Annotated in this window: 324 protein-coding genes, 2 tRNA genes, 9 pseudogenes and 2 riboswitches; of the genes and pseudogenes, 184 read left to right on the forward strand and 151 right to left on the reverse strand. The window is 63.2% G+C overall.

Features of this window, described 5'->3' with window-relative positions; all coding sequences use genetic code 11:
• Positions 1-152: 152 nt before the first annotated feature.
• The 9 genes from HU750_RS03915 to HU750_RS03955 all read right to left on the reverse strand — a co-directional run bounded on the left by HU750_RS03915 (position 153) and on the right by HU750_RS03955 (position 6,737).
• Positions 153-479, reverse strand: a complete 327-nt coding sequence (locus HU750_RS03915; RefSeq protein ID WP_027592335.1) for a DUF3392 family protein — start codon at positions 477-479, stop codon at positions 153-155.
• A gap of 9 nt (positions 480-488) precedes the next feature.
• Positions 489-1,676 carry a radical SAM family heme chaperone HemW gene (hemW, locus tag HU750_RS03920; RefSeq protein WP_099430692.1) on the reverse strand — a complete coding sequence of 396 codons (1,188 nt, stop codon included), beginning with the start codon at positions 1,674-1,676 and terminating at the stop codon, positions 489-491.
• A complete protein-coding gene (gene rdgB / locus HU750_RS03925; protein WP_099430691.1) occupies positions 1,673-2,269 on the reverse strand; it encodes an RdgB/HAM1 family non-canonical purine NTP pyrophosphatase in 597 nt (198 codons plus the stop codon). The genes hemW and rdgB overlap by 4 nt, the downstream gene beginning before the upstream one ends.
• Positions 2,266-2,700 (reverse strand): DUF4426 domain-containing protein, encoded by a 435-nt coding sequence (locus HU750_RS03930; RefSeq protein WP_186676962.1) that lies wholly within the window; start codon positions 2,698-2,700, stop codon positions 2,266-2,268. The genes rdgB and HU750_RS03930 overlap by 4 nt, the downstream gene beginning before the upstream one ends.
• Positions 2,701-2,722: 22 nt before the next feature.
• Entirely contained in the window at positions 2,723-3,343 is a 621-nt protein-coding gene (gene metW, locus HU750_RS03935) for a methionine biosynthesis protein MetW (RefSeq protein WP_008092977.1), read from the reverse strand.
• Positions 3,344-3,350: 7 nt separating this feature from the next.
• Positions 3,351-4,490 carry a homoserine O-succinyltransferase MetX gene (gene metX, locus HU750_RS03940; RefSeq protein WP_186676979.1) on the reverse strand — a complete coding sequence of 380 codons (1,140 nt, stop codon included), beginning with the start codon at positions 4,488-4,490 and terminating at the stop codon, positions 3,351-3,353.
• A 102-nt stretch (positions 4,491-4,592) separates the two neighbouring features.
• Positions 4,593-5,183, reverse strand: a complete 591-nt coding sequence (locus tag HU750_RS03945; RefSeq protein ID WP_027592340.1) for a YggT family protein — start codon at positions 5,181-5,183, stop codon at positions 4,593-4,595.
• A 10-nt stretch (positions 5,184-5,193) separates the two neighbouring features.
• Positions 5,194-6,012: a pyrroline-5-carboxylate reductase gene (proC, locus tag HU750_RS03950; protein ID WP_186676982.1), complete on the reverse strand. Its 819-nt coding sequence runs from the start codon at positions 6,010-6,012 to the stop codon at positions 5,194-5,196.
• A 38-nt stretch (positions 6,013-6,050) separates the two neighbouring features.
• Entirely contained in the window at positions 6,051-6,737 is a 687-nt protein-coding gene (locus HU750_RS03955; protein WP_186676997.1) for a YggS family pyridoxal phosphate-dependent enzyme, read from the reverse strand.
• 65 nt (positions 6,738-6,802) lie between these two features.
• Here HU750_RS03955 and HU750_RS03960 point away from each other — a divergent pair, with 65 nt between their 5' ends.
• On the forward strand, positions 6,803-7,792 hold the full coding sequence (locus tag HU750_RS03960) for a type IV pilus twitching motility protein PilT (RefSeq protein WP_186677009.1): 990 nt from the start codon (positions 6,803-6,805) through the stop codon (positions 7,790-7,792).
• A gap of 112 nt (positions 7,793-7,904) precedes the next feature.
• Here the strand turns inward: HU750_RS03960 and HU750_RS03965 are convergent, their stop codons facing one another.
• Positions 7,905-8,531: a C40 family peptidase gene (locus tag HU750_RS03965; RefSeq protein ID WP_027592344.1), complete on the reverse strand. Its 627-nt coding sequence runs from the start codon at positions 8,529-8,531 to the stop codon at positions 7,905-7,907.
• Positions 8,532-8,698: 167 nt separating this feature from the next.
• Here HU750_RS03965 and HU750_RS03970 point away from each other — a divergent pair, with 167 nt between their 5' ends.
• Positions 8,699-9,118, forward strand: a complete 420-nt coding sequence (locus tag HU750_RS03970) for an NINE protein (protein WP_085272247.1) — start codon at positions 8,699-8,701, stop codon at positions 9,116-9,118.
• A 44-nt stretch (positions 9,119-9,162) separates the two neighbouring features.
• Here the strand turns inward: HU750_RS03970 and HU750_RS03975 are convergent, their stop codons facing one another.
• The 3 genes from HU750_RS03975 to HU750_RS03985 all read right to left on the reverse strand — a co-directional run bounded on the left by HU750_RS03975 (position 9,163) and on the right by HU750_RS03985 (position 13,932).
• On the reverse strand, positions 9,163-9,861 hold the full coding sequence (locus tag HU750_RS03975; protein WP_186677016.1) for an SPOR domain-containing protein: 699 nt from the start codon (positions 9,859-9,861) through the stop codon (positions 9,163-9,165).
• A gap of 1 nt (position 9,862) precedes the next feature.
• Positions 9,863-11,599, reverse strand: coding sequence for an arginine--tRNA ligase (gene argS / locus HU750_RS03980; RefSeq protein WP_186677018.1), 1,737 nt, complete (start codon positions 11,597-11,599; stop codon positions 9,863-9,865).
• Between the two features lie 113 nt (positions 11,600-11,712).
• A complete protein-coding gene (locus tag HU750_RS03985) occupies positions 11,713-13,932 on the reverse strand; it encodes a primosomal protein N' (RefSeq protein WP_027592348.1) in 2,220 nt (739 codons plus the stop codon).
• Between the two features lie 168 nt (positions 13,933-14,100).
• Here HU750_RS03985 and rpmE point away from each other — a divergent pair, with 168 nt between their 5' ends.
• From rpmE to HU750_RS04000, 3 genes are all read left to right on the forward strand, one after another.
• Positions 14,101-14,316 (forward strand): 50S ribosomal protein L31, encoded by a 216-nt coding sequence (rpmE, locus tag HU750_RS03990; protein WP_027592349.1) that lies wholly within the window; start codon positions 14,101-14,103, stop codon positions 14,314-14,316.
• 2 nt (positions 14,317-14,318) lie between these two features.
• On the forward strand, positions 14,319-15,140 hold the full coding sequence (locus tag HU750_RS03995) for a thermonuclease family protein (protein WP_186677020.1): 822 nt from the start codon (positions 14,319-14,321) through the stop codon (positions 15,138-15,140).
• 178 nt (positions 15,141-15,318) lie between these two features.
• Positions 15,319-16,587 carry a malic enzyme-like NAD(P)-binding protein gene (locus HU750_RS04000; protein WP_027592351.1) on the forward strand — a complete coding sequence of 423 codons (1,269 nt, stop codon included), beginning with the start codon at positions 15,319-15,321 and terminating at the stop codon, positions 16,585-16,587.
• 218 nt (positions 16,588-16,805) lie between these two features.
• On the opposite strand, the gene HU750_RS04005 is transcribed toward HU750_RS04000, so the two are convergent.
• A complete protein-coding gene (locus HU750_RS04005; protein WP_371918104.1) occupies positions 16,806-19,256 on the reverse strand; it encodes a penicillin-binding protein 1A in 2,451 nt (816 codons plus the stop codon).
• Positions 19,257-19,437: 181 nt separating this feature from the next.
• Here HU750_RS04005 and pilM point away from each other — a divergent pair, with 181 nt between their 5' ends.
• The 25 genes and pseudogenes from pilM to HU750_RS04130 all read left to right on the forward strand — a co-directional run bounded on the left by pilM (position 19,438) and on the right by HU750_RS04130 (position 45,975).
• A complete protein-coding gene (pilM, locus tag HU750_RS04010; RefSeq protein ID WP_186677022.1) occupies positions 19,438-20,301 on the forward strand; it encodes a type IV pilus biogenesis protein PilM in 864 nt (287 codons plus the stop codon).
• Positions 20,298-20,834, forward strand: a complete 537-nt coding sequence (locus HU750_RS04015) for a PilN domain-containing protein (RefSeq protein WP_186677024.1) — start codon at positions 20,298-20,300, stop codon at positions 20,832-20,834. The genes pilM and HU750_RS04015 overlap by 4 nt, the downstream gene beginning before the upstream one ends.
• 29 nt (positions 20,835-20,863) lie before the next feature.
• The gene (locus tag HU750_RS04020; RefSeq protein ID WP_189674440.1) at positions 20,864-21,844 is read left to right on the forward strand and encodes a pilus assembly protein PilP; all 981 of its coding nucleotides are present in this window, start codon (positions 20,864-20,866) and stop codon (positions 21,842-21,844) included.
• On the forward strand, positions 21,771-23,036 hold the full coding sequence (locus HU750_RS04025; protein WP_186677028.1) for a type IV pilus secretin PilQ: 1,266 nt from the start codon (positions 21,771-21,773) through the stop codon (positions 23,034-23,036). Before HU750_RS04020 ends, HU750_RS04025 begins: the two co-directional genes overlap by 74 nt.
• Positions 23,037-23,040: 4 nt before the next feature.
• Positions 23,041-23,559 carry a shikimate kinase AroK gene (gene aroK, locus HU750_RS04030; RefSeq protein ID WP_186677042.1) on the forward strand — a complete coding sequence of 173 codons (519 nt, stop codon included), beginning with the start codon at positions 23,041-23,043 and terminating at the stop codon, positions 23,557-23,559.
• A 96-nt stretch (positions 23,560-23,655) separates the two neighbouring features.
• Positions 23,656-24,753: a 3-dehydroquinate synthase gene (gene aroB, locus HU750_RS04035; protein WP_186677045.1), complete on the forward strand. Its 1,098-nt coding sequence runs from the start codon at positions 23,656-23,658 to the stop codon at positions 24,751-24,753.
• A 15-nt stretch (positions 24,754-24,768) separates the two neighbouring features.
• Positions 24,769-26,394, forward strand: coding sequence for an SPOR domain-containing protein (locus HU750_RS04040; protein WP_027592359.1), 1,626 nt, complete (start codon positions 24,769-24,771; stop codon positions 26,392-26,394).
• 372 nt (positions 26,395-26,766) lie between these two features.
• A complete protein-coding gene (gltB, locus tag HU750_RS04045) occupies positions 26,767-31,212 on the forward strand; it encodes a glutamate synthase large subunit (protein WP_186677047.1) in 4,446 nt (1,481 codons plus the stop codon).
• A gap of 123 nt (positions 31,213-31,335) precedes the next feature.
• Positions 31,336-32,754, forward strand: a complete 1,419-nt coding sequence (locus HU750_RS04050) for a glutamate synthase small subunit GltD family protein (protein ID WP_099430676.1) — start codon at positions 31,336-31,338, stop codon at positions 32,752-32,754.
• A gap of 250 nt (positions 32,755-33,004) precedes the next feature.
• Complete coding sequence (gene hemE, locus HU750_RS04055; protein WP_027592362.1) at positions 33,005-34,069, forward strand: uroporphyrinogen decarboxylase; 1,065 nt, start codon at positions 33,005-33,007, stop codon at positions 34,067-34,069.
• Between the two features lie 113 nt (positions 34,070-34,182).
• Positions 34,183-34,530: a YgiW/YdeI family stress tolerance OB fold protein gene (locus tag HU750_RS04060; RefSeq protein ID WP_186677061.1), complete on the forward strand. Its 348-nt coding sequence runs from the start codon at positions 34,183-34,185 to the stop codon at positions 34,528-34,530.
• 130 nt (positions 34,531-34,660) lie between these two features.
• The gene (gene gbpA, locus HU750_RS04065) at positions 34,661-36,127 is read left to right on the forward strand and encodes an N-acetylglucosamine-binding protein GbpA (RefSeq protein ID WP_186677071.1); all 1,467 of its coding nucleotides are present in this window, start codon (positions 34,661-34,663) and stop codon (positions 36,125-36,127) included.
• A 55-nt stretch (positions 36,128-36,182) separates the two neighbouring features.
• A complete protein-coding gene (locus HU750_RS04070; RefSeq protein ID WP_186677074.1) occupies positions 36,183-36,695 on the forward strand; it encodes a cytochrome b in 513 nt (170 codons plus the stop codon).
• A 4-nt stretch (positions 36,696-36,699) separates the two neighbouring features.
• Positions 36,700-37,197 (forward strand): hypothetical protein, encoded by a 498-nt coding sequence (locus HU750_RS04075; RefSeq protein WP_186677077.1) that lies wholly within the window; start codon positions 36,700-36,702, stop codon positions 37,195-37,197.
• Entirely contained in the window at positions 37,194-39,035 is a 1,842-nt protein-coding gene (gspD, locus tag HU750_RS04080; RefSeq protein ID WP_186677085.1) for a type II secretion system secretin GspD, read from the forward strand. The genes HU750_RS04075 and gspD overlap by 4 nt, the downstream gene beginning before the upstream one ends.
• A complete protein-coding gene (gene gspE / locus HU750_RS04085) occupies positions 39,032-40,495 on the forward strand; it encodes a type II secretion system ATPase GspE (RefSeq protein WP_186677087.1) in 1,464 nt (487 codons plus the stop codon). The genes gspD and gspE overlap by 4 nt, the downstream gene beginning before the upstream one ends.
• Positions 40,496-40,497: 2 nt before the next feature.
• A complete protein-coding gene (gene gspF / locus HU750_RS04090) occupies positions 40,498-41,703 on the forward strand; it encodes a type II secretion system inner membrane protein GspF (protein WP_186677098.1) in 1,206 nt (401 codons plus the stop codon).
• Between the two features lies 1 nt (position 41,704).
• The gene (gene gspG / locus HU750_RS04095) at positions 41,705-42,151 is read left to right on the forward strand and encodes a type II secretion system major pseudopilin GspG (RefSeq protein WP_099455598.1); all 447 of its coding nucleotides are present in this window, start codon (positions 41,705-41,707) and stop codon (positions 42,149-42,151) included.
• Positions 42,148-42,201: pseudogene (locus tag HU750_RS27460) on the forward strand (prepilin-type N-terminal cleavage/methylation domain-containing protein); the annotation flags it as partial. The gene gspG and the pseudogene HU750_RS27460, both read left to right, overlap by 4 nt.
• Positions 42,202-42,230: 29 nt before the next feature.
• A complete protein-coding gene (locus HU750_RS04105; protein ID WP_238348878.1) occupies positions 42,231-42,617 on the forward strand; it encodes a GspH/FimT family pseudopilin in 387 nt (128 codons plus the stop codon).
• Entirely contained in the window at positions 42,595-42,978 is a 384-nt protein-coding gene (gene gspI, locus HU750_RS04110) for a type II secretion system minor pseudopilin GspI (RefSeq protein ID WP_186677106.1), read from the forward strand. The genes HU750_RS04105 and gspI overlap by 23 nt, the downstream gene beginning before the upstream one ends.
• Complete coding sequence (gene gspJ, locus HU750_RS04115) at positions 42,965-43,549, forward strand: type II secretion system minor pseudopilin GspJ (RefSeq protein WP_186677108.1); 585 nt, start codon at positions 42,965-42,967, stop codon at positions 43,547-43,549. The genes gspI and gspJ overlap by 14 nt, the downstream gene beginning before the upstream one ends.
• Entirely contained in the window at positions 43,546-44,403 is an 858-nt protein-coding gene (locus HU750_RS04120) for a type II secretion system minor pseudopilin (protein ID WP_099455594.1), read from the forward strand. Before gspJ ends, HU750_RS04120 begins: the two co-directional genes overlap by 4 nt.
• Positions 44,396-45,508, forward strand: coding sequence for a type II secretion system protein GspL (gspL, locus tag HU750_RS04125; protein ID WP_186677110.1), 1,113 nt, complete (start codon positions 44,396-44,398; stop codon positions 45,506-45,508). The genes HU750_RS04120 and gspL overlap by 8 nt, the downstream gene beginning before the upstream one ends.
• Positions 45,505-45,975 (forward strand): type II secretion system protein M, encoded by a 471-nt coding sequence (locus HU750_RS04130; protein ID WP_186677119.1) that lies wholly within the window; start codon positions 45,505-45,507, stop codon positions 45,973-45,975. The genes gspL and HU750_RS04130 overlap by 4 nt, the downstream gene beginning before the upstream one ends.
• A gap of 13 nt (positions 45,976-45,988) precedes the next feature.
• Here the strand turns inward: HU750_RS04130 and HU750_RS04135 are convergent, their stop codons facing one another.
• Positions 45,989-47,176, reverse strand: a complete 1,188-nt coding sequence (locus HU750_RS04135; protein WP_238348879.1) for an MFS transporter — start codon at positions 47,174-47,176, stop codon at positions 45,989-45,991.
• A gap of 165 nt (positions 47,177-47,341) precedes the next feature.
• Between HU750_RS04135 and HU750_RS04140 the strand changes: the two genes are divergently transcribed.
• The gene (locus HU750_RS04140) at positions 47,342-48,241 is read left to right on the forward strand and encodes a LysR family transcriptional regulator (RefSeq protein WP_186677123.1); all 900 of its coding nucleotides are present in this window, start codon (positions 47,342-47,344) and stop codon (positions 48,239-48,241) included.
• 110 nt (positions 48,242-48,351) lie between these two features.
• On the forward strand, positions 48,352-49,125 hold the full coding sequence (locus HU750_RS04145) for a ParA family protein (RefSeq protein WP_027592366.1): 774 nt from the start codon (positions 48,352-48,354) through the stop codon (positions 49,123-49,125).
• Positions 49,126-49,235: 110 nt separating this feature from the next.
• On the opposite strand, the gene selO is transcribed toward HU750_RS04145, so the two are convergent.
• The 6 genes from selO to betI all read right to left on the reverse strand — a co-directional run bounded on the left by selO (position 49,236) and on the right by betI (position 60,134).
• On the reverse strand, positions 49,236-50,696 hold the full coding sequence (gene selO / locus HU750_RS04150) for a protein adenylyltransferase SelO (RefSeq protein WP_186677126.1): 1,461 nt from the start codon (positions 50,694-50,696) through the stop codon (positions 49,236-49,238).
• A gap of 148 nt (positions 50,697-50,844) precedes the next feature.
• On the reverse strand, positions 50,845-54,162 hold the full coding sequence (gene mscK, locus HU750_RS04155) for a mechanosensitive channel MscK (protein ID WP_186677130.1): 3,318 nt from the start codon (positions 54,160-54,162) through the stop codon (positions 50,845-50,847).
• A gap of 36 nt (positions 54,163-54,198) precedes the next feature.
• On the reverse strand, positions 54,199-55,941 hold the full coding sequence (locus HU750_RS04160; RefSeq protein ID WP_027592369.1) for a potassium/proton antiporter: 1,743 nt from the start codon (positions 55,939-55,941) through the stop codon (positions 54,199-54,201).
• Between the two features lie 251 nt (positions 55,942-56,192).
• Positions 56,193-57,890: a choline dehydrogenase gene (gene betA / locus HU750_RS04165; protein ID WP_186677138.1), complete on the reverse strand. Its 1,698-nt coding sequence runs from the start codon at positions 57,888-57,890 to the stop codon at positions 56,193-56,195.
• A 76-nt stretch (positions 57,891-57,966) separates the two neighbouring features.
• On the reverse strand, positions 57,967-59,439 hold the full coding sequence (gene betB / locus HU750_RS04170) for a betaine-aldehyde dehydrogenase (protein WP_186677142.1): 1,473 nt from the start codon (positions 59,437-59,439) through the stop codon (positions 57,967-57,969).
• Between the two features lie 38 nt (positions 59,440-59,477).
• Positions 59,478-60,134, reverse strand: a complete 657-nt coding sequence (betI, locus tag HU750_RS04175; protein ID WP_027592372.1) for a transcriptional regulator BetI — start codon at positions 60,132-60,134, stop codon at positions 59,478-59,480.
• 478 nt (positions 60,135-60,612) lie between these two features.
• On the opposite strand from betI, the gene HU750_RS04180 reads away from it, so the two are divergent.
• On the forward strand, positions 60,613-62,616 hold the full coding sequence (locus HU750_RS04180) for a BCCT family transporter (RefSeq protein WP_186677145.1): 2,004 nt from the start codon (positions 60,613-60,615) through the stop codon (positions 62,614-62,616).
• Between the two features lie 118 nt (positions 62,617-62,734).
• Positions 62,735-67,420 (forward strand): dermonecrotic toxin domain-containing protein, encoded by a 4,686-nt coding sequence (locus tag HU750_RS04185; RefSeq protein WP_186677158.1) that lies wholly within the window; start codon positions 62,735-62,737, stop codon positions 67,418-67,420.
• Between the two features lie 5 nt (positions 67,421-67,425).
• Here HU750_RS04185 and HU750_RS04190 read toward each other — a convergent pair whose 3' ends face one another.
• The 4 genes from HU750_RS04190 to gpmI form a co-directional block, all read right to left on the reverse strand.
• Positions 67,426-68,193 (reverse strand): divergent polysaccharide deacetylase family protein, encoded by a 768-nt coding sequence (locus tag HU750_RS04190; RefSeq protein ID WP_186677160.1) that lies wholly within the window; start codon positions 68,191-68,193, stop codon positions 67,426-67,428.
• A gap of 8 nt (positions 68,194-68,201) precedes the next feature.
• Positions 68,202-69,518, reverse strand: coding sequence for a S41 family peptidase (locus tag HU750_RS04195; RefSeq protein ID WP_027592376.1), 1,317 nt, complete (start codon positions 69,516-69,518; stop codon positions 68,202-68,204).
• A 102-nt stretch (positions 69,519-69,620) separates the two neighbouring features.
• The gene (locus tag HU750_RS04200; RefSeq protein ID WP_027592377.1) at positions 69,621-70,925 is read right to left on the reverse strand and encodes a murein hydrolase activator EnvC family protein; all 1,305 of its coding nucleotides are present in this window, start codon (positions 70,923-70,925) and stop codon (positions 69,621-69,623) included.
• A gap of 241 nt (positions 70,926-71,166) precedes the next feature.
• The gene (gene gpmI, locus HU750_RS04205) at positions 71,167-72,702 is read right to left on the reverse strand and encodes a 2,3-bisphosphoglycerate-independent phosphoglycerate mutase (RefSeq protein ID WP_186677163.1); all 1,536 of its coding nucleotides are present in this window, start codon (positions 72,700-72,702) and stop codon (positions 71,167-71,169) included.
• A gap of 206 nt (positions 72,703-72,908) precedes the next feature.
• Here gpmI and HU750_RS04210 point away from each other — a divergent pair, with 206 nt between their 5' ends.
• The 3 genes from HU750_RS04210 to secB are packed head-to-tail and all read left to right on the forward strand — an operon-like array spanning position 72,909 to position 74,103.
• Complete coding sequence (locus HU750_RS04210; RefSeq protein WP_027592379.1) at positions 72,909-73,322, forward strand: rhodanese-like domain-containing protein; 414 nt, start codon at positions 72,909-72,911, stop codon at positions 73,320-73,322.
• Position 73,323: 1 nt separating this feature from the next.
• Positions 73,324-73,578 (forward strand): glutaredoxin 3, encoded by a 255-nt coding sequence (gene grxC, locus HU750_RS04215; protein ID WP_003249204.1) that lies wholly within the window; start codon positions 73,324-73,326, stop codon positions 73,576-73,578.
• Between the two features lie 39 nt (positions 73,579-73,617).
• Positions 73,618-74,103, forward strand: a complete 486-nt coding sequence (gene secB / locus HU750_RS04220; protein ID WP_027592380.1) for a protein-export chaperone SecB — start codon at positions 73,618-73,620, stop codon at positions 74,101-74,103.
• Between the two features lie 152 nt (positions 74,104-74,255).
• Here secB and trmL read toward each other — a convergent pair whose 3' ends face one another.
• The gene (gene trmL, locus HU750_RS04225) at positions 74,256-74,717 is read right to left on the reverse strand and encodes a tRNA (uridine(34)/cytosine(34)/5-carboxymethylaminomethyluridine(34)-2'-O)-methyltransferase TrmL (RefSeq protein ID WP_099455580.1); all 462 of its coding nucleotides are present in this window, start codon (positions 74,715-74,717) and stop codon (positions 74,256-74,258) included.
• On the opposite strand from trmL, the gene HU750_RS04230 reads away from it, so the two are divergent.
• Complete coding sequence (locus HU750_RS04230; RefSeq protein WP_186677165.1) at positions 74,716-75,153, forward strand: hypothetical protein; 438 nt, start codon at positions 74,716-74,718, stop codon at positions 75,151-75,153. The two genes, trmL and HU750_RS04230, sit on opposite strands and share 2 nt — an antisense overlap.
• A gap of 397 nt (positions 75,154-75,550) precedes the next feature.
• Here the strand turns inward: HU750_RS04230 and ntrC are convergent, their stop codons facing one another.
• From ntrC to glnA, 3 genes are all read right to left on the reverse strand, one after another.
• Complete coding sequence (gene ntrC, locus HU750_RS04235) at positions 75,551-76,987, reverse strand: nitrogen regulation protein NR(I) (RefSeq protein WP_027592383.1); 1,437 nt, start codon at positions 76,985-76,987, stop codon at positions 75,551-75,553.
• Positions 76,984-78,069, reverse strand: a complete 1,086-nt coding sequence (glnL, locus tag HU750_RS04240) for a nitrogen regulation protein NR(II) (RefSeq protein ID WP_027592384.1) — start codon at positions 78,067-78,069, stop codon at positions 76,984-76,986. Before glnL ends, ntrC begins: the two co-directional genes overlap by 4 nt.
• Positions 78,070-78,411: 342 nt before the next feature.
• Complete coding sequence (glnA, locus tag HU750_RS04245) at positions 78,412-79,818, reverse strand: type I glutamate--ammonia ligase (RefSeq protein WP_008095432.1); 1,407 nt, start codon at positions 79,816-79,818, stop codon at positions 78,412-78,414.
• Positions 79,819-80,308: 490 nt separating this feature from the next.
• Between glnA and thiI the strand changes: the two genes are divergently transcribed.
• From thiI to HU750_RS04260, 3 genes are all read left to right on the forward strand, one after another.
• Positions 80,309-81,763, forward strand: a complete 1,455-nt coding sequence (gene thiI / locus HU750_RS04250) for a tRNA uracil 4-sulfurtransferase ThiI (RefSeq protein ID WP_027592385.1) — start codon at positions 80,309-80,311, stop codon at positions 81,761-81,763.
• Positions 81,764-81,891: 128 nt separating this feature from the next.
• On the forward strand, positions 81,892-83,715 hold the full coding sequence (gene typA / locus HU750_RS04255) for a translational GTPase TypA (RefSeq protein ID WP_027592386.1): 1,824 nt from the start codon (positions 81,892-81,894) through the stop codon (positions 83,713-83,715).
• A 167-nt stretch (positions 83,716-83,882) separates the two neighbouring features.
• Positions 83,883-84,482: a YjaZ family protein gene (locus HU750_RS04260; protein WP_514132416.1), complete on the forward strand. Its 600-nt coding sequence runs from the start codon at positions 83,883-83,885 to the stop codon at positions 84,480-84,482.
• Between the two features lie 173 nt (positions 84,483-84,655).
• Here HU750_RS04260 and HU750_RS04265 read toward each other — a convergent pair whose 3' ends face one another.
• The gene (locus tag HU750_RS04265; protein WP_016712459.1) at positions 84,656-85,060 is read right to left on the reverse strand and encodes a YkgJ family cysteine cluster protein; all 405 of its coding nucleotides are present in this window, start codon (positions 85,058-85,060) and stop codon (positions 84,656-84,658) included.
• Between the two features lie 198 nt (positions 85,061-85,258).
• Between HU750_RS04265 and HU750_RS04270 the strand changes: the two genes are divergently transcribed.
• From HU750_RS04270 to HU750_RS04290, 5 genes are all read left to right on the forward strand, one after another.
• Entirely contained in the window at positions 85,259-87,709 is a 2,451-nt protein-coding gene (locus tag HU750_RS04270) for a glycogen/starch/alpha-glucan phosphorylase (protein ID WP_186677169.1), read from the forward strand.
• 267 nt (positions 87,710-87,976) lie between these two features.
• Positions 87,977-88,987: a class 1 fructose-bisphosphatase gene (locus HU750_RS04275; protein ID WP_027592388.1), complete on the forward strand. Its 1,011-nt coding sequence runs from the start codon at positions 87,977-87,979 to the stop codon at positions 88,985-88,987.
• A gap of 3 nt (positions 88,988-88,990) precedes the next feature.
• Positions 88,991-89,587 (forward strand): DUF924 family protein, encoded by a 597-nt coding sequence (locus HU750_RS04280; RefSeq protein WP_186677170.1) that lies wholly within the window; start codon positions 88,991-88,993, stop codon positions 89,585-89,587.
• Between the two features lie 190 nt (positions 89,588-89,777).
• Positions 89,778-90,032 (forward strand): outer membrane protein assembly factor BamE domain-containing protein, encoded by a 255-nt coding sequence (gene bamE, locus HU750_RS04285; protein ID WP_079230016.1) that lies wholly within the window; start codon positions 89,778-89,780, stop codon positions 90,030-90,032.
• A complete protein-coding gene (locus HU750_RS04290; protein ID WP_186677171.1) occupies positions 90,029-90,601 on the forward strand; it encodes a lipocalin family protein in 573 nt (190 codons plus the stop codon). The genes bamE and HU750_RS04290 overlap by 4 nt, the downstream gene beginning before the upstream one ends.
• Before the next feature lie 48 nt (positions 90,602-90,649).
• On the opposite strand, the gene HU750_RS04295 is transcribed toward HU750_RS04290, so the two are convergent.
• On the reverse strand, positions 90,650-92,014 hold the full coding sequence (locus HU750_RS04295; protein ID WP_186677172.1) for a formimidoylglutamate deiminase: 1,365 nt from the start codon (positions 92,012-92,014) through the stop codon (positions 90,650-90,652).
• Positions 92,015-92,157: 143 nt separating this feature from the next.
• Here HU750_RS04295 and hutC point away from each other — a divergent pair, with 143 nt between their 5' ends.
• The 7 genes from hutC (at position 92,158) to hutG (ending at position 100,697) form a co-directional block, all read left to right on the forward strand.
• Positions 92,158-92,868: a histidine utilization transcriptional repressor HutC gene (gene hutC, locus HU750_RS04300; protein WP_172960436.1), complete on the forward strand. Its 711-nt coding sequence runs from the start codon at positions 92,158-92,160 to the stop codon at positions 92,866-92,868.
• Positions 92,865-93,437, forward strand: coding sequence for a HutD/Ves family protein (locus HU750_RS04305; RefSeq protein WP_186677174.1), 573 nt, complete (start codon positions 92,865-92,867; stop codon positions 93,435-93,437). Before hutC ends, HU750_RS04305 begins: the two co-directional genes overlap by 4 nt.
• Positions 93,438-93,831: 394 nt before the next feature.
• The gene (hutU, locus tag HU750_RS04310) at positions 93,832-95,505 is read left to right on the forward strand and encodes a urocanate hydratase (RefSeq protein WP_186677180.1); all 1,674 of its coding nucleotides are present in this window, start codon (positions 93,832-93,834) and stop codon (positions 95,503-95,505) included.
• 69 nt (positions 95,506-95,574) lie between these two features.
• A complete protein-coding gene (gene hutH / locus HU750_RS04315) occupies positions 95,575-97,107 on the forward strand; it encodes a histidine ammonia-lyase (protein WP_027592396.1) in 1,533 nt (510 codons plus the stop codon).
• Positions 97,108-97,257: 150 nt separating this feature from the next.
• Positions 97,258-98,661 (forward strand): L-histidine transporter HutT, encoded by a 1,404-nt coding sequence (gene hutT, locus HU750_RS04320; protein ID WP_027592397.1) that lies wholly within the window; start codon positions 97,258-97,260, stop codon positions 98,659-98,661.
• Positions 98,662-98,677: 16 nt separating this feature from the next.
• Complete coding sequence (gene hutI / locus HU750_RS04325) at positions 98,678-99,883, forward strand: imidazolonepropionase (RefSeq protein ID WP_186677183.1); 1,206 nt, start codon at positions 98,678-98,680, stop codon at positions 99,881-99,883.
• Between the two features lie 10 nt (positions 99,884-99,893).
• Complete coding sequence (gene hutG / locus HU750_RS04330) at positions 99,894-100,697, forward strand: N-formylglutamate deformylase (RefSeq protein ID WP_099455569.1); 804 nt, start codon at positions 99,894-99,896, stop codon at positions 100,695-100,697.
• A 39-nt stretch (positions 100,698-100,736) separates the two neighbouring features.
• Here the strand turns inward: hutG and HU750_RS04335 are convergent, their stop codons facing one another.
• Together HU750_RS04335 and HU750_RS04340 are read right to left on the reverse strand one after the other, a co-directional pair.
• Positions 100,737-106,394, reverse strand: coding sequence for an NEL-type E3 ubiquitin ligase domain-containing protein (locus tag HU750_RS04335; protein ID WP_186677187.1), 5,658 nt, complete (start codon positions 106,392-106,394; stop codon positions 100,737-100,739).
• Between the two features lie 95 nt (positions 106,395-106,489).
• Positions 106,490-112,054, reverse strand: coding sequence for a dermonecrotic toxin domain-containing protein (locus HU750_RS04340; protein WP_186677189.1), 5,565 nt, complete (start codon positions 112,052-112,054; stop codon positions 106,490-106,492).
• 206 nt (positions 112,055-112,260) lie between these two features.
• Between HU750_RS04340 and pip the strand changes: the two genes are divergently transcribed.
• From pip to HU750_RS04375, 7 genes are all read left to right on the forward strand, one after another.
• The gene (gene pip, locus HU750_RS04345; protein WP_099455566.1) at positions 112,261-113,232 is read left to right on the forward strand and encodes a prolyl aminopeptidase; all 972 of its coding nucleotides are present in this window, start codon (positions 112,261-112,263) and stop codon (positions 113,230-113,232) included.
• Entirely contained in the window at positions 113,229-113,666 is a 438-nt protein-coding gene (gene dtd, locus HU750_RS04350; protein WP_186677192.1) for a D-aminoacyl-tRNA deacylase, read from the forward strand. The genes pip and dtd overlap by 4 nt, the downstream gene beginning before the upstream one ends.
• Before the next feature lie 262 nt (positions 113,667-113,928).
• Positions 113,929-115,653: a glucan biosynthesis protein G gene (locus HU750_RS04355; RefSeq protein WP_346010837.1), complete on the forward strand. Its 1,725-nt coding sequence runs from the start codon at positions 113,929-113,931 to the stop codon at positions 115,651-115,653.
• Entirely contained in the window at positions 115,646-118,219 is a 2,574-nt protein-coding gene (gene mdoH, locus HU750_RS04360) for a glucans biosynthesis glucosyltransferase MdoH (RefSeq protein WP_186677199.1), read from the forward strand. The genes HU750_RS04355 and mdoH overlap by 8 nt, the downstream gene beginning before the upstream one ends.
• Positions 118,220-118,492: 273 nt before the next feature.
• Positions 118,493-119,290 carry a transporter substrate-binding domain-containing protein gene (locus tag HU750_RS04365; RefSeq protein WP_186677462.1) on the forward strand — a complete coding sequence of 266 codons (798 nt, stop codon included), beginning with the start codon at positions 118,493-118,495 and terminating at the stop codon, positions 119,288-119,290.
• Positions 119,291-119,368: 78 nt separating this feature from the next.
• Positions 119,369-120,331 carry an amino acid ABC transporter permease gene (locus tag HU750_RS04370; RefSeq protein WP_027592406.1) on the forward strand — a complete coding sequence of 321 codons (963 nt, stop codon included), beginning with the start codon at positions 119,369-119,371 and terminating at the stop codon, positions 120,329-120,331.
• Positions 120,324-121,058, forward strand: coding sequence for an amino acid ABC transporter ATP-binding protein (locus HU750_RS04375; protein WP_027592407.1), 735 nt, complete (start codon positions 120,324-120,326; stop codon positions 121,056-121,058). The genes HU750_RS04370 and HU750_RS04375 overlap by 8 nt, the downstream gene beginning before the upstream one ends.
• Positions 121,059-121,187: 129 nt before the next feature.
• Here HU750_RS04375 and HU750_RS27465 read toward each other — a convergent pair whose 3' ends face one another.
• The 13 genes and pseudogenes from HU750_RS27465 to ubiE form a co-directional block, all read right to left on the reverse strand.
• Complete coding sequence (locus tag HU750_RS27465) at positions 121,188-122,081, reverse strand: methyl-accepting chemotaxis protein (protein WP_514132417.1); 894 nt, start codon at positions 122,079-122,081, stop codon at positions 121,188-121,190.
• Between the two features lie 9 nt (positions 122,082-122,090).
• A pseudogene (locus HU750_RS27470) lies at positions 122,091-123,131 on the reverse strand (methyl-accepting chemotaxis protein); the annotation flags it as partial.
• A 263-nt stretch (positions 123,132-123,394) separates the two neighbouring features.
• The gene (locus tag HU750_RS27475; protein ID WP_371097101.1) at positions 123,395-124,267 is read right to left on the reverse strand and encodes a methyl-accepting chemotaxis protein; all 873 of its coding nucleotides are present in this window, start codon (positions 124,265-124,267) and stop codon (positions 123,395-123,397) included.
• Positions 124,250-125,365: pseudogene (locus HU750_RS27480) on the reverse strand (methyl-accepting chemotaxis protein); the annotation flags it as partial. The pseudogene HU750_RS27480 and the gene HU750_RS27475, both read right to left, overlap by 18 nt.
• A 47-nt stretch (positions 125,366-125,412) precedes the next feature.
• A complete protein-coding gene (locus HU750_RS04390) occupies positions 125,413-126,120 on the reverse strand; it encodes a 16S rRNA (uracil(1498)-N(3))-methyltransferase (protein ID WP_186677219.1) in 708 nt (235 codons plus the stop codon).
• Complete coding sequence (gene tatC, locus HU750_RS04395) at positions 126,117-126,905, reverse strand: twin-arginine translocase subunit TatC (RefSeq protein ID WP_027592411.1); 789 nt, start codon at positions 126,903-126,905, stop codon at positions 126,117-126,119. Before tatC ends, HU750_RS04390 begins: the two co-directional genes overlap by 4 nt.
• Positions 126,902-127,288 (reverse strand): Sec-independent protein translocase protein TatB, encoded by a 387-nt coding sequence (tatB, locus tag HU750_RS04400; RefSeq protein WP_027592412.1) that lies wholly within the window; start codon positions 127,286-127,288, stop codon positions 126,902-126,904. Before tatB ends, tatC begins: the two co-directional genes overlap by 4 nt.
• A 3-nt stretch (positions 127,289-127,291) precedes the next feature.
• Entirely contained in the window at positions 127,292-127,564 is a 273-nt protein-coding gene (locus tag HU750_RS04405) for a twin-arginine translocase TatA/TatE family subunit (protein WP_033693915.1), read from the reverse strand.
• Positions 127,565-127,589: 25 nt separating this feature from the next.
• A complete protein-coding gene (locus tag HU750_RS04410; protein ID WP_027592413.1) occupies positions 127,590-127,925 on the reverse strand; it encodes a phosphoribosyl-ATP diphosphatase in 336 nt (111 codons plus the stop codon).
• Position 127,926: 1 nt separating this feature from the next.
• Complete coding sequence (gene hisI, locus HU750_RS04415) at positions 127,927-128,319, reverse strand: phosphoribosyl-AMP cyclohydrolase (protein ID WP_027592414.1); 393 nt, start codon at positions 128,317-128,319, stop codon at positions 127,927-127,929.
• 72 nt (positions 128,320-128,391) lie between these two features.
• The gene (gene ubiB / locus HU750_RS04420; RefSeq protein ID WP_186677229.1) at positions 128,392-130,011 is read right to left on the reverse strand and encodes a ubiquinone biosynthesis regulatory protein kinase UbiB; all 1,620 of its coding nucleotides are present in this window, start codon (positions 130,009-130,011) and stop codon (positions 128,392-128,394) included.
• On the reverse strand, positions 130,008-130,631 hold the full coding sequence (locus HU750_RS04425; RefSeq protein WP_099430645.1) for a ubiquinone biosynthesis accessory factor UbiJ: 624 nt from the start codon (positions 130,629-130,631) through the stop codon (positions 130,008-130,010). The genes ubiB and HU750_RS04425 overlap by 4 nt, the downstream gene beginning before the upstream one ends.
• Positions 130,631-131,401, reverse strand: coding sequence for a bifunctional demethylmenaquinone methyltransferase/2-methoxy-6-polyprenyl-1,4-benzoquinol methylase UbiE (gene ubiE / locus HU750_RS04430; RefSeq protein ID WP_012312396.1), 771 nt, complete (start codon positions 131,399-131,401; stop codon positions 130,631-130,633). Before ubiE ends, HU750_RS04425 begins: the two co-directional genes overlap by 1 nt.
• Before the next feature lie 124 nt (positions 131,402-131,525).
• Here ubiE and HU750_RS04435 point away from each other — a divergent pair, with 124 nt between their 5' ends.
• A complete protein-coding gene (locus HU750_RS04435) occupies positions 131,526-131,801 on the forward strand; it encodes a polyhydroxyalkanoic acid system family protein (protein WP_027592417.1) in 276 nt (91 codons plus the stop codon).
• A 28-nt stretch (positions 131,802-131,829) separates the two neighbouring features.
• On the opposite strand, the gene HU750_RS04440 is transcribed toward HU750_RS04435, so the two are convergent.
• Entirely contained in the window at positions 131,830-136,587 is a 4,758-nt protein-coding gene (locus tag HU750_RS04440) for a dermonecrotic toxin domain-containing protein (RefSeq protein ID WP_186677231.1), read from the reverse strand.
• 188 nt (positions 136,588-136,775) lie between these two features.
• On the opposite strand from HU750_RS04440, the gene HU750_RS04445 reads away from it, so the two are divergent.
• On the forward strand, positions 136,776-137,195 hold the full coding sequence (locus HU750_RS04445; protein ID WP_027592419.1) for a phasin family protein: 420 nt from the start codon (positions 136,776-136,778) through the stop codon (positions 137,193-137,195).
• Positions 137,196-137,205: 10 nt separating this feature from the next.
• Entirely contained in the window at positions 137,206-137,988 is a 783-nt protein-coding gene (locus HU750_RS04450; RefSeq protein WP_186677233.1) for a phasin family protein, read from the forward strand.
• 122 nt (positions 137,989-138,110) lie between these two features.
• Here HU750_RS04450 and HU750_RS04455 read toward each other — a convergent pair whose 3' ends face one another.
• The 14 genes from HU750_RS04455 to gshB form a co-directional block, all read right to left on the reverse strand.
• Positions 138,111-138,725 carry a TetR/AcrR family transcriptional regulator gene (locus tag HU750_RS04455; RefSeq protein WP_027592421.1) on the reverse strand — a complete coding sequence of 205 codons (615 nt, stop codon included), beginning with the start codon at positions 138,723-138,725 and terminating at the stop codon, positions 138,111-138,113.
• A 13-nt stretch (positions 138,726-138,738) separates the two neighbouring features.
• Positions 138,739-140,421, reverse strand: a complete 1,683-nt coding sequence (gene phaC, locus HU750_RS04460) for a class II poly(R)-hydroxyalkanoic acid synthase (RefSeq protein WP_186677235.1) — start codon at positions 140,419-140,421, stop codon at positions 138,739-138,741.
• A 61-nt stretch (positions 140,422-140,482) separates the two neighbouring features.
• Positions 140,483-141,334, reverse strand: coding sequence for a poly(3-hydroxyalkanoate) depolymerase (phaZ, locus tag HU750_RS04465; protein ID WP_099430640.1), 852 nt, complete (start codon positions 141,332-141,334; stop codon positions 140,483-140,485).
• Between the two features lie 63 nt (positions 141,335-141,397).
• Entirely contained in the window at positions 141,398-143,077 is a 1,680-nt protein-coding gene (gene phaC / locus HU750_RS04470; RefSeq protein ID WP_186677237.1) for a class II poly(R)-hydroxyalkanoic acid synthase, read from the reverse strand.
• Between the two features lie 353 nt (positions 143,078-143,430).
• Positions 143,431-143,808, reverse strand: coding sequence for a gamma-butyrobetaine hydroxylase family protein (locus HU750_RS04475; protein WP_099430638.1), 378 nt, complete (start codon positions 143,806-143,808; stop codon positions 143,431-143,433).
• A 182-nt stretch (positions 143,809-143,990) separates the two neighbouring features.
• Positions 143,991-145,334 carry an ATP-dependent protease ATPase subunit HslU gene (gene hslU / locus HU750_RS04480; RefSeq protein WP_099430637.1) on the reverse strand — a complete coding sequence of 448 codons (1,344 nt, stop codon included), beginning with the start codon at positions 145,332-145,334 and terminating at the stop codon, positions 143,991-143,993.
• A gap of 73 nt (positions 145,335-145,407) precedes the next feature.
• On the reverse strand, positions 145,408-145,938 hold the full coding sequence (gene hslV, locus HU750_RS04485) for an ATP-dependent protease subunit HslV (RefSeq protein WP_003249309.1): 531 nt from the start codon (positions 145,936-145,938) through the stop codon (positions 145,408-145,410).
• Between the two features lie 234 nt (positions 145,939-146,172).
• Positions 146,173-147,444, reverse strand: coding sequence for a dihydroorotase (locus HU750_RS04490; protein ID WP_027592427.1), 1,272 nt, complete (start codon positions 147,442-147,444; stop codon positions 146,173-146,175).
• Positions 147,441-148,445, reverse strand: a complete 1,005-nt coding sequence (locus HU750_RS04495; protein ID WP_027592428.1) for an aspartate carbamoyltransferase catalytic subunit — start codon at positions 148,443-148,445, stop codon at positions 147,441-147,443. Before HU750_RS04495 ends, HU750_RS04490 begins: the two co-directional genes overlap by 4 nt.
• Before the next feature lie 12 nt (positions 148,446-148,457).
• Positions 148,458-148,976, reverse strand: coding sequence for a bifunctional pyr operon transcriptional regulator/uracil phosphoribosyltransferase PyrR (gene pyrR, locus HU750_RS04500; RefSeq protein WP_027592429.1), 519 nt, complete (start codon positions 148,974-148,976; stop codon positions 148,458-148,460).
• A 46-nt stretch (positions 148,977-149,022) separates the two neighbouring features.
• Positions 149,023-149,448, reverse strand: a complete 426-nt coding sequence (gene ruvX, locus HU750_RS04505; RefSeq protein WP_027592430.1) for a Holliday junction resolvase RuvX — start codon at positions 149,446-149,448, stop codon at positions 149,023-149,025.
• Positions 149,448-150,017, reverse strand: a complete 570-nt coding sequence (locus HU750_RS04510; RefSeq protein WP_027592431.1) for a YqgE/AlgH family protein — start codon at positions 150,015-150,017, stop codon at positions 149,448-149,450. Before HU750_RS04510 ends, ruvX begins: the two co-directional genes overlap by 1 nt.
• A 169-nt stretch (positions 150,018-150,186) precedes the next feature.
• Positions 150,187-151,092: an energy transducer TonB gene (locus HU750_RS04515; RefSeq protein ID WP_027592432.1), complete on the reverse strand. Its 906-nt coding sequence runs from the start codon at positions 151,090-151,092 to the stop codon at positions 150,187-150,189.
• Positions 151,093-151,183: 91 nt separating this feature from the next.
• Positions 151,184-152,137, reverse strand: a complete 954-nt coding sequence (gene gshB / locus HU750_RS04520) for a glutathione synthase (protein WP_186677239.1) — start codon at positions 152,135-152,137, stop codon at positions 151,184-151,186.
• Positions 152,138-152,369: 232 nt separating this feature from the next.
• Here gshB and HU750_RS04525 point away from each other — a divergent pair, with 232 nt between their 5' ends.
• The 7 genes from HU750_RS04525 (at position 152,370) to trhA (ending at position 162,002) form a co-directional block, all read left to right on the forward strand.
• Complete coding sequence (locus tag HU750_RS04525) at positions 152,370-152,771, forward strand: response regulator (protein ID WP_027592434.1); 402 nt, start codon at positions 152,370-152,372, stop codon at positions 152,769-152,771.
• A gap of 46 nt (positions 152,772-152,817) precedes the next feature.
• Positions 152,818-153,183, forward strand: coding sequence for a twitching motility response regulator PilH (gene pilH, locus HU750_RS04530; RefSeq protein ID WP_099455550.1), 366 nt, complete (start codon positions 152,818-152,820; stop codon positions 153,181-153,183).
• Entirely contained in the window at positions 153,180-153,734 is a 555-nt protein-coding gene (locus HU750_RS04535) for a chemotaxis protein CheW (protein WP_186677241.1), read from the forward strand. The genes pilH and HU750_RS04535 overlap by 4 nt, the downstream gene beginning before the upstream one ends.
• A gap of 47 nt (positions 153,735-153,781) precedes the next feature.
• Positions 153,782-155,806, forward strand: coding sequence for a methyl-accepting chemotaxis protein (locus tag HU750_RS04540; RefSeq protein WP_189662490.1), 2,025 nt, complete (start codon positions 153,782-153,784; stop codon positions 155,804-155,806).
• A 9-nt stretch (positions 155,807-155,815) separates the two neighbouring features.
• Positions 155,816-160,759 (forward strand): hybrid sensor histidine kinase/response regulator, encoded by a 4,944-nt coding sequence (locus tag HU750_RS04545; RefSeq protein ID WP_186677257.1) that lies wholly within the window; start codon positions 155,816-155,818, stop codon positions 160,757-160,759.
• On the forward strand, positions 160,752-161,225 hold the full coding sequence (locus tag HU750_RS04550; protein ID WP_099430632.1) for a chemotaxis protein CheW: 474 nt from the start codon (positions 160,752-160,754) through the stop codon (positions 161,223-161,225). The genes HU750_RS04545 and HU750_RS04550 overlap by 8 nt, the downstream gene beginning before the upstream one ends.
• Positions 161,226-161,384: 159 nt before the next feature.
• Positions 161,385-162,002: a PAQR family membrane homeostasis protein TrhA gene (gene trhA / locus HU750_RS04555; RefSeq protein WP_099455547.1), complete on the forward strand. Its 618-nt coding sequence runs from the start codon at positions 161,385-161,387 to the stop codon at positions 162,000-162,002.
• 8 nt (positions 162,003-162,010) lie between these two features.
• Here the strand turns inward: trhA and HU750_RS04560 are convergent, their stop codons facing one another.
• From HU750_RS04560 to HU750_RS04570, 3 genes are all read right to left on the reverse strand, one after another.
• Positions 162,011-162,730, reverse strand: coding sequence for a 16S rRNA (uracil(1498)-N(3))-methyltransferase (locus HU750_RS04560; protein ID WP_186677260.1), 720 nt, complete (start codon positions 162,728-162,730; stop codon positions 162,011-162,013).
• Between the two features lie 129 nt (positions 162,731-162,859).
• Positions 162,860-164,266 (reverse strand): adenosylmethionine--8-amino-7-oxononanoate transaminase, encoded by a 1,407-nt coding sequence (locus tag HU750_RS04565; RefSeq protein WP_027592442.1) that lies wholly within the window; start codon positions 164,264-164,266, stop codon positions 162,860-162,862.
• 79 nt (positions 164,267-164,345) lie between these two features.
• Entirely contained in the window at positions 164,346-164,837 is a 492-nt protein-coding gene (locus tag HU750_RS04570) for a hypothetical protein (protein ID WP_186677262.1), read from the reverse strand.
• Positions 164,838-165,046: 209 nt separating this feature from the next.
• Between HU750_RS04570 and HU750_RS04575 the strand changes: the two genes are divergently transcribed.
• The 3 genes from HU750_RS04575 to HU750_RS04585 all read left to right on the forward strand — a co-directional run bounded on the left by HU750_RS04575 (position 165,047) and on the right by HU750_RS04585 (position 168,315).
• A complete protein-coding gene (locus tag HU750_RS04575; RefSeq protein ID WP_186677263.1) occupies positions 165,047-166,930 on the forward strand; it encodes a flavin monoamine oxidase family protein in 1,884 nt (627 codons plus the stop codon).
• A 223-nt stretch (positions 166,931-167,153) separates the two neighbouring features.
• Entirely contained in the window at positions 167,154-167,705 is a 552-nt protein-coding gene (locus HU750_RS04580) for a cytochrome b (RefSeq protein ID WP_099430628.1), read from the forward strand.
• Positions 167,706-167,736: 31 nt separating this feature from the next.
• Positions 167,737-168,315 (forward strand): YceI family protein, encoded by a 579-nt coding sequence (locus tag HU750_RS04585; RefSeq protein ID WP_027592446.1) that lies wholly within the window; start codon positions 167,737-167,739, stop codon positions 168,313-168,315.
• Between the two features lie 138 nt (positions 168,316-168,453).
• Here the strand turns inward: HU750_RS04585 and rhlE2 are convergent, their stop codons facing one another.
• From rhlE2 to ahcY, 5 genes are all read right to left on the reverse strand, one after another.
• Positions 168,454-170,337 (reverse strand): RNA helicase RhlE2, encoded by a 1,884-nt coding sequence (gene rhlE2, locus HU750_RS04590; protein WP_186677267.1) that lies wholly within the window; start codon positions 170,335-170,337, stop codon positions 168,454-168,456.
• 218 nt (positions 170,338-170,555) lie between these two features.
• Positions 170,556-171,344 carry a substrate-binding periplasmic protein gene (locus HU750_RS04595; RefSeq protein WP_186677268.1) on the reverse strand — a complete coding sequence of 263 codons (789 nt, stop codon included), beginning with the start codon at positions 171,342-171,344 and terminating at the stop codon, positions 170,556-170,558.
• A 52-nt stretch (positions 171,345-171,396) separates the two neighbouring features.
• A complete protein-coding gene (locus HU750_RS04600) occupies positions 171,397-172,473 on the reverse strand; it encodes a hypothetical protein (RefSeq protein ID WP_186677269.1) in 1,077 nt (358 codons plus the stop codon).
• Between the two features lie 93 nt (positions 172,474-172,566).
• Complete coding sequence (metF, locus tag HU750_RS04605; RefSeq protein ID WP_027592451.1) at positions 172,567-173,412, reverse strand: methylenetetrahydrofolate reductase [NAD(P)H]; 846 nt, start codon at positions 173,410-173,412, stop codon at positions 172,567-172,569.
• Between the two features lie 137 nt (positions 173,413-173,549).
• Entirely contained in the window at positions 173,550-174,959 is a 1,410-nt protein-coding gene (gene ahcY, locus HU750_RS04610) for an adenosylhomocysteinase (protein WP_027592452.1), read from the reverse strand.
• A 20-nt stretch (positions 174,960-174,979) separates the two neighbouring features.
• Positions 174,980-175,076: riboswitch (S-adenosyl-L-homocysteine riboswitch) on the reverse strand.
• A 179-nt stretch (positions 175,077-175,255) separates the two neighbouring features.
• Here ahcY and HU750_RS04615 point away from each other — a divergent pair.
• The gene (locus tag HU750_RS04615; RefSeq protein WP_027592453.1) at positions 175,256-175,657 is read left to right on the forward strand and encodes an acyl-CoA thioesterase; all 402 of its coding nucleotides are present in this window, start codon (positions 175,256-175,258) and stop codon (positions 175,655-175,657) included.
• 117 nt (positions 175,658-175,774) lie between these two features.
• Here HU750_RS04615 and HU750_RS04620 read toward each other — a convergent pair whose 3' ends face one another.
• Positions 175,775-177,010: a cation:proton antiporter gene (locus HU750_RS04620; RefSeq protein ID WP_027592454.1), complete on the reverse strand. Its 1,236-nt coding sequence runs from the start codon at positions 177,008-177,010 to the stop codon at positions 175,775-175,777.
• Positions 177,011-177,271: 261 nt separating this feature from the next.
• On the opposite strand from HU750_RS04620, the gene HU750_RS04625 reads away from it, so the two are divergent.
• Positions 177,272-178,105 carry an EamA family transporter gene (locus HU750_RS04625; RefSeq protein WP_027592455.1) on the forward strand — a complete coding sequence of 278 codons (834 nt, stop codon included), beginning with the start codon at positions 177,272-177,274 and terminating at the stop codon, positions 178,103-178,105.
• A gap of 28 nt (positions 178,106-178,133) precedes the next feature.
• A complete protein-coding gene (locus HU750_RS04630) occupies positions 178,134-178,520 on the forward strand; it encodes an MAPEG family protein (protein WP_099455537.1) in 387 nt (128 codons plus the stop codon).
• 113 nt (positions 178,521-178,633) lie between these two features.
• Here the strand turns inward: HU750_RS04630 and mltA are convergent, their stop codons facing one another.
• Entirely contained in the window at positions 178,634-179,785 is a 1,152-nt protein-coding gene (gene mltA, locus HU750_RS04635) for a murein transglycosylase A (protein ID WP_186677271.1), read from the reverse strand.
• A 118-nt stretch (positions 179,786-179,903) separates the two neighbouring features.
• Between mltA and HU750_RS04640 the strand changes: the two genes are divergently transcribed.
• The gene (locus tag HU750_RS04640; protein ID WP_186677273.1) at positions 179,904-180,350 is read left to right on the forward strand and encodes a c-type cytochrome; all 447 of its coding nucleotides are present in this window, start codon (positions 179,904-179,906) and stop codon (positions 180,348-180,350) included.
• Between the two features lie 122 nt (positions 180,351-180,472).
• On the opposite strand, the gene HU750_RS04645 is transcribed toward HU750_RS04640, so the two are convergent.
• From HU750_RS04645 to HU750_RS04660, 4 genes are all read right to left on the reverse strand, one after another.
• Positions 180,473-180,865: a DUF1090 domain-containing protein gene (locus HU750_RS04645; protein ID WP_027592459.1), complete on the reverse strand. Its 393-nt coding sequence runs from the start codon at positions 180,863-180,865 to the stop codon at positions 180,473-180,475.
• Between the two features lie 131 nt (positions 180,866-180,996).
• The gene (ligB, locus tag HU750_RS04650; protein WP_186677275.1) at positions 180,997-182,697 is read right to left on the reverse strand and encodes an NAD-dependent DNA ligase LigB; all 1,701 of its coding nucleotides are present in this window, start codon (positions 182,695-182,697) and stop codon (positions 180,997-180,999) included.
• A 144-nt stretch (positions 182,698-182,841) separates the two neighbouring features.
• Positions 182,842-184,032 (reverse strand): methionine adenosyltransferase, encoded by a 1,191-nt coding sequence (metK, locus tag HU750_RS04655; RefSeq protein ID WP_027592460.1) that lies wholly within the window; start codon positions 184,030-184,032, stop codon positions 182,842-182,844.
• Positions 184,033-184,051: 19 nt separating this feature from the next.
• The gene (locus HU750_RS04660) at positions 184,052-185,044 is read right to left on the reverse strand and encodes an ArsR/SmtB family transcription factor (RefSeq protein ID WP_027592461.1); all 993 of its coding nucleotides are present in this window, start codon (positions 185,042-185,044) and stop codon (positions 184,052-184,054) included.
• Positions 185,045-185,269: 225 nt separating this feature from the next.
• On the opposite strand from HU750_RS04660, the gene tkt reads away from it, so the two are divergent.
• The 9 genes from tkt to HU750_RS04705 all read left to right on the forward strand — a co-directional run bounded on the left by tkt (position 185,270) and on the right by HU750_RS04705 (position 194,768).
• Positions 185,270-187,267: a transketolase gene (tkt, locus tag HU750_RS04665; protein ID WP_186677280.1), complete on the forward strand. Its 1,998-nt coding sequence runs from the start codon at positions 185,270-185,272 to the stop codon at positions 187,265-187,267.
• A 152-nt stretch (positions 187,268-187,419) separates the two neighbouring features.
• Entirely contained in the window at positions 187,420-188,481 is a 1,062-nt protein-coding gene (gene epd / locus HU750_RS04670; RefSeq protein ID WP_186677283.1) for an erythrose-4-phosphate dehydrogenase, read from the forward strand.
• Between the two features lie 12 nt (positions 188,482-188,493).
• A complete protein-coding gene (locus tag HU750_RS04675; RefSeq protein WP_027592464.1) occupies positions 188,494-189,657 on the forward strand; it encodes a phosphoglycerate kinase in 1,164 nt (387 codons plus the stop codon).
• Positions 189,657-189,908: a hypothetical protein gene (locus HU750_RS04680; protein WP_099430618.1), complete on the forward strand. Its 252-nt coding sequence runs from the start codon at positions 189,657-189,659 to the stop codon at positions 189,906-189,908. Before HU750_RS04675 ends, HU750_RS04680 begins: the two co-directional genes overlap by 1 nt.
• A 178-nt stretch (positions 189,909-190,086) precedes the next feature.
• A complete protein-coding gene (locus HU750_RS04685) occupies positions 190,087-190,416 on the forward strand; it encodes an MliC family protein (protein WP_027592466.1) in 330 nt (109 codons plus the stop codon).
• A gap of 100 nt (positions 190,417-190,516) precedes the next feature.
• The gene (gene fba / locus HU750_RS04690) at positions 190,517-191,581 is read left to right on the forward strand and encodes a class II fructose-bisphosphate aldolase (RefSeq protein WP_008093958.1); all 1,065 of its coding nucleotides are present in this window, start codon (positions 190,517-190,519) and stop codon (positions 191,579-191,581) included.
• Positions 191,582-191,789: 208 nt separating this feature from the next.
• Complete coding sequence (locus HU750_RS04695) at positions 191,790-193,919, forward strand: putative bifunctional diguanylate cyclase/phosphodiesterase (protein ID WP_186677286.1); 2,130 nt, start codon at positions 191,790-191,792, stop codon at positions 193,917-193,919.
• 39 nt (positions 193,920-193,958) lie between these two features.
• Positions 193,959-194,459: a M48 metallopeptidase family protein gene (locus HU750_RS04700; RefSeq protein ID WP_186677289.1), complete on the forward strand. Its 501-nt coding sequence runs from the start codon at positions 193,959-193,961 to the stop codon at positions 194,457-194,459.
• Positions 194,460-194,471: 12 nt separating this feature from the next.
• Positions 194,472-194,768: a winged helix-turn-helix domain-containing protein gene (locus HU750_RS04705; RefSeq protein ID WP_003249396.1), complete on the forward strand. Its 297-nt coding sequence runs from the start codon at positions 194,472-194,474 to the stop codon at positions 194,766-194,768.
• Positions 194,769-194,797: 29 nt separating this feature from the next.
• On the opposite strand, the gene HU750_RS04710 is transcribed toward HU750_RS04705, so the two are convergent.
• A complete protein-coding gene (locus tag HU750_RS04710; protein ID WP_186677292.1) occupies positions 194,798-195,250 on the reverse strand; it encodes a GNAT family N-acetyltransferase in 453 nt (150 codons plus the stop codon).
• A gap of 220 nt (positions 195,251-195,470) precedes the next feature.
• Between HU750_RS04710 and HU750_RS04715 the strand changes: the two genes are divergently transcribed.
• On the forward strand, positions 195,471-196,208 hold the full coding sequence (locus HU750_RS04715) for a substrate-binding periplasmic protein (RefSeq protein WP_186677294.1): 738 nt from the start codon (positions 195,471-195,473) through the stop codon (positions 196,206-196,208).
• 114 nt (positions 196,209-196,322) lie between these two features.
• Here HU750_RS04715 and yccS read toward each other — a convergent pair whose 3' ends face one another.
• From yccS to HU750_RS04750, 8 genes and pseudogenes are all read right to left on the reverse strand, one after another.
• Complete coding sequence (yccS, locus tag HU750_RS04720) at positions 196,323-198,506, reverse strand: YccS family putative transporter (protein ID WP_099455528.1); 2,184 nt, start codon at positions 198,504-198,506, stop codon at positions 196,323-196,325.
• Between the two features lie 82 nt (positions 198,507-198,588).
• Positions 198,589-199,770: a BaiN/RdsA family NAD(P)/FAD-dependent oxidoreductase gene (locus tag HU750_RS04725; protein WP_099455527.1), complete on the reverse strand. Its 1,182-nt coding sequence runs from the start codon at positions 199,768-199,770 to the stop codon at positions 198,589-198,591.
• A 136-nt stretch (positions 199,771-199,906) separates the two neighbouring features.
• Positions 199,907-201,244 carry an ATP-dependent RNA helicase DbpA gene (gene dbpA, locus HU750_RS04730; protein ID WP_238348880.1) on the reverse strand — a complete coding sequence of 446 codons (1,338 nt, stop codon included), beginning with the start codon at positions 201,242-201,244 and terminating at the stop codon, positions 199,907-199,909.
• A gap of 112 nt (positions 201,245-201,356) precedes the next feature.
• Positions 201,357-202,784 (reverse strand): multidrug transporter subunit MdtD, encoded by a 1,428-nt coding sequence (mdtD, locus tag HU750_RS04735; RefSeq protein WP_099455526.1) that lies wholly within the window; start codon positions 202,782-202,784, stop codon positions 201,357-201,359.
• A 129-nt stretch (positions 202,785-202,913) separates the two neighbouring features.
• Positions 202,914-204,245: a TldD/PmbA family protein gene (locus HU750_RS04740; RefSeq protein ID WP_186677298.1), complete on the reverse strand. Its 1,332-nt coding sequence runs from the start codon at positions 204,243-204,245 to the stop codon at positions 202,914-202,916.
• Complete coding sequence (locus HU750_RS04745) at positions 204,245-205,687, reverse strand: TldD/PmbA family protein (RefSeq protein WP_186677300.1); 1,443 nt, start codon at positions 205,685-205,687, stop codon at positions 204,245-204,247. The genes HU750_RS04740 and HU750_RS04745 overlap by 1 nt, the downstream gene beginning before the upstream one ends.
• A 31-nt stretch (positions 205,688-205,718) precedes the next feature.
• Positions 205,719-205,832 (reverse strand): annotated as a pseudogene (locus HU750_RS27485) (hypothetical protein); the annotation flags it as partial.
• Positions 205,829-206,719 carry a LysR family transcriptional regulator gene (locus tag HU750_RS04750; protein WP_186677302.1) on the reverse strand — a complete coding sequence of 297 codons (891 nt, stop codon included), beginning with the start codon at positions 206,717-206,719 and terminating at the stop codon, positions 205,829-205,831. The gene HU750_RS04750 and the pseudogene HU750_RS27485, both read right to left, overlap by 4 nt.
• A gap of 124 nt (positions 206,720-206,843) precedes the next feature.
• Here HU750_RS04750 and HU750_RS04755 point away from each other — a divergent pair, with 124 nt between their 5' ends.
• Genes HU750_RS04755 through HU750_RS04765 form a run of 3 tightly spaced genes read left to right on the forward strand, consistent with a single transcriptional unit; the run spans position 206,844 to position 209,746 of the window.
• Positions 206,844-207,824, forward strand: coding sequence for a hypothetical protein (locus HU750_RS04755; protein WP_186677305.1), 981 nt, complete (start codon positions 206,844-206,846; stop codon positions 207,822-207,824).
• A gap of 24 nt (positions 207,825-207,848) precedes the next feature.
• Entirely contained in the window at positions 207,849-208,808 is a 960-nt protein-coding gene (locus HU750_RS04760) for a 2OG-Fe(II) oxygenase (protein ID WP_186677308.1), read from the forward strand.
• A gap of 2 nt (positions 208,809-208,810) precedes the next feature.
• Complete coding sequence (locus tag HU750_RS04765) at positions 208,811-209,746, forward strand: DMT family transporter (protein ID WP_186677311.1); 936 nt, start codon at positions 208,811-208,813, stop codon at positions 209,744-209,746.
• Positions 209,747-209,776: 30 nt separating this feature from the next.
• Here HU750_RS04765 and HU750_RS04770 read toward each other — a convergent pair whose 3' ends face one another.
• Complete coding sequence (locus HU750_RS04770) at positions 209,777-211,579, reverse strand: acyl-CoA dehydrogenase (protein WP_186677313.1); 1,803 nt, start codon at positions 211,577-211,579, stop codon at positions 209,777-209,779.
• A gap of 403 nt (positions 211,580-211,982) precedes the next feature.
• The gene (gene putA / locus HU750_RS04775) at positions 211,983-215,936 is read right to left on the reverse strand and encodes a trifunctional transcriptional regulator/proline dehydrogenase/L-glutamate gamma-semialdehyde dehydrogenase (protein ID WP_027592482.1); all 3,954 of its coding nucleotides are present in this window, start codon (positions 215,934-215,936) and stop codon (positions 211,983-211,985) included.
• Between the two features lie 356 nt (positions 215,937-216,292).
• Here putA and putP point away from each other — a divergent pair, with 356 nt between their 5' ends.
• The 9 genes from putP (at position 216,293) to HU750_RS04820 (ending at position 227,100) form a co-directional block, all read left to right on the forward strand.
• Entirely contained in the window at positions 216,293-217,771 is a 1,479-nt protein-coding gene (gene putP / locus HU750_RS04780; protein ID WP_027592483.1) for a sodium/proline symporter PutP, read from the forward strand.
• 106 nt (positions 217,772-217,877) lie between these two features.
• Positions 217,878-218,714, forward strand: a complete 837-nt coding sequence (locus HU750_RS04785) for a 23S rRNA (adenine(2030)-N(6))-methyltransferase RlmJ (protein ID WP_027592484.1) — start codon at positions 217,878-217,880, stop codon at positions 218,712-218,714.
• Positions 218,715-218,952: 238 nt separating this feature from the next.
• The gene (locus HU750_RS04790; RefSeq protein WP_186677315.1) at positions 218,953-220,710 is read left to right on the forward strand and encodes a carbamoyltransferase family protein; all 1,758 of its coding nucleotides are present in this window, start codon (positions 218,953-218,955) and stop codon (positions 220,708-220,710) included.
• Positions 220,694-221,824, forward strand: a complete 1,131-nt coding sequence (locus HU750_RS04795) for a glycosyltransferase (RefSeq protein WP_099430602.1) — start codon at positions 220,694-220,696, stop codon at positions 221,822-221,824. Before HU750_RS04790 ends, HU750_RS04795 begins: the two co-directional genes overlap by 17 nt.
• Positions 221,824-222,720, forward strand: coding sequence for an antimicrobial resistance protein Mig-14 (locus HU750_RS04800; protein ID WP_027592487.1), 897 nt, complete (start codon positions 221,824-221,826; stop codon positions 222,718-222,720). The genes HU750_RS04795 and HU750_RS04800 overlap by 1 nt, the downstream gene beginning before the upstream one ends.
• A complete protein-coding gene (locus HU750_RS04805; RefSeq protein ID WP_186677474.1) occupies positions 222,717-224,120 on the forward strand; it encodes a PIG-L family deacetylase in 1,404 nt (467 codons plus the stop codon). Before HU750_RS04800 ends, HU750_RS04805 begins: the two co-directional genes overlap by 4 nt.
• Before the next feature lie 48 nt (positions 224,121-224,168).
• Positions 224,169-225,125 (forward strand): glycosyltransferase family protein, encoded by a 957-nt coding sequence (locus HU750_RS04810; protein ID WP_186677317.1) that lies wholly within the window; start codon positions 224,169-224,171, stop codon positions 225,123-225,125.
• Between the two features lie 64 nt (positions 225,126-225,189).
• Positions 225,190-225,963 carry a glycosyltransferase family 2 protein gene (locus tag HU750_RS04815; RefSeq protein ID WP_027592490.1) on the forward strand — a complete coding sequence of 258 codons (774 nt, stop codon included), beginning with the start codon at positions 225,190-225,192 and terminating at the stop codon, positions 225,961-225,963.
• A gap of 45 nt (positions 225,964-226,008) precedes the next feature.
• Positions 226,009-227,100 (forward strand): glycosyltransferase, encoded by a 1,092-nt coding sequence (locus HU750_RS04820; RefSeq protein WP_186677320.1) that lies wholly within the window; start codon positions 226,009-226,011, stop codon positions 227,098-227,100.
• A 3-nt stretch (positions 227,101-227,103) separates the two neighbouring features.
• On the opposite strand, the gene HU750_RS04825 is transcribed toward HU750_RS04820, so the two are convergent.
• Positions 227,104-227,709: a hypothetical protein gene (locus tag HU750_RS04825; protein WP_027592492.1), complete on the reverse strand. Its 606-nt coding sequence runs from the start codon at positions 227,707-227,709 to the stop codon at positions 227,104-227,106.
• A 100-nt stretch (positions 227,710-227,809) separates the two neighbouring features.
• Between HU750_RS04825 and HU750_RS04830 the strand changes: the two genes are divergently transcribed.
• From HU750_RS04830 to hldE, 3 genes are all read left to right on the forward strand, one after another.
• Positions 227,810-228,985, forward strand: a complete 1,176-nt coding sequence (locus tag HU750_RS04830) for an O-antigen ligase family protein (RefSeq protein ID WP_186677322.1) — start codon at positions 227,810-227,812, stop codon at positions 228,983-228,985.
• 15 nt (positions 228,986-229,000) lie between these two features.
• Positions 229,001-230,809: a lipid A export permease/ATP-binding protein MsbA gene (gene msbA, locus HU750_RS04835; protein WP_186677324.1), complete on the forward strand. Its 1,809-nt coding sequence runs from the start codon at positions 229,001-229,003 to the stop codon at positions 230,807-230,809.
• A gap of 130 nt (positions 230,810-230,939) precedes the next feature.
• Positions 230,940-232,361 (forward strand): bifunctional D-glycero-beta-D-manno-heptose-7-phosphate kinase/D-glycero-beta-D-manno-heptose 1-phosphate adenylyltransferase HldE, encoded by a 1,422-nt coding sequence (gene hldE, locus HU750_RS04840; protein WP_027592495.1) that lies wholly within the window; start codon positions 230,940-230,942, stop codon positions 232,359-232,361.
• Between the two features lie 160 nt (positions 232,362-232,521).
• Here the strand turns inward: hldE and HU750_RS04845 are convergent, their stop codons facing one another.
• The 4 genes from HU750_RS04845 to HU750_RS04860 form a co-directional block, all read right to left on the reverse strand.
• Positions 232,522-233,490 carry a hypothetical protein gene (locus HU750_RS04845; protein WP_027592496.1) on the reverse strand — a complete coding sequence of 323 codons (969 nt, stop codon included), beginning with the start codon at positions 233,488-233,490 and terminating at the stop codon, positions 232,522-232,524.
• 37 nt (positions 233,491-233,527) lie between these two features.
• On the reverse strand, positions 233,528-234,340 hold the full coding sequence (locus HU750_RS04850) for an aldo/keto reductase (RefSeq protein WP_085272294.1): 813 nt from the start codon (positions 234,338-234,340) through the stop codon (positions 233,528-233,530).
• Entirely contained in the window at positions 234,337-235,512 is a 1,176-nt protein-coding gene (locus tag HU750_RS04855; RefSeq protein ID WP_027592498.1) for an NAD(P)/FAD-dependent oxidoreductase, read from the reverse strand. The genes HU750_RS04850 and HU750_RS04855 overlap by 4 nt, the downstream gene beginning before the upstream one ends.
• Positions 235,513-235,673: 161 nt before the next feature.
• The gene (locus tag HU750_RS04860) at positions 235,674-236,006 is read right to left on the reverse strand and encodes a DMT family transporter (protein ID WP_008095055.1); all 333 of its coding nucleotides are present in this window, start codon (positions 236,004-236,006) and stop codon (positions 235,674-235,676) included.
• Positions 236,007-236,091: 85 nt separating this feature from the next.
• Here HU750_RS04860 and HU750_RS04865 point away from each other — a divergent pair, with 85 nt between their 5' ends.
• Together HU750_RS04865 and waaA are read left to right on the forward strand one after the other, a co-directional pair.
• The gene (locus HU750_RS04865) at positions 236,092-236,982 is read left to right on the forward strand and encodes a LysR family transcriptional regulator (RefSeq protein ID WP_027592499.1); all 891 of its coding nucleotides are present in this window, start codon (positions 236,092-236,094) and stop codon (positions 236,980-236,982) included.
• Positions 236,983-236,993: 11 nt separating this feature from the next.
• Positions 236,994-238,265 (forward strand): lipid IV(A) 3-deoxy-D-manno-octulosonic acid transferase, encoded by a 1,272-nt coding sequence (waaA, locus tag HU750_RS04870; protein WP_186677327.1) that lies wholly within the window; start codon positions 236,994-236,996, stop codon positions 238,263-238,265.
• A 150-nt stretch (positions 238,266-238,415) separates the two neighbouring features.
• Here the strand turns inward: waaA and HU750_RS04875 are convergent, their stop codons facing one another.
• Entirely contained in the window at positions 238,416-239,852 is a 1,437-nt protein-coding gene (locus tag HU750_RS04875) for a TolC family outer membrane protein (protein WP_027592501.1), read from the reverse strand.
• A 161-nt stretch (positions 239,853-240,013) separates the two neighbouring features.
• Positions 240,014-240,120, forward strand: a riboswitch (TPP riboswitch).
• A gap of 160 nt (positions 240,121-240,280) precedes the next feature.
• On the opposite strand from HU750_RS04875, the gene thiC reads away from it, so the two are divergent.
• Positions 240,281-242,161, forward strand: a complete 1,881-nt coding sequence (gene thiC / locus HU750_RS04880) for a phosphomethylpyrimidine synthase ThiC (RefSeq protein ID WP_186677330.1) — start codon at positions 240,281-240,283, stop codon at positions 242,159-242,161.
• A 147-nt stretch (positions 242,162-242,308) separates the two neighbouring features.
• Complete coding sequence (gene cytX / locus HU750_RS04885; protein WP_027592503.1) at positions 242,309-243,592, forward strand: putative hydroxymethylpyrimidine transporter CytX; 1,284 nt, start codon at positions 242,309-242,311, stop codon at positions 243,590-243,592.
• Here cytX and HU750_RS04890 read toward each other — a convergent pair.
• Complete coding sequence (locus HU750_RS04890) at positions 243,561-244,307, reverse strand: RsiV family protein (RefSeq protein WP_186677333.1); 747 nt, start codon at positions 244,305-244,307, stop codon at positions 243,561-243,563. The genes cytX and HU750_RS04890 overlap by 32 nt on opposite strands.
• Positions 244,308-244,492: 185 nt before the next feature.
• On the opposite strand from HU750_RS04890, the gene HU750_RS04895 reads away from it, so the two are divergent.
• The 12 genes and pseudogenes from HU750_RS04895 to HU750_RS04950 all read left to right on the forward strand — a co-directional run bounded on the left by HU750_RS04895 (position 244,493) and on the right by HU750_RS04950 (position 254,831).
• Positions 244,493-245,110 (forward strand): NUDIX domain-containing protein, encoded by a 618-nt coding sequence (locus HU750_RS04895; RefSeq protein ID WP_186677336.1) that lies wholly within the window; start codon positions 244,493-244,495, stop codon positions 245,108-245,110.
• Positions 245,101-245,553, forward strand: coding sequence for a DUF1249 domain-containing protein (locus tag HU750_RS04900; protein WP_027592506.1), 453 nt, complete (start codon positions 245,101-245,103; stop codon positions 245,551-245,553). The genes HU750_RS04895 and HU750_RS04900 overlap by 10 nt, the downstream gene beginning before the upstream one ends.
• 85 nt (positions 245,554-245,638) lie before the next feature.
• The gene (gene cpdA, locus HU750_RS04905) at positions 245,639-246,439 is read left to right on the forward strand and encodes a 3',5'-cyclic-AMP phosphodiesterase (RefSeq protein ID WP_186677339.1); all 801 of its coding nucleotides are present in this window, start codon (positions 245,639-245,641) and stop codon (positions 246,437-246,439) included.
• A gap of 195 nt (positions 246,440-246,634) precedes the next feature.
• A pseudogene (locus HU750_RS04910) lies at positions 246,635-246,874 on the forward strand (YqiA/YcfP family alpha/beta fold hydrolase); the annotation flags it as partial.
• Positions 246,855-247,046, forward strand: a pseudogene (locus tag HU750_RS04915) (DNA topoisomerase IV subunit B); the annotation flags it as partial. The pseudogenes HU750_RS04910 and HU750_RS04915, both read left to right, overlap by 20 nt.
• Positions 247,045-247,379: pseudogene (locus HU750_RS27125) on the forward strand (metallophosphoesterase family protein); the annotation flags it as partial. The pseudogenes HU750_RS04915 and HU750_RS27125, both read left to right, overlap by 2 nt.
• A gap of 239 nt (positions 247,380-247,618) precedes the next feature.
• Positions 247,619-248,227 (forward strand): YqiA/YcfP family alpha/beta fold hydrolase, encoded by a 609-nt coding sequence (locus HU750_RS04925; protein WP_027592508.1) that lies wholly within the window; start codon positions 247,619-247,621, stop codon positions 248,225-248,227.
• A 48-nt stretch (positions 248,228-248,275) separates the two neighbouring features.
• Positions 248,276-250,180, forward strand: coding sequence for a DNA topoisomerase IV subunit B (parE, locus tag HU750_RS04930; RefSeq protein WP_027592509.1), 1,905 nt, complete (start codon positions 248,276-248,278; stop codon positions 250,178-250,180).
• Positions 250,177-251,163 (forward strand): esterase-like activity of phytase family protein, encoded by a 987-nt coding sequence (locus HU750_RS04935; RefSeq protein ID WP_186677344.1) that lies wholly within the window; start codon positions 250,177-250,179, stop codon positions 251,161-251,163. Before parE ends, HU750_RS04935 begins: the two co-directional genes overlap by 4 nt.
• The gene (locus tag HU750_RS04940; protein WP_027592511.1) at positions 251,160-251,678 is read left to right on the forward strand and encodes a retropepsin-like aspartic protease family protein; all 519 of its coding nucleotides are present in this window, start codon (positions 251,160-251,162) and stop codon (positions 251,676-251,678) included. The genes HU750_RS04935 and HU750_RS04940 overlap by 4 nt, the downstream gene beginning before the upstream one ends.
• A gap of 10 nt (positions 251,679-251,688) precedes the next feature.
• Positions 251,689-253,947, forward strand: coding sequence for a DNA topoisomerase IV subunit A (gene parC, locus HU750_RS04945; RefSeq protein WP_186677346.1), 2,259 nt, complete (start codon positions 251,689-251,691; stop codon positions 253,945-253,947).
• A gap of 173 nt (positions 253,948-254,120) precedes the next feature.
• On the forward strand, positions 254,121-254,831 hold the full coding sequence (locus HU750_RS04950; protein ID WP_027592513.1) for a PqiC family protein: 711 nt from the start codon (positions 254,121-254,123) through the stop codon (positions 254,829-254,831).
• Positions 254,832-254,991: 160 nt separating this feature from the next.
• Here the strand turns inward: HU750_RS04950 and HU750_RS04955 are convergent, their stop codons facing one another.
• On the reverse strand, positions 254,992-256,455 hold the full coding sequence (locus HU750_RS04955; protein ID WP_027592514.1) for an AhpA/YtjB family protein: 1,464 nt from the start codon (positions 256,453-256,455) through the stop codon (positions 254,992-254,994).
• Between the two features lie 135 nt (positions 256,456-256,590).
• On the opposite strand from HU750_RS04955, the gene serB reads away from it, so the two are divergent.
• Positions 256,591-257,805, forward strand: coding sequence for a phosphoserine phosphatase SerB (gene serB / locus HU750_RS04960; RefSeq protein ID WP_186677348.1), 1,215 nt, complete (start codon positions 256,591-256,593; stop codon positions 257,803-257,805).
• 152 nt (positions 257,806-257,957) lie between these two features.
• Here the strand turns inward: serB and asd are convergent, their stop codons facing one another.
• The 3 genes from asd to HU750_RS04970 are packed head-to-tail and all read right to left on the reverse strand — an operon-like array spanning position 257,958 to position 261,220.
• Positions 257,958-258,821 (reverse strand): archaetidylserine decarboxylase, encoded by an 864-nt coding sequence (asd, locus tag HU750_RS27075; protein WP_099430587.1) that lies wholly within the window; start codon positions 258,819-258,821, stop codon positions 257,958-257,960.
• A gap of 9 nt (positions 258,822-258,830) precedes the next feature.
• A complete protein-coding gene (locus tag HU750_RS27080; RefSeq protein WP_099455500.1) occupies positions 258,831-259,640 on the reverse strand; it encodes a rhodanese-like domain-containing protein in 810 nt (269 codons plus the stop codon).
• 44 nt (positions 259,641-259,684) lie between these two features.
• Positions 259,685-261,220 carry an HDOD domain-containing protein gene (locus HU750_RS04970; RefSeq protein WP_186677350.1) on the reverse strand — a complete coding sequence of 512 codons (1,536 nt, stop codon included), beginning with the start codon at positions 261,218-261,220 and terminating at the stop codon, positions 259,685-259,687.
• A gap of 131 nt (positions 261,221-261,351) precedes the next feature.
• Here HU750_RS04970 and motA point away from each other — a divergent pair, with 131 nt between their 5' ends.
• Entirely contained in the window at positions 261,352-262,203 is an 852-nt protein-coding gene (gene motA, locus HU750_RS04975; RefSeq protein ID WP_027592519.1) for a flagellar motor stator protein MotA, read from the forward strand.
• A 3-nt stretch (positions 262,204-262,206) separates the two neighbouring features.
• Positions 262,207-263,235: a flagellar motor protein MotB gene (gene motB / locus HU750_RS04980; protein ID WP_027592520.1), complete on the forward strand. Its 1,029-nt coding sequence runs from the start codon at positions 262,207-262,209 to the stop codon at positions 263,233-263,235.
• 226 nt (positions 263,236-263,461) lie between these two features.
• On the opposite strand, the gene HU750_RS04985 is transcribed toward motB, so the two are convergent.
• Both HU750_RS04985 and rsgA read right to left on the reverse strand, forming a co-directional pair.
• On the reverse strand, positions 263,462-263,941 hold the full coding sequence (locus tag HU750_RS04985; RefSeq protein ID WP_027592521.1) for a hypothetical protein: 480 nt from the start codon (positions 263,939-263,941) through the stop codon (positions 263,462-263,464).
• Between the two features lie 122 nt (positions 263,942-264,063).
• Positions 264,064-265,095, reverse strand: coding sequence for a small ribosomal subunit biogenesis GTPase RsgA (gene rsgA, locus HU750_RS04990; protein ID WP_099455496.1), 1,032 nt, complete (start codon positions 265,093-265,095; stop codon positions 264,064-264,066).
• A 148-nt stretch (positions 265,096-265,243) separates the two neighbouring features.
• Between rsgA and orn the strand changes: the two genes are divergently transcribed.
• Positions 265,244-265,786, forward strand: coding sequence for an oligoribonuclease (gene orn, locus HU750_RS04995; protein ID WP_186677353.1), 543 nt, complete (start codon positions 265,244-265,246; stop codon positions 265,784-265,786).
• Positions 265,787-265,877: 91 nt separating this feature from the next.
• Complete coding sequence (locus tag HU750_RS05000) at positions 265,878-266,489, forward strand: trimeric intracellular cation channel family protein (protein ID WP_027592524.1); 612 nt, start codon at positions 265,878-265,880, stop codon at positions 266,487-266,489.
• Positions 266,490-266,613: 124 nt separating this feature from the next.
• Here HU750_RS05000 and queG read toward each other — a convergent pair whose 3' ends face one another.
• On the reverse strand, positions 266,614-267,678 hold the full coding sequence (queG, locus tag HU750_RS05005) for a tRNA epoxyqueuosine(34) reductase QueG (RefSeq protein ID WP_027592525.1): 1,065 nt from the start codon (positions 267,676-267,678) through the stop codon (positions 266,614-266,616).
• A 64-nt stretch (positions 267,679-267,742) separates the two neighbouring features.
• On the opposite strand from queG, the gene HU750_RS05010 reads away from it, so the two are divergent.
• From HU750_RS05010 to HU750_RS27495, 13 genes and pseudogenes are all read left to right on the forward strand, one after another.
• Positions 267,743-268,603: an NAD(P)H-hydrate dehydratase gene (locus tag HU750_RS05010; protein ID WP_027592526.1), complete on the forward strand. Its 861-nt coding sequence runs from the start codon at positions 267,743-267,745 to the stop codon at positions 268,601-268,603.
• Positions 268,591-269,055 (forward strand): tRNA (adenosine(37)-N6)-threonylcarbamoyltransferase complex ATPase subunit type 1 TsaE, encoded by a 465-nt coding sequence (gene tsaE, locus HU750_RS05015; RefSeq protein WP_027592527.1) that lies wholly within the window; start codon positions 268,591-268,593, stop codon positions 269,053-269,055. Before HU750_RS05010 ends, tsaE begins: the two co-directional genes overlap by 13 nt.
• A 19-nt stretch (positions 269,056-269,074) precedes the next feature.
• Complete coding sequence (locus HU750_RS05020) at positions 269,075-270,508, forward strand: N-acetylmuramoyl-L-alanine amidase (RefSeq protein ID WP_027592528.1); 1,434 nt, start codon at positions 269,075-269,077, stop codon at positions 270,506-270,508.
• Positions 270,505-272,403, forward strand: coding sequence for a DNA mismatch repair endonuclease MutL (gene mutL / locus HU750_RS05025; RefSeq protein ID WP_186677358.1), 1,899 nt, complete (start codon positions 270,505-270,507; stop codon positions 272,401-272,403). The genes HU750_RS05020 and mutL overlap by 4 nt, the downstream gene beginning before the upstream one ends.
• 1 nt (position 272,404) lies before the next feature.
• On the forward strand, positions 272,405-273,376 hold the full coding sequence (miaA, locus tag HU750_RS05030) for a tRNA (adenosine(37)-N6)-dimethylallyltransferase MiaA (RefSeq protein WP_099430581.1): 972 nt from the start codon (positions 272,405-272,407) through the stop codon (positions 273,374-273,376).
• Between the two features lie 94 nt (positions 273,377-273,470).
• Positions 273,471-273,731 carry an RNA chaperone Hfq gene (hfq, locus tag HU750_RS05035; RefSeq protein ID WP_003258160.1) on the forward strand — a complete coding sequence of 87 codons (261 nt, stop codon included), beginning with the start codon at positions 273,471-273,473 and terminating at the stop codon, positions 273,729-273,731.
• A 12-nt stretch (positions 273,732-273,743) separates the two neighbouring features.
• On the forward strand, positions 273,744-275,045 hold the full coding sequence (gene hflX, locus HU750_RS05040; RefSeq protein ID WP_027592531.1) for a ribosome rescue GTPase HflX: 1,302 nt from the start codon (positions 273,744-273,746) through the stop codon (positions 275,043-275,045).
• A 96-nt stretch (positions 275,046-275,141) separates the two neighbouring features.
• Entirely contained in the window at positions 275,142-276,323 is a 1,182-nt protein-coding gene (gene hflK / locus HU750_RS05045; RefSeq protein ID WP_186677361.1) for an FtsH protease activity modulator HflK, read from the forward strand.
• Complete coding sequence (gene hflC / locus HU750_RS05050) at positions 276,323-277,192, forward strand: protease modulator HflC (protein WP_186677364.1); 870 nt, start codon at positions 276,323-276,325, stop codon at positions 277,190-277,192. The genes hflK and hflC overlap by 1 nt, the downstream gene beginning before the upstream one ends.
• A gap of 300 nt (positions 277,193-277,492) precedes the next feature.
• Positions 277,493-278,680, forward strand: a complete 1,188-nt coding sequence (locus HU750_RS05055; protein ID WP_027592534.1) for an ATP phosphoribosyltransferase regulatory subunit — start codon at positions 277,493-277,495, stop codon at positions 278,678-278,680.
• A gap of 56 nt (positions 278,681-278,736) precedes the next feature.
• On the forward strand, positions 278,737-280,029 hold the full coding sequence (locus tag HU750_RS05060) for an adenylosuccinate synthase (protein ID WP_027592535.1): 1,293 nt from the start codon (positions 278,737-278,739) through the stop codon (positions 280,027-280,029).
• A gap of 1,081 nt (positions 280,030-281,110) precedes the next feature.
• A pseudogene (locus tag HU750_RS27490) lies at positions 281,111-281,323 on the forward strand (methyl-accepting chemotaxis protein); the annotation flags it as partial.
• Between the two features lie 201 nt (positions 281,324-281,524).
• Positions 281,525-282,229 (forward strand): methyl-accepting chemotaxis protein, encoded by a 705-nt coding sequence (locus HU750_RS27495; protein ID WP_371097102.1) that lies wholly within the window; start codon positions 281,525-281,527, stop codon positions 282,227-282,229.
• 33 nt (positions 282,230-282,262) lie between these two features.
• On the opposite strand, the gene HU750_RS05070 is transcribed toward HU750_RS27495, so the two are convergent.
• The 4 genes from HU750_RS05070 to HU750_RS05085 all read right to left on the reverse strand — a co-directional run bounded on the left by HU750_RS05070 (position 282,263) and on the right by HU750_RS05085 (position 285,303).
• Positions 282,263-283,828, reverse strand: coding sequence for an ABC transporter permease (locus HU750_RS05070; RefSeq protein ID WP_027592537.1), 1,566 nt, complete (start codon positions 283,826-283,828; stop codon positions 282,263-282,265).
• Positions 283,828-284,841 (reverse strand): extracellular solute-binding protein, encoded by a 1,014-nt coding sequence (locus HU750_RS05075; protein WP_085272310.1) that lies wholly within the window; start codon positions 284,839-284,841, stop codon positions 283,828-283,830. Before HU750_RS05075 ends, HU750_RS05070 begins: the two co-directional genes overlap by 1 nt.
• Before the next feature lie 200 nt (positions 284,842-285,041).
• Positions 285,042-285,128 (reverse strand) — tRNA-Leu (locus tag HU750_RS05080).
• A gap of 88 nt (positions 285,129-285,216) precedes the next feature.
• Positions 285,217-285,303 (reverse strand) — tRNA-Leu (locus HU750_RS05085).
• Positions 285,304-285,578: 275 nt separating this feature from the next.
• On the opposite strand from HU750_RS05085, the gene rnr reads away from it, so the two are divergent.
• From rnr to HU750_RS05125, 8 genes are all read left to right on the forward strand, one after another.
• A complete protein-coding gene (rnr, locus tag HU750_RS05090) occupies positions 285,579-288,158 on the forward strand; it encodes a ribonuclease R (protein WP_085272311.1) in 2,580 nt (859 codons plus the stop codon).
• A complete protein-coding gene (rlmB, locus tag HU750_RS05095) occupies positions 288,155-288,901 on the forward strand; it encodes a 23S rRNA (guanosine(2251)-2'-O)-methyltransferase RlmB (RefSeq protein ID WP_027592540.1) in 747 nt (248 codons plus the stop codon). Before rnr ends, rlmB begins: the two co-directional genes overlap by 4 nt.
• 287 nt (positions 288,902-289,188) lie before the next feature.
• A complete protein-coding gene (rpsF, locus tag HU750_RS05100) occupies positions 289,189-289,614 on the forward strand; it encodes a 30S ribosomal protein S6 (RefSeq protein ID WP_003249557.1) in 426 nt (141 codons plus the stop codon).
• Between the two features lie 28 nt (positions 289,615-289,642).
• On the forward strand, positions 289,643-289,873 hold the full coding sequence (rpsR, locus tag HU750_RS05105) for a 30S ribosomal protein S18 (RefSeq protein ID WP_003249563.1): 231 nt from the start codon (positions 289,643-289,645) through the stop codon (positions 289,871-289,873).
• 33 nt (positions 289,874-289,906) lie between these two features.
• Positions 289,907-290,770, forward strand: coding sequence for a hypothetical protein (locus HU750_RS05110; protein ID WP_027592541.1), 864 nt, complete (start codon positions 289,907-289,909; stop codon positions 290,768-290,770).
• A gap of 20 nt (positions 290,771-290,790) precedes the next feature.
• The gene (gene rplI, locus HU750_RS05115) at positions 290,791-291,237 is read left to right on the forward strand and encodes a 50S ribosomal protein L9 (protein ID WP_012316464.1); all 447 of its coding nucleotides are present in this window, start codon (positions 290,791-290,793) and stop codon (positions 291,235-291,237) included.
• Between the two features lie 113 nt (positions 291,238-291,350).
• Positions 291,351-292,748, forward strand: a complete 1,398-nt coding sequence (gene dnaB / locus HU750_RS05120; RefSeq protein ID WP_027592542.1) for a replicative DNA helicase — start codon at positions 291,351-291,353, stop codon at positions 292,746-292,748.
• Between the two features lie 112 nt (positions 292,749-292,860).
• Positions 292,861-295,161, forward strand: coding sequence for a YgiQ family radical SAM protein (locus tag HU750_RS05125; RefSeq protein WP_027592543.1), 2,301 nt, complete (start codon positions 292,861-292,863; stop codon positions 295,159-295,161).
• A gap of 76 nt (positions 295,162-295,237) precedes the next feature.
• Here the strand turns inward: HU750_RS05125 and HU750_RS05130 are convergent, their stop codons facing one another.
• Entirely contained in the window at positions 295,238-295,825 is a 588-nt protein-coding gene (locus HU750_RS05130; RefSeq protein WP_186677372.1) for a cytokinin riboside 5'-monophosphate phosphoribohydrolase, read from the reverse strand.
• 349 nt (positions 295,826-296,174) lie between these two features.
• Between HU750_RS05130 and azu the strand changes: the two genes are divergently transcribed.
• Positions 296,175-296,624, forward strand: coding sequence for an azurin (gene azu, locus HU750_RS05135; protein ID WP_186677374.1), 450 nt, complete (start codon positions 296,175-296,177; stop codon positions 296,622-296,624).
• Positions 296,625-296,743: 119 nt separating this feature from the next.
• On the opposite strand, the gene nadE is transcribed toward azu, so the two are convergent.
• Positions 296,744-297,571 (reverse strand): NAD(+) synthase, encoded by an 828-nt coding sequence (gene nadE, locus HU750_RS05140; RefSeq protein ID WP_027592546.1) that lies wholly within the window; start codon positions 297,569-297,571, stop codon positions 296,744-296,746.
• Positions 297,572-297,574: 3 nt separating this feature from the next.
• Positions 297,575-298,780, reverse strand: coding sequence for a nicotinate phosphoribosyltransferase (gene pncB, locus HU750_RS05145; protein WP_085272316.1), 1,206 nt, complete (start codon positions 298,778-298,780; stop codon positions 297,575-297,577).
• Between the two features lie 471 nt (positions 298,781-299,251).
• Between pncB and HU750_RS05150 the strand changes: the two genes are divergently transcribed.
• The 6 genes from HU750_RS05150 to HU750_RS05175 all read left to right on the forward strand — a co-directional run bounded on the left by HU750_RS05150 (position 299,252) and on the right by HU750_RS05175 (position 305,721).
• Positions 299,252-300,388, forward strand: a complete 1,137-nt coding sequence (locus tag HU750_RS05150) for a branched-chain amino acid ABC transporter substrate-binding protein (protein ID WP_027592548.1) — start codon at positions 299,252-299,254, stop codon at positions 300,386-300,388.
• 157 nt (positions 300,389-300,545) lie between these two features.
• Positions 300,546-301,460, forward strand: a complete 915-nt coding sequence (locus HU750_RS05155) for an ABC transporter permease subunit (RefSeq protein ID WP_016489422.1) — start codon at positions 300,546-300,548, stop codon at positions 301,458-301,460.
• Positions 301,461-301,462: 2 nt separating this feature from the next.
• Positions 301,463-302,764, forward strand: coding sequence for a high-affinity branched-chain amino acid ABC transporter permease LivM (gene livM, locus HU750_RS05160; protein WP_186677377.1), 1,302 nt, complete (start codon positions 301,463-301,465; stop codon positions 302,762-302,764).
• Positions 302,761-303,636 carry an ABC transporter ATP-binding protein gene (locus tag HU750_RS05165; protein WP_027592550.1) on the forward strand — a complete coding sequence of 292 codons (876 nt, stop codon included), beginning with the start codon at positions 302,761-302,763 and terminating at the stop codon, positions 303,634-303,636. Before livM ends, HU750_RS05165 begins: the two co-directional genes overlap by 4 nt.
• Entirely contained in the window at positions 303,633-304,349 is a 717-nt protein-coding gene (locus tag HU750_RS05170; RefSeq protein WP_027592551.1) for an ABC transporter ATP-binding protein, read from the forward strand. The genes HU750_RS05165 and HU750_RS05170 overlap by 4 nt, the downstream gene beginning before the upstream one ends.
• Before the next feature lie 604 nt (positions 304,350-304,953).
• Positions 304,954-305,721: an SDR family oxidoreductase gene (locus HU750_RS05175; RefSeq protein WP_186677379.1), complete on the forward strand. Its 768-nt coding sequence runs from the start codon at positions 304,954-304,956 to the stop codon at positions 305,719-305,721.
• Between the two features lie 48 nt (positions 305,722-305,769).
• Here HU750_RS05175 and HU750_RS05180 read toward each other — a convergent pair whose 3' ends face one another.
• The 4 genes from HU750_RS05180 to HU750_RS05195 form a co-directional block, all read right to left on the reverse strand.
• Positions 305,770-306,015 (reverse strand): hypothetical protein, encoded by a 246-nt coding sequence (locus HU750_RS05180; protein WP_186677380.1) that lies wholly within the window; start codon positions 306,013-306,015, stop codon positions 305,770-305,772.
• A gap of 72 nt (positions 306,016-306,087) precedes the next feature.
• Positions 306,088-307,185, reverse strand: coding sequence for an AGE family epimerase/isomerase (locus HU750_RS05185; protein WP_186677381.1), 1,098 nt, complete (start codon positions 307,183-307,185; stop codon positions 306,088-306,090).
• 139 nt (positions 307,186-307,324) lie between these two features.
• Complete coding sequence (locus HU750_RS05190) at positions 307,325-307,957, reverse strand: TetR family transcriptional regulator (protein WP_027592554.1); 633 nt, start codon at positions 307,955-307,957, stop codon at positions 307,325-307,327.
• Between the two features lie 124 nt (positions 307,958-308,081).
• A complete protein-coding gene (locus HU750_RS05195) occupies positions 308,082-308,489 on the reverse strand; it encodes a phage infection protein (protein ID WP_186677382.1) in 408 nt (135 codons plus the stop codon).
• A 339-nt stretch (positions 308,490-308,828) separates the two neighbouring features.
• Here HU750_RS05195 and HU750_RS05200 point away from each other — a divergent pair, with 339 nt between their 5' ends.
• Positions 308,829-310,895 (forward strand): AsmA family protein, encoded by a 2,067-nt coding sequence (locus HU750_RS05200; protein WP_186677383.1) that lies wholly within the window; start codon positions 308,829-308,831, stop codon positions 310,893-310,895.
• A gap of 134 nt (positions 310,896-311,029) precedes the next feature.
• Here the strand turns inward: HU750_RS05200 and HU750_RS05205 are convergent, their stop codons facing one another.
• Both HU750_RS05205 and osmE read right to left on the reverse strand, forming a co-directional pair.
• Positions 311,030-311,560: a ferritin-like domain-containing protein gene (locus HU750_RS05205; protein ID WP_027592557.1), complete on the reverse strand. Its 531-nt coding sequence runs from the start codon at positions 311,558-311,560 to the stop codon at positions 311,030-311,032.
• Between the two features lie 48 nt (positions 311,561-311,608).
• Positions 311,609-311,950: an osmotically-inducible lipoprotein OsmE gene (osmE, locus tag HU750_RS05210; RefSeq protein ID WP_027592558.1), complete on the reverse strand. Its 342-nt coding sequence runs from the start codon at positions 311,948-311,950 to the stop codon at positions 311,609-311,611.
• A 123-nt stretch (positions 311,951-312,073) separates the two neighbouring features.
• Here osmE and HU750_RS05215 point away from each other — a divergent pair, with 123 nt between their 5' ends.
• The gene (locus tag HU750_RS05215; protein WP_186677385.1) at positions 312,074-312,964 is read left to right on the forward strand and encodes an esterase/lipase family protein; all 891 of its coding nucleotides are present in this window, start codon (positions 312,074-312,076) and stop codon (positions 312,962-312,964) included.
• Here the strand turns inward: HU750_RS05215 and HU750_RS05220 are convergent.
• A complete protein-coding gene (locus HU750_RS05220; RefSeq protein WP_186677387.1) occupies positions 312,945-313,838 on the reverse strand; it encodes a DMT family transporter in 894 nt (297 codons plus the stop codon). The genes HU750_RS05215 and HU750_RS05220 overlap by 20 nt on opposite strands.
• Before the next feature lie 189 nt (positions 313,839-314,027).
• Here HU750_RS05220 and HU750_RS05225 point away from each other — a divergent pair, with 189 nt between their 5' ends.
• The 3 genes from HU750_RS05225 (at position 314,028) to HU750_RS05235 (ending at position 316,243) form a co-directional block, all read left to right on the forward strand.
• Positions 314,028-314,816: an AraC family transcriptional regulator gene (locus HU750_RS05225; protein ID WP_027592561.1), complete on the forward strand. Its 789-nt coding sequence runs from the start codon at positions 314,028-314,030 to the stop codon at positions 314,814-314,816.
• 63 nt (positions 314,817-314,879) lie between these two features.
• The gene (locus HU750_RS05230; RefSeq protein WP_186677390.1) at positions 314,880-315,164 is read left to right on the forward strand and encodes a PsiF family protein; all 285 of its coding nucleotides are present in this window, start codon (positions 314,880-314,882) and stop codon (positions 315,162-315,164) included.
• 71 nt (positions 315,165-315,235) lie between these two features.
• Positions 315,236-316,243, forward strand: coding sequence for an AI-2E family transporter (locus tag HU750_RS05235; RefSeq protein ID WP_186677393.1), 1,008 nt, complete (start codon positions 315,236-315,238; stop codon positions 316,241-316,243).
• A 127-nt stretch (positions 316,244-316,370) separates the two neighbouring features.
• Here the strand turns inward: HU750_RS05235 and HU750_RS05240 are convergent, their stop codons facing one another.
• On the reverse strand, positions 316,371-317,642 hold the full coding sequence (locus tag HU750_RS05240; protein WP_085272321.1) for an Hsp70 family protein: 1,272 nt from the start codon (positions 317,640-317,642) through the stop codon (positions 316,371-316,373).
• A gap of 164 nt (positions 317,643-317,806) precedes the next feature.
• Between HU750_RS05240 and cbpA the strand changes: the two genes are divergently transcribed.
• Together cbpA and HU750_RS05250 are read left to right on the forward strand one after the other, a co-directional pair.
• Positions 317,807-318,763, forward strand: a complete 957-nt coding sequence (gene cbpA, locus HU750_RS05245; RefSeq protein ID WP_027592565.1) for a curved DNA-binding protein — start codon at positions 317,807-317,809, stop codon at positions 318,761-318,763.
• A 2-nt stretch (positions 318,764-318,765) separates the two neighbouring features.
• A complete protein-coding gene (locus HU750_RS05250) occupies positions 318,766-319,071 on the forward strand; it encodes a chaperone modulator CbpM (RefSeq protein ID WP_027592566.1) in 306 nt (101 codons plus the stop codon).
• Positions 319,072-319,203: 132 nt separating this feature from the next.
• Here HU750_RS05250 and HU750_RS05255 read toward each other — a convergent pair whose 3' ends face one another.
• The 19 genes from HU750_RS05255 to cbiE form a co-directional block, all read right to left on the reverse strand.
• A complete protein-coding gene (locus tag HU750_RS05255; protein ID WP_186677396.1) occupies positions 319,204-319,719 on the reverse strand; it encodes a GNAT family N-acetyltransferase in 516 nt (171 codons plus the stop codon).
• A gap of 31 nt (positions 319,720-319,750) precedes the next feature.
• Positions 319,751-320,449: an urea ABC transporter ATP-binding subunit UrtE gene (gene urtE / locus HU750_RS05260; protein WP_027592568.1), complete on the reverse strand. Its 699-nt coding sequence runs from the start codon at positions 320,447-320,449 to the stop codon at positions 319,751-319,753.
• Positions 320,450-320,595: 146 nt separating this feature from the next.
• The gene (gene urtD / locus HU750_RS05265; RefSeq protein WP_186677400.1) at positions 320,596-321,453 is read right to left on the reverse strand and encodes an urea ABC transporter ATP-binding protein UrtD; all 858 of its coding nucleotides are present in this window, start codon (positions 321,451-321,453) and stop codon (positions 320,596-320,598) included.
• Complete coding sequence (gene urtC, locus HU750_RS05270) at positions 321,450-322,529, reverse strand: urea ABC transporter permease subunit UrtC (protein WP_186677402.1); 1,080 nt, start codon at positions 322,527-322,529, stop codon at positions 321,450-321,452. The genes urtD and urtC overlap by 4 nt, the downstream gene beginning before the upstream one ends.
• A complete protein-coding gene (urtB, locus tag HU750_RS05275; RefSeq protein ID WP_186677404.1) occupies positions 322,529-324,016 on the reverse strand; it encodes an urea ABC transporter permease subunit UrtB in 1,488 nt (495 codons plus the stop codon). Before urtB ends, urtC begins: the two co-directional genes overlap by 1 nt.
• Before the next feature lie 129 nt (positions 324,017-324,145).
• Positions 324,146-325,411, reverse strand: a complete 1,266-nt coding sequence (gene urtA / locus HU750_RS05280) for an urea ABC transporter substrate-binding protein (RefSeq protein WP_027592572.1) — start codon at positions 325,409-325,411, stop codon at positions 324,146-324,148.
• 188 nt (positions 325,412-325,599) lie between these two features.
• On the reverse strand, positions 325,600-327,006 hold the full coding sequence (gene cycA, locus HU750_RS05285) for a D-serine/D-alanine/glycine transporter (protein ID WP_027592573.1): 1,407 nt from the start codon (positions 327,004-327,006) through the stop codon (positions 325,600-325,602).
• Positions 327,007-327,239: 233 nt separating this feature from the next.
• Complete coding sequence (locus HU750_RS05290; protein ID WP_099430558.1) at positions 327,240-328,607, reverse strand: PepSY-associated TM helix domain-containing protein; 1,368 nt, start codon at positions 328,605-328,607, stop codon at positions 327,240-327,242.
• A gap of 58 nt (positions 328,608-328,665) precedes the next feature.
• Positions 328,666-330,732 carry a TonB-dependent copper receptor gene (locus tag HU750_RS05295; protein ID WP_186677408.1) on the reverse strand — a complete coding sequence of 689 codons (2,067 nt, stop codon included), beginning with the start codon at positions 330,730-330,732 and terminating at the stop codon, positions 328,666-328,668.
• Between the two features lie 66 nt (positions 330,733-330,798).
• Positions 330,799-331,230 (reverse strand): DUF2946 domain-containing protein, encoded by a 432-nt coding sequence (locus HU750_RS05300; protein ID WP_186677411.1) that lies wholly within the window; start codon positions 331,228-331,230, stop codon positions 330,799-330,801.
• Positions 331,231-331,253: 23 nt separating this feature from the next.
• The gene (locus tag HU750_RS05305) at positions 331,254-331,739 is read right to left on the reverse strand and encodes a copper chaperone PCu(A)C (RefSeq protein WP_027592577.1); all 486 of its coding nucleotides are present in this window, start codon (positions 331,737-331,739) and stop codon (positions 331,254-331,256) included.
• Positions 331,740-331,785: 46 nt separating this feature from the next.
• A complete protein-coding gene (locus HU750_RS05310) occupies positions 331,786-332,175 on the reverse strand; it encodes a DUF2946 domain-containing protein (protein WP_186677413.1) in 390 nt (129 codons plus the stop codon).
• A gap of 123 nt (positions 332,176-332,298) precedes the next feature.
• Positions 332,299-333,153, reverse strand: coding sequence for an SPFH domain-containing protein (locus HU750_RS05315; RefSeq protein WP_027592579.1), 855 nt, complete (start codon positions 333,151-333,153; stop codon positions 332,299-332,301).
• Between the two features lie 26 nt (positions 333,154-333,179).
• Positions 333,180-333,617, reverse strand: coding sequence for an NfeD family protein (locus HU750_RS05320; RefSeq protein ID WP_027592580.1), 438 nt, complete (start codon positions 333,615-333,617; stop codon positions 333,180-333,182).
• A gap of 134 nt (positions 333,618-333,751) precedes the next feature.
• Positions 333,752-334,159 (reverse strand): type II toxin-antitoxin system tRNA(fMet)-specific endonuclease VapC, encoded by a 408-nt coding sequence (vapC, locus tag HU750_RS05325; RefSeq protein WP_027592581.1) that lies wholly within the window; start codon positions 334,157-334,159, stop codon positions 333,752-333,754.
• Positions 334,159-334,389, reverse strand: coding sequence for a type II toxin-antitoxin system VapB family antitoxin (vapB, locus tag HU750_RS05330; RefSeq protein ID WP_085272331.1), 231 nt, complete (start codon positions 334,387-334,389; stop codon positions 334,159-334,161). Before vapB ends, vapC begins: the two co-directional genes overlap by 1 nt.
• Positions 334,390-334,481: 92 nt before the next feature.
• Positions 334,482-335,201 carry a cobalt-precorrin-6A reductase gene (locus tag HU750_RS05335; RefSeq protein ID WP_186677416.1) on the reverse strand — a complete coding sequence of 240 codons (720 nt, stop codon included), beginning with the start codon at positions 335,199-335,201 and terminating at the stop codon, positions 334,482-334,484.
• A complete protein-coding gene (locus HU750_RS05340; RefSeq protein WP_099430552.1) occupies positions 335,198-336,292 on the reverse strand; it encodes a cobalt-precorrin-5B (C(1))-methyltransferase in 1,095 nt (364 codons plus the stop codon). Before HU750_RS05340 ends, HU750_RS05335 begins: the two co-directional genes overlap by 4 nt.
• On the reverse strand, positions 336,285-337,496 hold the full coding sequence (gene cbiE, locus HU750_RS05345; RefSeq protein WP_186677419.1) for a precorrin-6y C5,15-methyltransferase (decarboxylating) subunit CbiE: 1,212 nt from the start codon (positions 337,494-337,496) through the stop codon (positions 336,285-336,287). The genes HU750_RS05340 and cbiE overlap by 8 nt, the downstream gene beginning before the upstream one ends.
• 132 nt (positions 337,497-337,628) lie before the next feature.
• Here cbiE and cobG point away from each other — a divergent pair, with 132 nt between their 5' ends.
• The 7 genes from cobG (at position 337,629) to HU750_RS05380 (ending at position 344,096) form a co-directional block, all read left to right on the forward strand.
• Positions 337,629-338,960 (forward strand): precorrin-3B synthase, encoded by a 1,332-nt coding sequence (cobG, locus tag HU750_RS05350; RefSeq protein ID WP_186677421.1) that lies wholly within the window; start codon positions 337,629-337,631, stop codon positions 338,958-338,960.
• Complete coding sequence (locus HU750_RS05355) at positions 338,953-339,579, forward strand: precorrin-8X methylmutase (protein ID WP_027592587.1); 627 nt, start codon at positions 338,953-338,955, stop codon at positions 339,577-339,579. Before cobG ends, HU750_RS05355 begins: the two co-directional genes overlap by 8 nt.
• Positions 339,576-340,310 (forward strand): precorrin-2 C(20)-methyltransferase, encoded by a 735-nt coding sequence (locus HU750_RS05360; protein ID WP_027592588.1) that lies wholly within the window; start codon positions 339,576-339,578, stop codon positions 340,308-340,310. Before HU750_RS05355 ends, HU750_RS05360 begins: the two co-directional genes overlap by 4 nt.
• 2 nt (positions 340,311-340,312) lie before the next feature.
• The gene (gene cobJ, locus HU750_RS05365) at positions 340,313-341,995 is read left to right on the forward strand and encodes a precorrin-3B C(17)-methyltransferase (RefSeq protein ID WP_186677478.1); all 1,683 of its coding nucleotides are present in this window, start codon (positions 340,313-340,315) and stop codon (positions 341,993-341,995) included.
• Between the two features lie 100 nt (positions 341,996-342,095).
• A complete protein-coding gene (locus tag HU750_RS05370) occupies positions 342,096-342,776 on the forward strand; it encodes a hypothetical protein (protein ID WP_186677423.1) in 681 nt (226 codons plus the stop codon).
• Between the two features lie 62 nt (positions 342,777-342,838).
• A complete protein-coding gene (locus HU750_RS05375; protein WP_186677424.1) occupies positions 342,839-343,486 on the forward strand; it encodes a hypothetical protein in 648 nt (215 codons plus the stop codon).
• Positions 343,473-344,096, forward strand: coding sequence for a hypothetical protein (locus HU750_RS05380; protein WP_186677426.1), 624 nt, complete (start codon positions 343,473-343,475; stop codon positions 344,094-344,096). Before HU750_RS05375 ends, HU750_RS05380 begins: the two co-directional genes overlap by 14 nt.
• Here the strand turns inward: HU750_RS05380 and tspR are convergent.
• From tspR to HU750_RS05425, 9 genes and pseudogenes are all read right to left on the reverse strand, one after another.
• Entirely contained in the window at positions 344,093-344,689 is a 597-nt protein-coding gene (tspR, locus tag HU750_RS05385) for a type III secretion system genes modulator TspR (RefSeq protein WP_186677428.1), read from the reverse strand. The genes HU750_RS05380 and tspR overlap by 4 nt on opposite strands.
• Before the next feature lie 53 nt (positions 344,690-344,742).
• Positions 344,743-347,514: pseudogene (locus HU750_RS05390) on the reverse strand (hybrid sensor histidine kinase/response regulator).
• 135 nt (positions 347,515-347,649) lie between these two features.
• Positions 347,650-348,945: a phosphoribosylamine--glycine ligase gene (gene purD, locus HU750_RS05395; protein ID WP_186677431.1), complete on the reverse strand. Its 1,296-nt coding sequence runs from the start codon at positions 348,943-348,945 to the stop codon at positions 347,650-347,652.
• A gap of 149 nt (positions 348,946-349,094) precedes the next feature.
• A complete protein-coding gene (gene purH / locus HU750_RS05400; RefSeq protein WP_085272339.1) occupies positions 349,095-350,702 on the reverse strand; it encodes a bifunctional phosphoribosylaminoimidazolecarboxamide formyltransferase/IMP cyclohydrolase in 1,608 nt (535 codons plus the stop codon).
• Positions 350,703-350,782: 80 nt separating this feature from the next.
• The gene (gene fis, locus HU750_RS05405) at positions 350,783-351,103 is read right to left on the reverse strand and encodes a DNA-binding transcriptional regulator Fis (RefSeq protein ID WP_012274390.1); all 321 of its coding nucleotides are present in this window, start codon (positions 351,101-351,103) and stop codon (positions 350,783-350,785) included.
• A complete protein-coding gene (gene dusB / locus HU750_RS05410) occupies positions 351,100-352,113 on the reverse strand; it encodes a tRNA dihydrouridine synthase DusB (RefSeq protein WP_027592597.1) in 1,014 nt (337 codons plus the stop codon). Before dusB ends, fis begins: the two co-directional genes overlap by 4 nt.
• Before the next feature lie 174 nt (positions 352,114-352,287).
• On the reverse strand, positions 352,288-353,700 hold the full coding sequence (locus HU750_RS05415; RefSeq protein WP_186677433.1) for a DUF3426 domain-containing protein: 1,413 nt from the start codon (positions 353,698-353,700) through the stop codon (positions 352,288-352,290).
• Between the two features lie 39 nt (positions 353,701-353,739).
• Positions 353,740-354,618 (reverse strand): 50S ribosomal protein L11 methyltransferase, encoded by an 879-nt coding sequence (gene prmA, locus HU750_RS05420; RefSeq protein ID WP_027592599.1) that lies wholly within the window; start codon positions 354,616-354,618, stop codon positions 353,740-353,742.
• 134 nt (positions 354,619-354,752) lie between these two features.
• The gene (locus HU750_RS05425; RefSeq protein ID WP_027592600.1) at positions 354,753-355,208 is read right to left on the reverse strand and encodes a MaoC family dehydratase; all 456 of its coding nucleotides are present in this window, start codon (positions 355,206-355,208) and stop codon (positions 354,753-354,755) included.
• 143 nt (positions 355,209-355,351) lie between these two features.
• Here HU750_RS05425 and HU750_RS05430 point away from each other — a divergent pair, with 143 nt between their 5' ends.
• The 4 genes from HU750_RS05430 to HU750_RS05445 all read left to right on the forward strand — a co-directional run bounded on the left by HU750_RS05430 (position 355,352) and on the right by HU750_RS05445 (position 358,231).
• Entirely contained in the window at positions 355,352-355,714 is a 363-nt protein-coding gene (locus HU750_RS05430; RefSeq protein ID WP_099455399.1) for a CidA/LrgA family protein, read from the forward strand.
• A complete protein-coding gene (locus HU750_RS05435; protein ID WP_027592602.1) occupies positions 355,711-356,427 on the forward strand; it encodes an LrgB family protein in 717 nt (238 codons plus the stop codon). Before HU750_RS05430 ends, HU750_RS05435 begins: the two co-directional genes overlap by 4 nt.
• A 9-nt stretch (positions 356,428-356,436) precedes the next feature.
• Positions 356,437-357,027, forward strand: a complete 591-nt coding sequence (locus HU750_RS05440) for an LON peptidase substrate-binding domain-containing protein (protein WP_099455398.1) — start codon at positions 356,437-356,439, stop codon at positions 357,025-357,027.
• A gap of 250 nt (positions 357,028-357,277) precedes the next feature.
• On the forward strand, positions 357,278-358,231 hold the full coding sequence (locus HU750_RS05445; RefSeq protein ID WP_186677435.1) for an IS110 family RNA-guided transposase: 954 nt from the start codon (positions 357,278-357,280) through the stop codon (positions 358,229-358,231).
• 87 nt (positions 358,232-358,318) lie between these two features.
• Here HU750_RS05445 and HU750_RS05450 read toward each other — a convergent pair whose 3' ends face one another.
• Both HU750_RS05450 and HU750_RS05455 read right to left on the reverse strand, forming a co-directional pair.
• Positions 358,319-359,635, reverse strand: coding sequence for a bifunctional DedA family/phosphatase PAP2 family protein (locus HU750_RS05450; protein WP_186677437.1), 1,317 nt, complete (start codon positions 359,633-359,635; stop codon positions 358,319-358,321).
• A 3-nt stretch (positions 359,636-359,638) separates the two neighbouring features.
• A complete protein-coding gene (locus HU750_RS05455) occupies positions 359,639-360,307 on the reverse strand; it encodes a DNA-3-methyladenine glycosylase (protein WP_186677439.1) in 669 nt (222 codons plus the stop codon).
• Between the two features lie 297 nt (positions 360,308-360,604).
• On the opposite strand from HU750_RS05455, the gene HU750_RS05460 reads away from it, so the two are divergent.
• From HU750_RS05460 to HU750_RS05520, 13 genes are all read left to right on the forward strand, one after another.
• On the forward strand, positions 360,605-361,876 hold the full coding sequence (locus tag HU750_RS05460) for a glutamate-5-semialdehyde dehydrogenase (RefSeq protein WP_027592606.1): 1,272 nt from the start codon (positions 360,605-360,607) through the stop codon (positions 361,874-361,876).
• Position 361,877: 1 nt separating this feature from the next.
• Positions 361,878-362,537: a nicotinate-nucleotide adenylyltransferase gene (nadD, locus tag HU750_RS05465; RefSeq protein WP_027592607.1), complete on the forward strand. Its 660-nt coding sequence runs from the start codon at positions 361,878-361,880 to the stop codon at positions 362,535-362,537.
• 42 nt (positions 362,538-362,579) lie between these two features.
• On the forward strand, positions 362,580-362,999 hold the full coding sequence (rsfS, locus tag HU750_RS05470) for a ribosome silencing factor (RefSeq protein WP_186677442.1): 420 nt from the start codon (positions 362,580-362,582) through the stop codon (positions 362,997-362,999).
• Positions 363,000-363,008: 9 nt separating this feature from the next.
• Positions 363,009-363,476: a 23S rRNA (pseudouridine(1915)-N(3))-methyltransferase RlmH gene (gene rlmH, locus HU750_RS05475; protein ID WP_023382530.1), complete on the forward strand. Its 468-nt coding sequence runs from the start codon at positions 363,009-363,011 to the stop codon at positions 363,474-363,476.
• 16 nt (positions 363,477-363,492) lie between these two features.
• A complete protein-coding gene (gene mrdA, locus HU750_RS05480; protein ID WP_027592609.1) occupies positions 363,493-365,382 on the forward strand; it encodes a penicillin-binding protein 2 in 1,890 nt (629 codons plus the stop codon).
• Between the two features lie 38 nt (positions 365,383-365,420).
• Positions 365,421-366,524, forward strand: a complete 1,104-nt coding sequence (gene rodA, locus HU750_RS05485) for a rod shape-determining protein RodA (RefSeq protein WP_050580719.1) — start codon at positions 365,421-365,423, stop codon at positions 366,522-366,524.
• 17 nt (positions 366,525-366,541) lie between these two features.
• Positions 366,542-367,552 (forward strand): lytic murein transglycosylase B, encoded by a 1,011-nt coding sequence (gene mltB / locus HU750_RS05490; protein WP_027592611.1) that lies wholly within the window; start codon positions 366,542-366,544, stop codon positions 367,550-367,552.
• Positions 367,552-368,556 (forward strand): septal ring lytic transglycosylase RlpA family protein, encoded by a 1,005-nt coding sequence (locus HU750_RS05495; RefSeq protein WP_027592612.1) that lies wholly within the window; start codon positions 367,552-367,554, stop codon positions 368,554-368,556. The genes mltB and HU750_RS05495 overlap by 1 nt, the downstream gene beginning before the upstream one ends.
• Positions 368,557-368,750: 194 nt before the next feature.
• The gene (locus HU750_RS05500; protein WP_027592613.1) at positions 368,751-369,911 is read left to right on the forward strand and encodes a D-alanyl-D-alanine carboxypeptidase family protein; all 1,161 of its coding nucleotides are present in this window, start codon (positions 368,751-368,753) and stop codon (positions 369,909-369,911) included.
• A gap of 75 nt (positions 369,912-369,986) precedes the next feature.
• Positions 369,987-370,262 (forward strand): DUF493 domain-containing protein, encoded by a 276-nt coding sequence (locus HU750_RS05505; protein WP_012312556.1) that lies wholly within the window; start codon positions 369,987-369,989, stop codon positions 370,260-370,262.
• A complete protein-coding gene (lipB, locus tag HU750_RS05510) occupies positions 370,262-370,909 on the forward strand; it encodes a lipoyl(octanoyl) transferase LipB (protein ID WP_027592614.1) in 648 nt (215 codons plus the stop codon). The genes HU750_RS05505 and lipB overlap by 1 nt, the downstream gene beginning before the upstream one ends.
• A gap of 2 nt (positions 370,910-370,911) precedes the next feature.
• A complete protein-coding gene (gene lipA / locus HU750_RS05515) occupies positions 370,912-371,928 on the forward strand; it encodes a lipoyl synthase (RefSeq protein ID WP_027592615.1) in 1,017 nt (338 codons plus the stop codon).
• Positions 371,929-372,014: 86 nt separating this feature from the next.
• On the forward strand, positions 372,015-372,953 hold the full coding sequence (locus tag HU750_RS05520; protein WP_186677444.1) for a S66 peptidase family protein: 939 nt from the start codon (positions 372,015-372,017) through the stop codon (positions 372,951-372,953).
• 117 nt (positions 372,954-373,070) lie between these two features.
• Here HU750_RS05520 and HU750_RS05525 read toward each other — a convergent pair whose 3' ends face one another.
• From HU750_RS05525 to leuS, 5 genes are all read right to left on the reverse strand, one after another.
• Positions 373,071-374,390, reverse strand: a complete 1,320-nt coding sequence (locus HU750_RS05525) for a lytic murein transglycosylase (protein WP_186677447.1) — start codon at positions 374,388-374,390, stop codon at positions 373,071-373,073.
• A gap of 60 nt (positions 374,391-374,450) precedes the next feature.
• The gene (gene arfA / locus HU750_RS05530) at positions 374,451-374,615 is read right to left on the reverse strand and encodes an alternative ribosome rescue factor ArfA (protein ID WP_016501800.1); all 165 of its coding nucleotides are present in this window, start codon (positions 374,613-374,615) and stop codon (positions 374,451-374,453) included.
• 193 nt (positions 374,616-374,808) lie between these two features.
• Positions 374,809-375,846 carry a DNA polymerase III subunit delta gene (holA, locus tag HU750_RS05535; RefSeq protein ID WP_186677450.1) on the reverse strand — a complete coding sequence of 346 codons (1,038 nt, stop codon included), beginning with the start codon at positions 375,844-375,846 and terminating at the stop codon, positions 374,809-374,811.
• Between the two features lie 38 nt (positions 375,847-375,884).
• On the reverse strand, positions 375,885-376,490 hold the full coding sequence (locus HU750_RS05540) for an LPS-assembly lipoprotein LptE (protein ID WP_186677453.1): 606 nt from the start codon (positions 376,488-376,490) through the stop codon (positions 375,885-375,887).
• A 60-nt stretch (positions 376,491-376,550) separates the two neighbouring features.
• On the reverse strand, positions 376,551-379,157 hold the full coding sequence (gene leuS / locus HU750_RS05545) for a leucine--tRNA ligase (RefSeq protein WP_027592620.1): 2,607 nt from the start codon (positions 379,155-379,157) through the stop codon (positions 376,551-376,553).
• 227 nt (positions 379,158-379,384) lie between these two features.
• Here leuS and HU750_RS05550 point away from each other — a divergent pair, with 227 nt between their 5' ends.
• Positions 379,385-379,699 carry a hypothetical protein gene (locus HU750_RS05550; protein ID WP_027592621.1) on the forward strand — a complete coding sequence of 105 codons (315 nt, stop codon included), beginning with the start codon at positions 379,385-379,387 and terminating at the stop codon, positions 379,697-379,699.
• Positions 379,700-379,831: 132 nt separating this feature from the next.
• A complete protein-coding gene (locus HU750_RS05555) occupies positions 379,832-380,593 on the forward strand; it encodes a YdcF family protein (protein ID WP_186677456.1) in 762 nt (253 codons plus the stop codon).
• A gap of 80 nt (positions 380,594-380,673) precedes the next feature.
• Here HU750_RS05555 and HU750_RS05560 read toward each other — a convergent pair.
• Positions 380,674-381,154 (reverse strand): IS3 family transposase (locus tag HU750_RS05560; protein WP_186677459.1); only part of this gene is annotated, 481 nt, incomplete at its 5' end.

Below are 381,154 nucleotides of genomic sequence, written 5' to 3' on the forward strand. Positions count from 1 at the left end.
TTACAACCGCATTAGGCTCCACAGCTACAACAACTACCTGTCGCCAATAGCCATGGAGCAGCAAGCGGCTTGATCACCGTAATCGGTGTCCGGAAAAACTTGACCAGAACAAACCCGCTCCTACAGGGAAAGTGAAGTGCTGTAGTCGTGCCTTACCCCCGCCGATCAGCCACCACGCCGATCAACACCAGCACCACCAGCAGCACCGGTGCCAACGCATAATTATTGAACTGGCCCAGCCCCTTCACCACCCACGGCGTGGCATAGATCAGCGCTGCGCCGCTGCCGATCATCACCAGCAGGGCCATGAACGGCACGCGCAGGGCGCCGGCCAGGCTGCCCAGGCGTTGTTCCACCGTGGCTTTGATATCGGTGCCGAACAGCACCAGCAGGCAGCCTACCAAGGCCAGCGAAATCTCCGACAGGTTGCTGCGGCTCCAGCGGGAAGCCGTTGCAAGCAGATCAAGTACCAGGTCCATGGGTCATCCTTAGGTCAAGAAATACTGCAGCAGGTCATTGAGGAACAACTGGCCGCGCGGCGTGGCCACCAATCGATCCGGTTCGACCTGCAAAAGGCCCTTTTGTTCGGCCGCGCGACGGGCCTCGGCCAGTTGCGCCAGCGGCAGGCCGGTGCGCTGGGTGAACAGTTCGGCTTCGACGCCATCGGTCAGGCGCAAGGCGTTCATCAGGAACTCGAAGGGCAGCTCGTCCGCCGGCAGCCGCTTTTCGCCAGCCTTGAACGGTTTGGCCAGGTTCAGGTAGTCCTTGGGCAGGCGGGTTTTCCAGGTCCGCAGGATGCGCCCGTCAGCGAAGGTCAGCTTGCCGTGGGCACCCGCGCCGATGCCGATGAAATCACCGAAGCGCCAGTAATTGAGGTTGTGCTTGGCAGCACGGCCTGGCTGGGCATAGGCCGACACTTCGTACTGGCGGTAGCCGTGCTCGGCCATCAGGCTTTGGCCGGCCTCCTGGATATCCCAGAGGATGTCGTCTTCTGGCAGCTCGGGCGGTTGGTTCCAGAACACCGTGTTCGGCTCTACGGTCAGCTGGTACCACGACAAGTGGGTCGGCCCTAGGGCGATGGCCTGGCGCACGTCACCCAGCGCGTCGTCCAGCGACTGGTCGGGCAGGCCGTGCATCAAGTCCATGTTGAAGTTGTCGAACCCGGCCGCGCGCGCCATGTCGGCGGCGCGGATCGCTTCGTCGCCGTTGTGGATGCGCCCGAGCGCCTCCAGCTTGGCGGGCTGGAAGCTCTGCACGCCGATGGACAGGCGATTGATGCCCGTCTGCCGGTACGCCTTGAACTTCTCTTGCTCAAACGTACCGGGGTTGGCCTCCAGGGTGATTTCGATGTCCGGCGCGAACGGGATGCGTTGTTCAACGCCACGCAGCAGCCGCCCAAGGGCGTTGGCACTGAACAAGCTCGGCGTACCGCCACCGAAGAAGATCGAGCTGATCGGGCGGCCTTGTACGGCTGCCAGTTCTTGATCGAGGTCGGTCAGCAGGGCGTCGACATAAGCCTCTTCAGGCAGCTCTGGGCCCGCCGCGTGGGAATTGAAGTCGCAATAAGGGCATTTGCGTACGCACCACGGGATGTGGATGTACAACGCCAAGGGCGGCAGCACGGCGAAACCAGCCGCACCCGCCGGGTGCGGTTGGATGGACAACGTTTCGATCATGCCAGGCCCAGGCGTTGACGCAGCAGGACCATGGCGCGGGCGCGGTGGCTGAGCTGGTTCTTGTCGACAGGGGCGAGGTCCGCACTCGAGCAATTGCGCTCTGGCACCCAGAACAGCGGGTCGTAGCCAAAGCCGTGCTCACCGCTGGCCTCAAACATGATGCGCCCGTGCCACAGGCCTTCGCACAGGATCGGCAGCGGGTCGTCGGCGTGACGCACGAGCGCCAGCACGCAGACGAACTGAGCGCCGCGCTCGGCCTCGGGCACGTCTTTCAAGGCGTCCAGCAGCTTGGCGTTGTTTGCCGCGTCACCCTTGCCATCGGCATAGCGAGCAGAATAGATACCCGGCGCGCCGCCGAGGTAGTCCACGGCCAGGCCCGAGTCATCGGCCAGTGCTGGCAGGCCAGAGATGCGCGCGGCATTGCGTGCCTTGAGAATGGCGTTCTCGACGAACGACAGGCCGGTTTCCTCTGGCTCGACCTGGCTGAATTCACCGATCGAGCGCAGCTGTACGGACGCGCCAAGCATGGCCTGGAGTTCCTTGAGTTTGCCGGCATTGTGGCTGGCCAATACGAGTTGCTGGAAATTCATCATTCGCCTGGGAACACTTCCTGGTTGAAGCTGAGAGAGTTACTGATGCCGCCGGTTTCGACATTGATGTCGAAGGTCACGGTTTCTGGCTGTTCGATCTTGAACTGGGCGATGTAGTAAATCGCGCCCTGTTCGGTGATCTGCTTGAAGGACAACGGGCTGCTGCGCCCGGTCAGGTCTTTCACCGTGCCGCTGACGACCGCCATGGCCGGCTTGTTGGCCTTGATCACGGCAATGTTGAGCACGCCCTGGTTCTTGCTGCGCACCAGGCCCGTGGCCGCGGCCACCTCCGGCGTCAGCATGCTTGAGGTGAACGCGCTGTAGTGTACCGTCACGTCGCCAAACACTTCCTTGCGCTCGGGACGGGCGGCATCGGCAGCCAGTACAGGCAGGGCCAGGCACAGGCTGATCAGGAACAGGGCTAGGCGACGCATGGTGCGATTCCTCCGGTGGGCGTCAGACCGCGAGCTGGTGCTCCTGCAGGCCAGGGCTGCTGACGCGATAGATGCCGATCTCACCTAGAAGATTAGGCCATAGCCGGCCGCCCCACCCATTACGGTGCAAGTGGTCGACGGCCAGGCGGTCGAGGACCTTGGCGTGGCGCTCGTGGCACAGCTCTTCAAAGTCGGCGAAGGTGCAGAAGTGGATGTTCGGCGTGTTGTACCAGGTATACGGCATGAAGTCCGAAACCGGCATGCGGCCTTTGGTCGCCAGGTACCAGCGGCAGCGCCAGTGGCCGAAGTTGGGGAAGGTGATGATGCACTGACGGCCCACGCGCAGCATCTCGTCGAGGATGCGGTCGGGGTACTCCACGGCCTGCAGGGCCTGGGTCATGATCACCACATCGAAACTGTTGCTGGCAAAGTTGCCCAGGCCCTTGTCCAGGTCCTGTTCGATGACGTTGACGCCCTTGGCCACGCACGCGGCGATATTGTCGGCGTCGATCTCCAGGCCGTAACCGGTGACCTGCTTGCGGTCACGCAGCGAGGCCAGCAGTTCGCCACTGCCGCAGCCCAGGTCGAGTACCCGGCTGCCGGCGGGAATCCAGTCGTGGATGATTTCCAGATCGGCTCTCATGCTGTCCTCAGATGGCGATGCGGTTCATATAGTTCGAGAAACCCTGCATGTAGCGAGGTGTGGGGATCAGGAAGGCATCGTGCCCATAAGGTGAGTCGATCTCCAGATAACACACGTTCTTGCGCGCGGCCATCAACGCATCGACGATCTCGCGTGAACGGGCAGGCGAGAAGCGCCAGTCGGTGGTGAACGACATGATGCAGTAGTCTGCCGTGACCGAGGCCAGGGTGGCGGCAAGGTCGCCACCGTGGGCTGCGGCCGGGTCGAAGTAGTCCAGGGCCTTGGTCATCAGCAGGTAGGTGTTGGCGTCGAAACGGCCGGAAAATTCCTCGCCCTGATAGCGCAGGTAGCTTTCGACCTGGAATTCGACGCTGTGGAAGTCGTAGTTGAGCTTGTCGCTCTTGAGCTCACGGCCGAATTTTTCACCCATCGAATCATCGGACAGGTAGGTGATATGGCCCACCATGCGCGCCAGCATCAGCCCGCGCTTGGGGATCACGCCCTGGTCCTGGAACGAACCGCCGTGGAACTCCGGGTCGGTGAGGATGGCCTGGCGCGCTACTTCGTTGAAGGCAATGTTCTGTGCCGAGAGCTTGGGCGCCGAGGCGATATCGACGCAGTGCCGCACGCGGTCGGGGTAGGTGATGGTCCATTGCAGCGCCTGCATGCCACCAAGGCTGCCGCCCACGATGGCCGCCCACTGGCCAATGCCCAGGCGGTCAGCCAGGCGTGCCTGGCTGTGCACCCAGTCTTCCACGGTCAGCACCGGGAAGTCGGCGCCATAGGGCTTGCCGGTAGCCGGGTTGACGCTGCTCGGGCCAGTACTGCCATTGCAGCCGCCGAGGTTGTTCAGGCTGACCACGAAGAAACGGTTGGTGTCGATTGGCTTGCCGGGGCCGATGCAGCTGTCCCACCAGCCCGGCTTGCGGTCGGTGGCGGCATGGTAGCCGGCGGCATGGTGGTGGCCGGACAAGGCATGGCAGATCAGCACGGCATTGCTGGCGCTGGCGTTCAGGGTGCCATAGGTCTCGTAGACCAGCTCGTAGCTGGCCAGCGAGCGGCCACAGGCCAGGGCCAGCGGTTCTTCGAACCGGGCTGTTTGCGGTGTAACCAGACCGACGGAATCTTCGGGAAGGACAGTGGACATCGACCCTGCTCACGCTTGACGGAGGCGTAAGTCTAAAGAGCGCTACCCCCTGCGGCAAGCAAAGGCTTGCCGCAGGGGGCGTCGATGTTCAAGGGCGTTGGATCAGATCATCCGCCACAGTTCTTGAGGCATGCCGGCATAGGCAGCCAGCGGCGGCATGACGAACGACTGGATCACCTGGATCGCCAGGAAGGCGAAGATGGGCGAGATGTCCATGCCGCCCAGGTTAGGCACGAGGCGGCGGAACGGTGCCAGCACCGGTTCGCTGATCTGGTAGGCCAGCTCCGCCGCCGGGTTGTGGCTGTTGGGCGCGACCCAGGAGACGATCACCATGACGATCATTGCTACCCAGAAAATCTTCAGGAACAGCGAGGTGATGCCGATGATGGCCCACATCAGCAGGTGCAGCACGTCACCGAAGGTGCCGTAGGTGACCATCAGCACGAAGCCCATCAGCAGCGCCTGGATGACCACTGCCAGCAGCAGCGACGAGGTGTCCAGGCCGCCAACGCTTGGGATGACCCGACGGATCGGCTTGAGCAGCGGCTGGGTGGCGCGTACCGCGAACTGGCACAGTGGGTTGTAGAAGTTGGCCTTGACCAGTTGCAGCACGAAGCGCAGCAGGACGATCACCAAATACAGGCTGACCAGGGTTTGCACCACGAAGATCGCGGCGCCAGACAGTGCATTCATCTAAAGCTCCTTATTTGCCCAGTTGTTCGGCCAGCTCGGCGGAGCGCGTCGCTGCGGCCTGCAGCGCTTGCTCGACGATGGCTTCGAAGCCGTTGGCCTGGAACGACTTGATCGCAGCTTCGGTGGTGCCGGCTGGCGAGGTGACACGGCGGCGCAGTTCGGCAGCGTCGACATCGCTGGCCACGGCCATGCGCGCCGCGCCCAGCGCGGTCTGCAGGGTCAGCTGGGAGGCGGTTTCGCGAGGCAGGCCGAGCTTTTCGCCTGCGGCGGTCATTGCCTCGATCAGCAGGAAGAAGTACGCCGGCCCGCTGCCGGAGACGGCGGTCACTGCGTCCAGTTGCTGCTCTTGGTCCAGCCACAGGGCAGTGCCCACGGCAGACAGCAGCTGTTCGGCCTGTTGCCGCTGTTCTGCGTTGACTTCCTGGGTGGCGTACAGGCCGCTGACGCCTTGGCGCAGCAGCGCTGGCGTGTTGGGCATGCAGCGCACCACCGGGCGTGGGCCTACCCAGCTCTGCAGGCTGGCGCAGGTGATACCGGCAGCGATGGAAACAATCAGCTGGCCTTCCTGCAGGTGGGCTTGCAGGGCTTGGCAAACGGCCTTCATGACCTGCGGCTTGACTGCCAGTACGATCACGTCGGCGCCAGCGATTGCCTGGGCATTGTCTTCGAAGGTTTCGATGCCGTGCTCGGCCTGGATGCGGGTACGGGTCTCGGCGCCCGTGTCGCTGGCGCGGATCTGCGAAGCCTCCAGGCCCTGGGCACGCAGGCCGCCGATCAGGCTGGCGGCCATGTTGCCGGCGCCGATAAAGGCAATACGTGTCTTGCTCATGTCAGGTCCTTGTGGGAAAGAGTGAGTAAAGCATGGAATCAGACGGGCCCGTAGTCGCGGGCACCGAACAGGGCGGTGCCGATACGTACCCAGGTCGCTCCCTGGGCAATCGCCGCCTCCAGGTCGTGGCTCATGCCCATGGACAAGGTGTCCAGGCCAAGGCCCAGGTGCTGCTGCAAGGTGCGCAGGCTGGCAAAAGCGGCCTCTTGGGCGGCGCGGTCATCGGTGGGCTCCGGGATGGCCATCAACCCGCGCAGGCGCAGATTGGGCAGTTTCGCCACGGCCGCGGCCAGCGCCGGCAGGTCGCCCGGGGCGCAGCCGGACTTGCTGTCTTCGCCACTGACATTCACCTGCAGGCAGATGTTCAGCGGTGCCAGTGCCGCAGGGCGTTGCTCCGAGAGGCGTTGGGCGATTTTCAGGCGGTCCACGGAATGTACCCAGTCGAAATGCTCGGCAATGGCTTTGGTCTTGTTCGACTGAATGGGGCCGATGAAGTGCCAGATCAAGGGCAGGTCGCGCAACGCTTCCTGCTTGGTCAGGGCTTCCTGCAGGTAGTTTTCGCCGACATCGCGCACGCCAGCGGCGTAGATTTCACGGATGGCGCTGGCGGGCTTGGTCTTGCTCACAGCCAGCAACTGGATGCTGGCCGGGTCCCGCCCGGCGGCCTGGGCGGCGCTGGCGATGCGGGCGGCAAGGGCGGATAGGTTGTCTGCTATGGTGGACATGGATCGATGCCGGCGGCGAAAGGGTCTGCGGCATTCTACCTGCTTGATCGCCTTTGGGGAGTCTCATGGATGTGACCGACCTGTTGGCCCGTGCTGTGGATGCGCGGGCTTCGGACCTGCACCTGGCCGCGGGCCAGGTACCAATGCTGCGCCTGGATGGCGAGCTGCAACGCATGGACCTGCCGCCGCTGACGGCAGCGGCGCTGAGTGATGCCATGGCGCCCTTGCTGGGCGATGACGCTTGCCGGCAATGGGCGCAGGGGGATGAGTTGGACCTTGCGTTGGCGCTGCCAGCGTTAGGCCGTTTTCGCCTGAACCTGTTTCGCCAGTTGAATGGGGTTGCGGCGACCTTTCGCCTGATACCCAGACGCATTGCGACACTGGACGAGCTTGACCTTGTGGAAGTGTTTCAAGCTGTTGCGCAGTGTTCTGATGGCCTGATTCTGGTGGGCGGGCCCACCGGCAGTGGCAAGTCCAGCACCTTGGCGGTGCTGCTCGATCAGCTCAACCGCGAGCGGCCAGTGCATATCATCACCCTTGAAGACCCTGTGGAAGTTATCCACAACAGCCAACGGAGCCTGGTCAACCAGCGCGAGATGGGCCGCGATTGCCGTGGGTTTGCCCAAGGGCTGCGCAGTGCGCTGCGTCAGGACCCGGATGTGATCATGATCGGCGAGTTGCGCGATCTGGAGACGATTCGCCTGGCATTGCGGGCGGCAGAAACGGGGCACCTGGTACTGGCAACCGTGCATACGCGCTCGGCTGCGGGCAGCATCGACCGGCTGGTGGAGGTGTTTGCCGCCGAGGAAAAACCGCTGGTGCGGGCGATGCTGGCCGAGTCGCTGCGCCTGGTGGTGGCGCAAGTGCTGGTCAAGCGCGTGGGCGGCGGGCGAGTGGCGGCGCGGGAAGTGTTGGTGGCTAACACGGCAGTGCGTAACCTGATTCGCGAAGGGCGGATGGCGCAGCTGAGTTCGGTGATGCAGACGGGGGCGGCGGAGGGGATGCGGACGATGGAGGGGGCAATGCAAAGGCTGAAAGTGATGGGATGGGTGTAGGAGCAGCCTTGTGCTGCGAAGAGGCCTGTGACGTCAGCGACGATCCGCTGTGTTTTCACTGGCCTCTTCGCAGCACAAGGCTGCTCCTACCAGAGCCGTGGTCGAGGCTCGATCAGCGCTTGGCCAGGGCCAGCTGCTGCTGTTCTTTCGGCAACACCCGCTTGGCCACGACATAGTGCTTCTGCCAGTAAGGCTTGCTGAGGGTGTCGATGCTCACCCGCTTGCCGCGACGGGGGGCATGGATGAAGCGGTCGTTGCCCAGGTAGATGGCAACGTGGTTGACCCGTCGGCTCTTGATGTTGAAGAAGATCAGGTCGCCAGGCTTGAGGTCGCCCTTCGCCACCTTCACGCCGTGGCCCTGGGCCATGGCATTGGAGGTGCGTGGCAGGTCGACATCGGCCACATCATTGAAGGCGTATTTCACCAGGCCGCTGCAGTCGAAGCCCTTTTTCGGGCTGCTGCCGCCCCAGACATAGGGCGTGCCGAGCACATTCACCGCACGGCTGAGCACATCGCTGCTCTGCTTCGGCGACATGGAGGCAACCGGCAGCCCACGGCTGCTGGCCGCGTTGCTTGGGCGTGCGCGCAGCGTGGTGTGCTTGGCAGGCGCGTGTTTCACCGAGGCATTGGTGGTATAGCCGGTGAAACCATTGGGAAGACGTTGCTCACGATTGGTGGCGTGGGCGGCCAGGGGTAATAATAGACAGAGGGTCAGCCATGTCTTGAGTAAAGGCGGCATAGATGAAGCTCTTTATGAATAGTTATGTGTTAGGCGCGCAACTTTATAACAGCTTTTTGATCAATTTCTGATCCGTTGGTCGATTGGTGGGGTGCCATACGTCGGCCTGCGACGAGAAAGTCACATTTTTTCTTAGAAAATTTTCGGATAACCCACGAGGGCTATGAATGAACAGTTATCAACAGGGTGAGCCGCTTCACGACACCCACAGCAAGGTCATCGGCTACTTGTTGTGGATTTTCGGCTTCACCGGCTCGCACCGTTTCTACTACGGCAAGCCGATCACTGGGACGATCTGGTTCTTTACCTTGGGCCTGCTGGGCATCGGCTGGCTGATCGACCTGTTTCTGATCCCGGCGATGGACAAGGAGGCCGACTTGCGCTTCCGGTCCGGTCGGATCGACTACAACATCGCCTGGATTCTGCTGACCTTCCTGGGCATTTTTGGCCTGCATCGCCTGTACCAGGGCAAGTGGATCACCGCGATCATCTACTTCTTCACGGGCGGCCTGTTCCTGGTCGGCGTGCTGTACGACTTCTGGACCCTGAACAGTCAGATTTCCGAAGCCAACAGCGATCGTCGCTGATTGCAGATCGTGTAGGCGCAGCACAAGGCTGCGCCTACCGAGTTTTACTGGCGGGTCTGGCGCTGTTGCAGCAGCAGGTTGCTGAAGCCTGCGCCGGCAAGCTGTTTCTGCGCCCCGGTCAGTTGTTCGCGGTTGCTGAACGGGCCGACCAGTACGCGGTACCAGGTTTCATCCTTGACCGTCCCCGACTCCACCTTCACCGACTGGCCGAGCAGGATGATCTGCGCGCGGACCTTGTCGGCATCCGCCTGCTTGCGGAACGAGCCGGCCTGCAGGAAGAACTGCGTGGTGGCCGCAGGCTTGATCACCGGCGGTGCCGGTGGTGGCGTCTGGCCCAGCAAGGCGGCCTGAGCGCGTGCCGTGTCGATCTTCGCTGCTTCTGCCGGGGTGACCGGGGTCACTGGCTGGGCAGGCACCGGTGGCGTCTTCTCTGGCACGGCTTCCGGCGGCACGATGACCTCGGACTCCGGCAGCAGGGTGTAGAAGTCATACTTCGGCTTCACCGGCTGCTGCGCAGTGGCCGGCGTGGTCTTGCTGGCTTCTGCCACCTTTTCCGGTTTTTGCTGTTCAGGCTTGGTGCGCTTGATGTCCGCGCCGCCTGGCTCGAGCTTCATCAAAAAGACGATGAAAGCGCCCACGGTCAACCCGACTGCCAGCCATACCCAACCCGGGATCGGCTGCTTGGCCGGCGCCTGTTGGCGGCTGGCGCCGCGTTTTGGAGCAGGTTTTTTCTTGGCAGCCAACTTACATGCGCTCCAGGGTTTCCAGGCCGAGCAGTTCCAGACCTTGCTTGAGGGTACGACCGGTCAGGGCAGCCAGGCGCAGGCGGCTCTGTTGCTGCTCCGGGGTTTCGGCGGCGAGGATCGGGCAGTTCTCGTAGAAGCTCGAGAACAGGCCAGCCAGGTCGTACAGGTAGCTGCACAGCACGTGCGGCGTACCCTTGTCGGCCACGCTGTTGAGCACTTCGCCGAATTGCGCCAGGCGCGCGGCGAGGTCCAGCTCCTTCTCGGCCTGCAGCACGATCTTGCCGTCGACCTCGTCGAAGCCCTTGCCCAGCTTGCGGAACACGCCCGCCACGCGGGTGTAGGCATACAGCAGGTAGGGCGCGGTGTTGCCTTCGAAGTTGAGCATCAGTTCGAAGTTGAAGCTGTAGTCGCTGGTGCGGTGCTTGGACAGGTCGGCGTACTTCACTGCGCCGATCCCGACCACTTCACCGATGCGGCGCAGATCGACTTCGGCCAGGCTCGGGTTCTTCTCCTTGACCAGGGCGTAGGCACGCTCCTTGGCCTCGGTGAGCAGGTCGATCAGCTTCACGGTGCCGCCGTCACGGGTTTTGAACGGGCGGCCGTCGGCGCCGTTCATGGTGCCGAAGCCCATGTGTTCCATTTGCATCGGGTGGCCGACGAAGCCTGCACGGCGCGCTACTTCGAACACCTGGTTGAAGTGCAGCGCCTGGCGCTGGTCGACGAAGTACAGGGCACGGTCGGCCTTGAGCACATTGCTGCGGTAGCGCACTGCGGCCAGGTCGGTGGTGGCGTACAGGTAGCCACCGTCGGCCTTCTGCACGATCACCGGCAGGGGTTCGCCTTCGCTGTTCTTGAATTCTTCGAGGAACACGCACTGCGCGCCCTGGTCCTCAACCAGCAGGCCCTTGGCCTTGAGGTCGCTGACTACGTTGGCCAGGTCGTCGTTGTAGGCGCTTTCGCCCATGACGTCGGCCATGGTCAGCTTGACGTTGAGCAGTTCGTAGGTCTTCTGGCAGTGCGACAGCGAGATGTCCTTGAAACGCGTCCACAGGGCCAGGCACTCAGGGTCGCCGGCCTGCAGCTTGACCACCAGGCCGCGGGCGCGGGTGGCGAATTCTTCGGACTCGTCGAAGCGCTTCTTCGCCGCGCGGTAGAAGTTCTCCAGGTCCGACAACTCGTCGCTGGTGATCGGGTTTTCCTGCAGGTAGGCCATCAGCATGCCGAACTGGGTGCCCCAGTCGCCCACGTGGTTTTGGCGGATGACCTGGTCGCCGAGAAACTCCAGCACACGGGCGACGCTGTCGCCGATGATGGTCGAGCGCAGGTGGCCAACGTGCATTTCCTTGGCCAGGTTCGGCGCCGACAGGTCGATTACCACCTTCTCGGCGGCGCCTGCCTTGCGCACGCCCAGGTGGCCGTCGGCCAGGGCGGCATCCAGGCGGTCGGCCAGGGCGCTGGTGTTCTGGAAGAAGTTGAGGAAGCCTGGGCCGGCAATCTCGACTTTGCTGATGTCGTCGCTGGCGGGCAGCGCGTTGATCAGTTTTTCGGCCAGGTCGCGCGGCTTCATGCCGGCAGGCTTGGCCAGCATCATCGCGATGTTGCTGGCGAAGTCGCCGTGGGTCTTGTCCCGGGCGTTTTCCACCTGGATCGCCGGCGATAGCCCTTCAGGCAGCACACCGTCGGTGACGAGTTGGGTGAGGGCTTGCTGGATCAGCTGGCGAATGGTGTCTTTCATGGGGTTCTCTTTTCGACCGCAAGCGCGGTGGAGCGCTTCGATGCGCAGGTGGAAAAACTGGGCATTATCCGTTGCCGGGAGCGGGTTGCCAACCTTTGCCAAGGCTCAGGGTGTCAGTAGAGGTCTACCGGGTCCACGTCCAGCGACCAGCGAACCTGTCGGCCGCTCGGCATTTGCTCCAACACTAGCAACCAGGCGCTGATCAGTCGATGCAGGGGTGCCCGGGTGTTGGCCTGTATCAATAATTGGGCGCGGAAGCGGCCCGCTCGGCGCTCCATGGGAGCCGGTACCGGGCCCAACAGTTCAATGCCTGGCAGGCGCTGTTCGGCCACCAGGCGCTCTGCTGCGCTACAGGCTTCATCGAGGAAGCCTTCGGCCTGGCCCGGTTTGTGCGCTTCGGCGCGCAGCAAGGCCAGGTGCGAAAAAGGCGGCAGGCCGGCGGCGCGGCGCTCGTCCAGGGCTTGCTCGGCGAAGGCGAAATAGCCTTGTTCGGTCAGCTGTACCAGCAAGGGATGGTCGGCCAGGTGGGTCTGGATGATCACCTTGCCCGGCTCTTCGGCGCGCCCGGCACGCCCGGCAACCTGCACGATCAATTGCGCCATGCGCTCGCTGGCACGGAAGTCGCCGGAGAACAGCCCGCCGTCGGCGTCGAGGATGGCCACCAGGGTCACGCGTGGGAAGTGGTGCCCCTTGGCGAGCATCTGGGTGCCCACCAGGATGCTCGGCTGGCCACGCTGGATGGTGCCGAACAGGTTGTGCATGGCGTCTTTGCGCGCCGTGCTGTCGCGGTCCACGCGCAGGATCGGGTAGTCCGGGAACAGCACCTTAAGGCGCTCTTCGGCGCGCTCGGTGCCTGCGCCCACCGGCCGCAAGTCGACATGGTTGCACTGCGGGCACTGGTGCGGCAGGCGTTCGTCATAACCGCAGTGGTGGCAACGCAGCACGCCGGAACGCTGGTGCACGGTCATGCGCGCATCACAGCGAGGGCATTCGGACAACCAGCCGCAATCGTGGCACAGCAACGTCGGGGCAAAGCCGCGGCGGTTGAGGAACACCAGCACTTGCTGGCCTGCTTCCAGGGTCTGGCGGATGGCCTGCTGCAGCGGGCCGCTGATGCCACTGTCCAGCGGCAGGCTTTTCACGTCCAGGCGCAGCATGCGCGGTGGGCGCGCACCGCCGGCGCGCTGGTTCATGCGCAGCAAGGTGTAGCGGCCGGTCTGGGCGTTGTGCAGGGTTTCTAGCGACGGCGTGGCCGAGCCGAGCAGGATTGGGATGTTCTCCTGGTGGGCGCGCACCAGGGCCAGGTCGCGGGCGTGGTAACGCAGGCCTTCCTGCTGTTTATAAGAGCCGTCGTGCTCTTCGTCGATGATGATCAGGCCGGGGTTTTTCATCGGCGTGAACAGCGCCGAGCGGGTGCCGATGATGATGTCGGCCTCGCCATCGCGGGCTGCCAGCCAGGCGTCCAGCCGCTCGCGGTCGCCGACCGCCGAGTGCAGCAAGGCGATGCGGGCGTTGAAGCGTTGCTCGAAGCGCGCCAGTGTTTGCGGGCCGAGGTTGATTTCCGGGATCAGCACCAGCGCCTGCTTGCCGGCCTCCAGTGTTTCGCGGATCAACTGCAGGTAGACCTCGGTCTTGCCGCTGCCGGTAACCCCGGCCAGCAGAAACGCGTTGAAACTGCCAAGGCCCAGGCACACGGCATCGAAGGCGTTGCGCTGCTCTTCGTTGAGGGGCAGTTCGGGCTGCGCCAGCCAGTGCTCGTGGCGCGGCGTCGGCAGGTGGCGGCGTACTTCGACGGTGACCAGTTCCTTGGCCAGCAGCAGGTCGAGGCTGTCCTTGTTCAGGTTGAGCTTGCCCAGCAGGCTGTGGGCCACGCCGTGTGGGTGCTGCGCCAGGGTTTTCAGGGCATCGCGCTGGCGCGGTGCGCGGGCGATGCGGGGGTCATCGTGGCGGGCATCGGCGGCGACGTGCCAGAAGCGTTCCTGGCGCATCTCGGCCAGTTCGCCCTGGCGCAGCAGGGTCGGCAGCGCCCAGCTCAGGGTATCGCCCAGGCTGTGCTGGTAGTACTGGGCCGTCCACAGGCACAGCTTGAGCAGGGCCGGCGGCAGCGGCGACACCGGGTCCAGCAGCGCAATGGCCGGCTTGAGCTTGTCGGCGGGCACTTCGCTTTGGTCGCACACCTCCACCAGCACACCGATCATCTCGCGGCGCCCGAATGGCACACGAATGCGCATGCCCGGTGTGAGGGGCTGGCGCGCCATGCTCGCCGGCGCCCTGTAGTCGAACAGGCGACGCAGCGGGGAGGGCAGGGCAAGGCGCAGGATGACGTCGGACACGCGGAAGGTCTCGCAAGGGCATTTCAAAGACTGGCGAGCCTAGCAGACGACAGTCGGTGCAAGCGACAACTTGCGCTGAGGCTGGGCTCTGGTATTATTCGCCGCCTAATTACGTGCGGTATTCAACAATTGGTGTTGGGTGGCGGCACGCAGCTCGAGGAAGTGACCATGAAAGCAAATATTCATCCGAACTACGAAGTAGTTGCAGTCACCTGCAGCTGCGGCAACAAGTTTGAAAGCCGTTCGACCCTGGGTAGCACCCTGTCGATCGACGTTTGCAACCTGTGCCACCCGTTCTACACCGGTAAGCAGAAAGTCCTGGACACCGGTGGTCGCGTACAGAAGTTTGCCGATCGCTTCGGCATGTTCGGTGCCAAGAAGTAATAATGCGCATGGCGAATCCCTCGGGTTTCGCGCTGTTGCAAAAAAAAGCGCCCCTTGTGGGCGCTTTTTTTGTGGGCGCGATTTGGCATCTTCCTGCCCTGGCGTTCTGCCCGCTGCCGGCCAATCCTCAGCAGGTAGCAGTGCGGCAGGTGGTGGATGGCGATACCTTGCGCCTGACCGATGGCCGCAGTGTGCGCATGATCGGCATCAATGCCCCGGAGATCGGCCGCAAAGGGCGTACCAGCGAGCCCTATGCCGAGGCGGCCAAGCGGCGCTTGCAGGCCCTGGTCAAAGCCAGCGACGGGCGTGTCGGGCTGGTGCCGGGCGTCGAGGGCAAAGACAAATACGGCCGCACACTGGCACACATCTACGGCCGCACTGGCAACAATCTGGAAGCACAACTGCTCAGCGAGGGGCTCGGCTACCGCGTTGCCGTTGCCCCCAATGTGCGCCTGGTGGGGTGCCAGCAATTGGCCGAGCAAGCGGCGCGCAAGACGGGTGTGGGCCTGTGGCGCAGCTCGCCGGTGCTGCGCGCACGGGATGTCCGGCAGTCTGGGTTCGCTGTCATCGGTGGCCGAATCGAGGCGGTCGAACGTAACCGCGGCGGCGTCTGGCTGAGCCTGGATAGCACCGTGGTGCTGCAGGTTCCCGCTCGTCTGCAACGCAACTTCCCGGCCAGCTTCTTCGATAATCTCAAAGGGCGCCAAGTCGAGGCGCGTGGCTGGGTGCTGGATCGTTCCCGCAAGGGCGGCCTGAAGCCTGGGCAGCGACGCTGGGTGTTGCCATTGACCGATCCGACCATGTTAGAACGCATTTCAGGCTGAAAAGATGTAGACATTTCGGTATTAGATTGTACACACTGTGATTCGTATGCCCCGTGGGTTATAGCGTAAAGTCGTAGGCTAAAGGCCTTGACACAAGTGACCGACCAGTCTTGTGACTCCCCGGCTCTTTGCGTATCCTCGGCGGTCCGTCAGAACAGTAAATAGCGGAATGCCCACCATGTCAGACCTGAAAACCGCCGCTCTCGAATACCACGCTCAACCTCGTCCGGGGAAACTGAGCGTCGAGCTCTCGAAGCCCACCGCCACCGCCCGTGACCTCGCCCTGGCCTACAGCCCAGGTGTTGCAGAACCCGTGCGCGAAATCGGCCGTGATCCAGAGCTGGCCTACAAATACACCGGTAAAGGCAACCTGGTTGCGGTGATTTCGGATGGTACTGCCATCCTCGGTCTGGGTGACCTCGGCCCACTGGCCTCGAAGCCGGTCATGGAAGGCAAGGGTGTTCTGTTCAAGCGTTTCGCTGGCATCGACGTATTCGACATCGAAGTCGAGTCGGAAAGCCCGCAAGCTTTCATCGACACCGTTCGCCGCATTTCGATCACCTTCGGTGGCATCAACCTCGAAGACATCAAGGCTCCAGAGTGCTTCGAAATCGAGCGCACCCTGATCGAGCAATGCGACATCCCGGTCTTCCACGATGACCAGCACGGCACCGCGATCGTCACCGCGGCCGGCATGATCAACGCCCTGGAAATCGCCGGCAAGAAGCTGGAAGAAGCCAAGATCGTCTGCCTGGGTGCCGGCGCTGCCGCCATCTCCTGCATGAAGCTGCTGGTCAGCATGGGTGCCAAGGTCGAGAACATCTACATGATCGACCGCAGCGGCGTGATCCACGCTGGCCGCGACGACCTGAACCAGTACAAGGCGCAGTTCGCCCACGCGACCGACAAGCGCACCCTGGCTGACGCCTTGAACGGTGCCGACGTATTCGTTGGCCTGTCCGGCCCGAACCTGCTGAGCGCAGAAGGCCTGAAGTCGATGGCGGCCAACCCGATCGTGTTCGCGTGCTCGAACCCCGATCCGGAAATCTCCCCAGAGCTGGCTCACGCCACCCGTAACGACGTGATCATGGCCACCGGTCGTTCCGACTACCCGAACCAGGTCAACAACGTACTGGGCTTCCCCTTCATCTTCCGTGGCGCCCTGGACGTACGTGCCAAGCGCATCAACGAAGAAATGAAGATTGCTGCGGCCATCGCCCTGAAAGACCTGGCCAAGCTGCCGGTTCCTAAGGAAGTTTGCGAAGCCTACGGCGTCGAAGGCCTGGAATTCGGCCGTGAGTACATCATTCCGAAGCCTCTGGATGCCCGTCTGATCACCGTTGTTTCCGATGCTGTCGCCAAGGCTGCTATCGAGTCCGGTGTGGCGACCCTGCCGTATCCGAAGCACTACCCGCTGAACAGCGTGGATGAAGTGTTCAACGGCTGATTGCCGTAAGTGACACAAAAAAGCCCCGGCTCGTATGAGCCGGGGCTTTTTATTGTGCGTTTGTCGGCAGCGTAGATCCCTGTAGGAGCGGCCTTGTGTCGCGATGGGCTGCGCAGCGGCCCCAGGATCTCGACAGCAGAAGGTCTCGCAAGGGGCTGCTGCGCAGCCCATCGCGACACAAGGCCGCTCCTACACAGGCGGCGCTAGCCTGTCAGGGGTCAGAACAGGTCCATCGGCGCTGCTTCGTCTGCTGGCAGCGGGCTTCCCGGTGCCGCGCCGTTGCCCAGTTCATCCCCCGACGGTGGCGAGTCTTCGGCCTTGAACAGCTCGAAGTAGGCGTTCGGTGTGCCCGGCGAGGCCGCGCGGCCGCTGACTGGGTCGACACGCAGGCTGAGGATGCCTTCCGGCTCCGCCGGTACGTGGTTGGGTTTGTCCTTGAGGGCGGCGCCCATGAAACTCATCCAGATCGGCAGCGCCGCAGTACCACCGTACTCGCGGCGGCCCAGGGTCTCGGGCTGGTCGAAGCCGACCCATACCGTGGTCACGTAATCGGCGTTGTAACCGGAGAACCAGGCATCCTTGGACTCGTTGGTGGTACCGGTCTTGCCGGCCAGGTCGGTGCGGCCCAGGGCCAGCGCGCGGCGGCCGGTGCCCCGTTTGATCACGTCCTGCAACATGCTGGTGAGGATGTACGTGGTGCGGCCGTCGATGATCTGTTCCGCCACTGCCGGCGTTTGCGGTGCTGGCGTGACCTGGCCAAAGGCGGCCGGCGCCTCGCCCGGCATGGCTGCGGTGCTGATCGGCTGCTCTGGCGCGGCAAGGCCTGCCTGGTCCTGGGCGCCTTGCGGCACGCGGGGCGGGTTGGCGGTGAACAGGGTCTCGCCGCTGCGGCTCTCGATGCGGTCGATCAGGTACGGGGTGATCTTGTAGCCGCCGTTGGCAAAGGTGCTCCAGCCCGTGGCGATTTCCATCGGCGTGAGGGTTGCGGTGCCCAGTGCCAGCGACAGGTTGCGCGGCAAGTCCTGCTTGTTGAAGCCGAACTTGGCGATGTAGTCGATGGTGCGGTCGACGCCCATGGCCTGCAGCAGGCGGATCGATACCAGGTTGCGCGACTTGTACAGCGCCTCGCGCATGCGGATCGGGCCGAGGAAGGTGTTGGTGTCGTTCTTCGGCCGCCAGACCTTGTCCAGGTACTCGTCGACGAACACGATCGGTGCATCGTTGACCAGGCTGGCCGCGGTGTAGCCGCTGTCGAGCGCCGCGCTATAGATGAAGGGCTTGAAGCTCGAGCCAGGTTGGCGCTTGGCCTGCATGGCACGGTTGTAGTTGCTTTGCTCGAACGAGAAGCCGCCTACCAGGGCACGAATGGCGCCGTTGTATGGGTCGAGGGTGACCAGCGCGCTTTGTGCGCCCGGCACCTGGCTGAACTTGAGCTTGCCGTCGTCCAGGCGCTGCAGGCGCACCAGGTCACCTACCTGGGCAACATCGGCGGGGCTTTGTGGTGCGCGGCCCTGGGAATTGCTATTGAGGAACGGGCGCGCCCACTTCATGGTGTCCCAGGCGACGGTTTCTTCCTGGCCGCTGCGGGTCAGCACCTTGAGGTCGGTCTTGTCGACCTGGGTGACGATGGCCGGCTCAAGGCCGCCCAGGGTGCGTTGCTTGCTCAGTTCCAGCAGCCAGGCCGCGTGGGTCTTGCCTGGGAAGCGTGCCTCGGGGCCGCGGTAACCGTGGCGTTCATCGTAATCGGAAAGGCCCGTGAGAATGGCTTTGTTGGCCATCTCCTGCATGTCGCTCGGCACGGTGGTGGTGACGCGGAAGCCCTCGGTGTAGGCATCGCTGCCATAACGGCCGACCATCTCGGCGCGGGCCATCTCGGCGACGTACGGGGCATTCACCTCAGGTGTCGGCACGTGATAGCTGGCGTTGAGCGGCTCGGCCAGGGCGGCCTGGTAGCTGGCCTGGTCAATCTTGCCGAGCTTGTACATGCGGCCAAGAATCCAGTCGCGACGCTCTTTTGCGCGCACCGGGTTGGCCAGCGGGTTGAAGCGCGAAGGTGCCTTGGGCAGGCCGGCGATCATCGCCATTTGCGCCAGGCTCACGTCGCGGATCGACTTGCCGTAATAAACCTGTGCGGCGGCATCGATGCCGTACGCCCGGTTGCCCAGGTAGATCTTGTTCACGTACAGCTCAAGGATTTCGTCCTTGGTCAGCTCACGCTCGATCTGCAGGGCCAGCAGAATCTCGTTGGTCTTGCGCGAAAAGCTGCGCTCGCTGGTGAGGAAGAAGTTCTTCGCCACCTGCATGGTGATGGTGCTGCCGCCCGTCTGGATGTGGCCGGTTTTTACCAGCTGAGTCGCGGCGCGCATCAGGCTGCTGGGGTCAACGCCGTAGTGGTTGAGGAAATTGTCGTCCTCGGCTGACAGAAGCGCCTGGATAAATTGTGGGGGGATTTCCGCGAAACGGATCGGCGAGCGGCGCATTTCGCCGAACTCGGCAATCAGCTTGCCGTCGCTGCTGTACACCCTGAGGGGGATCTGCAACTGGATGCTTCTGAGGGACTCGACCGAGGGCAGGCTAGGGCTAAGATACAGAAACGCACCGCTCACACCGAGTACGAGCGCGCTAATGACTGCGACGGAAGACCACCAGAAGAACTTCAGCAGACGTATCAAGGCTTTTGGGCGTCCAGGTTGATAAGTGAATTGCGTACGGGTCCGGCGGACCAAAAACGCTGGGCATTATAAGCATTTTTTCGCCTTGCCGGGTGACCGGCCAGGTGGCCCGTCGAACCGTTTGGCCGCTGGGGCCTAGCGCTGACGCGGGTTTGCGGCATACAGCAAAGGAGCAGCGATGCTTGGACGTTTCGGCATGGATGCCGGTTCACTCTTGGGGGTGGAAATTGCCCCCGACTCCGTTCGGATTGTGCAGCTGCAGCGACGCAAGGGGCGTTGCCAGGTCGCGGCCTGGGCGCACGAGCCGTATGAACCGTACAGTGGGGCTGATTGGGCGAGCGACCCTGCCCGGCTAGTGGCTGCGTTGCGCCGTGCCTGCAGGCGCAGCGGCAGTCGGCAGCGGCGCGTTGCGGTGGCGCTGCCGGCAAATCAGGTGATCTGCAAGGTGTGCCAACTGCCGACGGGCCTGAGTGAAGCCGATATCGAAGCCCAGTTGCTGGCTGATGCGGATCGCCTGTTTCCATTTCCGCTTGATGATCTGGCGCTGGACTTTCAGTTGCTCGGGGCCTCCGAGGCCCAGGCCGATTGCCAGGAGGTCATGGTGGCTGCCTGTCGCCAGCGTGCGCTGGAGCCCGTTGAAGCCCTGCTTGATGCAGCCGGGCTGCAGGCCGAGGCGATGGAGGTCGACAGTATCGCGTTGCAGCGGATGTTGCCGCGGGGCGCGCTTGCGGGTTCGGCATTGCTGCGCATCGAAGCGCAAGGCGCGACGCTGCATTGTTGGCGGCAGGGCATGCCCGCGCAGCGCCGCGAAGTGCACCTTGGCCAAGCACTTGGCCAATGGCCGGCGCTTTTGGGCGACGACAGTCAACTGGAATGCGTGCTGGTCGCCGGCAGTTCACCGATCGAGCAAGCGTGGCTGGATAACCTGAGTGCAGAGGTGAAACTACCCTGCCGGCCCCTGCCTTCTATTGCCGGGTTGGAGCCTGGTGGGGGCGAGATGCTCTTGGCATGCGCCTTGGCGCTCGGAGGCATGCAGCCATGATGCGTCTGAACCTTTTGCCCTGGCGCGAGCGGCAGCGCCGGTCGATGCTTCGGCGCTTTCAGTGGATGTTGCTTGGCAGTGCGGCGCTGGCCCTGTGCGCCGTGATGCTGATCGATCAACTGGCACGCCAACGTGCGCAGCAGCAAGGGTTGAGCACTGTTAGCCGTCACTCCGCCATTGCGCTGCTGGATGAACAATTGGAGCAGCACGCTGAAGTGCGTGCCGCCCACGATGCTGCCCAGGCACACGCTGCGGTGTTGGCCAGCCTGCGTGCCGATCAAGGTGTATTCCCCACGTTGCTTAGCGACCTCGAGGCCGCATTGCCTGCTGGTCTGCAGCTCACTGAACTTACGTTGGTAGGCGGCCGTTTGCAGGTGACCGGCCAGGCCGCGTCCGGTGCCGTGGTCGCTCAGTTCATACGCGACCTTGAGCGGTCCGCGGTACTGCAAGGCCTGGAGCTCAAGCGTGTGAAGCACCTGCCTTCGGGCGAAGAGTTTGTCCTGGCAGCGCGTGTGTCGGCGTTTTGGTCGTGAATGCAGCCTGGTGGGTGAGCTGGCAAGGCATGGCCGAACGTTCCGCTCGCTTCAGGTGGGGCGCTTCAGTCGGTCTGGGTGTGTTGGTACTGGCGCTGGGGTGTGGGCTACGCCTGCCGGAGTTGCGGCACGCCCAAGGGCAAGTGAATGCACAGTATGAGCAGTTGAGCGAGGAACATTCGGCCAAGGCAGCCCAAGTGCGGGAGCTGGCACGCATGCGCGCTGCGCTGGTCGCCACACAGCAGGCGCTGCACGTTGCCCGGTGGCGTCTCGCCGCTGGCGAGGGCATGAGTGACCTGCTCGATTCGCTTGCCGCCTCAGGGCATGAATTTGGCCTGCTGTTCGAGCGGCTCGATGTGCATGAGGCGGTGGAGCAGGCGCACTACCGAACCATCCCCCTCGATGTTCAGGTGGTGGGCCGGTATGCAGCACTGCGCCTGTGGTTGGATGAATGGCTTGGGCAGCTGCGGCTGCTGCGCGTGAGTGACCTGAGCATGAACGAAGTCGATGGGCGGCCTGGATTGTTGCGCGTTCGTCTGAGGGTTCACGCGCATCATGCCGATGCTACGACGCCGGCCGTTGCGTCGTTGGCAGATTTGCCCGCTCGGGCAGCGCCCGTGCCGCCATTGGTCGATCCGTTCTCCGCAGCCCCGGCGAACGTGGCACCTGGCGAATTGGGCCGTGTGCCCTTGGCGCAGCTGGAAATGGTCGGGAGCCTGGCGCAAGGCGGCGCGCATGAAGCGCTGTTGTTGTCTGCAGGCCAGTTGTATCGCGTGCGCCTGGGCGATCGGCTCGGGCGCGATGAGGGTGTTGTGGTGCACATCGACGAGCAGCGGGTCGACGTGCGCGAGCGGTGGTTCGTGGCGCGTGAGTGGCATGAGCGCACAGCCGTACTCACCCTCCGAAAACCCCTGGACCAGGAGGTCATGGACAAGGATGAAAAGGCTATGGATAGCGGCGGCGTTCGTCTTGTCGATCCCGCTGGCGACGGCAGCCCCCACTCGGGGTGAGCCACTGTCGCTGAACTTTCAGGATGTGCAGGTGCGCGCCGTATTGCAGGTGCTGGCAGACCATGCCGGCGTGAACCTGGTTGCCAGCGATTCGGTGCAGGGCAATATCACCTTGCGGCTTCAGGATGTGCCCTGGGAGCAGGCGCTGGATTTGGTGCTGCGCAGCAAGGGCCTGGCCCGGCGTGAAGAGGGCAATGTGCTGCTGGTGGCGCCGGCGGCGGAGCTTGCTGGGCAATCACTCGACGCCCGACTAGGCCAGGCGCTGGATGCGCAATTGCAACCGCTGCAGCGTGAACTGATGCCGATCCACCATGCCGTAGCCTCCGAGCTCGCAGAGCTGTTGCTGGCAACCCTGGCAGACGACGGCATCCTCACTGGGCGAGGCAGTTTGAGCGTTGATGCGCGCACCAATACCCTGGTGGCCTACCAGCCCGCTGACCGCCTTGCCGAGCTGCGCCACCTGGTGGCGCAGCTGGATGTGCCGGTGCGTCAGGTGGCGATCGAGGCACGCATCGTCGAGGCCAATGTCGATTACGAAAAGAGCCTTGGGGTGCGTTGGGGTGGGCCCTTGTACGGTGAGAACGTAAGGCCAGGCAAGGAGCTGTTCGTCGACCTTGGGGTGGAGCGTGCCGGCTCCAGCGTCGGCCTGGGCCTGCTGCGTGGCGGCATCTTGCTAGACCTTGAACTCAGCGCCATGGAAAAGAGCGGCAATGGCGAAATCATCTCGCAGCCCAAGGTGGTCACGGCCGACAAGGAAACGGCCAGGATCCTCAAAGGTACCGAGGTGCCCTACCAGGAAACCAGCAAGAGTGGCGCCACGTCCGTGTCGTTTCGCGAAGCGTCCCTGTCGCTTGAAGTCACCCCGCAGATTACCCCGGACAACAAGGTCATCATGACGGTCAGGGTGACCAAGGACGAGCCTGATTACGTCAATGCCTTGAACAACGTACCGCCGATCCGCAAGAACGAGGTCAATGCCAAGGTTCGCGTGGCGGACGGCGAAACGATCGTTATCGGTGGCGTCTACTCGACCACGCAAAACAATGTGGTCGACAAGGTGCCATTTTTCGGCGATCTGCCGTATGTTGGGCGGCTGTTTCGACGCGATGTATTACAAGAGAAAAAATCCGAGCTGCTGGTCTTCCTGACTCCGCGTATCATGAGTGACCAGGCGATTGCTGTGAGTCGTTGATTCTGTGCGAAATTTGATACTTGTGGGGCCAATGGGCGCTGGTAAAAGCACCATTGGACGCCTATTGGCCAAAGAGCTGCGCCTGCTGTTCAAAGATTCCGACAAGGAAATCGAACTGCGATGCGGCGCCAACATCCCGTGGATCTTCGACAAGGAAGGCGAGCCGGGCTTCCGTGACCGTGAGCAGGCGATGATCGCCGAGCTCTGCGGGCTCGACGGCGTAGTCCTGGCCACCGGCGGTGGCGCGGTAATGCGCGATGCCAACCGACAGGCGTTGCGCCAGGGCGGCCGGGTGATCTACCTGCATGCTTCGGTGGAGCAGCAGGTCGGTCGCACCGCACGTGATCGCAATCGCCCCCTGTTGCGTACCGCCAACCCGGAAGCGACCCTTCGCGCCCTGCTCGAAGCGCGTGATCCGCTCTACCGCGAGATCGCCGACGTGGTCGTTGAAACCGACGAGCGGCCACCGCGCATGGTGGTGATCGATATTCTCGAACGCTTGCAGCAGTTGCCGCCCCGATAAGCCGGGACTATTCTCGGCCTCCAGCGCCGAGGCGAGGTTCAACTTACCGCGTGCGTCGCCCAAGCGGCGCCGCGCCCAAGTACATTGTGGGGATACATGCAGACACTAAAGGTCGACCTGGGCGAGCGTAGCTACCCGATCTACATTGGCGAAGGCCTGCTGGACCAGCCCGAGTTGCTGGCGCCGCACATTGCCGGGCGGCAGGTCGCCATCGTTTCCAACGAAACCGTCGCGCCTCTGTACCTCGAACGCCTGGCCAAGACCCTGGGTGCCTATTCGGTGCTGCCCGTGGTGTTGCCTGACGGCGAAGCCCACAAGAACTGGGAAACGCTGCAATTGATCTTCGATGGCCTGCTCACTGCCCGGCACGACCGTCGCACCACCGTGGTGGCCCTTGGGGGCGGCGTGATCGGCGACATGGCCGGCTTTGCCGCTGCCTGCTACCAGCGCGGCGTCGATTTCATCCAGGTGCCGACCACCCTGTTATCTCAGGTCGACTCCTCGGTCGGCGGCAAGACCGGCATCAACCACCCGCTTGGCAAGAACATGGTCGGTGCCTTTTATCAGCCCAACGCGGTGCTGATCGACACCACCAGCCTCAAGACCCTGCCGGCGCGTGAGCTGTCCGCAGGCTTGGCTGAAGTGATCAAGTACGGCCTGATCTGCGACAAGCCGTTCCTCGCTTGGCTCGAGGACAATATGAAGGCCCTGCGTGCCTTGGACTCCACGGCCCTGACCGAAGCCATCCGCCGTTCCTGCGCAGCCAAGGCTGCGGTGGTCGGTGCCGATGAGCGCGAATCCGGCGTGCGGGCGACCCTGAACCTTGGGCATACCTTCGGCCATGCCATCGAAACCCATATGGGCTACGGCGTCTGGCTGCACGGCGAAGCCGTGTCGGCGGGCACGGTGATGGCCCTGGAAATGTCCATGCGGCTCGGCTGGATCGACCAGGCCGAGCGCGATCGCGGAATCCGCCTGTTGCAGGATGCAGGTTTGCCGGTGGTGCCACCACAGGAAATGACCCCGGCGCATTTCATGGAGCACATGGCGGTCGACAAGAAGGTGCTCGACGGGCGTCTGCGTCTGGTGCTGTTGCGCCAGATGGGCGAGGCCGTGATCACCGACGACTATCCGAAAGAGATTCTTCAGGCCACGCTGTCGGCGGATTACCGCGCGATCGTGGCCCAGCTTTGAGGTTGTGACAGCGCAATGACCAGTTTGCATGCCGATGAGGCCTTTCTCGACCATTACCAGTTGAGCCACGATCCGTTCGCGCCCCGCGTGCCCGGCTTCAAATTCTTCCCGGCACAGCGCAAGCCTGTGCTGGGCCAGCTGCATCACCTGGCCCGTTACAGCCAGCTGATGCTGGTGGTCACCGGCCCCCTGGGCAGCGGCAAGACCTTGCTGCGCCAGGCCCTGGTGGCCAGTACCAACAAGCAATCGGTGCAGAGCGTCGTGGTTTCTGCCCGTGGCGCCAGCGATGCGGCCAGCGTGCTCGCCCAGGTCGCGCAGTCGCTTGAGGTCGCCCAGCCTGAGGTCCAGGCCATACTGTCGAAGGTGGTGCAACTGGCGCTGACCGGGCAGGAAGTGTATTTGCTGGTGGACGATGCGGAACAACTCGACGAGTCGGCACTCCAAGCGTTGCTGGAGCTGGCGGCGGGTGTTCCGGAAGGGCGCCCGCACGTGTTCCTGTTCGGTGAGCCGTCGCTGATCGCCGGGCTGGATGAGCTGAGTATCGAGGAAGAGCGTTTCCACGTTATCGAGCTCGCCCCCTACAGCGAAGAGGAGACCCGCGAGTACCTGGAGCAGCGTCTGGATGGCGCCGGCCGGGGCATCGAGGTGTTCACCCGCGAACAGATCGTCGATATCCATGAACACTCCGACGGTTGGCCTGGCACAATCAACCAGGTCGCCCGTGACACTTTGATCGAAGCCATGATCGCCAGCCGTTCGACGGCCAAGCGACCATCCATGGGGTTGAAAATGCCTAAGAAACATGTGCTCGCGCTGTCCGCTGTGGTTGTGGTCGCCGTTGCTGCCGCGGTTCTCATGCCCAAGAAAGGCGACAAGGCACCTGCCGAGGTGCCGGCTGCCCAGGCTCAATTGCCATTAGGTGAAGGCCAGCCGGGCGCCGCCCAGGCCAATAATGGCAACCCGGCCATCGAGTTCTCCGGCTCGTCGCAGCCGATGCCACTGCCGCTGGTAGGGCAGTCGCAGCCGGTGATGCGCGAACCATTGGCCCAGGCCGCTGGCATGGGGGATGGCGAAGAGGGCAGCCCGGCCGGCAATACCGCGCTGCAGCCTGGCAACCCGCCGACCGTGACCACCATCGCACCGCCGCAAGGCGTGCCTGCCGGCCCGGCACCGACGCTGTCGAAGCCGACTGCCAGTGCACCGGTTCAGCCGGTTGCGCCTGCGCCAAAGCCCGTCGCAACCCAGCCTGCAAAACCGGTTGCACCTGCTAAGCCTGCGCCTGCGCCAACCCAGGTCGCCACAGCCAAGCCAGCCGCCAAGCCTGTCGAGAAGCCTGCGGCTACCGGCAGTAGCGGTGGTGGTTGGTATGCAGGCCAGAAACCGGGCAATTACGTGGTGCAGATCCTCGGCACCAGCTCCGAAGCCTCGGCCCAGGCCTTCGTCAAAGCCCAGGGTGGCGACTATCGCTACTTCAAGAAAAACCTGCAGGGCAAGCCGCTGTATGTCGTGACTTACGGCAGCTTCGCCAACCGTGACGCAGCGGTTGCGGCAATCAAGAACTTGCCAGCGAAGGTCCAGGCTGGTAAACCTTGGCCACGTACCGTCGCCAGCGTCCAACAAGAGCTGGCCACGGCCCGCTGATACCTGCCGGGCGGCACCACCCCGCCGCCCAGTTGCTGAGCGAATTCTAGCTTTCGACTAGCCTGCTGCGCCCGAGCGCGGCAGGCTTTTCTGTCCCAGGCTGCCGGCCACAAGCCTCTCTTGCAGTCATGGCTGAAACGCTTCAGACTCGAGCCAAGCCGCTATCACGGCGCATGGCGCAAAAACATTCAAATTTGCGACATAAATTTTCAATGGTGAGACATGAAAATTTGTGGGCATCGCTGTCGCTGTGCAACAATGGTTTTCCATGACCACCGCAAAAAAGCTGGCGTTTGATCGGCGTGGATGGTAAGTGGTTGTTAAAAAAGAGATTTGCCTCCGTTGAGAGGTGAACCTGGTGAGAAAGTGTCTATGAAAACAGGTCTGTACCATCCCGAAGAATTCAAGGACAACTGTGGTTTTGGCCTGATCGCCCATATGACGGGCGAGCCAAGTCACCACCTTCTGCAAACCGCCATGCAGGCACTGACGTGCATGACCCACCGCGGCGGTATCAACGCCGACGGCAAGACCGGTGACGGTTGCGGTCTGCTCATGCAGAAGCCCGATCAATTCCTGCGGGCCGTGGCCCAGGAACAATTTGCCGTCGAGCTGCCCAAGCAGTACGCCGTCGGCATGGTGTTCTTCAACCAGGACCCGGTCAAAGCAGAAGCCGCCCGCGCCAACATGGACCGCGAGATCCTCGCCGCTGGCCTGAAGCTGGTCGGCTGGCGCAAGGTGCCGATCGACACCCGCGTGCTGGGTCGCCTGGCGCTGGAGCGCCTGCCGCAGATCGAACAGGTGTTCATCGGCGGTGAAGGCCTGAGCGATCAGGAATTCGCCATCAAGCTGTTCAGTGCCCGTCGTCGTTCGTCCGTGGCCAACGCCCACGACACCGACCACTACATCTGCAGCTTCTCGCACAAGACCATCATCTACAAAGGCCTGATGATGCCGCGCGACCTCGCGGCGTTTTATCCAGACCTGGGTGACGAGCGCCTGCAGACCGCGATCTGCGTGTTCCACCAGCGCTTCTCCACCAACACCCTGCCGAAATGGCCGCTGGCGCAGCCGTTCCGGTTCCTCGCCCATAACGGCGAGATCAACACCATCACTGGCAACCGCAACTGGGCCATGGCCCGTCGCACCAAGTTCGCCAATGACCAGATCCCTGACCTCGAAGAACTCGGCCCGCTGGTCAACCGCGTGGGCTCCGACTCGTCGAGCATGGACAACATGCTCGAGCTGATGGTCACCGGCGGCATCGACCTGTTCCGCGGCGTGCGCATGCTGGTACCGCCGGCCTGGCAGAACGTCGAGACCATGGACGCCGACCTGCGCGCCTTCTACGAATACAACTCCATGCACATGGAGCCGTGGGATGGCCCGGCCGGTATCGTCATGACCGAAGGCCGCCACGCGGTGTGCCTGCTCGACCGTAACGGCCTGCGCCCGGCACGTTGGGTGACCACCACCAATGGCTACATCACCATTGCGTCGGAAATCGGCGTATGGGACTACAAGCCTGAAGACGTCATTGCCAAGGGCCGTGTCGGCCCGGGCCAGATCTTCGCCGTGGACACCGAAACCGGCCAGATCCTCGACACCGACGCCATCGACAACCGTCTGAAGTCGCGCCATCCGTACAAGCGCTGGCTGCGTCAGCACGCCACGCGTATCCAGGCGACCTTGACCGACGACCAGGGCGCGGCCAGCTACGATGCTGACCAGCTCAAGCAATACATGAAGATGTTCCAGGTCACCTTCGAAGAGCGTGACCAGGTGCTGCGCCCGCTGGGTGAGCAGGGCCAGGAAGCGGTCGGCTCGATGGGTGACGACACGCCGATGGCTGTGCTGTCGCAGCGCGTGCGTTCGCCGTATGACTTCTTCCGCCAGCAGTTTGCGCAGGTCACCAACCCGCCGATCGACCCGCTGCGCGAAGCGATCGTCATGTCGCTGGAGATCTGCCTGGGCGCCGAGCGCAACATCTTCCAGGAGTCCCCGGAGCACGCCTCGCGGGTCATCCTCAGCTCGCCGGTCATCTCGCCTGCCAAGTGGCGCTCGCTGATGAACCTGGAGCGTGAAGGCTTCGACCGCCAACTGATCGACCTCAACTACGAGCAAAGCGTCGGCCTGGAAGCGGCCATCCGCAACATCGCCGACCAAGCCGAAGAAGCGGTGCGCAGTGGCAAGACTCAGCTGGTGCTGAGCGACCGTTACATCGCCCCGGGCAAGTTGCCGGTGCACGCTTCGCTCGCAGTGGGTGCCGTACACCACCGCCTGACCGAGCAGGGCCTGCGGTGCGACAGCAACATTCTGGTCGAAACCGCTACCGCCCGTGACCCGCACCACTTCGCTGTGCTGCTGGGCTTCGGTGCCTCGGCCGTCTACCCGTACCTGGCGTACGAAGTGCTGGCCGACCTGATCCGTACCGGCGAAGTGCTGGGCGATCTGGACGAGGTGTTCAAGTATTACCGCAAAGGCATCTCCAAGGGCCTGCTGAAGATCCTGTCGAAGATGGGCATCTCCACCATCGCTTCGTACCGGGGTGCGCAGCTGTTCGAAGCCATCGGTCTGGCCGAGGAAGTAGTCGGCCTGAGCTTCAAGGGCGTGTCGAGCCGCATCAAGGGTGCGCGTTTCGAAGACCTGGAAAGCGACCAGAAGCTGCTCGCCGCCGAAGCCTGGAGCGCGCGCAAGCCTATCCAGCAAGGTGGCCTGCTCAAATTCGTCCACGGTGGCGAATACCACGCCTACAACCCGGATGTGGTTAACACCCTGCAGGCGGCTGTGCAGCAGGGCGACTACGCCAAGTTCAAGGAATACACCTCGCTGGTCGACCAGCGCCCGGTGTCGATGATCCGCGACCTGCTCAAGGTCAAAGTGGCCGACCAGCCGCTGGCGATCGAGCAGATCGAACCGTTGGAGGCCATCCTCAAGCGCTTCGATTCCGCCGGTATCTCGCTGGGCGCTTTGTCGCCAGAAGCCCACGAGGCGCTGGCCGAGGCCATGAACCGCCTGGGCGCGCGTTCCAACTCGGGCGAGGGCGGTGAAGACCCGTCGCGCTACGGCACCGTGCGCAGCTCCAAGATCAAGCAGGTGGCCACCGGCCGCTTTGGCGTGACCCCGGAATACCTGGTCAACGCCGAAGTGCTGCAGATCAAGGTAGCCCAGGGCGCCAAGCCGGGTGAGGGCGGCCAGTTGCCAGGCGGCAAGGTCAACGGCCTGATCGCCAAGCTGCGCTACGCGGTACCGGGCGTGACCCTGATCTCGCCACCGCCGCACCACGACATCTACTCGATCGAAGACCTGGCCCAGCTGATCTACGACCTCAAGCAGGTCAACCCGCAAGCGCTGGTCTCGGTCAAGCTGGTCGCCGAAGCAGGCGTGGGTACCATCGCCGCCGGCGTGGCCAAGGCCTACGCCGACCTGATTACCATCTCGGGCTACGACGGCGGTACCGGTGCTTCGCCACTGACCTCCATCAAGTACGCGGGCGCGCCGTGGGAGCTCGGCCTTGCCGAAACCCACCAGACCCTGCGCGGCAACGACCTGCGCGGCAAAGTGCGGGTGCAGACCGACGGTGGCCTGAAAACCGGCCTCGACGTGATCAAGGCGGCCATCCTCGGCGCCGAGAGCTTCGGCTTCGGCACCGCGCCGATGATCGCCCTGGGCTGCAAATACCTGCGTATTTGCCACCTGAACAACTGCGCCACCGGCGTCGCCACCCAGAACGACAAGCTGCGCAAGGACCACTACATCGGCACCGTCGACATGGTGATCAACTTCTTCACCTTCGTCGCCGAAGAGACCCGTGAGTGGCTGGCCAAACTGGGTGTGCGTAGCCTGGGCGAGCTGATCGGCCGCACCGACCTGCTCGACATCCTGCCAGGCGACACCGAGCGCCAGCAGTACCTGGACCTGTCGCCGCTGCTGGGCAGTTCGCACATTCCGGCGGACAAGCCGCAGTTCTGCGAAGTCGACAAGAACCCGCCGTTCGACAAGGGCGAGCTGGCCGAGAAGATGGTCGAAATGGCCATGCCGGCGATCCGCGACCAGTCCGGTGGCGAGTTCAGCCTCGACATCTGCAACTGTGACCGCTCCATCGGTGCACGCATCTCGGGTGAGATCGCCCGCTTGCACGGCAACCAGGGCATGGCCGCCGCGCCGATCACCTTCCGCTTCAAGGGGACTGCGGGCCAGAGCTTCGGCGTGTGGAACGCCGGTGGCCTGAACCTGCACCTCGAAGGCGACGCCAACGACTACGTCGGCAAAGGCATGACCGGTGGCAAGGTCACCATCGTGCCACCTGCCGGCAGCCCGTTCGAAACCCAGCACAGCGCCATCGTCGGCAACACCTGCCTGTACGGTGCCACTGGCGGCAAGCTGTTCGCCGCCGGTACCGCGGGCGAGCGCTTCGCTGTGCGTAACTCTGGCGCCCACGCTGTTGTCGAGGGCACTGGCGATCACTGCTGTGAATACATGACCGGCGGCTTTGTCTGCGTCCTGGGCAAGACCGGTTACAACTTCGGCTCTGGCATGACCGGCGGCTTCGCCTACGTGCTCGACATGGACAACAGCTTCGTCGACAAGCTCAACCATGAACTGGTGGAAATCCAGCGCATCAGTGGTGAAGCGATGGAGGCGTACCGCAGCCACCTGGCGCGCGTCCTTGGCGAATACGTGGACGAGACCGGCAGCGAGTGGGGGCGTGAGCTCTTCGAGAACCTGGACGACTACGTGCGGCGCTTCTGGCTGGTCAAGCCGAAGGCGGCCAACCTCAAGCAACTGCTGTCCAGCACCCGTGCCAACCCGCAGTAACAACAGCTGCAAGTGGCAAGCCTCAAGCTGCGAGTAAACGCAGTGCGAGGTTTGCCGGACCCAAGTGATCGACTTGCAGCTTGCGGCTTGTAGCTTGCGACTGCGGTAAAGAGGTTTTGAAAAATGGCTGAACGTCTGAGCAACGACTTCCAGTTCATCGAAGTGGGGCGTAAAGACCCAAAGAAAAAGCTGCTGCGCCAGCGCAAGAAAGAGTTCGTCGAGATCTACGAACCCTTCAAGCCGCAGCAGTCCGTGGAGCAGGCGCACCGTTGCCTGGGCTGTGGTAACCCGTATTGCGAATGGAAGTGCCCGGTGCACAACTTCATCCCCAACTGGTTGAAGCTGGTGTCCGAGGGCAACATCCTGGCAGCGGCAGAACTGTCGCACCAGACCAACACCCTGCCTGAAGTGTGCGGCCGTGTTTGCCCGCAGGACCGCCTGTGCGAGGGTGCCTGCACCCTGAACGACGGTTTTGGCGCGGTGACCATCGGCTCGGTGGAGAAGTACATCACCGACACCGCTTTCGCCATGGGCTGGCGCCCAGACATGTCCAAGGTCAAGCCGACTGGCAAGCGTGTCGCCATCATCGGTGCCGGCCCGGCGGGCCTGGGCTGTGCCGACGTGCTGGTGCGCGCCGGCGTGACCCCGGTGGTGTTCGACAAGAACCCGGAAATCGGTGGCCTGCTGACCTTCGGTATCCCCGAGTTCAAGCTGGAAAAGACCGTGCTGAGCAACCGCCGCGAAGTCTTCACCGGCATGGGCATCGAGTTCCGCTTGAACACCGAGGTGGGCACCGACATCACCATGGAGCAGCTGCTGGCCGAGTACGACGCAGTGTTCATGGGCATGGGCACCTACACCTACATGAAGGGCGGCTTCCCGGGCGAGGACCTGCCGGGCGTGCATGACGCGCTGGACTTCCTGATCGCCAACGTCAACCGCAACCTGGGCTTCGAGAAATCGCCGGAAGACTTCGTCGACATGCAGGGCAAGAAGGTCGTGGTGCTGGGTGGTGGTGACACCGCGATGGACTGCAACCGCACCTCGATCCGCCAGGGCGCCAAGTCGGTGACCTGTGCTTATCGTCGTGACGAGGCCAACATGCCGGGTTCGCGCAAAGAGGTGAAGAACGCCAAGGAAGAGGGCGTGAAGTTCCTCTACAACCGCCAGCCGATAGCCATTGTCGGTGAAGACAAGGTCGAAGGCGTGAAGGTGGTCGAGACCCGTCTCGGCGAGCCGGACGCCCGTGGCCGCCGCAGCCCTGAGCCGATCCCGGGTTCTGAAGAGATCCTGCCGGCCGATGCCGTGGTGATCGCCTTCGGTTTCCGCCCGAGCCCGGCGCCGTGGTTCGAGCAGCATGGTATCCAGATGGACAGCCAGGGCCGCGTTGTTGCGCCGGAAAAGGGCAAGTTCAAGCACCAGACCAGCAACCCCAAAATCTTTGCGGGCGGCGACATGGTGCGGGGTTCGGATTTGGTGGTAACGGCCATTTTCGAAGGCCGCACGGCTGCGGAAGGTATCCTGGATTACCTGGAAGTCTGATTGAATGCTGGGGCCGCTTTGCGGCCCATCGCGGCACAAGGCCGCTCCCACAGGGAATCGCGTTTCCGGTGTAGGAGCGGCCTTGTGTCGCGAAAGGGCCGCGAAGCGGCCCCAGGTTCCTCCAGGCTGTAGCGTTTTGTATACAAAATTGCTTGATCCAAGGCACCCAATAGACAAAACGCATGGCCTTGGCCGTGCCTTTTGTGCTGGCGTCTGAGAAAATGCCCGCACTTTTTTGCCGGATGCCGACATGACTGCCCTGAAGAACGATCGTTTCCTGCGTGCACTGCTCAAGCAACCCGTAGACGTTACCCCGGTCTGGATGATGCGCCAGGCTGGCCGTTACCTGCCGGAGTACCGCGCCAGCCGTGCCAAGGCCGGTGACTTCATGAGCCTGTGCATGAACCCGCAGTTCGCCTGCGAGGTCACCCTGCAGCCGCTGGACCGCTACCCACTGGACGCGGCGATCCTGTTCTCGGACATCCTCACCATCCCCGATGCCATGGGCCTTGGCCTGTACTTCGAAACCGGCGAAGGCCCGCGCTTCAAGAAAGTCATCAGCACCCCGGCCGACATCGAGGCACTGCCGATCCCTGATCCGCAGAAGGACCTGGGCTACGTGATGGACGCCGTCAGCACCATCCGTCGCGAGCTCAACGGCCGTGTCCCGCTGATCGGCTTCTCGGGCAGCCCATGGACCCTGGCCACTTACATGGTCGAAGGCGGTTCGTCCAAGGACTTCCGCAAGACCAAGGCCATGGCCTACGACAACCCGCAAGCCCTGCACCTGTTGCTGGACAAGCTGGCCCAGTCGGTCACCAGCTACCTCAACGGCCAGATCTTGGCCGGTGCCCAGGCTGTGCAGATCTTCGACACCTGGGGCGGCAACCTGTCGGCGGCGGCCTACCAGGAGTTCTCCCTGGCCTACATGCGCAAGATCGTCAGCGGGCTGATCCGCGAGCACGACGGGCGCAAGGTGCCGGTCATTCTGTTCACCAAAAACGGCGGCATGTGGCTGGAAAGCATCGCCGAAGCCGGTGCCGATGCACTGGGCCTGGACTGGACCTGCGAGATCGGCGATGCCCGCCGCCGTGTCGGTGACAAGGTTGCGCTGCAGGGCAACATGGACCCAACCGTGCTGTACGCCAAGCCCGAAGCCATCCGCAAGGAAGTGGCGCGTATTCTGGCGAGCTACGGCAAGGGCACCGGCCATGTGTTCAACCTCGGCCACGGTATTACCCCGGAAGTCGACCCAGAGCACGCCGGTGCGTTCATCAACGCCGTGCACGAGTTGTCGGCGCAGTACCACCAGTGATTTGATGCACTGCACAAAAAACCCGGCCTAGATGCCGGGTTTTTTGTATTAAGTTTCAATTCAGCGATCGTCGTTAATCTGGTCCCATCGAAACCGAAACAGGACCTGATCTTATGAAAGCCCGTTACCTCGCCCTGATCCTCGCCCCTTTGTTCAGCACCGCCGCACTGGCAGCGGGCTACACCGGCCCGGGCGCCCAGCCGGTGACCACCGTGGCCGCTGCCAAGGACGCCGCCGATGACACGCCGGTGGTGCTGGAGGGGTATGTGACCAAGAAGATCAACAACGACGATAAGTACGAGTTCAAGGACAACAACGGCACGATTACCGTCGAGATCGACAATGAAGACTTGCCGGCTACTCCGTTCAATGAAAAGACCAAGGTCAAAATCACCGGTGAGGTGGAAAAACACCTGATGAGCCGGGAAGTGGATGTCGACCTGGTAGAAATTGTTAACTGAATCAGCAAGAGCAAACTGACTAGTTCGCTAGCTTATTCCTACATATCGGTGCCGGACGCGTCTTTAGACTTTGGTACGTCTGTCGGGAGTTGCCGCTCCTGACCGCTCATCCAAGCGTCCGGAGTGCCCGATGAATACAAGAAAAAACCTGCGTAAATTAGTTGCCAGTAGTGTCTGGGTGGCTATTGCTGGGGCTGGCCTGCATGTGCAACTGGCCAATGCCCATGGCTATACCTCTAACCCACCCTCCCGCGCGTACGCCTGTCAATCGGGCTTGAACAGTGGCTGTGGTCCAGCCATGTACGAGCCGCAATCTGTCGGTGAAGGGCCTAAAGGCTTCCCGCAACGCGGGCCCGCCGACGGTAAGATTGCGAGCGGTGAGCTCACCAGTTTTGCCCTGCTCGATGAGCAAACGGCCGGCCGTTGGCATTTGACGCCCATTCGAGATAGGCAAGTCGCGTTCGACTGGTACTACGCAGTTGGGCATAAAACCACTAAGTGGGAATACTTCATCACCAAACCCAACTGGAATCCGAACGTGGCGTTGAGCCGCGAGGCATTCGAGTTAACGCCATTCTGTGAGGTCGATGGCCAAGGCAAACCTGCTCGGGGAGAAGGCCAGCCCATGACAGGCCCGGCCCTTGAAAAGCATCAGTGCACGCTGCCGGCTGACCGCACCGGGCATCACGTTATTCTGGGTCTCTGGACCATTGACGACACCGCAGCTGCTTTCCATGACGTCATGGACGTGGATATCCAGGCCGAGGGCGGACCCGCGCCAGAATGGCCGCACGTAGGCAGCATCAATCCAAATCGGCACTTGCAGGTCGGCGACAAGGTCAAGGCCCGAGCCTTCGTGGGTACGTCGGAAAGCCCGCAGTACAGCGTCAGCATTGACATTGAACATGCCGAGGAGGCCAAAAAGGATAACTGGTCGCTCAAGCTCGCCAAGCGCATCAATGAGACTCAGAACCTAGTACAAGCCGGCCGAATCGGTAGCGAAGGCATCATCAAGCCGATGCCGGGCATCAATAACATCTATGCCAAACCAGAAACCGAAATCACGAGCTATCAACTGGAGATCGAAGGGACACCGGTGGACGATAGCTACCTTCACCTGCATGGCCTCAAGCCTGACTATACCCTGACCGACGGCAAGACCATCCTGGACTTCACCGTCATGACCAACCGTCAGTTGCAGCTCACTACTCGCCTGTTTGACGCCGCCAATCAGCAGGTTGGCTTCGTTGAGCAGGACGTCGATGCCACTACCAGCCCAGTTGCAGTACCGGTCGAAAGTACCGCAGGCGAGCACCTGCTCAAGGTCGTAGGCGTCAACAAAAGCGGTCGCGTACTGCTGCAGGAAGAGCGCACGGTTCAGTTGAAAGCCGCAGGCAGCGAAGGCTACGACTTCGAATTTCCGCAGTCGATCGCCAGCTATAAAGCCGGCACGCGGGTCCTGCAGCCCAAGACCGGCGACGTCTTTGAATGCAAGCCGTTCCCCTACGAAGGCTGGTGCAAGACCTATTCGGAAAGTGCCACGCAGTATGAGCCTGGTGTAGGCAGCCACTGGCAAGACGCCTGGATCAAGCGATAAAGGAGTTGGCCCTGGTAGCCCATGATGGGCTGCCAGGCCAGCCTGGGTACTTTCAATGCATGAACACAAGTATTGCTGGCAGCAGGTGCTGTTGCACTGGGTCTCTGCCGTGGTGATCGTCTGGGCGCTGGTCAGTGGCTTTTACGTTGCAATTTTCGATGTTGAGCCCAATACCGCCAGCCTCATTGGCTTCGTCAACGTCAGCCTGACGACCCTTTTCATTCCCCTGTTCCTGGTGCGCTGGCTGGTTCGCTTGTTTAAATCCAGGCCAGGCGCTGTACATGATGACCCCGCCGGGCAGTTGATCGCCCACCTGGTTCATGAAGGCCTTTATTGGGTGACGGCCGTGGTGCTGTTGTCCGGCGTGCTGATGATGGACCGGCCAATCGACGTATTTGGCTGGTTTACCTTGGCACCCCTGTTGAGCGATTGGTTCTGGCTGGCCGCGTGGTCGAAGCTGCACATCGTGGCGAGTTCTCTGTTGGCACTGGGCGTGTTGCTGCACGTTGGTGCAGTGGTTTTCCATGAGCTCAGCGGGCGACGCGTATTGCGTCGGATGTTGCCTTGAACCCATGAAACGCTCTTCCTATCTGCCCTGGATTGCAATGCTGCTGGTGGCTGTGGTCATCCTGGGCGTGCGTGAAATGGCGCGCCCAGGTATCGACGCATCTGCTGTGCAGGCACGCGCGACCACTGCGCCACCTGCACCGGAGCAGCCCCTGTCCACTGCAGCGCTGGCGCTGGCATTTGGTTTCAGTGCACCTGGCCAGCAGTCCTCGAACCAAGCCGGCATCGTGCTCAAGGCGTGCTTTGTTTCCAGCCGCGGCGATGCCTGGGCGCTGGTGGCTAGCCGCGAGGGCGAAGGCGTGCACCGGGTTGGCGACAGGCTTGCGGGCGGCAGTGTGCTAAGGCGCATCGGTGTGCGTTCCATCACGCTCTGGGTCGATGGCCGTGAGGAAGTCGTAACGCTGTCTGGCACTCACACCACGCTCTTCCACCCCACTGGTAACACGGCCACCCCCGGCCGTGTCGCTGCTGATTCACCCCGCTTGTTGCGGGAGGTGCAATGACTTTCAAACGATACCTGCGCGTTGCGACGTTCGGTGCCTGCATGACCCTGGCCAGCCCGCTGATCTTGGCTGATGAGCCTACCTGGCAGTTGGCAATGAGCGACGCCGATGTGCGTGATGTGGTGCGCGAGGTAGGGGCGATCCTCGACCAGACGATCGTGCTCGACCCGCGTGTTCAAGGCCGTATCACGGTACTGTCCAATCAAGCGCATGACCGCGAGGGCATTCGACGGCTGTTTTACTCCGTGCTCAATGCCCAAGGTTTTGCTGCAGTCAACGACGGTGATCGGCTGTTGGTGCTGCCGGCCAGTGAAGCCAAGGCCTGGGCCAACCAACAGGTCGATGCGATCCCTTCGGCATTCACCACACGGGTATTCACCCTCTCCGGCAGCATTGCCGCTGACCTGGCCGGGCTGCTGCGGCCGTTGGTATCGAGCAACGGTTACATCGGCCCGTCCAGTTCAGCCAATGCCCTGGTGGTTACCGATTCGGCTGCCAACCTCGATCGCCTGCAAGCCCTGGTTGTGCAACTCGACAGCGGCCAGCGGCACGACTACGAACTGGTGACCCTGCGCACCGCCCAGGCCAGTGACGTGCTGCCGGTGGTCGAAGCGTCTGCGGGCGGCCCGGACAGCGGTGTTCGGGTGCTGCTCGACCCGCGTGGCAATCGTCTGTTGATTCTCGGCCCGGCAAAGGCTCGCCAACGCCTGGCGCAACTGACCAACGACCTCGATGCCCCTGCGCCTGCGTCATCGCAAAACTGGCGGGTGGTGCGTCTTCAGCATGGCAACGCCGAGCAATTGGCCGAGGTGCTGGGTGAAGTCGGCAAGCGCCTGGATGGCAAGGCGGGCACGGAAAGCTTGGGCCAGCCGCTGGCGGCAGGGGCCATGGTCAAAGCCGATACCAGCCAGAATGCGTTGGTGCTGTTAGGCGAGCCTCAGACCTTGGGCAGCGTGGTACAGATTATCCAGCAGCTGGATCAGCCTCGTGCGCAGGTGTTGATACATGCGGCAATCGTCGAAGTCAGTGGCGACATCAACGAAGCCTTGGGGCTGCAATGGGGCGTCGATACCGGGAGCGTGAAGGGCGGGGTGACCTTCCCTGACAGCGGTACTTCATTGGCGAACCTGTTGGGGCCGGAGAAGGCCTTGCCCAGCGGCGCGGCGCTGGCGATAGGCTCCGACCGCTTCGGGCTGTTGGTCTCCGCGCTGGCCAGCAATAGCCGGAGCAATCTGCTCTCAACCCCAAGCCTGCTGACCCTGGACAACCAGGAGGCACACATCCTGGTGGGCCAGAACGTGCCCTTCAAGACCGGCTCCTACACCACAGCGGGCAGCGGCGCGGACAACCCGTTCACCACCGTCGAACGCAAGGACATCGGCATCAGCCTGAAGGTCCGCCCGCACATCAATGAAGGCCGCAGCCTGCGCCTGGAAGTCGAGCAGGAAAGCTCCGAACTGGCGCCGAGCACGGTCGAGGGTGACCTGATCACCAACAAGCGAACGCTCAAGAGCACCATCCTCGCGGCCGATGGCGAGATCATCGTGATTGGCGGTTTGATCAAGGACAGCATACGTACCGAGCAGCGTGGTGTCCCTCTGCTTAGCCGCATACCGTGGGTGGGCGGGTTGTTTCGCTGGACCCGGGACACCCAGGAAAAGACCAACCTGATGGTATTCCTGCGGCCAACCATTTTGCGTGGTGAGGCTGAGCTGATCGAAGCAGGGCGCCGGGCGTATGACGACGTGCGCGCAGCCGACCCTTCGAACGTGCCGCAAGACCCTCAGCGCCTGTTCGATGTCCGCCGCCTGCCCACTGTCGAGGAGGCCGGCTTGTGAGTGAGTTGTTGCCGTTCCACTTCGCCCGGCGCCACGGCGTCCTCCTGGCCCAACAGGCCGCCAAGCCCGCTTTGCTGATGCGCGATAACGCATCGCTGGATGCGCTGTCAGAGGCGTTGCGCCTGGTGGGCAACCACTGGCCGTTGCGCCTGGTGGATGAAGGCGAGTTTGCCGCGCAGCTCGCCCTTTGCTACGGCGGCGCGCAGGATGCGGCGCAGACGGTGATCCAGAGGCTCGACCAGCAAATCGACCTGACCCGCCTGGCTGAGGCGTTGCCGCAGACCAGCGACCTGCTCGATCAACAGGACGACGCGCCGATCATCCGCTTGCTCAATGCGTTGCTCAGCGAAGCCGTCAGGTCGCGCGCCTCGGACATTCACCTGGAAACCTTCGAGCAGCAGTTGCGCGTGCGCATGCGCATCGATGGGGTCCTGCGTGAAGTGCTGACGCCACCAAGGGCGCTGGCCGCGTTGCTGGTATCGCGAATCAAGGTCATGGCTCGCCTGGACATTGCCGAAAAGCGTGTGCCGCAGGACGGTCGCATAAGCCTGCGCCTGGCAGGCCATGAAGTGGATGTGCGGGTGTCGACCTTACCCGCTGCCCATGGTGAGCGGGTAGTGCTGCGCTTGCTGGACAAACAGGCGGTGCGCCTGGACGTGGAACACATGCAGATGCAGGCGTCGGTGCGCCGTGGGTTTTTGGGCATGCTGGAAAAACCCCACGGCATTTTCCTGGTGACCGGGCCGACCGGCTCCGGCAAGACCACCACGCTTTACACGGCGCTCTCGGTGCTCAACCAGACGTCGCGCAACATCCTCACCGTCGAGGACCCCATCGAATATCACCTGCCCGGCATCGGCCAGACGCAGGTCAACACCAAGGTCCAGATGACCTTTTCTCGCGGGTTGCGGGCCATTCTTCGCCAGGACCCGGACGTGGTCATGGTGGGTGAGATCCGCGACCGGGAAACCGCCGATATCGCCGTGCAGGCCTCGCTGACAGGGCACCTGGTGCTCTCGACCCTGCACACCAACAGTGCCCTGGGGGCCATTACCCGTTTGGCGGACATGGGCGTGGATACCTGCCTGCTGGCGTCTTCCCTTGCCGGTGTCATGGCCCAGCGGCTGGTGCGGGTGCTGTGCCCGCACTGCAAGGTCGCCTACGCAGTGGACGACGCTACGGCGAATGCCCTGGGCAACCCCGCGACGTTACCCACGCAACTGTATAAGGCCGCAGGGTGTATTGAGTGCCAGTTGGGCTACAGCGGGCGCGTGGCCTTGCACGAGATGGTCGTGGTCAACCCCGCACTGGCTCAGGCCATTCACGGGCGTGCCTCGCAGGCGCACATGCGTGAGCTGATCCGCAGCGATACGCCGAGCCTGTTCCAGCATGGCGTCGAGCGTGTGTGCCTTGGCCAGACCAGCGTCGAGGAACTGCTGCGCGTGACGGGCCAGGACTGAGCATGGCCGTTTTTCGTTATCAAGCCCAGAGCGCTGCCGGCGCCCGCCAGCGCGGCACGTTGGACGCCACCAGTGCGCGCCAGGCGCGGCAGCAATTGCGTGAGCAAGGGCTGGTGGTCTTGACGATTGAGGCGCAACGGCCATCGCCCTTTGCGTCCGTGCGCAGCAGCAACCGCTTGAACCTCGCGCGTCGTTGCCTGTTGACCCGGCAACTGGCGACCTTGCTGCAGGCGGGCATGCCGTTGACCGAGGCCCTGCACGCAGTAGCGGTGCAGAAGCACCAGCGTCAAGTCAGGCAGGTAATGCTAGGCGTGGCCGAGCGTGTGGCCGAAGGCAATACCTTGGCCGACGCGCTGGCGCGCTACCCCTCGGCCTTCCCGGTGGTGTATCGCGCAACGGTCGCGGCAGCCGAGCGTTCGGGTGACCTGGCCGGTGTGCTCGAACGCCTGGCCGGGCATGGCGAGAACCAGCAGGCCCTGCGCCAGAAAGTCCAGCTGGCGATGGTCTACCCGCTGATCCTGATGATCGTATCGCTGCTGGTCGTAGGGTTTCTGCTGGGCTACGTGGTGCCTGACGTGGTGCAGGCGTTTGCCCGCGACCATGCCCAACTGCCCCTGGCAACTCAAGTACTGATCGCCCTCAGCGATGCGACCGGCCGCTACGGCCTGCTGGCCGTGGTGCTGTTGTTGGTGCTTGCGGCGGTGATTGCCCTGGCGCTTCGTGCGCCAGCAAGGCGGCGGCATTGGCATGCGATTGCGCTGCGCCTGCCGGGTTTTGCGGAGCTGGTCCGCACCAGTGACGCCGCGCGTTTCGTCAGCACCCTGGCGATTCTGGGCAGAAGCGGCGTGGTGCTGGTCGAGGCCATGAGCATCGGCGCCGGGGTGGTCGGCAACCTGGTGTTGCGTGAGCGTTTGCAAACGGCCGCCCGCGAGGTCGCCGAAGGCGCGTCCCTGGCCAGCAGCCTGGCGCGCAGCGAGGCATTGCCTGCACTGATGCTGCACATGATCGCCAGCGGCGAACGGGCAGGCGAACTTGAAAGCATGCTCGAACGCGCCGCCGACCTTCAGGAAAAACAACTCGCCGGGCGGATCTCGCTTCTGGTGAGCCTGTGTGAGCCGCTGATGCTGCTGATGATGGGTGGCATCGTGCTGTTCATCGTGTTGGCCATCCTGCTGCCCATTCTCAACCTCAATCAACTGGTCAACTGACATGCCCCTTGGCTCTACACGGCGTTTGCAACGCGGCTTCACACTTATCGAAATCATGGTCGTGGTCATCATCCTGGGCGTACTGGGGGCGCTGGTGCTGCCCAATGTCATGAGCCGCCCGGATCACGCCAAGCTCACGGCAGCGCGCACCGATATACAGTCCATCTCCACTGCGCTGGAAATCTACCGCCTGGACAACGGGCGCTACCCGACCACAGCCCAAGGCCTGCAAGCGCTGGTCAAACGCCCGACCGTGGCCCCGCTGCCACGCCAGTGGAATACGCAAGGCTACCTCAAGACTGCTGCGTCCGACCCTTGGGGTGCCCCCTATCAGTACGCCAACCCCGGCACGCGCTCCGGACAGGGCTATGACCTGTACTCGCTGGGCGCTGACAGCCAACCGGGCGGCGAAGACAGGGATGCGGATATCGGAAACTGGGCCGAATGACATTGCGCCGCTCGCGGGGCTTTACCTTGCTTGAACTGTTGCTGGTGATGCTGCTGGCAGGCATTGCTTTGGGCATGGCATGGCAGGGCTGGCGGGTGGGGGGGATCGGCAACGGCTGGCCTATCGAGAAGCCGGCCTGCTCCTGCAAGTGGTGCAGCATGCCAGGCAGCAAGCGGTGCTCGAAGGGCAAGCACTGGGGCTACGCATCGATCCCCATGGCTACCAATTGATGCTGCGCGCGGGGCAGGTGTGGGCGGCGGCGGGCCAGCGGCGCGCCATCGAGCTGGACCTGCAGTTGGAAATCGACGGCGTGGCGGTGGTGCTTCACGGGGCAGCCAGCGGCGCGCAACTGGTATTTGCCAGCACCGATGAATACACCCCGTTTTCATTGCACTTTCATGAGGCGGGCGTGCGCCTTGCCTCCCTCACGAGCGATGGCCTCAATGACCCCTGGCTCGAACGCTGAACGCGGTTTCACCCTGTTGGAAGTGCTGGTGGCATTGTCGGTGTTCGCCGTGCTGGCCGCGGCAGTGACCTCTGCCACCCAGCATGTGCTGGCGCAGTCGCAAGGGGGGCGTGATCGCTTGTTCGCCAGCTGGATCGCCGACAATCACTTGACCGAATTACGCTTGCAGGCGCCATCGGCTGTTGGGCGTCGCACGCTGGAAGTCAGTTTCGACCAGCGCAGTTGGGTCGTGGCCGAGTCGAGGCGGCGCCTGGCTCAAGCGGCTCTTGTCGAAGTTGACGTGCGCGTGGGCCTGGCCGCTGATCCGCAGCCCCTGCAGCTGGCCACGGGCTGGCTGGAGGCTGGCGATGCCACGCAGTGACGGTGCCCGTGGCCAGCAGGGTTTTACCTTGCTGGAGCTGCTGTTGGCGCTGGCCATCTTTGCCTTGCTCGCGACCGGCAGCAGCCTGCTGCTGGACGCACTGGTGCGGGCCGATAGCGTACGTCAGGCGCAAGCCGATGAACTACGGGCCTTGGGCCGGGCCATGAGTGTGCTGCAGCGTGATGCCCTGCAGAGCTACTGGCCTGCGCCAAAGAGCAGGCGCGCAGGTTACAGCGTGCAGCTGGAACAGCAGCGGGTAGGCTGGCTGCTAGGGGCTGAGCGCGATAGCCAGCCGTTGCCACGCAGCGACCTGAGAGTGGTCGAGTACTGGCTGGCGGACGGCGTGCTGTGGCGTCAACGTCGCACGCTGGAACACGGCGTGGGGCAGCCTCAGCGGCTGCTCGAAGGGGTCGTCGAATTGCGTTGGCGGTTACACGCTAACGGCGCTGGGTGGCAAACCAGCTGGCCGCCGGCCCAGGTGCATCCACCCCAAGCCCTCGAAATCACCTTGTCGACCCAGCGTTTGCAAGGGATACGCCGCGTGCTGCCGCTGGCGGGGAGCAGCCTGTGAGCCGGGCGCGACAGCGCGGCGTGGCGTTGATCACGGTGTTGCTGGTCATGACCCTGCTGACCCTGATGGTTGCCGGCATGTTGCGCAGCCAACAGGGGCTGATCGGGGGCATCCGTCAGCAAATCGAGGCATCACGCCTGCAACAGCTCGCACACGCCGGAGAGCGCCTCGCCTTGGTTGAATTGAAGCAGCAGCGTGACACCCTGCTGCAGGTGACCCATGGCGGCCAGCCCTGGGCGCGAAAACAAACGCTGGATGTCCAAGAAGGGCGCGTGCAACTACGCCTGGAAGACCTCTCTGGGCGGTTTAACCTGGCTGCACTGACTGCGGGGAAAACACTCGACCCGGTCCTGCTCAAACGGTGGCAGCGCCTCTGCCATTCATTGCAGATCGAGCCACCTGCGCTGGACGCACTGGCCGGCAAGCCGCTGCTCGACCCTACCCAGTTGCGGGCGCTACCGGGTGTCAGCGGCGAGATGATGACGCGTTTGCAGCCGTGGGTAGTGGCGCTGCCACCTCGGGCGGCGCTCAACGTCAACACGGCCTCGGCGCGCATGCTCGGAGCACTGGAGGGGGTGGAGTTATCGGTTGCACAGCGCCTGGTGGATGTGCGCCCCGCCGCGGGGTACCCCAGCGTCCAGCGCTTCTTGGCGCTGCCCGAACTCATCGGCCTTGGCATTCAAAACCATGGCCTGACAACAGCCAGCCGATGGTTCCGCCTGGAGGTCCAGGCCGTGCTGGGTAACAAGCGCATGTACCTCTACAGCGACGTGGAAATCGACCTGAACACCGACCAGGTTCGGGTGGTGCGTCGTGTTTTTTCTGCACAGCCGGAGCTAAGGCCAGATGAGTGAAGTTTTTCTGTTTCTGCTGGCCGAGGGTATGGCCGCAGCCGATACCTCGTGGCCAGTGATTGTGCGCACGGCGCAGGGCCTGGAGCAGCGAACGCAACTGGGCGACCTACCGGCAGCGCTGCCAGGTGCAGCGGTGGTGGTGATCGTGCCGATGGAAATGGCCGGGTGCTGTGTGATCGGGCCAGTGCCTGGCAAGCGCCCCCGACGCGAGTCGCTGGCCTATGCCGCCGAAGAACAGCTGGCATCCCCGCTGGAAACCTCTCACCTGGCATTCGGGGCAGCGGATGAGCAGGGCTGCAGAAGGGTTTTGATGGTGGCGCTGGAAGGTTTTCAGCAGCTGCTGTCGCTGTTGCAGGCGCAGGGCATCGACCCCGTTGCTGTGCATGTCGACGCCGACCTGCTGGGAGGCAATGAAGCGTGCGCGCTGTGGTTCGAGGGGCGATGGCTGCTCGGCGGCGGTGGCTGCGCGCGTCTGGCAGTCAGTGCCGACGCCGCTCAGTTACTGGCGCGTCAGCTCCCGCGCATGGCCTGGATGGCCGAAACACACCACCCGGGCATGGCGCTGTGCAACCACCCGATCCCTAGCGCCCTGGCTACCCTGGTGCAAGGGCGTGCGGGCGCGATCGACCTGCGCCAGGGCGCTTTGCGTCGACGGCGCAAGGGCCCAGGCTGGCATGGGTTGGCGGCAGGGCTGGCGCTGATCGTGCTGATGGCCAGCGTTGCCGATTACTTGCGTGCCGAATGGGTTTTGCAGCGTGCAACACAGCAGCAGGCCGAAAACGTCATGGCGTTTCAGCGTTGGGCGCCCGATCAGCCAGTGGGGCCTGATCTGGCGGCGCGCATCGTTGCTCTTGAACAGCGGACCATGCCCTCGACCGCTGTGGAGCGGTTGGCGTGGTTTGCCGAGCATCTGGTCTCCGCCGGGAATGTCACCCTCGAACGGGCCGAATCAGACCCCGCTGGCAGCTGGCGCATGGACGTTGCCGCGCAAGGCTTTGGTGACCTGGAGCGCCTTCGCGAACGGGTTCCCGGGTTGCTGGTGGAGCATGCAAGCCAGGCTGAACACGGCGTACGGGCTGCGCTCTCGTGGCAGGAGGCCGAATGAAACGTTGGCATGAATCGGTATGGGTGCGCCAATGGCAGCAGTTACCGGCTGGCCGGCGCACGTCATTGAACGTTGCGCTGTGGGGCCTCGCGTTTATCGCGGCCTGGCAACTCGCTTGGCTACCGGCCCAGGCCCGCCTGCAGCAGGCTGAGCAAAAACTGCTGCGAGCGCAGGCGCTGGGCGCGCAACTGCAGCGTGTCTCGCGGGCGCCGGTGCGTTCGCAAGGCTCGGTCGAGCGGCTTACCCCCGCCAGCCTGAGCGAGAGCGCTCGTGTGGCCGGGCTTTCCATCACCGCGCTGGAAACCCGGGCGGAGCAGGTGGATATCAGCCTGCAAGGCCCGCCTGCTGCGGTGTTCAGTTGGCTGCACAGCCTGGGCCGAGACACCGGAGGCGTGCGCAACATCCAGCTGCACGTAGACGGTGAGTGGCTTCAGGCCCGCTTTGCGCTGGCATTGAGCGAGGCCTGAAGCGAGGCGATGATCAGGCTGTCTTGGCGGGAAGGCGGCTCAGGTGCAACGCCACCAGCAACGCCACCGCCAGCAGGCTGCCAATGAACAGGCCGATCCCGTTCCAGCCCCATTGATGCCAGAACACCCCACCCGCGGTCCCCGCGACACTGGACCCTGCGTAGTAGCAGAACAGGTACAGCGACGAAGCCTGGCCCTTGGCCTTCAACGCCCGCCGCCCGATCCAGCTGCTGGCCACCGAGTGGGCACCGAAGAAGCCAAAGGTGAACACCAGCATGCCGAGAATCACCATCACCAGCGGGCTGGCCAAGGTCATCAGCAAGCCGCCCGCCATCACCACGATACTGACCCAGAACACCTTGCGCCGCCCCAGCTTGTCCGCCAGTGCGCCGACCTGCGCAGAGCTGTAGATACCCGACAGGTACACCACCGACAATAAGCCGACCAGCGCCTGGTTCATGTGGTAAGGCCCTGCCAGCAGGCGGTAGCCGATGTAGTTGAACAGCGTGACGAAGGCGCCCATCAGCAGGAATGCCTCGAGGAACAGCCAAGGCAGCCCGGCGTCCTTGAAGTGCATGACGAAGCCGTCCAGCAGGCTGCGAGGGTTCACGGCCTGCGGGCGGAAGTTGCGTGATTCAGGCAGGACCTTCCAGAACACCAGCGCCGCGACCAGTGCCAGGCCGCCGATGGTCAGCATGGCTGTGTGCCAGCTGACGAAGTCGATCAGTACCCCGGTGATGAGGCGCCCGCTCATGCCGCCGATGGCATTGCCGCCGATGTACAGGCCCATGGCCAGGCCGATGTGCTGCGGGTGGATCTCTTCGCTCAGGTAAGTCATGGCCACTGCCGCCAGGCCGCTTAATGACAGGCCGACCAGTGCACGTGTCGCCAATACCGCTTCCCAGGTCGGCATCACCGCGCTGGCCAAGGTCGACAGGGCCGCGCAGACCAGCGCAAACACCATCACCGGCTTGCGCCCGAGGCGGTCGGAGATCGGCCCGGTGATCAACAGGCCGAACGCCAGCATGGCAGTCGATACCGACAACACCAGGCTGCTCTGCGCCGCGTTGATGGAAAACTCCTGCGACAGCAGGGGCATCATCGGTTGTACGCAGTACAGCAGGGCGAAGGTGGCGAAGCCGCCGCTGAACAGGGCCAGCACGGTCTTCATGAAGGCGGGGGTGCCTTTCTCGATCCACATTTCGTTAAGGGGGGCAGGTTCTGGGTCGACGGGAAGGGGAGCTACAGCAGTTTTCACGGGCGGGTACCTCTGGCGCAATGAAAAAAGCATATAGCTGGCTAATGATTAGATCTAATATATTGTTCGACCTATTTAAGACGTTTAGCGACTTGTTTGGAGCCGATCATGGAACTGCGCCATCTGCGTTACTTCATTGCTGTGGCAGAAGAGCTGCACTTTGGCCGCGCGGCCCAGCAGCTGGGTATTTCGCAGCCCCCGTTGAGCCAACAAATCCAGGCGCTGGAGCAGGAGCTGGGTGCCCGTTTGTTCGACCGTACCAATCGTCGGGTCGAATTGAGCGAGGCGGGGCGGTTGTTCTTGGAGGAAGCACGCCAGGTGCTGGCGCAGGTCGAGAAAGCGGCCGATGTGGCCCGGCGCGCCCAGTTGGGGGAGCTCGGCGAGATGAAGATCGGCTTCACGTCATCGGCGCCGTTCACCTCGAAAATCCCCAAGGCAATCCATGCCTTTCGTCAGCGCTTCCCGGCCGTGCACCTGAACCTCAAGGAGTTGAGCAGCCGTGATGTGGCTGAAGCGGTGTTTGACGAGTCCATCGAGGTGGGGCTGATGCGGCCCATGCCGTTGCCGGAGGGCCTGGTGGCGACCGAGCTGTTTCGCGAGCCGCTGGTGGCCGTGATCAATGCCTCGCACCCCTTGGCCGTGGGCACGGAGCAGGGGGTGAGCATGGCCTCCCTGGCGCATGAGCCGTTCGTGTTCTTTCCGCGCAGCTATGGCAGCGGGCTGCATGCGCAATTGCTTAGCCTGGCGCGGCACGCCGGGTTCAGCCCGCATTTTGCCCAGGAAGCGGGGGAGGCGATGACCATCATCGGCCTGGTGTCTGCGGGGCTGGGGGTTTCGGTATTGCCGGCCTCGTTCCAGCGCATGCGCATCGAGGGTGTGGTGTACCGCACCTTGTTGGATGAAGGCGCGATGACCGCGGTGTGGCTGGTGCAGCGCGAACACGGCAGCTCAGCGATGGCCAAGGCGTTTGCCGAGCTGTTGACCGGGCAGGTCACGAAGCCTTCGTAGTGGCGCCCAGGCATCGCGATCAGTTCGCCATCATCACCCGACAATTGCCGCTGGCCTTCGCTGGCGAGCCACCACATACTCGGGCATTCGTTGATACACGGAGGTCTCTCATGCGGCGCGTGGTGTTCAATCAGAAAGGTGGCGTGGGCAAGTCGAGCATCGCTTGTAACCTGGCGGCGGTCAGTGCCAGCGAAGGTTACCGGACCTTGTTGATCGACCTGGATGCCCAGGCAAACTCGACTCAGTACCTCACCGGCCTGACGGGTGAAGATATCCCCATGGGGATCGCCGATTTCTTCAAGCAAAGCCTGTCCAGCGGGCCCTTCAGCAAAAAGAACAAGGTCGATATCTACGAAACGCCATTCGACAACCTGCATGTGGTGACGGCCACCGCCGAACTGGCTGACCTGCAGCCCAAGCTTGAGGCCAAGCACAAGATCAACAAGCTGCGTAAGTTGCTCGACGAGTTGGACGAGGATTACGAGCGGATCTACATCGACACGCCGCCGGCGCTGAATTTTTATGCGGTTTCTGCGCTTATCGCGGCCGATCGCGTGCTCATCCCCTTCGATTGCGACAGCTTCTCGCGCCAGGCCCTGTACGGCCTGCTGGCGGAAATCGAAGAGCTCAAAGATGACCACAATGAGGACCTGCTGGTCGAGGGCATCGTGGTCAACCAGTTCCAGTCCCGCGCCAGCCTGCCCCAGCAGATGCTCGACGAACTGCTGGCCGAAGGCCTGCCGGTGCTACCGGTTTACCTGGGCAGTTCGGTGAAGATGCGCGAGTCGCACCACGCCAGCTTGCCGCTGATTCACCTGGAACCACGGCACAAGCTGACCCAGCAGTTTGTGGCGTTGCATTCGTTGTTGGAAGAAAACGCTTAGGGGTTCAAGGGTAGGGCGTGGGCGTTGTGGTGGGGCAGAGACCGAGCGCCGCCCGCGCGGCGCTCGGTCTTACAGGCACAGAAAGCCTCAAGGCAAGCACCTTCCAGGCATCACGATGAACAGCTGATTTCCAGGTGCTTGCCCCACTCCGGCGGGCGCTGGGCGTATGGCTGCATCCCGGCCTGCTCCTCGAACGGCCGGCTCAGCACCTGGTGCAGCCGGCGCACTTCACTGTAATCCCCGGCCTCGGCCGCTTCGATGGCCTTCTGCGCCAGGTAGTTGCGCAGCACGTACAGCGGGTTCACCGCATGCATGCGTTCACGCCGTCCTTCGCCGTTGCCGGCCTCACGCGCGCAGCGGGCAAGGTAGTCTGCGCCCCAGGCGTCGAAAGCCAGCAGGTCGATGAAGTCGTCGCGGACGACCTTCAGCGCCTCGGCGACCGGCTGTTCACCCAGTTTGCGGAAGAACAGGGTGTAGTCCACGCCGCCCTTTTGCATGCATTGCAGCAGGCGCTCGACCAGGGCGAGGTCTTCATCCTCGGCGGTCGTCAGGCCCAGGCGCCGGCGCATGAGGTCCAGGTAATGCGCCTGGTACAACGGCAAGAACAGCCCCAGCGCCTCTTTGAGCGGTTCCACTTCGATCACCGTGGTCAGCGCCTGGGCCAGCGCACTGAGGTTCCAGTGGGCGATAGGCACTTGGTTGCTGTAGCTGTAGCGGCCACGGTCGTCGGAGTGGTTGCAGATGAAGTTGGCGTCGAAGTCGTCGAGGAAGGCAAAGGGGCCGAAATCGAAGGTGATGCCGAGGATCGACATGTTGTCGGTGTTCATCACCCCGTGGCAGAAACCATAGGCTTGCCAGCGGGCAATCAGCTCGGCGTTGCGCTCGACGATCGTGCGGAACATGGCCAGGTAGGGCTGTTCGGCCTCGCGGCATTCGGGGTAGTGCTGCTCCAGCACATGGTCGATCAGCACGCGTTGTTGCTCGGGCTGGCGGGTGTAGTAGAAGTACTCGAAATGGCCGAAGCGCACATGGCTCTGTGCCAGGCGCGTGAGCATGGCCGCGCTTTCGCGGCTTTCACGCCAAACCGCGGTGCTCGAACCGATCACGCACAACGCCCGGCTGGTCGGGATGCCGAGGGCGTGCAGGGCTTCAGAGGCGAGAAACTCGCGGATCGACGAGCGCAGCACGGCGCGGCCGTCGCCCATGCGCGAATACGGGGTCTGGCCAGCGCCTTTGAGGTGCAGGTCCCAATGTTCGCCCGCATCGTTCAGCACTTCGGCCAGCAACAAGCCACGGCCGTCGCCCAGGCGCGGGTTGTACGAGCCGAACTGGTGGCCGGAGTAGACCATCGCGCGTGGGTCGGCTTCTTCCCAGAGCTTGTGGCCGCTGAACAACTCGGCGAACACCGGCAAGTCGGCTTGCGCGGGGTCGAGGTCGAGCAGGGCCATGGCCGACTCGCTTGCCACCACCAGGCGCGGGTCTGCGATAGGTTCGGGCAGGACCTGGGTGGAAAACGCATCGCCCAGGCGGGCGAAGCGGTTGTCGAAGCTGAGTTGGTCGAGGGCTTTCACGGGTTGCTCCTGGAAATCGGTGCCAAGGGGGCCGCTTCGCGGCCCATCGCCTGATGGCTAGCGCAGCCCCCTGTAGGAGCTGGCTTGCCTGCGATCGAGGGCGCAGCCCTCGCAAGGATTCAGAACAGAATACGGTATTCGAGCCCCTTTATACCGCTTCAGTGCCATCCGATTTCGGCTGCTCCAGCGGAATCAACTGCTGCTTGCCACCCTTCTGATCCATCAGGAACACCTCGACCTGGCGTACCGAGATCTTGATGTTATGCGCCTTGAACTCGCGGTTGATGTAGCGGTTGATCTCGTCCAGCGTCGGGTTACGGTCGCCCAGGTCACGCACGTGCATGCGCAGTTCGTGGTCCAGCGAGCTTTCGCCGAAGTTGAGGAAGTACACGATCGGCTCCGGGTCCTTGAGCACCCGCGGGTTCTCATGGGCACCCTTGAGCAGCAGGTCGCGCACCAGGTCGAGGTCGGAGCCGTAGTCGATGCCCAGCTTCAAGGTCACCCGGGTGACCGTGTCAGTCAGCGACCAGTTGATCAACTGGCCGGTGATGAAGGTCTTGTTGGGGACGATGATGTCCTTGCGGTCGAAGTCGGTGATGGTGGTCGCGCGGATGCGGATTTTGCTCACCGTGCCGGACAGGTTGCCAATGGTGATGGTGTCGCCGATGCGCACCGGGCGCTCGAACAGGATCATGATGCCGGAGATGAAGTTGGCGAAAATCTCCTGCATGCCGAAGCCCAGGCCAACCGACAAGGCCGCTACCAGCCACTGCAGCTTGTCCCAGCTCACGCCGAGGGTCGACAGGGTACTGACGATGCCGATACCGACGATGGTGTACGACAGCAGCGTGGTGGTGGCGTAGGCGCTGCCCTGGGCCAGGTTCAGGCGTGACAGCACCAGCACCTCGAGCAAGCCCGGCAAGTTGCCGGCCAGGGCGAAGGTGATGCCGACGATCACCAGCGCGCCGAGCAGGTCGCCCAGGCTGATGGGCACCATGCTGGCGGCAGTGCCGGTGCCACTGGTGTATTCGTACAGGGTGAAGTTGTTGAGGTAGGCGAACACCGAGATCAGGTCCGACCACACCCAGTACAGGCCGGCAATGAAGCCACCCAGCAAGGCCAGGCGGATCAGGCGCAGCGACTGTTGGTTGACCTGCTCGATGTCCAGCGTCGGCTCTTCGGTGATGACTTCGCCATCCAGCCCTTCTTTGGCCGCTGCACGTTTGCTCAGGGCGCGCTGGTAGGCCAGGCGCCGTGCGGCCACCGACAGGCCCCGCACGAACGCCGCTTCGATCACCAGCCAGAACAGCAGCAGGTAAAGGGTGTAGATCAGCCGGTCGGTCAGCTTCAGCGCGGTGTAGTAGTAGCCGAAGCACACGGCCACGAACAAGGCGATCGGCAGGGCGGTGAACGCCACGCCGACGGCCTTGCGGAACAGCGACGTGTCGCGGTGCGCCGGGCTGCTCAGCAGCAGGCGGCTGAGCAGCCAGGCCATCAGCGCGTAGCAGGTCAGCACCACGCCGATGCCGAGTACATCATCGGCCAGTGCAGAAGGCTGGTGCTCGGCAACCGCCACCACGCCGACCAGTGCCAGCACCACGGTGCCCAGCCTGCGCACCCAGCCCCGGAGGAATTCGACCTGCGGCTTGTGCCAACGGAAGTGCACTTCTGCCACGCCGCCAGGGGCGAGGATGCGGTAGGCGGTGTAGAACACCAGCCAGGCCTGGGCCAACTGCCACAGCGCCGCGCCGAGGTTGGCGTTTTGCCCGCGGGCGTCGATCTGCAGGGCATAGCTGCACAGGGCCAGGCCCAGGCTTACCGGCATCGCCAACAGAATGTTGATCAGGATGGCTTGGGGCGTGTGCCACTGGCTGTCACGGCGGAAGTGGCCGATGTCCTGGTGGACCTTGCTCAAGCGCAGGTAGAGGTATTTGCGCCGCCACAGCAGGGCGCCAATCACCAGCAGCAGCGGCAGGAACAGCAGCGGGCGCTGGCTCAAACCATCGGCCAGCTCCTTGAGGCCGGAACCCCAGGGCAGGTCGGCGACCTGGCTGGCAAAGCGCTCAGGCACATAGCGCAGCCAGTCCCAGTCCAGCGGCTTGTTGCTGGGGATCCAGAACATCTGCTCGTCGAGGGTGGTGCGCAGGCCTTGGGCCGTACCCAGCAACTGCTTCTGGTTGAGCTGCAAGGTGATCGATTCGTTGAGCAGCGCCGACAGTTCGCGGTTCAGGCGCTCCAGCAGGTCGGTGCGGGTGATCGCCACTTCCAGCAGGGCCTTGCGCAGTTGCGGCGTGACGTCTTCCGGCGGCTGGTTGGCCAGCAGCTTGTCGACGTAGGTGACCGGGCTGCTCATCTGCTCGCGCTGCTGGTTGATTTCGAACTGGTAAAGGCGGGTGTCGGCGATCTGGTCGGCGAGGTCGCGGTCGACCTTCAGGTGCGGCAGGGTCTGCTTCTGCTTGTAGAGGATCTTGGACAGCAGCAGGCTGCCCTTGAGCACGTTGATCTGCTCGTCCAGGGCCTGGTCGGCCTGGGTCAGGCTGTCGAGCTGCTGTTTGGTGCGCAGGTTCTGCTGGGTCAGCTCGTTGAGGCGGTCGGTGCTTTTCAGCAGGTAGTCGGACAGCTTGAGGTTGATCGTGCTTTCGGTGGCCAACAGGCTGCTGCCGCCGGCCTTTTGGGCTTCGATCGACTGCTGGGTGACCGCTTCCTGGGATTGAGCCAGGCGCTTGTCGTTGATCAGCGTCTGCAGGTCCTGGATCTCCTGCTCCAGGCGTGCGGCGCGCTCGATCAGCAAGTCGTGGCGGGCGTTGCCAAGGTCTTGCAGCAGGCTGTTGCCGGCCAGCTCCTGGCGGCGCAGTAGGGTTAGCGCGTTGAGCGAAGCGAGCTCGGCACTGAGCTGGTTGCGCTGGTCGGCGTTGAGCGCCTTGCCGTTGTCCTTGCCAGATTTGAGGGCATTGTTGATTTGCTGGGAGCGGGCCTGGCTGTTGCTGATCTCGGCCTGGGCGCGCTCTGGGCGGGTTTGGGAATTGATGATCAGGCTGTTGGCTTCGGACAGCGCCTTTTGCAGCTCGCCTTGCAGGGTGCTGCGCTCGCTGAGCAGTTGCTCCAGCTGGGGCACCGAGAGGGTGGCATAGCGCTGGGCGACAGGCTGCGGCTTGCTTTCCTTGAGCCGGGCCAATTCTTTTTGGCTGTCGCTGGTTTCTTTCGGTGCGCCGGCCAGCTGTTGCTTCAGCGCGGCCAACTTGCGCTCGTTGTCTTCCTTGGTGGCCAGCAGGCTCAGGGTTTGTTCGAGCACCTGCTGCAGGGCCTTCTGATCGGCCTCGGGCAGCTTGCGCTCGGCGATCTTGTCGAGGCTGTGCTGGATGCTGGCGGTGGTCGGCGCTTCGGCCGCGGCGTTCGCGGTGGCCGCGAACGAGAGGGACAAGCACAGCCCGAACAGGGCTGTGCGAAGGTACACGCGCAGGGACATAGGCAGACTACATTGTGGATCAGGCAGAAACGGAGTTTAGAGGAACAATCCTGGTCCGGGTCGCGTTCCTTCGGGGAATCTGACGCCCACTTTCTGGACATTGTTCCCGTCCATGGTCGCCACGGTCCAAATCGTGCCATGCCATTCGACCTGGTCGCCTACTACTGGAGCGCCTCCGACCTTCTGTCGGATGAACTGCGCCAGCGGCATTTTTGCGTCCAGGCCGTCGAGTTTCAGGCCGTAAAGTGCGGCCACGGCGCCCAGTTCGGCATCGCCTTCGAGCACGAAGTCGCCGAAGAAGCGCAGGTCCAGGCCACGTTGCGGCGCCTGGCTGAACAGCTTGCCCAGCGCGGGCAGGTTATGTTCGTGGCCGATCACGCAGAGCATGTCGCCCACCTCAAGCACCGTACTGCCCGACGGGTGCAGCAGTTGTTCGCCACGGAACAGTGCGGCAATCCGCGTGCCTTCGGGCATCTTCAGCTCGCGCAGGGCCGCGCCGATGCACCATTTTTCGGCGCCCAGGCGGTAGACGAACAGCTCCCACTCGCTGGTGATGTGCACTTCCAGCGCCGAGCGGGAGATCGGCGCTGGGTCTGGCGGTACCGTGACCTTCAGCAGCTTGGCCATCCACGGCAGGCTGGTGCCCTGCACCAGCAGCGACACCAGCACGATGAAGAACGCCAGGTTGAAGAACAGCTGCGCATCGGGCAGCCCGGCCATCAGCGGGAACACCGCCAGAATGATCGGTACCGCGCCGCGCAGGCCGACCCAGGAAATAAAGCCCTTCTCGCGGCCATGGAAGGCCTTGAACGGCAGCAGCGCGGCGACCACCGACAGGGGGCGTGCAATGAGGATCATCCACAGTGCCAGGCCCAGGGCCGGCAGGGCGATCGGCAGCAGGTCATGCGGCGTGACCAACAGGCCCAGCACCAGGAACATGCCGATCTGCGCCAGCCAGGCCATGCCGTCGAGCATGTGCAGGATGCCGTGGCGGCTGCGAATCGGCTTGTTGCCCAGTACCAGGCCGCACAGGTACACGGCGAGGAAGCCGCTGCCATGCAGGGCGTTGGTCAGCGAAAACACCACCAGGCCGCCCGCCACCACCAGGATCGGGTACAGGCCACCGGCCAGGTTGATGCGGTTGACCAGTTGCAGCATCAGCCAGCCGCCGCCCAGGCCCAGCAGGCCACCGATGCCGAATTCGCGCAGCAGGTGGGTCAGCAGGCTCCAGTGCAGCCCGGTCTGGCCGCTGGCGATCATGTCGATCAGGGTGACGGTGAGGAACACTGCCATCGGGTCGTTGCTGCCCGACTCGATCTCAAGCGTAGCGGTGACCCGCTCGTTCAGGCCCTTGCCGCCCAGCAGCGAGAACACCGCCGCGGCGTCGGTGGAGCCGACGATGGCGCCGATCAGCAGGCCCTGGATCAGGCTCAAATTGAACAGCCACGCCGCGACCAGGCCGGTGAGGGCGGTGGTGATCATCACCCCGACCGTGGCCAGCGACAACGCCGGCCACAACGCCACGCGGAAGCTGGCCACGCGGGTGCGCAGGCCGCCGTCGAGGAGGATCACCGCCAGTGCCAGGTTGCCCACCAGGTAGGCGGTCGGGTAGTTGTTGAAGATGATGCCGCCACCGTCCACGCCGGCGACCATGCCGACGGCGAGAATGATGACCAGAATAGGGATGCCCAGGCGAGAGGACAGCGAACTGACCAGGATACTTGCACCCACCAGCAATGCGCCGATCAGAAACAGGCTGTTGATGGTGCTGGCATCCAAAGGCAGGTACTCCGGGATATCGCGGGAAGGGGGCTTGACTCGCAAGTCGCGTGCCAACTGATTCTAACCTGATGAATTGGCAGCATGTAAAGCGTTTCTGCAGATGAAAAAAAGGCACCGCGAGGGGTGCCTTCTTTTGTGTTGCCTGGGCGGGCCTCTTCGCAGCGCAAGGCTGCTCCTACAAGGGAGCGCGTTCCCCGGTAGGAGCAGCCTTGTGCTGCGAATGGGCCGCAAAGCGGCCCTCAGGGCAATCAGCCTTGCTTCACTTCACGCATCGGCTTGCCTTTGACTGGCGCACCGTTGGCCACGTAGTACTTGGCGGTGCTGCGCGGCAGTGGCTTGCGGTTGCGGATCTTGTCCGCGATTTTCTCGGCGATCATGATCGTGGTGGCGTTGAGGTTGCCGGTGATGATGATCGGCATGATCGACGCATCGACCACACGCAGGCCCTGCATGCCATGCACGCGGCCTTCACCATCGACCACTGCCATGTCGTCGGTGCCCATCTTGCACGAGCAGGACGGGTGGAAGGCGGTTTCGGCGTGCTCGCGGATGAACTTGTCCAGCTCTTCGTCCGTCTGCACGTGCGCACCCGGGCTGATCTCGCGACCACGGTACGGGTCCAGCGCCGGCTGGGCCATGATTTCGCGGGTCAGGCGGATGCCGTCGCGGAATTCTTGCCAGTCCTGCTCGGTGGCCATGTAGTTGAACAGGATGCTCGGGTGCTGGCGTGGGTCTTTCGACTTGGCCTGGATGCGCCCACGGCTTGGCGAACGCATCGAACCCATGTGCGCCTGGAAGCCATGCTCCTTCACGCCATTGGAGCCGTTGTAGTTAATCGCGACTGGCAGGAAGTGGTACTGGATGTTCGGCCACTTGAATTCAGGGCGGGTGCGGATGAAACCACCGGCCTCGAACTGGTTGCTGGCGCCGATGCCGGTGCCATTGAACAGCCACTCGGCGCCGATGGCCGGTTGGTTCCACCACAGCAGCGACGGGTACAGCGACACCGGCTGGGTGCACGCGTACTGCAGGTACAGCTCGAGGTGGTCCTGCAGGTTTTCGCCAACGCCCGGCAGGTCATGCACGACCGGGATGTCGAGGCTTTCCAGCAGGGCGCGCGGGCCGACGCCGGAGCGCTGCAGCAGTTGCGGCGAAGCGATGGCGCCGGAGCTGACGATGACTTCCTTGCGGGCACGGGCTTCGACGCGCTCTTCGCTGTCGCCGACCAGGTAGGTCACGCCCACGGCACGCTTGCCGTCGAACAGCACGCGGTCGCTCAGGGCATGGGTGACGATGGTCAGGTTCGGGCGCTTCTTGGCCTGGTCCAGGTAGCCGCGCGCGGTGCTGGAACGGCGGCCGTTCTTGGTCACCGAACGGTCCATCGGGCCGAAACCTTCCTGCTGGTAGCCGTTGAGGTCTTCGGTGCGCGGGTAACCGGCTTGCACGCCGGCCTCGACCATGGCGTGGAACAGCGGGTTGTTGCCAGCCTTGGGCGTGGCGACGCTGACCGGGCCTTCGCCACCGTGGTAGTCGTTAGGGCCGATGTCGCGGGTTTCTGCTTTGCGGAAGTACGGCAGGCAGTCCAGGTAGGTCCAGTCTTCCAGGCCTGGCAGTTCTGCCCAGCCGTCGAAGTCCATGGCGTTACCGCGGATGTAGCACATGCCGTTGATCAGCGAAGAGCCACCCAGGCCCTTGCCGCGGCCACATTCCATGCGGCGGCCGTCCATGTGCGGCTCTGGGTCGGTCTCGTAGGCCCAGTTGTAGCGGCGGCCCTGCAGCGGGAAGGCCAGGGCGGCTGGCATCTGGGTGCGGAAGTCGAAGCGGTAGTCGGGGCCACCGGCTTCCAGCAGCAGTACGGTGACGCTGGCGTCTTCGGTCAGGCGGGTGGCCAGGGTGTTACCGGCGGAACCTGCGCCGACGATGATGTAATCGAATTCTTGGGACATTTAAGTACCCTCGTTTGGCGGTGATCAGGGAGCGGGAACGCCCGTGCGCGCTGGCACGGGCGTGACTACACGCGGTTTAGAAAACCGAGGAGTAGCCGCCCAGCTCGACCTGGACCGACTTGATGCGCGTGTATTGAGCCAGCGAGCTGATACCGTTTTCACGGCCAACGCCCGACTGCTTGTAGCCACCGACCGGCATTTCGGCCGGCGATTCACCCCAGGCGTTGATCCAGCAGATGCCGGCTTCAAGCTTGTGGATGATGCGGTGGGCACGGGTGATGTCGTTGGTGCACACGCCCGCGGCCAGGCCGTATTCGGTGTCGTTGGCGCGGCGGATGACTTCTTCTTCAGTCTCGTAGCTGAGGATGCTCATCACCGGGCCGAAGATTTCTTCCTTGACGATGGTCATGTCGTCGGTGCAGTCGGTGAACACGGTCGGGGCCACGAAGGCACCCTTGGCGAAGTCACCTTCGGTCAGACGCTCGCCACCGCACAGTACGCGGGCACCTTCTGCTTTACCCTTGGCGATGTAACCCAGCACGCTTTCCATGTGCTGGAAGCTGACCAATGGGCCGAAGTTGGTGTTTTCGTCTTCCGGGTTGCCAGCACGGATGCGGGCAACGCGCTCGGCGATCTTGGCTTCGAAGGCGGCTTTCAGCTCGGCAGGGATGAACACGCGGGTGCCGTTGGTGCACACCTGGCCGGAGCTGTAGAAGTTGGCCATCATCGCGATGTCGGCGGCCTTGTCCAGGTCGGCGTCGGCGCAGATGATCAGTGGCGACTTGCCGCCCAGTTCCATGGTCACTTCCTTGAGCGAGGAGCTCGAGGCGCTGGCCATGACTTTCTTGCCGGTGGTGGTGCCGCCGGTGAAGGAGACTTTTTCGATGCGCGGGTGCTCGGTCAGCCAGGTACCGACTTCGCGGCCGCTGCCGGTCAGCACGTTGAACACGCCATCAGGCAGGCCGGCTTCGGTGTAGATCTCGGCCAGTTTCAGGGTGGTCAGCGAGGTGACTTCCGACGGCTTGAAGATCATCGCGTTGCCAGCGGCCAGGGCTGGGGCGGATTTCCACAGGGCGATCTGGATCGGGTAGTTCCACGCGCCGATACCGACGGTGACGCCTAGCGGCTCGCGACGGGTGTAGACGAAGGAGCTTTCACGCAGCGGGATCTGCTCGCCTTCGATGGCTGGCACCAGGCCTGCGTAGTACTCCAGCACGTCGGCGCCGGTGACGATGTCGACGTAGCGGGTTTCGGAGTACGACTTGCCGGTGTCCAGGGTTTCCAGCTGAGCCAGTTCATCGTTGCGCTCGCGCAGGATGTCGACGGCGCGGCGCAGGATGCGCGAACGCTGCATGGCGGTCATCGCAGCCCAGACTTTCTGGCCACGCTCGGCGCTTTCGACGGCTTTTTCGACGTCGGCCTGAGTGGCACGTTGCACGTGCGCGAGGACTTCGCCGTTGGCCGGGTTGATGGCCTCGAAGGTGGCATCGCTGCCAGCGTCGACATAACCACCATCAATGTAGAGTTTTTGCGTTCCGAAACGGGCCATAGTGTCCTCGCAAGTGCAGTGTGTGGTTGGCTAGCGCGTCACGCTCCTGCCGGGTTGGCAACGGCCGTGCGCGGTGGTTCAGAAGCCTGGTCGGTTGTGCCCAGGGACTGCTGTTTAGCCAGTTGTAGATCCATGTATTCGTAAGCGATTCGTATCGCCTGGTCGGTGTCGAAAGCATCTCCCGACAACGCGCCACGCAGCCATAGGCCGTCGATCAGGGCCGCCAGCCCGCGGGCTGCCTTGCGCGCATGGTAAAGCGGCAGGACGCGGCGGAACTGACAGCATAGGTTGGAGTACAAGCGGTGATCGTTGATCCGCTGCAACCTGTGCAAATCGGGCTGGTGCATGCTGGACGCCCAGAAGGCCAACCAGGTTTTCATTGCCGGGCCGTTCACCTGGCTGGCATCGAAGTTGCCCTCGATGATCACTTTCAGGTGGGCACGCGGGCTGTCGTCCGTCAGTGCCTGGCGCCGTGCTGCAACGCCTTCGTTGAGCATGTTCATGATGTAACCCATCGTCGCTGCAATCAGGCCGTTCTTGTCCCGAAAGTAGTGACTGATGATGCCGTTCGACACGCCGGCCAAACGGGCAATGAGCGCAATGCTGGCATCTCCCAGCCCCACCTGATCGACCGCTAGCAGGGTGGCTTCGATCAATTGCTGGCGGCGGATGGGTTGCATACCGACCTTGGGCATCTTGCATTCTCCTCAGGCCTGACAAGCAGACGACAAGCGGCTGACTCGGCGAAGGCCAGTCTATTTTGTTTTGATTGAACGTTCAATCAATAAAGAATAAGCTCTGCGACAATTTGTGCCATTGACAGTTTTTCAGGCTGTTTCGAGCGCACGGATTGACACCCCAGGAAATCGCGTAACCCCCGGAATACAAGGCGTTGACGGGCATGTGCGATGCGAAATGCAGATTCTGCCGAACGGTCATCGACCTGCGGCAGGCCCTTGGAGCGGGCGGGGTGCTCTGTGACGAATGCGCGCACCACGGTGTTGGATGCGGCATTTTTTGCAGACCACCTGTCTGTTTTTTTGCAACGTATCGATTCGGGATCACGGTTTCCAGGGTGCTTTTATAACACCTGACGCAGTGGGGGTATTCCACCAATTGCTCGGGAAAAGACTGATTAGCCTCCACAGCCGTACTGCCCGGAGCATTCGTGCAATGAGTTCTGCCTCCCTTACCAAACCCCCCGCCGAGAGGGTCCGGGTCAATAGCGTCGTGTTCTACACCTCGGCGTTGCTGATCCTTGCGTTGACTGCCTTGCTTATCGCTGTACCCGAAACCGCAGGCCAAATGCTGGGCGTGGCCCAGAAGTGGCTGACGCGCACCTTCGGCTGGTACTACATGCTGGTGATCTGCGGATACCTGGTGTTCGTCGTTTACCTGGCCTTCTCCGACTACGGCAAGCTCAAGCTGGGTGGCAAAGATGACCAGCCCGACTTCAGCTACGGCGCCTGGGCCGGCATGCTGTTCTCGTCCGGTATCGGTATTTCGCTGCTGTACTTCGGCGCGTCCGAGCCGCTGGACCACTATTTCAACCCACCGGAAGGCACGCCTGCCAGCCTCGAAGCCGCGCGCCAGGGCCTGCAGCTGACCTTCTTGCACTGGGGCCTGCACGGCTGGGCGATCTACGCCCTGGTCGGTCTGGCCGTGGGTTACTTCGCCTACCGCCACAACCAGCCGCTGGCACTGCGCTCGGCGCTGTATCCGCTGGTGGGTGAGCGTTGGGTCAAGGGCGCTGCCGGCAATGCCGTGGACATCTTCGGCATGTTCGTCACCCTGCTGGGCTTGGTCACCAACCTGGGGATCGGCTCGATGCAGGTGTCTTCGGGCCTTGAGTACCTGTTCGGCATGGACCACAGCAAGACCAACCTGCTGGTGGTCATCCTGGTCATGGCCGGCGTTGCCACCGTGGCCGCAGTGTCGGGCGTGGAGAACGGCATCCGCCGTCTGTCCAACCTGAACATCATCCTGTTCAGCGGCCTGCTGATATTCGTGCTGCTGGGCGGCGAGACCCTGCACCTGCTCAATGGCTTCGTGCAGAACGTTGGCGACTACCTCAATGGTATCGTGCTGAAGACCTTCGACCTGTACGTCTACGAAGGCGAGGCGGGCAAGTCCGAGCGCTGGTTGGGCCTGTGGACCGTGTTCTACTGGGCCTGGTGGATTTCCTGGGGCCCGTTTGTCGGCATGTTCATTGCTCGTATCTCCAAGGGCCGTACCGTGCGCCAGCTGGTCATGGGCGTGTTGCTGATCCCGCTGGGCTTCACCCTGGCCTGGCTGTCGATCTTCGGCAACACCGCGCTGGACCTGGTGATCAACCAGGGCGCCGTGGAGCTGGGCAAGACGGCCCTTGAGCAGCCGTCGATGTCGATCTACCAGCTGCTGGAATACTTCCCGGCCGCCAAGATCGTGATCGGTGTGGCGGTGTTCGTCGGCTTCGTCCTGTTCCTCACCCCAGCCGACTCCGGCGCGGTGATGATGGCCAACCTGTCGTGCAAAGGCGGCAAGGTGGACGAAGACGCCCCGCACTGGATGGTGGTGTTCTGGTCGGTGATCATCACCCTGGTCACCATTGGCCTGCTGTTCGCCGGCAACTTCGAAGCCATGCAGACCATGGTGGTGCTGGCTGGCCTGCCGTTCTCGGTGGTGCTGGTGCTGTTCATGTTCGGCTTGTACAAAGCCATGAAGCAGGACGTTGCGGTGGAGCAGGAGCGTGCCGAACTGGCCGCCCGTGGCCGCCGCGGCTTCAGCGAGCGCCTGACCCAGCTGGAACTGCAGCCCACCCAAGCCGTGGTGCAGCGCTTCATGGACAAGCAGGTCAGCCCGGCCCTGAAAGAAGCGGCCGAGCAGCTGCGCACCTTGGGCTTCGAGGTGGAAACCCGTGTGGGCCAGTCGCGCAACATGATGGGCCTGCGGGTGATGATGGAAGAGGGCAACCCCTTCGTCTACGAAGTGAGCCTGGACGGCTACCTGGCCGCGCCGAGCGAGGCGCCGGTCGAGGGCGAGCCGGAAGTGCAACAGCGCTTCTACCGCGCCGAGGTGTACCTGCACGATGGCAGCCAGGAATACGACCTGATGGGCTTCGCGCCGGAGCAGATCGTGCGTGATGTGCTCGACCAGTTCGAGAGCCATCGCCAGCTGCTGGGGCGTGTGTACAGCTGATCGTTGTGAAAAAGGGCCCTGCTGAACAGCAGGGCTTTTTTTTGCCCTGCAATAAGTAGCACCAGGTGGCAGAGCGCACGCGACAGGCTTCCCGCTCATTTACCTGGAGTGCCTTCGTATGACCCCCTCGGACGCATCGACATTCGATTTCAAGCGAGCCGCTGCCCGGCAGTTCGCCGCCCGTCCCACACTACGCCAGGTCGTCAGCGACCAATTGCTCACCTTACTGCTGGCAGAGCTGCCATGGCTGGCCTATGTACAGCCTGCATTGCCGTCCGCTGATAAAATCATGCTGGACAGCCCGGACCCCTCCACACCCTATTGGTCCACTCAGCCTTTGGTAGATCGTGTACTGCAGGCCATGCTCGAATCGCGCTTTCTCGATCTGGAGCCTGTCGAAGGCCGCCATCATAAGCTCGGCCTTGATGGGCATTATCGCTTCGCCGGCTCCGACAACGTGCTCGACACCCGCCAGCTCAGTGGCCTGAGTGAACCGCTAAATGACTTGATCGAGCAGCTGCCGCAGCTTTTCTGCGAGGCGCAGCTCGGCTTTTGGGCGAGTGCCGGGAGTACCGGTGCAAGCCGTGATCATTGGCTGCAGTTGCTGTTGAGCACGGCCCTGCTGCGGGGGCTGCCCTTGCAAGGCCTGGATGCACAGGAGCAGGCCTGCATTCGCGGCCTGATACGCGGCGGTGCCGACCAGCCTTCTGTGGGCTTCGTGAAGGTCCAGTTGACCCAGGGTTCCCGTGAGTCGGAAGAATTGCTTAGCCATCTGCTGGTGACAGGTGAGTGGGATGAGCGGCAGGTCGTGCTCTGGTGCGCGCCGTCTGGCGAGGTACGCAGCTTTGCCTCGCTGGCCGCTTTCGCCTGGGCCCTGCGTGATGACCTGGCGCAGCGCTACAGCTTCGATGCCATGTCCTGGCGGCTTTATCCGGTTGAGGGCAATGTATTTGCACAGCAGGTGTCGGCGTTGCTGGAGACGCTGTTCACTCAGGTGGACAGGGTGAGCTACCGCCGCTTGAAAGATATCGCCGCTCTTGAGCAACTGTTCGCCCAGATAAGTGACCCCGCGCAGTGGTTTGACAGCTACCTGGACGACACTCCGGCGGTCAAGCCCCCACCGGCTTTGTCGACCAGTTCCGGCAGCGACAGCGTGGCCTACCGGGCGGGTCTGTTGCAGCTGGCAGTCGCTCAGCTCGACGCCGAAGGGGTGGCCGCCTTGGACGGCATCCTGAGCCTTAAGGATTACACCCGCCAGCAGCTCACTGAACAGATGCAATCCGCTCACGCGCAGGCTATCTCCCCGGATGACCTGGTGATCGAGTTCTTCGTGGCGCTGGGTATTCCGGGGGGCGCAGGCGTGGGCCCAGGCGGCGGTGAGTCGGTGGCGTTCGAAGGTAGCAAGACCCTGACCGAGTTCGCCATTGGCAACCTCGGCACGCTCAGTGGCGCCTCGATACGGCGCATACGCCGCGCCGATGGTACCGCTGCACCGGCATGGCTTGATGCCAATGCGGCCAGTCAATTGGTGAGTCAGATCGATGTGGGTGGCAACTATCCCACCTACGTCGCACATCTGCTTGACGACCCGTTGCAGCGTGCGCAGCGCGTCCGGCGCTTCGCCCGAGAGTGGCGCAACGCCCTGCGCTTCAGCGCATTAGGTGCCAAGCTCGACGGCAAGGTCACGGAAGCTGGGCTGCAATGCGTCGTTGACTTCTGTGCAGGCCATTTCGACCCGCAGACACCCCGTATGACCCTGATGCCGCTGACCTTTCGACGCCAACCAGGCTCCCGCCAGCAGGACCTCGTTCGCGGCATGTATGTGCTGTTCTGTGCCAAGCCTGAGCTGGTGCTGCTGTACCGGCCTTTATACCCGCAGGACACCCTGCGTGAGTACTCGAGCCTGGCGGCGTTGCTCGCTCACATCCAGGAGTCCACGCTGCTGCAAGCGAGCATTTTGGACTGGCTGAACCCACAGGTCCGCCATATTTACGACCATGGCGGGTTCCATGAGCCGCACGTCACCAGCATTGGTATCGACCCGTCCAGTTTGCCCGAGCGCCCTCAGCCGCCTGTCATAGAACCGGTGTTCTGGACCACCGCTATCGATGAAAGGTTATACAACGCCAACCGTGATCTGCTTGTCGAACTAGCGGACATGCAATCCACCTCGAATGCCGAGCGGCGGTGGGAAACCCTGTCCCAGGGCGCCTGGCTGCTGTTCGATGTGCTGTCGCTGGCGCTGCGTGGCCCGGTGGCTAGCGTGGCGTGGCTGGTGCAACTGATCACCTCGCTGGAGAACGACCTGCTGGCGCTCGAGCAGGGCGGCGAGTTCGACCGCCCCGCTGCTGTTTCAGATCTGTTGCTGAACTTGAGCATGGTACTGCTGCATGCGCGGCAGCCGGCTCCGCACCCTGTTCCGCACCCTGCCACGACCGGAACACCTCCCGATGTTTCGACGTTCGACTTACCTGCCCCGCAGCGCGGGGATTTTGCCGAGGTCTTGGTGGTCCCTGCTGGCGGTGAGGCGGCGGACATCGGTCAGCTGTCGGCACAGCCGCAATACCATCTGGACTTCTCCTGGCGTGGCAATCAAGGGTTCAACTGGCTTGCACCTGAGCAGCGCCGAGCACTGCGCGCCATGCGTACGGGGGTGTCGCTACCCGACTCTGCATTGCAGGTCACGGGCGAGAAAGCAGGTCTGTATCAGATCGAGGGGCACCTGTACGCGACCCTGGATGCCGATGCTTACCTGGTTGAAGTGGTCGACGGTGGTGTGCGGGTGATCGACGGCAAGGGCGGCTTTGGCCCGTGGCTGATTCATGCTAACGGCGCTTGGCGTATCGATGGTTCGCTTCGTCTCTCTGGCGGGATGAGGCGACATACACGCGACAACATCGCCCATCTCTTCCGCAAGCACCATTCTACTGTTGCCAAACTTAATGAGCAGGTCAGAGCAGCGACGCTCCGCTTTGCCGATGCCGGCTTCAGCATTCCGGTTTTGCGAGAAAAGGTCGCAAAGCTGGGTGAACTGCTGGAAACAGAGCGGGCCAAGCTGGCGTTGGCCACCACAGACAGCGAGCAGGCCGCGTCCAGGGCAATGATTGGCCGGTACGAAGCGCGTCAAGCCGAATGGGACGCGCAAATTCGTAGCAAGCGCAATGAAGCGGTAGGGCAGGTTGAAGAGATCGTTCGGGACTGCCAGGAGATTCTTGGCACGATCGAGACCATGTTTGAACCCAAATTTGCCCGCGAACGGCGAGCGGGGGTGGAAGCGGGTCTGACAGAGCAGCGGCGAGAGGTTCAGCTCAGCCTGATTCGTAACAGCGATTTTATCCTCAGTGAGCTCTGGGATTTGGCGGATTATCAGGATCTGACCGCTATGCAGCAGCACCTTCATGGTCAGCCTCTGCAACAAGTGCTTGAAGCCTATAAGGCATTTCGCCGCAAGCTCGAAGGCGTCGTAGAGATTCAGGATCGCATGTTGGCTGCATTCGAACATCTCGACCAGCTATTGGTCGATGTGCCAGGCGAGGAAATCATCAGCAATCCCACCGAACCGGAAAGCCGCAGCGTTGATTCACTTATTGCCAAGCGCACGTTCAGCACGGTTCAGTTCCGCTTCCATCAGGTGTTGAACCTTGCCGATTTGGCTTTACACCTGGATAGCATCGATGGTCAGCGCACAATCAATGTATTCCGGGAGGAGCTGTCGGGGCTGTCATTGCGTAATGCGGGGGGTGCCCATGGTGAGCTCGACTTCGCCAACCTGCCGCTCGAGGACCGTATCACCATCTTGCAGGAGGCATGGGACGAATACGCAGCTGCGCTGGTCAACAGCTTGCGAATTCGCGAAACGGGTGGGGCGTTGATTGAAGTTTCGATGTTGGACCGCTACCGGACGGAGTTGGAGAAGCTCAAGCGTGATGCAGGGCGTCGGCTGGTCGCGTTGATCAAGGAGCAGGAGGGTGCCCGTGCGCCTGACGCGCGCTTGCCCTACATCATCTCAAGCGAGCCGCAGCGGGCGGTGCGTAACGCGGAAGGGCAGATACTGATCGGCAAGAAAGAGCTCGATGCCGATGGTCAGACGGTGTATCAGGTGCGTGATCCGTTCAATAACTCGGTGTTGGCCACCTTTGACTGGAGGGACGGCCAATGGCATGAGCGAGGCCGTGAGCCAGCACCGGCCGACCCCGAAATTGACGCAACTGATACGGCGTTTCGGGTGCAGGCGCTGCTGGACGAGAACGATCAGCTTCTGTTGAAGGCCGACGAATACGTGGTGAATGACCTTAAAAGCACGTTGCTTGCGCGCCTGTTTGATCTTCAGATAGACAAGCTGGGGCAGGCGGCAACGATATTGGGCGAGGAAGGCGCCAACGCCACCCTTATAAGACGCCTGGAGGTTGCCTCGGACCAGATGCGGTCGCAAAAAAACCTCAAGCTGACCATGCTGTACACCGACACGCGCTACCCCAGCGCCGATGCGTTACGTTTTCTGCATGAACAGAACCTGATCAAGGTGGAGTACGTCGCCCCGCGTCAGGTCATGGCCAATGGCAGCACCTTCGACGAGTACAAGATCATGCGTCTGGCGCAACCAGGCGCCGCATCAGGCCGGCCGTTGTGGGCCGCACACTTCCACATGCCTGCCGCTGATGCGCTGGCGCGTGACTTCACCTTGGGCCATTTGAAAACCTGGAGCCAGCGTCGCTTGAGTGGGCGCGAGGAAGGCTCAACCCAGCGGGTGCATAGAGGCAAGCTCACCCTGGAACAGGCGCGCGGCATCATCCCGTTCGATTAAGACGTTCAGCGGTTGCTGTACCGGCCATGTTTGCCGTGGGCAGGCATGGCTTGGTTACCGCGTTCGGCAATCATCTGTTTGAGCCCGATCAGCTCAACGCCTTGGCTTCTCAGGCGCGGGATTTCCCGTGCCAGTACTTCGAGGGTTTGCGGGTAGGGGTGGCCGATCAACACGGCCGAGCCTTGCTTGCGGGCCATCGCGATACCCAGTTGCAGTTGCCCGGCAATGGCTTCGGGGGTGCGCACGTCATCCAGGAACACATCCCGCGACACGTGTGCCACATCCTGCGCCTGAGCTTCGGCGGCGGCCACCGTGGCGGCACTGGTGCGGCTGTCGACGAAGAACAAGTGGCGGTGCTGCAGTTCGCCCATCAGCCAGGTCATGGCTTCGCGTTGGGCGGTCATGCGGCTGCCCATGTGGTTGTTGATGCCGGCCGAGTACGGCACCTTGGCCAAGGCCGCGTCGAGCCGGCTGGCCAGTTCGGGCAGCGGTAGCCCGGGGTGCCAGGCATAGGGGCCGGTAGCCGGGTCCATGGGCATGTGCAGGATCACGGTCTTGTGGGCTTTGTGTGCCTGGCGGGCGAAATCGCTGGCGTGCGGGGTGTCGGGCATGATTGCCATGGTGACCGGGCCGGGCAGCGCGAGCGTGCGGCTGTCACGCTCGGTGCTTTGGCCAAGGTCGTCGATGATGATGCTCATGTAGGCCTTGCTGGTCGGCGCCGCTTGGGCGACGCCGGCCAACAGGCAGCACAGCAGACACAGCAGATACCGCATGGGCGCGATCATTTACCCGAGGTGATGTTCAAGCCCTTGAGCAGGCTCAGGGCCTGGCTCAGCTGGAAGTCATCGTCCTGCGGGCGTTCCTTGCGCTTGCTGCTGCCAGTCGGGCGCTCGGCGCCGCCGTTGCCGTTGCCCAAGTGGCCCTGCAGGTCGGCTTCCTTGAAGTTGTCAGTATCGATTTCGGCAGTGAGTTTGGCCGGGCGCACTTCGATGTCCGGCACGATGCCCTGGGCTTGGATCGAGCGGCCGTTGGGGGTGTAGTACAGCGCAGTGGTGAGCTTCAGGGCGCGGTCGTTGGCCAGTGGCAACACGGTTTGCACCGAGCCTTTGCCGAAGCTGTCGGTGCCCATTAGCACAGCGCGCTTCTGGTCCTGCAGGGCGCCGGCGACGATTTCCGACGCCGAGGCGCTGCCGCCGTTGATCAGCACCACCAGCGGTACGCCTTCGCTGGCGTCGGCCGGGTCGGCGGAGAAGCGCAGTTCGGAGTTGGCGATACGGCCCTTGGTGTAGACGATCAGGCCCTTGGTCAGGAAGTGGTCGGCCACTTCGACCGCCGACTGCAGCACGCCGCCGGGGTTGTTGCGCAGGTCGAGCACCACCCCGCGCAGCTTCTTGCCATTGTCCTTGCGCAGCTTGGCCAGGGCCTTGCCCACCTCGTCGCCGGTCTTGACCTGGAACTGGGTAATGCGGATGTAGCCGTAGTCGTTTTCCAGCAGCTGGCTTTTCACGCTCTTGACCTGGATCACCGCGCGGGCGAGGGTCACGTCGAACGGGTTGCCGCCATCGCGGACCAGGGTCAGGGTGATTTTTTCGCCGACCTTGCCGCGCATCTTGTCCACGGCTTCGGTCATGGTCTGGCCACGGGTCGGGGCGCCGTTGATCTTGACGATCAGGTCACCGGCCTGCACGCCGGCCCGGGAGGCGGGGGTGTCATCGATGGGCGAGACCACCTTGATGAAGCCGTCTTCCTGGCCCACTTCGATACCCAGGCCACCAAATTCGCCGCTGGTGCTCTCTTGCAGCTCCTGGAAGTCCTCGGGGCCGAGGTAGGCCGAGTGCGGGTCAAGGTTGCTGAGCATGCCCTTGATGGCGTTTTCCAGCAGGGTCTTGTCGTCCACCGGCTCAACGTAAGCGGCCTTGATGCGGTCCATGACCTCGGCGAAGGTGCGCAGCTCCTCCAGCGGCAGCGGCGCCTTGGCCGTCACCTCGGTAGCTGGCACCGCTGCTGGCTTGGCCGGCTCTGCGGCAATGGCCAGGGGCGCGCCGACCGCCAGGGCGATGGACAGGGCCAGCTGGGTGAGACGAGGCGAGTGCAGCATGTCGAACGAACTCCTGATCCTGAAGGCGCTCCGTGAGGAGCATCGGCGCAGCATTCAGGCTACGCCGTAAAAAGGTGAACGGGGTTGTTTTTCGGACAAACCCTAGCCTCTGCACCACTGCGACGGGTCGGTAGGCCGGCCCTGCTGGCGGATGGCGAAGTACAAGCCTGCGCTGTCCTGGCCACCGCTGTCACCCACGGTGGAGATGGCTTCGCCGGCTTTGACGATGTCACCGGCGCTCTTGAGCAGGCTCTGGTTGTGGCCGTACAGGCTCAGGTAACCATTACCATGGTCGAGAATGACCAGAAGTCCAGCACCGCGCAACCAGTCGGCAAACACCACACGGCCGCCGTGTACGGCGCGTACTTGCGTGCCTGGGTTGGCGCTGATCATCACCCCGTCCCATTTGGCCCGGGCGTCACTGCCGCGTGCATCGCCGAAGCGTGCCAGCAATCGACCATTGACGGGCCACGGAAGTTTGCCCCGTGCAGCAGAAAAAGCGCCGCCGTAGTTGGCGCCATCGCTGGAAACCATCGGGCCCAGGGTGGTGCGGGCCTTTTTCGGCGGCTCGACCGGCTCGCGGGCTTCTTCGCGCGCTGCGGCGGCGGCCAGGGCTTCCTGCTGGCGGCGTTTTTCCGCCTCTTGCTGGGCCAGCAGGGCTTTCTTGCGCGCTTCCTCTGCCTCGCGGGCCTGGCGTGCCAGGGTTTCCTCGATGGTCTTGAGTACTTTGCCAAGGTCGGCCTGGTCCTGCTCGCGGGCCTGCAGCTTCTGGTCGCGGTCTTTCATGTCGTTGTTGAGCTTGGCCAGTACTTGCTGGCGCTTGCTGCGCTCGGTCTCGAGGGCCTGGCGGCGGCTGTCGAGGTCGGCGCGCTGGGCCAGCAGTTGCTCCTGCTGGCGGGCGATGTCCTGTTCGACGTTGGCCAATTGGCGCAGGGTCTCGTTGAAGGTGCGCAGTTGCTCCAGGCGCGCCTTGCTCAGGTAATCGTAATAGGTGAGGGTGCGGGCGAATTTCTCGGGGTTCTGCTGGTTGAGCAGCAGCTTGAGGTATTCCTCGCGGCCGTTCTGGTAGGCCGAACGGGCCTGGATGGCAATCAGCCGTTGTTGTTCAACGCGGGCGCTCTGGAGTTTTTTTTTCTCGGTATCAAGGCGCTCCAGCTCGCCCTCGGTCTTTTTTAGTTCTTGTTGCAGGGCCTCCACCTGTTTCTCGAGGTTGCCGATGTCGGTCTCGGTGGACTTGAGGTCTTTCTGCACGCCGGATTTCTCTTCCTGGAGCTTGCCCAGCATCTTTTTGAGCTCGGCGATGTCCTGGCGGGTGGCGTCCAGTTGTTGCTGGGTCTGTGCGCGCTCATCGGCAAATGCCGGGCTGAGCAGGCAAGACAGGGCGAGTAGGATCAGGGCGCGGAGCATGGGGTTGGGCGTACCAGGGATGGAGACTGGCCTAGTATGCCCGCGCGAGCCTGCAAAAAAAACGCCTCGCGGCAGATGCGGCGAGGCGTTTGTCTGGAATTCATGTGTCAGGGGTCTGCTTCGCAGCCCATTCGCGGGGCAAGCCCGCTCCCACAGGAGAGTTGCTGCTGTTGAAACAGTACCGCCCCTGTGGGAGCGGGCTTGCCCCGCGAATGGGCCGCAAAGCGGCCCCCTACACCGATCAGGCGTCGATCAGGATCGACGTCCCGGTCATTTCCACAGGCTTTTCCATCCCCAGCAATTTCAGCATGGTCGGCGCCACGTCGGCCAGCACGCCGCCTTCGCGGACCTTGACCTTGCGCTTGCCCACATAGATGAACGGCACTGGCTCGGTGGTGTGCGCGGTGTGCGCTTGGCCGGTGCAGGCGTCTTCCATTTGCTCGACGTTGCCGTGGTCGGCGGTGATCAGCGCTTCACCGTCGACTTTATCCAGCGCCTCGACGATACGCCCGACACAGGTATCCAGCGCTTCGACGGCCTTGACCGCGGCCTCGAACACGCCCGTGTGGCCGACCATGTCGCCGTTGGCGTAGTTGACGATGATCACGTCGAAACGCTGTTGCTCGATGGCTTCGACGATGCGGTCGGTGACTTCCGGCGCGTTCATTTCCGGTTGCAGGTCGTAGGTGGCGACCTTCGGCGACGGGATCAGGATGCGCTCTTCGCCTTCGAACGGCTCTTCACGGCCGCCCGAGAAAAAGAACGTGACGTGCGCGTACTTTTCGGTCTCGGCGATGCGCAGCTGGGTCTTGCCGTTCTTGGCCAGGTATTCGCCCAGCACGTTGTCCAGGCTGGACGGTGCAAAGGCTGCTGGCGCCGGGATTTTTGCCGAATACTGGGTCAGGCCGATGTAAGCCGCCATCTTCGGCAGGCGCGCACGCGGGAATTCGTTGAAGTCCGGCTCGACGAAGGCACGCGACAGTTCGCGGGCGCGGTCGGCGCGGAAGTTCATGAAGATCACCGCGTCGCCGTCTTCAACCTTGACGGCCTCGCCAATGCGCGTGGCTTTGACGAACTCGTCGTTTTCTTCACGGGCGTAGGCGGCTTCAAGGCCGGCCAGGGCGGTGTCTGCGGTGTAGTCGGCAACGCTGTCGACGATCAGGTTGTAGGCCGCGGCAACGCGGTCCCAACGGTTGTCGCGGTCCATGGCGAAGTAGCGGCCGATGAGGCTGGCGATGCGGCCCTTGCCCAGCTTGGCGAAGGTCTGGTCGAGCAGCTCGATGGACGACTTGGCGCTGCGTGGCGGCGTGTCGCGGCCGTCGAGGAAGGCGTGCAGGTAGATTTTTTCGGCGCCACGCTGTGCGGCCAGTTCGGCCATCGCGATCAGGTGGTCCTGGTGGCTGTGCACGCCGCCGTCGGACAGCAAACCGAGGATGTGCACGGCCTTGCCGGCACCGACAGCCTTGTCTACCGCGCCGGTGAGCACCGGGTTGCTGAAGAACTCGCCATCACGAATAGCCTTGGTGACCCGGGTGAAGTCCTGGTAGACGACGCGGCCGGCACCGAGGTTCATGTGGCCGACTTCGGAGTTGCCCATCTGCCCGTCTGGCAGGCCGACATCCATGCCTGAACCGGAGATCAAACCATGCGGCTGACTGGCGCGCAGGCGGTCATAGACCGGTGTGTTGGCGGCATAGATGGCGTTGTATTCGGGGCTTTCGCTGTGGCCGAAGCCATCCAGGATGATCAGGACCAGGGGTTTGGGCGTACTCGTCATCAATCAAACTCACGGTTGTTCAAAGATGATAAAGACACGCATTTTAGGGCAAATGCGCCATCAACGGCGAATATTCGTCCCATCCCCCGACCGGCGCAGCCACCGCGCCAGGGCAAAGCTGCTTTTCTGGCCGGCCAGTCGGGCTTTGGTGGTCATGGGGGGCTGTGTATACTGGCCGGCATTTTCAATCGCCTGGAACACCGCTGATGGTTGCTCACCTGATTCAATTCGCGACAGATCACTACATCCTGGTTGCGATCTTCGTTGTTCTGCTGGTCCTGCTGCTCATCAATGAAGTCCGCCGTGGCGGCCAGAGCCTGAGCAATGGCCAGTTGACTGCCCTGGTCAACGCTGACAAGGCCCTGGTCATCGACATCCGTACCGCCAAGGAATACTCCGCGGGCCACATCGTGGGTGCCGTGAACATCCCGCAGGACAAGCTGGTCAGCCGTATGGCCGAGCTGGAAAAGCACAAAGAAAAGACCCTGATCATCGTCGATGCGATGGGCCAGCAGTCCGGCACGCTCTGCCGCGAGCTGCTCAAAGCTGGTTACAACGCCGCCAAGCTGAGCGGTGGCGTTTCCAGCTGGAAAGCCGATAACCTGCCCCTGGTGAAGTGATATGAAGCCCGTCATCGTTTATTCCAGCGACTACTGCCCCTACTGCATGCGCGCCAAATACCTGCTCGAGAGCAAGGGCGTTGCGTTCGAGGAAATCAAGGTCGACGGCAAACCGCAGGTTCGCGCCGAAATGAGCCAGAAGGCCGGCCGTACGTCGGTGCCACAGATCTGGATCGGCAGCACCCATGTCGGTGGATGCGATGACCTCTATGCCCTGGAGCGCGCCGGCAAGCTCGACGCGCTGCTGGCGGCCTGATTTGCACTGCATTCAAAAACATTAGGATAAGGATCTGCCATGACTGACCAACAGACCAACGGCGCAGCTGCCGAAGACAACAGCCCTCAGTTCTCCCTGCAGCGCATCTACGTGCGTGACCTGTCGTTCGAGGCCCCGAAAAGCCCGCAGATCTTCCGCCAGCAGTGGGAGCCGAGCGTTGCCCTGGACCTGAACACCAAGCAGAAAGCCCTGGAAGGCGACTTCCATGAAGTGGTGCTGACCCTGTCGGTGACCGTCAAGAACGGTGACGAAGTGGCCTTCATCGCTGAAGTGCAGCAGGCCGGCATCTTCCTGATCGCCAACCTCGACGCTTCGTCGATGAGCCACACCCTCGGCGCGTTCTGCCCGAACATCCTGTTCCCGTACGCCCGTGAGACCCTGGACAGCCTGGTCACCCGCGGTTCGTTCCCAGCGCTGATGCTGTCGCCGGTCAACTTCGACGCCCTGTACGCGCAAGAGCTGCAGCGTATGCAGGAAGCGGGCGAGACGCCGACCGTTCAGTAAGAGCTGCCGGTTTCAGAAAGGCGCCTCTCGGGGCGCTTTTTTATTGCCTGTTCTGGCCTCTTCGCGGGGCAAGCCCGCTCCCACATTGAAATGCGTACGCCAAACCATTGTGTGCGGGCTTGCCCCGCGAAGAGGCCGTTCCTGCCAATGCATCAGCTTCCGGCAAACCCATTCTGCCGCCAGGCCTCATACACCGTCACCGCCACGGTATTGGACAGGTTCAGGCTGCGGCACCCCGGCCGCATCGGCAGGCGCAAGCGCTGCTCGGCCGGCAGGCTGTCCAGCACGTCGGCTGGCAAGCCGCGGCTTTCGGGGCCAAACAGGAAGGCGTCGCCCGGCTGGTAAGCTACTTCGTGGAAGGGGTGCGAGCCCTTGGTGGTGAAGGCGAACAGCCGTGGGTTACCCAGGCTTTCCAGGCATCCGGCCAGGCTCTCGTGGCGCTTGAGCGTGGCATACTCGTGGTAGTCCAGCCCCGCCCTGCGCAGGCGCTTGTCATCCAGTTCGAAGCTGATGGGCTCGATCAGGTGCAGGTGGCAACCGCTGTTGGCGCAGAGGCGAATGATGTTGCCGGTATTCGGCGGAATTTCTGGTTGAAAAAGGATGACGTGAAACATGCACGGCTCCAGGCGTGAAGATGACGAGCATTCTACCCCTGAACCGGACCTGCGTTCGAAGGCCTTCCCACGGGTGATGCTATCGCTGGCCATTGTCGGCCTGATGGTGGGCTTGATGATCGGCCGCCTGACCACCCCCGATGAGCGGGTGCTGGAGCAGGTCGAGGTGGTTCAGGACGGGCTCGACCTGTGGTTCAACGAAGAGCCGAAGCTGCATGGCGAGAACGTCGAGGGCACGGTTGCCCTGCTGTTCGAGGCCCAGGGCAAGGCCCAGCGGGGGCAATTGAGCCTGCAGGGTAAACCGGTGGGCTGGCGTGTGCAGAAAAGCGAGGAAGGGCTGTTGCTGACGGTGGTGGCCGCGCGCCCTCTGCGCGGCGAGTGGGCCGGTGCAGAGGACGCTGGGCGTTGGCGTGTGCAGGTGAGGCTGCACGAATAAAAGAGGGGATGTCCCGGCCTGCCTGTACCAGGGTCCCCAAAACTTGCGCTATTGCAAATAAAAGAGGGGTTTTCCCGGCCTGCCTGTACCGAGGACCCCGAAACTGGAGATACAGGACTTATTGCAGGGGGCGTGCCAGTTTTGCAAAACCCGGAAACATTGGCTTTCAGGGCTTTCTTGCCAGGTTTTGAGGGTTTTTGTGCCTTCGTGCGGTGCAGAGGGCACAGGATCGGTGCATGCGGCTGAAATGATTGGGGCCGCTTTGCGGCCCTTTCGCGGCACAAGGCCGCTCCTACAGGCCCGCGCTGGATTCAAGGTAAGCGCGGACCTGTAGGAGCGGCCTTGTGCCGCGAAAGGGCTGCAAAGCAGCCCCAGTATTCAATGACCTGTGTATGCCTCAATGGTCTTCGCTGTCATCCTCATCGCCGCCGGCGACATTCATCCCCAGCTCCTTGATCTTGCGGGTCAAGGTATTGCGCCCCCAGCCCAGTAACAACGCCGCATCCCGACGCCGCCCGGCAGTGTGCTTGAGGGCGGTCTCGATCATGATCCGTTCGAAACTGGGCACCGCACTGTCGAGCAGGTTCGATTGACCACGGGCCAGCGCCTGGTCCGCCCACTGGCGCAGCGCCTGTTCCCAGTTGGTCACGGGGGCGGCGTCCTGCGGCAGGTTGAGCAACTCGGGTGGCAAGTCACCGATCAGCACTTCACGGCTGGACGCCATCACGGTGATCCAGCGGCAGGTGTTTTCCATCTGCCGCACGTTGCCCGGCCACGGCAGGTTGCGGATGAACTCTTCGGTTTCCGGCTTCAGCAGTTTTGGCTCCACCGCCAGCTCCTGCGCGGCGCGGGCGAGGAAGTGGCGGGCGAGCGCAGGGATATCTTCGCGGCGGTCGGCCAGGCGCGGAATGTGGATGCGGATCACATTGAGCCGGTGGAACAAGTCCTCGCGGAACTTGCCAGCCTGCACCAACGACTCCAGGTTCTGGTGGGTGGCGGCAATGATGCGCACATCCACCTTGACCGGCACGTGGCCACCCACCCGGTAGAACTCGCCATCGGCCAGCACCCGCAGCAGGCGGGTTTGGGTGTCGGCGGGCATGTCGCCGATCTCGTCGAGGAACAACGTACCGCCATCGGCCTGCTCGAAGCGGCCGCGGCGCAGGTTGGCCGCACCGGTAAAGGCGCCTTTCTCGTGGCCGAACAGCTCGGACTCCATCAGGTCCTTGGGGATGGCTGCCATGTTCAGGGCAATGAACGGTGACGCCGCACGCGGGCTGTGGCGGTGCAACGCATGCGCCACCAGCTCTTTGCCGGTGCCGGACTCACCGTTGATCAGTACCGTGATGTTGGAGTGGCTCAGGCGACCGATGGCGCGGAACACCTCCTGCATCGCCGGCGCTTCGCCGATGATCTCTGGCGTGCGGGCCAAAGCTTGTGGCACATCGAGGCCTTGCTGCTCCTGGGCATGCTGGTTGGCGCGCTTGACCAGCGACACTGCCTCGTCCACGTCGAACGGCTTGGGCAGGTACTCGAAGGCGCCGCCCTGGTAGGACGCCACGGCACTGTCGAGGTCGGAGTGAGCGGTCATGATGATGACCGGCAGACGCGGGTGTTGTTCGCGGATCTGGGCCAGCAGGTCAAGGCCGCTGGTACCCGGCATGCGGATGTCGGAAATGATTACATCCGGTTGCTGGCGGGCCAGGCGGCCCATCACGCCATCAGCGCTGTCGAAGCTCTGGGTGGTCATGCCTTCCTGTTGCAGGGCTTTTTCCAGGACCCAGCGGATGGAGCGATCATCGTCGACGATCCATACGGTTTCACTTCGGCTCATGAGGCGGTGGCTCCTTGTTCCAGAGGCAGGTAAATCGAGAAGGCGGTATGGCCCGCGTGGCTTTCACACTCGATCAGGCCCTGGTGCTGGCTGATGATGTTCTGGGTGATGGCCAGGCCCAGCCCGGTACCGTCTGGGCGCCCGCTGACCATGGGATAGAAAAGGGTGTCTTGCAGTTCCGACGGGATGCCCGGGCCGTTGTCGATGATCTCGACGCGTGCCACCAGCCGGTGGCGCACATGGCCAATGGTGAACTGGCGCAGCGCACGGCTGCGCAGGGTGATGCGGCCCAGGCGCAGTTCGTTCTGCGAGCTGATCGCCTGCATGGCGTTGCGCACGATGTTCAGCACCGCCTGGATCATCTGCTCACGGTCGATCAGCACATCCGGCAGGCTTGGGTCGTAGTCGCGCACCAACGTGATGCAGCCCTGGCTTTCGGCGTCCACCAGGCTGCAGACCCGTTCCAGCACTTCGTGGATATTGGTCATGGCCAGCGAGGGCAGTTTGTTCGAGCCCAGCATGCGGTCGACCAGGTTGCGCAGGCGGTCGGCCTCTTCGATGATCACGTTGGTGTAGTCGCGCAGGCCTTCTTCAGGCAGCTCGCGGGCCAACAGCTGCGCCGCGCCGCGGATGCCTCCGAGCGGGTTCTTGATCTCGTGGGCCAGGCCACGCACCAGCATCTTGGTGGTTTCCTGCTTGCTCAGCTGGGCTTCTTCCTTGGTGATGCGCAGCAGCCGATCGCGCGGGTGCACCTCGAGCAGCAGCAGGGTCTGGCCCTGGTGCAGAATCGGCGTGACAGCGTAGTCGACGGTGATGGTCTGCCCGGTCAGCGAGGTCAGCTGCGCCTCGCGCTTGGTGAACGGGTGCGCCTGCTCCACCGCCTGGCGCAGCGAGCTGAGCGCTTCGGTCGACTCGGTGAACAGCTCGCTGATGAACTGCCCATGGCTGCGCTGGCCACTGACGGCCAACAGCATTTCTGCCGCCGGGTTCATGTATTCCAGGCGCAGCTCGGCGTTCAGCAGGAGCGTGGCGGTGGTCAGGTTGTCCAGAAGCAGACGGTGCTGTGCATCGCTGATGGTCATAAGGCGTCGTTGACCTCTTTTGGCGCTTGCCTGGCACTAGGTGGCCAGAGCTGGGCGCGCTGTGGATCCGCTGATACCAGGAAAATGCAAGAAACAAACCAAAGCTCCGAAAAGAAGCGAGATTTGCCCATAAAGGCCTGTATCTGCGCAGTTTCGGATCAGAAACTCTGGATGAAACGTTTTACTTGACCCAGATTGGGGAGCAAATAGGGGCACGGCTGGCAGTTGTGCACCAAGATAGAGCATAGCGGGAGTGGCGAGGGTTCTGCGTGGGCAGAAACAAAAACGGCCTCCCGAAGGAGGCCGTCTTGATCACGTCATCGGCGCCAGGCGCCGATCAGATCAGCAGCTGTAGTACAGCTCGTATTCCAGCGGGTGCACGAAGGTACGGACTTTGATCTCTTCTTCGCTCTTCAGCTCGATGAAGGCATCGATGAAGTCGTCGGAGAACACGCCGCCCTTGGTCAGGAACGCACGGCCTTTATCCAGCTCTTCCAGGGCCTCTTTCAGGCTGCCGCAGACCTGCGGGATGTCTTTCGCCTCTTCAGGCGGCAGGTCGTACAGGTTCTTGTCGGCAGCATCGCCTGGGTGGATCTTGTTCTGGATGCCGTCCAGGCCAGCCATCAGCAGGGCCGCGAAGGCCAGGTACGGGTTGGCCGATGGGTCCGGGAAGCGCGCTTCGATACGGCGGGCTTTCGGGCTGCCGACGTACGGAATACGGATCGAGGCGGAACGGTTGCGCGCCGAGTAGGCCAGCATCACCGGGGCTTCGAAGCCTGGGACCAGACGCTTGTAGGAGTTGGTCGACGGGTTGGTGAAGCCGTTCAGGGCCTTACCGTGCTTGATGATACCGCCGATGAAGTACAGGGCGGTGTCGGACAGGCCGGCATAGCCTTCACCCGAGAAGGTGTTCTTGCCGTCTTTCCAGATCGACATGTGCACGTGCATGCCCGAGCCGTTGTCGCCGTACAGTGGCTTCGGCATGAAGGTGGCGGTACGGCCGTAGGCGTCGGCAACGTTGTGCACGACGTACTTCAGGGCCTGTACTTCGTCAGCTTTCTTCACCAGGGTGTTGAACTTGACGCCGATTTCGTTCTGGCCGGCAGTCGCCACTTCGTGGTGGTGAACTTCAACGGTCTGACCCATTTCTTCCAGTGCGTTGCACATGGCAGTACGGATTTCGTGGTCGTGGTCGAACGGCGGAACTGGGAAGTAGCCGCCTTTGACGCCAGGACGGTGGCCTTTGTTGCCGCCTTCCACGTCAGCGCCAGTCATCCACGAGCCTTGCTCGGAGAAGATCTTGAACATCGAGCCGGAGATGTCCGACTGGAACTTTACTTCGTCGAAGATGAAGAACTCAGGCTCTGGGCCGGCGAATACAGTGTCACCGATGCCGGTGCTCTTCAGGTACTCTTCGGCGCGCTTGGCGATGCCGCGTGGGTCGCGATCGTAGCCCTGCATGCTCGACGGGTCGACGATGTCGCAGGTGATGATCAGGGTCGGCTCTTCGGTGAACGGGTCCAGCACGGCGGTGTCATCGACCGGCATCAGGATCATGTCGGAGGCTTCGATGCCTTTCCAGCCAGCGATGGAGGAACCGTCGAACATCTTGCCGACTTCGAAGAAATCTTCGTCCAGGCCATCACGCGCCGGCATGGTCACGTGGTGCTGAATGCCTTTGGTGTCCGTGAAACGCAGATCAATCCACTTGACGTCATGATCTTTGATGAGTTGAACCGACTTCGACATGTTGTCCTCCGGATGGTCTAGAGCGCGGTGGGCCGCTGCCCTGGAAAAAGGGTGTTGCCGGGCGCGGATAGTCGGCCAAGCTTACCTGCCTCACAAGGGAGCAAATTGCATGCCAGTGCCCGAAAATGGCGAGGGCGGGATAAAAGAGGGCGTTTGCGGGCATCTGGCGCTGGGTTGGCAGGGAGGGTTGCACTGTTAAGATGCGATTTTTGCTGTGCTTGCACCAATAAGGTGCATTGAGTGTGTTGCGTGCCTGTTTCGAGGGCCTCTTCGCGGGCAAGCCCGCTCCCACAGGTAGGCTGTGATCTTTGAAGCTTGCGCGGTCACTGTGGGAGCGGGCTTGCCCGCGAAAGGGCCGGAACAGGCACCCCAAAACCCCGGCCTTGCATTTATCTCAAAGCTTCTGATCAAAAGTTGGTCAAATCCTGAGCAATTTCCGATATAATTCGCGCCCCTCATTTTCGGCAGGCCCTGCGCGCGCTGTTAACCAATGAAACTTATCGTCAAAGTCTTCCCAGAAATCACCATCAAGAGCCGGCCGGTGCGCAAGCGCTTCATCCGTCAGCTCGGCAAGAACATCCGCAACGTGCTCAAGGATCTGGATCCTGAGCTCGCGGTCGATGGTGTCTGGGACAATCTCGAAGTGGTCACCCGCGTCGAAGACGAGAAGGTCCAGCGCGAGATGATCGAGCGCCTCACCTGCACGCCGGGTATCACCCACTTCCTGCAGGTCGAGGAATACCCGCTCGGCGACTTCGACGACATCGTCGAGAAGTGCAAGCAGCACTTCGGTCACCTGCTGGCGGGCAAGCACTTCGCCGTGCGCTGCAAGCGCGGCGGCCACCACGACTTCACGTCGATGGACGTCGACCGCTACGTCGGCAGCCAACTGCGTCAGCAGTGCGGCGCCGCCGGCATCGAGCTGAAGAACCCGGAAGTGCTGGTGCGCATCGAAATTCGCAACCAGCGCCTGTACGTGATCCACAACCAGCACCAGGGCATCGGCGGCTATCCGCTGGGCGCCCTGGAGCAAACCCTGGTACTGATGTCCGGTGGCTTCGACTCCACCGTGGCGGCCTACCAGATGATGCGCCGTGGCCTGATGACCCACTTCTGCTTCTTCAACCTCGGCGGGCGTGCCCACGAACTGGGGGTGATGGAAGTTGCCCACTACCTGTGGAAAAAGTACGGCAGCAGCCAGCGCGTGCTGTTCATCAGCGTGCCGTTCGAAGAAGTGGTCGGCGAGATCCTCAACAAGGTCGACAACAGCTACATGGGCGTGACCCTCAAGCGCATGATGTTGCGCGGCGCCGCCCATATGGCCGACCGCCTGCAGATCGACGCGCTGGTCACCGGCGAGGCAATTTCCCAGGTCTCCAGCCAGACCCTGCCGAACCTGTCGATCATCGACTCGGCGACCGACAAGCTGGTGCTGCGCCCGCTGCTGGCCAGCCACAAGCAGGACATCATCGACCAGGCCACCGAAATCGGCACCGCCGACTTCGCCAAGCACATGCCTGAATACTGCGGCGTGATCTCGGTAAACCCGACCACCCACGCCAAGCGTCACCGCATGGAGCATGAAGAGAAGCAATTCGACATGGCCGTGCTGGAGCGCGCTCTCGAACGCGCCAAGTTCATCTCGATCGACCACGTGATCGACGAGTTGGGCAAGGACGTCGAGGTGGAAGAAGTGCGCGAAGCGCTGCCTGGCCAGATCGTCATCGACATCCGTCACCCCGATGCCCAGGAAGACGAACCCCTGGTGATCGAGGGCATCGAAGTCCAGGTGATGCCATTTTATGCAATTAATAGTCGCTTCAAGCAGCTGGATGAAACACGCCAGTACCTGCTGTATTGCGACAAGGGTGTGATGAGCCGACTGCACGCACACCACCTGCTCAGTGAGGGACATGCCAATGTGCGTGTTTATCGTCCGGCATAAGACGCCAGGGCTGTATGGCGGCAGCATCCGCCATCGCCCTCCCGACCACCGGGCCTGCTGAGCCTTATACCTTACATATTGGTCGCCTAGACTAGGCGGCAACCGAATCCTCTGATCGAGATACACTTGTGATCGAAAATCTGCGTAACATCGCCATCATCGCCCACGTTGACCATGGTAAAACCACGTTGGTCGACAAACTCCTGCGTCAGTCCGGCACTCTGGAGCGTAACGAGCTCAACGACGAGCGCGTCATGGACTCCAACGACCAGGAAAAAGAGCGCGGTATTACCATTCTGGCGAAAAACACCGCCATCAACTGGAACGGCTACCACATCAACATCGTCGACACCCCCGGCCACGCCGACTTCGGTGGCGAGGTTGAGCGTGTAATGTCGATGGTCGACTCCGTGCTGCTGCTGGTCGACGCTCAAGACGGCCCGATGCCGCAAACCCGCTTCGTGACCAAAAAGGCCTTCGAAGCTGGCCTGAAGCCAATCGTTGTCATCAACAAGGTTGACCGCCCGGGCGCGCGTCCTGACTGGGTTCTGGACCAGATCTTCGACCTGTTCGACAACCTCGGTGCCACCGACGAACAGCTGGACTTCAAAGTCGTCTACGCCTCGGCCCTGAACGGCATCGCCGGTCTGGACCACACCGAAATGGGCGAAGACATGACTGCCCTGTACCAGGCTGTCATCGACCACGTTCCAGCGCCAGCTGTTGACCGTGACGGCCCGTTCCAGATGCAGATCTCCGCTCTGGACTACAACAGCTTCCTGGGTGTTATCGGTGTTGGCCGTATTGCCCGTGGTCGCATCAAGCCGAACACCCCGGTTGTTGCCATCGACGCTGACGGCAAGAAGCGTAACGGCCGTATCCTCAAGCTGATGGGCCACCACGGCCTGCACCGCGTCGATGTCGAAGAAGCCCAAGCTGGCGACATCGTCTGCATCAGCGGTTTCGACGAGCTGTTCATCTCCGACACCCTGTGCGACCCGACTGCCGTTGAGGCGATGAAGCCGCTGACCGTTGACGAGCCTACCGTTTCGATGACCTTCCAGGTCAACGACTCGCCGTTCTGCGGCAAGGAAGGCAAGTTCGTCACCAGCCGTAACATCAAGGACCGTCTGGACAAAGAGCTGCTGTACAACGTTGCCCTGCGCGTTGAAGAAACCGACTCCCCAGACAAGTTCAAGGTCTCGGGCCGTGGTGAGCTGCACCTCTCGGTACTGATCGAAACCATGCGTCGCGAAGGCTTCGAGCTGGCCCTGGGCCGCCCAGAAGTAATCATCCGCGAAGTGGACGGCGTGAAGCAGGAACCGTTCGAAAACGTCACCATCGACATCCCTGAAGAAGCCCAGGGCAAGGTCATGGAAGAGATGGGTCTGCGTAAAGGCGACCTGACCAACATGGTCCCGGATGGCAAGGGCCGTGTACGCCTGGAATACAACATCCCGGCGCGTGGTCTGATCGGTTTCCGTAACCAGTTCCTGACCCTGACCAACGGTGCAGGCATCCTGACCTCGATCTTCGATCGCTACGACACCGTGAAGTCCGGCCACATGTCCGGCCGTCAGAACGGCGTACTGGTTTCGGTCGAAACCGGCAAGGCGCTGACCTACTCGCTGGAAACCCTCCAGGCGCGTGGCAAGCTGTTTGTCGAGCACGGTCAAGAGATCTACAACGGTCAGATCATCGGCCAGAACAGCCGCGACAACGACCTGGGCGTCAACCCTACCAAGGGCAAGAAGCTCGACAACATGCGTGCTTCGGGTAAAGACGAAGTCATCGCCCTGGTTCCGCCTGTTCGCTTCACCCTGGAACAGGCTCTGGAATACATCCAGGAAGACGAGCTGTGCGAAGTCACGCCGAAGTCCATCCGTCTTCGCAAGAAGATCCTGGACGAAAGCGAGCGTACCCGCGCTGCCAAGAAAGCCAAGAACAGCTGATTTAGCTGTGGCTAAACAAAAACGCCCCCGGTCGAAAGGCCGGGGGCGTTTTTGTTTGAGCGTTTATTGCCCCATGTTGCAACGGAAGTAATTGCTAACTAAGCAGTTTTTGGCAATGCACCACAGCCCCAGTACGCTGCCTGCTTGTAAAAATCAGGGAGCCGAAGATGAAGGGCAGGGGGTGGAAGGAGCATTTGGCGCGTGGCCATATTGATGTTGCGGGAGTGTCCAGGAGCTTGCTCCACTTGCGTCCCGGCTTGCATCAAGTAGTTATCCCAGCCCATTCCACTCAGGAACCGCAAGAAGTGGCGCTGGTAATAGAGTATTCAAGCCACTGTGTCAGTTACGGGCCGAAGCAAGGTGCTGAATTGAATTTCGAGGCTCTAGGCCTCGAGCATTTGCTGATAGATCACAGGGGGATATGCCGGGCGTTTTGCGCTGGGCGATACAGGCTGTCCGTCCAACTGCCGACCATCATGGCATCACTGGCGGATAGGCAGTGTCTGTTTACGGGGCATAGCAACTGGCTGACCATGGAAGGGCATCAATTTGGCTATCCAGAAGGAAGCCGCTATGAGGTCTATTTCAGTCTGCGTCGTGAATCAGCCCGGAGCCTGAAGGTATATGTTGAAAGTGCCTACGTGCGAGACGTTGATCATCCCTCTCATCGTCCGCTTCGCCTGAAACGGCATGAAAAGATAAAGGGCTGGCTGTTGATCATGAAGAAGCTGAGAAATGAGCCGATTCGACGGCCAGTGCAGCGTTAGCTGGCTGCAGAAATACGAAACCCCCAATTAAGGGGGTCGTATCGCGGATGCCCTTAGGGACTTATCCCATCAACCGGCACGGCCGGAACCAGGTGGCGGCGTCTAGACACTTCCCGAGGGAAGCTCCGTGTACATCAAGACGGTTGAAAGTCTATTGGGTCTCTGATGGATCGTCAACGCCCAACCACTTTAGGCTTATAGGCGCAGTACCCCGGCCGCGGCCCAACCTTGGGGTGGTTGCGGCAGGTGTCCGGGCGCTTGTCATAAATGGTGCACAGCCGGCTCTTACGATCCAGGTACATGCAGTCATCGTTGCTCATCCGGGTCAGGGTGAAAATGCCTGACTTCTGGTTGAAGCGTTCGATGATGCCTTCCTTCTGCAGGCGTTTGGCCACGTTTTTGGGCGGTTCGTCTTTTTCGAACTCGTCTACCACGCCAATGCGGATCAGATCCTTGATCTTCACCTCCACCGGCAGGGTGCAACAGGTCGAGTGGCAGCCACCGCACATGTGGCTGGCATAGCGCTGCCAAGTCTCCAGGCGGTCGACTTCGGCGGCGGCGATCAGGGTCGTTTTCATCGTTATGGGGGTGAATCACGGGCTTGGGGCGCGCGATGATACCGGAGTTGTTCAATTTGTGAACAACCTTTTGCCCGATTCACGGTGTTGATTCAGTGTTCAGGCATGAAAACTGCGAACAGGAACGGTAAGTCCCTGTCGAAGGGTCTAGTCTCTTCACTCTCCCTCCGTATTCGTCAACTTGCCCGAGGATGCCGCATGTCCCAGGAACCCAAAGCACGTGACGCCGAGGTGGCCGATTTTCGCGCCGCTGTACTGGATAAGCTGACCTACGCGGTCGGCAAGGACCCCGAGCATGCCTTCGACCATGACTGGTTCGAAGCCATTGCCCTGGCCGCGCGTGATCACATGGTCGATCACTGGATGGACCACACCCGTCAGGCCTACCGGCGCAGTCAAAAGCGGGTGTATTACCTTTCTCTGGAGTTTCTCATCGGGCGGCTGCTGTACGACAGCCTGAGCAACCTGGGCTTGCTGGACATCGCCCGTGAAGCCCTTGATGGCCTGAATGTCGACCTGGAGCGTATCCGCCTGCTCGAGCCGGATGCGGCGCTGGGCAACGGTGGCCTGGGGCGGCTCGCCGCTTGTTTCATGGAAAGCATGTCGACCCTGGGTATCGCCGCCCACGGCTACGGCATCCGCTACGAGCACGGCCTGTTTCGCCAGGCGGTGGTCGATGGCTGGCAGCAGGAGCAGACCGAAAACTGGCTGGACTTTGGCAACCCCTGGGAGTTCGAGCGCGCCGAGGTGATCTACCCGATCAGTTTCGGCGGCAGCGTCGAAACGGTGCAAGACACCCACGGCCAGCAACGGCAAGTCTGGTGGCCTGGCGAGACGGTGCGCGCGGTGGCCTATGACACGCCGGTGGTCGGCTGGCGTGGCGCCAGCGTCAACACCTTGCGCCTGTGGCGTGCCCGGGCGCTGGAAGAGCTGCACCTGGAGCGCTTCAACGCCGGTGACCATCTGGGCGCGGTCGCCGAAGTGGCCCGTGCCGAGAGCATCTCACGCGTTCTCTACCCGGCCGACAGCACCGAGGCTGGGCAGGAACTGCGCCTGCGCCAAGAATACTTCTTCGTTTCGGCCTCGCTGCAGGACCTGCTGCGACGCCACCTGAACATGCACAAGGACTTGCTCAACCTGCCCGATGCGGCGGCCATCCAGCTCAACGACACGCACCCGTCGATTGCCGTGGCCGAGTTGATGCGCCTGCTGGTCGACCAGCATGAAATCCCGTGGGAAAAGGCCTGGGAGCTGACCGTCGGCACCCTGGCCTACACCAACCACACCCTGCTGCCCGAGGCGCTGGAAACCTGGCCGGTGGCGCTGATGGAGCGCATGCTGCCGCGGCACATGCAGATCATCTACCTGATCAACGCCTACCATATCGACGCCCTGCGCGCGAAAGGTCTGCATGACTTCGACGTGCTGCGGGCGGTGTCGTTGATCGAGGAAGAAAACGGCCGCCGGGTCCGCATGGGCAACCTGGCGTTTCTGGGGTCGCACAGCGTCAACGGCGTGTCGGCACTGCACAGTAAGTTGATGAAGAGCACGGTGTTCGCCGAGCTGCACAAGCTCTACCCGCAGCGGATCAACAACAAGACCAACGGCATCACGTTCCGGCGCTGGCTGTACCAGTCCAACCCGCAGTTGACCGAAATGCTGGTTGAGGCGCTGGGCCCGGAGCTCAAGGATGACCCGGAAGGGTTGCTCGCCAACCTGGTGCCGTTTGCCGACAAGAGCAGCTTCCGCAAGCAATTCGCCGCCCAGCGCCTGCACAGCAAGCGCGCCCTGGCCAGCATCATCCAGGACCGTATCGGCGTGACGGTCAACCCGGAGGCGTTGTTCGATGTGCAGGTCAAGCGCATCCACGAATACAAGCGCCAACTGCTCAACCTGTTGCACACCGTGGCCTTGTACCAGGCCATACGCAACGACCCGGGCACCAACTGGGTGCCGAGGGTGAAGATTTTCGCCGGCAAGGCTGCGGCCAGCTATCACCAGGCCAAGCTGATCATCAAATTGGCCAACGACATCGCTCGGGTGGTGAACAACGACCCGACCGTGCGCGGCCTGCTCAAGGTGGTGTTCCTGCCCAACTACAACGTCAGCCTGGCCGAAAGCATCATCCCGGCGGCGGACCTTTCCGAGCAGATCTCCACGGCCGGCTATGAAGCATCGGGTACCAGCAATATGAAGTTCGGCCTCAATGGCGCGCTGACCATTGGCACACTGGACGGCGCCAACGTCGAGATGTGCGAGCACGTGGGGGCCGACAACATGTTCATCTTTGGCCTGACGGCGCAGCAGGTCGAGGCGCGGCGGCGAGCGGGGGATTTTGGCGCCAGTGTGGCGATTGCCGAGTCGAGCCGCTTGAACGACGTGCTTCAGTCGATTCGCAGCGGGGTGTTCTCGTCGGATGATCCCTCGCGCTATACCGGGTTGATCGATGGGCTGGTGGCGTATGACCGCTTCCTGGTGTGCGCCGATTTCGATGCCTACTGGGATGCTCAGCGGCGGGTCGAGGAGCTGTGGCATACGCCGCAGGAATGGTGGCGGATGGCGGTGCTGAACACGGCAAAGATGGGCTGGTTCTCGTCGGACCGGACCATTCGGGAGTATGCGGGGGAGATCTGGAAGGCACTGGATTGAGCAGGGGGCCGCGGTGCGGCCCATTCGCGGGGCAAGCCCGCTCCCACAGGATCTGCGTTGCCTTGAAGGCTGCGCAAAACCTGTAGGGGCGGGCTTGCCCGCGAATGGGGCGCACCGCGGCCCCAGTCGACAGCCGGCCTGGCAAAGGCTGAACTACCGACCTATTGTGCCGTCAGACAGCCCAGGCGAGTCTCATCACTCGCTAGCATCGCACTCTCCCTGTAAACTGCGGGGGTTTTTCTCCCCCTTTCCATTTCGGAGCCATACATGTCCCGCGTTACCCTGAGTCGCTATCTGATTGAGCAGACCCGCAGCAACAATACCCCTGCCGATCTGCGCTTCCTGATCGAAGTGGTGGCGCGCGCGTGCAAAGAGATCAGCCACCACGTGTCCAAAGGCGCCCTGGGCGGCGTACTGGGCAGCATGGGCACCGAAAACGTGCAAGGCGAAGTACAGAAGAAGCTGGACGTTATCTCCAACGACATCCTGCTGGAGGCCAACGAGTGGGGCGGCCACCTGGCCGGCATGGCGTCCGAAGAAATGGACAACGCCTACCAGATCCCGGGCAAATACCCCAAAGGCGCCTACCTGCTGGTCTTCGACCCGCTGGACGGCTCGTCGAACATCGACGTCAACGTTTCGGTCGGCACCATCTTCTCGGTACTGCGTTGCCCTAATCAGTACCTGAGCCAGAACGAAAGCCTCAACGAAGAAGCGTTCCTGCAGCCAGGCACCGAGCAGGTTGCTGCCGGTTATGCCATCTACGGCCCGCAGACCATGCTGATCCTGACCCTGGGCAATGGCGTCAAAGGCTTCACCCTGGACCGCGAACTGGGCAGCTTCGTCCTGACCCACGAAAACATCCAGGTACCGGCCACCACCGCCGAATTCGCCATCAACATGTCCAACCAGCGCCACTGGGAAGCCCCGGTACAGCGTTACGTGGACGAACTGCTGGCCGGTGAAACCGGTCCGCTGAAAAAGAACTACAACATGCGTTGGATCGCCTCGATGGTCGCCGACGTGCACCGCATCCTGACCCGTGGCGGTCTGTTCATGTACCCGCGTGACGCTCGCGACCCGAGCAAGCCGGGCAAGCTGCGCCTGATGTACGAAGCCAACCCGATGTCGTTCATCATCGAGCAGGCGGGCGGCGCATCCACCAATGGTTACGATCGTATCCTCGACATCAAGCCAGAGAGCCTGCACCAGCGCGTGTCGGTCATCCTCGGCTCGAAGGAAGAGGTCGAGCGCGTCACCGCGTATCACAAGGAGTAAGTCATGCTCGCACCTTGGCAGCCGTTGCTGGAGTGGTGGTTCGGTTGGGGTACCAGTCCCCAGGCCGTGGCTGACGAGAAGAGCACGCTGTGGTTCGGCAAGCATCACGATGCCGAGGCCCAGGCGCTGTTTGGCGACTTGGTCGAGCACGCCCTGGCGGGCGGGCTCGATGAGTGGCAGCAGAGCCCGCAAGGCTGGCTCGGCCTGCTGATCCTGCTGGACCAGCTGCCACGCATGATCTACCGCGACACGCCGCGCGCCTTCGAAGGCGACCGGCGTGCCCAGGTGGTGGCCATGCAGGGCCTGCAAAAAGCCTGGGATTACCAGCTGCTGCCGATCCAGCGGGTGTTCGTGCTGTTGGTGCTGGAGCATGCCGAGGTGCTGGACTGGCAAAACCTGTGCGTCGAGCGTTACCAGGTGCTGCTGGACGAGCAACCGGAGGCCAATCGCCGGTTGTTCGAGGGGTTCCTCGACTACGCCGAGCAGCACCAGCGGGTGATTGCCCGGTTCGGGCGTTTCCCGCACCGCAACCTGATGCTGGAGCGGCCGAGCACCAGTGAAGAGATGGACTTTTTGCTGGAGCCTGGCTCCAGGTTCTGATTGCCACTGGGCCTGTCGCGACACAAAAACCGCGCCTGCATCTGCAGGCGCGGTTTTTTTGTGCCTGCCGTTGGCCAGCCGACCAATGGTGTAGGTGAAAAGGGGGGAGGGCAGGGAACCAGGGAGGGATTTTCCCGTCGAAGGTCACTGCAGGCCACTCGCCTGTATCCCCTGTTCAGGAGTGTCCTTCATGTCGTTGCGTTCCCTCGCCCTGTTGTCCCTGTGCGTCGTTCTGACCGCGTGCAGCAAGATCAACCAGGAAAACTATTCCAAGCTCAAGGCCGGTATGAACAAGGCCGAGGTCGAGCAACTGCTCGGCACGCCCACCGAGTGCTCTGGCGCACTGGGCATGAGCAGCTGTACCTGGGGGGACGAGAAGAGCTTTATCAGCGTGCAATACGCGGCCGACAAGGTACTGATGTATTCAGGGCAGGGCCTCAAATGAGGCGTGTCCACCTGCTGCTGGGGTTATGCCTGGTGATGCTGCTGGGCGGCTGCGCCACATCTGCACATGACCCGCTGGCGCCGAAAACCGCCGGCAATGTCGACCTCAAGCGCTACCAGGGCAAATGGTACGAGCTGGCGCGCCTGCCGATGCGTTACCAGGAGGGCTGCGAGCAGTCCGAGGCGCATTACAACCTGAAGCAGGACGGCACGTTTGGCGTGCTCAATCGTTGCCGCACGATCGGTGACGAATGGCTGCGCGCCGAGGGGCATGCCAACATCCAGGAGCCGGGGCATACCGACAAGCTGTGGGTCGAGTTCGATAACTGGTTCACGCGCCTGGTGCCGGGTGTGGCGAGAGGCGAGTACTGGATTCTGTACGTGGACGACCGCTACCACACGGCGATCGTCGGCAGCCCGGACCGCAAATACCTGTGGATCCTGTCCCGTACACCGAGCCTGCCAGCCTGGCAGCGCGAAAGCTTGCTGGCCAAGGCACGGCAGCAGGGGTATGACACCAGCCGGCTGATCTGGCGCACGGCTGACCAGCAGATCGTCAAGTCTCATTGATGCCATTCACGCTGTGTGGGTAGGCGCAGCACAAGGCTGCGCCTACCCTCAATTGAGCAGTTGACGCAAAACCTCGACGAACGCTCGCGCGCTTTCCTCTTCCTGCGCATGGCGCCCCTGGCGCACTACCCATTGCCCGTTGACCATCACATCGCGCACCTGGCGATCGCCGCCCGCGAACAGCCAGCGGTTGAGAATCGCATCGTCCTTTGCCGTAGCGATGTACGGGTCCTGCCCGTCGAGCACCAGCCAATCGGCTCGCTTGCCCACTGCCAACTGGCCGACCGCTTGCCCAAGTGCCTGGGCACCGCCGCTCAAGGCCGCGTCATACAGCGTGCGGCCGACCATCGGTTGGTCGCTGCGGTACAACCGGTTGCGCCGTTGATCGCGTAGCCGCTGGCCATACTCCAGCCACCGCAGCTCCTCCACCACGCTGAGCGACACATGGCTGTCCGAGCCAATGCCCATGCGCCCACCTTGTGCCAGGTACTCCACCGCCGGGAAGATACCGTCGCCCAGGTTGGCCTCGGTGGTCAGGCACAGGCCTGCCACGGCGCCACTGCGGGCCATGGCGGTAACTTCATCGGCTTCGGCATGGGTGGCATGCACCAGGCACCAGCGCGCGTTCACGTCGACATGTTCGTACAGCCACTGCAGCGGGCGGCGGCCGCTCCAGGCCAGGCAGTCGTCGACTTCCTTCTGTTGTTCGGCAATGTGGATATGCACCGGGCTGTGCGGGCTGCCAGCCTCCAGCACATGGGCGATCTGCCCTGGCGTGACCGCCCGTAGCGAGTGGAAGCACAGGCCCAGTTGCTGTGCGGGCTGCGCGGCCAGCAGGGGGGCGAGTAGTGCCTGCAGGCGCAGGTACTGCTCGGTGGAGTTGATGAACCGCCGTTGCCCTTCGTTCGGAGCCTGGCCGCCGAAACCGGCGTGGCTGTAGAGCACCGGCAGCAGGGTCAGGCCAATGCCGCTGCTGGCTGCCGCCGCGCTGATGCGCCGGGACAGTTCGGCAGGGTCAGCGTAGGCCTTGCCAGCCTGGTCGTGGTGCACGTAATGGAATTCGGCCACCGAGGTGTAGCCGGCCTTGAGCATCTCGATATACAGCTGGCGGGCGATGACCTGCAGTTGCTCCGGGGTGATCTGGCCCACCAGGCGGTACATCAGGTCACGCCAGGTCCAGAAGCTGTCGTTGGGGTTGCCCGCCACTTCCGCCAGCCCTGCCATGGCACGTTGAAACGCATGGGAATGCAGGTTGGGCATGCCCGGCAGCAGCGGGCCGGCCAGCCGTTCGGCGCCTTCGGCCGAAGCATCGGGCTCGATACGGGCCACGTTGCCATCGCTGGCGACCTCGATTCGGACATTGCTGGCCCACCCATTGGGCAGCAGGGCACGTTCGGCGAAGTAGGCGGACATCGGTGAAATCCTGTTATTGTTAACTTGTATATACATATACAGGCGTTTGCCTGCCGGGTAAACTGCGGCAAGCTACCGCTCATTCAATCGCACAAGGATCCAACGCCGTGCCGACACCTCCTGTCTCCGCGCTGGTTGCCCAGATGGGCGAGGGCCCGGCGCCGCTGTACGCGCGGGTCAAACAGATGATCATCCAGCACATCGACAACGGCAGCTGGCCGCCTCATCACCGGGTCCCTTCGGAAAGCGAACTGGTCAGCCAATTGGGCTTCAGCCGCATGACCATCAACCGCGCCCTGCGTGAGCTCACGGCCGAAGGTTTGCTGGTGCGCATGCAAGGGGTCGGCACGTTCGTCGCCGAGCCCAAGAGCCGCTCGGCGCTGTTCGAGGTCAACAACATCGCCGACGAAATTGCCGGGCGTGGCCACCAGCATAGCTGCCAGGTGATCACCCTTACCGAAGAAGCGGCCGGCTCCGAGCGCGCACTGGCGCTGGACATGCGCGAAGGCCAGCGGGTGTTCCATTCGCTGATCGTGCACTACGAAAATGGCATCCCGGTGCAAATCGAGGACCGCTACGTCAACGCAGCGATCGCCCCTGATTACCTCAAGCAGGATTTCACCCGGCAGACGCCTTACGCCTACTTGTCCCAAGTCGCCCCGTTGACCGAGGGTGAGCACGTGGTCGAGGCGATCCTAGCCGAGCCGCACGAGTGCCAGTTGCTGCAGATCGAGCGGGGCGAGCCATGCCTGCTGATTCGCCGCCGCACCTGGTCCGGTCGCCAGCCGGTCACCGCTGCGCGGTTGATCCACCCCGGTTCCCGTCATCGCCTTGAAGGACGTTTCAGCAAATGAGCCAGATGCAGGTGTTGCGTGCGCAGGGGTACCCGCGCATGCCGTGGAAGAACGGCGGTGGCTTTACCGAGGAAATCACCCGCGACAGTGGCGAGGGCCTCGACGGGTTCGGCTGGCGTCTGTCGATTGCCGATATCGAAGAGTCAGGCGGGTTCTCGTCGTTCACCGGTTACCAGCGGATCATCACCGTGCTGCAGGGCGATGGCATGCGCCTGTTGGTCGATGGCCAGGCCAGTCGGCCGCTGTTGCCGTTCGATGCCTTTGCGTTTGCTGGCGAGAGCCAGGTCAGTTGCAAGCTGCTAGGTGGGGCGATTCGGGATTTCAACCTGATCTATTCGCCACAGCGGTATCGGGCGCGGTTGCAGTGGCTCGATGGTACCCACCGGCTGTTCAGCTCGGCGTCGACGCTGTTGTTGTTTGCGGCCAGTAGCCAGGTCGAGGTGGCCATGGCGGGGCGTGAGATGCAGCGGCTGGCCTTGTATGACTGCTTGCGGCTTGAGGGGAACGATGAATTGCTGGGGCTGGAGGTTCAGGGGCGTTTTTGCCTGATCGAGCTGACAGCGCGCTGAGGGCTCGCCAGTAGATTTTTGGCGCCTGTGAGATCGAGCGCCGCCCGCGCGGCGCATCGCGAGCAACGCTCGCTCCTACGTTTGTTTTTGGCCAGTAACACCTGTAACAGACGCACGCGATCGCCTTTGCGCATGGCGCGATATCGCGTCGAACAAACAAGGCGGTCGCGCGCGTTTGCCCCAGGAATAATTGGCCCGAAACAAACGTAGGAGCGAGCGTTGCTCGCGATGCGCCGCGCGGGCGGCGCTCGGTCTATGCACCACCGCACAACTCAAGCCAGGAGCGAACAGGTCCAAATATTTTGGTTGTCCATGCTTGTACATACAAGTAAAGGTGTGTTTGTATATTGACCACGACACACCTGCCCGCGGACGACCGCAGAGGACCCTTCCCGTGACCGACAACAACAAATACCGTGACGTTGAAATCCGTGCCCCACGTGGCAACAAGCTGACCGCCAAAAGCTGGCTGACCGAAGCGCCACTGCGCATGCTGATGAACAACCTCGATCCGCAGGTCGCCGAAAACCCGAAAGAACTGGTGGTCTACGGTGGTATTGGTCGCGCTGCCCGCAACTGGGCCTGCTACGACAAGATCGTCGAGACCCTGACCCGCCTGGAAGACGACGAAACCCTGCTGGTGCAGTCGGGCAAGCCGGTCGGCGTGTTCAAGACCCACAGCAACGCCCCCCGCGTACTGATCGCCAACTCCAACCTGGTGCCGCACTGGGCTAACTGGGAACACTTCAACGAACTGGATGCCAAGGGCCTGGCCATGTACGGCCAGATGACCGCCGGCAGCTGGATCTACATCGGCAGCCAGGGCATCGTCCAGGGCACCTACGAAACCTTCGTCGAGGCCGGCCGCCAGCACTACGGTGGCAGCCTGAAAGGCAAGTGGGTACTGACCGCAGGCCTCGGCGGCATGGGCGGCGCCCAGCCACTGGCCGCGACCCTGGCCGGCGCGTGCTCGTTGAACATCGAATGCCAGCAGAGCCGTATCGATTTCCGTCTGGAAACCCGCTACGTCGACGAGCAGGCCACCGACCTCGACGACGCCCTGGCACGCATCGCCAAGTACACCGCCGAAGGCAAGGCCATCTCTATCGCCTTGCACGGTAACGCCGCTGAAATCCTGCCTGAGCTGGTCAAGCGTGGCGTGCGCCCGGACATGGTCACCGACCAGACCAGCGCCCACGACCCGCTCAACGGCTACCTGCCGGCCGGCTGGACCTGGGAGCAGTACCGCGACCGCGCGCAGACCGAACCGGCTGCGGTGGTCAAGGCTGCCAAGCAGTCCATGGCTGTGCACGTACAGGCCATGCTCGATTTCCAGAAGCAGGGCATCCCGACCTTCGACTACGGCAACAACATTCGCCAGATGGCCAAGGAAGAGGGCGTGGCCAACGCCTTTGATTTCCCAGGCTTCGTACCGGCCTACATTCGCCCGCTGTTCTGCCGCGGCGTAGGCCCGTTCCGCTGGGCCGCGCTGTCTGGCGAAGCCGATGACATCTACAAGACCGACGCCAAGGTCAAAGAACTGATCCCCGACGACGCCCACCTGCACCGCTGGCTGGACATGGCCCGCGAGCGCATCAGCTTCCAAGGCCTGCCAGCGCGTATCTGCTGGGTCGGCCTGGGCCTGCGCGCCAAGCTGGGCCTGGCGTTCAACGAAATGGTGCGCAGCGGCGAGCTGTCGGCGCCGATCGTGATTGGCCGCGACCACCTGGACTCCGGTTCGGTATCGAGCCCCAACCGCGAAACCGAAGCCATGCGTGACGGCTCCGACGCCGTCTCCGACTGGCCGTTGCTCAATGCCCTGCTCAACACCGCCAGCGGCGCCACCTGGGTGTCGCTGCACCACGGCGGCGGCGTAGGCATGGGCTTCTCGCAGCACTCGGGCATGGTCATCGTCTGCGACGGTACCGATGAAGCCGCCGAGCGCATCGCCCGCGTGCTGACCAACGACCCAGGCACCGGCGTTATGCGCCATGCCGATGCCGGCTACGACATCGCCGTCGATTGCGCCAAAGAGCAAGGCCTCGACCTGCCAATGATCACGGGCTGATCGCTGCACTTTGAGAGATACTGAACAACAAGAAGGGGCCTGCGGGCCCCGACAGAATGGAGTAGCGAAGTGACCGAACTGACCCTCAAGCCTGGCACCCTGACCCTGGCCCAGCTGCGCGCGATCCACGCCGCACCCGTGCGCCTGCGCCTGGATGCCAGCGCCGACCAGCCGATCAACGACAGCGTTGCCTGCGTCGAACAGATTCTTGCCGAAGACCGCACCGCCTACGGCATCAACACCGGTTTCGGCCTGCTGGCCTCGACCCGCATTGCCAGCCATGACCTGGAAAACCTGCAGCGCTCGCTGGTGCTGTCCCACGCCGCCGGCATCGGCGCGCCGCTGGATGACGACCTGGTGCGCTTGATCATGGTGCTCAAGATCAACAGCCTCAGCCGTGGTTTCTCCGGCATCCGCCGCAAGGTGATCGATGCCCTGATCGCCTTGGTCAACGCCGAAGTCTACCCACACATCCCGCTCAAAGGCTCGGTCGGTGCTTCCGGCGACTTGGCACCGCTGGCGCACATGTCGCTGGTGCTGCTCGGCGAAGGCAAGGCGCGCTACAAGGGCCAGTGGCTGTCGGCCACCGAAGCCCTGGCCGTTGCTGGCCTGGAACCTCTGACCCTGGCCGCCAAAGAGGGCTTGGCCCTGCTCAACGGCACCCAGGCGTCCTCGGCCTACGCCTTGCGCGGGCTGTTCTACGCCGAAGACCTGTATGCCGCCGCCATTGCCTGCGGTGGCCTCACCGTGGAAGCGGCGCTGGGCTCGCGTTCGCCGTTCGATGCACGGGTGCATGCCGTGCGTGGCCAGCGTGGCCAGATCGACACCGCCGCGTGCTTCCGCGACCTGCTGGGTGAAACCAGCGAAGTCTCGCAATCGCACAAGAACTGCGACAAGGTCCAAGACCCGTACTCGCTGCGCTGCCAGCCACAGGTCATGGGCGCTTGCCTGACGCAGCTGCGCCAGGCTGCCGAAGTGCTGGGCATCGAAGCCAACGCCGTGTCCGACAACCCGCTGGTGTTCGCCGCCGAAGGTGACGTGATCTCGGGCGGTAACTTCCACGCAGAGCCGGTGGCCATGGCTGCTGACAACCTGGCCCTGGCCATCGCCGAAATCGGCTCGCTGAGCGAGCGCCGCATTTCGCTGATGATGGACAAACACATGTCCCAACTGCCGCCGTTCCTGGTGGAAAACGGTGGGGTCAACTCCGGCTTCATGATCGCCCAGGTCACCGCTGCTGCGCTGGCCAGCGAGAACAAGGCGCTGTCGCACCCGCACAGCGTCGACAGCCTGCCCACCTCGGCCAACCAGGAAGACCACGTGTCGATGGCCCCGGCGGCGGGCAAGCGCCTGTGGGAAATGGCCGAGAACACCCGTGGCGTGCTGGCCATCGAATGGCTGGGCGCTTGCCAGGGCCTGGACCTGCGCAAAGGGCTGAAGACCTCCGCCAAGCTGGAGCAGGCGCGTCAGGCGCTGCGCAGCGAAGTGCCGCACTACGACCGCGACCGGTTCTTTGCGCCGGATATCGAGAAGGCTGTCGAACTGCTGGCCAAGGGCAGCCTGACCGGGCTGTTGCCGGCTGGGGTTCTGCCTAGCCTGTAATGCCTTTGGGGCCGCGTTGCGGCCCATTCGCAGCACAAGGCTGCTCCTACAACGGCAACGCTTTCCCTGTAGGAGCAGCCTTGCGCTGCGAAAGGGCTGCAACGCAGCCCCCTCGATCTCACGACCACAAAAACAAAATTAGGACGTGACATGCAACAAGCTCAAGGTCTCAAGCGCGGGCTATCGGCCCGGCACATCCGTTTCATGGCGCTCGGCTCCGCTATCGGTACCGGGCTTTTCTACGGTTCCGCCTCTGCCATCCAGATGGCCGGCCCCGCCGTGCTGCTGGCCTACCTGATCGGCGGCGCCGCCGTGTTCATGGTCATGCGCGCCCTCGGCGAGATGGCCGTGCACAACCCGGTCGCCGGCTCCTTCGGCCACTACGCCACGACCTACCTCGGCCCTATGGCCGGCTTCATCCTCGGCTGGACCTACGCCTTCGAAATGGTCATTGTCGCCATCGCCGACGTGACCGCCTTCGGTATCTACATGGGCTTCTGGTTCCCTGAAGTGGCCCGCTGGATCTGGGTACTGGGCATCGTCTTCCTGATTGGCGGCCTGAACCTGTGCAACGTCAAAGTGTTCGGCGAAATGGAATTCTGGCTGTCGCTGCTCAAGGTCGGCGCCATCGTCGCGATGATCCTCGCCGGCCTCGGCATCATGGCCTTCGGCTTCAGCCAGGTGGGCACCGGGCATGCCGTCGGCTTGAGCAACCTGGTCGAGCATGGCGGCTTCATGCCTAACGGTGTCGGCGGCCTGATCGCCTCCTTCGCGGTGGTCATGTTTGCCTTTGGCGGTATCGAAATCATCGGCGTGACCGCCGGTGAGGCCAAGGACCCACAACGGGTCATCCCCAAGGCCATCAATGCCGTGCCACTGCGCATCCTGCTGTTCTACGTGCTGACCCTGTTCGTGCTGATGTGCCTGTACCCGTGGCCGCAGATCGGCAGCGAAGGCAGCCCGTTCGTGCAGATCTTCAGCAACCTGGGGATCGGTTCGGCAGCGGCAGTGCTGAACGTGGTGGTGATTTCCGCTGCGATTTCGGCCATCAACAGCGACATCTTCGGCGCCGGCCGCATGATGTATGGCCTGGCCCAGCAAGGCCACGCCCCGCGTGGTTTCAGCAAGCTGTCCAAGCACGGCGTGCCGTGGATGACCGTGGTGGTCATGGGCGCGGCGCTGCTGGTTGGGGTGTTGCTCAACTACCTGATCCCCGAGAACGTGTTCCTGCTGATCGCTTCGATCGCCACCTTCGCCACTGTGTGGGTGTGGCTGATGATCCTGGTCACTCAGGTCGCCATGCGCCGCAGCATGAGCCGCGAAGAAGCCGCGCAGCTCGCGTTCCCGGTACCGTTCTGGCCCTATGGCCCCGCCATGGCCATCGCGTTCATGGTGTTCATCTTTGGCGTGCTCGGTTACTTCCCGGATACCCAGGCCGCGTTGTTGGTCGGTGTCGTCTGGGTGGTGTTCCTGGTCGCGTCCTACCTGCTGTGGTGCAAGCCGCGGGCAGGGCAGGGCAAGGCGGCCCAGGCACCGGCCGAGCTGCACCGCTAGTACAGGAGATTTGCAAATGAGAACCCTCTGGCAGCACTGCCATGCGGCAACCATGGTGGACGGGCGTTACGCGATCATCGAGGACGCGGCGATCGTCACCTGCGCCGGGCTGATCGAATGGATCGGCCCCCGCAGCGAGCTGCGGCCGGTCGAGGCTGAGCGTACGGTGGACCTGGGCTACGCCTGGGTCACCCCTGGCCTGATCGACTGCCACACCCACGTCGTGTTCGGTGGCAACCGCAGCGGCGAGTTCGAGCAGCGCCTGCAAGGCGTGAGCTATGCCGAAATCGCGGCGCAAGGCGGCGGCATCGCCAGCACCGTGCGGGCCACCCGCGCGGCCAGCGAGGATGAGCTGTTCGCCAGTGCTCGCCAGCGGGTTCAGGCGTTGATGCGCGATGGCGTGACCACGCTTGAGGTCAAGTCCGGCTACGGCCTGGACCTGGCCAACGAGCGCAAGATGCTGCGCGTGGCCCGGCGCCTGGCCGACGAATTGCCGCTGGCGGTGCGCGCCACCTGCCTGGCGGCCCACGCCCTGCCGCCGGAGTACGCTGGCCGGGCCGACGACTACATCACCCACATCTGCGACGAGATGCTGCCGGCCTTGGCCGCAGAGGGCCTGGTGGATGCCGTGGATGCCTTCTGCGAACACCTGGCGTTCTCCCCGGCCCAGGTCGAGCGGGTATTCATCAAGGCGCATGAGTTGGGCCTGCCGGTCAAACTGCATGCCGAACAGTTGTCGTCGCTGCACGGCTCCAGTTTGGCTGCGCGCTACCAGGCGCTGTCGGCCGACCACCTGGAATTCATGACCGAGGAAGACGCCATTGCCATGGCCGCGGCCGGCACTGTCGCCGTGCTGCTGCCGGGCGCCTTCTACTTCCTGCGCGAGACCCAACTGCCCCCGATGGAGGCCTTGCGCCGCCACGGGGTGAAAATTGCCCTGGCCAGTGACCTCAACCCCGGCACTTCGCCAGGGCTGTCGCTGCGCCTGATGTTGAACATGGGCTGCACGCTGTTCCGCATGACCCCCGAAGAAGCCCTGGCCGGCGTGACCACCCATGCCGCTACGGCCCTCGGCCTGGGCGACAGCCACGGCTCGCTTGAAGCCGGCAAGGTGGCCGACTTCGTCGCCTGGCACATCGAACGCCCTGCCGACCTGGCCTATTGGCTCGGCGGCGACCTGCCCAAGCGCGTGGTGCGCCGGGGCCATGAACTTTCCAACTGAGCGAGGCGCAATGGACAAGGTACTGAGTTTTCACCAGGGCCGCCTGCCCCTGCTGATCAGCATGCCCCACGCCGGGCTCGGCCTGACTCAAGCCGTGCGTGAGGGCTTGGTCGACCAGGCGCAGAGCCTGCCCGACACCGACTGGCATATCCCGCGCTTGTACGATTTCGCCCGTGAGTTGGGTGCCAGCGTGGTGGCGGCGGAGTATTCACGCTTCGTCATTGACCTGAACCGCCCGGACGACGACAAGCCGCTGTACGCCGGGGCCACCACGGGGCTGTACCCGGCCACGCTGTTCGAGGGTGAGCCACTGTTCAAGCACGGCAAGGAACCCTCCGCGGACGAGCGCAAGGCCTACCTGGAACAGATCTGGCGGCCTTATCACGAGACGATCCAGCGCGAGCTGGCGCGCCTGCGCGAGGCGTTCGGCTACGCCTTGCTGTGGGATGCCCACTCGATCCGCTCGCTGATCCCGCACCTGTTCGACGGCAAGCTGCCGGACTTCAACCTGGGCACCTTCAACGGCGCCAGTTGCGATGCCGAGCTGGCCGAGCGGCTGCAGGGGGCGTGCGCTGAGGCACAGGGTTACAGCCATGTGCTGAATGGGCGCTTCAAAGGCGGGCATATCACCCGGCATTACGGTAACCCGGCCGAGCACATTCATGCTGTGCAGCTGGAGCTGGCGCAGAGTACCTACATGGAAGAGGTGGAACCCTTCGCGTACCGCGAAGACCTGGCGCAGCCGACCCAAGCGGTGCTGCGCGCGCTGCTTGAGACACTGCTGGCCTGGGGCCGGGAGCGCTACGGAAAGTAAGCGGATGTCGAGCGGCGCAGCGCGCCGCTCAACGGGGCGTCAAGCGTACCTGTAGCTTTCGGCAATGGTCAGTTCGCGTATCAGGTGGGCGACCTTTTGTTCGTATTCGAGCTTCAGGCGTTCGAACAGCGGCGCCAGTGCTTCCAGGGTCGGGCTGGCACCGCCGGGCTCCCGTGTTTCATCTGGCGCATCCAGCACGCGCTGTTGGTAGTCTTGCTCAAGTAAGGCGAACCGTTCTGCATAGGTTTCCCGCAGGTAGTCGACCCAGGCATCCTGCCGGGCGGCGAATAGCAGGAACGGGTCGCCATTTTCATCGGCAAGTACCTGCGCCCGAGCAGCATCCAGCTCTGCGGGGCTGACGTTGGCGCAGGCCTGGTAGAGCATCTTTTTGGGTGCCAGCGGCAGTTCCAAAGCCTCCGCCAGGTTCAGCTTGTAGGCCATGCGCACTTCGGCTTCGTCGCGGGTACCGGCCCGTTCGCGGGCGATGGTTTCGACGGCCTCCAGCCGATAGAGGCGCAGTACCAGCCGATACAGCGCCTGGCCGCGGGACTGCTCGGGCAGCGCCTTGAGTGCCTGCTCGGTGAACACTTTGATTTCCATCTGGTTGAACACCAGCCAGGCGCCGTCGTGGCAGGTCTGGTATAGCCCTTGACCATTGCGCTCGACGCCCGCGTGGGCCATGCCGTTGAACAGTGCACGTTCCTCGGCGCTGTTGCCGGCGACCTCCAGAATGCGCCAGACGCGCGCGACGAAATCGGCGCGGGTGCCCAGCGTTCGGTATGAGGCCGTGTGCGCCAGGCGGCCTACCAGTTCGAGCAATGCCGGCGCTTCGCCGCCCTGCTGCAGCGTCTCCCACACCGTGCGGTGCGCTTCGTTTTCCTCCACGCTTGCCAGGAGCCAGTCGTCGACGTCGGGGGCATCCATTTCAGGTTCCAGGGCGGGGCTGTGGGCATGGCCATGGTCGCCGGAACCGACGCTGTCATCATCGTCGCTGTCATCGGACTCGCTGTCCGAGTCGTGACGCTCGCGCCAATGCTCCTGAAGAATTTCGTCGGGCAGGTCCATCAGAAAACTGTACGACCTATTACGCGCTTCAGAGCCATGGGCGCGGGACATCGTGAAATCGCTCAGCGGGTTGCCACGCAGGGATATTTCCGTGTGCGCATGGTCATTGCGCGGGTTGTACAGGATGTTGTCCGGCAGGTTGACGATCTGGTTATCGTCGAGGTCCAGAATGTCCAGGGGCAGAAGGGTCTCTACCCACGCTGGCCACGCGTGCAGGCCGGTGTTGGACAAGGTGAGCCGGGTCAGGTGATCGCTCAGGGTTTGCAGGTTCTCATTATCGAAAGAGGCGGCCAGGCGGTTGCCTTCCAGATTGAGCGATTCTAACTGGGGCATGCGCGCGAACATTGCCATGGCCTGATCATCGATCTGACCGCCCTCTATACGTATTGTCAGGTGCTGTAGGTCCGGTAAGGACGCTAGCAAGTTAGGAAGCGCGCCAGTCGGTGCAACGTGGCCGTCGAGGGTGAGTGCCTCCAGTTGTGTGAAGTGCCCCAGGAGCCTATTGAGCTGCTCACGGGTGGCGGTCATGCGCAGCAGCTGTAGTTCGCGCACGCGGGCGTACAGGTGAGGCGGCAATTGCGGTGGAAAGTTAGCCAGCGAAATGTCGGTTAATTGCAACGGGCCCGTGGCCCCCAGGAAATCAGTGCGCATGAATGCGAGCCATGCCTCGCCGATTTGCCTTCTGGCTACGGTTGCCTGTGCGCTCAGGGGGTTGGACGAGCTTGAGGCATTGGCCCAATTGTCGAAGATGGCCAGCACCTGCTGTTGATCTCGCCGGTAGGCCTGAACACTTTGCTGAATGCTGGGAGGGGTGTCGAATGCCATGTCGAACTGTCTGGCCTCGGAGGGCTGATCTGCCAACAGCGTCAGGATAGTTCGACGCGACAGCAGGTTACCTTGCAAGGATATGCGCCGACGTGGCTGTGCAGTTCGTGGCGCAAGGGCGAGTTCGTCGGGCACGCTGGTCAGTGCGTTGTCACGCAGGGAGAGGTGATCGATCGTGGTGAGCGACTGACTGTTGAGCCAGGCAGGCCAATCCACCAGGCCCGTGCGGTCTAGCCCGAGATAACGTAAACGGACATTGCCGATCTGCGTCCCGTCGTCAACATAGTTGATCGGGCAGCCACTCAGGTCCAGCACCTCCAGGTTTGGGAAACGGTCACTCAACCCTGCGATATAACCGCCACTCAAGCCCAGGCGCGTGTCGTGTAGCCGCAGCTCCCGCAGTGTCGCAAACACCTGTCGGGGTTGCAGGTTCAAGGTGCTGTAGGTGAGCCCTTGAGGGCTGCTGACTTCCAGGGATGTGAGGTGCCGGAAGCGTTGCAGGAAGTTGTCTACCGCCTGCAGTTCCGGGCCGATGTTCGCGCCCAGGGTGTGTGAGTTCATAAGGCCCGTGCCTTGGTAATCAACCAGGTGCAAGCGCACGATGCGTTGCTCGAAAAAGGCGGGTAGCTGTGCGGGATAGTCGATCAGCAGGATGCGATCCAGGCGCAGCGTGGCAGCGCCCCGGCCGATTTCCGGTAGGTTGGTGGCCTGCCAATGCAGCCATAGCGCGTCCTGAATACGGGTTCGGCTGTCCAGACGCCTGTGCAGGTCGGGCAGCTCAAGGGCCGCGTCGCTCCAGGCGGTCAGGCTCTGGTCCAGGGCATCACGCTCGGCCATCAGCTCATTCAAGCGGTCGCTGATCTGCACGCGTGACAGCCCTGCGCCCTCCAGGGCGGCCAGCACCGCTTCGGCGCTCTGCGTGTCTTGCTCAAGCGCCAGCAGCCGAATCAGATACAGCAGGTCTTCCCTCAAAACTGTGCTGGCGAGCGAGCCGCGGCCGCTCAAGGGGTAGCCCACTCGCCCGTCAGCAAGGCGCATGGGCGAGTTTGCGCCTGGTTTAGCCGGTTGCATGTGGAGCACCTTGCGCAACTCGGGCCGTGGCAGTAACGGTAACTGCTGCACGCGCTGCTTGAGCGCAGGGCCCTCCCAGGTATTGGGAAAGCCTAATGCTGCCCGGTTCGCGTCGGGCAATGCATGCAAGATGGCCGAGTAGATCGTGTCGCGCCCATGCAGTTCGTGCCCTTCGCCATCGTAGGTGTGGTAGCCATCGGCGTGTTGAGTCAGCACTTTGCGAACAGGCCCGTCTGGCGCGCCTACCTGATCGATCACGGGGCCGGTGAACCTGCCTTGGCGTAGCTCGATGCGGATTTCGTCAGCCCAGCCAGGCAAGCGCGCCACACTGTGCAAAACAAGCCTGTCGGTGTCCGGGTTGTTCACATTGTCGAGGTAGAGCCCCTCGTAGGCGCGCGCCAGGCGTACCTGCTGTTGGTAGGTATGGATTTCTTGAGCCAGACGCAACGGGACCTTGCCCGCCAGCAATTGCTCCAGCTCCGCTGGGCTGGCATGGCGCGCCAACTCATCCGCGATACCAACGGGCAGCGCGGGGTAGCGGCGGGTAATGGTCTGGGTGCTGGGGGCCTGATCGACGGGCGGTGTCTGGTAGCGCGCTTGAAAGGCAGTGATACGTGTGTTCGCGTCTGTGCCGGCCAAGTCCCGTGACACCTCATGGTCTAGCCTGAAGCGGCGCAGGGTGTCTTCCAGCAATGCTGGCGGGCGCTGGTTTTCGGTCAATACCTGGCGCAGGACGGTTTCATGGGTATCGCTGACGGCGAGGATGCGTTGGGCGGTTTCTTCAGAGAACCCGCTGGCCGAAGGCCCAAGGCGTCGGAACAGCGTGTGGCCCTGCCATTGGCGCGGGCGCTCGAACTCATGCTGCCAGGCACCGGCTTCGTTATGACGCAACAAGGGCTCGTAGCTGATGGCTTTGGTCGGGTGCTCGATGCGCTGTTGGGGTGGATTGCCTGGCGAGGTCTTGACCGAATAGACGCGGTCTTCCAGCGCCAGCCAAGTCTTGCCCTGATAGTGATAGAGGCCGAATTCGTCAGGCTTTAGCCCAGCAGGCAACAGGATGTCATGGGCAAAGGGCGTGATATCGGGCTTGATCAGGCGTGTCTTGCCATTGGCCAAGGTAACGCTTTGCAGCTCTTCGATGAACGATGGGGTTTCGACCGGTATACGCTCGAGGGCGGGCGTAGTGCCAGCACCGGCACCAGCGGCGCCGAGTGCGGCGAACAAGGCAACGTTCTCGACCACGTCCATGAGGTAGCCCAAGGCCTGCTCGCGCTCGCCACGGCTCCAGCTTTCGATACCCTCGTAACTTTCATAGGCCAGCTGAACGGTGGTGACAACCATCATCACCTGGCCCAGCACGGGTACGAAGAAGGCGCCGATGTTCAGTGCCTGCAGCACCCCGCCAGCGAAATACGCGAGGCGCGCTTCCAGTGCCTTTTCGTCCATCACCGCGGTGGGCACGCCATGGTAAAGCGCATCCGTTTGCAGTTTTCGAACCTTGCGCAGGGTGAACTCGGTCAGGAATGACTGGCTGTAGTCGTGCATGCGCACGTGCAGCTTGGCCTGCCGGTCTGGGCGGCGAACCTTCAGTTGTCCGCCCTCGGCCCACACCAGCGGATAGAGGCGATCGGTAAGGGTGGCGAACAGGGCGTCGGCTTGCTCATCGGCCACCAGGCCACGGAAAAAGTCCAGGTAGCCTGGGCTGAACATTCGGTCGCGCAAGTCGCTGACGAAGTCGAGCGTGGAAGCGTATTCCTTGAGAGGGCACACCGGGTCTTCCGGAATGTAGACAGTGAAGGGCCCGAGCAGGCCGCCTTGGTCGTCCGACGGGCCGATGGCTACCACGCCAGTCAGGTCGACATCCCGCAGTTGCAGGTTACGGCTCAGCAGCGGGCTGGCGTCTTGCATAACGCGTTTGTTATCCGCAACGTCCAGCAGCAAACCGTACGTGCGTTCACTGATGTGCTTTTTCATGTATGCCACGCAGGCATGCAGCTTCAGCGTCGAGCTTTCGCACCGTTTGAGCAGGCCGAGCTGATTGAAGGCGGCTGCCCCCGGTGCTTGGTCGGCCGAAGAGGTGGGGTTGAACACGGCTTCGAGGGTTTTCTGGTACTGCGCGCCCAGGTCCAGTTCCCGGCACAGTGCGGCGAACTCATGGGGGGCGATCGCCAGGGTTTGGTCCTCATTGGCGGGGTCGTAGATGACTGCTTTCATACGCCTCAGGTCCATCCCCCCGGCCTGAGTGTCGCCAGCCACGAAGTTTTGCAGCGCGGCGGTCAGCAAGGGCTGGGTGGCTCGGCGCACGGCGGCGGCGGCCTCCACTGCTGGGTCTTTTGACAGGTTCGCGAAAGACCAGGGCGTGTCCGCAAGCTTGGGGTGGAACAGGACGGCCCGGCGAACGTCCACCTCCAGCCCAAAACGCTGTGTGATGGCTGTTTTGAGCAGGGGGTCGGCGAAGGCTTCAAGGGTGGTCAGTTGCCCCAAGGCGTGTTGCTTCTGGGATTCGAGCCAGCGGAAATGGGCATGCTCGGCGTGAAAGGTCGCGACGGTCTCCGGCATCTGCAGGCATGCCTGTTCATACCAGTCCAAAGGCTGCTGGGTAGCACTGCGCAAGGCCGCGTACTGGTGCGCCGGCAGTGCCTTGAACCAATCGGGGACGAGCCCTGCGATCAGTGAGTAGGCGGGGTTGATAGCGTCGTCGCCGACGATTCCGGCAGGGGCAGTGATGGCAGGCATGAGAGACTCCGATTGATTGGTCAGTGTCGGAGTCTGTCTGCGGGGGCTTATCGCCAAGTGGTAGTTAGTTACCTGTGGCGGTTGTCGGGTGGGGACTACTCAGTCGAGGAACGTGGCCTGCGGTCTGGGTTGGCGAACGAGGTGAGTTCGCGAATCAGGCGTGCCTCGCGCGCTTGCTTGCTTCGCTCCAGGGCCGTGAATTCCTCGGTAAGGGTATCGAGGGGCCTGTCCGGAAACTGCTCCGGCAGGTCCACTACCTGAGCCTGATAGCTTTGCTCGATTTCAGCAAAGCGACCGGCGTAGGCCTGCCGCAAATGTTGGACCCACTGAGCGTTGGCGGCGGCAAAATTCAGGAAATCCTCGCCAAGCTCGCCGCGCTGGACCTGCAGTTCAGCATGCGCCAACTCATCGATGCTGGCACTGATCGCGTAGCGCAGGGTGTCCTCGGGTTGGCCGAGGTCAAGCGGGGTGTTCAACTCGCGTCGGTAGGTGAGGCGCACCTCTGCTTCATCCCGGCGGGCAGTCTCGCTTTTGGCGATTTCATCCAGTGCCTGCAGGCGATACAAACGGCGCAGTTCCCGATAGAGGTTGCCCTCGGTATCTGCGGCATCGAACTGCAAACGCTGGTTGGCGATATACAGCTCGATATTCTGGAACACCAGCAAGGCGCCGTCGTGGCAGGTCTGGTCGCCGTTTTCCTGCAGCAGTGCCTCACTGGCCTGATGGTTGAACAGCGCAAGGTCGTCCGGGTTGACCACCGCACTCACCAGCACCTTGCGCACCCGTGCGCAGAACGCCACACGGCTTTTGCCATTCTGGTAAGGGGCGGCATTGCGCAGGCGGCCTACCAGCGCCAGAAGGTTTCCGGCATTGCCCGATGCCTGGAGGGCGTCCCAGCACTCTTTCAGGGCTTCGTTTTCGACATCCGAGGCGAGCAGCCAGTCCTGCAGGTTGGGCGCATCGGCAGCGGGGTCCAGGAAGGGTAAGTGGAAATGGCCGCCCATCGCGCCTTCTGTCGAGGACTCACTCATGCTGTCTGACAGGTCGATGCCAAAGGTAAAGCTGTGCTGGCTATCCGAGGACGCGCGAGCGCGCATGACGGCTTCGTCGCTGAGCGGGTTGCTGAACAGCAAGATCGAGCTGATGGGAAAGTTGTTGTCGAGGTTGGCCAGGATGTGCGCAGGCAATTCGGTGAGGCGGTTTTCACTGAGGTCCAACAGCTCAAGCGGCAGCAGGCTGTCCACCCAGCTCGGCCACTGCTCCAGGCCCATGGCGTTCAGGTCGAGGCGGCGCAGCGTTTGCAGCGCTGCCGGCGCCTGTGTGATCAGCCCCATGCGGTTGCCCGTGAGGTCCAGCGAGTTGAGCGTGGGCAAGCGCCCCAGCGTATTGATCACCTGCTGGTCGATCACCAGGCCAGCGTTGCGCAAGGCAATGTCAGTCAGCCCGGGCAGTCGTAGCAGGGCCGAAGGCAGTGTTTGCTCCGCCTGCTGGTAGGCATCGACAGACAGGCGCGTCACCTGTGGGAACTGACGGAACAGCCCGTCGAGCTGGGCGGTGGAGCCGCTTACCCGCTCAAGCGCAAGGTTATGCACCTGTTCGGTGAAAAATGCCGGCAACAGCCTGGGAAAATGCTCGAGCGCAATGTCGTTCAGGCGCAGGGCTGCCCGCGTCAGACCGATCTCCTGGTAATGCCAGAACTCGTTCAACGCCGTTGCCACACGGGTCCTGGTGGCCATCACGGCTTGGCTGACCGGTGCGCTGGAACTGGAGGCGTTCACGTAGTCGTCGATGGCGTTGCGTAGTAGCTGGCGACGTTCCAGCCGAAGGGCCAGGCGGGCGCTGAAGTCTTCGCTGCGGTCCACCTCAAAGCGGGAGGCGCGGCCATCTTCGCTCATCATCACGCGCAGCAGGTCATCCTCGAACAGGTCATTGCCCTGCAGTGAGAGCACAGCGTGATCGGCGAGGTTGATTCGGTTGTCCAGCAAGAAGCGTGGCAGCATCGTGATCTGATTATTGCGCAGCCCAATGTGACGTATTTGGGTCACGGCGTTGAAGCCCAAGCCTTCTGGCCAATGGTCCAACGCCAGGTTATCCAGGCCCAGGTAGTCCAGTGCGATTTCGTTGAAACGCGGCGGATACTGCTCGGACAATCGGTTGCCGCTCAGGTCCAGCCGGCGCAGGTGAGTGAGCCCGGCCAGGCTGTCGAGGTCGGTCGATGACAGCGAGATGTTCTGATGGGTCAGGCTCAGCGATTCCAGCGCTGGCAGGTGTTGGGCAATCACCGGCAGGCTGAACTGAAACGGCGAAGGCAAGGCCTCAGGCCGGTAGGCGCGGCTGATCTCCAGCGACCGAAGGTTTGCAAACTGTCGCAGCAGGGCATTGAGGTGGGGGCCGTGGTGGCTCCAGCCGGCGAAGTTTTCGGGGGCTGTTTCGATCAATTGCAGGCCAGTGACGCTGGACGTGAAGAAGTCCGGCAGGCTGAGCGGGAAGTCGTTCAGCGACAGGCGTTCCAGGCGAAGGGGGGGCGCGATGTCGGTGGGCGTCAAGAACGCGCGCTCGTACCAATGCTGAGCGATTGCATTCAATACTCGCTCTAAATCATCCGGGACCTGACGAGGCGTCAGTGCCGCTATTCGCCGCCAGTCGGCCAGCCGGCTGTGCAGCTCATCGCGTTGTTCCAGCAAGGTGCTGAGCCTGTCTGCGATCTCGGCGCGGGTGAGGGCCCTGTGCTCCAATGCGGTGAGAATCTGCTCGGCAGGCCGGGGGTTGGGGGCGTGTTGGCCTATCTGCCGAATCGAGCTGAGCAAGGTGTGCCGTGAAATGCTCGCGACGCGGGGGCGCATACCGCCGAGGGGATAGCCCAGCCGGCCATCGGCCAGGCGCAGGGGCGAGCGGAAGCCTGGACGCACGGCTTGCATGCCAAGCACCTTGCGCAAGGCCGAACGTGGCATCGGCGGGGCCTGTTGAACCAAGTGCCTGAGGCCTTGCTCGTCGACGATACTCAGCGCTTCGCGTTGAGCGGCAGTCAGTACCTCGAACAGCGCGCTGTACAGGGAAGTGTGCGCGACCACCCGTGCATCCGGTTGGTCATTGCCCAGCACGATATAGCCTGCTCTGGCGCTGACGATCGTGGTGTGGCCTAGCCCGTCCGGCCGCCCGATACGCGTGAGCTGGATGGGTGAGTGCTGGCGCTGTTCAAGCACGAGGCTGATCTCGGCTGGCCAGCCGGGCAGTTGCCCGAGCGTCTGCACGATCAGTTGATCGGTGTCCCAGTTGCGCAGGCTCTGCAGATACACCCCTTCATACGCACGCGTTAGCCGGACGTTCGCCTGATAAAGGTGGATCTCTTGCCCAATGCGCATGGGCACTCGCCCGGCCACCAACTGTTGCAGCTCAAGCGGGTTGGCGTTGCGCAACAACTCTTGGGTGATGGCGTCGGGAAGCTGTGGATAAACGTGCTGGATCACACTGGCGCCAGGGGCCTGGGTGGCAGGTAGTTGGCGATAGCGGGTCTCGAACTCGGCACCTGGTAGGCCAGGCTCAGCATCCGCAGGCAATTGCCCGATCTGCTGGTCCAGGTTGAAACGGATCAAGGTATCTTCCAGCAGCGCGGGCAGGCGCTGGCTGTCAGCGACCGCCCTGCGCAACACCGCTTCGTCAATGTCGCAGGCCTGCAGGATTCGTGTTGCTGTGGCGTCATCGAACGCCCCAGAAAGGTGCCCGGCCCGCCGGAACAGCGCCATGCCTTGCCACGTCAGGGGCCTGTCCAGCTCGTGCAGCCAGGCGCCTGCGCCGTTGTGCTGCAGCGCGGGTGTGTAGGCCTGGGGCCTGCGCGGGTGTTCTATCCGGTAGGCATGGCCCGGCTGGGTTTGCTTCACAGCATAGAGCTGACCCTCCAGCATCAGCCAACGCTTGCCGGCATGGGTGTACAGCCCGGTTTCATCCGGCTCAAGGCCCTCCGGCAAGGGCGTATCGTGGGCGAAGGGCGCAAGGTCGGGCTTCCACAACCGAGTGTCGCCATCCGGCAAATCGACTTCTTCGAGTTCCTCGATAAAAGAAGGGGTATCCACTTCCGGAATTTCACGCACGGGAGCCTCTGGATTACCCGCCAACACAGCTCCGATCCCTTCTTTGACGACATAGCCCGCCGCCGCCCAGGCAGCCAGGGTAGCGGTGTTTTCCATCACATCGATCAGGTAGCGGTGGGCTTGCTCTCGGTCGTCGTTGGTCCAGCTTTCGATGCCCTCATAAACTTCGTAACCCAGCTGCGCGATGCACACTGCGAGCATCGCTTCGCCAAGGCCCGGGACGAAAAAGCCCGCGATGTTCAGCGTGGTCAGTACTTTCCCGGCGATGGCCTCGCGGTGACGCTTGGCAGACAGCAGGTCCACGGCCCAGGTGGGGACGGCATGGAAGAGGGCGTCCTTTTCATGACGGGCCACCTTTTGTGTCACCAAGGTACCTAGAAACGAGTACCTGGCCTTGTGCGGTATCGGTTCGAGCGTTGCCTGCGGGTCGGTGACCCGCTCATGCAGGCCGCGGGTGCTCCAGCCCATGGGGGTCAACCGGTCTTGCAGCTTTTGTTGGATCGACGGTTTGTCACGGGCCGCCAGGCAGTTGTCCAGGTAATGACTGTCGAGTAGGAGCGCGTCGCGCAAAGCGGCTTCCAGTGTGTCTAAAGACGCGTATTCCTTCAGCGGGGCGTGCGGGTCGTCGGGGTTGTACAGTGCGACCCTGGCGTTTTGCGAGCCACTGTCGGGCTGCAACTGCAGCACTGCCATGCCGACGATTTCGACCTCCCACAATGTCAGCAGGCTGAACGTGAGTGAGCTGCCTGTGTGCGGTAGAGGCGCGTCCAGCGGGGCGGCCAGCGCCGCGTCATAAAAGCCCTGGCTGATATGCCCCTGCAACCAGGCACTGTGCAGGCTTTGCCTGAACGCGGATTGCTCGGCACGGGCGAGTGTTTCGTACACCTGCAGGGCCGCCTCATGGGGCCCTTGGTCGCCGGTTGGGGCCGGGTAGTAAATGTCATAGACCTGCTTGTGATAGCGCCCACCGATGTCCAAGGTTCGGCACAGCTCGGCAAACGCGTGGGCGGGAATCGCCACGGTATTGGTCAAGGGCACGGTGCCCATGAAGCGCCGGTGGTCCAGTACCACCGACTTTTTCAGCAAGGCCTGCGGCGCATCCATGCCATCCGCTGCGCACGCGTCAGCATCAAAATTGTGCAATGCCCATTGCAGGAGCGACCGGGTTGCCCGGTCGACGGCTTGTCGGGCATCGATTGCGTGTTCGGTCTGGATCAGCCTGGCATCGACCAGGTAGGTGTTGGACACCTCAACATCCAGGTCGAAGCGTGCCTTGATGGCTTGTGTGAGTTGCTCGCTGGCGAAGGTGTGCAGGTCTGGCAGCGAGGCGAACAGCGCCTGGACCTGCGCCGCGTGGCTGCGGTGCTGGGCATGTTCCTGAGCCAGCGCGCGTGCGATGTCTGGTTGATCCTGCAGCGCTGCTTCAAACCACGGCGGTACCTTGCCCTGCGCGTCGCGTAGCGACTGGTACGCCTCGCTGGAGGCAGCCTTCAGCCATGGCGGGGTGGCTTGGCCTATCCGTGCGGCGTGCAAAGGCGTGTTGCGCGAGGGGGTAGGGGAAGACGGGTTCATACAAGAGCCTCCAAGCTTGGGTGGGCTCGCAAGTATGTTCAGCAGGCCGGGGCCACTGAGGTAGTTATGTGTTTTTGCCAGGCTGACGGGCGCCGCCATCCGTCTCGCGGATGGGATAGGACCAAGGATGGCAACAGGACATGCTCAAAGCGCAATTCAGGTTTATGATGCCCAACGGCAGACTTAATCCTCACACGGAGTGCGCAATGCAGACCCTCTACCCGCAGATCAAACCCTACGCCCGGCACGATCTGGCCGTGGAAGCGCCGCATGTGCTGTATGTCGACGAAAGTGGCTCGCCGGAAGGTTTACCCGTGGTATTCATCCACGGTGGCCCGGGCGCCGGTTGCGACGCGCAGAGCCGTTGTTACTTCGACCCCAACCTGTACCGCATCATCACCTTCGACCAGCGCGGCTGTGGCCGCTCCACGCCCCACGCGAGCCTGGAGAACAACACCACCTGGCACCTGGTCGAAGACCTGGAACGCATTCGCAAGCACCTGGGCATCGACAAGTGGGTGCTGTTTGGCGGCTCGTGGGGCTCGACCCTGGCCCTGGCCTACGCCCAGACCCACCCCGAGCGTGTGCACGGCCTGATTCTGCGCGGCATCTTCCTGTGCCGCCCGCAGGAAATCGAATGGTTCTACCAGGAAGGCGCCAGCCGCCTGTTCCCCGACTACTGGCAGGACTACATTGCGCCGATCCCGCCAGAAGAGCGCGGCGACCTGGTCAAGGCCTTCCACAAGCGCCTGACCGGCAACGACCAGATCGCCCAGATGCACGCCGCCAAGGCCTGGTCCACCTGGGAAGGCCGTACGGCCACGCTGCGCCCCAACCCGTTGGTGGTCGACCGCTTCTCCGAGCCGCAGCGGGCGCTGTCGATTGCCCGCATCGAATGCCACTATTTCATGAACAATGCGTTCCTCAAGCCGGACCAGCTGATCCGCGACATGCCCAAGATCGCCCACCTGCCGGCGGTGATCGTGCATGGCCGCTACGACGTGATCTGCCCGCTGGACAACGCCTGGGCCCTGCACCAGGCCTGGCCCAACAGTGAGCTGAAAGTCATTCGCGATGCTGGCCATGCGGCCTCAGAGCCCGGCATCACCGATGCCCTGGTGCGCGCCGCCGACCAGATGGCCCGGCGCTTGCTCGACCTGCCCCTGGAAGAAGCATGAAGGGGCTGTTGCAACGCGTGCGTGGCGCGCGGGTAGAGGTGGCCGGCGAGATCGTCGGCGCCGTCGACCAGGGCCTGCTGGTGCTGGTGGCCGTCGAACCTGAAGATACCCGGGAACATGCCGATAAGCTGTTGCACAAGCTGCTTAACTATCGCGTGTTCAGCGACGAACAGGGCAAGATGAACCTGTCGCTCAAGGATGTTGGGGGCGGTTTGCTGCTGGTGTCGCAATTCACCTTGGCGGCGGACACGCGCAGCGGCATGCGGCCGGGCTTCTCGACGGCGGCACCGCCTGCCCTCGGTGCCGAGTTGTTCGACTATCTTTTAGCGCAAGCGAAGGGCCAGCACGCCGAGGTGGCGAGTGGGCGCTTCGGTGCGGACATGCAGGTGCACCTGGTCAATGATGGCCCCGTAACATTTATGTTACAAATATGAGGTCAAAAACCCCTTGTTTGTAGGAGAATAAGGGGTTTTGTACGATAAATAGTTAGTCCAGCCTGATGCGTTGTCACGCGACCTGCTGGATAATCGCGCGCTGCATGGACCTGCGTTCGCAGGTTCGTTTCACTCTGACTCGAGCATTGTCTGGATCCGTTTGGGGAATCATTACGCCCTCACGGGGTCCGAACAGTGCTCGCCAACCCGGCATTAGTCGCTGGCCGTTGGTTTCATGATCTGTTTTCGGCGAGGGTTGCTCGTGATTGTTAGTCCCCATAAAGCATCAAGAATCCCCGGCATTCGGCTACGTAAGGCCCTGATGGCCAGTGTGGCACTGGTCGGCCTGATGAACGCGGGCCAGCTGTGGGCATTCAATCTTGACGATGTTGCAGCCAAGGCAAAGGATCTGGCCGGCCAGAAGTACGAAGCACCGAAGAGCAATCTGCCTGCGGTGTTCCGCGACATGAAGTTCGCCGACTACCAGAAGATTCACTTCCTGCAGGAAAAGGCCGAGTGGGCCAAGGACAAGACCCCCTTCAAGCTGTCGTTCTACCACCAGGGCATGCACTTCGACACCCCGGTGAAAATCAACGAAGTCACCGCCACCAAGGTCGAAGAAATCAAGTACGACCCGAGCCGCTTCGAGTTCGGTGACGTGCCGCACGACCCGGAAACCACCAAGAACCTGGGCTATGCCGGTTTCCGCGTGCTTTACCCGATCAACAAGGCCGACAAGCAGGACGAGATCATGACCCTGCTTGGCGCCAGCTATTTCCGCGTGGTCGGCAAGGGCCATGTGTACGGCCTGTCGGCTCGTGGCCTGGCCATCGACACCGCGCTGCCGTCGGGCGAGGAGTTCCCGCGGTTCACCGAGTTCTGGGTCGAGAAGCCGAAGGCTACCGACAAGCACCTGGTGATCTACGCCCTGCTGGACTCGCCGCGCTCCACCGGTGCCTACAAGCTGACCCTGCGTCCGGGCAGCGACACCGTGGTCGACGTCAAGTCGCGGGTCTACTTGCGTGACCACGTCAGCCGCCTGGGCATCGCGCCACTCACCAGCATGTACCTGTTCGGCCCTAACCAGCCTTCCCGGGTCATGAACTACCGCCCGGCCTTGCACGACTCCGAAGGCCTGTCGATCCATGCCGGCAACGGCGAGTGGCTGTGGCGCCCGCTGAACAACCCGAAACACCTGGCCGTGAGCAACTTCAGCGTCGAGAACCCGCGTGGTTTCGGCCTGATGCAGCGTCATCGCGACTTCAAGGACTACGAAGACCTCGATGACAACTACCAGAAGCGCCCAAGCGCCTGGATCGAGCCAAAAGGTGACTGGGGCAAGGGCACCGTCGACCTGGTCGAGATCCCGACTGCCGACGAAACCAACGACAACATCGTGGCCTTCTGGAGCCCAGAGACCCTGCCGGAGCCAGGCAAGCCGTTCGAGTACGACTACCGCCTGCACTGGACCATCCAAGAAGCCCAGTTCCAGGCCCAGGACCTGGCCTCGGTCACTCAGACAATGCGTTCCACGGGCGACGTCAAACAGTCCAACCTGATCCGTCAACCTGACGGCAGCGTGGCGTTCATCGTCGACTTCGCCGGTGCCAACCTGGCTGCTCTGCCGGAAGACGCCGCGGTACGTAGCCAGGTCAGCGTTGGCGATAACGCCGAGGTGGTCGAGAACAACCTGCGCTATAACCCAGAAAGCAAAGGCTGGCGCCTGACCCTGCGGTTGAAGGTCAAGGAAGCCAACAAATCGACGGAAATGCGCGCTGCGCTGGTGCGCGACGTGCCTGTCGAGCCTGCCAAGCCTGCTGCCAAGGACGCCAAGCAGGACAAGGCCGCTGCCAAGCATGCCAAGGCCGACAAAGACGCCAAGGCCGAACAACCTGCCGCCGATGCGGCGTCCACCAACGGTACCCCGGCCACCACCGAAAAAGTGCTGACCGAGACCTGGACCTATCAGTTGCCTGCCGATGAGTAACTCAAGCGCAAGGCCGGTATCGCTCGGCGAATACCTGGCCCACCTCCCACTGAGCGATGAGCAGCGCGCGGAACTCGCCAGCTGCACCTCGTTCAGTGAGCTGCACCAACGCCTGGCGGCCAACCCGGCCGCCAACGCCGCCGAGGCCGTGCAGGCTTCGGTGGGCCCGCGGTTGACCGTGGGCAGCGCCGCCGAACTCGAAGACGCCGAAATGCTCGGCGTCGACGGCAGCGGCCGGCTGTGCCTGAAAATCGCACCGCCGATCAAGCGCACCCGTGTCGTGCCCGAGCCTTGGCGCACCAACGTGCTGATCCGCATGTGGCGCCGCATGACCGGGCGCACCAACGCGCCGCAGCCAGAGCAGCGTGAGCTGCCCAAGGCCCGCTGGCGCACGGTCGGCTCGATCCGCCGTTATATCCTGCTGACCCTGATGATCGGCCAGACCATCGTTGCCGGCTGGTACATGAAGGGCATCCTGCCGTACCAGGGCTGGTCGTTCGTCGACCTCGACGAGGTGGTCAACCAGCCGCTGTGGGATACCGTCGTGCAGGTCTGGCCGTATGCCTTGCAGACGTCCATCCTGATTCTGTTCGGCATCCTGTTCTGCTGGGTGTCGGCGGGCTTCTGGACCGCGTTGATGGGCTTCCTCGAGCTGCTCACCGGTCGCGACAAGTACCGCATTTCCGGCAGCAGTGCCGGCAATGAGCCGATCGCGCCCGAGGCACGCACCGCGCTGGTCATGCCGATTTGCAACGAAGATGTGCCGCGCGTGTTCGCCGGCCTGCGGGCAACGTTCGAGTCGGTGGCCGCCAGCGGCAACCTCGACCGTTTCGACTTCTTCGTGCTCAGCGACACCAACGACACCGACATTGCCGTGGCCGAGCAACAGGCCTGGCTGGACGTGTGCCGCGAGACCAAAGGCTTTGGCCGCATCTTCTACCGCCGCCGTCGGCGCCGGGTGAAGCGCAAGAGCGGCAACCTCGACGACTTCTGCCGTCGCTGGGGTGGCGAGTACAAGTACATGGTCGTGCTCGACGCCGACAGCGTCATGAGCGGCGAGTGCCTGAGCAGCCTGGTGCGCCTGATGGAGGCCAACCCGGACGCCGGCATCATCCAGACCGCGCCCAAGGCGTCGGGCATGGATACCCTGTATGCGCGCATGCAGCAGTTCGCCACCCGCGTGTATGGCCCGTTGTTCACCGCCGGCCTGCACTTCTGGCAGCTGGGCGAGTCGCACTACTGGGGCCACAACGCGATTATCCGCATGAAGCCGTTCATCGAGCACTGCGCCTTGGCGCCGTTGCCGGGTAAGGGTGCGTTCGCCGGTGCGATCCTCTCCCACGACTTCGTCGAAGCCGCGCTGATGCGGCGTGCCGGCTGGGGCGTGTGGATTGCCTACGACCTGCCGGGCAGTTACGAAGAGCTGCCGCCGAACCTGCTCGACGAGCTCAAGCGCGACCGCCGCTGGTGCCACGGCAACCTGATGAACTTCCGCCTGTTCCTGGTCAAGGGTATGCACCCGGTGCACCGTGCGGTGTTCCTCACCGGCGTGATGTCGTACCTGTCGGCGCCGTTGTGGTTCTTCTTCCTGGTGCTGTCGACGGCGCTGCTGGCGACCAACACCTTGATGGAGCCGCAGTACTTCATCGAGCCGTACCAGCTTTATCCGCTGTGGCCACAATGGCACCCGGAGAAGGCCGTCGCGCTGTTCTCCACCACCATCGTGCTGCTGTTCCTGCCCAAGCTGCTCAGCATCATCCTGATTTGGGCCAAGGGTGCGGTCGAGTTTGGCGGGCGCATCAAGGTCACCCTGTCGATGCTGATGGAGATGCTGTTCTCCATGCTGCTGGCGCCGGTGCGCATGATCTTCCACACCCGCTTCGTGCTGGCCGCGTTCCTCGGCTGGGCCGCGACCTGGAACTCGCCGCAGCGTGACGACGACTCCACGCCGTGGAGCGAAGCCGTGCGCCGCCATGGCCCACAAACCCTGCTGGGCTTTGCCTGGGCAGCGCTGGTGGCCTGGCTGAACCCGAGCTTCCTGTGGTGGCTGGCGCCGATCGTGGGTTCGCTGGTGCTGTCGATCCCGGTGTCGGTGATTTCCAGCCGTACCCGCCTGGGCCTGGCGGCCAAGGACGAGAAGCTGTTCCTGATCCCTGAGGAATACGCCACGCCGCAAGAGCTGCTGGCAACCGACCAATACACCCACGAGAACCGCTGGCATGCCCTGCATGGCGGCTTCGTGCGGGCAGTGGTCGACCCACGGCAGAACGCCCTGGCCTGCGCCATGGCGACGGCTCGCCATGGCCAGGCAGCGCCGATCGAAGCGCTGCGCGCCGAGCGTGTGGCCAAGGCGCTGGAAGTGGGGCCGCAAGGGCTCGACCTCAGCACCCGCCTGGCCTTGCTCAGCGACCCGGTTGCCTTGTCGCGCCTGCATGAGCAGGTCTGGGCCGGGCAGAACGCGGCGTGGATCGATGTGTGGCGTGCGTCGATCGAAAACGACCCGCACTCGCCGTTGTTGCCGTTGCATCCAGAGAATGAAGGCCAACCGGCACTCGTCGGCGCCTGATAGACCCCGGGGCCGCTTTGCGGCCCATTCGCGACACAAGGCCGCTCCTACAGGATATGCATGCCTCTGTAGGAGCGGCCTTGTGCCGCGATACGAGGGCGCAGCCCTCGCCAGCAATAGCCCCCTCTATTCGATTTTGGCCAACAAAGTCCCCCCCAGCTCTAGGTCCCCGGGCCGCCATGCGTTAGCATCCCTCTCCGATAGAACGCTTCGGCCGTACGGCCGTGCCAACAATAAGATTTGCTTCTTTTCTTGCTAGGGGACTTGGTGATGATCAAGAAATACCTTTCGCGACTGCTGGTCGGTGTCACCGCCCTGGTCGCGGTCTCGGCAGCCCAGGCTGGCGCCATCGAAGATGCGGTCAAGCGCGGCACCCTGAAAGTGGGCATGGACCCTACCTACATGCCGTTCCAGATGACCAACAAGCGTGGCGAGATCATCGGCTTCGAAGTCGATATCCTCAAGGCCATGGCCAAGTCCATGGGCGTCAAGCTGGAGACGGTCTCCACCGCCTATGATGGCATCATCCCAGCCCTGCTGACCGACAAGTTCGACATGATCGGCAGCGGCATGACCCTGACCCAGGAACGCAACCTGCGCCTGAACTTCAGCGAACCCTTCATCGTGGTCGGTCAGACCCTGCTGATCCGCAAGGAGCTGGCAGGCGAGATCGAGACCTACAAAGACCTGAACAACGAGAAGTACCGCATCACCTCCAAGCTCGGCACCACCGGCGAGATGGTTTCCAAGAAGCTGATCGGCAAAGCCAAGTACCACGGCTATGACAACGAGCAGGAAGCGGTAATGGACGTGGTCAACGGCAAGGCCGATGCCTTCGTCTACGATGCCCCGTACAACGTGGTGGCGGTGGAAAAGGCCGGCGCTGGCAAGCTGCTGTTCCTCGAAGAACCCTTCACCTACGAGCCACTGGCGTTCGGCCTGAAGAAGGGCGACTACGACAGCATCAACTTCATCAACAACTTCCTGCACCAGATCAAGCATGACGGGACCTACGATCGTATCCACGACAAGTGGTTCAAGAACAAGGACTGGCTGAAGGAAATGGAATAAGGCCCAGGCCACAAGCCCAGCCTTTGACCCCAACGCGCAGGCAAACCCTGCGCGTTCGCATTTACGGAAGTACCCCACGTGATCAAACACAAAAAAGCCCAGTGGCCCTGGCACGCGCTGACCGCGCTGGTGTTGGTGGGCCTGGCAGTCAGCCTGTACCTGGCCACCTCGATGATGTCTTACGAGTGGCGCTGGAACCGCGTCCCGCAATATTTTGCTTACCAGGCCGAAGAAGCCCAGCGCGCGGCCGGCTATGGCACCGTGCAGGACATCGTCGTTTCCGGTGACACTGCCCGCGTAACGCTGAAGGAAGAAGGGGGCGCCGAGCAGGTGCTCGACGTCGACAGCAACAGCCTGCTGCTGAGCCGTGGCGATGATGTGGCTGAGGGCGACCAGATCGGCGTGACCCGCCATTGGGCGGCAGGCCCGTTGGCGTGGGGCCTGTGGACCACGTTGTGGCTGTCGGTGGTGTCCGGTGCCCTGGGCCTGGTGATCGGCCTGTTCGCGGGCCTGTGCCGGCTGTCGAACAACCCGACCCTGCGTGACCTGTCGACCGTTTACGTCGAACTGGTGCGCGGCACACCGCTGCTGGTACAGATTTTCATCTTCTACTTCTTCATCGGCACTGTGCTCAACCTGTCCCGCGAGTTCGCCGGGGTGGCTGCGCTGGCGCTGTTCACCGGCGCCTATGTCGCCGAGATTGTGCGTGCCGGCGTGCAGTCGATTGCCCGCGGCCAGAACGAGGCGGCCCGTTCGCTGGGTTTGAACGCCAGCCAGTCGATGCGCCATGTGATCCTGCCCCAGGCCTTCAAGCGTGTGCTGCCGCCCTTGGCCGGCCAGTTCATCAGCCTGGTCAAGGACACCTCGCTGGTGTCGGTAATTGCCATTACCGAACTGACCAAGAGCGGCCGCGAGGCCATCACCACCTCGTTCTCGACGTTCGAGATCTGGTTCTGCGTGGCAGGCTTGTACCTGCTGATCAACCTGCCGCTGTCGCATTTGGCCAGCCGGCTCGAGCGGAGGCTTGCGCAAAGTGATTGAAGTCCGTGATCTGGTAAAAGTCTTCGACACCCGCGGCCACGTCGTGCGTGCGGTGGACAACGTCACCACGCGCGTGGCCAAGGCCGAAGTGGTGGTGGTGCTTGGCCCGTCGGGGTCGGGCAAGTCGACCTTCCTGCGCTGCCTCAACGGCCTGGAGCATTTCGACGAAGGCGTTGTCGCCATCGACGGCTTGCAACTGGCCGACCCGAAGACCGACATCAACGCCTACCGCCGCGAAGTCGGCATGGTGTTCCAGCATTTCAACCTGTTCCCGCACATGACCGTGCTGGAAAACCTGTGCCTGGCGCAAAAAGTCGTGCGCAAGCGCGGCAAGGCCGAGCGCGAGGCCAAGGCCCGTGCGCTGCTGGAGAAAGTGGGTATTTCGCAGAAAGCCAACGAGTACCCGTCGCGCCTCTCTGGCGGCCAGCAGCAGCGGGTGGCGATCGCCCGCGCCTTGGCGATGGAGCCGAAGGTGATGCTGTTCGACGAGCCGACCTCGGCGCTCGACCCGGAAATGGTCGGCGAGGTGCTGGACGTGATGAAGACCCTGGCCCAGGAAGGCATGACCATGGTTTGCGTCACCCACGAAATGGGCTTTGCCCGTGAAGTGGCGGACCGGGTGCTGTTCTTCGATCACGGCAAATTGCTGGAAGATGCCTCGCCGGCGCAGTTCTTCGATGCACCGAAGGACCCGCGGGCGCAGGCGTTTCTGCGGCAGGTACTGTAACGACAGCCCTGTAGGAGCAGCCTTGTGCTGCGAAGAGGCCGGTAAGCGCTGCGAAGATCACGGGTAGTCTACCGGCCTCTTCGCAGCACAAGGCTGCTCCTACAGGGAGGCGCACGAACACAAGCAGTATTAAAGGCTGAACCGCCCCACCATCCCCCGCAGCTGCCGCCCCAACTGCTCCAGCTCCCCGCTTGACGCCGCCGTCTGTTCGCTGGCCGCGCTGGTCTGGTCCGACACATCGCGCACATTCAGCACACTGCGGTTGATTTGCTCGGCCACCACGCTTTGCTCTTCACTGGCCGTGGCAATCTGCTGGTTCATGCCCTGAATACTCGACACCGTGTCGGTGATCTGCCCCAGCGCATGCCCGGCCTTGCGGCTCAGCTCCACGCTCTGCTCGGTCAGGTTCTTGCTGCTGTCCAGTAAACGGTTCACTTCGTCAGTACCGCTGTGCAGGCTGTCGATCAGCTGCCCGATCTCCTCGGTTGCCGTCGAGGTACGCTGGGCCAAACCCCGCACCTCATCGGCCACCACGGCAAAGCCACGCCCGGCTTCACCGGCCCGTGCGGCTTCGATCGCCGCGTTCAAGGCAAGCAGGTTGGTCTGTTCGGACACCGACTTGATCACATCGAGGATGCTGCCAATGCGTTGGCTCTCGCCCGCCAGGTGCTGCATGGCCGCCAGGCAATGGTCCATCTGCCCGGCCAGTTGCTCGATGCGGCCGATGGCTTCGGCCACCACCTGGTCGCCCATCTGCGCCTGCTGGTCGGCGTTGGTCGCGGCCATGGAGGCCTGCTCGGCATTTTGCGCGACTTCCTGCACCGTCGCGCTCATCTGGTTCATGGCGGTGGCGACCTGGTCGGTTTCTTCGCGTTGCTGGCTGATGCGCAGCTTGGTGTCTTCGCTGCTGGCCGCCAGCTGTGAGGCCGCCTGCGACAGGTGGCCGACGCCCTGGTCGATGCCGCCGATCAGCTCGCGCAGGCTCACGGTCATGTCGCGCATGCTGGACTGCAACTGGCCCATCTCGTCGCGGCGCAGTACCGGCTCGACCTGGCTCAGGTCGCCCTTGGCGATACGGGCGGCCAAGGTCAGCGTCTGGCGCAGCGGTTGGGTGATCTGCAAGGTGATCAGCCAGGCGGCGAGCACGCCGACCAGCAGCGCCAGTACGGCCACGCTGGTCAGCAACGAGCGGGCGGCCAGGGCTTCGCTGTCGCGTTGTTCGACTTTGCGCTCGCCCAGCTCCACGCTCACGGCGCTGAGTTCATCGCCCATCTTTTCCATATTGCCTTGCAACTGCTCGACCCGTATGGCGACGCTGCGGTACTGGTCCAGGCTGGCGCGGTAGTTGGCCAGTTCGGTGCCGGGTTGTTCGGTCAATGTGCGCGACAGGCCCAAGGGCGCAAGGTCCTTGAGCAACTGCCCCAGGCTGCTGTCGGCGGCATTCAAGGCAGCGTCACCGACCTTGGCGAAGTCCTCGACGGGCGAGAAGGTATAGGCCGGCACCAGGCTCTGCTGGTTGGCAACGTCGACGTGACGGCTAAGGGTGTCCATCAGGCCCAATAGGCCGCTTTGCCGGTTATCGTCGGGCATCTTCAGCAAGGCTTGGGTCTGCAGCTCATCGATGACGTCGTTGAGTTTCTGTTCCTGTGCCTGCATCGCGTCGCGCCGCGTTTGGCGCTGGCCGACCAGGCGTTGCAGTTCAGTGAAGTCGTCGCGCACACGCTGCAGCAACTGCAGTTTCTGGGTGAGCATCTGGCGTGAGTCATCGACATTGCTGCGCTGCTGCAGGGTAGCCAGCATGCCTTCCAGCTGATCGAGGATGCGCACGATACGCGACCTGCTGGCGTCATCACTGAGCACGCGGTAGGTGATGCGCTCTGCGCGGAGGTCTTTGACCAGGTCGTTGATCAGGCCGATTTCGCTGAGTTGTTCCGAACGGCTGATGGCGCCATCCAGCGCGCGCCAACCGCTGAGGGTGGTGGCCAGGGTAAGCAGCAAGACCACGGCGAAGCCGAGGGCGAGCTTGGCGCCGACACCGATGTTGCCGAGCCTGCGGTTAAGGTAACCGAGCATGGTGAGTCTCCGTCCATTTGAGAGAGGTCGTGCGGGCACAATGCCGGCATGACACTCCTGCCCATCGGCAGCGGAGGTGTAGGACTTGACCTGAAAATCAGGTAGGAAATTTCGCTGTAACTGGTAGGAAGGCTCTGCCTGTGGCGGCCTCTTCGCGGGTGAACCCGCTCCCACAGGCTTTGCGCTGGCTTTGAGGGTAGCGCTGTACCTGTGGGAGCGGGTTTACCCGCGAAGAGGCCGCCACACGCGCCGAAAATCGCTGATCAGAGCCGGAACCGTCCGACCAACCCCTGGAGGTGCGTACCCAACCGCGCCAACTCGACACTGGAACTGGCCGTCTCTTCACTGGCCGCCGACGTCTGGTCAGAGATGTCCCGCACATTCATCACGCTGCGGTTGATCTCCTCGGCCACGGCCGTCTGTTCCTCTGCCGCTGTGGCTATTTGCTGGTTCATCGCCTGGATCGACGATACCGTCCGGGTGATGGTCTCCAGCGAGCCGCCCGCGCGGCGGGTCAGTTCGACGCTGCTGTCGGTCAGTTGGCGGCTGTTGTCCATCACGCTGGCCACGCGCTGGGTGCCGCTTTGCAGGCCGGCGATCAACTCTTCGATTTCTTCGGTCGACTGTTGCGTGCGCTGGGCCAGGCTGCGCACTTCGTCCGCCACCACGGCGAAGCCCCGCCCGGCTTCACCTGCGCGTGCCGCTTCGATTGCCGCGTTAAGGGCCAGCAGGTTGGTCTGCTGGGCCACCGACTTGATCACATCAAGGACGCTGCCGATCTTGTCGCTCTCGGCCTTGAGCTGGTTCATCGCTTCGCTGGAGTTGGCCACTTCGCAGGCCAGGCGTTCGATCTGCGCCACCGCTTCACCCACCACCCGGTCGCCCTCGCGGGCCTGCTGGTCGGCCATCAGAGCCGCTTCCGAGGCCTGCTCGGCGCTACGCGCCACCTCGTGCACGGTGGCGGTCATCTGGTTCATGGCCGTCGCCACTTGGTCGGTCTCGACCTTCTGGTTGTTGACCCCGGCGCTGGTCTGCTCGGTGACCGCCGACAGCTCTTCGGCAGCGCTGGCGATTTGCGTGACGCCGTCGCCGATGCCGCCGATCAGTTCGCGCAAGCCTTGGGTCATGCGCTGCATGCTGGCCTGCAGTTGGCCCAGCTCGTCGCGGCGCTGCACCTGCAGGTCATGGCTTAGGTCGCCATTGGCCACGCGCTCTGCAGCGCTGAGGGTCTGGCGCAGCGGGATGATGATCTGCCGGGTAATCGCCCAGGCCGCCAGCAGGCCCAGGACTAAGGCCAAGGCGGTGGCGGCGGCGAGTAAGGTTTTGGCCTGGGTGGCGCCAGCGTCGCGCACTGCGGTTTGCGACGTGGTCATCGCCTGGCTGGCTTGCAGCAACACCGTGCCTTGGTCAGCCATGTGTTGCAGCGCTTGCTCGCTGGCCGTCTGCGCGTTGCTGAACTGGTTGACCGCATCACGGTAGCCGGCCATGGCGGTGGCGGCATCGTCAAGGCTGGCGGCATGCTCTGCCGGCACCTTGGCGGGCAGTGCCTTGAGTTCGGCCAGGGCTGCGTCGATGGCCTTCAGTGCGGTCTGTTGGAACTCGGCGTTGCCGCTGTAGGTATAACCGCGGACCTGGAAGCGCGCCTGTTGCAGCAGCGCACTTACCTCGACCGCATACTGGTATTGCGCGATGTCGCCCCCTTTCAGCAGGCCCCGCTGCACGCGGGCGACCAGCTCGACGGCCTTGTCGGCACTGTCGCCGAGCACACTACGGCTGGCCTCGCGGCGCTGGCCGGCCTGCTTCAGGTCGTTGAACGCTTGCTGGTAAATGCGCACCGCCTCGCGTTGTTGTTCGAGGCGCTGACGGTCGGCGGGGTGGTCGATCTGGCCCAGCATCAACGTCACTTGGCGATCGAGGTTGGCCAGGGCCTTTTCCAGCTCGGCGACGGCGGCGTCATCGCGGTTGCGCTGGTAATGCTGGCGGGCGATGCGCAGTTCCTGGGTGTACTGCTGGATCACCGAAATATTGCCCAGCTTGTCACCGCGGTCGATGACGCTGTCCAGGCCGTGCCAGCCGGTCAGGGTAATGGCCAGGGTCAGGAGCAATACCAGGCCAAAGCCTAGCCCTAGCTTGCGATTGACGCTTACGTTCCCCAGCGAGTGGGCTAACCATCGGTACATGTTCGACTCTCCGGTAACTTGGCAGCACGGATAATTATTGTGTTGCCAAGGCATCGGCCTGGGAGAGAGAAACTTGATGGGGGAAAAGACTGACTGATGCGTCAGAAAATGCGCGACAGCAGCGCGGTTACGGCAGTCTCCACGCGCAGGATGCGATCGCCCAGTTGCACCGGTGCCAGGCCAGCCTTGCCCAGCAGCTCGACCTCGTAGGGGATCCAGCCGCCCTCGGGGCCAATGGCCAGGGTGACCGTTTGTTCGACGGCGCGCGGGCAGGCGGGGTAGGGGCCCGGGTGGCCCACCAGGCCCAGCGTGCCTTCGGCAATGGCGGGCAGGCGGTCTTCGACGAAGGGCTTGAAGCGCTTCTCGATGATCACCTCGGGCAGCACGGTGTCGCGTGCCTGCTCCAGGCCTAGGATGAGGTTTTCACGAATGCTGTCGGGGTTGAGGAACGGCGTTTGCCAGAAGCTCTTCTCGACCTTGTAGCTGTTCACCAGGATCAGGCGCGGTACACCCAGCGTGGCGATGGTCTGGAACAGCCGGCGCAGCATTTTTGGCCGCGGCACGGCCAGCACCAGGGTCAGCGGCAGCTTGGCGGGCGGTGGCTGGTCGAAGCCGACGTGCAGTTCTGCCTCATGGCCTTCCAGGCGCACCACGGTGGCGCGGCCCATCAAGCCGTTGACCTGGCCGACGCGCAGGCTATCGCCCACCGCGACCTTGTGGATCTCCTGCATGTGGGTGAAACGCCGGTCGGCCAGCACCACGCGGTCGGCCGCGATGAAATCGGCTTCTTCAAGTAGCAGCAGGTTCACGGTTGCGTCGCTGGCGGCTGGTCGTTGTGATCGTTGGCCGCTTCATCGTGCGCGCCGCGCTTGCGGATCAGGCTGCCACACAGCACGCCGACCTCAAACAACAGCCACATGGGCACGGCCAGCAGGGTCTGCGAGAAGATGTCTGGCGGGGTCAGGACCATGCCGACCACGAAGCAGCCGATGATCACGTAGGGGCGAACCTTCTTCAGGTACTTCACGTCGACCACGCCGATCCACACCAGCAGCACCACGGCGACCGGGATCTCGAAGGCGACGCCAAAGGCGAAGAACAGGGTCATGACGAAGTCGAGGTAGCTGGCGATGTCGGTCATCATCGACACACCCTCTGGCGTGGCGCTGGCGAAGAAGCCGAAAATCAGCGGGAACACCAGGAAATAGGCGAAGGCCATGCCGGCGTAGAACAGGAAGATGCTCGACACCAGCAGCGGTATGGCAATGCGTTTTTCGTGGCGATACAGGCCAGGTGCGATAAAGCCCCAGATCTGCTGAAGGATGAACGGGATCGCCAGGAACAGCGAAACGATCATGGTCAGCTTGAACGGCGTTAGGAACGGCGATGCCACGTCGGTGGCGATCATCGTTGCATTGGCCGGCAGGTGGTCGCGCAGCGGCGCGGACACCAGGGTGTAGATCTGCTGGGCGAAGGAGAACAACCCGGCAAATATCAGGAAGATGACGGCGACACAGCGCAACAGGCGGGTGCGCAGTTCAGTCAGGTGCGAGACCAGCGGCATGGGCTGGTCGTGTTCCGGATTTTCGCTCATGGGGCTCGCGGCGGTTGTGGCGGTTCAGAGGGGGCGGCCGGCGCTGTCGGGGCGGCCGGCGTAGCGTCTGGCGTGGCTTCGAGCCCAGCGGGCGGCTGCACCGTGGCCGTGGTGACAGGGGGCTGCACCGGCGGCGTCTGGGGGTTGAGGATGCGCCGGGCTTGCTCTTCCATTTGCAGGATGTGCTCGTTGTGCAGCTGGCGACGGATATCGTCGGCACCGATCTCGCGCTCGACTTCCATCTTGATGCTGTTGAAGCTGCGCTTGAGGCGGCCGATCCACAGCCCTGCCGTGCGGGCGGCGCCCGGCAGGCGCTCGGGGCCGAGCACCAGCAAGGCGACAAGGCCTACCAGCAGCAACTCACTGAAACTGATGCCGAACATGGGTCAGTCTTTCCGCTGCGGCTCTTGGACCGGTTGGGCCTGGCCTTCAATGGTGTGGCCCTGGGGCTGTTGTGCAGTGTTCTGCACCGGTGGCACGGGCTGGGCAGGCGGCGGGGTCTGCTCGGCCGGCTTGTTTTCTTCGTCGTTCATGGCCTTGCGGAAGCCTTTGATCGACTCGCCGAGGTCGCTGCCGAAGTTTTTCAGCTTCTTGGTGCCGAACACCAAAACGACGACGACCAGCAGGACAATCCAATGTTTCCAGTCAAAGATACCCATGTTGCTCTCCTAGAATTCTATACAGTCAGGCGGAAGGTTGACGCGCAGCCTTCTCGTCATGCCCGGAAAGCCCGAAACGGCGCTCCAGTTCATCGAGCACGGCCTGTGGGTGTTGCCCCAACGCGCTGAGCATGACCAAGCTATGAAACCACAGGTCGGCGGTTTCATAGATGACATCGCTGTAATCCTTGCTGACAGCGGCGTCTTTGGCGGCGATGATCGTTTCGATGGACTCTTCGCCGAGCTTTTCGAGGATCTTGTTTAAGCCCTTGTGATGCAGGCTTGCCACGTAGGAGCTGTCGGGTGCCGCGTGCTTGCGTTGTTCCAGCACGTCGGCCAGGCGGTTGAGGGTGTCGCTCATGTCAGTGTCCTGCGCTATAAATGGCGTCCGGGTCCTTCAAGACCGGGTCGACGGTTTTCCACTGGCCGTCTTCGAAGACGCGGTAGAAGCAGCTTTCGCGGCCGGTATGGCAGGCGATATGGCCCAGTTGCTCGACCATCAGGATGATCACGTCGGCATCACAGTCCAGGCGCATTTCGTGCAGTTTTTGCACATGGCCAGATTCCTCGCCCTTGCGCCACAGCTTGCCACGCGAGCGCGACCAGTAGATGGCGCGTTGCTCGGCGGCAGTCAGGGCCAGGGACTCGCGGTTCATCCAGGCCATCATCAGCACGCGTCCGGTCTTGTGGTCCTGGGCAATGGCCGGTACCAGGCCGTCGCTGTTCCACTTGATCTCGTCCAGCCAGTCTTTCATCGTCCACTCCAAAACGGGCCCGCTCCTGTGCCGGGCCCTTTGCGCTAGTGTGCCAGCCAGCGGGCCGGCTGGCTATTGGCGCACGATCAGGTAAAGGCCGGCGGCCAGCATCAGCCAGGCTGGCCAAGCGGCCGGGGCGGCCAGGCTGGCGGCCTCGGCGGCGCCGGCGGCCAGCACCGCGCCACCACCCAGCAAGCCGGCGCCCAGCAGGCGCAGCGCCCAGCGGTCACCTTGGCGGCGGCGCTCGGGCAACTGCGGGTCGTGCAGGTGCGGTTGCGACAGGCGCTCAAGCAGGTCGCGGGTCATGCCGGCCAGGTGCGGCAGCTGCTCGGCCTGGCTGTACAGATTGCCGACCATGGCCTTGGGGCTGTAGCGCTCGCGCATCCAGCGTTCCAGGAACGGCTTGGCGGTGCTCCACAGGTCCAGGTCCGGGTAGAGCTGACGGCCCAGGCCTTCGATGTTGAGCAAGGTCTTCTGCAACAGCACCAGCTGAGGCTGGACTTCCATGTTGAAGCGCCGGGCGGTCTGGAACAGGCGCATCAGCACCTGGCCGAAGGAAATATCTTTCAACGGTTTTTCGAAGATCGGCTCGCACACCGTACGGATCGCCGCCTCGAATTCGTTGACCTTGGTGTGCGCCGGCACCCAACCCGAATCGATGTGCAGTTGCGCAACGCGGCGGTAGTCACGCTTGAAGAAGGCAAACAGGTTGCGCGCCAGGTAGTCCTGGTCTTCCGACGTGAGGCTGCCGACGATGCCGCAGTCGATGGCGATGTACTGCGGGCTCCACGGCTTGACCGTGCTGACGAAGATGTTGCCGGGGTGCATGTCGGCATGGAAGAAGCTGTCGCGGAACACCTGGGTGAAGAACACCTCCACACCCCGTTCGGCCAGCAGCTTCATGTCGGTGCGCTGGTCGGCCAGGGTCGCCATGTCGGTGACCGGCACGCCGTAGATACGCTCCATCACCAGCACCTTGGGCCGGCACAGGTCCCAGTACACCTGGGGCACGTACATCAGCTCGGAGGCTTCGAAGTTGCGCCGCAGCTGGCTGGCGTTGGCCGCCTCGCGAAGCAGGTCGAGTTCGTCGTAGATGGTCTTTTCGTAATCGTTGACCACCTCCACCGGGTGCAGGCGGCGCGCGTCGGCAGACACCCGCTCGGCGCCCTTGGCGATCAGGAACAACCAGGCCAGGTCTTGAGCGATGACCGGCTTGAGGCCCGGGCGGACCACCTTGACCACGACTTCTTCGCCGCTTTTCAGGCGGGCGGCGTGTACCTGGGCCACCGAGGCCGAGGCCAGTGGCTCGACGTCGAAGCGGCTGAACAGCTCGCCGACCTTGGCGCCGAGCTGTTCTTCGATCAATGCAACGGCCTGTTTCGGGTCGAACGGCGGCACGCGGTCTTGCAGCCCCATTAATTCGTCGGCGATGTCGGTGGGCAGCAGGTCGCGGCGCGTGGACAACAGCTGGCCGAACTTGATGAAAATCGGCCCCAGGTCCTGCAGCGCCAGGCGCAGACGCGCACCGCGGCTGAGCGCGGAGGGCTTGCGCGGCAGCCAGCGCCAAGGCATCAGCAGGCGCAGGCTCATCAGCCACCAGGGCAGGGGCAGGTCGAACAACAGGTCATCGAGACGGTAGCGGATCACCACACGCTGGATGCGAAAGAGACGGCGGACGGCGAGCAGCTTCATGCGTTATCGCTGGTATCAAGGGATCGGGAGAGGCGCTGCAGGCGCGCCTCGAGGCGTTCTATATCGACCTTCAGGGTATCGAGCTCGCTGAAGGCGGCTTCGGCTTCGCGTTTGCCGACCAGGGTGCGCGACTCTTCGGCCAGGTACTCGGAGAGGTTCTGGCTGAAGCGCGTCAGGCCCTGGCGGGTCCAGCGCGCGCGCAGGCGGAGGTGGCCGGCCAGCAACGCTGTGGCCACCGGGCCGAGCCAGCGCTGCAGCTCGTGCTCCCAGTCCAGTTCAAGGTCTTGCAGCACGCCGAACAGGTCGAGCAACACAGCGCTATCGCCATGCAGCTCGACCTGCGGGCTGTGCAGCACGGCGGTCTTGTCCTTGGCCAGGGCCAGTTGCGCCAGGCTGCCGGCAGGGGCGCGCAGGCTACAGTCGACCTCGCCCTCCCAATGCGCGGCCAGCATCAGGCCGTCTTCATCGGGCAGGATGAACACCTGCAGGGCCGGCTGACGGCAATCGATCTCGATGACCTTGCCTTCGAGCGCGGCCAGCCGCGGCAGCGCCGTGCTGTCCATGCGCAGGACGCGGTTCAGGCCATGTTCGACGCTGGCGAGCAGCCCGGCCAGCAGCATCAGGGCTTGATTCCCCGGTGCACGGCGACGATACCGCTGGTCATGTTGTGGTAGGTGACGCGGTCGAAGCCGGCGTCGACCATCATGGCCTTGAGGGTTTCCTGGTCGGGGTGCATGCGGATCGATTCGGCCAGGTAGCGGTAGCTTTCCGAGTCGTTGGTGATCAGCTTGCCGGCCAGTGGCATGAAGGCGAACGAGTAGGCGTCATAGGCTTTGGACATCAGCTTGTTGGTCGGCTTGGAGAACTCCAGGATCAACAGGCGGCCGCCGGGCTTGAGCACGCGCAGCATCGAGCGAATGGCTTCGTCTTTGTGGGTGACGTTGCGCAGGCCGAAGGCGATGGTCACGCAGTCGAAGTGGTTGTCCGGGAACGGCAGCTTCTCGGCGTCGGCCTGGACGAACTCGATGTTGCCGGCCACGCCACGGTCGAGCAGGCGGTCACGGCCGACCTTGAGCATCGAATCGTTGATGTCGGCGAGCACTACTTGCCCGGTCGGGCCTACAAGGCGCGAGAACTTGGCGGCCAGGTCACCGGTACCGCCGGCGATGTCCAGCACGCGGTTGCCGCTGCGCACGCCCGACAGCTCGATGGTGAAGCGCTTCCACAGGCGGTGCATGCCGCCGGAAAGCACGTCGTTCATCAGGTCGTACTTGGCGGCCACGGAGTGGAACACCTCGGCGACTTTCTTCGCCTTTTGGCTCTCCGGGACGTCCTGGTAGCCAAAATGGGTGGTGGGTTCGGCGTGTTCGCCTTTGCGCTGGTCGTTCATATCGCTTCACCGGAAAAAATTACCGCCATTCTAGGGCGAATGGGCGGATTTGTCTTGGCGGGGTGTGCCAGGGGGCAGGGGCGGGCATAATGCTGATTATGTCTTCATACCCAGGATCACCCGCATGACCCAGATCAGCGTCGAACGCAAACATTCCCTCGGCCGCGAGGCTGCCCGCGCCAAGGCCGAGGCGCTGGTAGAAAAGCTCAGCCGCGAATATGACCTCAAGGCCACCTGGAACGGCGACCGCGTCGACGTCGCGCGCAGCGGCGCCAACGGCAGCGTGCAGATTGGCGAAGACACCATCCGCGTCGAGCTTAAGCTCGGCATGATGCTGTCGATCATGGGCGCTAGCATCAAGAGCGAGATCGAGCGGGCGCTGGACAAAGCCCTGGCCTGACACCAGGGCTGTGCTGTTGACCGGCCCGTCAGTGGGCCGGAAAGGGGATGATGCCCTCTATCTGGTCCAGGCGCAGGTCGCCGCGGTAGATGGCGATCCGTTCAGCCGCTGTATGGGCGTGCTCTAGCCTGACCTCGCGCGCCTTTTCGGCCCTGCTGGCACGCGCGGGGCGCGGCTCCCAGTGCTTCAGGTGGCCTTTGACGAAGGTGCGGGGCGCCGCGTCGGCGCTGCGGTAGTGGAAGTGAGCCTCCCACAGCACCGCATTGGGCACCTGCACGTCCTTGATCTGGTAGACGTCCAGGTAGTCGTTGGCAGTGCGCAGCGGCTTACGCGATGTGCTCAGGGCGATCTCTATCCGCTGTTGCTGATACAGGTAACGTAACGCACTGCTGTCCGGGTGGCGGGTGTTGAGGTAGGCGTCGGTGAGCAGTCGGCGTTTTTCGGTGTTCAGCGAGGCGATGGCATCGCGCAGTTGACTCGCCAGGCCTTCGGACGCCCGGTCATCGGCAGCGCTTACGTGCTGCTCGACCCTGCGCATGTCCTCGATCTGCCAATCCATGAGGTCGGCCAGGCTGTTCGGCTCGTTCGCGTAGCGCGCTGCCAGCGCGACCCGGTCATTCACGTGCGCCAGCAGGTGTTGCGCGCGACTGCGCAGCTGTGCGGTGTCTTGCGCGGCGGGGCGCTCCTCGCCTGGGACTTCGAACCATTGGCCATTGCGCCGCTCATAGGCGCCCCCAGGTTGCTCGGTGGCCGGGTTGCGCTGAACGGCATGATCGCCTTCCTGGTCACGTTCGACCAGCACCGAGCGCCCTCGGGAGGTTCGGATCAGGGTGCGTTTGCCGGCCCTGACGCGGTGGGTCAGCTGTCGCGCAGGGGACGATGAGCCCTGCTCGGCATTCATCAAGGCGGTGCTCAAGTCGGTTTCTGCCAGGCGTTCCAGGCCCGTCATCGCCTCGATGTAGGCCTGCAGCATCGTGGTGTCCACGGCGGGTGCGGTGAACGATTGCATGTACCTGGCCCTGCCGATGACGGCCCGGTAAACGCGCAGGGCGTTGCCCAGCACCTCCGCTTGTTGGTCGGCAGGCAGGTTGGCAGAGGCAACGCCATCGTGGCTCCACAGCGCTGCTGACAGGTCCGTGTCGCTCAGGCTGTTTTGCAAGGGCAGCAAGTCAGTGGCCGCTTCGGCAGTGAGCAGGGTCTTGTCCAGTGTCAGGTAAGCCAGGTCGCTGACAATCTGTGCGCGGACGATCAACGACGAGTAAGGGCGCAGCTTGATGGCGCGTTCGATCTTGGCTTTCTTGTCTGGGTAGGCGATTCGGGCATCGCTGAGCACGTCGGAAAGCGTTTTATCCAGTCGCTCGCTGACCACGAGCAGGCGGCGGCTGACCTTCAGTGCGTCTCGGGTCGATTCGCGAAATACGGCGTGTCGGCCCCTCTGCTCGTCACTGTCTGGCACCCCACGCAAGCCCACTGATTGCTCCTGCAAGTGTTCGTGGTCGACCAGTTCGAGCAGGCGCCGCACCAGCAGCATGTCATTGTCGATGGCGGCTTCTGTCCAGTTGCTGAGCCGACGTGCAGTGGCGCCCGAAAGGTCGTACTTCAGGTAGCGAGGCTCGAGCATCTGCCGGTAGAGGTCGGCGTTGGCATGCAGCAAGCTGGCCTGCTTTTCGAGGTACAGCGACCCTGCGGCGATCTGCGGTAGGTGCTGCCTGCGCATTTCCAGCACTGCCTGGCGCTGCACCCGGAGCGCCGGTGGAAGTGCCTTGACGTCGGGGTTGGGCAACGCTTTGAACGCCAGGCTGAACGCAGCCGCCTCGTCGTCAAAGGCTTCAAGCTCGATGCGGTTGCGCTCCATGAAGGGCTCGAGCTGGGTCAGTTTGTCCTGGTTGGCTTGACCGGTCGTTTGCAGTGCATCGTAGTGCTGGCGATTCTGCGCGGTGACGGCTTCGCGGGTTCTTGGCATGCCGCCGGCCAAATGCAGGTCCAGGACCCATTCGTCATTCCAGCGCCGCAGCCAAGGGCCTTTACTGCGTTCGCGTCCGACGATGTAATAGCCGTCGGGCGCGCCGCCCCAACGTGTGTGCCATTCGCCCTGGCTGGTGTCCGGGCCGATGATCTGGATTCCGCCCCAGGTTTCCTGCACCTCGTAGGCCACGTCCTGCAGGTTCACGTAGAGCCGCTCTTGCACCTTGTACAGCCCGCGCAGGCGGCCTTGTGTTTCAGCCGCATGGCCTTGCAGGGAAACGCCTGCGCGCAGTTCGCCCAGGCGCTGGCGGGCATGGGAGGGCAAATTGCCCACCCGCTGGCTGTTGTGCCAACGGCTCACGCTGACGTGGCCGGGGCGTTGCGCCTGATGGGGTTCGGCCCAGTCCGCTGTTTTGGGTGCCTCAACGGTTACCGGCGTGGAGGGTGCTCTGCGGGCGGGGCCCTCCAGGGCCATGGCGTCCACCGCTGCCGAGCTGACCCCCGCATGCGTTGGGGCTGTGGGGCCCTGCATCAACAACAGGGCCAGGTTGGTCAGCACATCTGCCGCTGCCAAGGCCTTTTCCTCTGCGCTGCCATCGGACAGGGCGGGCAGGTCATCCTTGAGCGTTGCCACGGCGGCGACCAGCCAGGCCAGCATGGCCGCAGGGCCACGCAGCAGGGGCGTGACCGTGTTGAACAGAACCCAGCCGCCCTGCACGATCAAGGCCCAGCGCTGTTGCGCATTCGAGCGGCTCTGCCGGGAGGCCAGCAGTAGCATTGTCTGAATGCGTGCGTTGTAGAGGTGGTTGTCCAAATCTTCCAGCCAAGGTGTGTGAACGGCTGTAACAGGGACCCTGAGGCGTTCCAATAGGGTGTCTACCAACGCCGACTGCGTGCCAATCAAGTGCGCCAGGACCGACAGGCGGCTATGCAGGTGCGGCCGTTCGAATCCGCCGTGCTGGTAGATGCCCCTGGCGTCGTCATCCATCCAGGCCAGCAGCTGTTGCTGCAACGCCTGATCAGCCCGTATCTGCGCCATCAAACTGTCCAGGCTGGCAAACTCCGCCACGGCGTCATCCGCGAACAGGGGGCGATACAGGACCCAGCGCTGGTTGGCCTTTACCTTGATCAGGAACATGCCATGCACCGTGTTGCCTTCAGAGGCACCCGGTGCAGGCAGAAACGCCAGCGGCGAAATGCTGAGCGCTTCAGGTGACGCGTGATTGGCACGGCAGAAATCGACGATTGCCTGGCAGGCCTGTGCGCTGAGCTTGGCTTCGATCCTGGCCCTGAGCGCGGCGAACTGCAGGGTGCTGCGCCATTCCGTGGCATGGCGCTGGAGGCGGCTGGCCTTGAGCGTGGCGTCTTGCAGTTGGTGGGCGACATAAGCGGGGTAATGCCCGCCGACATCCACGGTCGAGATCAAGCGGTTGACGTAATCCAGGTTCAGCCAGCTGCCCAGAGGCCGTGCGTGGATGTCGAGCAGGCCGGACGCCACTTCGTCGCTGCCCGTGTGCAGGCGTGCAATGGCCAGTTCCGTCAGGGTCATGCTTTTCAGGTAATTCAATTGCGCGGGGCCGGACGACGACAGCGGTACCACCACCGAGATCTGCACGAGCAGCTGGTCGGGGTCCTGTGGTGTTTCGGCTGGGAAGTCCGCGTGCATCTGTTCGCGCAGCCGGCGAGCGGCATAGCGGCCCAGGGGTTCTATCGCATCGAGGGACGTCCTGCCCTGGGCGTGGGCCTGGCTGGCGGCGAGCTCCAGCAGGGCTTCGGCGTACAGTAGGTGGCCGGTGCTGTCTGCTTGACTCAGCCAGGTGGGCAGGCTTAGCAGTGGCTGCTCGGTGCTTGGCAGGGGCAGGTCGAGGAAATGGGACGAAGGGTCGCTCAACGTGCTGAAGGCCTCCTCAAGCGCGTGGACGCTGGTGAGCGTGGACAACCGCAGGCGGCCGACCCTGTCGAGGATGCCATTGAGTAGTTCAGTGGACTGGAACGCGAACGGGTCTGTGTTCAGCGGTTGCTGTGCCCAGCGCAGCGTGTCGAATTGATACTGCTGCGCCAGTGCGTCGCGAAGGGCCTCGGCGAAGGCCGCAAGGTCAACGTAGCTGCGCACCGTGCCTGAAGGTTTGCACCACAGCACGATCCCGGCTTCGGCGATGATCAACAGGTCCGGTAAGGCCTGGGGTGGATGCTCATCGAGGGTGACCTGCAGCCGGTTGATCGCCAGTGCGCTGGCAGTGCCGTTGACCACGCCATACAGCACGGCTTTCACCGGTTCGGACAAGCCCTGCCGTTCCACGCCTAGCAGCAGGGCGGCCTTCAAGGTCTGCGCCAACCTGTGCACATGGGACAGGCCCGATGTGGCGTCGCTTGCAGCCCAGAAACCAATCTGCGCTTGCTGAAAGGCTTCGGTCAGGGCCGCTAACAGTTCATCGAAGTCGCGGTTGAGGTTGGCCATGTTCAGGCTGACTTCGGGCTGGGCGTTTGGGCCGACACCTGCCGCCTGCGGCAGAAAGGGCAGGGGCGGCGCAATGCTGAGCACGTCTGTGCGCGTGAGGGCCATACCTTTGCCCGTCAAAAAATGGTCGAGCAGGGTGTTTACCAGGGAGACCTGTGCCGGTTGCTTGCCTGCGCTGTGGATGAGCGTGAAGGGCTCGAGGGACTGCAACTGCGGGTGGTTGCGGGTGATCCAGGGGTAGCGGTTGGCCAGGATCGTCAAGCCGGCCTTGGCAACCACCTCGCGCAGCGTGGGGCGTTGGGCGAATTGGCTGGCTACCCGTTGCTTGAACGTGGTGGGTTGCAGGGGCGGGGACGCAGGCATGAGGTGTGAGCTCCGGTGGCGGGAATGCTCGCACGCTAGCGCCGATGCCTGCGGCGGCGGCGGTACATGTTTGGCCCCCTTATGCCGCGTGAGCTTAGGGTGAGGTTTCTAATTTTCTTCCCTACCTTATGCTCAAGCCCAACCTCCATGGGCAGTTCCTCTCCACTCATGAGCATGAGGTACAGAGCATGGCCAAAGTGAATGTGAAGAAAAAGGACGACGCCCCAGGCACCCTGGGCGAAGTGCGCGGTTATGCGCGCAAGATCTGGCTGGCAGGTATCGGCGCCTATGCCCGCGTCGGCCAGGAAGGTTCCGAGTATTTCAACGAGCTGGTCAAAGCCGGCGAAGGCGTTGAAAAACGTGGCAAGAAGCGCATCGACAAAGAGCTCGATGCGGCCAATAACCAGCTGGATGAAGCGACCCAGGAAGTCAGCCGCGTACGCGGCAAGGTCGAAGTTCAACTCGACAAGATCGAAAAAGCTTTCGACGCACGGGTTGGTCGCGCCTTGAATCGCCTTGGCATTCCGTCTAAACATGACGTTGAGGCGTTGTCCATCAAGCTTGAACAGCTGCACGAGCTGCTTGAGCGCGTCGCGCACAAACCATAAGGAGAGCAGGATGGCTGGCAAGAAGAATTCCGACAAAGAAAGCAGCTCCTGGGTCGGCGGGATCGAGAAGTACTCCCGCAAGATCTGGCTGGCGGGCCTGGGGATCTATTCGAAGATCGACCAGGACGGCCCGAAGCTGTTCGATACGCTGGTGAAGGACGGCGAGAAGGCCGAGAAGCAGGCGAAGAAGACCGCCGAAGACGTGGCTGATAGCGCCAAGGCTTCGACCACGTCGCGCGTGTCCGGCGTGAAAGATCGCGCGCTGGGCAAGTGGAGCGAGCTTGAAGAAGCCTTCGACAAGCGCCTGAACAGCGCCATTTCGCGCCTGGGCGTACCAAGCCGCAATGAGATCAAGGCGCTGCACCAGCAAGTGGACAGCCTGACCAAGCAGATCGAGAAACTGACCGGTGCCTCGGTCACGCCGATCTCCAAGGCGGCTGCGAGCAAAGCCGCTGCCAAACCACTGGCCAAGGCGCCTGCCAAACCTGCTGCGAAAACCGCAGCAGCCAAGCCGGCGGCCAAAGCGGCTGCGGCAAAACCAGCGGCTAAACCTGCTGCGAAAACCGCTGCTGCCAAACCCGCTGCCAAACCCGCTGCCAAGCCTGTTGCGGCCAAGCCTGCAGCGGCGAAGAAACCGGCAGTGAAGAAGGCCCCGGCCAAACCGGCCGCCGCCAAACCGGCAGCACCTGCGGCCAGTGCGGCACCGGCTCCGACTGCTGCAGCGCCAGCGCCAAGCGCGGCCCCGGCCAGCAGCACACCGTCGGCAGCGACCGGCACCGGGACCCTGATCTAGTCCCGCGTCGCCTTCTTCGCGGGGCAAGCCCGCTCCCACAGATTCAGCTCAGCTTGCAAACCCTGAGCTGGGTCTCTGTGGGAGCGGGCTTGCCCCGCGAAGAGGGCACCGCCGATGCGGCACTACCCCTCCAGATACCGCACCGCCAACTGCTCCGCCGCCGCCCGGGCCTGGGCCTGCAGGTGCGGCGCCACCAGCATCATCACCTGGTACACCACGATCCCCACATCTCCCTCCCGCCCCAGCACGCGCTGGTAATCCAGCGAGAACATCAGTGTCAGGGTGATCTGCTCCACCAACTGCCCCAGCGCCTGGGTTTCGCTCACTACTTGCCCCTGGCCCTTGAGGCTGGCCAGCAACGCGGCAAGGGTTCGCTTCAGTGCGTTGATCAGGCTGCGCATGCCGCGGGCCAGCTTCGGCAGGCGCCCGGTCAGGTTGGACAGGTCCTGGAACAGGAAGCGGTACTGGGCCATGCGCTCGACGATCAAGTGCAGGAACAACCAGTAGTCCTCGGCCTCCAGGCGCACTTCAAGCGGTGGGTCGAGCAGCGGCATCAGCGCCTCTTCGAAACGCTCGAAAAGCCCCAGCACCACAGGTTCCTTGCCATGGAAGTGGTAGTACAGGTTGCCAGGGCTGATGCCCAGTTCGTTGGCGATCTCCAAGGTCGAGACATTCGGTTCGCCTTGCTGGTTGAACAGTTGCAGGGCGCATTCAAGGATACGGTCGCGGGTCTTCATCCGGGCGGTGTGCTCATCGGGTCAGGACATAGGTGCCTGGCGCAGGGCCCAGCGGCGGATAGGTGGTATTGCCAAGCGTGGTGCGTGGCGCTTTCAGCGGGCCGGAGCGCGGGGTGACCCACTCCAGCCACAATGGCCACCAACTGCCTTCGCTGCGTTGCGCGTCGTGGAACCAGGCACGCGGGTCGCTGGACAGCTTCGGGTTGGCCAGGTAGTAGGCCTTGGGGTTGCCAGGTGGGTTGATGATGCTCTGGATATGCCCGCTGTTGGCCAGCACGAAGCGTCGGTCGCCGCCTAGCAGCATGGCTGAGCGGTACACGGCATCCCACGGGGTGATGTGGTCGTTGCTGCCGGCCACGGTGAAACTGTCGAGGTCGACCTGCTTTAGGTCGATGGGCGTGCCACACACCTCAAGGCCTGCCGGGTGGGTCAGCGGGTTGTGCTTGAAGAAGTCCAGCAGGTCGCCATGCAGCGCCGCCGGCAGGCGTGTGCTGTCGGCGTTCCAGTAGAGGATGTCGAAGGCGGGCGGGGTCTTGCCGAGCAGGTAGTTGTTGACCCAGTAGTTCCAGATCAAGTCATTGGGCCGCATCCAGGCGAAGATCCGCGCCACCTCGGCGCCGTCCAGCACACCGCGCTGGTACGAGCGGCGCTTGGCCGCCTCGATCGTCTGCTCGTCGGCGAACAGGCTGGCGGGGCTTTCGAACTTGCTGTCCAGCAAGCTGACCAGGTACGTGGCGCTGCGCACTCTGCGCAACTGGTGCTTGGCTTGCAGGTGGCCTTGCAGCGCTGCCATGGTCAGCCCGCCAGCGCAGGCGCCCATCAGGTTGGGGTCGCGGTTGCCACTGATGCTGCGGCACGCGTTAAGCGCTTCTTCCAGGGCCTGAACGTAGCTCGACAGCCCCCACTCGCGGTGCCGTGGGTCGGGGTTGCGCCAACTGACCATGAACACCTGCAGGCCGTTCTTGAGCATGTACTGGACAAAGCTGTTGGTCGAGCTGAGGTCGAAGATATAGAACTTGTTGATCTGCGGCGGCACCACCAGCAGTGGGCGGGCGTGCTGTTTTTCGCTCATCGGCTGGTACTGGATCAGCTCCAGCAGTTCGTTGCGAAACACCACGGCGCCGGGGGTTGCCGCGACGTTGCCACCCACTTCGAAGGCGCGTTCGTCCACCTGGCGAGGCAAGCCATCGTTGTGGCGCAAGTCGTCAAGCAAGTGCGCCACGCCACGCACCAGGCTTTGCCCGCCGGTGTTGAGCAGCTCCTTCACGGCCAGTGGGTTGAGCAGCGAATTGCTGGGCGCCAGGGCATCGTTGATCAGCGTGAACAGAAACTGCGCGCGGGCGCGGTCATCGTGGTCCAGGTGGCTTTCATCGATCCACAGGCGGGTCTGCTTCTGCCAGGCCAGGTAGGCTTGCAGGCCGCGCCGGTAGAACGGGTTCTGGCTCCAGGTGGGGTCGCTGAAGCGGGTGTCTCGCGGGCTCGGCTGGTAAGGGGTGTCGCCGAGCATCACGCGGCCCAGCTGGCCACTCAGGGCCAGTAGGTGGCGGGCTGTATGCAGTGGGTTGCGCAAGCCATGACGGCCGACACTGCGCAACGTGGAAATCAGGTCGCGCCCGCGCAGGCCGAGGATGGCGTTTTGCACGTTCATGCTGGTGGCGGGAAGCGTTGGCGTTCCTTTGGCCGGTTTGTCTTTCATGGCAACACTCCCTCGTCTTGACCCTTGGCGCCTGCTGGCCCCGTCGCGGGCGAACCCGCCCCTATACGCCCGAAGCCGGGCGCGGATGCATGACCGCGCGCTGACGCTCTTGCTGGAGGAACTTCATGATGATCGGGGCGACGGCCTCGGCCCGGGTGATCAGAAACAGATGGCCGTCGTCGATAATGTGTAGCTGGGCATTGGGAATCCGCCAGGCCAGCAGGCGCATGTTGATCAGCGGGATCAACGGGTCGTCGTCGCCAGCCAGTACCAGGGTGGGCTGCTGGATCTTGTGCAGCCAGTGAATGCTGGTCCAGCCAAGCCCGGCGAACAGTTGCCAGTAATAGCCCAGCTTGCCGCCGGAGCGCACCTTGGCTGCGTGTCGCATGGCCAGGTCTGGGTCGCGGCGAAAGCCACCGCCGTAGATCAGCGGGGCGATGCGGATGACATGCGAAGGCTGGATGTAGCGCCGGGGGCTGGCCATCATCCACAGCACCTTGGGCTTGCCCGGCACCATCACCGCGCCGGCAGCCGTGGCGGCCAGCACCAGCTTCTTGCAGCGCTCGGGGTAGTCGTGGGCAAACTGCTGCGCCAGGGCGCCGCCCCACGACACGCCGATCACATTCACCTGGCCGTAGTCGAGGTAATCGAGCATGCGTGCCGTGAGCTTGGCCAGCCCCGGAAAGCGATAGGGCTGGCGTGGCGTCGACGAGCCGCCTACGCCCGGTACGTCGAAGGCGATGACTTCCAGGTCCGGGTCCAGCGCTTCGATGAACGGAAACACCAGCTCCAGGTTGGCGCCGATGCCGTTGAAGATCAGCAGCGGCGTCAGGTGCGGCTTGCCCGGGCGCACGGCAGTGCGGATGGACTGGTTGTCCAGTTCGACGGTCCTGAAGATATAGGGTGACGGCATGCGCGTGGCTCTGTGGTGAAGTGAACACCGTGGCCCACCCGCAGGTGGCCACGGCGCTGCAACTCAACGTTCGTGAACGTAAGTGCCCGGAGATGCCTCGCCAGCGGCATAGGCGCGGTTGCCCAGCCGGGTTGGCGCTTTTTTCAGGTCGCCGGCACGTTCGCCCAGCCAGTTTTGCCAATGCAGCCACCAGGAGTCGGCATGCTTGGTCGCGTTTTCCTGCCAGGCCACGGGGTCGCCCGGGCGATCGGCGCCGGTCATGAAGCGCGCCTTGGGGTTGCCCGGTGGGTTGAGGATGCTCTGGATGTGGCCGCTGTTGGACAGCACGAACTCGATCTTGCCGCCAAACAGGTGCGCCGAACGGTAGCAGGACGGCCACGGGGTGATGTGGTCGTTGGTGCCGGCCAGGCTGTAGATGTCGCAGGTGACCTGCTTCAGGTCGATCGGCGTGCCGCACACTTCCAGTGCACCGGGGCGGGTCAGTGGGTTGCTTTTGAACATCTCGATCAGGTCGCCGTGGAAGGCGGCCGGCAGGCGCGTGGTGTCGTTGTTCCAGAACAGGATGTCGAACACCGGCGGCTCGTTGCCGAGCAGGTAGTTGTTGACCCAGTAGTTCCAGATCAGGTCATTGGGGCGCATCCAGGCGAACACCTTGGCCATCTCGCTGCCTTCGAGCACGCCGGCCTGGTAGGAGTGGCGCTTGGCGGCTTCGAGGGTCTGTTCATCGACGAACAGCGCGACCTGGGTGTCCATGGTGGTGTCCAGCACGCTGACCAGCAGGGTCAGGGCATTGACCTTCTTTTCGCCCAAGGCGGCGTAATGGCCCACCAGGGCAGTGCAGGTGATGCCGCCGGAGCAGGCGCCGAGCATGTTCAGGTCTTTGCTGCCGGTAATCGCCAGCACGGCGTCGACGGCTTCCTTGAGCGCATCGATGTAGGTCGACAGGCCCCACTCGCGCTGGGCCTTGGTCGGGTTGCGCCAGCTGATGATGAAGGTCTGCTGTTGTGCGCGCAGGCAGAAGCGCGCCAGGCTTTTTTCCGGGCTCAGGTCGAATACGTAGAACTTGTTGATTTGCGGCGGCACCACCAGCAGTGGCCGCGCGTGCACCTGCTCAGTGATGGGGCTGTACTGGATCAGCTCCAGCACGTCGTTGCGGAACACCACGGCGCCGTCGCTGGTGCCCAGGTTCTTGCCCACTTCGAAGGCGTCCATGTTCACTTGGCTGGGCATGCCACCGTTGTTGACCACGTCCTTGGCCAGGTTGGACAGGCCATCGAGCAGGCTTTTGCCACCGGTTTCGAAGAAGCGCTTGACCGCGGCCGGGTTGGACAAGGTGTTGGTCGGCGCCATGGCCTCGGTCATCAGGTTGATGACGAACTGCCCGCGGCTGATGTCCTGGGGTGACAGGTCGCTGTTGCCGATCCACTCCTGCAGCTCCTTGCGCCAGGCCAAGTAGGTTTGCAGGTAGCGGCGGTAAAGGGGGTTGTTGCTCCAGGCCGGGTCGTTGAAGCGGCGGTCGTCGCTTTCGGGGGTGAGGCTGGATTTGCCCAGCAGCACGTTCTTCAGCTCCAGGCCGAAGTGCGCCACGTGCTTGGCGCTGTGCAAAGGTTGGCGCACGGCCTGGCGCAGCACGGTGCGTGCCGAGCTCAACAGGTCCTTGCGGCGGATGCCGATGACCGGGTTCAGCCCCAGGGTGTTCTCTGAGGCCTGCCGCTGCAACTCATCGTTGTTCTTGTTACTCATCTGCGACGCTCCGTTGTCCAGAGACGAGTACCGGTTGCCTGTGGCGCTTGCACAGTCCAGAGCCCGGTACTGCTACTCGGGTGACCAGTGATAAGGAACAGCGGTGCTGCGGGCCGGATGCATTCGGCGATGAGCTGCGGGGAATTCTGCGTGTGAAGACAGCCTGCTTTCGCTCGCGACCTCTACATACCGGCCAGGCCCTGATTGCCTTCAAGGCGATGCAGGGAACTTGCCAGCTCCATTGGTTACCCGACTTTCATGTAATGCGCAAGACAGCCCGTCACTGAGCTGCCTGTAGGGGCATTCAAGCAGATGAGATTAGAAAATGCGCTCTAAACGTTCGAGGGCTTGCGCTAGAGCATGAGTTTCACGACCGATTCGGCCGGGTCGCGGGATTTTCCGGCCTTGTGCAGCTCGTCGAGGTACTCGGCCCACAGCTGTTCCTGGCGCAGGCACAGTTGCTCGAGGTACTCCCAGGTGAACAGGCCGCTGTCATGGCCGTCATCGAAGGTCAATTTCAGTGCATATTGGCCGGCGGGTTCGAGGCCAGCGAGGCCGACGTTGACCTTGCCAACTTGCAGGATGGGGTTGCCGTGGCCCTGGACCTCGGCGGAAGGGGAGTGCACGCGCAGGAATTCGGCGGGCAGGTGGTAGACCTCGTTGGGGCCGTAGGTAAGGCTCAAGGTCTTGGAGGCTTTGTGCAGGTTGATGGCGGTGGGCAGACGGGCCATGGGCTGAATCTCTCGGGAGCTGATGCTGCAAGCTTCCAGCTTCTGAGGGAGGGATTCAAGCTTGATTGGGGCTGCTTTGCAGCCCATTCGCGGCACAAGGCCGCTCCTACAGGTACACCGCTGCATTCAGTGTAGGAGCGGCCTTGTGCCGCGAATGGGCCGCAAAGCGGCCCCATACGGTCTTACAGGATATAGCGCGACAGGTCTTCGTTCTGCGCCAGCTCACCCAGGTGGCTGTTCACATAACCCGCATCGATCTGGATCGGCGTTTCATCGTGGGTGCTGGCCAGGTCACCGGCACTGAACGACACCTCTTCGAGCAGGCGCTCGAGCAGGGTGTGCAGGCGGCGGGCACCGATGTTCTCGGTTTTCTCGTTGACCTGGTAGGCGATCTCGGCCAGGCGCTTGATACCGTCGGTGAGGAACTCGATGTTCAGCCCTTCGGTTTTCAGCAGTGCCTGGTACTGCTCGGTCAGCGAAGCGTGCGGCTCCTGCAGGATGCGTTCGAAGTCTTCTGGGGTCAGTGCCTTGAGTTCGACACGGATCGGCAGACGGCCCTGCAGCTCAGGCACCAGGTCGCTTGGCTTGCTCAGGTGGAACGCACCCGAGGCAATGAACAGGATGTGGTCGGTCTTGACCATGCCCAGCTTGGTGTTGACGGTGCAGCCTTCGATCAACGGCAGCAGGTCGCGCTGTACACCCTCGCGGGACACATCGGCGCCGCCGACATTGCCACGCTTGGCCACTTTGTCGATTTCGTCGATGAACACGATACCGTGCTGTTCAACGGCTTCCAGGGCCTTGGCCTTGAGTTCTTCTTCGTTGACCAGGCGGCCCGCTTCTTCTTCGCGGACCATCTTCAGCGCTTCCTTGACCTTGAGCTTGCGCGCCTTGCGCTTGCCCTTGCCCATGTTGGCGAACAGGCTCTGCAGCTGGTTGGTCATCTCTTCCATGCCAGGCGGCGCGGCGATTTCGACACCTACGGCGTCAGCCACTTCGATCTCGATTTCCTTGTCGTCCAGTTGGCCTTCGCGCAGGCGTTTGCGGAACAGCTGGCGGGTGTTGGAATCGCTGCTGGTCTGCGCGGCTTCTTCGCTGAAGCTGGTGACCCGCGCCTGCGGCAGCAGGGCATCGAGGATGCGGTCTTCAGCGGCATCTTCGGCGCGGTGGCGCACGCGGATGATTTCTTGCTCGCGGAGCATCTTCAGCGCGGCATCGGCCAGGTCACGGATGATCGATTCGACATCACGGCCGACGTAGCCGACTTCGGTGAACTTGGTCGCTTCGACCTTGATGAACGGCGCGTTGGCCAGCTTGGCCAGGCGACGAGCGATTTCGGTCTTGCCGACACCGGTCGGGCCGATCATCAGGATGTTCTTCGGGGTCACCTCGGCGCGCAGCTCGGTCGGCAGTTGCATGCGCCGCCAGCGGTTGCGCAGGGCGATGGCCACGGCGCGCTTGGCGTCGTCCTGGCCGATGATGTGGCGGTTGAGTTCGTGAACGATTTCGCGGGGGGTCATGGACATGATGAAAATGGTCCTCAAGCAGAGCAATCAGTGTGGAAAAGTCCCGCCCTGGGCGGGACGCCAAAACAACTGATCAGTCGGCCAGGTCCTGCTCCTCGATGGTCAGGTTGTGGTTGGTGAATACGCAGATGTCACCGGCGATGTTCAGCGCGGTCTCGGCAATTTCGCGGGCCGAGAGGTCGGTCTTGTTCAGCAGGGCGCGGGCGGCGGCCTGGGCGTAGGCGCCACCGGAACCCATGGCGATCAGGCCGTCTTCGGGTTCGACCACATCGCCGTTACCGGTAATGATCAAGGATGCGTCCTTGTTGGCCACGGCCAGCATGGCCTCCAGGCGGCTCAGGGAGCGGTCGGTACGCCATTCCTTAGCCAGCTCGACGGCGGCACGGACCAGGTGGCCCTGGTGTTTCTCCAGTTGGCCTTCAAAGCGTTCGAACAGGGTGAAGGCATCGGCAGTGGCACCGGCGAAGCCTGCAATGACCTGGCCGTGATACAGGCGACGGACCTTTTTGGCGTTGCCTTTCATCACGGTGTTGCCGAGGGAAACCTGGCCGTCGCCGCCCATGACGACTTTGCCGTTACGGCGGACAGAAACGATGGTGGTCAAGGGGAGAGTCTCCACGCAGCGGGGCGAAAGTGCCTGATGCAGACTCATATGGGGGTGGGGGGAAGGATTTCAACCTTGGGGGATGAGCGGTTGAGCTTGGCGGGCACATTTGTGCTGGCTCATTCGCGGGGCAAGCCCGCTCCCACAGGTTCTGCGCTTGCCTTGATGATTGCGAAGGTCCTGTGGGAGCGGGCTTGCCCCGCGAATGGGCCGCAGAGCGGCCCCTGGGGTTACTCAGGCCTCGTGGCAGACGTGCCCATCGACCAAGGTATAACGCACAGCGCCAGGCAGGCAGTGGCCGATGAACGGGCAGTTCTCGCCACGGGACAGCCACTGTTCGCCGGCAACGGTCGAGGCTTTCGGATCGAACAGCACCAGGTCCGCCGCGCCACCTACCTTCAGTTCACCCGCCGGCAGGCGCATGGCGGCAGCCGGGCCGCTGGTCAAGCGTGCCAGCAAGGTCGGCAGGTCGAGCAGGCCGTCTTCGACCAAGGTCATGGCCAGTGGCAGCAGCACTTCGACACTGCTGATACCAGGCTCCGTGGCACCGAAGGGCGCCAGCTTGGCATCGCGCTCGTGCGGCTGGTGATGGCTGGAGATCGCCTGGATCACCCCCGACTTGACGGCCGCGCGCAGGCCGTCGCGGTCGGCGGCGGTGCGCAGCGGTGGCTGCACGTGGTACAGGCTGGAAAACTCGCGCAGTGACTCATCGGTGAGAATCAGTTGGTACAGCGCCACGTCGGCGGTCACCGGCAGGCCCAGTTCCTGGGCCTGGGCGATCAAGCGCGCGCCGCGGGCGCTGGTGATCTGGGTGAAGTGCGCCCGCACGCCGCTCTGTTCGACCAGCAGCAGGTTGCGCGCCAAGGCCACGGTCTCGGCAGTCTCCGGGATGCCCGGCAGGCCGAGGAAGCTGGCCATGGCGCCTTCATGGGCCAGGCCACCTTGAGACAGGTCGCGGTCCTGGGAGTGGAACACCACGGTCAGGTCGAAGGTGGCGGCGTACTCCAGGGCACGGGCCAGGGTGCGGTTGTTGGGGATTTGCTGCAGGCCATTGCCGAAGGCCACGCAACCGGTGTCGCGCAGGGCCACCAGCTCGGCCAGTTGCTCGCCTTCCAGGCCCTTGGTCAGGGCGCCGATCGGGTAGACCTTGCTGTTGCCGGCTTCACGGGCACGGTCGAGGATCAGCTCGGCCACGGCCGAGGTGTCCAGCACCGGTTTGGTCTGCGGCGGGCAGCACAGGCTGGTCACACCGCCGGCCACGGCGGCGCGGGTTTCGCTGGCGATGTTGCCTTTGCGGCTGTAGCCCGGCTCACGCAGAGAGACGTCGAGGTCGACCAGGCCAGGCGCTGCAATCAGGCCATCGGCCTGGATCGTGCGGCTGGCGCTGAAGCCGGCCGGCGCTGCGCCGATGGCGGCAATGCGGCCGCCGTCCAGGTGCAGGTCGGTGATCTGGTCCAGGCCGCTGTTGGGGTCGATGACCCGGGCGCCAAGAATACTGATGCTCACAGGGCGTTCTCCTGGTCGAGTTGGCGTTGCGCGTTTTGCCCGCTCATGGCCATGGACAGCACGGCCATGCGCACGGCGATGCCGTACGTCACCTGGTTGAGGATCACCGAGTGCTTGCCGTCGGCCACTGCCGATTCGATCTCTACACCGCGGTTGATCGGGCCAGGGTGCATGACAATGGCATCGGGCTTGGCACCGGCCAGGCGTGCGGTGGTCAGGCCGAACAGGCGGTAGAACTCGCCCTCGCTGGGCAGCAGGCCGCCGGCCATGCGCTCACGCTGCAGGCGCAGCATGATTACCACATCGACGTCTTTCAGGCCTTCGGCGAGGTCGGTGTAGACCTTCACGCCGTATTGCTCGATGCCGATCGGAATCAGGGTTTTCGGGCCGATCACGCGGATGTCCGGGCAGCCCAGCGCCTTGAGCGCGAGCATGTCGGAACGCGCCACGCGCGAATGCAGGATATCGCCGACGATGGCGACAGACAGGTTCTCGAAGCTGCCCTTGTGCCGACGGATGGTCAGCATGTCGAGCATGCCTTGGGTCGGGTGCGCATGGCGGCCATCGCCACCGTTGATCACGGCCACATCTGGGCACACGTGCTCAGCAATGAAGTGTGCGGCGCCCGAATCGGAGTGGCGCACGACGAACATGTCGGCAGCCATGGCTTCCAGGTTGCGCAGGGTGTCGAACAGGGTTTCGCCCTTGCTGGTCGAGGAAGTCGACACGTTCAGGCTGATCACGTCGGCAGACAGGCGCTGCGCGGCCAGTTCGAACGTGGTGCGGGTACGGGTCGAGTTCTCGAAGAACACGTTGCAGACGGTCTTGCCGCGCAGCAACGGGACTTTTTTCACGGCCCGGGCACCGACTTCCAGGAAGGAGTCGGCGGTGTCGAGGATCTCGGTCAGCAGTTCGCGGGGCAAACCGTCGAGCGAGAGAAAGTGGCGCAGCTGGCCCTGATCATTGAGCTGCAGCGGGCGCTTGGCGTCGATTGGCGTCATCGCGGGGGACTCTTAAAGGGCGGAAGCGGAGGCGAGGTCCTGGCGCTCGAGGGCGAGCGGTGCGGGTCCGGTCAATTTTACCCGTTCATGGGCTGCCAGCGACAGGGTGGCACCCAGCACATTGGGGCGAATCGGCAGCTCGCCGGCATCCAGGTCGAGCAGGCAGACCAGGGTGACGCTGGCCGGGCGGCCGTAATCGAACAGCTCGTTGAGCGCGGCCCGGATGGTGCGACCGCTCATCAGGACGTCGTCGATCAGGACCAGGTGCTGGCCTTCGATTTCGAACGGCAGCTCGGACGGGCGTACTTGCGGGTGCAGGCCGTTCTGGCTGAAGTCATCGCGGTAGAACGACACGTCCAGGGTGCCCATGGGGCTGGTATCGCCCATTTCTTCCTGCAGGGCCTGGGCGACCCAGACGCCGCCCGTGCGGATGCCGATGAAGCGCGGCTCGGTGATAGCACGGCGGGCCAGGTGGGCGCGAAGGTCGACAGCCATCTGCCGGATCAGATCGGCGGGATTGGGTAGGCTCATTGCGTGCTCCTCGGGGGCCGCCGGCTCTGCCCGGCGGCAAAGATGATCAGGTATTGGCCTCCAGCCAGCCTTGCAGCAGCAGGGCGGCGGCAATGGCATCGACCGGGTTGTCGCGGTAGCTGCCGCGCTGGCCACCGCGGGTCAGGCGTTCGCCTTTAGCCTCGAAGGTGGTCAGGCGTTCGTCGTGGGTGTGCACGGGCAGGTTGAAGCGGCCGTTCAGGCGCCGGGCGAATTTCTCGGCGCGCGCGCTCATCTCGCTGGGGGTGCCGTCCATGTTCAGCGGCAGGCCGACGACGATGGCGTCGGGTTTCCATTCAGCGACCAGTTTTTCCACCTGGGCCCAGTCCGGCACGCCGTTCTGCGCTTTCAGGGTGCACAGCTCGCGGGCCTGGCCAGTGATGACCTGGCCAACCGCCACCCCGATCTGTTTGGTGCCGTAGTCAAAGCCCAGCAGCAGGCGTAGCTCGGCCATCAGGCGTGGCCCGCCTGGCTGGTCAGCAGGCTGAGGTTGATGCCCAGGCTGGCGGCGGCGGCGTTCAGGCGCTGGTCGCTGGCGAGGCCGAAGATGATCTCGGGGTCGAACGGGCAGTTGAGCCAGGCATTGTCAGCCAGCTCGGCTTCCAGTTGGCCGGCTTCCCAGCCCGCGTAGCCCAGGGTAATCAGGCTGTTTTGCGGCCCCACGCCCTCGGCAATGGCAAACAACACGTCCTGCGAGGTGGACAGCGACAGGCCCTGCAGTTCGACGGTGGCCTGGTAGGTGCACTCGCTGGAGTGCAGCACGAAGCCGCGATCGGTTTGCACCGGCCCGCCCTGGTAGATCGGCACGTGCAGCGTGCTGGCCGGGGGTTCGTCGTCCGGGCGCAACTGCTCGAGGATGTCGGCCAGGCTGAGCTCCTGCGGTCGGTTGACCACCAGGCCCATGGCGCCATTGGCGTTGTGCTCGACGATGTACGTGAGGGTCTGGGCAAAGTTCGGATCGGCCATGTGCGGCATGGCGATCAGGAACTGATGCTTGAGGTAGCTCGGGGCGAGGGTTTTCATGGGGGATAGTGTGGCGCCAGGTGGCGAGGCTGACAAGGTGGTTTATGTGTCGCCTGTACCGGCCCTTTCGCGGGCAAGCCCGCTCCCACAGGTGCGACGCTAGACTTGGAGGCTACACAGTTCGGGTGGGAGCGGGCTTGCCCGCGAAAGGGCCAGTACAGCCAGCAAATCAGTTACTGGACAACCGGTCCCCACGGGCAAAGCGCCAGGTACGGATGATCTCCAGCCGGTCGAATTCCGCCAGGTCCCCGGTAAACGGCGCAAACGGCGCCGCCAGCCTGACAATACGTTGCGCCGCTTGGTCCAGCACCGGTTGCCCGGACGATTCCAGCACCAGCACTTCGTACAGCGAGCCATCGCGGTTGATCGAGACCATCATGCGCAAGTTGCCGTAGATCTGCTGGCGCCGCGCTTCGTCAGGGTAATTGAGGTTGCCCACCCGCTCGACCTTCTTGCGCCATTCTTCCTTGTACCAGGCGCCCTTGTCGCGCATGGTCGAGGCGGCGTTGAGGCGGTGGATGCGCGGGCGTTTGGCATACAGCTGCTGTTCATTGGACAGCTCTGCCTCAAGGCTGGCGATCTGGCTGGACAGCTGCGAGCTGTCAAAATCAGGCGTGGGCGTTGCAGGCTTTGGCTGCGCCTTGCTTTCCTTGGGCTTGGGCTCGACTTTGTGAGGCTTGGCGGCCTTGGTCACCACGGCCGACTTCTCAGGCGTGGGCGGCGGCGCGACCTCGGGCTTGGCCGCAGGCGGTGGCGTGACCTTGTTGATCTTGCTGTCCTGGAAGGGGGCGAGTTCGGTGGTCTTGGGCACCGCCTTCTTCTCCAGGGTGCCGCTGCCTTGCTGGTTGTCCTGAGCCTGGAAATCGGCCTTCTCGGGCGCTTTCTCGCTTTTGAAGGTGGCCAGGGTGATGTCCATGGTATGGCGGATTTCAGCCGGCTTGACCACGGTAAAACCGACGCCAAGGATCAGCGCCAGGTGCACCAGGGCAGCCAGGAACAGGGTAAAGCCGAGCCGGTCCACCGGGCGAACGCGCGGTGGCAGCAGGTCGGAGGGGATGTCAGCGGGCAGCGTCATCAGGTATCCAGCAACCGCGGGGCGGGGCAGCAGGCCAAGTAAAAAGGACCCGCATCATACCCCACTCCGCGATTGTGCCGCGCGTTGCCGGTCAGCGCGCCTTCAGCTGGCGATCAATGGCGTCCATCAATTGCCCGCCGATGTCGGTGTTGAAGGCGTTGTCGATCTCGCGAATACAGGTTGGGCTGGTGACATTGATTTCAGTGAGGTGCTCGCCAATCACGTCCAGGCCAACGAACAGCAGCCCTTTCGCGCGCAGGGTCGGGCCGACCTGGGCGGCGATCCAGCGGTCACGTTCGGTCAGCGGGCGCGCTTCGCCACGGCCACCGGCGGCCAGGTTGCCGCGGGTTTCGCCACTGGCCGGGATGCGCGCCAGGCAGTAGTCGACCGGCTCGCCGTCGATCATCAGGATGCGCTTGTCGCCGTCCTTGATCGCTGGCAAGTAGGCCTGCGCCATGATCTGCTGCGCGCCCAGCGCGGTCAGGGTTTCGAGGATCACCGACAGGTTGGGGTCGCCGACCCGGTGGCGGAAGATCGAAGTGCCGCCCATGCCGTCCAGCGGCTTGAGGATCACGTCACCATGCTTGGCCGCGAATTCGCGAATGATGTCCGGGCGGCGGCTGACCAGGGTCGGTGGCGTGCACTGCGGGAACAACGTGGCGAACAGTTTTTCGTTGCAGTCGCGCAGGCTCTGCGGGCGGTTGACCACCAGCACGCCTTCGGCCTCGGCCTGCTCCAGCAGGTAGGTGCTGTAGACGAACTCCATGTCGAACGGCGGGTCCTTGCGCATCAGGATCACGTCCAGCTCGGCCAGGGGGCTGTCCTGCTCGTCGCCCAGCTCGAACCAGCGCGCCGGGTCGGCGAACACTTTTAGTGGGCGCATGCGTGCACGGGCCTTGCCTTCGCCCTGGTACAGGTCGCGCTGTTCCATGTAGAACAGGCTCCAGCCGCGTGCCTGGGCGGCCAGCAGCATGGCCAGCGAGCTGTCCTTCTTGTAGGAGATGGACGCGATGGGGTCCATGACAATGCCGAGGCGAACGCTCATGGGGTGGTTCCTCTTGGCGGCGCGCAGCCGCGATGGATCGAAAGAAAAGTGGCTCAGGGTGGCGCCGGGAGCGCCGATGGTCAAGGGGCGCAGCAGATGGAATGGCTACCCGGAGTGTGCTAAAAATGCGAGGCACAATGCTGCGCAAACCTGTAGGAGCGGCCTTGTGTCGCGAAAGGGTCGCAACGCGGCCCCAGCAATTCTGGCCTGAGCAGCGACGGTAGCCCAAGTGATGGAACAACCCCTGAAGGTCATGGTGATCGACGACTCACGCACGATCCGCCGTACCGCGCAGATGTTGCTCGGCGAAGCGGGTTGCGAGGTGATTACCGCCAGCGATGGTTTCGATGCCCTGGCCAAGATCGTCGATCACCAGCCACGCATCATCTTCGTCGATGTGCTGATGCCGCGCCTGGACGGTTACCAGACCTGCGCGGTGATCAAGCACAACAGCGCTTTCAAGGACATACCGGTGATCCTCCTGTCGTCGCGCGACGGCCTGTTCGACAAGGCCCGCGGGCGGGTGGTGGGCTCCGACCAGTTCCTCACCAAGCCATTCAGCAAAGAAGAACTGCTCGAGGCGATCAGGGCCCATGTGCCTGGTTTTGCCGAACACCAACAACACGCACCCTGACCGCGTCCGCCATGGCGCGGTCTTACTTTCCTGATGGGGAAACAGCATGGCCCGAGTTCTGATTGTCGACGACTCGCCGACAGAGATGTACAGATTGACCGAATGGCTGGAAAAGCACGGCTACCAGGTGCTCAAGGCCAACAACGGTGGCGATGGCGTGGCCCTGGCCCGTCAGGAAAAGCCCGACGCGGTGCTGATGGACATCGTCATGCCCGGCATGAACGGCTTCCAGGCCACCCGCCAGCTGAGCAAGGACAAGGAAACCAGCGCCATTCCGGTGATCGTGGTAACCACCAAGGACCAGGAAACCGACCGTATCTGGGCGACGCGCCAGGGCGCGCGCGACTTCCTGACCAAACCGGTCGAAGAAGACGCACTGATCGCCAAGCTCAAAGAAGTGCTGGGGGCTTGACCACCCGCCCTCATGGCGCGTCGCTGACCGCCTTCGAGTTGCTGCTGGACATCGACCGGCGCTGCCGCCTGCTGGTGGCGGACCAGCCCCCGCAGGACACCCGCCTGCAAGAGTGGAGCGGGATCGGCTTTCGGATCGCCGGGCAATGGTTCGTCGCGCCCATGGGCGAGGTGGCCGAAGTGCTGCGCGAACCGCGCAGCAGCCGTGTTCCTGGGGTTCAGCCTTGGGTCTGCGGAGTTGCCAATTTGCGCGGGCGGTTGCTGCCGGTAATGGACCTGAGCAGCTTCTTCGGGCTTGGCCCGGCCGCCCCTGGCAAGCAGCGGCGGGTGCTGGTGCTGGACCATGAGGACCTGTTCGTCGGCCTGCTGGTGGACGAAGTACTGGGGCTGCAGCACTTTGCCCTGAGCAGCCTGGAACTGTCGCCCCCGCAGCCATTGATCCGCGCGGCCGCCCGCTTCGTGCAGGGGCACTTCCCGCGTGAACGCAATTGGGCAATCTTCAGCCCCTTCGCCTTGGCCCAGGCGCCGGGCTTTCTTGATGTGGCGTTATAGGACCTGCGAACGTGAACAAGCCTGCCACCAGCGCTACCGCAACGCCCATGGCTCCGCGTACGCGCAGCATCGCGCAGATCACCGTGCTGTTTTTGGTGCTGATCCTGTCGATCATCCTGTTGTTCGCCAATTTCGCCTACCTGAGCACCCAGTCCAACTACGACAAACAGTACATCGGCCATGCCGGTGAGCTTCGCGTGCTGTCCCAGCGGATTGCCAAGAACGCCACCGAGGCGGCGACGGGCAAGGCCTTGGCGTTCAAGCTGCTGTCGGATGCGCGCAACGATTTCGAGCGGCGCTGGAGCTACCTGCGCGAAGGTGACACGTCCACCGGCCTGCCAGCGGCACCGGCCACGGTGCGCGATGAGATGGAAGCCGTCCGCCAGGACTGGGAAAACCTGCGCAAGAACACCGATACCATCCTGGCCAGCGAGCAGACGGTGTTGTCGCTGCACCAGGTGGCGGCGACGCTTGCCGAGACTGTGCCGCAGTTGCAGGTCGAATACGAAAAAGTGGTCGAAATCCTGCTGCAGAGCGGTGCCCCCGCCAACCAGGTGGTCGTTGCCCAGCGCCAGTTGCTGCTGGCTGAGCGCATCCTCGGTTCGGTCAACACGGTGCTGGCCGGTGACGACACCGCGGCCCAGGCCGCCGATGCCTTCGGCCGCGATGCCGGGCGTTTTGGCCAGGTGCTGGAGGGCATGCTCAACGGCAACCCCGCGCTGCAGGTGACCCGCGTCGAGGACGCCGATGCCCGGGCGCGGCTGGCTGAAATCGCCGAGCTGTTCCAGTTCGTGGCCGGCTCGGTGGACGAAATCCTCGAAACATCGCCCGAACTGTTCCGCGTGCGTGAAGCTGCGGGCAACATCTTCAGCCTGTCGCAAACCCTGCTCGACGAGGCCTCGCACCTGGCCAACGGCTTCGAGAACCTGGCCGGCGGGCGTACCCTGGACACGGTCGGCGGCTACGTCCTGGGCCTGCTGGCGCTGGCCTCGATCATCCTCATCGGCCTGGTCATGGTGCGCACCACCAACCGGCAACTGCGCGAGACCGCGGAGAAGAACGAACGCAACCAGCAGGCGATCATGCGCCTGCTCGACGAGATCGAAGAGCTGGCCGATGGCGACCTGACCGTCACCGTGTCGGTCACCGAAGACTTTACCGGCGCCATCGCCGACTCGATCAACTACTCCGTCGACCAACTGCGCGACCTGGTCGCTACCATCAACCACAGCGCCGTGCAGGTGGCCGCTGCCGTGCAGGACACGCAGAACACCGCGCGTCAGCTGGCCAAAGCGTCCGAGCACCAGGCCGCGCAAATCAGCGAGGCGTCCGAGGCGGTGGGCGACATGGTCGAATCGATCGACCGGGTGTCGGCGCATGCCTATGAGTCGGCCAAGGTGGCCGAGCGCTCGGTGGCGATTGCCAACAAGGGCAACGAGGTGGTGCACAACACCATCAACGGCATGGACAACATTCGCGAACAGATCCAGGACACCGCCAAGCGGATCAAGCGCCTGGGTGAGTCGTCCCAGGAGATCGGCGACATCGTTAGCCTGATCGACGACATTGCCGACCAGACCAACATCCTGGCCCTCAACGCCGCGATCCAGGCCTCGCTGGCCGGTGAAGCCGGGCGGGGCTTTGCGGTGGTTGCCGACGAAGTGCAGCGCCTGGCCGAGCGTTCGTCGTCGGCCACGCGGCAGATCGAGGCGCTGGTGCGCACCATTCAGGCCGATACCAACGAGGCGGTGATCTCCATGGAGCAGACCACCGCCGAAGTGGTACGCGGCGCGCGCCTGGCCCAGGATGCCGGGGTGGCGCTGGCGGAGATCGAAGGGGTGTCGCAGAACCTGGCCGAGCTGATCCACAGTATTTCCGACGCGGCCCAGTTGCAGACGTCCTCTGCCGGGCAGATCTCCCACACCATGGCCGTCATCCAGCAGATCACCGCGCAGACGTCTGCCGGGTCCGGCGCCACTGCCGACAGCATCCGCCACCTGGCACGCATGGCCAGCGAGATGCGCCGGTCTGTTTCTGGTTTCACCCTGCCGGCACCTGCCGAGCCGCGCTGAGGAATGCCCATGGCTTCTGCCGCTGTAAGCCCCGAGCGCCACGAAACGGTAGCGCTGGCCTGGACCAAGGCCGCCATCCTCGACTGCCTGGGCCAGGCGCGACAGGCCCTGGAGCGCTTTGCTGGCGAGCCGGGCGATTTGTCCATGCTGGCGTTCGTGGTCGACAACCTGCACCAGGTACACGGTTGCCTGCGCATGCTCGAGTTGCGCGGTGCGACGCGCCTGGCTGAAGAGCTGGAGCTGTTCGCCCGGGCCTTGGCCGACGGCCAAGTCAGCCCACGCGGCGACTGCCTGGGGGCGCTGTTCCGTGGCCTGGAGCAACTGCCGTCGTACCTGGAACGGCTGCGCGGCGCGCGCCACGACCTGCCCTTGGTGATGCTGCCGTTGCTCAACCAACTGCGCGCCTGTCGCGGCGTGGAGCCGCTGGCCCAGGCCAGCCTCATCAGTGGCACTGCCCAGCGCTTTGCCGGCTCCGATGACCTGGCCAACCTTGACCTGTCGCTGGGCAACTGGCGGGAACAGATGCAGGCCGGGCCCGGCCGCGATGCCCTGCGCTCGGTGGTGAGCGCCCTGTGCGACGACCTGATGCGCATCAAGGAACGCCTGGACCAGTTCGTGCGCGGCGACCGCCAGCACAGCGAACAGTCCGAAGCCCTGCTCGCACCGTTGCGCCATGTCGCCGACACCCTGGCAGTGCTGGGCTTCCAGCAGCCGCGGCGGGTGATTATCGACCAGGTGCTGGCGCTGCAGGCCTTGGCCCCCGGCGAGGGCTCGGTGGATGACGCGGTCTTGATGGATGTGGCGGGCGCCCTGTTGTATGTGGAGGCGACCCTCAATGGCATGGTCGGCCCGCTGGAAGAAAGCGGGCAGGGCGGGATGCCGGGCTCGGACCTCACCGAGATCCGCCAGTTGGTGCTGAGCGAGTCGCTGGCCGTACTGCAGCAGGCCAAGGACTTGATTGGTGATTGCCTGGAGTCCGACTGGCCCCGGCAGCGCCTGCAGCCGCTGCCGGGGCTGCTGCAGCAAGTGCGCGGGGCGCTGGCGATGCTGATGCTGGCGGGCCCTGCCGACGTGTTTGCCGGCTGCGCCAGCTACGTGCAACGCTGGTTGCAGCACCTGGACGTCGAGCCGCCAGCCGATGAGCTGGCGCACCTGGCCGATGCCCTGAGCGCAGCCGAATGCTACCTGCAATGGCGGGTGGCCGACCCGCTTGCCGATGCTCAGCCCTTCATCGAAATGGCGCGCGCCAGCCTGGCGGCACTGGGTGTGGTCTGCGCGGTCAGCGAAACCGGCTTCGGCCAACAAGACTACAGCGATGGCATCGACGACGAGCTGCGCGACGTGTTCCTCGACGAGGCCGGTGAACTGCTGCCGGAAATCGAGCGCCACTGGCTGCGCTGGCGAGCCGACAACCAGCAGCGCGAGGCACTGCTGGAAGTGCGCCGTGCGCTGCATACGCTCAAGGGCAGCGGGCGCATGGTGCATGCCGAGGCGGTGGCCGAGCTGGCCTGGGGCGCGGAGCACCTGCTGAATCGAATGCTCGAAGGCCGAAGCGTGCTCACCCCGGAAGGGGTGGTCGCCTTGCAGCAAGTGTTCGTCCACCTGCCTGACCTGTTGGCCGACTTTGCCGCCGGGCAGTTACCGCAGCTGACCGAAATCGAGCAGCTGGCTGGGCATCTGCATGCCCTGGCCGAAAACGATGCGCCACCCGCTGCAGAGGTGGATGGCCTCGATCCGCACCTGCTGGACATCTTCCGCAGCGAGGCGCACGGCCACCTGGCCAGCCTCGAGGCATTCTTGCAGGGCGCCGACGGCCACGACACGCCGGTCAGCGACAGCCTGCAACGCGCCTTGCACACGCTCAAGGGCAGCGCCGCCATGGCAGGCGTGATGCCCGTCGCCGAACTGGCCACCGCCTTCGACCGCCTGGCGCGTGAGTACAAGGGCCACCAGTTGCCCCTGCAAGTGGCGGAGATCGAATGGCTGGAGACCGGGCGTTCATTGTTCCACTTGGGCCTGGCACAGCTGGAAAGCACGCCGCTGGCGGCCATCCCGGGTGCCGCCGAGTTGATCGAACAAGTGGGCCAGGCGGTGGATGTGCGCCTGGCCAGCCTGCATGAAGACCCGCAGCATGCGCGCCGCAGCAAGCGCGACCCGCAATTGACCGCCAGCTTCCTGGCCCAAGCCATGGACATTCTGCTCGACGCCGAGTCGTTGCTGTCGCGCTGGCAAGAGCAGCCGGGGCAGCGCCAGGCGCTGGACACCCTGCTCGATGAGCTGACCAGCCTGGGCCACGCGGCGCACCTGGCTGACCTGTGGCAGATGGACGACGTCTGCGAGGCCCTGCTCGACGTCTATGGTGCCGTGGAAGAGGGCAGCCTGGCCGCCGACGCACGCTTTTTCGCCCAGGCGCAGGCAGGCCATGAAGCGCTGCTGGACATGCTCGACGAGGTGGCCGCCGGGCAGGAGATTTCGCCCAGGCCGGCGCTGATCGACAGCTTGCGCAGCCTCTTGGCGCAGGCCTTGGCACCTGAGGCCACGGGCCTTGTGGGCATTGATACGGTCACCCCGTTGCACCCCGACATGGACCTTGGCCTGGGGCCGTCGCGCAACCTAGCGCTGCCGCCAGCGAGCGAGCCGTTGACTGAAGAGCCTGAGAGCCCAGGCGACAAGGAGCTGCTGGAAGTCTTCCTGGAAGAAAGCTCGGACATCGTCGAAAGCGCCGCTGCGGCCCTGGCGCGCTGGCAGGCCGACCCGCGCAGCAGTGTCGAGGTGGATAACCTGCTGCGTGACCTGCATACCCTCAAAGGCGGTGCACGCATGGTCGAGATCGCCGCCATCGGCGACCTGGCCCACGAGCTGGAATTTCTTTACGAACTGCTCGCTGCCGGCCGCCTGCCGCCGAGCCCGCCGTTGTTCGCTTTGTTGCAAAATTGCCATGACCGCCTGGCGCACATGCTCGATGCGGTGCGCCTGGGGCAGCCGCTGCATGCCGCCACGGCGCTGATCGACTACATCCGCAACTTCAGCAGTGCGGCCCTGACCGACAGCGCGGCCGGCCAAGGTGCTGTCGAGGCTTCGGCCCTCGAAGTGCCTGCAGCCGCGCCGGAGCGAGCGGCGGGCGACATGGTCAAGGTCGATGCCGAACTGCTCGACGACCTGGGCAACCTGGCCGGTGAGCATTCGGTGATCCGTGGCCGCATCGAGCAGCAGGTCAACGACGCCCAGTTCACCCTCAACGAAATGGAAACCACCCTGGAGCGCATGCGTGACCAGCTGCTGCGCCTGGATGTCGAGACCCAGGGGCGGATTTCCAGCCGGCAGCCGTTCGAGAGCGACGCCTACGACGACTTCGACCCCCTTGAAATGGACCGCCACTCGCAGCTGCAGCAGCTGTCGCGGGCCCTGTTCGAGTCGGCCTCCGACCTGCTCGACCTGAAGGAAACCTTGGCCCAGCGTGCTCAGGAAGCCTACGGCCTGTTGCAGCAGCAGGCGCGGGTGAACAGCCAGTTGCAGGAAGGCCTGACCGCGACCCTGATGGTGCCCTTCGAACGCTTGGTGCCGCGCTTGCAACGCGTGGTGCGGCAGGTGGCCAGCGAGCTGGGCAAGCAGGTTGAACTGGTGGTGGGCAATGCCGAAGGTGAGCTGGACCGCAGCGTGCTCGAACGCATGGTGGCGCCCCTGGAGCACATGCTGCGCAATGCCGTCGACCATGGCCTGGAAAGCCGCGAAGCGCGCCTGGCTGCCGGCAAGCCGGAGCACGGCACGATTCACCTGAACCTGTTGCACGAAGGCGCCGACATCGTCATCGAGATGACCGACGATGGCGCCGGCGTACCCTTGGAGGCCGTGCGGCGCAAGGCGATCAAGCGTGGCCTGCTGGACCCGCAGGCGCACTTGAGCGATCACGAGGTCTTGCAGTTCATCCTGCGCCCCGGTTTCTCCACCGCCGAGAAGATCACCCAGATTTCCGGGCGTGGGCTGGGCATGGACGTGGTGCACGAAGAGGTCAAGCAGTTGGGGGGCTCGATGACCATCGAGTCGGCCCAGGGCAAGGGCGCACGCTTTCTGATCCGCCTGCCGTTCACGGTGTCGATCAACCGTGCGCTGATGGTGCACCTGGGCGAAGACCAATACGCGATCCCACTCAATACCATCGAAGGCATTGTCCGCGTGCCGCCTGCGGAGCTTGCGGCCTGCTACCAACTGGATGCCCCGCGTTACGTCTACGCAGGCCACACCTACGACCTGCGCTACCTGGGTGAATTGCTGCAAGGCCAGCCACGGCCCAGCCTGCTTGGGCAAAGCGTGCCGCTGCCGGTGCTGCTGGTGCATTCCCAGGAGCAGTCATTCGCCATCCAGGCTGACAGCCTGTCACCCAGCCGGGAGATCGTGGTGAAGAGCCTGGGCCCGCAATTCGCTGCGGTCGCCGGGTTGTCGGGCGCGACCTTGTTGGGCGACGGCCGCGTCGTGTTGATTCTCGACCTGCTGGGCCAGTTGCGTGGCCAGCAACGGCGCCTGGCGCGCTTGCCGGGCGGCGGCGATGCCCAGCGGCAATTGTTCGGCCCGGCGCCGCGCCGGTCACTGCTGGTGATGGTGGTGGACGATTCGGTCACCGTGCGCAAGGTCACCAGCCGGCTGCTGGAGCGTCATGGCATGAGCGTGCTCACTGCCAAGGACGGGGTCGATGCCATGGCGCAGTTGGAAGAGCATCGGCCGGATGTATTACTGCTGGACATCGAGATGCCCCGCATGGACGGTTTCGAGGTGGCTACGCGCATTCGCCGTGACGAGCGCCTGAAGGATTTGCCAATCATCATGATCACCTCGCGCACCGGGCAGAAGCACCGCGACCGGGCCATGGCCATTGGTGTCAACGAATACCTGGGCAAGCCTTACCAGGAGTCTGTGTTGCTGCAGAGCATCGCCCACTGGAGCCAAGCCCATGCTTGAACTGATCTCGGGCCAGCGCAGCAGCCTTACCGGCCTGTTGTTGCCCTTGGGCGACCGTACCTTGGTCTTGCCCAATGTCGCCGTGGCCGAACTGTTCGGCCAGCGCAACCTGGTGTGCCAGCGTGGCGAGCCCGCCTGGCACCTGGGCTGGATCGACTGGCGCAAGCAGCGTTTGCCACTGATCGGCTTCGAGGCCGCATGCGGTGGCGAAACCCCGTGTGGCGAGCGCGCGCGCATCGTGGTGCTCAATGCCCTGGGCGATACCGGGCTGCGCTACCTGGCGGTGCTGCTGCAGGACATCCCACGGTCGTGCAAGCTCGACAGCCAGCTCAATTATGTGGATGTGGCGCTGGGCAGCCTGGAGCTGGCGGCGGTGCAGGTGGGCGAACAGGTGGCGCGGGTGCCGGACCTGGTGGCCTTGGAACGGCTGGTGCGTGACGCGGATCTGCAACCTAACTCTGGATAATAAGGTGTTTGCTCTGGCCTCTTCGCGGGGCGAGCCCGCTCCCACAGGGATCGAATAATGCGGGGCAGAAGCTGTACCTGTGGGAGCGGGCTTGCCCCGCGAAGAGGCCAAAGCTGATTGTCTCAGGAACCCAGCCCCTCACAGGAGGTCTGTGTTTGCATGTATTACGGTGAACGCTTCAACGCCTGGACCCATTTGGTCGGCGCCATTCTGGCTTGTATCGGTGGCATCTGGCTGATCGTCGTCGCGGGCCTGCAGGGCGATCCTTGGAAGATCGTCAGTTTCTCCATCTACGGCGGCACACTGCTGCTGCTCTACAGCATTTCCACCCTCTACCACAGCACGCGTGGGCGGGCGAAGGTGATCATGCGCAAGCTCGATCACCTGTCGATCTACCTGCTGATCGCCGGCAGCTATACCCCGTTCTGCCTGGTCAGCTTGCGCGGGCCTTGGGGCTGGAGTTTGTTCGGGGTGGTCTGGGGGCTGGCGGTGATCGGCATGCTGCAGGAGATCAAGCCCCGCTCCGAGGCGCGGGTGCTGTCGATCATCATCTATGCGGTGATGGGCTGGATTGTCCTGGTGGCGGTCAACCCGCTGCTGCGCAGCCTCGGTACCGCCGGCTTCGCCTGGTTGGCGGCCGGCGGGGTGTTCTACACGGTGGGCATCATCTTCTTTGCCTTCGACAGCCGCTTTCGCCACTGGCACGGCATCTGGCACCTGTTCGTGATCGCCGGCAGCCTGCTGCACTTCATCGCCCTGTCGTTCTACGTACTTTAGGCGCAGGGTTAAAAATCGCCCCACAACTGCTGTGCCACCGACAGCGCCACCACTGGCGCGGTTTCGGTGCGCAGCACGCGTGGGCCGAGGCGCGCGGCGTGGAAGCCGGCGGCTTTGGCCTGGTCGACTTCCGCGTCGTTCAGGCCGCCTTCTGGGCCGATCAGGAAGGCCAGGCGTGACGGTGTTTCGTGGCTGGTCAGTGGTTCGGCCACCGGGTGCAGGACCAGTTTCAGGTCGGCTACGGTGGTTTTGATCCATTCGGCCAGTGTCACCGGCGGGTGGATCACGGGCAGGCTCGACCGGCCGCACTGTTCACAGGCACTGATGGCCACCTGGCGCCAGTGGGCCAGGCGCTTGTCGGCGCGTTCGTCCTTGAGGCGCACTTCACAGCGCTCGCTGACGATCGGGGTGATTTCATTGGCGCCCAGTTCGGTGGCCTTTTGAATGGCCCAATCCATACGCTCGCCACGGGACAGGCCCTGGCCAAGGTGGATGTGCAGCGCCGATTCGGCCTGGCCAGCCAGGGCCTGGTCCAGCGTCACGCGCACGGTTTTCTTGCCGACTTCGAGCAACTGGCCACGGTATTCCTGGCCGCTGCCGTCGAACAGCTGCACGGCGTCACCGGGGGCCATGCGCAGCACGCGGCCGATGTAATGGGCCTGGGCTTCGGGCAGGTCATGCTCGCCAAGGCTCAGGGGGGCGTCGATGAAGAAGCGGGACAGTCTCATGGTTCAGCTCGGACGAAAAGGGATCATGTGACCCTGTGGGAGCGGGTTCACCCGCGAATGCGAAGGTGGGGGCAACATCGCATTCGCGGGTAAACCCGCTCCCACAGGGTCGGCGGCGGGCTTTCGGGCCTAGCCCGGGTCGCGGAAGTCGGGGTGGAAGTTGGCCGGTACGGCAACGCTTACGCTATCGCGGGTGGCGATGTCGATGCCTTCGCTGGCCACCTCGGCGAGGAAGTCGATCTGCTCGGGCGTGATCACATACGGCGGCAGGAAGTACACCACGCTGCCCAGTGGGCGCAGCAGCGCGCCGCGGGTCAGGGCGTGCTCGAAGACCTTCAGGCCGCGGCGTTCCTGCCAGGGGTAGGCGACCTTGCCGGCCTTGTCCTGGACCATCTCGATGGCCAGGGCCATGCCGGTCTGGCGGATTTCGGCGACATGCGCATGGTCGGCCAGGTGCGCGGTGGCCGTGGCCATGCGCACGGACAAGGCCTTGTTGGCCTCGATCACGTTGTCCTGTTCGAAGATATCCAGGGTCGCCAGCGCTGCGGCGCAGGCCAGCGGGTTGCCGGTGTAGCTGTGCGAGTGGAGGAACGCGCGCAGGGTCGGGTAGTCGTCGTAGAAGGCCTGGTACACGGTATCGGTGGTCAGGCACGCGGCCAGCGGCAGGTAGCCCCCGGTCAGTGCCTTGGACAGGCACAGGAAGTCTGGGCGGATGCCGGCCTGTTCGCAGGCGAACATCGTCCCGGTGCGGCCGAAGCCCACGGCGATTTCGTCGTGGATCAGGTGCACGCCGTAGCGGTCACACGCTTCGCGCAGCAGTTTCAGGTAAACCGGGTGGTACATGCGCATGCCGCCTGCGCCCTGGATCAACGGTTCGATGATCACCGCACTGATGGTGGCGTGGTGCTCGGCCAGGGTTTGCTCCATGGCCTGGAACAGGTTGCGCGAGTGTTCTTCCCAGCCCATGCCCTCAGGGCGCAGGTAGCAATCGGGGCTGGGCACCTTGATGGTGTCGAGCAGCAGCGCCTTGTAGGTTTCGGTGAACAGCGGCACATCGCCCACCGACATCGCGGCAATGGTTTCGCCGTGGTAGCTGTTGGTCAGGGTGACGAAGCGCTTCTTCTCGGGTTTGCCGATGTTCTGCCAGTAATGGAAACTCATCTTCAACGCGACTTCGATGCAGGATGAGCCGTTGTCGGCGTAGAACACCCGGTCCAGCCCGGCTGGGGTCATGGCGACCAGGCGCTCGGACAGCTCGATCACCGGCTGGTGGCTGAAACCGGCCAGGATCACATGCTCCAGCTGGTCCACCTGGTCCTTGATGCGCTGGTTGATGCGCGGGTTGGCATGGCCAAACACGTTAACCCACCAACTGCTCACGGCGTCCAGGTAGCGCTTGCCTTCGAAGTCCTCCAGCCACACCCCTTCACCACGCTTGATCGGGATCAGCGGCAACTGCTCGTGGTCTTTCATCTGGGTGCAGGGGTGCCACAGGACCTTGAGGTCACGTTGCATCCACTGATCGTTGAGGCCCATGGGTACTTCTCCTGGCTTTGCTGCTGGCTTGGACCGCGTAAGCCTAAGCAAAGCTGGAGGGCACCACAACCGCTGGCGGTCAATGTCGTCGGGTACCGGTCCATTCGAGCTTGCGAATGTGCACCGTGCCGGCCTGCGAGGTGGAGATGGTCAGGCGCCGGAAGGGGCCCTCGATGACCTGGTGATAGGGAAGCGTGGAGATGGGGCCTGGCAGAAGGTCGGTGAAGCCGCTGCCCTCGATGGTGAGCCAGTAGAAGTTGCGGGAGGCTGGCGCGACCAGATCGTAGTCGTAGTTCCTGGCATCAAACAGCATGTGCAGGTCGTCACAGAGAAAGTCGCTGACTACGTAGTATTCCAGCCGTAAACACTCGACCTCCTGGGAGAAGGTGATCTCCACATCGCTGTGTTCGCCAATCACCAGCTCCGTGCCGTCTTCGCCCTTGAGCGCTTCGTGAAAGCCTGTCCAGGACGTGCTGTTAGAGCGGATGCTCAGGCCAGATGCCGTGCAAAGTGTCTGTTTGTGCCACAGAAACTGTCGTTCGACATGATTGAAACGCTCCTCGAAGATCATGCGCAGGCCCTCCTGGCGGGCTTTTGGCCATTGTCGCCAGCATCGCCTGCATGCCTATGACACCGCTACTGGCAAAAATGTCAGTTGCCAAAAGGACTTGATGTCGCCGTGCTGGCAGGGTTGGCAGAGCTGACGTATTCTTAACGCATCGCCTCGGGGCATTCCTGCCTCCCTTTTTTTCTGTAACGTCTGACTCGGAGTTCGCCGACATGGCTGCTGCTTGGGTGCGCCTGTGCGCGTTGGTATTGATTGGTGTGTCCAGCGGTGCCGCGCTGGCAAAGGACAAAACACCTACGGCTATCGTGGTGGGTGGGGGCCTTGCGGGCCTCACTGCCGCCTATGAACTGCAGAGCAAGGGCTGGCAGGTGACGCTGCTGGAGGCCAAGTCGGGCATGGGCGGTCGCTCGGGCCTGGCCACCAGTGAGTGGATCGGCAACGCCAAGGCACAGCCGGTACTCAACCAGTACCTCGACCGTTTCAAACTTGAAACACTGCCGGCGCCAGAGTTCGTGCGTACGCCGGGCTACCTGATCGACGGTGAGTACTTCAGTGCGACGGACCTTGCCACCAAGCAGCCCGCCACTGCCGAGGCGCTCAAGCGCTACGAGAAAACCCTCGACGACCTGGCCCGTTCGATCGACGACCCGCTGAACCCGCAGGCGACCAGCACGCTGTTCGCCCTCGATCAGATCAACGTGTCTTCCTGGCTCGACAAGCTGCAACTGCCGGCCACCGCGCGTCAGCTGGTCAACCAGCAGATCCGTAGCCGTTACGATGAGCCGTCGCGCCTGTCGCTGCTGTATTTCGCTCAGCAGAACCGCGTTTACCGTGGTGTCAGCGACCGCGATCTGCGTGCCGCGCGCCTGCCCGGTGGCAGCCCGGTGTTGGCCCAGGCGTTCGTCAAACAGCTGAAGACCATCAAGACCAGCTCGCCGGTCACTGCCATCGTGCAGGACAAGGACGGCGTCACCGTCAAGGTTGGCAGCGTGGGCTACCAGGCCGATTACCTGGTCATGGCCGTGCCGCTGCGCGCCCTGGCCAAGATCCAGATGACCCCGGGCCTGGACAGCCAGCACCTGGCCGCGCTCAAGGGCACCAACTATGGCTGGCGCGACCAGCTGATGCTCAAGTTCAACAAGCCGGTGTGGGAAAGCCGTGCCCGTATGTCCGGCGAAATCTTCAGTAACGCAGGCCTGGGCATGCTGTGGATCGAACCGGCGCTGAAGGGCGGCGCCAACGTGGTGATCAACCTATCCGGCGACAATGCGCGCCTGCTGCAGGCATTTGGCGACAAGCAGATGGTCGACCAGGTGCTTATCCGCCTGCATGCGTTTTATCCACAGGCCCGCGGTTCGTTCACCGGCTACGAAGTCAAACGCTACAGCACTGACGCTGGCACCGGTGGCGCCTACCTGGCCTACGGCCCAGGGCAGATCAGCAAGTACTGGCGCCTGTGGGAGCGCCCGGTGCAGCGCATCAGTTTCGCCGGTGAGCACACTGACGCGCTCTACCCAGGCACCTTGGAAGGCGCCCTGCGCAGCGGTCAACGCGCGGCGGGCCAGGTGCAGGACCTGCTGGCCGGCAAGTCGTTCGACCCGGCCAAGGCCGTACCGGTGGCGGCAGCAGCAGGCGCCGCGGCGGCCAAAGACAAGGGCGGGTTCTTCTCCAACCTGTTCGGTGGTGCTTCCGACAAGGCTGAAAAGGGCGACAAGGTGGAAAAAGCCCCTGCCAAGGCCGAGCCGGTGAAAGAAGAGGCCAAGCAGGACAAGCCAGGTTTCTTCAAGCGCCTGTTTGGTGGGGCTGACAAGCCTGAGGTGAAAGCCCAGCCGATTGCCAAGGCCGACGAAGTGGCCCCGGCACCGGCGCCACAGGCCGCTCCAGAACCGGTTGCACCGGCGCCTGTGGCCAAGGAAGCCGCGGTAAAACCTGCTGCTGCCAAGCCTGCCGCGACCAAAACCGCGCCTGCCAAGCATGCCCCGGCCCACAAGCCGGCGGCAAAACAGGCGCACAAGCCTGTCGAAGCGAAAAAGGCCACGGTCAAATCAGAGCCCGCGAAGAAGCCAGTGGCCAATATCCAGGCCAAGGCGGGTTGATTGATCGACAGTGCCGGCCTCTTCCTCCTGTAGGAGCAGCCTTGTGCTGCGAAGAGGCCGGCACTGGCAACCCTGAACTCACCGACTATCGTTAATGTTTCCTTAATAGGAAGCTTTCACAATATCCATCGGATTTCTCGATAATCCGAAGCAATTTTTTCCGCTTTTATTCGATACGTTACGCGTTAGTCTGTGCACAGCTTTCACGGGGAAACACGCCAACATGCAACTGCGCAATTCACCTTCTCGCTACGGCGTGGTCAGCATCATCCTGCACTGGGGTGTCGCGCTGGCAGTCTTCGGCCTGTTTGGCCTGGGGCTGTGGATGGTCGGCCTGGATTACTACGACCCTTGGCGCAAGTCGGGCCCTGACCTGCACAAGAGCATCGGCCTGGTGCTGCTGGCAGTGATGCTGCTGCGCGTACTCTGGCGTTTCATCAGCCCGCCACCGCCGGCACCGGCCAACCACGGGGCACTCACCCGCGTGGCCGCCAAGCTGGGCCATCTGGCACTGTATGTGGGGCTGTTCGCGGTGATGATCGCCGGTTACTTGATCTCCACTGCCGACGGCGTTGGTATTCCGGTATTCGGCTTGTTCGAAGTACCGGCTTTGGTCAGCGACCTGCCCGATCAGGCGGACCTGGCTGGGGTGATCCACCTCTGGCTAGCCTGGGGCCTGGTGATTTTTGCCGTGCTGCATGGCCTGGCAGCACTGAAACACCACTTCATAGACCGTGACGCGACCCTGATCCGTATGCTGGGCCGCAAAGCTTGACTCTCAACCTCAATTGCAAGGAATAGAAAGGATGTTGAAAAAGACTTTTGCCGCTCTGGCGCTCGGTACTGCACTGTTCTCCGCTGGCCAGGCCATGGCCGCTGACTACAAGATCGACAAGGAAGGCCAGCATGCGTTCGTCGACTGGAAGATCAGCCACCTGGGCTACAGCTTCATTCACGGTACCTTCAAGGACTTCGACGGCAACTTCAGCTGGGACAGCGCCAAGCCTGAAGCGAGCAAGATCAACGTCGACCTGAAAACTGCCAGCCTGTGGTCGAACCATGCCGAGCGTGACAAGCACATCGCCAGCAAAGACTTCCTGGACGTGAAGAAGTACCCGGACGCCAAGTTCGTGTCGACTGCCGTCAAATCGACCGGTGAGAAGACTGCCGACGTGACCGGTGACCTGACCCTGCACGGCGTGACCAAACCGGTCACCTTCAAGGCCACCTTCAACGGTGAAGGCAAAGACCCATGGGGCGGCGAACGTGCTGGCTTCAACGCCACCACCACGCTTAACCTGAACGACTTCGGCATCAAAGGCCCAGGCGCGACTTCGCAGACTCTGGACCTGGATATCAGCCTTGAAGGCGTGAAGCAGAAGTAATTGCGGTATAGCTGAAACCGCTGGGGCCGCTACGCAGCCCTTTCGCGACACAAGGCCGCTGCTACAGAGAAACGCATTCTTCTGTAGGAGCGGCCTTGTGTTGCGAAAGGGCCGCGCAGCGGCCCCAGTTTTTTACAATCAGCGATTGCGCGTCAGCAGCGCAGGTCGCTCGCCGCGTGGGCGGCTTGGCAGATCGTCCAGTTGCTCAGGCGTTGGGTAACGATCGAGCTTGGATTCCTTGCGGATGATCACAGGCTGGTTCTGCGGCTCACGCGAGCTGCGGACTGCAGGTTCCTGGCGCGCAGCATCATCGCGCGCCGGGCGACCGCGACCACCACCGTTGTTGTCACGGCGTGCACCACCGCCCGCGTTGTTGCGCGGTGGGCGTTTCTCGCCGCTGGCGCTGCGTGGCTGGCCACCCGTGCGAGGTTGGCCGCCGTTGTTGTTGCGTGGAGCCGCACCTTGGCCCTGGCTTTGACCTGCGCCAGTGCCACCGCCAGGACGGCGGTTACGCCCCTGGTTTTTGCCCTGGTACGGGCTGACGTAGTCAGCGCGGTTGCCAAAGTTGTCGACTTCGTCATCCAGGAACTCGTCCGGGGCACGGTCGGCCGGTGCTTTCGGTGTGCTGTTCTGGCTGGCTTGCTGCTGGCGTGGCTTGTTGTCACGCGGCTTGCGCTGTTGCGGCTTGTCGCCCGCCTTTTCCTTCTCGGCAGGCTTCTCGGCAGCGTGCTGCCGGGTCTTGCCCTTGTCCTTGCCTTTGTCTTTGCGGCCGCCGTTGGCGTCTTTGCCGCCTTCGCCGCGTGGCTGGTTGCGACCGCCACGGCCGGCGTTTTGCGGGCGTTCGCGCACTTCCGGCTTCTCGGCCTCGACCTGGCTTGCGTCGAAGCCCATCAGGTCGCCGTCAGCAATCTTCTGCTTGGTGACCCGCTCGATGCTCTTGAGCAGCTTCTCTTCATCAGGTGCGACCAGAGAAATGGCCTCACCCGAACGGCCGGCACGGCCCGTACGGCCAATGCGGTGGACGTAGTCCTCCTCGACATTGGGCAGCTCGAAGTTGACCACGTGGGGCAATTGGTCGATGTCCAGGCCGCGGGCGGCGATGTCGGTGGCAACCAGTACCCGTACCGCGTTGGCCTTGAAGTCGGCCAGGGCTTTGGTGCGGGCGTTCTGGCTCTTGTTACCGTGGATCGCGGCGGCGGTCAGGCCGTGCTTTTCCAGGTACTCGGCCAGGCGGTTGGCGCCATGCTTGGTACGGGTGAAGACCAGCACCTGTTCCCAGGCACCCTGGGTGATCAGGTGTGCCAGCAGCGCACGCTTGTGGCTGGCGGGCAGGCGGTAGATGCGCTGCTCGATGCGCTCGACCGTGGTGTTCGGTGGGGTGACCTCGATGCGCTCCGGGTTATGCAGGAGCTTGTCGGCCAGGTCGGTGATGTCCTTGGAGAAGGTGGCCGAGAACAGCAGGTTCTGGCGTTTGGCCGGCAGGCGGGCAAGGACCTTCTTCACGTCATGGATGAAGCCCATGTCGAGCATGCGGTCGGCTTCGTCGAGGACCAGGATTTCGACGTGGGCCAGGTCGACCTTGCCTTGGCCAGCCAGGTCGAGCAGGCGGCCAGGGCACGCGACCAGTACATCGACACCTTTGGCGATGGCCTGGATTTGTGGGTTCATGCCGACACCGCCGAAGATACAGGCGCTGACCAGCGGCAGATCACGGGCATAGACCTTGAAGCTGTCATGTACCTGGGCGGCCAGTTCGCGGGTCGGAGTCAGGACCAGTACGCGAGGCTGGCGCGGGCCATGGCGCTGCGACTTGTCAGGGTGGCCACCCGGGAACAGGCGCTCGAGGATCGGCAAGGCGAAACCGCCGGTTTTACCAGTACCTGTCTGGGCGGCGACCATCAGATCACGGCCTTGCAACACGGCGGGAACAGCCCGCTGTTGCACCGGAGTCGGCTGGGTATAGCCCGCAGCCTCGATAGCGCGGACAAGAGCCTCGGAGAGACCGAGGGAAGCAAAGGACATGGGCAATCCTGTTCTCGTGTGGGCTGGGCCCGTTGGGATGTTCTGCCTGGCGCGACGGGCATCGGTGAGATGCGATCGCGTCCGGTCCAGCTTGGCTTTCACTGCACATCCAGGAAGCGGAGGGCTGACGCGATGGTGCGTCGTTGCCGATCGGGATGCCTGTTGCTAGGCCGAGCGTCCGGGCGTAAGCCTGGCGGGAAGGCCCGAGTATAACAGAGCTATCGCGACGTGCTGCTTTCCTGCTGCTCAACGGCGTTGAGAATGTTTCCGATGTCGCCTATGTAGCGGTGGCTGATGGCGGCGTACGCCGGTTCCTGCTTGAAACGTTGCAACTCTTCGGAAAACGCTTGGGCCAGTGCCTCTCGCCCGGGTTTGCGGGTCAGCCCCAGGTATTGCGTCTGTCGGCTGACCACCCATGGCAGCGCTTCGATCCGTTGTTCAAGGCCCAGCTGGCGCATCAGGTAGCGCCCGACTTTGCGGTCGGTAATCAGCAAATCGATACGGCCCAGCAGCAGTTTGCCGAAGTTGGCTTCATGGGTAGGGGCTGCTTCGCGGCGAAAACGCGGCGAATCGTTAAATGCGGCGCCATAGGTGTAGCCGGGCGATGTGCCGACGGTCAGGCCCGCAAGATCGTCCAGCCCGGTGACGGCATGGCGGCGGTTACGCGCCTGAAATAGCACGAACTCGACATCCGACATGGGCTCCGTTGGGTAGACCAGATAGGGCTTGCGCGTGTCGAACTGGAAGATATCCACAATACCGTCGGCCAGCCCTTGCTCGATCATCGCCAGGCAGCGCTTCCAGGGCAGGAACTGCCATTCCACTTCTACCCCCAGGCGCCTGAATACCTGGGTGGTTACTTCGTAGTCGATGCCCCGGGGTTGGCCGTCTTGCTGGTACACATACGGTGCCCAGTCGTCGGACACCAGGCGCAGGCGTTCGGCCAGGGCCAACGGGCTCAGGCAGGCGAGCAGCAGGATCCAGAACAGGCGGGTGGTGGCGAGCATGGGCCGCAGATTACGCGCTCGGCCTGCTCAAGGCCAGTGAAGCGGCGGCTGTTCAGGCCTGCGCCGGCTTGAGCAGGTGCGCTTCGATAGCTTTGCGCTGTTCCCCGAGCGACAGGCGCAGGCCCGGGTGGCGCAGGCACTGTCGCAGCTGTTCGGGTTCGATGCGGCCGTTGCGCGCATTGAAGTTCTCCAGGGCTTTGTCCCACCAGGCCGATGCACAGGCCCGGTCGAACTCGTTAGGGTAGGGGTAGCTGCCATACAGTAATTCGCGGGCAAATTGCCGCTCGTGGCTGGGCAGGGTCAGGCTCAACGCCTTGTAGCCCAGCCGATGCAGGGTCGGCGGCCGCGGCAGTTGATCATTGACCCGCGCAACATCGGCCAGCGCGGCTTCACACAGCGGCGCATCGCCATGTTTGCGCAGCCAGGCCTGGATCTTGGCGCGGAACTGGGCCTTGCGGCTCCAGTAGTGGTGGATGACGTCGGTGCACTCGGCCAGCTGCAGTTTGCGGTAGGCCGCCACGGCCAGGCAGAACTCTTCGAGGGTGTAAGCCTCGCGGGCCAGTGGGTAGAACTGGTCCATCATGGCGATGGAGTGGTCCAGTGCCTGCGCGTCTTCGGCGGTGAGCCCGATCACGCCCGAGTTGATCAGCGGCATCTGGCAATCGGCCAGGCCTTGGGCCTGGAGGACGGACAGCAGGTTCTTGTACAGCAGGCATTTCTGGTTGGCGCCGTAGCGCCCGCCGATGGCGTTGCACAGCAGATGGCCAGGCGCGACCCGCTGGAACAGCCGCATCGGTGACTGACGGAAGAAGGTATCGGTATCGATCAGCACCGCCATTGCATGCTGCGTCAGCACCTGGCGCAGCAGCACATGCTTGCTGCGAAAGTGATAACCATGCGGGGCATTCCACGCCGCGCGCGTGGCGTCGTCGAGCAGGTGCAGCGTGACCGGCAGCTTGGCATAGGGCGCCGGGTTGTCGGTATAGACCTGAATATCCAGCGCCTCGCCTGCCGACACGTCCAGGTGGGCAAGGGCACTGACGATGCTGAAGCAGGCTTCCTGGTGGTAGGTGGCCGGGCCGAAAGCCAAGTAGACGAGCTGAGGGCGCGATGGCTGGGGATGCTGCATGTCAGGCAAGACCTGTTTAACCCGAAAATAAATAAGGCCTTAGTCTATGACCAAAGCCTTAATCATTTCTTAATCAGATATTGCCAAAAAGTTTCAGCGAGGCAGCTTCAGGTTGTTCCAGATCGCCAGGCTCGCTTCGGCCTGGTTCAAGGTATAGAAGTGCAGGCCCGGTGCGCCGCCTTGCAGCAGTTGTTCACACATGCGGGTGATCACTTCTTCGCCAAAAGCTTGGATGCTGGCGGTGTCGTCGCCATAGGCTTCCAGCTGCTTGCGGATCCAGCGCGGGATCTCGGCGCCGCAGGCGTCGGAGAACCGGGCCAGCTTGCTGTAGTTGGTAATCGGCATGATGCCGGGCACCACCGGGATATCGACGCCCAGTTTCTGCGCACGCTCGACAAAATAGAAATAGCTGTCGGCGTTGAAGAAGTACTGGGTGATGGCGCTGTCGGCACCGGCCTTGACCTTGTGCACGAAGTTGGCCAGGTCGATCTCGAAGTTACGGGCCTGGGGGTGCATCTCGGGGTAGGCCGCCACTTCCAGGTGGAAGTGATCACCGGTTTCCTGGCGGATGAATTCGACCAGGTCGCTGGCGTAGCGCAGCTCGCCGCTGGCCATGCCCATGCCGGAAGGCAGGTCGCCGCGCAGGGCGACGATGCGCTTGATGCCCGCGGCCTTGTACTCGGCAAGCAGGGCGCGCAGCTCTTCTTTGGTGTCGCCGACGCACGACAGGTGCGGTGCGGCAGGTACTTTCACTTCGCTCTCCAACTGCAGCACGGTGTTCAGTGTGCGGTCGCGGGTAGAGCCGCCCGCACCGTAGGTGCAGGAGAAGAAATCGGGGTTGTAGGTGGCCAGCTGGCGGGCAACGCCCATCAGCTTTTCGTGACCGGCATCGGTCTTGGTCGGGAAGAATTCGAAACTGTAGCGGCGTTCTTGTGACATCTCTGTTTCCTCAGCTGCAGGCCATGAGCCGCACGCTGCAAGTAAAAGCCAGGGCGGTGGGGGCCGGCCTGGCTTGGGCATCGATCAAGATTAAACGACTACAAGCGCCCGCCGGCATGCCGCCGGGCGCTTGCCGCTTAGTAGCGGTACGCGTGTGGCTTGAACGGGCCTTCGACAGTCACGCCGATGTAGTCGGCTTGCTGCTGGGTCAGCTGGGTGACCACGCCGCCGAAGCCGCGGACCATTTCCAGGGCCACTTCTTCGTCGAGCTTCTTGGGCAGCACTTCAACGGTCAGGCGTTCGGCTTTCTTCTCGGCCGACAGGTCGGCGTACTTCTGCTCGAACAGGAAGATCTGTGCCAGCACCTGGTTGGCGAACGAACCGTCCATGATGCGGCTTGGGTGACCGGTGGCGTTGCCCAGGTTCACCAGACGGCCTTCAGCCAGCAGGATCAGGTAGTCGTCATTTTGCGGGTCGAAGCTGCCAGCGCCGGTGCGGTGGATCTTGTGCACCTGCGGCTTGACCTCTTCCCAGGCCCAGTTCTTGCGCATGAAGGCGGTGTCGATCTCGTTGTCGAAGTGGCCGATGTTGCAGACCACGGCACGCTTCTTCAGGGCCTTGAGCATGTTGGCGTCGCAGACGTTGACGTTACCGGTGGTGGTGACGATCAGGTCGATCTTGCCCAGCAGCGCTTTGTCGATGCTGGCCTCGGTGCCGTTGTTGATGCCATCGATGAACGGCGAGACCAGCTCGAAGCCGTCCATGCAGGCTTGCATGGCGCAGATCGGGTCAACTTCGGTGACCTTGACGATCATGCCTTCCTGACGCAGGGACTGGGCCGAGCCCTTGCCCACGTCACCGTAGCCGATCACCAGGGCTTGCTTGCCCGACAGCAGGTGGTCGGTGCCACGCTTGATGGCGTCGTTCAGGCTGTGACGGCAGCCGTACTTGTTGTCGTTCTTGCTCTTGGTGACCGAGTCGTTGACGTTGATCGCCGGGACTTTCAGCTCGCCCTTGGCCAGCATGTCCAGCAGGCGGTGCACGCCGGTGGTGGTCTCTTCGGTGACACCGTGGACGCGGTCCAGAACGGCTGGGTACTTCTTGTGCAGCAGTTCGGTCAGGTCGCCGCCGTCGTCGAGGATCATGTTGGCGTCCCATGGCTGGCCATCCTTGAGGATGGTCTGCTCCAGGCACCACTCGTACTCTTCCTCGGTTTCGCCTTTCCAGGCGAACACCGGGATACCGGCGGCAGCGATGGAGGCAGCGGCCTGGTCCTGGGTGGAGAAGATGTTGCAGGACGACCAGCGCACTTCGGCACCCAGGGCAACCAGGGTTTCGATCAGCACGGCAGTCTGAATGGTCATGTGGATGCAGCCCAGAATCTTCGCACCCTTGAGCGGTTGCTCGGCGAGGTACTTGCGACGCAGGCCCATCAGTGCAGGCATTTCCGATTCGGCGATGATGGTTTCGCGACGGCCCCAGGCAGCCAGGGAGATGTCAGCGACTTTGAAATCGGTAAAACCAGCAGGCGTGTTTACAGCGCTCATGAGAGCCTCCATTCGTAGTGTGCGAATGGGCGCCGTTGTGCGTTGAGCGTCCGCAGGAGCGGACAACGCCCCATCCGAGCCTGACAGGCCTAGCCTGCTGCAGCGCCCCTCGGACAGGTGGCGGGCATGGCCGCCGCTGCGGGTGGCCAAGTGAAGCGGCAGGATTATAGCCGCGACAGGGACCTTCGCCCAAGGTTTTCTGTCGATTAATCGAGACGATAGTCGATGTTCAATGGAGCGGCGACGGCCGCTCTGCCATCATGAATGCACGTTAGCCAAGCAGGTTAGGAGTACCGATGAACTTTCACACCCGCAAATGGGTAAAACCCGAAGACCTCAACCCCAATGGCACCCTGTTCGGTGGCAGCCTGTTGCGCTGGATCGACGAAGAAGCGGCGATTTACGCCATCGTCCAGTTGGGCAACCAGCGTGTGGTGACCAAGTACATGTCGGAGATCAACTTCGTCAGTGCCTCACGCCAGGGCGACATCATCGAACTGGGCATCACCGCCACTGAATTCGGCCGCACTTCGATTACCCTCAAGTGCGAAGTGCGCAACAAGATCACCCGCAAGAGCATCCTGACCGTCGACAAGATGGTGTTCGTCAACCTCGGCGAAGATGGCATGCCGGCGGCTCACGGGCGCACCGAGATCAAGTACGTCCAGGACCAGTTCCCGGACTCGGCAGTCGAGTAGATATTTTGGGGCTGCCTTGCAGCCCATCGCGACACAAGGCCGCTCCTACAGGAGAATGCGAATCCCGTGTAGGAGCGGTCTTGTGTCGCGATGGGCCGCAAAGCGGCCCCGGCAATCTCAGGGCTGGGCGCTAACCTTGCGCACCACCCGCCCGATGCTCAGCCCCTGCACCAGGATCGACGACAGCACCACGATGTAGGTGATCGACAGCAGCAGGTCACGTTCCTCACCCAGCGGCAGCGACAGTGCCAGCGCTACCGACACGCCGCCGCGCAGGCCGCCCCAGGTCAGTACCCGCACGGTGCCTTTCGGCACACTCCGCCAGCGGCGCAGCAGCAAGATTGCCGGGGCCACGGTAAGCAGCCGCGACAGCAGGACCGCCAGTGCCAGCACCCCGCCGGCCGCCAGGTGCATCCAGTTGAACGGCAGCAGCAGAAGCTCAAGGCCGATCAGCGCGAACAGCAGGGCGTTGAGCATGTCATCGATCAACTCCCAGAAACCGTCCATGTAGCGCCGGGTCATGTCGTTCATCGCCAGGTTGCGCCCCATGTTGCCGATGATCAGGCCGGCGACCACCATGGCGATCGGTGCAGAAACGTGCAGTTCGTAGCACATTGCCGAGCCACCGATGACCAGCGCCAAGGTCAGCATGACCTCGACCTGGTACTGCTCGACGCTCTTGATCATGCGGTAGGTGGCGTAGCCGATCACGCCGCCGAACACCACACCGCCAATGGCCTCGCGGGCGAACAGGACCGCCGTGTCATAGGCACTGGGGGTTTCGCCGAGCTGGATGATGCCCAGCAGCACGGTGAACACCACGACCGCGGTGCCGTCGTTGAACAGCGATTCGCCGACGATGGTGGTTTTCAGCGGCTTGGAGGCATTGGCGGTCCGCAATGCGCCGAGCACGGCAATCGGGTCGGTGGGCGAGATCAGCGCGCCGAACAGCAGGCAGTAGATCAGCGGAACCTGCCAGCCAAACATCGCGAACACCCAGTGCGACAGGTAGCCGATCACCACGGTGGCGATGAGTACGCCGATGGTCGCCAGCAGGCCGATCGGCCAGCGATAGCTACGCAGGTCTGAGAGGTTGACGTGCAAGGCGCCGGCGAACAGCAGGAATGCCAGCATCCAGTGCATCAGCAAATCGTTGAAGTCGATCTGGTTCATCAGGCCTTCGACGCGCTCTTCGAGGCCAGGGAAGCCAATCAGGCTAAGCCCTTGCAGCATCAACGAGAACAGCAGTGCCGTGACCATCACGCCAATGGCGGGTGGCAGGCCGATGAAGCGGTAGTTGACGTAGGTGAGAAGGGTGGTGAGGCAGATAAACGCGGCAACTAATTCAAGCATCCCAAATCCTGTAACAGTGGCTTCCAAGTCGTACCCGAATGACTCGGGCAGTTCTTTGATGACCTGGCGAGGGCTTCGGGGCACACCTTTGACCGGAATTGTTGGAATCGTTCACATGTAGGGCTTGAGTTGTGCGATGGTTTTGAGATGCGCCGCCCGCGCGGCGCCCGATTTCGTAAGCGCTGAAAATCTTCCGACATACGCACACCAGACTGAAGACGATATATTCGTGCCTCAATAACGTCACAAGGACTTGAAGGCGTGTTGGCAACTTCCCTGGTACTGGTCGCCGCCCTCCTGCATGCGACCTGGAACACCCTGATCAAATTCAGCGGCGAACGCTTGTTGGTGATTGCCAGCATGGACACGGTCGCCTTGGCTTTTGCCGTGCTGGCCGTGGCCTTTGTCGAGGTGCCTCCCGCCGAAATCTGGCCCTGGTTGGTCGCCTCGGCGCTGGCCGAACAGTTGTACCGCTATCTGCTGATCCAGGCCTATCGGGTTGGCGACCTTGGGCTGGTCTATCCTCTGATGCGCGGGTTGTCGCCGCTGGTGGTGCTGGGCTTGACCCTGGCCTTTGCCGGGGAATCGCTGAGCCAGCAGCAGATCATCGGCATCCTGCTCATTCCGTGTGGCATGGCGTGCCTGCTGTGGCAGGGGGGCGGTGGTGATCGGCTGCCTTGGTCGATGTTGCCCGTGGTGGCGCTGATTGGCCTGTGCATCGGTTGCTACACCTGGTTCGACGGCCAGGCGGTGCGGCTGTGGGGCAAGCCTTGGGACTACCTGGTATGGCTGACCTTGCTCAGTGCCTGGCCCTTCCCGCTGCTGGCCAGTGTGGCGCGCCGTGCACCGTTTGTGCTGTTTTGGCGAACCCAATGGCGGCTGGGGTTGGCCGTAGGGCTTTGTGTGCTGTTCAGTTATGCCCTGGTGCTGTGGGCCATGCACCTGGGGTCGGTGGCCGAGGCGGCGGCGCTGCGGGAACTGAGCGTGATCCTGGTGGTGCTGTTGGGTATGCGCTACCTCAAAGAACCTTTTGGCGGGCCAAGACTCCTAGCTTGCGGGCTGGTGCTGGCAGGCATGCTGGTAATGAAGCTCTAACCTTTCGATTGAACAAGGAGTGCTGTCCATGACCGTTGCCCTGTGGTGCATCCTGATTGCCCTGGTATTGCCGCCGCTTTGTGCATTGATCGCCAAAGTGAGCAGTGGCCGCTTCGGCCTCAAGGACAATCACGATCCGCGTGCCTTCCTGGACACGCTATCGGGCCTGCCTCGCCGAGCCCATGCGGCGCAGCAGAATAGCTACGAAGCGTTTCCGGCGTTTGCGGCGGCCGTGCTGGTGGCAGATATCGTCGGCAATGCCGAGCAGGTGACGCAGGACGTGCTGGGCGTGATGTACATCACCAGCCGGTTGCTCTACATCATCTGCTACCTGGCGGACTGGGCGGCATTGCGGTCAGTGGTGTGGTTTGCCGGGTTGGCGTTGATCGTGGCGTTTTTCGTGGTTTCCGTCTGAAACCGAGTTGGCTTCTTCGCGGGCAAGCACGCTCCCACAGGGGATCATGCATTATTCAGGGTTTGCACGATTACTGTGGGAGCGGGCTTGCCCCGCGAAGAGCCCAGCCCCGATCAAGGCACTTTCGGTACTTCAGGCAGCGGTTTGCCCTTAGGCCACAACATCCAGATCTGCCCTTGCTGCTTCATGTTCCCGGCCAGCTCACCGGCTTCTGGCCCGGTCCCCCAGAACAGGTCTGCACGTACCTCACCGGCAATCGCACCCCCGGTATCCTGAGCGCCTACCGGCCGCACCACCGGGGTACCATCCGGGCGCGTAGTGGATAACCACAGCAGGCTGCCCAACGGAATCACCTTGCGGTCGATCGCCACGCTGTAGCCGGCCGTCAGTGGCACGTTGAGCGAGCCGCGCGGGCCTTCGTTACTGTCGGGGCGGGTGCTGAAAAACACGTAGCTGGGGTTGCTGGCCAGCAGCTCTGGTACCCGCTGCGGGTTGGCTTGGGCCCAGGCATGAATGCTGCCCATGCTGACGTCTTCCTTCTTCAACTGGCCCTGTTCCACCAGCCAACGCCCGATCGGCCGGTAGGGGTGGCCATTTTGGTCGGCGTAGCCCAGGCGCAGCTGGCGGCCATCTTCCAGTTGTACCCGGCCCGAACCCTGTATCTGCAGGAACTGCAAGTCCATCGGGTCGGTCAGCCAGGCCAGCACCGGGGCTTTTACGCCCTCACGGTTGATGACTTCGGCTGTGTCGTAAGGCTTGAGCACCCGGCCATCCAGTCGCCCGCGCAGGCGCTTGCCCTTGAGCTCTGGGTACACACTGGCGAGGTCGACCACGATCATGTCGTCGGGCACGCCGTACACCGCTACGTGGTTAGTTTCGGTCGGTTTCAGGCTGCCCGGGTAGACCGGCTCGTAGTAGCCAGTGATCAGGCCGTTGGCGTTGTTCTCGGCCGAGCGCAAGCCATAGACCTGCAGGTTTTGCTGCAGGAAGGCGCGTATTTGCAGTGCATCGTCCGGCACGCTGGCAGCGGCCTCGCAGGTGGTGGCCCAGACGGCGTCGCGCTTGAGTTTTTCACAGCCATTGCGCCACGCGTGGAAGCCGGCCACCAGGTCGGTGTCGCTGACGCTGGGCAGGTCCTGCCAGGTGGCACTGGCATAGGTGGCAATGGCATGGGGCTCAGGTTTGGCGTTCTCGCCGCCGTTGCAGCCGGCCAGCAGGGCCAGTGCCGGGAGTGTCCAGGCCAGGTGGCGCAGGGCGAATTTCATAGGGGGATTCCTGTCAGGGCGAACATGAAGATTCGACCTTGTGTTTTATGTGGCTATTGGTCATTGGCCCTTGGCCAGCGATACTGGCCGCCCATTTTCGTAGGCCGTAGTGACCGTGATGTTCAAGCGATTGACCGTTGTTCTGCTCGCAGCCCTTGCCCTGAGTGCCTGTGACCGTGTGGACCCGAACTCGCCGCTGGGCCAGCGCAAGGCGATCTTCAAGGACATGCTCAAGACCAGCGAGGACCTGGGTGGCATGCTGCGCGGCCGTTTGCCGTTCGACGGGGTGAAGTTCTCCGACGGGGCCGTGAAGCTCGACAGCCTGTCGCGCCAGCCGTGGCAGCACTTCCCCCAAGCGCGCGATGGCGGTGACAGCAGCGCGCGAGCGGAGGTGTGGGAGCGTCAGGCGCGGTTCCATGACCTTGCCCGGCAACTGGAGGGCGTGACCGGTGAATTGGTCGATGCTACCCGGGGCCAGCCGCTGGAGGCGGCGCAGTTGAAGGGACCGATGGACAGGGTCGAGGCTGCGTGCAAGGCTTGCCATACTGAATTCCGCAATCATTGATCGCCTGTAAGGGTCTTATCGCCGGCAAGCCAGCTCCCACAGTAAACACACAGCCCTTGAGAGCAGTGGAGTACCCGTGGGAGCTGGCTTGCCGGCGATAAGGCGCTCACGGACGCTGCACCTCAGCGGTCGAGTTCGTCGACCGCTTCCTGCAGTTCTTTGCGCGACTCGGCGAGTTTGTCTTTACGCTTGTTTATCTTTTCAGCATCGCCTTTCTTTTCGGCCTTCTTCAGGTCTTTTTCGCGTTGCGCGACCTCATGGCGCGCATCGAGCACCTTTTGTTCACGCTCTTTGCGCAGGCTGGTTTCTGTACAGTTTTTTGCACCTTCCAGTGCCTGCTCGAGCCCCGCAACCTGGTCACTGTTGCCGTGTTCGCGGGCAATCTTCAGTTGGTTCTCGATGGCGCTGCGTTTGGCCGCGCAGCCAGTCAGGCCAGCATCCGGCTCGGCAGCCTGCACGGCGCCAGCAGCGAGGCCCAGTGTTGCGAGCAAGAAAAGAGTCGAAATACGTTTCATGAAAAGCCTCCTGAACGGGGCGGGGCAGAAAAGTTGGGGGAAATCCTGCCTTGGTTTTTCCTATTTAGAAACCCTTGTTGGTTTTTTATGGCCGAAACTCAGACTTTCCTTGCGTGGGATTTGGTAAAAAATCATTGCGCGAGCGGTTTGTTGCTGATTTGGAACGCCTTCACGCCGGCCTCGCTTAACTGCGCCGCAATGGCTTGAGTTTCGTTGGCCGTAAAAAACGCTTCCAGCTGACGCGCGCGCACTGCGCCGATACCCGGCATGGCGTGCCAATCATCGGCCGTGCGCGAGGACAGCTGCGCCCAATCACCGTCGAGCTGGATGCCACCCGGTACGGGTGCGCCAAGCGCGCGCAGCCAGCGGGAGAAGGGCTGTGCTCGGGCGCCTTCGAAGGCGTGCAGCAGCTGCGTGGCGGTGGCGTCGCTGATGCCCGGTACCTGGCCCAGGCGCTGAGCATCGAGTTGCAGCCAATCCGTCATCGAAGTGACCAACCCAGCCCCGACCAGGCGCTGCCACGTACCTGGCCCGGTGCGCGGCATTGCCAGCCCCTGCTTGCCACTTAGCCATGTAAGCCGCGCAATGAACTGCTCGTCGCAACCGTCGTCTGCGTGCCAGCAGCTATGGGGGTGGTAGCGCCCCGGTTGCGGCGCTGCAACCGGCTGGCGTAGGGCCGCCCGGTGCACCACGTGCTCGAAACGCGGAATGGTCAGGCCGGCCAGGCTGATTGCTACCTGATCACCCGGCGCAATGTCGAGGCGCTGCCAGCGTGCCAGTGAGCCCAGGCTGACCTGTGTGATCAGCCGGTCGTCCAGCTTGACCGGGTGCAGGCGCAGCACCGGCGTGACCCTGCCCGTGCGACCGACTCGGAAGCGTACCTCACGTACCTCTGCCAAGGCTTGGGCGTAGGGGTATTTCCAGGCTGCCAGCCAGTAGGGCGGCTTGGCCTGCCAACGCTCGGCAGGAGGCCGACTGCTCTGGCGCAGGATGACGCCGTCGGTGGCGAAGGGCAGAGGTGAGCGGTACCAGTGCTGGCGCCAGTGTGCGGCATCGGCGATGGAGTCGATGGCAACGCTGTAGCGCTGGCTGTCGGGGAAGCCCAGTTGTGCCAGCTGCGACAGGCGCTCCGCCTGGCTGCTGGGGCCCTGTGGCCAATCCCAGACGAACAGGCCGATGCTGGCGCCTTGTTCAGCGCTGAGCTGCTTGCGGGCGAGCAGCCCTGCCACGGTGCCCCGCGCCTTGGCGCTGCCCGCCTGGGCTTGCACGTGCTGGTCCAGGCGCAGATACAGCTCACCCTGCAACACCAGGTCAAGGGCCTGGGGCAGTTGCCGGGTAATGGCATCGAGGTGCGGGATGTGGCGGCTCCAGTCGTGCCCCTGGGCCCCGTCACCCCGGCTCAGCAACTCTACGAGTTGCCCCTGTCGGTAGAGCAAGGATACCGCCACCCCATCGACCTTCGGCTGCACCCACAGGCCAGCCTTGCCGGCCATCCAGCGGCCGACGGCCTGCTCGTCGCCCAGCTTGTCGACGCCTGTATGCGGGACGGGGTGGGTAATCGGGCCGCGCGCCGTGGCCAGTGGCGCGGGTTGCGCCTGCAGGCCGAAGCATTGCTGCCAGTGTTCCAGGCGTTGCCGGCTCTGGTCATACAGTTCATCTGCTACCTGGGTGATGCCCAGGCGATGGTAGCCGTCGTCCCATTGGGCAATCGTGCTGCGAAGGTGGGTGACCTCGGCGTGGGCTTGTTTGGCGTCCCAGTCGGGGCAGGGGCTGGCGTGCACCAGCGAGGCATGTAGCGATAGCAGCAGTGCGAACAACAGCATGAACGGCATGGCCAGCATCCTTGCATGGCGGGTGGGAACCCTCAGCCTAGGCAGGCTGGGTGCCGATTGCCGTGAACAGTTGTCAGCCGATATGTCACAAAAAAGCCCCTGCCGATTGCTCGGCAGGGGCTTTCGTCCAGCGCTGTAGGAAACTTACAGGCCGGCAGCGTCACGCAGCGACTGGGCGCGGTCGGTGCGTTCCCAGGTGAAGGTGGTGAAGGTGTCGTCGCCGACTGTCTTCTGCTGCGGGGTGCGGCCGAAGTGGCCGTAGGCCGCGGTTTCCTGGTACATCGGGTGGAGCAGGTCGAGCATCTTGGTGATCGCGTACGGACGCAGGTCGAAGCACTCGCGCACCAGTTGGACGATCTTGTCGTCGGAGACCTTGCCGGTACCGAAGGTGTTGATCGAGATGGAGGTTGGCTGAGCTACGCCAATGGCGTAGGAGACCTGGATCTCGCAACGCTCGGCCAGGCCGGCGGCGACGATGTTCTTGGCCACGTAGCGACCGGCGTAGGCGGCGGAACGGTCGACCTTGGACGGGTCCTTGCCGGAGAACGCGCCACCACCGTGGCGGGCCATGCCGCCGTAGGAGTCGACGATGATCTTGCGGCCGGTCAGGCCACAGTCGCCCACCGGGCCACCGATGATGAAGTTGCCGGTCGGGTTGATGTGGTACTGGGTATCTTTGTGCAGCAGTTCGGCCGGCAGGGTGTGCTTGACGATCAGCTCCATCACCGCTTCCTGCAGGTCTTTTTGCGAGACCTCAGGGTTGTGCTGGGTCGACAGGACCACCGCGTCGATGCCGACTACCTTGCCATTTTCGTAACGGCAGGTGACCTGCGACTTGGCGTCCGGGCGCAGCCACGGCAGCAGGCGCGACTTGCGCGCTTCGGCCTGGCGCTCGACCAGACGGTGCGAGAAGCAGATCGGCGCTGGCATCAGCACGTCGGTTTCGTTGCTGGCGTAGCCGAACATCAGGCCCTGGTCGCCAGCGCCCTGGTCTTCCGGCTTGGAGCGGTCGACGCCCTGGGCGATGTCCACGGACTGCTTGCCGATGATGTTCATCACCGCGCAGGTGGCGCCGTCGAAGCCGACGTCGGAGCTGTTGTAGCCGATGTCGATGATGACTTTACGTACCAGTTCTTCGAGGTCGACCCAGGCGGACGTGGACACTTCGCCAGCGATGATGGCGACACCGGTCTTGACCAAGGTTTCGCAGGCCACGCGGGCGTATTTGTCCTGAGCGATGATGGCATCAAGGACAGCGTCCGAAATCTGGTCGGCGATCTTGTCCGGATGCCCTTCGGACACGGACTCGGAGGTGAAAAGGGAGTATTCGCTCATCTCGAAGGGTTCCTAAAATTTACCGATGGTGTATGTCGCCAGTCGCCCGCTGAAAATGGCGGACCTGTATCTGGAAACCGTTGCGCAAGCCCACATAGAGGCTGTCCCCGGGGACCAGCCCGGCACTATTGGCCCAACGGGCCAGGTCGTCCTGTTCGAAGCCCAGCCAGAGGTCGCCGCAGGCATCGCGCGCCCACCCCTGGTCATGGCTGCACAGTTCGGTGACCAGCAGGCTGCCGCCCGCTTTCACCCGTTTGGCCAGCTGGCGCAGGGCCAGGGCCGGGTCGCTGAAATGGTGCAGCACCATGTTCAGCACAACGCAGTCGGCTGCCACATCCGTTGCATTCAGTGCATCGGCCAACTGCAGGTTCACGTTGTCCAGGCGCTCACGCTGGCAGACCTGGCGGGCCAGCTCGAGCATGGTCGGGCTGTTGTCCAGGGCGGTCACCGTGGCGAAGCGCCGTGCCAGGTCCGGCAGGAAGCCGCCGTCGCCGGGGCCTACTTCCAGCGCGCTGGCGGTGGGCGCGAAGTTCAGCTTGTCGAGCAGCGCCAGCAGGCTTTCGCGGTACTGCGGCAGGCCGGCGATCAGGTCTTGCTGGGCGCGGAATTTTTCTTCCACGCGCAGGAAAAAGTCCTGGCTGGTGGCTGCGCGGCGTTGCTGCACCTGGGCGATGCGCGCCTGCACCGCAGGTGGCAAGGTCAGGTCGTCGACTTCTTCGAGCAATGCCGTGTGCAGGCGCCCGCCCAGGCGTAGGCTGTCGGGCAGGGCGCGGCGGTAGAAAATCGCGTTGCCCTCGCGCCGGGTCGCCACCAGCTCGGCCTGGGCCAGCACCTTCAGGTGATGGCTCATGCCGGACTGGCCGATGTCGAAGATTTGCGCCAGTTCGAGCACGCCAAACGAATCGCTGGCCAATGCGCGCAAAACATTCAGGCGCAGCGCGTCGCCACTGGCTTTGCACAAGGCGGCCAGGGTGTCGCTTCGCTGAGGGATCGATTGCGCACGGAGGTTCATGGGGCGGCAGTCTAGACAGGCATCGTGGCACCCGCAAGGCCAATATCAAAAAGTTTTGATATTGGCGATGAGCTGCAAGGATAGAGCGGCCCCAGCCCATGCTTGCATGCACCTTGCCGCTTAAAGCGTGCCGCTTGACGCTTAAATGTTTGCCCCCAGCCCCCCAGTGGGCGAAAATGGCCGCCTTTTTTCGTATCACAACCTTTCAGCCCCAGGAGATCAGCGATGCCCAGCCGTCGTGAACGTGCCAACGCCATTCGTGCCCTCAGCATGGATGCCGTGCAAAAGGCTAACAGCGGCCACCCAGGTGCCCCTATGGGCATGGCGGATATCGCCGAAGTGCTTTGGCGTGACTACCTGAAGCACAACCCGAGCAACCCAAGCTTCGCCGACCGTGACCGCTTCGTGCTGTCCAACGGCCACGGCTCGATGCTGATCTACTCGCTGCTGCACCTGACCGGCTATGACCTGTCGATCGACGACCTCAAGGCCTTCCGCCAGCTGCACAGCCGTACCCCGGGCCACCCGGAATACGGCTACACCCCAGGTGTGGAGACCACCACCGGCCCACTGGGCCAAGGCCTGGCTAACGCCGTGGGCTTCGCCCTGGCGGAAAAAGTCCTGGGCGCACAGTTCAACCGTGAAGGCCACAACATCGTCGACCACAACACCTACGTGTTCCTCGGCGACGGCTGCATGATGGAAGGTATCTCCCACGAAGTCGCCGCTTTGGCCGGCACCCTGGGCCTGGGCAAGCTGATTGCCTTCTATGACGACAACGGCATCTCCATCGACGGCGAAGTCGAAGGCTGGTTCACCGACGACACGCCGAAGCGTTTCGAAGCCTACAACTGGCAGGTGATCCGCAACGTCGACGGCCATGACGCCGACGAGATCAAGACCGCGATCGAGACTGCACGCAAAAGCGATCAGCCGACCCTGATCTGCTGCAAGACCATCATCGGTTTCGGTTCGCCGAACAAGCAGGGCAAGGAAGACTGCCACGGCGCACCGCTGGGCAACGACGAAATCGCCCTGGCCCGTAAAGAGTTGAACTGGAACCACGGCCCGTTCGAAATCCCGGCCGACATCTATGCCGAGTGGGACGCCAAGGCCGCCGGTGCCAAAGCTGAAGCCGAGTGGAACCAGCGCTTCGACGCCTACGCCAAGGCGTACCCTGAGCTGGCTGCTGAGTTCAAGCGCCGTGACAGCGGCGAGCTGCCGGCTGACTTCTCCGAGAAGGCCCAGGCCTACATCAACGAAGTCGCTGCCAAAGGCGAGACCATTGCCAGCCGCAAGGCCAGCCAGAATGCCCTGAACGCCTTCGGCCCGTTGCTGCCTGAGTTCCTCGGCGGTTCGGCTGACCTGGCCGGTTCCAACCTGACCCTGTGGAAAGGTTGCAAGGGCGTCGACGCCCATGACGCTAGCGGCAACTACGTCTACTACGGCGTACGCGAGTTCGGCATGACCGCGATCATGAACGGCGTTGCCCTGCACGGCGGCCTGGTGCCTTACGGCGCGACCTTCCTGATGTTCATGGAATACGCCCGCAACGCGGTGCGCATGTCGGCCCTGATGAAGCAGCGCGTGATCCACGTCTACACCCACGACTCCATCGGCCTGGGCGAAGACGGCCCGACTCACCAGCCGATCGAGCAGCTGACCAGCCTGCGCAGCACGCCGAACCTGGACACCTGGCGCCCAGCTGACGCGGTCGAATCGGCCGTGTCCTGGAAAAACGCCCTGGAGCGCAAAGACGGCCCATCGGCGCTGATCTTCTCGCGTCAGAACCTGCAGCATCAGGACCGTAACGCCCAGCAGATCGCTGACATCAGCCGTGGTGGTTACATCCTCAAGGACTGCGCTGGCGAGCCAGAGTTGATCCTGATCGCCACCGGTTCCGAAGTGGGCCTGGCGGTTCAGGCCTTCGACAAGCTGAGCGAGCAAGGCCGCAAGGTCCGCGTGGTTTCCATGCCGTGCACCAGCGTGTTCGACGCCCAGGACGCTGCCTACAAGCAGTCTGTACTGCCACTGGAAGTGGGTGCGCGCATCGCCATCGAAGCTGCCCACGCCGACTTCTGGTACAAGTACGTCGGCCTGGAAGGCCGTATCATCGGCATGACCACCTACGGTGAGTCGGCCCCGGCCTCTGCATTGTTCGAAGAATTCGGCTTTACCCTGGAGAATATCCTGGGCACCGCCGAAGAGCTGCTGGAAGACTGATACAGGCAAAGCGAGGGCCTTTGGCCCTCGTTCGCGGCACAAGGCCGCTCCCACAGGATCTGCATACGCCGCAGTACCCTGTGGGAGCGGCCTTGTGCCGCGAATGGGCCGTATGGCGGCCCCTTTCAACCGACGGATTTCAAGAGCCACCTATGCCCCACCCGCGTCCCTACAAAGTTGCACTCAACGGTTATGGCCGCATCGGCCGCTGTGTCCTGCGCGCGTTGTTCGAGCGGGGGGCGAAGGCCGGTTTCGAGATTGTTGCGTTGAACGACCTGGCCGATCAGGCCAGCCTCGAGTACCTGACACGCTTCGACTCCACCCACGGGCGTTTCCCTGGGGAAGTGAGGGTCGACGGCGACTGTCTGCATATTAACGGCGACTGCGTGAAGGTGATGCGCAGCGCCACCCCGGAAGGCATCGACTGGGCCGCCCTGGACATCGACCTGGTGCTGGAGTGCTCCGGCGCCTACAACACCCGCGCCGATGGCCAGCGTTTTCTTGATGCCGGCGCGCCACGGGTGCTGTTCTCGCAGCCCATGGCCAGCGAGGCGGACGTGGACGCCACGGTGGTGTACGGCATCAACCAGGCATGCCTGACGGGCAACGAGCGCCTGGTGTCCAACGCGTCTTGCACCACCAACTGCGGCGTGCCGCTGTTGCGCGTGCTGGACCAGGCGTTCGGCATCGAATACGTGCAGATCACCACCATCCACTCGGCGATGAACGACCAGCCGGTGATCGACGCTTATCACCACGAAGACCTGCGCCGTACGCGCTCTGCGTTCCAGTCGGTGATCCCGGTGTCCACGGGCCTTGCGCGCGGCATCGAGCGGCTGCTGCCGGAACTTGCCGGGCGAATTCAGGCCAAAGCGGTACGCGTGCCGACCGTCAACGTCTCATGCCTGGACATCACGCTGCAGACCGCCCGCGACACCAGCGCCGCCGAGGTCAACCGGGTGCTGCGCGAGGCAGCGCTGGAGGGCCCGCTCAAAGGATTGCTGGCCTATACCGAGCTGCCCCACGCCAGCTGTGATTTCAACCACGACCCGCATTCGGCGATCGTCGATGCCAGCCAGACCCGTGTTTCCGGCCCCCGCCTGGTAAACCTGCTGGCTTGGTTCGACAACGAATGGGGGTTCGCCAACCGTATGCTCGACGTTGCCGAACACTATCTGCACGTCGTTCAACCAACCCGCAACAAACAGCCCTGAAGGACTGCATTCATGACCGTGTTGAAGATGACCGACCTCGACCTGCAAGGTAAACGCGTACTGATCCGCGAAGACCTCAACGTGCCTGTGAAGGACGGTGTGGTAGCCAGCGACGCGCGTATCCTGGCAGCGCTGCCGACCATCAAGCTGGCCCTGGAAAAGGGCGCGGCGGTAATGGTCTGCTCGCACCTGGGCCGCCCGACCGAAGGTGAATTCTCTGCCGAGAACAGCCTCAAGCCGGTCGCCGACTACTTGAGCAAAGCCCTGGGCCGTGACGTGCCGCTGATCGCCGACTACCTGGAAGGTGTCGAGGTCAAGGCCGGTGACCTGGTGCTGTTCGAGAACGTGCGCTTCAACAAGGGCGAGAAAAAGAACGCCGACGAGCTGGCGCAGAAATACGCTGCCCTGTGCGACGTGTTCGTGATGGACGCGTTCGGCACTGCCCACCGCGCCGAAGGTTCGACCCATGGCGTGGCCAAGTTCGCCAAAGTCGCCGCTGCCGGCCCACTGCTGGCCGCCGAGCTGGATGCCCTGGGCAAGGCGCTGAAAGCCCCGGCCAAGCCAATGGCGGCCATCGTCGCTGGCTCCAAGGTGTCGACCAAACTCGACGTGCTGAACAGCCTGAGCACCGTTTGCGACCTGCTGATCGTCGGTGGTGGCATCGCCAACACCTTCCTGGCGGCTGCTGGCCACCCCGTCGGCAAGTCGCTGTACGAGCCTGACCTGGTCGACACCGCCAAGGCCATCGCTGCCAAGGTCAACGTACCGCTGCCGGTCGACGTGGTGGTTGCCAAGGAATTCGCCGAAAGCGCCGAAGCGACCGTCAAGGCCATTGCCGACGTTGCCGCTGACGACATGATCCTGGACATCGGCCCGCAAACCGCTGCCAACTTCGCCGAGCTGCTGAAGTCGTCGCAGACCATTCTGTGGAATGGCCCAGTTGGCGTGTTCGAGTTCGACCAGTTCGGCAACGGCACCAAAGTGCTGGCCAAAGCCATCGCCGAAAGCGCCGCGTTCTCCATCGCGGGCGGTGGTGACACCCTGGCGGCGATCGACAAATATGGCGTTGGCGCCGATATCTCCTACATTTCTACCGGTGGTGGCGCGTTCCTCGAGTTCGTCGAGGGCAAGGTCCTGCCGGCTGTGGCAATCCTGGAAGAGCGGGCCAAGGCCTGATGACGTTGGCGCTTGGCAAAGGGAGCGACCTGATGGTCAAGCAATTGCCTGTGATGATTCTGGCCGGGATGCTGAGCGCGTGCTCCAGCAGCCCGTCTTCGGATGAAGCCGCGTCGCGGTCGCCCAAGGGCGGCTGCTACCAGTCTGAGTGGCAGGCTGAGACCGTACCGGTCATCAACAAGCGCCTGGGTCCGGATGGCCTGGAAAAGTATGACGAAGACCACCAGCACAAGGCGCCCGGTTGCCCTTGATCGGGTTCTCGGGCACCTAAGCTGGGTTTGAAGGTCTTCAACACTGGGGCCGCTGTGCGGCCCATCGCCGGCAAGCCAGCTCCCACAGGCCTTGCACATGCCCTTAGGGGGGTGCGGTACCTGTGGGAGCCGGCTTGCCGGCGATGGGCTGCAAAGCAGCCCTTAGCGGAGTAATGAGATGAAAGCGCTTATGGCCATAGCGGCCCTGGCGACACTGGCAGGATGCTCACTGCTGCAGCCGGCGCAACCCGCCCCGGCAGATAACTGGACCCGTTGGGTCTGTGACACCCAGACCGAAGTGCTGTGGCGCTTCGCGGATGCACAACAAGATTCGGTCGACGTACGCCTTGGCGGCGGCGACCAGGTCTACCGGCTCAAATCCGAGCCGAGCGCGTCGGGCGCGATGTACAGCGATGGCGTGCTGGCCTTCCACACCAAAGGCGAAGAAGGCCTGGTGTACTGGGTGGCAACCAACGATCTGATAGGGCGGGGCTGCAAGGCACCGTGACTGGCCGGGCCGCCCAGGTGGCCCACACTACTTGAACAGCAACCGCCCCTGCGGCAGGCTTGCACGAAACAAACGACGCTTGTCGGGAGAGAGATACACAATGGCACTCATTAGCATGCGCCAGATGCTGGACCACGCCGCCGAGTTCGGTTACGGCGTTCCAGCTTTCAACGTCAACAACCTCGAGCAAATGCGCGCAATCATGGAAGCCGCCGACAAGACCGACTCTCCGGTCATCGTGCAGGCTTCGGCAGGTGCCCGTAAATACGCCGGTGCGCCCTTCCTGCGCCACCTGATCCTGGCCGCGATCGAAGAGTTTCCGCACATCCCGGTGTGCATGCACCAGGACCACGGCACCAGCCCTGACGTGTGCCAGCGCTCGATCCAGCTGGGCTTCAGCTCGGTCATGATGGACGGCTCGCTGGGTGAAGACGGCAAAACCCCAACCGACTACGAGTACAACGTCCGCGTTACTCAGCAGACCGTTGCCATGGCGCACGCCTGCGGCGTTTCGGTAGAAGGCGAGCTGGGCTGCCTGGGTTCGCTGGAAACCGGCATGGCCGGTGAAGAAGACGGTATTGGCGCTGAAGGCGTGCTGGATCACAGCCAGATGCTGACCGACCCTGAAGAAGCCGCCGACTTCGTCAAGAAGACCCAGGTCGACGCCCTGGCCATCGCCATCGGCACCAGCCACGGCGCCTACAAGTTCACCAAGCCACCGACCGGTGACGTGCTGGCGATCGACCGCATCAAGGAAATCCACAAGCGCATCCCTAACACCCACCTGGTGATGCACGGTTCCTCTTCGGTACCGCAAGAGTGGCTGGCGATCATCAACCAGTACGGCGGCGACATCAAAGAAACCTACGGCGTGCCGGTTGAAGAAATCGTCGAAGGCATCAAGCACGGCGTGCGCAAGGTCAACATCGACACCGACCTGCGCCTGGCCTCCACCGGTGCCATGCGTCGCCTGATGGCCCAGAACCCAAGCGAGTTCGACCCGCGCAAGTTCTTCGGTGAAACCGTCAAAGCCATGCGTGACGTGTGCATCGCCCGTTACGAAGCGTTCGGCACCGCCGGCAATGCCTCCAAGATCAAGCCGATCTCCTTGGAAGGCATGTTCCAGCGTTACCTGAAAGGTGAATTGGCCGCCAAGGTCAATTGATTCGCTGGTAGTACTGAAAAACCCGCAGAGATGCGGGTTTTTTTATGCCTGCGATAACCCGTATTCACGGCAGAGCAACCGTTAGTCGGCTACCGTACAGTTTATGCACTGATAGCGTTCTGATTGCATTGCGAGTTACAGGCCCGGGTCTAGAGTACTTATCGGATCCAATCGTGATTTGAAGTCGGTCACACAATAGAGAAGCAGCATGGATGGCGCTCACCTTCAACCACAGCCACGGGATGGTGGCAGCTCGGTTCTACTGGTGGTAGATGATTACCCCGAGAACCTCATCAGTATGCGGGCCTTGCTGGCCCGGCAGGATTGGCAAGTATTGACCGCAAGTTCGGGGGTGGAAGCCCTGAGTGCTTTGCTCGAACATGACGTCGACCTGGTCTTGCTGGATGTACACATGCCGGAAATGGACGGTTTCGAAGTCGCCCGGCTGATGCGCGGCAGCCAGCGCACGCGGCTGACCCCGATCATCTTCCTTACCGCTAACGAACAGTCCGAGGCCGCTGTGCTGAAGGGGTACGCCAGTGGCGCGGTGGACTACATGTTCAAGCCGTTCGACCCGCAGATTCTCAAGCCCAAGGTCCAGGCCCTGCTCGATCAGCAACGCAACCGGCGCATGTTGCAGCAACTGACCCGCGAGCTGGAAACAGCCAGGGCGTTCAACGCTTCGATTCTGGAAAACGCCGCCGAAGGGATTCTGGTGGTGAATGCCGCCGGCACCATCAGTTTCGCCAACCCAGCCATTTCACGCTTGCTGGCAGCACCAGTGGAGCAGTTGCAGGGCGCCCAGTTGCTTGACCTGGTGCAAATGGCCAACGCCAACCTGTGGAGCGAGTCGGATTTCTACCAGGCCTACTTGGGGCGGCAGATCTTCCGCGTGCACGATGCCCAGTTACGCACCCTGGGTGGCGAGCTGGTACCGGTCGCGCTGTCGTGTGCCCCCTTGCCGGCCGATCAGCAGGCGATGGTGGTGACGGTGCTGGACATGTCGGTGGTGCGCAACCTCCACCAACAGCTCGAATACCAAGCGGTAACCGACCCGCTGACCGGCCTGCTCAACCGCCGCGGTTTCTACCAGGCCGCCGAGGGCGTGCTGCTGCGCAACGAGCGCTCGGACAAGGCGCAGGCGCTGATGTACATGGACCTGGATGGCTTCAAGCGGATCAACGACTCGTTGGGCCATGAAGCGGGTGATCGCGTGCTGCGCTGGGTCGCCGAGCAAATCAAGGACTGCCTGGGCAGCGAAGCACTGCTGGCACGGATGGGCGGTGATGAGTTCACGGCGTTGTTCGATAGCTTGCCTTACCCCGAGCAGGCCGGGCGTTACGCCGAGCGCTTGCTTGAGCGCATCGCCATCAGCCAGCAGGTGGAAGGGCTGGATGTGTGCCTTGGGGTCAGCATCGGCATTGCCACCTACCCCGACTGCGGCGCCACCGTCGAGGGCCTGCTGCGCGCAGCCGATGCGGCGATGTACGCGGCCAAGCAGGCTGGCCGCCAGCAATACCGCTTCTATGACCACGAGCTCAATGGCCGCGCACGTTCACGGTTAATGCTTGAAGACGGTGTACGGGCAGCGATCGAACAGCAGGACTTTAGCCTGGTGTATCAACCCCAGGTGGGCTTCGCCGATGGCCACTTGCGCGGTTTCGAGGCGTTGTTGCGCTGGCAGCACCCCAGCGTTGGCGATGTGCCGCCGGGGCTGTTCATACCCCTGCTGGAAGAGGCCCGGCTGATCAACCGCCTGGCCAGCTGGATCTACCGTCAGGGGGCAGCGCAGCGCCAGGCCTGGTGCGATCTTTTCCCTCGCGATCTGGTGCTGGGTATCAGCCTGAGCCGTGCCCAGTTCGTCATGCCTGGCCTGGTCGAGGAGCTGCAGCGGGTGATCCTGGACTATCAACTTGACCCCGCGCAGCTTGAAGTCGAGGTCGCGGAGACGTCGCTGATGTACAACATCGACGCGGCGGTGAAGCAGATACACCGCCTGCGTGAGCTGGGCGTGCGGGTGGCGCTGGATGATTTTGGCGCAGGTGACTGCTCGTTGCGCATGCTGCGGGATTTACCGATCGATACCCTGAAGTTGGACCGCCACCTGGTGGCACGCCTGCCGGACTCAGCCGTGGACGCCGCGCTGGTGCGCAGCGTGGTGAGCCTGTGCGCCGACTACCGCATCACAGTGATCGCCGAAGGTGTGGAAACCCCGGCCCAGGCTGCGTGGCTGAAGGCAAACGGTTGCGCCTACGTGCAGGGTTTTCTGGTGGCGCACCCCATGACCGCAGCGGATGCCAGCGGCTTCCCGGCGATTTTCTCCTGGCCTCGGCCATGATTGGCTAGAATCGCCCTTCGTCACGCCGAATGCACTGCCATGACCGTATTACGTTACCTGCAAGCCTACCCGCCGCACCTGCAAGAGCAGGTGCGGCAGATGATCGACAGCGACCGCCTGGGCGAGTACCTGCAGCGTCGTTACCCCGACCGCCATGACGTGCAGAGCGACAAGGCGCTGTACGGTTATGCCCAGGCGTTGCGGCAGCAGTACCTGCGCAGTGCGCCCAACCTGGACAAGGTGCTGTTCGACAACCGCCTGGACCTGACCCACCGAGCGTTGGGGCTGAACACGGCGGTATCCCGGGTGCAGGGTGGCAATCTCAAGGCGAAGAAGGAAATCCGCATCGCCGCTTTGTTCAAGGAGGCCGCGCCGCAGTTTTTGCGCATGATCGTGGTGCACGAGTTGGCGCACCTGCGTGAGCGCGACCATAACAAGGCGTTTTACCAGCTCTGTCAGCACATGGAGCCGGACTACCATCAACTTGAATTCGACCTGCGCGTCTACCTGACCTATCGGGAGCTGCCGGGCAACTGTTAAGGACCATGCAGCATGGAAGTGAGCAAGACCAAGAGCAGCTTCTACCGCCGCCTGTACGTGGCCTGGCTGATCGACAGCCAGACCGCGACCAGCGTGCCGGCGCTGATGGAGGCCACCGGCATGCCACGCCGCACGGCCCAGGACACCATCGCCGCCCTGGCCGACCTGGACATCGTCTGTGAGTTCGAGCAGCAGGAAGGCGCGCGCAATCATGCCGGGCATTATCGCATTCATGACTGGGGCGCGATCGACAAGCAGTGGATCATTCGGCATTTGCGCCAGATCCGCGAAGTGTTGGGGTATCCGTGATGCGGGGGGCAAAGTGCCCCCTGGCTTTTTCAGCCTTTACGCATACCAATATGCGGAATGTCATCCTCAAGGTATTCCTCACCCACCGCTTCAAACCCATGCCCTGCATAAAAACCTTGCAGATGCGCCTGCGCCGACAGGTACACCGGCGTACCCGGCCAGCAATGCTCGGCCGCCTCCAGCCCTTTGAGCAGCAACGCATGCCCCAGCTTGAGCCCGCGCGCCGCAGGTGACGTGACCACGCGGCCGATGACCACATCGCCCCCTTGGGATTGCGGGTCGAGCAGGCGCAGGTAAGCCACCAGCTTGTCGTCTTGCCAGGCCATCAGGTGCAGGGTGTCGCCGGTCAGGTCCTGGCCATCGACTTCCTGGTAGCTGCAGCGTTGTTCGACCACGAACACTTCAGTGCGCAACTGCAGGATGGCATAGAGCTGCTCCTTGCCGAGATCAGTGTGGTGCTTGCAAAGCCAGTCGATGGACATGGGCAGGAACTCCTTGAATGATCCGTCGATCATCGCAAATCCCAAGGCTACCGACGAGTGGCTGATTGCTGCAGGCGGTGTCATGCAGCCTTCGGCCAAAATAGAGGCAAAATGACACTATTGTCCGCTGCCTTCGGCCGCAGCTTTGTGTACGCTCAGCGGCAGTTGTGGTGCAGACCGCCTATACAGTGTGTGCCCTCCATTGCGAAAGGACTTGAGCATGCGGCCACTGCTTTGTGTTCTGGGGTTGCTGGCAGTGATGCTGGCCTCGCCCGCCCAGGGTTACGGCAAGCTGCGGCTTGTGGCGGATAACTGGCCACCGTTTACCGACACCAGCATGCCCGGCGGCGGTTTGGCGACCAGCATCGTCACCACGGCGCTGGCCCGGGCCGGATACACCAGTGCGTTCGAAGAAGTGCCCTGGGCACGGGCCTTGATGGGCGTCGGCGAAGGGCGTTACGACGTGTTGATCAATGCCTGGCGCAACGACGCGCGTGCGCGCATCGGCCAGTTTTCCGACGCCTACCTGACTAACCGCATCCGCTTGCTCAAGCGCAAGGGTGAGGCGTTTGACTATCAGCATGCTGCCGATTTGTACCCCTACAGCATTGCCGTGGTGCGTGACTATGCCTACTCGCCCGATTTCGACAGCGACACCCGCTTGCACAAAGTGCCTGTGCGCAATTTCTCGTCAGCCGTGCGCATGTTGGCGGCAGGCCGGGTGAACCTGGCGGTAGAAGATGAATACGTGGCCCGTTACAACCTGCAGCGCGAACCGCAGGCGGTGCGTGATGGTGTGGAACTGATCGACCCGCCACTGGCGCAGAACAGCCTGCATATTCTGGTCAGCCTGAAACACCCGCAACACCAGCAGATTGTCGAACGGTTCGAACAGGCGATTGCGGCGATGAAAGCTGATGGCAGTTATGCGCGCTTGTTACGCCAGCATGGCTTTTGACCTCTAATGCCCGTGCTGGCCTCTTCGCGGGTAAACCCGCTTCCACACAAGCGATACCCATTTCCTGTGGGAGCGGGTTTACCCGCGAAGAGGCCGCCACAGGCCACATAGCATTTAGGCCGGCGCGCTTTCCTTGACCAGGTGCGCTGCCAGCGTGCGCAATGGCCCCAACTGCCTGCAAATCAGTGCCAGCTGGGTCTGCACCAACCGCTGGTGCTCATCCAGCTCTTCTGGCATCTGCTCCAGGTCGTTGGCCAGCGCTTCTTCGGCATCACTGTGGATCGCCACCGGTAGCCGCGCCGCCAGGCCATTGGCGATTTCATCCAGGCTGTTGGCCAGGCTTTGCCCCGCGCCCTCGATCAACAGCTCTTGCACCTCCGCCGGCAAGGCGGTGTCGCGGTGCGCGCCAAGCCCGGAGAGGTAGCTGAGCAGCGTGTGCGACAACACCAGGAAACGGAAGCCAACGTCCGCTTCCTTGCGGAAGTGCCCCGGTTCCATGAGCATGTTGGCCAGCGTGGTCGACAGCGCCGCATCGGCGTTGTGGGCATTGCGGCGGGCCAGGCGGTAGGCGAGGTCGTCGCGTTTGCCGTGGGCATACTGCTGCATGATCTGGCGCAGGTACACGCTGGCGCAGGCCAAGGTGTTGGCCAGCGCCTTGTTCAAGCGCCGGCCTTGCCAGTCGGGCAGGAACAGGAACACCGCCAGAATGGCGATCAGGCTGCCCACCAGGGTATCGAACAGGCGCGGCAGGAACAGGCCGTAGCCGTCGCCGATCTGGTTGAAGCAGAACAGCACCATCAAGGTGATCGCTGCGGTTGCCAAGGTGTACCGGGTGGTGCGGTTGACGAAGAACACCACCCCGGCGACCACAGCGAACATCGACTGGATGATCGGGCTGGGGAACAGGTCGAACAGGGCCCAGCCAACCGTCAAACCGATGGCCGTGCCGAACACCCGCTGCACCAGCTTGCGCCGGGTCGCGCCGTAGTTGGGCTGGCAGACGAACAGCGTGGTGAGGATGATCCAGTAGCCCTGGGTCGGGTGAATCAAATGCACCATGCCGTAGCCGATCGACAGTGCCAGCGACAAGCGCAGAGCGTGGCGGAACAGCAGCGAGGTCGGCGTGAGCTGGGTGCGCAGGCGGCTCAACACATCCTTCAGCGAGCGTGGCGAACGGTCGAGCAGGCTGCTGTCACTGGCATCGGCCAGGCTGTCCGGGTTGCTGGCGGCGCCCAGCAGGCGGTCGAGGGTGGCAAGGTTGGCGGCCAGTGCCCGCAACGACCGCAGCAGGCTACGCCAGGCCGGGTTGTTCTGGTTGCGCAAGTGCTCCAGAGAGGCGTTGAGGTCTTCCAGGGTGTCGGCAAACCGGCTGTCGAGCACGAACGGCTGGCGCAAGCGGATCGAGCGTGCCAGGTCTTGGCAGGCGGAGCCTTGATGGCGCAGCAGGCGCTGGCAGCGGAACATCACGTCGCTGTGGAAGAACGCTTCGGCCAGGGCGTTGTACGGGTAATGCGAGGCGCTGACGCGCTCGTGAATATCCTGGGCCAGAAAGTACAGTTTCAGGTAACGGCTGACCTTGGAATTTGGCTGGCTGTTGCCGACCCGGTGCAGGATGATTTCCTTGGCAGCGTTGAGCGCCGCGACCACCTTGCCGTTCTGCTGGGCCAACTCCAGGCGGCGGGCCTCCAGGTCGAGGTTGCGGATGGGTTCAAACAGGTTGGCCTTCAGCTTGAGGTAGCGCCCCAGCTCGAAAAACAGTTTGGCCAGGCTTTGCTGCACCGGCTGATTGGAGAACAACGCTTGCCACAGCACCGACAGCAGGCCGTACCAGGCTGCGCCCGCCACCAGCAGCATTGGCTCGTGCCAGAAGTCATTCACCTGGCCGCCGCGTTGGTCCACGCCGATCATGGTGTACACCGACAAAATCAGCGTGGCTGAAGCGATCGCACCATAGCGCTCGCCCAGTGCACCGAGCATGGTCAGGCCGAAGGCCGCCAGGGCCAGGGCGCCGGCGAAGATCCAGGGGTAGGGGAACAGTAACTCGACTGACAGCGCGGCGATGGCAAAACACACCAGGGTTACCGCCAGCGCGCTGAGCCGGCCTTGCCAGCTGTCGTCGGTTTCGGCCAGGGCACTGGCGATGATGCCCAGGAACAAGGGGATCAGCAGGGCCATTTCATCCTGGTACCAACACAAGGCCATGCTGCCGGTGAGGGCGACCGTAACCCTGATGCTGTAGCTGAACTTGTCTTGGCCCCACAGGCGACGCAGTGACTGACGGAACGAGCTCGATGACATGATGGCCTTGGGCTGTGATCGAATGAATACAGTGCCGCACGGACCAGCAAGAAGCGTTCCGTGCTGCTGAATGGATTCTACTCTACACGAACTGCGCCGCAGCGTTAGCCGATGCCCATGCCCACTGGAAATTGAAACCGCCCAGGTGGCCGGTGACATCCAGCACCTCGCCAATGAAGTACAGCCCCGGGGCTTTGAGCGACTCCATGGTCTTGGACGACACCTCGCGGGTGTCCACGCCGCCCAGCGTCACTTCGGCGGTGCGATAGCCCTCGGTGCCAGCCGGTACCACCTGCCAGGCTGCCAGTTTTTCGGCGATCTGGGCCAGTTCTGCCGGGGTGTACTGCTTCATCGGCTTGGATTCGAACCACTGCTCGGCCAACAGGTTGGCCAGCTTGCGGGTGAACACCTCGCCAAGCACCGTCTTCAGTTCTGCGTTGGCGCGCTCGGCCTGCTGCTGTTGCAGCCAGGTCAGTGCATCGCGGTCCGGCAGCAGGTTGATCTCCACCGTGTCGCCGGCCTCCCAGAACGAGGAGATCTGCAGAATCGCCGGGCCGCTCAGGCCGCGGTGGGTAAACAGCAGGTTCTCGCGGAAGCTGGTGCCGTTGCAGCTGGCCGTGCAGTCCAGCGAGGTGCCCGACAGTTCAGTGCACAGTGCCTTGAGTTGGGGCTCGGTGATGGTGAAGGGCACCAGCCCGGCGCGGGTCGGCAGCAGGGTGTGGCCGAACTGGCGCGCCACCTGGTAGCCGAAACCGGTAGCACCCAGGGTCGGGATCGACAGGCCGCCGGTGGCGATCACCAGCGACTGGCAGGCGAACTGCCCGGCACTGGTTTGCAGCAGGTAGCCGTTTTCGGTTTTCTCGATGTGCGAGATGCTGGTGTCCATGCGCAACTCGGCACCGGCCTCGTCGCACTCGGCCAGGAGCATGTTGAGGATGTCGCTGGCCTTGTTGTCGCAGAACAGCTGCCCGAGCTTCTTCTCGTGATACGGCACGCCATGCTTGGCCACCAGCTCGATGAAGTCCCACTGGGTGTAGCGGGCCAGCGCCGACTTGCAGAAGTGCGCGTTGTGCGAAAGGAAGTTGGCAGGCTCGGTGTACATGTTGGTGAAGTTGCAGCGCCCGCCGCCGGACATGAGGATTTTCTTGCCTGGCTTGTTGGCGTGGTCCAGCAGCAGTACCCGGCGGCCACGGCGGGCGCTGAGCTGGGCGCACATCAGGCCGGCGGCGCCGGCGCCGAGGATGATCACGTCGGTGGTGTGCACGGGTTACCTCTTGAAGATTGCTGGGGCTGCCTTGCAGCCCTTTCGCGACACAAGGCCGCTCCTACAGGGGATCGCGTAACCCGTGTAGGAGCGACCTTGTGTCGCGAAAGGGCCGCAAAGCGGCCCCAATAGTTTTTTAAATGATGCGGACTTTCAGGGCCCGGCCTTTGATCTTGCCGCTGTTCAGGCGCTGCATCGCCTGCTTGGCCAGTGCCCGTTCCACTGCCACGAAGGCCTGGAAATCGAAGATGGCGATCTTGCCCACCTGCTTGCCCGGGATGCCGGCATCGCCGGTCAATGCGCCGAGGATGTCACCCGGGCGCAGTTTGTCCTTGCGCCCGGCAGCGATGCACAAGGTGCTCATCACCGGCAGCAGCGGCTCGCCGCCTTTATTTTTCAGGCTGTCCAGCTGGTCCCAGCGCAGCGGGCTCTTCTGCAGCGCTTCGATGGCCTGGGCGCGGTGGCCTTCGGCCGGGGCCACCAGGCTGACCGCAACGCCCTTCTCACCGGCACGGCCGGTACGGCCGACACGGTGCACGTGGATCTCGGCGTCACGCGCCAGCTCGACGTTGAGCACCATGTCCAGGCCGTCGATGTCCAGGCCGCGCGCGGCCACGTCGGTCGCCACCAGCACCGAGCTGCTGCGGTTGGCGAACATGGCCAGCACTTGGTCGCGGTCGCGCTGTTCGAGGTCACCGTGCAGGGCCTGGGCGACGATGCCTTTGGCCGTGAGGTGGGCGACCACGTCTTCGCACTGCTGCTTGGTGAAGCAGAACGCCACGCACGATTGCGGGCGATAGTGGCCGAGCACGCGGGTCACCGCTTCGAGGCGCTGTTGCGCGTCGATTTCGATGAAGCGCTGTTCGATCTGGTTGTCGGTGTGCAGGCTTTCGACCTTGACCTGCTGCGGGTTGCGCATGAAGTCTGCGGCAAGCTGCTTGATGCCGGACGGGTAGGTGGCCGAGAACAGCAGGGTCTGGCGGCGGGCCGGAGTCTTGCCGATGATGCTGGCGATGGCGTCGAAAAAGCCCATGTCGAGCATGCGGTCGGCTTCGTCGAGGATCAGCGTGTTGAGCCCGTCGAGTACCAGGGTGCCTTTATCCAGGTGCTGCTGGATGCGCCCCGGGGTGCCGACGATGATGTGCGCACCGTGCTCCAGCGACGCGATCTGCGGGCCGAGCGAAACGCCGCCGCAGAGGGTCAGGATCTTGATGTTGTCTTCGGCGCGCGCCAGCCGGCGCAACTCTTTGGCGACCTGGTCGGCGAGCTCGCGGGTCGGGCACAGGACCAGCGCCTGGCAACCGAAGTAGCGCGGGTTGATCGGGTTCAGCAGGCCGATGCCGAACGCAGCGGTCTTGCCGCTGCCGGTCTTGGCCTGGGCGATCAGGTCCTGGCCCTTGAGGATGACCGGCAGGCTCTGTGCCTGGATCGGCGTCATCGAGGTATAGCCGAGGGCGTCCAGGTTGGCCAGCATGGCGGCGGACAGCGGCAGGGTGGCAAAGGCGGTGGATTCGGTGGTCACGAGGCGGGCCTGTGTGGCGAAGCGAAAAATGCCGCACAGTCTACCAGCCTCATGGCCATTCGCCCTACGACTCCATGTGTTGTTCCGGACGACGGGCACGCCTTCCGTCTGTCGGCGCCAGTTGCAGGAAGATGGCTGCGGCCAGCATGGCCATGATGCCGATGGTCACGAAGGTCAGCTGGAAGGCGCCCAAGGTGCTTTCCACCCCCTCGGCGCTGCCGGCCGCCGTGAAGCCGCCCAGCAATGCACCCGCGCAGGCCACACCCAGGCTCAGCGCCAGTTGCGCGACCACCGACAGCAGGCTGTTGCCGCTGCTGGCGCTGGCATCGTCGAGGTCGATCAGGGTTACCGTGTTCATGGCCGTGAACTGCATGGAGTTCACGGCACCGAGCAGGCCCAGTTGTATCAGCAGCACGGCGTAGGGCGTCTGCTCGTCGACCAGGCCGAGGCTGGCCAGCAGCAGGCCCAGCAGCAGGGTATTGCCGGTGAGGATGATGCGGTAGCCGAAGCGCTCGATCAGCGGCCGGGCGATGGACTTGGCCAGCATCGCCGCTGCAGCCAGCGGGATCATGCTCATGCCTGCCTGGGCTGGCGAATAGCCCAGTGCCACCTGCAGCAGCAGGGGCACGAGGAAGGGCAGGGCGCCGCTGCCCAGGCGCGCGAACAGGTTGCCGAGGATGCCGATGGCAAAGGTGCGCACGCGGAACAGGCTGGGCGAGAACAGCGGCTCGGGATCGCGCCCGGCCCGCAGCCAGTAGGCGGCCAGGCAGGCCATGCCAGCGAACAGCAGCAACATCACCCGCAAGTGCGGCAAGTGCAACTCGCCCAAGCCTTCCATGGCGATGGTGATCAGCACCATCGCCGCGCCGAACAAGAGGAAGCCCGGGCCATCGAAGCTGGTGCGCTCTGCGCCGCGCAGGTCAGGGATGAACTTCCACACGGCATAACAGCCGATGGCACCGACCGGCAGGTTGAGCAGGAAGATCCAGTGCCAGCTGAGGATTTCCACCAGCCAGCCACCGACCGTTGGGCCGAGCAGGGGGCCGAGCAGGCCGGGGATGGTGATGAAGCTCATGATCCGCACCAGCTCGGTGCGGGGGTAGGCGCGCAGTACCACCAGCCGGCCGACCGGCAGCATTAATGCGCCGCCCAGGCCTTGAACGACTCGGGCCATGATCAGAAAACCGAGGCTGTCGGCGGCGGCGCATAGCAGTGAGCCGAAGCTGAACAACAGGATCGCGCTGAAGAAGATGTGCTTGGTACCGAAGCGGTCGGCGAGCCAGCCGGAGGCGGGGATCAGCAAGGCTACGGTGAGCATGTAGGCGATGATCACGCCTTGCATGCGCAGCGGGTCCTCTTCCAGCGAGCGCGCCATGGCCGGCAGCGCGGTGTTGAGAATGGTGCCGTCCAGGGACTGCATGAAGAAAGCGATGGCCACGACCCAGGGGATCCAGCGGGCGGTGACGGGGTCCAGCGGTGCACGATCAGGCATGACGTCCTCTTTTGTCTGTGCCGGCCTCTTCGCGGGGCAAGCCCGCTCCCATAGGATCTCCACTGCCCTCGAATGGGGTGACATCGCTGTGGGAGCGGGCTTGCCCCGCGAAAGGGCCGGTAATGCCTATCACAATGTCAGGGTCAGGCCTTTGACCAGCGCCCCTGGCAAATGACTCGACCCAGTACTGCGCTGTCCATAGGTACTGGTAGACAAGATCATCTCGCGCTCGCGCGTCAGGTCCTCCAGCTGGCTGCCCAGCAAACTGTACAGGCTGTCATCGAAGCGCATGGTGCTTACCGGCCCCTGAATCTGGCCATTCTCCACCCAGAAGGTGGCAAAACGGGTCAGGCCGGTCATGCGTGCTGCTGGCAGGTCCGAGTAGTTCAGGTACCACAAGTTGCTGATATACAGCCCGGTGCCCAGCCGTTCGAGGATTGTTTCACTGGCCAGGTTGCCCGCCGCGAGGCTCAAGGCGCAGGGCGACTCGTAGCTGTCGGCACCATTCGCCACCAGCGCGAACTCGGCCGCACTGCGTGCGCTGATCAAGCGCTGCACGGCTTGGCCTTGCTGGATCAGCGGCACATCGAGGCGGGGTGACCCCTCATCCGAAAACGCCGGGCTCAGCGAACCGCTGACTTGCTCGTCGAAGCTGACCAGCGGGCTCAGCTGCGCATCGCCGTTATACAGGCGCTGCAGGGCGCTGTTGCCAGTGGCCAGGGCCTGCGCAGAAAACCCGCCCCAGCACAGCATGCCGGCGATCTCGTCCATGGCCGCTGGCGCCAGGTAGGCGCGGTAACTGCCTGGTTTCAAGGTGATGGCAGGGCGGCCCAGGAACGCCAGTTGCTCGCGGGCCAGGCGCAGGCGCGCGACGAACTCGTCAGCGCTCCAGGCCTGCCCGGCATAGTTGGCTTTCACGGCCTGGCCGTTGCTGTGGAACAGGCTCCAGTCCATGTTGAAACTGTTGGCCTGGTGCCAGCCAAAGGCCCCGAACGAGCTGGCGAAGCCGCGACAAATCGGCCCGGCGGCGTAGATGCCGACCAGGTCCTGGTCGCCGGCTTCCCGTTCGATCAAGGCCAGCACTTCATCCAGTTCCGGCAGCGTGTGGTCTTGCTGGCTGTGGCTGTTCCACGGGGTTTCGTCCAGGCGCAGGTAGGGGTCGACGGCCAGCAGGGGCAGGGTCTGTCGCAGTTGGCCCAGGGCATCGGCCAGGCGCGCGCGGTCCTGCACGGCATCATCGCCCAGGGTGATCAACTGCTCGGCCTGGCGGCCATCACAGATCAGGCGCAGTTGCACACTGGCCTGGCTCACCTCGCCGGCCTGGCGCACCTTGGCATGGTTGAAGCGCACGAACTGTGACTGCTCGGCGCTGTAGCCAAAGGTGAACTGTTCGCCCGGCTGCAGGGCATCGCGCAGGGCGCCAAGCAGGCTTTCGAAACGGTGTTGGGGTGTGGCGCTCATCAGGCGTCGCCTCCGAAGACATCGATCTGGCTGAACACGCAGGCCGGCGAAGCATGGCCGACCCGCACCACCTGGTTGGGCTCGCCTTTGCCGCAATTGGGCGTACCGAGCACCTGGAAGGTGCTGGCGTCGCCGACGGCGGACAAGTTGCGCCAGAACTGCGCCGAGATGCCGCGGTAGTTGGGGTTCTTGACGATGCCCTTGAGCTCGCCGTTTTCGATCAGTTGGCCCCACTCGCAGCCGAACTGGAACTTGTTGCGGGCATCGTCGATGGACCAGGAGCGGTTGGTGCGCATCAGGATGCCGTGCTCGATACCCTTGACCAGCTGCGCCAGCGAGCGGTCGCCCGGCTCGATGTTGAGGTTGGCCATGCGGTCGATCGGTGCGCGGTTCCAGCCACAGGCACGGCTGTTGGCCACGCCGTCCAGGCCGGAGCGGAACTGCGACAGGGCGCCGCCCAACGGGCGCAGTAGCACGCCATCGCGGATCAGGAACTGCTTGCTGGCCTGGGTGCCGTCATCGTCGTAGCTGTAGCTGGCGAGTTCTTCGCCGATGGTCGGGTCGAAGGTCACGTTGAGCAGCTTCGAGCCGTATTGCAGGTGGCCGAAGTCACTGGCGTTGACGAAACTGGTGCCGGCGTAGTTGCGCTCGTCGCCGAGAATGCGGTCCATCTCCAGCGGGTGGCCGATGGACTCGTGAATCTGCAGCATCATCTGGTCGGGCATCAGCAGCAGGTCACGCGGGCCGCTGGGCGTATTGGGTGCCAGCAGCAGTTGCAGCGCCTCGTCGGCGACCCGGCGGGCGGCGCCGACCAGGCCACAGCGCTCGATGACCTCGAAGCCCCCCTGCTGGCCAAAGTTGTCCCGGCCCAGGCTGCGGCTCTGGCTGTCTTGGCCGTCGCTGGCCGTCACGCTCAGGCCTGGGAACAGGAAGCGCTGGGCGTGGCGCAGTTCGGCGCCGGCGGAGTTGAGGTAGGTTTGTTCAACCAGGGTGATGTCCAGGCCGGCCTGCCAATCCACCAGGCGGCTGTCCTGGGGCACGCTGGCCGACTCGGCGGCGAGCAGGCCCAGGCAATCGGCGAGGTTGGGCAGTGGCTGGTCGAAGTTGGGCGAGACATGGTCGTGGCGTGCGCTGGTCACCGGTTGGTCGCGCAGGTCCAGCAGGCTATGCCTGGCGATCTGCCGGGCCAGCGCTTCGGCGCGTTCGAGCGCCTGCTGCAAGCCTTGTTGGGACAGGTCGGCGGTGGCGGCATAGGCCTCAACGCCGCTGACCCGCACGGTGAGCATGGCGCCCTCGTCCTGGCTGAAGAACGGCGGCTCGGCCACATTGCGACGCACAGACAATGCCTGGTACGACTGCTTCACATGACGCAGGGAAAACAACTCGGCCGTGCTGCGCAGCCCAGCAAAGCGCTGGCGCAACAGGGCGCTGGAATCAAACATGCGGGAACCTCCGAGTCAGTGGTGGCTCCCCCTAGAACCACGCCACTCGCATGCCTAGGCCTGTATCGTCACGGGCCACGAGCAATGCCAGCTCATTATGGCAGCCAGGTACTTCCCTGGTCAGGAAATAACGCGGGCGGTTCAACCACCGCCCTCCCAGCAATGGGGCGGTGTTGTTACGCCCACTTTCTGGATGGCGGCCTTCAACATAGCATTCAGATGCGCTGCGACATGGTGCGAGGTGTCCGTTAGCAAGTAGACGTGGTGCTTTTCGAGGTCGGGCAAGCCCAGCCCTTCCACGTACGCGAGTGAGGTATCCGTGCTATCCAGCCCTTCGACAATGCCCACGGCCAGGCCACTTCTCATGCAGGCCAGTACCGCGTGCCAGTTGGCGCTTTCCAACAGCACACGGTACGCAATGCCGTGGGCTTTCAGAGCCTGCAACGCCGCCTCCCGGTACGGGCAACCCTTCAACTGCAGTGCCAGCGGCAAGGGGCGACTGGGGTCATGGCTGAATCCAGGCGCTGCGGCCCAGCGCGGCTGCGTCGAGCGAAGCCACTCGCCTTGCTGCCAGCCGTCACTGCTGACCGCCACTGCCAGGTCCAGCCGCTGTCGCGCAAACAGGTCGATGAGCTCTGCGCTGGATCGCGCTACAGCCCCCAACTCCAGCTTCGGGTTATTGGCGACGAACACCGGCAGAAAGTCGCTCATGAGGTTGGCGGCATAACCGTCGGGTACGCCTATGCGCACCTTGCCGGTCATCTGCTGTGGCGACAGCGTGGCCAGTAGCCTGTCGTGAGCCATCAAGAAACGTGTCGCTTCGCCCATCAGCTGACGGCCCGCAGGGGTTAGCTCCACCGACTGGTTACTGCGTGTGAACAATTGTTGCCCGATCTTTCCCTCCAGCTTCTGGATCTGCGTCGTCACCGCCGATGGGCTGCGGTGGACGTAGTCGGCCGCCGCCTTGAAGCGGCCTAGCCGGGCCACTGCCTGGAAGGTTCTCAGTACATCGATGTCGAGGCCTTTGCCCATGGAGCCACCTGATTTGGTCGGATCGAACCAGCGCTTCGATTTAATCAACTGTACAGCCTTTATACCCACTCTTACTGTGGGGTCGAAGCCCGCATGCCCCCTGAATTGCAATGGAATGATACGGATGAGCCTGAATGACTTCGTGGTAGATGCACTCGTGCGCAACCCGGCTTACCAGCACGCACGACTATGGACTGTCGAGAACCACGAGAAGTACTCGACCTTGGCCCAGCCTGAGCCGGGACCTGAAAGCGACCACCGTTTCAACCACGAGATATTTCTGCTTATGCGCGCCTTGAATGAGCAAGGTGTGGGTCAGAGCGGGCTCTGTGCTGATGCAGAGGGGCAGGGGGCGCTCAAGGCCGTCATCGGGGACGTTGCCGAGCGGTTGGCAGCGCTGAGCAGTGGGCGCCGTGTGCACTATGTGGAGTTGGGCCCGGAGCCGATCAAGAGCGCCTGCTTGCTGAAGCGAATGGTCGAGACGTCCAGCTCCATCCGCTACACCGCCATCGATATCAACCAGACTTCAGAAGCCGCGATGAGCGATGCCGTGGGGCCCATCGTGCGCGAGGATGGCAGTTTCAATTACATCGCCGCTGATTACCGCACCGTAACCCATGAGGATTTGCGTCACGATCAGGAGCTCACTCTCATCACCCTGCTTGGGTTTCAGGAGGGTAACGAGCTGCCAGTGAGCACTGGGCGGCTGATTCGTAGCCTTGCAGGTAACACCACCTACATCCTTTCGGAAATGCAGGTCTACGACGAAGGCCTGGAAAGTACCATCCTCAAGTTCTACGCCAACCCCTGCATGCTCCAGTTCTCCCAAATGGTCGCGCTTCAACAAGGCTTCATCCCCTCGGGCGAGCATGAAGCCATGCTCGTACCGCTACGCATTCAGGATGAACCCATCCATGTCGCGGTAACCCTGCAACCTGTGCAGCGTCTGCAGCAACGTGGGTACCTGCTGACCAACATCTGCCTCAAGTACACGCCCGAACAGTTCCGTCGCATCAGGGCCCGGCATTGCAACTGCAGTGTGGTGGACGAGTTCGCCAGCGGTGATGGCTCGGTGCGCTATCAGATCGCGAAGTACCTTCAGTAGTGACTCTACGGGGACAGACACATCATGAATCCTTCAGACACCTTACCCCTGTTCGAACGCGGCGTAGGGCGCGTGAAGCTGGCGCTCAAGTCGACATTGAAGCGCACGCCGCGGCCATCGCCTATCTGCCTCAGTGAGCAGTTGCCCTGGTCGGACGATTTGCTTTGCCAGCACGGGCCCGTCCTCAGCGACACCCGAACACTTGGGCAGCTTGGGTATGCCGACAGCCCGCACGCCAAAATCGCAGCGGACAGCATCACCGGGGTGGCGGTTGTGCATCGGCTGTTCACGCCCGAGGGCGTTGCGGCCTTGCAAGGCATCTGCAGCCGTCTGGAGGAGGGGGCGGGTGACAGCGACTGGATCATTTCGCGGCGTACGCGAGGGGTGACGGCTTTATCATCGTTCATCAACGACATGATGTGCAGCCGCTCATTCCTGTTAGCTGTCTCGCGCATTGCAGGCGTGCCGCTGGTGCCTTACCCCATGGTCAATGCGCGCTCGCAGGTCAACTATTTCTACCCCAAGCCTGTCGAGCAACAGCAGCAACTCGGCATGTGGCACACAGACGGCACCAATTACGTGCTGAACATCGTGCTGTCGGGGGCCTGCGAATACAGCGGCGGCGAATTCCTGTTCCATAACGGCACTGTCGACAGCTTTGATGCGTTGGACCACCGTACCTTCGAAAATGCGCGCCTGGACGCACCTGGCGATGCCTTGTTCATCTATGGCAGCCGATTGTTCCACGGTGTGCGCCCGGTGGTCAGCGGGCGACGCATGTCGTTGGTGCTGTCCTTTCATTGTCCCTACTTTGGTGACGACTCCAACCGGTTTTGGCACTTGGCCTCCGACGATGGCATCCCTGCGACGATCCCTAAATGGTTGGGGTTACGCTGGGCCTTGCAGCGATCAGCAGCCCGCCAGTTTTCAAGGATAGGCATCGAGCCGATTACGTTCGCGCAATTGCATCACACAGGGGCGTGAACATGCCAAGCAGTGCGCCGTACCTGATCCTGCTGCAAGTCATCTTTGTCCTTTCCTGGAGTTCGGGCTTTATTGGTGCCCGGCTGGGCACGGAAGACGCGGGTGCCATCAACCTGCTGTTTTGGCGGTTTCTGCTGGTCAGCATCTGCCTGCTGCCTTTTGTCGTGCATCGGCTGCGTACGCTTACGTGGGCGCAGATACGCTACAACGCCGTCATTGGTTTCCTGGCGCAGTTTGCCTATCTGGTCAGTGTCTACATCGCCATCCGGGGCGGGCTACCGGCGGGGATTGCCGCCATCATTTGTGCGCTGCAGCCATTGATCACGGCATCGATGAGCAACAACAACCAGCATGAGCGCAGTGGACGGCAGGAATGGCTCGGGCTTGGGGTGGGGTTCGCCGGCGTCAGCATGATCATTTTTGCAGAGTACAGCCTGTCTGCGAACCAGCTTAGCCTCTGGCTTTACGCCCTGCCGCTGATCGCCGCCATCACATTGTCCATTGCCACGCTGTATCAGCGTCGGCAATCGATCATGGCGACGGACCACAGCAAGGACGGTCTGCTGATGCCGTTGTTTCTGCAATCGACTGCGACACTGCTGCTGCTCACGGCTGCAGGCTTGCCGCTGGGGTTGATCGACGTGCCTGCCAGCACACAGGTCTGGGCGGCGGTCGCATGGCTGACCCTGTTCTCCACGTTCATTGCCTACCTGAGCCTGTGGATATTGCTGACAAAGCTCTCGGCGACCCGCGTCTCGGCACTGGTCTACCTCGAGCCTCCGGTGACGTTGTTATGGGCGGCGATGATGTTCGGGGACGTGATCCATTGGACAACCTACGTGGGCATTGCGGTGGTCGCGGCAGGTATCGCCATCACCCGCCAGCCGCGCAGGTCGGCCACGCCTGCCAATGCGCTGAGCGACACGGGTGACAGATAGAGGCGCGTGAGCGCGGCACTGCGCTGGTCGCTAGAACCACCCGTCTTGCATGGTGATACAGGTGTCGTCGCGTACCTCGAGCAATGCCAGCTCATTGTGGCAGCCCGGCACTTCCCAGGTCAGGAAGTAGCGCGCGGCCTGGAGCTTGCCGAGGTAGAAGTCACGGTCGTCGGCGTTGCCTTTGAGCAGGCCGAGTTCGGCGTGGATCGCCTGTTCCAGCCAGCGCCAGCCGACCACGCAGTGGCCGAAGGCCTTGAGGTACAGGGCCGAGTTGGCCAGGGCGGTGCTGACGTTGCCCTGGGCCATGTCACCCAGCAGGGCAAGGGTGACGGCTTGCAGGCGATTGACCAACTGCTCCAGCGGCTGGCGCAGGGTGTCGAGGCCAGGGTGGTGGCTGGCGCGCTCGGCTGTGCTGGCGATCAGGCGGATCAGTTGCTTGAGCCCGGCGCCGCCGTTTTGCGCAAGCTTGCGGCCGAGCAGGTCGAGCGACTGGATGCCTTCAGTACCCTCGTGAATCGGGTTCAGGCGGTTGTCGCGGTAATACTGCTCAACGGGGTATTCGCGGGTGTAGCCATGGCCGCCGAGGACTTGGATCGCTAACTCGTTGGCTTTGAGGCAGAAGGCCGATGGCCAGGATTTGACGATCGGGGTCAACAGGTCGAGCAGTGCCTGGGCGTGTTGCCGGGCGCTCTCGTCGTCGGCTGTCTGGGTGTCGTCGAACAGGCGTGCGGCGTACAGGCCAAGGTCGAAGGCGCCTTCAACGTAAGCCTTCTGCGTCAGCAGCATGCGCTTGACGTCGGTATGCCCGATGATTGGCACGGCAGGGCTGTGCGGGTCCTTGTTGTCCGGCAACCGCCCTTGTGGCCGCTGGCGCGCGTAGTCCAGCGAGTACAGGTAGCCGGCATAACCGAGCATCACCGCGCCCATGCCAACGCCGATGCGCGCCTCGTTCATCATCTGGAACATGCAGGCCAGGCCCTGGTGCGGCTGGCCTACCAGGTAGCCGATGCACTGGCCGTTGTCGCCGAAGTTCAACGCCGTCGAGGTGGTGCCGCGCCAACCCATCTTGTGGAACAGGCCAGCCAGCAGCACATCGTTACGCTCGCCACGGCTGCCATCCGGGTTCACCCGGTACTTGGGCACGATGAACAGCGAGATGCCCTTCACCCCGGGAGGCGCATCCGGCAGCTTGGCCAGCACCATGTGCACGATGTTTTCCGACAGCTCGTGGTCGCCGCCAGAGATGAAGATCTTGTTGCCCTTGAGCCGGTAGCTGCCATCGCCGGCGGGTTCTGCGCGGGTGCGGATATCGGCCAGGGACGAGCCCGCATGTGGCTCGGTCAACGCCATGGTGCCGAAGTAGCGGCCGTCGATCATCGGCTGCAGGAACAGGCGCTTTTGTTCGTCGGTGCCGAAGCTTTCGATCAGGTTGGCCGCGCCCATGGTCAGGAACGGGTAGGCCGTGGTGCCAGCGTTGGCGGCCTGGAAGTGCGCAAAGCAGGCCTGCGAGACCAGGCTGGGCAACTGCATGCCGCCGACCTCGAAGTCGCGGTTGGCGTTGAGGAAGCCCGCCTCAAGGAAGGCATCCACGGCTGGTTTCACCTCGGGGATCAGCTCGGCCCGGCCGTCCACGTAGCGCGGCTCGTTTTCATCGGCCTTGCGGTTGTGCGGCGCAAAGTACTTCTCGGCAATGGTACGGGCGGTGGTCAGCGCCGCGTCGAAGGTTTCGCGGCTGTGCTCGGCGAAGCGCGGGCGCTGGGTGAGGGCTTCGGCGTCGAGGACTTCGTAGAGCTCGAAGGCGAGGTTGCGAGGGCTGAGCAGGGTCTCGGGCATGGGGGCGGTCCTTGAGCGGGATGCTGCGAGTGTAGGGAATCGGGTGGGGTGGGGGGAGGTTAATAGGTTTGGGTGATATGGGTTTAGAAAGTGCAATGAGACCTAGCGGTCTGGCATCCGTTGAGATCTTATTTCCCATGCAAAACAGGGAAATCCATACCAGCACGTGGGTTTGGTTGACCCTTGTCGTTGCATCTGAAGGGGCTAAAGTCTGGAGTCTTTGGTGGCTCTGGCTAAGGCGCACGTGAAGGACTTAGGGCATAAAGGTGCTTGCCTTGATGCTTACAGCGCCTATGAAATCGAGCGCCGCCCGCGCGGCGCTCGATCTCATAGGCGCCAAACATCTCAAGACATGCGCCCATAAAAAAGGAGAGCCGAAGCTCTCCTTTTTTATCAAAAGCCATCAACCAATGGTCATCAGGCTCGCATTACCCCCCGCAGCAGCAGTATTCACACTCACCGCCCGCTCGATCACCAGCCGCTCCAGCGCAATCTGGTGGTCGCCGCTGGACAGCCCGTGCACACCGACGATCGCCCCGGCACGCTTGGCCACTTGCTGGCACACGCTACGCAGCTGGTCCGAATCGCCATGGTGGATCACGGCGTCGAACGCCACTTCATCCTTGTTCCAATCCGCTACCAGCTTGACCTTGGCCTGCAGCTCTTTCGGCAGGCGGGCGCGCAGGGCTTTGCCCGGTTCGCTGTCAGCCCATACCGCCGAGCTGCCAACCGCCAGGACGGCAGCAAACTGCGCCAGCAGGTCGGCTTCGTTGTCCGCCAGGCACAGCACGTGCTCGCGCGGCAGGATGGTGTAGCTGTTGCGCTCGCCGGTCGGGCCTGGCAGCAGGCGGGCGATGCCGCTCTGCGACTGGCCGGCAAACTGGGTGCACAGCGCAGCCAGGTCGGCCTGCTGGTTGCTCTCGGCCCAGGCCTTGAGGCTGTGCAGCGGCTTGATCAGCTGCTCGTGCAGGGTGCGGTCAGGCTTGCCTTCGCCATCCTGCTGCTGGAAGTGACGGCCAATGGCGTCGGCCGGGCGGGTCGACAGCAGGCGGTACAGGTACAGCGGGCCGCCGGCTTTCGGGCCAGTACCGGACAGGCCTTCACCACCGAACGGCTGCACGCCGACCACCGCGCCAACGATGTTGCGGTTGACGTACATGTTACCAGCGTTGGCGGTTTCCACGACTTTGGCGATGGTCTCGTCGATGCGGGTGTGCACGCCGAGGGTCAGGCCGTAACCGGAGTTGTTGATCTGCTCGATCAGTTGGTCGAGGTTGCGGCGGTTGTAGCGCACCACGTGCAGCACTGGGCCGAAGATCTCGCGCTTGAGTTCGTCGAAGCTGTCCAGCTCGATCAGGGTTGGCATGACGAAGGTGCCGCGTTTGACCTCGGCCGCATCGGCGATGGCAACCTGGTAGACCGAACGGCCTTTTTCACGCATGCCCTGGATGTGCTTCTCGATGCCGGCCTTGGCTTCGGCGTCGATCACCGGGCCGATGTCCACGGCCAGGCGGTCCGGGTTGCCCAGGCGGCTTTCGGCCATGGCACCCTTGAGCATCTCGATCACACGGTCGGCGGAGTCTTCCTGCAGGCACAGCACGCGCAGTGCCGAGCAGCGCTGGCCGGCGCTGTCGAAGGCCGAGGACACCACGTCGATCACCACCTGCTCGGTCAGGGCCGAGGAGTCGACGATCATCGCGTTCTGGCCGCCGGTTTCGGCGATCAGCGGGATCGGGCGGCCCTGGTTGTCCAGGCGGCCGGCGACGTTACGTTGCAGCAGGCGGGCCACTTCGGTGGAACCGGTGAACATCACGCCTTTGACGCGCTCGTCACCGACCAGGCCGGCACCGACAGTCTCGCCGCGGCCTGGCAGCAGTTGCAGGACGCCTTCCGGAATGCCGGCTTCCAGCAGCAGGCGCACGGCCTGGGCGGCAATCAGCGGGGTTTGCTCGGCGGGCTTGGCCAGTACCGGGTTGCCCGCGGCGAGTGCAGCGGCGACCTGGCCGCTGAAGATTGCCAGCGGGAAGTTCCACGGGCTGATGCACACCACTGGGCCCAATGGGCGGTGGGCGTCGTTGCTGAAGTCGTTGCGAGCCTGCACCGCGTAGTAGCGCAGGAAGTCCACGGCCTCGCGCACCTCGGCGATGGCGTTGGCGAAGGTTTTACCGGCCTCGCGGATGAGCAGGCCCATCAGCGGCTGGATCTCGGCTTCCATCAGGTCGGCGGTGCGCTCAAGGATCGCAGCGCGCTCGGCGGGTGGGGTGGCCTGCCAGATCGGTGCGGCGTTGAGGGCGCACTGGATGGCGTTGTCGACGTCGGCAACCGTGGCTTCCTGGACGTGGCCGACTACATCGCGGTGGTCCGCTGGGTTCAGCACCGGCACAGCAGCCGATTCGCTGGCGGCGCAGGCCAGCAGCGGGGTGGCTTTCCAGTCGTTGTGGGCAGTGGCCAGCATGGCGCAGGACAGCGACGCCAAGCGGTGTTCGTTGGCCATGTCGATACCGGCCGAGTTGGCCCGCTCAGTGCCGTACAGGTCACGCGGCAACGGGATGCGCGGGTGTGGCAGGCCGATGCCGCCTTCCTGGGTGGCCATGCGCTCGATGCTGGCGACCGGGTCGGCAACCAGTTCCTGGATGGAGATCGAGTGATCGGCGATGCGGTTGACGAACGAGGTGTTGGCGCCGTTTTCCAACAGGCGACGAACCAGGTACGCAAGCAGGGTTTCGTGGGTGCCGACCGGGGCATAGACGCGGCACGGACGGTTCAGCTTGCCGTCGGAAATCTTGCCGACCACTTGCTCGTACAGCGGCTCACCCATGCCGTGCAGGCACTGGAACTCGTACTGGCCGGGGTAGTAGTTCTGGCCGGCGATGTGGTAGATGGCCGACAGGGTGTGGGCGTTGTGGGTGGCGAACTGCGGGTAGATGGCTTCGGGCACGGCCAGCAGTTTGCGTGCGCAGGCGACGTAGGACACATCGGTGTACACCTTGCGGGTGTAGACCGGGTAGCCTTCCAGGCCTTCGACCTGGGCGCGCTTGATTTCGCTGTCCCAGTAGGCGCCTTTCACCAGGCGGATCATCAGGCGGTGGCGGCTGCGCTTGGCCAGGTCGATGACATAGTCGATCACATACGGGCAGCGCTTCTGGTAGGCCTGGATGACGAAGCCAATACCGTTCCAGCCTGCCAGCGAGGGTTCGAAGCACAAGCGCTCGAGCAGGTCGAGCGACAGCTCCAGGCGGTCGGCTTCTTCGGCGTCGATGTTCAGGCCGATATCGTATTGCTTGGCCAGCAGGGTCAGCGACAGCAGGCGCGGGTACAGCTCTTCCATCACGCGCTCATACTGGGCGCGGCTGTAGCGCGGGTGCAGGGCCGACAGCTTGATCGAGATGCCCGGGCCTTCATAGATGCCGCGGCCATGCGAGGCTTTGCCGATCGAGTGGATCGCTTGCTCGTAGGACGCCAGGTACTTCTGCGCGTCGTGCTCGGTCAGGGCGGCTTCACCGAGCATGTCGTAGGAATAACGGAAGCCCTTGGCCTCGAAACGGCTGGCGTTGGCCAGGGCTTCGGCGATGGTTTCACCGGTAACGAACTGCTCGCCCATCAGGCGCATGGCCATGTCGACGCCCTTGCGGATCATCGGCTCGCCGCTTTTGCCGATGATACGGGTGAGCGACGAGGTGAGGCCGGATTCGTTATGGGTGGACACCAGCTTGCCGGTCAGCAGCAGGCCCCAGGTGGCGGCGTTGACGAACAGCGATGGGCTGTTGCCCAGGTGCGGCTGCCAGTTGCCGGTGCTGATCTTGTCGCGGATCAGCGCATCGCGGGTGCCCTTGTCTGGGATGCGCAGCAAGGCTTCTGCCAGGCACATCAGCGCCACGCCTTCCTGGGACGACAGCGAGAACTCTTGCAGCAGGCCCTGGACGATGCCTGCGCGGCCGCCAGCGCTCTTCTGGTTGCGCAGTTTTTCGGCGATGCCGGCCGCCAGTTTGTTGGTGGCCTCTGCCAGTGGTGCGCTCAGGCGAGCTTGCTCCAGCAGCATCGGAATGACTTCCTGCTCGGGGCGGCGGTAAGCGGCGGTGATGGCCGAGCGCAGTACCGACTGCGGCAGGATGCTCTCGGCGAATTCGAGGAAGCATTGGTGAGCATGGTCCGGCTGAACTTCGCCAGCATCGTCGACCAGGTTGCTGGCATGACCGTTGAGTTCGGTCAGGGTGGCACCACCCTCGAGCTTCTCCAGGTAATTGAAGATCGCTTGCTTGATCAACCAATGCGGCGTGCGGTCGATGGACTGCGCAGCTGCTTTGAGTCGCTCACGGGTAGGGTCATCGAGTTTGACCCCAAGGGTGGTCGTCGCCATTTCTTATCCTCATTATTGCCACGGTTGTGGCCTAAGCTGACGCCAAGAGTAGCTGTAGGGCAATTCAGGTGCAACCAGGTGCAACCCGATTTTTTAACGGAAAAGGTGCAACTCGTCCGGCGAACATTCCTACACTTAATTAAAGGTTGTTTCTGGGGCAATTTAGTCTGAAAAATCCCGTTTTTGCTCCAAAAAGGAGCAAGAACGAGGCTTTAACTGAAAATGCATGAGTAGGTGCAACTTGAAACGGAAAAAGGGTTGCACCCTGTTTGCGATGTTGCATAGCATTCGCCACCTGGGTGCAACCGCCACGTTGTGGTTGTGCATGAAATAACAACAAACGCCAGGGCACACGCATGGGCAATCCACTAACGATCACCTTTGTGGTCTATATCGCGGCAATGGTACTGATCGGCTTCGCCGCGTATCGCGCCACCAATAACCTTTCCGACTACATCCTGGGCGGTCGAAGCCTGGGCAGCGTGGTCACTGCGCTCTCTGCCGGTGCTTCCGACATGAGCGGCTGGCTGCTGATGGGCCTGCCGGGCGCCATCTACTTCTCCGGCCTTTCCGAAGCCTGGATCGCCATCGGCCTGACCGTCGGCGCCTACCTGAACTGGCTGTTCGTTGCGGGTCGCCTGCGGGTGCAGACCGAGCACAACGGCGATGCCTTGACGCTGCCGGACTACTTCTCCAGCCGCTTCGAAGACCAGAGCGGCCTGCTGCGGATCATCTCGGCCATCGTCATCCTGGTGTTCTTCACTATCTATTGCGCGTCTGGCATCGTCGCCGGTGCGCGTCTGTTCGAAAGCACCTTCGGCATGCCGTACGAGACGGCGCTGTGGGCTGGCGCTGCCGCCACCATCGCCTACACCTTCGTCGGTGGCTTCCTGGCGGTGAGTTGGACCGACACCGTGCAGGCTTCGCTGATGATTTTCGCGCTAATCCTCACCCCGGTGATCGTGCTGATCTCGACCGGTGGCTTCGACACCACCTTCCTGGCCATCGAAGCGCAGAACCCGGCCAACTTCGACATGTTCAAGGGTGCAACTTTCATCGGCATCATCTCGCTGATGGGTTGGGGCCTGGGCTACTTCGGCCAGCCGCACATCCTGGCGCGCTTCATGGCCGCTGACTCGGTCAAGTCGATCGCCAAGGCCCGTCGCATTTCCATGACGTGGATGATCCTGTGCCTGGCCGGTACCTGTGCCGTGGGCTTCTTCGGCATCGCCTACTTCTCGGCCAACCCTGATCTTGCGGGCCCGGTTACCGAGAACCACGAGCGTGTGTTCATCGAGCTGGCGAAGATCCTGTTCAACCCATGGATTGCGGGCGTGTTGCTGTCAGCCATCCTGGCGGCGGTGATGAGCACCCTGAGCTGCCAGCTGCTGGTGTGCTCCAGTGCCCTGACCGAAGACTTCTACAAAGCCTTCCTGCGCAAGGGTGCTTCGCAGCGTGAACTGGTGTGGGTCGGCCGCCTGATGGTGTTGGCGGTTGCCCTGATTGCCATCGCCATGGCAGCCAACCCGGAAAACCGCGTGCTGGGCCTGGTGGCCTACGCCTGGGCGGGCTTCGGTGCGGCCTTTGGTCCGGTGGTGCTGATCTCGGTACTGTGGAAAGGCATGACCCGTAACGGCGCCCTTGCCGGTATCGTGGTGGGTGCGTTGACTGTGATCCTGTGGAAGCAGTTCGACACCCTTGGGCTGTACGAAATCATCCCAGGCTTCCTCTTCGCCAGCATCGCCATCGTCGTGGTGAGCAAGCTGGGTAGCCCGTCGACGGCGATGGTTCAACGCTTCGAAACGGCTGATGCCGCGTATCACGCTGACAAGTAATACCCGTTGAACAGGCGGCGCCCGCGAAGCAGGCGCCGCCGATCGACAGCCAGGCCTGACTCCGCCTGCAAGGCAAGGTAAACTTGCCACCCCCGCAGGAGTTGCCATGAACTATCGTCACGCCTTCCACGCCGGCAACCACGCCGACGTCCTCAAGCACATCGTGCTGACCCGCCTCATCGCCCTGATGTCGCGCAAGGAGCAGCCGTTCGCCTATATCGATACCCACGCAGGCCTTGGCCTGTATGACTTGCAGGGCGACCAGGCGACCCGCACCGGTGAATACCTCGAAGGCGTTGCCCGGTTGTGGAACCGCGACGACCTGCCGGCCATGGCAGGCGATTACCTGCGCATCATCAAACGCCTCAATGCCGATGGCGAGTTGCGTTACTACCCAGGTTCGCCAGAGCTGGCCCGCCGCCTGATGCGTCAGCAAGACCGCGCCCTGCTCAACGAGAAACACCCCGAAGACGGGCCGCTGCTCAAAGAGAACATGAAGAAAGACCCACGCGTCTTCGTTCACCTGGGCGAGGGCTGGCATGTGCCGCGCGCCTTGCTGCCGGTGCAGGAAAAACGCGCGATCATGCTGATCGACCCGCCGTTTGAGCAGGCTGATGAGCTCAAACGCTGTACCACCTCGATGAAAGAGGCGATTGGCCGCATGCGCCAAACCGTCGCGGCCATCTGGTACCCGATCAAGGACCAGCGCTCGCTGACCCGCTTCTATCAGGACCTCACCAGCACTGGCGCGCCCAAGTTGCTGCGCGTGGAGTTGTATGTGCACCACCAGGATAGCCCGCAGGGGCTCAACGGCTCTGGCCTGGCCATTGCCAACCCGCCGTGGGGGCTGGAGGAAGAGCTGAAGGAACTGCTGCCCTGGCTCGCCAAAGAGCTGGCGCAGACAGCGGGTAGCTACCGGATGGACTGGCTGATCGCCGAATAAGCATTCACCGCAAGCCCCCTGTAGGAGCGGCCTTGCGTCGCGAAAGGGGCGCGCAGCGGCCCCAGCAATTTCTGCCACACTGCAAAACCTGGGGCCGCTGCGCAGCCCTTTCCCGACGCAAGGCCGCTCCTACAAGGGGGCGGTGTGTCCTTCTTGTTTGCGTTATAATCTCGCCCTTTAGCCGCCATCCGCCCACGAGGCCGTTGGCGCATCTCTACCGAAAGAAGAGGCTAATCCCTTGGCATTGACGATTCTTGGCCTGTCCGGCGCCCTTAGCCATGACCCTTCCGCGGCCCTGTACATTGACGGCAAGCTGATTGCCGCCGCCGAAGAAGAGCGCTTCGTGCGTGACAAGCATGCGAAGAACCGCATGCCCTACGAGTCGGCGAAGTTCTGCCTGGAGCAGGCAGGCATCAAGCCATCCGACGTCGACGTGGTAGCCATTCCGTTCGCCCCGATCAGCCTGTTCGGCAAGGCCCGCTGGCACTATGCCAAGCGCTACTGGTATGCCCCGGACCGCGCCCTCGACGCGATCCTGATGGGCAACCGTCGCTACAAGCGCTACCGCAAGAAGATCGTCTGGTGCCTGGAGCAACTGGGGTTCGACCCGAAAAAGGTCAAGATCGAACCGGTTGAGCACCACCTGGCTCACGCTTCCAGCGCCTACCACTGCTCGGGTTTCAAGGAAAAGACCGCGATCCTGGGTATCGACGGTAAGGGCGAGTACGCCACGACCTTCTTCGGCTATGGCGAAAACGGCAAGATCCACAAGATCAAGGAATTCTTCGACCCGGACTCCCTGGGTGGCCTGTATGGCGCGATCACTGAGTTCCTCGGTTTCGAAATGCTCGACGGCGAGTTCAAGGTCATGGGCATGGCGCCGTACGGCGACGCCAGCAAATATGACTTCTCGCGCCTGGCCAGCTTCGAGAACGGCGAACTGGTGATCAACACCGAATACGCCAACGTCATCGGCCTGCGCCGCTATAAAGAGAAGGGCAAGGGTTTCTACTTCTCGCCGAAGCTGATCGAGTGGCTGGGCCCCAAGCGCGAAGGCGACATCGCCGACGAGCCGTACATCCACTACGCCGCCAGCATGCAGGCGCTGTTCGAGAAGCTGGCCCTGCAGATGATCGACCATTACCTGGGTGATACCTTGAAGCAGACCGGCAAGCTGGCCTTCGCCGGCGGCTGCGCGCTGAACGTCAAGCTCAACCAGAAGATCATCGCTCGCCCGGATGTGAAGGAGCTGTTCGTTCAGCCTGCTTCCGGTGATGCCGGTACTGCGGTGGGTGCCGCGGCCTATGTGTCCCATGCCCGCGGCGTGCCGGTCGAGAAGATGGAGCACGTCTACCTCGGCCCGTCGTACTCCAACGAGGACGTGATCGCCGCCTGTGCCCGTCACCCGGACCAGCCGAAGTGGCGCAAGCTCGACAACATGCCCGAGCAGATCGCCAAGATCATGGTCGACGGCAACCCGGTGGCCTGGTTCCAGGGCCGCATGGAATTCGGCCCGCGCGCCCTGGGTGGTCGTTCGATCATCGGCTGCCCGAGCGTAGAAGGCGTGGCTGACCGCATCAACCACCAGATCAAGTTCCGCGAGCGCTGGAGACCTTTCTGCCCGTCGATGCTCGACACCGTCGCCCCGCAGATGATCAAGGTCGATCACCCGGCGCCGTTCATGACCTTCACCTTCGAAGTGGCTGAAGAGTGGAAAACCCGCGTACCGGAGGTGGTCCACGAGGACGGTACTTCGCGTGCCCAGGTGCTCAAGCGCGAATACAACCCGCGTTACTACGACATGATGAAGGCGCTGGAAGACCTGACCGGCAACGGCGTGTCGCTGAACACTTCGCTGAACCGTCGGGGTGAACCGATGATCTGCTCGCCGACCGATGCCCTGAACATGTTCTTCGGCTCGGACCTGCAGTACCTGATCATGGAAGACATCCTGGTAGTGAAGGACGGCGCGGCCGCGTATGACCAGCCGCTCTGAACCGCGCATCCTGCAGTTCTGCCATGGCTATGACGGGCCGTTTCTGGACTGTGCCCGTCAGTACGCCAGCCTGTTTCAGGGGCGTGGCTACCAGGTCACCACGGTGTTTCTCACCGGCGCCGCCGACCCGCAGGTCGCGGCCGGCTGCGCGTCGGACGAGGTGCTGTTCCTGGAGTTCAGCTCCAAGGCCGTGCGTGGGCTGAAGCTTGGCGCCATCCGTGCTTTGCGGCGGATTGCGGCTGAGCGCCATTTCAGTTTCTGCATCGCCCACCGGTTCAAGCCGATCTATGTCGCCTTGTTGGGCACCGGCCTGCCGGTGATCGGTGTGCACCACGCCTTTGGCGACTATCAGCGCAAAGGGCGGCGGCTGTTTGCCAACCTGTTCAGCAAGCGCCTGAGCCTGCTCGGCGTTTCCGACGCGGTGCGGGACGACATGCGCCGCTGCCTGCCCGCATGGCCGGCTGAACGTATCCAGACCCTGTACAACCGTATCGACATCGAGGCCCTGCAGGCGGCATTGGTGCCTCGGGACGCAGCGCGCGAGGCACTTGGCCTCGACCCTCAGGCGTGGATCGTCGGCAACGTCGGCCGCCTGCACCCGGACAAAGACCAGGCCACGCTGTTGCGCGGTTTTGCCCAAGCGCTGCCGGGGCTGCCTGCTGGCGCGCGCCTGGCGATACTGGGCAAAGGCCGCCTGGAAGCCGAGCTCAAGGCGCTGGCTGCCGAGCTGGGTATCGCCGGGCAAGTGGACTTCCTCGGCCAGGTGCCGGATGCCCGCCGTTATTTCACCGCGTTCGATGTGTTCGCCTTGAGTTCGGACCACGAGCCGTTCGGCATGGTCCTGCTTGAAGCCATGGTGGCGGGCGTACCGGTGCTGGCCACGGCCTGCGGCGGTGCCCGTGAAGTGGTCGAAGGTGTGGGTGTGCTGTTCCCGCTCGGTGACGCTGGGCAGCTGGCCCAAGGCCTGAAGCACATGGCCACGCTGGATGAGCAGCAGCGCGAAGCGTGCGCCGAGCACATGCTGCAACGCCTGCACCAGCGCTTTTCTGACCCGGCGGTGCGCGAGGCCTTCTGGCAGTTGCCGCAGGTGCGTGCCCTGGTGGCGCAGGCGTGATGCTCAATCATATTCAAGCCTTCCGCGAACGCGGCTGGCAAGTCATCGACGCCAACGCGTATGCCGAAGCCTGGGCACGGTTTGGCGGCAGCGTGGCTACGCACCCGCTGGTGGTCGAGCAGTTGGCCGAGCTGGCGCAAATTCCTGTGCGCTACCTGGGGTGGCTGCAAGGCGGCGAGCTGAAGGCAGCGATCCCGACGTGGGGGCGCCACCTGGCGCTGTCCAAGGACGTGCTCAAGCGTGCGGGCAAGAAAGGCCTGTTCGACCTCGGCAACGCCGAGATCATCCTGCCGGCCGCCGCCGATGCTGGCGCGCCACTGCGCCATGCCGCGCGTTACCTGTCCGAGTTGAACCAGGGTCGCTTCACTGGGCTCAAGGCGCAGACCGAGCAGTTGGCCATGGCCCGTGCCCACGAGGACCTGTCGAAGAAGTTTCGCTACAACCAGCGCCGCGAGTTGCGTTTGCTGGAAGAGGCGGGCGGGGTGGTGCGGCCGATCAGTGACTTTGACGCCGGCCAGATTGCCGCCATGTACCGTGACCTGTTCCAGCGTCGCTGGGGCTTTCCGGCCACCGGTGCCGAGCGCATTGACGAGGTGCTCGAGCGTTTGCGCGAGCTGTTGATCGGTTCGGTGCTGCTGCTCGACGACAAGCCCATCGCGATTCAGTTGGTGTATCGCGTCGAGGCGCCCGAGTGGATCAGCGTCGAGTACGTCAATGGCGGTGTCGACCCGGAAACCAAGGCGTTCAGCCCCGGTAGCGTGCTGAGCTTCCTGAATACCCAGGCGGCCTGGGAAGACGCCCGGGCGCGTAACAAACCCCTGCGGTTCTCGTTCGGTCGCGCCGACCGCGAGTACAAGGACCGCTGGTGCAACCCCGTGCCGGTGTTCCAGGCGTGAGCCGCAAGCAGCAGTTGCTCAAGCGCCACCGGCGCAACAAGCGCATGGGCCTGCTTGCAGGCCTGCTCGCGCTGATCGGGCTGGGTGTATTCACCTGGTGGTGGCTGCCGCTGTTGTTGCTGCCGCTGGTGTGGGCTGCCCACGAGGCCTGGTTCGCGGACCACCTGTTCTACGCGCCCACCGAGGACTATGCCTACAACTTCGGTGAGCAGGCCCGTACAGCCTCGGCCAGCCTGCAGAACGGCCTGTTGAAGGCCGGTGCAGCGCTGCAAGGCGACGAAACCCTGGTCCTGGAGCTGCGGGTAAAGAGCACCTGGTTGGGGCGGTTTCTCGACCCGCGGGTGGAGCTGTTGGCGGATGAGCTGACGGATCGGCAGGCGTTCGAGCGCGGTGTCGACGGGGTTCGCTTCCTCAACCTGACCGGCTTGGCCGCGCCGCTCCAGGCCGGTACGCTGCGTCTGCGTGGCCGCCATTGCCGGCTGCAGGGCGAACCGCGCCTGTGGATAACCCCCAGCGTCGAGTTGCAGCGCCGTCGCGTGATGGTCATTGCGCCCCATGCCGATGACGCTGAGCTAGCAGCTTATGGCCTGTACAGCCAAGCCGACGAAACCTGGGTGGTGACCCTGACTGCCGGCGAAATCGAAGCCGAGCACTATCAACAGATGGGCCTGGGCAAGGCCGAGGCGGCGCGCCTCAAAGGGCGTTTGCGTGCCTGGGACAGCATTGCCGTGCCGCGTTGGGCGGGCGTGCCGGAATCGCGTTGCGTGCAGTTGGGCTACTTCTGCCTGCAACTGCCGGCCATGCAGGCCGCGCCGGATGTGCCGGCGGCTTCACGCGAAGCTGACATGGCCGATATCCGCCCGTTCCGCCAGTTCAACCCATTCGCGCTGCCCGCCGACAGTGATGGTGCGCCGACCTGGCACAACCTGTTGGCCGACCTGCGCGCGTTGCTGGCCATGGCCAAGCCCGAAGTGCTGGTCATGCCGCACCCGCAACTCGACCCGCACCCAGACCATATCTGTGCCCAGGCGGCTGTGCTCGAAGCCTTGCAGGGCTTGGAGTGGCAGCCGCAAACGCTGCTGTGCTATGCCAACCACCTGCATGACAACGACCGCTGGCCAATGGGTGACAGCGGCGACGGTGTGGCGTTGCCGCCGCAACTCAGTGCCGACCAGCCGTGGGCGCCGTGCGCGCTGGTGCTGGGCCTGCCAACCCAACACGACAAGGCTATGGCCCTGGGCATGATGCACGACCTACAGCCCCCGGCGCCGTTCAAGCGCCGCCTGCGCCGCCTGTTGCAACGCTGGCTGGCCGGGCGCCGGCCATCGCCCTATGGCGAGAACGAATTCTTCCGCAAGGCCGTGCGCCGACATGAACTGTTCTGGCGGCGTGAGCTGTAGGCGCGCCCCCTGGTTGACCGCGATGGCGCTGAGCGCCCAAGGAACGCAATGAAAGTCTTATTTCTGGTGCAGAAGGAACAGCGGGCGATTCTCGACCGCCTGTACGATGGCGTCGCGGCCAACTGCGAATGTGACCTGCGCTGGCTGACCAGCGAAGACCAGCGTAACCTGCGCCGCTACTTCAAGCGTGAAGTGCAGGTGGAGCGTTATGACCGCATCGTGTTCTTCCTGCGCTTCAAGCAGGAGATTCGCCAGGTGGCGTTCATCCAGACGGTGCCTAACCTGGTCATCCTCGAGCACGACGCCTACCAGAACTACATCCCCTGCAAGTACACCGGCAAGTTCAGCGCGCATTACCGCAAGCTGCCGTGGGCGCGGGTGATCAGTTCGGGCTACATGGTCAGTGAGCGCCTGCGCCAGGAAGGTTTTGACGCGGTATTCGTGCCCAAAGGCTACGATGAGCACCTGCTGACCGACCAAGGGCGTGAGCGCGACATCGAACTGGCGTTCGTGGGCAGCACCAACAGCGTTGCCTACAGTGGGCGCAAGGCGCTGCTGGACGAGCTGGGGCAGGTCGAGAACCTGGTAGTGACCCGTACCAAGTCCGGCGAGGATTACTGCAACACGCTCAACCGTATTCGTTTCTTCGTCAGTGCCGACGTCGGCATGGGCGAGTACATGATCAAGAACTTCGAAGCCATGGCCTGTGGCTGTGTGTTGCTGGCGTTCGACCAGGGCGCGGAAGAAAACCGCGCCCTGGGCCTGCAAGACATGCACAACGTGGTGTTCTACGACAGCATTCCGACCCTCCAGGAAAAACTTGGCCGTTTGCGGGCCGACCCTGCGCTGGCACAGCGGATTGCAGAAAATGGCCGCCATCTGGCGGTTTCCCGTTTCAGTTTCGGTGAAGTTGGACGTAGCATCGTCGACCACATGCGCCCTGCGCTCAGGCCTCATCCGCCGTTGTCTGCCTGGCAGCGGCTACGCCTGAAGCTGGGTATTTAAAAAGAGCTTTCGTGCCTACGGAGCGGGCGCTGGAAGTCGATTGTCGCAATGCGGAGGGAGTCCGGTGCGCTTTTCAAATGAGAGTGACGTCACGCTGGTCGTGACAAGTTGTGGGCGGTTCGATCTGCTCAAAGATACCCTTGAGAGTTTCGATCGCTACAACACCGCGCCCATTCGCGAAGTCTTCATCACCGAAGATTCAGGTGACGAGGCCGTGCATGGGGCAGTGCCGGAGCACTGGAAACCGCACTGCACGGTGTTCGTCAACCGGCCAAAACTGGGCCAGCTGCCGTCGATCGACCTGGCCTACAGCCACGTCAAGACGCCCTACATCTTCCACTGCGAGGATGACTGGCATTTTTATCGGCAGGGCTTTGTCGAAGATTCCCGGGCCATCCTGGAGGTCAGCCCCAACCTGCTGCAGGTCTGGCTGCGCAGCCATGCCCACGACCTGGCCGTGCACAGCCCCTACATCCACCTGGGCGATCGACAGGTGATCGCGGGCGTGCCGTGCTATCCGTTGCTGTCCGAGAAGGCCGACTGGCAAGCGTTTTCGCTCAACCCCGGCCTGCGTCGTTTGAGCGATTATCAGCGCTGTGCACCATTTGCCGCCTATGCTGGAGAAAAGGCGCTTTCCCGTCGCTATTCAGAGTTAAATCTGACAGCGGTCACCTTGGAGGGTGATGCAGTATTGCACACAGGATTTGGTAATCACGTGACCTTGCCGGTAGAAGTAGAGCGCAAGGCCAAACGTCGTCAACGTGATCGAATAAAGCTGGCATTGACGCTGGTGGCGGGTGCCGTAATCGGCATGGGTATCACCATTTTTGTTCAATGAAGTCGCAGTCCCACCTGACTTGAGCGGGAGAGGGGCGCTAACCCCATGAACATCGTCAATATGATGTGGGCAGGCGGTTCGCCGTACATGTCCATCCACAAGGTTCATCGACAGGTGCTGTCTCATGCGGGCCCCGATGCCAGGATCAGCAACTGGCTGCTTTTAGGCAGCGGGCTTTGCTGTGGGCTCGGTTCGACCCGGGAGTGGCACATGCCACCGCGTGCGCTCAAGGGCCGGCACCTGTGGCGATTGCTGCGCCCGTGGCTGCGCATGCGGCTGCGCAAGGCGCTGGCCGAGGCCCAGGCCGAAGTCGTGCTGCTCGATGGTGTCGGCGTCGCCCGGCTGGTGCTGCCGCTGTTGCAGCAGATTCCCAACGTACGCGCCAAGGTGCTGTTTCATGGCAAGACACGGCTGACGGCAAGTGACATCCGCTTGTTGCGTACGCTGCCCGCCGAGCGCCTGAGCATCGCGGCGGTTTCCCATACGCTTGCCGAAGCCCTTGAACGTGATCTCGGCAGGCCCGTACAAACCCTGCGCATGGCACTAGACCCACGGGCGTTCGTCGAGCCGCTGTTGAGCCGCGAGCAGGCCCGGCAAGCGCTGGCGTTGCAGCCCGGCAATGGGCAGGTGTTGGGTGCAGTGGGGCGGCTGGTCGAAAGCAAAGGCTTTGAAATGCTGATCGAGGCGTTTGCCAAGGCCGCTATCCACAAGCCTGATCTGCAACTCGCAATCATCGGTGAAGGCCCCTTGCATGCCGTGCTGCAAGCGCGCATCGACGAGTTGGGCCTGGCCGGGCGTGTGCACCTGTGCGGTCACCGTGAAGACCTACAGCAGCTCTATCGCGCGTTTGACTGGCTACTGGTGCCTTCGCGGTCAGAAGGCTTGGGGTTGGTCGTGCAAGAGGCGGTGATGGCCGATGTGCCGGTGGTCTGCAGCGACCTGTTGGTCTTCCGTGAGCAGTTGCTGGACACCGGTGGCTACCTGCCGATTGCTGACCAATCAGCCTGGGCCGAGGCGATAGAACGCTGCAGCGTGCCCGGCGCCACGGCGCTGGCTGCCCGGCAACGCCAGGCATTGGCGCCGGAGCAGGCCTGGCAGGCTTTCCAGAACGGGTCGCAAAGCCTGCTGCGCGGTTGAGTGTCAGCGGGCCAGCAGGGCGGCCTCGAAGTCGGCGAGGGGGAACCGGTCACCCAGGTTCTCCCGCTGAATGTAGTTCACCATGTGCTGCACGTTGCGCCGAATCATGCGTGCAGACAGCGGCGGGCGCAGGAAGCGCATGTCGGCCACGTCGATCAGGCCCAGGCGCTGGTCGGGGGTGACCACGACATTTCCCAGGTGCAACGAGCGGAAGTAGACACCGCTGCGGTGCAGTTGGCGGATCAACTCGATCAACCGCGGCAGGTAAGTGTCCCAGCTGAAGTCAGCGTCGCGCGACATCTGCAGCAGCGTGCGCCCAGGCAGCGGGCGGTACAGCACCGCCGTTCTGCCGGGCAAGTCAAGCTTGTGCTGGCTGATCACCTCGAGGGTAGGAATGCCCAATTGCGCCAGGCGCGCGGCGTTGTCGACGAAGCGCTGGGAATAGGGGCGCAGCAGCGCAGATGAAATCAGTCGCTTGCGACGAAAAACCTTGAGGAAATTACCATTCTCGAGCAGGTAGACTTTGGCGCCATGGCTGTCTGCCTCTAGCACCTGTGCGCCTAGTGTCAGCTGATCGAATTCGACCTGGGTGAGCCGGGAGCATTGCATGAATAGGGCCTTGTCGTCTGGCGAGCAAAATGACCGGCAATAATGCCGAAAATAATGCGGTAGCACCATGGATGGTGTCTTTGATTCATCGGGGGAAAGGATGTTGTATGAAAAAAACTGGGCGCGCGCCTGGTTAGGATTGGGTCTGGTCTGGTTCTTGGCGGCGATTGCGCTGGCGCCCAGCAATAAGCTGTACCAGCAAGGGCTGGTGCTGTTCTTGTGGTTGCCGACGTTGCTGTTGGCGTGGTCTGCCCGGCAGGTGCTGGCTGAGGCTTGGCGGCGCCAGCCGGCCTTGTGGGCGAGCGTGCTGCTGTTGCTGGCCTGGAGCGGGATCAGTTTGGCCTGGTCGCCGTCCGAGGACCCCGGGCGCGAAATCAAGCGGCTGATTTATATCCTGGTGTTTCTGATGGCATTCCCGCTGTTGGCGCAGCGTGGTCAGCGGCGAATTCGCCATTTGCTGGCGTTTGGCAGCGGCTTGCTGGGCCTCGCCGCGCTGATCTCGATCATCAACTTCTATGGTGTGCAGGGCAACCCGCTGCCGGTAAGGCTGGGGGGGATCGGCGAGATTTCGCACCCGATCCTGGGCGCTTATGTGATTGGCGCTGCCGCGCTGCTGCTGCTTTACCAACCGCCGCGTCATCGCGGCCTGCAGTTGGCCTGGCTGGTGGCGCTGGCCTGCCTGGGGGCCTTCGCGGTGCTTAGCCAGAGCCGTGGCGCGGTGCTGGCCCTGGTCATCACCGTGGTGCTAGCGCCGCTGTGGTTCCGCGACCGCCACAGCCGGCTGTTCGCCATCCTCGCCATGATCGCCACCGCTGCGGCCTTCTACACCCTGTTCAGCCTGATCGCCGAGCGCGGCTCATCGTACCGCCCGGAGATTTTCCATGCGGTGCTGAACATGATCGCCGCCCACCCTTGGACTGGGCTGGGGCTGGGCGCGGCGTACGATGTGAACGCCGTTGGCCTGCACTTCGACCATACCCACAACATGTTCACCCACGTTGCCGTGGAAATGGGCCTGCCCGGCATGCTGCTGTGGGTGGCCGTGTGGCTGTACACCCTGGCTGAAATTGTCCGGGCACGTGGCACGCTGTTCGGCAAGATCCTGCTGTGCTTCTGGGTTTACTCGACCCTGGCCATGCAGTTCGATGCCGCCAGCCTCACCGGTACGCCGCGTGCAGAATGGTTCATCAGCTGGCTGCCGGTCGGCCTGGCCATGATGTTGCCTTGGGGGCGTGCCGAAAATGACGCCTGTGGTAAAATTTCCGGTTCAACCTGAACAGCGAGCTCGATGATGGCCGAAACACCGCGAACCGCGGAGCATACCTCCAGCCTGAAGATCTACTTCCGGCTGCTGAGCTACGTGAAACCCTATGCCGGCATTTTCCTGCTGAGCATCGTCGGTTTCGTGATCTTCGCCTCGACCCAGCCGATGCTGGCCGGGATCCTCAAGTATTTCGTCGATGGCCTGAGCAATCCGCAAGCGGTGTTGTTCCCTACCGTGCCTTACCTGCGCGACCTGCAACTGCTGCAGGCGGTGCCGCTGCTGATCATCCTGATCGCGGCCTGGCAGGGGTTGGGCTCGTTTCTGGGCAACTACTTCCTGGCCAAGGTTTCCCTGTGCCTAGTGCATGACCTGCGTGTCGAGTTGTTCAACAAGTTGCTGGTGTTGCCCAACCGCTACTTCGACAACCACAACTCGGGGCACCTGATCTCGCGCATCACCTTCAACGTGACCATGGTCACCGGCGCTGCGACCGACGCGATCAAGGTCGTGATCCGCGAAGGCCTGACGGTGGTCTTCCTGTTCGCCTACCTGCTGTGGATGAACTGGCACCTGACCTTGGTGATGGTTGCCATCCTGCCGGTGATTGCGGTGATGGTCAGCGTTGCCAGCAAGAAATTCCGTAAGCAGAGCAAGAAGATCCAGGTGGCCATGGGCGACGTGACCCACGTTGCGTCCGAGACCATCCAGGGCTATCGCGTGGTGCGCAGCTTCGGCGGCGAGGCTTACGAACAGCAGCGTTTTGGCCGCGCGAGCCAAAGCAATACCGACAAGCAACTGCGCATGACCAAGACCGGCTCGCTGTACACGCCGATGCTGCAGTTGGTGATCTACACCGCCATGGCGGCCTTGATGTTCCTAGTGCTGTACCTCCGTGGTGACTCGACCGCCGGTGACCTGGTGGCCTACATCACCGCGGCTGGCCTGCTGCCGAAACCGATCCGCCAGCTGTCCGAAGTCAGCTCGACCATCCAGAAGGGCCTCGCCGGCGCAGAAAGCATCTTCGAACAGCTCGACGAAGAGCCCGAGGTAGACACGGGCACCCTTGAGAAGGCGCAGGTAGAAGGCCGTCTGGAAGTGCGTAACCTCAGCTTCACCTACCCCGGCACCGACCGTGAGGTGCTGAGCGATATCAGCTTTGTTGCTGAACCGGGGCAGATGATTGCCTTGGTAGGCCGCTCCGGCAGCGGCAAGTCGACCCTGGCGGCGTTGATTCCGCGCTTCTATCACCACGACAAAGGGCAGATTCTGCTCGATGGCGAGGAGATCGAGAACTATCGCCTGCGTAATTTGCGTCGCCATGTGTCCCAGGTCACTCAGCACGTCACCTTGTTCAACGACACGGTGGCCAACAACATCGCCTACGGCGACCTGGCCGGTGCACCGCGCGAGGACATCGAGGCGGCGGCTGCCGACGCCTATGCCAAGGAGTTCGTCGACAAGCTGCCGAAGGGCTTCGATACCGAGGTTGGCGAGAACGGCGTGTTGCTGTCCGGCGGCCAGCGCCAGCGCCTGGCGATTGCACGTGCATTGCTCAAGGACGCGCCACTGCTGATCCTCGACGAGGCGACCTCGGCGCTGGATACCGAGTCCGAGCGGCATATCCAGGCCGCACTGGATCACGTGATGGAAGGGCGGACCACCTTGGTCATCGCCCACCGCCTGTCGACCATCGAGAAGGCCGACCTGATTCTGGTGATGGACCAGGGCCGCTTAGTAGAGCGCGGTACCCATGCCGAGCTGCTTGAGGCGAATGGCCATTATGCCCGCCTGCATGCGATGGGCCTGGATGAGCCGGCCAAGGCCGATATCACCTGAACCTCTTTGATCGGGGCCTCGCCGGCCCCGATTGTCACCGGAATTTTCAAGGGCCCGATCTGGCCATAAAGCCGTCGCTTGCCCTGTGCTAATATCCTGCCCCTGTTCATTATTTTCATATGGGTTGCCCATGAAGTTGTCCATGCCGCGTTTCGATCAAGCCCCGGTACTGGTGGTCGGCGATGTCATGCTCGACCGCTACTGGCATGGCGGTACTTCGCGTATCTCGCCTGAAGCGCCAGTCCCGGTGGTCAAGGTCGATCAGATCGAGGATCGCCCCGGCGGCGCGGCCAACGTTGCCTTGAACATCGCCGCCCTGGGCGCGCCGGCGTCGCTGATCGGTGTTACCGGCCAGGACGAGGCCGCCGACAGCCTGGCCAACAGCCTGCAAGCTGCAGGCGTGCGCTCGGTGTTCCAACGCATCGCACACCAGCCGACCATCGTCAAGTTGCGGGTGATGAGCCGCCACCAGCAACTGCTGCGTATCGACTTCGAAGAACCGTTCGCCACCGACCCGCTGTCGTTGGGCGCGGAGGTCGACAGCCTGCTCGATGGCGTCAAGGTGCTGGTGTTGTCCGACTACGGCAAAGGTGCGTTGAAAAACCACCAGAGCCTGATCCAGGCTGCACGCGCCAAGGGCATTCCGGTGTTGGCCGACCCCAAGGGCAAGGATTTTTCCATCTACCGCGGTGCCAGCCTGATTACCCCGAACCTCAGCGAGTTCGAAGCCATCGTTGGCCGTTGCGCCGATGAGGCGGAGCTGGTCGCCAAGGGCCTGCAGCTGCTGCTGGACCTCGACCTGGGCGCCTTGCTGGTCACCCGTGGCGAGCATGGCATGACCCTGCTGCGTACCGGCCAACCCGCATTGCACTTGCCGGCCCGGGCGCGTGAAGTGTTCGATGTGACCGGTGCCGGCGATACCGTGATCTCTACCCTGGCGGCAGCCATCGCGGCCGGTGAAGAACTGCCACACGCGGTTGCCTTGGCCAATCTGGCTGCGGGCATCGTGGTGGGCAAACTGGGCACGGCGGCAATCAGCGCGCCTGAGCTGCGCCGGGCGATCCAGCGCGAAGAAGGTTCCGAGCGCGGTGTGCTGGGCCTGGAGCAACTGCTGCTGGCGATTGATGATGCGCGTGCGCACAACGAGAAAATCGTCTTCACCAACGGCTGCTTCGATATTCTGCATGCCGGCCACGTCACCTACCTGGAGCAGGCGCGGGCCCAGGGCGATCGGCTGATCGTCGCGGTCAACGACGATGCGTCGGTCAGCCGCCTTAAAGGCCCAGGTCGCCCGATCAACAGCGTCGACCGCCGCATGGCGGTACTGGCGGGGCTAGGGGCGGTGGATTGGGTGATCAGCTTCCCGGAAGGTACGCCGGAAAACCTGCTGAGCCAGGTGAAGCCGGATGTGCTGGTCAAAGGCGGCGACTATGGTATCGACCAGGTGGTCGGCGCCGACATCGTCAAGGCCTATGGCGGGACCGTGAAAGTGCTCGGGCTGGTTGAAAACAGCTCGACCACGGCGATTGTCGAGAAGATCCGCAAGCATTGATGTACCTGCGCACTGCGCGGTCCTTGTACCTGCACAATGCGCGGTCATTGTAGGAGCAGCCTTGTGCTGCGAAGAGGCCGGTGACAGCACCCTCAATCTATGGTGCTTTCACCGGCCTCTTCGCAGCACAAGGCTGCTCCTACAGGGCGCGCGCGTGAATTTATTTGTTCAGCGAGGTCCGCGCCCGCGCTAGCAGCGCCCGTGCCTTGTCGCCAAACCGCTGCAGGTGTGAAGCCCGCCCTGGCTTGGCCTCCACCAAGCCCTGCTGCTTCACCCAATCCCGCCAGCGAATCCGCTCATCGGTGACCACCCAGCCTTCTTGCCGGGCAAAGCTCTCTGCCAAGTAAAGCCCGCGCGTGCTCGCCGGCACCAGCTCGTCCTTTTTCAGCGTATAGAGCTCGGCCAACGGTCGGCCTTCTTCCAATGGCATCAGGTACAGGTCTGGGCGCTTGCGATTCAGCCGGGCCACCAATTGGTCACCTTCCAGGCGTTCGTCGACATGGAACAAGCTGAGCTTTTTGGCGTCCTTGGGCACCTGCAGGCGCATGTCATAGATCAGCTGCAACGAGGCAGTCGGCAGGTGCACGTAAGCCCGTGGTCGCTCCAGCAGCATCAGCTTGCCGCAATGCACCGGCCGTGCCGCGCCAGACTCCGGCGTCAGCACAAAAGGCAGCGCTTCGCGGTAGTGCAGTGCGGCGGCGTAGGGCGCCGGTAGCCAGGTATCGTTGAAGCGCCCGCCCAGCCAGCCTTCCGGCGTTTCCAGCAAACACTCCTCGGCCACTTCCTGGACGGCGGTGTGCAGCGGCAAGTTGAGCTCTTGAGCGGGGACGTAGCCTGAAATCAGCTTCAGCACCACGTCGCCACGGTCCTGGCGCCGCTGGCGCACCAGTACCCAGTAATCACGGTTTTGCCAATGCAGGGTCAGGCGTACCGAAACGCCCAGGTTGGCCAGCTCGGCCACGAAACGCTGAGTGTCGGGCAATTGGATGGCCCTGCGCCGCTGTTGGGTCTGGGCGAAGTTCAGCGGCATGCCGATGCTCTGGTAGACCAGGCCTTCGGCAGTTGCCTCGACATGCAGCGGCAGTGTCTTGAAGTTGCTCGGGTTTTTGCGGATCAGCGTACGCGGCACGAGGTTCCTCCTCCTGTCGGACGCCCGCGAGGGCGGCTCAATGCTGGCCCAGAATTCGGGCCACGGTGGCCACGTTATGGGCCAGGTGCAAGGGATTGATGGTGCCGACGATAGCACTGCTGACCCCCGGGTGGGAGAACAGCAGCTCGAAACTGGCCTGCACCGGGTCAACCCCAGGCGCCAGGCAGATGTGCCCGCTGGCCAAGGCTTTTTTAACCAGAATCGCCTTGCCGTGCTCGGCAGCGTAGTCCAGCACCGGGCGTTCTGCCTGCTCGTTCAGGTTGTAGGTGACCATTGCGCAGTCGCCCTGTTCCAGGGCTTTGAGGCCGCCAGCGACGGTCTTGCCGGACAGCCCGTAGCCGAGGATCTTGCCTTCCTGCTTGAGGGCGGCCAGTGTCTGGTAGACCTCTTGCTGTTCGAGGATGGCCAAGTCATTGCCGTCGGAATGCACCAACACAAGTTCGATGTGGTCGGTTTCCAGCAGGCGCAGGCTGCGTTCGACCGAGCGGCGGGTATGGGCGGCGCTGAAGTCGAAGTGGGAGAGCCCGTTGTCGAATTCTTCGCCAACCTTGCTGACGATCACCCACTCATCACGCTGGCCGCGCAGCAGCGGGCCAAGGCGCTCTTCGCTGCGGCCATAGGCCGGGGCGGTGTCGATCAGGTTGATACCCAGTTCGCGCGCCTGGGCCAGCAGCATGCGGGCCTCGTCATCGCCGGGGATGGTGAAACCGGTCGGGTACTTCACGCCTTGGTCGCGGCCCAACTTGACCGTGCCCAGGCCCAGGGGCGAAACGGTGAGGCCGGTGCTGCCCAGGGGGCGATGGAAGTCGTGCAGGGTCGGCAGGCTCATGGCAGCAATTGCTCCCAAGCAGGTACGCCCAGCGCAGGGCGTGGCAGGCCAGAGAGATCGGCTTGGGCACTGGGGCGTATGCCATCGCGCTCAAGCTTGGCGATTACCCGGTCGCTGAAGTCCGGGGCCAGCGCCAACTTGGTCGGCCAGCCCACCAGCAGGCGTTGCTGGTCGGCAATAAACGCGTTGTCCGGGCGTACCAGGCCCGACTGTGCCGGTTCGGCACGGTCGACGCGCAGGGTGGCCCAGCGAATCTGGCTTTGGTCGACCCACGGCAGCAGGTTGCCGATTTCCTTTTGCGCCGCGGCAATCTGCGCGGCAGGCTCACGCGCTACGCCATCGGCCTCGGCCAGGTCGCCGCCGAGGTACCAGACCCACTGGCCATCCGCCGCCGGGTGGGTGGTAATGGTGACCCGTGGCTTGGGCCCACCGCCCAGGCAGTGTGCATACAGCGGCTTGAGGTTCGGCCCCTTGGCCATGACCATGTGCAGCGGGCGACGTTGCATGGCCGGCTGGCTCAGGCCCAAGGCGTGCAGCACGTCTTCGGTGCCGGCGCCGGCGCTGAGCACGATACGTTGCGCACGGATTTCACGGTCGTCCACGCGCAGGCCAACCAGCTCATCGCCGTCACGCAGGGGTTCGATACGTTCGCCGGCGAGCAGGCTGTCGCCGGCCAGCTCGGCCAGGTTGGCCAGCAGGCTGGGCACGTCGATGACCAACTCGGCCAGGCGATAGACCTTGCCCTTGAAGTCGCGGTCCTGCAGGGCAGGTGGCAGTTGCTCACCCTTGACCTGATCGACGCGGCCGCGCACGGCCTTGCTGGCGAAGAAGCTGGTGAGGTTGCCGGCCAGGGTGCCGGGGGACCAGAGGTAGTGCGCGTCGGACAGCAGGCGGGTCTTGCCTAGCGGCAGCTCACCGTCGCCCGCCAAGGCCTCGCGCCAGCGTCGCGGCATGTCGGCGATCGCTTCCGAGGCGCCGGTCAGGGCGCCGTGCAGGGCGTACTTGGTGCCGCCGTGGATGATGCCCTGGGACTTGATGGTCTGCTCGCCACCCAGGCTGGCGCGTTCCACCAGCACGGTCGAATAGCCCTGGCGGCGCAACCGGGCATTGAGCCAGAGGCCTGCGACCCCGGCGCCGACGATCAGCACGTCAGTGGAAATGGCGGTTGGCATGGCGGTACCTCGAAGACTGGGACAGCTGGCAAGTATACAGGCTATACCTGAGACGGCCCTATCGCCGGCAAGCCGGCTCCCACAGGTACGGCGTTGAGTCAGAGGCCAATGCTACCCCTGTGGGAGCCGGCTTGCCGGCGATGAGGCCAATTCAGGTTGCATCAATGCCCGGCAGTTTTCGAAAACAGCTGAATCACAACCACCCCGCCAACGATCATCGCCATGCCCAGCATTGCCGGCACATCCAGCTTCTGCCCGTAGATCACCAGCGCTGCCACACTGATCAGCACAATCCCCAGCCCCGACCAGATGGCATATGCGATACCCACCGGAATGCTGCGCACCACCAGGGTCAGCATCCAGAAGGCAATGCCATAACCGACCACCATCAACAGCAATGGCAACGGCGTGCTCAGGCCCTTCACTGCTTTCATTGAGGCAGTGGCGATGACTTCGGCGCAGATGGCAATAGCGAGGTAGGTGTAGGCGTTCATGGCAATTCTCCGGTGACTGGTCGGGCATTCTAGACGCCACCTGGATGCGGTAAAGTCATTACCTATCACCATGGGAGATAGGTTGATGGCGGAACACTGGAACCTCGACCAACTGCGGACCTTCGTCCGCGTCGTCGAGCTGCGCTCGTTCTCCGCCGTTGCCCGTGAGCAGCGCAAAGCGCAGTCGGCAATCAGCACTGCAATCGCCATGCTTGAAGCCGACCTGGGCGTGACCCTGTTCGACCGCAGCAGCGGCCGCCAGCCTAAGTTGACCGAAAACGGTACCGCGCTGTTGGAGGACGCCCGCGAGCTGCTGCGCCAATGCGAGCGCCTCGACGGCCGTGCGCTGGCCCTGATGCGCGGGCAGGAAGCCCTGCTGCGTGTCGCCCAGGACGAGGCCATGCCCTATCAACCGGTGATCGACAGCCTCGATGAACTGGCCAGCCGTTACCCGTACCTGGAAGTGCAACTGGCCAGCGGCGCCCAGGGCGATGTGGCGCGCAAGCTGGTCGAGCGGCGTGCCGACCTTGGCCTGTTCTTTCATCACGAAAGCATGCCGGCATCGCTGGAGCGTCGCGCCTTGGGCAGTGTGGAAATGGTCACGGTGTGCGCAGTCGGCCATCCACTGGCGCAGCAGGCCAAGGTCAACCGCCAGCAGTTGGCGCGCCATCGCCAGCTATTGATCGCCCCGCAACAGAGTGGCTACCCCGGCGGCGAGGCGATCAGCCCGCAGATCTGGCGTGCCGACAGCTTCTACGCCATGGCCGAGCTGCTGATGCGTGGCCTGGGCTGGGCGTGGTTGCCCCGGCACGTGGTGCAGTACCCCACTTACCAGGCGCACATGGTCGAGCTCGCCAGCGAGTGGCGGCCACCGGCACTGGTCGTAGAACTGGCTTGGCGCCGTGACGAGCCATTGGGGCCTGCCGCGCAATGGCTGGCCGAGCGCTTTGCGGTGCACCTGCGCGCGATCGGGTAAACTTCGCCGCCATGAACAGAACTCTTTATACCTTGCTGTTTCACCTGGGCCTGCCGCTGGTTGCGCTGCGCCTGTTCCTGCGGGCGCGCAAGGCACCGGCCTACGGCCAGCGCATCGGCGAGCGCTTTGCCTTCGGCCTGCCGCCCATGCGCCAGGGCGGCATCTGGGTGCATGCGGTGTCGGTGGGCGAAAGCATTGCCGCCGCGCCCATGGTGCGGGCGCTGCTGAAGGCCTACCCAGGCCTGCCGATCACGCTTACCTGCATGACCCCGACCGGGTCGGAGCGCATTCGTGCGATGTTCGCCGATGAACCGCGTGTGCAGCATTGCTACCTGCCCTACGATCTGCCGTGGGCGGCTGGGCGTTTTCTCGACCATGTGCAGCCGAAGCTGGGCATCATCATGGAAACCGAACTGTGGCCTAACCACATTCACCAGTGTGCCACGCGTGGCATCCCGGTGGCGCTGGCCAATGCGCGGTTGTCCGAACGCTCGGCCCGTGGATATGGGCGTTTTGCCACGTTGACCCGGCCGATGCTCGCCGAGATGAACCTAATCGCGGTACAGACCGAAACCGAAGCGCAGCGCTTTCGCGACCTGGGCGCGCGCCCTGAATGCGTGCAGGTGACCGGTTCGATCAAGTTCGACCTGAAGGTCGATGACCAGTTGCTGCCGCGCGCCAAGGCGCTGCGCGAGCAATGGGGCGCCAGCCAGCGCCCGGTATGGATTGCCGCCAGCACCCATGAAGGTGAAGACGCGCTGATCCTGCAGGCACATCAGAAGCTGCTGCAGGTGCACGGCGATGCGCTGCTGATCCTGGTGCCACGCCACCCCGAGCGGTTCGATGCAGTGCATGCCCAGTGCAGCGAACAGTTCACCACCGTGCGCCGCTCTGCCGGCACCCCGGTCGATGACCAGGCCCGCGTGCTGCTTGGCGATACCATGGGCGAGTTGCTGTTCCTCTACGCCCTGGCCGACATCGCCTTCGTCGGCGGCAGCCTGGTCGCCACTGGCGGGCATAACCCGCTCGAGCCCGCAGCACTGGCATTGCCGGTGCTCATGGGGCCGCATGTGTTCAACTTCCTGGAGATCAGCGCGATGCTGAAGGACGCCGGGGCGTTGCAGCAGATCGAAGATGCCGACGGGCTGGCCGAGGCGGTGCGGCGGTTGATCGAGTTGCCGCAGGATCGCCAGCGCATGGGCGAGGCGGGCAGGGCGGTGATGCGGGCAAACCAGGGGGCACTGCAGCGCTTACTGGATGGGCTGGGCGCGCTTATTCGCTGACGCCTGCATTGGTTTTCCTGGCCCTATCGCTGGCAAGCCAGCTCCCACAGGGACTGCACATGGCTTGAGGCCAGTGAAGAGCCTGTGGGAGCTGGCTTGCCAGCGATAGGGCCATCAAAAACAACCCGGCCTGTGAAGTGTCCCCCTATCTCAGGGCCTGCGCTCGAAGTTCTTCGCCGCCGCCGCCGCCAGGTCCGGTGGCAGGAAGTCCTTGTCCGGGTTGTAGTCCGGCTTCAGGTAGCGCCCCAGGTCTTGCAGGTCTTGCGGGCTCAAGGTTCCCGCCGCCTGCTTCAGGCTCAGGTTGTCGAGAATGTAGTCATAGCGGCTGTTGTTGTAATCACGCACCGAGGTGTACAGCTGGCGCTGGGCGTCGAGCACGTCGACGATGTTGCGGGTACCGACCTGGTAGCCGATTTCGGTGGCTTCGAGCGCGCTCTGGTTGGAAATGATCGACTGTTTGCGTGCCTGCACCTGTTCCACATCGGTGTTCACCGCGCGGTGCAGGTTGCGGGTGTTTTCCACCACCTGGCGGCGCAGGCTCTCGCGCTGTTGCTCGCTCTGGCTCAGGCGCTGGTAAGCCTCGCGCACTTGCGAGCTGGTCAGGCCGCCACTGTAGATCGGGATGTTCAGTTGCAGGCCGATACTGGTCTGTTCCACATCACTGCCATAACGTACGTTTGGCTGCGCGGGCGAGTTGGTGAAGCCCAGGCTGTCGTTATCGCCTTTCTGGTATTTGGCGACCGCATCCACGGTTGGGGCATGCCCGGCCTTGCGCTGGCGCAGGGTTTCTTCGGCGGCATCGACGGCGTAGTTGGTCGCCAGCAGGTTGAGGTTCTGGCGGGCGGCGGTTTCTACCCAGGACTTGGCGTCATTGGGCGTAGGCACCTGGATCGGCAAGGTGTGGACCACACCCTGGATCGACGAGTACTCGCGGTTGGTCAACGTCACCAGCGCCTCGAAGGCATCCTGCACCTGGCGTTCGGCGATGATCCGGTTGGCCCGGGCCGTGTCGTAGCTGGCCTGGGACTGCAAGACGTCGGTCTTGTCGGAAAGGCCCACGTCGAAACGTTCGTTGGACTGGTCGAGCTGGCGCTTGAAGGCGGATTCCTCGGCCTTGGTCGCGGCCAGGTTGTCCTGGGCCCGGAGCACCGCAAAGTAGTTTTGCGCGGTCTGCAGAATCAGGTTCTGCTCAGTGGCAGACAATTCCAGCGCCGCCTGTTCGTTGACCGCCTCGGCCGCCTGCAACTGGAACCAGCGGTCGGCACGGAACACCGGCTGCGCCAGGGTGGCGCTCCAGGAGTTGCCGCTGCGGTTGGCGGTGAGGGACGGCTCGTCGAGCTTGGTGCGGGTGTTCATCATCTCGGCACCCGCCGACAGGTTCGGCAGCAGGCCGGCGCGGGCCTGTGGGACGACTTCGCGGCGGGCGCCATAATCGGCGCGGGCTGCCGCAAGATCGGCGTTGTTGTCGACCGCTTCCTGGTAGACGCTGACCAGGTCGGTTTTAACCGTCATGGGCATTTCTGCTGCCCAGGCCATTCCGTTGGACGCACAAGACACGGCTATCGCCAGTGAGAGTTTGCGCAGCATAGAGGCAATCCTTGTACGAAATATAATTACTGAACTGTTGAGTATCGAGCGATGCGCCAGTGTAGTGCCATGCGACCCCGGCAACAATCGCCCAGTGCGCCTTTCATCATCACCCGCATTTACCCGCTTGGCTTTGCCGACCACTCCAGTCTAGACTGCGCATGTTCTTGTCGGGGTGCCTTGAAGCAAAGGCTGAGATCGCAAAGTTGCGGATCCCGTTGAACCTGATCAGGTTAGCGCCTGCGTAGGGAACAAGATTGCTCGCCTTCCCGGGGAGCCTCTTGTGCCAGGTCCGGGAATGTCTCAGCTGCAAGCAGCTTACGGCACCCCCATGTATCCGGCACTGCACACCCGTAAAGGGGTGCGTCCGCGTCTTTCAGGTTCTCCCCGACATTCCATCCGCTAGGAAGCTGTCTGGAGAGCCCGTGATGAGCAAACAAGAAAAAACGATCAACCTCAGCGAATCGGCACAAGTCGATCAGCAGTCCGTGCAACCGTTCCCCCGTTCGCGCAAGGTCTATGTCGAAGGCTCCCGCCCGGACATCCGCGTGCCCATGCGCGAAATCAGCCTGCACGACACCCCTACCGATTTCGGCGGCGAGACCAACGCCCCGGTGCTGGTCTACGACACTTCCGGCCCCTACACCGACCCTAACGTCATCATCGACGTGCGCAAAGGCCTGGCCGACGTGCGTTCGGCCTGGATCGACGCGCGTGGCGACACCGAGCGCCTGGGCGGCTTGAGTTCCGACTTCGGCCAACAGCGCCTGAACGATGCAGAGCTGGCCAAGCTGCGCTTCAACCACGTGCGCAACCCGCGCCGCGCCAAGACGGGCGTCAACGTCTCGCAGATGCACTATGCCCGCCAGGGCATCATCACCGCCGAGATGGAATACGTTGCCATCCGCGAGAACATGAAACTGCAGGAAGCCCGCGCCGCCGGCCTGCTTGACCAGCAGCACGCGGGCCACAGCTTCGGCGCCAACATCCCGAAAGAAATCACCCCCGAGTTCGTCCGCGAAGAAATCGCCCGCGGCCGCGCGATCATCCCGGCCAACATCAACCACACCGAGTTGGAGCCGATGATCATCGGCCGCAACTTCCTGGTGAAGATCAACGGCAACATCGGCAACAGCGCCCTGGGCTCCTCGATCGAGGAAGAAGTGGCCAAGCTGACCTGGGGGATTCGCTGGGGTTCGGACACGGTCATGGACCTGTCCACCGGCAAGCACATTCATGAAACCCGCGAGTGGATCATCCGTAACTCGCCCGTGCCGATCGGTACCGTGCCGATCTACCAGGCCCTGGAAAAAGTCGGCGGTGTCGCTGAAGACCTGACCTGGGAGCTGTTCCGCGACACCCTGATCGAGCAGGCCGAGCAGGGGGTGGACTACTTCACCATCCACGCCGGTGTGCTGCTGCGCTATGTGCCGCTGACCGCCAAGCGCGTTACCGGCATCGTCAGCCGGGGCGGTTCGATCATGGCCAAGTGGTGCCTGGCGCATCACCAGGAAAACTTCCTGTACACCCACTTCGACGAAATCTGCGAAATCATGAAGGCCTACGACGTCAGCTTCTCGCTGGGCGACGGCCTGCGTCCGGGCTCGATTGCCGACGCCAACGATGCTGCGCAGTTCGGTGAGCTGGAAACCCTCGGCGAGCTGACCAAGATCGCCTGGAAGCACGACGTGCAGTGCATGATCGAAGGCCCGGGCCACGTGCCGATGCAGTTGATCAAGGAGAACATGGACAAGCAGCTCGAATGCTGCGACGAGGCGCCGTTCTACACCCTTGGCCCGCTGACCACCGACATTGCGCCGGGTTACGACCACATCACCTCCGGTATCGGCGCGGCGATGATCGGCTGGTTCGGGTGCGCCATGCTGTGCTACGTGACGCCCAAGGAACACCTGGGCCTGCCGAACAAGGATGACGTCAAGACCGGCATCATCACCTACAAGATCGCCGCCCATGCCGCCGACCTTGCCAAAGGCCACCCGGGCGCGCAGATTCGTGACAACGCCTTGTCCAAGGCGCGTTTCGAGTTCCGTTGGGAAGACCAGTTCAACCTTGGCCTCGACCCGGACACCGCCCGCGCGTACCACGACGAAACCCTGCCCAAGGAATCGGCCAAGGTCGCGCACTTCTGCTCGATGTGTGGGCCGAAGTTCTGCTCGATGAAAATCACCCAGGAAGTGCGTGAGTACGCCGCCAAGATCGAAGCCGTGGACGTGACGGTTGAAGAAGGCATGCGCGAGCAGGCCGAGCGGTTCCGCCAGGAAGGCAGCCAGTTGTACAAAAAAGTGTAAGGCAATCCGTCACCACCGTGGGAGCGGGCTTGCCCCGCGAAAGCGTCAGCTGGGCCAGCGCGATTGGTAGGCCAGACGCCTTCGCGGGGCAAGCCCGCTCCCACCGTTGGATGCCTGTTCATCACAATCTTTGCGGCGATCACAACAATGACTACACCCAGCCATTTTTCCCCGGACCACCCGGTCCCCACCAGCCAACGCATCTTCGGCTTCGGCGACCTGTTCTCGCTGTGGTTCTCCCTCGGCATCGGCTTGATGGTGCTGCAGGTCGGCGCCATGCTCGCCCCAGGCATGGGCCTTGCCAGCGCGGTGCTGGCCATCGCCCTTGGCACCGGTGTGGGCGTGCTGTTACTCGGGGCGGCGGGTGTCATCGGCAGCGACACCGGCCTGTCTGCCATGGGCACCCTGCGGCTCAGCCTGGGCAGCCATGGCGCCCGCTTGCCGGCAGTGCTCAACCTGTTGCAGCTGGTGGGTTGGGGGGCGTTCGAGATCATCGTCATGCGCGACGCGGCCAGCCTGCTCGGCGCGCGTACCTTCGGTGAAGGCAGTGCGTGGAACAGCCCCATGCTTTGGACCCTGTGCTTCGGCGCCCTGGCGACCCTGCTTGCAGTCAGCGGGCCGCTGGCGTTCGTGCGCAAGGTGTTGCGCACGTGGGGCATCTGGGTGCTGTTGGGCGCGTGCCTGTGGCTGACCTGGAACCTGTTCGCCAAAGCCGACTTGGCCGACCTGTGGCAACGCGCCGGTGACGGCTCGATGTCGCTGGCTGTGGGCTTCGACATCGTCATCGCCATGCCGCTGTCGTGGTTGCCGCTGATCGCCGACTACTCGCGGTTCGCCCGCAGCGGCAAGCGTGTGTTCGGCGGTACCGTGCTGGGCTACTTCATCGGCAATACCTGGCTGATGAGCCTGGGCGTCGCTTACACCCTGGCCTTTGCCCCCAGCGGCGAAGCCAATGCCTTGCTGCTGGCCCTGGCAGGTGCTGGGCTGGGTATCCCGTTGCTGTTGATTCTGCTGGACGAGTCGGAAAAAGCCTTTGCCGACATTCATTCGGCCGCCGTTTCCACCGGCGTGCTGGTACGCCTGAAAGTCGAGCACCTGGCGCTGGCCATTGGTGTGCTGTGCACCCTGATCGCGCTGTTCGCGCCACTGGCCCAGTACGAAAACTTCTTGCTGCTGATCGGTTCGGTATTTGCGCCGCTGTTCGGCGTGGTGCTGATGGACCACTACGTGATCCGTCACCGCCGCCTGCCGTCACAGGTCGATGGCTTGCACTGGCAGGCGTTGCTGGCCTGGGCCGTGGGTGTGGCGGCGTATCACCTGATTGCCGCGCAAGCACCGGACCTGGGCGCAACCCTGCCGGCGCTAGTGCTGGCAGGTGTGCTGCATGCGCTACTTAGCTTCAGCCGCGGCCGGGAAACAGCTCGGGCTTGATCACGCCGTTCAGGCGCGGGTAGGGGATCTTCAGCTCGACGTGGCCCATGGAGTAGGGCGCGATGGCATAGACCTCATACTTGACCACCACCGCGCCGTACGTCAGGGCGATGTGCGGCGACCGCTTGAAGGGCCAGGTCTTGACGAAGTCGGCGTCCTTGTCCATGCCGACGCTGATCATCCACGCGCGGTGCGACTCTTCGACGGTTTTCCAGAAGGTCTCTTCCTGGCCGGGCACCAGCATGTCCTGCAGGGTCAGTACCTTGTCCAGCTTGCGTGAATAGTTGATGAAGCCGCGCCCTGGCATGCCATGGGCGCCACCGCTGTCCAGGTAGCTGGACAGTTCGATGATCACCAGCCCGTCATGCTGTTCGCGTACCTTGGCTTGCAAATAGCTGCTGTTGCGCTTGTCGGCGTTGGCCAGGTACTGCTGCTCATACGCCTGCAGGGTGGTTGGCGCGGCGCCGTGCTGGTTGTCTTCGGTCAGCTGCAGCAGGCGCTGTTCGACGATGGCGTCGAGCTTGGGCTGGGCCGGGAAGTGAATGGTGTCGATGTTTACCAGCGGGCAGTCGCTTTCGCTGCAGCCGGGTTTGACGTGCTCCCAGGCGTCACGCTTGACCTCGAGCGGGGCCCGGTAATTGGGCGTGAACAGGCTCTGGCAGGCACCCAGGGCCAGTGCCAGCACAGCCACGGAAGTCAGTTTGACAAGTGTCATGATGATCCTTGCAGAACAGGGAAAAGTCGGCCTTTGACCGTCGGCGCGACCGTCAGTTCGCCACTAAGCTAACAGACAGAAGGCGCGCTGTCCCGACTGCGCGAACGGTTGCCGGAAAGGGGTGAAACGCGCCAAAGTGCGGAGTAGGATGGCGCGATGCAGTATTTGAGGTCATGAGGATTTCCATGTCAGACGCGTTGAATTCAGTGCCCAAGGGCTTCGAGGTCATCGAGCGGGCCAATTGCTTCCAGGGCTTTTATAAGCTCGACAAGCTTCGCCTGCGCCATGAACTGTTCGCCGGGGGCATGGGCCGCGAGATCAGCCGCGAACTGTTCGTGCGCCACGATGCGGTTTGTGTATTGCCCTACGATCCACAGCGTGACGAGGTGGTGCTGATCGAGCAGTTTCGTGTCGGTGCCCTCGACAAAGTCGCCAACCCTTGGCTGATCGAGATGGTCGCCGGGCTGATCGACAAGGACGAGCAACCTGAAGAGGTCGCACACCGCGAGGCAGAAGAAGAGGCCGGGCTTACGTTCAGCGCTTTGTGGCCAATGACCCGCTACTTCCCATCGCCCGGTGGCAGTGACGAATTCGTCCACCTGTTTCTGGGGCGCTGCACCAGCGAAGGTGCGGGCGGCCTGCATGGCCTGGAAGAAGAGGGCGAAGACATTCGCGTGCGCGTGTGGTCGTTCGAGGATGCCTTGCAGGCTGTGCGTGATGGCCGTATCTGCAACGCCGCGACGATTATCGGCCTGCAATGGCTGGCGCTTAACAGAGACGAAGTTCGAGGTATGTGGAAGTGAACCTGCTGCGCGAGCGATATCGGGTTGACCTGGTCGGGCTGCAAGCAGCCTGCGAGGCCAATTACGCCCGGCTGATGCGTTTGTTACCAGACATGCGCACTACCCAGAGCTCGCGTCGCATCGGCATGACCCAGGGCGACCAGATGCTCGGTGTGCTGGTGCTCGATGTCGTGCTGGCCTGCCCTTATACCACCACCCTGCATGTGCGCCAGGAGCACAGCTTGCCGTGGCTGCCGGTGCCGCACCTTGAGGTGCAGGTGTACCACGATGCACGCATGGCCGAGGTGGTCAGCGCCGAGCATGCCCGGCGCTTGCGCAGCATTTACCCTTATCCGAATGCGGGTATGCACCAGCCGGACGAAAAAGCGCAGCTCAACCTGTTCCTCGGTGAATGGCTGAGCCATTGCCTGGCCTGCGGTCATGAACTGGCAAGTGTTCGCTGAAATGTGATGTGCGTCGGTTTCGGGTGTTTGCTCGCAACCGTTGCGCAGCCATAATTCGTGCTGAATCCGTTCGAGGAGACGGCCGTTGCCGCACCTAGACCCAACCCGCCCCGTGCATGTGGTGCAACTTACCGATGCCCACCTGTTCGCCGACCCGGCCGGCACCCTGCTTGGCCTGAACACCCGTGACAGCCTGCGCCATGTGGTCGCCCAAGTGCGCCGCGAGCAGCCGCCCATCGATTTGCTGCTGTGCACCGGCGATCTGTCCCAAGATGCCAGCGTGGCCTCCTATGAGGCGTTCCGTGAGCTGACCGCACCGTTTGCCGTGCCCACTCGCTGGTTGCCGGGTAACCATGACGAGGCGCAGGTAATGGCGCAGGTGGCGCCGGAGCTGGTACAGGCGGTAACCGACATTGGCGCATGGCGCGTTGTCATGCTCAACACGGCCGTGAACGGTGCTACCCACGGATTTCTGGAAGACGACCAACTGGCCGCGCTGGAATCTGCCTTGAAACAGGCCGGTGAGCGCCATTGCCTGGTGTGCTTCCACCATCAGCCGGTGGACATCGGCTGCGCCTGGATCGCGCCCATCGGGCTGCGCAACGCCCAGGCGTTGTTTGCCATCGTTGAACGTTATCCACAGGTGCGGGCGTTGCTCTGGGGGCATATCCACCAGACGTGGGATGAACTGCGCGAGGGGTTGCGCTTGATGGCCACGCCGTCGACCTGCATTCAGTTCGCGGCGCAAAGTGAGGACTTCAAGGTGAGCGAAGAGCAGCCTGGCTATCGCTGGTTGCGCTTGCATGCCGACGGGCGGCTGGAGAGCGGCGTGGAGCGGGCACGGGACTTCGAGGTGAAACTGGACTTCGACAGCCCGGGGTATTGAGGTTCAGGCAATACATCTTCCTTGTAGGAGCAGCCTTGTGCTGCGAAGAGGCCAGCTGCAAAAACGCCGATCTTGATTCTTGCCACCGGCCTCTTCGCAGCACAAGGCTGCTCCTACACGGAAAGCGCCCCTTGAATGCCCGCAAGTGCCTGAAGAAAGTGTTGCGAAATCCCCCTCACTGCGTCAAAACCCGGCGCCAGCGAAACCCTGGATTATCGCCACGCCGAGCGCTATTACCGAGCGTGTGCATTGCGCATCCAGGCCGGTGGCGACCACAGCTTCCAGGGCTTTGTCGAGCGCCTGCCTACACTGCTGGCCTGTGCCGGGATTGCCCCGGGCGCGTATGCTCGACTTTTCCGTGCTCTGAGCTTTGTACCTAGCACTTTTGCATTCACCCGACTGACGACAAGACCCCATGGCCAATCCCAGCACTAGCGCCTATAGCGCAGACACCAACGAAGTCCTCTCGGGCCTTGATCCGGTCCGCAAGCGACCGAGCATGTATATCGACACCGGCATGCCGAACCACTTTGCCTATGAAGTCGCCAACAACAGTGTCGACGAAGCCCTGGCCGGTCACGTCCGTTCGAGGCAGGTCATCCTCCATCAACACGGCCGTGCACGGTGCTACCCACGGTTTTCTGGACGACGACCAACTGGCCGCGCTTGAATCTGCCTTGAAACAGGCCGGTGAGCGCCATTGCCTGGTGTGCTTCCACCATCAGCCGGTGGACATCGGCTGCGCAATGCCCAGGCGTTGTTTGCCATCGTCGAACGTTATCCACAGGTGCGCGGACTGCTCTGGGGGCATATCCACCAGACGTGGGATGAACTGCGCGAGGGGGTGCGCTTGATGGCCACGCCGTCGACCTGCATTCAGTTCGCGGCGCAAAGCGAGGACTTCAAGGTGAGCGAAGAGCAGCCTGGCTTCATCTTCCTTGTAGGAGCAGCCTTGTGCTGCGAAGAGGCCAGCTGCAAAAACGCCGATCTTGATTCTTGCCACCGGCCTCTTCGCAGCACGAGGCTGCTCCTACACGGAAAGCGCCCCTTGAATGCCCGGAAATGCCTGAAGAAAGTGTTGCGAAATCCCCCTCTCTGCGTCAAAACCCGGCGAACGCGCTACACTGCGCGTCCCTGCGCCCGCAACAAGGGCGCGAAGCCGCAGATTCCGGGGGCAGCATGTCGGGTTCCATCCTCTATATCCATGGCTTCAACAGCTCGCCGCTGTCCAAGAAGGCGCGCCAGCTCGAGGCAGTCATGCAGCAGTTGGGCTTGTCCGACCAATTGCGTGTGCCGGCGTTGCACCATCACCCACGCCAGGCCATCGCCCAATTGCAGGGCGCCATCGCCGAACTGGGTGCGCCCTTGCTGGTCGGCAGTTCGCTCGGCGGCTACTATGCCACCTATCTGGCAGAGCGCCACGGCCTCAAGGCCTTGCTGATCAACCCAGCGGTGGCACCCCACCGGTTGTTCGATGGCTACCTGGGCACCCAGCGCAACCTCTACACCGATGAGGCCTGGGAGCTGACCCACGATCACGTGCAGGCCCTGGCCGAGCTGGAAGTGCCAGCCCCCGAGGATGCCAACCGCTACCAAGTGTGGTTGCAGACCGCTGACGAAACCTTGGATTATCGCCACGCCGAGCGCTATTACCGAGCGTGCGCATTGCGCATCCAGGCCGGTGGCGACCACAGCTTCCAGGGCTTTGTCGAGCGCCTGCCGGCACTGCTGGCCTTTGCCGGGATTGCCCCGGGCGCTTATGCGGCACTCGACTTTTCCGTGCTCTGAGCTTTGTACCCAGCACTTTTGCATTCACCTGACTGACGACGAGACCCCATGGCCAATCCCAGCGCTAGCGCCTATAACGCAGACGCCATCGAAGTCCTCTCGGGCCTTGATCCGGTCCGCAAGCGACCGGGCATGTACACCGACACCAGCCGACCGAACCACTTGGCCCAGGAAGTCATCGACAACAGTGTCGACGAAGCCCTGGCCGGTCACGCCCGTTCGGTGCAGGTCATCCTTCACGCCGACCACTCGCTGGAAGTCAGCGACGATGGCCGCGGCATGCCGGTGGACATCCACCCCGAAGAAGGCGTGTCCGGGGTCGAGCTGATCCTGACCAAGCTGCACGCCGGCGGCAAGTTCTCCAACAAGAACTACCAGTTCTCCGGGGGCCTGCACGGCGTGGGTATTTCGGTGGTCAACGCCCTGTCGACCCAGGTGCGCGTGCGCGTCAAGCGTGACGGCAACGAGTACCAGATGACCTTCGCCGATGGCTTCAAGGCCAGCGAACTGGAAGTGGTGGGCTCGGTCGGCAAGCGCAACACCGGCACCAGCGTGTACTTCAGCCCCGACCCGAAGTACTTCGATTCGCCAAAATTCTCCATCAGCCGCCTCAAGCACGTGCTCAAGGCCAAGGCCGTGCTGTGCCCGGGCCTGCTGGTCAGCTTCGAGGACAAAGGCAGCGGCGAGAAGGTCGAGTGGCACTACGAAGATGGCCTGCGTTCCTACCTGGTCGACTCGGTCAGCGAGTACCTGCGTCTGCCCGACGAGCCGTTCTGCGGCAGCCTGGCCGGTAACAAGGAGGCCGTGGACTGGGCCTTGCTGTGGCTGCCTGAAGGCGGCGACAGCGTTCAGGAAAGCTACGTCAACCTGATCCCCACCGCCCAGGGCGGGACCCATGTCAACGGCCTGCGCCAAGGCCTGCTGGATGCCATGCGCGAGTTCTGCGAGTTCCGCAACTTGCTGCCCCGCGGGGTCAAGCTGGCGCCTGAAGACGTCTGGGAACGCATCACCTTCGTGCTGTCGATGAAGATGCAGGAGCCGCAGTTCTCCGGGCAGACCAAAGAGCGCCTGTCGTCCCGTGAGGCGGCCGCCTTCGTTTCCGGCGTGGTCAAGGACGCATTCAGCCTGTGGCTCAACGCCCACCCCGAGCTGGGCATGCAACTGGCTGAACTGGCCATCAGCAACGCCGGTCGTCGTCTCAAGGCCAGCAAGAAGGTCGAACGCAAGCGCATCACCCAAGGCCCGGCGCTGCCGGGCAAACTGGCGGATTGCGCAGGCCAGGACCCGATGCGCGCCGAGCTGTTCCTGGTCGAGGGTGACTCTGCCGGTGGATCGGCCAAGCAGGCGCGGGATAAAGAGTTCCAGGCGATCCTGCCGCTACGCGGGAAGATCCTCAACACCTGGGAAGTGGACGGTGGCGAAGTCCTTGCCAGCCAGGAAGTGCACAACATTGCTGTGGCCATCGGTGTCGACCCGGGGGCTGCCGACCTCTCGCAGCTGCGCTACGGCAAAATCTGCATTCTCGCCGACGCCGACTCCGACGGCTTGCACATTGCCACGCTGCTGTGCGCACTGTTCGTGCAGCATTTCCGCCCACTGGTAGAGGCCGGCCATGTCTACGTGGCCATGCCGCCGCTGTACCGCATCGACCTCGGCAAGGAAATTTACTACGCCCTGGACGAAGCCGAGCGCGACGGCATCCTCGATCGCCTCGTAGCCGAGAAGAAGCGCGGCAAGCCGCAAGTCACGCGATTCAAGGGGCTGGGTGAAATGAACCCGCCACAGCTGCGCGAAACCACCATGGACCCGAACACCCGGCGGCTGGTGCAGCTGACGCTGGACGATGTGCAGGCCACCTGCGAGCTGATGGACAAACTGCTGGCCAAGAAGCGCGCCGGCGACCGCAAGAGCTGGCTGGAAACCAAAGGTAACCTTGCCGAGGTCATGGTTTGATTCGGCTGTTTCTCGCCGCTTGCCTTGCCCTGGTTGCCTTGCCGAGTGTGGCGGGCGACTGGCCGCAGTTGAAGATGACTGCCGAATACCCCGTCGAGGGTATGCGCGGCGGCAACTTGTCTGGGTTGGTGCAGTGCCGGGGTGCGTTGTGGGGTGTATCCGACCGTGACGATGACCGGGTCTATCGTTTCGATCAGCAAAACGCGGTGTGGCGTGCACAACCGCTGACCTTCACCCCGCCGCCCGTACCCGAGAGCGGCTTGCCGTGGGGGCTGAAGTCGCGCAACTGGGCGGCGTCCTATGTGCGCGGTGGCGAGCTGGACTTCGAAGGCATCACCTGTGACCAGGCCGGTAGCCTCTACCTGGTCAGCGAGGCGCATGCTGGCGTGTTGCGCATCCCGCTCAAGGGTGAGCCGGACTGGTTGAAGATCGACCCGGCCATGGTTCGGCAGGCGCGGGCCAGTGGCATGCTGCTTAACTTCAATGCCTTGTTCGAAGGCTTGGCGATCAACCCGACGGGTGACCGCATCTGGCTGGCCGCCGAGCGCGAGCGCCGGGGGGTGGTGGCGATCGAACGTCAGCAGTCGGTGTGGACCTGCGGGCGCAGTTGCGTGCTGCTGAGCGAGGCTGGCGTCGAGATGCAGCCGCCGCAGATGCCCAACCCCCGGGCGCTATCGCGTGATTTTGCCGACCTGGCCTGGTTCGAGGGCAAGCTGTACACCCTTGAGCGTAACGCCTACCGTATTTGTCGCCGCGACGCAGACAGCGGCGTGGTCGAGCGTTGCTGGTCGTTCGCCGCCGATGCGTTGGTGGAATCGCGCCGGTACGATCAGCCGTACGGCCTGGCAGAAGCCCTGGTAATCGATGCCAAAGGCGCCTGGATTGGCCTGGACAACAATAATGGCGTGCGCGCCGATGGCGAGGCACGCCCGATCGTCTGGCGCTTTGACGCACCCGCCGGCGGCTGGAGCGCCAAGCCATGAGCCAGGCTCCGGGCAAGCGTGCCGGTAAGCTACTGATGATCGTCGCCTGGGCGGCGGCGTTGTTCCTTGCTACGCGTTTCTTCGGCCAATGGGAAGACAGCCAGCGCAACCCTAATGCCCAGGTGCAGTCTTCACGTGGCGAAGGCTTTATCGAGGTGCGCCTGCTGAGCAATGGCCAGGGGCACTTTGTGGTGGATGGCGCGATCAATGGCCAGGCCGTGCATTTCATGCTCGACACCGGGGCGACCGACGTAGCGATACCCGAGGCCTTGGCCCACACGCTGGCGCTTGCGCGCGGCAGCCCGGTGCTGCTCAGCACCGCAAACGGCCGCACCGAAGGCTACCGCACGCGGCTGAATACCCTGCAGCTGGGTGATATCCGCCTGCAGGACGTGCGAGCCACCGTGGTGCCAGGCCTGGACGGGCAGACTGTGCTGCTCGGCATGAGCGCCCTGAAACAACTTGAATTTACCCAGCGCGGCGGCACCATGCTGCTGCGCCAGAACCTGAAATGACGAGGCCCGCATGAGCGACTCACTGGAACTCAGCCTCGACGGCGTCGAACGCCGCTCGCTGGCGGACTTCACCGAACAGGCCTACCTCAACTACTCCATGTACGTGATCATGGACCGGGCCCTGCCGCACATCGGCGACGGCCTGAAGCCGGTGCAGCGACGCATCGTCTACGCCATGAGCGAGTTGGGGCTCGATGCCGATGCCAAGCACAAGAAGTCGGCGCGTACCGTCGGCGACGTGCTCGGCAAGTTCCACCCCCACGGCGACTCGGCCTGCTACGAAGCCATGGTGTTGATGGCGCAGCCGTTCAGCTACCGCTACACCCTGGTCGATGGCCAGGGCAACTGGGGTGCGCCCGACGATCCGAAGTCGTTCGCCGCGATGCGTTACACCGAAGCAAGGCTGTCGCGCTACGCCGAAGTGCTGCTCAACGAAGTGGGCCAGGGCACCGTGGACTGGGTGCCGAACTTCGACGGTACCCTGCAGGAGCCCGCGGTATTGCCAGCGCGCCTGCCCAACATCCTGCTCAACGGCACCACCGGTATCGCCGTGGGCATGGCCACCGACGTGCCGCCGCACAACCTGCGTGAAGTGGCCAGTGCCTGCGTCCGTTTGCTCGACGAGCCCAAGGCCACGATCGAGCAACTGTGCGAGCACATCCAGGGCCCGGACTACCCGACCGAAGCTGAGATCATCACCCCGCGCGCCGAGATCCTGAAGATCTACGAAACCGGCCGCGGTTCGATCCGCATGCGCGCCGTTTATCGTGTCGAAGATGGCGATGTGGTGGTCACCGCACTGCCGCACCAGGTCTCCGGGGCCAAGGTACTGGAGCAGATCGCCGCCCAGATGCAGGCCAAGAAGCTGCCGATGGTGGCCGACCTGCGTGACGAGTCGGACCACGAGAACCCGTGCCGCATTGTCATCATCCCGCGCTCCAACCGCGTGGATGCCGACGAACTGATGCAGCATTTGTTCGCCACCACCGACCTGGAAAGCAGCTACCGGGTCAACGTCAACATTATTGGCCTCGACGGCCGGCCGCAGCTGAAGAACCTGCGCGCCCTGTTGCTGGAGTGGCTGGAGTTCCGAACCACTACCGTCCGTCGCCGGCTGCAACACCGTCTGGACAAGGTTGAGCGTCGCCTGCACCTGCTTGAGGGCTTGTTGACGGCCTTCCTCAACCTGGATGAAGTGATTCACATCATCCGCACCGAGGAGCATCCCAAGCAGGCGTTGATCGACCGCTTCCAACTGACTGAAATCCAGGCCGACTACATCCTCGAGACCCGCCTGCGGCAGCTGGCGCGCCTTGAAGAAATGAAGATTCGCGGCGAGCAGGACGAACTGCTCAAAGAGCAGGCCAAGCTGCTGGCCTTGCTCGGCAGCGACGCCAAGCTGCGCAAGCTGGTGCGCACCGAGCTGATCAAGGACGCCGAAACCTATGGCGATGACCGCCGTTCGCCAATCGTCGAGCGTGCCGAGGCCAAGGCGCTGTCGGAAAACGAGCTGATGCCGACCGAACCGGTCACCGTCGTACTGTCGGAAAAGGGCTGGGTGCGTTGCGCCAAGGGCCACGACATCGATGCCACCGGCCTCTCGTACAAGGCGGGCGATGGCTTCAAGGCCGCCGCTGCCGGGCGCTCCAACCAGTTTGCCGTGCTGATCGACTCTACGGGCCGCAGCTATTCGGTGGCCGCGCATACCCTGCCGTCGGCGCGGGGGCAGGGCGAGCCGCTGACCGGCCGCCTGACACCGCCACCTGGGGCAACCTTCGAGTGTGTGCTGTTGCCTGACGATGACGCCCTGTATGTGGTGGCGTCGGACGCCGGCTACGGGTTCGTGGTCAAGGGCGAAGACCTGCAGGCCAAGAACAAGGCCGGCAAGGGCCTGCTCAGCCTGCCCAGCGGGGCAAAAGTGATGACGCCACGCCCGGTGGCCAACCGCGAGCAGGATTGGCTGGCAGCGGTGACCACCGAGGGCCGGCTGCTGGTGTTCAAGGTCAGCGACTTGCCGCAACTGGGTAAAGGCAAGGGCAACAAGATCATCGGCGTGCCCGGTGATCGGGTGGCCAGCCGTGAAGAATTTGTCACCGACCTGGCGGTGATGGCCGAAGGGGCGACCCTTGTATTGCAAGCCGGCAAGCGTACGCTATCTCTGAAAGCGGACGACCTGGAGCACTACAAGGGCGAACGGGGCCGGCGCGGCAGCAAGCTGCCACGCGGCTTCCAGCGTGTCGATGGGTTGCAGGTGGAAGGTCCGGCGTAACCCGGTGAAATGTCTGGAACGGCAATTTCAGCGCCGTTCCAGGCAGAAATGCTGGAGTCGGACAGCTATTTCGCGGATGATATGGCCCCTGCGGTGCCGGCGTAGCCGTGTGCCCGATTGAATCTACATGAGTATCACTGCGGTCTGCCTGTGGCGACCGCCTGGATGGGATGATGAAACTTCTGCGCCTTCCATTTGCGCTGTTGATGACGGGCCTTTTGGGGCTGGGCGGATGCAGCATGCATCAGCCGGTTGCCTTGTACCAGCTCGACAGCGGTGATCCTGGCCAGCCGTCGCAAAGCGCGGGCATGGCCGTGGTGCTCGGCCCGGTGTCGGTTGCCGATTACCTGCAACGCGAGACGTTCCTGCAGCGTCAGGCCGATGGCAGCCTGAGTTCGGCGACCGACGGTCGTTGGGCGGGCAGCCTCTCGTCGGACATTGACCAGTTGCTGGTTCGCCAGCTGGCCTGGCGCCTGGACAGCCAGCGCGTGGTCCTGGCACCGGCAACCGCTGGCTTCAGCCCGGACGTGCAAGTCTTGCTGTCGATTACCCGCCTGGATTCTGGCAAGGACCAGCCGGCGATTCTCGATGCCCAATGGCGTCTGCTCGACCGTCGTGGCCATGTGCGCGACAACCGCATCGTTCACCTCGAGCAGCAGCACGAGGGTAGCGAGGCGTCGCAGGTGCAGGCGCAAGGGCAATTGCTGCAAAAGCTGGCTGAACAATTGAGCACGGCGGTCAAACCGTTGGCCAATCAGCCTGCCATTGCCGAAGAAGCGCCGAAAAAGCCAGCTGCACCGGTACAGGTGAAGAAGGCGCCGGAGAAATCCAAGATCCCGATGGCTTCGCCGATCCGTACCGATATGGAAGTCTATCGGTTCTGATGGTTCCGCCAGATACGAAAAAGCCCGCACATGTGCGGGCTTTTTCGTATCTGCTAGGTGATCGCTGTAGGAGCAGCCTTGCGCTGCGAAGAGGCCGGGGCTGGCAATGCATCTCTGTTGTTAGGGCCGGCCCCTTCGCAGCACAAGGCTGCTCCTACAATCAGGCTCGACGCTCGTGCATCCGCGCCAGTTGCCGTTCCAGCATCGACGGGTAAGGCTCCATCAGCCGTTCCACGCAGCACGCGCCTTCGGGGCTGGCAATCGGGCGGATCCGCGCGCGCTGACGAATCAGTGCGTCGTCGCTGATCTGACGCTCCACCAGCAACAGGTTGCGGCTGTGCTGCGACAGTGCCAGGGCATCCTGAGCTTTTTCAGCCATCAGCAGGTCGACCAGCTCCAGCCCATGCAGGTCGTTACCCAGGGCCAGGCCCAGCTGCAGTTGCAGGGTAATGCCACTGTCCGCGACTTCGATCTGCAAGGCATGGCCCAGTGCGCGCAGCAGCTCGCCGCAGCAGATCGCATTGGTCAGGTAGTCCTCGCCACAGTCGCGGCTGTGGAACAGCACCAGAGTACTGCCGTCGTTGAGTGTGTGGGTTTCGCCCTCATACAGTGAGGCGGCATGCTCCAGGCAGTCGCGGTAGCGCTCCAGCAACTCGGTCAGGCGCGTGCGCGGCAGGCGGCGCAATTGCTCTTGCGAGCCGAGCTGCACGGCCAGCACTGCACTGTTTTGCGGCTCGTCAGACTCGAACGGCACCGCCTTCGGGGCGCTGTCCTCGTTGTCGAGCAACCCGGCGAAGGCTTCATCGTCCTCGTCGTCTGCCTGGGCGACAACCTTGGCGCGCGGGGCAGCCTTGGGGGCCGGTGGGGCTTCGTGCAGGTGCTCGAAAGTGTCTTCGTCGTCCTCGTCTTCTGGCTCTGGCTCTGGTGGCGGCGGCGGGGCCAGGCGAGTGTGCAACTGGCGGGCGATGTCACCGATCTCGTCCTGACGGTCGGTGGCCGGGGTGTAGGGGTGCGGGTCGCGCAGCCAGACACGCAGTTGCAGCAGCGGCAGGGTGATATGGCGGGCCTGGCGCAGGCTCAAGCTCAGTGCCAGGGCCAGCAGGATGGCGGCGAGGATGCCCATGCTCTGAAGGCTGATCAACATCGGCTGCTGGAACTGGCCCATGTCCAGGCTGATGCGCAGTTGCCCGGCGGTGACGTCCTGGAAGGTGATCTTGGTCTGGTACAGGCCTTCGGCCTCGCCCAGCAGGCTGTTGCGCGGGCGCTGGCCAGCTTCGGCAAGGATGCGGTTGTCCACGCTGTAGATCGCCGCATGGGCCACCAATGGGTTTTTCACCAGGTTACCCAGCAGCACGTTGAGGCTGAGGATGTCGTTGGACACCAACAGCTCCGTGGCCGACGTGGCCGTCTGCGTGGTCAGGCTTTGGCCGAGCGCATCCGCCTGCTCGTGCATGGCCTGCTTGAACTGCAGGCCCATCACGCAGGCATAGATGACCAGTGCCAGCGCCACCAGGAAAATGTTGGTGAAGGCGATGCGCAGCGCCAGAGGGACGCGACGTTGACTCAGGGCACGATAGATCATCAGGAAGAAGTTGTCTGGCTTGACGGGGGTGGGCCGGTTCACAGCGCTCGGCTCTTAATGGCATAAAAGTGAGGGGCAGTATAGCGACCCCGGTTTTTTCGGCAAAGTATCGTTCGCGCCCGATGGTCACGGAAAATCGGTAGAATGCGCATTTTTCATCGAAGTCGGAGTCCGGTCTTGCGCGAAATCGTCCTGATCAACATCACAGGTGAAGACCGTCCCGGTCTCACCGCGGCCATCACCGGCGTCCTGCTGCAGGGTGGTGTGAACATCCTCGACATCGGCCTGGCGGTCATGCACGGCACCTTGTCGTTCGGCATTCTGGTCGATATCCCGGACAACGAAGTGGCCACCAACCTGCTGCAAAGCGTGCAGGCCAAGGCCCATGAGCTCAATCTGCAGGCACGTTACACGCCGATTTCCGAGGCTGATTACCAGCATTGGGCCGATGGCCACGGTGAGGCGCGTCATATCGTCACCCTGCTCAGTCGCAAGATTACCCCAGAGCAGCTGCAACGGGTCAGCGCGGTCATCAGCCAGTACGGCCTGACCATCGAGCGCATCGAGCGACTGTCTGCCCGTGTGGGCCTGGATGCCGACACCGAGAAGGGCAAGGCGGCTGTCGAGATTTCCGTGCGCGGCGAGCCGAGCGATGCCCAGGCCTTGCGTGCAGACTTCTTCGCCCTGGCTGAAGCGTTGAGCATCGACATCGCCTTCCAGAAGGACGACTTGTTCCGTCGCAACCGCCGCCTGGCGGTGTTCGACATGGACTCGACCCTGATCGAGGCCGAGGTCATTGACGAACTGGCCAAGGCTGCCGGCGTCGGCGAGCAAGTGGCTGCAATCACTGAGCGGGCCATGCGCGGCGAGCTGGACTTCCGCGCCAGCTTCAAAGAGCGCATGGCGTTGCTCAAGGGCCTGGACGTGGGCGTGTTGGATGAGATCGGTGCCTCGCTGCGCCTGACTGAAGGTGCCGAGAACCTGTTCGCCGAGCTCAAGCGCCTGGGCTACACGACTGCGATTCTGTCGGGTGGCTTTACGTACTTCGCCCGACAGGTGCAGGCGCGCCTGGGCATCGATTACGTGTTCGCCAACGAGCTGGAAGTGGTCGACGGCAAGGTAACTGGCGTGGCCGTTGAACCTATCGTCGATGCGCAGCGCAAGGCTGAGCTGCTGCAGCAGTTGGCCAGCGAAGAGGGCTTGCAACTGGACCAGACCATCGCCGTGGGTGATGGTGCCAATGACCTGCCGATGCTGTCCTTGGCAGGCCTGGGCGTGGCGTTCCGTGCCAAGCCGCTGGTACGTCAATCGGCCAAGCAGGCGATTTCGACCCTGGGGCTGGACGGTGTGCTGTATCTGCTGGGGCTGCGTGACCGCGACGCGCGCGGCTGATTCGAGATTTTGGGGCTGGTTTGCAGCCCTGATCTCTGTAGGAGCAGCCTTGCGCTGCGAAGAGGCCGGTGAAGCGGCGAAGATTTAGCTGTCTTCGCTGGCCTCTTCGCAGCACAAGGCTGCTCCTGCAGGGGCATGTGTACTTGCTGGCCTCAGGCTTCGGCAGGCGCTGCCAGTAGCTGCCCCATGCGCACCGCCGAACCGGCACCCAGGCTTTCTGCCCACTTCACCTGCTCTGGCCCGAACAGCACGATGGCGGTCGAACCCAGTTTGAAGCGGCCCAGCTCGGCGCCTTTTTCCAAGTGGATCGGCGCGCGGCTGCCTTCGTCGTAACGGAAGGTCTTCAGCTCACGCTTGGGCGGGGTTACCAAACCGGCCCAGACCGTCTCGATCGAGGCGACGATCATCGCACCTACCAGCACCACGGCCATCGGCCCACGCTCGGTGTCGAATAGGCACACCACACGCTCGTTACGGGCAAACAGCTCGGGGACGTTTTCTGCAGTGGTCTGGTTCACCGAGAACAGGCGGCCCGGCACGTACACCATCTCGCGCAGGGTGCCGGCCAGCGGCATGTGCACACGGTGGTAGTCCTTCGGCGACAGGTAGATGGTGGCAAACTCACCGCCCATGAACGGCGCAGCCATGGCTGGATCGCCGCCCAGCAGCTCTTGCGCGCTGAAGCCGTGGCCCTTGGCCTGGAAGATGCGGCCGTGCTCGATCGGGCCAAGCTGGCTGACCGCGCCGTCGGCCGGGCACAGGATGGCACCGGGGGTTTCGTCCAGCGGACGGGCGCCGGGCTTCAGGGCACGGGTGAAGAAGGCGTTGAAGTGTTCGTAAGCGCTCAGGTCTTCGACCAGGGCCTCGGACATGTTCACCTGGTAGCGCTTGGCAAACCAGGCGGTGAAGGCGTTTTTGAACCAGCGTGCACGGCACTCGGCAATGCAGCCGGCCAGCCGCGACAGCAGGTGGTGCGGCAGCAGGTACTGGCTGATGATGAACAAACGGGATTTCATGCAGGTTCCTTAGACTTCTACAGGCGTGTCCGGGTGGTTGCCCCATTCGCTCCACGAGCCGGCGTAGGCCTTGACGCGTGGGTAGCCGAGGGATTTGGCCACCAGGTAGGTGAAACCGGAGCGGCGGTGGGTCTGGCAGTGGGTGATCACTTCCTTGTCGGGGGTGATGCCCAGCTTTTCGAGGACGTCGGCGATGTCCTGGCGGATGCGCAGGTGGTCATTGAGGTCCATGCCGGCAGTCCACTCGAAGTTGATCGCGCCGGGAATATGACCGCCTTTGGCCGCCAGAACCTTCTCGCCGCTGTATTCCTGCGGGCCGCGGGCGTCCCAGATGACCAGGTCATCGGCGCCCAGGCGGCTTTGCAGGTATTCGCGGGTGGCGGTTGGCTCGCCATGCACGTGCAAGCGTACGGGCGTGTTCGCCGGCGCCGGTACGTCGGTCACCAGCGTGTCTGCCGGCCAGGCCTGGATACCACCATTGAGGTAGTGGTAAGCCTTGTGGCCGATCACGTCGAGCAACCAGATGAAGCGCCCGGCCCAGCCGCCGCCTTCATCGTCATACACCACATAGACGGCATCGTTGCGGTGGCCGAGTTCGCTGAACAGTTTTTCCAGGTCGCCCAGGGCCGGTACCAGGCCAGGTGCGGGTGGCTGGCCCAGCTGGGTGCGCTTGCCCTCGACGAAGCGTGCGCCGGGGATATGGCCGCTGACATAGCGGTTGGCGCTGCTCAGGTCGACCAGGATCAGCTGTGGCGAATCCAGGCGCGGCAGCAGGTCTGCGGCTTCGATCACCAGGGGCAGGCCGGAAAAGTCAGTCATCCACGGTCTCCAGTGTGGAAAGAGGGGCGATTGTAGCGCAAGGCTCAGCCCTTGCGGTTGGCAAACACCGACAGCGCGCGCTCGATGCATTGCGCGGTTTTACCAAAGGCTTGCACGCTGATATCGGCCAATGGCCGGCAGCCCTGGTCGGCCACCATCAGCATCAGCACCTGATCGTTTACCGCCAGCGAGCGCAGCAGCACGTGCTCGCTGCGGAACAGGGCGCGCAGCGGGGCGGGCAGCAGGGCCGAGAACTGGCTGTGGTTTTCCGGGGTGATGCGCAACTGTCCGGCCTGGGCCATCAGCTTTTGCAGCAGTTTGTTTTGCGACACCTGCAGGGCCAGGGCTCCGGCCTCTTTGGGCAAGCCGGCGGCCTGTTGCACGCGCAGGTAGTCGCTGGCCTTGTCCAGGCTCAGCAGCAGGATGCGTTGCATGCCGCAGGCCAGTAGGGCTTCGCGGGCCTGGGTGGCCAGGTGCACGGTATTGGTGAACGGGCTGGGCTGGGCCAACAGGTCCTGGCACAGCTTGCGCCAGCGCGCCAGGTCGTCGCTACTGGGCGGTGGTGGGGCTAGCATGTCCGGGTGCGGGCGGCGCTGGTGCCAGGGCCAGATCAGTGCTTCCGCCGGGTGGAACAGGGCATGCCTGGCGTGGCGGCGGGCGCTGGCCGCAGCCTGCTGGTGCACTTGCTGTTGCACGTCTTCCAGCGAGGTTTGCAGGTAGAGCGCAGTCAGCAGCTGCCAACGCAGCAGGTGCGGGTTGTCCCAGCCCACCTGCGCCGCCAGCGCAAGGTTGTTGGCCAGCAGCACGGTGTTGGCCGGCTGGTTGAACCAGCGGCGCAGGCCCGGCTCGGCATCCAGGCGGTGTTGCTGGCTGAGCAGGTCTTCGTCGCGGGCGATACTCAGCACCTGGGCCAGTTGTTCGCGTTCTTCCAGCAGCAGGCGGTAACCCTGGGTTACCCACTGCGGCAAGCGCCAGTACTCCGCCATGGTCCGGCACAGCGCCATGATGCGCACGCCAAACAGTTCTTCTTCTACCTGTGCGGCGTCCTCGCCTTTGTGGATAACCCGCAGCTCCCAGGTGTCGAGCAGCTTGGGGTAGGCCAGTGCCAGCGGCCACAGGGGTGACAGGAACAGCAGGCTGCCCCAGTGAATTTCCTGCCACAGCCGTGCCAGGCGGCTGGCGAACAGGCCGCTGGCCTGCTGCGAAGCGTGCTGGCTGATCAGCTGGAACTGGCTGAGCACTGGCGGGATTTCTTCGACGGGCACGGAGGGCAGGCGCTTGAGCAACTGCTCGGTGCGGGCCAGGCCCAGCCGGTTAAGGGCGATTTCCAGGCTCTCGGCAGGCTCGGCCTGGCTGGCGTTGGTCGGGTGATTGGCCTCACGCAGCACGGAAAGCACCAATGCCGGGCTGTCCTGCATCAGTTCGGCGATATCGCGCAGCGAGCGGCGGCTGTCATTGATGGCAGCGATTACCCGGTCGTGACTGTGCTTCGGCACGGGGATGCGGACACTCTCCAGCAGCTTTACCCAAGCCTCTAACGTACGCGGCGGCTGAGCGGGCACCTTGGTTTCAATTGGCATTTTGACATCAGTCCGAACTGGCTTTTCGCTTTGAGTGGCTATAGTCTGGCGCAGTTCTGCCGATAAGTAGAAGAAGAGTTTTAAAGCTCCCAGTCTCATACCCCGACCACGACAGCAAGTGCTTTGAACCTATGGCTAAAATTATCGGCATCATCGTCGTATTCGCGAGCGTGCTCGGCGGATACGTGCTCTCCCACGGCAAGATTGCGGCGCTGATCCAGCCGTTCGAAGTACTGATCATCGGCGGTGCGGCCTTCGGTGCATTCTTGCAGGCCAACCCTGGCCACATGACCATGCACGTCATCAAGAAGTCGATGAAGATGTTCGGGTCGCGCTTCTCCCATGCCTTCTACCTGGAAGTGCTGGGCCTGGTGTACGAGATCCTCAACAAGAGCCGTCGTGAAGGCATGATGGCCATCGAGAGTGATATCGAGGACGCCGCAGCCAGCCCGATCTTCGCCAAGTACCCCACCGTGCTGGCGGATGAGCGCATGACGGCGTTCGTCTGCGACTACTTGCGCATCATGTCCACCGGCAACATGGCCCCGCACGAGCTCGAAGGCTTGTTCGACATGGAGCTGCTGAGCATGAAGGAAGAGCTCGAACACCCCTCCCACGCGGTGACCGGCATTGCCGACGGCATGCCCGGCTTCGGTATCGTTGCGGCGGTACTGGGTATCGTGGTGACCATGGCCTCGCTGGGCGACGGCGACCAGGCGGCCATCGGCATGCACGTCGGTGCGGCGTTGGTCGGTACGTTCTTCGGTATCTTGGCGGCCTATGGCTTCTTCGGCCCCTTGGCCAAGTGCCTGGAGCACGATGCCAAGGAAGAGCTCAACCTTTATGAGTCGATCAAGGCCTCGCTGGTCGCGTCGGCCTCTGGCATGCCGCCATCCCTGGCTGTGGAATTCGGGCGCAAGGTGCTCTACCCGAAACACCGCCCAAGTTTTGCCGAGCTGGAACAAGCGGTTCGCGGTCGCTGAGTCATGGAAAACAATCAGCCGATCATCATCAAGCGCGTCAAGCGCTTCGGCGGCGGCCATCATGGCGGCGCCTGGAAAATCGCCTTTGCCGACTTCGCCACGGCGATGATGGCGTTTTTCCTGGTGCTGTGGCTGTTATCCACAGCCACCCCCGAGCAGAAAATCGCCATTGCCGGTTACTTCCAGGACCCGATCGGCTTCTCCGAGAGTGGCACGCCCTACGTGATCGACCTGGGCGGCTCGCCCGAGATGGCGCCGGAAAAGACCATCAACCCTGAGGTGAAGACCGAGCCGACACAGGAGTCCACGGTTCAGCTGAACAAGGACCAGGTCGAGACCATGGCCGAACAGGTCGAGCGCGAGCGCCTTGAGCTGTTGCTGCAGGAACTGCAGAACAAGGTCGAAGAAAACCCGCAACTGCAGAAGTTCAAGGACCAGATCCTGTTCGAGATCACCCAGGACGGTTTGCGTATCCAGATTATGGATGCCGAGAACCGGCCGATGTTCGACCTCGGCAGTGCGCGTCTGCAGCCGTATTTCGAAGACATCCTGCTGGCCATGGCCGACACCATCAAGGCGGTGCCGAACAAGATCAGCGTCAGCGGCCACACCGATGCCAAGCCGTTCGCCGGCACCGGTGAGTTCGGCAACTGGGAGTTGTCGGCCAACCGTGCCAACGCGGCGCGGCGTGCGCTGGTTGCCGGGGGCTATCCGGATGGGCAAGTGGCCCGGGTGGTGGGTTATGCGTCGTCGTCGTTGTTCGACCGCAAGAACCCGTTCAACCCGGTCAACCGGCGTATCGACATCATCGTGCTGACCAAGAAGGCCCAGCGTGACATCGAAGGTGAGCAGGCTGCGCCCGAAACGCCTCCGGCCCAGCCAGCACCGCCTGCCGGCGCCGCGCCAGGGGCTTCTTCGGCCCCCGCTGTGCCGGGCGCAGAGCAAGCGCCGATGCAGCCACGCGAGCTGCGTCAGAAGCTGAACATCTTCGAAGATGGCACGCTGAAGATGGACGAAGCCAAGGAGCAGTAAGTGACTGGGGCCGCTCTGCGGCCCATCGCTGGCAAGCCAGCTCCCACCCGAACTATGTAGCCTCCAAGTCAAGCGCCGCACCTGTGGGCGCTGGCTTGCCAGCGATGAGGCCGGAACAAGCACCGCAAGACAGTTGCTCCCACAGGGGTTGTGGGAAGCTCAGGCCCACACCCTATCTGTGGGAGCCGGCTTGCCGGCGATGGGGCGCGTAGCGGCCCCAATGCATTCAGAACCCCCGGCGGATCTTGGCTTTGAGGTCGGCATGAAAGTAGTCGGCATTATCCCGGTCAGCCCCTAACCCTCGCCCTGGCGGCAATGACATGGCCCGCTCGAACGTGCGCTCATCGTGATACGCACGCACGAACAGGTCGATGTGCGGGCGCTCGCGCATGATCGGCCATCTGCCCAGGCACTCAGGCAGTGTGCCTGGCCCTTTGCAATAGAAACTCACCCGGCGGCAGCCCATTGCCGCAGCCCCCAGCAGCCAGGCAGTCCACCATTGTTCACCGACGCTGGCCGGCAACACGCCGACCCAATGGGTGGCATCGCTCATCTGCTGGCAGAAACTGCCATAGAGGTCATCGCGGGTCTGCCCATCGCTGTCGTATTGCACCAGCTGGGTGGGGATGCCTTCGAGCAGCAGGCGCTCATTGAGGATGAACGCGTCGAGCCGCTCTTCGTGGCGGTAGCTGATAAGAACCGGCATGGCGGTTGCCCTCCCTGATAGAAGCCATGACCATCAGCGAAAGCAGGAGAAGGGGCAATAGATGACGCTAAAACCGGAGCGGTCTTACGCGCTCCGGTAATATTTCCTACAAATCAGGCGGGTTAGTAGCTGTCTTCCGGCAGGCTGGCGATGATCGAGCGGTAGCTGTTCATGCGTTGCTGCTTGATCCGGCCTTCGTCCAGCGCCTTGAGCAGCGCACAGCCCGGCTCGCGGTCATGCTTGCAGTCGCGGAAGCGGCAGGTGCCGAACAGGTCGCGGAACTCGATGAAGCCCCCTTCCACGTCATCGCGGCTGACATGGCCCAGGCCGAACTCGCGAATACCCGGCGAGTCGATCAAGTCGCCGCCGTTGGGGAAGTGGTAAAGGCGCGCGGTGGTGGTGGTGTGCGTGCCTTGGCCCGACCATTCGGACAGGTCGCCGACGCGGGTGTCGGCAGCGGGCAGCAGGCTGTTGACCAGCGACGACTTGCCCACGCCCGACTGGCCGACGAACACGCTGATGTGCCCGTCCAGCATCTGCTGCAGGCGTTGCATGCCGTCACCCTGGTGGGCCGAAACCTCCAGCAGCGGGTAGCCGAGTTCGCGGTAGACCTCGAGCAGCGCCTGCAACGCCGGGGCGTTCTCGTCGTTGATCAGGTCGGCCTTGTTCAGCAGCAGCAACGGGCGGATGCCGGCGTGTTCGGCGGCTACCAAGTAGCGGTCGATCAGGTTCGGGTGGGGCTCGGGGGCTGGCGCGAAGACGATCACGATCAGGTCGACGTTGGCCGCCACCGGCTTGAGCTGGCCGTGGTTGTTTGGCCGGCACAGCTCGGTGCTGCGCGGCATCTGCGCGACGATAACGCCGATGCCCTGGTTGCCCGCCCGCCAGACCACGCGGTCGCCGGTGACCAGCGCAGGCAGGTTGGCCCGCAGGTGGCAGCGGAAGATCTGCCCAGCCACGTCGCCGTCCTGGGCCTCGACTTCGACTTGCACGCCAAAGTGCGCGATCACCAGGCCCAGTTGCTCTGGCCCCAGGTCGCCGCCTTCCAGCTCCTGCAGCGTGTGCTGCTCGCGTTTGGCGGCGCGAGCGGCGCGCTCGTTCTGGATTTTTTCGATACGCCAGTTTTGGCGACGATTGAGCTGGCGTTTGGCCATGAAGATTCCGTGCTGGGACAGATTGAAAACGGCAGGCAGTTTAGCACGCCGGGCGCCCGACCATTCTGCTTACCTTTGCACGGTGCGCCGCACATGCGCCCGCCGCACTCGCTAGGCTACTATGACGGCCTATACGAGGAGCCCCTGCATGCAAAACCCACAGAACCTGATCTGGATCGACCTGGAAATGACCGGCCTGGATCCGGACAGCGACGTCATCATCGAGATGGCCACGATTGTCACCGACAGCGATCTGAACACCCTGGCCGAAGGCCCGGTGATCGCCATTCACCACAGTGACGAAGTGCTGGCGCGCATGGACGAATGGAATACCCGTACCCACGGCGGCTCGGGCCTGACCCAGCGTGTGCGCGAGAGCAAAGTCAGCATGGCCGAGGCCGAGACCCAGACCATCGCCTTCCTCGAGCAATGGGTGCCCAAGGGCAAGTCGCCGATCTGCGGCAACAGCATCTGCCAGGACCGCCGGTTCCTGTATCGCCACATGCGCAACCTGGAAAACTACTTCCACTACCGCAACCTCGACGTCTCGACCCTTAAAGAGCTGGCCGCACGCTGGGCGCCGAATGTGCGCGACAGTTTCAAGAAGGGCGGCACCCACCTGGCGCTGGACGATATCCGCGAGTCGATTGCCGAACTGCGCCATTACCGCGAGCACTTCATCAAGGTGTGAAGCGTGAGGGCGCAGATATTGTGTCTGTGCCCTCTTTTGGTGCCCTGGGCAACTGGTTAGACTGCGCGCCTTTCTCGCACGGACTCGCACCATGTTGTTGATGCTCTACCTCATTGCCATCACCGCTGAAGCCATGACCGGCGCGTTGTCTGCCGGCCGCCGCGGCATGGACTGGTTCGGCGTGGTGCTGATTGCCTGTGTCACGGCCCTGGGTGGCGGCTCGGTGCGCGACGTGCTGCTCGGGCATTACCCGCTGACCTGGGTCAAGCACCCTGAGTACCTGGTGCTGACCAGTTGCGCGGCACTGCTGACGATTTTCATCGCCCCCATGATGCGCCGCTTGCGCTCGATGTTCCTGGTGCTAGACGCCCTGGGGTTGGTGGCCTTTACCTTGATCGGTTGCATGACGGCGCTGGAGATGGGGCAGGGCATGCTGGTGGCGTCAATCAGCGGCGTGATCACCGGGGTATTTGGGGGGATCTTGCGCGATATCTTCTGTAACGACATCCCGCTGGTGTTCCGTCGCGAGCTGTATGCCAGTGTGTCGTTCGCGGCGGCGTGGTTCTATCTGGGGTGTGTGCACTTCCAGTTGCCAGCGGAGCAGGCCATGTTGCTGACCTTGTTCGGCGGGTTTCTGCTGCGCTTGCTGGCGATCCGGTTCCACTGGGAAATGCCCAAGTTCCACTACAACGACCAGCAATAGAGCCGCCTTCAGGTGCGACGCGGTCACTGTGGGAGCGGGTTTACTCGCGAAGCAGGCACCGCGGTGTAGGGCACCGGCTCCGCCGGTGTTCGCGGGTGAACCCGCTCCCACAGGGATGGCGTGGCTACTGGATACCGTGCCGTTCCAGCGCCCACTCCACATGCTCGCGCACCAGTGCCGAGGCATCCTCGCGCCGTGCCTTCAGGGCCTCGATCACCGGGATCGTCGAAGGCGCATTGCCCAACCCCACGGCCAGGTTACGCAACCAGCGCTCATAACCCGCGCGCCGCAATGGCCCGCCTTCGGTCTTGCGCAGGAAGGTCTTTTCGTCCCACAAGAACATCTCGGCCAGCTCGGCATTTTCCAACCCATGGCGCGGCTGGAAGTCCTGCTCCTGCGTGGGCCGGGCAAAGCGGTTCCATGGGCAGACGATCTGGCAGTCGTCGCAACCAAACACCCGGTTGCCCATCATCGAGCGCAACTCGACGGGGATCGCCCCCTTGAGCTCAATGGTCAGGTAGGAAATGCAGCGCCGGGCATCCAGCACATAAGGCCCGACAAAGGCTTTGGTCGGGCAGATGTCCAGGCACGCCTCGCAACGCCCGCAGTGCTCGCTGGTGTGCGCGTCGTCAACCGGCAACGGCAGGTCGACGAACAGCTCGGCCAAAAAGAAGTAGCTGCCGGCCTTGCGATTGAGCAGCAGGGTGTTCTTGCCGATCCAGCCCAACCCGGCTTGCTCGGCAATCGCCTTTTCCAGCACCGGGGCGCTGTCGACGAAGGCCCGGTAGCCGAACGGGCCGATGGCTTCCTGGATGCGATCGGCCAGGTGCTGCACGCGCTTGCGCACCAGCTTGTGGTAGTCGCGGCCAAGGGCGTAACGCGATACGTAGGCCTTTTCCGGCTGGGCCAGGCGTTGCGCCATCTGCGTGTCGCCGGGCAAGTAATCCATGCGCAGCGAGACCACCCTTACCGTGCCGGGGATCAACTGGTCGGGGTGTGCGCGTTTGCCATCGTGAGCGGCCAGGTATTCCATCTCGCCCTGATAGCCGGCTTCTAGCCAGCGCTGCAGGTGCTTTTCGTGCTCGCCAAGGTCCACCCCGGCGATGCCAACATGGGCAAAACCGAGTTCTTGGCCCCAGATTTTGATGGATTGGGCCAGGGCGGGGAGGTCAAGTGTGCAAGCGGACATGGATGGGCAGGCAATACGGGCTCAGGTGCGTATAATTCTGCCAGACATTGGAGCCTTTGACCCCATGCCCCAGACCAAACAACCCGCGCATGCCCCGCAACTGCTTAGCAGCGTGACCGTCGCGCACCTGCCGGCAAGGCCTGCGCATGCCCATAAAAGTGACTTCGGCCATGTGCTGGTGGTTGGCGGCGACCTCGGTACGGGCGGTGCGGTGCTACTGAGTGCCGAAGCCGCGCTGCGCTGTGGTGCCGGGTTGGTCAGCGTGGCGACGCGTCCTGAACATGTCGGCGCATGCCTGGCCCGCCTGCCGGAAGCCATGTGCCTGGGCGTGAGTTCGGCCAATCAGCTGATGGGCGTGCTGGAGCGTGCCTCGGTGCTGGTGGTCGGCCCGGGGTTGGGGCAGGCGGCGTGGGGCCGTAGCCTGTTGTCGGCAGTGGCCAACGCTGAGCAACCGCAGGTCTGGGATGCCGATGCCTTGAACCTGCTGGCGCGCACGCCCCTGGCCCTGCCCAGCGGCAGCATCCTCACCCCGCACCCGGGGGAGGCGGCGCGGTTGCTGGGGATTTCCACCGAGGCCGTGCAAGCCGACCGCCCAGGGGCTGCGCGCAAGCTTGCCCGCCGCTATGCCAGCGTCTGCGTGCTGAAGGGTGCCGGTACCCTGGTGGCCGACCCGAGCGGGCAGTTGGCGCGGTGTGACCGTGGGCACCCGGCCATGGCCGGCGCCGGCCTGGGCGATGTGTTAACCGGCGTGCTGGCGGCGCTGCTGGCTCAAGGCTTGGGGGCCTGGGAGGCCGCCTGCTTGGGGGCGTGGCTGCATGCCTGTGCGGGCGAGCGCCTGGGCGTCAAAGGTAGAGGCCTGGCAGCCAGTGATCTGGCGCCGGTCATTCGTGAGTTGTTGGAGGAGCATTCTGCGTGTCTGGCTTAACCCTGTTTCTGGCCGATGAAGCGGCCATGGTCGCGTTTGGTGCGCGGCTTGCCGAAGTGACCGGCGGTCATGGCGTGATTTTTCTCGAAGGTGACCTGGGGGCGGGCAAGACCACGCTCTCACGTGGCCTGATCCGTGGCTTGGGCCATACTGGTGCAGTCAAGAGCCCGACCTTTACCGTGGTCGAACCGTACGAGATGGGTGAGGTGCGTGCTTTCCATTTCGACCTGTATCGCCTGGTCGATCCGGAGGAGCTGGAGTACATGGGCATACGTGACTACTTCGAGGGCGATGCGCTGTGCCTGTTCGAGTGGCCACAAAAGGGTGCGGGCGTTTTGCCAAAGCCTGACCTGACCATTACCATAAGCCCCCAAGCGAGCGGACGCTCGCTGAACCTTTCGCCGCAGGGGGCTCGCGGCGAGGCTTGGTGCGTTGCACTGGGCAAACACTAAAACTGTAAGTGGGGTAGGTATGCGCATACGCGCACTGGTCGCCATCGTTGGGCTGCTGCTGACAACGGTGACCGTTGACGCTCTGGCCGTCACTCAAGTCAAGAGCATGCGCCTGTGGCGCGCGCCGGACAACACGCGGCTGGTCTTCGACCTGTCTGGCCCCGTGCAGCACAGCGTCTTCACCCTCAGCGCTCCAGACCGCTTGGTCATCGACATCAATGGTGCGACCCTGGCTGCGCCGTTGAACGTAGCGACGTCCAACACGCCGATCAGCAGCGTGCGTTCGGCCCAGCGTACGCCTACCGACCTGCGCGTGGTGGTCGACCTGAAAAAGTCGGTCACGCCCAAGAGCTTCACCTTGGCGCCCAATGCCCAGTACGGCAACCGCCTGGTGGTCGACCTGTACGACCAGGAAGCCGACGCCGTCGCTGCCAGTACACCGCCCCCGCCGCCGACGCCCGTGCAAACGCCGGTGACCACGCCTGCGGTGCCGGTGAGCCCGGCCCAGCCGGCCATCAAGCTGCCACCGGTGCCCAGCGGCAAACGTGACATCGTGGTCGCCATCGACGCCGGCCACGGCGGCGAGGACCCGGGCGCTTCCGGCTCGCGCGGCCAGCATGAAAAAGACATCGTCCTGCAGATCGCTCAGGAGTTGCAGCGCCAGATCAACAGCGAGAAAGGCTTCCGCGCCGAGCTGACCCGCACCGGTGACTACTTCATCCCGCTGCGCAAACGCACCGAAATCGCCCGTAAGAAGGGTGCCGACTTGTTCGTCTCGATCCACGCCGACGCCGCGCCGTCCAAGGCCGCCTTCGGTGCCTCGGTCTTTGCATTGTCCGACCGTGGCGCCACGTCCGAGACCGCACGCTGGCTGGCCGACACGGAAAACCGCTCCGACCTGATCGGCGGCGCCGGCAACGTCAGCCTCGACGACAAGGACCGCATGCTCGCGGGCGTGTTGCTCGACCTGTCGATGACCGCCACGCTCAGCTCCAGCCTCAATGTGGGCCAGAAGGTGCTGGGCAACATGGGCCGCATCACCTCGCTGCACAAGCAGCGTGTGGAGCAGGCAGGCTTTATGGTGCTCAAGTCGCCGGATATCCCGTCGATCCTCGTTGAAACCGGGTTTATCTCCAACGCCAACGAAGCCGCCAAGCTGGCTACCCGCAGCCATCAGCAGGCCCTGGCCCGCTCGATCCATACCGGCGTGCGCCAGTTCTTCCAGCAAAACCCACCGCCGGGCACTTACATTGCCTGGCTGCGCGACACCGGCAAGATCGCAGCCGGCCCACGTGAACACACCGTGCGCCCGGGTGAGACCTTGGCCATGCTCGCGGTGCGCTATCAGGTCAGCGTGGCCAGCCTGCGCAGCACTAACAGCCTCAAGACCGATGAGCTGAAAGTCGGCCAGCGTCTGGACGTGCCGGCCACTACCCTGGCTTCGCAGCAATGAGTGGTGGTTCACGCATCCAGCTGCTCAGCCCGCGGCTGGCTAACCAGATTGCCGCGGGGGAGGTGGTCGAGCGCCCGGCCTCCGTGGCCAAGGAGTTGCTGGAAAACAGCCTCGACTCCGGTGCCCGGCGCATCGATGTCGAAGTCGAGCAAGGTGGTGTCAAGCTGCTGCGGGTACGCGACGATGGCGGCGGGATTTCTGCCGATGACCTGCCGCTGGCGCTGGCCCGTCACGCCACCAGCAAGATCCGTGAACTGGAAGACCTCGAAGGTGTACTGAGCCTGGGTTTCCGCGGTGAGGCCCTGGCCTCGATCAGCTCGGTGGCGCGCCTGACCCTGACGTCGCGCACGGCCAATGCCAGCGAAGCCTGGCAGGTCGAGACCGAAGGCCGCGACATGACCCCGCGCGTGCAACCGGCAGCTCACCCGGTGGGTACCTCGGTCGAAGTGCGTGACCTGTTCTTCAATACCCCGGCCCGGCGCAAATTCCTCAAGGCCGAGAAAACCGAATTCGATCACCTGCAGGAAGTCATCCGTCGCCTGGCCCTGGCCCGCTTCGATGTCGGCTTCCACCTGCGCCATAACGGCAAGAGCATCCTCAGCCTGCACGAGGCCCACGATGAAACCGCACGTGCGCGGCGTGTCGGCGCCATCTGCGGGCCGGGCTTCATGGAGCAGGCGCTGCCCATCGATGTCGAACGCAACGGCCTGCGTTTGTGGGGTTGGGTGGGGCTGCCGACCTTTTCGCGGAGCCAGGCCGACCTGCAGTACTTCTTCGTCAATGGCCGGGCAGTGCGCGACAAGCTGGTCGCCCACGCTGTGCGCCAGGCTTACCGGGACGTGCTGTTCAATGGCCGGCACCCGACCTTTGTGCTGTTCCTCGAACTCGAGCCCAACGGCGTGGACGTCAACGTGCACCCGACCAAGCACGAAGTGCGCTTCCGTGAAGGGCGTTCGGTGCATGACTTCCTGTATGGCACCTTGCACCGCGCCCTGGCCGACGTGCGCCCCGAGGACCAACTGGCTGCGCCCGCTGCGGCTGCCGACATCGTCCGCCCCAGTGGCCAGCAGGCCGGTGAGTTTGGCCCTCAAGGCGAGATGCGCCTGGCCTCGCCGGTGCTTGAGCAGCCTCGTGCGCCGCAGTTCTCGATTTCCAATGGCGGCAGTGGCTCGGGCTATCAGTCCCAGTACAGCCCGCGTCCGTCGCAGCTGTTGCCGGCGGCTGAGTCGCAGGCGGTGTATCGCGAGTTCTACAAGCCGCTGAGCGATGTCGCGGCTGCACCTTCGTCGCTGCCGGAAAGCCAGGGCGACATTCCACCGCTGGGTTATGCCCTGGCTCAGCTCAAGGGCATCTACATCTTGGCCGAGAATGCTGTCGGCCTGGTGTTGGTGGACATGCACGCCGCGCATGAGCGGATCATGTACGAGCGGCTCAAGGTGGCCATGGCCAGCGAAGGCCTGAGCGGTCAGCCGCTGCTGGTGCCTGAGTCGTTGGCCTTGAGCCAGCGCGAAGCCGACTGCGCCGAAGAGCACGCCCAATGGTTCCAGCGCCTGGGCTTCGAGTTGCAACGGCTGGGCCCCGAGACCCTGGCGATCCGGCAGATCCCGGCGTTGCTCAAGCAAGCCGAGGCCAACCGCCTGGTGCAGGATGTGCTCGCCGACCTGATGGAATACGGCACCAGCGACCGCATTCAGGCGCACCTCAACGAACTGCTCGGCACCATGGCCTGCCACGGCGCCGTGCGCGCCAACCGGCGCCTGGCCATCCCCGAAATGAACGCACTGCTGCGCGACATGGAAAACACCGAGCGCAGCGGCCAGTGCAACCACGGCCGACCGACCTGGACCCAAATGGGCCTGGACGACCTGGACAAACTTTTCCTGCGCGGTCGATGACATGAGCGGCAAGCCCCCAGCAATATTTCTCATGGGCCCGACGGCGGCTGGCAAGACTGACCTTGCCATCGAGCTGACCAAGGTCCTGCCCTGCGAGTTGATCAGTGTCGACTCGGCGCTGGTCTACCGTGGCATGGACATCGGTACCGCCAAGCCTTCCAAGGAGCTGCTGGCAGCACACCCGCACCGGCTGATCGACATTCTCGACCCGGCCGAAAGCTATTCTGCCGCGCACTTTTGCACCGATGCCTTGCAAGCCATGGCGGAAATCACTGCACGGGGCAAGATCCCGCTGCTGGTGGGTGGCACCATGCTGTATTACAAGGCCTTGATCGATGGCTTGGCTGACATGCCGCCGGCCGACGCCAGCGTGCGTGCCGAGCTCGAAGCACAGGCCCGCGCGCTAGGCCTGGTCGAGCTGCACCGCCAGTTGGCCGAAGTGGACCCTGAGTCGGCGGCGCGCATCCATCCGAATGACCCCCAGCGGCTGATCCGTGCACTTGAGGTTTACCGGGTGAGCGGCGAGAGCATGACGGCTCATCGCCAGCGTCAATTCGCGGAAAGTCGCGGCGCAGACGCAGGCGCGGGCGGACATTTGCCCTATACTGTCGCGAGTTTGGCGATCGCTCCTACAGATCGTCACATTTTGCATCAGCGAATTGCGTTACGATTTTCGCAGATGTTGGAACAGGGCTTCATCGACGAGGTCCGATCGCTGCGAGCCAGAAGTGACTTGCACGCCGGGTTGCCGTCTATACGGGCAGTGGGGTACAGGCAAGTCTGGGACTACCTCGACGGCAGGCTAAGTGAGAATGAGATGCGAGAACGCGGTATCATTGCCACTCGCCAGCTGGCCAAGCGGCAGTTCACCTGGTTGCGCGGTTGGTCTGACGTGCACTGGCTTGACAGCCTCGCCTGCGACAATCTGTCCCGCACCTTGAAATACCTGGGAAGCGTCTCCATATTGAGCTGAGTCCCTGCTAATTGCCGTCTATTCTTGCGAAGGGGCGGCCTAATTTATCGATTTTCTTGATTTTCTATTATTTATCCTTACAGGAGTGCGGCATATGTCAAAAGGGCATTCGCTACAAGACCCTTACTTGAACACTTTGAGAAAAGAAAAGGTTCCGGTTTCCATCTACCTGGTCAACGGGATCAAGCTGCAGGGCTCGATCGAATCTTTTGACCAGTTCGTCGTGCTGCTGAAGAACACTGTCAGCCAGATGGTCTACAAGCACGCTATTTCGACCGTGGTTCCAGCACGTCCGGTTCGCCTGCCAAGCCCGTCCGATTCCGAACACGGTGACAGCGAGCCAGGCAACGCCTGATAGGAGCCTGCATTGTTCTTTGAGCGCCACGGTGGTGGTGAACGGGCGTTGCTCGTTCACTTGGAAGGTCAGAACCCTGAGGCGCGCGAAGACCCGCAGGAGTTTCAGGAGTTGGCATTGTCGGCCGGGGCGGACATCGTCTCGCTGGTGACTATTACACGGCATCAGCCTACGGCCAAATACCTGATTGGTAGCGGCAAGGTCGAAGAACTACGCGACCAAGTCAAAGCCGATGAGGTCGATCTGGTGATTTTCAATCACACCCTCACGCCCAGCCAGGAACGCAACCTCGAACGTGTCTTCGAGTGTCGCGTGCTTGATCGCACCGGGCTGATTCTCGATATCTTCGCCCAGCGGGCGCGTACCCATGAAGGCAAGCTGCAGGTCGAACTGGCCCAGCTCGAGCACATGAGCACGCGACTGGTACGCGGCTGGACTCACCTTGAGCGGCAAAAAGGCGGTATCGGCCTGCGCGGCCCGGGTGAAACACAGCTTGAAACCGACCGCCGCCTGCTGCGGGTACGCCTGCGTCAGATCAAGGCACGCCTTGAGAAGGTGCGCAGCCAGCGCGAGCAGGCCCGTCGCGGCCGGCGCCGCGCCGATATCCCGTCGGTTTCGCTGGTGGGTTACACCAACGCCGGCAAGTCCACCCTGTTCAACGCCCTGACCCAATCCGAGGTCTACGCCGCCGACCAGCTCTTCGCCACCCTCGACCCGACCTTGCGCCGGCTCGAGCTGAACGACCTTGGGCCGATCGTGCTGGCCGACACTGTCGGCTTCATTCGTCACCTGCCGCACAAGCTGGTCGAGGCTTTTCGGGCTACGCTCGAAGAGTCGAGCAACTCTGACCTGCTGCTGCATGTGATCGACGCGCATGAGCCCGACCGCATGGAGCAGATCGAACAGGTGTTGGCGGTATTGGGCGAGATCGGTGCCGAAGGCTTGCCGATCCTTGAGGTCTATAACAAACTCGACCTGCTCGAAGATGTCGAGCCGCAGATCCAGCGCGATGCCGATGGCAAGCCGGAGCGGGTCTGGGTATCGGCACGCGATGGGCGTGGCCTGGAGCTGGTTGGCCAGGCGATTGCCGAGTTGCTGGGGGATGATCTGTTTGTCGGTACCCTGTGCCTGGAGCAGCGTTTTGCCCGCTTGCGCGCGCAATTCTTTGCCCTGGGTGCCGTGCAGAGTGAAGAGCATGATGAAGAAGGGCGCAGCCTGCTGAGCGTGCGACTGCCCAAGGTCGAGTTGAATCGTCTGGTCAGCCGCGAAGGCATGGAGCCGCAAATGTTTGTCGAGCAACACACTTTGCAATAAATGCTCGACGAGGTCGCCGGGCAGCAGTGACAGGCATTCTGTAGCATTGGACGGCGCGCCGTGGGCGCGTCTTTGCTTTATCAGATGGAGAGCGCTATGGCTTGGAACGAGCCGGGTGGCAACTCGAACAATCAGGATCCCTGGGGCGGTCGCCGTGGTGGCGGCGGCGGTGGTGGCGATAAAAAAGGCCCGCCGGATCTGGACGAGGCCTTCCGCAAACTGCAGGACAGCCTGAACGGCATGTTCGGCAGCGGCAAGAAACGTGGCGGCGGTGACCGCAATGTCGGCAAGGGTGGCGGCTACGGCCTGCTGGGCATCGGCCTGGCGGTGTTGGCTGCCATCTGGCTGTACAGCGCCGTGTACGTGGTCGACGAGCAGGAGCAGGCTGTAGTGCTGCGCTTCGGCAAGTACTATGAGACGGTCGGTCCCGGCCTGAACATCTACTTCCCGCCCATCGATCGCAAGTACATGGAAAACGTCACGCGTGAGCGTGCCTACACCAAGCAGGGGCAGATGCTGACCGAAGACGAGAACATCGTCGAGGTACCGCTGACCGTCCAGTACAAGATCACCAACCTGCAGGACTTCGTGCTCAACGTCGACCAGCCAGAGGTGAGCCTGCAGCATGCGACCGACAGTGCCCTGCGCCATGTGGTGGGTTCCACCTCCATGGACCAGGTGCTTACCGAAGGCCGTGAGCAGATGGCCGTGGATATCCGCGAACGCCTGCAGCGCTTCCTCGACAACTACCGTACCGGTATCACCGTCACCCAGGTCAACGTACAGAGCGCGGCAGCCCCGCGTGAAGTGCAGGAAGCCTTCGACGACGTGATCCGTGCGCGCGAAGATGAACAGCGTGCCCGCAACCAGGCCGAGTCCTACGCCAATGGCGTGGTGCCAGAAGCCCGTGGTCAGGCCCAGCGCATCATCGAGGACGCCAACGGTTACCGCGATGAAGTGATCGCTCGCGCCAAGGGTGAGGCAGACCGCTTCAGCAAGCTGGTGACCGAGTATCGCAAGGCGCCGGACATCACCCGTCAGCGTCTGTACCTGGAAACCATGCAAGAGGTCTACAGCAACTCGAGCAAGGTCATGGTGGCTACCAAGGACGGGCAGAACAACCTGCTCTACCTGCCACTGGACAAGATGGTCGAAGGCAGCCGCAACACGTCCGTACCGGCCAGCGGTGTATCTGCGTCGGCCAACGATGCGGCCGCGCGTGCGGCGCAGGACCTGCAACAGCAACAACAGCCGCCGCGCACTAGGGAGAGCCGCTGATGAGCAATAGATCGCTGATCGCCCTGATCGCCGCTGTGGTGCTGGCCGTCGTGGCCTGGAACTGCTTCTACATCGTGTCGCAGACCGAACGTGCCGTACTGCTGCAATTCGGCCGTGTGGTTCAGGCTGATGTTCAGCCAGGCCTGCATGTGAAGGTTCCTTACGTGAACCAGGTGCGCAAGTTCGACGCCCGCCTGATGACCCTTGATGCGCCGACCCAGCGGTTCCTGACCCTGGAGAAGAAAGCGGTCATGGTCGACGCTTACGCCAAGTGGCGCGTCAAGGATGCCGAGCGCTTCTACACCGCCACTTCCGGCCTCAAGCAGATCGCCGATGAGCGTCTGTCGCGTCGTCTGGAAAGCGGCCTGCGTGACCAGTTCGGTAAGCGTACCCTGCACGAGGTGGTTTCCGGTGAACGTGACGCGCTGATGGCTGACATCACCGCTTCGCTGAACCGCATGGCTAACAAAGAGCTGGGTATCGAGGTCATCGATGTGCGCGTCAAGGCCATCGACCTGCCGAAGGAAGTCAACCGCAGCGTGTTCGATCGTATGAGCACCGAGCGTGAGCGTGAAGCCCGCGAGCATCGCGCCAAAGGTAACGAGCTGGCCGAAGGTATCCGTGCGGATGCCGATCGTCAGCGCCGTGTACTGCTGGCCGAAGCCTACCGTGAAGCTGAAGAAACCCGCGGTGACGGCGACGCCCAGGCGGCTGCCATCTACGCCAAGGCCTACAGCCAGGACGCTGATTTCTATGCGTTCCACCGTAGCCTGCAGGCGTACCGCGAGAGCTTCTCGAGCAAGAGCGACGTGCTGGTCCTGGACCCGAAGAACGAGTTCTTCCGCTTCCTGGACAAGAGCAAGCCTTGATGCTCTGAGCCCGTTTTCATTGGGGCTACGCCCCGCCTGGCAGCTAAAACACCAGGCGGGGTGCATCCTGAATGAAAAGGGGTGTATGATGAGGCAGCCGGGAAATTTCCCGGCTTTTTTGCGTCTGCAAGGTTGATTGGCAAGCCGCCAGTTGACGGTTTGGTCAGCGCGCAAGGCAATTCGAGGGTATTGGGTACGGTGGCTGCGCTGGGATCAGTGCTGCCCGCTGCTGTGCGCGATACCTGCTTTACTGACGGCTCGCCACAGGCAGGCCGCCCGGACCAGAGGGGAAATGGCGTAATGGCAACGGTAGACCGCTGGCTGCTGCCAGATGGCATCGAGGAAGTACTGCCACCTGAGGCTGCGCGCATCGAGATCGCGCGTCGCCAGGTGTTGGACCTGTTCCAGAGTTGGGGCTACGAACTGGTCGTCACCCCGCATATCGAGTACCTGGAGTCGCTGTTGACCGGCGCCGGCCAGGACCTGGATCAGCGCACCTTCAAGGTGGTCGACCCGCAGTCCGGTCGCCTGATGGGCTTCCGCGCCGACTTCACCCCGCAGGTGGCGCGTATCGACGCCCACACCTTGCGCCGTGAAGGCCCGAGCCGCCTGTGCTATGCCGGCAGCGTGCTGCATGCTCAGCCGCGTGCTCTGTCCACCTCGCGCAGCCCGATCCAGCTCGGTGCCGAGTTGTACGGCGATGCCAGCCCCACCAGCGATGTCGAAGTCATCAGCCTGATGCTCGCCACGCTGCAACTGACGGATGTCGCGGACGTGCACATGGACCTCGGCCATGTCGGCATCTACCGTGGCCTGGCGCGTGCCGCTGGCCTGTCGGGCGCGGTCGAGCAGCAGCTGTTCGACGCCCTGCAACGCAAGTCGGTCGACGAAGTACAGGCACTGACCGCCGACCTGCCGAAAGACCTGGGCAACATGCTGCGCGCCCTGGTCGAGCTGTGCGGTGGCCGTGAAGTGCTGGCCGAAGCCCGCGTGCGCCTGGGCCGTGCCCCGGCCAGCGTGCTGGCGGCGCTGGACGACCTGCTGGCGATCGCCGATCGCCTGGCGTCGCGCTACCCAGACCTGCCGTTGTACTTCGACCTCGGCGAGCTGCGTGGCTACCACTACCACACCGGCGTGGTGTTCGCCGTGTTCGTGCCGGGCGAAGGTCAATCGATCGCCCAGGGCGGCCGTTATGACGACATCGGCGCTGATTTCGGCCGGGCACGCCCGGCCACTGGTTTCTCCACGGATTTGAAGACCCTGGTCACACTGGGGCGAGCGGAGGTCGTATTGCCAACTGGCGGCATCTGGATGCCCGACAGTGGTGACGCGGCCCTCTGGCAGCAGGTCTGCCAGTTGCGCAGCGAGGGCCAGCGTGTGGTTCAGGCTTTGCCTGGCCAGCCGTTGAGTGCTGCTCTCGAGGCGGATTGTGATCGGCAATTGATTCAGCAAGACGGGCGCTGGCAGGTACTGCCGCTGACCCATTGAGTTTCTGCGTCGGCAAAAGGCCGGCAACCAAGTTTGCGTGAATGAGGACCAATGTAATGGGTAAGAATGTCGTCGTCCTGGGCACCCAATGGGGTGATGAGGGCAAAGGCAAGATCGTCGATCTGCTGACCGAACATGCTGCCGCCGTAGTGCGCTACCAGGGTGGCCACAACGCGGGCCACACCCTGGTGATCAACGGTGAAAAAACCGTTCTGCACCTGATTCCGTCCGGCATCCTGCGTGAAGGCGTTCAGTGCCTGATCGGCAACGGCGTGGTCGTTGCTCCAGATGCCCTGATGCGTGAAATCACCAAGCTGGAAGAGAAGGGCGTACCGGTGCGTGAGCGCCTGCGCATCAGCCCGGCTGCTCCGCTGATCCTGTCGTACCACGTGGCCCTGGACCAGGCCCGCGAGAAAGCCCGTGGCGAAGCCAAGATCGGCACCACCGGCCGTGGTATCGGCCCAGCGTACGAAGACAAAGTCGCACGCCGCGGCCTGCGCGTTGGCGACCTGTTCCACCGTGAGCGTTTCGCTGCCAAGCTCGGTGAGCTGCTGGACTACCACAACTTCCAGCTGGTGAACTATTACAAAGAGCCGGCCATCGACTTCCAGCAGACCCTGGACGAGTGCATGGCCTACGCCGAGCAGCTCAAGCCGATGATGCTCGACGTCACCGCCGAACTGCATAACCTGCGTCGCGCCGGCAAGGACATCATGTTCGAAGGTGCCCAGGGCTCGCTGCTGGACATCGACCACGGTACCTACCCGTACGTCACCAGCTCCAACACCACTGCCGGCGGTATCTCCACCGGTTCCGGCGTTGGCCCGATGTACCTGGACTACATCCTGGGTATCACCAAGGCCTACACCACGCGCGTAGGTTCCGGCCCGTTCCCGACCGAACTGTTCGATGAAACCGGCGCTACCCTGGCCAAGCGTGGCCACGAGTTCGGTTCGACCACCGGCCGTGCCCGTCGTTGCGGCTGGTTCGATGCCGTCATCCTGCGTCGCGCCATCGACGTCAACAGCATCTCGGGCATCTGCCTGACCAAGCTGGACGTACTGGACGGCCTGGAAACCATCAACATTTGCGTTGGCTACAAGAACGAGAACGGTGCTGTCATCGACGCCCCTTCCGACGCCGACAGCTACATCGGTCTGGAGCCGGTGTACGAAGAGATGCCAGGTTGGAGCGAGTCGACCCTGGGTGCCAAGACCCTGGAAGCGCTGCCAGAAGCTGCTCGCGCTTACATCAAGCGTATCGAGGAGCTGGTCGGCGCGCCGATCGACATCATCTCCACCGGCCCGGACCGCAACGAGACCATCGTGCTGCGTCATCCGTTCGCCTGATCCGCTTTTACGGCTGATCTGACGCCGCGGCCCTGAAAGGGACCGCGGCGTTTTCATTTGTAGGCCTGAACCGGATCTCTGCAGTGGATGTAGGGTCCGTTGAGATCACTGTGGGAGCGGGCTTGTCCCGCGAAAAGGCCCGTGCAGGCAATCACCTTGCTAGACCTTGGCACATATCCCTGCTGTTCCCGGCATAACCCTTGCTGTAAGAAGTTTCTGTAGATGCCATCAAAATAGTGGCGCCAGAAAACACGAGGGTTACACCGTGTCTGCCATCCTCTCACTGTTACGAAGCCGCCTTTTGCGGCCTGTGTTTGTTGCCCTTGGTATCGCTCTTTTGGTGCAGGTGCTGGTTGCTGTTGCGCTGACCCGAAGCACGGTCACCGCCTTGGAGGCCGACCTGGGTGAGCGCTTGGGCAATGACAGCCGCAAGCTGGCCAACGAGCTGGAGCAAGCTGGGCAGGACGTGCGTTCGGGGCTCGATAGCCTCTCCAGCAGCACTCGTCAGCGTTTGAGCGCAGGGTTGTCGACACGCCTGCAAAACGAGCAGCAGCAACTGCGCACCACGCTGGAAAAGAACCTCAAGGATTCTGCCAACGACATGGCCGAACTGCTGGCCTCGGTCGCCCCGCGGGCTATCTGGGACAACGATGTGCCGGTGCTCTCTGACTTCGCCCGTCGCGCTCAGCGCAACCCCAACGTGCTGTTCGTGGTCTACGACGACGCCCAGGGTCAACACCTGACCCGCTACCTCAACCGGCAAAACCCGATCAACCAGGCGTTGATGGAAAAGGGGCAGGGCGAGCGGGCGCTGGACAAGGTGATCGATGCGGCGCGCCGCGACCCGGCGGTGTATTTTGTCGAAGCGTCGATCAACCCCAATGGTGCGGAGATCGGCAAGGTGTTGATGGGCGTTTCCACGGCTGGCGTCGATCAGGAGCTCGCAGCCCTTGACCAGCGCTTTACCGCCTTGATCGCCAGTGGGGAGCAGCTGGTGGGTGACAGCCTCGGGGCCGCCGCTGCCGACAGTGGCAAGACCCTGCGCGAACGTCTGGAGACTGCCCAGAGCAGTGCCACCGCGATGCAGGCCAATACCGCGCAGACGGTGCGTGAAGCTGCTGCCGAGCTGCGCTGGCGTATTGGTCTAGGCCTGGTGTTGGTGGGCCTTGGCGTGTTGCTGGTAGTCGCGGTGGTGCTTGGTCGACGGGTGCTCAGCAAGCTGCGCCTGTTGATCACCGCCCTGAACGACCTGGCTGCCGGTGAGGGTGACCTGACCAAACGCGTGACCCTCGACAGTCGCGACGAGATTGGTGACATGGCCTCGGCGGTCAACCGTTTCGTCGACAAGTTGCAGCCCATCGTCCGCGAGGCAGGTGAGGTGGCGCAGCGTACGGGTGTCGAGATTGGCGCCATGGCCCAGCGCAATGCCGGTGCTGACGCCGCTGCTGCGCTGCAGCGCGATGAAGTGGCTGCCAGCCTGCGTGACCTGTCGAGCATGGCCGACGAAGCCCAAGCCGAGAGCCATGCCATGCAGTCCGCCTTGCAGCAGGTGGTGGATATTCGCCAGGCTACAGATGAGAACAGCCGGACTTCGACCCAGCTCGCCGGCCTGATTGAAAGCTTGGCAGGGCAGGTGGAGACCGGCTCGCATGTGATCGAACGGCTGGCCAAGCAGAGTGAGCAGATCGAGGTGGTGCTGACAGTGATCCACGGCATTGCCGAACAGACCAACCTGTTGGCATTGAATGCGGCCATCGAGGCGGCGCGTGCTGGCGAGACGGGGCGCGGCTTTGCCGTGGTGGCTGATGAAGTGCGCGCGTTGGCGAGCAAGACGCAAAGCTCGACCGGGGATATCCAGGCGCATATTGCTGCGCTGCAGAAAGGCGCCAAAGAAGCTGTGGCCACCATCAGCCAGGCAGGGCTCAAGGCCAGCGAAGGGTTGTTGGTGTTGCGCGAGAACGAGCGCCGCCAGCAGTCGGTGCAGGCGGCGGTCGAGCAAGTGCATGCAGCGATCGGGCTGGCTACCCGCGCGGCCGAACAGCAGGCGCACGGTGCGCAAGCGGTGCGCGGCCGGGTGGAGACCATCCACGCCCAGGCCGAACGCTCGGCTGAAGTGGTGATGCAGACCACGGCCAGCAGCAAGGTACTGGATGACCTGGCAGCGCAGCTGCGGGCCAGCCTGGGGCAGTTCAGGGCGTAACGCCCCCCTTTGAGGGGGGCGCTCCTACACAACTCACGCCTTGTTGAGGTACATCCGTGTGGTCAGCAGGTACACCGGCAACCCCGAAACCACGATCAGCAGTGCGGCGTAAGGCGCTGCCGCCGCGAACTCGACGTTGGCGGTGTGCGCCCAGACCTCAGTGGCCAGGGTGGTCATGCCGGTCGGGCTCAGCAGCAGTGTGGCGGTCAGCTCTTTCATGGCATCGAGGAACACCAGGGCGAAGGCCGCGGCCAGGGCCGGGAAGATGATCGGCAAGGTCACCCGGCAGAACGCTGTGAAGCTGCTCGCGCCCAGGGTGCGGGCAGCCTCTTCGAGCGTCGGCGAAGCCTTGTTCAAGGCGGTGCGTACCGGCGCCTGGGCCAGCGGCAGGAACAGCAGTGCGTAGGCCAGCAGCAACAGGGCAGTGGTCTGGTACATCGCAGGCACGTAGTGCAACGCGAAGAACACCAGTGTCAGCGCGATCACCAGGCCCGGCAGGGCATGCAGCAGGTACGGCAGGCGTTCAGCCCAGATCGCCAGGCGGCCCTTGTAGCGCACCACCAGGAAGCTGATCGGCAATGCCAGCAACACACAGAACCCTGCGCCGCCAAGCGACACCGACAACGAGGTGAGCAGCGCCTTGGAGATTTCGGCGACCGGGAACGCCGCCGACGAGCCAACACTCAGCCAGTAACCGAGCATGGCCAGCGGAATGCCGCTGCCCAGTACCGCCAGGCCCACGCAGAACAGCTGCGCCAAGGGTGCCCAGCCGCGCAAGCGCACAGGCTGTGCGCGGCGCGCAACGCCTTGGCCGATACGAACGTGGCGGGCTTTGCCTCGCACGCGCAGTTCCAGCCACAACATGATCATGCACAGCGCCAGCAGCACGGCCGAGAGCATGGCCGCGTTGGCGTTGCTGAATTCCAGTTCGAACTGCTGGTAGATCGCCGTGGTGAAGGTTTGCAGGCCGAGGATCGACAGTGCGCCAAATTCCACCAGCATGTGCAGGGCAATCAGCAGCGCGCCGCCCAGCATCGAGGGCCACAGCAACGGCAGGGTCACCTTGATGAACACGCCCCAACGGCTGCATCCCAGCGTACGCGCCGACTCTTCAAGCGAGGTGTCGACGTTGCGCAGGGTGGCTGCCACCGGCAGGAATACCAGCGGATACTTGGACAAGGCCATGACCAGAATGGCCCCGCCGAGGCCTTCGAAGTCCGAGCTCAGCGACACCCAGGTGAAGCTGCTGACGAATGACGGCACCGCAAACGGCAGGCACAGCACCACGCCCCACAGGCGACGCCCCGCCAGGTTGCTGCGTTCGAGCAGCCAGGCCAGGGCCAGGCCGACCACCATGCACACCAGCGTCACCCCGAACATCAGCATCAGGGTGTTGCGCATCAGGCCCCAGACGAACGGGCGCCACAGCAGGTGCAGGGCTTCTCGCCAGCCTGCTTCCCAGGCTTTGAGGGCGACATACGCCAGTGGCAGCAAACTCATCGCCACCAGGAACAGCACAGGCAGCACCACCCAGATCGAGGGGCGCTTGCGGCGCGGCACGAAACGTACCGGCGCCGGCTCGGACAGGGCGGCAGTCATCAGAGCAGACCGACCTCACGTTCAAGTTCCAGGGCTTCTTCGGCATTGCCAAGGTCGGCCGGAGAGATCTTCGGTGGGCGCAGGTCTTCAAAAGGCTTCAGGCCACGGTCAGAAACCATGCCCTTGTGCAGTGGATACTCGGCGGTGGTCTGAGTGATCACACGCTGGCCTTCTTCGCTGGCCATCCAGTTGAGCAGGGCCTGAGCTTCTTTCGGGTGCTTGCTGGCCTTGACCGCAGCGGCGCCGGAGATGGTCACCAGGCCACCGGCATCGCCGTCGGCCAGGTAATACAGCTTGGAGTCCAGCTTGCCGCGCTCACGCTCCAGGGCGTACCAGTAGTAGTTGTTCACCAGCACGGCGGCGACTTCGCCTTTTTCCACAGCCTTCAGGGCGACCATGTTGTTGGTGTAGGTCTTGCCGAAAGCCTTCAGGCCGGTCAGCCACTCTTCGGCCGCATCACGCCCGTGCATCTTGAGGATGGCTACAGCCTGTTCCTGGAAGGCGCCACTGGTCGGCACGAAACCGACACGGCCATCCCATTCAGGGTCGGCGAAGTCCATGACCGATTGCGGCAAGTCTTTCTCATCGATCTTTTTCGGGTTGAACACCACCACGCGGGTGCGCGCGGTGACGCCCATCCACGTGCCGTTGGCGGCCACGTATTCCTTGGGCAGCATGTTCAAGGTGGCGTCGTCGATTTTTGCCAGCAAGCCCAGCTCACCCAGGTTGTTCAGGGGTGGCGACTCTTCGGTATAGATGATGTCGGCCGGCGAGCGCTCGCCTTCTTCGATGATCTGGCTGGCCAGCTGGTTGCTGCTGCCTTTGCGGATATTGATGTGAATGCCGGTCTTGGCCTCGTAGGCCTTGGCGATGGCCTCGCCGATTTCCTTGTGCTGGCCGTTGTACATGGTCAGTGTGACCGGGGCGTCTGCCATGGCGGCCGGGGCGCCGATCACCAGGCTCAATACAGCGGCGGCCAGGGTGCGCATCAGCGGTTGCGGACGGATCGTCATGCGGGTACTTCCTCGCTTACGGCTACATATTTGGAAACAATGGTAAACGAAATCGTTTCTCAAGTGGCCGTGTGACAAGAAATTCATGGGCAGACCATCGTCGGGCAGCTGAATTTTTTTGGCCGGAGGGGAGGGCACAACGGGTGGAGCAAAAAACGCAGGCAAGAAAAAACCCACTAGCAAGCTAGTGGGTTTTTATATGGTGCCCAGGAGAAGACTCGAACTTCCACGACCGTTAAGTCACTGATACCTGAAACCAGCGCGTCTACCAATTCCGCCACCTGGGCAAAGCTTTACATCAGCTGATGAAGGCGACTATCGTTCGCTTTCATACAGTAGTAATAGATCCTTGGTCATCTATTACTTGATAATACTTGGTGCCCAGGAGAAGACTCGAACTTCCACGACCGTTAAGTCACTGATACCTGAAACCAGCGCGTCTACCAATTCCGCCACCTGGGCACACATTTCGTCGAGGTCACATGATGCTTTACATCGCGTTTCATCTCAACTACAACGTCGTCTGTCCGTCGTTGTGGTGCGCACTATACGGACGGTCCTGAGGGCTGTAAACCCCCTGATCAAAAAAAATTTCAAAAATTTCAACTTGTTGATTCTGCAGCCCTATTACACCTTCCTCGGCTCATCGCCGGGGGGCTGTCCAAGGCTGTCATTTCCGGTTTCAATACGCCTATGCCAGAATTCCTATCTATATACCCCAAGGTGAACCCCTTCTGATGGCCGATTGGCAATCCCTCGATCCCGAGGCCGCTCGCGAAGCGGAAAAATACGACAACCCTATCCCCAGCCGTGAGCTGATCCTCCAACGTCTTGCCGATCGTGGCGAGCCGGCCGCCCGCGAGGAGCTGGCGGCAGAATTCGGTCTGTACGAGGAAGACCAGATTGAAGCCCTGCGCCGCCGCCTGCGTGCCATGGAGCGCGACGGCCAGCTTATCTATACCCGGCGTGGCACCTATGCCCCGGTAGACAAGCTGGACCTTATCTGTGGCCGCATTTCCGGCCACCGCGACGGTTTTGGCTTCCTCATCCCTGATGACAAGAGCGACGACCTGTTCCTCAGCCCTTCGCAGATGCGCCTGGTATTCGATGGCGACCGCGCCCTGGCGCGTGTGTCCGGCACCGACCGCCGTGGCCGCCGTGAAGGTGTATTGGTAGAAGTCATCTCCCGCGCGCACGAAAGCGTGGTCGGGCGTTACTTCGAAGAGGGCGGTATCGGCTACGTGACGCCGGACAACCCGAAGATCCAGCAAGAAGTGCTGGTGACCGCCGGTCGCAATGGCGGCGCCAAGATTGGCCAGTTCGTCGAGATCAAGATCACGCACTGGCCCACCCCGCGCTTCCAGCCGCAAGGCGATGTGATCGAAGTGATCGGCAACTACATGGCGCCGGGCATGGAAATCGACGTTGCCCTGCGCAGCTACGATATCCCGCACGTCTGGCCCGATGACGTGGTCAAGGAAGCGCGCAAGTTCCGCTCCGAAGTGGAAGAGAAGGACAAGGAAAAGCGCATCGACCTGCGCCACCTGCCTTTCGTCACCATCGACGGCGAAGATGCCCGCGACTTCGACGATGCGGTGTATTGCGAGCCGCTGGGCAAGCTGCGCCTGTTCTCCGGTGGCTGGCGCCTGTACGTGGCGATTGCCGACGTTTCCAGCTACGTGCGCCTGGGTTCTGCCCTGGACGTCGAAGCCCAGCAGCGTGGCAACTCGGTGTACTTCCCCGAGCGCGTGGTGCCGATGCTCCCCGAAGAGCTGTCCAACGGCCTGTGCTCGCTGAACCCGCACGTCGATCGCCTGGCCATGGTCTGCGAAATGACCATCAACAAAGCCGGCCAGATGGTCGACTACCAGTTCTACGAAGGCGTGATCCACTCCCATGCCCGCCTGACCTACAACAAGGTCAGCAGCATGCTCGAGCATGCCCGCACCCGTGAAGGGAAGGCGCTGCGCGAGGAGTACAAGGAGGTCCTGCCGGACCTGAAGAGCCTCTACGCGCTCTACAAGGTGCTGCTGGACGCGCGTCACACCCGCGGTGCGATCGACTTCGAGACCCAAGAAACCCGCATCATCTTTGGCGATCAACGTAAGATCGCCGAGATCCGCCCGACCGTGCGCAACGATGCCCACAAGCTGATCGAGGAATGCATGCTGGCGGCCAACGTGGCCACCGCCGAGTTCCTGCAGAAGCACGGCGTGCCGGCCCTGTACCGCGTGCACGATGGCCCGCCGCCGGAGCGCCTGGAAAAACTGCGCGCCTTCCTCGGTGAGCTGGGCTTGTCGCTGCACAAGGGCAAGGACCCGTCGCCAAAGGATTACCAGGCCCTGCTGGCGAGCATTTCCGAGCGCCCAGACTTCCACCTGATCCAGACCGTGATGCTGCGCTCGCTGAGCCAGGCGGTGTACAGCACCGACAACAACGGCCACTTCGGCCTGAATTACGAGGCTTACACCCACTTCACCTCGCCGATCCGTCGTTACCCGGACCTGCTGGTGCACCGCGCCATCCGTAGCATCATCCGCTCCAAGGTGGATACCCCGCACGTCAAGCGTGCTGGCGCCATGAGCATTCCCAAGGCGCGCATCTACCCGTACGACGAGAACACCCTCGAGCAACTCGGCGAGCAGTGCTCGATGACCGAACGCCGTGCCGACGAGGCGACGCGCGATGTGGTCAACTGGCTCAAGTGCGAGTTCATGAAGGACCGTGTGGGCGAGACCTTCCCGGGTGTGATTACCGCGGTGACCGGTTTCGGCTTGTTCGTCGAACTGACGGACATCTACGTAGAAGGCCTGGTGCACGTCAGTGCGCTGCCGGGCGACTACTACCACTTCGACCCGGTTCATCATCGCCTGTCCGGCGAGCGTACCGGGCGCAGCTTCCGCTTGGGCGACACGATCGAAGTCAAGGTCATGCGCGTTGACCTGGACGAGCGCAAGATCGACTTCGAAGTCTCCGAGAAGACCCTCAGCGGGCCGATCGGTCGCAAGCAGCGTGGCGCCGCGGCGTCCGCAGACGGCAAGCCCGAGCAGCCGCAACCGGCCACCGAGGCGAAAGCCACGCCCAAGCCGCGCAGCCGCAAGAGCGAGGCGTCCGAGGCCTACTTCCCTAAAGATGCCGTGCAGCGCAACGCTGAAGTGCGCAAGAGCCGCGAGATGAAGAAGGCGTTGATGACCGACGCTCGCAGCAGTGCCGGCAGCAAGTCGGAGAAGGGTGGCAAGCCATCCGGCAAGCCGACCAAGCATCGCAAAGGCCCGCCGAAGTCCGGTGCGCCCCGCAAGAGCAAGAGCAAGTCATGAGTCAGCTGGAAAAGATCTACGGCGTACACGCCGTGCAGGCGTTGTTGCAGCACCACCCCAAGCGGGTCAAGCAGGTCTGGCTGTCGGAAGGGCGCAGTGAGCCGCGCCTGCAGAAGCTGCTGGAGCTGGCCGCAGAAAACCGCGTAGCGGTCGGCCAGGCCGAGCGCCGCGAGCTGGATGCCTGGGTCGAAGGTGTGCACCAGGGTGTGGTCGCCGAGGTCAGCCCGAGCCAGGTGTGGGGTGAGTTGATGCTCGAGGAGTTGCTCGAGCGCACCGAAACGCCACCGCTGATTCTGGTCCTGGACGGCGTCACCGACCCGCACAACCTCGGCGCCTGCCTGCGCACCGCCGATGCCGCCGGTGCCACGGCGGTGGTGGTGCCCAAGGACAAGTCAGCGACCCTGACGCCGGTGGTGCGCAAGGTGGCCTGCGGCGCTGCGGAAGTGATTCCGTTGGTGGCCGTGACCAACCTGGCGCGCACGCTTGAAAAACTTCAGCAGCGTGGCCTGTGGGTGGTCGGCACGGCCGGTGAGGCCGAGCAGGAAATTTACCAACAGGACCTGACCGGGCCGCTGGTGATGATCATGGGGGCAGAAGGCAAGGGCATGCGCCGCCTGACCCGTGAGCATTGCGATTTCCTGGTCAAGTTGCCGATGGGCGGTAGCGTCAGCAGCCTGAACGTTTCGGTGGCGACCGGCGTTTGCTTGTTCGAGGCAGTGCGCCAGCGTCAAGCCAAGCGCTGATTCATACCTGTGCGGGCCTCTTCGCGGGCAAGCCCGCTCCCACAGGGTTCGGTGAGATCTCTGTAGGCGCGGGCTTGCCCGCGAAGAGGGCGGTGCAGGCTAACGTGTTTCTGGCTGTTCAAATAATCGCCAATTACCTTGCTTGTCCGCCCCGCCTTCTCTACAATTGCGCCCCTTGCCGAGCTGGCAGGCGCTCATGTGCCTCCCCTCCATGGCAAGACATACAGTGTCATTCACTCCTTGTCTGACCAGCGTTCTGGCAGACTACTAACCCGTAAGGAGCATTCATGCGTCATTACGAAATCATCTTTCTGGTTCACCCGGACCAGAGCGAGCAAGTCGGCGGCATGGTTGAGCGTTACACCAAGCTGATCGAAGAAGATGGTGGCAAAATCCACCGCCTGGAAGACTGGGGCCGTCGTCAACTGGCCTACGCAATCAACAATGTTCACAAGGCTCACTACGTGATGCTGAACGTTGAGTGCACCGGCAAGGCCCTGGCCGAGCTGGAAGACAACTTCCGCTACAACGATGCCGTGATCCGTAACCTGGTCATCCGTCGCGACGAAGCCGTAACCGGTCAGTCCGAGATGCTGAAGGCAGAAGAGAACCGCAGCGAGCGCCGTGAGCGTCGTGAGCGTCCTGAGCATGCTGACTCCGCCGAAGGCGATGACAGCAATGACAGCGACTCCAGCGATAACGCTGACGAGTAATCCACGGACCTTTTGAGGAGCCTATTACATGGCACGTTTCTTCCGTCGTCGTAAATTCTGCCGCTTCACTGCTGAAGACGTGAAAGAGATCGACTTCAAAGATCTCAACACCCTGAAAGCTTACGTATCCGAAACCGGCAAGATCGTTCCAAGCCGTATCACCGGTACCAAAGCTCGTTATCAGCGTCAGCTGGCTACCGCTATCAAGCGCGCCCGCTTCCTGGCCCTGCTGCCCTACACCGACAGCCACGGCCGCTGAGACCGGGTCGTCGACAAGCAGTAAGGGATAAGCATGCGAGCGTTAGCTGATTTCATCATGCGCGGTCGTGTGCAGGCCACCCTGGTGGTGGTCATCAGTGCAGTGTTACCGCTGTTGTTCTGGTTGAGTGCCGCTGCCGGAAGCCTCGTGCTTCTGCGGCGCGGGTTCAAGGATGCTTCAACGGTCATCGCGTTTGGGCTTTTGCCCGCGGTGGCCATCTGGGCCTTTGGCGACCCCAGTACCTTGCTGGTGCTGTTGGGGACGCTGGGGCTGGCCGCCTTGTTGCGTGCCGGGCATTCCTGGAGCCGGGTGTTGATGTTCAGTGTTGTGTTGGGGCTGGTTTACAGCCTCATCCTGGACACGGTACTGCGTGAAACCTTCGAAGTGTTGGCCAAGGCGCTTGTACAAGCCCTGCCACAAATCGAAGGCAAGCCGGTGATCCCCGGTGAGCTGATCGGCCCTGTGCTGGTCGCTTCAACGGCGGTGATGCTGCAGCTGTTCAGCGTGCTGGCTTTGATGCTGGCGCGTTATTGGCAGGCTGCGTTGTACAACCCTGGAGGCTTCGGTCGCGAGTTTCGCGCCCTGAAGTTGCCGCGGGTAGCCATGCTGGCTTTGGTGGCCATGATGGTGCTGGGTCCGTTCATCGGGCCGCAGTTCATCGTTCTGGCCTCTGCGTCCAGCCTGGTGCTCGTCCTGGCCGGCATCGCCTTGATGCATGGGCTGGTGGCACAGGGCCGATTGGCCGGTTTCTGGCTGGTGGGCATGTACGTGACGCTGCCGCTGATCATGCAGCTGATTTATCCGTTGCTCGTGGTTTTGGCCATTGTCGACAGCCTGATTGATTTTCGCGGTCGCAAGTCCCCTGAGGGGAATGACTCCGCGAACGGTGAAGGTTAAAAGTTAAGAGGTTTTACCAAATGGAACTGATCCTGCTGGAAAAAGTCGCTAACCTGGGCAACCTGGGCGACAAAGTAAAAGTTAAGGCTGGTTACGGCCGTAACTTCCTGCTGCCATTCGGCAAGGCCACCGTTGCCAACGCCGCCAACCTGGCTGCGTTCGAAGAGCGTCGCGCCGAGCTGGAAAAAGCAGCTGCTGACCGTAAATCGTCGGCTGAAAGCCGCGCTGCCCAACTGGCTGAGCTGGAAGTGACCATCACTGCCACCGCTGGCGACGAAGGCAAGCTGTTCGGTTCGATCGGCACCCACGACATCGCTGACGCCCTGACCGCCTCCGGCGTTGAAGTGGCCAAAGCTGAAGTTCGTCTGCCGAACGGCACCATCCGTCAGGTTGGCGAATACGACGTAGCCGTGCACCTGCACAGCGACGTTGAAGCCACCGTACGTGTGGTCGTCGTAGCTGCCTAAGCTGCGCTGACTGGCTGGCCGCACGCGGCCCAGCCGGTTAACATCGGGCACGGTCCTGTCTTTCACAGGCCGTGCCCTTTGTCTTTTTCGTCCCCCAGAATTTATTCGTGGCCATGAACGAGATCACCACCTCCGAACAGCTTGACCTGCAAACCGCATCCCTGAAGGTGCCGCCGCATTCCATCGAGGCCGAACAGGCTGTGCTCGGTGGCCTGATGCTGGACAACAACGCCTGGGAGCGGGTACTGGATCAGGTGTCGGATGGCGATTTCTATCGGCATGACCACCGCCTGATCTTCCGCGCCATCCACAAGCTGGTCGACCTGAACCATCCGTTCGATGTGGTCACGTTGCACGAGCAGTTGGACAAGGAGGGCGTGTCGTCGCAAGTCGGCGGCCTGGCCTACCTGGCGGAGCTGGCCAAGAACACCCCGTCGGTGGCCAACATCAAGGCCTACGCCGCGATCATTCGCGAGCGGGCCACGTTGCGTCAGCTGATCAGTATCAGCACCGACATCGCCGACAACGCGTTCAACCCGCAAGGGCGCAACGCCGAAGAGATCCTCGACGACGCCGAGCGGCAGATCTTCCAGATCGCCGAGGCCCGGCCAAAGACCGGTGGCCCGGTAGGGGTCAACGAGCTGTTGACCAAGGCCATCGACCGGATCGACACGCTGTTCAACTCCGACAGCGATATCACGGGTATCTCCACCGGGTATACCGACCTGGACGAGAAGACCAGTGGCTTGCAGGCAGCCGACCTGATCATCGTCGCCGGCCGTCCATCGATGGGTAAGACCACCTTCGCCATGAACCTGGTGGAAAACGCCGTGCTGCGCAGCGACAAGGCGGTGCTGGTGTTCTCCCTCGAGATGCCAGGCGAATCGCTGATCATGCGTATGCTCTCGTCCCTCGGCCGCATCGACCAGACCAAGGTCCGTTCCGGCCAGCTGGACGACGACGACTGGCCGCGCCTGACCTCGGCGGTCAACCTGCTCAACGACCGCAAGCTGTTCATCGACGATACCGCCGGCATCAGCCCGTCGGAAATGCGTGCGCGCACCCGCCGCCTGGCGCGTGAGCACGGTGAAATTGGCATGATCATGGTCGACTACCTGCAGCTGATGCAGATCCCGGGTTCTGCCGGCGACAACCGGACCAACGAAATTTCCGAGATCTCCCGCTCGCTCAAGGCCCTGGCCAAGGAATTCAACTGCCCGGTCATCGCCCTGTCGCAGCTGAACCGCTCCCTGGAGCAGCGGCCGAACAAGCGCCCGGTGAACTCCGACTTGCGTGAATCGGGTGCAATCGAGCAGGACGCCGACGTGATCATGTTCGTCTACCGCGACGAGGTGTATCACCCGGAAACCGAGCACAAGGGCATTGCCGAGATCATCATCGGTAAACAGCGTAACGGCCCCATCGGCTTCATCCGCCTGGCCTTCATCGGCAAGTACACCCGCTTCGAGAACCTCGCGCCGGGTATGTACAACTTCGACGACGACGAATAAGCGCAGGGTTTGCGTATTGCAGATGAATCCGACCTCTGCCGTCGGATTTGATCAAAATTTGTGCTATATTCCGCGCCCGCGATTTCCCTGAACACCAGAACCGGTCACTGACATGCAAGCAGCCAAACCACTCTACGACTATCCCAAGTACTGGGCCGAATGCTTCGGGCCAGCACCGTTCCTGCCAATGAGCAGGGAGGAGATGGATCAGCTCGGCTGGGATTCCTGCGACATCATCATCGTGACCGGGGACGCCTACGTCGACCACGCGTCGTTCGGCATGGCCATCATCGGCCGTCTGCTGGAAGCCCAGGGCTTCCGTGTGGGCATCATCGCCCAGCCAAACTGGCAGTCCAAAGACGACTTCATGAAGCTGGGCGAGCCGAACCTGTTCTTCGGCGTCGCGGCCGGCAACATGGATTCGATGATCAACCGCTACACCGCGGACAAGAAGATCCGCTCCGACGACGCCTACACCCCAGGCGGCATGGCCGGCAAGCGCCCGGACCGCGCCAGCCTGGTGTACAGCCAGCGTTGCAAGGAAGCCTACAAGCACGTGCCGATCGTGCTCGGTGGCATCGAGGCCTCGCTGCGCCGCATCGCCCATTATGACTACTGGCAGGACAAGGTCCGCCATTCGATCCTGATCGACGCCAGCGCCGACATCCTGCTGTACGGCAACGCCGAGCGGGCCATTGTCGAAGTCGCCCAGCGCCTGTCCCAGGGTGAGAGCATCGAACACATCACCGACGTGCGCGGCACCGCGTTCGTGCGCCGTGACACGCCGCAGGGCTGGTTCGAGATCGACTCCACCCGCATCGACCGCCCTGGCCGCGTCGACAAGATCATCAACCCCTACGTCAACACCCAAGACACCCAGGCGTGTGCCATCGAGCAAGCCAAAGGTGACGTGGAAGACCCGAACGAAGCCAAGGTGGTGCAGATTCTCGACAGCCCGGGCATGACCCGCGACAAGTCGGTGATCCGCCTGCCGTCGTTCGAGAAGGTGCGTAACGACCCGGTGCTGTATGCCCACGCCAACCGCGTGCTGCACCTGGAAACCAACCCAGGCAACGCCCGCGCCCTGGTGCAGAAGCATGGCGAAGTGGACGTGTGGTTCAACCCGCCACCCATCCCCATGACCACCGAAGAAATGGACTACGTGTTTGGCATGCCTTACGCACGTGTTCCGCACCCGGCCTATGGCAAAGAGCGCATCCCGGCGTACGAGATGATCCGCTTCTCGGTGAACATCATGCGTGGCTGCTTCGGTGGCTGCACCTTCTGCTCGATCACCGAGCACGAAGGGCGGATCATCCAGAACCGCTCCCACGAGTCGATCCTGCACGAGATCGAGGAGATGCGTGACAAGGTGCCGGGCTTCACCGGCGTGGTTTCCGACCTTGGCGGCCCGACCGCCAACATGTACCGCATCGCCTGCAAGAGCCACGAGATCGAGAAGCACTGCCGCAAGCCGTCGTGCGTGTTCCCGGGTATCTGTGAAAACCTCAACACCGACCACAGCTCGTTGATCGAGCTGTACCGCAAGGCGCGTGCCTTGCCGGGTGTGAAGAAGATCCTGATCGCCTCGGGCCTGCGTTACGACCTGGCGGTCGAGTCGCCGGAGTACGTCAAGGAGCTGGTCACCCACCACGTGGGCGGCTACTTGAAGATTGCCCCGGAGCACACCGAGCGTGGCCCGCTGGACAAGATGATGAAGCCGGGCATCGGCACTTATGACCGCTTCAAGCGCATGTTCGAGAAGTTCTCGAAAGAGGCGGGCAAGGAGCAGTACCTGATCCCGTACTTCATCGCCGCGCACCCAGGCACCACCGACGAAGACATGATGAACCTGGCCCTGTGGCTCAAGGGCAACGGCTTCCGCGCTGACCAGGTGCAGGCCTTCTACCCGTCGCCCATGGCGTCGGCCACGGCCATGTACCACTCGGGCAAGAACCCGCTGCGCAAGGTGACCTACAAGAGCGAAGGCGTGGAGATCGTCAAGAGCGAGGAGCAGCGCCGTCTGCACAAGGCGTTTTTGCGTTATCACGATCCGAAGGGCTGGCCGATGCTGCGTGAGGCGCTGGAGCGCATGGGCCGTGCCGATTTGATCGGGCCAGGCAAGCACCAGCTGATTCCGCTGCACCAGCCGCAGTCCGACAGCTACCAGAGCGCCCGCCGCAAGAACTCGACGCCGGCTGGCAGCCACAAGGTGGGCAAGGAGCAGAAGATCCTGACCCAGCACACCGGCCTGCCACCGCGTGGCAGCGATGGCAGCAAGCCGTGGGACAAGCGTGAGAAGGCCAAGGCCGAGGCATTTGCCCGCAACCAGCAGGCGGCCAAAGAGCGTAAAGAAGCGGCCAAGGGTGGCGGCAAGGGTAAGAAGCCGCGTCAGCCCGTTATTCCGCGCTGAGGCTTGAAGGGGCCGCTTTGCGGCCCATCGCAGGCAAGCCAGCTCCTACAGGTACAGCGCAGCAGCCCCTTTCAGTTCAATCCGGCTGCTTGTCGACCCACTTCGGCGCTACCGGCGCGACGAATTCACTCATCCCATCCAGCAATGCATCCGCCTGCTGCCCCAGCAGCAACATCGCCCGATGCTGCGGCCGCACGAAACCTTCCTCGACGATATGGTCAAGGAACCCGCCCAGCTTTTCATAAAAGCCATTCACATCGAGCAGGCCCAGCGGCTTGGCGTGATAGCCCAGTTGCCCCCAGGTCCACACCTCGAACAACTCCTCCAGCGTACCCAGCCCACCCGGCAGCGCAATGAAGGCATCGCTGAGTTCGGCCATGCGCGCCTTGCGCGCGTGCATGCCATCGACCACCTCCAGGCGGCTCAGGCCCTTGTGGCCCACCTCGGCGTCCAGCAGGCTTTGCGGGATGATCCCGACCACTTCGCCGCCCGCAGCCATGGCAGCATCGGCCACGATGCCCATCAAGCCGACAGCGCCGCCACCATAAACCAGGGTCAGGTCGCGCCGGGCGATGGCCTGGCCCAGGGCCACGGCCGCTTCACGGTAAGCAGGGTTGGCGCCGATGCTGGCGCCGCAGAAGACACACACGGAACGTACACGCATTGCTCATCTCCAATCATTCAGAATGACAGGGTACGGCGCATGCATGGCCGTTCCAAGGCCGGTGTCATTCCGGACGGGAGAATTCGCAGACAGCACCCGTGGCACCCTGGGCATAGGCGGCAAGCAGGCTGTTCATGAAGCTGGAAATGCGCATTTGGTATTGCTCCTAAATGAGAGGTTGTCCCATCCTCCAATAAAAGGGCATGATGTGCCCTTAGATTGGTTGTATACAATCCATTGAACAATTCTACTGGCTGGCCACTTGACACCCCCTTGACCCATATCAGAAAGGGGCTGAACGGTTTCAGGCAGTCTCGCAATTGATAAAACCCTGCCAAGGAGATTCATGATGTTTGCGAAAGCTGTAGCGGTATCCCTGCTGACCCTCGCCAGCGCCTCTGTCTTCGCAGCCGAATGCTCGGTGACTGTCGAATCGACGGACCAGATGTCCTATACCACCAAGGAATTCACCGTCGACAAGAGCTGCAAGGAGTTCACCGTCAAACTGACCCACTCCGGCAACCTGCCGAAGAACGTCATGGGCCATAACCTGGTGATCAGCAAGACTGCTGACATGCAGGCGATTGCCACCGAAGGCATGAGCCAGGGCATCGAGAAGGGCTACCTGAAAGAAGACAACGCCAACATCATCGCCCACACCGCGATGATCGGTGCGCCGGAGAAAGAAACCGAAGTGAAGTTCGACACGTCCAAGCTGGAAGCCGGTGGCGACTACAGCTTCTTCTGCACCTTCCCGGGCCACATCGCGATGATGAAGGGCAAGGTTGTCGTCAAGTAATTGAGTAAGGGGAGGGCTTTGCCCTCCATTCGCAGCGCAAGGCTGCTCCTACAGGGGAATGCAATCGTCTGTAGGAGCAGCCTTGCGCTGCGATTGGGGCGCAAAGCGGCCCCAGGCCCTCAAGGGGCGAACGGCAGTTCGCGCTTGTGCTGGGTCTTGCGGTAGGTCGCGACGATGATGTCGAACGCTGCCTGATCAACCGGCTGCCCCTGCAGGAACGCATCAATCTGCTCATACGTCACGCCATGTGACGCCTCGTCCGGCTTGCCCGGCTCAAGGTCTTCCAGGTCGGCTGTCGGTACCTTCTCCACCAGCGATTCCGGCGCACCAAAGCGGCGCGCAATGGCCCGTACCTGGTTTTTCACCAGCCCGCTCAGCGGGGCCAGGTCGCAGGCACCATCACCAAACTTGGTAAAGAAGCCCATCACCGCTTCGGCGGCATGGTCAGTGCCGATCACCAGGCCTGCACGGGCGCCAGCGATGGTGTACTGGGCGACCATGCGGGTACGCGCCTTGACGTTGCCGACAACAAAGTCCACCAATGTTGGCGAGCCGTTTTTCAGTTCCACCACCTCAGCTGCCAACGCTTTCACTGCCGGGGCAATGTCGACGGTGTGCACTTCATCGGCCTTGATCACGTCAAGGCACGCTTGGGCGTCATGCTCGTCATGCTGCACCTGATAGGGCAAGCGCACGGCAATGAAGGTGTAGGCCTTATCGCCGGTTTCGGCACGCAGCTCGTTGATCGCGCGCTGGGCAAGCAGGGCAGCGGTCAGTGAGTCGACACCGCCACTGATGCCCAGTACCAGCGTTTTGAGCCGGGCATTGGCCAGGCACTCCTTGATGAACGCCACGCGCCGAGCCACTTCGTTGTCGAGCGCGGCGGCATCGGCGAACGGTGGCTGCACCTTGAGCGCTTGGGCAATCTCTCGCTGAACGGCTTGCATGGGTTACTCCTTGCTGGGGATTTTGAAAACGTGGCGCATGTAGGCAACGAAGTTCTCGTCGCGGCACTGGGTCTTGGCCGCCTCGTCAGAGATTTTCGCCACCGGCGAGCCATTGCAGTCGGTCATTTTAAGCACGATGTTCATCGGCGCCACACCCGGTATGTCGCAGGTCAGGTTGGTGCCGATGCCGAAACTGACGTTGATGCGGCCGCGCAGGGCGCGGAAGATTTCCAGCGAACGGGTCAGGTTGAGGCCGTCGGAAAACACCAGGGTCTTGGTCATCGGGTCGATACCCAGCTTCTGGTAATGAACGATGGCTTTTTCCGCCCAGGCCACTGGCTCGCCCGAATCGTGGCGCAGGCCGTCGAACAGCTTGGCAAAGTACAAATCGAAATCGCCGAGGAAGGCGTCCATGGTGATGCAGTCGGTCAGGGCGATGCCCAGCAGGCCGCGGTACTCGCGTACCCAGCAGTCCAGTGCGGCGCTCTGGCTGTCGATCAAGCGCGGGCCGAGCTGTTGGTGAGCCATGATCCATTCGTGGGCCATGGTGCCCAGCGGCTTGATATCCAGTTTCCATGCCAGGTCGACGTTGCTGGTGCCCACGAAACGGGCCGGGAAGTCATCACGCAGCACCCGTACCACCTCTTCCTGAACACGGCTGGAAAACCGCCGGCGGGTGCCGAAATCGGCCACTTGCAGGTCGGCCAGCTCGTCGTCACTGGCATGCGCGCGCAGCCAGTCAAACTTGCGGTACAGCTGGTCGCGGGCTTCGGCCAGGCGCATGTGCGGGTGCAGGTGGCGGTTGCGCACTTCGCTGATGATGGCCAACAAGGGCACTTCAAACAGGATCACGTGCAGCCAGGGGCCACGCAGGCGTAGGAACAGTTGATCGTTTTCGATGCCGATGCGCACGTAACGCAGGTTGAAGCGGAACAGGCGCAGAAACCGCAGGAAGTCTGGCTTGAGAAAGCTGATACGTTCCAGAAAGCCCAGTTGGCCTTCATCCAGGGTCAGGTCGCTGAGCAGTTCGAGCTGGTTGCGGATCTCGCCGAGGTAAGGGCGCAGGTCTTCGCCGTTGCGGCAGCGAAACTCCCATTCCACGTCGGCGTCCGGGTAGTTGTGCAGCACACCCTGCATCATGGTGAGTTTGTAGAAGTCGGTGTCGAGCAGGTTGTGCACGATGCGCTCGGCGAATGCGCTCTCGCTCATCAAGGGTGGCTCCGGAAGCGGCGAATGGCGGCCATTGTGCCAGCCTTTTGCATTTTCATGTTTCTGCTGCGGCCCATTCGCGGGCAAGCCCGCTCCCATCTGGCCGGCATAACGGCCAAAACAGAGGTGTTTTTCCGTGCACCCGCTAGCCTTGAAACAGTGCTGCCTGTAGCAGTCGCGCACCAGCGGTGTGCACTTCGGTGACGTCGGCTGTTACAGGGCGGTTGCACGTAAACACTTGCCAGGGTTGCAATGATGGCACTTCACGGTTGCTCCTTGTCTGTACGTGTGGTGGCGCCTGCCGCGCGGCAGACGGTTGCACGCTCAATAAAGAAAAGGCCGTCGGTCGCCTGCCAGCCGCCCTGGCTGTGTGATTTCCCGGAATACAAAACCAATGGCACGGCCCTTGCTCTGAGCACAGGGTTGAGAAGTTGTAGTGCCAACCAAAAAAAACTCTAGGAGCACCACCTCATGTCGCAGACGTTTTACAAGAAAGGTTTCCTGGCTCTGGCCGTCGCTACGGCACTGGGTATTTCTTCGTATGTTCAGGCCGACATCAAGATCGGCGTCGCAGGCCCGATGACCGGTGCCAACGCAGCGTTTGGCGAGCAGTACATGAAAGGTGCCCAGGCGGCAGCCGACAAGATCAACGCCGAAGGTGGGGTCAACGGCGAGAAGATCGTCCTGGTGAAGGGCGATGATGCCTGCGAACCGAAACAAGCCGTGGCCGTGGCCAACCGCCTGGTCGACCAGGACAAAGTGGCAGGCGTGGTGGGCCATTTCTGCTCCTCCAACACCATCCCTGCTTCCGAGGTGTACGACGAAGCCGGTGTGATCGCCATCACCCCAGGCTCGACCAACCCGCAGGTGACCGAGCGCGGCCTTTCCGCCATGTTCCGCATGTGTGGCCGCGACGACCAGCAGGGCATCGTTGCCGGTGACTACATCGTCGATGTGCTCAAAGGCAAGAAGGTGGCCGTGCTGCACGACAAGGACACTTACGGCCAAGGCCTGGCCGATGCCACCAAGGCGCAGCTCGAGAAGCGTGGCGTGAAGCCTGTGCTGTACGAAGGCCTGACCCGCGGCGAGAAAGACTTCAGCGCCGTGGTCACCAAGATCCGCTCCACCGGCGCCGACGTGGTCTATTTCGGTGGCCTGCACCCAGAGGCCGGCCCACTGGTACGCCAGCTGCGTGAGCAAGGCCTGAAGGACGTCAAGTTCATGTCCGATGATGGCATCGTCACCGACGAACTGGTGTCCACGGCGGGTGGCGCACAGTACGTCGATGGCGTGTACATGACCTTCGGCGCCGACCCGCGCCTGCTGCCGGACAGCAAGGCCGTGGTGGAAGAGTTCCGCAAGAACGGCACCGAGCCTGAAGGCTACACCCTGTACGCCTATGCCTCGTTGCAGGCGCTTGCCGCCGCGTTCAACGGTGCCAAGTCGAACAAAGGCGAAGACGCCGCCAAATGGCTCAAGGCCAACCCGGTCAAGACCGTCATGGGCGAGAAGAAGTGGGACAGCAAGGGCGACCTGACCGTCTCCGACTACGTGGTCTACCAGTGGGACAAAGACGGTAAATACCACCAGCTGGAAAAACAAAAATAATAACGGCTACCGGCCCGGGTGCTTACTGCCCCGGGCTGCAGCCCCGCGGTACCTGTCTTTATCCGTAGATCTGCACAGTTCTGCGCTGCGAGGGCCGCTGCATTCAGGGCCCGCCGTGGTAGGCGCTCGTGCAATCTCAATCAGGTGAGATTGCGTTATGGATGGTATTTTTCTGCAGCAACTGGTCAACGGCCTGACCCTCGGGTCGGTCTATGGCCTGATCGCCATCGGCTACACAATGGTCTATGGCATCATCGGCATGATCAACTTCGCGCACGGCGAGGTGTATATGATTTCCGCGTACCTCGCGGCGATCAGCCTGGCATTGCTGGCCTATTTCGGCGTCGAATCGTTCCCGCTTCTGATGCTGGGCACGCTGTTGTTCACCGTCGTCGTCACGGGCGTCTATGGCTTCACCATCGAACGCATCGCCTACAAACCCCTGCGCAACTCCACCCGTCTGGCACCGCTGATCAGTGCCATCGGCATCTCGCTGATCCTGCAAAACTATGCACAGATCAGCCAGGGCGCCCGCCAGCAAGGCGTGCCAACCCTGCTTGAAGGCGCCTTGCGGGTAGAAGTCGGCACCGGCTTCGTGCAATTGACCTACACCAAGATCTTCATCCTGATTGCCGCATTCGTCGGCATGGGCCTGCTTACCTATGTGATCAAGTACACCAAGCTCGGCCGCATGTGCCGCGCCACGCAGCAAGATCGCAAGATGGCCTCGATCCTGGGCATCAACACCGATCGGGTGATTTCCTACGTATTCGTCATCGGTGCAGTCATGGCCGCACTGGCGGGCGTGCTGATCACCATGAACTACGGCACCTTCGACTTCTATGCCGGCTTCATCATCGGCATCAAGGCGTTCACGGCGGCGGTATTGGGCGGCATCGGTTCGCTACCGGGGGCCATGCTCGGCGGCATCATCCTCGGCATCTCCGAGTCGCTGTTCTCTGGCCTGATCAACTCCGACTACAAGGACGTATTCAGCTTCTCGCTGCTGGTGATGATCCTCATCTTCCGTCCCCAGGGCCTGCTGGGTCGCCCGCTTGTGGCTAAGGTGTGAACATGTCCACTGCCAAAACTGCCCCTGTTTCCGAAACCAATGGTTTCGACCTCAAACGCAGCCTGCTGGAGACCTTCGTCGCCGGCCTGCTGGCACTCATTGTCTTTGGCCCGGTCGTCGGCGTGGTGCTCGACGGCTACAGCTTCAATGCCGAACCCCGCCGCGTGGCGTGGCTGGTTGGCGGGGTGATGGTCGGGCGCTTCCTGCTCAGCCTGTACCTGCAGACGGGCGCCGGGCGGCGCATGCTCCAAGGCTTCGACAACGGTGGCTCGGGCGTGCATGTGAACGCGCCGGACTACAAGTCGCGGCTGCGCTACATCATCCCGGCGCTGGTGGTGATTGCCATCGTCTTCCCAATCTTTGCTAACAAGTACCTGCTGACCGTGGTCATCCTCGGCCTGATCTATGTGTTGCTGGGCCTTGGCCTGAACATCGTGGTCGGCCTGGCGGGCCTGCTCGACCTGGGTTACGTGGCGTTCTACGCCATCGGCGCCTACGGCCTGGCGTTGGGCTACCAGTACCTGGGCCTGGGCTTCTGGAGCGTGCTGCCGCTGGCGGCGATCGCGGCGGCGCTGGCGGGGTGCATACTCGGCTTCCCGGTGTTACGCATGCACGGTGACTACCTGGCGATCGTGACCCTGGGCTTTGGCGAGATCATCCGCCTGGTGCTGAACAACTGGCTGTCGTTCACGGGCGGCCCGAACGGCATGCCGGCACCGTCGCCGACCTTCTTTGGCCTGGAATTCGGCCGCCGGGCCAAGGACGGTGGGGTGCCGATCCATGAGTTTCTTGGCATCGATTACAACGCCAACCTGAAGTTCGTGTTCATCTACGCCGTGCTGTTCCTGGTGGTGCTGGCAGTGCTGTACATCAAGCACCGGTTGACCCGCATGCCGGTTGGCCGTGCCTGGGAAGCCCTGCGTGAAGACGAGATCGCCTGCCGCTCGATGGGCCTGAACCACGTGCTGGTCAAGCTTTCGGCGTTCACCCTGGGGGCTTCCACCGCGGGCCTGGCGGGCGTGTTCTTCGCCACGTACCAGGGCTTCGTCAACCCGTCGTCGTTCACCTTCTTCGAGTCGGCGCTGATCCTCGCCATCGTCGTGTTGGGTGGCATGGGCTCGACCGTCGGTGTGGTGATCGCAGCGTTCGTGCTGACCGTGGCGCCAGAGCTGCTGCGTAGCTTCTCCGAGTACCGCGTGCTGCTGTTTGGCGTATTGATGGTGTTGATGATGATCTGGCGACCGCGTGGGCTGATCCGCATCAGCCGTGCCGGTGTGGTCCCGCGTAAAGGAGTGGCGCCATGAACGACGATATCATTCTGTCGGTCGACAACCTGATGATGCAGTTTGGCGGCATCAAGGCGCTGAGTGACGTAAGCCTCAAGGTCCGGCGCAACCAGATCTTCGCGCTGATCGGCCCCAACGGTGCGGGCAAGACCACGGTGTTCAACTGCCTGACCGGCTTCTACAAAGCCAGCGGCGGGCGTATCGAACTGAACGTGCGCGGCAGCCAGACCAACGTCATCCAGTTGCTCGGCGAGCGCTTCCAGGCGACGGACTTCGTTTCGCCCGCGCGCTTTGCCAACCGCCTGTACTACAAGATGTTCGGCGGCACCCACCTGGTGAACCGCGCCGGCCTCGCCCGGACCTTCCAGAACATTCGCCTGTTCAAGGAAATGTCGGTGGTGGAGAACCTGTTGGTGGCCCAGCACATGTGGGTCAACCGCAACCTGCTGGCCGGGGTGCTCAACACCAAGGCCTACCGCAAGGCCGAGAGCGATGCCCTCGACCATGCGTTCTATTGGCTGGAGGTGGTCGACCTGGTCGATTGCGCCAACCGCTTGGCCGGTGAGTTGTCTTATGGCCAGCAGCGTCGCCTGGAAATCGCCCGGGCCATGTGCACGCGGCCGAAGATCATCTGCCTGGACGAACCGGCTGCCGGCCTCAACCCGCAGGAAACCGAGGCGCTCAGTGGCATGATCCGCGTGCTGCGTGACGAGCACGACATCACCGTGGTGCTGATCGAACACGACATGGGCATGGTCATGAGCATTTCCGACCATATCGTCGTGCTTGACCATGGCAACGTGATCGCCGAAGGCGCGCCACAGGAAATCCGCAACAACCCGACGGTGATTGCCGCCTACCTGGGTGCAGACGAAGAGGAACTGGTATGAGTGCACCCATTCTCGAGCTGAAGGAGCTGGATGTGTTCTACGGGCCGATCCAGGCCCTGAAGAAGGTGTCGATGCACATCAACGAAGGCGAGACGGTGAGCCTGATCGGTGCCAACGGTGCCGGCAAATCGACCTTGCTGATGTCGATTTTCGGCCAGCCGCGCGCGTCTTCGGGGCACATCGTTTACCGGGGCACAGACATCACCCGCAAGTCGTCGCATTACATCGCTTCCAACGGTATTGCGCAGTCACCTGAGGGGCGGCGGGTGTTCCCCGACATGACCGTCGAGGAAAACCTGATGATGGGCACCATCCCGATTGGCGACAAATACGCCAAGGAGGACATGGAGCGGATGTACGAGCTGTTCCCGCGGTTGAAGGAGCGGCGCACCCAGCGGGCCATGACCATGTCGGGGGGCGAGCAGCAGATGCTCGCCATTGCCCGCGCGCTGATGAGCCGGCCGAAGCTGTTGCTGCTCGATGAGCCATCGCTGGGGCTGGCGCCGATTGTGGTCAAGCAGATCTTCGCCACCTTGCGTGAGTTGGCCAAGACTGGGATGACCATCTTCCTGGTTGAGCAGAATGCCAACCATGCGCTGAAGTTGTCGGACCGGGCGTATGTGATGGTCAATGGGCAGATCCGCATGACGGGCACCGGCCAGGAGTTGTTGGTGAACGAGGAAGTGCGCAGCGCCTATTTGGGCGGGCACTGAGTGGTCACACTGGGGCCGCACAGCGGCCTCAGTGCTTCAAGCCGAATGTGGACAACTTGTCGCACAGCCTTCTTTAGCCTCTCCAAAAACCCTTCGCAAGCCATTGTTTCCACAGCCTTGTTTTACCCACGGATAATGTGGAACCGCCTGTGGAAAACATGGGTGCACCTCGCTACAGCCCTTTGTTTTCATGCCTTGTAGGGCGTTGATCATTTTTTGTTCGCTTTGCCCTTGTGGATGATTTTTCACGGTTTTTTACTCACAGGCTGCTGCGTCCGATGCCTCGTAAAACCTGTGGGTAAGTCTGTGCAAAAACCTTGGACAGACCGCTGCAAGCGGCATGGTTGAAAGCCTTGCGCCATCACCTCAGAGATATCCACCGACCGTGGATCGCTGAAAGGGTTCCGCGAGCACGATAAGTTGCCCCCAATCCGTGGGGAAAGCCTTGTGGATAACGTGCGCATAGCTGGCGCGAAGCCCTCTGCTACGCGGCTTTGGTAGGTGTGATCATTTTTTGACCAATGGCTTCAATGGCTTGCTGCCTGCGTGGTACGAAGGCATGCTGCAAACCCTGCCGAAAATAATCCACAGCGAGGAACACAGCATGACGTCCACCGTATTCATCACTGGCGCGACTTCCGGTTTCGGCGAGGCCACCGCCCGACGTTTTGCACAGGCCGGCTGGAAGCTGATCCTCACCGGTCGCCGCAAGGAGCGCCTGGATGCGCTGTGCGCAGAACTGTCAGCCCAGACCGAGGTGCACGGGCTGGTGCTCGATGTACGCGACCGCAAAGCCATGGAGGCGGCCATCGGCAACCTGCCGCCTGGGTTCGATAAACTGCGTGGCCTGGTCAACAACGCCGGCCTGGCCCTGGGCGTGGATGCGGCGCAGAACTGCAGCCTGGACGACTGGGAAACCATGGTCGACACCAACATCAAGGGCATGATGTACACCACGCGCCTGCTGCTGCCTCGGTTGATCGCCCACGGGCGTGGCGCGTCGATCCTCAACGTCGGCTCGGTGGCGGGCAATTACCCCTACCCGGGCAGCAACGTGTATGGCGGCACCAAGGCGTTCGTCGGGCAGTTCTCGCTGAGCCTGCGTTGCGACCTGCGCGGCACGGGCGTGCGCGTCAGTAACATCGAGCCGGGGCTGTGCGAGAGCGAGTTCTCGCTGGTGCGTTTCGGTGGCGACCAGGCCAAGTACGACGCCACCTACGCAGGTGCCGAGCCGATCCAGCCGCAGGATATTGCCGAGACCATCTTCTGGATTCTCAACCAGCCGGCGCACATCAACATCAACAGCCTGGAGCTGATGCCAGTGAGCCAGGACTGGGCAGGGTTCTCGATCGATCGGTCGGTCAAGGGCTGATCAGCAGCATGGGCGGGTAAAAAGCCTGCCCATGCTGCTTCACGGCTTTCAGTGGTCGCGGAAGGTTTTGTTTGAATCGAGAAGGTGCAAGGCTTGCAGCATATCGTTGACGACATCAGCGAGCATGGCATCTTCTCTGGTTGGGTGCCCCTCGGCATACCTCAGCAGGCTTGAAAGCAGGCCCAGCTTTTGCTCGTGGAGCAGCTTGTTCTTCTCAAGCTTCGAGGTCGCGACATCCTTTTCGGTAGCAGCAATTTCCTTTTGGAAGTGAGCCTTCAGCGTTTCATTGCTCATGGTCAACTCCTATCAATGGAGCCCTTACGCTATCAACGCGACACGAGAACGGAAACTGGTAAAAATGTCAGGTCATTGCAAGCGCTGAAGCCCTTCCAGGCAAGTCGCCAAGTGATAAGGCGTAGTGGAAGGCATGTCATGTCGGCTGACCGCGCCCTCGCCATCTCGGCACTCATACCAGCCGCCGTCATGCAGGAACCGCTGCTCCATCGCCTGCAATTGCGCAGCCAGTTTCGCCTCATTCCCTGACCGCAACGCCAGCGCCCGCAGGTACTCCGCCTGGGCCCAGATCCGCTGGGTGGCATCGAGCACCTTGCCGTCCACCGCGAGCATCGACAGCACCGCCGAATCTTTAACCCCGTACTGCTCGGCGTATTCGAAGGCGCGGGCAATGGAGCCATGCAGTGGCGTGCCACGTAGCAGGGGCGAGGTATCGAGCAGGTAAAACCACTCGAACTGATGACCCGGTTCGAACCAGTTATCCACAGCGCCATTTGGCTTTTCCAGCATCAGGCCATGCTGCGGTTCGATGAACTGCGCCTGCAGGGCCTCGCACATGTGCAGCAGGGCCTGCTGCACGCCTTCATCCTCACGCACGGCAAGCACCTGCAGGAACGCTTCGGCCAGGTGCATCTGCGGATTCTGCAGCGGGCCGCTGCCCAGGTCGGACCAGTCTTCACCCAGGCTGGCCTCGTACAGGCCGTCGTCGCGGGCGAACTGCTCGCTGATGATTTCCAGGGCAGCGTTCAGTGCAGACTCCACCAGGCTCTCGCGAACCTTGCCCCAGTAATGGGCGCAGGCAAACACGATGAACGCATGGGTGTAGAGGTCTTTGCGGCGGTCCAGCGGCTTGCCTTCGGCATCGATGCTGTAGAACCAGCCACCGTGCTCGGCATCGTGAAAATGCCGCTGCAACGAACGGAACAACGCCGCCGCTCGCGCTGCCGCGCCGGGTTGCTCGATGCGGCTGCTGAACAGGTACAGCTGGCGAGCGCAGGCCATCGCCCGGTAGCGTTGCACGGGCAATGGGCGGTGCTGGGCGTCCAGGGCTTCGAAGGGCAGGGCCATTTCGTCGTTCCAGCCCGGGCCTTGCCACAGCGGCACGATACGCTCGGCGAAGTGCTGGTTGAAGCGGGCCAGTTCGGGCGGAGTGGGGCGGGGGTCGGACATGAAAGCGCTCGTCACAATCGGGCAGTGCGCCATGGTAGCAGAACTGGGGTTTTGGGTTGTTTACACGGGCCTCTTCGCGGGCAAGCCCGCTCCCACAGGTGATCGAGCTGCTCGCGAAGAGGCCCGCATAGCCAACAGATCAGCTCGGGTTACCCAAGCCTTGCCAATGGCGTGCGCCGACGAAGATGAAGCGCAACTGCTGGGTGATTTTTTCCTGCGCGGTCAGGGCCTGTGGATAACCCGCGTCGGGGCTGTCGATCAGCTCCGGCAGGGTGGCGAATACGGTCTTCACCACCAGGTCGGCCATCACCGCCAGTGCCGCAGCGTCCAGGTGCTGCCAGCGCTTCATGCGTGCCAGGTCGGTGGCCAGGTCGTCGCTGATGTCCTGGCGCAGGCGGGCAATCGCCTGGCGGACCGCCTGCGAGCCCCCGTATTGCTCACGGGCCAGGAACAGGAACTGGGCGCGGTGGGCGGCGACCACGTCGAGGAAGATGCGTACCGAGGCGTCGGTAATGCCACCAAACTCGAATTCGTTCTGGCGCACCAGGCGGATGGTCTGGCGGAAGGTGGTATCGACCTCGGCCACCAGGGCCAGGCCCAGTGCGTCCATGTCGGGGAAATGCCGGTAGAAACCGGTCGGTACGATACCCGCCGTTTTCGCCACTTCGCGCAGGCTGATGCTGCCGAAACCACGGCCACTCTCCATGAGCTGGCAGGCTGCATCGAGCAGGGCCTGGCGGGTCTGTAGCTTCTGTTCGGCGCGCGGCAGCATGGGGGCAGGATTCTGTGTCGGTCGAGGCTGGGCACTCTAGTTAAAAAAACGAAGCCCGGTCAATGGACCGGGCTTGGAGGTGAGCAGGCAATGTGCTGCAGGTTGTTCTTTTCGACCATGGCGATCAGCTCACACGGCTGAGTTCAACCAGGCGATCCGAGCCACCTTCAGCTACACGGCCAGCGCGTTCGATCAAACGGTCGGCACCGCCTTCGGCGACTTGGCCAGCACGCTCGATCAGGCGATCGGAGCCACCTTCGGCAACCCGGCCAGTGCGTTCGATCAGGCGATCGGAGCCACCTTCGGCTACACGGCCAGTGCGTTCAATCAAGCGGTCGGAGCCGCCTTCGGCTACGCGGCCAGTGCGTTCGATCAAGCGATCCGAACCGCCTTCGGCAACGGTTTTCAGCGGCTGGGCGATTTCTGCGGTGCTGGAACGCGATTCGGCGGTCAGGTGCTGTTCAGCGGCCGGCAGGGCAAAAGCGTTGGCAGCAAGCAGGGACAGGGTCAGGGTCAGCAGGTGGCGTTTCATGATTTCGGTGCTCCTCTGGGGGGCTGGAAAGTGGGTACGGAGCCAATGCTACGCCCGGGAGCGCCAGAGAAAAGTTCATAAGGATAATGGTAACAATCGACAGCATTGATAGAGGCTGCTGATGGCTCTAGTGCAAGTGTCTTGAGGTGGGTGATGGCTTTTTGATTTCATGCTTTAGGGCCAGGGTAAGGCCTTTGCCCAGCGCAAATGCTGAACAAGAAGCCAGGAAAAACTTCGCTATCATGGCGCCACGGATAAAACCCAGCGGGTTTTCATCAGTCCGAGTTAATGAGTGCCATCGGCGCCCGCTTTGTGCCATGCCGTCAGGAGAATCACGCAATGACGCGACCCGCCAGAATCCTCGTCTGGACCCTTGCCACCCTGTTGACCCTCGTGGCGATACTGGTGGTGGTAATCGCCACCTTCGACTGGAACCGCGTCAAGCCGTTGCTCAACGAGAAGGTATCCGAAGCCCTGCACCGGCCGTTCGCGATCAATGGCAACCTTGCCGTGAAGTGGCGCACCGAACCTGAAGAAGGTGGTTGGCGCGCGTGGGTGCCCTGGCCGCACTTCATTGCCGAGGACCTGACCTTGGGCAACCCCGATTGGCTCAAGGAGCCGAAAATGGTTGGCCTCGAGCGGGTGGAGTTCCGCCTGGCGCCGCTGCCGCTGGTGTTCCAGCAGATTGTCATCCCGCGCATCAACCTGACCAAACCGACGGCCAGCCTCATTCGCCTGGCCGACGGGCGCGCTAACTGGACCTTTGACTTCGGCCCCAAAGACGAAAACGCGGAACCCTCGAAATGGGCGTTGGACATCGGGGCCATCGGTTTTGACCAAGGCAACGTCAGCCTCGATGACCAGACCCTGAAGACCAGCATGAAGGTGCAGGTCGACCCTTTGGGCAAGCCGATCCCGTTCAGCGACATCGTCGGCAAGGCGCGTGCCGAGAAAACCGGCGGCGCCCAGGACTACGCGTTCGGCTTCAAGGCCCAAGGCCGCTACAAGGGCCTGCCAGTGTCCGGCACCGGCAAGATCGGTGGCCTGCTGGCGCTGCAGGACGCCAGCCAACCGTTCCCGTTGCAGGCCGATGTGCGCATTGCGGATACTCACGTGGTGCTTGCCGGTACCCTGACCGACCCGCGCAACCTCGGCGCGCTCGACCTGCGCCTGCGCTTGTCCGGCAATAGCTTGGGCAACCTCTACCCGTTGACCGGCGTGACCTTGCCGGACACCCCGGCTTATGCCACCGACGGCCACCTCAGCGCCAACCTGCATGCCGAGCAAGGCGCCACGTTCAATTACCAAGGGTTCAATGGCAAGATCGGCGACAGCGACATCCACGGCGACCTGGCCTTCGTGGCCAGCCAGCCACGGCCCAAACTCTCCGGCAAGCTGGTCTCCAACCAGCTCTTGTTCAAGGACCTGGCGCCGCTGATCGGTGCCGATTCCAACGCCGAGCAGAAAGCCCGCGGCGGAGCCAGCAAGCAGCCGACGGGCAAAGTGCTGCCGGTGGAGGAGTTTCGCACCGACCGCTGGCGCGCCATGGACGCCGACGTCGAATTTGCCGGCAAGCGCATCGTCCACAGTGAGCAATTGCCGTTCAACGACCTGTCTGCCCACGTGATTCTCGAAGACGGCCTGCTGCGCATGGCACCGCTGCGCTTTGGCGTAGCCGGCGGCAACCTGGCTTCCAGGATCCGCCTGGATGGCCGCAGCGTCCCTTTGCAGGGCCGGGCACAGCTGACTGCGCGGGGCTTCAAGCTCAAGCAACTGTTCCCCACCTTCGCGCCGATGCAGACCAGCTTTGGCGAGTTGAACGGCGATGCCGACATCACCGGCCGCGGCAACTCGGTGGCGGCACTGCTGGGCACGGCCAATGGCGACCTGCGCATGTTGATTAACGATGGTGCGGTCAGCCGCAGCCTGATGGAAATCGCCGGGCTGAACGTGGGCAACTACGTGATTGGCAAGTTGTTCGGTGACGAGGACGTGCAGATCAACTGCGCGGCGGCCGATGTCGGCATCAAGGATGGGCTGGCGACGACACGCCTGTTCATCTTCGATACCGAGAACGCGATCATCTACATCAACGGCACGGCGAATTTTGCCAGCGAGCAGCTTGACCTGAAAATCACCCCAGAGTCGAAAGGGCTGCGGCTGTTCTCGCTGCGTTCGCCGTTGTACGTGCGCGGGCCGTTTGCCAAGCCCAGTGCCGGGGTGCAGGCTGTGCCATTGGCGTTGCGTGGCGCGGGGATGGTGGCGTTAGGGGTGGTCGCGGGGCCGGCGGCGGGGTTGCTGGCATTGATCGCGCCGAGCAGTGGGGATGAGCCTAATCAGTGCACACCGTTGTTGCAGCAGATGAGGGCGGGCAAGGCGCCGACTGAGGTGAAAGGCAAGAAATGAGTGAAGGGGGCCGCTTTGCGGCCCATTCGCGGCACAAGGCCGCTCCCACAAGTGCTCCGCAAAGCCTGAACTGTGCGGTGAACCTGTGGGAGCGGCCTTGTGCCGCGAAAGGGCTGCAACGCAGCCCCGTACGATTACAATCCTTGCAGCAAATCGGACATATCGTCCGCGTGCTCTTCTTCCTGCGCCAGGATGTCTTCAAAAATACGGCGCGTGGTCGGGTCGCTATCACCAATGTACTGAATGATCTCGCGGTAGCTGTCGATCGCAATGCGCTCGGCCACCAGGTCTTCAAGCACCATTTCTTTCAAGTTGCTACCTGCCACGTACTGGGCATGGGAATTCTTGGTCAGGTTGTCCGGGTTGAAGTCCGGCTCGCCACCCAGCTGGACAATCCGCTCGGCCAACTTGTCGGCATGCTCGGCTTCCTGGTTGGCATGCTCCAGAAACTCTTCGGCTGCCACGCTGGCCTTGATACCGCTGGCCATGAAGTAGTGACGCTTGTAACGCAGCACGCAGACCAATTCGGTGGCCAGCGACTCGTTGAGCAGGCGCAGGATCTCGGTACGGTCGGCGTGGTAACCCTCGGTCACCGCGCCTTGCTCCACGTGCTGGCGGGCACGTTCGCGCAGTGTTTTCACATCGGTCAGTTCAACGTTGCTCATGGTTATCTCCAAACGAATCAGGACGGGGGGTCAAGTGGTAACGAAGGCTCACGCGCCGTGGACGGCGTCGCTGTCCTCTTGTCGTTGTTTGCACGTCTTGAAGCCCTTGGCGTCGACATGCCCGGTGGCGTCGAAACGCACGTAGTAGGGCTGCTGCTTGCCGTCGCGGTTGAGGATGTAGTCGTTGCAGGTGCCCCCGTGCGGCAGGTCGATCACGTTCGACGGGCTGCCGCCGATGGCAATGACCTTCTGCATGGTCATGCCGTGCTCGACCTGCTTGACCAACGGTTCGTCACGGTAGGTGACGTAATCCACCGGGTTTTCCGGGCGGCTGCCGCAGGCGGCCAGGGTTGCACTGGCCAGAAGGATTGCCAGGGTCTGCTTGTACATGGTCCCGCTCCTTGCTCAAGGGTCTGTTCTGGTTTGGAACCGCACGGCGCGCCAGGAGTTCGATTGCGATGGTCATCGAAGCCGCTGTAGTGTGGGCCGTCGTCCACGGAGAGGGGCAGGGCAATGGGGCAGGAACTGGCTACGCGATACCCTGTGGTGCTGGTGCCGGGCATGCTCGGCTTCGTGCGGGTACTGCTTTATCCCTACTGGTTCGGGATCGTGCCGGCCTTGCGCAAGGGCGGCGCGCAGGTGCATGCCGTACAAGTGTCGCCGTTGCATTCCAGCGAAGTGCGCGGCGAGCAGTTGCTGGCGATCATCGAAGGCATCTGCCAGCGCAGCGGCGCGGCCAAGGTCAACCTTATCGGCCACAGCCAAGGCGCCTTGGATGCGCGCTATGCGGCCGCCAAACGGCCCGACCGGGTAGCTTCGGTGACGTCGGTGGCGGGGCCCAACCATGGCTCCGAACTGGCTGACCACCTGGAACGCACAGCGCCTGGCGAATCACCCCAAGGGCGTATCCTCAAGGCGGTGCTGCATGGCGTGGCAGTGCTGCTGGTGTGGCTGGAAACCGGCTGGCGGCGGGACCCGCTGCCCATCGATGTGCACGCCTCGCATCAGGCGCTGACCAGTGCCGGGGTGGCGCTGTTCAACCAGGCTTATCCACAGGGCCTGCCCGACACCTGGGGCGGTGATGGGCCCGCGCAGGTCAACGGCGTGCGCTACTACTCCTGGTCAGGCACCTTGCAGCCTGGCCTGACTGACCGAGGGCGCAACCGCTTTGACGGCAGCAACCGCTTCTGCCGCTTGTTCGCCCGCAGCTTCGTCAAGGAAAAGGGCCATTGCGACGGCATGGTCGGGCGCTTCAGCTCGCACCTGGGGCAGGTGATCGGCGATGACTACCCGCTCGATCACCTGGACATCGTCAACCAGTCGCTGGGGGCAGTCGGCAAGGGCGCCGAACCGGTGCGGCTGTTCACCGAACACGCCGCCCGGCTCAAAGCTGCGGGGCTATGACGCGGCGGCGCACCGGTGTGGTCCAGCGTTCGGCAAGGATCACCCCGGCCAGGGTCAGCAGGCCGCCGATCAGGTGATAGCGGGCCAGTTGTTCATCCAGCACCACGGCGGCAATCAGCGCGGTGACCAGCGGCAGCAGGTTGAAGAACAACGTGGTACGGCTTGGCCCCAGGCGATGCACGGCCTGCATCCATACCAGCGGCGCGATCATCGAGGCCAGCACGCAGGCGTACAGCACCAGGCCGACGTTGTGGGCGTTCAGGCCGGTCTTGTCCGACAGCAGGAACAACGGCAGCAGCACGACGATAGCCACCAGCACCTGCAAGTACAGCAGCTGCAAGGGCGGCAGGCGCAATTGCCATTTTTTCAGCAGGAAGCTGTACAGCGCGTAGGCCAGGGTGGCCACCAGCATCAGCAGGTCGCCGCTGTTCAGGCCCTGTTCCAGCAGCGCCCCGGGATGGCCGGCGGAGACCACCTCGAGCACGCCGAAAAACGACACCAGGGCGCCGATCAAGGCGCCGAAGGTCAGGCTCTGGCCGAGCCAGGCGATGGACAGGGCCAGCGACATCAACGGCATCAGCGAGAGAATGATGCCCATGTTGGTGGCGCTGGTGATGCTGGCGGCGAAGTACGCCAGGCTCTGGTACAGGGCCATGCCCAGCACGCCGAGGACGAAGACTTTGCCCAGGTGCGGGCGGATGGCGGCGCGGTTGCGCCACACGGCCGGTAACAGGAAGGGGGTGAACAGCAGGCCGGCCAGCAGCCAGCGATAGAAGCCGATCTCGGCAGGGTGGATGGCACCGGCCGACAGCTTGGTGACGACGGTGTTGCCAGCCCAGATGAGGATGGCGAGCAGGGGGAAGGTGTAGTTCATGTCGCGGTTACTCGGTTTGGCAAGGTTGGGCCTGCTTTGCAGCGCGCAGTTTGCAGGCAGCGCTGTACCTGTAGGAGCGGGCTTGCCCGCGAAGGCCTGCACATCAGGCCCCGATAGCCCGCTATTATCCGCTGTCTGTCCGCAAGCCTATACTTGTATCCAGACAACCCACCCTTTGAAGCAGACAGCATGCCGCGCAAATACCTCGACATCCCCGGCTTCGACCAACTCCCGGCGCCGGTGTACTTCCGCCATGACGAATTTGGCGCCGACACCCACAGCGCGCCACACCGCCACACCTGGGGCCAACTGAACTACGCGGCCCACGGCGTCATGCACCTGGACGTTGAAGGCCAGCGCTTTCTCTCGCCGCCGCACTACGCCGTCTGGGTGCCGCCGGGCACCGAGCATGGCTGTTACAACCCCCAGGCCATCGTCTACCGCTCGGTCTACCTGGCGCGCAGCCTGTGCGCCGACCTGCCGCAACAACCGTGCAGCCTGGTCATCAGCGACATCCTCAAGGCCATCCTTGGCGACTTCGCCCGGCGTGACCTGAAGGTGGCGCAAGATGAACGCGACCAGCGCCTGGTGCAGGTACTGCTCGACCAGTTGCTGCTGGCCCCGACCCAAACCTGCTACCTGCCCTTCGCCCGCAGCGAGGGCCTGGGCCAGGTGCTCGACGCCTTGAGCCACGCCCCGGGAGACAACCGCCCGCTGGCCGACTGGGCCGCGCAGGTGCATGTCAGCGAACGCACCCTGGCCCGCCAGTTTCTTCGCGAACTGGGCATCAGTTTCGGTGAATGGCGCCTGCGCCTGCGCTTTTTACGCGCCATCGAGGCGCTGGAAGCGGGCTTGCCGATTCAGGCCATTGCCTTCGACCTTGGCTACAGCAGCGGCTCGGCCTTCATCGCCATGTTCCAACGCCAGGCCCACTGCACGCCGGAGCAGTACCGGCGCCAGTCGCGGGCTGAGCTGTAAAAATTCTTGTCTACACTCAGTGGCACCACCGCGCATCGGGCGCGGAAACAGGGAGACCACTCCATGAAGCTGTTGCAAATGCCACTGCTGGTGTTGGCTGTGTTGTTCAGCGCGCAAGGGTTCGCCGCCACCGCGCAACAGGAAAAGATGATCTCGTGCAACGCCGACGCCACCGCCAAGGCGCTCAAGGGCGACGAACGCAAGGCGTTCATGAGCAACTGCCTGAAGAAGAGCGTGCCTGCCACCCAGCAGGAAAAGATGAAGACCTGCAACGCCGACGCCAGCACCAAGGCACTCAAGGGTGACGAGCGCAAAGCGTTCATGAGCGACTGCCTGAAGAAGAAATGACCTGCGCCTATGCCTGTAGGACGAAGGCTGGCAGACTGCGGGTCTTTTCCGTTGTCTGCCCCTGAGGCTGTATGACTTTCACCCCCCGCCAGGTCACCCTGGCCAGCTGGATCATCGTGTTTGCCGGCCTGCTGCTGGCGTTGCCCCTGAAGTTGCTGCCGAGCCTGCTTGCCGGTTTGCTGGTGTTCGAACTGGTCAACATGCTGACGCCACGGCTGCAGCCGCTGATCGCCGGGCAACGTGCGCGTTGGCTGGCCGTGGCCCTGCTCGGCACGTTGGTGGTTACCACCCTGACCCTGCTGATCGCCGGCGCGTTCAGCTTCCTGCTGCACGAGGCAGAAAACCCCGGGGCTTCGCTGGACAAGTTCATGGCCCTGGTCGAGCGGGCCCGTGGGCAGTTGCCGCCGTTCATCGAAGGCTACCTGCCGGCCAGTGCCGCCGAGTTTAAAGTGGCCATCGGTGACTGGCTCAAGAGCCACCTGGGTGAGCTGCAATTGGTGGGCAAGGGCATGGCGCACATGTTCGTCACCTTGCTGATCGGCATGATCCTTGGCGCCATCGTTGCCCTGCAGCGCATCCCTGACATCTCGCGACGCAAGCCGTTGGCGGCAGCGCTGTTCGAACGCCTGAGCCTGCTGGTGCAGGCGTTTCGCAACATTGTCTTCGCGCAGATCAAGATTTCGCTGCTCAACACCACCTTCACCGGCCTCTTCCTGGCCGTGGTGCTGCCGCTGTTCGGTGTGCACCTGCCGCTGACCAAGACACTGATCGTGCTGACCTTCCTGCTCGGGCTGCTGCCGGTGATCGGCAACCTGATGTCCAACACCCTGATCACCATTGTCGGGTTGTCGTTGTCGATCTGGGTGGCGCTGGCGGCGTTGGGTTATCTGATCGTCATCCACAAGGTCGAGTACTTCCTCAACGCGCGGATCGTCGGCGGGCAGATCAGTGCCAAGTCGTGGGAACTGTTGCTGGCGATGCTGGTGTTCGAGGCGGCCTTCGGCTTGCCGGGGGTGGTGGCGGGGCCGATCTACTATGCCTACCTGAAGAGTGAGCTGCGGCGGGCGGAGCTGGTCTGATCTCCTGCGCCGGCCTCTTCGCGGGGCAAGCCCGCTCCCACAGGATTACCTACAGCACAGCGGCAATGGTGATCCTGTGGGAGCGGGCTTGCCCCGCGAAGAGGCCAGCGCAGGCTATAGAGGTTTATCAGATCGAGCCGTAGCGCTTACGCGCCTCAATCGCCAATCCGCTACCAATGCTGCCGAAGATGTTGCCTTCCACATGCCGGGCATTGGGCAGCATCGCCGCCACGCTGTTACGCAGCGCCGGGATCCCGCTCGAACCCCCGGTGAAGAAGACGGTATCCACCTGCCCTTCGCTGACGCCCGCCTTGTTCAGCAGCTCGCTGACGCTGCCGCGCACGCGCTCCAGCAGGCCTTCGATTGCCGCTTCGAACACGGCACGGGTCAGCTCCGCTGTCAGCTCCGGCTCTACCCGGCGCAGGTCGATATGGCGGCTGTCGTGCTCGGTCAGCTCGATCTTGCTGGCTTCCACTTCCATCGCCAGCCAGTGGCCGGCGCGCTGTTCGATCAACTTGAACAAGCGGTCGATGCCCAGGGTGTCTTCGATGTCGTAGCGCATGTTGCCCAGGGCCAGCTGCGACTTCTGCGAATACAGGGCGTTGATCGTGTGCCAGGTGGCCAGGTTGAGGTGATAGCTGGTCGGCATCAGCGCACCGCTCTTCATCCGGCTGCCATAGCCGAACAGCGGCATCACGCCCTGCAGGCTCAGTTGCTTGTCGAAGTCGGTACCGCCAATGTGCACGCCGCCGGTGGCGAGAATGTCGCTTTGGCGTTCGGCCACCAGGTGGCGCTCGGGCGACAGGCGGATCAGGGTAAAGTCGGAGGTACCACCGCCGATATCGACGATCAGTACCAACTCTTCACGGCTGATGCTCGACTCGTAGTCGAAGGCTGCGGCAATCGGTTCGTACTGGAACGACACGTCCTTGAAGCCGATCTTGCGTGCCACGTCGGCCAAGGTGTCCTCGGCCTCCTGGTCGGCGGCCGGGTCTTCATCGACGAAAAACACCGGACGGCCCAGCACCACCTGGTCGAAGCTGCGCTCGGCGGCGGTTTCAGCGCGCTTTTTCAGCTCGCCGATAAACATGCCCAGCAGGTCCTTGAACGGCAGGGCGCTGCCCAGCACGCTGGTGTCGTGTTTGATCAGCTTGGAGCCGAGCAGGCTCTTGAGCGAGCGCATCAGGCGGCCTTCGTAGCCTTCCAGGTATTCGTGCAACGCCAGGCGACCATACACCGGGCGACGCTCCTCGATGTTGAAGAAGACCACCGAAGGCAGGGTGATCTTGCCGTCTTCCAGGGCGATCAGCGACTCAGTACCAGGGCGGTGCCAGCCGACCGTGGAGTTAGAGGTGCCAAAGTCGATGCCCAGGGCGCGGGCCGGGGATACGTCAGACATGGGAAAAGGGCTTCCGGAGGCAAAACGGCCGCGCAGTTTATGCCAGTTGGCAAGAGAATCAAGACCAGTCGTCTGCCATGCAGCAATCCCAAGTGGGCCTTGAAAGGCTATGCTTGACCCCTATCTTCAGTTGCAACACGCAATTTCACATTGGTGATCCACAGATGGACTTCAAAGACTATTACAAGATACTCGGCGTAGAGCCCACGGCGGATGATAAGGCGATCAAGGCCGCGTACCGCAAGCTGGCGCGCAAGTATCACCCCGATGTCAGCAAGGAGCGCGACGCCGAGGACAAGTTCAAAGAGGCCAACGAGGCCTACGAAGTGCTGGGCGACGCGCAGAAACGTGCCGAATTCGACGAAATCCGCAAGTACGGCGGCCAGCATGGCCGGCCGTTCCAGGCGCCGCCGGGCTGGGAAAACCGGGGCGGTGGTGCTGGTGGTGGTTTCGAAGGTGGCGACTTCTCCGACTTCTTCAGCTCGATTTTTGGCGCGCGCGGGGGCAACCCCTTTGGTGGCGCCCGGCAACAGCGCAGTGCAGGCAGGCGAGGGCAGGACGTGGAGCTGGAACTGGCGGTTTTCCTTGAGGAGACCCTGAGCAAGGAGTCCAAGCAGATCAGCTTCCAGGTGCCGCAAACCAATGCTGCCGGGCAGCGCACCGGGTTCACCACCAAGACCCTGAACGTCAAGATCCCTGCCGGGGTGACCGACGGCGAGCGCATTCGCCTCAAGGGCCAGGGTGCGCCGGGCAGTGGCGGCGGGCCCAATGGCGACCTGTTCCTGACCATCCGCATGGCACCGCATCCGCTGTTCGATGTCGAAGGTCATGACTTGATCATCACCGTGCCATTGGCACCGTGGGAGGCTGCGCTGGGCACCAAGGTGGCGGTGCCGACCCTGGACGGCAAGATCAACCTGACCATCCGCCCCGACAGCCAGAGCGGCCAACGCCTGCGGGTACCGGGCAAGGGCCTGGCCAACAAGCAGGGCGAGCGCGGCAACCTCTACGCGCAGCTGAAAGTGGTGATGCCGACGGCATCCGACGAGTCTACCCGTGAACTGTGGGCCAAGCTTTCCGAGAAGGCCGCGTTCAACCCGAGGGCACAATGGAGTAAGTGATCATGAGCAGCACCTTGATCGTTCAACTGGACATGCGCACCCTCTGCCAGGAGGCCGATATTACGGCCGACTACGTGATCGAAATAGTCGAACACGGCATCGTCGAACCCTCTGGGCGAACGCCCGAGGATTGGTTGTTCGACGATCAGGCGCCGCTGTTGGCCAAGCGTGCGGCGAAGCTGCACCAAGAGTTGGAACTGGAGTGGGAAGGCGTGGCGCTGGCGCTGGAGCTGCTGCAGGAAGTGCAGCAGTTGCGCAGTGAGAACAGCATGCTGAAGCAGCGCTTAGGTAGGTTTATCCAGATGTGAGTCTGTCTGCCTGCACCGGCCTCTTCGCGGGACAAGCCCGCTCCCACAGGTACCGCACTGAATCAGATTACAGTGGGGTACCTGTGGGAGCGGGCTTGTCCCGCGAAGTGGCCGGTACAGCCAGCACAATACTTAAGCGGGCTCAGCCCCCGGGTTCAGCACCAGTTGCATGAAGGTCAGGTCCAGCCACCGCCCAAACTTCACCCCCACCTGCGGCATCTGCCCGGTCACCACGAACCCCAGCCGCTCATGCAGGCGTACCGACGCCGCATTGCCACTTTCGATCGCTGCCACCATCACGTGCTTGCCACAGCCCCGCGCACGCTCGATCAACGCGGCCATCAACACCGGCCCCAAACCCTTGCCGCGCTGGTCGCCACGGATATACACCGAGTGCTCGACGGTATGGCGAAAACCCTCGAACGGCCGCCAGTCGCCGAACGATGCATACCCCAGCACGCCGGTCTCATCCACTGCCACCAGGATCGGGTAGCCCTGTTGTGCCCTGGCCTCGAACCAGGCCTGGCGGTTGGCCAGGTCCACCGGGGTTTCGTTCCAGATCGCCGTGGTGTTGCGCACGGCGTCGTTGTAGATGTCGAGGATACCCGGCACGTCGGCGGGCAAGGCGTCGCGGATTTCGTGGCTCATTGCAGCGTCTCACAAGGTCGATGGGCGCAGATTAAATGGTTACCAGCCCGCGTACACCCTCGGCTTGCATGTTTTCACCACGCCCACGCTGGATGATCTCGCCACGCGCCATCACCAGGTACTGGTCGGCCAGTTCTTCGGCAAAGTCGTAGAACTGCTCGACCAGCAGGATGGCCATGTCGCCACGCTCGGCCAGGCGCCGGATGACCGCGCCGATTTCCTTGATCACCGAGGGCTGGATGCCTTCGGTGGGCTCGTCGAGAATCAGCAGGCGCGGGCGGCTGGCCAGGGCACGGCCAATGGCAAGTTGCTGCTGCTGGCCCCCAGACAAGTCGCCGCCGCGGCGCTGTTTCATCTGTTCCAGTACCGGGAACAGCTCGTAGATGAAGGCGGGCACTTCGCGGGCCTCGCGGGCGGGAAAGCGCGACAGGCCCATCAGCAGGTTTTCTTCCACGGTCAGCCGCGGGAAGATCTCGCGGCCTTGGGGCACGTAGGCGATGCCGGCGTGGACCCGTTGCTGGGGCTTGAGCGTGGTGATCGGCTTGCCTTCCCATTCGACGCTGCCTTCGCGGGCGGCGACCAGGCCCATCAGGCAGCGCAGCAGGGTGGTCTTGCCCACGCCGTTGCGGCCCAGCAGGCAGGTGACTTCGCCGACCTTGGCCTCGAAGGACAGGCCGCGCAGGATGTGGCTGCCGCCGTAGTATTGGTGCAGGGTGTCAATCTTGAGCATGTCATGTCCCTGAGTTTCTTGTTGTGGCTGCACCGGCCCCTTCGCGGGGCAAGCCCGCTCCCACAGGTTCACCACAGTTTTCGGATGGAGTGATCCCCTGTGGGAGCGGGCTTGCCCCGCGAAGAGGCCGGTGCAGGCTGTTTGAATCATCGGCCCAGGTACACCTCGACCACCCGCTCATCCGCCTGCACCTGCTCCAGCGACCCCTCCGCCAGCACGCTACCTTGGTGCAGCACGGTCACATGGTCGGCAATGCTCCCGACAAACCCCATGTCGTGCTCCACCACCATCAGCGAATGCTTGCCGGCCAGGCCCTTGAACAGTTCGGCGGTGAACTCGGTCTCGGCGTCGGTCATGCCGGCCACCGGTTCATCGAGCAGCAGCAGTTGTGGTTCTTGCACCAGCAACATGCCGATCTCCAGGAACTGCTTCTGGCCGTGAGACAGCAACCCCGCCTGGCGCTGCGCCAGGGATTGCAGGCGCAAGGTGGTGAGCACCTCGTCGATGCGCTGCTGTTGCTCACCACTCAACCGCGCGGCCAGGCTGGCCCACACCGACTTGTCAGTCTTCAGGGCCAGCTCCAGGTTCTCGAACACGGTCAGTGCTTCGAACACCGTCGGCTTCTGGAACTTGCGGCCGATGCCGGCCTGGGCGATCTGGTATTCGCTCATGCGGGTCAGGTCGAGGGTGTCGCCAAAGAACGCGCTGCCGGTGTCGGGGCGGGTCTTGCCGGTGATCACGTCCATCATCGTGGTCTTGCCGGCACCGTTGGGGCCAATGATGCAGCGCAGTTCACCGACGCCGATGTACAGGTTGAGCGCGTTGAGGGCCTTGAAACCATCGAAGCTGACGCTGATGTCTTCCAGGCTCAGCACCGTGCCATGGCGGGTGTCCAGGCCCGCTGTACGGCGGCTGCCCAGGCCGATGGCGTCGCGGCCGGCGCCGAGGTTGTCGAACACCGGTTCAAGCATGAATTCTGGATGCACAGGGGGCACGCCTCTCATGGTTGGCTCCTTTTCTTCAACAGACCGACCACGCCCTTGGGCAGGTACAGGGTGACGAGAATGAACAGCGCACCGAGGAAGAACAGCCAGAACTCCGGGAAGGCCACGGTGAACCAGCTCTTCATGCCGTTGACCAGGCCAGCGCCGAGCAGCGGGCCAATCAACGTGCCACGCCCGCCAAGGGCGACCCACACGGCGGCCTCGATGGAGTTGGTCGGCGACATCTCGCTGGGGTTGATGATGCCCACTTGAGGCACGTACAGCGCACCGGCAAGGCCGCACAGCACGGCGCTCAGCACCCACACCAGCAGCTTGAAACCGCGTGGGTCGTAGCCGCAGAACATCAGGCGGTTTTCAGCGTCGCGCACGGCGGTGAGCAGGCGGCCGAATTTGCTTTGGGTCAGGCGCCAACACAGGTACAGGCTGGCCAGCAGCAGGCCGACAGTGAGCAGGAACAGCACCGCGCGGGTGCCTTGCGCGGCGATGTCGAAGCCCAGGATGGTGCGGAAGCTGGTGAAGCCGTTGTTGCCGCCAAACCCGGTTTCGTTACGGAAGAACAGCAGCATGCCGGCAAAGGTCAGGGCCTGGGTCATGATCGAGAAGTACACGCCCTTGATCCGCGAACGGAAGGCGAAAAAGCCGAACACCAGCGCCAGCAGGCCCGGCGCCAGCACCACCAGGCACAGCGCCCAGGCAAAATGCTGAGTACCGGCCCAGTACCAAGGCAGTTCGGTCCACGACAGGAAGGTCATGAAACCCGGCAGCCCGTCCCCGGCGGCCTGGCGCATCAGGTACATGCCCATGGCGTAGCCACCGAGGGCGAAGAACAGGCCGTGGCCCAGCGACAGCAGCCCGGCATAGCCCCAGACCAGGTCCAGGGCCAGGGCGACGATGGCATAGCAGAGGATCTTACCGACCAGTGTCAGGGTGTAGGCCGAAACCTGCAGGGCATGGTCCGCCGGCAATAACGACAGCAGCGGCAGGGCCAGCAACAGCAGGACGACGACAGCGCCGATGGCCAGCGTCAGGCGCGGCCCGGCTTTTTGCGAAGCGGTGACAAGCAGTGGCTGGTTCATCAGTCGATTACCCGTCCCTTGAGGGCGAACAGGCCTTGCGGGCGCTTCTGGATGAACAGAATGATCAACGCAAGGATGAGGATCTTGCCAAGCACCGCGCCGATCTGCGGCTCCAGCAGCTTGTTGGCGATGCCGAGACCGAAGGCGGCCCAGAGGCTGCCAGCCAGTTGCCCGACACCGCCGAGCACCACCACCAGGAACGAGTCGATGATGTAGCTTTGGCCAAGGTCCGGGCCGACGTTGCCGACCTGGCTCAAGGCCACGCCACCCAGCCCGGCGATGCCCGAGCCCAGGCCAAAGGCGAGCATGTCGACGCGCCCGGTGGACACACCACAGCAGGCGGCCATGTTGCGGTTCTGGGTCACTGCGCGCACGTTAAGGCCAAGCCGCGTGCGGTTGAGCAGCAGCCAGGTGAGCAGTACCACGGCGAGGGCGAAGCCGATGATCACCAGGCGGTTGTACGGCAGCACCAGGTTGGGCAGCAGTTGGATACCGCCGGACAACCACGCCGGGTTGCTCACTTCGACGTTCTGCGCGCCGAACAGTAGGCGGATGGCCTGGATCAGGATCAGGCTGATCCCCCAGGTTGCCAACAAGGTTTCCAGTGGGCGGCCGTAAAGGTGACGGATCACCGTGCGCTCCAGCGCCATGCCGACCCCGGCGCTGACGGCGAAGGCCACGGGCAGGGCGATCAGCGGGTAGAACTCGATCGCGCCGGGGGCGTAACGCTGCAGCAGCACCTGGACCATGTAGGTGCTGTAGGCCCCGAGCATGAGCATCTCGCCATGGGCCATGTTGATCACCCCGAGCAGGCCGAAGGTAATCGCCAGGCCCAGGGCTGCCAGCAGCAGGATCGAGCCCAGCGACAGGCCGCTGAAGGCTTGGCCGAGCAGTTCGCCGACCATGAGTTTGCGTTTGACCTGGGCCAGGCTGGTTTCAGCGGCCGTGCGCACGGCGGCGTCGCTTTCGACGCCGGGCTGCAGCAGCGCTTCCAGGCGCGTACGGGCGACCGGGTCGCCGGTCTCGCCCAGCAAACGCACGGCGGCCAGGCGTACGGCAGGTTCGCTGGCACCCAGTTGCAGGTTGGCCAAGGCCAGGCTCAGGGCTGCGTGTACGGCTGCGTCCGGTTCGCTGGCAAAGCGCCGGTCGAGGAAGGCCATCTGTGCGGGTTGCGCGCTCTTCTGCAGTTGCTGGGCAGCGGCCAGGCGAGTGTCGCTGTTGTCGCTGAGCAACTGGTGGCTGGCCAGGGCGTTGTCGATCAGGCTGCGCAGGCGGTTGTTCAGGCGCACCTTGCGGGTGTCGCCCTCGGCGATGCGGCCTTGGCGCAGGTTTTCCAGCAGCGGCAGGCGCTCGGCATCGGGTTGGGCTGCCCAGCTTTCGAGCAGGCGGGCTTGCTCGGCGGGCTTGGCGGTGAGGAAGAATTCGCCCTCACTGGCCTGGGTTGCCAGGGGCAGCAGGAGCAGCAGGGTGAGCAGGAGTCTGAGCATGCGGGTAATCCTGGAAATCGGCGGTGGATTCTTCGCGGGGCAAGCCCGCTCCCACAGTGAACTTGTGTAAAGCGATCTCTGTGGGAGCGGGCTTGCCCCGCGAATGGGCCGCACAGCGGCCCCGTGCACTCAGTTACCTTTCACCGCATAGTCAGGGCGTTTGTCGTTGCCCGGAATGAACGGGCTCCAAGGCTGCGCCCGCAGCGGCTGCTCGGTTTCCCAGACCACACTGAACTGCCCGTCATCCTGGATCTCGCCGATCATCACCGGCTTGTGCAGGTGGTGGTTGGTCTTGTCCATGGTCAGGGTGAAGCCGGACGGTGCCTGGAAGCTCTGGCCAGCCAGTGCCTCGCGCACCTTGTCTACATCGGTGGACTTGGCTTTTTCAGCCGCCTGCGCCCACATGTGAATGCCCACATAAGTGGCTTCCATCGGGTCGTTGGTCACCGCCTTGTCGGCGCCCGGCAGGTTCTTGGCCTTGGCGTAGGCCTTCCAGTCGGCGACGAACTTCTGGTTGACCGGGTTATCCACCGACTCGAAGTAGTTCCACGCGGCCAGGTGGCCCACCAGCGGCTTGGTGTCGATGCCGCGCAGTTCTTCCTCACCCACCGAGAACGCCACCACGGGCACGTCGGTGGCTTTCAGGCCTTGGTTGGCCAGCTCTTTGTAGAACGGCACGTTGGAGTCGCCGTTGACGGTGGAGATGACCGCCGTCTTGCCGCCCGCGGAGAACTTCTTGATGTTGGCGACGATGGTTTGGTAATCGGCGTGGCCGAACGGGGTGTAGACCTCTTCGATGTCCTTGTCGGCCACGCCCTTGCTGTGCAGGAAGGCGCGCAGGATCTTGTTGGTGGTGCGCGGGTAGACGTAGTCGGTGCCCAGCAGGAAGAAGCGCTTGGCGCTGCCGCCTTCTTCGCTCATCACGTATTCCACGGCGGGGATGGCCTGCTGGTTAGGCGCGGCGCCGGTGTAGAACACGTTCGGCGACATCTCTTCGCCTTCGTACTGCACCGGGTAGAACAGCAGGCCGTTGAGCTCCTCGAACACCGGCAGCACCGATTTGCGCGACACCGAGGTCCAGCAGCCGAACACCACGGCGACCTTGTCCTGGGTCAGCAGCTGACGGCTCTTTTCGGCGAACAGCGGCCAGTTGGACGCTGGGTCGACCACCACCGCTTCGAGCATCTTGCCGTTCACACCGCCCTTGGCGTTGATCTGGTCGATGGTCATCAGCGCCATGTCCTTGAGCGACGTTTCGGAAATGGCCATGGTCCCGGACAGCGAATGCAGGATGCCGACCTTGATGGTCTCGGCGGCCTGGATGCTCCAGCTAAGACCCATCGCCGCAATCGATGCGCTGAGGGTAAAGGCCTTGATCAGACTGCGACGCTTCATGTGCTCTCTCCGCTGAGATTTTTTATGGTGTTGGCCAAGCGGGAGGGGCGTTGCAAGGGGTGTGCCGAGTGGCGGAAGGTGCGTAATAGAGGGGGTGTGCGAGGTGTTGGGGCGTTTGCGAGGTCCAGGTTGGTGCCTTGCAGATGTGTGTGCACAGGATTGGGGCTGCAAAGCAGCCCCATGCGGCATCAGCCGTTACGCACCGCCGTGCGCGGATGGCGTTTGCTGCGCACACCCTGGTAGGTCACTGCCAGCAGCACGAACCAGATCGGCGTCACCAGCAGCGCTGCGCGGGTGTCGTCTTCCAGGCTCAGCAGCACCAGAATGCCGGCAAAGAACACCAGGCACACGTAGCACATGAAGCGCCCGCCGGGCATTTTGTACTTCGACGCCTGGTGCAGCGCGGCGCGGCGTTTGCGGTAGCTGAGGTACGACAGCAGGATCAGCGTCCAGACGAACATGAACAGCACCGCCGACACCGTGGTGACCAGGGTGAACGCCTCGACCACATCGGGCACCAGGTAGATCAGCACCGCGCCCAACAGCAGGCAGGTGCACGAGAAGTACAGGCCGTTGGCCGGCACGGCGCGCCGCGACAGCTTCTCGAACGCGCGGGGGGCATCGCCTTCCTGGGCGAGGCCGAACAGCATGCGGCTGGTAGAGAACACGCCACTGTTGGCCGACGAGGCGGCCGAGGTCAGCACCACGAAGTTGATGATGCTGGCCGCCGCTGGCAGGCCGGCCAGCACGAACAGTTCGACGAATGGGCTCTTGCCTGGCACCACATCGCGCCACGGGGTCACGGCCATGATCGCGATCAGTGCCAGTACGTAGAACACGATGATACGGATCGGGATCGAGTTGATCGCCCGTGGCAAGGTGCGTTCGGGGTTCTTCGCTTCCGCGGCGGTGGTGCCGACCAGCTCGATACCGACGAAGGCGAACACGGCAATCTGGAACCCGGCAAAGAAGCCCATCAGGCCATTAGGGAACATACCGCCGTCATTCCACAGGTTGGCCAGTTGCGCGGTGCGCCCGCTCGGCGATTCGAAGCCGCTGATGACCATGTACAGGCCGGTGGCGACCAGGCCGAGGATGGCGACGATCTTGATCAGCGCGAACCAGAACTCGAGTTCGCCGAACATCTTCACGGTAACCAGGTTCAGCGACAGCAGTACCGCCACGCAGGTCAGCGCGGGTATCCACTGCGGCAGGTCGGGGAACCAGAATTGCGTGTAGGCGGCAATCGCGACCACGTCGGCGATACCGGTGACTACCCAGCAGAACCAGTAGGTCCAGCCAGTGAAGTAGCCGGCCCAGGGGCCGAGCAGGTCGGCCGAGAAGTCGATGAACGACTTGTAGTTGAGGTTCGACAGCAGCAATTCGCCCATGGCGCGCATGACGAAGAACAGCATGAAGCCGATGATCATGTACACGAAGATGATCGACGGGCCGGCGAGGCTGATGGTCTTGCCCGAGCCCATGAACAGGCCGGTGCCGATCGCGCCACCGATGGCGATGAGCTGAATGTGACGGTTGGTCAGGTTGCGCTGCAGATGCTGCTCTTCAGCGGGCGGGGAAGAGGTCCGGGTCATTGGCTGCATTCCATTGAGGGTCAGTCTTTTTGTGAAAGCCGAGTAGGCTAACACGGGCGTCCCAGTTCGGGGCGCGACAGATCGACACGACCTTTGCGGTGCAGCGTTGTACCTGTTGCCGGCCTCTTCGCGGGCAAGCCCGCTCCCACAGGTATTGTGTTGCGCTTGAGAAGCACGTCACCCTGTGGGAGCGGGCTTGTCCCGCGAAGAGGCCCGTAAGGTCACAGCAAGGATCAGGCGCTGGCCAGCACTCGGCGCCTGCGCACCACCAGGCTATCGACCAGCCACATCACCACCATCGACACCCCCACCAGCGGGAACATCACCCCCAACACCACCATCACCGCAACTGCCGTTTTCCAGCGCGGCAGGTCATGGCGCAGCGGCGGCACTCCTAGCCCGCCAGCCGGCCGGCGTTTCCACCACATCACCAGGCCACTGACCGAACCCAGCAAGATCATCAGGCACACCAGCAGAATGATGGCCTGGTTGAACGCCCCGAACATCTTGCCCTCATGCAGCATCACGCCCAGCTCGGTGGCACGCGCAACCGGGCTGTAATCCTGCCAGCGCACGTCGGCCAGCACCTTGCCGGTGTACTGGTCGACATGCAGCGTGGCATCGTTGCGCGGGTCGTCGGCGAATACCGCAACGGTGAACACGCCGTCGGCCGTGGTCGGCAAGGTAATGCTGTAGCCCGGTTCGACCTGGCGCGCAGTGGCGATGTCCTCGACCTGTTGCAGGCTCACCTGCGGCGCTGCCGGGGCATTCGACATCATGTGATGCCCGGCATGTTCGGCATGGGCGCCGGACTGCGGCATGGGGGTGTTTTCCATTGCCCAAGGCACTGTCTGGCGATGGGCGCTGTTGAGCTCACCTGCCTGCTGATCGGACTTGGGTACGTCGTTCCACATCGCGGCCGGGAAGCGGTTCCACAGATCGGCGTATTGCTTGCCCCACAGGCCCGTCCAGGTCATGCCACTGAGCAGCATCAGCAGCAGCAGGGCCGAGCCCCAAAACCCCGTCACCGCATGCAGGTCACGCCACAGCAGCCGACCGCGTGCGGAAAAACGCGGCCACAGCACACCCGCGCTGTTGCGCCCACGTGGCCACCAGAGGTACAGGCCGGACACCACCAGCACGATGCCCCAGCCTGCTGCCAGCTCCACCAGGCGGTCACCGACCGTGCCGACCATCAACTCGCCGTGCAGGGCACGGGCAATCGCTTGCAGGTTCTGCTTGCCGTCCTGCGCACCGAGCAGCTTGCCGCTGTAGGGGTCGACGAACACGTTCAGTTCACGGCCGCCGTCATGCACCACGAACTGCGCGCTGCGTTCGGCATTCAGGGGCGGCAGGTACTGCCCCACATGGCCTTGCGGATACGCCTGGCGTACCTCGGCCAGCATCACATCCGCGGCCTGTCGGTGATGGCCGGCTTCGACCACCATCAGGTCGCGGTACAGCAGCGGGTCGAGCTGCGGCTTGAACAGGTAGATGATCCCAGTGAGCGCCAGCAGGATCATGAACGGGGCGACGAACAGCCCCGCGTAAAAGTGCCAACGCCAGGCCAGGTTGTAGAAAGAGATGCGTGTTCCGCGCATGGGAACCTCCTGTTTGACCAGGTGAGGGGCGCGACCGTGGCCGCGCCCGTTGTTGTTGTCAGAAGCTGAAATCGACCTTGGTCCAGAAGGTCCTGCCTGGCTCGTTCACCGGCTGTGGATCTGTGGCCGGGTAGCCGAACCCGGCGTTCCCGGCCAGGTTCAAGTGCTCGGCGTAGGTGTTGTCGAACAGGTTGTCGACCCCTGCGCTGAGCTTGAGGTTGTTGTTCACCTTGTAGGCACCATTGAGCGAGAACACACCAAAGCCCGCGCTCTTTTCGTAGTCCTTGCCGACCACGTTGCCTTGGTTCTCGGCGATGCGGTTTTGTGCGGCCACCAGCCGCCACAGCGCACCCACACTCCAGACGTCGCGGCTGTAGGTCAGGCCCAGGCGGCTTTCCAGGGGCGGCATTTGAGGTAGCGCTTTGCCATCACTGCTGTTCTTGCCCCAAGCGTAGGCCAGGGTTGCGTCGGCCTTCCAATTTTCGCTGAGCTTGTAGGCCGCGCCCACTTCGCCGCCCATGATGCGGGCGTCGATGTTCTGGGCCTGGGACGTGCTCATGCCCATCATGCCGGTGCGGTAGTCGAACAGGATGTAGTCACGGATCTGCCCGACATAACCCGATGCCCAGGCTTCGAGGCGGGCGTCGCGGTACTGGATGCCGAAGTCGAGCTGGGTGGTCTTTTCTGGCTTGATGCCGTCGAAGGCGTTGGCTGCGCCGGCTGGCGCCAACTTGGGCGAGAACAGCTCCCAGTAGTCGGGGAAGCGCTGGGCGTGGCCGAGGCCGACGTAGGTGGTAGCGGGGATGGCCGCCAGGTCATGTTCGTAACGGACGAAACCGCTTGGCAGGGTGTCTGCGCGGGTGTCGCTTTCGGTGGCGCTGCCTTTACGGAAGTCGCGGGCCGAGGCGCGGTCCAGGCGGGCGCCGGTGATCAGCCGGTCCTCGCCACTGACGTACCAGGTCAGCTCACTGAAGGCACCGTAGTTGTGGAAATCGGCATCCTTGGTCCAGGCCTGGCCTTTGTGCGCATCGACGCCCATGCCGCCGCGCTGGCGGTGTTCGTTGGTCTGCGCATCGATACCGCTGACCAGTTGCACGTCGGCCCAGCGCCAGGTCGCCTTGACCCTGGCGCCCATCGTGCGGCGGTCGACGTTGCTGACCATCGGCATGCCCATCATGCCGCTGCCCGAGGGCGTGCGCAGGCTGTAGTTGTCCATCACGTGGTCGGCGTAGTTGTAGTAGACCTGTGCCTCGACCTTGTCGAGCACCTCGCCGAGGTTGGACTTCTCGAAGCGCAGCCCAAGGCTTTCACGCTTGAACTGCGAGCCGTCCATGCCGCGCCCGGCATAGCGTGCTTCGCCATCGCCCTTGCCCGCGGTGAGTTCCAGCAGGGTGTCCTGGTCCGGGGTCCAGCCGAGGGTCACATCGCCGTTCCATTTGTCCCAGCGCGAGGGCACGGTGTCATCGTTGCCGTCGTGGTAGTCGTCCGAGCGCGACTGGTTGCCGACGAAGCGGGCGTAGGCCTGGCTGTTGCCTGCGGCGGCGTCCAGCACTTTGTCGAAGCGGCCATTGGAGCCGGCCAAGAGGCTTGCGTTGACGCGGCTGCCGAGGGTGCCGAACTGTTCGGGCTCACGCTCGAAGAGGATGGTGCCGGCCGAACCGCCAGGCCCCCAGATCACGCTTTGCGGGCCTTTGATCACGGTCAGGCGGTCGTAGGTTTCCGGCGAGATGTACGAGGTGGGGGCATCCATGCGGTTGGGGCAGGCGCCCAGCATGACGCCGCCATTGGTGAGGATGTTCAGGCGTGAACCGAACATGCCGCGCAATACCGGGTCGCCGTTGGTGCCGCCGGAGCGGATGGCCGAGAAGCCGGGGATGGTCTTGAGGTAGTCGGCCCCGTCGCTGGCCGGCACCGGCTGGCGAGGGTCTTTCGGGTTGGTGACAACGGTCAGCGGCGAGCTGGGCGCCACCGCAGTGATCACCGTTGGGCTCAACTCGGGTGCGTCGTGCGCGTGATCAGCGTGGCCGAGGTCGCTGGCCAGGGCCACGGGCGCGAGCAGCGAACCGCACACGGCGGCGATGGCCCCACGCAGGGACAGGGCAAAAACAGGGGTGCAGCCGGACATAATGATTCCAGTCGATCAGTCATGAGTGGGCGCGAAGCCTCCTGGCTCCGTGCGAACAATGGGTGTTCAGACGCTGATCGAGGCAGGCGGTGCGCGGCTGCGCGCGCCAGGGAATACAGCCTGCCGGGCATGCCCCTGGTGCGTGGCGGCAGTAAGGTGGGTGGTGGGTACTACGATGCTGGCACTGAGCGGGCTGAGGGTTTGTGGCAGTGCGGGGCAGTTGAACAGCAGGCTGCAGTAACCGCACTTTTCCCACATCACATGCAATTGGCCATCGTCACCGTGGCCGTGATGCGAGTCGGCCCCATGCTGATGCCCGGTGGGCATCGACATTTCCATCGGCATGTTCATGCCGGCGTGGTGATCCATCGGCATCGACTGGGAAATCAGCGGGCCGATGAAGATCATCCACATGGCGAACAGGCTCAGCCAACCGCCACCGACGCGCCTGCGTTCAGGGCGGGTGGTACGGCTGAGGCTGTTGCGGGGCAGGCTCATGGCGAGTGCCTGTCAGCTAATGGTCAGTGCGCGTGTTCGTGGGCCTGGGGCGTTCCCGAGGGCGCCTCTTTCTGCACGGCGACTTCGACGGTGACGTCACCGGCTTTTTCAAAATGCAGGGTCAGCGGGAAACGCTTGCCGTCGGTGAGCAGGCTGCGGTCTTTAGGCTGCATCAGCATCACGTGGTAGGCGCTGGGGGCGAAGGTCACCTCCTTGCCAGCGGGCACTACCACGTTGGGCACCTGCTGCATCTTCATGGTGCCGCTGGCCGTCATGGCGTGCTCGTGCAATTGGGCGTCGTCGCTGATGGGGCTGTCGACACTGAGCAGGCGATCATCCGCCTGGCCATTGTTGTGCACGACGAAATAGGCGGCGACGTTGGGTGCATTCGGTGGAAGTTGCAGCGACCAGGGGTGCGCGATGTGCAGGTCGCCCACGGTGTATTCATGGGCAGTGGCGAAGGCGCTGGGCAGCAGCAGGGCAGCCACGACGAGAGCGTGCTTGAGCATGGTGAGTCTCCGATCTGTTCAGGTTCAGGCAGACAGCGTGAGCAACTCAGACCAAAGGGGAGGCGCGGGGGTTGAGCGCGGGCCATAGCTGGCGCGGCGTGGGTTGGTAATCGGCAAGCTGCGGCGAGTACCCGACGTGCAGGGTCGGCGGGTTATGCAACTGCGGCGGGTAGCCCGGCAGGGCCAGCAGCGGGGCAGCACCGGAGCAGCACCAGCAGTTCATCATGCTGGCGCTGTCATCGCTCTGCGGGCCGAGGTCGATCTTGGCCAGGGCCTGGACGTCGACCTTGGCCTTGTTGGCCATGCTGGAACAGAACGCCCCCCACAGCAACTGCTCGGCCGGGCCCTTGGGCGCGGCAGAGGACAGCGGCATGGCCAGCAGGTTGAACAGCACTGCTAGGCAGGCTATCCAGGCAATGTGCCGACGTGGGGGCATGGAGAGATCCGGTCAGGAATCGTGGTGGCTATTGTAAGGCGCAGTATAGGTAAAAAAGGTGGGGTGCGGTGAAGTGACGCAGTTGGCGGGGGTTTTGGGGGCTGCAGAGCGGCCCCGGCAATCTCAAACCTTGTTGCGGCCCATCAAGCCGCGCACGGTTTCTTGCAGGTCGGCCGGCAGCACCACGACTTTGGCATTGTCGCTGCTGGCCAGGTTCTCCATCGCGCCGATGTACCGTTCGCCCAGCAAGTACATGGCCGGCACGGTCTCGTTACCCACCGCGTCCTTGACCAGCGAAATCGCCCGCGCAGAAGCCTCGGCCAGGTTGATTTGCGCTTCGGCGTCCAGCTTGGCCGATTGCAGGCGCGCTTCTGCCTCGAGGATCGCGGCCTGTTTGGCACCTTCGGCACGGGTCACGTCGGCTTTACGTTCACGCTCGGCGGCGGCCTGGCGCTCCATGGCCAGTTGCATGTTCTGTGACGGCTTGATGTCCTGGATTTCTACCGAACGCACAGTCACGCCCCAGTCTTCGGTCTGCTCGGACATCGCTTCGCGCAGGCGTGCCTTGATCTGCTCACGGCTGGACAGGGCCTCGTCCAGGTCCATGGCCCCGACGATGGCGCGCAGCGAGGTCATGGTCAGGCTGGTGACGGCGAAGGAGAAGTTCTGCACGCCGTAGGAGGCCTTCTGTGGGTCGACCACTTTGGCGAAGCACAGGGCATTGGCGACGATCACCGCGTTGTCTTTGGTGATGATTTCCTGCTCTTGCACATCGAGGATGATGTCTTTGGTGGGCAGGCGATAGGCGACCACGTCCACGTAAGGAATGACGATGTTCAGGCCGGGCTTGAGGGTGTTGTTGTAGCGGCCCAGGCGCTCGACGATCCACTCTTCGCCCTGAGGCACGATACGCACCCCCTTGAACACGGTGATCAAGACGAACAGGGCGAGGGCGCCCACGACGATAAGGCTGGTCATGATACGAACTTCCTTTTAGTACGGATTCAGGCCCGGATGACGCGGGCGGTGTTCCCTTCGATGGCGGTAAGGCGCACGCGCTCGCCAGACGGGATGTCAGTGTCGGCGACGCAGGTCCATTCCTCGTTGCCGAGGATTGGCTTCTGGAAACGCACGCGGCCTTTCTGGAACTCGGAAACGCTGGCGGTCAGCAGGCCGACTTCGCCAATCACGCTGTCGGCTGTCCAGCGCACATCCGGCTTCTTGTTCCGGAACACCTTGAACCACAGCGCAGTGGTGACTGAAGAAAGCAGCACCCACAGCAGCATCTGCATATCCAGTTGCAGGCTGGGCGCGGCGAGCGAGATGAGCGAAACCAGCACGGCGCCGATGCCGAACCAGAGAATGAAGAACGTGGGCAGGACCAGTTCGAGCAGGATCAGCGCGATACCGAAGACCAGCCATATCCACCATTGCATGTCCATATGAATGAAGCCTTCTGGGGGAGAGGGCTGAAGTCTAAGGCAACGGAGCGAGCAAAGGCCATTCGAGTGCGACCGCGTGAAGCGGTGGCAAAGTCGATAGGCGCTGTAGGACAGCAGAACTAACCGTTACGCTGTCAGGGCGAAACGAGCCAGTCTTCAACCCTTAGACCGGGTACTCGTTGAAACTCGCGCACATTGTTAGTCACCAAAATTAAGCCAAGCGCTCGGGCATGCCCGGCAATCAGTTGGTCGTAAGGACCAATGGGGGTCCCTGATCTGGCCAATTCCGCACGAAGCTGACCACTGTGCTCAGCCGCATGGCTATCGTAATCGAGTACTTCAAGGCGCGCGGCAAAGCCCTCGACCACCGAGAGATTGCGCTCAGGATGATCCGACTTCTCAGCGCCGTAGATCAGTTCCATCAAAGTGATTGTGCTGATCGCCAATTGACCGTGATGGCGATTGAACGCTTCGCGGACGCGTTGCGGTTTATTCTTGATCGTGAAAATGCAGATATTGGTGTCGAGCAGGTACCTGAGCATTAAAAACCTTCACGTTCCTGGTCTGCAGGTTGGTCACGGCTGGCCATGTAATCCGCGCTTGCAGGCTCACTTTCGAACCAGCTGTCCCATGATTCACCAGCAGGTGTGATGATGCGCGTACGCCCAACTGCAACAATATCCACTCGGGTGATGCCATCGGGAAGTGCGACGGATTTTGGCAAGCGGATGGCCTGGCTGCGGTTGCTTTTGAAGACAGCACCTTGCTCCATGATGGGCCTCCTCGGGTAGCGACAATGTGTGACAGAAGTTTAGGTTGCATGTCGTATATGTCAATGGGATATACGTCATGACTGGCGAGCAGTCAAAGCGTCAGCCTGGCAAGCAACGCGTCTGAGTGAATGAATGTCTCATCGACCACCGGCAGTTCCGGCCGCCGCAGGATCAATACTGGTATCCCTAGCTCCCGCGCCACGTCCAGCTTGGGCTCGGTCGCCACGCTGCCGCTGTTCTTGCTGATCAGGACGTCGATCTTGCGGCGCGCGAACAACACACGTTCGTCTTCGATTCGGAATGGCCCGCGTGCGCCGATAACCTCGCAACGTTCGTTACCGGGGCAGGCCTCCAGTGCGCGCAAGGTCCAGAACTGATCCGGCGGGATCTCTGCCAGGTGTTGCAGCGGCTCGCGGCCCAGCGTGAACAGCGGCCGCCGGAATGGCGCGAGCGCCTCGATCAGCCCCGCCCAGTCGTCCACTTCGCGCCAATCGTCACCCGGCTGTGCCTGCCAGGCGGGGCGGCGCAGCGCCCAGCAGGGGATATCCGCACGACGTGAAGCGAGGGCGGCGTTGCGGCTGATCTGCGCGGCATAGGGGTGGGTGGCATCGATCAGCAGGGTAATGCCCGCCTCGCGCAGGTACTGGGCAAGGCCTTCAGCACCGCCATAGCCGCCGACGCGCACCTGGCAGGTCAGGTCCTGCGGTACGCGGCCGATGCCTGCCAGGCTGTAGACGTGCTGCGGGCCCAACTGGCGGGCGATGGCCAGGGCCTCGGTGACGCCGCCCAGCAGCAGGATGCGCGCGCTCATTGCACACCTGCCTGGCCGACGATGCCGCCTTGGCGGTCGATGGCGAACACCTCTACCTGCACCTGCGGCGGCACCACGCTGCGGGCGAAGGCCAGCGCGTGCGCGCAGACGGCGTCGCCCAGGGCGATGCCTGCGGCATGCGCCAGCGCCAGGGCTTGCTGGCTGGTGTTGGCGGCGATGATCGCGGCCTGAAGGTTTGCGTCGGCGCCGATATCCGCTGCCCAGCCGGCCAACTGCGGCAGGTCGATGCTTGAGTGGCGGCTGTGCAGGTCCATGTGCCCGGCAGCCAGCTTGCTGATCTTGCCGAACCCCCCGCACAGGCTCAGGCGGGGTACCGGCACCTTGCGCAGGTGCTTGAGCACGGCGCCGACGAAGTCGCCCATCTCGATCAGGGCGATTTCCGGCAGGCCGTAGACCCGGCGCATGGTGTCTTCGCTGGCATTGCCGGTGCAGGCGGCGATGTGCGTGTAGCCGTTGGTGTGGGCCACGTCGATGCCCTGATGGATCGAGGCGATGTAGGCCGCGCAGGAAAACGGCCGGACGATGCCGCTGGTGCCCAGAATCGACAGCCCGCCGAGGATGCCCAGGCGCGGGTTCATGGTTTTCAATGCCAGCTGTTCACCGCCCTGAACATTGACCGTGACTTCGAAACCGCCGCGGTAGGCGCACTCGTCAGCCAGGCGTTGCAGGTGTTCGCCCATCATGCGCCGGGGCACTGGGTTGATCGCTGGTTCGCCCACCGCCAGTACCAGCCCCGGGCGTGTCACGGTGCCGACGCCTTGGCCTGCGACGAAGCGGATGCCGGGCTCTGCCAGCAGGCGGACCTGGCTGAACAGCAGGGCACCATGGGTCACGTCCGGATCGTCACCGGCGTCCTTCAGCGTGCCGGCTTCGGCATATTCGCCATCGCGGCGGCAAAACTCCAGGCGCATCTGCACGACCTTGCCCTTGGGCAGGGTGATGCTCACGGCGTCGCTGCAGACGCCGGTCAGCAGCAGGCGCGCCGCCGCGAGGCTGGTGGCGGTAGCGCAGCTGCCGGTGGTCAGGCCGCTGCGCAGGGGCGCGGGCTGCTCGTGGGTTTCTTCACGCATCGAGGGGCTTCACCACATCGAGCAAGGTGATTGGCAGTGCCTGGCGCCAGGTGTCGAACGTGCCCAGCGGCTGTGCATGGGCAACATGGATGCGGGTCAATTCACCACCGTGTCGCTCGCGAAAGTGCGCCAGGGCCAGTTCGCTTTGCAGGGTGACCGCATTGGCCACCAGTCGCCCGCCGGGGCGCAGGCGCTGCCAGCACAGGTCGAGCACGCCTTCACGCGTTACCCCGCCACCAATGAAGACCGCGTCGGGCTGCTCAAGCCCTGCCAAGGCTTCAGGCGCTTTGCCACGGACCAGTTGCAGACCGGGCACGCCCAGCGCATCGCGATTGTGTTCGACAAAACCCTGGCGCCCTTCGTCGGCCTCGATGGCTAGCGCACGGCAGGCGGGGTGGGCGCGCATCCACTCGATGCCGATCGAGCCGCAACCCGCGCCCACGTCCCACAGCAGCTCGCCGGGCAGGGGGGCGAGGCGGGCCAGGGTGATGGCGCGGACATCGCGCTTGGTCAGTTGGCCGTCGTGCAGGAAGGCGCTGTCCGGCAGCCCGGCGACCTGTGGCAGGCGGGGGGCGTCGGGCGCGGCGAGGCACTCGATGGCCACCAGGTTGAGCGCTGCAACCTGGGTGTGAGGCCAGTCCTGGGCGGTGCCCGCCACTTCGCGTTCATCTGTGCCACCCAAGTGTTCGAACACACGCAGGCGGCTCGGCCCGAAGCCACGCTCGCACAGTTGTGCGGCGATTGCTGCTGGGCTGTCACCGTCGTTGCTCAGTACGAACAGGCGGGTGCCACTGTGCAGGTGTGCATTGAGCGCCGCCAGCGGCCGGGCGACCACCGACACCACCTGCACGTCCTGCAGCGGCCAGCCGAGGCGGGCGGCGGCCAGTGCACACGAGGAAGGCATCGACAGCACTCGCATCTCGCTGGCGGGCACCTGGCGCGCCAAGCTGGCACCGACGCCGAAGAACATCGGGTCACCGCTGGCCAGCACGCAGACCGGTTCGCCGCGCTGGGCGAGCACGGGCGCCAAAGAGAAAGGGGTTGGCCAAAGCAGCCGCTCGCCGACCACGCAGCGTGGCAGTAAAGCCAGTTGGCGCGGGCTGCCGAAGATCCGCGAAGCGCCCAACAGGGCACGCCGGGCCTGCTTGCCAAGGCCATTGAAGCCGTCTTCGCCGATGCCTACTACTGTCAGCCAGGGTGCCATGTGTTTCAATCCGCCTTTTCTGAGGCCGCTTCGCGCCCCGGGTAAACGATAAGCTCGACCACCGGCTTTTCATGCCGCCGGACAAAGCAGGCATAATACCGCGCCTTCTACACTCAAGCGCACTTTCACAGATTGCCGGACACCCCTTTGAAGCAGGCCCATGCCCCCGACGTTTCACCTCGCCCCTCGGCCTGCCCGGGGTTGTGGCGCATCGTCAGTGCCCGTGATGGCGGCATTTGCCGCATCAAGCTGCCGGGTGGCCTGCTGCTGGCCGACCAGGCCGATGCCGTGGCCGAGGCCGCCGAGCGCTTTGCCGGTGGCGTGATCGAGGCAACCAACCGCGGCAACCTGCAGATTCGCGGTATTGGCAGCGACCACCAAGGCCTGATCGCCAGGCTGCTCGCGGCAGGCCTGGGCCCGCGCGAAGCCGCCGGTGACGATGTGCGCAACCTGATGCTCAGCCCGCTGGCCGGGCATGACCCTGCCATGTTGCTGGATGCCCGGCCGCTGGCGGGGCAGATCCTCGACCTGCTGGAAGGCACGCCGCGTTTTCACCAGTTGTCGGCGAAGTTCGCCGTGCTACTGGACGCCGGCGAAGGCCTGGCGATGCTTGAGCATCCGCATGACCTGTGGCTCTCGGCGCTGCCTATCGAGCAGCGGACGTGGCTGGCGTTTGGCCTGGCGGGCTGCCCCGCCGATGGCCAGGTGCTCGGGGCGGTGCCGGTGGAGCAGGGCCTGGCCCTGGTCCGTGCGGTGCTGGAGCGCTTCCTTGACCTGGCCGCTGTGGACCAGTCGCGCATGCGCCAGTTGCTCGAATGCTATTCGCCCGCGGCGTTCGTCGAAGGGCTCGGCCTGGACATCCGCCGCGATGCCGCCGTGCTTGAATGGCGCCGCCCGACACGCCAGCCCGAGTGGCTGGGTGTGTTGCCACAAGCCCACGGTCTCGCCCTGGGCGTTGCTCCGCCGCAGGGCCGCTTGACCCCCGAGATGCTGCGGGGTGCCGCGCGCATCGCCCGGCACCAGGGCGACGGCAGCCTGCGCCTGAGCCCTTGGCAAAGCCTGGTGCTGACCAATCTCGACCCGGGCCAGATCACGCAAGCCCAGGGCGAGTTGTCCACGCTGGGCCTGCTGTGCCACAGCCACGAGCCACTGGCCCGCATCAGCGCCTGCACCGGCAGCAGTGGCTGCGCCAAGGCACAGGGCGAAACCAAGGCCGATGCCGTGGCTTTGGCCGCGCTGCTGGGCCCTGGCGTGCCGGGCAGCGTGCACCTGTCCGGGTGCCCCCGATCCTGCGCCGTGGCCCATATTGCCCCGGCCACCTTGCTGGCCCGTTCACCGGGCCGTTACGACCTGTATGTGCGCGATGCGCGCCTGCCGGGCTTCGGCGCCCTGCGTGGCATCGACCTCACCTTGAACGAAGCAGGCGCCATGCTCGACCTGCCGACGGAGCACCTTGATGATTGACTACATCCGCGATGGTCAGGAGATCTATCGCAATTCCTTCCGGATCATCCGTGAGGAAGCCCGACTCGAGCGGATACCCGCAGACCTCGAAAAGCTCGCCGTGCGCGTGATCCATGCCTGCGGCATGGTCGAAGCCATCGACGGCCTGCAGTTCTCCGAAGGGGCCGGCCGCGCCGGCCGTGAAGCCCTGGCCAAGGGCGCACCTATCCTCTGCGATGCGCACATGGTCGCCGAAGGCATCACCCGCGCGCGCCTGCCCGCCGACAACAAAGTGGTCTGCACCTTGCGCGACCCGAGCGTGCCTGGCCTGGCCAAAGACGCCGGCAATACCCGTTCCGCCGTGGCCCTGGAGCTGTGGCGGCCGTACCTGGAAGGCAGCGTGGTGGTGATCGGCAACGCCCCGACCGCGCTGTTCTACCTGCTGGAGATGATCGACGCCGGCGCACCCAAGCCTGCGCTGATCCTCGGCTTCCCGGTCGGCTTCGTCGGTGCGGCCGAATCCAAGGCCATGCTCGCCGCCGACAGCCGTGGCGTGCCGTTCGTGATCATGCAAGGCCGCCTGGGCGGTAGTGCGATGGCCGCCGCGGCAGTCAACGCCCTTGCCACGGAGGTGGAATGATGGCACCACGTGGACGTCTGCTTGGCCTGGGCGTAGGCCCCGGCGACCCTGAACTGATCACCGTCAAGGCGCTGCGCCTGTTGCGCGAGGCGCCGGTGGTTGGCTACTTCGTGGCCAAGGGCAAGCGCGGCAATGCGTTCGGCATCATCGAGGCGCACCTGCAGCCAGAGCAAACCTTGCTGCCGCTAGTCTACCCGGTCACCACCGAGGCCCTGCCGGCACCGCTGTCCTATGAACAGGTCATCAGCGACTTCTACGATGAAGCCAGCGTGCAGGTTGCCGAGCACCTGGACGCCGGCCGCGATGTGGCGGTGATCTGCGAGGGCGACCCGTTCTTCTACGGCTCCTACATGTACCTGCATGACCGCCTGGCGCAGCGCTATGAGGCTGAAGTGATTCCTGGCGTCTGCTCGATGCTTGGGGGCGCCTCGGTGCTCGGCGCGCCGTTGGTGTACCGCAACCAGAGCCTGTCAGTGCTGTCGGGCGTGCTGCCGGCCGAGGAGCTCAAGCGGCGCCTGGCCGATGCCGATGCCGCGGTGATCATGAAGCTGGGCCGCAACTTCCCCAAGGTGCGTGACGTGCTGGCCGAGCTGGGCCTGGACGAGCGTGCGCTGTATGTCGAGCGGGCGACCATGGCCAACCAGAAGATCGTGCCGCTGGCGGACGTCGACCCCCTGTCGTCGCCGTACTTCTCGCTGATCATCGTGCCGGGTGAAAAATGGCAGGGATGAGCATGCACAAGGCACCGGCAATCGTCATTCTGGGGCCAGGTAGCCTGGCCACGGCGCAGCGTATCCAGCAGCGTTATCCACAGGCGGTGATTCATGGCCTGAGTGGCCGTGTCGAGGGCGTCGATCAAACGTACGCCTCGTTTGGCGACACCCTGCGCGCGCTGTATCAGCAGGACACGCCGATCATCGCCTTGTGCGCCGCCGGTATTGTCATTCGCAGTCTGGCCTGCGTGCTCAGCGAGAAAGGCGTCGAACCGCCCGTACTGGCGGTGGCCGAGGATGGCAGCGCAGTCGTGCCGCTGCTCGGTGGCCTAAGTGGTGTGAACGTGATGGCGCGCGAAATTGGCGAGGCTCTGGGCGTGGCGGCTGCGATCACCACCAGTGGCGAGCTGCGCTTCGGCACCTGCCTGCTGAACCCGCCACAGGGCTATGCCCTGGCGGATATCGAGCAAGGCAAGCGCTTTGTTTCCGACCTGTTGGCCGGCGAGACGGTGCGCGTCGAAGGGGCTGCGCCGTGGCTGGATCAGGCGCAGTTGCCTGCCAGCGAATCGGCCCGGCGCACGATTCATGTCGGCCATCAGGCACGTGCGAGCAGCCGGGACGAGTTGCTGATCCACCCGCGTTCGGTGGTTGTGGGCGTCGATACCGCAGACCTGCACGGCATTCGCACGGCGCTAAATGACGCGGGCATTGCCGAGCAGTCGTTGGCCTGCCTGCTGGCGAGCGAGCACGCCATGGCCGATGCCGCCTTGCACGAGGCGGCGCAGGCGCTGGGTGTGGCGCTGCGTTTCGCGGCCAAGCCTGGCGACCTGCGTGGCATGGTGGCCCAGGCGCTGCCTGACGTGCAGTTGATCGAGCAGGCCAATGCCGTCATCGCAGTGGCTTCGGCACCGGTGGATGCCGAGCGGATCGGCCGCCGCCGTGGCCGCCTGGCGGTGATCGGCCTCGGCCCTGGCGCTGCCGAGTTGATGGTGCCGGCGGTCAAGGCAGAGCTGGCACGCGCCCAGGACATCCTTGGCTACGAAACCTACGTGCGCATGGCCGGGCCGTTCCGTGCAGACCAAGTGCAGCATTGCACCGACAACCGCGAAGAGATGCAGCGTGCTCGCCATGCCTTCGAGCTTGCTGCACAAGGGCGCTCGGTGGTGGTGGTGTCGTCGGGTGACCCGGGTGTCTTCGCCATGGCCGCCGCCGTGCTCGAAGCGCTGCACGCCTCCAGCGACCCGGCCTGGCAGCGGGTCGATCTGGAGATCCTGCCGGGTGTTTCGGCGTCGCTGGCCACCGCCGCCCAGGCGGGGGCGCCGCTGGGGCACGACTTCTGCGTGATGTCGCTGTCGGACAACCTCAAACCGTGGTCGGTCATCGAGCATCGCCTGGACCTGGCGGCCCAGGCCGATCTGGTTCTGGCGTTCTATAACCCGATTTCCCGCTCGCGGCCTTGGCAGCTCGGGCGTGCGCTGGAGATCGTGCGACAGCACCGTGATGGGAACACGCCTGTAGTCCTTGGCCGCGACATTGGTAGGCCAGGGCAGACACTCAAGGTAGTCTCCTTGGCCGAACTGGTGCCAGAAATGGTCGACATGCGCACCATGGTGTTGCTGGGTTCTTCCACGACCTGTCAGTTCCCCAAGGCCGATGGCACCCCGTGGGTGTACACGCCGCGTTGGTACCCGAGCGCCGAGTGAGGCGCCGAGGGAACCCGTTCATGCCTGTACCGCGGTTGTTTGCAGCTTAGGGTGAAGGCCCCTCGACGATACCCGTCGGGGGCCTTCAAGGATTCTGCACATGACCGATGTAAGCACTAACAGCATTGCCGTTGTCGAACAATCGCTTCTGGCGCTCAGCGCTGGCATGTCGGCGCAAAGCCGGCGTGATGCCAAGACCACCTTCCAGTTTGCCTCTCGCGTGGCGTCCAAGCTGCATGATCGCGATGGCGAATCCGAGGCCTGGTTCAACAAGTTTCTGGAAGTGATGCGTACGCTTGGTTGGGTTGCTGGCAAGCGTTCTTACGAGCGGGATTATGACCAGAGCCGATCGCTGACCTTGGGCCCGATTGCCTTCAAGGTCGCTAGCGCCGCCGGTAAAGCACTGCTCGGTGGGCCAGTAGGCGAGGCCATGGCCAAGCTGGCGGGCGATGCCATCAGCGCGTTGGGCAATATCGAGGAAGCGCAGCAGGTCTACCAGCAGAACGTCAAAGGGCATCCAGTCTCGACGACGGGTCTTGGGGCCTGCATCGAAACGCCTGAAGGCGAACTGTTCATGCTGGTAAACGCATTCAGTGCCTCACCGAGCGAAAACGACCTGAATACCACGGTGTTCGAATGGAAGAGTTCGAGCAAGGACCGCTACTGTGGCTCGGCCGTGCTCAGCTTTAACGACGTGGTTTACACCGACGCGGTGCGCGCCTCGGTCGAGAAACGCTTGATCGACAAGGCCGTCAAGGCAGCCAGTGAATTCGACATTTGATATTGAACGGGGCTTTCGGGCCCCGTACTTCTTTCTGTGTGTTTGAAATGCGAGGTAACCCGATGAGTAAGGGAGTCTATTCCTTGTGGCTCGTTGGCGGAACGGCCTTATTGGTCGACGAGACGGCGCAATCCACGCTGCAATATGCATTGGACTCGATACTGTTTGCCCAACTGCGCTCGGACAAATTGAACGGCCCACGATTTGCCCGCTACGGGCTTTGGTACAGCGGCTATCGAACGGCTCTGGAAGAGCGTGGTTGGGTCATCACCTTCAGTCACAGTGACTACCCGCGCATGCAGGGCGACGTGCTACGAGCATCAGCAGACTGCCTCACAGGTTATTTGCAGGGTCGTCATCCCAGCCTGTCAGGCCATCTGCAAGCGGCCATCAACGCGCTTTCGCAAGATGAGGCGCAGCACGCCGTGCGGCCCTTTACCCAGGCCATGCAGGGTAAGACCACGGCAGTCGTTCAAGAGTTGGGCGTGTTGCTGCCTGGTGCTGTCCTCGACCTGTGTGGTGTAGCGTTCAAGACCCCGCAGTGTTCAACCAACGGTATCGACTTGCGCGCCAGTGGCGCAACGCTGGGCGAGTTCGTTTCTGACGCCAATCGCAAAGAGCTGCGTGACCTGCTTGAGCGCACGCAGAACGCGGCACACATCAGGAACCTGGGCCTGCTAAAACCGGAGCATGACCATGCACGAACATGAAGCCGATGTGGTTGGCGCAAGCCTGGTTTCGTTTATCCCTGGCGTTAGCCTTCGACAGCGCAACGCGATCAAGCTTGCCGCGTTGTGGGCTGAGACCGTGACCTTGACGGACATGAAGAAGGAAGCTGCCAAGGACCAATACCACTACTACCGCAAGAAGCTGATGTTTCTTGGGTGGGATGCGAAGACCGCAGAAGAGGTCCACTGGCCTGACCCTCAGCGCGTGGTAATAGTCGATCAAGTGCTGAGTGCGATCGATGCGGTCGCGGGGGATAGCCATTCAACCTACATGGCACTGGCGTTGGAGAAATTGAAGAAGAACGATACGCCTTTGCTGCATTTTGAGAAGCGAAGCGGTGAACAAGGGAAGTTTCAGCTGATGTCCTGCGCGCCCGTGAATGCCAACTATGTAGACATTGTGCTGTATCACGAGGCTGGCGGCCGCGCTGCATTCACGGCCGTTTTTCTGTTTCGTGAGCGCCGCAACATGCGCGTGATGGCAGAGCTGGTGCGGTTCAATACGCGCCTGTTCGACCAAGAGCGTCGCAGCGGGGTGGAACGTGCGCTGGTGAAAACCGCGCTGGAGGAGATCAAAAAGGCGGATTTTTAGGGTACCAGGTAACCCTTGATCCCGGTAAAGATGATCTGCGCCGCCAGGGCACAGACGAACAATCCCATCAAACGGCTGACGATCTGCAGGCCTTGGTCGCCGAGAATGCGCTCGATGCCGTGCGAGAGGTACAGCACCAGACCCACGGTGAAGCTGGCCAGCGCGATACTGGCGATGGCCAGCAATTTATCGTCCCAATGCGGCTGGCCCACGCCCATCACCAGCAGGGCACCGATGGTGCCGGGGCCGACGGTCAGCGGGATGGTCAAGGGCACGATGGTCACGTCCTGCTGCACGTTGTCGGCCTGCACCGCCGGTTTGCCCTGCGCCATGCCTAACGCCGAGATGAACAGCACGCTGCCGGCACCGATGCGGAAGGCGTCGGCGGTGATGCCGAAAATGCCGAAGATCGCCCGGCCGAACAGGTACAACAGCACGCTGGCGACCAGGGCGGCGAGGGCAACCTTCCAGGCCAGTTGCTTGCGTTCTTTGCTGGAATGGCCGCGGGTCAGGCTGATGAAGCACGACAGCACAAAGAACGGGCTGTAGAGCACGAGCATCTTCAGGTAGACACTGAACAACTCATGGAGCATGGGTTGGGATCCTCGGCTGCGGTGGGTGCCTGTCGATGCATCGTCGGCATTGCTTAGGGGATAGGCGCCGGATCCGTCTTGGCTTCCCGGTGATTCGCCCAATACTGGATCAGCTCGCGCAATTGCGACAGCTCCACCGGCTTGGCCATGTGCCCATCCATGCCCGCCAACTTGGCGCGCTCCTTGTGCTCGGCAAGGATGTGCGCGGTCAGCGCGACCACGGGCGTACGTGGACGCTGGTGCGCGGCTTCCCATGCGCGCAGTTGCTGGGTGGCCGAGAAACCATCCAGCACGGGCATTTCGCAATCCATTAGCACCAAGTCATAGCGCTGCGCCTTCATGGCTTGCAACGCTTCTTCACCATTGCAGGCCGTGTCTGGCTCAAGGTTGAGCTTGCCCAGCATGCCGCGGATCACTTTGGTCGAGATGCTGTTGTCCTCGGCGACCAGCACGCGGAAGTCGCGGGGCAGGTCCAGTGCTTGCGGCACACCGGGAGGGGTGGCCGGCACCGCTTGCTCACGGCCGCGCTGGGCCAACTCTTCGGCCAGTGTGGTCTTCAGCGTATAGCCTGCCACCGGTTTGGCGAGTATCCGCTTGACCCCGGCATTGCGTGCGATGACTTTGCTCGGCGCGTTGCTGATGCCCGTTAGCATTACCACCAGGATGTCGTGGTTAAGGCTTGGGTCTTCCTTGATCTTGGCCGCCAGTTGCATGCCCGTCATGCCGGGCATGTTCTGGTCCAACAGCACGGCATCGAAGTAGTCGCGCAGGTGCGCCTTGGTGCGCAGCAATGCCAGCGCTTCCTTGCCGGAAGGCACCGCGCTGACATTCATGCCCCAGGCGCTGCACTGCTGTACCAGCACCTTGCGGCAGGTGTCGTTGTCGTCCACCACCAGTACCCGCGCGTCGCGCAACGGGCCATCGAGGTCGGCGGGCGGTTGTTCCAGGCGCGAAGGGTCCAGCGGTAGGGTCAGCCACAGGGTGTTGCCCATGCCGCTGCTGCTCTTGATGCCGAATTCACCCTACATCAGGCCGATCAACTGCTTGGCGATGACTAACCCGAGGTGGCCGCCGAGCTTGTTGCTGGAGAGGAAGTGATGGCTGTGCAGCTCGGCTTGCAACAAGGCTTCGCGCTCAGCGGCGGGCAACGGTTCGCCGCTGTCCTGCACGGCAATGCGCAATCGCGGCGCCTCGCCACGTTGGTCGAGTGCCACCACCAGCAGGATCTCCCCCTGATCGGTGTTTTTCAGGGCATTTTCCAGCAGGCTCGACAGTGCCTGGCGCAGGCGCGTTGGGTCGCCACTGATCACGCGAGGCACTTGTGGCTGGGTGAAGCTGATCAGCTCGATGTTCTGCTGTTCGGCCTTGGCCCGGAAGATGTTCAGGCAGTCCTCGATCAATGCATTGAGGTCGAACTGCACATCGTCCAGTTCGATCTGCCGGGACTCAAGCTTGGAGATGTCGAGAATCTCGTTGATCAGCGTCAGCAGCTCGTTGCCGGCGCTGTGGATGGTCTGCACGTAGTCGCGCTGCTTGACCGACAGCGGCGTGCCGAGCAGCAGCTCGGTCATGCCGAGCACGCCGTTCATGGGCGTGCGGATTTCGTGACTGATCTTGGCCAGGAACTCGGCCTTGGCGTTGATCTCGGCATCGCTGGCGGCCAGGGCGCGGCTGGCGCTGAAGCGCTCTTCGCTCATGCGTCGCAGGCGTTCGCTGACCGCCAGGTTAAGCAAAAGGCCGCAAATGACGGTCAAGCCCATGAGCACGCACAGCAGCCACGGCGTCGACGTGCGGGTCAGTCCCAGAAGCGCCGGCAACAGCACCAGGCCGCCAAGGTTGTAGACCCCCATGGCGAGGGTGAACAGGCGTGCGGGCGCGTAGCCCTTGTACCAGTGATAGGCGCTGACCAGCAGCATGCTGACGCTGCCCAGGGCCAGCAGGGCATAGGTCATCAGGTTGAGTGGCAAGGTGTCGACGAACAGCAGCACCAGGCCGCTGACCGCAGCCACCAGCATCTCGCCCTGCAACAGGCGGTTGAGCCGCGGCGAATGGCACGGCGAGAAGAAATGCAGGGTGAAATACAGGCCGGCCAGGCCTGCGAGGACCAGGGTGAGGTAGGCCGCTGGCGTTTGCGCACTGTGCCACACGTGCCACCAGGGGCCGCTGAGGTTGAGCAGGATCAACCCGCTGAGCAGCATCAGGCCGTGGTAGAGCGCCAAAATCAACGTGGTGGTGGAGCGGCCATAGAGGAAGCGGATCAGGTTGTGCAGGATCAGCATCACCAGGCCGCCGAACAGCATGCCGAACAGCAGCGGTTGGGTCTGGTCGGAAGCGGCCACAGCCGCGGGCTCAAGGCTGATGGCCGGGCGCAATTGGTGCTCGGAAACCAAGCGCAGGTAGATGTCCAGGGGCTGGCGGCTGTTGGGCAATGGCAGCACATGGTCGCTGCCGCGCAGGGTCGGGCTGGCATTGCCGGCCTGGCGCCCGTGGTGCAGTTGACGCAGTAATTTGTCGCCCTCGAGGGCGTAGAGGTCCAGGCCTGAAAGGTCTGGGGCGAACACCCGCAGCAGTTGCTCCTGATCGCCAGGTTCCAGGCGATAGTGCAGCCACAGGGCTTGTTCGGCAGGGGCGGCATCCAGGTCGCTGAGCAGCAATGGGCTAAACTGGTTGCGGTAGCGATCGGAGCGCACGTCGCTTAATTGCAGGTTGGCCTGTTCGTCGAGCAGAACGGACCAGCCTCCGCCTTCTTCGGCCGAGGCCGGGAGCAGGCAGAGCAGGGTCAGCAAGCTGACGATCAGAGCTGTGGCAATCCGAAGCCGACGCACTACGAAATCCCTTCTTAGCCGATGTGCCGGATACTAACTATGCGCGGCGCGCCAAGTCGAAGGCAAGGCCCAGAAAGGGCCCTGTCGACGAGCCGAAGGCCGTGGGCGCAAGGCGTCACGGCGCTTCGGTAAAGGTTACTGCTGGTGTTCACCGCGCTCGCGGGCAATGGCCCGGTAGCCGATGTCGGTACGGTAGAAGCTGCCGTCCCATTTGACCTGCTCTGCCAGGCGGTAGGCCTGCTGCTGAGCAGCTTCGACGGTTTGGCCCAGGGCAGTGGCGCAGAGCACTCGGCCGCCGGCGGTAACCACTTGGCCGTCTTTCAGGGTGGTACCGGCATGGAACACCTTGCCTTCGAGCTTGGCGGCTGCGTCCAGGCCGCTGATCGCGTCACCTTTGGCGTAGTCGCCCGGGTAGCCACCGGCAGCCAGCACGACGCCCAGGCTCGGCCGTGGGTCCCACTGGGCTTCAACCTTGTCCAGGGCCTTGGCGAAGGCGGCTTCGATCAGCAGCACCAGGCTCGACTCCAGGCGCAGCATGACCGGTTGGGTTTCCGGGTCACCGAAGCGGCAGTTGAACTCGATGACCTTGGGGTTGCCCGCCTTGTCGATCATCAGGCCGGCATAAAGGAAGCCGGTGTAGACGTTGCCTTCCTCGGCCATGCCGCGCACGGTCGGCCAGATCACCTGGTCCATCACGCGCTGGTGCACGTCGGCGGTCACGACTGGGGCAGGCGAGTAGGCGCCCATGCCACCGGTGTTCGGGCCGGTGTCGGCGTCGCCGACGCGCTTGTGGTCCTGGCTGGTGGCCATTGGCAGCACGTTGTGGCCGTCGACCATGACGATGAAGCTGGCTTCTTCGCCGTCCAGGAACTCTTCGATGACCACACGCGAACCCGCATCGCCAAAGGCGTTGCCGGCCAGCATGTCACGCACGGCGTCTTCGGCTTCTTGCAGGGTCATGGCGACGATCACGCCTTTGCCCGCTGCCAGGCCGTCGGCCTTGATCACGATCGGCGCACCCTTTTCCTGCAGGTAGGCCAGGGCTGGCTCGATTTCGGTGAAGTTCTGGTAGTCGGCGGTCGGGATCTTGTGACGCGCCAGGAAATCCTTGGTGAAGGCCTTGGAGCCTTCGAGCTGTGCGGCGCCTTTGGTGGGGCCGAAGCAGTCCAGGTTACGGCTGCGGAACAGGTCGACGACACCTGCGACCAGTGGCGCTTCAGGGCCGACGATGGTCAGTTGCACGTTCTGTTCGGCGAAGTCGGCCAGTTGCTCCAGGGCGTTGACGTCGATGGCGACGTTTTCGCACTTGGCTTCAGTGGCGGTGCCGGCGTTGCCCGGGGCAACGAAAACTTTCTCGACGCGTGGGTCTTGGGCGACTTTCCAGGCCAGGGCGTGCTCACGGCCGCCGCTGCCGATGATCAAAACTTTCATGTCAAAACCTCAATTCAAGGTGGTTTCGAGGCTGGCGGCGGGCCTTGTGGGAGCGGGCTTGCCCCGCGAATGCGATGGTGAATTCACCGCCGCATTCGCGGGACAAGCCCGCTCCCACAGGCCCGCTGCTCGCCCCGGAATCCGTGTAATCAGTGGCGGAAGTGGCGCATACCGGTGAATACCATCGCGATGCCGGCTTCGTCGGCTGCGGCGATGACTTCGGCATCACGCATCGAACCACCTGGCTGAATTACGGCGCTGATACCCACTTTAGCCGCATTGTCGATGCCGTCACGGAACGGGAAGAACGCATCCGACGCCATGACCGCACCTTGAACCTGCAGGCCAGCATGCTCGGCTTTGATTGCAGCAATGCGAGCGGAGTTGACGCGGCTCATCTGGCCGGCGCCGACGCCGATGGTCTGGCGCTGCTTGGCGTAGACGATGGCGTTGGACTTGACGAACTTGGCCACTTTCCAGGCAAACACCAGGTCGTGGATTTCTTGCTCGGTCGGGGCGCGCTTGGTGACGATTTTCAGGTCATCGGCGGTGATCATGCCGATATCGCGGCTCTGCACCAGCAAACCACCGTTGACGCGCTTGAAGTCCCAGCCGGCAGCACGCTCAGCTGGCCATTCGCCGCATTCCAGCAGGCGAACGTTCTGCTTGGCGGCGACCACGTCGCGGGCGGCCTGGGAGATTTTCGGGGCGATGATCACTTCGACGAACTGGCGCTCGACGATGGCCTTGGCGGTTTCGCCATCGAGCTCGCGGTTGAAGGCGATGATGCCGCCGAAGGCCGACTCGGTGTCAGTGGCGTAGGCCAGGTCGTAGGCCTTGCGGATGCCGCCTTCGTCTTCCGGTACCACGGCCACGCCGCACGGGTTGGCGTGCTTTACGATGACACAGGCCGGTTTGACGAAGCTCTTCACGCACTCCAGCGCGGCGTCAGTGTCGGCCACGTTGTTGAACGACAGCTCCTTGCCTTGCAGCTGGATGGCGGTGGAGATGCTGGCTTCACCCTTCTTGGCTTCGACGTAGAACGCCGCGCTCTGGTGCGGGTTCTCGCCGTAGCGCATTTCCTGGGCTTTGACGAACTGGCTGTTGAAGGTGCGCGGGAATTCGCTGCGTGCTTCAGTGCTCAGGGTGTCCTTGGCCTGGTCGATGGTGCCCATGTAGTTGGCGATCATGCCGTCGTAGGCGGCGGTGTGTTCGAACGCCTTGAGCATCAGGTCGAAGCGCTGGGCGTAGGTCAGGCCGCCGGCTTTCAGGCCGTCGAGGACGCTGGCGTAGTCGCTGGCATTGACCACGATGGCAACGTCTTTGTGGTTTTTGGCAGCGGAGCGGACCATGGTCGGGCCACCGATGTCGATGTTCTCGATGGCGGTCGGCAGGTCACAGCCTGGCTTGGAGATGGTGGCTTCGAAGGGGTACAGGTTGACGGCGACCAGGTCGATCGGCTTGATGCCGTGCTCGTTCATGATGGCGTCGTCGATGCCGCGACGGCCCAGAATGCCACCGTGGATTTTCGGGTGCAGGGTCTTGACCCGGCCATCCATCATTTCGGCGAAGCCGGTGTAGTCGGCCACTTCCACCGCGTTCACGCCGTTATCCTTGAGCAGCTTGTAGGTGCCGCCGGTGGACAGGATCTCGACACCGAGCTGCTGCAGCTCACGGGCGAATTCGAGGATACCGGTCTTGTCGGAGACGCTGATCAGGGCGCGGCGGATCGGCAGGCGGGTAGTCTGGTCGGTCATTTCGGATTCCATAACGCGGTGGAGTCAGCAAAAAAGGCGCCTCTGTTCAGGGAGCCGCCTTTTCTGATTGGGATTCTGGCTTACAACAAGTCGTACTGCTTGAGCTTCTTGCGCAGGGTGCCTCGGTTGAGCCCGAGCATCTCGCTGGCCTTGGTCTGGTTGCCCTTCACGTAGTTCATCACGCTTTCAAGCAGGGGCGCCTCGACTTCGGAGAGCACCAGGTTGTACACGTCCGTGACGGTCGCGCCTTCCAGGTGGGCGAAGTAGTTGTGCAGCGCCTTCTCGACGCTGTCGCGAAGGGTCTGGCCCTCTTCGCTTGGCGTGTTGAGGTGCTGTTTCAGGTTGGCGTTGTCGCTCACGGGCGTTGTTCCACTCACAAATGTCTCGGTCATCATCGTCATGCGGCCACCCCTTGTCCGTCCTCTGTCTCAAGGCTCTGTCGACGTTCACTGAAAAACGCGCGAACGTTGGCGCACTGCGCTTGTGTGTCTTCCAAAGCATTGAACCGGGAGCGAAACTCCTTGCCGCCGGGTCGTGTTGCCAGGTACCAGCCAACGTGCTTGCGGGCGATACGTACGCCCATCACATCGCCATAGAAGGCATGCAGCGCGGCCAGGTGCTCTAGCAGGATGCGTTCCACTTCGTCCAGCTGCGGGGCCGGCAACTGTTCGCCGGTCCGCAGGTAATGCTCGATCTCGCGAAAGATCCAGGGCCGCCCTTGGGCAGCGCGGCCGATCAACAGGCCATCGACCCCGGTGGCGTCCAGTACCGCCCGGGCCTTTTCTGGCGATGTGATATCGCCGTTGGCAAATACCGGGATAGACACCGCCTGCTTGATGGCAGCGATGGTGTCGTATTCGGCTTCGCCTGTGTACAGGTCGGCGCGTGTGCGGCCATGCACCGCTAGCGCCTGGATGCCGGCCTGTTCAGCGATCTTCGCCACATTCAGGCCGTTCTTGTTCGCCCGATCCCACCCCGTGCGGATCTTCAGCGTCACCGGGACGTCCACGGCGCCTACCACCGCGTGGAGAATCTCGCTGACCAAGGCTTCATCTCTCAATAAAGCAGAGCCTGCAGCTTTGTTGCAGACTTTTTTTGCCGGGCAGCCCATGTTGATGTCGATGATCTGGGCACCCGCTTCGACGTTGGCCTTTGCCGCCGCTGCCATCATCTGGGCATCCCCGCCGGCGATCTGCACCGAGCGCGGCTCGGGATCGCCTTCGTGAATGCGGCGCAGGCTCGACTTGCGGCTGTTCCACAGGCTCATGTCGCTGGACACCATCTCCGACACCACCATGCCTGCGCCCAGGCGCTTGCAAAGTGTTCGGAAAGGCTGGTCCGTGACCCCGGCCATGGGGGCGAGGATCAGGTTGTTTCGCAGTGTGTATGGGCCGATGCGTACCGCCGACATAGGTGATCCCTGTTGTGGGGCCGAATCTTGGAGTTCGAAAAAGGGTGGGCATGATACCCGCTCTCGGTGACCGGATAAAGATGGATTTGGATAAAATCTGAACAGTTGTCGGCTTATGACTTTTGGTGTGGGTAGGCGAGGGCGGGGGCACAAAGGGCCCCCAGGATCAGCCGATTACTCCGGCGAGCGGAAGCTCAGGCTGTAGTTCACGGCCTTGGGGCCTGGGTCGAGGATGTCCAGGGCAATGTGGATCGGGGTCTGGCTGGGCATCTCGCCACGCCCGGCCAGTTCGCCAGAGAGGTACTCGCTGGGCTTGAAGCGCCGGCTGGCGATCAGTTGGCCATTGAGGTCGGCGAAACGCAGCTCGAGCAGTGGGAACGGCTGGGCGAAGGGGGCGCGGTTGTAGATGATCGCATCGACGATCAGTGCACCCTTGAAGTCAGGGTGGCTGCGCACCACAAGGTTGCTGCTCTTGATGCGGGCGATGTCGACGCGGGTCGGCACTTCGCAGCCGAACAGCGGGCATACCTGCTGGAAGATCGGCCGGTACTGGTCCTGGCGGGCCATTTCATCGAAGTGGAACCACACGTACTGGAACGCCAGCAGGCCTGCAGCCAGCAGCGTCAGGAAGCCCCACAGCAAGCGCTTGCCCCAGTTGGGCTGGGGCTTTTCCCAGCCCAGTTGAAGCGGGTCGTCGACCACGTCGACCAGCGGCTCCTTACGCGGCGCACGCTCGGGCTTGCTGGACAGGCCAGGCTCCAGGCGTTCACCGGGCAACGGCTCTACAGGGTCGTCGTCGTGGGCCGACAGGTGCAGGTCCAGTTCGTCATCGTCGCGCGCGCTGAGGCCCTTTTCCGGGGCTGGATCGTGGCTGGCAGCGAAGTGCTCGCTGACGAACGCATGGTGCTCGTCGGCCTCGATGTCGCGCCGTACGGGGGGCTCGTCGTCGATGTCCAGGTCCAGGTGGCCGCCCAGGGTCGGCTCGGTGCGATCGCCTGGGGCGGGCTCCAGGTCCAGTGACTCTTGCTCGAACGCTTCCTGTTCCAGCGCATGCTGTGTCAGTAGCGTGGGTGCAGGTTCAGGCGCCTGTTCAGGCTCGAAGCGGTCGTCGGTGGCGTTGCCAAACAGCTCATCGGTATGGGCGTCTGGCTGATGTTCTTCACGGCGGGCCTGCAGACCGTTGTCCGCGCTGGACGGGCGAACGGCGGCAGGTTCGCCACGACGTTCAAGGCGGGCCAGCTCTTGGTCCAGGTCCAGTTCATCCAGGGCCTGGGCCGTGAGCGCCCAGTCGTCCTCAGGGGGCGCTGGGCGTTCGCTGGCGGGGGGATCGGGCGTGACCGCAGGCTTGGCAATCGGCTCGGCAGGCGCTGCAGGCGGGACGGGTACCACGGGCGCCACGGGCGCTCTAGGTTCCACAGGCACGCTGGCATCACCGGCGCGGTTCTGCTCCAGCAGTTGCTTTGCGGCGTTGAACACCTGCAGGCAATGGCCGCACCGCACCACGCCGCGCGCCACACTCAACTGGTGATGGGTGACGCGAAAGCTGGTCTGGCAATGCGGGCACTGGGTGACGAAACTGTCGGTCATGCGGCGATCCGGGGTTGTACAAAAGTTATTCTAGCGCGCTTAACGGCGGCGACCACTGATGCGCACCCAACCATCGCGTACGGCGATCGGGTCCAGCTCGAAGTCGGCGGCGTAGGCAGCAGCCACTTCATCGCCTTGTTCGGCAAGGATGCCCGAGAGTGCCAGCAGGCCACCAGGGCGGACCAGGCCAGACAACTGCGGCGCCAGCGAGACCAGCGGGCCGGCCAGGATGTTGGCGACCAGTACGTCAGCCTGCATGGCCGGCATGTGCTCGGGCAGGTACAGCGCCAGCTTCTCGTCGGCGATGCCATTGCGCTGGGCATTGTCGCGCGAGGCTTCAATGGCCTGCACGTCGATGTCGGTACCGACCGCTTCGCGCGCGCCCAGCAGCAGGGCGGCAATGGCCAGAATCCCCGAGCCGCAGCCAAAGTCCAGCACTTGGGTGCCTTCGAGTTGCTGGCCGTCGAGCCATTCCAGGCACAGGGCGGTGGTCGGGTGGGTACCGGTGCCGAACGCCAGGCCTGGGTCGAGCAGCAGGTTTACCGCGTCCTTGTCCGGCGCTTCGTGCCAGCTTGGCACGATCCACAGGCGGCGGCCGAAGCGCATCGGCTGGAAGTTGTCCATCCAGCTGCGTTCCCAGTCCTGGTCTTCGATCACTTCAGCCTGGTGCTCGGGCAGCTCGGCGCCGGTCAGCAGGCGGACGTGGGCGAACACCTGCTCGGGCTCGGCATCGGCCTCGAACAGGGCCAGCAGGTGAGTGTGCGACCACAGCGGGGTGGTGTTGAGGTCGGGTTCGAAGATCGGCTGATCTTCCGCGTCCACGAACGTGACCGAGACGGCGCCTACTTCAAGCAGGGCGTCTTCGTAGGTTTCGGCTTGTTCCGGGCTGATGGCCAGGCGTACTTGCAGCCAGGGCATGGCGGGCACCTTTGGTAAATCGACAGGGGCAGCCCGAGGCTGCGCGAAGGCTCGCAGTTTACGCGAGTGCGCGGGGTTTGTGGATTGTATCGGGGGCCTGTCGCGAATGGGGCGCACAGCGCCCCGGCGATCACTCAGACAAAACAGAGCGACAGGGACTCCGCTATATAAGCAGGCTTCTCTTCCCCTTCGATTTCCAGCGTGGCGATTGCCTTGAGCAGCCACTGGCCGGGTTTTTTCTCGAGCACTTCGGCGAGATCGATCTTCAGCCGCACCTGGCTGTCGACCTTGACCGGTTGAATGAACCGCACGCTGTCCAGCCCGTAGTTCACGACCATCTTCAACCCTTGCGGCAGGACCAGGATGTCCTCCATCAGCGTGGGGATCAGCGACAGCGTCAGGAAACCATGGGCGATCGTGCAGCCAAACGGTGTTTTCGCCGCTTTCTCCGGGTCGACATGGATGAACTGAAAATCGCCTGTCGCTTCGGCAAACAGGTTGATGCGCTGTTGGTCGATTTTCAGCCAGGCAGAACGGCCCAGTTCCTTGCCAACGTACTGCGAAAGCTCTGTAACCGGTACATAGGGCATCGCGACTCTCCAGGTTGTAAGTTGGTACGAAGGTGCAAGATCAGCACGGCCCACCGTTTCAGTCAAGTTGCGCGTTTTTCGGCGATTATCGGCTTATACCCTTAGCGTGCTTATAATGGCCGCCATGCCCGAGGGAGGTGCTTATGCTGTTGCGTGGTTTGACCTGGCTGGTGTTGTTTCAACTGCTGGGTACGGCGATCAATCACCTGTTTGTGCCGTTTTTGCCGGGGCCGATCATCGGCCTGTTGCTGCTGCTGTGCTTCCTGATGGCCAGGGGGGAGGTCGGCAAGCCGCTCAATGAAGCCGCCAGCAGCTTGCTGCGCTACCTGCCACTGCTGCTGGTGCCGCCGGCGGTGGGGGTGATGGTGTATGCCAAGGACATCGCCGCCGACTTCTGGGCGATTGCCGGTGCACTGTTCATTTCATGCCTGCTGACCCTGGTGTTCGTCGGCGTGTTGATGCAGAAGCTCATCCACCGCCAAGGCAAGCGCGAGGAGCAGCCATGATGCTCGACTGGCAAGGCGCGCTCGATGCAGTCATCCACCATCCTTTGTTTGGCATCGGCATTACCCTGGGGGCCTATCAGGTCGTGCTTGCGGGCTATGAGAAGACCCGCTGGATCTTCCTGCAGCCGGTATTGGTGTCGATGCTGCTGGTAATTGGCGTGCTGCTGGTGTGCGGCATCGACTACAGCGAGTACCGCCAGCGTACCGAGATCATGAACACGCTCCTGGGGCCCGCCACCGTGGCCCTGGCCGTGCCGCTCTACCTCAACCTGCGGCGTATTCGCCAACTGTTCTGGCCGACATTTACTACGCTGGTAATCGGAGGCCTGTTCGCCACGGTCTGCTGCCTGCTGCTGGGCTGGTGGTTCGGCGCCGAACACATGATCCTGATGACCATGGCGCCGAAGTCGGTGACGTCGCCGATCGCCATGCTGGTGGCCGAGCAGATTGGTGGCGTGGCGGCGCTGGCCGCGGTGTTCGTGCTGATCACCGGCGTTATCGGTGCGATCTTCGGCCCGGCGCTGTTGACCCGCCTCGGTGTGCACAGCCCTGAGGCGCGCGGCATGTCGCTGGGCGTGACCGCGCATGCGGTGGGCACTTCGGTGGCCCTGCAGGAAAGTGATGAATGCGGCGCTTTCGCCGCGCTGGCGATGAGCCTGATGGGGGTGGCCACGGCGGTGTTCCTGCCGCTGGCGGTCAGCCTGGTGGCTTGAGGAGTTGTGATGACGCTACCGCTGTTTCCCCTCAATACCGTGCTGTTTCCGGGGTGCTTCCTCGATTTGCAGATTTTTGAGGCGCGCTACCTGGACATGATCAGCCGCTGCATGAAGCAGGGCGAGGGCTTTGGGGTGGTGTGCATCCTGGAAGGGGAGCAGGTTGGCAAAGCGCCACCGACGGTTGCTTCGATCGGTTGCGAGGCGATGATCCGCGACTTCGTGCAGCAGGATAACGGCTTGCTGGGTATCCGTGTCGAAGGGGTGCGGCGTTTCAACCTGGAGCAGACCGAGGTGCAGAAGGACCAGTTACTGGTCGGGCAGGTGCAGTGGTTGCCGGAGCTGGCTGATAGCCCCCTGGGCGAGGCGGACGAAGACCTGCTGGCATTGCTGGTTGCCCTGGGTGAGCACCCGATGGTCGAGGCGCTGGACATGCCGCGGCCGGTGGATGGGCGGCAAGCGTTGGCCAATCAGCTGGCGTATCTGCTGCCGTTCATGGAAGAGGACAAGCTGGACCTGCTGAGCATCGACTCGCCGCAGTTGCGGCTGGAAGAGATTCAAAGGCTGTTGGAGCGGATTCAGGGTGAGCTGTTTGCCTGACTGATCACTGTGGCTTGTTGTGGCCTCTTCGCGGGGCAAGCCCGCTTGTATGGTTAGACTTGAAGGGGTGGTGGGACTAAATGCCCGATTCTGACTGTTCGCAGCAGTACAGACCGTGGGAGACATCGCCCCACCCCTTCCACCAAAGCGCCGATAAAGAATGCATCGTTTGCAAGCGACGATAGAAGCAAGCCAGCGCCTCTTGGTGAAACCCCTTCAAGCCTAAAAACCTTAACGTGGAGTACGGCCCATGGCAATGCAGACAGGTAGATTGATCGTGGGTGCGGACGTTGCAAAAGCTGAGCTGGTTATCCATCACGACAGCAGTGATGAGGTAATCAAACTGAAAAATTCAAAAGCCGACATCAAGCGGTGGCTGAAGCAACAACCCCTGAACACTGCCATCGCTGTTGAGGCGACCAATGTCTATCACTTGGACTTGGTTGAGTTGGCCCATGGACTAGGTTTCAGTGTTTATGTCGTCGATGGGTTTCAACTGAGCAACTACCGAAAAAGTGTTGGCGGGCGAGTCAAAACTGACCCTTCTGATGCTCGGTTACTCTCTCGTTTCTTGAGAAATGAGGGGGAGGACCTTCGTCCTTGGAGCCCGCCTCCAGCCGTCTACGGCAAGCTGCAGAGCCTCCTCCGCCGCAGAGCCGCACTGGTGTCTGCTCGCACCGCTATGACTCAGAGCTGGGCTAATGAAACCCTCTTGAAGGCGGCCTTCGAAGCTTTCGTAACATCAATAGATCGATTGGATCTGCTGATGCAAAAGAAGATGAAAGAAGTGCTCCGAGAGACCGGACTGCATGAGCAAGTTGCTCGTTGTCAGGCAGTAGAGGGGATAGGTTTCCTTACAGCCACGGCATTGGTAATGGCCTTTGTCAGGGGCGAATTTAAAAGCAGTGACTCCTACATTGCATTTCTTGGAATGGATCTGCGAGTGAGTGACTCTGGACAGAAAGCTGGACGACGCCGTCTCACAAAACGGGGCTGCTCAGAAATCCGTCCCTTGCTGCACAACGCAGCGATGGCCGCTAGCAAGTCTACGGCCTGGAAAGGCATCTATGAACAACACCGCAACAGCGGCAAGGCAACGACCCAGGCCCTCGTGATCCTGGCAAGAAAGCTTGCTCGCGTAGCATTCGCCCTGATGAAAAATCAGGACGAATATGTCACCAAAGCGAGCAAACCGGCTTGCTGAAAACCATAGAATCTCCCACAGGTGTGGTGCATGGCAGACTGCCTGTGGGAGCGGGCTTGCCCCGCGAAGAGGCCAGAACAGGCAACATCAATACTGATACCGCTCCAAAGCCTGCGGCAGCGCGTGCATGGCAAAGAACGCCAACAGCGCTATACACGCCGGCAGCACCAACCACCACACCCGCAGCGGCAGTGCTGGAAGCGGCTGGCGATGCTGCACCAAGGTCAGGCTAACCGCGCAGACGCAGCACGCCAGCAAGGCGCCGGCCAGTATATCGGTCGGCCAGTGCGCCCCCAGGTAAACCCGCGACAACGCAATCGCCAAGGCAGGAATGCACCCCAGCAACACCCAGGTCAGGCGCATCCGCGGCGGCTGGGCACGCCCCGCCAGCACCGCCATTACCAAAAAGAACGCAAACGACGCCGAGCTGTGGCCGCTGGGCATGCTGTAGCTGGTCAGTGGGTCGGTCAGCACCTCGGGCCGCGCGCGGGCGAATAGCCACTTGAGCGTGCCATTGGCAATCGCCGTACCCATCAATGCGCCGCCCGCAAACAGTGCATGGCGCCATTGTTGGGCGAGCAGCAGCAGGCCGGTCAGCAGCCCACCGAGGAAAAACTGCGTGCGAAAATCACCCAGCCGTGTCACCAGTACCACGGTGCCGTCGATGACTTGGCTGCGGTGTTCCTGCACCAGTGTCATCACGCCCTGATCGAATTCGTGCAAGTACGGCCAGCCCAGGAATACCCCGGCCAGGGCCGCGAAGCTCAAGCCGGCGATCAGCCGAGTGCCGTGGCGTTGATCGCGGATGCTGCTGTTCAGGCTCAGGCCGATGAGCACCGCCAACGCACCGGCAAGGATGCCCGCATCCAGCCAGAAGCCTTCCGGTAAAGGCAGGCGCATGGCGGCGCCCGTGGCCCAGCCAGGCAGCAGGTAGGCAACCGACCAGCCGGCGCCTGCCACCAGGCTGACGGCAATGAAGCGCGGCAGTGGCATGTCGAACATGCCGGCGACCATCGGCAGCATGGGCCGCAGCGGCCCAATGAAGCGCCCGACCAGCAGGCTGGCGATGCCATAACGCTGGAAGTAGGTTTCGGCGCTGCCGATCCATTCCGGGTGGTGGCGTAGCAGTGGCAGGCGGCGGATGTTCTGGTGGAAATACTTGCCGACCGTGTACGACAGTGCATCACCCAGCAAGCCGCCGAGAAAGCCCAGCAACAGCGTCTCGCCCAGGCTGAAGGTGCCGCTGCCGGCCAGCACGGCGACCGCGAACAGCAGCACGGTGCCAGGCACGATGATGCCGGCAATGGCCAGGCATTCGATGCAGGCCACCAGGAAAATCGCCAGGCCAAGCCACTGGGGGTTGGCGCTTAGCCAGCCGGTCAGGCTGTCGAGCCATTGGCCCATGTGTCAGTTTCCTTGTTGATGAATGAAGAAGTCTCGGCCTTCGACTTGGCCGCGTCGCAACGGGTTCCGTGTACAGAAGCGAGCGTATTCGGCGTCGACGAAGCGGTACGGCAGGTGCTCATCGCGGCCCTGCGGGATACCCAGGCGCGCAGCCTGGATCACCCGCGGCACGGCGATGCCGCAGTCGTCGACGTACAAGTGCTCAGGGTCGAACCGCTGCGCGTCCCAGCGCGGCACTTTCAGGCCCAGTGCACGGCATAGCAGGGTCTGGCCTGCGCACAGGCGCTCGGCCGGGCGCAGGTTGCCGCTGGCGTCGGGGTTGTTCAGTTGCATCTGCGCCAGGCTGTTGGCGTTCGAGAGGTCATCCTGCCAAGGGTAGGCGGACTTGATCAGCACCGCATTGCCCGGGCCATGGGCGCTGAAGTTCAACGAGTCGCCACCGCGGGCGTAATACATGTAGATGTGCCCGCCGTCGAGGAACAGGGCCTTGCGCTTTTCCGTATACCCGAGCGAGGCATGGCTGCCTTTGTCGGTTAGGTAGTAGGCCTCGGTCTCGATGATGCGCGCGGCCAGCCAGAGGTCGCCCTGGCGATGGCGGATGACCTTGCCCAGCAAATCCTTGGCCAGGGTCTGGGCGTCACGGTCGAAAAAGCGGTCGGGCAGGGCTGGCATGCTGGCAGTTCGTGGCTTCAAAGGCCTGGATGATAGCAATGAATGGCTTAATCGAGGCTGAACCGGGTGGGGGGTTGAATGGTATCTGTATGTTTCTTTGGGGGGCTGAGAGGTGTTCGTCTTGGGGGGGGTTGATGCCTGGGAGATCGAGCGCCGCGCATGCGGCGCCCGACCTCCCGGGTATTAAAAAAACCAAACCAAGCCCGCCATTTTCTACCATCCGCCACCCGCCGCTGGGCGTATACCTGCGCGACAGTTATAATCAGCCGATTTCCCCTTCGCCAAGACACCGAACCCATGACTGAGTCCGTTCTTGACTACATGACCCGTTTGGGTCGCGCTGCTCGCCAGGCTTCCCGGGTGATCGGCCGTGCCAGCACCGCGCAGAAGAACCGCGCCCTGCAAGCGGCTGCCGATGCACTGGACGCTGCCCGCGCCGAGTTGACCGCCGCCAACGCACTGGACCTCGCCGCAGGCCGCGCCAATGGCCTGGAGCCCGCACTGCTCGACCGCCTGGCGCTGACCCCGGCGCGTATCGACGGCATGATCACGGGCCTGCGCCAGGTGGCCAGCCTGCCGGACCCGGTCGGCGCCATCCGCGACATGAGCTACCGCCCATCGGGTATTCAGGTCGGCAAGATGCGTGCCCCCCTGGGGGTGATCGGGATCATCTACGAATCGCGCCCCAACGTGACCATCGATGCCGCCAGCCTGTGCCTGAAGTCCGGCAATGCGACTATCTTGCGTGGCGGCTCCGAGGCCATCCACTCCAACCGTGCCATCGCCACCTGCATCCAGCGTGGCCTGGCCGAGGCCGGTCTGCCGGCGGCGGTAGTGCAAGTGGTCGAGACCACCGATCGCGAAGCCGTGGGCGCGCTGATCAGCATGCCCGAGTTCGTCGATGTGATCGTGCCGCGCGGTGGCCGTGGCCTGATCGAACGTATTAGCCGCGATGCGCGGGTGCCGGTCATCAAGCACCTGGACGGCATCTGCCATGTCTATGTCAGCGAACATGCCGACCTGGACAAGGCCTGGCGCGTCGCTTTCAACGCCAAGACCTACCGCTACGGCATCTGTGGCGCCATGGAAACCCTGCTGGTCGACCAGCGTGTAGCCGAGCGCTTCCTGCCGGAAATGGCCCGCCGTTTCCAGGAAAAGGGCGTCGAACTGCGTGGCTGCGAGCGCACGCGTGCGCTCATCGCGGCCAAGCCGGCCAGCGAAGACGACTGGCACACCGAATACCTGGATGCGATCCTGTCGATTCGTGTAGTCGATGACCTGGACCAGGCCATCGAACACATCAACCACTATGGCTCGCACCACACTGATTCGATCATCACCGAGCACCAGGGCCAGGCCCGCCAATTCATGGCAGAGGTCGACTCGGCGTCGGTGATGCTCAATACCCCAACCTGCTTCGCCGACGGTTTCGAGTACGGCCTGGGCGCGGAGATCGGTATCTCCACCGACAAGTTGCATGCCCGCGGCCCGGTTGGCCTAGAAGGCCTGACCTGCGAGAAGTACGTGGTGATCGGCGACGGCCAGCTACGCGGCCAGGAGTCCTGCTGAGTTGAGCAAGGCCCAGGCAGTCCGGCGCATCGGCATTCTAGGCGGCACCTTCGACCCCGTTCACATCGGCCACCTGCGCAGCGCGCTGGAAGTGGCCGAGTTGATGGCGTTGGACGAGTTGCGCCTGTTGCCTAATGCCCGGCCGCCGCACCGCGACACCCCGCAAGTGGCCGCGCAAGATCGCCTGGCCATGGTGCGCAGCGCCGTGCAGGGTGTTGCCTGCCTGAGCGTGGATGCCCGCGAGCTTGCCCGCGACAAGCCGTCGTACACCATCGACACCCTGGAGTCGATCCGCGCCGAACTGGGCGCTGACGACCAGCTGTTCCTGGTGTTGGGTTGGGATGCCTTTTGTGGCCTGCCCGCCTGGCACCGCTGGGAAGAGCTGCTGCAACACTGTCACATCCTGGTGTTGCAACGCCCGGATGCCGACGTTGAACCCCCTGACGAGCTGCGCAACCTGTTGGCTGCGCGCTCCGAGAGCGATCCCACCGCCATGTCCGGCCCGGCGGGAAATATTTCGTTCGTCTGGCAGACACCGCTTGCGGTGTCGGCTACACAGATCCGACAGCTGCTGGCCAGCGGCAAATCGGTGAGGTTCCTGGTGCCGGACGCCGTACTGGCCTACATCGAGGCACACGAACTGTATCGTGTGCCTAACTGACGGTGCTCCGGCACCTCATCCAACAAGTTGAACGAGTTTTATATGACCAAGCAGAAAATTTACGGCGAAGAACTGGTCGAAGTGACCAAGGCAGCGCTGGAAGACGTCAAGGCCCAGGATATCCAGGTCATCGACGTGCGTGAAAAGCACAGCCTGACCGACTACATGATCATTGCCACCGGTACGTCCAACCGCCAGATCAACGCGATGGCCGAAAAGGTCCGTGAAGCCGTCAAGGCCAAGGGTGCTCAACCCCTGGGTGAAGAAGGCAAGGGCGACAGCGACTGGGTGCTGCTGGACCTGAACGATGTCATCGTGCACATGATGACCGCCGCTGCCCGCCAGTTCTACGACCTGGAGCGCCTGTGGCAGGGTGCCGAGCAAAGCCGTGCCGCCGATGGCAAGCACCACAGCCCGGACCACGCTCACGAGTACTCCGACAAGCTCAAAGACCGGGAATAAGGAAGCGTCGTGCGTCTGCGCCTGATCGCGGTCGGCTCGCGCATGCCCAAGTGGGTCGAGGACGGTTGGCATGAATATGCCAAGCGCCTGCCCCCGGAGCTGTCGCTGGAGCTGGTGGAAATCCCGCTGAATACCCGTGGCAAGAATGCCGACGTCGCTCGCCTGATCCGTCAGGAGGGCGAAGCCATGCTGAGCAAGGTTCAGCCTGGGGAACGCATCGTCACCCTCGAGGTCCATGGCAAGCCCTGGAGTACCGAGCAGCTGGCGACCGAGCTGGACCGCTGGCGCCTGGATGCGCGCACGGTGAATTTGATGGTGGGCGGCCCGGAAGGGCTGGCGCCTGAGGTTTGCGCACGCGCTGAGCAACGCTGGTCGCTGTCGCCGCTGACGTTGCCGCACCCGTTGGTAAGGATACTCATCGGCGAGCAGATCTATCGCGCCTGGACCGTGTTGTCCGGGCACCCTTACCACAAATGAGCCTGTAAGCAGTCCGATGTCGCAGCCGATCCGTCTCAAGGACCACGAGAAAGACGCCCGCCTGGTGCGTAACCGCGTCGTGGTTGGCGCGGTGGCGATCATGCTGCTTATCTGCGTTTTGATCGCGCGGCTGTATTACCTGCAGATCATCCAGTACGACTATCACTCGACGCTGTCGGAGAACAACCGGGTGCATGTGCAGCCGATCCCGCCGACCCGTGGGCTGATCTTCGACCGCAATGGGGTGATCATCGCCGATAACCGGCCCAGCTTCAGCCTGTCCATGACCCGTGAACGTGCGGGTAACTGGCAGGAAGTGCTGGACAATATCGTCGAAGTGCTGGAGCTGACTGACGACGACCGCGCGCTCTTCGAGAAGCGCATGCGCCAGGGCCGTCGGCCGTTCGAGCCGGTGCCCATCCTGTTCGAACTGAGCGAAGAGCAGATCGCCCGGGTGGCGGTGAACCAGTTCCGGCTGCCTGGCGTGGAAGTGGTCGCGCAGTTGGTGCGGCATTACCCGCAAGGTGCGCATTTTGCGCACTCGGTGGGGTATGTCGGGCGTATCAACGAGAAAGAGCTGAAAACCCTCGACCCTGTGAACTACAGCGGTACGCACCATATCGGCAAGACCGGTATCGAACGTTTCTACGAGGATGCGTTGCACGGCCAGGTCGGTTACGAGGAAGTCGAGACCAACGCCCGCGGTCGCGTGCTGCGGGTGCTCAAGCGTACCGACCCCAAGCCTGGCAAGGACATCGTCCTGAGCCTCGACATCAAGCTGCAGGAAGCCGCCGAGGCCGCCTTGGGTGGCCGTCGTGGCGCGGTGGTGGCGCTCGACCCGCGTACCGGCGAAGTGCTGGCGATGGTCAGCCAGCCAAGCTTCGACCCTAACCTGTTCGTCACCGGCATCAGCTTCAAGGCCTATGCCGAGCTGCGGGATTCGATCGACCGGCCGTTGTTCAACCGCGTACTGCGCGGGCTGTACCCACCTGGCTCGACCATCAAGCCAGCGGTGGCCATCGCCGGTTTGGACAGTGGCGTGGTCAATGCCGGCAGCCGGGTGTTCGACCCAGGCTATTACCAGCTGCCCAACTACGATCACAAATACCGTAACTGGAACCGCTCTGGCGATGGCTGGGTCGACCTGGATACCGCGATCATGCGCTCCAACGACACCTACTTTTACGACCTTGCCCACAAGATGGGCATCGATCGTTTGTCCAGCTACATGAACAAGTTCGGCATCGGCCAGCGGGTTTCGCTCGACATGTTCGAAGAGTCCGCCGGCCTGATGCCGTCTCGCGAATGGAAGCGTGCCACCCGCCGCCAGGCCTGGTTCCCCGGCGAAACCCTGATTCTCGGGATCGGCCAGGGCTACATGCAGGCCACGCCGCTGCAGTTGGCCCAGGCCACCGCGTTGATCGCCAACAAAGGCGTGTGGAACCGCCCGCACCTGGCCAAGACCATCGAAGGCCAACCGCCGGTGGACGAGAACCCGATGGAAAACATCATCCTGCGTGACAAGTCGGACTGGGCCAAGGTGACCCACGGCATGGAGCAGGTGATGCACAACGCCCGTGGTACCGCGCGCAAGGCTGCTGCCGGCGCCCAGTACCGTATCGCCGGCAAGAGCGGTACTGCCCAGGTGGTGGCGATCAAGCAAGGCGAGAAATACGACCGCAACAAACTTCAGGAACGCCACCGCGACCACGCCCTGTTCGTCGCCTTCGCCCCGGCCGACGACCCGAAGATCGTGGTGTCGGTGATGGTCGAGAACGGCGAATCCGGCTCTGGCGTCGCCGCACCCGTGGTGCGCCAGATCATGGACGCCTGGTTGCTCGACGAGCACGGCCGGCTCAAGTCCGAGTTCGCTCCCGCCACCGTTACCCAGGAATCGGCCCTGTGATGAACAATTTCGATCGCATGCTCTCCAGCGAGGATGTGATGCGTCGGCGCGCCAGCTTCCTGCAGCGCATCCATATCGATGGCCCGTTGCTGGTCATCCTCCTGACCCTCGCGGCTGGCAGCCTGTTCGTGCTGTATTCGGCCAGTGGCAAGAACTGGGACCTGCTGCTCAAGCAGGCGACTTCGTTCGGCATCGGCCTGGTGTCGATGTTCGTCATCGCCCAGCTGGAGCCGCGGTTCATGGCGCGCTGGGTGCCATTGGCCTACGTCACCGGGGTGCTGTTGCTGGTGGTGGTGGACGTGATGGGCCACAACGCCATGGGCGCCACCCGGTGGATCAATATCCCCGGGGTGATTCGCTTCCAGCCCTCGGAATTTCTCAAGATCATCATGCCGGCGACCATCGCCTGGTACCTGTCCAAGCGCACCTTGCCGCCACACCTCAAGCATGTGGCGATCAGCCTGGTGCTGATCGGCGTGCCGTTCATCCTCATCGTTCGCCAGCCCGACCTGGGCACGGCGCTGTTGATTCTGGCCTCTGGTGCGTTCGTGCTGTTCATGGGTGGGCTGCGCTGGCGCTGGATTGTCAGTGTGGTAGCGGCGGCGGTGCCGGTGGCGGTGGCCATGTGGTTCTTCGTCATGCACGACTACCAAAAGCAGCGCGTGCTGACCTTCCTCGACCCGGAAAGCGACCCCTTGGGCACCGGCTGGAACATCATCCAGTCCAAGGCTGCGATCGGTTCGGGCGGGGTATTCGGTAAGGGCTGGCTGCTGGGCACCCAGTCGCACCTGGACTTTTTGCCCGAGAGCCACACCGACTTCATCATCGCCGTGCTCGGTGAGGAGTTCGGCCTGGTCGGCATCTGCCTGCTGCTGATCGTCTACCTGCTGCTGATTGGTCGCGGCCTGATGATCACGGCCCAGGCGCAGACCCTGTTCGGCAAGCTGCTGGCGGGCAGCTTGACGATGACCTTCTTTGTATACGTGTTCGTCAATATCGGTATGGTCAGCGGCCTTCTGCCCGTGGTGGGCGTGCCGCTGCCCTTCATCAGCTATGGCGGAACTTCGTTGGTGACGCTGCTGTCAGCGTTTGGCGTTCTGATGTCGATCCATACGCACCGCAAATGGATCGCACAGGTTTGAATAAGGTGAAGAATTTCATGCAAGCAGTGCGTAACTGGGCTGCCCGTTGTGCGCCGTGGATCGGCGCGGTGGGCCTGTTCGGCGCTGTCCAGCTGGCCCATGCCGGCGACTACGAAGGCTCGCCCCAAGTGGCCGAGTTCGTTGGCGAAATGACCCGCGACTACGGCTTTGCCAGCGAGCAGCTGATGGGCGTGTTCCGTGAGGTCCAGCGTAAACAGTCAATTCTCGATGCCATCTCGCGGCCGGCCGAACGGGTAAAGCCGTGGAAGGACTACCGTCCGATGTTCATCACCGACGCGCGCATCGCCCGCGGTGTGGACTTCTGGCGCCAGCACGAAGCGGTATTGGCGCGGGCCGAGCAGGAATACGGGGTGCCGGCGCAAGTCATCGTCGCGATCATCGGCGTAGAGACCTTTTTCGGCCGCAATACCGGCAATTACCGGGTCATCGACGCCCTCTCGACGCTGGGCTTCGACTACCCGCCGCGGGCCGAATTCTTCCGCAAGGAGTTGCGCGAGTTCCTGCTACTGGCCCGTGCCGAGCAGCTTGACCCGCTCACGCTCAAGGGCTCCTATGCAGGCGCCATGGGCTTGCCGCAGTTCATGCCGAGCAGCTTCCGCAACTATGCCGTGGACTTCGACGGCGATGGCCACATCAATATCTGGAACAACCCGGACGATGCCATCGGCAGCGTAGCCAGCTACTTCAAGCGCCATGGCTGGGTGGCCGGCGAAGGCGTGGTCAGCCGTGCCATGGTGCAGGGCGAGCGGGTTGATGAAGGCCTGACCACGGGTATCGAGCCGGTGAAGACTGTCGGGGAGTTGCGGGCGCTGGGCTGGTCGAGTCATGATGCGCTGCGCGATGATCTGCCGGTCACCGCCTTCCGCCTGGAGGGCGAAAACGGCCCCGAGTACTGGATGGGCCTGAAGAACTTCTACGCGATCACTCGCTACAACCGCAGCGTGATGTACGCCATGGCGGTGCATCAGCTTTCGGAACAGCTGGTCCAAGCACGGGGCGTCAAGTAATGCGCGCAATCATCTCTGCCACTACCTTCAAGCTGCTGACCTGCATGACTGTCGGCATGCTGTTGGTCAGCTGCTCTTCCAGCCGCCCGACCACCACCCAGAAAAGCGGTAATACAGTCCGCGCCCAGCCCGGCCTGGACATCAACCGTGCCCATAAGGACGGTGCGCCGTGGTGGGACGTGGACGTGAACAAGATCCCCGACGCCACGCCAACCGTGCACACCGGCAACTACAAGGCCAACCCTTACACGGTACTGGGCAAGACCTACTACCCGATGCAGGACTCGCGCAACTACCGCGCCGAGGGTACCGCGTCGTGGTATGGCACCAAGTTTCACGGGCAGAACACGGCCAACGGCGAGCTTTATGACCTGTACGGCATGAGCGCGGCGCACAAGACCTTGCCGCTGCCGGCCTATGTGCGGGTGACCAACCTGGCCAACGGCCGCAGCGTGGTCCTGCGGGTCAACGACCGTGGCCCGTTCTACTCCGACCGTATCATCGACCTGTCCTACGCGGCGGCGAAGAAGCTCGGCTACGCCGAAATCGGCACCGCGCATGTGCGCGTCGAAGGTATCGACCCGCAACAATGGTGGGCCCAGCGTGGCCAGCAGCCACCGTTGGTGCTGAAGGAGCCTCAGGTTGCCCAGACCCAGTCGATCCCGGCCAGCACCGGCCGAGTCGAGCAGTGGACGCCGCCACCCCAGCAACACGCTGCACCCGTAGTGCCCGTTCAAGTCGGCGGCAACAATGTGCCGGCAGGCAACGGCGGCAGCTTCTTGCAGGTGGGCGCCTTCGCCAACCCGGACGCCGCCGAACTGCTGCGTTCGAAACTGAGCACCATGGTCAGCGCGCCGGTGTTCATCAGCTCCATCGTGCGTAACCAGCAAACCTTGCACCGCGTGCGTTTGGGGCCGATCAGCAGCCAGGGCGAGATCCAGCAGGCGCAGAACAGCATTCGCCTGGCGAACTTGGGGCAGGCCAAGCTGGTCACAGCTGACTGACCGCACCGGCCAAACTGTCGGTTTTGTCATGAATTGACGGGCGCGGGCATGTACAATGTCCGCTTTTGCCCGCAGCGACATAAAGCCGCAGTGTGCGGGCTCGGCCCAAGGCCTTAAAAACTAGACTGACTGGCGCTGGGCACACGATGTGGCCCAGGCAACATCTCAGACCATTAGCGATTTTCGAGAGACGGATGAACATCACCAACCTTGCCAAACGACTTTGCCTGCCCGTACTGCTGATGATCACGCCTGCTGCTTTCGCGGCAGAGCAGATGATGCCGGCACCACCGCAACTGGCAGCCAAGTCCTACGTACTCATGGACGCGTCCAGCGGCAACGTGCTGGTCGAGAACAACGGTGACGAGCGCCTGCCGCCAGCCAGCTTGACCAAGCTGATGACCGCCTACATCGCCACCCTGGACATTCGCCGCGGCCAGATCGGTGAAAACGACCCGGTCACCGTCAGCGAAAACGCCTGGCGTACCGGTGGTTCGCGCATGTTCATCAAGGTTGGCAGCCAGGTGACTGTCAGCGACCTGCTGCACGGCATCATCATCCAGTCGGGTAACGATGCGTCTGTTGCGCTGGCCGAGCACATTGCCGGCAGCGAAGACGCCTTCGCCGACATGATGAACAAGACGGCCGCTGACCTGGGCATGTCCAACAGCCACTTCATGAACCCGACCGGCCTGCCGAACCCCGAGCACTACTCCTCGGCGCACGACATGGCCCTGCTGGCGCGCGCGATCATCGACGTCGACCCGGCCCACTATGCGATTTACTCGCAGAAAGAGTTCTTCTGGAACAACATCAAGCAGCCGAACCGCAACCTGCTGCTGTGGCGTGACAAGACCGTCGACGGCCTGAAAACTGGCCACACCGACGAAGCCGGTTACTGCATGGTGGCTTCGGCCGTACGTGACGGCCAGCGCCTGATCGCCGTGGTGTTCGGCACCAACAGCGAGCAGTCCCGTGCTGCCGAGACCCAGAAGCTGCTGACCTACGGCTTCCGCTTCTTCGAAACTCAGACCTTCTATCAGAAAGGCACCGAGCTGACCCAGGCTCCAGTTTGGAAGGGCGCCACCAGCCAGGTTAAAGCTGGCCTGGCCAACGACCTGACCATGACTATGCCTAAAGGCCAATTGAAGCGCCTTCAGGCTTCGATGACCATGAACCCGCAGCTCACCGCACCGATCGCCAAAGGTGACGTGATCGGCAAAGTGGAAGTCAAACTGGACGAGAACGTGGTTCACAGCGCCGACCTGATCGCCCTCGATGGCGTCGAGGAAGGTGGTTTCTTCCGCCGTATGTGGGATAGCATCCGTCTATTCTTCTACGGGTTGTTCAACTGATAACGTGACCTGCCACGCTCCCGCTGTTCAGGCGGGAGCGTTGTTGTTGCCACGGCTTACGAGGCCGTTTCCGCTATGAGCGAACCTGACGTCAAGTCGCACAAAATCGAATTCCCCTGCGCCGACTACCCGATCAAGGTCATCGGCGATACCGTTGTCGGTTTCAAGGACATGGTCATCGAAGTCCTCAGCAAACACGCCAAGGTCGACCTCGCCACGCTGGCCGAGCGCCAGAGCAAGGAAGGCAAGTACACCACGGTGCAATTGCACATCGTTGCCGAGAGCGAGAACCAGCTGCACGATATCAACAGCGCCCTGCGCGCTACCGGCATCGTGAAAATGGTGCTCTGATGTCCGCCTGCCTCGGTTTTCGCGATCTTGGCCTGCAGCCCTATGAACCGGTGCTGGAAGCCATGCGTCGCTTTACCGAGCAGCGAGGGCCCGACAGCCAGGATGAAATCTGGCTGGTCGAACACCCTTCGGTCTTCACCCAGGGCCAGGCCGGCAAGGCCGAGCACCTGCTGATTCCGGGTGATATCCCGGTGGTGCAGACCGACCGCGGTGGCCAGGTGACCTACCATGGCCCCGGGCAACTGGTGGCCTACCTGCTGCTGGATGTGCGGCGGCTGGGTTTTGGGGTACGTGAGCTGGTCAGCCGCATCGAGCAGACTCTGATCGACCTGCTTGCCAGTTACGATGTCCAGGCGGCGGCCAAGCCCGACGCTCCGGGTGTCTATGTCGATGGAGCGAAAATCGCCTCCCTCGGCCTGCGAATCCGCAACGGCCGTTCGTTCCACGGCCTTGCCCTGAACGTGGACATGGACCTTGCGCCATTCCGCCGAATCAACCCCTGCGGTTATGCGGGGCTGGCCATGACCCAGCTACGCGATCTGGCAGGCCCGATCGAACTCAACGAGGTCAGGACAAGGCTGCGCGGACAGCTGGTCAAGCACCTCGACTACGCTGAGCAGACGACCCTCACGGGCGGAATCGACTGAATATGACAACTGTGCAAGAAGCCGTGCCGAACCTGATACCTACCCAGGATGCCACCCCGCGCCCAGCGCCGAAGAAGGTGGAAGCTGGGGTCAAACTGCGTGGTGCCGACAAGGTCGCGCGCATCCCGGTAAAGATCATCCCTACCGATGAACTGCCGAAAAAGCCTGACTGGATCCGCGTGCGCATCCCGGTCTCGCCCGAGGTAGACCGCATCAAGCAACTGCTGCGCAAGCACAAGCTGCACAGCGTCTGCGAAGAGGCCTCCTGCCCGAACCTGGGCGAGTGCTTCTCGGGCGGTACCGCGACCTTCATGATCATGGGTGACATCTGCACCCGTCGTTGCCCATTCTGCGACGTTGGCCACGGCCGACCGAAGCCACTGGACCTCGATGAGCCGAAGAACCTCGCCGTCGCCATCGCCGACCTGCGCCTGAAGTACGTGGTGATCACCTCGGTGGACCGCGACGACCTGCGTGATGGCGGTGCCCAGCACTTTGCCGACTGCATCCGCGAGATCCGCGCCTTGTCGCCGGGTGTGCAGTTGGAAACCCTGGTCCCGGACTACCGTGGCCGTATGGACGTGGCCCTGGAGATCACCGCGCAAGAGCCGCCGGATGTCTTCAACCACAACCTGGAAACCGTACCGCGCCTGTACAAGGCCGCGCGTCCCGGGTCGGACTACGACTGGTCGCTGGACCTGCTGCAGAAGTTCAAGCAGATGGTCCCGCACGTACCGACCAAATCGGGCCTGATGCTCGGCCTGGGCGAGACCGACGAAGAAGTCATCGAAGTGATGCACCGCATGCGCGAGCATGACATCGACATGCTGACCCTCGGCCAGTACCTGCAGCCGTCGCGCAGCCACTTGCCGGTACAGCGTTTCGTGCACCCGGATACCTTCGCCTGGTTCGCCGAAGAAGGCTACAAGATGGGCTTCAAGAACGTGGCTTCCGGCCCGCTGGTGCGTTCTTCGTACCATGCTGACCAGCAGGCTCACGAAGCCAAGATCAAGCTCTGAGCCTGGTCTGAAGCACCCGTGCCGATGCGCGCCGAAAGGCGGCATCGGCATTTTTGTTTGTGTGCCCTGCACTGCAAGGAGTTGCGATGAATTGCGCCGAAACCGTTGAATCCCGACTGCCCGCTGCCCTGGGGGAGAATGCCTGCTTTGCCATCGTCGCCCCGGCCGGGCCGGCGCGGCTGGATGCGCAAAAGGCCAGCCAGTGGTTTACCGAGCGTGGCTACCGCTGCCGTATCTACCCGGGCGTTGAACAGGCGCAGGGCTACCTGGCAGGGCCCGATCAGCAGCGGCTGCAGGACCTGCACGATGCGTTTGCTGACCCGGCCATCGACGCCATCCTGTGTATGCGCGGCGGCTATGGCAGCATGCGCCTGCTCGACAGCCTCGACTTTGACCTGATCCGTTGCAACCCCAAGCCGCTGATCGGCTACAGCGACATCACCGCGCTGCACACGGCTATCCAGCGCAAAACCGGGTTGCTGACCTTCCATGGAGCGATGCTGAATGCCGACCTGTTGGGCGCCAAACTTGAGCCGACCGAGTCGTCGCTGCTGGCGCAACTGATTGGGCAGCTGGGTGCAGGCGATGCGATCGCGCATCCGACCGACTATGCGTTGAGCTGCGTGGTGCCGGGGGTTGCCCGCGGGCGTTTGCTGGGGGGCAACCTGTCGATGCTGGGGGCGACCCTGGGAACGGTGGCAGAGATCGATACGCAGGACTGCATTCTGTTTATCGAAGACGTCAACGAGCCGTTGTTCAGGGTGGATCGTTTGCTGACCCAGTTGCGCCTGGCGGGCAAGCTTGCGGGGGTGAAGGGGGTGCTGGTGGGGGATTTTGCCGGGATCACCGTGGCGGCGTTGACGCCGCTGCTGCAGGACATTTTCGGGCCGCTGGGCGTGCCGGTGCTGGCCGGGTGGCGCAGTGGGCATTGTGATCCGAACGTGTGCTTGCCGCTGGGGGCTGAGGTGATGCTGGACAGTGGGGAGATGAGGCTGGTGTTGCAGCAGGATTTGTTTAGGGCTTGAGATCGTGGGGCCGCGTTGCGGCCCTTTCGCGACGCAAGGCCGCTCCTACAGGGGACCGCGTACTTCTGTAGGAGCGGCCTTGTGTCGCGAAAGGGGCGCAACGCGCCCCCAGCGTTCTTACTGCTGACGCAGGCTCTCGAGCAACTTGTGCGTCGGGTACCCATCCGCCGGCCATCCCAACCCCTGCTGGGCATTGCGAATGGCCTTGCGGGTGTTGGCGCCAATGATGCCATCGGCGTTGCCCGCGTCATGCCCGCTGGCGTTGAGCAGGTGTTGCAGCTCCATGCGCTCGCTGCGGCTCAAAGGCAGGTCTTCTTTCGGCCAACTGCCGGCAATGAAGCCCCAGCCCGAGAACCGGTCACCCAGCAGGCTTACGGCCAGTGCATAGGACGACGAGTTGTTGTACTTGAGGATGGCGCGGAAGTTGTCCAGCACCAGGAACGCCGGGCCGCGCGCACCTGCAGGCAGCAGCAGGGCGGCAGACAGCTGATTGCTGTTGGCGGGCAGCTGAGTACCGGCTGGCAGCTTCACGCCCAGTTGCAGCCACTCGCTCACCGGCTTGCGCAGCGACCCGTCGGCCAGCCAGAAGTCGAACCCGGCCGGCACCTGCACTTCAAAGCCCCAAGGCTGGCCCCGTTTCCAGCCAGAGCTCTGCAGGTAGTGCGCTGTGGAGGCCAGGGCATCGGGGGTGCTGTTCCAGATATCCCGGCGGCCATCACCGTCAAAATCCACTGCATGGGTGTTGTAAGTGGTCGGGATGAACTGGGTCTGGCCCATGGCGCCAGCCCACGAGCCACGCATGGCCTCTGGCTGGATATCACCGTTCTGCAGGATTTGCAGGGCGGCAATCAGCTGGTCTTGGGCGAATTGGGGGCGGCGGCCTTCGTAGGCCAAGGTCGCCAGTGAGCGAATGACCGACTTGCTGCCCTGGAACTGGCCGAAGTTGCTCTCCATGCCCCAGACCGAAACCAGCACTTGGCGGTCTACGCCATAGCGCTGCTCGATGCGGGTCAACAGTTCTGCATTCTGCTCCATCAGCTTCTTGCCGTTGCGCACGCGCAGTGGCGACAGTGCGCCTTCCAGGTATTCCCACACCGGGCGGGTGAATTCTGGCTGGCTGCGGTCGGCCTTGATCACGTCCATGTCGGGGGTGACACCGAGGAATGCACGGTCGAAGGTGTTCGGCGAAATGCCAGCCTGCAAGGCTTGTTGGCGGAAGCCAGCCTGCCATTGCGCGAAGGTTTGCAGGGGCTGGATCTCAGTAGTGCCGGCGTCGGGCGTTGCACCAGGCACGTTCACCACCGGGGCGGGCTGGGCAGGTGCCAGCGGCAAGGCATCGGCGGCGGTGGGTTTTTCCGCGCAGGCGACGAGCAGGATGAAGCTGGAGGCCGCGATCAGCTGGCGGGATTTCCAACGGGGAAGAAGGCTGAGGAGCATGCACAGATCCAGAATTTCAGGTCAGGTGACGACCATACCATGCCTGCGCTTTCGATGCTTTCATGCCGCCAAAAAGTAAGAAGCCTCCCAATCTCTCGATTGGAAGGCTTCGCGGCGGTAGCTACCTTTGCCCTTGTCCGGTTGTTCCTGGCGGCAGCGGAACAGTGGCTGGGCGACGATCGACTTGGCCTTGTTGGGGCCGTGCTTCTTCGGCTTTTTGCTCATGGTGCGGATTCCCGATGGGTGGCTTTCGGGGCGCACTGTAGGCCGCTGGGTGGGGGAGGGCCAATTGATTGTGTATATGGTTGGGGACTTAGGGCTGCTATGCAGCCCATCGCGACACAAGGCCGCTCCTACAGGGGTACGCGATTGCTGTAGGAGCGGCCTTGTGTCGCGATGGGCCGCGAAGCGGCCCCGGCTATTCGGAAGGGAGCGCTAGCCGCTGGCCGGCCATCAGCAGCGACAAACGCGACAACCCAGTCCAGGGCGAACCCTCGGCCTGGCCCTTGATCTGCGCATCGATCCGCTGGGCATCCTGCAACAGCTGGGCCCAGCGTTGCGCCGAGAGGCGCTGCAGGGCTTTGCTGACCAGCGGGCGGCGTTTATCCCACACCGGTGGCCGCGCCTGGCTGAAGGCCTTGTCCAGCGGTACGCCCTGGCTGAACTGTTGGGCCAGCCCGGCCAGTTGGCGCAGTTCGCGCGCCAGGGCCCATAGAATCACCGGCGGCTCCACGCCTTCGCCGCGCAGGCCTTCAAGCATGCGCAGGGCGTGCGCGGCTTCGCCATTGAGAATGGCATCGACCAGGCCGAAGACATCGAAGCGGGCGCTGTCGGCGACCGCCGCCTGTACGGTCTCGACGGTGATCTGGTTGCCGTCGGCCAGCAGCTTGAGTTTTTCGATTTCTTGGGCGGCAGCCAGCAGGTTGCCTTCGACCCGGGCGGCGATCAGGTCCACGGCATCGCGTTGAGCCGAAAGGCCTGCCTGCGACAGCCGCTGGTTGATCCACTGCGGCAACTGGTGCGCATCCACCGGCCAGATCTGGATGAACTGGCAATGGGCGCCTTCGATCAGGGCCTTGCCCCACTTGGTCTTCTGCGCGCTGCCGTCGAGCTTGGGCAGGCTGATCAGCAGCAGCGTGTCTTCGGCCGGCCTGGCGCAGTATTCCATCAAAGCGGCAGCACCCTTGTCACCGGGCTTGCCGGAGGGCAAGCGCAGTTCCAGCAGGCGGCGCTGGGCGAACAGCGACAGGCTGGCGCCCGCCTGGAGCAAGGTGCCCCAGTCGAAATTGGCGTCGGCGCTGAACACCTGGCGTTCGTCGAAACCTTGCTGGCGTGCGGCGCCGCGGATGGCGTCAGCGGCTTCCTGGCACAGCAATGGGTCGTCGCCGCTGACCACGTAAACCGGTGCCAGGGCGCCTTGCAGGTGCTTGTTGAGTTGGGCGGGGGCGAGTTTCATCGGAAACAGGCGGGGCACCTAAGGTGCCCCGCACGGGCTCAGTTGCCCGGAACTTCCAGTGGCGACTGCTGAGGCGTTTCCGCCTGCTGGCGGCGTGCCGCTTCCAGCGCGGCGGCTTCAGCCTGGGCGCGTTCGTCGGCTTTACGCTGCAGCTCGTCGAGTTGCGTCGGGGTCAGCATCTGCAGGCGTACGACCATGGCGTTGACCAGGTCGCGGCGCATTTCGTCACGTGCCCGTTTGGCTTCCTGCTCGGAACCGGTGATGTTGGAACCGTCACGCACGTAGACCTTGCGCATTTCCAGTTTGTCGCTGAGCAGTTCCAGGTTGTTCAGGCCCTGGATGCTGTAGTTCAGTACCGTGGTCAGCTCGTACTCGGCCGAGCGGCTGCCACCGGTGTAGGTCGCGGCGCGTTCGTTTTCCTGCTCGTTGGTCAGCACCAGGCGGTAAGGCGCGCCCGCGTGCAGGTTGACGCCGTTACGCTCCAGGACCTGGCGCAGCTGGGTCACGGTTTCGCCATAGGCATTGCGCGCGCTGACGTCCATCTCTTTGACGCTCAGCTCGGTGGTGCCGGTGCCACGCAGCTGGAAACCGCAGGCGCTGAGCACGACGGCCAGGCCGATTACCAGCAGATTGCGTTTGATCATGTTGTTGCTCCCTCTTGGGCCTGTACCGCCCGCCCGCAGAACCTGCGGGCGGGCGTGCCATCAATTGGCGACGATGTTGACCAGCTTGCCCGGTACCACGATGACCTTGCGGATGGTCAGGCCATCGATGAAGCGCAGGACATTCTCGTTGCTGCGGGCGGCGGCTTCGATTTCCTCGCGGCTGGCGGCGGCCGGCATTTCGACCTGGCCACGCAGCTTGCCGTTGACCTGCACCACCAGGACGATGCTGTCCTGTACCAGTGCGCTCTCGTCGACGGCTGGCCAGCCAGCATCGATGACCGCCTGGTCGTGGCCCAGCGCCTTCCACAGTTCGTGGGAGATGTGCGGGGTGATCGGCGCCAGCAGCAGGGTGACGGCTTCAAGGCCTTCCTGCAGCAGGGCACGGTCCTGTTCGGTGGCTTGCGGGGCCTTTTCCAGCACGTTCATCACGGTCATCACCTGGGCGATGGCGGTGTTGAACTTGTGGTACTGGCCCACGTCGGTGCTGGCCTGCTTGATCGCGGCGTGGATGGCGCGGCGGATGACCTTTTGCGCGTCGTCCAGCGTGGCGACATCCAGCTTGCCCGGCAGGCCCTGGCTGACGTGGCCTTGGGCCAGACGCCAGACACGGCGCAGGAAGCGGCTTGCGCCTTCGACGCCGGAATCGGACCACTCCAGGCTCATGTCGGGCGGCGAAGCGAACATCATGAACAGGCGGCAGGTATCGGCGCCGTAGGCTTCGATCATCGATTGCGGGTCGACGCCGTTGTTCTTCGACTTCGACATCTTCTCGGTGCCGCCGATTTCCACCGGCAGGCCGTCGGTCTTCAGGCGGGCGCCAATGATCTTGGCCTTGGCGTCACGTTCGATCTCGACATCGGCCGGGTTGAACCAGTCCTTGCCGCCGTTGCTGGCAACGCGGTAGTAGGTCTCGGCGACCACCATGCCCTGGGTCAGCAGGTTCTTGAACGGCTCGTTCGAGGTGACCAGGCCTTCGTCACGCATCAGCTTGTGGAAGAAGCGCGCGTACAGCAGGTGCAGGATCGCGTGCTCGATACCGCCGATGTACTGGTCGACCGGCAGCCAGTGGTTGGCGGCTTTAGGGTCGACCAGGCCTTGGTCGTAGTTTGGCGAGGCGTAGCGGGCGAAGTACCAGGACGACTCGACGAAGGTGTCCATGGTGTCGGTTTCGCGCTTGGCCGCCGTGCCGCATTTCGGGCAGGTGCATTCGTAGAACTCGGGCATGCGCGCCAGCGGCGAGCCGGCACCGTCCGGTACCACGTTTTCTGGCAGGGTGACCGGCAGCTGGTCTTCCGGCACCGGCACGTCGCCGCAGGACGGGCAGTGGATGATCGGGATCGGGCAGCCCCAGTAACGCTGACGGCTGATGCCCCAGTCGCGCAGGCGGAACTGGGTGCGCGACTTGCCGAGTTCCTTGCGGATCAGGGCGGCTTCGATGGCGTCAAAGGCGCCGGCGAAGTCCAGGCCGTCGAACTCGCCGGAGTTGATCAGTTGGCCATGCTCGCCGTAGGCAGCCTGCCACTCGTTGCCGACTTCATCGCCAGCGCTGGTGCGCACCACGGCTTTGACCGGCAGGTTGTACTTGTGGGCGAACTCGAAGTCGCGCTCGTCGTGGGCCGGCACGGCCATCACGGCGCCGTCGCCGTAGTGCATCAGCACGTAGTTGGCGACCCAGACCGGCAGCTTCTCGCCGGTCAGTGGGTGTTCTACCAGCAGGGAAGTGGGCATGCCCTTCTTCTCCTGGGTGGCCATGTCGGCCTCGGCGACGCTGCCGCTCTTGCACTCGTCGATGAACGCCTGCAGCGCCGGGTTGCCTTGGGCAGCCTGGGTGGCCAGCGGGTGTTCGGCGGCGACGGCGACGTAGGTGGCGCCCATCAGCGTGTCAGGACGGGTGGTGAAGACCTTGAGGGCGCCTTCGTGGCCGATGCTGGCCTGGTCGAACGGGAACTGGACTTCCATGCCGCGCGACTTGCCGATCCAGTTGCGCTGCATGGTCTTGACCTGTTCAGGCCAGCCCGGCAGCTCGTCGAGGCTCTCGAGCAACTCGTCGGCGTAGTCGGTGATGCGGAAGTAGTACATCGGGATTTCGCGCTTTTCAATCAGCGCGCCCGAACGCCAGCCGCGACCGTCGATGACCTGCTCGTTGGCGAGCACGGTCTGGTCGGCCGGGTCCCAGTTCACGGTACCGTTCTTGCGGTAGATGACGCCCTTTTCGAACAGGCGGGTGAACAGCCACTGTTCCCAGCGGTAGTAGTCCGGCTTGCAGGTGGTGACTTCACGTGCCCAATCGATGGCCAGGCCCAGGCTCTTGAGCTGGGTCTTCATGTAGTCGATGTTTTCGTACGTCCACTTGGCCGGGGCGACGTTGTTTTTCATCGCCGCGTTTTCTGCGGGCATGCCGAAAGCGTCCCAGCCCATCGGCTGCAGGACGTTTTTGCCCAGCATGCGCTGGTAGCGGGCAATCACGTCACCGATGGTGTAGTTGCGCACGTGGCCCATGTGTAGCTTGCCGCTCGGGTACGGGAACATCGATAGGCAATAGTAGGTGTCTTTGCCTGGCTGTTCGGTAACAGCGAACGATTGTTGCTCGTCCCAGAAGTTCTGGGCGGCGGCTTCGATATCACGGGGCGTGTATTGTTCGTGCATGGCTACTTTTGGCTGAGAGAGAAGAGACCTTGTTCCAGGCAGCGGAACCTCGCTGCAACCGGTACTCCGGTGTCGTTTAGAGTGAACGCCGTAGCATACAGCAGCGCTGCGCATCGTGGGAAACCTTGATTGCGAATGCCCGCTGGTCGCGGCAAACGGCTGCTTTTTAGAGTGACGCTAAGCTCAGGTGTGGGGGGAGATATTTTTATCTTCAATGAGGTGAACGGATGGGAGAGACGCAGCTACCCGCAATCAAACCGGAGCTTTACGAACGCCTGATCGACCGCCTTGGCCTGGCATTGGAAGTTGCCCGGACGTCGGTACGATTGCGCGACGAGAGTCCAGCCGAGCTGGAGTTGCGCGGCCTTAGCCACGCAGAGTTCGAAGTGATCAAGGCCTACCTGGAATCCCTTCCGGAGCGCCAAAATGCCTGTGCCGGCAGTTACCCGCAAGCGGAGCCGACATCGGCCAAGATCATCTGGCTCAAGGACAAGAAACGCCCCGCCAGCACGGCGAGATCCAGGACGCTGCCGCATCGTTAGCCGTTCAGGACGCCAGGCGCAGGCCATCGCGCGCCGGTTCTTCAATACACTTCTCACGATCGTCGCCGGCCGCACACTTGTTGCCCGGCGTCGATCCTCTTAGGCTGCACGCCTTCCATGGAGGTGTAGCCGATGCCCATTCGATTCTTCATCAAGCAATGGCTGATGCCGCCGGGCGTCCTGTTCCTGCTGCTGCTGGCCGCCTGGTGGCTGCGTACCCGCCGCCCGCGGCTGGCGGCGCTGTGCTTTGCAGTGGGGCTGGGTGGCCTGTGGCTGATGAGTTTGCCCCTGGTGGTGCAGGAGTCGGCACGGTTGCTGGAAACCGAACCGCCTTTGCAGGTCAGCGAGTGGGCAGGCCTTGCCGGTAGGGCGGATGCCATCGTCGTGCTAGGTGCCGGGCGTGAGCGCGGTGACCCGGCCTGGGGTGGGGATGACCAGCCTACGGCAACGGCCCTTGAGCGCATGCGCTTTGCTGCGCGGCTGGCCAAGGCGTCGGGGTTGCCGGTGCTGACCAGCGGTGGCTTGCACTACGGTACGCCGCCGAGCGAGGCGCGGTTGATGGCGGACCGCTTGCGTGAAGACTTTGGCGTCGAGGTGAAGTGGCAAGAGCAGGCCAGCCGTACCACCTGGGAAAATGCGCGGTTCACGGCGGATATTCTGCAGCCGCTGGGTATTCGTCGCGTGGTGGTGGTGACCCAGGCCTGGCACATGCAGCGTTCGCGTTTCAGCTTTGAGCAGGCGGGGTTCGAGGTGGTGCCAGCGCCGATGGGGTTCCTGGGGCGTGATCATGCCCGGCCGTTTGCCGGGTTGCTGCCAGAGAGCCGGGCGATGTGGCAGAGCGGGCAGTTGCTGAATGAGGCGGTGGGGTTGGTGGGGTATCGGGTGTTCTATTGAATCTAGGTTGCCTGTGCGGGCCTCTTCGCGGGGCAAGCCCGCTCCCACACTTTGGACTGCCCCCAGAAAGTTGGACAGTTTCAGCTAGCAGCCTGAGCCCTGTAATCAACAGGGCTCAGGCCGTTAAGCCTTAGCTTGATGCGGTCATGGTTGTAGTAATGAATGTACTCATCCAGACCCGCCTTCAGTTCTTCGACGCTTTCAAATCGCTTTAGGTGGAAAAACTCTGACTTGAGCGTACCAAAGAAGCTTTCCATGGCCGCGTTGTCCAGGCAATTTCCTTTGCGCGACATGCTCTGTTTTACGCCGCGCTGATAGAGCTTTTGACGATACTGAGGCTGTTGATAGTGCCAGCCCTGATCCGAGTGCATCACCAGCTTTGGCGTCTCGCCCAGCCTCTCAAGCGCCTTGTCCAGCATGTTTCCAACCAGGCTGTAACAGGGCCGGCTAGCCATTTCGTATGCCACGATCTCGGCGTTGTACAAGTCCATGACGGGTGAGAGGTAGAGCTTTTGCTCGGCGACCTTGAACTCGGTTACATCGGTTACCCACTTCTGATTG

It is taken from the genome of Pseudomonas sp. SWRI50 (assembly GCF_014269095.1).
GTDB lineage: Bacteria > Pseudomonadota > Gammaproteobacteria > Pseudomonadales > Pseudomonadaceae > Aquipseudomonas > Aquipseudomonas kermanshahensis.

What these genes read in the sequence shown, in the direction of transcription:
- HU750_RS03915 (WP_027592335.1), bottom strand. Translation starts at nt 479, where the DNA reads ATGGACCTGGTACTTGATCTGCTTGCAACGGCTTCCCGCTGGAGCCGC.
- hemW (WP_099430692.1), bottom strand. Translation starts at nt 1,676, where the DNA reads ATGATCGAAACGTTGTCCATCCAACCGCACCCGGCGGGTGCGGCTGGT.
- rdgB (WP_099430691.1), bottom strand. Translation starts at nt 2,269, where the DNA reads ATGATGAATTTCCAGCAACTCGTATTGGCCAGCCACAATGCCGGCAAA.
- HU750_RS03930 (WP_186676962.1), bottom strand. Translation starts at nt 2,700, where the DNA reads ATGCGTCGCCTAGCCCTGTTCCTGATCAGCCTGTGCCTGGCCCTGCCT.
- metW (WP_008092977.1), bottom strand. Translation starts at nt 3,343, where the DNA reads ATGAGAGCCGATCTGGAAATCATCCACGACTGGATTCCCGCCGGCAGC.
- metX (WP_186676979.1), bottom strand. Translation starts at nt 4,490, where the DNA reads ATGTCCACTGTCCTTCCCGAAGATTCCGTCGGTCTGGTTACACCGCAA.
- HU750_RS03945 (WP_027592340.1), bottom strand. Translation starts at nt 5,183, where the DNA reads ATGAATGCACTGTCTGGCGCCGCGATCTTCGTGGTGCAAACCCTGGTC.
- proC (WP_186676982.1), bottom strand. Translation starts at nt 6,012, where the DNA reads ATGAGCAAGACACGTATTGCCTTTATCGGCGCCGGCAACATGGCCGCC.
- HU750_RS03955 (WP_186676997.1), bottom strand. Translation starts at nt 6,737, where the DNA reads ATGTCCACCATAGCAGACAACCTATCCGCCCTTGCCGCCCGCATCGCC.
- HU750_RS03960 (WP_186677009.1), top strand. Translation starts at nt 6,803, where the DNA reads ATGGATGTGACCGACCTGTTGGCCCGTGCTGTGGATGCGCGGGCTTCG.
- HU750_RS03965 (WP_027592344.1), bottom strand. Translation starts at nt 8,531, where the DNA reads ATGCCGCCTTTACTCAAGACATGGCTGACCCTCTGTCTATTATTACCC.
- HU750_RS03970 (WP_085272247.1), top strand. Translation starts at nt 8,699, where the DNA reads ATGAACAGTTATCAACAGGGTGAGCCGCTTCACGACACCCACAGCAAG.
- argS (WP_186677018.1), bottom strand. Translation starts at nt 11,599, where the DNA reads ATGAAAGACACCATTCGCCAGCTGATCCAGCAAGCCCTCACCCAACTC.
- rpmE (WP_027592349.1), top strand. Translation starts at nt 14,101, where the DNA reads ATGAAAGCAAATATTCATCCGAACTACGAAGTAGTTGCAGTCACCTGC.
- HU750_RS03995 (WP_186677020.1), top strand. Translation starts at nt 14,319, where the DNA reads ATGCGCATGGCGAATCCCTCGGGTTTCGCGCTGTTGCAAAAAAAAGCG.
- HU750_RS04000 (WP_027592351.1), top strand. Translation starts at nt 15,319, where the DNA reads ATGTCAGACCTGAAAACCGCCGCTCTCGAATACCACGCTCAACCTCGT.
- pilM (WP_186677022.1), top strand. Translation starts at nt 19,438, where the DNA reads ATGCTTGGACGTTTCGGCATGGATGCCGGTTCACTCTTGGGGGTGGAA.
- HU750_RS04015 (WP_186677024.1), top strand. Translation starts at nt 20,298, where the DNA reads ATGATGCGTCTGAACCTTTTGCCCTGGCGCGAGCGGCAGCGCCGGTCG.
- HU750_RS04020 (WP_189674440.1), top strand. Translation starts at nt 20,864, where the DNA reads ATGGCCGAACGTTCCGCTCGCTTCAGGTGGGGCGCTTCAGTCGGTCTG.
- HU750_RS04025 (WP_186677028.1), top strand. Translation starts at nt 21,771, where the DNA reads ATGAAAAGGCTATGGATAGCGGCGGCGTTCGTCTTGTCGATCCCGCTG.
- aroB (WP_186677045.1), top strand. Translation starts at nt 23,656, where the DNA reads ATGCAGACACTAAAGGTCGACCTGGGCGAGCGTAGCTACCCGATCTAC.
- HU750_RS04040 (WP_027592359.1), top strand. Translation starts at nt 24,769, where the DNA reads ATGACCAGTTTGCATGCCGATGAGGCCTTTCTCGACCATTACCAGTTG.
- gltB (WP_186677047.1), top strand. Translation starts at nt 26,767, where the DNA reads ATGAAAACAGGTCTGTACCATCCCGAAGAATTCAAGGACAACTGTGGT.
- HU750_RS04050 (WP_099430676.1), top strand. Translation starts at nt 31,336, where the DNA reads ATGGCTGAACGTCTGAGCAACGACTTCCAGTTCATCGAAGTGGGGCGT.
- hemE (WP_027592362.1), top strand. Translation starts at nt 33,005, where the DNA reads ATGACTGCCCTGAAGAACGATCGTTTCCTGCGTGCACTGCTCAAGCAA.
- HU750_RS04060 (WP_186677061.1), top strand. Translation starts at nt 34,183, where the DNA reads ATGAAAGCCCGTTACCTCGCCCTGATCCTCGCCCCTTTGTTCAGCACC.
- gbpA (WP_186677071.1), top strand. Translation starts at nt 34,661, where the DNA reads ATGAATACAAGAAAAAACCTGCGTAAATTAGTTGCCAGTAGTGTCTGG.
- HU750_RS04070 (WP_186677074.1), top strand. Translation starts at nt 36,183, where the DNA reads ATGCATGAACACAAGTATTGCTGGCAGCAGGTGCTGTTGCACTGGGTC.
- HU750_RS04075 (WP_186677077.1), top strand. Translation starts at nt 36,700, where the DNA reads ATGAAACGCTCTTCCTATCTGCCCTGGATTGCAATGCTGCTGGTGGCT.
- gspD (WP_186677085.1), top strand. Translation starts at nt 37,194, where the DNA reads ATGACTTTCAAACGATACCTGCGCGTTGCGACGTTCGGTGCCTGCATG.
- gspF (WP_186677098.1), top strand. Translation starts at nt 40,498, where the DNA reads ATGGCCGTTTTTCGTTATCAAGCCCAGAGCGCTGCCGGCGCCCGCCAG.
- gspG (WP_099455598.1), top strand. Translation starts at nt 41,705, where the DNA reads ATGCCCCTTGGCTCTACACGGCGTTTGCAACGCGGCTTCACACTTATC.
- HU750_RS04105 (WP_238348878.1), top strand. Translation starts at nt 42,231, where the DNA reads ATGGCAGGGCTGGCGGGTGGGGGGGATCGGCAACGGCTGGCCTATCGA.
- gspI (WP_186677106.1), top strand. Translation starts at nt 42,595, where the DNA reads ATGACCCCTGGCTCGAACGCTGAACGCGGTTTCACCCTGTTGGAAGTG.
- gspJ (WP_186677108.1), top strand. Translation starts at nt 42,965, where the DNA reads ATGCCACGCAGTGACGGTGCCCGTGGCCAGCAGGGTTTTACCTTGCTG.
- gspL (WP_186677110.1), top strand. Translation starts at nt 44,396, where the DNA reads ATGAGTGAAGTTTTTCTGTTTCTGCTGGCCGAGGGTATGGCCGCAGCC.
- HU750_RS04130 (WP_186677119.1), top strand. Translation starts at nt 45,505, where the DNA reads ATGAAACGTTGGCATGAATCGGTATGGGTGCGCCAATGGCAGCAGTTA.
- HU750_RS04135 (WP_238348879.1), bottom strand. Translation starts at nt 47,176, where the DNA reads ATGTGGATCGAGAAAGGCACCCCCGCCTTCATGAAGACCGTGCTGGCC.
- HU750_RS04140 (WP_186677123.1), top strand. Translation starts at nt 47,342, where the DNA reads ATGGAACTGCGCCATCTGCGTTACTTCATTGCTGTGGCAGAAGAGCTG.
- HU750_RS04145 (WP_027592366.1), top strand. Translation starts at nt 48,352, where the DNA reads ATGCGGCGCGTGGTGTTCAATCAGAAAGGTGGCGTGGGCAAGTCGAGC.
- mscK (WP_186677130.1), bottom strand. Translation starts at nt 54,162, where the DNA reads ATGTCCCTGCGCGTGTACCTTCGCACAGCCCTGTTCGGGCTGTGCTTG.
- betA (WP_186677138.1), bottom strand. Translation starts at nt 57,890, where the DNA reads ATGTCCCAAGAATTCGATTACATCATCGTCGGCGCAGGTTCCGCCGGT.
- betB (WP_186677142.1), bottom strand. Translation starts at nt 59,439, where the DNA reads ATGGCCCGTTTCGGAACGCAAAAACTCTACATTGATGGTGGTTATGTC.
- betI (WP_027592372.1), bottom strand. Translation starts at nt 60,134, where the DNA reads ATGCCCAAGGTCGGTATGCAACCCATCCGCCGCCAGCAATTGATCGAA.
- HU750_RS04180 (WP_186677145.1), top strand. Translation starts at nt 60,613, where the DNA reads ATGAGTTCTGCCTCCCTTACCAAACCCCCCGCCGAGAGGGTCCGGGTC.
- HU750_RS04185 (WP_186677158.1), top strand. Translation starts at nt 62,735, where the DNA reads ATGACCCCCTCGGACGCATCGACATTCGATTTCAAGCGAGCCGCTGCC.
- HU750_RS04190 (WP_186677160.1), bottom strand. Translation starts at nt 68,193, where the DNA reads ATGCGGTATCTGCTGTGTCTGCTGTGCTGCCTGTTGGCCGGCGTCGCC.
- HU750_RS04195 (WP_027592376.1), bottom strand. Translation starts at nt 69,518, where the DNA reads ATGCTGCACTCGCCTCGTCTCACCCAGCTGGCCCTGTCCATCGCCCTG.
- HU750_RS04200 (WP_027592377.1), bottom strand. Translation starts at nt 70,925, where the DNA reads ATGCTCCGCGCCCTGATCCTACTCGCCCTGTCTTGCCTGCTCAGCCCG.
- gpmI (WP_186677163.1), bottom strand. Translation starts at nt 72,702, where the DNA reads ATGACGAGTACGCCCAAACCCCTGGTCCTGATCATCCTGGATGGCTTC.
- HU750_RS04210 (WP_027592379.1), top strand. Translation starts at nt 72,909, where the DNA reads ATGGTTGCTCACCTGATTCAATTCGCGACAGATCACTACATCCTGGTT.
- grxC (WP_003249204.1), top strand. Translation starts at nt 73,324, where the DNA reads ATGAAGCCCGTCATCGTTTATTCCAGCGACTACTGCCCCTACTGCATG.
- secB (WP_027592380.1), top strand. Translation starts at nt 73,618, where the DNA reads ATGACTGACCAACAGACCAACGGCGCAGCTGCCGAAGACAACAGCCCT.
- HU750_RS04230 (WP_186677165.1), top strand. Translation starts at nt 74,716, where the DNA reads ATGCACGGCTCCAGGCGTGAAGATGACGAGCATTCTACCCCTGAACCG.
- trmL (WP_099455580.1), bottom strand. Translation starts at nt 74,717, where the DNA reads ATGTTTCACGTCATCCTTTTTCAACCAGAAATTCCGCCGAATACCGGC.
- ntrC (WP_027592383.1), bottom strand. Translation starts at nt 76,987, where the DNA reads ATGAGCCGAAGTGAAACCGTATGGATCGTCGACGATGATCGCTCCATC.
- glnL (WP_027592384.1), bottom strand. Translation starts at nt 78,069, where the DNA reads ATGACCATCAGCGATGCACAGCACCGTCTGCTTCTGGACAACCTGACC.
- glnA (WP_008095432.1), bottom strand. Translation starts at nt 79,818, where the DNA reads ATGTCGAAGTCGGTTCAACTCATCAAAGATCATGACGTCAAGTGGATT.
- thiI (WP_027592385.1), top strand. Translation starts at nt 80,309, where the DNA reads ATGAAACTTATCGTCAAAGTCTTCCCAGAAATCACCATCAAGAGCCGG.
- HU750_RS04260 (WP_514132416.1), top strand. Translation starts at nt 83,883, where the DNA reads ATGAAGGGCAGGGGGTGGAAGGAGCATTTGGCGCGTGGCCATATTGAT.
- HU750_RS04265 (WP_016712459.1), bottom strand. Translation starts at nt 85,060, where the DNA reads ATGAAAACGACCCTGATCGCCGCCGCCGAAGTCGACCGCCTGGAGACT.
- HU750_RS04270 (WP_186677169.1), top strand. Translation starts at nt 85,259, where the DNA reads ATGTCCCAGGAACCCAAAGCACGTGACGCCGAGGTGGCCGATTTTCGC.
- HU750_RS04275 (WP_027592388.1), top strand. Translation starts at nt 87,977, where the DNA reads ATGTCCCGCGTTACCCTGAGTCGCTATCTGATTGAGCAGACCCGCAGC.
- HU750_RS04280 (WP_186677170.1), top strand. Translation starts at nt 88,991, where the DNA reads ATGCTCGCACCTTGGCAGCCGTTGCTGGAGTGGTGGTTCGGTTGGGGT.
- bamE (WP_079230016.1), top strand. Translation starts at nt 89,778, where the DNA reads ATGTCGTTGCGTTCCCTCGCCCTGTTGTCCCTGTGCGTCGTTCTGACC.
- HU750_RS04290 (WP_186677171.1), top strand. Translation starts at nt 90,029, where the DNA reads ATGAGGCGTGTCCACCTGCTGCTGGGGTTATGCCTGGTGATGCTGCTG.
- HU750_RS04295 (WP_186677172.1), bottom strand. Translation starts at nt 92,014, where the DNA reads ATGTCCGCCTACTTCGCCGAACGTGCCCTGCTGCCCAATGGGTGGGCC.
- hutC (WP_172960436.1), top strand. Translation starts at nt 92,158, where the DNA reads ATGGGCGAGGGCCCGGCGCCGCTGTACGCGCGGGTCAAACAGATGATC.
- HU750_RS04305 (WP_186677174.1), top strand. Translation starts at nt 92,865, where the DNA reads ATGAGCCAGATGCAGGTGTTGCGTGCGCAGGGGTACCCGCGCATGCCG.
- hutT (WP_027592397.1), top strand. Translation starts at nt 97,258, where the DNA reads ATGCAACAAGCTCAAGGTCTCAAGCGCGGGCTATCGGCCCGGCACATC.
- hutI (WP_186677183.1), top strand. Translation starts at nt 98,678, where the DNA reads ATGAGAACCCTCTGGCAGCACTGCCATGCGGCAACCATGGTGGACGGG.
- hutG (WP_099455569.1), top strand. Translation starts at nt 99,894, where the DNA reads ATGGACAAGGTACTGAGTTTTCACCAGGGCCGCCTGCCCCTGCTGATC.
- HU750_RS04335 (WP_186677187.1), bottom strand. Translation starts at nt 106,394, where the DNA reads ATGCCTGCCATCACTGCCCCTGCCGGAATCGTCGGCGACGACGCTATC.
- HU750_RS04340 (WP_186677189.1), bottom strand. Translation starts at nt 112,054, where the DNA reads ATGAACCCGTCTTCCCCTACCCCCTCGCGCAACACGCCTTTGCACGCC.
- pip (WP_099455566.1), top strand. Translation starts at nt 112,261, where the DNA reads ATGCAGACCCTCTACCCGCAGATCAAACCCTACGCCCGGCACGATCTG.
- dtd (WP_186677192.1), top strand. Translation starts at nt 113,229, where the DNA reads ATGAAGGGGCTGTTGCAACGCGTGCGTGGCGCGCGGGTAGAGGTGGCC.
- mdoH (WP_186677199.1), top strand. Translation starts at nt 115,646, where the DNA reads ATGAGTAACTCAAGCGCAAGGCCGGTATCGCTCGGCGAATACCTGGCC.
- HU750_RS27465 (WP_514132417.1), bottom strand. Translation starts at nt 122,081, where the DNA reads ATGGGCCAGTTGCAGTCCAGCATGCGCGACATGACCGTGAGCCTGCGC.
- HU750_RS27475 (WP_371097101.1), bottom strand. Translation starts at nt 124,267, where the DNA reads ATGCAGCGCATGACCCAAGGCTTGCGCGAACTGATCGGCGGCATCGGC.
- tatC (WP_027592411.1), bottom strand. Translation starts at nt 126,905, where the DNA reads ATGAGCGAAAATCCGGAACACGACCAGCCCATGCCGCTGGTCTCGCAC.
- tatB (WP_027592412.1), bottom strand. Translation starts at nt 127,288, where the DNA reads ATGTTCGGCATCAGTTTCAGTGAGTTGCTGCTGGTAGGCCTTGTCGCC.
- HU750_RS04405 (WP_033693915.1), bottom strand. Translation starts at nt 127,564, where the DNA reads ATGGGTATCTTTGACTGGAAACATTGGATTGTCCTGCTGGTCGTCGTC.
- HU750_RS04410 (WP_027592413.1), bottom strand. Translation starts at nt 127,925, where the DNA reads ATGAGCGACACCCTCAACCGCCTGGCCGACGTGCTGGAACAACGCAAG.
- hisI (WP_027592414.1), bottom strand. Translation starts at nt 128,319, where the DNA reads ATGAAAGACTGGCTGGACGAGATCAAGTGGAACAGCGACGGCCTGGTA.
- ubiB (WP_186677229.1), bottom strand. Translation starts at nt 130,011, where the DNA reads ATGAAGCTGCTCGCCGTCCGCCGTCTCTTTCGCATCCAGCGTGTGGTG.
- HU750_RS04425 (WP_099430645.1), bottom strand. Translation starts at nt 130,631, where the DNA reads ATGCTGCTGGCCGGGCTGCTCGCCAGCGTCGAACATGGCCTGAACCGC.
- ubiE (WP_012312396.1), bottom strand. Translation starts at nt 131,401, where the DNA reads ATGAACGACCAGCGCAAAGGCGAACACGCCGAACCCACCACCCATTTT.
- HU750_RS04435 (WP_027592417.1), top strand. Translation starts at nt 131,526, where the DNA reads ATGACCCAGATCAGCGTCGAACGCAAACATTCCCTCGGCCGCGAGGCT.
- HU750_RS04440 (WP_186677231.1), bottom strand. Translation starts at nt 136,587, where the DNA reads ATGCCTGCGTCCCCGCCCCTGCAACCCACCACGTTCAAGCAACGGGTA.
- HU750_RS04445 (WP_027592419.1), top strand. Translation starts at nt 136,776, where the DNA reads ATGGCCAAAGTGAATGTGAAGAAAAAGGACGACGCCCCAGGCACCCTG.
- HU750_RS04450 (WP_186677233.1), top strand. Translation starts at nt 137,206, where the DNA reads ATGGCTGGCAAGAAGAATTCCGACAAAGAAAGCAGCTCCTGGGTCGGC.
- HU750_RS04455 (WP_027592421.1), bottom strand. Translation starts at nt 138,725, where the DNA reads ATGAAGACCCGCGACCGTATCCTTGAATGCGCCCTGCAACTGTTCAAC.
- phaC (WP_186677235.1), bottom strand. Translation starts at nt 140,421, where the DNA reads ATGAAAGACAAACCGGCCAAAGGAACGCCAACGCTTCCCGCCACCAGC.
- phaZ (WP_099430640.1), bottom strand. Translation starts at nt 141,334, where the DNA reads ATGCCGTCACCCTATATCTTCAGGACCGTCGAACTGGACAACCAGTCC.
- phaC (WP_186677237.1), bottom strand. Translation starts at nt 143,077, where the DNA reads ATGAGTAACAAGAACAACGATGAGTTGCAGCGGCAGGCCTCAGAGAAC.
- HU750_RS04475 (WP_099430638.1), bottom strand. Translation starts at nt 143,808, where the DNA reads ATGGCCCGTCTGCCCACCGCCATCAACCTGCACAAAGCCTCCAAGACC.
- hslU (WP_099430637.1), bottom strand. Translation starts at nt 145,334, where the DNA reads ATGTCCATGACCCCCCGCGAAATCGTTCACGAACTCAACCGCCACATC.
- HU750_RS04495 (WP_027592428.1), bottom strand. Translation starts at nt 148,445, where the DNA reads ATGACGCCAATCGACGCCAAGCGCCCGCTGCAGCTCAATGATCAGGGC.
- pyrR (WP_027592429.1), bottom strand. Translation starts at nt 148,976, where the DNA reads ATGAGCCTACCCAATCCCGCCGATCTGATCCGGCAGATGGCTGTCGAC.
- ruvX (WP_027592430.1), bottom strand. Translation starts at nt 149,448, where the DNA reads ATGGCCGAGCTACGCCTGCTGCTGGGCTTTGACTACGGCACCAAACAG.
- HU750_RS04510 (WP_027592431.1), bottom strand. Translation starts at nt 150,017, where the DNA reads ATGAAAACCCTCGCCCCGAGCTACCTCAAGCATCAGTTCCTGATCGCC.
- HU750_RS04515 (WP_027592432.1), bottom strand. Translation starts at nt 151,092, where the DNA reads ATGACGCTGCCCGCTGACATCCCCTCCGACCTGCTGCCACCGCGCGTT.
- gshB (WP_186677239.1), bottom strand. Translation starts at nt 152,137, where the DNA reads ATGAGCGTTCGCCTCGGCATTGTCATGGACCCCATCGCGTCCATCTCC.
- HU750_RS04525 (WP_027592434.1), top strand. Translation starts at nt 152,370, where the DNA reads ATGGAACAACCCCTGAAGGTCATGGTGATCGACGACTCACGCACGATC.
- pilH (WP_099455550.1), top strand. Translation starts at nt 152,818, where the DNA reads ATGGCCCGAGTTCTGATTGTCGACGACTCGCCGACAGAGATGTACAGA.
- HU750_RS04540 (WP_189662490.1), top strand. Translation starts at nt 153,782, where the DNA reads ATGGCTCCGCGTACGCGCAGCATCGCGCAGATCACCGTGCTGTTTTTG.
- HU750_RS04545 (WP_186677257.1), top strand. Translation starts at nt 155,816, where the DNA reads ATGGCTTCTGCCGCTGTAAGCCCCGAGCGCCACGAAACGGTAGCGCTG.
- HU750_RS04550 (WP_099430632.1), top strand. Translation starts at nt 160,752, where the DNA reads ATGCTTGAACTGATCTCGGGCCAGCGCAGCAGCCTTACCGGCCTGTTG.
- trhA (WP_099455547.1), top strand. Translation starts at nt 161,385, where the DNA reads ATGTATTACGGTGAACGCTTCAACGCCTGGACCCATTTGGTCGGCGCC.
- HU750_RS04560 (WP_186677260.1), bottom strand. Translation starts at nt 162,730, where the DNA reads ATGAGACTGTCCCGCTTCTTCATCGACGCCCCCCTGAGCCTTGGCGAG.
- HU750_RS04565 (WP_027592442.1), bottom strand. Translation starts at nt 164,266, where the DNA reads ATGGGCCTCAACGATCAGTGGATGCAACGTGACCTCAAGGTCCTGTGG.
- HU750_RS04570 (WP_186677262.1), bottom strand. Translation starts at nt 164,837, where the DNA reads ATGATCTTCGAGGAGCGTTTCAATCATGTCGAACGACAGTTTCTGTGG.
- HU750_RS04575 (WP_186677263.1), top strand. Translation starts at nt 165,047, where the DNA reads ATGGCTGCTGCTTGGGTGCGCCTGTGCGCGTTGGTATTGATTGGTGTG.
- HU750_RS04580 (WP_099430628.1), top strand. Translation starts at nt 167,154, where the DNA reads ATGCAACTGCGCAATTCACCTTCTCGCTACGGCGTGGTCAGCATCATC.
- HU750_RS04585 (WP_027592446.1), top strand. Translation starts at nt 167,737, where the DNA reads ATGTTGAAAAAGACTTTTGCCGCTCTGGCGCTCGGTACTGCACTGTTC.
- rhlE2 (WP_186677267.1), bottom strand. Translation starts at nt 170,337, where the DNA reads ATGTCCTTTGCTTCCCTCGGTCTCTCCGAGGCTCTTGTCCGCGCTATC.
- HU750_RS04595 (WP_186677268.1), bottom strand. Translation starts at nt 171,344, where the DNA reads ATGCTCGCCACCACCCGCCTGTTCTGGATCCTGCTGCTCGCCTGCCTG.
- HU750_RS04600 (WP_186677269.1), bottom strand. Translation starts at nt 172,473, where the DNA reads ATGCAGCATCCCCAGCCATCGCGCCCTCAGCTCGTCTACTTGGCTTTC.
- metF (WP_027592451.1), bottom strand. Translation starts at nt 173,412, where the DNA reads ATGTCACAAGAACGCCGCTACAGTTTCGAATTCTTCCCGACCAAGACC.
- ahcY (WP_027592452.1), bottom strand. Translation starts at nt 174,959, where the DNA reads ATGAGCGCTGTAAACACGCCTGCTGGTTTTACCGATTTCAAAGTCGCT.
- HU750_RS04615 (WP_027592453.1), top strand. Translation starts at nt 175,256, where the DNA reads ATGAACTTTCACACCCGCAAATGGGTAAAACCCGAAGACCTCAACCCC.
- HU750_RS04620 (WP_027592454.1), bottom strand. Translation starts at nt 177,010, where the DNA reads ATGCTTGAATTAGTTGCCGCGTTTATCTGCCTCACCACCCTTCTCACC.
- HU750_RS04630 (WP_099455537.1), top strand. Translation starts at nt 178,134, where the DNA reads ATGACCGTTGCCCTGTGGTGCATCCTGATTGCCCTGGTATTGCCGCCG.
- mltA (WP_186677271.1), bottom strand. Translation starts at nt 179,785, where the DNA reads ATGAAATTCGCCCTGCGCCACCTGGCCTGGACACTCCCGGCACTGGCC.
- HU750_RS04640 (WP_186677273.1), top strand. Translation starts at nt 179,904, where the DNA reads ATGTTCAAGCGATTGACCGTTGTTCTGCTCGCAGCCCTTGCCCTGAGT.
- HU750_RS04645 (WP_027592459.1), bottom strand. Translation starts at nt 180,865, where the DNA reads ATGAAACGTATTTCGACTCTTTTCTTGCTCGCAACACTGGGCCTCGCT.
- ligB (WP_186677275.1), bottom strand. Translation starts at nt 182,697, where the DNA reads ATGCCGTTCATGCTGTTGTTCGCACTGCTGCTATCGCTACATGCCTCG.
- metK (WP_027592460.1), bottom strand. Translation starts at nt 184,032, where the DNA reads ATGAGCGAATACTCCCTTTTCACCTCCGAGTCCGTGTCCGAAGGGCAT.
- HU750_RS04660 (WP_027592461.1), bottom strand. Translation starts at nt 185,044, where the DNA reads ATGAACCTCCGTGCGCAATCGATCCCTCAGCGAAGCGACACCCTGGCC.
- tkt (WP_186677280.1), top strand. Translation starts at nt 185,270, where the DNA reads ATGCCCAGCCGTCGTGAACGTGCCAACGCCATTCGTGCCCTCAGCATG.
- epd (WP_186677283.1), top strand. Translation starts at nt 187,420, where the DNA reads ATGCCCCACCCGCGTCCCTACAAAGTTGCACTCAACGGTTATGGCCGC.
- HU750_RS04675 (WP_027592464.1), top strand. Translation starts at nt 188,494, where the DNA reads ATGACCGTGTTGAAGATGACCGACCTCGACCTGCAAGGTAAACGCGTA.
- HU750_RS04680 (WP_099430618.1), top strand. Translation starts at nt 189,657, where the DNA reads ATGACGTTGGCGCTTGGCAAAGGGAGCGACCTGATGGTCAAGCAATTG.
- HU750_RS04685 (WP_027592466.1), top strand. Translation starts at nt 190,087, where the DNA reads ATGAAAGCGCTTATGGCCATAGCGGCCCTGGCGACACTGGCAGGATGC.
- fba (WP_008093958.1), top strand. Translation starts at nt 190,517, where the DNA reads ATGGCACTCATTAGCATGCGCCAGATGCTGGACCACGCCGCCGAGTTC.
- HU750_RS04695 (WP_186677286.1), top strand. Translation starts at nt 191,790, where the DNA reads ATGGATGGCGCTCACCTTCAACCACAGCCACGGGATGGTGGCAGCTCG.
- HU750_RS04700 (WP_186677289.1), top strand. Translation starts at nt 193,959, where the DNA reads ATGACCGTATTACGTTACCTGCAAGCCTACCCGCCGCACCTGCAAGAG.
- HU750_RS04705 (WP_003249396.1), top strand. Translation starts at nt 194,472, where the DNA reads ATGGAAGTGAGCAAGACCAAGAGCAGCTTCTACCGCCGCCTGTACGTG.
- HU750_RS04710 (WP_186677292.1), bottom strand. Translation starts at nt 195,250, where the DNA reads ATGTCCATCGACTGGCTTTGCAAGCACCACACTGATCTCGGCAAGGAG.
- HU750_RS04715 (WP_186677294.1), top strand. Translation starts at nt 195,471, where the DNA reads ATGCGGCCACTGCTTTGTGTTCTGGGGTTGCTGGCAGTGATGCTGGCC.
- yccS (WP_099455528.1), bottom strand. Translation starts at nt 198,506, where the DNA reads ATGTCATCGAGCTCGTTCCGTCAGTCACTGCGTCGCCTGTGGGGCCAA.
- dbpA (WP_238348880.1), bottom strand. Translation starts at nt 201,244, where the DNA reads ATGCTGGCCAACCTGGACGCCCTCGGCTATACCTCGATGACGCCGATC.
- mdtD (WP_099455526.1), bottom strand. Translation starts at nt 202,784, where the DNA reads ATGCCTGATCGTGCACCGCTGGACCCCGTCACCGCCCGCTGGATCCCC.
- HU750_RS04740 (WP_186677298.1), bottom strand. Translation starts at nt 204,245, where the DNA reads ATGAGCGCCACACCCCAACACCGTTTCGAAAGCCTGCTTGGCGCCCTG.
- HU750_RS04745 (WP_186677300.1), bottom strand. Translation starts at nt 205,687, where the DNA reads ATGTTTGATTCCAGCGCCCTGTTGCGCCAGCGCTTTGCTGGGCTGCGC.
- HU750_RS04750 (WP_186677302.1), bottom strand. Translation starts at nt 206,719, where the DNA reads ATGGGCAAAGGCCTCGACATCGATGTACTGAGAACCTTCCAGGCAGTG.
- HU750_RS04755 (WP_186677305.1), top strand. Translation starts at nt 206,844, where the DNA reads ATGAGCCTGAATGACTTCGTGGTAGATGCACTCGTGCGCAACCCGGCT.
- HU750_RS04760 (WP_186677308.1), top strand. Translation starts at nt 207,849, where the DNA reads ATGAATCCTTCAGACACCTTACCCCTGTTCGAACGCGGCGTAGGGCGC.
- HU750_RS04765 (WP_186677311.1), top strand. Translation starts at nt 208,811, where the DNA reads ATGCCAAGCAGTGCGCCGTACCTGATCCTGCTGCAAGTCATCTTTGTC.
- HU750_RS04770 (WP_186677313.1), bottom strand. Translation starts at nt 211,579, where the DNA reads ATGCCCGAGACCCTGCTCAGCCCTCGCAACCTCGCCTTCGAGCTCTAC.
- putA (WP_027592482.1), bottom strand. Translation starts at nt 215,936, where the DNA reads ATGGCGACGACCACCCTTGGGGTCAAACTCGATGACCCTACCCGTGAG.
- putP (WP_027592483.1), top strand. Translation starts at nt 216,293, where the DNA reads ATGGGCAATCCACTAACGATCACCTTTGTGGTCTATATCGCGGCAATG.
- HU750_RS04785 (WP_027592484.1), top strand. Translation starts at nt 217,878, where the DNA reads ATGAACTATCGTCACGCCTTCCACGCCGGCAACCACGCCGACGTCCTC.
- HU750_RS04795 (WP_099430602.1), top strand. Translation starts at nt 220,694, where the DNA reads ATGACCAGCCGCTCTGAACCGCGCATCCTGCAGTTCTGCCATGGCTAT.
- HU750_RS04800 (WP_027592487.1), top strand. Translation starts at nt 221,824, where the DNA reads ATGCTCAATCATATTCAAGCCTTCCGCGAACGCGGCTGGCAAGTCATC.
- HU750_RS04810 (WP_186677317.1), top strand. Translation starts at nt 224,169, where the DNA reads ATGAAAGTCTTATTTCTGGTGCAGAAGGAACAGCGGGCGATTCTCGAC.
- HU750_RS04820 (WP_186677320.1), top strand. Translation starts at nt 226,009, where the DNA reads ATGAACATCGTCAATATGATGTGGGCAGGCGGTTCGCCGTACATGTCC.
- HU750_RS04825 (WP_027592492.1), bottom strand. Translation starts at nt 227,709, where the DNA reads ATGCAATGCTCCCGGCTCACCCAGGTCGAATTCGATCAGCTGACACTA.
- HU750_RS04830 (WP_186677322.1), top strand. Translation starts at nt 227,810, where the DNA reads ATGTTGTATGAAAAAAACTGGGCGCGCGCCTGGTTAGGATTGGGTCTG.
- msbA (WP_186677324.1), top strand. Translation starts at nt 229,001, where the DNA reads ATGGCCGAAACACCGCGAACCGCGGAGCATACCTCCAGCCTGAAGATC.
- hldE (WP_027592495.1), top strand. Translation starts at nt 230,940, where the DNA reads ATGAAGTTGTCCATGCCGCGTTTCGATCAAGCCCCGGTACTGGTGGTC.
- HU750_RS04850 (WP_085272294.1), bottom strand. Translation starts at nt 234,340, where the DNA reads ATGAGCCTGCCGACCCTGCACGACTTCCATCGCCCCCTGGGCAGCACC.
- HU750_RS04855 (WP_027592498.1), bottom strand. Translation starts at nt 235,512, where the DNA reads ATGCCAACCGCCATTTCCACTGACGTGCTGATCGTCGGCGCCGGGGTC.
- HU750_RS04860 (WP_008095055.1), bottom strand. Translation starts at nt 236,006, where the DNA reads ATGAACGCCTACACCTACCTCGCTATTGCCATCTGCGCCGAAGTCATC.
- HU750_RS04865 (WP_027592499.1), top strand. Translation starts at nt 236,092, where the DNA reads ATGGCGGAACACTGGAACCTCGACCAACTGCGGACCTTCGTCCGCGTC.
- waaA (WP_186677327.1), top strand. Translation starts at nt 236,994, where the DNA reads ATGAACAGAACTCTTTATACCTTGCTGTTTCACCTGGGCCTGCCGCTG.
- HU750_RS04875 (WP_027592501.1), bottom strand. Translation starts at nt 239,852, where the DNA reads ATGCTGCGCAAACTCTCACTGGCGATAGCCGTGTCTTGTGCGTCCAAC.
- thiC (WP_186677330.1), top strand. Translation starts at nt 240,281, where the DNA reads ATGAGCAAACAAGAAAAAACGATCAACCTCAGCGAATCGGCACAAGTC.
- cytX (WP_027592503.1), top strand. Translation starts at nt 242,309, where the DNA reads ATGACTACACCCAGCCATTTTTCCCCGGACCACCCGGTCCCCACCAGC.
- HU750_RS04890 (WP_186677333.1), bottom strand. Translation starts at nt 244,307, where the DNA reads ATGACACTTGTCAAACTGACTTCCGTGGCTGTGCTGGCACTGGCCCTG.
- HU750_RS04895 (WP_186677336.1), top strand. Translation starts at nt 244,493, where the DNA reads ATGTCAGACGCGTTGAATTCAGTGCCCAAGGGCTTCGAGGTCATCGAG.
- HU750_RS04925 (WP_027592508.1), top strand. Translation starts at nt 247,619, where the DNA reads ATGTCGGGTTCCATCCTCTATATCCATGGCTTCAACAGCTCGCCGCTG.
- parE (WP_027592509.1), top strand. Translation starts at nt 248,276, where the DNA reads ATGGCCAATCCCAGCGCTAGCGCCTATAACGCAGACGCCATCGAAGTC.
- HU750_RS04940 (WP_027592511.1), top strand. Translation starts at nt 251,160, where the DNA reads ATGAGCCAGGCTCCGGGCAAGCGTGCCGGTAAGCTACTGATGATCGTC.
- parC (WP_186677346.1), top strand. Translation starts at nt 251,689, where the DNA reads ATGAGCGACTCACTGGAACTCAGCCTCGACGGCGTCGAACGCCGCTCG.
- HU750_RS04950 (WP_027592513.1), top strand. Translation starts at nt 254,121, where the DNA reads ATGAAACTTCTGCGCCTTCCATTTGCGCTGTTGATGACGGGCCTTTTG.
- asd (WP_099430587.1), bottom strand. Translation starts at nt 258,821, where the DNA reads ATGAAATCCCGTTTGTTCATCATCAGCCAGTACCTGCTGCCGCACCAC.
- HU750_RS27080 (WP_099455500.1), bottom strand. Translation starts at nt 259,640, where the DNA reads ATGACTGACTTTTCCGGCCTGCCCCTGGTGATCGAAGCCGCAGACCTG.
- HU750_RS04970 (WP_186677350.1), bottom strand. Translation starts at nt 261,220, where the DNA reads ATGCCAATTGAAACCAAGGTGCCCGCTCAGCCGCCGCGTACGTTAGAG.
- motA (WP_027592519.1), top strand. Translation starts at nt 261,352, where the DNA reads ATGGCTAAAATTATCGGCATCATCGTCGTATTCGCGAGCGTGCTCGGC.
- motB (WP_027592520.1), top strand. Translation starts at nt 262,207, where the DNA reads ATGGAAAACAATCAGCCGATCATCATCAAGCGCGTCAAGCGCTTCGGC.
- HU750_RS04985 (WP_027592521.1), bottom strand. Translation starts at nt 263,941, where the DNA reads ATGCCGGTTCTTATCAGCTACCGCCACGAAGAGCGGCTCGACGCGTTC.
- rsgA (WP_099455496.1), bottom strand. Translation starts at nt 265,095, where the DNA reads ATGGCCAAACGCCAGCTCAATCGTCGCCAAAACTGGCGTATCGAAAAA.
- orn (WP_186677353.1), top strand. Translation starts at nt 265,244, where the DNA reads ATGCAAAACCCACAGAACCTGATCTGGATCGACCTGGAAATGACCGGC.
- HU750_RS05000 (WP_027592524.1), top strand. Translation starts at nt 265,878, where the DNA reads ATGTTGTTGATGCTCTACCTCATTGCCATCACCGCTGAAGCCATGACC.
- queG (WP_027592525.1), bottom strand. Translation starts at nt 267,678, where the DNA reads ATGTCCGCTTGCACACTTGACCTCCCCGCCCTGGCCCAATCCATCAAA.
- HU750_RS05010 (WP_027592526.1), top strand. Translation starts at nt 267,743, where the DNA reads ATGCCCCAGACCAAACAACCCGCGCATGCCCCGCAACTGCTTAGCAGC.
- HU750_RS05020 (WP_027592528.1), top strand. Translation starts at nt 269,075, where the DNA reads ATGCGCATACGCGCACTGGTCGCCATCGTTGGGCTGCTGCTGACAACG.
- mutL (WP_186677358.1), top strand. Translation starts at nt 270,505, where the DNA reads ATGAGTGGTGGTTCACGCATCCAGCTGCTCAGCCCGCGGCTGGCTAAC.
- miaA (WP_099430581.1), top strand. Translation starts at nt 272,405, where the DNA reads ATGAGCGGCAAGCCCCCAGCAATATTTCTCATGGGCCCGACGGCGGCT.
- hfq (WP_003258160.1), top strand. Translation starts at nt 273,471, where the DNA reads ATGTCAAAAGGGCATTCGCTACAAGACCCTTACTTGAACACTTTGAGA.
- hflK (WP_186677361.1), top strand. Translation starts at nt 275,142, where the DNA reads ATGGCTTGGAACGAGCCGGGTGGCAACTCGAACAATCAGGATCCCTGG.
- hflC (WP_186677364.1), top strand. Translation starts at nt 276,323, where the DNA reads ATGAGCAATAGATCGCTGATCGCCCTGATCGCCGCTGTGGTGCTGGCC.
- HU750_RS05055 (WP_027592534.1), top strand. Translation starts at nt 277,493, where the DNA reads ATGGCAACGGTAGACCGCTGGCTGCTGCCAGATGGCATCGAGGAAGTA.
- HU750_RS05060 (WP_027592535.1), top strand. Translation starts at nt 278,737, where the DNA reads ATGGGTAAGAATGTCGTCGTCCTGGGCACCCAATGGGGTGATGAGGGC.
- HU750_RS27495 (WP_371097102.1), top strand. Translation starts at nt 281,525, where the DNA reads ATGGCCGACGAAGCCCAAGCCGAGAGCCATGCCATGCAGTCCGCCTTG.
- HU750_RS05070 (WP_027592537.1), bottom strand. Translation starts at nt 283,828, where the DNA reads ATGACTGCCGCCCTGTCCGAGCCGGCGCCGGTACGTTTCGTGCCGCGC.
- HU750_RS05075 (WP_085272310.1), bottom strand. Translation starts at nt 284,841, where the DNA reads ATGACGATCCGTCCGCAACCGCTGATGCGCACCCTGGCCGCCGCTGTA.
- rnr (WP_085272311.1), top strand. Translation starts at nt 285,579, where the DNA reads ATGGCCGATTGGCAATCCCTCGATCCCGAGGCCGCTCGCGAAGCGGAA.
- rlmB (WP_027592540.1), top strand. Translation starts at nt 288,155, where the DNA reads ATGAGTCAGCTGGAAAAGATCTACGGCGTACACGCCGTGCAGGCGTTG.
- rpsF (WP_003249557.1), top strand. Translation starts at nt 289,189, where the DNA reads ATGCGTCATTACGAAATCATCTTTCTGGTTCACCCGGACCAGAGCGAG.
- rpsR (WP_003249563.1), top strand. Translation starts at nt 289,643, where the DNA reads ATGGCACGTTTCTTCCGTCGTCGTAAATTCTGCCGCTTCACTGCTGAA.
- HU750_RS05110 (WP_027592541.1), top strand. Translation starts at nt 289,907, where the DNA reads ATGCGAGCGTTAGCTGATTTCATCATGCGCGGTCGTGTGCAGGCCACC.
- rplI (WP_012316464.1), top strand. Translation starts at nt 290,791, where the DNA reads ATGGAACTGATCCTGCTGGAAAAAGTCGCTAACCTGGGCAACCTGGGC.
- dnaB (WP_027592542.1), top strand. Translation starts at nt 291,351, where the DNA reads ATGAACGAGATCACCACCTCCGAACAGCTTGACCTGCAAACCGCATCC.
- HU750_RS05125 (WP_027592543.1), top strand. Translation starts at nt 292,861, where the DNA reads ATGCAAGCAGCCAAACCACTCTACGACTATCCCAAGTACTGGGCCGAA.
- HU750_RS05130 (WP_186677372.1), bottom strand. Translation starts at nt 295,825, where the DNA reads ATGCGTGTACGTTCCGTGTGTGTCTTCTGCGGCGCCAGCATCGGCGCC.
- azu (WP_186677374.1), top strand. Translation starts at nt 296,175, where the DNA reads ATGTTTGCGAAAGCTGTAGCGGTATCCCTGCTGACCCTCGCCAGCGCC.
- nadE (WP_027592546.1), bottom strand. Translation starts at nt 297,571, where the DNA reads ATGCAAGCCGTTCAGCGAGAGATTGCCCAAGCGCTCAAGGTGCAGCCA.
- pncB (WP_085272316.1), bottom strand. Translation starts at nt 298,780, where the DNA reads ATGAGCGAGAGCGCATTCGCCGAGCGCATCGTGCACAACCTGCTCGAC.
- HU750_RS05150 (WP_027592548.1), top strand. Translation starts at nt 299,252, where the DNA reads ATGTCGCAGACGTTTTACAAGAAAGGTTTCCTGGCTCTGGCCGTCGCT.
- HU750_RS05155 (WP_016489422.1), top strand. Translation starts at nt 300,546, where the DNA reads ATGGATGGTATTTTTCTGCAGCAACTGGTCAACGGCCTGACCCTCGGG.
- livM (WP_186677377.1), top strand. Translation starts at nt 301,463, where the DNA reads ATGTCCACTGCCAAAACTGCCCCTGTTTCCGAAACCAATGGTTTCGAC.
- HU750_RS05165 (WP_027592550.1), top strand. Translation starts at nt 302,761, where the DNA reads ATGAACGACGATATCATTCTGTCGGTCGACAACCTGATGATGCAGTTT.
- HU750_RS05170 (WP_027592551.1), top strand. Translation starts at nt 303,633, where the DNA reads ATGAGTGCACCCATTCTCGAGCTGAAGGAGCTGGATGTGTTCTACGGG.
- HU750_RS05175 (WP_186677379.1), top strand. Translation starts at nt 304,954, where the DNA reads ATGACGTCCACCGTATTCATCACTGGCGCGACTTCCGGTTTCGGCGAG.
- HU750_RS05180 (WP_186677380.1), bottom strand. Translation starts at nt 306,015, where the DNA reads ATGAGCAATGAAACGCTGAAGGCTCACTTCCAAAAGGAAATTGCTGCT.
- HU750_RS05185 (WP_186677381.1), bottom strand. Translation starts at nt 307,185, where the DNA reads ATGTCCGACCCCCGCCCCACTCCGCCCGAACTGGCCCGCTTCAACCAG.
- HU750_RS05190 (WP_027592554.1), bottom strand. Translation starts at nt 307,957, where the DNA reads ATGCTGCCGCGCGCCGAACAGAAGCTACAGACCCGCCAGGCCCTGCTC.
- HU750_RS05195 (WP_186677382.1), bottom strand. Translation starts at nt 308,489, where the DNA reads ATGAAACGCCACCTGCTGACCCTGACCCTGTCCCTGCTTGCTGCCAAC.
- HU750_RS05200 (WP_186677383.1), top strand. Translation starts at nt 308,829, where the DNA reads ATGACGCGACCCGCCAGAATCCTCGTCTGGACCCTTGCCACCCTGTTG.
- HU750_RS05205 (WP_027592557.1), bottom strand. Translation starts at nt 311,560, where the DNA reads ATGAGCAACGTTGAACTGACCGATGTGAAAACACTGCGCGAACGTGCC.
- osmE (WP_027592558.1), bottom strand. Translation starts at nt 311,950, where the DNA reads ATGTACAAGCAGACCCTGGCAATCCTTCTGGCCAGTGCAACCCTGGCC.
- HU750_RS05215 (WP_186677385.1), top strand. Translation starts at nt 312,074, where the DNA reads ATGGGGCAGGAACTGGCTACGCGATACCCTGTGGTGCTGGTGCCGGGC.
- HU750_RS05220 (WP_186677387.1), bottom strand. Translation starts at nt 313,838, where the DNA reads ATGAACTACACCTTCCCCCTGCTCGCCATCCTCATCTGGGCTGGCAAC.
- HU750_RS05225 (WP_027592561.1), top strand. Translation starts at nt 314,028, where the DNA reads ATGCCGCGCAAATACCTCGACATCCCCGGCTTCGACCAACTCCCGGCG.
- HU750_RS05230 (WP_186677390.1), top strand. Translation starts at nt 314,880, where the DNA reads ATGAAGCTGTTGCAAATGCCACTGCTGGTGTTGGCTGTGTTGTTCAGC.
- HU750_RS05235 (WP_186677393.1), top strand. Translation starts at nt 315,236, where the DNA reads ATGACTTTCACCCCCCGCCAGGTCACCCTGGCCAGCTGGATCATCGTG.
- HU750_RS05240 (WP_085272321.1), bottom strand. Translation starts at nt 317,642, where the DNA reads ATGTCTGACGTATCCCCGGCCCGCGCCCTGGGCATCGACTTTGGCACC.
- cbpA (WP_027592565.1), top strand. Translation starts at nt 317,807, where the DNA reads ATGGACTTCAAAGACTATTACAAGATACTCGGCGTAGAGCCCACGGCG.
- HU750_RS05250 (WP_027592566.1), top strand. Translation starts at nt 318,766, where the DNA reads ATGAGCAGCACCTTGATCGTTCAACTGGACATGCGCACCCTCTGCCAG.
- HU750_RS05255 (WP_186677396.1), bottom strand. Translation starts at nt 319,719, where the DNA reads ATGAGCCACGAAATCCGCGACGCCTTGCCCGCCGACGTGCCGGGTATC.
- urtE (WP_027592568.1), bottom strand. Translation starts at nt 320,449, where the DNA reads ATGCTCAAGATTGACACCCTGCACCAATACTACGGCGGCAGCCACATC.
- urtD (WP_186677400.1), bottom strand. Translation starts at nt 321,453, where the DNA reads ATGAGAGGCGTGCCCCCTGTGCATCCAGAATTCATGCTTGAACCGGTG.
- urtC (WP_186677402.1), bottom strand. Translation starts at nt 322,529, where the DNA reads ATGAACCAGCCACTGCTTGTCACCGCTTCGCAAAAAGCCGGGCCGCGC.
- urtB (WP_186677404.1), bottom strand. Translation starts at nt 324,016, where the DNA reads ATGCTCAGACTCCTGCTCACCCTGCTGCTCCTGCTGCCCCTGGCAACC.
- urtA (WP_027592572.1), bottom strand. Translation starts at nt 325,411, where the DNA reads ATGAAGCGTCGCAGTCTGATCAAGGCCTTTACCCTCAGCGCATCGATT.
- cycA (WP_027592573.1), bottom strand. Translation starts at nt 327,006, where the DNA reads ATGACCCGGACCTCTTCCCCGCCCGCTGAAGAGCAGCATCTGCAGCGC.
- HU750_RS05290 (WP_099430558.1), bottom strand. Translation starts at nt 328,607, where the DNA reads ATGCGCGGAACACGCATCTCTTTCTACAACCTGGCCTGGCGTTGGCAC.
- HU750_RS05295 (WP_186677408.1), bottom strand. Translation starts at nt 330,732, where the DNA reads ATGTCCGGCTGCACCCCTGTTTTTGCCCTGTCCCTGCGTGGGGCCATC.
- HU750_RS05300 (WP_186677411.1), bottom strand. Translation starts at nt 331,230, where the DNA reads ATGAGCCTGCCCCGCAACAGCCTCAGCCGTACCACCCGCCCTGAACGC.
- HU750_RS05305 (WP_027592577.1), bottom strand. Translation starts at nt 331,739, where the DNA reads ATGCTCAAGCACGCTCTCGTCGTGGCTGCCCTGCTGCTGCCCAGCGCC.
- HU750_RS05310 (WP_186677413.1), bottom strand. Translation starts at nt 332,175, where the DNA reads ATGCCCCCACGTCGGCACATTGCCTGGATAGCCTGCCTAGCAGTGCTG.
- HU750_RS05315 (WP_027592579.1), bottom strand. Translation starts at nt 333,153, where the DNA reads ATGACCAGCCTTATCGTCGTGGGCGCCCTCGCCCTGTTCGTCTTGATC.
- HU750_RS05320 (WP_027592580.1), bottom strand. Translation starts at nt 333,617, where the DNA reads ATGGACATGCAATGGTGGATATGGCTGGTCTTCGGTATCGCGCTGATC.
- vapC (WP_027592581.1), bottom strand. Translation starts at nt 334,159, where the DNA reads ATGCTCAGGTACCTGCTCGACACCAATATCTGCATTTTCACGATCAAG.
- vapB (WP_085272331.1), bottom strand. Translation starts at nt 334,389, where the DNA reads ATGGAGCAAGGTGCTGTCTTCAAAAGCAACCGCAGCCAGGCCATCCGC.
- HU750_RS05335 (WP_186677416.1), bottom strand. Translation starts at nt 335,201, where the DNA reads ATGAGCGCGCGCATCCTGCTGCTGGGCGGCGTCACCGAGGCCCTGGCC.
- HU750_RS05340 (WP_099430552.1), bottom strand. Translation starts at nt 336,292, where the DNA reads ATGCGTGAAGAAACCCACGAGCAGCCCGCGCCCCTGCGCAGCGGCCTG.
- cbiE (WP_186677419.1), bottom strand. Translation starts at nt 337,496, where the DNA reads ATGGCACCCTGGCTGACAGTAGTAGGCATCGGCGAAGACGGCTTCAAT.
- HU750_RS05355 (WP_027592587.1), top strand. Translation starts at nt 338,953, where the DNA reads ATGATTGACTACATCCGCGATGGTCAGGAGATCTATCGCAATTCCTTC.
- HU750_RS05360 (WP_027592588.1), top strand. Translation starts at nt 339,576, where the DNA reads ATGATGGCACCACGTGGACGTCTGCTTGGCCTGGGCGTAGGCCCCGGC.
- cobJ (WP_186677478.1), top strand. Translation starts at nt 340,313, where the DNA reads ATGCACAAGGCACCGGCAATCGTCATTCTGGGGCCAGGTAGCCTGGCC.
- HU750_RS05370 (WP_186677423.1), top strand. Translation starts at nt 342,096, where the DNA reads ATGACCGATGTAAGCACTAACAGCATTGCCGTTGTCGAACAATCGCTT.
- HU750_RS05375 (WP_186677424.1), top strand. Translation starts at nt 342,839, where the DNA reads ATGAGTAAGGGAGTCTATTCCTTGTGGCTCGTTGGCGGAACGGCCTTA.
- HU750_RS05380 (WP_186677426.1), top strand. Translation starts at nt 343,473, where the DNA reads ATGCACGAACATGAAGCCGATGTGGTTGGCGCAAGCCTGGTTTCGTTT.
- tspR (WP_186677428.1), bottom strand. Translation starts at nt 344,689, where the DNA reads ATGCTCCATGAGTTGTTCAGTGTCTACCTGAAGATGCTCGTGCTCTAC.
- purD (WP_186677431.1), bottom strand. Translation starts at nt 348,945, where the DNA reads ATGAAAGTTTTGATCATCGGCAGCGGCGGCCGTGAGCACGCCCTGGCC.
- purH (WP_085272339.1), bottom strand. Translation starts at nt 350,702, where the DNA reads ATGACCGACCAGACTACCCGCCTGCCGATCCGCCGCGCCCTGATCAGC.
- fis (WP_012274390.1), bottom strand. Translation starts at nt 351,103, where the DNA reads ATGACGATGATGACCGAGACATTTGTGAGTGGAACAACGCCCGTGAGC.
- dusB (WP_027592597.1), bottom strand. Translation starts at nt 352,113, where the DNA reads ATGTCGGCGGTACGCATCGGCCCATACACACTGCGAAACAACCTGATC.
- HU750_RS05415 (WP_186677433.1), bottom strand. Translation starts at nt 353,700, where the DNA reads ATGACCGACAGTTTCGTCACCCAGTGCCCGCATTGCCAGACCAGCTTT.
- prmA (WP_027592599.1), bottom strand. Translation starts at nt 354,618, where the DNA reads ATGCCCTGGCTGCAAGTACGCCTGGCCATCAGCCCGGAACAAGCCGAA.
- HU750_RS05425 (WP_027592600.1), bottom strand. Translation starts at nt 355,208, where the DNA reads ATGCCCTATGTACCGGTTACAGAGCTTTCGCAGTACGTTGGCAAGGAA.
- HU750_RS05430 (WP_099455399.1), top strand. Translation starts at nt 355,352, where the DNA reads ATGCTGTTGCGTGGTTTGACCTGGCTGGTGTTGTTTCAACTGCTGGGT.
- HU750_RS05435 (WP_027592602.1), top strand. Translation starts at nt 355,711, where the DNA reads ATGATGCTCGACTGGCAAGGCGCGCTCGATGCAGTCATCCACCATCCT.
- HU750_RS05440 (WP_099455398.1), top strand. Translation starts at nt 356,437, where the DNA reads ATGACGCTACCGCTGTTTCCCCTCAATACCGTGCTGTTTCCGGGGTGC.
- HU750_RS05445 (WP_186677435.1), top strand. Translation starts at nt 357,278, where the DNA reads ATGGCAATGCAGACAGGTAGATTGATCGTGGGTGCGGACGTTGCAAAA.
- HU750_RS05450 (WP_186677437.1), bottom strand. Translation starts at nt 359,635, where the DNA reads ATGGGCCAATGGCTCGACAGCCTGACCGGCTGGCTAAGCGCCAACCCC.
- HU750_RS05455 (WP_186677439.1), bottom strand. Translation starts at nt 360,307, where the DNA reads ATGCCAGCCCTGCCCGACCGCTTTTTCGACCGTGACGCCCAGACCCTG.
- HU750_RS05460 (WP_027592606.1), top strand. Translation starts at nt 360,605, where the DNA reads ATGACTGAGTCCGTTCTTGACTACATGACCCGTTTGGGTCGCGCTGCT.
- rsfS (WP_186677442.1), top strand. Translation starts at nt 362,580, where the DNA reads ATGACCAAGCAGAAAATTTACGGCGAAGAACTGGTCGAAGTGACCAAG.
- mrdA (WP_027592609.1), top strand. Translation starts at nt 363,493, where the DNA reads ATGTCGCAGCCGATCCGTCTCAAGGACCACGAGAAAGACGCCCGCCTG.
- rodA (WP_050580719.1), top strand. Translation starts at nt 365,421, where the DNA reads ATGCGTCGGCGCGCCAGCTTCCTGCAGCGCATCCATATCGATGGCCCG.
- mltB (WP_027592611.1), top strand. Translation starts at nt 366,542, where the DNA reads ATGCAAGCAGTGCGTAACTGGGCTGCCCGTTGTGCGCCGTGGATCGGC.
- HU750_RS05495 (WP_027592612.1), top strand. Translation starts at nt 367,552, where the DNA reads ATGCGCGCAATCATCTCTGCCACTACCTTCAAGCTGCTGACCTGCATG.
- HU750_RS05500 (WP_027592613.1), top strand. Translation starts at nt 368,751, where the DNA reads ATGAACATCACCAACCTTGCCAAACGACTTTGCCTGCCCGTACTGCTG.
- HU750_RS05505 (WP_012312556.1), top strand. Translation starts at nt 369,987, where the DNA reads ATGAGCGAACCTGACGTCAAGTCGCACAAAATCGAATTCCCCTGCGCC.
- lipB (WP_027592614.1), top strand. Translation starts at nt 370,262, where the DNA reads ATGTCCGCCTGCCTCGGTTTTCGCGATCTTGGCCTGCAGCCCTATGAA.
- lipA (WP_027592615.1), top strand. Translation starts at nt 370,912, where the DNA reads ATGACAACTGTGCAAGAAGCCGTGCCGAACCTGATACCTACCCAGGAT.
- HU750_RS05520 (WP_186677444.1), top strand. Translation starts at nt 372,015, where the DNA reads ATGAATTGCGCCGAAACCGTTGAATCCCGACTGCCCGCTGCCCTGGGG.
- HU750_RS05525 (WP_186677447.1), bottom strand. Translation starts at nt 374,390, where the DNA reads ATGCTCCTCAGCCTTCTTCCCCGTTGGAAATCCCGCCAGCTGATCGCG.
- arfA (WP_016501800.1), bottom strand. Translation starts at nt 374,615, where the DNA reads ATGAGCAAAAAGCCGAAGAAGCACGGCCCCAACAAGGCCAAGTCGATC.
- holA (WP_186677450.1), bottom strand. Translation starts at nt 375,846, where the DNA reads ATGAAACTCGCCCCCGCCCAACTCAACAAGCACCTGCAAGGCGCCCTG.
- HU750_RS05540 (WP_186677453.1), bottom strand. Translation starts at nt 376,490, where the DNA reads ATGATCAAACGCAATCTGCTGGTAATCGGCCTGGCCGTCGTGCTCAGC.
- leuS (WP_027592620.1), bottom strand. Translation starts at nt 379,157, where the DNA reads ATGCACGAACAATACACGCCCCGTGATATCGAAGCCGCCGCCCAGAAC.
- HU750_RS05550 (WP_027592621.1), top strand. Translation starts at nt 379,385, where the DNA reads ATGGGAGAGACGCAGCTACCCGCAATCAAACCGGAGCTTTACGAACGC.
- HU750_RS05555 (WP_186677456.1), top strand. Translation starts at nt 379,832, where the DNA reads ATGCCCATTCGATTCTTCATCAAGCAATGGCTGATGCCGCCGGGCGTC.